Raw genomic sequence first — 461,373 nt, 5'->3', positions numbered from 1 at the left:
CAGCATCGTGTTGGTCGTCCCGGCCAGCTGCCCGATCTGTTCGGCCGCGGCTCCCGCCTTCTGGATCGCGACCCGCGTCTCGGCCAGCGTCGCTGCGATTTCAGGACCACGATCCGCCAACGCGCCCGTCAGGCGGTTGGTATTGGCCAGGATACCGGCGATTGAATTCTGGTTCCGGTCGGAAAGCATGTCGGTCAGTTTCTCGGTCAGCGTCGACAGCCGCTCGAGCAATTGCGGCGCCGAGCTCAACAGCGCCCCGAAGCCGATCGACTTGGTCGGAATCACCGGAACGCCGTAAGGGCAGGCTGCCGCGCTGTCGGGCGTCGGACATTCGATCGGCGGTGCACCCTTCTTGGCGCCGTCCAGCTGGATCGTGCTGGTGCCGGTGAAGCTGCCCTGCACGCCCGCTGTCGTCCCCTCCAGAACCGGGGTCTCGTCCTTCACGGTGATGCGCACGCGCACGAACTGCGGATCGCGCTTCCACAGCGCGATTTCCTTCACCTGGCCCAAAGGCACGCCGGAGAAGGACACGATTGACCCCTTGTTCAAACCGTCGACGGACTGCTTGAAGAAGATGTCATATTCCTTTTCGCTCGTCCCGTTCAGGCGCGCGATCCACACCGTGAATAGCGCGAGGACGGCGAGCAGGATCAGCACGATGGCACCGACCAGCACATGGTTCGAACGGGTTTCCATCAGCCTTCAGTCCCTATCGTGCTCTGCCGGGTATCTGGCCCGGTATCCGTCGTACCTTCGCGCAGGTCCGCCGCGCGTTCGACCGATGCGGTCGCGGCGCGCCCGCGCGGCCCGTTGAAATATTCCTGGATCCATGGATGATCCAACGCGAGAAGTTCCGGAATCGTCCCCACGCCGATCACCTTCTTGTCCGCCAGCACCGCGATACGATCACAAATGGCGTATAATGTGTCCAAATCGTGGGTGATCAGGAACACCGTGAGGCCCAATGTCTTCTGCAGCGACTTGGTCAGTTCGTCGAACGCCGCCGCGCCGATCGGGTCCAGCCCGGCGGTCGGCTCGTCCAGGAACAACAGTTCCGGGTCCATCGCCAGCGCGCGCGCCAGCCCGGCGCGCTTCTTCATGCCGCCCGACAGTTCGGACGGGAATTTAGGACCGGCATCGGCAGGAAGGCCCGACATGACGACCTTGTACGCAGCGATCTCGTCGCGGAGCGCAGGATCGAGATCGGGATAGAATTCGCGCAACGGCACCTGCACGTTTTCCGCCACCGTCAGCGTGGAGAACAATGCACCGCCCTGGAACAGCACGCCCCAGCGTTTACGTACGTCGATCGCTTCCGTGTCGCCACGGTCGATCATTTCCTCGTCGAACACCCTGATGTCGCCCGCCAGAGGCGTCTGGAGTCCGATGATCGATCGCATCAGCACGGACTTGCCCGTACCCGACCCGCCGACCACGCCCATGATCTCGCCGCGACGCACCTCCAGGTCCAACCCGTCATGAACGAGCTGTTCGCCGAAGCCATTCTTCAGCCCCTTGACGGAGATGATCGATTCGTCCTGCTGCGGCATTACACCCACCCTACCCAGGTGAAGAACATCGCGAAGAACGCATCCAGAACGATCACCAGGAAGATCGCCTGAACCACCGCCGCCGTCGTGCGGATGCCGACCTGTTCGGAATCGGATTCGACCATCATGCCCTGGAAACAACCGGCGATGGCGATGATCGCGCCGAACACCGGTGCCTTGATCAGGCAGATGAACAGGTCGGTTATCGGCACGACTTCGCGGATGCGCTGGACGAACGTTACCGGCGGAATGTCGAGCGACACCCAGGACAGCAGCCCGCCGCCGATGATCGCGATCAGCGAGGAATAGAATGCGAGCAGCGGCATCATCATGACGACCGCAAGCGTGCGCGGGACGACCAAAGCCTCCATCGGCGAGACGCCGATCGTGCGCATCGCATCGATCTCCTCGGTCAGCTTCATCGTGCCGAGCTGTGCGGCGAAGGCCGAACCAGATCGTCCCGCGACCATGATCGCGGTCATCAGCACGCCGAGTTCGCGCAGCGTCAGGCGGCCGACCAGGTTGATCGTGAACACCTCGGCGCCGAACTGCCGCAACTGCACCGCGCCCTGTTGCGCGATGACGATGCCGATCAGGAAGCTCATCAACCCGATGATGCCGAGTGCGGACACGCCGACGACCTCGAACCGCATGACGGTCGCGTTGAAGCGGAAGCGGCTGGGATGCCGGATCAGCGTACCGAAGGCGATCGCCGTTGCACCAAGGAAACCGAGCAGGCCGAGCATCGTCTGCAACGTGATCATCACCGCATCGCCGATCTCACCGAGCACGCGGGAGAATCCGCCGACATGTTCTGGACGCATCGCAACCGGCTGATCCGCCTTCTGGACCTGCGTCAGCAAATGGCGGCCGTCGTCGCTCAACCCCTCGATCGTAGCGTCATGTTCGGATGCGAACCGCTGCACGATCCACGCGCCGACCGTATCCATGCGGTCGACGTCCGACAGGTCGACCGACGACACCTTGCCATCATAGGCGCGCAACCGTTCGGCCAGATCGCCGATCCGCGCCAGTGTCAGGTTTCCGGAGAAACGGAGGACATCCTGTTCCGGGCTGAAGGTCGCGGTTTGGCTCATCGACCTGATCCTTGCTGCAAACGCGCTGGATCGGCAAGCAAGTTGCCGCGTATGAAGGACGAATGACCGTGAAGCTTGCAATCTACGACATGGACAAGACGATCACGGTGAAGGCCACCTGGACCGGATTCGTAATCGGTGCGGCGCGGCGGCAGTCCCCCTGGCGTCTCGTGTTCCTGCCACTGATTGGTTTCGCTACAGTGGCTTACGGGGCGAAGCTCATCGATCGCGGTCGTCTGAAGCAGATCACCCAGCACCTGCTGCTCGGGCATACGATGAGCGCGGAAGCGACCGCAGCGGCTGCGGACCGGTTCGCCGGCCGCGTGCGCCTTCTCCCCGGCGCGGAGGCGCAGATCCGCGCCGATCGCGCGGCAGGATACCGGCTGGTCATGGCGACGGCGTCCTACCGATTCTATGTCACGGCGATCGCGAAAAGGCTTGGGTTCGATGCGGTGATCGCGACGCTGTCGCGCGACGGCGGCGACGGCGCGGTGCGCGCGGGGATATTCGGCGAGAATTGCTACGGCCCCAACAAACTCGCGATGATCCAGGACTGGATGGCCGAACAGCGCATCGCGCGCGAGGACGCGGTGATCCGCTTCTACAGCGATCATGTGTCCGACGCCCCGACGCTCGACTGGGCGGACGAGGCGTTCGCGGTCAACCCCCACGCCCCGCTGCGCGCGCTCGCGCTGGTCAAGGGCTGGACGATCATGGACTGGCCGGGGTGAACTATTTTCTCCCCTCCCTGGAAGGGAGGGGTCGGGGGTGGGTGGCGTCCGGGCGTACCGATACAGGATAGTCAAGCAAAGCCGTATCGCGAACATCCGCCCACCCCCAGCCCCTCCCTTCCAGGGAGGGGAGTAGAGAAGTGTCTCTCGCATCCAAACGGGCAAGCAAACGGTTCAAACTCAAAGCAGCACATCCACACTGTGGATCGCCAACCCCACAAGCCCGCCCACCAGCGTCCCGTTGACGCGGATATATTGCAAATCCTTCCCGACCGCATTCTCCAGTCGGGTTGTGATCGTGTGGGCATCCCAGCTCCGCACCGTTTCCGACACGAGCCGGACGATCGCGTCGCCATAATCCGCCGCCGTGCCCACCACCGCACGCCGCACGAACCGGTTGAGCGTCGCGCGCAGCCGCGGATCGCGTTGCAGCGTCTCGCCCAACTGACGCAACGCCTCGCCGAACTTGCCGCCCAGCAACTTCTCCGGGTCGCGCGCGATACGCAGCATGGCTGCGCGCGCCTGTTCCCACAGCCCGTTGATCCAGTTCTGCATCGCCGGATTGTCGAGCATGCCGAGCTTCAGCGCGTCGACGCGGTCGCGCATCTCCGGCGAATGCTGCAGATCGTGCGCCAGCTGCGCCAGCCCTTCCTCCGCCTTGTCGCGCAACGGATGCTCGGGATTTTCAGCCATCTCGCGCACCAGGCCCTTCAGCCCGTCTATGATCTTGTTCGACAGCGTCTCGTCCAGCCCGGTCCAGCGCAGGATTGATCCGGCGCGATCATGCACCATCGCGCGGACGAGATGCTCGTTCGCTTCCAGTATCTTGCCCGCCCACAGCACGATCCCGTCGAGGATCGGCAGATGGCGTTTCTCGGCGATCGCCGCGCCCAGCGCCTGCCCCAGCAACGGCGCAAGATCGAGGTCGCGCACCTGCTTGACCATCGCGCCGCGCACCATGCCGCCCAGTCGCTCCTGATCCAGCGCCTGCAATATCTCGACCGCGATCCGCGACGCACCGCGCGTCAGCCGCCGGCTCGCAACGCCCGGATTGGCGAGCCATTCGCCCGCGATCCCCGCCATGTCCATCCGGCGCATCCGGCGGGAAATCACCGCCGGCGTCAGGAAATTGTCGCGCAGGAACACCGCCAGCGTATCGCCGATACGATCCTTGTTGCGCGGTACGATCGCCGTGTGCGGGATCGGCAGGCCAAGGGGATGCCGGAACAGGGCGGTCACCGCGAACCAGTCCGCCAGCCCGCCGACCATCGCCGCCTCGGCAAAGGCGCGGACGAAGCCGAACACCGGATGCCCGGTGTCCAGCGCGCGGCTGATCAGGAACAGGATCGCCATCGCGACCAGCAATCCGGTCGCGACGATACGCATACGCCTGAGGCCCGGCGGAGGTGCCTCCGCATGGCCCGAGGACCGGCGGGGCGCGCGGGCGAACAACTTCATGCGCGAACCAATCCCCGAAGCGCGGGAATGTTCAAGTGCCGATGCATGTTTGCGCGATTATCGCAGTACAAACGGCACGGCCCGCCCCGCGTCGGGCCCTATCCAAGCCGCCGCGCGCCCTCCGCCCGCACCGCCGCGATGGACGGATATCCGTTGACCGCCATCATCAGGTCCGCCTCCGCCAATATGCATTTCAGCACATGCGCTGCGCCCGCCGCGCCATCCAGCGCGAGTCCGTAGCTATACGGACGCCCAACGCCGACCGCCGTCGCGCCAAGCGCCAGAGCCTTGACCACGTCCGATCCCGACCGGATTCCCAGATCGAACAGGACGGGCAGATCGCCCGATCCCGCCACGACGTCGGGCAGCAGGTCGATCGCGGCGATCCCGCCATTCGCCTGACGCCCGCCATGATTTGAACAATAGATGCCGTCCGCCCCCGCATCCACAGCGCGCCGCGCATCGTCGCCGTGGCAGATCCCCTTCAGCACGATCGGCAGCTTGGTCAGCGATTTCAGCCACGCCATGTCGTCCCAGGTCAGCACCTTGCCGAACAACCGGCTCCACAAGCCGATCGCCTCGGGCAAATTCCCCGCGACCGGCTTGCCGAGCAGCTTGAGGAAGACCGGATCGACAAAGTAGTTTTCCAGCACATGCCCGCGCAATTGCGGGAAGTTGCCTGAATTCAGGTCGCGCGGACGCCATCCAGTGACCCATGTGTCCAACGTCACGACGATCGCCTTATAGCCCGCCGCCTCGGCGCGACCGACAAGACTGGCCGCAAGGTCCGGGTCGCGCGGCGTGTAAAGCTGAAACAGGCCGGGCGTCTCGCCGCTCGCCTTCAACACATCCTCCAGCGGATCGTTCGCCAGCGTCGATGCGCACAGCGGAATGCCGGTCGCCGCGGCGGCTTGCGCGGCGGCAATGTCGCCGTGCCCGTCCTGCGTGCAGATCCCGGTCACGCCGATCGGGCACATGAACAATGGCGTCGGCAACGTCATCCCGAACAGGTCGATCGACAGGTCGCGCTCACTCGCATCGACCATCATGCGCGGCACCATGCCCCATTGGTCGAATGCCGACCGGTTGCGGTTCTGGGTCGTCTCGTCGCCGCAACCGCCCTGCACGTAATTCAGGACGTAAGGCGGCATCGCGGCCTCGGCCCGCGCGACCAGAGTCGCATAATCGACCGGCACCTTAGGCAGCACGCCGCTCAGGGCGGCGCCGTACAACTCGTTCTGATAGCCGCCGAAATTTGGCATCCTGTCCCTCCGCTCTTTGCTTTGGGGCAGTGTGGCACAAGCGTCCGGCCCACGTCATCCCATCAAAGCGACGACGCGGCCTTCGACCCGGACCTGATGTCAGGCGCGACGGTCAGCGCAGCAGATCGACCGCAAACGCGCGCACCGATTCGCCAATGTCCGCGCGGCCCAGAGCGATCGCCAGATTGGCCTGGATATACCCGGCCTTGTCGCCGCAATCATAGCGTCGGCCGTCGAACGTTACGCCGTGGAAAGGCTGGTCGCCGATCATCTTCGCCATCGCGTCGGTCAGCTGGATCTCACCACCGGCACCCTTTTCCTGCGTCTCCAGCACGCGCATCACTTCGGGCTGCAGGATGTAGCGACCGATCACCGACAGGTTTGACGGCGCCGTCCCCGGGGCCGGCTTCTCGACCAGCCCACGCACTTCGGTCAGCGATCCGTCGCGCGCGCCGGGGGTGATGACGCCGTACATATGCGTCTGGTCCTCGGGCACTTCCTGCGCGCAGATCATGTTGCCGCCGACCTTGTTATACGCCTCGACCATCTGCTTGAGACAGCCGGGTTTCCCGACCATGAAATCGTCCGCCAGCAGCACCGCGAAGGGTTCGTCGCCGACGATGTGACGCGCGCTCCATACGGCATGGCCAAGCCCCATCGGCTCCTGCTGCCGGACATAGGAGATCGCGCCCGGCTTCAGCCGCGTGCCGTCCAGAACGCTGAGCGACTTGCCGCGGCCCGACATCGTCGCTTCCAGTTCGTAGGCGATGTCGAAATGATCCTCGATCGCGGATTTGCCGCGACCGGTGACGAAGATCATCTGTTCGATCCCCGCCTCCAGCGCCTCGTCCACTGCGCACTGGATCAGCGGCCGATCGACCACGGGCAGCATTTCCTTGGGCATGGCCTTCGTTGCGGGCAGGAATCGCGTCCCGAGACCGCCGACCGGAAACACTGCTTTGCGAAGTGGCTTGATCATGATGCTTGCTCCCCGAAATCGCCTGAGTGCCTAGTCAGTCCCCCGGTGCAGCGCAACGGCGGCAGGCGTCCCAACACCGGAAATTCATCATGGGACCGGATCGGCGGCGAAAGTCGCGCATCCCGGACCATTCCCGCGAGACGCGCGTTCAGCGGCCAGACTTAACATAAATGGAGTTCCAGACGATGCCCGATGGCCAGCCCGTTCTCGACCATCACGATCTGATTCTCCGCCCCGATCCCTCCCGCACCGTCGTCCGTCCATTCTCGCTCGAATATCCTGAAGGCTTTCGCGAACAAGGACATACCCGTACCCAGGCGATCGTGGATCGCATCCTGACGCTGGACGAAATGGAGATGGAGAGCGAACTCGACCTGTTGACGCACTCGCTCGACGAACGACACCGCGACGTGGATGCGATGCTGTGTCGCCGCTATGCCGAGATCGCCGCACAGCTTCCAAAGCCGATCGACGCGAGCGAACCGCAGAAACGCCTGATCGGCGCCTATTTCAGCGAGGAATATTCGTTCGAAGCCGCCGCCTTGTTCAATCCCAGCGCAGTGATCGCCGACGACCAGAGCGACGCGCCCGAAGGCGGATTGAACTTCATCATGTCGCTGCGCGGCATCGGCGAGGGGCACGTCTCCTCCGTCACCTTCCGCACAGGCACCTGGGTGCCCGGCGGCGCGATCACCGTCGATACGCCCAGCCCGACCGCGGTTCCGCCGATCGTGGAGGGCAATACCGACGACAACACGCATACGACGGTACAACTGCATTGCGGCGGCAGCCGGGAGATTTCGGAGACGGTGCTGTTCCCCGTTCTGCCCAGTCAGCGTCAGGGAATCGAGGATCTCCGGCTCGTGCGCTTTACCGACGACGACGGCAGCGTCAGCTATCACGGCACCTATACCGCGTTCAGCGGCGCGTCCGCGCGGCCCGAACTGCTGACCGGCATCGACTTCAAGAATGTCGAGATGCGCGCGCTGACCGGCGACGCGGCCGGGGCCAAGGGCATGGCGCTGTTCCCGCGCCGCATCAACGGGCAATATGTCATGCTCGGCCGTCAGGACAGCGAGAGCATCTGGCTGCACCGGTCCGACGACATCCTCGTCTGGAATGGCGGGCACCGGCTGGTCTCGCCGAAATATCCGTGGGAATTCATCCAGATGGGTAATTGCGGATCGCCGATCGAGGTGGACGAAGGCTGGCTGGTCCTGACGCACGGTGTCGGCACGGTGCGCAATTACTGCATGGGCGCCTGCCTGCTCGACAAGGACGACCCGTCCAAACTGCTCGCGCGCACGCCCGAACCGATCCTGATGCCCAGCCCGAACGACCGCGACGGCTATGTCCCGAACGTCGTCTACAGCTGCGGCGCGATCGCGCATGGCCGCGATTTGTTGATCCCCCTACGGCGTCGCGGACAATTTCGCCGCGTTCGCAACGACGACGGTGGAACGCGTACTGGCGGTTATGGAATAGGCCGCCGAAGCAGCAACGCGCTGCGTAGGCATTGGCACACGATCTGGTCGCGCTGGTTGATCAGCCGGTGTTCGAACGTGACGATGCCTGCGTTGGGCCGCGACTTGCTGTCCTTCAACGCGACCACCTCGGTTTCCGCGCGCATCGTGTCGCCGATGAACACGGGGCTGGGATGGACCAGCTTGTCATAGCCCAGATTGGCGACGAGCGTACCCAATGTCGTGTCGCCGACCGACAGCCCGACCATCAGCGCGAAGGTGAAGGTGCCGTTGACGAGGATCTGCCCGAACTCGCTCGCTTTCGCCGCCTCCACGTCGAGATGCAGCGGCTGCGGATTGTGCGTCATCGTGGAGAATAGGAGGTTGTCTGTCTCCGTCACGGTCCGGCGGATGTCGTGCGACATGCGGTCGCCGATCTGCCATTCGTCGTAATAGCGCCCAGCCATATTTACTTCCGTTCGTTTCGAGCGAAGTCGAGAAACCGATGATGCGCGCAGGCTTCTCGACTGCGCTCGAAGCGAACGGTCCGGATCATTCCAACTTCCCGATCTTCACCAGCGTGGCACCCTCGCTAACTTGCCCCCCGACAACGGCATTCAGCGCCTCGACCGTCCCGTCGAACGGTGCGACCAGGCTATGCTCCATCTTCATCGCCTCCAGCGTGACCAGCTTCTGCCCCTTGGCGACGGCATCCCCCTCGGCCACCTCTACGGCGATGATCCGTCCCGGCATCGGCGACAGGATCGAACCGTCGGCGGCGATCCCGGCGGCGGCGCCTGAAGCGCGGCGGAACGCGATGACGAAGGCAGCGCCATCCTCGAAATAGGTCGTCGCGGCACCATCGCGTATCGATGTTCTCGCTCTATCATTCCATATCGCGTGATCACCAACCTCGACGCTCTCGGGCACGAAATCCACCAACAGCGATACGTCGCGTCTGGGGGAAGCGTTCAAACGGAAGCCAAACCGGGCTTTGGTCAATTCGAAGATCGGGCTTCCCCACGGGGCCGACATATTATCATCAACGAAGGCGATATCGTCTGCTGCATATTGCAGCAGCGCGTTGGAAGGGCGCGGCTGGGAACAGAGATCGTCAATATGTTCGCCGATGAACCCGGTCGTGACTATTCCCGCTTTAAATTCCGATCGATCCAGCAGGCGGGCCAGGAACCAAGCATTGGTTTTTACCGGCTCGCACTCAACCTGCTTGCACGCGATCGACAGGTCTTCGATCGCAGCAATTCGGGTATCGCCATGGCTGACAATCTTGGCGATCATGGGATCGTAAAACGGCGAGATAACATCTCGCTCGGCAACTCCGGTTTCAATACGCTGGTGATCCGGTAGCGCGAGATGGTCCAGTGGACCGGTGGAGGGCAGAAAACCGGTCGCCGGGTTTTCTGCATACAGCCGCGCTTCCATCGCCCAGCCGTCGATTGACAGCTCGTCCTGCCGCTTCGGCAACGGCTCGCCGCTCGCGACGCGCAATTGCCACTCGACCAGATCCTGCCCCGTAATCTCCTCCGTCACGGGATGTTCGACCTGCAACCGCGTGTTCATTTCCATGAACCAGATGCGGTCGGCGCGCAGGCCTTCGCTCGCATCCGCGATGAACTCGATCGTGCCCGCGCCGACATAGTCGACCGCCTTCGCCGCCTTGACCGCCGCGTCGCAGATGCTGGCCCGCGTTGCGTCGTCCATGCCCGGCGCGGGGGCTTCCTCGATCACTTTCTGGTGGCGGCGCTGGAGCGAGCAGTCGCGTTCGAACAAATGGACGACGTTGCCGTGTTTGTCCCCGAACACCTGCACCTCGATATGGCGCGGCGAGAGGATGTACTTCTCGATCAGCACGTCGGTATTGCCGAAACTGGACACCGCCTCGCGCTGGCATGATTGCAACGCGTCGGCGAAATCGGCCGCGTCGTCCACGCGCCGCATGCCCTTCCCGCCGCCGCCCGCGACCGCCTTGATCAACACCGGATAGCCGACCACCGTCGCCTCCGCCGCGAGCCGGTCGGGCGATTGATCGGCGCCCAGATAGCCCGGCGTCACCGGCACCCCCGCCGCGATCATCCGCTCCTTCGCCGCATCCTTCAGCCCCATCGCGCGGATGCTGTCCGGATTCGGCCCGACCCAGATCAGACCGGCATCGATCACGCTCTGCGCGAAATCGGCATTCTCCGACAGGAAGCCATAACCGGGATGGATCGCTTCCGCCCCCGTCGCCAGCGCGGCGGCAATGATCTTCTCGCCCACCAGATAGCTTTCGCGCGCCGGCGACGGGCCGATATGCACCGCCTCGTCCGCCTGCCGCACGTGCAGCGCCTTGGCGTCGGCGTCGGAATAGACCGCCACCGTCCGCACCCCCATCGCCCGCGCGGTGCGGATGATGCGACAGGCGATCTCGCCACGATTGGCGATGAGCAGCGATTCGATCATGGCACCCACTTTCCGTCGTGCGACGCGTTTCCGAAGGTCATCACGCCCGTCACATCCGGAACACGCCGAACGCAGGCCGCTCCGGGATCGGCGCGTTCAGCGTTGCGGCGAAGGCCAGGCCGAGCACGTCACGGGTTTGCGCCGGATCGATGATGCCGTCGTCCCACAGCCGCGCGGTCGCGTACCACGGATTGCCCTCATCCTCGTATTTCTGCCGGACGGGCGCCTTGAAGGCCTCAGCCTGCTCCTCGGTCCAGTTGTCCGCATCGCGGTGGACCGTCGCCAGCACCGATGCCGCCTGCTCGCCGCCCATCACGCTGATCCGGCTGTTGGGCCAGCTGAACAGGAATCGCGGTGAATAGGCGCGGCCGCACATGCCGTAATTCCCCGCGCCGAAGCTGCCGCCGATCAGCACGGTGATCTTGGGCACGGTCGCGGTGGCGACGGCGGTGACCAGTTTCGCGCCATGCTTGGCGATCCCCTCCGCCTCATATCGGCCACCGACCATGAACCCGGAAATGTTCTGCAGGAACAGCAACGGGATACGCCGCTGGCATGCCAGTTCGATAAAGTGTGCGCCCTTCTGCGCGCTCTCGCTGAACAACACGCCGTTATTAGCCAGGATCGCGACCGGAATGCCCCAGATATGCGCGAAGCCGCACACCAGGGACGTGCCGTACAACGCCTTGAATTCGTGAAATTCGCTGCCGTCCACCAGCCGCGCGATGATCTCGTGCACGTCGTACGGCGCACGCACGTCGCTCGGCACGACACCGTACAGGTCGTCGGCATCGAATTTCGGCGCGCGTGGCTCCTTCAGGTTGACGGGCGTGCCGGCCTGCGGCTGCAACGTCGAGACGATATCGCGGACGATCGTCAGCGCATGCTCGTCATTCTCCGCGACATGATCGACCACCCCCGACCGGCGGCCATGAGTTTCCGCGCCACCCAGTTCCTCCGCACTGATCACTTCGCCCGTCGCCGCCTTCACCAGCGGCGGCCCGGCGAGGAAGATCGTCCCCTGCCCGCGCACGATGATCGTCTCGTCCGACATGGCGGGAACATACGCGCCACCCGCGGTGCAGCTTCCCATCACGCAGGCGATCTGCGGGATGCCCTTCGCGCTCATGTTCGCCTGGTTATAGAAAATGCGGCCGAAATGATCGCGATCGGGAAACACTTCCGCCTGATGCGGCAGGTTCGCGCCACCGCTATCGACCAGATAGATGCACGGCAGCATGTTCGCCTCGGCAATCTCCTGCGCGCGCAGGTGCTTCTTGACCGTCAGCGGGTAGTAGGTCCCCCCCCTTCACGGTCGCGTCGTTGCACAGGATCATACACTGGCGCCCGGACACCCGACCAATGCCGGCGATCACGCCCGCGCCCGGCACCTCGTCGTCGTACAGTCCATTGGCGGCAAGCTGACCGATCTCCAGGAACGGCGAACCAGGATCGAGCAACCGCTCGACCCGGTCGCGCGGCAGCAGCTTGCCCCGCGCGCTATGCCGTTCGCGCGACTTTTCGTTACCCCCGAGCGACGTGCGCGCCACATCCGCCCGCAACGTCTCCGCCAGCGCGCGGTTATGCGCGGCATTGGCCCGGAACGTCTCGCTGTCGGGCGACAGCTTCGTATCTAGAACGGGTGCGCTCACTGCACCACCCGCTCGCTCGCGCCGATCAGCTCGCGACCGATCAGCATGCGCCGGATCTCGTTCGTCCCCGCGCCGATATCCAGCAGCTTGGCGTCGCGCAGATACCGCTCGACCGGCCAGTCCTTGGTATAGCCCGCACCGCCAAGCGCCTGGATCGCCTCGTTCGCGACACGCACCGCATTCTCGCTCGCCAGCAGGATCGCGCCCGCCGCGTCGAACCGCGTCGTCTTGCCCGCATCGCACGACCGCGCGACGGCATAGACATAGGCGCGTGCCGAATTCAACGCGACATACATGTCGGCGATCTTCGCCTGCATCAGCTGGAACATGCCGATCGGCTGGCCGAACTGCTTGCGTTCGCGCACATACGGCACGACCACGTCGATACACGCCTGCATGATCCCCAATTGGATCCCGGCCAGCACCGTGCGTTCGTAATCCAGCCCCGACATCAGCACGCCGACGCCGCCGTTCAGCGGCCCCATGATATTCTCTTCCGGCACTTCGCAATCGGTGAAGACCAGTTCAGCGGTCGGCGATCCGCGCATGCCCATCTTGTCGATCTTCTGGCCGATCGAGAAACCCGGCATATCCTTTTCGATCAGGAACGTCGTAATTCCGCGGCTGCCATCGCCGGTCTTCGCATAGACCACTAAAGTGTCGGCATAGGCCGCATTGGTGATCCAGAACTTCGTACCGTTCAGGACATAGCCGCTGTCCGTCTTGTCCGCGCGCAGCTTCATCGACACGACGTCGGACCCGGCCCCCGCCTCGGACATGGCCAGGCTGCCGACATGCTCGCCCGACACCAGCTTCGGCAGATACTTGGCCTTCTGCTCCGGATTGGCCCAGCGGCGGATCTGGTTGACGCACAGATTGGAATGCGCGCCATAGCTCAGCCCGATCGACGCCGACGCGCGGCTCACTTCCTCGCAAGCGATGACATGTTCGAGATAGCCGAGGCCCAGCCCGCCATATTCTTCCTCGACCGTGATGCCGTGCAGGCCGAGTTCGCCCATCGCCGGCCACAGGTCGCGCGGGAACCAGTCTTCCGCATCGATCTTCGCGGCGAGCGGCATGATCTTGTCGGTGGCGAAGCGCTGCGTCGTGTCGCGGATCATGTCCGCGGCCTCACCGAGCGCGAAATCGAAATCGGGCGTCATGCTCTCTCCGTTTCTATCTTGGCGGTACGTCTAGCACGCCGAAGGCAAAGCGTAAAAATTGAACTGCGCACATGCATGCTATAGATGGCATCTATGATCGACCGCTATTTGTTGCGCTATTTCCTCGCCGTGGTCGATCATGGCAACTTCTCCCGCGCGGCCCAGCATTGCCGCGTCACACAGCCTACGCTCTCGGTCGGCATCGCCAAGCTGGAGACGTTGCTGGAACGCCCCCTGTTCCTGCGCAGCAACCGCCGCGTCGAATTGACTGCGGCGGGAACGCGCTTCGCCGCACATGCCCGCCGGATCGAGGCGGAGTTCGCGGAGGCGGAGCGCGCGGTGCTGGAAGATGCGCCGCGCCGGCTGGTGCGGATCGGAATCGTGCCCACCCTGCCCGCCGCCTGGATCGAACAGGCCATCGCCGCCACGCGCGGCACGGGCGAACGGATCGAACTGGTCGAAGGACGGATGCGCGACCTGTCCCCGATGCTCGATCGCGGGCGGATCGACGCCATTCTCGGGCCCGTTGCTTCCGGCGGCGAAGCGCTGTTCACCGAAGCCTATGCGCTTGCCCTGCCCGCCGATCATCCGCTCGCGGGTCGCGCGGAGATAGGCGCGGACGAGGTCGCAGGCGACACGATGATCGTGCGGCGGCACTGCGAGGCATTGCCCGATATCAGCCGCTTCTTCACCGCACGCGGCGTCCGCCCCTTCATGGCCGCACGCACCACCAACGACGAACGCGCGCTGGCCTATGTCCGAAGCGGTCTCGGCATCACGGTCATGCCGCGCTGTTTCGCGGGCGACGGTATCGCGATGGCGGCACTGACGGGGTTCTCGGTCACGCGGTCGATCGGCTTCACGCTGGATGCGGACGGCACGGGGCGTTTGCGCGACAGCGCAGCGTTCGCCGGGTTTGGTGATGCGATCAGGCACTCCGGCGAACGGTCGCACGCCGGGGTGTCGCTCTAACCGTTCATACCCCCGCAATAACGTGTCTGGTCCCAACATAACCTCAACCCGTCATTCCCGCGCAGGCGGGAATCTATAATCACGACGGTTCGAACTGACTCATGAACGTCAGCCAGTATGGATTCCCGCCTGCGCGGAATTGACGAAGTGCAGACCGAATAATTCTCGAAGAAGTCGCCCAGCCCCGATCAGGCGGCCAGCGCGGCCGGGTGAACCGTCAGCACGCGGTCGCGTCCTTCGACCTTCGCCTGATACAGCAAAGCATCGGCGGCGGTGATCGCATCCTCGGCCTTGCCGTCGTCGATCATCACGACGCCGGCGGAGAAGGTGACCGGGGACAGCGCCTCTCCAGTATCCCGTACGCGGAACGACCGGCCCTGAAGGTTGCGGTTGGCGGCCTCGATCAGGCTGGCGGCGTCTTCCAGCGCGACGCCGTCCATCAGTACGACGAATTCCTCGCCACCCCATCGTGCGACGATGTGGGGTTCGCAACTCGTCGCGATCGACTCCGCCACAGCCTGGATGACCCGATCGCCGACCTGGTGGCCGTGCCGATCGTTGATATTCTTGAACCGGTCGATATCGCAGATCGCGAGCGCCGTGCAGCCATGCGGCTCCAGCGCGTCCAAATGCACCTGCAGCCCGCGCCTGTTGACCAGACCGGTCAGGGCGTCGCGGGCGGCATCGTTTTTGGCGGCGGCCAGTTCGGTATTGAGCGATTCGATCTGTTCGATCGCCGCACTCAACCGGCGCTCCGTATCACCCGTCAGGTCGATCATCGCGGAGATGCTGTCCGCGACGGCCTGCGCGGACTGCCCGCCATCCATTTCGTCCAGATGTTCGCTAAGATCGCGCCCAAACTGTCCCGTGGCGGACATTGCCTCGCCGGTAAGATCCGCAAGGTGCAACGTCTGGTGCCGCAGGCGCGTATGGCCAGCCGCTTCCTTTTCCGATTTCTCGCGATCCGTGCCGCCGCCCAATTGGCGATAAGCTGAAACGATCTGGTTCGCCTGCGCCTGGGTGATGCGGTCGCCGCCGATCAGGATCGCGTCGATCGCACGTGCGGCCAGGCTCCGGGGATCGTTCTTGCGCAGGAAGGCGAGCTCGAAGTTTATCGGTGTCGCGGGCAAATCTTGTTCGGACAGGAAGGCCATGACGTCGTAAAGGTCTTCCATCGCGGCATCGGGCAAGCCATCCGCGCCGTTCTTATGCCTGCGTCTGAAAATCATTGATCACCGTCCTTCCGGGCAGTCGGATAGCGCGATTGTCTTAACAATCGGCACTACCGACGAGGAGAAATCACTCTCGGCCAAGGTAAACGCGGCAATCTCAAGTATTGGCGCAGGGTCCACAAGACCTCCGCCCTCGCCCTTCGGATGGCGCCAAATCATCTTGGATTTCAGACCACTGGAAAGACGACTGTTCAACGGCAAGCCGTCTGCCGGGTTCGAAACGCCCATCGTCCCCACACATATTTTGGCAGAGGCCGTACCGCTAAAGCACGAAAGGAGCGGTGAGCGCAGGTCGCACCCCGACTCAGGCGCGGCGCCATTCACCCGGCAGGATACCGTCCACCGACCAGTCCCCGATGCTCTGGCGGATCAAGCGAAGCGTCGGGAAACCGATCGCGGCGGTCATCCGTCGCACCTGCCGGTTGCGGCCTTCGCGGATCGTCACGCTGATCCAGCTGTCCGGCACCGTCTTGCGGAACCGCACCGGTGGGTCGCGCGGCCACAGATTTGCCGGCTCCGCTATCCGCGCGACGTTCGCCGGGCGGGTCATTCCATCCTTCAGCATCACCCCGCGGCGGAGCGGCTCCAGATCCTCATCTCCGGGCGTGCCCTCAACCTGAACCAGGTAGGTCTTCGCGGTCTTGAACTTCGGATCGGATATCCGCGCCTGCAACCGTCCGTCGTCGGTCAGCAGCAGCAATCCCTCGCTGTCCCGGTCCAGCCGCCCCGCGGGATACACGCCGGGCAGGTCGATGAAATCAGACAAGGTACGGCGCGGCGTATCGGTGCCCGCATCGGTGAACTGGCACAGCACGTCGAACGGCTTGTTGAACAGGATCAGCGTCACCGGACCCCGATGCTCGCCGCGACCGCCTCGGCAACCTTGATGCCGTCCACCGCCGCCGACAGGATGCCGCCGGCATAGCCCGCCCCCCTCGCCCGCCGGGAACAGCCCGCGCGTGTTCAGGCTGTGCAGGTCATCGCCGCGCGTGAAGCGCACCGGCGACGACGTCCGCGTCTCCACCCCCGTCATCACCACGTCGGGATGATCGTAACCGGGGATCTGCCGCCCGAACACCGGGATCGCCTCGCGCATCGCGGTCACGGCGAAATCGGGCAGGCACTCTGCCAGATCGGTCGGCGTCACGCCGGGCTTATAGGACGGCACGACGCTGCCCAGCGACACCGACGCCTTGCCCGCCAGGAAATCGCCCAGCCGCTGCGCCGGCGCCTTGTAGCTCGATCCGCCGGCGACGAATGCGCGCTCTTCCCAATGCCGTTGCAGCGCGATCCCGGCCAGCGGATCGCCCGGATAGTCGCGCGCGGGATCGATCGCGACGACGAAGCCCGAATTCGCATTGCGTTCGTTGCGCGAATACTGGCTCATCCCGTTGGTCGCGACCCGCCCTTCCTCCGACGTCGCCGCCACCACCGTGCCGCCGGGGCACATGCAGAAACTGTAGACGGTCCGCCCGTTCGAACAGTGGTGCGAGATGTGATATTCCGCCGCGCCCAGCACCGGATGCCCGGCATTGCTACCGAAGCGCGACCGGTCGATCCACGATTGCGGATGTTCGATCCGCACCCCGATCGAGAACGGCTTGGCCTCCACGAACACGCCCGCCGCATGCAGCATCGCGAACGTGTCGCGCGCGCTGTGCCCCACCGCCAGCACGACATTGTCCGTCTCGATATAGCCGCCGCCGTGCAGATGCACCCCGCGCACCTGCCGCTCGCCCGCCGCATCCGCCCCGATGTCCAGCCCGTCCACGCGGTGCTGCCAGCGATATTCCCCGCCCAGCGCCTCGATCGACGCGCGCATGCTCTCCACCATCGTGACGAGCCGGAACGTACCGATATGCGGATGCGCCTCGGTCAGGATTTCGGGTGGCGCGCCCGCCTTGACGAATTCGGTCAGCACCTTGCGGTCCAGATGCCGCGCATCCTTGATCCGGCTGTACAGCTTGCCGTCGGAGAAGGTCCCCGCCCCGCCCTCGCCGAACTGCACGTTCGATTCCGGGTCCAGCACACCGCGCCGCCACAGCCCCCACGTATCCTTCGTCCGTTCGCGCACCACCTTGCCGCGATCCAGGATGATCGGCCGGTATCTCATCTGCGCCAGGATCAGCCCGGCGAACAGCCCGCACGGTCCCGCCCCCACCACCACCGGCCGCTTGAACCCCGTCGCCGGCGCCGTCGCCACGGGGCGATAGCTGGTGTTCGGTGTCGGCCCGACATTCCGGTCCTTGCGGAACCGCGCCAGCACCGCCGCCTCGTTCTTCACGTTGACGTCGACCGAATAGACCAGCTGGATATCGCTCTTGTCGCGCGCATCGTGCGCCCGCCGCGCGACGACGTGGCGGACCAGTTCGCGCGGAGTGATGCGCAGCCGCTTGCAGATCGCGGCCGGCAGGGCCTCGTCCGGATGATGGAGCGGCAGGGTCAGTTCGGTCAGGCGTAGCATCTTGGCCCCCTTAGCCGCTCCCGCCCCACGATTACAGGTGCTTGGCCCCGACAATCGCCGACCGGGCGGAACGATGCCACGCGGCCTGTGTTGAATCGGGTCCGGAACGATAAGGAGATCAACGACATGGCGGCACGCGCCTATTGGCAGGGGCAGATCAGGCTCGCGCTCGTCTCGATCCCCGTAGAGATATACGCCGCAACCAAATCCGGCGCGCAGATCGCGTTCCACCAGATCCACGAACCCTCCGGCAAGCGCGTGAAATACGAGAAGGTCGTCCCCGGCCTCGGCGCGATCGACACGGACGAGATCGTCAAGGGCTATGAGGTCGACAAGGGCGATTACGTCCTGCTCGACCAGGACGAGATCGACGCGGTCAAACTCGAGTCCAAGAAGACGCTGGAACTCACCCAGTTCGTCGATGCGAGCGAGATCGACGTCCTCTATTACGAGCGCCCCTATTTCGTCGTCCCCGCCGACGATCTCGCGGAGGAGGCGTTCATCGTCCTGCGCGAGGCATTGCGTCAGGCGAAGAAGGTCGGCCTCGGCCAACTCGCGATGCGGGGCCGGGAATATGTCGTCAGCCTGAAACCCTGCGGACGCGGCATGGTGCTGGAAACGTTGCGCTATGCCGACGAGGTGAACAAGGCGCAGGGCTATTTCCGCGACATTCCCGACGACAAGCCCGACGCCGACCTGCTCGAACTCGCCACGACGTTGATCGACAAGAAGACCGCCGACTTCGATCCCGGCAAGTTCCACGACCGCTATGTCGACGCCCTGCGCGACCTGATCGCGCGTAAGCAGAAGTCGAAATCCAACCGCAAGATCATCGACGACAAGGACGAAGGCGGCGGAAAGTCCGGGTCGAACGTGGTGGACCTGATGGCCGCCTTGAAGAAGTCGATCGAGAAGCCCGGCGGCACAACGGCGGCAAAGGCGCCAGCGAAGAAGCCCACGGCCAAGAAACGTGCCTGAGCCCCCCTCTTCTCCCCTCCCTGAAAGGGAGGGGCCGGGGTGGGTCGAGGCTTGGCGACACACCAACCTACAGCTCAGCCCGACCATATCGCCCGGACGCCACCCACCCCCAACCCGTCCCTTACAGGGAGGGGAGCAATCCCCGACACCAGCCAATGACCCCAGACCCCCTAGAAAAATACAACGCCAAACGCGATTTCGCAAAGACCGCCGAACCACGCGGCGCGCTCGAACCCGGCCAGGGCAACCGCTTCATGGTCCAGAAGCATGATGCCACCCGGCTCCATTGGGACCTGCGGCTGGAGGTGGACGGCGTGATGAAAAGCTGGGCCGTCACGCGCGGCCCCAGCCTCAACCCCGACGACAAGCGCCTGTCGGTGCAGACCGAGGATCACCCGCTCAGCTATTCCGATTTCGAGGGCACGATCCCGGCCGGCGAATATGGCGGCGGCACGGTGATGCTGTGGGACGACGGCACATGGGCCCCGGTCCCGGGCAAATCCGCGAAGGATCTCGAAAAAGGCCATCTGCACTTCGTCGTCGACGGGCAACGGATGAAGGGCGAATGGCTGCTCATCCGCCTGAAACCGCGCGGCAAGGAACGCAACGTCAACTGGCTGCTTCGCAAGGTCGCGGACGAATATGTCGGCGGATCGGACGATCTGGTCGAGGGTGCGCTCACCAGCGTGAAAACCGGCCGGACGATGCAGGAAATCGCCAGTGACAAGCCCGCCAAGGAACTGGCGTCATGGAAAAAGCTGCGGTCCGCTCCAAAAGCAGCAGCACCGAAGAAGGCTCCCGAAAAGCCTGAGACCACAAAGCCCGAAGCCACTAAGCCCAAGGCCGCCCGCCGATCCGGGACAAAATCGGTTATGCCCGAATTTCGCGCGCCGCAATTGTGTACGCTGGTGGACAGCGTCCCCACCGGATCGGGCTGGATCCACGAGGTGAAATATGACGGCTATCGCGCCGAGATCGCGATCGCAAACGGCCAGGCGAAGGTGTTCACCCGCTCCGGGCTCGACTGGACCGACAAATTTCCCGGCATCGCCGAAGCCGCCGCAAAACTGCCCGTCGCCTCCGCGCTGATCGACGGAGAGATCGTCGCCTTCAAGAACGGCAAGCCCGATTTTTCGACGCTGAAGGATGCAATATCGAACAACAAGGCGATGACCCTGTTCGCCTTCGACCTGCTCGAACTCGACGGGGAACGGCTGGAGCAACTCCCAAACGTCCAGCGCAAGGACCGGCTGCGCGCGCTGATCGACGGTGCGGACGACCGCCTGCAATTCGCCGAACATATCGTCGGCGCGGGTGAAAAGCTGTTCGAGACGATGTGCCGCGAAGGGTATGAGGGGATCGTCTCGAAACGCGCCGAGGCCCCCTATGCCGGCAAGCGCACGCAGGGCTGGCTGAAGATCAAATGCCTGCACCGGCAGGAATTCCTGATCGTCGGCTGGCTCCCCAGCGAAAAGTCGCGCGGCTTCCGCTCGCTCCTGCTCGGCGTCAACGACGGCGATACGATCCGCTACGCCGGAAAGGTCGGTACCGGTTTCTCGCAGGATCTGATGCTCGACATCGGCGCGAAACTGGAACGCCTGTCACGCAAGTCGCCGACGGTCGACGCCCCCAAGGCGGCGGTTCGCGGCGCGCACTGGGTGACTCCGAAACTGGTCGCGGAAATCGCCTTTGCCGAGGTCACGCCCGACGGTGTGCTGCGCCATTCCAGCTTTCTCGGCCTGCGCGAGGACAAGGCGGCGAAGGACGTGGTCGCGGAAAAACCGGCCGCCGCGCCCGCCGCGCCGAAATCGAGCATCACGATCACTCATCCCGAACGCCGGCTGTTCGACGACAGCACGATGACGAAGGGCGATCTCGCCGCCTTCTACGAAACGATGGCACCGCTCATCCTGCCGTTTGCCGCCAATCGCCCGATCTCGCTCGTCCGCTGCCCACAGGGGCGCGGGAAGCACTGCTTCTTCCAGAAACACGATGCCGGGTCGTTCGGCGGGCAGGTCCATCATGTCGACATCAAGGAGAAGGACGGCGCGCTCGAGCCCTATCTCTACGTCGATTCCGCGGACGGCCTGGTCGCCTGCGTGCAGATGGGGACGATCGAATTCCACGGCTGGGGCGCGTCGAACGGCGATGTCGAGAAACCCGACCGTCTGGTCTTCGATCTAGACCCGGACGAGGGCCTCGGATTCGCCGAGGTCAAGACCGCCGCCGCCGACCTGAAGTCGCATCTCGCCGAAATCGGACTTGTCAGCTTTGCTTTGCTGTCGGGCGGGAAAGGCGTCCACGTCGTCGTGCCGCTGACGCCCGAGGCGGAATGGCCCGCGGTCAAGGATTTCGCCGACCGCTTCGCACAAGCCCTCGCCCAGGCCGAACCGCACCGCTTCACCGCCACGATGTCGAAGGCCAAGCGCAAGGGAAAGATCTTCATCGACTGGCTCCGCAATCAACGCGGCGCCACCGCCGTCATGCCCTACACCGTCCGCGCCCGCTCCGGCGCACCGGTCGCGGTCCCCGTCACCTGGACCGAACTCGCGGACATCGACACCCCCGCCAAATGGCACGTCGGCGACGAACAGGCTTTGCTCGAACGCGCCTCCGACCCCTCCCTATCCGGCTGGGGCATCGCACGTCAGGTCCTGCCGGATTTGTGAAAAGGGACGCAGGAGGAGAAAAGCCGGCAGCCCGATAGCTCAAGCAATCTCCACCCGGGCTCCCTCCGGCAGATTCGCCACCGCACCCCCGACCGACGGCCCACCCGCATCGACCCACGCCGCATGCGCATGTGCCGTCGCCAGATCCGTCCAGTCCGGCAGGTCCGGCCAGCTTCTTGCCCGGATCATCTGGTGTCCGCGCGCGCGGTCAGGTTCCATCGTCACCCAGCCGAGTGGCCGCTCCGCGCTCGCCCGCGCGCCCGCCGCATGCATCGCCGCCGTGACTCGCGCCGCCACCGGTTCGGGCAGATACTGCCACACCACTGAATGCATCAGCACGCGCGTCACCCCCGCCGCCTGCGGCTCCGCCAGCCGTGCCTCCACCCAGTCCGCCGCATCGCCCTCGTTCAGCCGGACGCCCTTGTCCCGCATCATCCCGATCGCAGCCCGCAGCCGCACCGCGCGCTCCGGCGTCTCGGCCCACACATAGGCGGATAGCCGCCGTTCGACCGCCGGATCGGTCGCGTCCATCGGATGCACGTCGCACCCGCGCGTCGATACGATCTCGACCGGCACGGGCACCGGCGCCGGACCGCTCCACGCTGGCCGGATCGTCACCGGCGCATCGGGCGGCCCGACCACCGTCCCGCCAAGATCGATCCGGTACCGGTCGATCAGCAGGTTCAGCCCCGCGCTCGACCCGATCTCCAATATCTCCAGCTTCGGCCCATGCCGCCGCGCAATCTCGATCAGGCCGACCATCAACCCGGCCGATCGCCCCGGCTCGTTGGTCTGCGGCGGTCCATCCAGCCACGGCAGCAACGCTTCGTCATGCCGCGACAGAACCCGCTGCAACGTCGCCTTCACCGCGTCCGGCCCCGCGACCGCACCCGAAAAGACCGCCGCCAGTTCCTCGTCCGCGCCCGCCAGCACCAGCGCGTGCAGCCCGCCTATCAGGCGCAACGGCACGGCATCGCGCGTCGGCTCGCCCGGCCAGTCCAGGACCCGCGCGCCGACCCGGCTGTCGCGGGTCAAACCTTCCGCCAGCGCGACGCAGATCCGGGCGTAGATCGGCGCATCCATCTTCTCGCAATAGAAACGCTGGATCAGAAACGCGTCCCGGTTGTTCTCCTCGCTCGCCATCCGATCGCTCCCTTGCGCTTCCAACCGCACCGCAAGTTGCGCCCACCCCCCAGCGCAAGTAAAGCCCCGCCAGCATGCCAGACCCCATCATCATCGCGGTGCCCAAGGGCCGCATCCTCGCCGAGGCCGTTCCGCTGCTCGCGCGCGCCGGAATCGTGCCCGAAGCGGCGTTCAGCGACGAGGATTCCCGCGCGCTCCGCTTCACCACGTCGAACCCCGGTATCGACCTGATCCGCGTCCGCGCGTTCGACGTCGCCACCTTCGTCGCGCACGGCGCGGCACAGCTCGGCATCGTCGGGTCGGACGTGCTGGCGGAATTCGATTATTCGGAACTCTACGCACCGGTCGATCTGGGCATCGGCCATTGCCGCCTGTCGGTCGCCGAACCGGCATCGCTCGCCGAGCAGGGCGATCCGCGTGGCTGGAGCCATGTGCGCATCGCGACCAAATACCCGCACGTCACCGCCGCCCACTTCACCGCGCGCGGCGTGCAGGCGGAATGCGTCAAGCTGAACGGTGCGATGGAACTCGCGCCGCTGCTCGGCCTCGCACCGCGCATCGTCGATCTCGTTTCGTCAGGCCGCACGCTGAAGGAGAACGGCCTGGTCGAGGTGGACGTGATTTGCGAAGTCACCAGCCGCCTCATCGTCAACCGCGCCGCCTTCAAGACCCGCGCCGAAGTCGTGCCGCTGGTCGAGGCGTTCCGGAAAGCCGTGGCGCAGGACGTGGCGGCGTGAAATCCTTCCTATCCCCCGTTCGTTTCGAGCGAAGTCGAGAAACCGACGCCCAGCGATCCGCAACCCTTTCTCGACTACGCTCGAAACGAACGGACATATCGTCGTGATCACCCTCTCCACATCCGACCCCGCCTTCGACCGCGACTTCACCGCGCTCGTCAACGCCCGCCGCGAAGCGGATGCGGACGTCGCGCGCGACGTGCGGATCATCGTGTCCAGCGTCCGCGACGAAGGCGATGCAGCGCTGGCCGCCTTCACGAAGAAATTCGACCGCCACGATCCGAACGAAACCGGCTGGCGGATCGAAAAGAGCGAATGGCTCGCCGCCTATCAGGGTCTCGACCCCGCCCTGCGCGATGCGCTCGACCTCGCCGCCGCCCGCATCACCACCTATCACGAGAAGCAGCGCCCGCAGGACAGCGACACGACCGACGATGCCGGCGTCCGCCTGGGCGCACGCTGGAACGCGATCGAGGCGGCCGGCATCTACATTCCCGGCGGACGCGCGGCCTATCCGTCATCGGTCCTGATGAACGCGATCCCCGCGCGCGTCGCCGGCGTATCCCGCATCGCAATGGTCACCCCGACCCCGGACGGCGAGATCAACCCGCTCGTCCTCGCCGCCGCGCACATCGCCGGCGTGGACGAGATCTGGCGGATCGGCGGCGCACAGGCGATCGCCGCGCTAGCCTACGGTACACAGCGGATAGCCCCCGTCGATGTCATCACCGGCCCCGGCAACGCCTGGGTCGCGGAGGCCAAGCGCCAGTTGTACGGCGTGGTCGGGATCGACATGGTCGCCGGCCCGTCCGAAATCGTCGTCGTCGCGGACGATCGCAACGACCCGCAATGGATCGCCGCCGACCTGCTCAGCCAAGCGGAGCACGACCCCACCAGCCAGTCGATCCTGTTCACCGACGATGCCGCCTTCGCCCGCACGGTCGCGGATGCGGTCGATATGCAGATCGGCCAACTCGCCACTGCCAACACCGCACGCACCAGCTGGGACGCGAACGGCGCCATCATCGTCACCGCAAGCCTCGATGAGGCGATCCCGTTGGTCGATCGCCTCGCCCCCGAACATCTGCAGCTCGCATGCGACGATCCACAGGCCCTGTTCGACAAGGTCCGCCACGCCGGTTCGGTTTTCATGGGCCGACTTACCCCCGAGGCGATCGGCGATTACGTCGCCGGTCCCAATCACGTCCTCCCCACCGGCCGCCGCGCACGTTTCGCCAGCGGCCTGTCCGTGCTGGATTTCATGAAGCGTACCAGCTTCCTGCAACTGGACGAAGCCGCCCTCGCGGCAATCGGCCCCGCCGCCGTCGCGCTGGCCGAGGCGGAAGGCCTGCCCGCGCACGCGAAGTCTGGTCGCGCTGCGTCTGTAACGCACCATACGGCTCGACTTGCGCTTTACGCCCCCCACCGTTCGTTTCGAGCGTAGTCGAGAAACAGGCCCAACGGTCGTCACAGGTTTCTCGACTACGCTCGAAACGAACGGTGGGGTTTTTTGACGAGCGGCACTATAGGCACCGCACATGAGCACTCCCAATTCCCGCACGAAGGGCCGCAGCCAGGCCCGCGCAGCATCGCGTCTCGCCGCCGTACAGGCGCTATACCAGCATGATATGGAGGGCACCTCCATCACCGCCCTGCTGCACGAATTCCACCAGCACCGGCTCGGCGCGACGATCGAGGATGCGGAATATGCGGAAGCCGAAGTCGATTTCTTCGACGACGTGGTGAAGGGCACCGCCGCCCGCCTGGACGAGATCGACACCGCGATCGCCGCGAAGCTCGCCAAGGGCTGGAATCTCGCCCGGCTCGACAAGTCGATGCGCGCCATCCTGCGCGCCGGCAGCTACGAACTGATGGCGCGCCCCGACGTCCCCGTCGGCACCGTCATCACCGAATATGTCGACGTCGCCCACGCCTTTTTCGACAAGCGCGAGGCCGGGTTCGTCAACGGCCTGCTCGACGCGATCGCCAAGGACGTTCGCGCCTGATCGTGACGGACATCGTTAACCTGCGCCTCGCCCGCAAGGCAAAGGCCCGCACGACGAAGGAGGCGGACGCCGCCGCGAACCGGGCGGTGTTCGGCCGCACCAAGGCTGAGCGGGACGCAACCGCCCGAACCCAGGCGGCACGCGACCGCACGCTCGACGGAGCCAAGCGCGACACCTGATCCGAGGCGATACGTCGACCCCCGTTCGTTCTTAGTTGGTCGAGGGGGCAGGGAATACGGGATAGGTGCTTCGACAGGCTCAGCACGAACGGGCGGGGTAAAGGAACCTCCAGATCCCGCGCTTCCGCCGATCTATCGAAGAGCGACAACGTCGTCCCACACCCCCCGTTCGTCCTGAGCAACTGTGTTCACGCGGTGCGATATTCGGTATTGTTTTTGACCATCGCGTTGAGGGTTACGAGCAGTTTTCGCATTGTGGCGACGATGGCAAGCTTGAAGGGTTTGCCGGCCTCTCGCAGGCGGTTGGTGGTAGCGGCGAGTTGCCCCTTGCCCGAGCGCGCGATGCTGAGCGCGGCCAGATAGAGACAACGTCTGATGCTGGGCCTGCCGCCCGAGCATCGCCCCGGCCGGCTGGTCTTGCCGCTTTGGCGATCGAAGGGGGCGAGGCCAGCAAGCGCTGCGACCTGTCGACTGGAGAGGCGTCCGAGTTCTGGCATGCGTGCCAGCAGGCATGCGGCAACGACCGGCCCGACGCCGGGTGCTGTGCGGAGCAGGGCTTCGCGAGCGGCCAGATCGGGCGAGGCGGCGATGACGCTGGCAATGGCTTTTTCGATGCGCAGAACCAGGGCCTTGAGCCGTGCGACCTGCGCGACGACGAGGCGGCGCATGGCGGGATCGGCGATGCTCTCCAACTGATTGCCGAACTGGACCGCCTGGGCGACGGCAAGATCGCGCATGCGGACATGCTCGGCCAGCCTCACGGCCTCGGGATCATGGACATAGGGCGTCAGTTCGGGATGCAGTGCTGCCAGACACCGCGCGATGACGGCCGCATCGAGTGGGTCGGTTTTCGCGAGTTGTCGCTCGGCACGGGCGAAACTGCGCACGCGTGCCGGATCGAGGAGATAGGCTGTAACGTCCATCCGATCGAGCAGGATGGCGAGCTTGCGCTCGTAACCGCCCGATGCCTCGAAGCCGATCCGCAGGCACGCCGTACCGGCAAGCCGGACAAGCTTGCGGCCGAGTGCGGCAATGCCGGTCTTGGTATTGGGTACCCGCCAGAGCATTCCTGCCGGATGAGCGTGGATAACGAGTTCGTCCTTGGCAACATCGATGCCGACAAAGAGGTCGGAGTGTGACATGATCCGGTCTCCCAAGCTTGTCATGCGGGGTCCGTAAGCACGGCCCCAGGCAACTGTCCGGGGTTTGGGAAGACGGATGTGGCCCTGCTCAGGAACGGTCTTTGTCGACCGGCTTGTCGAACGGCCTCACATCCGCCGCCTGAGCCGGGTGGCCACCCGGCTCAGGCACCTTGCCGATTACACCATTCCAGACAGACAAGCTTGTCGAAGGGCGGGAATGCAGGACCGGCGCTTCGACAAGCCCCGCTACGACCATAGCTATTTCGCCACGCACGGGGAACGATCCCGCCGCCGATCGTTACCTCCGCTCCCCGGGCTTCGGCCCGCAGGCGAAGGACAGACGATATGACAGGCAAGGCATTGGTGGTCGGCGGCAGCGGAATAGTGGGCAGCGCGACGGCGGCATTGCTGCACGAACAGGGCTGGACCGTTCACGGTCTCGCGCGAAAGCCGCTCGAACAGGACGGCGTCCACCCGGTCGTCGCCGATCTGCAGGATGCCGCGGCAACCGCCGAAGCGCTGTCCTGCCTAGCGCCCGACGCGGTCTTCATCACCACCTGGCTGCGACAGGACAGCGAGGCCGAGAACATTCGCGTCAATTCGGCGATGGTCCGCAATCTGCTGGACGGCCTGCGCGGCGACGACGCCCCGCGTCACGTCGCTTTGGTCACCGGCCTGAAGCATTATCTCGGCCCGTTCGAGGCGTACGGAAAAGGCGCCCTGCCCCAGACGCCGTTCCGCGAGGAACAGGACCGGCTCGACATCGAGAATTTCTATTACGCACAGGAGGATGAGGTCTTCGCTGCGGCGGAACGCGACGGCTTCGGCTGGAGCGTGCATCGCCCGCACACGGTGATCGGCAAGGCCGTCGGCAATGCGATGAACATGGGCACCACGCTCGCCGTCTACGCCACCTTGTGCCGCGAGACCGGCCGCCCGTTCCGCTTTCCCGGGTCCGACGCGCAATGGTCCGGCCTGACCGACATGACCGACGCCCGTCAGCTGGCGAAACACCTGCTCTGGGCCGCGACCACCCCCGCCGCGCGCGATGAGGCATTCAACGTCGTCAATGGTGACGTCTTTCGCTGGAGCTGGATGTGGGGCCGCATCGCCGACTGGTTCGGGCTGGAACCAGCGCCGTTCGACGGCACCGTGCGGCCGCTGGAGGTACAGATGGCCGACGACGCCCCCGTCTGGCGCCGCATCGCCGAGCGCGAGGGGCTGGTCGAACCTGACCTCTCCCGCCTGGCCTCCCCATGGCACACCGACGCCGATCTCGGCCGCCCGATCGAGGTCGTCACCGACATGAGCAAAAGCCGCCGCATGGGCTTCACCGCCTACCAGCCCACGGATGACGCGTTCTTCGACCTGTTCGCGCGGTTGAGATCGGATCGCCTGATCCCGTAAAACCGCCACCTATTCAGCAGTAACCCGCCCCCCCACCGTTCGTTTCGAGCGAAGTCGAGAAACAGGCCGCACAGCCCGCCGATAGGGTTTCTCGACTACGCTCGAAACGAACGGTGGGGGGGCGCTTGCAACAAAGCAGCCAAACCGAACAAACCAGCGGGCACAAAGACAGCAAGGCAGACTTCCCCCCGACACTCCCCTATCGTCCGCTCGTGACCGAATCCGACTTCCTCGCCCGCCTGCGCCGCCTCCCGCTACACCCCGGCGCGCACGGCCTGAACGACGACAGCGCAACGCTCGGCCCCTACACGATCACCACCGATACGTTGGTCGAGGGCGTGCATTACCTCCCCACCGACCCGGCCGATACCGTCGCGTGGAAATTGCTCGCAACCAACCTGTCCGATCTCGCGGCGAAAGGCGCGACGCCTGTCGGGGTGCTGCTCAACTACCCGCTCCGCCGCGGCGCCGGGGACACGGAATGGGACGACGCCTTCCTCCGCGGCATCGCCGAAGCGCTCCGTGACTTCGCCACCCCGATCCTCGGCGGGGACACCGTATCGCTCCAGCCACACGCCCCCCGCGTCCTGACGCTGACCGCGATCGGCCAATCCCCCCGCGTGCCTTTGCGCACCGGCGCCCTCGCAGGCGACGTCCTGTGGGTCACCGGCACGATCGGCGATGCCGGCGCCGGCCTTCGCATTGCACAGGGGCAGCCCGGCCCGGCCGAACTGCTCAACGCCTATCGCCGCCCCCGCCCCCGCCTCACCGAAGGCGCGGCACTGGCGCCGCACGTCCACGCGATGATGGACGTATCCGACGGCCTGCTGATCGACGCGAGCCGCATGGCCGCCGCGAGCCGCCTCGCCGTGACGATCGACCTCGCCACCGTCCCGCTTTCCCCGGAGTATCGAGCGTTCGACGGAGACCAGATCGCCGCCGCAACCGCCGGCGACGATTACGAACTGCTCTTCGCCGCCCCCTCCGACTGGACGCCGCCCGTCGCCGCAACCCGCGTCGGTACGTTCGCCCAAGGCGAAGGATTGACCCTGACCGATGCGGGAAAACCGGTCATCCTCCCGAAATCGCTCGGATTTCAGCACGCGACCTGACCGGGTTGCGCTCCCGACACCGGCTATATACGCTCCCCCCACGCTGGGAGTACGGCGCAAAGCACCGGCTCCCTCGTCAACAGTTGAGGGAGAGAGCATGCCGATAGTCTATGCGGCCATTGTCTGCGGCCTGATCGCCGTCGTCTATGGCATTATCACCAGCCGCCAGGTCATGTCCGCCAGTCCGGGCAACGAGCGAATGCAGGACATCGCCGCCGCCATTCAGGAGGGCGCGCGCGCCTATCTCGGGCGGCAATATCGCACCATCGCGATCGTCGGCGTGGTCGTCGCCCTGATCGTCGCCTACTTCCTCGGGCTCGTCTCGGCGACCGGCTTCCTGATCGGCGCGATCCTGTCGGGCATCACCGGCTTCATCGGCATGAACGTCTCGGTCAAGGCGAACGTCCGCACCGCGGAGGCGGCGCGCACCTCGCTGCAAGGCGGTCTGACGATGGCGTTCCGTTCGGGCGCGATCACCGGCATGCTGGTGGCGGGCCTCGGGCTGCTCTCGATCGCGGGCTTCTTCTGGTACCTCACCGGTCCCGCCGGTCATGCGCCTAACGACCGCATCGTCATCGACTCGCTCGTCGCGCTCGCGTTCGGCGCCTCGCTCATCTCCATCTTCGCGCGTCTCGGCGGCGGTATCTTCACCAAGGCGGCGGACGTCGGCGCCGATCTGGTCGGCAAGGTCGAGGCCGGCATTCCGGAGGACGATCCCCGCAACCCCGCCACGATCGCGGACAATGTCGGCGATAACGTCGGCGACTGCGCCGGCATGGCTGCCGATCTGTTCGAAACCTATGTCGTCACGCTGGGCGTGACGATGGTCTCGATCGCATTGCTCGTGAAGGCCGATGCCGCGGACCTGCTCAAGCTGATGACGCTGCCGATGCTCGTCGGCGGCGTGTGCATCATCACCTCGATCATCGGCACGTACATGGTCCGTTTGGGCTCTGGCCAGTCGATCATGGGCGCGCTGTACAAGGGCTTCTGGACCACCGTCATCCTGTCGATCCCGGCAATCTACTTCGCCACGCAATACGTGCTGGGCGACATGCACACCGTGATCGGCGGCGCGGCGTTTCTCGATGCCGCAACCCCCGGCCTCACCCCCGAAGCCGTCGCCGGCACCGGTGCGTCATTCACCGGCATGGCGCTGTTCTGGTGCATGATGATCGGCCTGGCACTCACCGGCGCGCTCGTCTGGATCACCGAATATTATACCGGCACCAACTACCGCCCCGTACGCAGCATCGCCAAGGCGTCGGAAACCGGCCACGGCACCAACGTGATCCAGGGCCTCGCCGTCAGCCTCGAAAGCCCGGCGCTGCCGACGATCGTCATCTCGGTCGCGGTCATCGCCACCTATCAGCTCGCCGGGGTGATCGGCATCGCATTCGGGGCGACCGCGATGCTGGCGCTCGCTGGCATGGTCGTCGCGCTCGACGCTTACGGCCCGGTCACCGACAACGCCGGCGGCATCGCGGAGATGGCCGGCCTGCCGGACGACGTCCGCCACCGCACCGATGCTCTGGACGCAGTCGGCAACACGACCAAGGCCGTGACGAAGGGCTATGCGATCGGTTCCGCCGCGCTCGCCGCCCTGGTGCTGTTCGGCGCGTACACGACGGACCTGACCGAATTCTTCCCCAACCTGGCGGTCGATTTCAGCCTGTCCAACCCGTACGTCATCGTCGGCCTGCTGCTCGGCGCGTTGCTGCCGTTCAGCTTCGGCGCATTTGGCATGACCGCAGTCGGCCGCGCCGCCGGTTCGGTCGTGGAGGATGTCCGCGCGCAGTTCCGCGACGATCCGGGCATCATGGCCGGCACCAGCCGCCCGAACTACGCCCGCACCGTCGATCTCGTCACCAAGGCTGCGATCAAGGAGATGATCGTCCCCAGCCTGCTGCCCGTGCTCGCCCCGATCGCAGTCTACTTCATCATCACCGCAGTGGCGGGCCAGGCCTCCGGCTTCGCCGCACTCGGCGCGCTGCTGCTCGGCGTGATCGTCTCCGGCCTGTTCGTCGCCATCTCGATGACCAGCGGTGGCGGCGCCTGGGACAATGCCAAGAAGTATATCGAGGACGGCAATCACGGCGGCAAGGGATCCGAAGCGCACAAGGCTGCCGTCACCGGCGACACGGTCGGCGATCCCTACAAGGACACCGCCGGACCGGCGGTCAACCCGATGATCAAGATCACCAACATCGTCGCCCTCCTGCTGCTGGCAGCACTCGCGGCGCATTGATCGGGTCGGGGATCGGATGGGGGGATCGGCGAAAGTCGGTCCCTTCTTCCGTGACCACCGAGAAAATCACGCACTTCCGCAGTGCCGATTACCTCCATAACGGTCCAGCCCCGCCTTTGAGATAAGCGTCATTCTCCCAACGCTTGAGTCCTTCAACGACTCGGGCGCCAAGCATGACCTTCTCTCTCTGTTCCCGGTTCGACACCCGTCGCGGTGTCGAACTCGCATGAACATTCAGTCCTATTTGGATGAAGTTCGTGCCAAATACGCCAGCGGCCAAGCCACCGAACATAGCTATCGCCCCGCGCTGGAAAGCTTGTTCCGCTCGATCGACCCGGAGTTGGAGGTGATCAACGAACCGCGTCGCGTTGCGGTCGGTGCGCCGGATTTCGTCTTCAATCGTAAGGGCCTGAGCATCGGTTGGGCCGAAGCCAAGGACATCGGTCGCGACATCACGCGCTTCGGCGCCAACGATTACGGCAAGGAACAGAAGGATCGGTACCGCAAGGGCCTGCCCAACCTGATCTACACCAACGGGATCGACTTCGAATTCCTGCGCGAAGGCGACAGGATCAATTTCGTCTCGATCGCGGATCTGCTGCCCTCGCTCCCGGCAAAGCCGCATCGCTTCGACGAATTGTCGCGCAACCTGCGGTCGTTCGCACAGGCGACGCCGATAAGCATCCGGTCGGCGGCCAAGCTCGCCGAGATGATGGCGGGCAAGGCCGCGATCATCAAGGATGTCCTCGCTCAGCTTCTACGGGACGACAAGGCGCTCCGCAGCGCGCTCGGCGGCCAATATCGCGCGTTCAAGGCCGATCTCTTGCCGCATATGGATACGGATGAATTTGCCGATCTGTATGCCGAGACGATTACCTACGGCATGTTCGCCGCACGCCTGCACGACGACAGCCTGGAAACGTTCAGCCGGGGCGAAGCGCTGCAGCATCTGCCGCGCTCCAACCCGTTTCTGCGCAGCCTGTTCGGCTACATTGCCGGCCCCGAACTGGACGACCGCATCGCGTGGATCATCGACGATCTTGCCGATATTCTGCGCGCATCGGACCCCCGGATGCTGTTCCGCGATTTCGGCAAGTTCACCGCCCGCAACGATCCGTTCGTGCATTTCTACGAAGACTTCCTGCGTGAATACAATCCGAAGAAGCGCAGGAGCCGGGGCGTCTGGTATACGCCCGAACCAGTCGTCGATTTCATCGTCCGTGCAGTCGACGATGTCCTGAAAACGGAATTCGGTCTGCCCGATGGCTTGGCCGATACCAGCAAGGTCACGATAGATTACGACACCGGCACCAATGACGCAAAGGGCCGGCCGCGCCTGATCCGCAAGGATATTCATCGCGTGCAAATCCTCGATCCGGCGACCGGTACTGGCACGTTCCTGGCCAAGGCGGTGCAAACGATCGCCGACCGCGTAAAGGCACGCGCACCGGGCAAATGGTCGGGCTATGTCGAAAACGAATTGATTCCGCGTATCCACGGCTTCGAACTGCTGATGGCAAGCTATGCGATGTGTCACATGAAACTCGACATGCAATTGCGCGAAACGGGGTACAAACCAAGCGCCGGGGCACCACGATTGTCCGTCTGGTTGACCAACGCGCTGGAACCCGGTGAACGCGAGGTGCGCGACCTGTTCTTCACCGCCCTGGCCGACGAAGCGCGCGGCGCTAGCGAAGTAAAGCGCAACACACCGATCATGTGCATCATCGGTAATCCACCATATTCGGGCGAAAGTTCGAACACGGGTGCGTGGATCACCGGGCTGATGGAAGCCTATAAGAAGGAACCCGGTGGAAAGCTCCGTCTGGATGAGCATCAGCCTCGCTGGCTTCTCGACGATTACGTCAAGTTCATCCGGCTGGCGGAGGCGACGATTGATCGCAGCGAAGGCGGCGGCGTGTTGGGCTTCATCACCAACCACGGATATCTGGATAATCCGACGTTCCGGGGAATGCGCTGGCACCTGCTGAAAAGCTTCGACGCGATCCATGTGCTCGACATGCATGGCAATGCGAAGAAGAAGGAGAAAAGCCCGGACGGATCGCCCGACAAGAACATCTTCGACATCCAGCAGGGCGTGTCGATCATCATCGCCGTTCGCCGCCCGGGCAAGAAGGGCGCTTCGCTCGCTACCGTCCACCACGGCGACCTGTGGGGAAGCCGGGAGGACAAATACGATCTCGTTATGGGATGGAACTTTGACGCATCTGGCCGCCACGAAGCTGGCAGCGACTGGTCCCGCCCATGCCTTCGTGCCACGTAATGCCTCGAAGCTGGCAGCGTACGAACGGGGTTTTTCGCTCGGATCTCTTTTCAAGACAGCGTCCGCCGGCATTCTGACGGCGCGCGATGCGCTTTCGATCGATCACGACAGGGACGCTTTATGGGCGCGCATGAACGACATTGTAGCAACCGACGTCGATACATTACGCAGGCGCTACTCCGTTGGCGACGATAGCCGCAGCTGGTCGCTCCAGAACGCCAAGGCCGATGTCACCGAGAACCTCGACGGCAAACGCATCTGTCGGGTCGTGCATCGGCCACTGGATCTTCGTTGGACGTTCTACACCGGCACGACGAAGGGATTGCACTTCTTCCCGGCCGACAAGGTTTCGGACAGCCTGTTCGCCGGTGACACGCTCGCTTTACTGACACCAAAGCAGACGAAGGAGCAAAGCGGCGCCTTCGTGATCGACACGATCGCGACGCACAAATCGTACAGCGCCTACGACATCACGTCCGTCATGCCGCTCTACGTCACGGCACGTCCGGAGAAGGCGGGGCAGAAACGCATCGCGGAGCTCGGCCGTGCACTCAATTTCGATGCGGAAATCTATGCCGCGATCTGCAACGCCGCGGGTCTGAAACCCTCCCCCGATGCCGGAACAGGCGATGGCTTCCGTACTGCTACCGGCGGCGCCCGCCCAAGCGAGGTCCAAGTTTTCGATTACATCTACGCTGTTCTACATTCTCCCGCCTATCGAGAGACCTACGCACAATTCCTCAAGATAGACTTTCCGCGCATCCCTTATCCGCTAGACCCCGCGACTTTCGCTATCTTCTCACAAAAAGGCGAAGCCTTGCGACGCCTGCATCTCATGGAGCCTGCCGCCATCGGCGAAACGCCCTATCCATATTGCGGCGAGGGTGATGATACGGTGACATCCGGCTATCCAAAATTCGACAAGGGGCGCGTGTCGATCAACGCGGAACAGTATTTCGACGTGGTCCCGGCCGTCGCGTGGAACCTCCATATCGGCGGCTATCAACCAGCGCAGAAATGGCTGAAGGATCGCCGCGGTCGCATCCTGTCGTGGGACGATATCAGCCACTATCAGCGTCTCGTCAAAATCCTCGCTGAAACGGACAAAATCATGCGGGAGATCACCCACCCTCTCGAATGATGCAGCGCATTCGTGCGTGCCATTCTCATGGCGAACGATCCGATGCCCTGTCCTACACCGATCCCGCTTGCTATCCTCCCCGCCGCTGCACGCGTCCGCTCTTTCACATCGCCGCCACCGGACACTCTCCAACCGCTCCGCACCCGCGCGGCCGACACCCCAATACCGTGTGACTTTGTGTGAACTTCGGTGCCACCGACACCGCGCACAGTGTGACCCTGGTGTGACCCTAGCGCGAACTTCCCTCCCGCACTTCCCTTTCACGGCTCGATCCGCTAAGGGCCGCGCTCAAGATTTCCCGATATTTGCTAGAGGTTTGTTTGGCCAAGGAAGAACTGCTCGAAATGCGCGGACAGGTGGTGGAGCTTTTGCCCAACGCCATGTTCCGCGTGAAGCTTGAAAACGATCACGAAATTCTCGGCCACACCGCCGGCAAGATGCGCAAGAACCGTATCCGTGTGCTGGTGGGCGACGAAGTGTTGGTCGAATTGACGCCCTACGATCTGACCAAGGGCCGGATCACGTACCGCTTCAAATAACGACGCCGCTTTACCAGACCGTCATAAGCAGGATCGCACGGGACCGGATCGTCCGCCCCGTTTGCATGCCCGACTGAAATCGAGTTCAGCATGACGGAAACATCCCTTGTCCTCGCCTCGACCAGCCCGCGCCGGCTGGAATTGCTCGCGCGAATCGGCATCGTCCCCGCCCGCATCGCCGCGCCGGACATGGATGAAGACCCGCTGCCCGGCGAGGCGCCCCGCCCTTATGTGCTCCGCGTCGCCACCGCCAAGGCCCATGCGGTGGAGCGGGCGCCGGGCGAGGTCATCCTGGCCGGGGACACAACGATCGCCGTCGGTCGCCGGATCCTCGGCAAGCCCGTGGACGAGGCGGACCTACGCCGCATGCTCGCCTTGCTGTCGGGCCGCCGCCATCACTGCCTGTCCGCCGTCTGCGTGATCGATGCGACCGGCAAGGCCCGCACCCGGCTGTCAGATACGATCGTCGCCTTCAAACCGCTCTCGACCGCGGACATCGACGCCTATGTCGCCAGCGGCGAGGGCATGGGCAAGGCGGGCGGCTATGCCATTCAGGGTCGCGCCGAGGCGTGGGTCCGCCTGTTGTCGGGCAGTCATTCGGGCGTCGTCGGATTGCCGCTGTTCGAAACCCGCGCACTTCTGACCAGCGCCGGCCTGCCCCTTGCCTGAATGGCTGTACGAGGCGGGCATCGGGGAAGCCCGGGCCGCTTTGGTCGACGATGGCCGCATCCTGCTGGCCCGGATCGAAACCGACGCGGCGAAGGTCCGCGTCGGGCTCGTCACCGGTGCCCGCCTGGTCGAGATCACCACCAAGGGCCGCGAAGGCCGCATCACGCTGGACGATGGCAGCGAAGCGACGCTGTCCCCGCTTCCCCCGGCATTACGCAAGGCGCCCGGCTGACCGTCCGCATCGTCCGCGAAGCCATTCCGGAGGCCGGCCGCCCCAAACGTCCCCGCGCCATGCCGAGCGACGACGCCCCGACTCCCGGCCCCGATTTGCACGCCCGCATCGCCGCGACCGGCCACCCGGTCCGAATGCTGCGCGCTCATGAATCCGATGCGCTGGAACAGGCCGGCTGGTCCGAAGTGCTGGAGGAAGCGACCACGGGGGAGATCGCGTTCCACGGCGGCGCGCTGCGCATGACACCGACCCCGGCCATGACGCTGTTCGACGTGGATGGCACCGGCGGGCTCGAATCGCTCGCCGTCGCCGCGGCAACCGAAGTGGCGGAGGCGATCCTTCGCCACGATATCGGCGGGTCGATCGGCATCGATTTCCCGACCATCACCGGAAAGGCGCCGCGTCTGGCGGTCGCGGCGGCGATCGACGCCGTGCTGCCCCTGCCGTTCGAACGCACCGCGGTAAACGGCTTCGGTTTTCTCCAGATCGTCCGTCCCCGGCTGCACGCGTCGCTGCCCGAACGCCTGCGTGCCGATCCGGCCGCCGCCCGGGTACGTGCGCTGTTCCGCCAGATCGAACGCACGCCGCCCCCCGTTCCCGCCCACCACCATGTATCGCCCCGCATGCTTGCGACGATCGCGGCACACCCCACATGGGTGGACGAACTTGCCCGCCGCACCGGCGTGGCCCCGACCTTCGAGCTGGAATGATCATGGCCAAGACAGACGCCTGCCCGATCTGCGGCAAACCCGCCTCCGCGACGCACAAGCCCTTCTGCAGCCAGGGCTGCCGCGACCGCGACCTGCTGCAATGGCTGGGCGAAGGCTATCGCATTCCCGCCGGCCCGACGAGCGCGGACGAGGCGGACAGTCTTGTCGATCATGATCAAGATGGGCTGGACAGCCGCAAGTCCGCCGACTAAGAGCGCGCTTCCGATCGAGAGATCGGATGTGCCCGAGTAGCTCAGTTGGTAGAGCACACGATTGAAAATCGTGGTGTCGGTGGTTCGAACCCGCCCTCGGGCACCATTTTTCCCGTCTCGCATGAAACGGCGGATGGGCCTCAAAAATTTCGTGCATCCGTATCGACAACGCGCAACGCGTTCTTCTGCTTCGGACTTGTTCGGGTTAGCGACCTGCAAGTTGCTCTACATTATACGGATTTCGCGATCGGCGCTGCGCCGCGTGGTATTAAATTAACGATATGGTGGCAGCTAAACGGTCTGTGTTTCGGAGACCGGGTACGATGCTAAAACCACCAGCAGCAAAGTGTGAAGGCTGCAAGAACGGCGACGCGTTGGAATTCGAGATTTCGATGGCGTTCCAGCCGATCGTCGATCTGACCACGCATCTGCCGTTTGCGTACGAAGCCTTGGTCCGCGGTCCGTCAGGCGAGTCCGCCGCGTCCGTACTGGCCCAGGTTACCGAGGCCAATCGCTACGCCTTCGATCAGCGCTGCCGCGTCCGGGCCATCGAACTGGCGACCGCAGCGGGAATACTCGAAGTTGGCGCAAAGCTGTCGATCAATTTCCTCCCCAACGCCGTCTATTCGCCAGCCGCGTGCATCAAATTGACGCTTGCGACCGCAAGGGCCGTCGGCTTGCCCACCTCGCGACTGATCTTCGAATTCACCGAGAATGAGCGAATGGTCGATCCGGCACATATCGCTCACATCGTCGAGAGCTATAAGGAGATGGGCTTCGGCACCGCGCTGGACGACTTCGGCGCAGGCCATGCCGGGCTCAACCTCCTGGCAAGGTTCCAGCCCGACATCATCAAATTGGACATGGATCTGGTCCGCGGCATCGAAGCGAGCATGCCACGCCGTATGATCGTCGATGCGGTGATCAAGCTGGCCTCGGCGATGGGAATTCTCGTCATCGCAGAAGGCATAGAGACACAGGCCGAATTGAACACCCTCGCCGACCTCGGTGTTCGGTACATTCAGGGCTACATCTTCGCCAAGCCGATGCTGGCGGCGCTTCCACCCATCGCAACCTGGCAGGAATCGATCGCGTTGAGCGCCTGACGGAACAGGCCGTTACCTGATCTGTTCGATGTTCTCCCGTAGCCGGGAGATCATCGAATGGGGCAATGACGTGGACGAACAGGGACATATGGCGACGTCACCGTGGCAGATGCCGAGGGCCGCCTGGTGGGCGGTAGCCAAGCGCACCTGGGCGGAAACCAGCAGCGACAATATCGGACTGATCGCCGCCGGCGTCGCCTTCTACGGCTTCCTGGCGCTGGTCCCGATGCTCGGCGCCGTCGTCTTGCTCTACGGCCTTGCCGCCGACCCGGCGACCGTCATGCGGGATATGGCCCAATTGACGTCGGTAATGCCTGCCGATGTCGCGCACCTTGTTGGCGAACAATTGATGACGGTCGTCAACACGTCCGACGGCAAGAAGGGTCTTGGCCTCCTGCTCGCCCTGGGGCTTGCATTATTCGGCGCACGCAATGGGGCGGGCGCGCTGATCACGGCACTCAACATCGCCTATGAGGAGGAGGAAGACCGCGGCTTCCTGCGCGTCAACTTTCTGGCCATAGGCATGACCGCGGCAGCAGCCTTGGTCTTCGTCATCGCATTGATAGCGATTGCCGCGCTCGGGCATCTGGAGTCGCTCGTTCCAGATGCGCCGAAAATTGTTCTCGCTCTGGGTAAGGTTGCCGCCTACCTTTTCCTCACGCTCGCCGGCGCCGGCGCTGCGGCGACGCTGTACCGCTACGGCCCGTCGCGCAAACGGGCACGCTGGACCTGGCTGACGCCGGGCTCCATCCTCGCCGCGTTGCTCTGGCTCGCACTGACGATCGGATTCGGCATCTACGTCGCGAATTTCGGCAATTACAATGCAACCTACGGATCGCTTGGCGCGGTCGTCGTGACGCTGACCTGGATATACCTGTCGAGCTACATCCTGCTGTTCGGTGCCGAACTGAACTCCGAACTGGAACACCAGACGGCGGAAGACACGACGCGCGCCGATGCCCCGATAGGCGCCCGCGGAGCCTGGGTCGCGGATCACGTCGCTTCAGAACCCAAGGCAGCGGCCGAGATCGGTTCGGATAGCACACCCCCAACGCCGCGCGGCTACCCGGCCGGATTGGCGGCCGCGCGAGCCGCGCCGCTGACCGGACTGCCCAGGGTCGGCTGGACGGCATCAATCGCCAGCACTTTCGGACTGGCGCTATTGCGCCGGGGTCGGGGGAAGGCGGGTTCGGCGGTGATCGGCGTCGTGGCCGCGGCCGTTTGGCTGCGCCGTGACCGTCACCCCACATCGACTGAACCAGCGGGGGAGCAGTGAACGCGTCCGGGGAAGCAGATAGCTGCGCGGTAGAGGAAGTTCGTCGTTTCAAGGACGCCGTTCCGTTGACGCGCTCCTTCAATCACCTGATCGCTGGCACCGTTTTCGCGCAGAAGTTCGGGCGATGGCCGTTGCCTGAAGATGATCCAGCCGCTTCGGTCAACGACCTGATATTCGGCCGTATGATCGATCCGCATTGGTCGGCCCTAAAACGCGCACTGGTGGATAAGACCACCGCCAAACAGCAGGCGCAGCGTCTCTGTCCCGCTCTGAAGGTGCCCGAAACGCTGCTGGTCTTTCCGACGCACCAAGTTCGCAGCCAACAAGACCTGTACGATCGGCTGGAACCGTTCATCGGTACCGGCGTAATCGCCAAGCCGTCCCATGCCAGCGGTGGCACCGTATTCCTGCGTGATGGCATTGCACTGGACGACCTCCGCAAGCTCTACGAACTCGGCACCTTCGATTATGCCGGCATCATGCGGGAAATGCAGTATTGGCAACTACCGCGAAACGTTATCGTCGAGGCGCTCATACCGACGAAGGGTGCCGCGGCACCGGACGATTACAAGTTTCATTGCATTCACGGCGAACCACTGCTTTGCCAGGTCGATCACGCTCGTTTCGGCCAGTCATGGAGCAGGTTGTTCCGCGTACCGTCGTTCGAACCGATGGATCCGAACGACGGGCTCACGACCCCCGTCGGATATACGCTTCCCGACGACGATCGTCTTGCCGAGATGACCGCCGCCGCTCGCGCCCTCGCCGTGCCGTTCGATTACGTCCGGGTCGATTTGTATGACGGAGCGGACGGCATGTATTTCGGCGAACTGACCTTCACCGCTGCGGCCTCGCTCGGCATCGCGCCATCGGCCGCCGGGTGCCACCGCGAAACGCCGACGCACATGGAATACAGCCGGACCCTGATGAAAGCTTTCCGGCGTGATTAGACGAACCGTACCGCTCATCCGACGCCGGAATTCTGGGGATTACCCATTCCCCGCTCCCTACCCCAGACGACCGCGCCGCTGCGACGATTGACCCCGATCTTCGCGTAGATATTGGCCACATGATTACGGACGGTGTTGCGCGAAATCGAAAGCGCGTCGGCGATCGCTGGATCGTCCAGATCGTCGCAGATCAATTCCAAGATCTGCCGTTCCCGTTTGCTGAGTTCGACGGCCTGGGCAGGTGCGGTCCCCCGGCGCACGGTCGCGAGCTTGTCCAGGATCGAACGGCTGAGCCAACTGGTATCCTTCATCACCTGTTCGATCGCCTCGGCCAATTCCAATTCGTTCCTCCGCCGCTCGGAAACGTCGTGGATCACCCACAGTATCGAGGCGGAACCGTCCATGACGATCATCTCCGTTGAAACGAGACAGTCGATCACGACGTCGGCGGAAGTGCGCAACTGCACAGGCCGGTCGCGTACCGGCGGATCGGGGGGCGGGTCCTGATGCAATTCACCGGCAGCAGGCCAAAGCCGAAGGTCGTCCGCGGTACGACCGATCGCATCGCCATCGTCATGGCCCGTCAGCGTACGGAAGGCTGCGTTCACGTTCGTGATGTGGCCACCGTCGGATCGACTCACCATCATTGCGACCGGGGCCATTTTAAATATCGCAGTCAGTTGCCGTTCGCTGGCCCCCAGCGCGTCCAGTGCCTGTCGTCTTGGCTCAAGGTCTGCGAAGGTCAACAACAGCCCGTCATCGTCGGTTACGTCGATCGGCTGCGCGGCGAACACTATCAACCGCCGAGAACCATCCGCAAGGCGCAACTCGGCTTCGGTCTGCCGCAAGATGCTTCCGCCATCGAGCGCCCCGCGCAACGCAGTACGCGCCGGTTCGTCCGTGATCAGGTCCAATCCCCAGAAGCTCTTGCCTACCAGTTGCTCCGCGTGAAATTTGGTCAGGTCCAGAAAGCCGGGGTTCACCTGCGCAACTCGCTGATCATCTAGCCGGACGATGATTGCCGGCGCAGGATTCGACTCGAACATTGCCTTGAATCGCGCTTCAGCGTCGAAGCCGTCGGAGACGTCCGACAGCACCAGCGCAAGATAATCTGGCTCTCCACCATCGACATCCAAAACGACGTCCCGGACACGGTGAACCCACCGAACCTGATCATCGCCCGCCGACGCGACTTCAACGACGAGATCAGGAAATGCCTCGCCGGCAAGGAGTTTGAACAAGGGATATTCCCGGTGTCGAAGCGGCTTATGGTCCGCCGATCGCAACGAGAAACGCTGGGCATACCCCTCCGCGGTTCCCCCCAGGTCGTCCAACGCATCGACGCCGTGCATATCCAATGCTGCAACATTGGCGCTCAAGATTGTCCCTGCCGTATCGATCACGATAACGCCGTCGAGCAGTCGTGCCATCAACTGTTCGAGGTGACGAAGCGTCGGCGGAATCGCGGTGGATGACGTCTTATGCATGCCCACAAAAGCGCTCCAACGGCGCAGACGTTCCGACGACCTTTACCAGCCCGTATAGTGCATAGGTACTATGCCGATCGTGGGCTGCCTGTCGCGAGAATGAACATTCGGTCGCTCCCCCATGTTCTTACGCCGTCGTTTACAAACCGAAGGAAGAAACATGGGCCTCATCATACTACTCGTCGTCGGCGGGCTTATCGGCTGGGTCGCGAGCATGATCATGCGCACGGACGGACAGCAGGGCATCATCCTGAATGTCGTTGTTGGTATCGTCGGGGCGCTTCTGGCCGGCTTCATCGTTACCCCCTTTATCGGCGGTGCACCGATCACCAGCGGCGCGATCAGCATCCAGTCGGTCCTCGTATCGTTGGTCGGCGCGGTCGTTCTGCTCGCCATCATCAATCTCTTTCGCCGTGGCTCGGTCCGTTGAACAAGGGAGACACCGCAATGAACAGCAATCTGGCTTCGGCCGTTTTCGATACGCACGCCGATGCGGAACGGGCGATAGCGGACCTGCGGCAGGCGGGGATTTCAGACTCCGCGCTGTCGGTCCTGACGCAACGCGACGGCGTCACGACCACCGCCGCACCCGACGGAGACATCGTGGGTGAAAGCAATGGTAGCGTTCTTCGCGGCATCCTTGGCGGTGGAGCGTTGGGTGCGGGACTCGGTGTTGCCGCCCTGGCAATTCCAGGGGTCGGCCCTTTGGTGGCGGCGGGGGCGATCGCCGCTTCCGCCATTCCGGGCGCGATGGCGATCGGCGCCGCAGCCGGCGCCGTTGCCGGCACGCTCAACGAGACGCTGACCAGTCACGGCATCGATGAACAGGATGCGGGATATTATGGCAACCATCTGCAGAAAGGCGCCGTACTCGTATCGGTCGATACCGGCGCCGGGAACGTATCGCCGGAGACTGCCGCAGACCTGCTGTACCGCAACGGCGGTCATAATTCTCGGCGCTCGCGCATATCTGCTTGATACTGATCGAGATCTAGTTGTTTTCGGGGGGACGAGCAGGACCCATCATGGTCGCTCCCCGTTTGCATTCCGGGACCTATCCCAAATTAAAGGATGCGTTTGATGGCTGTAAAATTTGCGGGAACGATGAACGCGATCAATCGCGGTCTCGACGAAACGAAGCCCACCAAAGGCGCCGACATGGTGGAAGATTGGGAAGCAGCGCTGGCCGACGTAGAAATTCCGGGATCGAAGGGCATTCTTCGTGACCTTGGCGCGCTCCGCAAGCAGCTCGAAAAAGATGCTCCCGACGCCGATCGCGTTCACGCGTTGTTACACCGCCTTGGCGTCGCCACGACCAAGATCGCCGATAAGGCCGACAAATCCCAAGACAAATTGAAAGCTCTTGGTGAGGCTTTGAGGGAGGCTGGGGAGGAGGAAGCGGAGGAGGAAGAAGATACGGAAGCAGCGGCGGAACCAAAGCGCGCGCGAAAGAAGTGATCTTGCGGCCGGACGATCGCGGATCGTCCGGCCGGCCTCTGCGACACGTCGCTAACGGGATCTTCAGTATCCTTATTTATCAGACCCTTCAGCAGCGGAAGGGTTTGGAATGGCGTGCAAAGCTGAAGTGTTGTCGAAATACGGCGTTTGCGCCGTGGACCGGTCCCCGGTCCATCGTCTGGTCGTGCTGGCGTGCACCGCAGCGCTCACGGCCTGTGGCGGATCGGGCAGCGCGCCGGCCACCGGCGTCAGCGTCGTGGCAGAGGGATCGACCAAGACACCCGAAACCACGCCAGCACCTTCACCCACGCCGACCGCCACGCCGGCTCCATCGCCACGCGGGCAGATCGGCGTCAGCGCGGTGCCGGCCAGCTATTACGGCACTGAGCGGATCTGGGCGAACCTCGCCTACCGGGCCAGCGAATGGATGAACGTCGTCGGCGGCCTCAATCAGTATGGCAACCCGAACACCGCCGGGCGTATCTTCCTCCAGGCGCCGAACGACGTGCTTCTCGGCAAGGCGACGAGGATCACCTGTACGTGGCAAGGCAATGGTGCGGCCTTCGTCAACGGAAGCGTTCCCAACTGGGTCAAGAGCGACACGCGCACGATCAGCTTCGTCTGGCAACCTGCGGGACCTCCTGGCAAGCATGGCGGCGTTTGGTTCGATCTGTCCGGGAGTGACGGCACGTTCCGCGATCTCGACTGTCGCGAGCCCAGCGTCGTCGCGAACGGCCGTCTCGACCAGCGCTATGTCGACGACATGAAGCTCTACAGCGTCGTCCGCTTCCTCGACTGGTCGACCGCGAACAGCAACGCGCCGATCAGCTGGGCCACGCGCTCGCTGCCCAATCATCAAAGGTCGGGCACCTTTACCGGCGACCAACCACTAGAAGACCAGATCGAGATCGCCAATGCAATCGGCGGCGATGCGTGGTTCACGATTCCCTGGAACGCCGATGACGATTATATCCGACGCATGGCGACGCTCATCCGCGATACGCTGAAGGGCAAAGCCTATTTCGAGACCGGAAACGAGGTCTGGAACTGGATGTTCAAGGTTACGGGGCAGGCTCAGGCCGAGGGAGAAGCTGCCAACCTCGCCGGTAGCGGCAACAAGTGGGACAATATGTTCCTGCGCTATGCCCAGAAGACGATCGAGCAGAACAAGATCGTCACCGACGTGTTCAAGGCGCAGCCGAACCGCCTCGTCCGTGTGGCATCGTTCCAGAGCGGCAACACCGTGGCGATGAACATCTTCCTGCGGTACCCGGACGCGATCAACTGGGTCGATGCTTTCGCCGACGCGCCATACTTCGGCGTCAACGACCTGAACACGACCACGCGCTATACCGGCACGCAGGCGGATCTGTTCGCCAAGGTCGAGGTCGAGCGCAAGAAGTCCATCGCCCTGACGAGCAACATCGCCGCGGCCGCGAAGAAACTCGGCAAGCTGTCGATGATCTACGAGGGCGGCAATGGCACGATCTCGTCGGAGATCAATGCCGATATCAACGAGGAGATGCAGCGCAGCCCGCTGATGGAGGCGGCATACGACCGCTACCTGGCCGACCTCCGCGCCGTCCATACCGGTCCGATCATGCTGTACAACTCGACCGGGCCGACCAGCCGCTTCGGCAGCTGGGGGCAGCATGAGTTCACCGGTCAACCGCTGGCGAATGCGCCGAAGCGGCGTGCGATCATGACGGCGGTGGGCGCGCGATGAACGCGACTTGACGCATCGCCGCATAGCAAACGGACGTATCAGCTGATGTAGGCGGCGGGCAGGCTGTCCTCTTCGGTCTCACGCAGACTAGAGGTGCCAGCCCGCAACTTCGCGCGCTCGGATCGTATTTCGCTGACGACATAGGTCGTCGCGATCGAGAGAACGAGCAGGGAGATCATCAGAATCAGCAGCGTCATTATCGGGCCTATCGCACAATGTATTTCCGGCTGCCGTGCCGGGCACGGTCAGGTAAACTGGCGCTGAAACCAGTGATTCCACTTCTCGTTCCACGATCTGCGACGAACCATATCGATAATGGTTCCAGATCAGGCAGCGCAATTTTCGTTCCATGACGGTTCGATAAACGCCGGCCGGTCCAGCAACGGCAGAGGCGCGCCGAGCACCAGCGTCCGCGCCCGCAGCGCGGCCTTCAGATACGGCATTTCCATCGCCAGGAAACGCCGCGGGGTAATCCCCAGAAAGAGGCTGGCATCGCGCAGAAAATGGGGAACGTCGTGATAGCCCGGCGGGGTGGCGGCGAAATTCGGGACCTCGTCCGCCATCACCATGTCGGCCAGCACGCGCAAAAACCGCGTGCGTCGCATCAACACTTTCGGGCCGTGCCCGAAATGCTGCATCGTCAATCCCAAGACCGCGCGGGGCGGCAGGCCGAGAACGTCGGCAAGCGCGCGACTGTCGCTGATCGATTCATTTGAAAGCGCGGCGGTGATGAGGGCGATCTTTTCCTCGTCACGATGCGGCGGCGGAAGGCGGCGCAGGAAGAAGGCGTCGAGCAGCCCCTTGACCTGTTCGGCACGATCGGATCCGTGCAGCAAGGCGCCGAGTTCCTGCCCCCAGGAGGACAGGCCGAGCTGATCGAGCGGCGTGATCTTGTCGCGAAAATCCTCGGCCGACGTATCGAACAACCGCGCCCATCCTTGTGGACTGATATCGACCACGATACTGACCCCGCCATGCGACGTGGTGGGCATCGCCTGGCTGGTGCCACCAAACACCATCGCCTTGCCTAGCGGCACGGTCTTGCTGCGCACCGCGACTGCGACCGGGGCCGGGGTCAGGATGATCCAGAGTTGCGCCCAACCGGGAAGCATCCAGGCGTTCGGCCCCTTGAACACCGTGGGATCGGGATCGAGCACCGCATAGCTCGGCAACAAGGGTCGCAATGCCGCGTCGGGCCGTTCGTACCGCAGTGCCGTCCCTTCGGGCAGGCGAAAGTCCGCCGGATCTATGCCCGGTGTCAGGGTTCCACTCTGGATCATCTCGTCTCCTTCGTGCGCGCCCAACGCAAGTTAAGCGGAAAAGGCACAAGGCGGACGGTCCCGAAACGGGACAATGTGGCGCGCTTGGCCTTTTCGACGCGCCCCGCGTTATCCGGCGAACGGGAAGAGGCATCGCGGGCACATATGATCGACGCTAAGGCAGACAGGTTCGGCATTCGTATAGAATGCTGGAATCGCGCGGCAATTTGCGTCGTATCATGCAAGGGTTTTCCTGGTGCTGACTGAAGCCCGATCGAACGTTGCATGACCGCGGGTCGCCGCCATTTCGCGATCATCGCGCCGCCCACGCTGGGGCACCTCAATCCGCTTCAGGCTTTGGGGTCGGAACTGATCGACCTTGGCCACCGGGTGACGTTCGTGCACGAAGCGGACGTCGCACCGCTGGTGCGCGACCCGCGCGCCGGCTTCGAACCGTTGACCCGCACGGCCGACGGCGGACAACGGCTGGACCGGTACAACGCCGTTCTGGCGAAGGCGACGGGGCCGATCGGGCTGACGCGCATGATCCGGGCGACGGCGGCGATGAGCGAACGCCTGCTCGACCACGGCGCCGCTGCGTTGGAACGGGTGGGTGCGGATGCGGTGATCGCCGATTCCGCGGAACCGGCGGGCGAGCTTCTCGCGCAGCATATGGGCCTGCCCTGCGTCGTCAGCGTTACCGGCCTTCCCCTGCTGGGCGAGGCCGACATTCCGCCGCCATATCTCGGCTGGAGATACAGGGCCGATGCGATCGGCCGCTTTCGCAATCGCGGGGGCTACATGGTGTCCGAGCGGCTGATGCGGCCTGCGTTGCGCGTGACCGAGCGATACCGGAAAGGCTGGAATCTGGAGGCGCATCGATCGGACGTGCGGCTGCGTATCGCGCAATGCCCGGAACGCCTCGATTATCCCCGGTCCGCATTGCCGCGAAACTTTTCCTATGGCGGCCCGTGGCGGCAGCCATCGAGCCGGGAGGTGGATCTGCCAATCGACGGGCGGCCATTGATATTCTGTTCGCTCGGGACCTTGCAGGGATCGCGCCTTTCCTTGTTCGCGACGATGGCCGGCGCGTGTGCCGCCATCGGTGCCCGCGCGGTGATAGGACATGCCGGCGGACTGAGCCCCGCCGCGGCGGCGGCGTTGCCGGGCGATCCGCTGGTCCGTGATTTCTGGCCGCAACAGGCGGTGCTTCGCCGATGCGCGGCGGCGATCCTGCATGGCGGCTTCAACACGGTTCTGGACGCGCTGGCCGCCGGGATACCGATCGTGGCGTTGCCGATCGCGTTCGAACAGCCGGGTACGGCGGCGCGTATCGCGCGGCTGGGTGCGGGCGAAATTCTCTCCCCGCGATCGCTGTCCGAAGCGCGACTTGCCCGAGCGCTCGATCGCATACTGTCCGAGCCGGCCTATCGGCGCGCCGCATCCCGGTTATCGGTTGATATACATGCCGCCGGAGGGGCCGCGCACGCCGCGCAGACCATCGACGCTGCCATCATGTGAGGTATCGGCGCGCGGCAGACGCCACCACGGCGTCGACGGGCTGAGATGGTGTTCGTGGTGATAGGTGCCGAAATGAAAGCAGGTCAGCAAGGAGGCGAGCCGTGGCAGGCTGTTGCCGCGCGCATTGTGCGCGTCCGCAAAGGGTGACGCATCGTGGCGGTGCGGCAGATAGGTGCCGAAGACGAAGAGCTGAACGAGCGCGACCAGCGCCGGAACAGCCCAGAACACCACGATGTTGAGCAGCGAAGCGCCCAGCAGCATATAGAGGATCGCGGCGAGGGTGATCCGGATGATCTGGGCGTGCGTGTAATAGTTGCGGAAGAAGGTGATGAACCAGGACCCGGCGTGCCGCGGGGCGCGGGGATTGAAATCGGGATCGGACTCCGTCCCCGGAGCGGCGTGATGCGCGTGGTGCTTGGGATGGAGCCTCCGGTACGACAGACCCGCATAGGCCCCCAGGCATAGCGTGCCGACGACCGTATTCAACGTCGGACGGCCGGGCGCGAAGGACCCGTGCATGCAATCGTGCGCGATGATGAACAGGCCGGTGCTTAGCCACGCCTGCAGCAGGACGAGCGGCACGGCAAGCAGGGCCGATCCGACGCTCCATTGCCAGAAGAAGATCGCGCCGACGTGGATCGCGACCCAGACCGCGCCGATCGCCGCCGCCAGCAGCGCGCTGGTCCCTGCCCCGCTTGTGCGCTGCGCGGTCATTTCCGGACGCGCTCCGCCAGCTTGCGCTTCAGCTTGACCGGATCGGGCGCGATCAGGAATCCGAAGCTGACGCCGTCCTCCTTGCCCTTCACGGCGTGATGCAGGCGGTGCGCCTGAAGCAGCCGTTTCGTATAGCCGCGGCGCGGGACCCAGCGCGTACCGAAGCGCTGATGCACCATGATGTCGTGTACGAGGGCATAGATGCCGCCATAGACGGTGATGCCAAGCGCGGCCCACCAGAGCGGTTCCCACCGGACGCCCGCGACGAACAGACCGATGACGATGACCGCGAAAGTGACGGCGTACAGGTCGTTCTTCTCGAACGCGCCACTATGCGGTTCGTGATGCGAGCGGTGCCAGCCCCAGCCCCAGCCGTGCATGACGTATTTGTGCGTCGCCCAGGCGAAGCATTCCATGAACACGACCATGCCGACCACCAGAGCGAGTTTTTCAGACCATTGCATCATCGGCTCCGGACGCGTTTCGCGCGTCGCGTATCTGTCCTGGAAAGAGGGGTCCGCGGAACGAACCACGGCGGCGGGCGAGCCATCGCTTCGCACCATCGGTTACAGGAAGCGAGGCTGGCTTGGAAGCCTTGGCGAATGCGAGCACGACATATAAGCCCAGCAGGGCAAGCCCCGCCCCGGCCACGATGTCGATCGCATAATGCCCGCCGAACAATGGCGTAGCGGCGATCGTGAGGGTCGACCACAGCGCCGACACGACACGCCATCGGGGTGTCCGCCAGATCGCCCAGGTCAGGATGATCGGCAGGGTGGCGTGATAGCTCGGGAAAGTGACGATCCCCATCGGCTGGGTCAGATCGATCACGCGCCAGCTTCCGTCGCGCAGGCCGGCGAGCATCGCCTGCTCCATCCACGCGACCGAGGGCCATAGATAGCGATAGTCGGCGGGATCGAAGACGTTGCCGAGCGCGGGCATCGCGCCCGAGATCAGGATCGTCGCGAAGCCGCTGGCGACGGCCGCCGTCACGGCGACGCGCAGCCGGGCGGCCTGATGCGTCGCGCTCAGCAGGACGATGCAGACGACCATCTGCACGGTCAGGCTGTGATAGGCGAGACCGCCGAGCCAGAGCCAGTGGCCGAGCCGGTCGGCTGCGTCGAAGAGGCTAGGCCAGTCCAGTCCGAGCGCTCGATCCATCGCCCGCAACCGCTCATCCCACAAGACACCGCCACGCGCCGCGAGGACGTAAGACTGGACGACGCCGACGAGGGTGAACATCGTCATTTGCAGGAATGCGCGCGCGCCGATCGTCAGGCGGGGCTTCGCGCGGGTCTTGCCGATCGCCATCGCGCCGAACAGTAAAGCGACGCCTGCGACCGCGATCAGGCTTCTCGGCATGTCTATCCGGAAACCCAGACCTGCACCGGCGACCAGGCCGGACGCGGCCATCGCCGCGATGAGCCACCAGATGACGGTATCGCACGATCGGCAGGAGGAAGGCGGATGCATGGCTGCTCAACGAAGCGAAGGCGGGTAAGTGCCTGACTTGCGGAAAGCTTCGTCGTCACGGGGCCGATCGTCATGGGACTATGCGGCGGGGAGAGCGGCCTTCTGCGCGAGGACGGCGCGGAAGCCGCCGGCCATGAAGGTCGCCATGCGTTCGCGTACGGCTTCGAAATCGTCCGACTTGCACAGCCCGCCCGACAGCTTGTCGATCCGCCCGGTTCGCGCGAGCGTCAGCATCAGCGCGCCGGTGACGAAGTGATAGCCCCAGAAGATATCCTCCTCCGCCGCGTCGGGCATCGCCTTGCGCAGGATCCCGATCAACCGCAGCACGACCGGGTCGAAATGATCGTCCATCAGGCTCGCGCCCCATTCGGGAGTGTTGGCGACCTGCGCGCCCAGCTTGGCATAATTGCGCCAGCCCTCGCCGCCCTCGATATAGGTGGCGAGATCGGTGTCGAGGAAGGCGTGCAAGGCGCCCTCGACGGTCGGTGTGTCGCCGGCGCTCGCCTCGTAATCGTCCAGCGCGCGCAGCCGCCGTTCGCTGGTCACCACCGCGCGGCGGGCGAACACCGCGTCGAACAACGCCTTCTTGTCGGCAAAATAATAGTTGAGCAGCGTGTGGTGGACCCCGACCTGCCTGGCGACGTCCTTCAACGTCACGCCGTGCAGCCCGTGCTTCGAGAACAGGTCTTCGGCGGCGTCGTAGATATGCTCGATCGTCTCCGCGCGCTGCTCGGCCTTTCGGGTCTTCGGAACGGGTTTGGCGGTCTGCGTCACGAGGGCGGTCCTGCCAGCATCTTCGGATCAGCGTCAACCGGAACCACGTGATCGAATGATGTTCACACGCGAGAGAGCGAGCGTTGACAGGATGGGGGCTTGGCTGTCACTGTCGCATCACAAGCCGAAAAGGCGGGGAGAGGATCATGGCGACAGTGCAACAGCGAGTCCCGGCGCGTCGGACACAACGGCCCGGCGTCGTTCTGACGGTGCTGACGTTCGTCTACGTCCTCAATTTCCTCGACCGGCAGTTGCTCGGCATCCTCGCCAAGCCGATCCAGGATTCGCTGCAGATCAGCGACGGGCAGCTTGGGCTGATCGGCGGGCTGTATTTCGCGATGTTCTATTGCTTCATCGCGATCCCGGTCGGCTGGCTGGCGGACCGCACGCACCGCGTCGGGGTGCTGACGCTGGCCTGCGCGATCTGGAGCGGGGCGACGATCTGCTGCGGGCTTGCGGGCACGTATCCGCAACTGGTCGCCGCGCGGATGGTGGTCGGGTTCGGCGAGGCGGGTGGTGTCCCGCCCTCCTATGCGATCATCAGCGATACCTTCCCCCGGAACGCCGCGGTATCGCGTTCGGGATCTTCAACCTGGGTCCGCCGATCGGTGCCGCGCTGGGCATCGCGCTGGGTGCGTCGATCGCCGTCATGTTCGACTGGCGGCAGGCGTTCATCGCGATCGGACTGGTCGGGATCGTCACCGCGATCGCGCTGCCGCTGCTGATCCCGGAACCGGTGATAGGCGCGACCGATCCGGTGGGCCGAACCGCGACCGAACATGGCGACAAGGCGCCGTTCTGGGCGACGGTGCGCGCATTCTTCGCCAATCCCGTGCTGACGCTGGCGGCCTTCGCGAGCGGCGCGACGCAGTTCGTGACGTACGGCCTGGGCAATTTCGCGGTCCTGTTCCTGATCCGGGAAAAGGGCATGACGCTGGAACAGATCGCGATCTTCTACGCGCTGGTCATCGCGATCGGAATGAGCGGCGGTATGATCTTCTCGGGCAAGGTGATCGACAGGCTGTCGCGGCGGTCCAGGCGGGTCTATGCGGTGGCGCCCGCGGCGTCGCTGGCGGTCGCTATGCCATTCTACCTGGGGTTCGTATGGGCGCCGTCATGGCCGTTGGCGCTGATATTGCTGACGATCGTCATGTTCTTCAATTACTTCTATCTCTCCGCATCGGTGGCGCTGGTGCAGGAAGAAGTCCGGCCGAACCAGCGCGTGCTGGCGGGGGCGTTGCTGCTGCTGGTGATGAACTTCATCGGGCTGGGACTGGGGCCGACCTGGGTCGGTGCGGCGAGCGACTGGTTCCAGATGCGCGGCGTTCCGCATGCCTTGCAGATCGCTTTGTACACGCTGACGCCATTCTACGTCGTTGCGATCATCCTTTTCATGATCCTGGCGAACGTCATCAAGAAGCAGGAGAATTCCCTATGATCGCGTATCGTGGAGCGGCGGTGCTGGCGCTGTCTGCAGCGGGATCGGCACTGGCGCAGACCCCCGCCCCGCTGATCGACGCCCCCGCCGGACAGGTGCGCGGCACGACCGATGCGGCGATCCGGGTGTTCAAGGGCATCCCCTATGCCGCGCCGCCGGTGCGCGGCCTGCGGTGGCGCGCGCCGATGCCGCTGCCGCGCTGGAGCGGCGTGCGCGAGGCGACGGCGTTCGGCCCGGCCTGCGTCCAGCCGCAGGGCAAGTCGACACTGGTCTATTCGAACGATCCGATGCCGGTCAGCGAGGACTGCCTGACGCTGAACGTATGGACCCCGGCGAACGCCAAGGGCGCGCCGGTGCTGGTATGGATCCACGGCGGCGCGCTGGTGACGGGATCGAGCCGCGAGCCGATGTATGACGGGCGCAGGATGGCGGAGCGCGGCGTGATCGTCGTATCGATCAACTATCGGCTGGGGGTGCTCGGCTGGCTGGCGCATCCGGAGTTGAGCCGCGAGAACGACAAAAGCGTGTCAGGCAATTACGGGCTGCAGGACCAGATCGCCGCATTGCACTGGGTTCGCGGCAATATCGGCGCTTTCGGGGGTGACCCCCGCAACGTGACGATCGCGGGGGAATCCGCCGGCGGGCTGAGCGTGATGTATCTGATGACGTCGCCCGCGGCGCGCGGCCTGTATACGCGTGCGATCGCACAGAGCGCGTACATGATCGCGATGCCTGACCTGAAGAAATCGGCATTCGGCGCACCGTCCGGCGAGGCGATGGGCCAGATGCTGAGCGCCGGGATGCAGGCCACGGGCATCCAGTCGTTGCGCGGGATGGATGCGCAGACGTTGACCGACAGTGCCGCCAAGATGGGCTTCGGCCCGTGGGGCACGGTGGACGGGGTGTTCCTGCCGCAGCAGATGGTCGATGCGTTCGATGGCGGCAAGCAGGCGCCGGTGCCGGTGCTGGCCGGGTTCAACCAGGGCGAGATCCGGTCGCTCGGCATGCTCGCGCCCAAGCCGCCCGCCTCCGCGGAGGCGTATGAGAAGGAGATTCGCGGCCGGTATGGCGATCTGTCGGACGCGTTCCTACGCCTCTATCCCGCAGCGGACTATCGCCAGAGCATCATCGCGACGACGCGCGACGCGCTGTACGGATGGACCAGCGAGCGGCTGGTGCGCAAGCAGACGGGGATCGGCCAGCCATCCTATCTGTATATGTTCGATCAGGGATATCCCGCGATGGATACCGCGGGGCTGCACGCCTTTCACGCGAGCGAACTACCGTACGTCTTCGGGACGTTCGGCGGCACCCCGCCCAACTGGCCAAAGGTGCCCGACACGCAGGAGGAGCGTGCCATGTCCGATGCGATGATCGATTACTGGACGAGCTTCGCGCGCGACGGCAAACCGGTCGCGCAGGCGGCCACCGCCTGGCCCGCTTACGGCACGACGCGGGCGTACCTGCACTTTGCGGACAAGCCCGAGGCGAAGCGCGACCTGTTTCCCGGCATGTACGACCTGAACGAACAGGTGATGTGCCGCCGCCGGGCGACGGGCAAGATTGCGTGGAACTGGAATGTCGGGCTGGCGGCGCCGAAGATGCCGGCGGCGGTGGCGGCGTGCGGGGGGCTTTAGGGGGGCTTTAGGCGGCGTGGTATCCGGCGCTGCGCGGGAGACATAGCCGGTCGCCTGTGCCGCGAGGTCGTCATCGACGTGCAGGCGGGGAGCCATATTGGGCGAGCTATCAGGCTTTCATCAAAATGCCGTGATTATGGATCCCCGCCTGCGCGGGGATGACGGGGTTGGGTTGTGGCTCCGCCTCCCCTCACTCTACTCCAAGCCGCTGCAATCCGTTCGTTTCGAGCGTAGTCGAGAAACCTTTGCGGGGGTCCGCGGGGCCTGTTTCTCGACTTCGCTCGAAACGAACGGTGTGGGGTGGTGACGTGGCATGTCTGTTCGCTTGCCCGGTCCCGCCCGTTCCCCTCTCAGGCGGCGCGTTCGATCGTGCCTTGGGCGTAGTCGGCGCGGAGGCGGACCTTGTCGATCTTGCCGGTGGCGGCGAGTGGCATGGTGGCGACGGTGGCGACCTGATCGGGGATCCACCAGTCGGCGACCTTGCCGCGGAGCAGATCGAGCAGGGCGCGCGGGTCGTCTCCGGTTGCCTGTTCGACGATCAGGACGGGACGTTCGCCCCATTTCGCATCCGATCGCGCGATGACGGCGACGTGACGGACGGAGGGGTGCGCGCCGATGATCGTTTCGATCTCGGCCGGGTTGATCCATTCGCCGCCCGACTTGATCAGATCCTTCGCGCGGCCACGTATCGTCAGGTTGCCGGCGGCGTCGATCGTCGCGAGATCGCCGGTGTCGAAATAGCCCTCCACGTCCAGCGCATCTTCGTCCGCCAGGAAATAGCGATCGACCACGCTGGCGCCGCGCACCTTGAGATGGCCGAGCGTGTCGCGCTGTTCGAAAAGCGTCACGCCGTCCGCATCGGTGAGTTTGAGGTCCAGCCCGATCGGCGGGCGGCCCGCCGTGCCCGGCGTTTCCGGATCGCGGCCGGCGGGTGCGATCGTGCCGACGGGCGAGAGTTCGGTCATGCCCCAGCTGGTCTGGACGCGCGCGCCGAGCTTCGTTTCGAGGTGGCGGACGAGTGCCTCGGGGCAGCTCGACCCGCCGACGAGCACGCGTTGCAGCGCGGGCAGCGTCTCGCCCGTGCGATCGAGGTGATCGACCAGACCGAGCCAGACGGTCTGCACGCCGACCCCGACGGTGACGGATTCGTCGCGCATCAGCCGGGCGAGGCTTGCGCCGTCCAGATGCCGGCCGGGCAGGACGATCTTCGTGCCCGCCGCAGGAGCCGCGAACGGGAGGCCCCAGCCATTGGCGTGGAACATCGGCACGGCGAGCAGAAGAACGTCCGCGGCGGTCAGCGCGATGGCGTCGGCCTGCAGCGCGCGGAGCGTGTGGAGATAGTTCGACCGGTGCGTGTAGAGCACGCCCTTCGGCCGGCCGGTCGTGCCGGACGTGTAGCAAAGCCCGGCGGGGGTTTCCTCGGGGAAATCGCCCCAGGCGTGCGCGGCGCCGCGATCGTCCAGCAGACGGTCGAGCGTCATGACCGGTGTGTCGGCCCTTCCCGCCCCGCTTTCTGGCACGGCCCCGCCCTTTGGCACGGCCCCGCCCTCTGGCGCGGCCCCGCCCTCTGGCGCGGCCCCGCCCTCTGGCGCGGCATCGTCTAGGCAGACGACGTGGCGGATGCCGGGGCAGGCGGCGACGAGTTGCTGCGCGAGCGGCATCAGGTCGGCCGAGACCGCGAGCAGGCGATCGTCCGCCTCGTCGATCATCGCCGCGAGTTGCTGAGCGGTCAGGCGGGGATTGAGCGTGTGGCAGACCAGCCCCATCCCCATCGCGCCGTAATAGACTTCCAGATGATGCGGCGTGTTCCAGGCCAGCGTGGCGATCCGGTCGCCCGCGTTCAGGCCCAAAGCGGCGAACGCGCCGGACAGGCGGTTGGCGCGATGGCGCAGGTCGCGATAGCCGTAGCGCGTCGTGGCGGGGCCCGCGGCGCCGACCACTTCGGTGGTGCCGAACCACTTCGCCGCATGGTCGAGAAACTTGTCGATGGTCAGCGGGTAGGTCTGCATGATGCCCAGATTGCCGGAGGAAGAGGATCGGCCCCCACGCGCCGGACGGTGCGCCGGACGACGGGCGGGGGCCGGTCTTGGATCAGAACACCTTCAGCACCTTCAGGCCGTATTGCCGTGGCGCGCCGGCGAAATAGAGCCCGCTGTTGAGCGCCGCCGGATAATGCTGGTTGGTCAGGTTGGTGGCATAGCCGGTGACCGTCAGGCTGCCCTTGGTGAAGGCGACCTGCGCGTTGAGGATGTCGCGTGCCTCCAGCCGGTCGCCGAGCGCGCGGGTCTGGAACAAGGTCGCCCATTGCTTGCCGACATGGCCGTAATTGGCGCGCGGCGTCAGCGTCATGCCGTCGCCCAGTGCGATCTCGTACGACGCGCCGACGTTGAAGGTGAAGTTCGGCGCGTAGGTCTGATCGTTGCCCTTCAGGTTGCGGCACAGCGTGTTGGCGGGGCCGGTATTGGGGTTGCAGGGCGTGAAGCTGAGCATGCCGCGCGGATCGAGCGCGAAGAAGCTGCCGATCTCGCTGTGCAGGACGTTCATGCCGACGTTGAAGGCGAACCCGCCGAACTTCGCCTCGGCCTCGGCTTCGAAGCCGTAGATCTTCGTCGTATCGGGGACGTTGATCTGCGCCCCGAACACCGGCAGCGACGGGTTGGCGATGATGACCTGGAAGTCCTTGTACGCGTTATAGAAGCCGCTGATCGTCGTGCGGATCTTGCGGTCCGCGAAGTTCGATTTCCAGCCGGCCTCGTAGGAAGTGACCGTCTCCTCCTTGAAGAAATCGGGTGCGGCCAGGCCGACCGGCGGGTTCAGGCCACCGGGTTTGAAGCCGGTCGCGACGAAGCCGTAGAGATAGTTGTTGCCGTTCGCTTCCCAGCCGACCGACGCCTTGTAGGAGAAATTGTCCGACGTCGTCTTCTGGATCGCGGTGAGCGGGGTGTTGAATTGCAGGATCTGGATATCGTTCTCGCTGCGGCTGGCGGTGTAGCGGCCGCCGACCTCGACCTTCAGCTTCGGGGTCAGCGCGAAGCCGAGCTGGCCGAACACGGCGAGCGAGCGGTTGGGGTTGGTGCCTTGCAGCCGATATTCGCTTCCCGGACCAGGGAGAGAGGAGTTGTCGCTGACGAACTGGAACGGCGGCAGGAAATTATACTTGTTCCACACGCCGAACACGCCGAGCTGGTAGCTGAGCCTGGCATTGTCGGGCGATAGCAAGGTCAGCTCCTGCGACAATTGCCGTTCGTTGACATTGTCGAAGAAGGTACGGTCCGCGGTCGGCAGCACGACGGGCGTGACGCCGGTGGCGGTCGCGATGCGCGCCGTGCCGTCGAGATCGGCGCGGTACTTGGTGTTGCCGCGCGAATAGCCGGTGATCGAGCGAAGCTGGATGCCGCTGTCGAACTGATAGTTCACGCGCAGGATCGTGCGGTAGAACTTGTCGCGCGCTTCCTGCGGCGAGTTCAGCGAGACGTCGAACAGGTCGCTATATTGCGTGACGGGCGCGACGCCGACGGGCCGGTAATTCTGGAACGGCGTCGCGACATAGGCGCCCATGTCGAGATAATCGAGATCGGTCTTGGACGAGATCGTCAATTGCGCGGTCGGCTTCCACAACAAGCTGATGCGGCCGGCGATGTGGCGCTGATCGCCATTGTTGCCGGTGTAGCGCGTGCCGCCCGGACCGCTGATATCGTAGAAGCCGTTGCGGCGCGTTCCGTAGAGCGCGACGCGCGCGGCGAACGTATCGCTGATCGGCAGGTTGATCGCGCCCTGTGCGCCGACCTCCGAATAATTGCCGACGTTCGCATTCACATAGCCGTGCAGGCCGCCATTGATGATCGGATCGTTGCTGTTGACGAACACCGCGCCGCCCGTCGCGTTCTGGCCGACGGTCGTGCCTTGCGGGCCGCGCAGGATCTGAACATTGGCGACGTCGTAATAGGGTTCCTGCTGGAAATAGCCGGGGAAGGTCGGCGCGCCGTCGCGGTAGGTGATGACGCCGGTCGCGGTCTGGGTATTGTGTTCGCCCTTGCCGATGCCGCGGACGTTGAAATCGATCCCCTGACCGAAATTGTTGACGACGATGCTGGGCGCCGCGAACTGGAGCGCGTCGACATTGGCGACGCCCTTGTTGGCGAGATCGGCACCGCTCAGCACGGTCGCAGCGACGGGCGTGGTGGACAGGTTCTCGCTGCGCCGGCGGGCGGTGACGATGACTTCGCCGTCCTGCGATGCGGTCTGTTCGGACTGGTCGGCGGGCACCGATGGCGCGGTCTGCGCCTGCGCCGCGATCGAACCGAAGGTCAGCGCCAGAACCGACGCGCCCAAAAATATCCCCTGCACTTTCATCACCTTCTCCTACCTGCGCCGTGCGATCTCTGCCGCTACAGGCGTTCCTATTGCGCCGGAAAAAGGCGGAGATCAAGATTCATTCTCTTACGAGTTAGTATTATTTTGGGGACGTGTCGCAGCGGCACACCGGCGCGCCCGGCGCGGCATCGGGCGTGGGGCGAAAGATCAGGGCCGTGGTGGCGTCAGGATTCGGTCAGGCGGGTGACGAACCGGTCCTTGTACCAGCTGAGCAGATCGAACGCTTCGTCGATCGCTTCATTGTCGGCCTCGAACAGGCGCTCGATCGCGAGCCCGCGCATTGCGGCGAGGTGGAGCCGTGACATGGCGTAGATCATGCGGTCCTGATCCTTGCCCATGACAGGTCCGCATTGCTGCACGCATCCTGCGCGCCCGGCCGGCACAGCCAGGTGGCGGCGGATGCATAATCGGTCGGCGTGGCCGGAGCGGGCTGGACGGGTGGCGGGGTCTGCGCCGTGGCAGGCGCGAAACCTGCAAAGGGGGCCAACAGGAACAAGGCGAAGCGCTTCATGACAATCCTCCCGATCGGGACGCTTCTGGTGAGCGTCGACACCAACACAATGACTCAGGCATCCCTCTGTCGCGTCGATCGTTGGGCCTGTCGAAGGAGACGATGATCATGACGAACGATCCCGAACAGGACGACATCAAGAGCCCCGATACGGACACGGACGCGGAGCAGGCGAGCGAGATGGAGGAAGTGCAGGAGGAAGCCGCCGAGGAGCGCAAAGAAGGCGGATATCAATAAACCGGATATGGCCATCCGGATCGGCTCGCTTTAGCATCCCGCGCCTGGCGGCCGATCCGGCCGATCGAAGAGGTAACCGGTGCGCAGGATCATGACGAAAAGACGCTTTCCGGTGCTTGCTGTGGTTGCCGCCGTTGCGTTCCCGGCCCTGCCGGCGGCGGCGCAATTATATCCGGTCCGGAACATCGGATCGTGGACCTTGGCGGAAAGCGAGGACGGGCGCGGCTGTTTCCTGACGCGGCAATATGACGGCGTCGGCGATACGACGCTGTTGATGGGGCTGGACGTGAGCGGCAGCAACCATCTGTCGGTGCTGAACGACAATTGGTCGATCAAGCCGAAGGAGCGGCTGAAACTGAATTTCCGCCTGTCGAAGGGCGGCTATGCGAACCAGATTTCGATCGGACTGGCGTCGAACGGGAAGAAGGGGTTCGTGACGGCGTTCGAGCCCAAATTCCTTACCCATCTCGCGACATCGGGTGCGTTGCAGATAACGCGCGGGGACATTCCGGTCGAGCAACTGGACCTGGCGGGGAGCGGTGCCGCGGTGGCGGAATTGCGAAAGTGCGTCGATGCCCAGCGCACCGCCGCCCGGCGCGTGACGAAGGATGCGAAACCGGCGCGGGCGATTCCCAAAGACCCCTTCGCACCCGGCGTGAAAAAGCGCGAAAAGAGGTGAATGGCGGCGCTCGGTTTGCCTGACGCGCGGCACGGATCGACAGAATCGTATTGTTTCGGAACGGTTACGCTGGCTGTGGTGTTGAATTTGCTTAACCAGTTGGAAGAAACGCGATGGTGTTGCCAGTTACGAAATTCGCCCCGATGGCCGTCCTGCTCGTCGGAGCCGTCGGCCTCAGCGGTTGCGCCACCAAATCCTATGTTCGCGAACAGATCGCCCCGGTCAGCCAGCGCGTCGACACGCTGGAGCAGCGTTTGCAGCAGACCGACACGACGGCGAAAACCGCGCTGGCCGAAGCGCAGGCCGCATCCGGGCAGATCCAGCAGAACACGCAGCGGATCGACCAGCTTACCGGTCGCGTCGATGGCGTGGACCAGCGGCTGAGCGCGCAGGAGCAGCGTCGCAAGCGCCCGCGCAATTGATCTTCGACGCCTTACCGGCATATCATGCGGTAAGATTTCCTACGGCCGTCGCCTCGTGCGGCGGCCGTTTCGATGTGGACGCCTGACCAGATGACTATCGTTCTTCTCGCGCTGGCCGGCATCGCCGCGGTCACGACCGCTGCGACCGCCGCGCCTGCCGCCCGAATTGCCAGAAGCGAGCGCCCGGCCGTCGTGGCGACGAAAGCGAAGCCCCCTACCAAGCCGAAGACTGCCCCCAAACCGGCGGTGCAACCCGAGATCGAGATCGTGCCATCGGCCGAGGCGATGCGCGTCGCGGACTGGGTCGCGCAATCCGGCGACAACCGGTCGCTGCCCTATGCGATCATCGACAAGATCAACGCGTCGCTGCTGATGTTCGATGCGAAGGGCGTCCAGACCGGTGCGGTGCCCGTGCTGATCGGCATCGCGACGGGCGACGATGCGACACCCGGCGTCGGCAGCAAGAACCTTGCCGAGATCGGGCCGTCCGAAAAGACGACGCCCGCCGGACGCTTCGTCGCGAAGTTCGGGCTGGCGTTCGGGCGGGAGCGGATCCTGTGGGTCGATTATGCGACGTCGGTCGCGCTGCATACGATCCCGACGACGGTGAGTAAGAAGGAGCGGCGGCGCGAGCGCATGCTGTCCCCGACGCCGGACGACAACCGGATCACGTTCGGCTGTATCAACGTGCCGGTCGCTTTCTATGGCAAGATCCTGCGGCCGTCGTTCCAGCGCAAGGGCGGGATCGTCTACATCCTGCCCGATACGAAACCGATCGAGGACGTGTTCCCGCGATTGCGTGTCCAGGCGGTGCTGAACGGGAGTGCCGGGTAGGCCGGCCATGCGTCACGCCCAGGGCGGATTGGCGAGCGCGCGGGCGAAGTAATCGATCAGCAGCTGGACGCGTTGCGGGCGCAACGGGCTGGGCGGCATGACGAGGTGAAGCGCGAGCGGTCGTGCGGTCCAGTCGGGCATCGCGACCTCCAGCGATCCGTCCCGTATCTGGCGCCAGACGAGGAATTCCGGTTGCAGCGCAAGCCCCTGCCCCGCCAGCAGGACCGGGTTGAGCAGATCGGCATTATCGGCCCAGACGCGGACCGGCGGCTCGATGGTTTCTTCGCCGAACGTCGGATGCCCGAACCGCCACACGCCCTTTTGCGCGCTGCCGGTATAAGCGAGCGCGACGTGCCGCCGAAGCTCGGCGGGGTGAGTCGGGCGACCGTTCGCATCGAAATAGGCCGGCGCGCCGACGAGCATCAGCCGGACGGAGCACAAGGTGCGCGACAGGAGCGACGAATCCTCCAGCGCGGCGATGCGGAGCGCGAAGTCGAACCCCTCCGCGACGAGATCGACGCGGCGGTCGCTGAGCGCGAGGTCGAGCGTGATCTCGGGATAGGTTTTCAGGAATTCCGGCAGCGCGGGGCCGAGATAGGCAGTGCCGAACGACAGGGGCGCGCTGATCCGGACGAGACCGCGGGGGACGCGCAATTGATCGGCGGCTTCGTCCTCCAGCGCCTCGCCCTCGCTCAACAGCCGCGCGGCGCGATCGAGCGACTGCCGCCCGGCCTCGGTCAGCGACAGGCGCCGCGACGTGCGCGACAGCAAGGCGAAGCCGAGTTGCGCCTCGAGCCGGCCGATCGCTTTCGACACGGTGGGGTTGGACATGCGCAATTCGCGCGCGGCATCCGAGAAGGACCCGCGTTCGGCGACCTTGGCGAAAATCGCCCAGGCTTCGAAGTCTGGAAGTCGTCTGGTCATTTTCGGCAATGATGTGATGCCAATGTTTCTATTTCGTCAAGTCCGACAAGCGCCCATCTCCTGATCATCGGAGCCGCGAGGCCCAACACGAACAAGGATCTGGACGATGATCGAACGCCGCCCCTTCGCAGAACTCGGTGCCGCCAATCACGGTTGGCTGGACGCCAAGCACCACTTTTCGTTCGCCAATTATTACGACCCGAAGCGCATGAGCTGGGGCCCGATCCGGGTGTGGAACGACGACACGATCGCCGCCGGTACCGGATTTCCGCCACATCCGCATGCCGACATGGAGATCATCACCTATGTCCGCGAAGGCGCGATCACGCATACCGACAGCCTGGGCAATGTCGGCCGGACCGAAGCGGGCGACGTGCAGGTGATGAGCGCGGGATCGGGCGTGCGGCATTCCGAATATAATCGCGAGGACGTCACGACGAAGATCTTCCAGATCTGGATCGAACCGAAGACGCGGGGCGAGGCACCGTCCTGGGGCGCCAAGCCGTTCCCGCGGGACGAGCGGTCCGGCCAGTTCGTCACGCTCGCCAGCGGGATACAGGGGGATGACGACGCCCTGCCGATCCGCACCGACGCGCGCATCGTGGGTGCGACGTTGAAGGCGGGCGAGACGGCGGAATATCCGCTGGGCGCCGATCGCCACGCCTATCTGGTGCCCGCGAGCGGATCGGTCGAGGTCAACGGCGTCCGGCTGGACGCGCGCGACGGGGCCGCGATCAGCGACGAGGCGATCCTGCGCGTTACCGCGATCGCCGATGCGGAACTGGTCCTGGTCGACGCGGCATGATCGCGGGGTAACGATCAAACCGGCGGGAGCGGACGGACAGGCGCGGAGTTTCGGCTTCGCGCTTGGCCGGCCGGTCGCGCCACGCAAGACTTTCTTCCGATGAGTGCTTACACTCGCTATACCATGTTAAACAAACGGTCGATTTCCCGATCGATAAACCCATGTAAATTCTAAGACCAAGAAGATGATCGTATGTGAAAGAAGCTGAAGCTCGCCGAACAGGGCGAGCATCACGTCTTTCGGAGGCGTCATATGGGTCAACGCATATTGGTCACCGGGGGAGCCGGGTTTCTGGGATCTCACCTGTGCGAGGAATTGCATGATCGCGGGCACGACATCTGGTGTCTCGACAATCTGGAAACGGGTACCGAAGACAATATCGAACATCTGAAACGTTTCGCGCGGTTCCGCTTCGTCCGGGGCGACGTGCGCGATCCGTTTCCGGATATGGCGTTCGATCGCATCTACAACCTCGCCTGCCCCGCATCGCCGCGGCATTACCAGGCGGACCCGATCGGGACGATGAAGACCAGCGTGTTCGGGGCGATCAACGCGCTGGAGCTGGCTCGAAAAACCGGCGCGCGCGTGCTGCAGACATCGACGAGCGAAATCTATGGCGATCCGGAAGTGCATCCCCAGCCCGAAGAGTATGTCGGCGCGGTCAACTGCACCGGCATCCGCGCATGTTACGACGAGGGGAAGCGCGCGGCGGAGACATTGTTCTTCGATTATCACCGCGAACATGGCGTCGGCATTCGCGTCGCGCGCCTGTTCAATTCCTACGGCACGCGGATGCAGGCGGGCGATGGCCGCGTCATCCCCAATTTCATCGATCAGGCGCTGCGGGGAGAGCCGATCACGATCTATGGCGACGGCAGCCAGACGCGATCGTTCTGCTACGTCACCGACACGGTCGAGGGGTTGATCCGGCTGATGGAGGCGGATGACAGCTGCATCGGCCCCGTCAATATCGGCAATCCGATAGAGTTTACAATCAGCGAGCTTGCCGCGCTGGTGATCGAGCGGACGGGATCATCGTCTCCCGTGATCCGCCGCCCCCTGCCGCAGGACGATCCCAAGCTTCGTCGCCCGGATATCCGCATGGCGCGCGCCTTGCTCGGCTGGGAACCGGTGGTCGGGCTCGAGGAAGGACTGGACCGGGTCATCGCCGTCGCGCGCGAGATGCTTGACGATGGAGATCGGAGCGAAAGAGCGGACGTTCGGCAGTTGGCCTCGATCGAGGGCGACCGGCACGCCTAACCGGCGGTCGATCGCCGCGGAAACGGATCGCCCGCGACCGATCCAGGTCAACGCGCGGATGCCATAAGCGCCTAGGCTGTTGATCTCGGCCCGGGACTAACTACTTAGCATCCTAATGACATCCGATCGCCTTTCCGTCGAAGCGGCTTATGCCCGGACCTTGCTGCCGCTGGCGCGCATGTGGCGGGCGGCGGCGGATCGCGCGTTGAGCGGGTTTGGCCTGTCCGCCGCGGGTGGCTGGGCGCTGATCGAGGTCGGGCGGCTGGGCGGCGAGGTGCGGCAAAGCGATCTGGCGGCGAAGCTGGACGTCCGGGCGGCGTCGCTTGTGCGCGTCGTGGATCTGCTGGCGGAGGCGGGACTCGTCAGCCGGCGCGGCGATCCCGCCGATGGCCGCGTGAGCCGGATCGGGCTGACGGATCGCGGGCGCGCGCTGGTCGAGCGGATCGAGACGACGCTGGCCGGATTGCGCGCCGAAACGCTGGCGGACATTCCGGACGACGACCTGACCGCGGCGCTGCGGGTCGCGCGGGCGGTGGAGGCGCGCTTCGCAACCGCGCGGGACCAGTCATGATCGCGCGGTTCGGCCTGCGCGAGGCGATCTTCTCGCTGAAATGCTTCGTCGCGGCGATCCTCGCTTATTATATCGCGCTGCGGATAGGGCTGACGCGCCCGTTCTGGGCCGTGACGACATCGTACATCGTGGCGCAGCCGCTGGCCGGGGCAGTGCTGTCCAAGGCGGTGTTCCGCGTTCTCGGCACGATATTGGGCGCGACGGCGGCGGTCGTGCTGGTGCCGAACCTGGTCAACGCGCCGGAACTGCTGGCGCTCGGCCTCGCTTTGTGGCTGGGCGTGTGCCTGTACATCTCGCTGCTCGACCGCACGCCGCGCGCCTATGTCTTCCTGCTGGCGGGCTATACCGCGAGCATCATCGGGTTCCCGGCGGTGACCGCACCCGATGCGGTGTTCACGACCGCGATCCTGCGCGTGCAGGAAATCACGATCGGGATCCTGTGCGGCAGCCTGATCCACGGTTTCGTCTTTCCGCAGACGGTGACCGCGACGTTGCTCGCGCGGATCGACGCGATCCTGAAGGATGCCGAACGCTGGTCGCGGGATTCACTGGGCGGGGAGAAGGGCGCGACGCTGGATGCCGACCGGCGACGGCTCGCGCTCGATATCAACGAGCTGCACCAATTGTCGATCCACCTGCCGTTCGACACCGCGCGCCTTGCGCCGCGCGTGCGGACGTTGCGCGCGCTGCAGGCGGAAATGTCGATGCTGCTGCCGCTGGCGAGCGCGGTGGACGACCGGGTGAGCGAATTGCTGCGCGGGTCCGACGCCCCCCGCCCCGAGGCGCTGGCGCTGATCGAGGAGGTGCGCGAATGGCTGCGCGATCCGCCGCCCAATCCGGTGCGCGACGAGATGGCGGATGCGTTGATCGCACGCGCGCGGGCGCTGGAGCCGCCCGCAACCGAGCCGTTGCTGTGGCGCGATGCGCTGCGCCTGAGCCTGCTCGCGCGACTTGCCGAACTGATCGCCGCGCACCGCAACGTGCGCAATCTGCGCGATCAAATGCGTGCGCCCGGCCCCGCGCCGGTCACGCCGAGCGTGGCCGCCCTGCTCGCCCGGAGCGCGCGCCGGCCGTTGCACCGCGACCGCGGTATCGCGCTGCGTGCGGCGGCGGGCACGGTGGCGACGATCCTGCTCGGCTGCGCATTCTGGATCGGAACCGGCTGGGCAGATGGCGGTGGCGCGGTGCTGATCGCGGGCGTGTGCTGCGCCTTGTTCGGCAATAGCGACGATCCGGCCCCCCGCGATCCGGACGTTCTTCTACGGATCGATCCTGGGCCTCGTCGTGGCGGCGGTCTATGCCTTCGCCATCCTGCCGGGCGTGACGGATTTCGTCACGCTGGCGGCGGTGCTGGCGCCGGCGATGCTGATCGGCGGCACGTTCCTGGCCAATCCGAAGACGATGCTGATCACGCTGGGCGCGTTGCTGGGATTCCTCAACACGGTCGGGCTGAACGCGAGTTACGCGGCGAGTTTCGACGCGTTTCTCAACGGGGCCGTCGCGCAGTTGATCGGCACGTTGTTCGCGGTGGTCACGGTCAGCCTGTTCCAGACGATCGGCGCGGACACCGCCGCGCGCCGGCTGATCCGTGCGGGGTGGCGCGAACTGGCGCAGCGCAGCGTGGCGCCGGGCCCGCCCGATGCGCCCGGCTGGGTCGCGCGGATGCTCGACCGGATCGGGCTGCTCGCGCCGAGGCTGGCGCTGAGCGGTGCGGATCCGGGCCGGCCGCTGCTGGATGCGCTGACCGACCTGCGCGTGGGTGTTTCGGTGGGCGAGTTGCGGCAATTGCGGATCGACGGATATGCCGACGACGCGGCGACGATTCAGCCCGTGCTGCACGGCGTGGGGACGCATTATCGTCGCCTCCGACCCGACCGGCCCGCCCCGCCCGAACCCGAATTGCTCCGCGATCTGGACCATGCGCTGACGCAGGTGGCGAAGGATGACGGCGCGGACCACCGCCGCGCCGGCGTGCTCGCGCTCACCTCGCTCCGCCGCAACCTGTTCCCGACCGCGCCGGCCTATGGAGCGGCGGCATGACCGGCGAGATTGCGATCGGCGGCGTGTTCCTGCCGAGCATCCTGATTATCGCCATTCTTGCGGTGATCCTGACCGGGCTGGTCACGCGCCTGCTCTCCATCGTCGGGGCGTACCGGTTCATCGCCTATCGCCCGCTCGTCGACCTCGCCTTGTTCTTCATCATCCTGGGACTTCTGTCCTGGCTCACCGGACCCGCCGCATGACCGCCACGTTGAAACCCCTTGCCCGCTACCTCGCCACTGCGGTGATCGTGCTGCTCGCCATACTGGTCGCGATCTGGTTGTGGCGACGGTATGAAGTCGATCCGTGGACGCGCGACGGCCATATCCGCGCGGACGTCGTGCGCATCACGCCCGACGTGCCCGGCCTCGTCACGCAGGTGCTGGTGCGCGACAATCAGGTGGTGAAGCCCGGCGACATTTTGTTCGTGGTGGACAAGCCGCGATACCAGTTGACGCTGGCGCAGGCCGATGCCGCGATCGCCAGCGCGCGTGCCACATTGTTGCAGGCGCGGCGTGAATCGCAGCGCGATCTGGTGCTGGGCGATCTGGTCGCGAAGGAAACGCACGAACAGAATGTCGCGCGCGTCGCGACCGAGAGCGCGGCACTCGCGCAGGCGGTGAGCAGCCGGGGCACGGCGGCGCTGAACCTGGAGCGGACGACGGTGCGGTCGCCCGTACGCGGGACCGTCACCAACCTGGATCTTCACCCCGGCGACTTCATCGCGGCGGGCGCGCAGGCGATGGCGCTGGTCGATGCGGATTCGATCCGGGTGGAGGGCTATTTCGAGGAAACGAAGCTTGGCGGAATTCATGTCGGGGCGCCGGTGACGGTTCACCTGATGGGCGAGCCACGCGCGCTGGCGGGGCGCGTCGACAGCATTTCCGCCGGGATCAACGACAGCGAGCGGACCACGACGTCCAACCTGTTGCCCAACGTCAATCCGACCTTCAACTGGGTACGGCTGGCGCAGCGCATTCCGGTGCGCATCAAACTGACGCAGGTGCCGAAGGGGGTCGCGCTGATCGTCGGGCGGACCGCGACGGTGACGATCCAGCCCCAGGTGCAGCGGTGATGCGTACGAGGATCGTCGCACTGGCCGCCTTGCTGCTCGCCGGATGTACGACGGCGGGCCCTGATTTTTCCGTGCCGCCGGGCGCGGTGGTCAATCGGCCGTCGGCCAATGCGCCATTCGTCAGCGGGCGCGAAAAAGTCTTTGCCGACATTCCGCTGCCCGATCGCTGGTGGCAGTTGTACGGCGATGCGCGGCTGGACGGGTTCGTTGCGGAGGCGCTGTCGGCCAATGCCGATCTGCGCGTGGCGGACGCCAATCTGCGCCGCGCGGATGCGGTCGTGGCGGAAGTCGCCGCCGGGCGGACCTTGTCCACGACGGCTAGCGGCGGCGCCAGCCTGTCGCGGCCATCGGGCACGGGGACGGCGCTGCCCGGCCAGGTCGGCTACGATATCGGAATCGCGCTTGCCTATCCGCTGGACCTGTCGGGACGGATCGCGCGGGCGATCGAGGCGGCGCAGGGCGATGCCGAGGCGGTCGCCGCCGCGCGGGACGACGTCCGCGTGACGGTGGCGGCGGAAACCGCGCGCAGTTACGCCGCCGCCTGCACCGCGAACATGGTGCTTGCCGCGAATACCCGCATCCTGACGCTGCAACGCCAGACGTTGAACGTCACGCAGCGCCTACAACGCGGCGGTCGCGGCACCGCGTTCGACGTCACGCGCGCGCGCACCGCCGTCGACCAGAGCGAGGCGCTGATCCCGGCGCAGATCGCGACGCGCACCGCCGCCTTGTACCGGCTGGCGACGTTGATGGGACGGCCGCCCGCCGACTATCCACGGGACGTCGAAAGTTGTGCCCGGCCGCCGGCGATGCAGCGCCCGCTGCCGATCGGCGACGGTGCGGCATTGTTGCGGCGGCGGCCCGATATCCGCGCCGCCGAACGCTCGCTTGCCGCGGCGACGGCGCGGATCGGCGTGGCGACCGCGAACCTGTATCCGCAGGTGAGCCTGGGCGGATCGGCGGGTTTGACCGGGCCGCTTTCCTCGCTGGGATCCGGGAGTTCGTTCAGTTTCGGGCTCGGACCGCTGATCAGTTGGAGCTTCCCCAACCGGCCGGTCGTGCGCGCGCAGATCGCGCAGGCCGGGGCGGCGGCGGATGCGGCGCTGGCGCAATTCGATTCGACCACGCTGGAGGCACTGCGCCAGACGGAGACGGCGCTGGCGGCTTATGCGCGCGAAGGCGACCGTAACGCGGCGTTGCGCCGGGCACAGCAGAGTGCGGCGCAGGCAGCGGATCAGGCGGGGCGTCTCTACCGGTTCGGGCGCACCGATTTCCTGTCGCTGCTGACCGCGCAAGCGGCGTTGACGACCGCGCAGGCGAACCTTGCCGCATCGGACGCGCTGCTGATCGACCGGCAAGTCGATGTGTTTCGTGCGCTGGGCGGTGGTTGGCAAAGCTAGGCGGTCGATATTCGGTCTCGACGGCACATCATTCCGAATGTCGGGAACCTTCATCGCGAAGGACGGTTTATTACAACGAGGCCGCAGTATTTGCCCCCCGCTCTGCGGCCCGCCAGTTCGAACCCGCCGGTCTCCCCCCTGGACCGGCGGGTTCATCTTTTTCCGGTACATGGCATAGTGACGCGATTGATCGGTCGGAGACGATGCGTGCCGAAAGCGAAGTGCGTGAGACATTCAGCCGGATTACTGATGCTTACGGCTTTGGCACTTGCCGGCTGCAATCGGTCGGTCGATTCTCCTGCGCCGATCAGGGTGGATACGGCACCCGATTTCCCCTTGCAGACATCTACGATCGTCGTGCCGATTTCCGGATCGCTCGACGACCTTCAGCGCACGTTGGAGGCGGAGCTTCCGCGGCAATTGTGGAAGATCGACCAGCGGATCGATGCCTGCGTTCCCGCGCAACGCGTCGATCTGGGGCTGGCGAAGGTCAAGCTGGTGCCGAAACTCGGGTGCCGCGTGGTCGGGCAGGTCACGCGCGGCAGGCTGGTGCTGGGCGGCAGCGGGGACCGGTTGACGATCACGATCCCCGTCCATGCGACGATCGCGGCGCAGAAGGTCGGCGGCGTGCTGTCGAAGACCGCAACGGGCGATGCCGTGGTTCGCGCCGTCGCGCGGCTGTCCGTGGCGGGCAATTGGACGCCGACCGCGAAAGTCTCGATCGATTACGACTGGCGCACGCCGCCCGGTATCGAGTTCCTGGGCCAGAGGATCGAATTCGTACAGAAAGCGGATGCGCGCCTGAAACCGGTCATCGCCGGGCTGGAACGCACTTTGCCGCGCGAACTGGCGAAACTGAAGCTGCGCGAGAAGCTGGCCAGCGCGTGGCCGCAGGGTTTCACGTCGATCATGCTTAATCGCGAGCGGCCACCGGCGTGGATGCGCATCACGCCGAAGCAATTGGGTTTCGGCGGCTACCGGATCGCGCGCCGCCGGATCGAACTGACCTTGTCGGCCGAGGCGTTGACCGAGACGTTCGTCGGCGACCGGCCCAGCGATCCGGTCGCGACTCCCCTGCCCCCGCCGGCGCGGACGATCGGGAAACGCGGGCTGAACTTCTTCATTCCCGTGCTCGCGGATTATGCGCAGCTGGAACCGGTGGTCGAACGCGCGCTAAGGAAGCGCGCGGCGAAGGGCATTTCGCTCGCCGGGATCGGGCCGGTCGATGTAAAGTTCGGCAAGGTCACGGTCTATGCGACGACGGGCGGCCACCTCGCGGTCGGGATCGCGGCCGAGGCGAAGGCGAAGAGCAGTTCGATGCTGTCGACCAAGGGCGAGGTCTGGCTGACCGCGATCCCCTATAACGTGCCGAATTCGCAACTGGTGCGGGTGCGCGACCTGGATCTGGCGACCAATACCGACAGCCAGATCACCAACCTGCTGGTCGCGTTGTTCAAGGACGTATCGATCCGCGAAAGCATCGCGCAGGGCCTCGCGCACGATTTCGCGCCGGATTACGACAAGGTGCTGCGCTCCGCCCGCAAGGCGATCGGACAGCGGCGCGAGGGCGACTTCCTGCTGTCCGCCGACGTGACGAAGGTCGAGAACGGTACGCTGGCGGTGACCGGCAAGGGCCTGTTCATGCCCGTCCGCGCGGAGGGGCAGGCGACGATCACCTATCGTCCGCGCTGACCGCGGTCAGGGGATGAAGGCGTAACCCAGGCCGCCGTCGACGGCGGCCGGTTCGTGGAGAGGTGGTAATAGCATCCGCCCGGCGAACGGCGGCCTCGCGGCTTGAGCTTCGGACGCAGTTCGTCGATCAGGGCGGATGGCGAAGAAGCATTACCTGACCGCGACGTTGCCCGACGGATATGTGAAAACGATCGGCCCCACGTCGAGCGACTTCACGCACTATTGGCGGATCGTTGCGATACTGGAAAATGGCAGGACGGAGGTGTTCTGGGGCCATACCAAGACGCTCGCCGAAGCGCGAAAGAAGCGGGCTGCGACGGCGGACGCGGCGGCACAACGTGGCTGGACGTCCTATGAGTTCGAGGTCGTGGAGTTGAGGCGGACGGCGCAGGCGCCCGCGCTGTGATATCCTGGCCGCGTTTCGAACATTTGGTCGCCAAGATCCAGAAGGGCGGTTTCAGCCGTCATGTCCGTGCCCTCGACCAAGGCCGCATCGGCTGATCAGTCGTCGAAGCGGACGATCTGGCGCACCGCATGGCCGGCATGCAACGCGTCGAACCCGGCGTTGATATCCTCCAGCTTCAGATAACCGCTGACCAGCCGATCGACCGGCAAACGCCCCGCACGGTACAGGGCGACATAGCGCGGGATATCGCGCGTCGGCACGCACGTACCGATATAGCTGCCCTTCAGCGTCCGTTCTTCCGCGACCAGAGCGACGACTTTGACGCCGAGTGCAGCATCGGGCGGCGGCAGGCCGGCGGTGACGGTGGTGCCACCCCGGCGCGTCATCGCGACCGCGCTTTCCAGCGCGCGGATCGATCCGGCCATTTCCAGCACGACGTCGCATCCGCCATTGGTCATCGCCCGCACGGTCGCGACCGCATCCTCGCCCGCCTTGACCACGGCCGTCGCACCGATATCGCTGGCGAGTGCAAGCTTATCGTCGGACAGGTCGACCGCGATGACCTGCGCCGCGCCCGCCGCGACCGCGCCAAGGACGGATGCAAGGCCGACGCCGCCCAGACCGATCACCGCGACCGTCTGCCCGGCCTTCACGTCGGCGGTGTTGACCACCGCGCCCACGCCGGTCAGCACCGCGCATCCGAACAAGGCGGCTTCGTGCAGCGGCAGATCCTTGTCGACCCGGACGAGCGACCGGCGCGAGACGACGGCATGCGCCGCGAAGGCCGATACGCCGAGGTGATGATGCACCGTCCCCGCCGCATCGTGCAGCCGCACGCCGTCGCCCAGCAACGTGCCCGCGCCGTTCGCCACCGCCCCCGGTGCGCACAAGGCAGGACGTCCTTCGGCGCAGGGCAGGCAGTGGCCGCAGCTCGGCATGAACACCATGACGACGTGATCGCCGACCGCGAGATCGGTGACATCCTCGCCCAGCGCCTCGATCACGCCGGCCGCTTCATGCCCAAGCGCCATCGGCAGCGGGCGTGGCCGGTCGCCATTGATGACGGACAGGTCGGAATGACACAGGCCGGCCGCGGCGATGCGGACCAGCACTTCGCCCTTGCCCGGGGGATCGAGTTCGATCGTCTCGATCCGCAGCGGCATGCTGTTTGCATAGGGCATGGGGGCACCGCGGGTGCGCAGGATCGCAGCTTCGATTTTCATGGGATATCCTTTTCCTGTTCGACACCGTGGGGCAAGATCAAAGCGTGGCCGGGGACGGTCGGACGCAAGTCGTTAGAACGTGATAGCCCAGGATGACGATGACCAGGACACCCATGCGCCCGCGCGGCCATTACGTCGCATGGCAGGCGATCACGACGCGCTGGAGCGACAACGATGCGTACGGCCATGTCAACAACGCCATATATTATCACTGGTTCGACACGGCGGTGAACGCCTGGCTGATCGCCGCCGGGTTGCTGGACATCGAGCATGGCGACCCGATCGGACTGGTGGTCGATACGCGCTGCCGATACGCCCGGTCGGTGGCGTATCCGGAGCCGGTGGAGATCGGGCTGGCGCTGGGCCGGATCGGCACGTCCAGCGTGGTGTACGAGCTTGCCGCGTTCCGGCCGGGCGAGGACGAACCACTGGCGGAGGCGGCGTTCACGCATGTCTATGTGGCCCGCGCCGACCGGCGGCCGGTGCCGTTGCCCGACGCGTGGCGGGCGAAGCTGGCTGGACTGACGCCGCTCGCGGGCGGCTAGAGCAGGATGATATGACGCCAGACCTTTCCATAAGTCGGTCGCGGACGCTGATTTTTGCCCTACTTTAGGATGCGACCCAATTGCCGGGCAGATTGGTAACCACCGGGGAAGACGGCATCCCGCCATGCCGGACGACGCGCGCAGCGACAGGTGCGTCGGCACAATACGATGCTATAGGATAGCGTCGCCGATGCGGAGGGCGATTAATCGAAAATACAGTCGATGACTGCGATAGGGATCCCGAAGGACCGAAGATGCCAACCGACAGCACCCCCGATGTCGCCGCCGACATGGAGCGGATATTCGCGCCGCTGGCCGGTCGATCGAGCCAGGCGACGGCGAACCCCGTCATAGTCCGGAGCGACAACGCGCCGCCGCCCCGCCCTGCGGGCAAAGGACTTTTGTACGTCGCGCCGTTGCTCGTGCTCGTCGCTGGTGGTGCGCTCGCGTCGATCTATATCAGCAATGACGGATCGCCGACGGCTCCCGTGGCCCGTAGCGTCGCCGCGGCGCCGACGATCGCCACGGATACGGGAGCGGGTGGCGAAGCGGATATGGTCGAGTCGTCGATGCCGGCCGACAGTAGCGAAATGGAGACCGGGGTATCGCAGTCCGTCCCCGCTCCACAGGACGTGGCCGCCGCCGTGCCCCCGCTTCCCGCCGCCCCGGCCGTGCAGCGCAGGCGCGACCGTTCAGACGCGGCAAATGAGGACGGGGAGGCGCAGAGCGGCGATGTGCCGTCCCGGGCGTGCGAACCGGGAAGCCTCGACGACCAGTGCATCTATCAGGACGTGCTGAACGCGGACGGGCGGTTGCGCCGGGCGTTCGATCGCGCACGACGAACGGGTGTGCCGAGCGGCCGGCTGACGGCGATCCAGCGGCAATGGATATCGGCCCGCGACTCCGCGGATGCCGATCCGGACGGGACGATCCGCCGCTACGATCGCCTTGCGGACATTCTGGATCAGGAACGCGAGGCCCTGGAATGAACCGCCCCGAGGCCGTGGCATCGACTATTCGGATCGTCCGCCGGCCGAGCGTCCCGACGACGCCGCGTGCGCGATCGACCGGCGGGCGATTGATCTATGCGATCGGCGATATTCACGGCTGTTACGAACAGTTCGTCGCATTGCTGGAGGCGATCGTCGCCGACATCGCCTCCAGCGTGGGCGATTCCGCTCCACTCGTCATCCTGTGCGGCGACTATATCGATCGCGGTGCGCGATCGGGCGACGTGATGGCCGCGCTCGTCTGGCTCGAACGGAATGCGGGTGTCAAAACCCTCCTGCTGAAAGGCAATCACGAGGCGTTGCTGCTCGACTTCCTCGACCATCCGGCCGAAGGATTGCGCTGGTTGCAGCGGGACGGACATTGGACGCTGCGATCTTACGGCGTGGCGCTGCCCGACGATCTCTCGACGCTGGTGGAAAGCGACTGCCGCAACCTCAGCTACGCGCTGACGGATCGCCTGCCGGCGGCGCATCTCGATCTGCTCAAGCGGCTCCGGATCCGCGCGGTCTATGGCGACTATCTGTTCGTTCATGCGGGTCTTCGGCCGGGCGTACCGATCGACAAGCAGACCGACGAAGATTGCCTGTGGATTCGCGAGGATTTTCTCGATTCGAAACAGAGGTTCGAGAAAATCATCGTGCATGGCCACAGCTGGACCTCCGCGGAACCGGATATCACCGCCGACCGGATGGGTATCGACACTGGCGTCTATCAGACCGGTGTGCTTACGGCTGTCCGTCTGGAGGGCGCGACCGTGGAGATTTTCCAGGCGCGGCGCGATATCCAGGCGGGCAATGCTATGCAGACGGTTACGAGCGATGGGGAAAATTGCTGAATGGTACGACTTCGCATGTTCGCGTCGGCTCTATCGATACTCACGCTGCTCGTGACGTTGCTCGCGTGGTTTCTGGGCGGTAGCTGGATTACGTTGGTCGCGCTGGTGCTGGGCGCGGCGTGTCTTGCGGTCGTCGCCCCGTTCGATGCGCCCTCCCCGCGGGAACGCTGGCGTGTCGTGATCGCATGCGGCGCCTATTCGATCGCCGTCGCCGCCGCCGTCGTCGTCGCACAACGCGTCGAATCGAAGGTCACCGTCATGGTCCCGATCGTCCTGCTGGTCCTGGCGGGCGTATCCTGCACATTCTGGGCGATCGCGACCCGGAAACGCCGGCGGATCCCGGCGTCCCGGCGCTATTACGATTTCTGATCCTCGTACGACGGGGTGAAGCGGGGCGGCGGCGGTTTCGGTACGGTGAGGAGAGATATGATGCTGCGTTCGTTCGCCTGGGCCGTGACGGCCGCCACGGTTTCCGCTTTCGTACCGCACACAGCGGCGGCTCAGGGGGCGAGCGATGCGGATCGGCAGGCGATCCTGAACGGCGTGGATGCGCAGTCTCCCGCTTTGGCGCGCAACGCGCTGGCGGTCTGGAACTATGCCGAGGTGGGGTATCAGGAGACGAAGAGTTCCGACCTGTTGCAGGACACGCTGAAGAAGGCCGGCTTCGCGATCACGCCGGGTGTCGCTGGCATGCCCACCGCGTTCGTCGCCAGCTTTCGTCGCGGCAAGGGACCCGTGATCGGGATCCTCGCCGAATATGACGCGCTGCCGGGCCTCGCCCAGCGCAGCGAACCGACGCGCGCGCCGATCGAGGGGCAGGCGGCGGGCCATGGTTGCGGGCACAACATCTTCGGCGCGGCATCGGTCGCCGCCGCGATCGCGGTCAAGGACTGGATGGTCGCGAACAAGGTGGACGGCGAGGTCCGCGTGTTCGGTTCGCCCGCCGAGGAAGGCGGGTCGGGCAAGGTCTATCTGGTCCGCGCCGGCTTGTTCAACGATGTCGACGCGGTGCTGCACTGGCATCCGGGCGATTCGAACCAGGTGAGCAACGGCGCGAGCCAGGCGAACATTTCGGGCAAGTTCCGCTTCAAGGGTGTCAGCGCGCACGCCTCCGCGTTGCCCGACAAGGGCCGGTCTGCGCTGGACGGGGTCGAGGTGATGAACGTCGCGGTCAATTACCTGCGCGAACACATTCCGATGACGACCCGGATCCATTACGTCGTGACCAATGGCGGCGTGGCCCCGAACGTCGTCCCCGATTTCGCGGAAAGCTATTATTACGTTCGCCATACCGATCCCGCCGTCGTTCGGTCGGTGATGGACCGCGTGCGCAAGGCAGCGGAGGGCGCCGCGATGGCGACGGGCACGACGGTGGAGTTCGAGGCCACGGGCGGCGTCTATTCGATGCTCGCCAACGATACGCTTGCCAAGGTGATGGACGCCAATCTGCGCGCCGTGGGTGGCGCACGCTGGACGCCGGAGGAAACCGCCTGGGCCAGGACGATGCAGCCGGGCCTGCCCGTACAACGGCCGATGGAGTCCGCCGGATCGGTTGCGGCGATCTCGACCGCGGATGGGGGTGGGTCGACGGACGTGGCCGACGTGTCCTGGACCACGCCGACGATCGGGCTGGGGGCGGCGACCTGGGTCCCCGGCACGCCCGCGCATAGCTGGCAGGCGGTCGCCGCATCGGGCAGCACGATCGGTGCGAAAGGCGGCACGGTCGCTGCGAAGACGATCGCGCTGACCGCCGCCGACCTGTTCCGCAACCCGGAAGCAATCGCCGCGGCGAAGGCGGAGTTCCAGCAACGTCGCGGTCCGAACTTCACGTACCGCGCGATGCTGGGCGATCGATCGCCGCCGCTCGACTATCGCCGCGCCTCGGTGAAATAGGCGGCGGCGGCGCTCCGTCAGTCGGTGTCGCGTTCCATCTTCGTGATCGCGCCCGACCGCGGATCGACGTGGAAGTCGTAAGTAACGTTCGCCTTGCGCGCCTCGCCTTCCCAATGGCCGTCATCGGCCTCCAGCTTGGTCACCTGATATCCGCGTTTGGCGAGGATCGCCTTCACCTTCGCGGTGCTGATCCAGTTCTTGCCCGGCACGTCGGCCAACGCGGGAGCGCCGAGGCCCGCCGCCGCAACGGCCGCGATGAGAATGGTCCGCAACATGTTCGACTCCTTCCGATTGGGAAGGAGGTAGCGTTCGAATGCATCGATCTGTTCCTGCGGGCGGTGAAGCCGGATCCTATTCCCCCGACCGCAATGCCTCGCCATCCTCGTCGAGCAGGGGCGCGGCGAAGGCGTCGGGGCCGGGCGTGCGGGAGAATTTGATCGGGCGGGTGACGCCGCGATAGCTGCCGAGCGTCGGATGGGGGATGGTCGCCATCATCTCCTCCGCGGCGACCTGTGGATGGTCGAACATTTCCTCGACCGCGCGCGCAACCGAACAGGGGACTGCGCCGGCCAGCGCCTCCTCCCATTCCTCGGCGGTCCGGGTCAGCAGCACCGCGCGCAGCCGGGGGAGCAGTTCGTCCGCATGTGCGGCGCGTTTCTTGACCGTGTCGTAACGCGGATCGTCGGCGAGCGCGTCGAGCCCGGTATGTGCGCACAATGCGCGCCAAAAATGCGGCGTATTGGCGGAGACGTAGAGCCAGCCGTCCGCCGTCGGATGCAACCCGGTAATGCCGCCGGAGCGCATGTCGCGCGAGATGTCGTGCCGTTCGCCCTCGCCCTGCACCATCCGCGCGGACTGCATCGCCAACGCACTGCGCAGCAGCGACACGCCGACATATTGGCCGACCCCGCTGCGCTCACGTTCGAACAAGGCCGAAGCCACGCCGCTCGCGACGAGGGCGGCGGCGTAATAGTCGACCGGCGATCCGTAGGTGAGTTCGGGCGGGCCGCCCGCCCTGCCCTGCAGCCGCGTCATGCCGGTCATCGCCTGAAGCACCTGATCGTAACCGGCGCGGCCGGCCATCGGGCCATCTTCGCCATAGCCCGTCACCGTGCAATAGATCAGTCGCGGATTGAGGCGATCCAGCGCCTGATAGTCGATGCCCAGCCGTTCCGCGACGCCCGGCCGGAAATTGTGCACCAGCACGTCGGCCTGCGCCACGAGATCCAGCAATATGGCGTGGTCGCCCGCCTGTTTCAGGTCGAGCACGACGCCGCTCTTGGACCGGTTGACGCCGAGGAACGCGCGATTCTCCCCCTCCAGCGTCGAGGGGTAATGGCGCAGATTGTCCCCGATCGGCGGTTCGACCTTGATGACGTCAGCACCCTGATCGGCAAGGATCGTGCAGCCATAGGGGCCGGCGATATAGGCGCTGAGATCAAGCACCTTCACGCTGTCGAGCGGCCCCGCCGGGCCGCTGCGCTTCGCGTTACGGAACACGGTCATGCGGCCGGCTCGGGTGCGAGGCGCAGCCAGGTGAGCCGCCACGCGCCATCATCGCGATTGCCGGTGCGGTAATAGGGTTCGAAGCGGATCGCCCCCCGATCGCGCGGCGTCAGCGTTACGTCGCCCGAAGTGTCGGCCGCCAGCGCGTCCAGCCCGAGACGGATCGTCTCTTCCGCCTTGAAGCCATCGATCAAACCGGTCGCATAAACCAGCGGGCCGCGCGACACCGCGACGTAATCGTGACGCAGCACCTCCTGCGCGACGGGGGTACCGTCCGGGGCAAGCGATTCCTGCACGTTGCGCGAGCTTGCATGATGCAATCTGGCTGGCATCGGCAGCGTGAGCAGGACGCTGTCCGACGTTTCGACGCGAAAGAAGCTGTCGGGGGCGAGCGGACCGTCCGCGCCGGTCAGCGTCGCACCCTCGGCCCAGTCGGGGATTCGCACGTTCAGCGCGACCTTCGCACCGCCCGCATCGACCGCGATCCGGATCGTGTCGGCGAAGGGGTAATCGGTCGTCTGCGTGACTTTGACCGCGCCGATACCGGGCAGGTCGAGCGTGGCTTCGGATGGTCCCAGCAGATTGACCGATACGCTGCCGTCCGCGGCTACGCCATAAGCGAAACCGGGCAGTTCCTCGATTGCGATCGCGCCGCTGGATTTGCAGCATCGCCAATAGGTGGTGTGGACCCGCTTGCCATTGGGGAAGCTGTAATAGCACCACGCCTCGCCGTCCGCGCCCTGCGCGCCGAGCAGGTCGTTATAGGCGCTGCGTTCGATCGCCTGGGCGAACTTCGCCTCGCCAAGGATGCCGAGCAGTTCGCGATTGAGCTGGATCCACGACATCGTCGAGCAAGTCTCGACATAGCCATGCGGATGGAAGGTGCCGGGCGCGTTGAATACCTCGCGCGACCGATGCGCGACGCCGCCCCACGGCCCGCCGCCGATCGTCAGATGATGATCCCGCACATTGGCCCATATCAGATGTAGCGCGTCCAGATAGCGTGGCTCGGCGGTGGCGCGGTACAGCTTCGCCAGGCCGACGAGGTTCCACAACAATTGGTACGCCTTGCCCGTCGCGATCGCCGACGGATCGTCGCCGCGCAGAGCCGCGGACAGGAACGCGCTATGCGGATCGGCCTCTGCCTGATCGAGGACCAAAGTGGCGAGTTCGAGATAGTCGCGGTTGCCCGTCGCGAAATAGAGCTCGCAGGCCGGGTCGATCAGCACCGTCGCGGACAAGCCGAAATGGTTGCCGAGATCGGTGATGCGGACATCGCCGGCGCGCAGCGTGCGCAGGACCAGATCGCCGATCCGTGCCGCGGCGTCGAGCAAGTGATCGTCGCCATTTTCTTGACCCGTCGCCTTCCATGCCTCGACCAGCCCGAGAATCAGATAGGCATGCGTCCAGATATCCCAGGTTCGTAGCGCAGGCTCGCCGTTCCAGCTGAACGGCTTGGGCGGCTGCTTGACCATGAAGCGCCGGGCCGGTGGATAGTTGCCGAGATAGCCATCCGCGTCCTGGAGCGAGACAAGGTGGTCCGCCACTTCGAGTACGCGGGGAAGGAGTGCCGGATCGCGCGACCGGGCGGCGGCGTAGAGCCACTTGCCGGCATGTTCGCCATACCAGTCGCCACCTTCGTTCGCGGCGACGGTTTCGGGATCGAAGATTGCGATGGCGGGGCTGCCCGGGCCAGTGACGAAGGTCGACAGGCGACCCGCGCGATTGGCCGCGACCGCATCGCCCAGCGGTCCGCCGAGCGTGACCGCATTCGGTTCCGCGAAGATCATGGCGCGATCAGAGGTCAAGCGCGCACCGGAACCCGATCCCGCCGGATCGATCCTTGGACGGAGCCATCAACAGGTATTTGCCGTGCTGGTCGAGCGTATAGCCTTGCGGGAAATACCAGTGCGAGCTGTGCGGTTGATACGGGCTGCCGCCCCGGACGACGGCGGCGCGGACGTGCCGGTCGCGATATTCGTCGCTCCACTGCCAGACATGGCCGGTCATCGCCATCACCCCGAACGGGCTGGCGCCCTGGGGATAGGCATCGACATCGGACAAAGCGGGCATCGTCCGCTCGACCGATGCGGGCGGCGCGGCATCCGCGCGCCAATCGTCGCCCCAAGGATACCGACGGCCATCCGTGCCTTGGGCGGCATATTGCCATTCCCATTCGCGGGGCAGGCGCTTGCCGGCCCATGCGGCATAGGCGCGCGCATCCTCGATCCCGATCCACACGACCGGCTGGCGGTCGGTGCCCGGTTCGGGGGCGCCGCCCACCCAGTGGCGGAGGAAGCTGTGCGGATCGGCCGGCATATACCCGCTGGCGTCGATGAACGTCTTGTAGTCGGCATTGGTGACGGGATAGCGATCGATCGCGAAGGCCGGGATCGTCATGCGGTGGCGGTGGAACCGGCGCGCGTTCGGCTCCCACGGATATTGCACGTCCACGCCCTCGGCATTGTACCCTTCGATCACGATACCGTGCACCGCAAAGTCGAAGTCGGCGGAAGGAATCGACACCATGTCGTCGGGTACCGCGTCATGGGTATTCGTCGGTTCGATCGGTACGATCTGCTGCTGCGCGGAGGACCAAGTCGCGGACAGGCTGGCGAGCGGCGTCGCGGCATGGCGCGCCATCTCGGTCAGGAATTCCTCGATGCCCGATCGATCGGCCCCCCGGCAGCACTTGCAGAAGAGTGCCGAAGCCGCGTGCCTCGATGTCCACGTCGAAGATCGCCTGCCCGTTCGCGATGCGGGGCGACACCTCACGCCCGTTCCACAGGTCGAAATAGCCCGCGCCATCGACATGTCGCACGGCGATCTGGTCGCCTGACACACCATAATCCTGGCGGTTGATCAGCGCCCAAAGCGTGCGGTCCGCGCCCGGCCAGCGGCTGGCGAAGACGCCGGACTGGAGCGTCGCGTCATAGGGAACCCAGTCGTCGGTCGCGAACATCGGTGCGAACCGCTGGATCATGGCGACCCGGCGCAGCGTCGCGGCGTCGCGGTCCGTCAGCATGTTGACGAAGCCGAACACGTTTTCCCACGCGACATAGCCGATGCCGTTGAAGAAGGCGTGTTGCAAGTCGCTCCAGCGTTCCCGGCTCCAGCGATTCTCGATCTGCACGATGTGGCGTGGCTCGACCCATTTCAGCTTGACGACGGTGGGGATCGATTCATTGGGGACGCGCTTCGTCCAGCTTTGCAGGTTCCAGCTGAGGATATGGTCGCCGGCCTGCGCGGTCGATTCCGGTTGCAGCACGACCGGGCGCCCGCGCGCCTCGCACGCCACATGGAAAGCGCGCGGCACGCCCGAATAGGTATCGCCGTTGATTCCGTCCGCGCCGACCGCCGCGACGATATCTGCCATCCGCTCCCAATCCGGCGCGTCGCCCTCGCGCGTGCCATGATCCCACGGCATCGTTGGCAGGAACACCTTCACCCCACGTGCGTGGAAATCGGCGACGACCCGCTTCAACCCGTCCAGCCCGCCCGGGAGATCGTAGACCAGATCGAACTGCCCGCGATCGTCCACGCCGATATTGGGATAGATGTACCATAGCAGCACGCTGTCCACGCCACCGAAGCGTTCCTCGAGATCGTCGAGATATCGATCGACGGTATATTTCCCTGTCTCGGGATCGAAGAAATACAGGTCTTCGACCATCGTCAGCGCATGGACGAAATTGGTTTGCGACCAGAGCAGATCGGGGTGGCGGTACAGGCTGTCGTCCAGCCCGATGCGCAGCCGGTGTTCGCGACGCCATTCGCGCAGGCCCGTCAGCCATTCGTCCGCCGCGCCGGCGACGTCGATCGTCCAGCGCCCCATGTCCTGGAACGGCCAACCCGGCACCTTGCCCGGGGTCGGCAGATATGGCCCGGTCAGCGCGTGGCTGAACTTGACGTCGCTCGTCGTGCGGTGGGGGCCGGCATTGCGTGGAGAGGTCATCAGGATACTCGATCGGGGGCCGGGGCGGCGCGGCAATATGTGGCGAGCGCGTCGTCCGACTTAAAGTCGTTGCCGGATCCGGCCAGCAGTCGTGCGACATCGGCTTGCGTCGGAATGCTGGCCTGCGCACCGGCGGCAGTCGTGGCGAGCGCGGCGGCGGCGCTTGCCGAACGCAGCGCATCCTCGGGGGCAGCGCCCTGCGCCAGCGCCGCGGCAAGCGCGCCGCAGAACGTGTCGCCGGCTGCGGTGGTATCGATCGCCTGCACGAGAAAGGCGGGCTGGAAGATCGCATCGCCGCCGGCCAGCGCACAACTGCCGCGTGCGCCGAGCGTTACGATCCCCAACGGCACGGGCAATCGCGACAGGCGATCGAGGATCGATCCGTCCGAGCCGACGAGCACCGCCAGTTCCTCCTCATTCGCGACGAGCACATCGACCGCCGACAGCAAGGCGTCGGGGACGGCCTGCGCCGGCGCGACGTTCAACATGACCTTGACGCCCGCCGCCCGCGCCGCCTGCGCGTAAGCGGTGACGGTGGCGATCGGCGTTTCGAGTTGCAGGACCAGCCAGTCGATCCCCGCCAGATCGGGCAGGTGTTCGGGCAGCAACGTCGCATTGGCGCCCGGCGCGACGGTGATCGCGTTTTCCGCGGTGTCGGAAACGGTGATCAACGCAGCCCCGGTGGCGCGAGCGCTGCGCACGACGCGGGCCTCGACCCCCGCATCCGACAGCGACCGTTCGAGGATCGCACCAGATGCATCGTCGCCCAACGCGAGCAGCATCGTCGTGCAACACCCCCCGGCACGGGCGGCGGCGACCGCCTGGTTGGCGCCCTTGCCACCCGGAACGATCGACAGGTCGCCGCCCATCACAGTCTCGCCGGGGGCCGGGATATGCGCGGCACGGACGACGAAATCGGCGTTGGCGGACCCGGCGACCAGAATATGCCCGCCGTGCGTCGATATCGTCACATCCGTTCCCCGTGCCGCGACGTCGTCAGAAGTCGCTACGCAGCGACAGCGTCACCGTGCGACCACGCCCGGCGAAATAGTTCTGGAAGAAGTCGATCTGGGAGAAGGCCAGGAAATAGTATTTGTTGAACAGGTTTTCGGATGCGAGCGAGATCGTGCCGACCCCGTCGATCTTGTACCGTGCGGTCGCATCGAACAGCGTCCGGCCGGTCGTCCGTTCGGCCGTGCTCATCCCCTGATTGATGCTGCGCGTGAACGTCTTGTCCATCCCGAACGATACCGACGCCTGCTGCGTGGGTGAATAGGTGACGGTCGCATTCAGCTTGTCGGGCGCGATGTTGGTGATGCCCAGACGGACGTTCAACGGTTCGACGATGTTGTTCGCAGCGCTCGTCCGCCCATCGACATGACTGTACAGCAGGTTGACGCGCAAAGTGCTGGTCGGCCGGATTTCGGCAGTCGCATCGATACCCTTGATACGAACCGGGCGGCGGTTGAGCACGAAATCGAGCGTGACCGGATCGACCGCCAGCGTCGAACCCAGCCGCGAATAGGAGTTGTAGTAGGACGCGCCGAAGCTGCCCCAGCTGCCGCGCCAGTTCGCACCGAATTCGCGGTTCTTGAAGATCACGGCCTGCAGATCGAGGATGCCCGCCACCGTCTGGCCGGGATAGTTGATGTTGCGCAGCGGGATGCCGACGTTCGGCAGCGTGAAGCCTTCGCTATACGATGCGAATGCCGAGAAGCCGCCACCGATGCGCCACACCGCACCCGCGTTGAGCAGGTCGTTTTTGTACTTCAACGTACCGCCCTGCACGAACACGCGATTGCGGAAGAAAGTGGTCGTGTAATCGTCGACCTTCACGCGACCATCCTCGTGGCGCAGGCCGCCGGCCAACGTGACCGGACCGATATCCCAGGACAACTGAACGTACGGACCGAAGCTGGTATATTTCAGCGGCGGGACCCAGATGCGGTTGGTCAATGCCAGCTTCTGTTGCGTGTCGTCGCGCACGGCGTCGATGCCGAAGCGGAGTTCCAGCCCGTCGATAAGGAAATCCGGCCGCGAATAGGACGTGCGGATGCCGTATTTCTTCGAATTGATCTCCGACTGGTCGACCAAGGTGCCGAGCGGCGCGATCAGCGGGTCCTGACGGTCCGTGCCGTTTTCGCCCGCAAAGCGCATCGCCTGCTTGGCCCAATAGAAGGTCGCGACCAGATTGCCGCCGAACAGATCCTTGTTCTTGTAGTTCAGCGCGCCCTGGATGAACTCGTTATATTCCTCGCGCGTCACGTCCACGCCGTTGACCAGCAATGGCCCTGGTTCGGATGTGTCGGGCAACCCGCCTGCGCGGCTGCCCGCGACGTAATGGTAGTTGCCCTTGCTCGCGAGCTTGAAATAGCTGCCCGTCGCCTCGAGGCGCTGGTTCTGATCGGCACCGAAATCGGTTCCGACCTTGAGGAACAGGTTCTTCTGCGTCGAATCTGCCAGCGAGCTGGACGAACTGAGACCGATCCGGCGACCGCGCGCGTCATAGGTCGCACCGCGATCGACATAGGCCGCGGCCGCGAAGACGTCGAAGCTGCCGGATTTGTGCGAGATGTCGCCGTTCAGTTTCCAGACGGTGCTGTCGTCGCGGAACTGCGAGCCGAGCCGGCCACCGACGTTAAAGTGCGTACCGTCCAGCGTCGCGCGCTTCGAGATGAAGTTGATGACGCCGCCTGCCGCGCCGATGCCTTCCGATGCGGAAGCGCCGCCGATAACCTCGATCCGCTCGACCACCGCCATGTCGGTGAAGGTCGCGTTGCGGCTACCGTCGCGCAGGGGGGTCGACTGCGGAATGCTGTCGAACAGGTACAAAGCGGTACGTCCACGCAATGTTTCGCCCAGCGTGTTCAGCGTCTGGTTCGATTCCGAATAGCCAGGAACGGTCTTCGCCAGCACCGCCGTATTGTCCTCGGTGATCGCAAGCGAACGCTGGACTTCCGCGGGCGTGATGATGGTGATCGCGCCAGGGATCTTGTCCACCGCCTTCGGCGCGCGGCTGCCCGTGACGATGACGCCGCGATCGTCGTCGCGCGCGGGCTCCTCTGTCGTCGCGGTTGCCGCTTCCTGCGCGGCGGTCGGTTCTGCGGGTTGCGGCCCGGCCTGTTGAGCCGTGGCGCCGGTCCATGCTGCGGACAGCATCAGCGTGCCGATCGTGGCGCGCGCGAAAGTAATCATAGTCCCCTCCCATTCGCTTATTTTCACCGACTGTACCGTTAGTTAGACCGCGAATAAAACGGGCAGCGCTTGGTTCACTCCACACATTTTCTGCCGTGTCGCAATCACACTTGCGTGTTCGTCGGCGTACACGATAGATTTCCTGCGGTCCGGCGTGGTAGCGGATGGACGAGAACAGGGGGGATGATGCGCAGCAAGTTATTCGTGCCCGGCGCGCGTCCCGACTTCTTCGACAAGGCGCTATCGGGTGATGCCGACGCCCTGTCCTTCGATCTGGAAGATGCGGTACCTGGCGACGGCAAGGCGGCGGCGCGAACGCGGCTGGCGGACTTTCTTGGCTCGGACGCGGTACGGGCCAGCAGCAAGACGATCATCGTACGCGTCAACGGCATGGATACGCCACATTTCGCCGGCGACGTTGCCGCATTGACGGCGGTCCGCGTCGACCTGATCAACCTGCCCAAATGCGAGGATGCCGCGACTGTCGATGCCGCCGCACGGCATATCGACGGCGCCCGCCTGTTGCCCACCATCGAAACGCCGCGCGCGCTTGCCCGCGTGGCCGAGATCGCGGCGCATCCCGCGGTGGCCGGGCTGCAAGTGGGCTTGAACGACTTGTTCGCAACGCTCGGCATGGACCGGCGATCGCCGCGGCACGTCCATGCTGCACTATGGACGATCCGGTTGGGCGCAGGTGAATCCAGTCGCTTCGCATATGACGGCGCCTGGCCCGATATCGCCGACGCCGCAGGTTTCGAGGCCGAGGCCGAACTCGCACGGAGTATGGGCTATCTCGGCAAGAGCTGCATCCATCCCCGGCAGGTCGGCCTGGCGAACGCGATTTTCGGGACGGATGAAGCGACGGTGGCGCGCGCCCGCCGGATCGTCGCGGCGGCGGATGCAGCGGCAGCGGCAGGGCGTGGTGCCTTCACGCTGGACGGCGCGATGATCGACCGCCCGATGATCGATCAGGCACGTGCGTTGCTGGAGACGAAACGATGACGCCTGCCACGATCCTGCGGTGGCTGGCGGCATGCTTGCTTGCGATGTGCGCGATGCTGGCGTTCCCGGCGGCTGCGGCGGAAGGCGGCGTCACCGTCGTCCGCTCGCATGACGGTGCGAAGATCGCCGAACTGCCCGGGTCGGGACTGCCCGTGGCGGTGAGCATAGGAGGGCAGCCCGTCGCCATCCGGGGCGGCGGCGCGGCGGTGCTGCGCGACGATGGCCGCTGGCAATCGCTCGAAACCGACGATCTATCCGCAGCGATCGGCGGCGTCACGGACGGCCAGCGTGCCGCCCTGCTGTTCGGTTCTGCGCAGGGCGTGGACCGGGCGGCGCTCGTTGCGATCGATGGCGACAAGCTGCGGGTCGCGCAGCCGTTTGCCCTCCCGATGCGTCTTACCCGTCCGCAGGCCGCGCTGTTGCCGGACGCGTTCGTCATCGCGGGCAGCGCATCCGACGGAACGCCGCACATACTGTCCCGCGCGACGACCGGCGGTGACTGGCTGGCGATCGCGGCATGGCCGGGCGGCGGCGTACCGGTCGCACTGGCGGCGCGTGGATCCACCATGTTCCTGACCGTACGAGGCAATGGCGGCGATCGTCAGTGGCGCTGGACCGCAAAGGAAGGATGGCTCGCGCGGACACCCGCGCCCGCACCCGTCGTCGCCGGATCGTCGCGCGCGATCGGACAGGCCTATCTGCTGTACCTGCTCGGCGACGGGGCGCAGTCGACCTGGTATAGCTACAGCACGATCACCGACGCCTGGGCACCGCTCGGCTACAGCCTTGCGGCAGGCGCGGCGACGACGCCGTACCGCAACGGCATCGTCGCGGTCCGCGCCGACGGAACGACCTCCTCCGCCGAACTGGAGTTGCAGCGCAGGCCGCTCGGCTGGCTCGATTGGACGATCATCCTGGTCTATCTGGCCGGGATGCTGGGGATCGGATTCTATTTCTGGCAGCGGTCGCGGATGGGATCCACGAGCGAGTTCTTCCTCGGATCGCGCTCGATCCCGTTCTGGGCGGCGGGGATCAGCATGTTTGCCACCAATACCAGCTCGATCAGCTATCTCGCGGTTCCGGCCAAGGCGTTCGACACCGACTGGCAATATCTGATGTCGAAGATCGTCACCGTCGTCGCGCTGATGGCGGTCGCGTTCTGGGTGATCCCCCTGTTCCGCCGGCTCAACCTCGTATCCGTGTTCAGCTATCTCGAGACGCGTTTCCACCCCGCGATCCGCATGCTGTCATCGGGGCTCGCCATCCTGATGCATGTCGGCGGGCGCATGGGCGTTGTGCTGTTCCTGCCCGCGCTCGCGATTGGCACGATCACCGGCACGAATGTCATCCTGTGCATTCTCGTGATCGGACTGTGCACGATCGTCTATACCGCACTCGGCGGGATGAAGGCGGTAATCTGGACCGACGTTTTCCAGGTAATCGTGTTGATGTCGGGTGCGATCTTCGCGATCGGGTTCATCATCCACTCGATCGGCTTCGCCCAAATATACGATACGGCGATGCAGTTCGACAAGACGAAGCTGGTCAATGTCAGCTTCGACTTCACCACCCCGACGATCTGGGGTTTCATCATCCTGTACACGTTCGACACCGTCTTGACCTTCCCCAAGGATCAGGTGCTGATGCAGCGCGTATTGTCGACCTCGTCCGAGAAACAGGCCAGTCGGTCGGTCTGGTTCTTCGCCGTGATCCTGCTGCCTGCGGGCATCCTGTTCTACATCATCGGCACGACCTTGTTCGCCTATTACCGGGCGAACCCCGGACGGCTCGATCCGCTACTGCCAATCGATGCGGTGTTCCCCAGCTTCATCGGTACCGAACTGCCGCATGGCGTCACGGGCATCATCATCGCAGGGCTTTTCGCCGCCGCGATGGGGACGTTGAGCGGGACGATCAATTCGGTCGCGACATTGCTGTCCGTCGATTTCTACGAAAAGCTGCGCCGCGTTCCGCCGACACAGAAACAGGCAGTGCGCTTCGCGGAATGGATGACGGTGCTCGTCGGGCTGGTCGGCGTGGGCATCGCGATCATCCTGTCGCGGATGGAGATTCGGTCGCTGCTCGACCTGACGATCGAACTTTTCGGTTTGCTTGGAGGGAGTTGCGCGGGCGCCTATACGCTTGGCATGTTCACCCGCCGCGCCAACTGGCAGGGCACGGCGATCGGGATCGTCGCCGCGTCGCTCATCACGCTGATCGCGTGGATCTTCGCGCTGGTGCATCCGTATTTCTACCTTGCGATCGCAATCGTCGCATCGATCGTGATCGGCTATCTCGCCAGTTTCCTGTTCCCCCGCCGACCGCTCAACAGCTCGACGGGCTGACGGTCTTCACCGGGGGTGGACGGCGCGGACGGCGCGATATCGAACCGGAGCGGCTGTCATCGACATCCAGTTCCTGAGGACGTTCGTCGCAGTCGTCGATCAGGGATCGATGGCCGCCGCCGCACGGTCGCTGAACGTCAGCCCGTCAGCGATCGCACAGCAATTGCACACGCTGGAGCGCGAGCTGGGCGCGCCGCTGATCATACGCGTCGGGCGGACGGTGCGGATGACGGAACAGGGCGGGCGCATCCTGACGCATGCCCGCCAGTTGCTGCGTGATGCGGCCGATCTGCGCAGCCTGGCCAATGACGATGCTTTCAGCGGAGAATTGCACCTCGGCGCCTGTACGACGCCGTTGATGTCGATGCTGCCCGAGATTCTGGCGCGGGTCAGCGCTCGTTTTCCCGACATCACCGTGCATATCGAATCCGGCAATTCGGCGCAGCTTTACGCGCAGGTCGAAGCCGGCAATCTCGATGCCGCGTTCGTGCTGGAGGCGCCCTATCCACTGCCCAAGACCAGCGACTGGATGGTGCTGCGCGAAGAACCGTTGATCGTGTTAGCGCCTGCCGCGCAGGCACACCGCGACGTGCACGACCTGCTGACCAACGAACCGTTGATCCGGTACGACCGCAACCAATGGGGCGGCCGCCATGCCGACGAATATATGCGGCGCGCGGGGATCGTTCCGCACGAACGTTTCGAGCTCAACGCATTGAATGCGATCGCCGTGATGGTCGATCGGGGACTTGGGGTGTCCTTGGTCCCCGACTGGTCCCCACCCTGGCCCGAAGGGATCAACGTCGCGCGCCTGCCCCTGCCACTGCCCGAAATCGGGCGCAGGATCGGCGTGGTCTGGTCGCGCAGCACGGTACGCTTGCGGCTGGTCAATATCCTGCTGTCCGAGGCGCAGGCGGCGTCGCGCGCAGTGGCGCGGCCGTGACGGACGAGACGCGACGCCTGTTGCTCGCAGCGGGCTTGTCGCTGGCAGTGCCGGGGCGTGTTCTGGCCAAATCACCGGAGCCGCGGGTCGCCTGCCCTGCCGGACGATATCTGGGCCTACGAAGCGGTAACGTATCCAGCTTTCTGGGCATCCGCTACGGCCGGGCGAGCCGCTTCCGAGCGGCGACACTCGAGCAGAAAATGCGGGACGAGATTCGCGCCGTGTCGTTCGGCCCCGTCTGTCCGCAACACACCAGGCGCGGGCCGCAATCCGAGGATTGCCTGACGCTGAACATCTGGACGCCCGATGCGCATCCGGGGGCCAAATTGCCGGTGATGGTCTACGTGCATGGCGGCGGATATGCGTTCGGCAGCGGGAACGACCCGGTGAGCGACGGACGACAGCTTGCCGCGCGCGGCGTCGTGGTCGTCACCATCAACCACCGGTTGAACGTGCTCGGCTATCTATATCTCGCGCGCCTGTCGGCGGAATTCCCGGACAGCGGCAATGCGGGACAGGCCGACCTAGTGCTCGCGCTGCGCTGGATACGCGAGAATATCGCGGCCTTCGGGGGCGATCCGGGGCTCGTTACCGCGTTCGGCGATTCCGGGGGCGGCGGCAAGGTGACAACGTTGCTTGCGATGCCATCGGCGACCGGGCTGTTCCACCGCGTCGCGACGATGAGCGGCCAGCAGGTGACCGCATCCGGACCACTTCACGCGACCCGCCGGGCCGAAGCCTTTCTCGCGCGGCTGAAGATGGATCCGACCCGGGCCGCAGCGGTACCCGTCGAAAAGCTGATCGAGGCGCTGGATACGGAGGACCCGGTGTCCGGCGGTGCGCTGTACACCGGCCCGGTGCTCGACATGCGCGCACTGTCGCGGCATCCGTTCTGGCCTGACGCCCCGCCGCAATCGCTGCCGATGCTGTCGGGCAACGCACGCGACGAGATGCGCGCATTTTACGATCCCGACAGCGACTTCGTGCGGACGATGGACTGGAGCAACGTCGCGTCCCGGATCGCCGACGAATTGCCGGTTGATGTTCTGTCCGAACGGATCGTCGAAGAATATCGCCGCAAAATGCCGCAATCCAAGGCAGCGGACATATTCTTCGCGGCAACGACGGCCGGGCGAAGCTGGCGCGGGCAGATCGAGGTGGCGGAGGCGCGCGCGCGGGCCGGTACCCCGGCGTGGCTGTACCAGACCGACTTCACGTCGCGCGAGGATTCACGCCGAGGCGCATTCCACTGCATCGACGTGCCGCTCGTCTTCGGTACGGTCGATGCAAAGGGTGCGGGCGTCGGCGACACCGCGGACGTGCGTGCCGTATCCCGCGCCTTGCAGGATCGCTTCATCGCGTTCGCGCGGACCGGCAACCCGGCCGTGCGCGGCGCGGTCGAATGGCCGACATACACGCTGCCCGGGCGCGCGACGTTGATCGTCGATGTCGAGAGTCGGGTCGCGGACGACCCGCGCGGTTGGCAACGCGAACTGTTCGCGACCGCCCCCTACGTCCAACCGGGAAGCTGAACATAGGGGTGGCACGCTTCGATGCTGGTCGACATCGATTGGTGCGCAGTCGCGTATGCCGGACGAAGACGCTTTAGTCCAAATCAGGCTGGAGCCGGGCTTAAGACGATCGCATCAGTCCGACGTGACTGCGACCAGATTATCCTCGCCGTTTCGGTCCACGTACATGTTGTACGGGTCGATTCCAGCGAAAGCGGGCTTGCGCTTCGTTACGATCCGAACGGTCTGCACGCCCGAAACCACCGGGCGGCGCTCCTTCAGGATGACATCGCGGGCGGCAAAGCTCCCGAGGCCCGGCCGTTGGTCGAACAGGCCGACGTCGATCGTGTCGTTCAGCGGGGCCGCCTTTTCGACGCCGGTTCCGTTGGCGTAGGATTTCGCGGCGTCGATCGTCAGCGTCGTTTCGTACGTGTCATTAGGCAGCTTGCGCGTCTTCGCGGCTTTGGCCTTCAGGTCGTATATCGTGATCCGGTCGGTGAGATCGAGGATGAGTTCGCGTTCGGCCGGCGTGCGTGCCAGCGTCAGCAGACCTCCGACGAGATCCAGCGAGCGCGGGTATGGCTTGCCCTTGAAACGATAGCGGTCGAGCAAGCCGCGGAGCATAGCGTTGACCCGCGCCTCGCCCAGCCGGTCCTGCAACAGGTACATGACCAGCGAACCCTTGCGGTAATGGATATAGCCCTGGTTCTCGACACGATCGAGCGGGACTTCCTCGATCACTTCTCCGCCGCGCGAGCGAAGGTAGGAATCGAGTTCGTACTTCAGGAACCGGCGAATCTTGTCCTCGCCATATTGGTGCTTCATCACCATCAGCGCGGAATATTGCGCCATCGTCTCGATCAGCATGGTGCCGCCCTGCATGTCGGCGCTGACCAGTTGGTGCCCCCAGTACTGATGGCCGAGTTCGTGCGCCGTTACGTAGCTGACATAATCGATCTTGGTCGAATCGCGCGTGTCGGCGAGGAAGCCTATTCTTTCGGAGTAGGGAATCGTACCTGCGAAGGCCTGTGCGAAGCTGGCATAGCCGGGGAATTCGAGAATGCGGGCGTAGTCAAATTGATACGGGCCGAAGTTGGCGCGGTAATAGCGTAGCGAGCGCTGCATCGCGTCGAGCATGCGATCGACGTTATAATCGTGTTTCCGGTCGTAGAATACGGTCAGGTCGGTGCCGTCCACCCGGCGCGACTTCTCCGCATAGGCGGCCGACTGGACCGAGAAGAAGGCGAGGATCGGTGCGGTCGAGACGAACCGTGCGGTGCGGCGCCCATTGGTCGTCACGTCGCTGACCTTGCGGCCCGGCGCGACGGGAGTCTGCCCCGCGACCGTCGAGACGGTGATGTCGGACCGGACCCAGGGCGCGTTGCCCAGCATGTTGCGCGACTGGGCCGAGCGGTCCTCCAGCTTGGCCATGCGCTGTTCGGGCGGGAGGCCGTATTTCCGGCGCTTGGCACGATCCTGCAGCAGTCCGTCGCGGCTCATGCCGAGTTGCGGGGCGAATTCGGCATTCTGAAGGAAGCTGCCATTGCCGACGACGCGGGTGTCGTCGTTATTGGCGACGATGCCGCGCTGCCATCGCGTCGAGGCGAAGGACAGGGTGCCGCGCGCGCCCGGCGCGAGGGGGGTGGCGAAGCGATAGATGCGATATTGCAGATCGCTGTCGTCGGAAACGAGCCGCGCGCCGGGAATCGTCACCGTCCCGAGCCGCGTATGATCGTCGAACAAGCGGACGTGCAGGTCGCGCACGGGCGCCCCGGTATCGTTGACGAAATCATACGTACCGTTGGCCTCCAGACGGCGCTGGCCCGGATACAATGCGACGTCGAGCCGCATGTCGGTGACGGTCGGCTGCTTCAGCGCGGCGTATTTCAGATACTTCTTCTCATAGGTCGCCAGCCGCTCCTCGCCCTCCGTCGCGGTGCGGTAGCGGTTGAGGACGTTCATGTCGCGGTACAGGTATGCGCCGCTGGCGGCCGTCACGACCAGCGCGCCGGCAAGCACGGCACCCGGCATGCCCAGCAAGCGCCGCGGAACCTGCGCCAGCCGCACCTTCAGCCGCGTTTCCGTGCCGCGTCGCCACAGTAGATGCGCGAACACGCACAGCGCGAGCGCGACCGATCCCCAATAGAGCCGCAGCCACCAGCCACGTGCGCCGCCGACCTGGTCGCCGTTCATGTCGGACAGCTCGCCGATCCCCGTGCTGCCATATTGATAGAGCGGGTGTTCGAACCCCATCGTGATGAGCGTGATCGTCGCGACGAGGTAGATCACCATGATCGCCCAGCCGACATATTTGTTAGGCGACAGCGCCTGGACGAACACGGCGAGGATGGCGAGGATCAGCGCATCGACCGTCATCGGCAGCACCCACCAGGCGAAATACTGGCCCAGCGCGAGATCGGTCTGGCCGCGGAACAGCTGCACCACGCAGGCAGTGACGACCGACATCACCAACGTCGCGAACAGCACGCCCGTTACCGCCAGCACCTTGGGCACGAGATACGCCCAATTGGGTAGCGACGTCGCATCGACGATTTCGTGCATCCCGCGTTCGCGATCGCGCCAGACGAGTTCGCCCGAGTAGTAGATCGCGATGATCAAGGGGATGATGCTGAAGCTGCCCTGAAGCGTACCGATCACGGCGAAGGTCAGCTGGCGGATCGACGTGCCGAACATCTCGCCCGCGAACAGCAGCCCGCCGAGTGCGTTGAACAGGCCGACGAGCATCAGGATGATGAAAGCGGGGCTGCGGAAGACGAGCGCCATTTCGAACCGGCAGCGCTGGACCAACCGGGTCCAGTTGGACGCCGCCGGGCGGGCGGCGGGAAGCCGATCGACCAGCATCGGCGCGGTGGCGGCAAGTTTGTCCGCGACACGTTTCTGCTTGCGCAACCGGCGTTGCGACACGCCGCGTTCGGTGAAGGAAAAGCGCCAATAGGCGATCGCCACCGCGACCAGCCCGATCGCGATGCCGATCACCCGGTTCCACAGCAGCACGCCGGCAAATACGGGCAGGCCGGCATTGGATTCGCTCGCCGTCCAGTAGCGCGTCGTGGTGCTGAACGCCCCCAGGCCGAACAGTTCGAAATAGCTGCCCGTGGCGCGCAGTTCGGGCTTCGCGCGCAGCACCGCGTTGATCGCGAGATACAGCATGAGGAACACGACCACGCCGAGATAGGAATACATCATCGACCGGGTCATCGTCGCCACCGCGAAGAAGATCGCGGACGTCAGGAACAGGTTCGGCAAGGCGAGCAGGAAATAGGCGTAGGCGTAATCCTTCAGCCGGTTCGGCCCCAACGTCTCTGCATCCACCCACGGCATCTGCGTTCCCAGCCAGATCGCCAGCGGGATCGCCGCGAAGGCCAAGGCCGCCGCGCCGAACGCGCCGAGGAAGCGCGCCATGAGATAATCGAATTTCGCCACGCGGGTGACGCGCACCATCGGCCCGAAGCCGCTTTCGTCGTCGCGGACGATCACGTTGGCGACGAAGGCGGTCGTCACGAACATGAAGAATAGCGACATGATCATGTGCACCTGCGCGATCGCGACCGGTGCGTTCTTGTGGATGTTCGCGCCGCTGCCGATCTGGATCTGGTCGATCGTCATCGACCCGAAGGTGAGCAGGAAGAACAGGATCGCCACGGTCCAGAAGACCGGGTTGCGAAGCTGGTAGCGCAGTTCGAAGCGCGCGATCTGACCGAACATGCGGGTCAGGCCGCGACGGTGGAGGAAGTGGCTTCCGCCGCGGGAACGCGCCGCGACCGGGCGAGCGTGGAGAAATAGACATCCTCCAGCCCGCCATGCGCGGCGGCGAACCCGTCGCCCGGATCGTCGTTCGACAGGATATGGATGATCGTCCGTCCGGCGAACAACCGGGTGGAAATGACCTCGTAGCGCTGGCGGCTTTCGTCGAGATCCTCGCGCGCGATCGTCTTCGCCCAGACATGGCCGCGCGTCCGATCGATCAGGTCGAGCGGAGCGCCCTCCAGCTGGATGCGTCCCGCCGCCAGCACCGCCATGCGCGGGCACAGATCGGCGACATCCTCGACGATGTGCGTGGACAGGATAACGACGACGTTCTCGCCGATCTCCGCGAGCAAATTGAGGAAGCGGTTGCGTTCTTCCGGATCGAGACCGGCGGTCGGTTCGTCGACGATGATCAGGCCGGGATTGCCGATCAGCGCCTGCGCGATGCCGAAACGCTGCCGCATGCCGCCCGAAAAGCCGGCAATCGCTTTCTTGCGCACCGCCCACAAATTGGTCTGGTTGAGCAACGTCTCGACCGTCGCCTTGCGCTCACCGGCCGAGGCGATGCCTTTCAGCACCGCCATGTGGTCGAGCATGTCGTAGGCGGAGACCCGGGGATAGACGCCGAAATCCTGCGGCAGATAGCCGAGCGTCTCGCGCAGCGCCTCCGGGTTCGCGATCACGTCGATATCCCCGAAGCGGATCGTGCCGCCGGTCGGCGTCTGCAACGTCGCGACGGTGCGCATCAACGTCGATTTGCCCGCACCGTTCGGCCCGAGCAGCCCGAACATGCCCTTTGGAATCGTCAGGCTGACATCGTCGAGCGCGCGCGTGCCATTGGCATAGACATGGGTGACGTTGGCAAGCTGTAGCATCTGGATTCTCCCCCGCGTGCGGCGATCCTACCCAGTGTGTTGCCAATGTAAAGCAGCGATTGGATGCTTATCGTTTACGTCGCATAGGCGGCGTTCGGCGCGGCGGAGGAATATTGGGCGGATGGCATTTCGGCGGAGGCGGCGCGCTCCGCAAGGGCCGCCTGCACCGCCGCATGTTCCCTTGCGCCATGCGGCCATCGCGAGACGACCCAGGCGGCGGCCAGCATCACCAGCACGGGGGCGCCGACGAACAGGACGACCAGCCCGGCAATAGCCTCCGGCGTATTGGTCGTACCTGTCTTTCCGTTGAAGCCGATCAGGCCGAGTATCGGGTAGATGATCCCGATCGGCACGGCATGGGCCACCTTCGACGTCGTCGTCAGGACAGCGGAGAACAAACCGGTCCGGTCCATCCCCGTCGCCAGCCGATCAACATCGATCACATCGGCCAGCATCGCGCGCATCAGGAAGGGGAAAGCGGCATAGGGTAGCCCGGCAAACGCCATGCCGACCACCGCGCTGGCCATGTCGTTGGTCGGGAGCAGCACGACCGCGCCGTTGGTGACGCAGAAGGTCAGTGCCGCCGCGGTCGCCGCCTGATGTTTCCCGATCCGTACCGCGAGCCGCATCCACAGGGGCGCGGCGATCATGCCCGCGACGAAATATACCAGCAGCAACAGGCTGGCGACGCTGGCGCCGAAACCGAGGCGATGTTCGAAATAGAAGATGAACAGCGATCCCGTGATGCCCGGCGCGATCCCGGCGAGCATATCCGCCAGCAGCAGGCGCATCATCAGCGGGTTTCGAAACAGTTCGGTGACGTCGCGCAATCGCGGCTCTCTGTGTGTGACCTTGCGCGACGGCTCGCGGGTCGTGGCGATCACCAGAAGCACGCTGACCGGGACCGTCGCGATGACGAACCAGCCCATTGCGTGCACGCCCGACGCGGCGCTTTTCGTGCCCAGCGCCCAGCTTGCGAGCGGTGGAAGCAGCAGCACGAGGATCATGCCGAACACCGCCATCGTCTGGAGCCATCCGAAGATGCGGGAGCGCTGGTCATAATCGGCCGACAGGGTGCTTGCCCAGGCGAAGTGGCTTAGCTGGAAGCTCGACAGGCCGGCATACAGCATCATCAGCGCGGCGAAGGCCGTCACCGGGGTAATGCCCGGACGGGCCATGAACACCAGATAGGCAGCGACGATCATGATCAGCCCACCGCCGAGCAGCCACGGACGGAAGCGCCCGATCCGGCCGTCGGTGCGATCGATGAAATGACCGAGCAGCGGATCGAGCGGCAAATCGATCGCGCGGACGAGCAGGAAGATCAGCCCGACGGTGCCGAGCCCCAGCCCCAGTTCGCTGACATAATATGGCGGCAGGTGGACGATGAACGGCAGGCCGATCGCCGCCACCGGTACGGCGGGACTTGTGAAACCGATCAGCCGGGCGGGGGACAGCCGGGCACCATCATCGATCATGTCGATCCTCTCCAACGCGGATGCGATCGACCGCGCGTTGAACCGCGTCGTGCCTCGCATCGGGAAGCTTAGCCGTATCGGTTCGGCAAGCCATAGAGGAAGTTGCATTGGTTTCTTGAAAAGGCGGGACGCGCTGGTCGGTGTCCGCCGATCAGCGCTTACCGCTCCGGGCGAACGACCGGGACGGCGGTCGGCCCGCCGCCGGTACGCCGCCGGTACGCCGGTGTCCTTCGATAGCGGCGCCTGAACTAATGCGCTGCCGCTTCGTGCACGCCGAAGCCGGTTTCGGACCGCAGGCGCTGGTCGGGATATCCCGCCTTGTCGAGCGCGGCGCGGGGCGAACGGTCGAGTAGCGAGATCAGCCAGATCGCCAGGAACCCGGCGGGTACCGAGAACAAGGCGGGCGAGCTGTACGGGAAGATCGCCTGATCGAAGCCGAACACCGCGACCCAGATGACGGGTGACAACACCGTCAGCCCGAATGCCGCGAGAAGCCCGATCGCCCCGCCCCATGCGGCGCCGTTGGTTGTGCAGCCCTTCCACAGCAGCGACATGACCAGCACCGGGAAATTGCCCGATGCAGCGAGCGCGAAGGCGAGGCTGACCATAAAGGCGACGTTCTGCTTTTCGAAGACGACGCCCAGGATGATCGCGGCGATCCCGAGCAGGATCGTCGTGATCCGCGATACGCGCAGTTCCTTGACCGGGTCGGCATTCCCCTTTCGCATCACGCTGGCATAGACGTCGTGCGATATCGCCGAGGCCGCCGACAGGGTCAGTCCCGCGACCACGGCGAGAATCGTCGCGAAGGCCACCGCGGAGATGAAACCGAGGAACAGGTTGCCGCCGATCGCGTGCGCCAGGTGCATCACGGCCATGTTGTTGCCGCCGCGCAGCGCGCCGCCGACGCCGACATAGTCCGGGTTGAACGAGATCATGACGATCGCGCCGAAACCGAGGACGAAGGTCAGCGCGTAGAAATAGCCGATCCACACCGTCGCCCACATGATCGACTTGCGCGCCTCGCGTGCGTTGGGGACGGTGAAGAAGCGCATGAGGATGTGCGGCAGGCCCGCCGTCCCCAGCATCAGCGCGAAGCCGAACGACAAAGCGGAGATCGGATCCTTGATGAACCCGCCCGGCCCCATGATCGCACGGCCCTTCGTCGCGGCATCGCCCGGCGACAGGCCGCTTTCCAGCGCAAGTTTCGTCTTCACCGCGACGGCGCGCGCGAACAGCGTTTCGAACGAGAAACCGACCTGCGCCATGACCCCCAGGACGAGGAACGTCGCGCCGGACAGCAGCATCACCGCCTTGATGATCTGCACCCAGGACGTCGCGCGCATCCCGCCGAACAGGACGTAGACCATCATCAGCCCGCCAACGACGGTGATCGCGTAGAGATAGGGCAGGCCGAACAGCAGCTGGATGAGCTGCCCCGCCCCGACCATCTGCGCGATCAGGTAGAAGGTGACGACGAGCAGCGTGCTGACCGCCGCGAAACTGCGCACCGGGCCCTGCAGGAAGCGGTAGGAGGCGACGTCGGCGAAGGTGAAGCGGCCGAGATTGCGCAGCTTTTCCGCGACGAGGAACAGCACGATCGGCCAGCCGACGAGGAAGCCGATCGCGTAGATCAGCCCGTCATAGCCATCGTTGAAGATCTGCGACGTGATGCCGAGGAAGGAGGCGGCCGAGCAATAGTCGCCCGCCATCGCCAGCCCGTTCTGAAAGCCGGTGATGCCGCCGCCGGTGTAGAAATCCGACACGGTGCGCGTTCGCCGCGCGGCGGCGCCCGTGATCCACAAGGTTATGCCGACGAAGCCGCCGAACATCAGGATCGCCGTCCAGTTGGTCGGCTGACGCTGGATCGCGCCGGTGATCGCGGCGGTCGCGCCGCTCGCCCAGCCGAGCAGGACCAGCAATGCCGCACACCGCCACATGCTCCGCATCATTTCGCCTTGTCCAATATCTCGGCCAGCCGCGAATCGAATTCGCCGTTCGCGCGCACGACATAGACCGCGCAGATCGCGATCGTCCCGACCAGCATCGCCGCGCCCAGCACCACGGCCAGACTGATCGTGCCCCCGCCGATGGGTTGCGCCATCAGGGGTTTATCGAACGCGATCAACGATATGAACGCGCTATATACGATCACCGTAATCGCCGTCAGCAGCCAGGAGAAACGCTGACGATCCCGCACCAACGCTGCATATCGGGGATCGGCGAGGATCCTCGCTTCAATCGTGTCGGCGGGAGGCGATGTCTGCATGGCGTCATCATCGACGAGGCGGCCGTCATTGGCAATGTTTCCGCCGGAACTAATCCAGGTCAGCGAGAAAAGGCGGGCCAAAAACGGAGCGGTTCAGGCGGCTTTTCGTTGGTCGGGAAACAGTCGCGGAATGGTTATGCAGAAACAGACCCAGCCCAAGGACCGCCGGTTTCTCAAGATCGTCGTGGGTGCGCTTATCGCGTTGCTCATCCTGATCGTGATCATCGCCCTGGCGACCGACCCCCGCTGACGGTCAGGCGACCGACGCGGCCCGTGTCGAACCTCCCAACGCGGCGACCACGGACGGCAGGATATTGCGTGCGACGATGCCGACCGCCTTCGCACTCGGATGGATGCGATCGGCGATCGTGAGGTCCGCCGCCCCGATCGCGCCGTTCAGGAAGAACGGGTAGAGCGGGACACCGTGCTTCGCCGCCAGACCGGGATAGATGGCGTTGAACCGCGTGGCCACGGCGCCGAGGAACGCAGGCGCGACCATCCCGGCGAGCAGCACGCTAATCCCGCAGGACTCGAATTCCGCAAGGATGGCATCGAGATTTCGCCGGGTCGCGGCGGGATCGACGAAGCGCAGCATATCGTTCGCGCCCAGTTCGACGATCGCCAGATCGGGTTTCGCTCGCAATCCGGACAGCAGGCGCGGCAACCGGGCCAGGCCGCTGCGCGTCGTATCGCCGGATACACCGGCATTCCGGACCTGTGCCGTCGGGAAGGACTGACGGAGCAGCGCCTGCAATTGCGCCGGGAACGACTGCGACGCCGGAAGGCCATAGCCCGCGGTCAGGCTGTCGCCGAATGCCAGAACATGGGGATAGGCCGTGTTCGCCATCGTCATCGCGAACCGCGCCGCGGCGTGTGGAAGGCGGCGTCGCGGCGGTCGGTCATCAGGGCCGAACCTGTGTGCGGGCCGCGACCGACCCGCGCTGAAAGATCGAGCATTCTGTCTCCTCGGGGATGCGCCTGAAATGGGGAGCCGACCGGGGAATTTCCACATGATCGAAACAGCTTATGATCGTCTTGGGCCGCACCGCAGATACGCCGCGCCTCTTGAAACCGCCGCACCCGAACCCCAGTTAATGATCACTGTTCAACAACGGAAAGGAGGTGGTCCAATGTCTCATTGTCAAACGCCATTGGCGACACTGAACGCGAGCAAGACCTTCCTGTCGGAGAGCGTCTCCGCGTAAGGATTGTCGTCCAAGGCCGACAATGGAAAGGCCGTCCCGAAAGGGGCGGCCTTTCGCTTTTCAAGCTGGATCGTGATGCGGGATTTGTTCGATACTCCGGTTCTGCCGGGCCTGAAGACGGGCGAGGACTTCGTCACGAGCGCGGAAGAGGCCGCGCTGACGGCGATGATCGACCGGGTCGACCTGTCGCCGTTCCGGTTTCAGGGGTGGATCGGAAAGCGCCTGACGCACAGTTTCGGCTGGCATTACGATTTCGATCGCGGTCACCTGGGCACGGCCGAGCCGATGCCCCCATGGCTGGACACCATCCGCCTTCGTGCCGCGACGTTCGCCGGTGTCGACGCCGAAGCGCTCGTTCAGGCGCTGCTGATCCGGTATGATATCGGCGCGGGGATCGGCTGGCACCGCGATCGCCCGCATTTCGAGCATGTGATCGGGATTTCGCTCGGTCACCCGGCGGCGATGCGGTTCCGGCGCCGTGCCGGAGACCGGTTCGAACGGACGACCGTGCCGCTTCCGCCGCGGGGCATCTATCATCTGAGCGGCGAGGCTCGCCATGACTGGGAACATAGCATCGCCGAAATGGCGGCGCGGCGCTGGTCGATCACGTTCCGTAGCCTGTCGGCCAAGGGTCTTCGGTTGGCGCGTGCGGCGGGCGGGGCGGACTAGACGCGGCGGTGATGCCGGGCAGGCGACCTGCCCGACAGTCGAAACGCATTGCGGATGCACCGTGGTGGTGGAATGAAGCCGGGATGCGTATTTTCAAGACGATTTGCATCGGCATAGCTCTCGCGCTTCCTGCACAGGCGCAGGTCGTTCCGCAATCTTCGGCCGGCACGTATCAGCGTGCGGTGGCGGCGGGGTACAAGGCGGCGATCTATTGCGCCGGGATCTTCAATGCGGGGCGCTCCTCCGCGCAGATCGACGCCGACGAACTGCGCGGCATCTATTCCGAATATGACAGGATCGTGCCGAGCCTGACCGCGACGGTGGACCGGTCTTCCGCTTCGGTGACGGTGCCGTTCGATGCGACGTTGCCGCCGCGGCGGGCTGTATGGAGCAAGGGGCGCGGCTGCACGACCTTGCCGATCGGGAGCAGGCAAGCCCCGAGCCGAGCTGGCAAGGCGCCGCCGTCCATCGCAGGAGCGGACCCCCGCCCCTGGCCGATGGGCGACGCGGGTATCGCGCCGCGACCGTCCGCCGCGATGAACGGTATCGTCGAAAATGCGTTCAAGGACGCATATGGTGCCGGTACCAAAACGGTCGGCGTGCTGGTGATCAAGGACGGCCGCGTTCTGGCGGAGCGGTACGGCAGCGGCTTCGGCCCGTTCGTTTCCAATCGCACCTGGTCGGTAGGCAAGTCGATCGCGGGCACGATGATCGGGCTCGCCAACCCCGCTGCGCTGAACGCGCCGGCAGCGATCGCGCAATGGAAGGGCGGCGATCCCCGGCGGACGATCACGATGAATCATCTGTTGCGCATGGCATCCGGGCTGCACAGCGACACCGCCGGGAACCGCACCGATGCGATCTATTTCGGCGGCACCACGGTCGACGAGCAGGCTGTGTCCTGGCCGCTGGAAGCGGCGCCCGGTACGCGCTTTCGCTATGCCAATAACGATATCCTGCTCGCCATCTATGCCACGCGGCAGACGGTGGGAGAGCAGAGATATCGGGCGATGCCGGACGCTTTGTTCGGCCCGCTGGGCATGTCGCATACCGTCGCGGAAGCCGACTGGCACGGCAATTACGTGCTTTCCAGCCAGGTCTGGTCGACCGCGCGCGATCTCGCGCGGCTGGGGCTGTTCTGGATGCAGGACGGGGTTTGGGCGGGCAAGCGGATGCTGCCGGCGGGCTGGGTCCGCACGATGACGACGCCGAGCGGCCCGCAACCCGCAACCGGCCCCGGATATGGCGCGACCTTATGGTTGTTCGGGCCGAAACAGGGCCTGCCCGAGGGAAGCTTCGCCGCGCAGGGCAACCGCGGGCAATATGTGATGGTCATCCCGGCGAGAAAGCTGGTCGTCGTCCGCCGCGGCGAGGATCCGGGGGCCGCGCGGTTCGATATCGCGCGCTTCGCGGCGGATATCAGCGCCGCGGTGTGACCGGTCGATCGGCCTGCCACGCCGGGATGACGTGCCTATATTAGAAGGAATATTGCACGCGGCCGACGATCCGGTCGGTCGCGTTGGATAGGTCCGCATAGCGGCTGGCCGCGCGGTTTTCGGATATGTTCGTGCCGATATAATCGACGCCGATCGTCAACCGGTCGCGACGATGCTCGAGCCCGAGCCGCCAATTGCTGTAGCTTCCGCCGGGGCGAAGCCGGTCGGCCCGGTCGGCGTTCCGAACGCTTCCGGACGAGTGCCCGACCTCCGCGACTGCAGTAAGTGGCGTGCCGGGGATCCCGGCATTGGCATAGGCATAGGCATAGACGTTGCTGCCGCCGATCGCCTTTTGCGATGGCGCGGCGATCACGCCGAGCATCGCGTTGAGCGGGCCATAGGTATAGCCCGCCGATACACCGCCCTCGACATAATCCCTGCGACCGCGGGCGCCGACAAAGGCGTGGCCCGTCACGTCGGTCTGGACGCGAACGGCGCCGAGGTCCCACCCCGTCCCGACCGACAGATCGACGACGGCATCGGCACCGTCATGCCGCACGCTGTTGCGGGTCGAGACGGCACGCGCCGACAGGTCGAGCCGCCCGATCGAGGCGCGGACGTCTCCGGAAATGGCGGCCCTCCCCTCGCTCCAGCTCAGGCCGCGGCGTTCTTCCTCAGTCGCGAGTTCCACGGTCGCGGAGCGATTGTCCTGCGCGAATGCGGGCGTGATGGTGCCGAGCGTCGCCGTCGCGATCGTGCCGATCAGTCGAACTGCATCTCTCATCCGGCGCGCTGGGCGCCGTGGATGCGATCGAGTTCGGCCCGCAGCGTATCGGAATCCTGCTGTGCCAGCGCCTGGAGATGCGTGCGCATATCGCCCGATCGGCTTGCGATCTCCGTCCGGATGGCGTGGCGGTTGGTCACGCACCAGCCGGGTCGCGTACCCGATATCGCCGGTTCGCTATCGATGCTGCGGACCAGCCGCGTGCCCGATGCGGCGACGGCATGCCGCTCCACCGACATGCTCGCCGACCAGTCGCAGCGCAGCGTCGAGGCTCGGCCGCCGGGTGCCACGGTGCCGACCTGCTTGTGCGTGACGACGACGTCGCCGCGATATTTCACATCGACCGGCCCGCTGTGATGATCGACCCTGTGCTGGTGATCCACCGTCATCGACAAGGCCGCGCCGGCGGCGGCCACCGCCAGTCCGGCGGCGAGAAAATAGGCCATCTTCGCTCTCCTCGTGTCGCCTAGGACCTGACGACATCGCGGTTAAGATACGCAAAGCCAAAGGGAAACGATCCGTCGGAAGCAGTTCCTTACAAAATTGGATGGCGACAGTGCGCGCTCAGGACAAGGCCAAGCGTGACACAGCGTCCCGGGCTTTGGCGGTGGCGACGCCCCTGCGGCGATGACGCCAGTGGATCAACCCGGTGCAGAACAGGAATGCCGGGACGAACCCCAACAGGATCGCAAGGATACGCGTCGTCGTTCCGCCCACCGTGCCGTCGTGCAGCGTGCGTATCCAGCTGGAAATCGTCGTCCGCGCGCCGAGGCGACGCACGTCGTGGACGGCGAGGACGTGTCCGGACGACTGGTCGACGAACACGAAGCTGCCGGGGAAGCGCGGGTGCGGATCGCCCGGCACCTGGAAGCGCATCCTGAACGGGGCGGTAGCGCTGTCTGGTATGTCGATAAACGTCAGGCGCCCGTCCGGCATCGCCCGGTGCGCGATGCCGAGCGCGCGTGCGATCGTCAACCGGTCTTGGCCCGAAGGCTGGGGCTTCACCGTCGGCACCGGCGCGGGCGCGATCAGGACCTGCGCGACCTTTGGCAAGGCGAGCAGGACGCCGGTCGCGACGACGATCAGGAGCAGTACCGAACTGATCAGCCCGGACAGCTTGTGCAGATCGTGCATGCGGCGGATCGGTGCGGCGTCGCGCTTGAACATCAGCGCCTTTCGCCAGCTTCCGCGTGGCCACCAGGCGACTATGCCGCTGATCAGCAGCAGCAGCATCGCGACGCCGGACCAGCCGACGATCTGCATGCCCGGATCGCCTGCGAGTATCTGCATGTGAAGCTGGTAGATCCACGTCATCAGATATCCGCCCCACGGTTCCGCGCGCACGACCCGCGCCCCGTCGGGCGAGAACCAGATCATCGTGCGGTCGGCGTGGTGGCCTTGCATCGCATAATAGCGCGCCGGGATCGCGCCGCCGTGACCGGTCACTTCCAGCGTCCATTTACCGCCGCCGGCATGCCAGCGCGCCCGACCGGTCGCGAGCGCGCGATCCCAGACCGGCGACCGCCAATCGGGTGCCGGTGTTTCGGCATCCGATTGCAGCACGGGATGCAGCGCAGAATCCACCTCGGTATAATAGACCAAAGCGGAACCGGTGAGGCCGAGCACGGCGAACAGCAGGCCTATGCCGAGGCCGAGCCACAGATGAATGCGGCGCACGACCTGCCGTGCCCTCGTCCGCGGCACGGGCCGGGACTCGATTGCCGCCCCGCCGTTCAAAATCGGGTCGCCAGTGCGATCTCGAACGAACGGGGTGCGCCGATATAGACGTTGGTCGTGGGATAGCCGGAATATTCGCCGTAAAAGGCGTCCGAGAGGTTGCGCCCGCGGATCGTGACGGTCGCCTTCCCCGCCACCGGGAAGGCGATGCTGGCATCGTACACGGTATGGCCGGCAACGCGAATCGTGTTGCCGGTGTCGGTGTAGAACGCGCCCGCATGTCGCGCGAACCCGCCGAGCGTCACGGTGCCGCCGATCGTGTACAGGGCCGATGCGTTGAGCGTGGTCGACGGGATATTGATCGGGCGGTTGCCGCTGCGATCGATCCGCACGCCGCCGACGAGTTCGGACAAATCGTCGTAGCGCGCATCGGTATAGGAAGCGCCGCCCGACAGGCGCAGCGCCTTTACCGGAACGATCGCCGCCGTCAGTTCGACCCCGCGCGATGACTGACGCCCGCCCTGCACCGATACCGCCGGATTGGTCGGATCGCGCGTGAGGATATCGCTTTGCGCGATATGATAGCCGGCCCCGGTCAGACTGAGGCGGCCGTTCCAGACGCTCGCCTTGAACCCGGCCTCGTACGATCGGCCCTTGGTCAGGCGGAAGCGGCTGTTGGCGATCGATGCGAGCAGGATCGAGGAGACCGGCGACACGGCGGTCGTATATTGCGCGTAGAGCGTCAGCCCCGGCGCGACATCCCAGGTCGTACCGGCACGCCACGACACGGGATCGAATGTCGGACGGTTGCGATCCACCGACCCGGTCGCGTTCTGGATCGTCGCGCGGTCCAGCGCGATGTGATCCCAGCGGATGCCACCGACCAGCAGCCATCCGGGCGTCAGGTTCAGCGCATCCTCCGCGAAGATCGAGCTTTGTCTCAGTTTCGAATCGAACGTCACGTTGGTCGTCGTAAAGATCGCCGCCGATGTCGGCCGCGGCGTCGCGACCGGATTGCGGACGTCGATCTCGGGCAAGGCGGACGTGGGTGCCTGTTGGCGCAGGCTTTCGAAATCCGTGTCGTTATGTTCGATGCCGATGCTGAACCGGTTGCGCAGGCCCGCGATCCGCCGGTCGTTTCCCAGCACGCCGCGCGCATTCCAGAAGCGGTGGTCGTGGCGGAAATCCTGATAGCTCTGGCGGAAGCTGCCGATCGGGAAGGCCGGTCGCGGCGCGACGAACGTCTGGCTGTCCGCCAACAGGAACGCACGATCCGCGGTATAGCCGGTCAGGTCGAGCGCCGCGGTCCAGCCATTCCCGATCGCCCAGTCGATCCGCGAGCGCACTGTCGTCTCGATCGCGTTCGAATAGGCGCCGGACGGATTGTAGTTGCGGCGGCGCAACGCCCGGTCCGCGACCAGCCCCGTGGACGATCGCACCGCATCGGACGGTCGCAACGCATATTGCCCGGGGATCAGCGGCAACCCCTGATAGGTCGCGTCGTAGCGATCCTCGAAATGATCGACCGCGACCAGCACGGACAAAGCATCGCTCGGTCGCCACAGCGCGCTGGCGGTCAGGCCGGAGGACGTCGTGCGGTTGTTATCGACATCGTACAGGCTGTTCGACCGTAGATAGCTGGCATCGGCGCGTACCGCGATCGTCCGGGATACGGGCAGATTGACCCCGCCCGCCGCCGAGACCGTATCGAAACTGCCGCCCGAAAGGAACGTATCGAGCCGGCGTTCCCCGATCACCGGCTTGCGCGTGACCTTGTTGATCACGCCCGCCAATGCGCCTTCGCCGTACAGCACGGAGGCGGGGCCTTTCAGTACCTCGATCCGGTCGTAATGCCAGGTGTTGGTATCGCGCTGAACGACGGTCGAGGTCGAGATGCGGACGCCGTCCTGCAGGATCGACACGGTATTGCCGGCGAACCCGCGCAGGCTGACGACGGCGGGATTGCCGGGCACGTTGCCGGCGACGGCGCCGACGACGTCATTGAACGTCTCGCGCGCGGTGCGCAGGCCGCGGGCCTGCAGATCCGCCTGGGTCAGGATTTCGACGCTGGCCGGCGTCTCGCGGACAGACAGGCCGAGCCGGCTGCTCGCCTGCGCACTATCGTCGAGCTTCAGCGGATCGCGCTGGCCGGTGACGACGATCGCCGCGTCGGCCGGGCGGGCGGACGTGGGTTCGGACTTCGCCTGCGCCGCTGCCGGGGCGGCAAACGTCAGGCACGGCATGGCGAGACACGCCATCACATGGGAACGGGACATGGAATACCTTCGACCGGCATCCGGCGACACAGGCCGGAACCGTGGACAAGTTCGTCCCGGAAGGCCGGGACGCGTACGGGTCGGTCAAGGCAGGGCTGGCGGGCCCCTGAGCGGCGGGCGCAGGAAGCTGCGCTGGACGACCGGCGGGGAGTATCCGGCGCGGTATCCGAGCAGCATGACGAAGGCGACAAACGTCGCGAGGAGGATCGGATCGACCGCGCCGAGCGCCGCGGCGGACAGGCCGGCAAAGGCGCACGGCAATTCGACCTTGGCGTGACCGCCGGATGGATCGTGGTCTTTCGCGCCGCCCTGATCGGACTGCATGCCATGATCGGGCATCGCCGCATGCATGCCGGACATGCCCGTCATCGCGTTCGCGGCCGGCGCGGTGATCGTCCCCGGACAGGCGATGATCGCGAAATGACCGCGACTGGCGTCGATCATGTATCCGGTAGGGACGATCAGTTTCAGCAGCAGCGCCGCCACGCAGATCGCAACGGCGATATGGCGTTGCGCGATCAGGAGCCGGACGTACTGCACACCCCGCGACTATCGCGGTTCGCCGTGCCTGTCACTTGGACATTCCGTCACACTAACCTGGGTTTGGCGTTTCGGTACGGCCCCAAGGATACACGGGGAATGCGGTATCGAAAGGCCCGGAATGGGCTTGCCGACTCCCGAGAAGCGTGATGTATTGCTAACACACGTAATCAGGGGATGGTGACGATGCGCAAGAGACTCTGGCTGGCGGCCATGACGGGAGCGGCAATGATGACGGCGAATGCAGGTGCGCAAAGCGCGGCTTCGGGTGTGCCGCTGATCGAGCGGGCCAAGCTGTTCGGCAATCCTACCCGCACCGCCGGGCAATTGTCGCCGGACGGAAAATGGCTGGGCTTCATCGCGCCGCGCGACGGCGTGCTCAACGTCTGGATCGCCCCCGTGGACAAGCCGGATCAGGCACGCCCGCTGACCGCCGAGAAGACCCGACCGATCCGTACATACTTCTGGTCGCCGGATTCGCGGCAGATCCTGTTCGTCAACGACAAGGGCGGCGACGAGAATTTCCTGCTGTACGGTGTTGATCTGACGAGCGGCCAGCAGAAGGCGCTGACCCCGTTCGAGAAGACGCGCGTCCAGATCATCGGGGTATCGAACACGATCAAGGATCGCATCCTGGTCGGCGTCAACAATCGCGACCCGCGCTGGCACGACGTCCATGAACTCAATTTGGCCACCGGCGCGCTGACGCCCGTCTTCCAGAATGACGGCTATGCCGGGTTCGTCGTGGACGATCAGCTGAAGATCCGGATCGCGGAGAAATCGCGCCCCGACAGCGGAATCGACTATTACCGCGTCGTCGCCAACAAGGTCGAGCCGACGCCGTTCACGAAAGTGGATTACGAGGATGCATCCTCGACCGCGCCGATCGGTTTCACGCAGGACGGCAAGACCTTGTACTGGACCGATGCGCGCGGCCGCGACACGCGGGCGCTGCTCGCGCAGGACATGGCGACGGGCAAGTTCACGACGATCGGCAGCGATGACCGCGCCGATGTCGGCAACGGGCTGACCAATCCGAAGACGGGTCAGGTCGAGGCCTATTCGGTATATTTCCACCGCAACGAATATGTCCCGGTGGGGGATGCGGTGAAGGCCGACCTCGCTTTCCTGAAGAGCCAGAACAAGGGCGAGTTCTTCGTCGGCAGCCGCACCGATGCGGACGACAAGTGGCTGGTCACGTTCGACCCCGTCACCGCCCCCGCCTCCACCTGGCTGTACGATCGAAAGGCGAAGGCGCTGAGCGAATTGTATACGCCGCGCCCGCAGCTCGTCGGCGCGCCTTTGTTGGCGATGGAATCGATCGACATCCCGACGCGCGACGGTCTGTCGATGGTCAGCTATCTGACCAAGCCGAAGGGTGCGACGGGTCCGGTGCCGATGGTGCTGCTGGTCCACGGCGGGCCGTGGGCGCGCGATGGTTACGGCTTCAACGGATATCACCAGTGGCTCGCCAATCGCGGCTATGCGGTTCTGTCGGTCAATTATCGCAGCTCGACCGGCTTCGGTAAGAAGTTCGTCCAGGCCGGCGACCGGCAATGGGGCCGCAAGATGCACGACGATCTGCTCGACGCGGTGGACTGGGCGGTGAAGCGCGGCGTGACGGCGAAGGACAAGGTCGCGATCATGGGCGGCAGCTATGGCGGCTATGCGACGCTCGCCGGATTGACGATGACGCCGGATGCTTTCGCCTGCGGCGTCGATATCGTCGGGCCGTCGAACCTGTTCACGCTGCTGAAGACGATTCCGCCATATTGGGAGGCAGGCAAGCAGCAGATGTATCGTCGCATGGGCGATCCCGGCACGCCCGAGGGACAGGCGCTGCTGAAGGAACGCAGCCCGTTGACCTATGCCGATGCGATCAAGAAGCCGCTGCTGATCGGCCAGGGTGCGAACGACCCGCGCGTCAACGTGGCGGAAAGCGACCAGATCGTCGCTGCGATGAAGGCGAAGAACATCCCCGTCACCTATGTCGTCTTTCCGGACGAGGGGCATGGTTTCGCCCGGCCAGTGAACAACATCGCGTTCAACGCGGTGGCGGAGAATTTCCTGTCCAAATGCCTTGGCGGACGTGCGGAGCCGGTCGGCGATGCGCTGAAGGCCTCGACCGCTCAGGTCAAGGCGGGGCAGGTCGACGGCGCGACGCCCGGAACCGCGACGCCTACGGGCAACTGACCACGTCGCCTGCCGTCGTCCGCGAAGGCGCGACGGCGGGCGGTTTCGAGCGGTGAAGCTATGTTCCCCGGCGCGTCGCGGCGTGGCGTTCGGCATGCGTCAGCAGCATATCCAGATCGTCGCGGCTGATATCGAACGTTTCGTGCATGTCCTCCAGCGCCGCATCGATATCCGCCGCGTGCAGGCCGGAAGGCGCGGCCGACGGCAATGCGGGAACGCTGACGTGCGGATAGGTGTGGCCGGTCGCGCGGTGCAGGAACATCGCGATCGACACCAGAGCGATAGAATTGATCCCGATCGGTGCGAAGGCGAACCCGTATCCCGCGGCCTGGATGCCGTGGCCCCCGATCACCGCGGTCAGCGCCGCCGCCCCGCCGGGGGATGCAGGCATCGCAGCAGCGACATGATCAGGATCGCACCGCCGACCGCAAGCCCCGCCGCGAGGGTCGGGTCCGGGACGAGGCGAACGGCCGTGACACCCACCAGCGTCGAGATGATGTTACCGCCGACGACCGGCCACGGCTGCGCCAATGGGCTGGCGGGCACGGCGAAGACCAGCACCGCCGATGCCCCAAGTGGCGCGACGATGACGGGCAGGTCCACGGCATCGAACGGCAGTTCACGGCAGATGACGATCGTCAGCGCGATCGCGACCGTGGCGCACAGGCATGCGACGAGCCGGTTCCACAGCGTGGCACCGGCGAGGATCGGTTTGAAAAGGGGCAAGATTCACTCGCTTCGAACTTGATGTCGGTCTGGACGGCGCCTGGCATATGGTGGCCGCGATGACCAATCACGATCGCTTCGCCGGACCTAAGGCCGACTATCGAAGATGGCGGCTATACGGGTCTCGCGCCGGTAGGACGGCCCTGCCGATCACTCCTCGGCCGATCCGTATTCCGAACGGCGGCGCCGCTGGGTGATGCCGCCCCTGTCCAGCGCCTGCCGGACACGGTCCAGCAAATCGGTGCGCCGATAGGGCTTGCCCAGAATATCGAGTTCGGATGCCTTGGGACCATCGGCGACCAGATCCTCGTTATAGCCCGTCGTCATCAGCACCGGCAGGGCCGGGTCGATCGCGGCGAGCCGCTCGGCCAGGACGATACCGTTTATCCCGCCGGGCATGACGAGATCGGTGAAGAGCAGGTCGGTCGTCCCGGCGGGCTGGCCCTCGAAAAGCTGGAGCGCAGCTTCCCCGTTTTCAGCGGTGGAGACGCGGTATCCCGCCTCCTCCAGTATCTCGCGCGACAAGGCCAGCACGTCGGGGCTGTCTTCCACGACGAGAATATGTTCGCTTGGCGTGCCTTGCCCGGGCGTGGCGACCACCGGTCTACGGTCGGGCAGCATAGCGGGCTCGGCTTCGGCATCGGCATCGGCGACGGGAAACAGCATCCGCACCGTCGTGCCGCTATCCAGATCGCTCTCGATCTCCAGCCGCCCGCGCGACTGCTGTACGAAGCCCGAGGCCATCGCCAGGCCGAGCCCGGTGCCCTTGCCGGTCGGTTTGGTCGTGAAGAACGGCTCGGTCGCGCGTTCGGCGACGTGGGCGGGCATGCCGTGGCCTTCATCCTTCACTTCGATGAAGATATAGTCGCCCGGCGCCAGTCCACGCGCCGCGGCATCGCCGTTGAGGTGCAGTTTCCCCGTGGCCAGCTCGACCACACCTCCATCGGGCATCGCGTCGCGCGCGTTGATGGCGATGTTCAGTACCGCCATCTCGAACTGTTCGGAATCTAGGATCGCCCTGGGCAGGTTGCGACGCAGGCTGAGGTGCAGATCCACCTGCTTGCCGATCGCCGTTTCCATCATGTCGGCAAAGCCGTTGATGCACGCGCTGACATCCACTGGGCGAGGGTCGAGCCGGGTCTTGCGCGCGAAGGCCAGCAACTGCCCGGTCAGCCGCGCACCCCGTTCGGCCGCCGCCTTGGCGCGTTCCAGATAGCGCCGCGTGCGTTCGTCCTCGACGCGCCCGCCGGCGAGTTCGAGATTGCCGTTCACGACCTGCAGCAGATTGTTGAAATCGTGCGCAAGCCCCGCGGTCAATTGCCCGACGGCTTCCATCTTCTGCGCCTTGGCCGACGCCTTCTCGCTTTCCCGGCGGCGCGTGACGTCCAGCTGGCTGGCGAAGAAATACAGTAATTTGCCCGACGTATCGTAGATCGGACCGATGAACACCGCATTCCAGAACGGTGTCCCGTCCCGGCGATAGTTCAATATCTCGAGCGCGACCGATTCCTCCTCGGCCACCGCATCGCGCAATTGACCAACCATCTCGCGGTCCGTCTTCGCGCCTTGCAGGAAGCGGCAGTTGCGCCCGAGAACCTCGGACTCCTCGTACAGAGTCAGATCCAGGAACGCCTTGTTGGCGAAAACGATCGGATTGTCGGGCTGATGCGGGTCGGTCAGGATCATCGGCATCCGCGTCATCTCGATCGCCGCGAAGAACACGTCGCCGCGATCGTCCAGCCCCGGCTTCGTGATCGTCGCCTCGCGCCAGTGATGTAGGCCGCGCGTCTCTATCGGCTCGCGCGCCCCCACGTCCGCGCTTCCCTTCGCCGGAACGCCGGAACTCTGCCCGCCGCCCTCGACATCCCGGTGTTCGTCTCGTTCGTTATCGTCCACGTCGTGTCTTGACCTCGCTGTCCGGAATCAGCGGGAAGACCACCTACCGCTCCGCCAAACTCCGGACTGCGCATAAGGTTCGATGAACCTGCTATAAAGTGTTTACGCCATACTTTTCATACGATTGGCGTGCAGGCGTTCCGAAACGGGAACGGCAGCCTGTTTGGCCCACGCCACCGCCACCGTTGGCATCCCCCGCCCCGGATTTGGACGATCAGGCCGTGGCGATGAAATGCCCATTAACCCACTGTAACAACCTAGCTGATTGCAGCCCACACAGTGATTTGAATAGCGTTCGTCTTCCCCATGGAGGCCGATATGTACCGTTGGATCATCGAGGCAGATATCTATCGCCTGAAGAAAGCGCTCCGGAACGATCCGCAGGACGCGGAACGCCGGACGCTCGAGCGGCGCCTCGCGCTCGCCGAAGCGCGCCTGACGGCTGCACGTACCTGATCGCAAACCAGGGAGAGCCCGATGCCACGCGCGTTGATCTTCCAGCGTCCGTCGCTGGCCAGTCCGATCCTTCAGCGGGGGCGGCCGGGCTGGGTCGTCCAGTTCGACACCGATCGGCCGCAACATGCCGATCCGCTGACCGGATGGGCCGGCGGCGCCGATCCGGTATCGCAGGTCCAGGTGCAATTCCCCAGCCGCGAGTCCGCGATCGACTATTGCCGGCGCGAGGGCCACGAATTCACGGTCATCGAACCGACGCGCCGCAAGCTGCTGCTGCAAAGCTATGCCGACAATTTCCGCTGATAGTCCTGCCGATTATTTGAGGGTCTCGCAACGGACAGGCACGCCCGCTCGTTCGCGCCCCGACGATACGGAGAATGAACGATGAAGATGCGCGCACTCGGCAGTCAGGGTCTCGAAGTTTCGGCGATGGGGCTGGGATGCATGGGGATGAGCGATTTCTACGGCGCGCGCGACGACGCGGAGTCGATGGCAACGATCCATCATGCGCTCGATGCCGGGATCAACTTCCTCGACACCGCCGACATGTACGGCGTCGGCGCCAATGAGGAACTGGTCGGCAAGGTGGTTCGAGAGCGTAGCGAATGGGTCGTCGTGGCGACCAAGTTCGGGAACGTGCGGGGCGCGGACGGAAGCTTTCAGGGTATCAACGGGCATCCGGATTACGTGCGCGCGGCGTGCGACGCCAGCCTGAAGCGGCTCGGGCTCGATGTGATCGACCTGTATTACCAGCATCGCGTCGATCCGGAGACGCCGATCGAGGATACGGTCGGCGCGATGGCCGATCTGGTGCAGGCGGGGAAGGTCCGGTATCTCGGCCTTTCGGAGGCGGGGCCCGACACGATCCGGCGTGCGCATGCGGTCCATCCGATCACCGCATTGCAGACCGAATATTCATTGTGGAGCCGCGATCCGGAGGACGAACTGCTGCCATTGGTGCGCGAACTCGGCATCGGCTTCGTGCCCTACAGCCCGCTCGGCCGGGGTTTCCTGACTGGCAAATATACCTCTCCCGATGATCTGGAGCCGGGGGATGCGCGGCGCAATCACCCACGATTCCAGGGCGATGCCTTTCGAAAGAACCTGGATCTCGTCGCGGCGATCGGGTCGATGGCGGAAGAGAAGGGTTGCGCGCCGGCGCAACTGGCGCTCGCCTGGGTGCTGGCGCAGGGAGTCGATATCGTGCCGATCCCCGGAACGAAGCGGATCGCCTATCTCGACCAGAATATCGGCGCGCTGGACGTGACACTGACGGAAGACGATCTGGCGAGGATCGACGGCGCGGTGCCGAAGGGCGCAGCCGAAGGGACGCGATATGCCGCGCCCCAGATGGCGTCGCTCAATCGCTGAACCGCCGATAGAGGGGCGGATCAGGATCTTACGCGTGTAGGGGCGGGTCCGGTATGTCGGACCGCCATCGCGCCGTCCGGACCGTTAAGCGCAGGGCGGCCTCGATCGGCGGGGATGCCTTCTGTCGCAAGCTACGAATCCGCTTCAGTAACCGGCGCGTCCAGCAGGCGTGCGATCCGCGCGACATCCTCGTCGCTGGGTGGCTCGGGCAGTTCTTCGCCGGGGCCGCGCGCCTCGTCGGGTATGCCGGGTCCGGTCCCCGCGATGCTTTGTCCGATCGCGCGATCATTCGGTCCGGTCGTGATCTTTTCTGGCGTCGTCATGGCGTCCTCCGTCACCGGGCGCGTCAATAGGAAGGAGGATCGCTCGCCGGGAACGATTCGTCCGACGCCTGATCCACCTTCGTCCATTCGCGCTGCGGAGGATCGCGCATCGCATCTGGGCCCGCGGGGCGGACCGGTTGATACCCGACGATCGTATCGCCTGAGGCCGGTTCGCGATCGGCGAAGGCGGCTTCGGCGACGAACACGCTGACGGTCGCATCGCCGTCGTCGGCGTCCTCGGCATCGTCAATCGGATCGACAACGGGTTGCGCCGCATCGCCGCCCCTTCGCCGCAACAATGCCGCCGCCCCGACGGCCAGCGCCCCGCCCGCCACGGCTCGCGCCGCCGGATGAAGCTCCAGCCAGGTGTACAGGCTGGGCCGGGCACGCCGTTTCAGGTCACCCTGCGTGCAGGCATCGCCCTGGGTCGAATAGATCGTGCCGTCATGGCCGTTCGCTGCGGGACGGTCCGTCTTCGAGGCAGGGATGCCGACCTTCGCCAGGACCGCGTCCATCAGTTTCGGGGCGACCATCTGGTTCAACGCCATCGTCTTGCCCGCGCCGCCTGCGAAAAGATCGCGGACCGGATGCGTCGCCGCGTACAGCACGCACTCCGCCACGGTGCCGGGTTCGTAGACCGGCGGCGGTCCCTTTGGCATCACGTCCAGCTTGTTTCGCGCGTTGCGGAAGAATGGCGTGTCGATCGTAGCGGGCTTGATGCTCGTCACCGATACCGGGGCGCCCGCCGCCATCATTTCGCGGCGCAGCGCATCCATCATGCCTTCGACGGCATGTTTCGACGCGCTATACGCGCTGTGCAGCGGCAGCGAGACGATGCTCTCGACCGAGGAGATCGAGATCAGCGCGCCGCCGCGTTCGCGCAGGAACGGCAATGCAGCCTGTGCTCCGTGCACCTGGCCGATGAAGTTCACCTCCATGATCTGGCGGAATTCGTCGGGGGTCGTATCTTCGAACAGCGCGTAGACGGACACGCCCGCGACATTGACCCATGTATCGATCCAGCCAAACCGGGCCGCCGCATCGCGCGCGACGTGATGCACCTGCGCCTCGTTGGTGACATCGCACGCGACATAGGCCGCCTTGCCGCCCGCCGCCGTGATCTCGTCCACCAGCGACGCGAGCCCCGCCTCGTTGCGCGAGGCGACGACCACCCGTGCGCCTTGCCGTGCGGCCCTGAGCGCCGTCTCGCGCCCGATGCCGCTCGACGCGCCCAGGACTACCATTACTTGTTCCGAAAGGGGTTTCAGTTTGATCGCCACGGCGCGTGCTCCGGTTGGGAGCGATAGAAACGATGTCATTTTTGCGCGGTTCCGGGAGACACTGGCCTAACGTACTGTAAGCAAACAGAGATTAGGCAGTTTCATGCCTATGCCGGACGCGAAGCGGAGGCGACGTGACGTGCCGTTAGCCTGGATCAGGGACGAGGTCTTGCCGCCGCTTTAGTAACAATCCCGAAGCACCGGCATGCAGGCAGCCCCAACCTCGCGTCGGGCGAATGTGCGGAGATGATCATCATGCAGGACGACACGGCAGGCGACGGTCTGAACGAGTCCGCGATGAGCGGGATCGATCAGGAAAGCGGCGGCGATGCGGGTGGCGGAAGCGGCGGCGGAACGATTGCCGGTGCCGGCGACCCGTCCGGCGGCGCCACCGATGGCGCAGGCGTACCGGCGGATACGCTCGCCGCACGGACGGGGAACGATGTCGCCACGGATGCCGCGCTGCTCGGCACGTCCGACGGGAGTCTTGCCGATGCCGCGCGACAGGGTGATGGACCGCCCGTCCCCGCCGCCGGACCGACCGGCGGCGAGAGCGTTGGTGGCGATGCCGGACGGAATGTGGGCAGCGGTACGCCACCGCCACACGGCGAGCTTGGCGGCGGCGGGCCACTCGGCCAGCATGGCGGCCCCGGCCCTGCCGGCACGGCGGCACCCGACGGAGATGCCTAGCCCCGCGACCGATCGTAACACGCGTCGTCGATTGCGGGTGAGGCTCGTTGCGCTTTCATCCGCCGGTTTCACTGGAATGTCGGCGGCACCGGCTTGGGCCTGTACGCTGTGTCACAGTGAGATCGGCGAGGAAGTCCGCGCCATAGTCTTCGGACCGGACTTCCTGGGCAATCTCGCGGCGTTGCTTGCGCCGGTACCGCTGCTCGTCGCGGCAACATGCCTCATCCGCAAGCTTCTGCCCTGAGGCCCGGAGGATGACTGCGCCCGCCGGCACGACCCGACCGCTCACGACCGCCGGCATCGCGATCGGCATCGGCATGGGCGGCTTCATCGACGGCATCGTGTTCCACCAGATCCTGCAGATCCACAATATGCTGTCCGCGCGGATACCCACCGACACGTTGGTCGGGGCCAAGATCAACATGGTGTGGGACGGGCTGTTCCACGTCGTTGTGTGGAGCGCGACGGCCGTCGGGATCGTCTTGCTGTGGCGCGCCGTCAAATGCCCCGGCACGCTCCTTTCAGGCAGGGCGCTCTTCGGATCGACACTGCTCGGCTTCGGGCTGTTCAACGCGATCGAGGGGCTGGTGAACCACCACATCCTCAACCTTCACCACGTCTACGAACGGGCCGGGCAATCGATCTGGGATTACGTGTTTCTGGCGTCCGGCGTCGCGCTGATGCTGGCGGGATGGTCGATGATCCGCGGCGTCGGGCGCGCCGGATAGCGTCGCCCGCGCCCCGGATCGACGCTCAAACCTTGGCGCCGAACGATCCGCTTTCGGCATAGAGCGAGGCATAGCGTCGGGTTACGAGCGGCAGGCTTTCATCGATCCACTGCGCCATGCTCACCTCTTCCCCGAGCGATTGTTCGAGCAACGGTACGGCGCGGCTGAAGCCGCCATCCTGCGCCAGAACGAGCAGGGATTTGTACGACGCGATCTCGAAATGCTCGAACGCGTAATTGGCGAAGCTGTTCTTGATGATCTCGTCGCCGGCGACGGTATGCGCCATCGCCGCCATGCCACCCGACATGCTCAACCCAAGATCCTTGAGCGCGGAACCGCTGGTGTCGAATTCGGCCAGTATCTCGTCCAGTCGCCCGATCTGCCCGTTCGTCTCATCGATATGCAGACGCAGCCGGTCAGCCACCTCGGGGTAGTTTTCGATCCGAGACACTTGCGGGGTCATGATCGACAATGCCTGTTTTTCGACGGCATGGGCATTCTTCAAGCCGGTGACGAAAAGCTCGCGGAGAATGTTCTGCTCGGTAGCCATGTCTCAACACCTCGTACTGAAATTTGCACTCGCATGCGCGGCTGGCGGGAACGGTCGCAGGAGGAGATCCGTACCCCCCGATATCGACCCTCGACCGATGGCGATCAATCAGAAGAACGGCCGATGCCGACCACCGTTCCGTGCAATTTCAGTGACTTAGATTAAGAGACGTTGGTCGATCGCGGTTGCGCACCGCCTTGCCGGACACGCCCGCCTCGGCCCTTCTCTCCGTTGGAGGGGCCGTGGCGTGAGGCGGGGGATTGACGAAAATAGTGGCACCTCAACCCGGCGAGCGGGTCATCGCATCCGCATGAAGAAGGCGAGCGCGTTTCGGGCCGTATCGGCGAAGCGATCGTAGATCGCGCGAGACACCTCGGCGATGACGGGCGAATGACCGCGCCCCCCGCGAGCGAACACCGCCACCGCCAGGCGACGGCCGTCGGGCATCGTGATGAACCCGACATCGTTGGTGATACCGTCCAGCGTGCCCGTCTTGTCCTCGACCGGCGTGCCGGCCGGCAGCAGCCCGCGAATGCGGCGCGTGCCCGTCGCGCACCGGCTCATCAGAGAGAACAGGAAGGTCCGGCTCTGCGCCGACAATACGGAGCCACTGTCGAGCTTTTGCAGCAGCGTGACCATGGCGATCGGGGTGGCGACATCCTTCCTGTCGGCAAGATGGCCACGGTCGCGAAGCAACTGGGCGATCGTCCGGTCGGCCCGGATGCCCGGTATCTTGTGCGCGGACAGCCATTGCTGAAGTGCGGCGGGGCCGCCGATACTCGCCAGCACCTGATCGGCCGCCAGATTGTCACTGCGGATGATCATCAATTCCAGCACTTTCGTCGCGGGACGGCCGGCGATCAGGTCGCCGAAACCGCGCCGGCCCTGATCGATCTCGGCGAGATATGCCGCCGCGATCGCGATCTTGATCGTGCTCGCCATCGGGAATGGAACGTCGCCATTGACGGAGACCGTCGAGCCATCGCGCAGATCGAGCGCAGCGATGCCGTATTCCCCGAGCGTGTGGCGACCAGCGCGCGCAGCTCACGCTCGAAACCGATCATTTCGGTCGAGCTGGTCGCCGAGGCTGCCGGAACCATCAGGCTCGCGGCGATGCCGGACAGAAGCACACGGGATATCAGGGTCACACGCATCGATAATCCTGGGATATTGTCTTTCAACGACGGGTTCAAGCTACACTGCGGACCTGAACGGATCGTGTCCGCTGGCCGTGATTCGGTCGATCCCGGGTTGCGATCGGCCCGCCAACCTCCTGTAAGGGCACAATATGGCGGTAAAATGCTAAGGATGGGCATCCCAACGCGGCGCTCGTTTGTTATGAGGCATGCGATCACGCCCGACCTTCATCAGAGCGCGTTCAGGTTCGAGGGTTATGAACCCTCGGTCCACCGTGACGCGACAAGCTTTGGAACTGGATTGAATGATAGAGACTAGGGGGATCAAAAGGCTTCGGATCCGGACCGCGCTGGCGCTCATGGCGTGCGCATGTTCGTTTCCGATTGCGGCACAGCAACTGGTGCTCGACCCCGCGATCGTAAATCCGGCTCCGGCGACCCTTCCCACCCTGACGCCGGCGCAGGCGACAGTGCTCGCGAAGCTGATCGCAGCCGATTCGATCGCTCAGGGGCTGCAGGAAGGTGCCGCGCCGGTGGCGATGAATCTGGACGGCGATACGCTCGTGCGGGCGGCGCTGGATCATGCCCGCGCGGTGCATGCCGGGCGATTGATCGAAAGCGATTTCCAGTTGGAATGGGGGATCCGGCCCCAGCCCTACGATCCATTGCCCGGCTTTGCCGATGCCGTGGCGCGCGACAGGCTGGCCGAATGGGTGGCGTCGCTGCCGCCGCCTTATGCGGGGTATGATACGCTCGTCACGGGATTGGCCCGCTATCGCTCGATCGCGGCGGCCGGCGGCTGGGCCGCATTGGCCAAGGCCGATGTGAAACCGGACAGCAAGGGGGCCGCGGTCGCCGCATTGCGCCGGCGCATCGCGCTGGAGGATTCGGCGCTCGTCGCGACCGGCGACCGCTACGACGCGAATCTGGTGGCGGCGGTGCGGCGGGCGCAACAGCGCTACGGTCTCAACCCGACCGGCGCAGTCGGCGCACAAACGATCGCCGCGCTCAACGTGCCGGTAGAGGCGCGGATCCTGCAGATCATGGCGAACATGGAACGCTGGCGCTGGCTGCCGACCGATCTTCCCAAGAACCGGATCCAGGTGAACATCGCCGCGGCCGTCCTTACCGTGTTCGAGGGCGATACGCCGGTCATGTCGATGAAGGTTGTCACGGGCAAGCCGGGTGCCGAGACCCCGATGCTCGTCTCACAGATCCACAGCATCGTCCTCAATCCGCCCTGGAACGTGCCGGCATCGATCGCCAACCGGGAATTGTGGCCGAAGGAGAAAGCCAAGCCCGGCTATCTGAAACGCAACGGCTTCCGCGTGATCGAGGATGGCAACGGCGGCAAACGCCTGCAACAATCGTCGGAACTCAGCGCGCTTGGAAAGTACAAGTTCGACTTCGACAATCGCTTCGCCGTCTATCTGCACGATACCCCCGCGCAGGCGGGCTTCGCGCGGTTCGATCGGCTGTCGAGCCACGGATGCGTCCGGCTCGAAAGGCCGGACGATCTCGCGAAGCTGTTGCTCAAGACGACCGCGGAGTGGTCTCCGACACAGATCGACTCTACGATCGCGGGCGGCAAGACGGTGCGCGCAACTCTTGCCGATCGCGAGGCCGTCTATCTGTTATACTGGACCGCATTCGCCAGCCCCAACGGTATGGTGAGCTTCCGCAGCGATCCCTATGGCTGGGATAAGACGCTCGCCGCCAAGATCGTGACGCGCCAGACGCGTCAGGTTCCGGCATCGATTTGAAAGACCGACCGATGAAATCCACCCTCTCCATCAAATCCGCCGCCGCCGTGCTGGCCTTCGCTTTGCTCTCGCCCGCGCTTGCCGGTTGCTCGCGCGACGAGCCCGAACGGCCGGTCGCCAATATGGACCAGCCCGAGCCCGATGCGTCCGAAACGCCCGGTAACATGAGCGACGTCGAAGATGCGCCGGCCGTCCCGGCGCCCGATGCCAGCATCCAGTCGAACGCCATCGGCGAACTCAGCGACGAGCCGGAGCCGGATGACGAAGAGACCGCCGGTCCCGACCAGCAGGTGCTCGACGATGCCAGTGCATCCGGCATGACCGCACGCAGCACGCGCGGCACCGTTCAGCCCGGCGAAGCGCCTGGCGAGGTTGTCGAGCAGAAGTAAAGGGCCCACGGCCGGTTTCGGCGCCGCGGGGATCTCAGCGCGTGTCGGCGGGCAATGATCGCGCACGATCCGTCAAAGCGACATGATCCGGCACCAGCGCCAATGTCTGCGCCGCCAGTATTGTGCTACCCACATTTGCATCCAGCGTGACGGGCGTGCCGCGGAAGACGAAGCCGAGGTTCACCGTCGCCCCGAAACTGCGCACGTCGATCGCCTCCACCTCGCTCCAGCGTCGGGTTCGCTGGGCCATCACCCGGTACGTGATGCCATCCGCGGTAATCACCAGACGCGGGTTGAGCGAGTTGCTGGCGAACCCGATCCACGGCAGGCCGCGCAGCCCGCTGAAGGTGGCGATCACCGGAATGACTTTCCCGCCGGCACCGTCGTCGGTGATCGGGCGTGGCGTCGTCGACGGCCGACCGGATCGCAGCGCGCGCATTACCAGCCACGGCAGCCCGATCGTGACGATCAGCCCGACGAGAAACAACACCGTCTCGACCACGAATTTCCGAACCGGGTCGCTCACCGCGCCGTCTGGTCCAGCTCGTTCTCCCACCGCGCGACGACGGTCGCGACGGTCAGGTTCGCGCTGGCGCTCGGCACGGTCCGCGTCATGTCCAGCAACCGGTCGAACGGCAGGACGAACCCGACGATCAGCGCGGTCTGTTCGGGCGCGACCCCGACCGCGGACAATACGGCGGCCAGCATGAACAAAGATGCGGACGGCACGGGCGCGGTGCCGAACGCAGCGAGCGCGCCCGTGACCAGCACGATTCCGTAGACGCCGGGATCCATCGGCACGCCGAACGCCTGAAGGCTGAACACACTCAGCAGCCCGACATACATCGCCGTTCCGTCCTTCCCGATCGTGGCGCCCAGCGGAAGGACCGTCGAATAGACCGGCTTGCCGATGCCGAGATTCCTGCCCGCGACGGTCATCGCGACCGGCAACGTAGCGGACGACGATGCCGTCGAGAACGCCACCACCAGCGCATCGATGATCCCGCGGAAGAACCGGAGGACCGGCACGCGCGCGACGAATTTCAGCACCAGGCTGTGGACGACGACGATCTGCACCAGCGATCCGATCACGACCGCCAGCGCCAGCCAGCCAATATTGAGGAACACGCCCGCGCCGTTCGTCGCCACTGCATTGGCGATCAGCGCGAACACGCCGAACGGAGTCAATTCCATCACCAGTCCGACGATCTTCAACAGCACCGCGGACAATGATTGCAGAGAAGCGGCAAACGGCTTGCCCGCATCCCCGCTCAACACCGTGCCGATGCCGAACAGGATCGCGACGAAGATTAGTGCGAGCATGTCGCCCTTGGCCAGCGCATCGACGATGTTCAGCGGCACGATGCCGATCAGCTGGTCGTACATCGCGACGGGCGGGCCGAGCGGCTTGGGCACGGCGGAACCAATCGGCGCACCGACGCCCGGCCGCACCAGCATCGCCACGCCCATACCGACCGTGACCGCGACGAACGTCATCGCTGCGAACAGCCCGACGGCGCGTCCCCCCAGCGTCCCCAGCCGCTTCGGGTCGGCCAGCGAGGTAATACCGGCCGCGATCGTCACCAATACGATCGGCGCGACCAGCATCCGGATCGCGCGGATGAACAGATCGCCCAGGAAGGCGACCTTCGGTGCTGCCTCCGGCCAGACCAATGCCAGCACGAGGCCGAGCACCAACCCGCCCAGCACCCGCTGCCACAGGGGAATGGCGAACCAGCCGTGCATCACCGCCGGTGTTCGCGGAACACCGCGTCCAGCGCCCTGTCGAATGCCGGACCGGCCTTACCCATCGTCAAACCCTATCCCCCTGCCCGGCATCTTATCCAGCCACCGCAACGCCCTGCATTCCGAGGCGCAGCGCGGCACGATAGGGTGAACGGCGATCGATGGGTAGCAGGTGACACGGAATACCGGCGACAAACTCTCGCCCGCTTCCCGTATCCCGCCCGTCGCAAACCGTCATCCGCCCCCCGGGGCCGGCGTTCCCCAAAAGCCGGGATCGGGCGGCGAGAGTATTCCGTCCGTGCCGCGCACCCCGCCCGTGCGATCGGCGGACAGCCATAACGGCCCATCCAGATCGACGAAGCTGGATTGGACGGCAATGATCAAAGCCGGTGCGATCGACAGTGATGAGCAGATCATGCTGCCCGTCATCACGCCGAGCCCGGCCGACCGCGCCGCATCCAGCAGCGCCAAAGCCCCCGTCAGCCCGCCCGTCTTGTCGAGCTTGATGTTGATCACCTGATATTTGCCGCGCAGCGAAGATATGTCCTCGGCGACATGCGCGGATTCGTCCGCGGCGATCGGCACGAGCGGGGCGAAGCCGTCCAATGCGGCATCGTCATCGGCCGGCAGGGGCTGCTCCAGCAGGTCGATCCGCAAGTCTGCCAGCATCGGCTGCAACCGTTCGACCTCATCCATCGTCCAGCTTTCATTGGGATCGACGATGATGCGCGGCCCCGGCGCTTCGGCGCGTACGGCACGGATCTGCGCTTCCGGATCGCTGCGATCGACCTTGATCTTGATCAGCGGCACGTTCGCCAGCGCGCGTGCCGCCAGCGCCATCGCATCGGGCGTATCGAGTCCGACCGTCATCGCCGTCGCCGTCGATGCGATCCTCGGCAGCCCCAGCGTATCGGTCACCCCGCGCCCGGACAGCTTCGCGTCGAGATCCCACAGCGCGCAATCCACTGCGTTGCGCGCAGCGCCTGCCGTCATCATCTGCTGCAGATCGTCTCGCGTCGCACCGTCGTCGATCGCCGCGCGCACCGCCTTGATCTCGGCGAGCACGCTCTCCATCGTCTCTCCGTAACGCGCATAGGGCACGCCCTCGCCACGCCCCACGACGCCGTTCGCGGCGATCTCGACCGTCACCACATCCGCCACGGTCTTCACCCCGCGCGAAATGCGGAACGGTGTCGCTAGAGGGAAAGCGTCGCGACGCGCGGAGAGGGTTCGAAGCATTCGTCGATCCAGTCGATGATCGGGTCCACGCCCATTGAGAAGGGGTCGGTGCAAGGAAGCCCGAGCAGGTCCGACGTCGTACCGCACAACCGCTCCGCCTCCGTGGGCGAAAGCTTCGACGTGTTTAGCGCGACGCCGACCGCCCGGACGTCCGGATTGGTCAGCCGCGCGACGGACAGGTTCGCCTCCAGCGTCTCGCGCAGGCCGGGCATGGCGTAATGCGGCAGGCCGCGCATATGCTCGCGCACCGAATCGTGGCACAGCACCAGCGCATCGGGCTGCGCGCCGTGCAGCAGGCCGGTCGAGACGCCGGCGAAGGAGGGATGGAACAGCGACCCCTGCCCCTCGATCAGGTCCCAGCCCTCGCCGCGGTCGGGCGAGATCTGCTCGATCGCGCCGGAAATGAAGTCGGCGACGACCGCGTCCAGCGGTACGCCGTCCCCGGCGATCAGGATCCCGGTCTGTCCGGTGGCGCGGAAATTGGCGTGAATGCCGCGCGCACGCATGCCGCGTTCCAGACACAGCGTCGCATACATCTTGCCGACCGAACAATCGGTGCCGACCGTCAGCAATCTTTTGCCCGCGCGCTTCTTGCCGTTGCCGATCGGAATGTCGGGGCGCGGATCGCGTACGTCGTGCAGCGCCAGGCCGTGTCGCTCCGCCGCCGCGACGAGCTGCGGCTCGTCACGCAGCCGGTTGTGCAGCCCGGACGCGACGTCCAGCCCGGCCTCGATCGCCGCCAGCGCATCCCGGACCAGATCGTCGCCCAGTTTCCCCCGGCATTGGCGATGCCGAGCACTATAGTCTTCGCCCCCGCGGCAACCGCTTCGGTCAGCGTCATGCGAGGCAACCCGAGCGTCAGCCCGCAATCGTCGTACCGGAACTCGCCGACGCAATCGTCCGGCCGGAACACCGCCAGCCCGCGCGAGGTCTTGATGCCGACTTCGTCGTTGGAATGGCCCAGGTACAACAGGTACGGACTGCGGATCATTCAAAAACCTCTTGGCACGTGAGGATGAAGTTTATGATCTGCGGTCAAGCGCGTCGCGCGTTCGATTGCATAGCCGTGGCATAACTTGCGACTATGTCCGGGTTGGACGTCCTGACATCCCGTTCGTGCCGGGCACGTCGAAGCATCTGTCCAGAATGGCCAAGGGATTAGGCGCTCAAACTAAAGGCTCATATCCCGCAAGCCGCAGCGCGCCGTCAAGCGCATCGCCCATCGGCGGGCTAAGCCGCTCGACGGTACGCGCGCGCAGCCACGGGCTGATCCGCGGCGCGAGCCCGCCGACCAAGGTGCAGCGAGCGACTCCGCGTTCGAAGATCGTCTCGATAAACCGTTCGATATGGTTGGCCGCATGTTCCACGATCGACCGCGCGATCGGATCGTTCGCCTCGGCATAGTCCATCACCAGGGGGGCGAACATGCCGTAATCGCGAGGCGTCGCCGTATCCATCCACGCGATCGCCTGCGCCGTATCGTGATCGAACCGCTCCGTCACCGCAGCGCTGAGCGGGGTCTTGCGCGTCCGCCCGTCCAGCGCGCGCAACGCGTGGCGCATCGCGCTCAATCCCAGCGCGGCGGCGCTGCCTTCGTCCGAAATCGGAAAACCGTATCCGCCGATCGTATAGTCCTGCCCATCGATCCGCAGCTTGGCCGCGCTGCCCGTACCGATGATCAGGATCGCGCCGTCCCGCCCGCCATGCGCGCCGATATTGGCGATCTGCGCATCGGTCGCGAATTCGACGGATGCGAAGCCGAAATCGTGCGCCTCCAGCGATTCACGCATGCCCAGCCGCGTGATCCCGGCAATGCCCATGCCTGCACGGATCGTCGCCCGGTGGGTGTCGGTCAATCCTGCCTCGGCCAAGGCCTGGCGTGCGGTTTCCATCAACGTCGCATAAAGCGGTTCGACACCCATGCGCGCATTGGCCGGGCCGGAATGCCCCTCCCCGATCACCACGCCTCCGGCGTCGATCAGCCGGGCACGGCAATTGCTGCCGCCTGCATCGATCCCGAGGAAATAGCTCATTGCCGAACTCCGCTCATCCACAGGTTTGCTGGCGATGCCGGCGTCACGCGCGGTGATCCTGATGCGCGCCGCCGATCCACGTCGCGGTGACGTTCCGATCGCTGTCGAGATGCACCAGATCGGCGAGCAGACCCGGCGCGATCGCACCGGTTCGATCGGCCAGCCGCAGGAACGCCGCCGGATTGCCGCTTGCCATGCGTGACGCGGTGACGATGTCGCAGCCTAACAGGTCCATCGCATTGCGCAGCGCCTGCACCATCGACAATGCCGATCCGGCGAGCGTGCCGTTAGGACCGCGACACGTGCCGTCCACGACGCGTATTTCCTGTCCCATCAGCGTGAAACGGTCGCGTTGCCCGCCGACCGGCGGCATCGCATCGGTCACCAGCATCGCACCCTCAATGCCCCGCGCCTGGATCGCGACGCGCAACGCCGCCGGGTGGACATGCAGGCCGTCGACGATCAGCCCGAAATGACTCGCCCGGTCCTCCAGCGCCGCACCGACCATACCTGGCTCGCGGCTGAGGAATTGCGTCATCGCGTTGAACAGGTGCGTGAACCCCGCCAATCCTTCGGCAAGCGCCCCACGCGTTTCGTCATATCCGGCCATACTATGCCCGGCGCAGACCAGTATGCCGGCCTTGGCCAGCGCATGCACCGTGCCCTCGGGTGCCAGTTCGGGCGCCAGCGTGACGATCCGCCGGCCGGCGGTCGGCGCACCGAGCCGCGCGATCACCGCATCGTCGATCGGTGCGAAGCGGGTCGGATCGTGAATGCCTTTCTTCTGGGCGTTGAGGTGCGGCCCCTCGATATGCACGCCCAGCACGCCCGGCACGCACGCGGCGATCGCCGCCTCTCCCGCCGCGATCGCCGCATCGACGATATCGGGATAGTCGCTGATCAACGTCGGCAGGATACCGGTCGTCCCGAACCGCCGATGCGCCGCCGCGATCGCGGTGATCCCCTCGATGTCCGGCCGGTCGTTGAACAGCACGTCGCCGCCGCCATTGACCTGCGTGTCGATAAAGCCCGGCAGCAGCCAGCCGCCACCCAGATCGCGGACCGTAGCGTCCTCCGGGATCGCATCCGCCGCGACACAACCGACGATACGGTCGCCGTCGACCACCAGCGCCTGCCCCTCGACGACCCGGTCGGCCAGCACGATCCGCGCGCCGGAAAGAGCCCGAACCGTCATAACGTCCGCGTCACCTTGTTCAGATGCGGCGGCCGATCGGGATCGTAGCCGCGCGCCAACGACAGCGCATTGGCCAGCCCGTAGAAACTCTGGATCTGCGCGATCGCGGCCAGCGCGGGATGCACGTCGGTGCGCATCGGCAGGACGATCGCGGCTGGCGCCACGTCGTCCGCCGATCCCGCCGCGATCACCGTCGCACCGCGCGCCGCGAAATCCTCCAGCCGTTCGCGAAGGCCAGTCCGCGCGATGTCGAGCGGCGCCAGCGCCAGCACCGGGTCACCCGGCCCAACCAACGTCATCGGCCCATGCGCGACTTCCGCACTGCTGAACGCCTCGGCATGCAGGTTGCACGTCTCCTTCAGCTTCAACGCCGCCTCGCCCGCGATCGGCAAGGTCGGCCCCCGCCCCAGCACCAGCATCTCGCTCGCGTCGCGCAACGGCTCGACCGCCGCCGTCCAATCCGCCCCCGCCGCCGCCTCCAGCACCGCGCCCACATCGCCCAGCGCCCCCAGCAGCCCGACGTCCTGGCTCCATTCGGCGGCGAGATGCAGCGAGGCGACCAATGTACAGATGAAGCTCTTCGTCGCCGCCACGCTGGTTTCGGGGCCGGCCTGCACCGGGACGAAGATCTGCGCGCGCTCGGCCAGCGGCGACGACGCATCGTTGACCAAGGCGACGATCACCGCCCCCTTCGCCCGCGCATCGTCCGCCGCGGCCAGCAGATCCGGGCTGCGACCCGATTGCGAGATCGCGATCAGCGGCACGCCCCGAAAGTTTGGCGAGGTCGCGTGGTACAGCGATCCGGTGGACGGCGCATGGCTCAGGGTCGGCATCCCGCCATGGGTCTCGAACAGGAACTTGGCGAACGCCGCCGCCTGATCCGAACTGCCCCGCGCCAGCGTCGCGGCGAACGGGGGCGCCAGCGCGCGCAATTGCCGCCCGGCCTCGCGCACGAGATCGGCATTCGATCGAAGCTGCTCGACACACCGCGCCGGCGCCTCGCGGGCCTCGCGCGCCATCAGCGTTTCCGGTCGAGGCGTCGCCCCGCTGCCCGAACCCGTCATCGAGTCACCCTTCGCAACCATCCGAGACACTAGATACCAGTCGACGGTATCGAGCAAGTGGCCTTAGATTGGTTTGCATCGATGCGGCCGCATCCGCGCGATCCCTCCGTGCGTATGTTAGCAAAGGCGGAGATCCATAATACCAATACTGCTACCACCCGTTGACGTGTTTATGACAGCTATTCATAGTCGGCACGAACATCGAGTCCTGCCGCACCGTCGGGCGATACGCCTCAGCCCGGAACGACGGACAGACCAGCCGTTCGGGGACGCAAAAAGTGAGGGATACGCAAATGGTGAAGTCATACCGGCAAACCGTGGCCATGACCGTATTGGCCGCCGCGCTCGCGCAGATTCCGGGCACTGCTGCCGCGCAATCGACCCCTGCGGCACCCTAGCAAACGGCGCGGCCCGCGACGTCTCGAATTCCGGGGACACAGGATATCATGAACACCGAAACGCTCGACCCCCGCTATCTCGATCTCGACCTCTGGCCGACCCAGCTCGCGGTCGAGGCGATGCTGGAGGGCCAGATGGCCGCCATCGCCGCGATCCAGTCGCAGACGCCTGCGATCGCGCAGGCCGCCGAAGCGGCTGCCGGGCGGCTCGGCCGGAGCGGCCGGTTGATCTTCGTCGGCGCGGGTACGTCGGGGCGGCTCGCGGTGCAGGACGGCACCGAACTGCATCCGACTTTCGGCTGGCCGATGGAAAGGCTCGTCTTCCTGATGGCGGGTGGCATCGGCGCGCTGACCGTGGCGTATGAAGGTGCGGAGGACGATGTCGACGCCGCGCGGGCGGATGTCGACGGATGCGTCATCACTGCGGCCGACGTGGTGATCGGCGTCGCGGCGAGCGGGCGCACGCCCTATACCGTCGCCGCGATCGAACGCGCGCGCGCTGCCGGCGCGCTGACCATCGCCATCGTCAACAATCCCGCGACCATCCTGGCCGACGCCGCCGACCATGCGATCGTCGCGGTGACGGGCAGCGAAGTGCTTGCCGGTTCCACCCGGATGAAGGCCGGCACCGCGCAAAAGGCGGTACTCAACATGCTGTCGACCGCGATCATGGTGCGGCTGGGCCTAGTCCATCGCGGCCGGATGGTGGCGATGCGCATCTCCAACGCCAAGCTGTTGCACCGTGGTCTGCGCATGGTTCAGGATCTTGCCGGGGTGGATGGGGACATGGCGGCACGGGCACTGGATGCGGCGGAAAACGATATTCGTACCGCCGTGATCGTGGCGATGGGCCTGCCCGTAGATGCAGCGCATTCTCTGCTCGAATCCCACGGCGGCAACCTGCGCAGCGCGATCCGGCAACTGGACGCGCAGCCGTGAGCGCGTTGCGCGACATCGCCTTGACGCGCAGCGGCGAAGGGACGCCGCTGTACCTGCAACTGGCGCGCAGCCTGCGCGACCATATCAGTGGCGGCGGAATCCATCCCGGCGGCGCGCTGCCGTCCGAACGCGACCTGAGCGAGATGGCGGGCCTGTCGCGCGTCACCGTGCGCAAGGGAATCAAGCAGTTGATCGACGAAGGCGTGCTGGTCCGCAAACAGGGATCGGGCACCTTCGTCGCGCGCCGGATCGAGGCGCCGGGCGCGAAGCTCAGCAGCTTCAGCGACGATACCCGGTCGCGCGGCGAGGATCCGGGCGTGGTGTGGATCTACAAATCCTATGCGCTGCCGACCGAGGAGGAGGCGGCCGCACTCGGCCTGCCGCCCACCGCGCGCGTCGCCCGGCTCGGCCGCGTCCGGCTGGCGGGTGGCGAGCCGCTGGCGATCGAACATGCCGTCATCCCGGCGGAGTTCATGCCCGATCTCGAAAGCCTCGGCGATTCGCTGTATCAGGCGTTGGAGCGGCACGGGAACCGCCCGACCTCCGGCACCCAGCGCGTCCGCGCCTCGCTCGCCACGCCGACCGAGGCGGGCATCCTCAGCGTCCAGCAGAATTCCGAAGTGCTGCGCATCGAACGCCGCACGCGCACGCCCGACGGCCGCTTCGTCGAATTCACCCGATCGGTCTATCGCGGCGACCGCTACGAATTCGTCACCGATCTCGACGTCGTCTGATCCGCCACGCGGCAGGGCCGGCGCACCCGCGCGCCGGCCCTGTCCCTCACTTCATCTCGAACCGCACGCCGACCCGGAAGGCGCGGCCCAGCAGATCCGAATAGGTGCTGTTCGCCGCCAGCCCCGTTTCCGGCAGCAGCAGCGGCCAGCGATCGAACAGGTTGGTGACGTTCAGGAACACCTGCCCGTCCGTCCCGCCCATCGTCACCTTCGCGGTCAGGTTGAGATCGGCGTAGAACACCCCCGACACGCGGTTGTTGTCATAGGTCGGGAACTGCGTCGTCGAGGCGGGGCAGCTGGTCTGGCACTCGATGCCGTTGGCGACATACTTGCCCGCACTCACCCCGCGCCCGACCGCGGTGATCGAGAAGCTCGGCGTGTCATACCCGGCGCTGACGCGGTAGATCCACTTCGGCGTTGTCGCCTGCCCGCCATTCACGCCCACCGAATTCAGCACCACCGTGCTTGGCACGCCGCTGTTGAACAGGTTGTCGATGTACCGCGTCGCCACGCCGCGCAGCGTGAACGCGCCCTCCGCATTGTCGAAGATACGGTCCAGCGGCAGCCGGTACGACCCGTCGATGTCGATCCCGCGCACCAGTTGGCTCGCGGCATTGAACGGCTGGCTGCGAAACTGCAGGTACGGCTGGCCCGGCGTCGAGCGCGCCGGATCCGTCGTATAGGCGTCGCAGAATTGCTGCTGCCCCTGGAAGCACAGGTTGATGATGTCCTGCGCCCCGAACGTGCTGATCGCGTCCTTCAGGTCGATCCGGAAGTAATCGACCGACAGGTTGAAGCCGCGCAGGAACCGCGGCGACAGAACCGCCCCGATGTTCCAGCTGTCGGACTTTTCGGGCTTGAGATTGAGGTTGCCCGTCACCACCGCCGAATAGCCGAACGTCGCCGGCCCGTTCACCCCGTCGTTGGTGAAGGCCGGATTGCGCACCGAATCGCTGTTCGCAGACCCGGCGGCGAACAATTCGTTGAGGTTCGGCGCCCGGATGTCGCGCGATCGCGTCACGCGGAAGCGGATGTCCTCGATCGGTTGCCACGTCGCGCCGGCTTTCCACGTCGTGACATAGCCCGCGGTCGAATAGTCCGTCGCACGCACGGCCCCGTTGAATTCCAGCCCGAAGCCGAGCGGCACGACCGTTTCGAGATACGCTTCCTTGACGTTGTAGCTGCCGTTGGTCGGCAGGTAGTTGCCCACCGACCAGCGATTGGTCGTCGTCGGGCGGTTGTTCGCGTCCAGCGTCGTCAGCGGCTGGAACTGATCCGGCACGAACCCGCTGATCTTCTCCTTGCGATATTCGGCACCCACCGCGATGCTGACATCGCCGGCCCAGGTCGAGAATGGCGTGACCGAAAGGTTGGCCGCGGCATTGTACTGCTCGACCAGTTCGTCGCGATACGGATCGCCGAGCACATAGGCGATCGCCGCCGGATTGGCGACGCCGACACCCAGGCGGTTGAGCGCGACGCAGGCTGGATCGTTGTTGGTCGTGCTCGCATCCACGTTGATCAGGCACTGGATCGACCCGGCGGCATAGCCCCCGCTATTGCCGGCCGGGGCGAACGCCGCCGCGGTGGCGTTGTTCATCCGCGCGATGTTCATCACGTTGCGCAACTGTTCGCGCAGCTTGGCCCGGCTGTATTGGCCATAGACGTTCCAGGTCGCGTTCTTGCCGAACATGTCGCCCGTGCCTTCCAGCCCGGCGGCATAACGCTGCACCTCGCGCTTGTTGTCCACGCCGCGGAACGGCAGGTCGGCGGCGGTCGTCGCCAGCGTCACGCTGGTGATGCCGGCAAGCTGCGTCGGCCCGAGCGCATTGTAGAGGAATGCGTTGCAAGTCAGCGGCGCGGCGGCAGCCGTCGCGGCGGTGTCGCACCCGGTCGCCGTCAGGGCAATGCCGGTCGACAGGTTCGGGCCGGCGTTGAAGAACACTTTCTGCTTGTTGTACGCACCCTCGGCGAACAGCTCGACATTGTCCGCCAGCTCGTAGCTGACGCGCCCGAACACACCATGCCGATCGTCGCGCGGGTCGAGCCCGATACGGCGGCCGGAATCGTTTACCTGCCAGTCCCCGCCCTGCGTCAGCGTTGGGGCAGCGGTACCGTTCACCGCGGGGAAGGTCAGCGCGCCGTACTGATATTGCTGCTGCGCGCCGTTCTGTCCGAAATAGATGCCGCGCAGCCGGTTCGCCGTGCCGCCGGCCGATCCGGTGATCAATCCGCCCGGTGTCGAATTCGCCGCGCCGACCTGTTTGCGGATCAGGAATTGCGGCACCGTGAAGTTCGTCGTCGCATTGTAGGCGGGGTTGGTGATCCGGACGAACCCGGTCGCATTCCAGTCGCGATCGACCTGGAAGATGCCGTCGCGATGCGCGATCTCGGCGGATAGCAGGACGTGCCCGCGATCGTCGCCGCCGAACGCGAAACCGCCGGCGATGCTGGCGGAATAGTTTCCGCCATCGCCCTTGTCGGTCACGCCGCTGTCGATCGTCGCCTTGATGCCCTTATACTTCTTGTCGAGCACGAAATTGACCACGCCGGCGACCGCGTCCGAGCCGTAGGCGGCGGAGGCGCCGCCCGTGACGACCTCGACGCTCTTCACCAGCGACTGCGGGATCGTGTTGACGTCGACCAGCCCGGTGATCGTCGATCCGACCGACCGCCGCCCGTCGAGCAGCACCAGCGTGCGCGTCTCGCCCAGGTTGCGCAGGTTCAGTGCGTTGATGCCGGCCTGGCCGCTCGACAGGTTCAGGCGCGAATTGGCCGGGCGGGTCGATCCGGCCAGCGCCGGCTGCTGATTGACGAAATCGGCGATATTGTTGGTCGGCGACTGGTTGAGGATCTCTTCCTGCGTCAGCACGGTCACCGGGGTCGGCGCCTGGAAGCCGTTGCGCGCGACGCGAGAACCGGTGACGAGGATACCGTCTTCGCCCCCCTCCTGCGCCGGCGGGTCGGTCTTGACCGCAGCGGTTTCGGTCTGCGTTCCCGCTTGGACGGCATCGGTCTGGGCCGGTGCCGTCTGCGCCAGTGCCGGCGATGCGAGGCCCAGGGCGACAGCAAGCGCAGCCCAGCTGGACGCGGTGGTCAGGTTGGTGATGTCGCTCGAATAATACGGAATTCTTCATTTCGCCCCCAAATGTCGCTGCGCGTCGCGATTCAGTGCCGCCGGTGCCGTCGTTTCGCCTGCGGATCCGCCGATCGGTCGCATCCTCCCTGGAAGTGTGCGCCGGCCGTGTCGGATGGGAGAAGGTGCGCTTTCGCAGCATTCTGCGTCAACCCACTGATATATTGAAATCTCTTCATGGAGCCATAACCGTGGCCTATGGCTCGCGGCCATAAACATGGCCTATGGTCCGCACAGTGCTTGCCATACCGCGCACCTCGGAAAGCCGCGGTACCTTCGGTGGGGGGTCCACAACGAGAAAGGTGCCCATGATCGACCGCCGATTGTTCCTTTGCGGGTCGGTTGCGACGCTCGCCCTCGCCCCGACGCTGATCGCGCAAGCCGATCGGAAGGGGGTCGATCGGCCCGGATCAACCTCGGTCGCGCACGACGGCCCGATCGAGATCGTGGACGACGTCCACGGCGTTCCCCACATCCGCGCGCAGTCGATCCCGGATGCGTTCTTCGGGCAGGGCTATGTCGTGGCGCGCGACCGGCTGTTCCAGATCGATTTCGGGCATCGCCGCGAACTGGGCCGGATGGCCGAAGTCTATGGCGCCGATTTCGCGCGCTATGACGCGGTCGCCCGCCTGTTCCACTATCGCGGCGATATCGACGCCGAATTGCAGCGTGTCCCGGCCAACGTGCTGGCCTGCGCGCGCGCCTATGTCGCGGGCGTCAACGCCCGGATCGACGAAGTGCTTGCCGATCCTGCGCTCCTGCCGCTGGAATATACCATTTTGGGCGTGAAGCCGATGAAGTGGGACGTGCGCGAACTGGTGCTCGCCCGCGGCGCCTCGATCGGCAATGCCGATGACGAGGTGCGCCGCGCGCAGCTCGCCGCGCTCGGGCTGCTCGATCTGGATGCGGTGGTCGCCCCGTTGCGCCCGGCATGGAAGATGACCGTGCCCGCCGGCCTCGATACCGCCGCCGTATCCGAGGCCGATCTGGGCGTGATGCGTCTGGGCGCGCTGCCGTTCGGCCCCGAAACGCCGACGTCGAGCCAGAACGACGCGCTGACGGAGCGTGCGAATGCCGGCAGCAACGCCTGGACGATCGCGCCTTCGCGCAGTGCCACGGGTCGCCCGATCCTCGCCAACGATCCGCATCTCGGCATCGGCGGGTTCGGCCCGCGTCACGTCGCGCATCTGACCGCGCCGGGGCTGGACGTGATCGGCGGCGGTGCGCCCGGTCTGCCCGGCATCATGCAGGGCCATACCGATCGCTTCGCGTTCGGGCGGACCAACTTCCATATCGACCAGGAGGATCTGTTCGTCCTCGAACTGCATCCCCAGGATGCCGAACGCTATCGTCATGCCGGCGGCTGGAAACGTTTCCAGCGCTTCGACGTCGCGATTCCGGTCAAGGACGGCAAGCCGTATCCCGTCACGTTGCGCTATTCGGTGCAAGGCCCGGTCATCTCGCACGATCCGAAAAAGCATCGTGCCACCGCGATTGGCTCGGTCGCGATGCAGCCGGGTGGTGCCGGGTCGTTCGCGATGATCGCGATCAATCTGGCGACCGACTGGACTTCGTTGCGCGAGGCGTTCCGCCTGCACCCCTCCCCCACCAACTTCCATTACGCCGATGTGGACGGCAATACCGGCTGGCAGGTGATCGGCTTCGCCCCCGTGCGCAAGCAGGGCGAGGGGCTTTTGCCGGTGCCGGGCGATGGCCGCTTCGACTGGACCGGAATGCGCAACTTCGCCTCGCTGCCGAGCGAGTATAATCCGAGAAAGGGCTGGTTCGCCTCCGCCAATCAGGACAATCTGCCGCCGGATTGGCCGCGCGACCGCATTCCCGCTTTCTCGTTCCGCGACCCCTATCGCTACGAACGGATCGCGGACGTGCTGTCCACGCAGACCAAGCACGGTCTGGAAGACAGCGTGAAGCTGCAACACGATACGCTCTCCACCCCCGCGCGACAGCTGATCGCCCTGCTCCCCGCGCGCCGGTCCGATGCCGCCGATATGCTCCGCCGCTGGGACGGCCATATCGACGCCGCCAGCGCCCCGGCCGCGCTGTTCGAGATCCTGTGGCGCGATCTCGGCAAGCGCATGCTCGCGGCGATCGTGCCGGAGCGCGCCCGGACGCTCGTTACGGAGATAGCGCCCTCGGTGCTGCTGGGCCTGCTGGCCCGGCCCGACGCGCGGCTCGGGACCGATCCGGTCGCCGCGCGCGACGCGATGTTCGATGCGGCCTTGGCCTCCGCCTGGGCGTCGGCGCGTGGGCTGCTCGGCGCGGATACTGCCGCGTGGCGGTGGGGCACGCTGCATCAGGTTCGCATCACGCACCCGCTGGCCCGCGTCCCGGCGATCGCCGCCGCCTTCCCCGCGATCGAGGGCGCGGGCAGCGGCGGCGATTCCTACACCGTCATGGCCCGCTGGCTCGGCAACGGTCCCGGCTGGCGCGCCAGTGGCGGGGCCAGCTATATCCAGGTCATCGACGTGGGGGCTTGGGACAATTCGCTGATGATCAACCTGCCCGGCCAGTCGAACGATCCGCGCTCGCCGCACTATCGCGATCAATATGCGCCGTGGATCGCGGGCGCGCTGCAACCGATGATATTCAGTCGTGCCGCGGTCGATGCGCATGTCGCCAGACGGACCACGCTCCGGCCACAGACTCCGATCAACGGGAACCGCCGATGAACCGCCTCCTCCTGTCTGCTTTGCTCGTCACCGTCACCGGCCCGGCGCTGTCGGCGGCGCCGGTCGATGTCGTGATCCGCGGCGGAACGATCTATTCGGGCGAGGACGCCGCACCGATCGTCGGCGATGTCGAGATCAAGGGCGACCGGGTCGTCTATGTCGGCCCGGCGCGACGGACACCGGCCGGCCGCGTGATCGATGCCAGGGGGCAGATCGTCGCCCCCGGCTTCATCGACGCGCACACGCATCCCGACACCTATATCCGCTCGAAGGATGCAAAGCAGCGGCTCAACCTGCCGTGGCTCGCACAGGGCGTGTCGACGATCGTCACCGGCGTCGATGGCTATGGCACGCCCGATATCGCGGACGATGCCAGGGCGCTGGCCGCATCGGGCGTTGGCACCAATCTCGTGCCGTTCGTCGGCTTCGGCGCGATCCGCGCGCGCGTGCTGGGACAAGACGATCGCGCGCCGAACCCCGCCGAACTGGCGCGGGAACGCGCGTTGGCCGCAAAGGGTATGTGCGAGGGCGCCTACGGTCTTTCGACCGGCCTGTTCTACGCGCCGCAAAGTTTCGCCAAGACCGACGAGGTCGTCGCCGTCGCGCGCGAGGCGGGCAGCCGCGGCGGCATCTACGATACGCACCAGCGCGACGAATCCAGCTATACGATCGGCCTGATCGGCTCGACCAAGGAAGCGATCCAGATCGGGCGCGAGGCGAAGATGCCGGTCCATTTCGCGCACCTCAAGGCGCTGGGCGTGGACGTACAGGGCGAGGCACCCGAACTGATCGCGACGATCGAGGCGGCGCGGGCCGCCGGGCAGAACGTCACCGCCGATCAATATCCCTGGCTCGCCTCCGGCTCCAGTGTCGATGCCTCGTTGCTGCCGCGCGGGGCGAGCGATGGCGGCTATAAGAAGATGATCGCGCGCTTCGATGATCCCGCCACGCTCCGGCGCATCAAGATCGAGATGGTCGAGAATCTCCGGCGCCGGGGCGGCCCGGAATCGATCCTGCTGACCAGCGCGGGTCAGCCCTGGACCGGCAAGACGCTGGGCCAGATGGCGACGGCCTGGCGCCTCAGCCCGGTCGATGCCGCGATCCGCATCCTGCGCGTCGCCAATCCCGCCGGCACCGGCCCGGCCGGGGTCGGCGTCGCCAGCTTCAACATGGCCGACCGCGACGTCGATCTGATCATGAAGCAGCCGTGGGTCGTGACCAGTTCGGACGGATCCGACGGTCATCCCCGCCAATACGCCACCTTCCCGCGCAAATATCAGGCCTATGTGCGCGAGCGGAAGGTCATCACGCTCCGCAATTTCGTCCGCCATTCGACCGGGCTGACCGCCGATATGTACCGGCTCGATCGTCGCGGCTATCTGCGGCCGGGCTATTTCGCGGATGTCGTCGTGTTCGATCCGGTCCGCTATGCCCCGCGTGCGGACTATATCCGTCCGCGCGTGCCCAGCGTCGGGGTCAGGGCCTTGTTCGTCAACGGCAAACTGGCTCTGTCGAACGGAGTGACGACCGGTGCCGCGGCCGGTCGCGTGCTGCTTCGCCCGAAACCGGCGGGGTGCCCGGCGTCGTGAATCTTCGCCATATCGAGATTTTTCACGCGGTTTACGTAAACGGCTCGGTCAGCGCGGCGGCGCGCGCGCTGAACATTTCGCAGCCTTCGGTGTCCAAGACGCTGCGTCATGCGGAGACCTTGCTGGGCTTCGAACTGTTCCAGCGGACCAACAGCCGGCTCGTCCCGACCGAGGATGCGCACGCGCTGTTCGGAAATGTCGCCGATATTCAAGAACGTGTCCGCGCCCTGCGCGAGGCGGGGCGCAACCTGCGCACCGGGGCGGGCACCACGCTGCGCATCTCCGCCCTGCCCAGCCTCGCGCTCGGCGCCCTCCCCACCGCCGTCTCCCGCTTCCTCCAGCTTCACCCCGAAGTTCGCTTCGATCTTCACACCGTCCACCACAACGACCTCCTCCGCAAACTTTACGAGCGCGAAACCGACATTGCGATCGCGGCGGAAGTACCGCGCGGCGCTCCGCTCGGTCAGGTCTGGCTGGGCGAAGGGGAACTGGTCGTCTTCTATCGCGAACAGGACATGCCCGATGCGCCGTCGCGCGTCGAACTGACGCGCCTGGCCGGGCATTCGTTCATCACGCTAGCCGCCAGCGGGCCGATCGGGCAATTGTTCAGTACGGAACTCGATCGCCTCGCGCTCGATCTGGACGAAGTCGCCTCCGCGCGCACCTTCTACATCGCCGCCGCTCTGGTACGGGCCGGTGTGGGCGTGACGATCGTCGATAATTTCACTGCGGAGGCATCGATGGCGCCGGGGTTGGCGATGCGCTCGCTGAAGCCACCGCTGACGTTCGACGTGCACGCTATGCATCTGCTGGATCGACCGCCCAGCGCGCTCGCGCTCGAATTCCTGGCCCTGTTGCGAGAGGTTATCGAAGCACCGTGATGATGCTCTTCCTTCTGCTTGCGGCCGCCGACCCGGCGGTCGAAACGCCGCTGACCGCGCCCGGCGTCGCAGCGACACTCGCTGAGGCAGGACCGGGGACGCGGATCGGACTGGTCGTCACCGACGATCAAGGTCGCGAGATCGTCGCGGTGCGCCCGGACGAACGGTTCATTCCCGCATCGAACACTAAGATGTTCACCACCGCTGCGGCTTTCGCATCGCTCCAGCCCGACGCGACCGACGGCGGCGGCGGAGCGACCGTCCGCCTGCAAGGGGAGGACGTCGTCCTGGAAGGTCATGGCGACGCACGCCTGTCCGCTGCCGAAACGTGCGCGAGCGATTGCCTGATCGACCTTGCAAAAGCGGTCGCCGTACGGACGCGCGTCGTGCGGGACGTCATTGGCGACGACAGCGCCTTCCCCGACGAACGCTGGCCGCAGGGCATGAGCTGGAACAACATTCCCAGCCGCTACGGCACAGCGGTGTCGGCGCTGACGATCGACGACAATGTCGCAACGATCACCGTTTCGCCCGGTGGCCCCGGCAAGGCCCCGACAATTGCGAGCGACGGTTACTACACGGTCGAGAACTGGGCGATCACCGCGGGGACAAAGTCCTCGCTCGGCTACACCCGTTCTCCAAACGACACCGTGGTCCGTGTCACGGGGACGATTGCCGAGAACGCCCCGCCCGAGACTCTGACGCTAGCGTTGGACGATCCGGCCCACCGTGCGGCCTGGCAATTGTCGCGACTACTTCGGCAGTTAGGGGTGCGGGTCACCGGGAAGGTCACGGTTCAACACCGTCCTCTCGACCCATCCGACGACCCGGCGATCCGCGGAAGCGCGCCGGCACCACGCGCGCCGGACGAACCCGTACTCGCCCGGCTCGCCCCGCCGCCGCTCTCCGCCGACCTGCGCCTGACCAACAAGGTCAGCCAGAATTTGCATGCCGAGCTCCTGCTACGTCGTGTGTCTGCCGTAAAAGGATCGGGATCCGTCGCCGATGGCCGCGCCGCCGTTCGCGATATGCTGGACAAAGCCGGCGTCGATCGCTGGGCCTATGATTTCGCCGATGGTGGCGGGATGTCCACCTACAACCGCCTGACCCCGCGCGCCGCCGTGCGGTTCCTGCGCTGGATCCAATCCCAGAACTGGGGGGCGGCCTGGAAGGACACGCTGCCGGTCGGCGGCATGGATGGAACGATCGGCCGCCGTTTCCGCGACACGCCGTTGCAAGGCAAGCTGTTCGCCAAGACGGGAACGCTGAACGCGGCCAACGCCTTGTCCGGCTTCATGATCGCGGCGAGCGGTCGGACGCTGACCTTCTCCGCGCTCGCCAACGACATGCCCGGCGACAGTTCGGCGACGGCGGCCGTTGACAAGGCGCTGCTTGCGATCGCCGCGGCGAACTAGCTTCCGTCGAACGTGGTGATCAAGGCTTCGCCCGTCGCCGGCCTGAGCGTGAAGATACCGCTGTCGAAATGCCGGGTCGGATGGACGCGATTGGTAAGCAAGGTCCACGCGACACCGCGATCGAAATCCACCCACAGTCCGGTTCCCGTGAATCCGGTATGCCCGATCGTGCCGGCCGAACAAGCCTGCCCGCCCGACCATCCCGGATGGCGGATTTCCCACCCCGCGGTGCGGTGTCCTTCGACCGCCGTACGGATCGCGGACAGCATGCCGGGGCTCGCGCCCGTGCCGTCCAGCAACCCTTGCGCGAAGCCGAGGACGCCTGCGACCGTTCCGAACAGCCCGGCATGCCCGGTGCGTCCGCCCATCGCCGAACAGTTTTCGTCATGGACCTCGCCCTTCAGGACGCGCCCGCGCCAGTGGCAATATTCCGTCGCCACCGCGGGTCCGGGCGGCGGCCCCCAGCTCAGTCCGGTGCCGAGCGGTAGCGCGTCCAGGCCGGCACCCGTCAGCCGTTCCACCGCGATGCCCAGCAGGATGAAGTTGATGTCCGAATAGACCGGGGGTCCGTGCTTCCATTCGCGCTGCAGCACGAACGCCCGCAACCGCGCGGGATCGTCTCCATAGGTGTAAATCGGTTCGACCGCAGGCAGGAATGTGCGGTGGACGAGGCAATCGCGGAACGTCAGCCGGCGCTCGGCGGCGTTCGCGACGTCGTACTGACGCAGATCCGGTATCGCATCGGTCAACGGCCGATCAAGGTCGATCCGTCCTTCCTCCGCCAGCCGCAACACAAAACTGGTCGTTGCGATCACCTTGCTGACGGATGCCAGGTCGAACCAGTGATCGGGCGTCAGGGCTTCGACCGCGGGCACGACCTGCGCCGATCCCGCGACGCGCACCGCGCGCGCGCCGTCCGCCGTGACGATGCCCAGCACGGCCCCGGGTATCCGCCCGCTTGCGACATGGTCCGCGGCCGGCCCGAAGGCCGCATCTGCCAATTGCTCGATCATCAATCCTCCTTGCGCGGCGCGATCCGCGATAATGCCGGGATGAACAAGATCGCCGCGAGGCTCAAAACGCCCGACAGCAGGAAGAAGCCGTCATACCCGATCACGGCGACCATCGCGCCACCGGCCCCCGCGAGCAGCCGCGGCAACAGGAATGCGAAACCGGTCAGGAAGGCATATTGTGCGCCGGGATAGCGCGGGTTTACCAGCAGCGAGAGGTAGACGACGAACACTGCCCCGGCGAACCCGTTGCCGAACTGGTCGCAGGCGGTCGCGATGTACAGAATGCCCTCGTCGACGCGCTGGTGCGCCAGCCACACGAACCCGAAATTGCCGATCGCCGCGACGATCGCGCCGACGACGAGCGTCCACGCCATGCGCCAGCGCGTGACCAGATACCCGCCCAGCCCGACGCCGATCATGCTCGCCACAAGCGCGACGAAGCTGTCCGCCCTGCCGATCTGGGTCAGCGAATAGCCCAGCCCCTTGATCATCGGCTTCGACAGGTTGAGCGCGAGCACGTCACCCATCCGGTACAGCGACACGAAAACCATTAGCAGGATCGCGGCAAAGCCGTAGCGCCAGAAGAAATCGACATAGGGCCCGAGAACGGTGGAGGTGCGGATCGGCGCATTCTTTGGTGCGCGCCTGATCCGCGGCAAGGCGAGCGCCATCCCGACGAACGGCAGCATGCAGATGCCGAGGACCCACGGCGTGACGTTGCTGTTCGCGTCGATCCCGGCCTGTGCCGCCAGCCCCAGCACGACCCAGCCTATCGCCGCCGTCACCGCGCAGGCCGCCGCGAGAATGACGACGCTGGTCAGCAGGCCGGTCGCCAGCGCCACGCCGCGCCCGCCCCCGCCATCGGCATCCGGCCGCATCGCGACGAGGATCGGGAAGGGCAGGAATGCGGCGGCGGCGATCATCAGATAGGCCAGCGCCCAGCCTCCGCTATCCGCGATGATCAGCGCACCGCTGCCCGCCGCGACCATCGCACTGCGATAGCCCCACAGATTGGCGGCGACGATCGGCCCCTGCTGATCCTGCGAGGGGTACAATTCGATACGCCAGGCGTCGGCCGCGACTTCCAGCGTTGTCGTCCAGAAGGCGAGCAGAACGGCGAACAATGCGGTGACTGGCAGGCTGGCATCGGCCGATGTCGCCGCCATCGCGATCATCGCGCTGAAGATGCCGAGCTGCGCCAGCATGATCCAGCCGCGCCGCTTGCCCCAGAACCGCCCGAACCCGGGAATGTCGTAGCGATCGAGCAACGGTGCCCAGACGAACTTTAGCGTCGGCAACAATTGCACCCAGGCGAAGAATCCCAGCATCGTCAGCGCGACGCCGTGCGCCTGCAGCCGGAGCGCGAGAACCGTGCTGAACATATAGAATGGCAACCCGGCAGCGAAGCCCAACAGGCCGTACAGCAGCATGCCGCGGCGGTCGGCCGGGATCGCGGGGTCGGGGCGGGCCGGGGCGGCGGTGCCAGCGACGTCGGTCGAAAAATCGGTCATGTCGGCTCCGGATATCGCACGCGCCGGACCGTCCGCCGAACACGGCGATCGGTCAACATCCCGATCACGCGTGGTTATAGTATATTAGGCCTGGACTATGGCGCAGCCGGCGCGTTGGCACCGGACGATATTGATCGATCGGATGCTGCCAGCGGTGCGGAACCCTCGTCATCCGGCCAAGATCGACCGCGATCCGCCCGGCCGAACGAACACGCTTCAGATCGGCATCGTGTCCTCCTGTCTCTGCTGGCCCGCCACAAAGCGACCCGGAAGCGTCTCCAGCCTCGGCGCCATCGCCCGTCCGATCAGCAGGAGCGCCGGGTCGCGCTCGCCGATCGTGCGGACCAGGAACGCAAGGGCATCCAGCCGACCGCGGATCAGTCGCTCGTTGGATCGCGATACATTGACCGCGACCAGGACAGGCGTGTCCGGGCCAAGCCCCGCCGCCATCAGCCGCCCGGCAACCTTGCCCGCCGCCGCGCGCCCCATATAGATCGCCACCGTCGCATCCGGCCGGGCCAATGCCGACCAGTCCAGATCGAGCGGCGCGTCGGCGCGCGCATGGGCGGTGACCAGCGTTAGGGACTGCGCCACCCCCCGCATAGTCAGCGACAGCGTGGCCGACGCCGCGGCAGCGCTGGCCGCGGTGATCCCCGGGCAGACCTGGACCTGGATTCCTTGTGCGGCACAGGCGTCTATCTCTTCGGTCGATCGGCCGAACACGGAGGGGTCCCCGCCTTTCAACCTGACGACGCGCCGCCCGGACAGCGCGGCGGCGACGATCATCGCGTCGATCGTGCCCTGGTCCTTCGAATGGCGGCCGGAGCGCTTCCCGACATTCACCCGCTCGATCCCGGGGGGGATCAGATCGAGCACGCCGGGTCCAACCAGCGCGTCATGGAAGACGATATCGGCGGCGGCGATCAACCGTTCGGCCTTGCGGGTCAGCAGGTCTGGATCGCCGGGGCCGGCCCCGACCAGCCACACAGAACCGGGGGCGATCATCTCATGCTGCATGAATAGCGCCTTCCGTCAGCAGTTTGGCAAGGGCGGGACGGCACGACCCGCAATTCGTGCCGGCTTTCAACGCCCCGCCGATCGCGGCGACGTCGGTCAGCTTCTGGGCGGCGATGGCGGAGACGATCGTGATCAGCCCGACATCGAAACAGGCGCAGACGATCGGGCCGCGATCGACCTGCACACCCGGCGCGCGTCCTGCGAGCAGGGTCGGGGCGGCGTGCGGCTCGGCAAGCTGCGAAACCAACCAGTCGCGTGGCGGCAAGCTTCCGTCCCGAGTGACGAACAACGCCGCGACGAGACGATCGTCGCGCAGGATCGCGATCCGGCGCATGCCGCGCGCGGCATCGATCGCCTCCAGCCGCTGGCCGGCGGGGAGCACGGCATCGAGCCGCGCGGCATCCCCGTTGCCGGCCAGATCCCACGCGACGCCGCACGGCACCGCAATGCGGGTGGCCCACAGGCATTCGGGGCGGATGTCGGCATCACCCGCGACGATGAGGAAACCGCGCCATGCGGTCGCGACCGGCACGATGCTGGCGGGAGTCGCCTTGAAACCGGGCTGGCCGGATATGGGATCGGCTAGCGGGCGGGGCAGCAGCCCGGTCCTGCCGCCCGTCGCGGTACGATCGGTCCAGTGGATCGGCGTGAACAATTCGCCCCGCCGCTGCGTGTCGGCGATCCGGACACGGAACAGGCTCTCGCCTTGCGGAGTCGCCACGCGAGCGAGGCCGCCGTCCGTGAGACGCAGTGCGGCGGCATCGTCGGGATGAACCTCCACCAACGGTTCCTCGCGGTGGCGGGCGAGTTTCGGCGACAGGCCCGTGCGGGTCATGCTGTGCCAGTGATCGCGATACCGGCCCGTATTCAGCGTCATCGGCCAATCGGCCAGCGGTTTGGCAAGCCGTTTCTGCGCGACCGGCACCAGCCGCGCACGGCCGTCGGCGGTGGAATAGCGGCCATCCGCGAACGGCGTCCCGCCCCAGCGAAACGGCGCCATATCACCATAAGCCGCGTTGCCGGCAGACGCCTGCCCCGGCAGCGCGAACAGCCGTTCGCCGCGATTTTCGTATGTCGACAGGCGGCAATGTTCGCGCCAGATCTCCGCCGGGCGATCATAAGCGAACGCGGTCTTCCACCCCATGCGCCTGCCCACTTCCTTGACGATCCACCAGTCCGGCCTCACCTCGCCCGGCAGAGGCAGGAAGGCGCGCTGGCGGCTGATCGTACGATCGGAATTGGTGACGGTGCCATCCTTCTCGCCCCATGCGGCGGCGGGCAGGCGGACATGCGCATGCACGCTGGTATCGGTTTTTTCGATCACGTCGCTGACCACGACGAACGGACACCCTGCCAGCGCCTCGCGCACCCGGCCAGCGTCGGGCATCGACACGGCCGGGTTGGTGGCCATCACCCACAATGCCTTGATCCGGCCATGACCCAGCTCGCGGAACAGGTCCACGGCCTTCAGCCCCGGCTTGGTCGCCATGTTCGGCGCGGCCCAGAAGCGGGCGACCCGCGCGACATTGTCGGGGGCGAAATCCATATGCGCCGCCAATGTGGATGCAAGACCGCCGACCTCGCGCCCGCCCATCGCATTGGGCTGGCCGGTGATCGAAAAGGGGGCGCCACCCGGCTTGCCGATCCGGCCGGTGGCGAGGTGCAGGTTGATGATCGCATTTACCTGATCAGTGCCACTGAGCGATTGGTTCACACCCTGGCTGAACATCGTCACGGTGCGCGGGGTGGCGGCGAACAGGTCGTAGAAGCGCCTGAGGTCGTCCGGCGCCACATCGCAGATGCGCGCCGTCGACCACAGGTCGCTCCCCTCTCCAAAGGGTTCCCAAAAGCCGTCGGGCACCGCCACGTGCGCCGACATATAGGCAGGATCCACCGCACCGTTCGCCCGGCACCAGGCGAGCAGCCCGTGCATCAAGGCGACGTCGGTGCCCGGGCGGATCGCCAGGTGAAGGTCCGCCTCGTCCGCGGTTTCGGTCCGGCGCGGATCGATGACCACCAGCTTCGTGCCGCGACTGGCGCGGGCGGCCTGGATCCTCTGATAGACGATCGGGTGGCACCAGGCGGTGTTGCTGCCGACCAGCACGATCAGGTCCGTGGCGTCGAGGTCGTCATAGCTGGCGGGCACGATATCTTCGCCGAACGCGCGCATGTGGCCGGCGACCGCGCTCGACATGCACAGACGCGAATTCGTGTCGATGTTCGCCGATCCGATGAACCCTTTCATCAGTTTGTTGGCGACGTAATAATCCTCGGTCAGCAACTGCCCGGAGACGTAGAAGGCGACGCTGTTCGGCCCGTGGTTCGCGATCGTGTCGCGGAAACGCTTTGCGACGAGGTCGAGCGCCTTGTCCCACGACGCGCGCCGACGGCCGATCATCGGCCGGAGCAGGCGCCCCTCCAGCCCGATCGTCTCGCCGAGGTGCGTGCCCTTGGAACACAGCTTTCCGTGATTGGCGGGATGATCGGGATCGCCGGCGATCGTGGCGGTGCGATCGCCGGTGGGGGTGGCAACGATCCCGCAGCCGACACCGCAATAGGCGCAGGTGGTTTTCACCACGTTCTCCCCTCCCTGAAAGGGAGGGGGCAGGGGGTGGGTCCGGTCCGGGCGATACGGTAGAATTCGAGGTGGGCGGCGGCCGTCTGTCCGGCCTCCACCCACCCCCGCCCCCTCCCTTGCAGGGAGGGAAGTAGTATTGCACGGCCCGTCACGCCGCCGCCTTCAACACACTGGTCCGGCAGATCAGCACCCGCCCCGCGGACACCTTCACCGGCACCACGGGCGTGCAACCCTTGTCCTCGCCCAGCGCCTCGCCGGACGTCAGCGAGATGCGCCAATTATGCAGCGGGCAGGTCACCGCACCGCCATGAACGATGCCCTGCGACAAGCGGCCATACTTGTGCGGACAGCGGTCGAGCAAGGCGAACACCTTGCCGTCGCCGGTGCGGAACACGGCGATGTCGTCGCCGCCGGTCACCTGCACCGTGCGGCTGCCGCGGACCGGGATCTCGTCGACCCAGCCGATGTCGAGCCATTCGCCGATCATGCCATTTCCCTCGCTGAATTTAGGGGTGTGAACACCGCCATCGGCGCGTGCTGCTCCCGCGCATCGCCGGCCGCGCGGGCGGCCCAGGGATCATCCTGCATGAAGGTCTGCGAATGCAGGAACCGCGCGGCCAGTGCGTCCCGGCCCGCCGCATCGTCCGCGATCCTTTCGCGGATATAATCGACGCCGATGCGCTCGATCCACGGCGCGGTGCGCTCCAGATAGCGCGCCTCCTCGCGGTACAACTGGATGAAGGCGGCGCAATAGTGCATCGCCTCCTCCTCGGTCGCAACTTTGCATAGGAAGTCGGTGGCGCGGACCTTGATCCCGCCATTGCCGCCGACATGCAGTTCGTACCCGCTGTCGACGCACACCACGCCGAAGTCCTTGATCGTCGCTTCCGCACAATTGCGCGGGCAGCCGCTGACCGCGATCTTGAACTTGTGCGGCATCCACGATCCCCAGGTCATCCGTTCGACCTTCACGCCCAGCCCGGTCGAATCCTGCGTACCGAACCGGCACCATTCGCTGCCGACGCAGGTCTTCACCGTCCGCAGCGACTTGCCATACGCATGGCCGCTGACCATCCCGGCGGCGTTGAGATCCGCCCACACCGCGGGAAGATCCTCCTTCTTGATGCCGAAGATATCCAGCCGCTGTCCGCCGGTGACCTTGACCATCGGCGCGTCGAACTTCTCGACGACATCGGCGATCGCGCGCAATTCCCGGGGTTCGTCAGCCCGCCCCACATCCGCGGCACGACAGAATAGGTCCCGTCCTTCTGGATGTTGGCATGCATCCGTTCGTTCACGAACCGGCTCTGCTGATCGTCCTTATAGTCGCCCGGCAGTGCGCACAGCAGATAGTAGTTCAGCGCCGGGCGGCATGAGGAACACCCGTCCGGCGTGCTCCAGGTCAGCTTCTGCATGACCTCGGGGATCGATCGCATATCCTGCGCGACGATCTCGTGTCGCACGTCGTCATGGCTAAAGCTGGTGCATTTGCACATCGTGCGAACGGTGCGCTCGCCCGAATAGTCGTCGCCCAGCGTCACCGCGAGCAACGTCTCGACCAGCCCGGTGCACGATCCGCACGAGGCAGACGCCTTGCAGGTGGCACGAACCGCATCCAGCGTCGTGTTCCCCGCGTCGATACACGCGACGACCTTGCTTTTGGTCACGCCGTTGCAGCCGCAGATCTCCGCATCCGCGGGAAGCGCCGCAACGGCCGCCTTAGGGTCCGCCTGCCCCCCTCCCGAGGCAAAGGCCTTTCCGAAGATCAGCATGTCGCGGATCGCCGACACGTCTTCCTCGCGTTTCAACAGGTCGAAATACCAGCCGCCATCCGCGGTATCCCCGTACAGCACCGCCCCAACCACGCGGTCGTCGCGCACCACCACGCGCTTGTAGACGCCGCGTGACGCGTCGCGCAGCACGATGTCCTCCGCCCCGTCTCCGCCGGAGAAATCGCCCGCCGAAAATACGTCCAGCCCGGCGACCTTCAGCTTGGTCGAGGTGACCGATCCGCGATAGCCACTGGGCCTGTCGACCAGCCCGTCGGCGAGCGCGCGACACATGTCCCACAACGGCGCGACGAGGCCGTAGACGTTGCCGTCATGCTCGACGCATTCGCCGACCGCGAGGATCGCCGGGTCGGACGTGACCATATGGTCGTCCACCTTGATCCCGCGCCCAACCTCCAGTCCGGCGTCGCGCGCCAATGTGGTCGAGGGCCGGATACCGACCGCCATCACCACCAGGCTGGCGGGAATCACCGTCCCGTCCTTCAGTTGGACGCCTTCGACCTTGCCGTCGCCGACGATCGCGGCGGTATGCGCCTCGGTCAGGATCGTCTGGCCGCGCGCCTCCAGCGCCGATTTAAGCAGCCAGCCCGCCGCCTCGTCCAGTTGCCGCTCCATCAACGTCGGCATTAGGTGGATGACCGTCACCTTCATACCGCGCAAGGTCAGGCCGTGCGCCGCCTCCAGCCCGAGCAGCCCGCCGCCGATCACCACCGCATCGCCGCCCCCGCCCGCCTTGCCGGCCTCGGCCGCGGCAAGCATATGGTCGACATCCGCCATGTCGCGAAAACTGATGACGCCGGGCAGGTCCTTGCCCGGTACCGGGATGATGAACGGGTCGGAACCAGTCGCGATCAGCAGCCTGTCATAGGAGACGCTGCGACGCGACCGTGCAATGACCGTCTTCGCGGCCCGGTCGATCGCTTCGACCGGATCGCTGGAGATCAATTCGATCGCGTTGTCGGCATACCATGCGGCGTCGTTGATGACGATCTCGTCGAACGTCTTCTCGCCCGCCAGCACCGGCGACAGCATGATCCGATTATAGTTCACATGTGGTTCGGCACCGAAGATCGTGACGCGATACCGGTGCGGATCGCGGGCGATCAGTTCCTCCACCGCCCGGCATCCGGCCATGCCGTTGCCCACTACGACGAGATGTTCGCGGCTATTCATCACAGGGTCCAGTCCAGTTGGAGCCAAAACATGTCAGATCCGCACCGTGGCGGCGGTACCCCAGCGGGCGCGCCAGCCGCGCTTGACCAGCGTCAGGGCGGTTAGGGCGATTAGGGCTAGTGTCGCGAAGATCAGGAAGCCGGGTGTGAAGCTGCCGGTGATTTGCTTGGCGATTCCGAGGGATGAGGCGAGGTAGAAACCGCCGATGCCGCCGGCGAAACCGACCAAACCGGTCATTACGCCGATTTCCGCGGCGAAACGCTGCGGTACGAGCTGGAATACCGCGCCGTTGCCGGTGCCGAGCGCCAGCATCGCGAGGACGAACAGCGCCAGCGCCGCCTCGACGGAGCCGGCCATGCTGACCCCGGCAAGCGCCAGCGCGGCGACGACAAAGACCGCGGTCAGCGTCTTCACACCGCCGATCCGGTCGGCCAGCGCCCCGCCCATCGGCCGGACGAGCGACCCGGCGAAGACGCAGGCCGCGGTGCAATAGCCCGCCTGGATCGTCGTCAGCCCAAACCGGTCGGTGAAATAGATCGGCAGACTGGCCGCCAGCCCGACAAAGCCGCCGAAGGTGACGGCATAGAAGCCCATCAGCGACCAAGCGTCCCCGGTCTTCAGCGGCGTCAGATACTGGCCAAGACTTTTGGGGGCCGGCGCATTCGGCGCGTCCTTGGCCAGCACCATGTACGCGACGAAGACGAGCGTCAGCGGAATGCAGGCGAGGCCGAGCACCGCGTTCCAGCCGAACAGCTTGGCGAGCGCCGGGGCGAACAGGGCGGCGAGCACCGTGCCCGAATTGCCCATGCCGGCAAGGCCCATCGCCTTGCCCTGATGTTCCGGCGGGTACCAGCGGCTGGCGAGCGGCAAGGCGATCGCGAAGCTCGCGCCGGCAAAACCGAGGATCACCCCGAGCGCAAGCGTGCCGCCGAAGCTGTTCACCCCCATCGCCCAAGCGACGAACAGTCCGGCGATGACGATGACCTGGCTGATCGCCCCCGCCGTCTTCGGTCCGATCCGATCGACCAGCAGCCCGTTGACGACGCGCAGGATCGCGCCCGCCAGTGTCGGCGTGGCGACCATCAGGCCTTTTTCCGAAGGCGTCAGCGCCAGCGTCCTGGCAATATCGGGCGCGAGCGGCCCGAGCAGCACCCAGACCATGAAGGCGAGGTCGAAATACAGGAAAGCGGCGATCAATGTCGGGGTGTGGCCGCTTGCCCAGAACCCCGTCTTTTCCCCTGTCTCGTCGTCTTGCCAGAATGCCGTAGCCATGTTTCGCCCCCATCTGCGATGGACAAAGAAAAAGCCGCCAGGACGGCGGCCATGTCTGGTCGCGTCCTGGCGGCTTCGTTGCCGTTGACGGGGAAGGTGGTGACCGTCCCCGCTCCGTCGATGTCGCCCCCCGTTGGACTGTATCGACGTCTATCTGATGCCCGGCTTCATCGCCCGACGAGACGAAAGCTGCCTGATTCGCGGGGCGAGCGCAAGCGGATTTCGCACGTGCAGCAATCCGGCCCCACGCCCGTTCTCATCATCCTATTCCAAGTCACGCAGATAGCCCGGGATCTCATCCGGATCGAAAGCGCGCCCGTCGAAGAACCGGTCGCTGCCGAGGATCAGGCGGCCCTGAGTCGCCCCGACGCCGGTCGCCGCGGCGATTGATCCCTCCAGCTTGGAACTCGCCCCAGGCAGCGTCGCGGACGATCCGGCAAGCGCCGCCCTATACAGATCGGGCCGAAAGACCGCCTCCGCCGCCTTCGCCTCGTCGGCGGCGAACGGCGTGCCGTCCCACCGCGTCATCTGCGAGTAGAGCCACGCCGCCTGGCTGCGCCACGGGAAGTTCGCCGCCTCGCGATACTGGAACATGAAGTCCGGAATGTGCAGCGCCTCCGCCCCCTGTGCGAGGCGTACCCGATCGGTGATCGCGCGCAGGATCGTCTCGGGCGGCGCGTCGCAATATTCGGGGCGGGACAGGATCGCCGCGCTGTCCTCCGCGCTATCCGCCTCGACGAAATGCGCCGCGGCGCGGTGCAGCGCCCGCAGCAACGCCGCGACCTCGTCGCCCCGCTCCGCGGTCGTTTCGCTGCGCAGCGCCAGAACCTTTTCCACCCCGCGTCGCCAGATCTGCGCGGTGACCAGGGCGATCCGCCCGACCCCGCGATCGACCGCGACGCTGCTCCACGGCTCCCCGACGCAGATGCCGTCCACATCGCCCGCCGCCAGCGCATCGGCGGCGAAGGGCGGGCTGGTGATGACGATCTCCACGTCGCGATCGGGCCGGATGCCGACCGCCGCCAGCCAATAGCGCAGCATGTAATTGTGGCTTGAATAGCGATGCACGACGCCGAAGCGCAGCGGCGTTCCGCCCGCGGCCCGCTCCAGCGCGACGGTGCGCAGCGCAGCGCCCAGCGCGACCGGATCGGACAGGCCGTCACCCAGATCGACCGCCGCCGCGAGCGCGGTCGACAGCGTTACCGCATTGCCGTTCAGACCAAGCACGAACGGCACGCTGAGCGGCACCGCCGGGCGTCCCCGACCCAGGCTGGTCGCGATCGCCAGCGGTGCGATCAGATGGGCGGCGTCGGTCTGACCGTAGAGCAACCGGTCGCGCACCGTCGCCCACGTCATGTCGCGCACCAGTTCGATCCGCACGCCCTCCGCCGCGGCGAAACCCTGTTCATGCGCCAGGATCGGCAGCGCGGCATCGACCAGCGGCAGGAAACCGATGCGGAACATCACAAATCTCCCATCAGCGCGTCGCTCGTCACGATCGCCTCGGCGATCTCCGCGATGCGCCGGTTGGATTGCATCGCATGGCTCCGCAACAAGGCGTAGGCGGCGGGCTCGTCGAGGTGGCGGCGCTTCATCAGGATCGCCTTTGCGCGATCGACCGCCTGCCGGTCGGCAAGCGCGCTTTTCGCTTCCGCCAGTTCGGCCTGCAACCGTGCGAACGCCTGGAACCGACGAATGGCCAGGTCGAGCACCGGCTTGATCCGCTGCTTGGCAAGGCCATCGACGATATAGGCGGACACGCCTGCATCGACCGCGGCGGCGGTGGATTCCTCGTCGCTCTGGTCGACGAACATCGCGATCGGCCGTGCAAGCGCGCGGCTCATCGCGAAAAATTCCTCCAGCATGTCGCGGCCGGGGTTTTCCAGATTGACCAGCACCACCTCCGGCCGCGCTGCCTCCAACTGGGCGAGCAACGGTCCCGCCGCGTCGATCAGCACCAGATCGCCGAGCCCGGCGTCGCGCAATCCGTCCGAGATGATGGCGGCACGCGTCGTGCTGGTGTCGATGATCGCGATCCGCATGGCATGTCATATGCAGATGACAGGGCCGTTGCCAACCGAGGCCAGGGGGTCCGGGCATTTCCCTCCCGGCCGCAGCTTTTCATGACGCACCGATCCGATCCGACCAGCTATTCGCGCGATGGTCGATCCGGCGGGACGCAGACATGCTCGGGCCGTGGCCCAAGGTAGAACGCATCCGGATTGCCGGTATCGAAGCCCGCGGCCGACAGTTCGTTCAAACGCCTGGTATAATAGCCCAATATGTCGCGCATGTTCTGGTCGACATCGTCGCTGAGCAATTGACGGTTTCCCAATAACCAGCCCCCTCTGTCATATTCTATGACGTCCTGGGCCTCCAATTGCCGACAGTGGCGAAAGACCGTGCCGTAGCTGAGCCGGGTTATGCCGGCGATGGTTCGCACGGTCATCGGCACGCGGTGATGATCGGGGACGGTGTCGTACGCCCATCGTTCGCTCAATTCGGGGTCGTCCGTGATATGACGGACGTTCGCGACGATGATGGCGAGCCAGACGAGCTTGCTGGTCCAGTCCGTGACCGGCTTGCGCGCATATTCGAACGGCACGAGCCACATGTCGAGCGCGGCCGCGATCGTCAGCGTCACGAGTTCGGGCGTCGGTTTCCCGTCGGTGCGGTGCAGGCCCAGCCCCGCCGCGATGTCCTCGGCCAGGCGAACGAGGCTGTCATGCGCAGTCGTCAAAATCCTCACGACACGCAGTTCGTTCGCCTCGGTATTGCTGATCGCGTATCCCTGTTCGGTTTCCACGCACAATCCGTCGGCGATCATTTTGTGGAAGTGACGATTGATCGTCGGGTACGGCCTCCCCAGCGATGTCGCGACAGCCTTGATCGACGAGGTGCGGGTAATGTCCCGGGGGCGACGGATCCGGCGGCCCTCGATCCAGTCCGGCGCGCACCGTTTCAGCAGCAGCAACGCGACGATCCCGCGCTCATACTGGCCGGGCGTAAGATCCATGACCGCCAGCGAGGCACGCAGATAGAATTCGTTCCCCAGCCTCGACAGCTTCCTGATCGCCAAATGCCGTTCCATTCGGTCCCTGCTCCCGTCATTCGTGATCCCACCCTCATTCGGTAGCGGAGGCCGACCTGTCCCGAATAGGGGCATCGATCCATTGTGAGCACCAAGGTTCTTTACGCGGGGTTAAGGTCGGCTAGACCGTCACTCACATAATAATCAGGGGGAAGTATGACGAAGTTTGCATTTATAGTGGGGGCGTTCGTATCCTCCATCATCGCAGCCGCGCCGGCCCAGGCAGGCCGGACCGCAATCGACGGCAATGGAGGATCTCCTACGGTCCTGTCCGGGTATTGCGATTTCAACGGGCAGGACTGCGTGACCGAGCAGCTGGGCTACCAAGTCAGCTTTGACAACGGAAAGACTTTTTCCGGACCATCGATATTACGGGCAATGGCCTGCTGACCTTCGGCGGGTCGGCAAACTTTACCACGTCCGATCCGGCTGGCGCAGCCTTGAGAGACAAAATATTGGCGGCCAACGACCCCTTTTACTACGAGGACGATCGTCGCGATCCCGCCCTGACCGATTATGGACTGAACCTGATCAGCGCCGGGCAAAATAGTCGGGTAGACCTGGGTGCCTTTTTCCAGAGCGCGCGCCTGAATGTTTTGGGAAACATCATCAACGCCGAGTGGTTCACCTGCGAAAGTACGAGCGAATGTCAGACCAACCCATACTCGCTGACCTTGAGAGCCACGCCGACAGGGTTCTTTGGTGAATTCGAGTTCATTTCGGGGCGGGGCGGCAATGATATCGGCTATGTAGTGAACGGCGAGCAGACAATTCTGACGAGATGCCAGGAAGTCTCCGTTTGCGAGTTTTTCCTGCCCGCAATCATCACCGAGGTGACGGCCGCCGTGCCCGAACCGGCCAGCTGGGCGATGATGATCTGTGGTTTCGGTCTGGTCGGCGGCGCATTGCGCCGACGCACGACGCGCTCACGCGTGGCGCTGGCCTGATATTGATGCGCGCCGTCTCACGCCGGGAGGCGGCGCGCGTCAGTCATTCTATCTCCAGAACGTTGCTATTCCACGCATTCCAGGCCCGCTGAAAAGAAGTCGCCAGCCGAACATCGCTGCTATAGGCCGCTCTATGCACGGGGGAGGTTCGCCTGCGATATTCGGCATTCATCAGCTACAACCATCGCGATCGCAAATGGGCGACATGGTTGCATCGCGGGCTGGAACGCTATCCGATCCCCAAACGACTGCGTGGACGTGAGACGCCCGTCGGGGTGCTGGGCAAACGCTTGCCGCCCGTGTTTCAGGACCGGGAAGAACTAGCGGCGTCGACCGACCTCGCACAATCCGTACGCGCCGCCCTGCACGATTCGGCCACGCTGATCGTCATCTGCTCGCCCAATTCGCGCCGATCGCGCTGGGTGAACGAGGAGATACGGGAGTTCATCCGGCTGGGGCGACGCGATCGCATCAAGCTGATCGTGGTGGATGGGACGCCGGCGCATCCCGACGACCTTCCTGAGGACGGTGGTGACGGATGCTTTCCACCCGCATTGTTCGAAGGCGGCGCGGCGGAGCCGCTGGCCGCCGACGTGCGTCCCGGCGCGGACGGTCCGCGCGGCGCGCTGCTGAAGGTCATCGCGGGCAGCCTGGGCGTCGAATATGACGAGCTTCGTCAGCGTGATCAGGCGCGGCGCCAGAAGCAATTGGCCATCATCGCCAGCGCCGCGATGCTGGGCTTCGTGGTGATGACCGGATTGACCGTGATGGCGCTGATCTCGCGGAAGGAGGCCGTCGAACAGCGCGATCTCGCGCGCAAGCGCACCGCCACGGCCGAACGCACCGTGGAATTCGTGCAATCCTTGTTCGAGGTGTCCGACCCGTCCGAGGCGCAGGGCGCGAAGATCACCGCGAAGGAGGTTCTGGACAAGGGTGCGGTACGCATCACCGGCGCGCTCGCCAACGAGCCCGACGTGAAGGCGCAGCTGATGACGACGCTCAGCCAGGTGTATCTCGGCCTCGGGTCGTACCGGACAGGCGACCAGATCATCCGTCAGTCGATGGCGCTGCCGATCACCGAGCCTGCCGTACGCGCGCGCCAGTTCATAGCATTGGGCGGGTCGCAGATCCGCCAGAGCGAATATCCGGCCGCGGTCCGCAATTTCGACAAGGCGATCGCCTTGTCCCGGACGGCCAGCAACAGCGACCCCCAACTGCTGCCCCAGGCGCTGGTCGGGCGAGCGGAAGCGCGAACCCGGCTGGAGGATTATCCCGGTGCCGATGCCGACGCGAAGGAAGCGCTGCGGCTGGACCATGCGCGCGCCGGCGATCGCGATCCGACGGTCGCACGCGATCTGGAAGCGATCGGTTACAATCTGCTCACTGCCGGCAAGCTTGCGCCGGCGCGGCAACGCTTCGAACAGGCGCTAGGCATCCGCGTCGCGACGCAGGGGCTGGCGCATCCCAAGGTGTCCGACGTCCTGAACGAACTGGGCTCCATCGCGTATCTCCAGCGCGACTCCGTCGCGGCGGAGCGGTTCTGGCTGCGGGCGTTACGCTCCGACGAACTGGTGCTCGGCCCCAACCACCCGTACGTCGCCGTGACGATCAACAATGTCGCGCGCGTGCAACTGGAGGGCCGCGCCTTTGCATCGGCGCGCACGCTGTTGCGTCGCGCCTCGGCAATCACGCTGGCGCAGCAGAGCGAGACGTATGACGACCTGGCCTTCACCTTCGCCAACCTCGCCATTGCCGAACGCGGGCTTGGCAACACGAAGGAAGCGGAGACGTTGCTGCGCAAGGCGTGGCGCGCCGCGGCGTTGCACAAGCATCGCAACCGCGCGCCGATCCTGACCGAACTGGCGGATCTGTTGTGCGCGCGCGGCGATCATGTCGAGGGACTGGCGTTGCTCGATCAGGCGCTGCCGCTGATGCGGGCGGATTATCCCGACGATCCCTGGCGGCTCGCCTGGATCGCGAATACCCGGGGGGATGCCTGCTGGCGGCGAAGCGTGTCGATGAGGCGCGCAAGCTGATCGTCGCCAGCATGCCGGCCCTGGACCAAAGGTGGCGGCGCGACACGCTGTTCGGCAGCATCGCGGCGGCGCGCCTGCTGGCCGTTTCGGGGCGGTCGGCCGGCGGAAGTGTCAAAACTGGACGCTGACGGGCTGCGCCCCGTTTGAAATACCGCACACGGCACGCCGGTTCGTGCAAAGAGCGATCGACCAGGTGTTCGGGGGATAGTTATGGCGATTCGGTTTGGTGCGTGGTGGATCGGTGCATCCGCCCTGGCGATGACGTCCGCGATGCCGGCGCAGGCGGGGCGTACAGCGATCGATCAGCGGAACAATCCGGATGGAACGACCACCCCGACCTCCGTCACGGTGTCGGGCTATTGCGACATACAGGGTGACGATTGCGGCGCCGGCAGGAGCCTCGGATACCGGGTGAGCTTCGACGGCGGCGCAAACTTCTTCTCCAACGTCATCGTTCACGGCAACGGTCTGCTGACGTTCGGACAGGCGGTCGATTTCGAGACGCCGGTCGGCAATGACGGTGAGACATTGTCCAGCCTGATCTACCAGGACATCAACCCGGCGCTGGGGGATTACCAGCGCACGCTGATCAGCGCGGGCCAGAATAACTCGATCGACTACCAGAATCAGGGCGGCCCCGCCTTCAATCAAAGCGCCTCGCTGAACGTGGTGAACCAGATAGTGACCGCGGAATGGTTTTTCTGCGCGTCGCCGCAGAATTGCAGGCTGAATCCCTACCAATTGACGCTGACGCCGACCGCGAACGGCCTTTCCGGCCGGTTTACGGGCGGGTTCGATCAATCTGCCGTCGTCAACGGCCGGGCCTTCGAAGTCGGAAGCACATTCACCATCCCCGCCTTATTCGAAGGCGTGACCGCCGCGGTGCCGGAGCCTGCATCCTGGGCGTTGATGATCGTCGGCTTCGGCGCGGTCGGCGCGCAGTTACGGCGGCGCCCGTCCAAGGCGCAGCCGGCGCTCGCATAGGCGATCCGACGCGCGCCGTTCCCGCCTAGCGGGCGGCGCGCGTCAGCCGGTACATCGCCTCGTCACCGAACTGCTTGGCGAGCGCGACGCGGCCGACATAGGACAGCTCGAATTCGGCTGGTGATTCCATCGCGAGCACCGCGCCGAACGCACGCGTGACATAGACTTCGCCGACCAGGGCGATCGGCTCGATCCGCGCGGTCTTGTTCACTTCGCGACCGAAGAAGGTGACCTTGCGCGTGACCGGATCGATCGCCTCGTACACGCTGCCCAGATGCGCGCTCACCCGCATGCCGGCCCCTTCCCCCAGCACGCCCATGCTGGCGGGGTCCAGTTCGGCCTGAAGGTCGAGCGCCAGCCGCGCCGCGGCGGTCGATGTCTGCGTGACGACATACAAGGCGTCGCCCCATGTGTTGCGGCTGCACACATCGCCGGTGTAGCGATCGACGACGCGCGCGACCCGCCCCAGCACCAATTCCCAGAAGGTCGGCAGCAGCGCCTCGTCGATTCGCGAGAACCCCGCGAAATCGGTGAAGATCATGGCGCGCACTTCCCGCTTCGCCTCGACTGCGGTCGTTACCGCAGCGGCGGCGGGTCGGGCGAATTCGCTACGGTCAAGCGGGATCACGCGCGTTTCGCCGCCATGCGAGCGCCACAACTCCACGTCCGCGCCGGTGCCGGCCATTCCACCGGGCGTAAGGCCGTCCCATAGCGCAAGCTGCACCGCGTCGGTGCCCAGATGACGCGCGCGTAGCCGCGCGAACCCCATCATCATCATCGATCCGTAGCGATATTGGCGATCGTCATTCAGCGCCGCCGTCTCCGATGCGATCACGACTTCCGCCGCGCGATCCAGACAGTGCCGGAATCGCTCGATCCAACCCTCACCGCCAGGCGCGACGGACGTCAGGATGAAGTCCTCGATACGGAACGGCAACACGACGTGCAGTTCGCCACCGCGTGCCAAGACCGTCTCGGCGACCAGGATATCGGCGCCGCACGCCAGCGCACCATAGGCGATCGTCGAATTCAGCGAATCGAACGCCGTTTCGATCTGTCGACGCAAGGCCGTCTCGGACTCGGGCGAGTTACCGAACATGTGGCCGCAGAACGTGACAACCGGCGCGGGACGCAACCTGGCGACGACGCGCGCGCCACAGCCGCCGGCACCAACGATCCGGGCCAATTGCGTACTGGTGGAGGACCGCGCGCCGGGATTGCAGCCGGGCAGGTCGAGCGCCTGCTCGATCGCGACTTCGGCCCCGGCTTCGTCCCCGAGCAAAAGCTTGGCCTCCGCAACCGTGGCAGCGGCGTAGTAATCGGTCGATGGTGCGTCCCCGACGGTGTCGAGCACGGCGCGAGCCAGGGATTGCGCGCGCTCCGCCTGCCCGGCGAGCATGGCAAGCGTTGCCGCGTTGATCGCCGGAAACGCGTCTTCGGTCCGCCGGAAGATCGCTTCATAGGCGTCGGCGGCACGCGCGATCAGATCGATCGCACCCTCCCCGCTCGCCTGCCACGCGCGATCCTTCAGCAACCGCGCACCCAGGGTCAGCGTATCGAGGTCGGTCGGGTTCGCCGCGAGCGCCGCATCGTACAGCTTGAACGCGCGATCCGTTTCTCCCATCCGGGCCAGCGCCAGTACCTGCAGATATCGCAGTCGCGGATGCGCCGCGTCCGCGGCCAGCCCGGCGGTCGAGCGATCATAAGCAAGCAGCAGATCGCCGGCCGCCAGCGCAGAGGTCGCGGCGACGAGCGGATCGGGCGAGGACGCCGCACCCATTACGATCGATCCCCGGCGAGAAGGCAGATCATGCCGTGCCGCCGTCAGATCGACAGGGCACGCGCCGCCGCGTCCAGCTTGGCGAGCGTACCCGCATCGCCACGGAACGTCGTCCGCGCCGTCGTCAGCGCACGGACCGCCCCGGCACGATCGTTCAGCACCATCCGCGCCCGCATCAGCCGCAGCCAGCCGTCCGCGTCCTGCGGGTTCGCCGCCAGCCGCGCGGCCAGCCGATCGACCATGCCGCGCGCCATCTCGTCCTGCTGCGTCGGCGTCAATTTGGCGGCAGATGCGAGTTGGTCGGCGGTCGGCCCCGGGATCGCGTCGGTCGCCGCGCGCGCCATCGCCGCGTCGCTCGCCCCGGCCCCTGTTGCAGCCCCGGCCCCAGCCCCAGCCCCAGCCCCAGCCGGGGGCGTCACCGGCGGCGGCACCCGGCCGGCAATATCGATCTTCTCGCGCGTGGCGACCTGTTCGACCAGTTGGCGGACCGAACCTTCCCACGGCGCCCCGGGCGGCGCATCCTTCAGCAGCGCGATCCAGCCGTCCACGGCCCCGCGATGATCACCCTCCAGATCCTGGCGCACGGCGAGGAAATAGCGCGCGCGCGCATCCTTGGGGTCGACCGACAGCGCGCGGCGAAACGCCTGCACGGCGTCATCGCCGACACCCTTGTTTCCCAGCACCAGCGCCTCGCCCAGCGCGGACCAATTGTCCGCCGTAGCGGGCGCGAGATCGGCCGCGCGGCGATAGGCGCGCGCCGCATCGGCAAAGCGCTGCATCTTGAAATACGACCAGCCGAGCATCTGCCAGCCCGCGACATCGTCCGGCTTCGCCGCCAATTTCGCTTCCAGCTTGGCCACCATCTCCCCCACGTCCGGGGCAGGCTGTGCGTCGGGCACGGCGGTCGAAACCGGTGGCGTTCCCGCCTGCCGATCTCCGAAAACACGCCAGCCGATAGACCCGGCCGCAAAAACAGCGATGCCGATCAGGAAGTATCGGCTAAATCGCAAGTTGCTGCCCACCCCATTATCTCCCCTCGCGCCACAATGCGCTATTGCGATAAGCCGCCCTATACGGGCATGACCGCTTCGTCACTGAAAGTCTGGGGGACTTTTTCTTAATGTACCGCGTCGCCATCATCGGGTCCGGCCCTGCTGGACTAAGCGCGGCAGCGCACGCCGCCTCGCTCGGGATGCGGCACGTCCTGCTGGAACGGACGGATCACCTGTCCGACACGATCTATCAGTATCAGAAGGGCAAGCACGTCATGGCGACGCCCAGCCAGCTCGTGCTGCGCGCCGACCTGCCGTTCGACGCGGGCAAGCGCGAGACGATCCTGGGTGCCTGGAACGATGGCGCGTCCGCGGCGGGCATCGAAATCCTCTACAATGCCGAAGTGATAGAGATCGTCGGCACTGCCGGTGCGTTCCGGTTGATGCTCGCCGACAAGCGAGCGATCGAGGCGGAGACCGTGATCCTGGCGATCGGCACGCAGGGCAACCCCAATCTCGTGCGCTGCGCGGTCGAGCCGGGCGCGATCGTGCAATATACGCTGAACGATCCCGCGGAGTTCATCGACGAGACGATCATCGTCGCGGGCAGCGGCGATGCCGGGATCGAGAATGCGCTGGGCCTGGCCGCCGATCCCGAACAGCGCAATGCCGTGACGCTGTTGAACCGCGGTACCGAATTCGGCAGTGCCAAGCCCGCCAACGTACAGGCGCTGCTCGCCGCCGAGAGCGAAGGCCGCCTCACCGTGTTGCGGGAAACGACGCTGGCCGCGCTCGAACCGGGCTGGGCGCGGCTGGATGCGCGCGACGGAGAGGTTCGGTTGCGGTGCGACCGCGTGATCGCCCGGATGGGCTCCGCCCCGCCCCGCGCGTTCGTCGAGGCCTGTTGCGCGGATTTCACGGCGGATGATCGCGGACGGCGAGCGGTGGTGCCGGGCACCGGCATACGCTTCACCAGCACCGATCGCCTCGCCTACCCGGCGCTGTCGGAAACGTTCGAATCCACTGTCCCCGGCATCTACGTCATCGGCGCGCTGGCGGGCTATCCGCTGATCAAGCATTGCATGAATCAAGGCTATGACGTGGTCGAGATCATCGCCGGCAACACGACGTTGAAGCCGGCGGACGAACCGATCCTGGAAGCACGGTTCGCCGGCCTTCCCGGCCAGCGATCGGTGGCGGAATGGCTGGACTATCTGCGCACCGAAATCACCATCCTGAACGAACTGTCGGCGTTGCAGATGCGCGAGTTCATGCTGGACGCCACCGTCCGTGCGATGCCGCCGGGCGCCACGGTGTTCGAACGCAACCAGCCGGGATCGTCGCTGTTCGCGATCGCCGAGGGATCGGTGACCGTCGATACCGGCGGTGGACGCAGCGTCACGATCGACCGGGGTTCGATCGTCGGCGAAGTCGGGCTGATCTCCGGGCGGCCGCGCGGGTCGACGGTGCGGGTCGCCGATGCGGCGATCCTGCTCGAAATCCCGCGCAGCGCGGCGTTGAAGCTGATCGCCGCAGTCCCCGCCGCCGGGCGGGCGATCAGCCGGATCTCGACCGAGCGGCAATTGCTGCAGATGTTCGGTTCGGGGCTGACGCCGGACGATCTGGCCGACGTGCTGGCCAGTGCGGAACTGCGGACGGTTCGCGCCGGTGAGACGATCATTACTGAGGGTGAAGAGGGCCGCGACATCTTCGTCGTGCGCTCCGGGTCGATGATCGTCGAGAAGACGATCGGCGGGAAGAAGATCTTCCTCTCCTACCTGCCCGCGGGGTCCTATGTCGGCGAGATGGCGTTGCTCGACGGGGGCCGCCGCACCGCCAGCGTGCGCGCGGCGATCCGGTCGGAGGTGATCCGGCTCGACGGCGATGCGTTCGCCGCCTTGCTGTCGGCCAAACCCGAACTGGCGCAGCGCGCACGGGCCGACATGGCCGCACGACGCGAGGTCAATTCGTTCATCGAGGCGAAGAAGGACAGCTTTTCCAGCGCCGTCGACCTGTACTCCTCGGTCGCCGGTTTCCTGGTCGATACGGGGATCGGCGAGGCGACCGACGTGCTGCTGATCGACGAGAAACTGTGTGTCGGCTGCGACAATTGCGAGAAGGCGTGCGCCGACAGTCACGAAGGTCTTTCGCGGCTCGATCGCGAGGCGGGGCGGACATACGCGCATCTGCACGTCCCCACCAGTTGCCGCCACTGCGAACATCCGCATTGCATGGCCGATTGCCCGCCCAACGCGATCCATCGTGGACCGGACGGAGAGGTGTTCATCGACGACACCTGCATCGGCTGCGGCAATTGCCAGCGGAATTGTCCGTATGGCGTGATCCGCATGGACAAGGTGCCGCCGAAGAAGCCGCCTTTGCTCGCGTGGATGCTGTTCGGCAAGGGCCCCGGGCCCGGCGAGCCACCCTCGCGCTGGTCCAAGGCGAAAAGCGCCGGCCAGCCGGAAGCGCCGAAAAAGGCGATCAAGTGCGACATGTGCGCGGGGGATCAACGGCGGCCCCGCCTGCGTCCGCGCCTGCCCCACCGGCGCAGCGATCCGCGTCGCGCCCGAGGAATTCCTGTCGGTCGCGAAACTTGGTCGGGACACGCCTTCCTGATGGCGATGGCGGGGGGACGACAGACCGATCGCGTGAAGGCCTTCCGTCACGAAGGATATCTGCGTCACGCGCAGTTCCGCTGGGCGAAGATCGGTGCCGTCGCGGCGATCGCGGCGATTGCGGTATATCTGTTCCACGACCCCGATCCGCGGCCGAACGGGGGGACCTGGTATGGCTACACGCTGGGCACGATCGGCGCCCTGCTGATCCTGTGGCTGACCGCCTTGGGCATCCGCAAGCGCACCATGACGCGCAATGCATGGTCTTTGAAGGCATGGACGTCGGCGCACGTCTATCTGGGACTGACGCTGCTCGTCATCGGTACGCTGCACACCGGATTCCAGCTGGGATGGAACGTCCATACCCTGGCCTATGCGCTGATGGTGCTGGTGATCGCGTCGGGCATGTTCGGGGTCGTCGTCTACAGCCTGTTGCCGCGCATGCTGTCGGACAATCGCGGTGAACTGACCGAGACGCAGATGCTCGACAATCTGCGGTCGATCGATCGGCAATTGAACGACGCGGCGCAACCGCTCGAAGGCGCGAATGCGGCGCTGATCGTCGGTGCGCTGGCAGAGGATGCCTTCGCATCCGGCCTCTGGGCCCGCTTGTCCGGGCGCGAGCGCCGCGGTGCCACGTGGCTCGCACGCGAACGACTGGACGCCAGCGACGCCGCCTCCGTTCGCGCCGAAATCCTGCTGGGCCGCAAGCTGGAGATGCTTCGGCAGATCCAACAGCATCTCAGGCTGCGCGCGCTTCTGGAGATATGGCTGTACGTGCATGTTCCCGTGACGATCGCGCTGATCGCGGCGCTGGCCGCGCATATCGTCTCCGTGTTCTTCTACTGGTGAGGCGCGCATGACGTTCGTCATCCGGACCGCCTCGCGCGCCGCCAACGGTCGGGAGATCGTCCGCAGCCTGCGGATCGACGCCGACCGGCTGACGATCGGTCGCGCGCCGACCTGCGACATCCACCTTCCCGACCTCCAGCTGGCGCTGCTTCACGCCGCGATCGAACGGAAAGGCGACGATCGGGTGGAGGTCACCGCGCTGGCGGAGATGCCGTTCGAGGTCGATGGCCGGTCGACGCAGCAGGCCACGATATCGCTGACCGCCGGCGGTGAAGTGCTGCTCGGCGCGCACCGTCTGGCGATCGGGCGCGACGATGCCGGCGACACGCTGATCCGGATCGAGCGGATCGGCGACGTATCTGGCGCGGCGATCGCCGATGACGAAAAGACGCTGTTCTCGCTCAGGAAGATCGCGCCGCCGCGACGCGCGACTGCCTGGGTTCTCGCGATCCTCATCCTCGCGGCGTTTCTGGTCTGGCCGATCCGCTCCTTCTATGCGCCGCCATCCGCGGCCGGCGCGGCGCAGGCGGATGCGGCCTGGTCGCCCGGCAAATTGTCCCAGGCGCATGCCGGTCTGGAGAAGAACTGCAAGGCGTGCCACCAGGCCGCGTTCGTCGCGGTGCAGGACAGCGGTTGCCGATCATGCCACACCGACACGCACGATCATGCCGCGCCGGCGCGACTGGCCAAGGCATCGCCGATTCCCGGTCTGGAGGGTCGATTGCAACGATCGATCTCGGCCGCGTTCAATCGCCCGCCCGGCCGCTGCGTCGACTGCCATACCGAACATCAAGGCGCGACGGCGATGGCGCCGACGCCACAGCGCTTCTGCGCCGACTGCCACGGCGGCCTGAAGGAACGACTGCCCGACACGCCGTTTGGCGACGCGCACGATTTTGCCGCGGCCCATCCGCAATTCCGCCCGACCATCGCCGATGCGGGGACACCCGCAACGCTTCGCCGAGTCTCGCTGGATCGCCGTCCCAAACAGGATAACGGCCTGACCTTCCCGCACGCGCTGCATCTGTCGACCACCAACGCGGTCGCACGCATGGCACAGCGCCAGGGCAAGACCGGCGAATTGGGATGCACCGACTGCCATAGCCGCGATGCCGAGGGCGGGTTCCGCCCGGTGTCGATGGAGGCGAATTGCCAGTCGTGCCACAGCCTTGCCTTCGCCCGATCGGACGGCACGGTGCGCACCTTGCGTCACGGCGACCCGCGTCAGGTGGTGGCGGAGCTGCGGGACTTTTTCGCGCTGCATGGCCCCTCCCGCCCCGGCGCGATCGACAGCGGCCGCCGCCGTCCGGGCGACTTCGTGGCCGCCAGCCTGTCTGCGACCTATGGCCGCGCCATGGCCAACCGCGGCAATGCAGCGGAACGATCGATCCGCGCGGTCTTCTCACCGGGCGGGGCCTGTTACGATTGCCACAAGGTGGTACCGCCCGCCGCGGGCGGCAGCCTGAACTTCCGTATCGCGCCGGTCGTCCAGCAGAAGAACTATATGCCGCACGCTTTGTTCGATCATCGCCCGCATGCCAGTGCGACGTGCGCCACATGCCACGCCGCGCCGACCTCGAACAGCGCGAGCGACCTGCTGATGCCCAAGATCGCCGAGTGCCGGACCTGTCACGCTGGGGCGGATCCCGCGCGCGGACAGATAAAGTCCATCTGTGCGACGTGCCATGTCTATCATCAGGAGACCGGAACGATCGCTGCCGTATCACCCCCGAACCAGAGCCCTGGCCCACGCCACGACTTCGCCGCGCTGCGACTGTCGAAGCGATGACCGCCCCGCTGCTGATAGCGCAGATCACCGACCTGCATCTGGGCTTCGTGCCCGGCGATGCCGACGAACCGAACGCGCACCGGTTGCGTACGGTGGTCGAGGCCGTGGCGGCCTTGCGCCCGGCCCCCGACCTCGTCGTGGTGACCGGCGACCTGACCGACCGGGGCGATACCGGGTCCTACGAACGCGTTCGCGACGCGCTGTCGCCGCTTGCGATGCCGGTCCATCTGCTGCTCGGCAACCATGATCGCCGCGACGCCTTCACAACGGTCTTTCCCGATCATGCGCTGGACGCCGGCTTCGTCCAATACAGCGTCGATCATGACGGGCTGCGCATCGTCGCACTGGATACGCTGGACGAGGCACGCCACGGCGGCGCGTTCTGCGATGCGCGCGCTTCATGGCTGCGGGATCGGCTGGACGCCGCGCCCGATCGCCCGACATTGATCCTGCTCCACCATCCGCCACGACCGGTCGGGATAGCGTGGATGGACACCGATCCCCGCGAACCGTGGGTCGCACGGCTGGCGGCGGTCGTGCGCGGCCGGACGAACATCGTCGGGATATTGGCCGGGCACATCCACCGGCCCGTCGCCACGACGTGGTGCGGCGTCCCGCTGCTGATCGCGCCGTCCTGCGCGCCCGAAGTGGCGCTGGACCTGCGGCCGATCGACGCGGATATGCCCGACGACCGCGCGATGATCGCGGCGACCCCGCCCGGTTTCGCGCTGCATCTCTGGGACGGCACCGACATGCTCACCCATTTCGAGACGGTCGGCGGCGGCCCGGTGGTAGCGCGCTATACCCCGGCGCTGCAACCGATGGTCCGCGAGATGCTGGCAGAGCGGCCCGTACCGTCCTTGGCCCCGTCACCGGGCGGCTGACGGCACCCAGAAGGACAGGTCGGCACGGTCGGTGACCTTCCACGGCATCCCGCGGCGGTTGAGGAACAGGCGCTCCATTTCCGGCCGGGTAAACGGCCGCGATCCCAGCCGCCCGAACACGGCCATCTGCCCGCCCGTCTCGTCCACCGCGCGATCGCGGTCGAGTCCGCGCGACAATGCCCAGGCCGGGCTCGGCGTGCGTGCCCATGCGATCAGTTCGGGCTTCGGTTCCGGCGAGAATCCGTAGAAGTTCGGCTGGCTCTGCGGCGAGACGAGCTGGATCACCTTCAATCCGCCCGTGCCGTCCGCGACATAGGCGAAGGACGACGCATTCGTCGCGCCGATGATCACGTCCGATGCATCTGTCATCCGGCCACCGAACGTCTCGCGCAGGTAGACGCGCGGCGCTTCCGGCCGGACGATGTCGACGATCACCAGGCCGTCACGCCCCGCCGCGACATAGGCATAGGTGCGCGCGACATAGACGCGCCGCGCATCGGCCAGCGGCACCACCGCCGGCAGCAGCCGCGGCTTGCGCATCTGCGTGACGTCCAGCACGCGCAGGCCCTCGGCCGTCGTTACCCAAAGGTACCGGAACTGGATCGCACTCGCCCGCGCGTCCTTCAACGCCACCGTTGCGGCCAGCACGGGATGCAGCGGATCGGCCAGATCCACCGTCACCAGCGCGTCTGGCGTCGTGACATACGCGATATGCCCCGCCAGCAGGACGTGCCGCGCGTTGTTCAGCACGCCCTTCGGGTTCCACGTCACCGCGCGCTTCAGGAAATTGTTGCGCGGTTCGCCGTCCGCCATCGTGTCGATATTGACGAGGATGAGCCCCTCCTCCGCATCGACCACCGCGGCATAATGGTAGATCGCATCGAACGGCTGTTCCTGGTTCATCGATCGCATCGCCGGCGTGTTCCGCAGCGGGTTGATCGGCTGCGTCGTCGGCAGCGCTATGCAGGTCGCGTTGCGCGATGCGATCCCGGTGCGGTGCCCCAGCGACGAGAACGGTCCCTTCAGGATGCGGTCGGACACGCCCTTGTTCGCGATCGACGCCACGTCATAGACCTGGAAGCCGCCTTTCCCTTCGGCGACGTAAAGATATTCGCCGCGCAACTGGACGCAGCGCGCCGCGCCGTCCGTCGCCTGCGTGACGTTGCGGATGTCCTCCTTGGCATTCCGCTCGCCCGACAACTTGCCGTCGAAGGTCCGCCCGCGCGTCCAGTCGATCAGCTCGCGCTTGTTGCGATCGACGTGCAGCTTGTACCATTCGGGATAGGCATAGCGATGCAGGTAGGAACCGAACACCGTCTGCGGCTCGTCCCATTCGGTCACCCGCACCGCTTCGATCCCCGTGTCCAGCCCGACCCATACATTCAGCCCGACGATATTGACGGTGCCCGTGCCCATCAGCAGCAGCTGCGACATGATCGCATTGTTGTCGTCCGCGGCCGACAGGTGACAGTCGCTGCACGTCTTCGTCTCGGTGGTGCGCACGGTGTGCGGGAAATGCGGCGCAAAGGCCTGGCTGGAGAAGCCGACGGCGGAGATCGGCGGCTGCTGGACGTAGATGCGTTCCCTGTTGAGGTTCGTCGACGACAGCACCAGTGCGGAGGTCGAGCGGACCGGCGCGACCTGATTGCCCTTCGTCGTCATGTGAATGCCGAGCTGGAACATGTCGTCGCGCGCGACCTGGGGGTTGTAGGTCGCGAAATTGCGCGTTTCCTCACCCTCGTATTTCTGGCTGGTCGTCTTCCAGTTCGCCTCGATCGGCAGGTGACATCCACCGCACGAGGTGGTCCAGGAAAGATGACAGTTAAAGCATGCGACCTTGTCCGGTGCGTGCGCCCGCGCTTCGGCGGGGATGCCGGGGCCGAAGCCGTAGACGCCCGTGTCCGGTCCGTCGCGCCCCATCAGCTTCGCGCGCGCCGCCTTGGCGTTGAACTCCGGGCTGGCGCGGTCGACGGAATTCTTCACCAGCTTGACCGGCCAGGACAGTTTTGGATCCACCAGCGATCGTTGCGTCAACAGCCTGCGTCCGCCCGCGTCGGTGCTCCATTCGAACCGCGCCTGTCCGTCCGGGTTCCGCAGCAACGACAGATCGGTGCCCCCCGGACGCGCGGCCGGGCCGGACGTGCGCAGCGTCGGATAGGCATCGGCGGTACCGTGGCAATCCTTGCACCCGATCTCGACCGCATTGGCGACTTCGCCGTAGATCAGGCCATTGCCGTGGCTGTCCTGCGCGAAATGGCAGTCGGCGCATTGCATGCCCTTTTCGGCATGGATGTCCATCAGGTGGACCGCCTTGCCTTTCTGTTCGCCGACCGGCGCGAATTGCGGGCTGGTCTTCAGCGCGAACTTCTCGGGGTCGTCATTCGCCACGCGGTTGCCGTTTGCGTCAAGCAGATGCCCCTCGCGATCGCGCTTGTACACGGCGCGGAAATTCCAGCCGTGACCGTGATAATCCGCGAACTGCGTATCCTTCGCCTTCGGATTCACGTCGTCATGAACCTGGCGCAGGAAATCGACGTCGCCCCATTTGCCGCGTGCCGCCGCCGCTTCCGGGTTGCGATCGTTGATCGCACGCGTTTCCGCGGCGCTCGGGAATCGCTGCTTCTCCGGCCACATCAGCGGCGCGTCGGATTCGTAATCCCACATCGTGTAGCCGAGATAGGAATTCAGGAAGATGTTCGGCTGATGCATGTGGCAGTTCATGCATTGCGCGGTCGGGATCGCGCGCGTGAAGGCGTGTTCGACCGGGTGGCCGCTTTCCTTCACCGCGCCGACGGGATGCCCCACGGGTGCCGCATCGTGCCCGCCGTGCAGATCGGCGGCGGCGCGCTCCATCAGGTTGGCGATCGTCGGATCGACCGTCGCGGTCTGTCCGTCGCGGCCATATCGCGCCCAGCCGAGCGAATGCTTCGGATCGCGATCATTGGCATAGACGACGTGGCAGCTCGCGCAGCCGGACGAGCGATAGTCGCCGGGCTGATCGTTGGTTCCCATCATCGTCGTGAAGGGATCGTTCAGGCGCGTCTTGTGGATGTTCAACACCGGGATCGCGACGCGCAGGCCGGTACCGGGGCCGCGATTGGATTGCTTCAGGTCGGGCCGGCCGGGTTCCTCCAGACGCTGGATACTGCCGCTGGGGTTCGGCAGGCCGATCTCGGCGAATTGCGTCCCGATGTTGCGGCCGCCGCGCTCGAACACGCGGAAGACGTCGGACGGCGGCGTCACCTGCCAGGTCGGCAGGGGATACAGTTGCGGCAGCGCACCGCGCGCCGCCTGTCCGGGCGTCACCGTGCCCGGCGGCGTGCCGGGCGACAACAGCATCGCCGGACGTCCGTCGGCGGTAACCGCTTCGCCGAACTTGTACGTCTTGTACGGTGCGATGCCGTTATTGTACGCGGCACCGCCCCAGAGCATCGCCCCCGTCGCCATCAGCGACCGCTCGGCCGCTTCGATGATCTCCAGATGGCACGCACCGCAGGCCAGCCGCGACACGCGATTGTCGGACGGATTCACGAAGCGGATATATTCCGGCGCCTCGCGATTGATCAGCGTGTACGATCGTTTCGGATTGGCCGATGACGGCCAGTTCCAGCTGCGCGGATAGCGCGGGAGGACGTGCGCCCGGTCGCGCGCCGCGACATAGGCGGCATCCTTGGCGGACAATCCGGATGCGACCTTCACCCCCGCATCGCCGCCGTGACAGTCGACACAACCCAGGATGACCGCCTGGCTGCGGTGCATCGATGCCGCATCCGACGCCGTATGGCATCCGATGCACCCGGCGCTCTTCGACGCTGCATCGGCCGGCGTCTGGCTGGCGGGCGCGGGCGGGGTTACGGCATAGGTGATGGCATGGGGCTTTTCCGCATCGGACGCCAGCAGCGCCGGCGCGGCGAGACCGATCGCGAACATCGCCAGCAAAAGCCGCAACCAGCGGAGAGTCAGCAGGCGGAGCATCAGAATGTCACGATCGCATTAGCCAGGACGGAATGAAAGCGGCCGCTGCCGCCGCTTTGCGTGAAAAGATCGGTAAAGCCGCGCCCGGCCTGCAACAGCGCGCCCGACAGACGAAAGACGATGTTCTGCGTCATGCGCGGCCGCCACGTCGCGGCGGCCGACAGGTCCCATCCGATCGCAGTGGGGATCGATCCCTCGGATCGCAGCGCCTGCAACGTCTCCGTCGTTTGGAACCACAGATGGTTGAGGTTGCCGGAGACGCGCACCTCCGGTGTCAGGTCGGCATCCGCCCCCACCCCGAGCAGCATCGTGCCCGGATTGTTGAAGTTCGATTGTCCCTGGTCCTTGGACGACCGCAAAGACGCGAGGATTCCGTTGCGTCCGTTGATACCCACGGCGCGCCCGCCACCTGCGAACGGGATCGACTGGCGTATCCAGTAGCTGGTGTCTGCGCCCGCGAAGATCGGATTCTCGACGATCGCGTCGAAGCCGGATTCGGTATTGTCGTACGGGTCGGAATCGCCGCTGGCGAACAGCGCCGATGCGCGCAACCGCAGCCAATCGATGTCATAGGACGGCTCGGCCGCCGCGAAGAAAGCGCGGATCTGTGCCGGGCGCCCGGTGAAGAAGCTGTTCCGGTCCTGCCCGAGCGCCAGATAACCCGACACGGTCAGGTTCACGCGCCCGAAATGGCCATCGCCATTATATCCGATATAGCCGACGTCATATTCCCGGCCGCGCAGGTCGCCGAGCAGTGCGGGCCGCACCGGGAAGCCGTTATCGTCGATCTCGACGCCGCGCCGTTCGCGATTGCCGTTATAGGCGAGCAATATCTGGCTGGTGAACCCCGGCACCGGCAGGTCCTGCCGATAGACGTTGGCGATCACGACGATGTCGCGCCGCGGCGTCTGCGCGATGTCGTTCAGTCCCGAATTGGTGTCCTTTTCCAGCCGGCCGAACACCGCGATGTTGTACTGGAAACGATTATTGTCGCGATTGCCGAACAGCCGCACGCCCGGCTGGTTGTCGTTGAACAGGAACCCGCGAAAGTCCGCCTGGAACCCCTGCACCCCCATCCGCACGGAATCGAAATCGTAGCGGTCGGACACGTTGCGCAGGTGATAGTCGACGAACGCTTCCTGTAGCCCGATAAAGCCGTCGTGCCGGCTGGGGGCCCGCGATGGCTCGACGAACAGGATGCGGCGTTCGTTCACTCGCGCATAATTGTAGTTGAAGGCCAGCGTCAGCCGATATTCGATCTCCGGCGGCTTGAACGCGGTCGATCCCTTGATCAGCGAGGCGGAGGCGGTGAACGTCTGCGCGACGAGCAGGCTGGACGCGCGGCCAAAGACGTCGAGGCTGCCGGGGCGACTGGTCGTCTGCACGCCAACCGGCGTCGGGAAGGATCGCGGCTCGACCACCGTATCGCTGATCGCCGACAGCACCGCGAACCAGTCCTCGCCGTGGATCGGCAGCCAACGGACCTTGTGCGGGTCGAGCGGCACGTCGCCCTTCAGGATGTTCTGGTGATACGGATCGCGTGTCGACCGGCATATAGCCTGCACCGCGACGAAGGTCTTGTCCGGGCACAATGCGCGGATCAGGCGCCAGCGATCGGGCAGCGGCACGTCGGCGGTCGGGAACGTGTCGAGCGCGGGGGCGCCGACCGCGCCGGGATTGTTCTGCACCACCCGGTCGGGCAGGATCGCGCGCGCCGCCCCCGGGCGACGACGTCCGGGCAGCAGGGTCTCGTCCAGCGGGTCTTCCACCACGGGCTGCGGCTCCAGCGCGCGGTGATCGACCGCAGCGGGCGCGGCGGGCACCAGTTGCGCCTCGGGCGGTGGGCTCGGCACGTCGGGACGGCCAGGCAGCGGCGCGGCGGTCCGGACTGCGTCGGTGACGGGATCCGCCACGCGGTCCTGTGCCACCGCAGGCGCCGACAGCGCCATGATCGCGACCGCGCCCGGCCACCAGCTATTTTCCCGCACAGGCATTCTGGTCGGCCGTGTCGAGGAATGGAGCGAAGGGGCAACCGACATAGCGCAGGCGAACGCCGTTTCCTGCGACGCTGACGACGATCCGGTCGGACCGTATGGCGGCGGGCGCGTTGGCGATCCCGCCGGCACCCGCCAGCCCCAGGAACGAGATCATGTCGTCCTGATCGATGCCGTCGCCCGACACGCCGATCGCGCCGATCAGCACGTCGTTACGATAGATCGGGACGGAACCGGGAAAGATCTGGATTCCGTTTGCCAGCCGGCGCGCGCCTGCGCCTCCGGCATTTGACAGCGCGGTGCAGCCACGCGGGGTATCGGGCGTGCCGTTCGCCACCGATCCGATATGCGCGGCGAGATTGCCGATCACCAGCGCCGACTGGAGCCCGGTCGAAAACGGGCTGAACTGCGCCGCCGGACGCGACAATGGCCCGTTGCCGCGCGCGACCTCGCCATCGGGGAAATACGGACGCGACAGGTTGCCGATCGCGCGCGCCGTGAACGCCGTGCGCCCGGTCAACGCGGCGGGATCGCCCAGGAACCCGCGCGTCGCCGCAACGAAGGATCGCACGTCCGCGCTCGGATCGGCGGACAGATCGGCGGCGGCGTTGCGCCCGGAGAAGAACGCCGCCGTCCGCGCCTTCTGCAACGCGACGTCGGTGCCGAAAATCGGCGCATCCGGCGCGCGCACGATGCCCAGCACGCTGCCGCGCGTATCGACCACGGCGATGGACACTTGCGCGCGGCTGTCGAGCGGGCGGCGGATCTGCGCGCGGGTCCGCGTCATCGTGGCGAACGCGCTTTCCAGCAGCGCGCGAACCTCGGCGGCGGCCAGCGGCACCGCGACGTCCCCGGCATCCCCCGCGGCGACGATCGGATAGCGGTTCACCCCGTTACCGTCGGTCAGCACGAACGCGTCGGCATTGGCGAACTCCGCCGCTTTGGCCGCGCGCAACCCCGATTCCTCCGATCCATAAGCGGTACCGGCGATCAGTGCCGGCGCGTAATAGCCAGGCACCGCGATCAAAGTGCCCGCCGATGCAGCGACGGTATCGTAGTCGCGCGCGGCGGCCGGCGTGCTCGCCAGCGCGCGCACGTCGGAGTAGCGCAACGTCGTGCCGTCGACCGAGATGCGGTCCGCCGCAATGTCGCGCGACGGGGCGAAACCTGTTCCGCCCGCGACCGCGATCGCTTCCTCCGCATCGTCGTCGACGTCCAGTATGTCGGCGTCCAGGCCGTACTGGCCATCCGCCATCACCCCGATGCCGCCGACGACCACACCATTCTTGTACAAAGGCAACCCGCCGGGATCGGCCGACAGCCCGAGCGGCGCGCGCTTCGGGCCGATCAAGGCGCCCGCCCCGCCGCTCGCGTCATAGCGCGTCGAAAGGTCCGAGCAGGGCAGCTGGCTGAATTGCACGCCGAACAAAGGGCCGCTCTCCAGCCCGATCGTGCTCGGCGCCGGCGGAAAGCGCTCCTGCACGATCTGCGACGCGGTGCGCGTGGAAAATGCGTTGCCGCTGCTCGACAGATACGCGCCCGTCAACGCCTTGGAGATCGCGCCCAGCGCCGCCGGAAAAGTGACGCCCTGCACATCCATGCCGACACCGCTGGCGGGCAGCGGAACCGTCGCGGTGTCGCGCGCACCGGTCATGCGAAACACCGCCAGGACATTGCCCACCCGGTCGGTGACCGCGATCACCGCGGGCAGGCGGCGCGCATTCGCCTCCCCGATCGCCTGCGCGACGATGCGGCCGACGTCCGCGCTGGTCAGCGCTTCCTGCGCCGGCGGGGTATAGGCGCGCGCCGCCGGTGAAGGCGCAGCGGCGACCGGCGTGCCGCCCGTCGCCGGGTCGCCACTGCCGCCACCACCGCATGCGGCCGCAAACAGCGCCAGCAGCGCCGCCAGCATCCTCGCCCCGCGCTTCATCACAGCGCCCGGATCGCGACACCGGCGCGCGCGATCGCGGCACGGAATTCCAGCGGACGGAAACCGTTGGCGTCGCGCACCGCGGCATAGGCACGGTCGACTTCGCTCCGCACCGTCGCGGCGGCGCGCGGCGACACGCTGCCGTCGCGCACCAACGCGCTCAGCAGCGTATCGATCGCCATCACCGCCTGCACGCCGCCTTCGTAATCTGTGTAGCGTTGCGCCGCGCCGGTCGCCACTTCGGCGACGATCGCCAGCGTCTCCGTCCGTCCGAACCGGCGGCGGGCAAACGCGGCGGCAAGCGCATCCGCGCTACCGCCCAACCGCGCCGCCGCGGCGACCGCTTGCGGGCGGCCCGCCGCGATGGCGGCGTGGAATGCGCGGCTGTCGCGATCGAACCCGGCGGCAAGGTCGGGCGCAACGACACGCGCGGCCGCCGACAGCATGATGATATTCTCGTCCTGGAATGCGGGCGTGCCCAGCGGGATCGGTCGCCCCGGATTGGTCAGCGCCGACGGACGATAATCGATCGCATCGGAGATCCGCCGGTGGCAGGTCTGGCAATCGAAGAACGTGAATTCCGGAAATGTCCCCGCAGTTCCGAGCGGCCCGGCATAGCTGCGCAGCGCACGCGAGAGCGCCCCCGCCTGCCCCACCGCCCAGGTCCGCGTGGCGGACGGCTGCTGCTTGCGCTGCGTATAATCCGCATCCTCGTTCCAGTGCTGCTGCATGGTCGAGAACAGATCGAGTTCGAACGACAGCCGCGGATGCCCCGCCGCCATGACGCGATGATCCACGAACTGCCCGCGCGCTTCGCTGCCGACATGGCAATCGGCACACAGCGCCGCCCGCGTGCGGGGGTCGTCCAGCGCGATCATCCCGCGCGCGACATTCTGCTGGTGCGAACCACCCTTGGCGGCGTGGCTGGCCAGCCAGTTCGACGCGCCGCCGTGGCACGCCTCGCAACCCACGCCGTCGGAAAGTCGCACGCCCGGCGAACGCCCGGCGGCGGGATCGGCGTGACACCCGATGCAACCGGCGGCGGCCTGCGGATCGCCGATGCCCAACTTCGCCGCGATGGCGCGGCCGCGGGGCGAACCCAGCACCGTCCAGGCCCGGCTGTGCGCGCCACTGGGACTGGCGGGGTCCTGCCACCGCATCAATTCGTCCTGGCGCACGACCGCGCCGGTCGCTTCCTGCCGCCCGTGACAGGTCGATCCGGCGCAGCTTCCCACGCCCAGATGGCTGGATGCGTTGGGCGCAGCGACGGCCAGCGGCAATGCCGTCGCCTGCTTGGTCCGCGTCACGGAAAACAGCACCAGCAGGCCGATCGCCGTGGCAAACCACAGCAACGCCCACGACCGCCCACCGATGACCGAAATCCCCACCTTCAACGCTATTCCCCCGGAGCGGCGCGACGGCGGTAAGGGCGACGTTGAGACCGTCGGCTCCCCCGAACCCGGCTGGACGCCTAACACCAAATCGCGACGAAACAAAGAAGCTAAATAGGTGCGGCCAAAGTCACTTCCGCCTGCACTTGCGCACAGGAAGACGTCGGCGCGACGTCCGTCCTAAAACCGATTCATCCGCGCACGCTGCCCAAATCAATCCGGCGTTTGTCGATACTCCACGGCATTCAACACGTGCACGATGCCGGAGGCTGATCGCAGGCCGGCGCGACCGCCATGATCAGCTAGATGTGCCCGATAAAGCCCGAGCCCGAAATATACTGAGCGACGATCGCGAGGAAACTGATCGTCAGCCCGACCAGAAAGACGCGATAGGCCCATCCCAGCAGGCGATACTTCTTGTGTTCCAGTACCTTGCCATTCTGATAGATGTCGCGCGCCATCGTCGCGAAGATGGTATCGTCGCTCTGCATCTGCTCGCACAATCGGGCGATATATTCGTCCTCGCCCAATTGGCAGAAAGACCCGAAGAATAGTAGGTTAGGTCGCGACGAGCGGACGGTTCGCACGTGCGGCAGGATCGCCAGCACGGCCAGCACAGCCGCGAAGAACGCGAACCCGCCAAGGATCAAAAGGGGCAGCGGCGCGCCGCTACCTTTGGCCTGCCCGATCGTGATCGTGAAGATCACGAAGGTCGCGCCCATCAGGATGCTCGCTTTCTGGTCCGCCATCTGGCTCAACGTCACATGCGCGCGATGGACGGCCACCAGCATGTCGATCGCATTTGCGGTATATTGTTTCGGAATGTTGCGGCTGGTGTCGTGGGTGTCGAGCAATGGATCCTCCCCTGATCCGGCGCTCTTGCCATGCCTGCCGACGCCTTGCCAGACGCAGATCGGATTCCCGCCGCCCCATCCCTCCGGTCCGGAACGAGCGCGCCTTGCCTCGTCCCGGCTAACGATTTGGATCGCTTGACCGGGTCATAGGATCGCGCCTCGACCGCTCCGAAAAAGAACTCAGTACCGCCAATGAAAATCGCCAATAGAAACAGCGATCGGTTCTATCGCATGTTAAAAACTACGCCTATGCAGCGGCTAAACATGCCTGCCTCAGCCAGCCCGATACTATATCCGAGCGTAGACCGCGCGGTTTCGCGATCAGCCGCGCGGGATGGCATTATATCGTCCGTCCATGATTCGATGGCGCGGCGCTCGTCGATCCGCGGGGACCGGACGTGATCGCCGAGGTCGGACTGGCGACCTTATGGTTGGGGGCGGCACTGGCTGTGCTGCAACTGACGCTGGCCGTGCTCGGGCTGACCGGCGGTCGCGACGCGTTGCTCCGGCCGGTCCGTTCGGTGGCGGTGGCGCAGGGCCTCATGACGGGCTGCGCGCTGATCGCCCTGATCGCATTGTTCGTGCGGGTCGACCTGTCCGTCGCGCTGGTCGCGGCCAACGATCACAGCCAGAAGCCGCTGCTCTACCGGTTTGCCGGAACATGGGGCAATCATGAAGGATCGATGCTGCTCTGGGTCGCGGTGCTCGGCGTGGCCGGCGGCGTCGTCGCGCTGATCGAGCGCAGCTTGCCGCAACGGACGCTGGTGGCGACGCTTGGCGCGCAGGCGTTCATCTCGATCGGTTTCTTCGCGTTCCTGCTGTTCGCGTCAAACCCGTTCTCGCGGCTGGATCCGGCGCCGATCGAGGGGTTGGGGCTGAACCCGTTGCTGCAGGATCCCGGGCTCGCCTTCCATCCGCCCACCCTGTATTTCGGCTATGTCGGACTGTCGGTCGCCTTCTCGTTTGCGGTCGGGGCATTGGTGACACGCAATGTCGGGCCGGCCTTCGCCCGCGCGATGCGCCCGTGGGTGCTCGGCGCGTGGATCTTCCTGACCCTCGGTATCACCGCGGGCAGCTATTGGGCCTATTACGAATTGGGCTGGGGCGGCTGGTGGTTCTGGGACCCGGTCGAGAATGCCTCGTTGATGCCGTGGCTCGCCGGCACCGCATTGTTGCACTCGGTCACGGTGCTGGCGACGCGCGACGGGTTACGCGCATGGACGATCATGTTGGCGGTCGTCGCCTTTTCGATGAGCATGGTCGGAACCTTCCTGGTCCGGTCGGGGATCCTGACGAGCGTTCACGCCTTCGCGGTCGATCCGCGGCGCGGCGGATTCATCCTGGTGTTGCTGACGATCTATATCGGCGGGGCGCTGGCGCTGTTCGCGCTGCGCGTCGGCACCGTGCGCGAGGGGCAGCGCTTCGACACGGTGAGCCGGGAGGGGCGCTGGTCGCGAACAACCTGTTATTGTCGGCCATTCTGGGGATCGTGCTGATCGGGACGATGTACCCGCTCGTGGTCGAGGCCGTCACCGATGACAAATTGTCGGTCGGGCCGCCCTATTTCAACGCGGCGGCGGGGCCGCTGGCGTTGATCCTGGTGGCGTTGATGGGCGTCGGGCCACAGGTGCGCTGGCGCCGCGACGATGCGCGCGCGGTCCTCAAAAGGATCGCGGTTCCGGCGGCGGTCACGCTGGCGGTGGCGATCGCGGCCTGGGCGAGTTTCCCGTCGATCCGCCTGCTGCCGCTCGCCGGACTGACGGTAGCGGCGGGGGCGGCGGTGGCGAGCGTCGCCCCGTTGTGGAAGCGGCGTCTGCTCCGCACCCCCTGTTCACCTATGGCATGGTGATCGGACATCTGGGGATCGCGGTCGCGCTGGCGGGGATGGCCTCCGAAGCCGCCTTCACGCAGGAGGCGCTGGTTGCGGCGCGGCCGGGCGAGACGCAAAATGTCGGGCCGTGGCAAGTGCGTTTCGACGGCGTGGAACCGGTCGCCGGCGAAAACTGGACCGCGATACAGGGCACGCTCACGGCCCGCCGCGGCGACGGCGAAGGCCATGTCATGCATCCGCAGGCGCGCGCCTTCTCCGCCCCGCCGACCGAAACGAGCGAAGCGGCGATCCGGACCGTGGCGGACGGCCAGCTCTATGTCGTGCTCGGAAAGTCCGACGAGCAGGGCCGTTGGCAGTTGCGTCTGTGGTGGAAGCCGTTCGTGACGCTGATCTGGCTTGGCGGCGTGCTGGTGGCGATCGGCGGCGCATTGTCGCTATTGGGCCGGGTGCTGCGCGAGCGGCGTTCGCATACCCTGGAGGCAGCCGCATGAAACGGCATCGCGTCCGCTGGCTTTTATGGGTGCCCCTGTTCGCCTTCCTGCTGTTCCTCGGGCTCTTCGCGCGCGGATTGCTGCGTCCGGCCGACCGAACGATCGGATCGAAGCTTGTCGGCCAGTCGATGCCCGACATCGCCCTGCCCGCCGCTTCGATGACGCGTCCCGGGCTCGTATCCGGTCGGGCGACGGGGCGCGCCGGGCTGATCAACGTCTTCGCCAGTTGGTGCGTGCCCTGCGCGTCGGAGGCACCGCAACTGGCCGCGCTCGCGGATGCGGGCGTGCCGATCGACGGGATCGCGATCCGCGACCGGCCGGAGGACCTCGAACGGTTCCTGGGCCAATATGGTAATCCCTATCGCTCGATCGGCAGCGACGTGGACAGCCGCGTGCAGATGGCGCTCGGCTCGTCCGGCGTGCCGGAGACGTTCGTGGTGGATCGAAGCGGCGTGATCCGTGCGCAGAAGATCGGCGAGATCCGGCCCGAGGATGTTCCCGGGCTGATCGCAGCGGTCAAGGCATTGCAATGAAGACATGGCTCGCGATCCTGGCGCTCTCCGCCGCAGTGTCCGCCACGGTGCCCGCCGCCGCGCAGTCGGGCGTCCCTGCCGCCGCGCTCAGCGACACGCAATTGCCCGACCCGCGGCAGGAGGCGGAGGCCAATGCCCTGATGCAGACGCTGCGCTGCCTGGTCTGCCAGGGGCAGTCGATCGCCGATTCCAACGCGGACATGGCCGGCGACATGCGGGCGCTGGTACGCCGCCGGATCGCCGCGGGCGAGCGGCCCGAGGCGATCCGCGCGTGGCTGGTCCGGCGATACGGTAACTGGGTCAGCTACGATCCGCCTTTGAGCGCGATCACCTGGCCGCTCTGGGCGTTGCCAATATTGTTGGTGCTGGCCGGCGCCGTCATCGCGCGGAACAGCTTCCGCCGGCGGCCCCGCGCTTCATGAACGGATGGCTGATCCTGATTGCCCTCACGGCGGCGGTCGGCGCGGCCTTGTGGCGCTTCGGGCGCTTTCCGCAGGGAAGCGTCGAGCTGCTCGCGGCGGCACTGCTGCTCGCGGTCGGCGGCTATGCATGGCAAGGCAGCCCGGGACTGACAGGGCGGCCTCCGCCCCCGCGCGCCGACACGCTCCGCCCCGCCAGCGATTTCGCGATGCTGCGCGATGCCCTGTTCGGCGGCGCCACCGAAGACGAGCGGACGCTCGCGGCCGCGGATGCGCTTCAGACCCGCGGTCAGGATCTAGAAGCGATCCAGATGCTGCGATCCGCGCTCGCCGGCCGGTCCGACAGCGTGGAACTGTGGGTCGGCCTCGGCAACGCTCTGGTCGTCCACGGCGACGGAATGGTCACCCCCGCCGCCGCCCTGGCCTTCGGCCGCGCGGCGCAACTGTCGCCACGGCACCCGGCACCGCCGTTCTTCCTGGGACTCGCCTACGCGAAAAGCGGCCAACTGGCACAGGCACGCACGTTATGGGCCAGGCTATTGGCGCAGACGCCGATGGATGCCCCCTGGCGCGCAGACGTTGCGCTGCGCCTTCGTGCGATCGACGACGCGCTGTCCGGACGTCCGATGTAAGGTCGGGTATCAACCACCTGGGCTACTGCATCCATATCCCGTTCGACCGACCCCTTTGAAATAGGACGTCACAAGCGCCCAGCGCTGCGAATTGGTTGCCGGCCCGGCGCTGCCACGCTTTCTGCGCCGCCGCGACCGCAATATCGAGCAACGCCCGATCGCCCAAGGCGACGCTTGCCTACACTTCCCTGGTATCGGGATCGTAGACATCGCCGGTCCGACGCCCCCCCCGACTGCCACGCGATCAGACGATAATACACATGCTCACTTTTTTAGTGAGGCTGAACTTCCGGAAGATTGCAGACGACATATGCTTGTGCGAATGTGGCCTGCAATTATGCAGCCCCGGTGGAATGATCTCCAGGACTTCCTGGCAGTGGCCCGGACCGGCCAGCTGTCTCGCGCCGCGGCGTCTACTGGCGTCGACGCGACCACCATTGGTCGAAGGCTTCGGCGGCTGGAAGCATCACTCGGACAGACGCTTTTCGAAAAAACGCGTGAAGGCCAGGTCCTGACCGAGGCAGGTGAGCGACTTTTTGCGCATGCTGAGGCCATGCAACGCGCTGCCGACCAGATCGACGAACGGGCCAGCACCGCAAAGGAACTCGCCGGCCTTTTGCGCGTCAGCGTATCCGAAGGCTTCGGCGCCTGGTTCATCGCCCAGCATCTCAGTACGTTTATCGAACAATTTCCAGCACTAACGGTAGACCTCGTGGCCAGTAGCGGGTTTCTCAGCCCATCCAAGCGTGAAACTGATATCGCCATCCTGTTGGCGCGGCCGCGTGCAGGTCCGGTCGTCAGCGCCAAGCTCGCCGACTATGGGCTTCGCGCGTACGCGTCCCATGACTATGTGGCACGAAGTGGCCAGGTGATGGATACCGAGACTCTGCGGCAGCGCACGCTAGTCGGGTACATTCCGGATCTGCTCTACGCCCCGGAACTGCGATATCTAGGCGAGATCGACAATGCGCTTGTCCCAACTGTGCGCAGTTCGTCGATCCTGGCGCAACACAGGCTTATTGCGTCGGACGTGGGGATTGGCGTTCTTCCGTGCTTTATAGGGGATGCAGACCCGCGACTGATCCGCATTCTGCCGGAGGTCCACATCAAACGCAGTTTCTGGATGGTGACCCATCAGGACATGCGCCAGTTACAGCGTGTGCGGGTTTTCAATTCGTGGCTGACCGCGCTCGTAAGCGGAAACCGGAATCAGCTCCTTGGTAATTAGCCAACGCTTTCCACAAACCCATTCGATCTGTGCCGCAACCAGAGCAGACGGTCCTCCATATTGCGCAGCAACCGAGGGAGCGAACGACATCATCATCACGGGCGAATTCCGCTGGTGAGAACTGAAATGATGAAATCGGATGGCAGGCTTGCGGCGAAGGGCATGCCAAGGTCCTACGTAGCGACGACTTACCATCGGCGCACTGGCTCTGGCAGCCCCCTCCTGCACGAAGCGATGTGAATTAGAGGAAGACACCTTTTGCGTAGAAACTGATGCAGAGCGCCATGAGCGCCGACAGCGCTCCGAACCCTTTGATGCATACGACGCACGAGCGCGCGATACGGACCTGCCGACCAACTACCTGCATAAAGCCTCTCCCTTTTATTAGTTCGCTAGATTACCATCATGATATCGAACCGGGGTCAAGGCCCAAGCACGACCTCACCTAATTTCTCTGACGTTTGGCCGTTGGCAAACAACCGATCGCCATCGCTCGCGAAGCCGATGGCCGGTAAAGAACCGGCCACCGTGGCTGCACGGCCTCAGAATGCGACGTTATCGCCACCTTTAAGCGCGAGAATAGCGCGCGCCTCATCCGGAGTGGCGATTTCCAGGCCCAGCCCCTCGACGATCTGTCGCACTTGCCTGACCTGTGCGGCGTTGCTTTCGGCGAGCTTGCCCTTGCCAGCCCATAGCGAGTCTTCCAGCCCGACACGGACATTGCCGCCCATCGCGGCCCCCATTGCGGCGATGGGCATTTGACTCCGCCCCGCGCCTAAAAGCGACCAGTGATACGCATCACCGAACAGCCGGTCCGCCGTTCGCTTCATGTGCAGGACTTCTTCCGGGTGGGGGCCTATTCCGCCCAGGAGTCCGAAGACGGTCTGGATGAACAGTGGCGCCTGAACCAGACCTTCGGTGTAGAAATAGTGCAGATTGTGCAGATGACTCGTGTCATAGCATTCGAACTCATAGCGCGTGCCGGTCTTGTTCAGCGTTTCCAGCGCGTAACGTATGTCCTTGAAGCTATTTCGAAATACGAGATCGTGACTGCCCTCCAGCATTTCCGGTTCCCAGCTATGCCGGAAGGTCTTGAAGCGGTTCAACATCGGGAACAGGCCGAAATTCATCGATCCCATGTTGAGGCTCGCGACCTCCGGCTTCCAGACTGCCGCCGGCCGAATACGCTCCTCCACGCTCATGTAAGGCGAGCCACCGGTCGTCAGGTTTACGACCACATCGCTACGTTGCTTGATGACCCGCAAAAACGGTTCGAAAGCTTCCGGGCTCTGGTCGGGGCGACCATCCTCCGGATTGCGCGCATGGAGGTGGACGATCGCCGCGCCTGCCTCCGCGGCACCCAGGGCGGCATCGGCGATTTCGGAGGCGGTGACCGGAAGATAAGGCGACATGGACGGGGTATGGATCGACCCCGTCACCGCGCAGGTGATGATGACCTTGTTCTGCATCGCCCTTACCCCGCCGCCGCGAGGTGCCTGATCGTCGCGACGATGTCGTCCTGGCTTGGCACGAATGCAGTCTCCAGCGGTTTGGAGAAAGGAACCGGGCTGAACGCGCCGCCCAGACGCTTCACGGGTGCCTTCAGGACGCCCCATAAATCTTCCTGGATCGTCGCGGCGATTTCCGCTCCGATCCCGAACTGCCGGACAGCCTCATGCACGATCAGCGCACGGCCGGTCTTGCGCACCGACGCGATCACCGTCTCGCGATCCCACGGCGATATAGTGCGAAGGTCGATCACCTCGACGGACAGCCCCTCCTTTTCGAGAATGGCGGCCGCCGCCAGGCCATCACCGATCGCGCGCGAATGACCGATCAGCGTCACGTCGTTGCCTTCGCGCGCCACCCTGGCTTTGCCGATCGGAACATGCTGGCGGCTGACCGGCCCGGGGGTCCAGTAGCTCGGCAGATGTTCGATGAAAAGCACGGGATCGTCGTCCTCGATCGCGGAGCGCATCAGCCCGTACGCATCGTCAGGATTGGACGGGGCCACGACCTTGATCCCAGGCGTGTGGGCGAACCATGCCTCCAGATAGTCGCTATGCTGGCCGCCGGTGGAGAAGCCGGATCCCGTCATGGTGCGGATGACGATCGGCACGTTGGTCTGGCCACCAGACATGAACCGCAGCTTGGCGGCATGGTTGGTGATCATGTCCATCGCCACGGTGACGAAGTTCATCAGCATGATCTCGGCGACCGGGCGATAGCCGCCGATCGATGCGCCGATCGCCGCGCCAATGATCGCCTGTTCGGAAATCGGCGTCGACCGAACCCGATCGTCGCCGAACCGCGTCGACAACCCCTTCGTGACCCCCATCACGCCGCCTTCCTGTTTGTCGGCGACCTCCTCGCCGAGGGCAACGACCTTCGGATCGGCTTCCATTGCATCCGCCAGCGCCAGATTGATCGCCTCGATCAGCGTCATCTTCTTGGCGACGACATTGGCGTCGGCATTCGCGTTCTGCACATCAGTATCGGTCATGGCCTATCCTCTCACGCGATTTCATGGGCAAAGACGTCGCGCTTCAGCTCGGTCGTATCGGGGAATGGCGCGGCATCGGCAGCTTCGATCGCCGCGGTGATACGCCGATCGATGTCCGCCTCTATCGCGGCGATTTCGTCCTCGCTCGCGATGCCGTCGTCGATCAGCCGCTGACGGAGCAATGGCACCGGATCCACACCTTGCGCCTTCGCATAGGCGTCCTTGTCCATGTAATGGCCGGCTTCACCGACGAGGTGACCATTGAAACGGAACGTCATCGCCTCGATCAGCGTCGGCCCCTCGCCCGCGCGCGCGCGCTCGATCGCCACCTTGGCGACTCCGTACATCTCATCCGGATCGTTGCCGTTCACCGTTACGCCCGGCATGCCGTAGCTGGCGCCCCGGATCGAATATTGTTCGATAAGGGTCGAATCCTGCATGCTGGTATGCTCGGCATAGGTATTGTTCTGACAGAGAAATATCACCGGCAGCTTCCACAAGGCGGCCAGGTTCAGGCTTTCGTGGAACGCGCCGATGTTCGACGCACCGTCACCGAAATTGGCGATCGATACGCGGTTCTTGCCGTCCATCTTCGCCGCCCAGCCGAGCCCGGTCGCGATCGGCATCGACGATCCTACGATCCCCGTGGTGACCATGATCCCCTTTTCGGGATAGGTCAGATGCATCGGGCCGCCCTTGCCCTTGCACGACCCGGTCGCGCGCCCGGCCAGTTCGGCCCACATGATGTCGAGCGGAAAGCCCTTGGCGAGCATGTCGTGCCCGCCACGATAGATCGTGCAGATATAATCGTCGTCGTCCAGGCTGACCGACAGGGCGGAGGGGATGATCTCCTGACCACGAGGACTGTAATAGGGCGTGACGAGCTTGCCCGCCTTCATCTGCCGGATCACACGCTCGTCGTTCTGCTTTATCAACGTCGCTTTCTTGTAGATTTCAAGCAGCGTTGCCGCATCCGGTTTCGGATAGTTCGACATCGTTTTCCTCTCCTAATTTGATCAGTTGCGCCGGAACAGGTCGCGCGCGATGATTTGCCGCATCACTTCGTTCGCACCGCCGGCGATCCGGCTGATGCGAGCATCGACATAGGCCTGAGCGATCGGATATTCGTTCATATAGCCGTACCCACCAAAGAACTGCAGGCACTGGTCGACCACCTTGCCGTTCAGCTCCGTGATAAGCAGCTTGATCTTGGAGGCATCCACCGCGTTCAATTTGCCGGCCATGAAGCGCCTGATGCCCCAATCGACGAAAACACGGCCCTGCCCGATTTCGGCGGCGAGCTGCGCGAGCACGAACTGCGTGTTCTGCATGTCTCCGAGCGCGCCGCCGAAAAGCTTGCGCTCCTGGACGTATTCGACCGTCCAACGCAGCGCCGCCTCGCAGGCGGTAATTCCCTTCACGCCGACCGCCAGACGCTCCTGCGCCAGCTTGGTCATCAGCATGCCAAACCCCTGCCCCTCCTCGCCAAGCCGGTTGGCGACGGGGGCGATTGCGTCGTTGAAGAACAATTCCGACGTGTCCTGTGCCTTGAGCCCGATCTTGTCCAGCCGGCGGCCACGTTCGAATCCCGGCTGGTCGGCGTCCAGCGCGATCAGGCTGACGCCGCGCGCGCCGGCATCGGGATCGGTCTTGCAGGCAAGCACGATCAGATCGCACTGCGCGCCATTCGAAATATACGTCTTCTGCCCGTCGATATGATAGCTATCGCCTTGGCGGATCGCGCGGGTGCGCATCGCCTTCAGGTCGCTGCCCGCGCCCGGCTCGGTCATGCCGACCGCGCCGATGGCCTCGCCCGCGATCATCTTCGGCAGCCATTCGCGCTTCAGATCCTCGCTTCCCCAGGCGAGGATATAGGGCGCGACCATCTCGCTATGCACCATGAAGCCGGGACCGGTGACATTGGCGCGCGTGATCTCCTCGATCACCACGATCGAATACAGCCAGTCCGCGCCGATACCGCCATATTCTTCCGGGATCGTCGGGCAGAGCATGCCGATCTCGCCCGCTTTCAGCCACGCCTCACGCGGGACGATGCCATCCTTTTCCCATTGCGCGTGATACGGCTGCAATTCGGTTTCGACGAAGCGGCGGACCGTATCGCGAAACGCATCGTGATCGGCATCGAACAGGTCGCGTTCGACAAGGCTGCCGCTGACATGCGCGACGTTTATCAAAGCGCCGACTCCAGCGTACGCCGCGCCGCTTTCAAATGGGGAATGTCATACATCTTGCCGTCTATCCCTACGGTACCGACAGCCGGCTCGGCCTCGAACGCCGCGATTACGCGGCGGGCGAAGGCGATCTCGTCGTCGCTCGGAGAAAAGCTTTCGTTGATCGCGGCCACCTGAGCCGGATGAATTGCGATCCGTCCCGCAAAGCCCTCCGCCCGCGCCGCCCGGCACGACGAGCGCAACCCGTCATCGTCCCTGAAATCGACATACAGCGTTTCAAAGGCCGGAACGCCGGACGCGTGGGCGGCCATCAGAGTCAGCGATCGAACCAGTTGATACGTAAAGGCCCAGTGCCCGTCCGGGCCGAGGTTGGTGCTCGCACCCATCGCCGCCGACAAATCCTCGGCACCCCATGTCAGCCCTGCAAGCCGCGTCAGCCCCGCCTGTGCGAAATCGCCCAGCCGGAACGGCGCGATCGGCGTCTCGGTCGCGACCGGTAGAATGCGGATATCGCCGGCGGGCAGGCCGTTGGCGGCTTCGAGCCTGTCGAGTTGCGTGGATAGCGTACGCACGTCCTCTGGGCCGTTTGTCTTAGGCTGCATGATCCCGTCGGGATCGCCCGCCACGATCGCGGCGAGATCGTCGACGGCCCATTCGGTGTCCAGCGGATTTATCCGCACCCAGAGCTGCACCGTCCGTCCGGCGCGCGGTCGCTCCTTGAGGAACGCCGTGACCATTTCGCGCGCGACAGACTTATTGGCGATGGCGACGGCATCCTCGAGATCGAGGATCACGGCATCCGCCCCGCAATCGTCGACCTTGGCCAGCTTCTTCGCGCTGTCGCCGGGGATGAACAGAAACGAGCGCAAGGCCGTCATGCCGGCTTCTTGAGTTGCAGCCCGGACCGCTTGCACGATGCGACCAGTTCGTTTTTCTGGTTGAAGGCCCGGTGCAGGAACGTTACGATTCCCTGATCCGGCCGCGATTTCGATGCGCGTAATTCGATGACCTCGGTCTCGACGCGTACCGTATCCCCCGCGAACAGCGGCGTCGGAAACCGCACCTCGTCCCAGCCGAGATTGGCGACCGCTGTGCCGAGGGTCGTATCGCCGACCGAGATGCCGACCATCAACCCCAGCGTGAATGACGAATTCATCAGTGGCCGACCGTAGGGCGTCGAGGCCATATACTCGGCATCCAGATGCAATTGCGCCGGATTGTGCGTCATCGTGGAAAACAGCACATTGTCCGTCTCGGTCACCGTGCGCCGAATGGCATGCTGGAAGGTCTGGCCGACCGTCAGCTCGTCAAACCACAACCCGGCCATCAGTTCATCAGCCCTAGGATCGAGATCGCCGCGATACCCTGATAGGGCACGCCGCCAAGATTGTGGGTCAGGCCGATCGTCGGGTTCGACAATTGTCGGGCTCCGGCCCGGCCGAGCAGCTGGGTGTAGACCTCATAAGCCATGCGCAGTCCCGAGGCACCGATCGGGTGACCGAAGCATTTCAGGCCGCCATCGATCTGGCACGGGATCGCGCCACCGGCATCGAACTTCCCGTCGAGCACATCGAAGACTGCGCGGCCATCGTCCGAAAAGCCCAGATCCTCCATCGTCACCAATTCGGTGATCGAGAAGCAGTCGTGCACTTCAGACAACGAGATCTGCGTCTTGGGATCGGTGATCCCCGCTTCCTTATACGCGCGCGCCGCGGCTTGCCGGGTGGTCGCGACATAACTGCCGTCCCAGTCGGTGGTCTGGGTCTCGCGACCCGAGCTGGTCGACAATTGCAATGCCTTCACGGTAACGACATCGGTTTTGCCCAGCGCACGCGCGATCTCCGGCGTGCAGACGATCGCGCACGCCGATCCGTCGGACACGCCCGAACAATCGAACAGTCCAAGCGGATCGGAGATCATTGGCGCGTTCATGATCGTGTCCATCGACACGGCCTTCTGAAAGTGCGCCTTGGGGCTATGCACACCGTTCTGATGGCTCTTCCATGACACATGGCTGATCGCCCGCTTCAGATCCTCTGCCGTGGTGCCGTACTTCGCCCGGTAATAGGGGGGCGAGCTGAGCGAAGCCCGCGGGTGCGGAGCCCATCGGCATCCACATGTCGTTGAACGTCCCCTTGAAGGGCGGCGGCAACCCACCGAAACCGGTATCCTTCAGCTTCTCGGCGCCGATCGCCAGCGCTATGTCCGCCGCACCGCTGGCGACCGCATAAACCGCGCCGCGCAGCGCCTCGGTGCCCGTCGCACACATATTCTCGACACGGCTTACCGGGATACCCTCCAGCCGCAGCGCCATCGCCGCGGGGATCGACGAGTTGCCGACGTTGATACCGTCGCCCCACACCCCGAACCATGCCGCATCGATCTGATTGCGCTCGATCCCTGCATCGGCAAGCGCTTCCTCGAACGCCTCTGCCATGAGTTCGGGCGAGCCCGCGTCCCACCGCTCGCCAAACTTCGAGCAGCCCATGCCGAGGATTGCGACCTTGTCCTTGATTCCCGTGGCCATGTTCGTTGCTCCTCAGGCCGCCAGCAGCGGCGTGGATTTCCAGAAATACCGGTTGTAGCCACGCTGCCGGTCTTTCTCCTTGATGCGATAGACCATGCGCAACGGCTGACCCGCCGCAATGCCATCGCGGCCGATGTCCACCATTTCCATCAGCATGCGCGCGCCGTTGTCGAACTGGACGAAGCCAACGTAGAGCGGCGGTGCGGGGTGGTAGGACAGCCAGTCGGCGGTCGATGTCAGCACCTTGGCCGATGCGTCACGTAGCGATATCTGTTCGAACCCGGCGCTCGGCGCGTGGCATTTCACGCAATATTGCAGCTGCGGGAACTGGACGGTGGCGCATGCGCCGCACTGGCCGGCGTTGAAGCTTTCTAGCTGGCCGGCCGAACGGAACTGCTCGGTCAGCGCGGTCTTGCCGCTCTTTTCCGACCGCATGCCCCATTCCATGTCGAGCCCGCCGTCGAAGGACAACATCCGCAGGTAGCTGTCGGTCGCCACGCCCTCGGCAATCGAACCCGCGACGCCGCGCGCGGGTTTGGCCTGCGCGATCGCATCGGTTACCTGGAACACCAGAACGTCGACACCCTGGCCGAAGCCGACCAGCAGGATACGATCGCCCGGCTGTGCCTTTTCGAGCGTCGCGGCGAGCATCAGCAACGCCTGTGCCGCACCGGCGTAACCGATGCCGGCGTCGAGTGCGTTCGCGACCTCACCCTCGAAGCGCAGCTTCTTGGCGACCGCATCGGCCGACCCGCGGAGGTAGGAGGGCATGACGAAATGCTGGATGTCGCCGATCGAGAGTTGCGCGTCGGCCAACGCCGCCTTCACGCCGGCTGGCACGATCTTGCCATATCCCTCGTCGCGGACCCAGCGTTCCTCCCAGTTATAATCGCTTTCGGCATGGGCGGCGCGGAAGTGATCGACGAACACCGACGTTACCGATGCCGCGCCGATCAAGCGCGCGACGATCCGGTCGCTGCCGACCAGGAACGCCGCCGCGCCGGCACCGAAACTGAGTTCCTGCGTGCTCGCGGGCTTGGCCGATGGATTGTCCGAACCGATCACCAGCGATGTTCCGCCGCCTTGCAGCGCCTGCAGCAACGCCGACGTACCTGCGCGCTGGGAACCGGTCGAATCCGAAGTCGCCGCGTTCGGTGGTACGTCGAGCGCCCCCGCGACGATCGCGGCATTCTGCAGATCGGCATAGGGCAGATTGGTCGAAGCTAGCCGCACCGCCGTGATCCGGCTCGCGCCGCCGTCACCCAGCGCGTCGCGCGCGGCTTCTACCGCCATGGTGATCGCATCCTCGTCCCAGCTGGCAAAGGCCCGAGATCCCTTCGCCTGCCCCTTGAGTCCGGGCACCGCCCATTTGTGCGCATCGGCGATGATCGCACGATCGATCCTGAGACGGGGAACGTATGCGCCGAACGCCGTGATACCAAATTCGCTCATCGATTCTCTCAATAGGATTTGGGCAAGCCGAGCTGCCGCTCGGCGATGAAGCTCAAGATCAACTGTTCGGTGATCGGCGCGATGCGCAGCAGGATGGATTCGCGGAACAGCCGTTCGACCTGATACTCCGTCGAATAGCCCATACCGCCGTGCGTCATCACGGCGCGCGTGCAGGCGTCGAATGCGGCCCGACCACCCAGGAACTTACCGGCATTGGCCTCCGCGCCACACGGCAGGCCGTTATCGTAGAGATAGGCGGCGCGCATGATCATCCAGTAGGCGCTCTCGAGGTAGATCCAGTTCTCTGCGAGCGGATGCTGGATGCCTTGATTCTGCCCGATCAGTCGCCCGAACACACTACGATCGCCAGCGTAGCGCGCGGCTCGCGCCAGTGCGCCGCGCCCGAGGCCGACCGCCTCGATACCGACCAGCACCCGCTCGGGGTTCAGGCTGTGCATGATATAGTGAAAGCCCTTGCCTTCCTCGCCGATGCGATCGGCATCAGGCACGAAATAATCGTCGATGAAGGTGGCATTCGAGTCGACGGCATTGCGGCCCATCTTGTCGATTCGACGCACCTCGACCTGATCGCGATCGAGATCGGTGTAGAACAGCGTCATACCGTCGGTGGGCTTGCGGCACTCCTCCTTGGGCGTGGTGCGCGTCAGCAAGAGGATCTTGTTCGCGACCTGCCCCGAGGACGTCCAGATCTTGCGCCCGGTCACGCGGTAGCCGCCATCCACCTTGGTCGCGAAGGTCTTGATGCTGGTGGTGTCCAGCCCGGCGTCCGGTTCGGTCACGCCAAAACATGCCTTGTCCACGCCGGCAATCAGCGGCCGCAGCATGCGATCCTTCTGCTCAGCGGTTCCATTGACCACGACCGCATGAGGCCCGAAGATGTTCAGGTGGATCGTCGAAGCGGCAGAATAGCCGCCTGCGCTGGCCGCCACCTCGTGCATCATGATAGCCGCCTCGGTGACGCCGAGATTCGCGCCACCCAGATCCTCCGGCATCGTAATGCCGAGCCAGCCGGCATCGGCCATCGCTTTGTGGAATTCGAAGGGAAAGGCCTTTTCCTGGTCTTTCTTCGACCAATATTCGTCGCCGAACTGGTCGCAGACCCGCTTCACGCCGTCGCGGATCGCCTCCTGCTCTTCGGACAACCTGATGTCCAACATTCTCTCCATCGGTACCGCGGCACGATGCCGCATGTTTTTATTCGTTCGCTTGCTTACTATCTTCCGATCGGTCGCGCAACCGGCACGATGTGCCGCCACAAACCCCGCACCAATCGCATCACTCTCGAGTCGAGGGGAAAACCGCGCGCCGCTTGTCCATGAATGCGCGTACGCCCTCCTCGAAATCGGGCTCGGCCACCGAATCCGCGATCGCATCGCGTTCCGCCGAGAGCTGCTCGCTTGCAGTGTGCGCCAGCGACTCGCGCAACAGCGCCCGTGCGCGGCGAACCGCGCCGCGCGGAGCCGCAGCAATGCGCCGCGCGATCGAAAAAGCTTCCTGCTGCAATACGTCAGCCGGCACGATCCGGCTGACGATCCTGATCCTCAGCGCCTCCGCCGCATCGATCGTCGCCGCCGTCAGCGCGAGTTCCGACGCCTTGCGCACGCCGACGATGCGAGGAAGCAGATAGGTCAGCCCGCCGTCAGGTGGCAGACCCAGGCGCTGATGCGGGAAGACAAAGCGCGCACCCGGCTCCGCCAGCGCGATATCGGCGCCCAACGGATAGGCCACGGCCGCCCCGGCCACAGCACCCTGACAAGCGACGATCACCGGACATTGCAAGGCGAGATAAGCCTCCATCTGCGATCGGGCACGGTCCATTCGCGCAAAATAATCCGTGCGTCGCACCTCTGGCGAATGATCGATCGTTTCGGCGAACCCTTTGACGTCGCCCCCCGCGCAAAAGGAGGCACCTTCGCCACGGATCAGCAAGACCCGAACATCGGCCCGCGCGCCGATCTGACGAAACAGCGCATCGAGCTGGGGAATGGCCGCGCTTGGCAACGCATTGCCAAGCTCCGGGCGGTTCAGGCTTATCGTCAGTACGCCTTCGGAAACCGAGACGCCAAACCCCTCATATTCGATTATATCGTCGGCCTTGACACCCAACGCCGTTCCTTTCTTTGAGGATGGTATGTAGGCTTACTATTTCAAAGCCGCTGCGTGTCAATGCCTGCAGCTTGATCCATGTTTCGGACTCGAACGAAAATCATAACTAAAGGGCTGACGAAATATCGGTAATACGAGGTGTTTGCCGTTATCGGCTCAATCAGAATGTGATTTAAACGGTAGGCCGCGGTGCGCGGCGGATTGCCTCTCAATCGAGGCTGTCATATCAAGTGGCTCGTCAAAGTAGTGAGCGCGCAAACATGGATACCAAAGTTACGTTAAGTGTCGAAGATGGAGAAGCTGAGCCGGTCCGGCGCCCGTCCGCAAAACAATTCCGCTTCGGATACCTCATCCACGACGTTTCACGACTGCGCCGCATCATTATGGATGATATTATGCGGCCGTACGGCATCACTCGCTCGCAATGGGCGATGCTGAGTGCACTGTCCCGCAGCGGCAATATGGGCATGACCCAGGTCGACCTCGCGCGCCTGCTCGAGATAGGCAAGGTGACCGCCGGCGGCCTGCTGGAGCGCATGGAGACGACCGGGCATATCGAGCGCCGGGCGGACAGTAGCGATGGACGCGCACGACGGGTATTCATCACCGAACAGGGCTATGAGACGATCCGGTTGATGATCGCTGTCGCCTCGAAAGCGAACAAACGCATTATGCGCGGCGTTTCGGCCGAGGAAGCGAAGATCGCCGAGAAGGTCATGTTCAAGATAAAGCTCAATCTCAAGGATATCCACGAGGAAGCCGCGCTGAACGGAAAAACCGAGGAATTCGGTAGTCTGCTGAAATCCGCGGAGGACGATCTGTAGGCGATCCCGGAACCGCAAGCGCACCGAACCTGCTAAACCGCTATGCCGATCCAAAACACTGAGGCGACAGCATAAGCGCCGACGTCTGTTTTTCGCGGCATTGCGCCGAACCGCTCCGTCAATGCGCTGCCGAACGCTTGCCGCGCGGGACGGCCCCTCCCCTAGCGCCCGGTAAATCCGGGCCGTCGCTTCTCCAGGAACGCGGTAACGCCCTCGCGATAATCGTCGGTATGGCGCGACAGTCCTTCATAGGCGACCCCCGCCTCGAACACCGATGTGAGCAACTGCTTCAGCGCGATGTTGGTCGTCACCTTCGTGTAGCGGATTGCCGTCTGCGCGCCCCGCGCCATCCGGTCGGTATATTTCGCGACCGCGTCATCCAGTGCATCCGGCGCAACCGCAAAGGCGATCAATCCTAATCGCTCGGCCTCGCTAGCCTCGATGGCGTCGCCGGTCAGCAGGTAATGGCGGGCCTTGCCGAAGCCAATCAACTGCGGCCAGATCAGCGCACCTCCGTCCCCCGCCACCAGTCCCACCTTGACGTGCGGATCGGCGAAACGCGCGCCTTCTGCCGCGAATACCACATCGCACAACAGCGCGATGGTCGCGCCGAAGCCCATCGCATCGCCATTGACCTTGGCGATCACGGGCTTGGGGCAATCCAGCAGCGAGTGGACGATGCGCTTCATCGTGCGCGCTTCAATGACGAACGGCGAAAGACCCTCGCGGAGTTCGTCGGCCAGCCAGTTCATATCTCCGCCGGCACAGAAAACCGACCCTGCGCCGGTCAGCACGATCACATCGCTGTCGGGATCGTCGGCAGCATCGTCGAAGACGCGCGCCATTTCCTCGTGCAACTCGTGCGTAACGGCATTCGCCTTGTCCGGCAGGTCGATCGCGATCGTCAGCACACGGCCGGTCCGCTCGATTTTCAGCGCCTTGTAGCGTGACTGATCCATCTCATCTCCCCTTCAGGCGTCGAAAGCACCTTCCCACGAAACACTCTTATTGGTACGCTGGCTTACCATCAAGCTGAATCGCTTGCGACGCGGAGAGTATCATGCCCTATTTCCTGATCCTTGCGCCAGACCGCCCCGGCGCGCTCGATCTCAGAATTGCGCATCGGCAGGACCATCTGGATTATTGGGCGGCCCGGCGGGACGTCGTGAAGGTGGCCGGCGCGATGCTCGACGAGGACCGGCCATGCGGCAGCAGTTTCCTGATCGAAACGTCCGATCTGGCAGCGGCACAGGCGTTGATCGCAGGCGACCCGTTCACGGCGGCGGGGATCTTCGCCGGCACGGAGCAGATCGTGGCAATTCGCCCGGCGATCGGTGAATGGCTGCCCACGCCGTGATTCCCAAATATACCATTCCCGGCAAAAACCGCCGCGTCGTGCTCGGACGCCGGCCCGATGGCGTGCCGTTGGCTACGGACTTCGATATCGTCAGCGATGCCGTGCCGGTGATCAGCGACGGCCAGTTCCTGGTGCGCAACCTCTATCTGTCGGCCGATCCGGTACAGCGCGGCTGGGCGGCCAACCCGGCGGTCATGGCTCTGGGCGCGCCGATGCGTGCCCTTTCCGTGGGCGTCGTACAGGAGAGTCGCGAGGCGACCATCAAGCCCGGCGACCTCGTCTATGGCTTTCTCGGCTGGCAGGATTTCGCTGCCGCGACGCGCGATGATCTTCTTTCGCACGTGCCCATCCCCCGCGCAGCAGCCTCATCCTATGCGGGGGTACTGGGCATGCCGGGCGTTACGGCCTGGCTCGCCCTTGCCGATCTTGCACCACCCGGACCGGACGATACCGTCTTGGTGTCCACCTCGGCGGGCGCAGTCGGCAGCGTCGTCGGGCAGATCGCCCGCGCGCAGGGCAGCCGCGTTATCGGCCTGACCGGCAGCGACGAAAAGGTCGCACGATGCACGTCGCGCTACGGCTACCACGCGGCGTTCAACTACAAGAGTATCGATCTCCCGACAGTTCTTGCCGCCGCCGCGCCGACAGGGTTCTCGATCTATTTCGACAATACAGGCGGTTGGATCGCGGACCATGCGATCCGTGCGATGGCGAAGCACGGCCGCATCATCCAATGCGGCACGGCCGCCACGGCCAACTGGTCACCCCCGCCCGCTGGCTGGCGTCCCGAGCGCGAAATCCTCACACGCGTGCTGACATGGAGCGGCTTCTACATCTTCGATCACGTCGCACGTTTCGGCGCCGCGATCGATGCGCTGTCCGACCTGATCGACGACGGCGCGCTCGCTTATGACGAAGATATCGAACCCGGTTTCGACCAGATTACAGGGGCGCTCGAAACCCTCTTTGCCGGCACGAACAGCGGCAAGAAGCTGATTTTCATCGGCGACGCCTGACGGAGTTTTATTATGGATGTTGAAGCGCTGCGCACGATGCACATCGATGCGATCGAACAAGAATATGGTAAGCGCGAGACGATATTGTACGCGCTGGGCCTAGGCTATGGTTCCGACCCACTGGATGCGTCCGAACTACCCTTCGTTTACGAAGGCGGTTTGCGGAGCGTGCCGTCCTACGTCAACCTCCTGTGCCACCCGGGTTTCTGGGCGCAACGACCGGAATTCGGCATCGACTGGGTCAAGATCCTGCATGCCGAACAGGATTTTACGATCCACCAGCCGCTGCCGCCCACAAGTCGCATGCGCGGGGAATACAGGGTCGCGGCATTGGAGGATAAGGGCGCAGGCCGCGGCGCGCTGCTCCATCAGGAAAAGGCATTGTACGACAGCGCGTCCGGCGCGCATGTCGCCACCGTCCGATCCACGCTGTTCCTGCGCGGGAATGGCGGAGAAGGCGGGTTCGGCACCCCGCCGGCAGCCGCGGGGCTGTTACCCGATCGCGCGCCCGATCGTTCGGTGTCGATCCCGACGCTGCCGCGCCAGGCGTTGATCTACCGCCTGAGCGGCGACTGGAACCCGTTGCACGCCGATCCCGCCATCGCCGCCAAGGCGGGGTTTGCGGCGCCGATCCTGCATGGTCTCTGCACCAACGGTATCGCCTGCCGCGCGGTCCTCGCGTCATATTGCGACAATGATCCGGCGCGATTGACTGGTATGTTCACGCGGTTCTCAAAGCCTGTGATGCCAGGCGAAACGATCCGGATCGACTTCTTCGAAGAAGCGGCCGGCTTAGTGATGTTCCGCGCGGTCGTCGAAGAGCGTGACGAGATCGTTCTCGATCGATGCTCGGCACGATACGCCTGATAATAAGACGTCTGAGGCGCTCCGGTCCGTGCCGAGCCGGTGCCGCCGCACCGGCCGGCGGCGCCGGGTTGCGAACCGACCCCGCCCGACTGGCGTGATCCGTCGCGTCGTTCAGCTGTCAGCTGCAACCGCTCCCGGCAAGGATCAATCGCGCGTCTTTTCGGCGAACGTCGCCCGCAGCGCCCCGCGCTGTACCTTTCCCGTCGCGGTGCGTGGCAGCACGATGTCCAACTCGATCCGTCGCGGAATTTTATAGGCCGCGAGATGCCCCCGTGCGAATGCGATCAGCGCGTCCGCCGTGACGGAATGGTTCGGTCGCACTTCGACCGCCGCCGTCACCCCCTCACCCCACTTGTCGTGAGGCAGGCCGAAGACCGCGCAATCCAGCACCGCAGGATGCTCACGCAGCGCCGCTTCCACTTCGGCGGGATAGACATTTTCGCCACCCGACACGATCATGTCCTTGATCCGGTCGGTCAGATAAAGAAAGCCGTCTTCGTCGATTCGCCCGCCATCGCCGGATCGGTACCAGCCGTCGACCAGCGCCTCGGCCGTTGCCTCCGGACGCTGCCAATAGCCCGCAGTGACGCTTGGGCCCCTGATCCAGATTTCGCCGGGAGTGTCGACCGCCACCGGTTCGGCGTCGGGGCTACGGATCTCGATCGTGAAACCGGGCATCGGTCGTCCGACGGAGCGCAACAGATGCGGACGTCGCGTATCGTGATAGGTCGGACCGAGAATGGTGACGCTGCCGCCAAGCTCGGTCATGCCGTAATATTGCAGAAACCGGCAACCCAGTGTGTCGACCGATCGGTCGAGCAAGTGCGGGTCCATCGCCGCCGCACCATAATGGATACCGCGCAGGCTCGATCGCTCGAGCCCGCGGGCCTGCATCTCGTCGATCAAAGCCCGCACCAGCGTCGGCACCATGAACGATCGCGTCGCCCCATGTTCGATGATCGCGTTCAGGATTGCCGGGGGTGAAGGATCGGCGGTGATGATCAGCGGCAACCCGCGCACGAACGCGGTAAGCGCCCAGGACATTCCGCCGATGTGGAAATTCGGTAGTGGCGAGAACAGCGTTTCGTCGTCCCGCCAGTCGTCGAAGTGACCACTTTCGCGTTCGGCCTGCCGCTGCGCCGCAATCGCGAACTGGGTGGTTAGAACGCCCTTGGGCCGGCCGGTGGTACCGCTGGTGTACAGTTGCAACGCCGTGGCATCGGCCTGCATCGGATGGCGTTCCGCAGGCTGGGTCCTCTCGAGGCGTACGCGCAGATTGTCAGCGCCGGCGTCGTCATCGACCAGCAGAATCGGCACAGCCTCGCTCGCCGCCTGGACGATCGACACAAATTCGGCGTCGACGATAATCAGCTTCGATCCGCTATCGTCGAGGACGTGACGGGTCTCGATCGCCGTATTGCGCCAATTAACGGGTACCAGCACCACGCCGGCACGCATCGCCCCGAACAACACCGGGAAATACAGGTCGCTGTTCTTGCCGTGATAAGCGATCCGGTCGCCGGGACCGATGCCATAGTCGCGCAGCACCGTCACGAAAGCGTCGCAGGCCCGGTCGAGTTCGGCATAGGTCCAGCGTCGAGAACCGCAGACGATCGCCAGCGCTCCCGGCGCACGCGCGGCGTGATGGCTGGGATAATCTCCGGGTAGCATCAGGTTGGTCAGGTCCAGCGCCGGCGCAGTGGACCGGGCGCGTTTCGTGACCATCTCGCTCATCCGAACAGCGCGGGATTGGCCATCGCCGCGCCCACCGACCGGACGAAACGTGCGGCGTCCGCGCCGTTGATGACGCGGTGGTCGTAGCTGAGCGACAGCGGTAGCATCTTACGCCATTCTATTCCGCCGTCGATCCCCGGGCCAGGCCGCTGCTGGATTGCCAGTGCACCCAACACCGCAACTTCCGGCGCGTTGATGATCGGCGTGAAGGCCGTGCCGCCGATATGGCCAAGCGACGACAGCGTCATGCTACCCCCCGACATCTCCGACATAGGCAATCCCCGGTTGCGGGCCTTCTCTGCCGTGGCAGCCAGTTCTCCCGCAATTTCCACCAGAGACTTGCCATCGACGCCCTTCAGCACGGGCACCAGCAGCCCCTTGGGCGTATCCACCGCCACGCCGATATTGATATAGCGCTTCTGCACGATGGTCTTGCCGTCGGCGCCTAGCGAACTGTTGAACTTGGGATGTTCGGCGAGCGCGCGTGCCATGCCACACACGACCAATGCGACCGGCGTGACTTTGGATGACGGATTGGCGGCATTCCAGGCGATACGGCGCGCTTCGACTTCGGTGACGTCGACCTCGTCATGATGCGTGACATGGGGAATCGTGACCCAGTTACGCCCGAGGAACGCGCCGGTCAGCTGCTGGATCTTCGACAGGGCTGCGACCTCGACGTCGCCGAATTCGGCGAAGTCGGCATCCGGGATCGGGGCCAGTCCTGCCAGGATCGACGGGACATCACGCATCACCCGATCTCGCCGATGACCGTACCGACTTCATATGTCTCGCCCGCCTGCTTGAGGATTTTCAGCGTGCCGGAGGCGGGCGCTTCGACCTCGTTGGTCGATTTATCGCTCTCCAGCGCGAACAGGGGTTCGCCGGCGGTTACTTGCGCGCCGTCCGCCACCATCCACTCGACAAGTTCACCCTCGTTCATCGAGAAGCCCAGTTTGGGCAGCAATACTTCGGTAGCCATTTTCGTCCCCAGTTCTTACGGGTTGAGCCAAGTGTTGCGATCGATCCCGGCATTGGGGCGCGCGAACCCTGCGATGCGCTTCACGCCCTCGCCGATTTCGGTCGGGTCCCGGCTCGCTTCCATCTGCGGCCCATGCTGCCAGCTTTCGATCACCGAATAACCATAGCCCCAGGTTTCGAAAATCCGGCCGGAGATGCTTTTCGATTCCGGGCTGGCGAGCCAGGCGACCATCGCCGCGATCCATTCCGGGTCGCGCCGCGCCATGCGTTCTTCGCTCTGGCCTTCGCTAAGGCCGGCGGTCATGCGCGTTTCGGCGCGTGGTGCGATTGCGTTGACCGTGACGCCGATCCGTCCCAGTTCGCGTGCGGCGAGCTGCGTCAGCGTGGCGATCCCGCCCTTTGCCGAAGCGTAGTTCGCCTGACCGATGTTGGCGAACAGCGCGGAGTGCGACGTAGTGTTGATGATGCGCGCATCGACCGGCCGTCCCGCCTTCGATTCCAGCCGCCAGTAATTGGCGGCGTGGTGGATCGGTGCGAACGTGCCCTTCAGATGCACCTTCACCACGGTATCCCATTCGTCTTCGGTCATGTTGACGAGCATGCGATCGCGCAGGATGCCGGCATTATTGACCAGCACGTCGAGCCGACCGAACGTGTCGACGGCCTGCTGCACCATCTCCTGCGCAGCATTCCAGTTCGAGACGTCGGACGTGTTGACGACCGCCTGCCCCCCCATCGCCTCGATCGCAGCGACAACCTCCTGCGCCGGAGTCTGATCGACACCTTCACCCGACGAGGACGACCCAAGATCGTTGATCACCAACTTCGCGCCATGTTCCGCGAGCTTCAGCGCGTGCGCGCGGCCCAGACCGCGTCCGGCACCAGTAACGATCGCGACGCGACCTTCCAACAGACTCATTCTCATTCCTCTCGTTCGTCGGCGTCGGTGCGAAGGCTCGGGAAGCATTCCGCACCGCGTGGATCTGATCTTCATCGACGTAAGCACACACCCATCATCCGCTGCGCCAGATCAGATCGCGGCTAGATTGTTGCTGCTTACGCCGTCGGCGATTCCATATATATCTCGCACAAATTTAGTACGCCAGCAAACCTTGTTTGCGTCTTTTGGGTCACTGATTTCTCCATCGAGGAGGACGGCGATCTGCGAACGCGCGCTTCCCCTCCTCAGCATCATCGCTGGCCAACACTGCGGATGCGAGCGGATGATTCGCGGGATCGAGCGCCGCCGCGAGCGGCATATCGAGCCCCGCATACGCCGCCTGCTTGCTGCATCGCACTGCGATCGGCGCGCAGGCGACGATCTGCCCGGCCCAACGCCGCGCCGCGTCGATGAGAAGTTCGGCGGGTGCCACATCGTTGATCAGACCAAGCGCAAGCGCCTCTTCCGCGTCGATGGTACGCCCCGTCAGGATCATGCCCATCGCCTGCTTGATACCGATTGCGCGCGGGAGCCGCTGTATGCCGCCGCCAAGCGCAGCCCAGCCGACTTTCGGTTCGGGAAGCGCGAACCGCGCGGTGTCGCTCGCCACGATCAGGTCGCAGGCCAGTGCCATTTCGAACCCGCCGCCCATCGCCGGGCCATTGACCGCGGCGATCAGCGGGACCGGAAAATCCGTGCGTCGCGTCAAACCGCCGAAACCGCTGGCGGGGAGGTCCATCACCCCCGTATCAAGATTGTCGAGCAGATCGTAACCGGCACAGAATACCGGCCCCTCACCCGTCAAAATAACCACGCGCAGCGTAGGATCGGCCGCCAACCGATCCCAATGTTCCGCCAGTTCGTGATGCGCGGCCGGATGCAGCGCGTTGCGCCGTTCAGCCCGTCGCAGCGTTACCGTGGCAATGCCGTCCGCGACATCGACGCTGGCGAAACCGCCGCTCAAGCGTCGATCAACGCGGCCTGGCGCGCGGCGATCGCCGCATTCTGCCCCGCCTTGCGTCCCAGGATGACCGCCGGCCCGATGCTGAGCCCACCGCCGGCGTAGCGCCGTCCGTGAATGACACCCAGCACCTCGCCCGCAGCGTACAAGCCGGGAATGGTCCGCCCCTCTCCGTCGAGCACCCTGCATTCGCGATCCACGTCCAGCCCGGCACCGGTCACGCCGATAATCGCCGCGCGCACTTCGACCGCATAGAAAGGGGCGTTGGCCACGGGGAACAACTTCTTGGCCTTCTTGAAGTATTGCCGATCAATGCCCTCGGCGATGTCTTCGTTGTAACGCCGCGCGGTCTCGGCGAGAGCCACGCCGTCGACGCCACATTGCTCGCCCAATGCCTCCAGAGCTGGCGCGCTGAACACCTTTCCTTCGGTGAGCCGCGAGCGGATCGTGCGTTCTTCCCAGGTCGGTGTCGCCAGCCCGGAATTGTAGGGATCGAGGTAGCTGACGTCGTTGCTCGCCTCGATCAGCGTCGGTTCGTCGAAAATGGCATAGGCATGCGCATTGGTCTGTTCGTTGATCAGATAGCCGCAGATCGTATAAGCCGCGACCTCCGGGACGAAGCGCCGCCCCTCTTCATTGACCAGCATCACCCAAGGGGGCAGAAATGCCTCGACAAATTTGCCGACACCCGATGTCGGCAGCACCAGCCCGGTGTCGTGACCGACGATCGCGGCCCCGACCTGCTCGCCCATCGTAAGTCCATCGCCCAGGATGAACGGAGCGGGATCATGCACCGCCCAGGTCCATTCGCCATGCTGTGCCGCACTCGGGAAGTGCTTCTCTCGCATCGTCGCGCTGTTGCCAAAGCCACCGGTGGTGACGATGATCACCGGTGCGCGCAGGTCCATGCCCCCCGCCCGCACGCCGACGACGCGACCGTCCTCGACCAGCAGGCGCTCGACCCGCGTGTCCAGCGCAGTTTCGATACCGAGTGCGCCGGCCTTGTTGATCAGCGCATCGGCGATGCCGCCGCCCGCGCCCTCGCTCGAATGCCCGCGCGCAACGCTCTCGACGCCCGACTTGACGAGGAATTGGGGCGGGAAGCGCGTGCCCAGCCCGCGCAACCACTCAATCGTCGGCCCGCTCTCATCGCAAATGATGCGAAAGATGTCAGGTTTTACCGCCCATTGATTGACCGCCATGACATATTCGAACATCGCGTCAGCGGTATCATCGGCGATTCCCGCCTCGCGTTGCACCGAGGTATTGGCGGCGTAGAACACGCCTGCCGACAGCGCAGTCGCGCCGCCCAACTTGGTATCCGCCTCCAGCACGATGCAGGACGCGCCGGCCTCCGTCGCCTCGATGGCCGCCGACAGCCCTGCGCCGCCACCGCCCACTATGATTACATCGAAGTCCGCCATGCTCGCTCTCCGCCTGCCCCGGCAATCCGGGTGCTTTCAATGACACCGATATGATACGCCTACGTACTATATTTGCAAGGCCGTCTGTAGCGTTGTCCAGCGCAAGCTTTCGGTGAGACGGCCAATACCGTGCTTACGTGGAAGACAAGATGCCGCGCCGGGATAGTCGGCTTCGGCGCTCGATTGATGGCGGGGCAGCATGCGCGGCGATTCGTGAACGCTCAACGCAGCCAATCCCTCAGCGCCTTCGTGCAGAACGAATGACGATCGCGAGAATAGATGGGTCGTGGCGCAGTCGCCGCCGGCACAGGCAACAGTGGCGCTGCACGATTGGCCGGATCATGCAGCGCCAGCGTATCCTTATGTCAAACGCCGACCATCTTTGCCAAACGGGCATGAAGTGCCTTCAAGCGGCACTCCTGATAGGTGCCGAAATATACGTACTTGCTGTCGGGCGATCCGGTTTCGCAACCCTTCTGGATCAGGGGCACGTTCGACATATCCTGGTCGAATACCTCGTCGAACAGGCCGAAGCCCGCATTCTGGCTGCGGAACGTCTCGTCGAAGTCAATTTCGACGACCGGAGACTTGGGCGGCCTTTCTCCGTTCGCTGGCATCGGCAGAAGGAATCGCACTTCGAAGATGCATTCGGCCGGATCATCGCCATAAGGCATGAACTGATACCAGAGCGGCGCGCCCTCCCCCAGCCACGGGAAGAAGTTGGGAAACATGTAATATTGCGCAGCATCGAGCATCCAGGCGTCGGACGCGTCGGAGCTGTCTCGCCCCGTCATCGCGTTCAACACGCGGCGACGATGCTCTGCGCCATAAGCGCGGTCGATCGTTTCCACCTGCTCGAAGTTGGGCAGTTCCATGCCCGGAGGCGTGACCGCGTGGATAAGGTCGATCACCGCCTGACGTACGGACGCATCCTCGCCCAGTTCCGGGCTCGGCACGCCCGATGGTGTGATCGAACGGCTGATTTGGGCGTCGTCATCCTCCCAGATGTCGTATTGCGAGTTGCTGTCGCCGTTGAAAGACTGCGCCTGGCTGTGCGTTTCGCTCAGATGCCAGCCTTCCAGGAATGCTTCGGCCGCAAGCTTCCAATTGCCGCGCACCTTCTTGCGCACATGGACCGCGGTCCATCGGTCGGCGAACTCGTAATCCTTGAAGTGATCGACCAGGATGCCGAGTGCCGGCTCCAGTGGGCCCGCGTTGAGATCGGGATTGATGAAGATGTTGCCTCCCCAGACCGCGCATTGCGCCTCTGGCAGACGGAATTTCTCGTCCGTCACCTCCGGGAAGTCCCAGCGGCCCGGCAACTCCTTGATGCTGCCATCGGCGTTCCACGTCCAACCGTGAAACGGACAGCGGATGACCGGGCCTGCGCCCTCGCCGGCACATAGGCGGGTGCCGCGATGCAGGCAGCTGTTGTACAGCGCTTTGACGCTGTTTTCAGCCGTTCGAACGATGATGAACGATTTGTTGCCGACGTTGTAGACGAAGCGATCGCCGATCTCGGGAATATCCTCCTCGCGTCCGACGACCTGCCAGGTCTTCATCCAAAGGTGATCCATCTCGAGTTTGGCGAACGCGCGATCGATGTAGCGGCTGCGCGGCACGGGGCCGCCGTCGACGATGAACTCGCCGGTGGCGGCGAACGCGGGGTGCGGCACACGCGTATCCGTTTTCAGCAGGTCCGAGTAGAGCGGGCTGACCGATGTGACGGCACCCTTCTGAATCGCGGTAACGTCGATCTTCACACTCTCTCTCCTTCGCAAGGCTACGCTTCGAGGCGTTTGCAGCTCACCGGTTCCCATGCGCTTACCGCACGATTCCAACGTTGCGACATTGACATAATGAACCTGTATCTAGTACGCAAGCGCACGTTTATTGTTGGGCGCTGCTGACAGGATTGGGTGGATTGGAAATTGACACATCGCCTGCATCCGATCCGAAAGTGACGATCGCCCCTATGCAGCGGCTCACAGTCCGCGCGGTTTCGGTCGGTGCTGGACACGCGCGCAGAGAAACGACAGCCGGAGATTTTGCTCCTCCCTGTTCGTACTCCGCCCAACCATGATGCAGGTGTTGCAACCATGAATTGTCTTTTGCTCTATTACAGCTTCACCGGTGAAGCGAAGCGCGCGGCAGAGGCGGCGGTGAGCGCTTGCCGCTCCCTTGGGGTGACGCCGACACTCTGTGCGATCGATTTCGCGGAACCGGGCGAGGCCCCGCACCGCCCCTTCGATATCGCTGCCGCGAAATTCTGGGCGGATGCGGCGCAGCAAGGCAAGACCTTCGCCATGCGCTACGATCCACCGGAGGCGATCACCGGAGATTATGATCTCGTTTTTCTCTTTAGCAACACATGGGGCGGAATGCCGGCGGTGCCGGTGCGGTCTTTCATGGAATCTGACGCCGCAGCGATTTTGGACGGACGCGCATTCGGCGTGATCGCCGTCTGCCGCCGCCTTTGGGAAAAGAATACGGCCGAGGTTCGGCGTCTCGGCGAGGCGCGTGGCGGACGCTTTGTCGGTCAGGACGGGCTGATCCATTTCGGCAGCCAGATCGGCAGCCTTATCCAGACCGTGACATACCTGTTCCGCACCGACTCTGGGCGGCGGCGGCTGTTTGGCATCCCACTTCCCCGCTACGGACTGTCGGACGCATCGCTCGCCCGCGTGCCGGCCATCGTACGTACTATGATAGAAGCGGCGCGGCGATAGCCGCTCAGTCGAGGTCGATCATCACCTCGCCGTCCTGCTCGACGCACCGATAGATTCTTAACGGTCGATCCGTGAGTTGCGGTGACCGCGACGTCCCGGTATCCAGATCGAACATGGCCCCATGCCACGGGCACATCACCAGTACGCCGCGTACCCGCGCGCCCTCCAGCGACTTGTTCTGGTGCGGGCATGTGCCCCGCGTGGCATGTAGTCCGGCGGCGGTCCGGCATAACAGTATCTGGGTCCCGTCAACATCGACGACCGCAGACCGGCCGACCGCGATCGATGGTATCGGGAGCATTATCTGCGGCACCGGTTGCTCCCGATCCATCGTCTCGCGCTCGCCCGACCCATCAGCGACGCCGGGCGTCTTGGCATAGGATCATGCGTCTACCGCGGCGTACATCTGGGCAAAGGCACCATCCAGTTCCGCATCGCTCAGCGTCCGCGCCATGCCGATCAACTGCTCCGCGCCCGCACCGACGATATACCGCGCTTTCGGCTGCGCATCGTCGAGCGCGGCACCCACCGATTCCGCTACCTCATCCGCGCTCGACGCGCCTTGCACATAAGCCTCGGCCGACAACATCTTGAACTGGCGGTACAGCGCGCCGTAGCGCTCCGATTCCTCCGCCGACAAACCGGCGATCCGACTATCGATCGAAGCGAGTTGCTCTTCCATCATCGGCGTCTTGATACCGCCCGGCTCGATCATGCTGATCTTCACGCCCTGCGGCGCAGCCTCCCGGCGCATCACGTCGCCAAGCCCCTCCAGCGCGAACTTGGATGCGGCGTAAGGGCCGATGAACGGCATAGCCGCCTTGCCTGCCATCGACGTGATGTAGACAAGCCGCCCCTGACTAGCGCGCAAAGCCGGCATCGCCGCCTGGTAGATTGCTGCCGCCGACAGCAGGTTGATGTCCATCGTTCGGCGGTAAACATCGAGCGGCGTCGTTTCCGACGGGCCGTACGGTGAGACGGCCACGCACACCACGATGGCGTCGATCCCCGACGCCAACGCCGGCTGAAGCCCGGCCACCACCGAATCAGGATGCGACAGATCTAGGCGATGCGTTGCGACAGAGGTGCCGTGCACCGCTGCTACTTTCGAAGCCTCGGCATCGTTCAACACCGTCGCAGAAACCGCATCACCAGCGGCGATGCGCTGTCTTACGACGGCCGAACCGACCCCGCCGGCGCCGCCGACGACCAATATCCTTGCCATCCACTCCAACCTTTTGCATTAAGTTAGCCAGCATACTACATCAGCGCGATGTGCGCTTCAACAGTGTAGAACGGAGAGCGTATGGCCAAGGCAATCGGCGTCGGCATCATTGGAATTCAACCGGATCGTAGCTGGGGCGCCATCGCACATGTCCCGGCCCTGCGACTGTTGCCCGATCAGTATCGCATCGAAGCGGTCTCCACGACCCGCATCGAAAGCGCGCGCGCGGCCGCCGAGCATTACGACATTCCGCGACATTTCGCCTCGGTTGAGGATCTGTGCGCGTGCGACGCGGTCGATCTGGTTGCGGTCACCGTCAAGGTGCCGGCCCATCTCGCCTTGGTCCGCACGGCACTGGCCGCCGGGAAACACGTCTATTGCGAATGGCCGCTCGGCAACGGATTGGACGAAGCGATCGAGATGGCGGACGCGGCGAGAGCAGCCGGTGTCGTCGCAACATGCGGCATGCAGGCGCGGTTCGCGCCCGAACTGGCCTATGCCCGCGATCTGATCGCCGACGGTTATGTCGGGGAGGTGCTATCCGCCACGCTGATCGGCAATGGCGGCGTCTGGGGTCCGGTCGTCCCACCGGCGGACGCCTATAACGCCGACGTGACGAACGGCGCGACGATGCTGACGATCCCGCTCGGCCACACGTTGGACGGCGTTGCGCAGATCCTTGGCGATCTGGTCCAGGTCAGCGCACGACTGGGCAATCGCCGTACCGAGCAGCTCGTGCTGGGCGAGAACCGCACCGTGCCACTGACGGCACCGGACCAGATCATGCTGCACGGCGTGCTGAAGGGCGGCGCCTTGCTGTCGGTCCATTATCGCGGTGGGATGCCCGCCGGGACGGGTTTTCTGCTCGAGATCAACGGCACCGCCGGAGACCTGCAGATCAGTGGACCCGTGGGGCATGCACAGCTCGCCGACCTGCAGATCAGCGGCGCACGATCGGGAGAAGCACTCGCACCGCTTTCGGTTCCGGCAAAGTATAGCGGCGATGCAGATCTGCCCGCCGTTATCGGCAATGTCTATCGCAGCTACCGCCAGCTTGCGAACGACATCGCGACCGGATCGCGTCTCGCGCCTTCCTTCGATGCGGCGGTCGCACGTCACCGCATGATCGCGGCGATTGAAGCCTCGGCGGCGGCCGGAGGGCGATCGATCGACATCACCGATGGATGATTCCATCGAGAGCGAGCCACCAAGGCTCGCCACAGGGCGCGAACTCGGCGTTGATTTCCCGACGTCGATTGCCGCCTTGCTGGACGGGGGACCAGCTTTCCTGACCACCGCGTTCCACGCAAGCGGAGCACTGGCGCACGACAATGCGGTCGCCGCCATAAATGCCGCGACCGAATTCTTTGGTGGCGGCATGGGCCGGAAACTGCTTCTCGACGTGGAATATACGCGCAGCGACGCAAGCCTTCACCAGCACCTGTTCGTGAAGTTCCCACGCGATTTCGGCGATCCCCTACGCGAACTCTTCACGCCCATCATGGCACCCGAAGTGCATTTCGCGCTGCTGTCGCGACGCGAGAATTTTCCGATCGACGTCGCGAAATGCTATTTCGCGGATTATGATGCGGCGATCCCCGCCGGATTGCTGATCACTGAGCGTATCGCGTTTGGCGAAGGCGATATCGAGTCCGCGCTCGACAAATGCCTTGATTACGAACTCGACGATCCGCTGCCATATTACCGGGAACTGGCGCGCGCGATGGGCACGCTCGCGGGGCGGCACAAAGCGGGCGCGCTAGGCGATCTGGAGAAGAACTTTCCCTATGTACCGACCGAGGATCATGGCAGCCGCATCCCGTTCGGCCGCGATGCTTTGCCGGGCAAGATCGCGGCGCTGCGCGAATTCGCGCGACGCAACCCGACCCTGCTGCAGGACGGGCTCGGCGATCCCGCATTCCTCGACCGCCTCGCCCAGGAGGCCGAAATCGCGATAGGGCTGGAAGACGCAATCCGGGACGAACTCGCGCGCGACCGGGACTACGTCGCGCTCTGCCACTGGAACATGAACATCGATAATGCCTGGTTCCGGCAGGATGGGGATGGTCTCAAGGCAGGATTGCTCGACTGGGGCAGCGTCGGCCAGATGAACTTGGCCCAAGCCTTTTTCGGGATGGTCTGTTCGGCCGAGATCGACTTCGTCAATCTTCACCGGGCTGAACTCCTGCACCTGCTGGTCGATACCTATCGATCGACCGGCGGTCCGGCGATCGATGTCGCGCGGCTCGACGATCTGGTGCAATTGTCCACCGCGCTTCTTGGGCTGGCCTGGATTATCGATGCGCCAACGGTCATCGCCCAGCATTGCCCCGAATATGCGCAGGCGGCGGACCGCAGGGATCCGATCATCCGCGATCACTTTCTGGCGCGCGCGCAGTTGCAGATCCTCAACAACTTTCTGAACGCGTGGCGAACGGACGGCATCGGCGACACTCTGCGCCGGTTCGCCTCGGCGCGAACTGAACGGGCGGAGACATCATGACCGATTGCCGCTCGCCAGCCCTCTGACCGACTTCTTCATCGTCATGCGCTACGCCGATAGCAGTATGATAAACGCCGACCCGGTGACGTCCCCAAAGAAGACTTTTTCTGTCATGGGCAGGCGTATTCGGCGGTTGTAGCCGAGTTCCACCGCCGCCGTGAGGACGCCGGCTCGCGCGCCGATTTTAGTGCTCGATAACACGCCCGAATATGGCAAGTTCCGGGCAGTGGACGACAAGATCGTCCCGACCTCTCGTTCGCGTGGCGAATGTCGACACGCGTAAACGGCTGATCCCCGCGACGACCGGGCTTTCAAAAAAGGGGGTGCAGTCACTCTCGCGACCGCACCCCTTCCCCCCTTTTAGAACTTCTTTGCGAGCTTCACGCCCCAGGTGCGCGGCATGCCCGGGACGGTCCAGCCGCCGGTCTGTTGCCGTGCAAACTGGGTGTTGTACTTGTCGTCCAGAAGATTGTCGCCGAAGACGCTGAGCGAGAAATCGTCAGCGGTGATAAAAGTGATCGCCCCGGATACCAGGTCTTTCGACGGCTCGATGCCGAAGGTCGCATCAGGACCATAGAAGTACCTGCCCGTATGGTTCCACAATGCGTTGAAGCGCAACTTGGCACCGTTCGGCAACTCGGCCGTGTAACTGCCGCGCACATAGGTCGTCAGCTTGGGCGCCTGGGGCAACGGCCTGCCGCTCTGGTCCTTGGTGATAAGCGAATAGCCCAGGCATGCCCCGTCATCCGCGGGATTCGGCGTCGCGGTCGCTGCCGTGCACGCTGCCGTGCCCGAGGCAGGTACGAATGACTGGCCAGCCGCGAAGTTCTTGAACTTGGTGTCGAGGTAGCTGAATCCGGCACCGAGATTCAGCGCGCTGGTCGGTGCCCATTCCGTATCGGCTTCCACCCCCTTGATCGTCGCATTCGCCGCGTTGAAAACGCATGAACCACCACATTGCGCACTTGTTATAGTCACCTGCAAATTGCTGTAATCATAATAGAAAGCGGATCCGTTCAGACGGACGTTGCCGAATTCCGTTTTCGCGCCCAGCTCGTAGCTGTCGAGCACTTCGGGCAATATGATTGGCGAACGGGCGAAATCGGGCGAATTGATACCGCCGGATTTGAATCCGCGGCTGAAGCTGGCGTAGAAAAGCAGATCGCGCGAGGGCTTTACGTTGATGCTAACTCTCGGCGTGAGCTTGTCGAACTTCGCTTCGCGCGGTCCGAAGGGCGTGCCGAATGCCGAAACGTTTACTCCGGCCTGCGGAATGATGATCCGCAGGTCCTGAGAGTTCTGGGTCTTGCGTTCGCTGGTATAACGAAGGCCCACCGTCAGCCCCAACCAATCGAGGAAATCGTAGGTGGCCTCTCCATAAGGCGCATAGGATTCGATATCGAAGTCGCTCAGGGCGTTCAGTCGGGGCTGAGTACGAACGTTTCCGTTGACCGCCGTAAACGGTCCACCCAGTTGCTGGTTGATCGCGATACCGGAGACGCTGAAATTGCTTCCTGATTTCTCTTTGTAGTAAAACAACCCGAATACGTATTTCAGCTTTTTCGTGTTGTCCGAGACGAGCTGGAATTCCTGCGAATAGGATTTGGTGTTTTCGCCGTCGGTAAGTGCATGCTGAAAAGGAATATTGGCAGTATCCAGATCCGCCAGGCCGGTGAATTTATAATAGCGATAGGTGGTGATCGACGACACCGTACCGATCCCGGTCGTCAGATCGGCCCGCAACGCTGCGCCGGCATCACGCGTGTCGAACTTCGAACCAGGGAAATCGCCCCGCGCTGGCCCGTCCTGCCCGGAAACCAGCGTCCCGTTGCCACCTCTGCCCCCCAGGCATGCTGCAATCAGTCCGGGGCATGTGGAATCGATGCTGATGAAGGCTTGGCCTTCATGATCGAATTTGCGACCAATATCTCCGGACAATTTGATCGATAGATTGTCGGTAGCGTTCCAGAGCAATTTCCCGTTGACGTGCCATACGTTGCGACTTTGCAACCTTGGCGTCGTCGGATTGATGCTCGTGACGTATCCGTCATTGGCATCGTACATTGCGGAGATGCGCAAGGCGACGGAATCGCCGATCGGCGCATTGATGACCGCATCCGCACCGGTCCGATTGTACCGGCCATATTGAACGGAGGCATTCCCCTCCCACAAGCCCATTTTCGGATCGTTGGTGATGATGCGCACAGCACCGGCAGCCGCATTACGGCCGTACAATGTCCCCTGCGGGCCCTTCAGAACCTCGATCCGCTCGATGTCGTTGAACGCGAACGCCGCCGTCGCGGTGCGGGGCATATACGTGTCGTCCTGATAGGTAGCGACACTGGATTCGAGGCCAGGATTCGCAAATTGCGTGCCCACGCCTCGCAGAAACAGGCCTACGAAATTCGCGTTCCGGTTGACCGTCAAACCCGGCGTCAGTCTTGGCAGATCCTCTGACAGGCCGAGCCCCGCCTGGGTCAGCACCGTGCTGCTGATCGCGGTAACCGCGATAGGTACGCGCTGTAGCCTTTCAGACCTTTTTTGCGCGGTTACGACGATCTCGCTGAGGTTGCTGTCTGATGTCTCGGCTGCTGCGGGCGCATCAGCCTGTACGGTGGGGGATCCGGCGATTTGCCCGGCCGCGGGCTCTGCGGGATCGGCGGAGGTCTGGGTTTGCGCCAAAGCCGGCATCGCCCAAACCAGCGATGCTATACCTGTCAGATACAACGAACGTGCACTCTGCACCATCTCTCTCCCCGTTCCACCGGCTGTTACCGATCGAGCCGTGTATGATACGCAGGGTTACTAGTTGTCAAGGGCGTTGAGACGCTTCCTGACGAGGCTTAGATGCGAACAGCTAGACAGCCTCGGGCGTGAAGCCGAAACTATTCGGGCCCAAACCGTCCGGCGCGGTGGCAACTTTTGGGACGTGATCGGGATCGTAGACAACCCGATGGCGGCGCATCGGTCGACCGCGCCAGCCCCACCTCCACAGCACTAATTGGTGCGCCATAGTCTGCTCTCCATGGCAGCCCCCCTTGAGTTGGTATCGGCGTGCGCCGGCGCATCGACCTGCCGCACCGTCCTCACGCACTTGCGTGCCAAATGTCTATGCGAGCCCTATTTTTCGACCGGAGCACTGCTCCGGGTCCCAAGTCGGTATGATGTCTAGACGGACGCTGGAGCGAACGCTCGCTCGCCAAAAGATACGCCGAATTGACAAAACAGGTAAGCAGGCACACTATTGCCTGGCGATCTAATAAGACGCGGCAAGTCGCTCGAGTTGCAGCAGAGTATGGCGATAGGGGATGGATGATGATGGTGCGGACACTGTTATGCACAAGTGCGGCTGTATGGGTTATCGGTTGGCATTCGTCCGCATCGGCGCAAATCGGCACCCCCGGGCCGGGATCACAGAATTCACAGCCGGCCGTGAACGCTGATAGCCAGATCGCCGGCCAGCTACCTGTCGATCCGGAGCCACTGCCCGATACGGCTGACTCCGGTACGGAAAACATTATCGTAACCGGTTCGTTGATTCGCGGGTCCAGAGAGGATTCCGCAGTGCCAGTGGATGTGATCGGCGCACGCGAATTGCAGAACCAGGGATCGCCGTCCGCCCTCGACCTCATAAAGAATCTTTCCGTATCGAGCGGAGTCGTCGGCGAATCCAATCAAGGAGACTCACGCGCCAACGGTGCGGAGGGTGTCGCAAATATCAATCTTCGCGGTTTGGGGCCCGCACGAACGCTCGTTTTGCTGAACGGAAAGCGTCTGGTGAATGCTGGATTGAACATACCAGCCGTCGACGTAAACTTACTGCCGTCGGGTGCGATCGGCCGGATCGAGATTCTGAAGGACGGCGCTGCGGCGACGTACGGTTCGGACGCCATCGGGGGCGTGGTCAATTTTATCACGCGCGAGCAAGAAGGCTTTCTTGCGTCTGGATCCTATCGACATATCCGGGGGTCCGCAGGCGACTATGATGGCGCAATAAGCTTCGGTCACAGTGGCGACGGTTTTACGTTCCTGGCGGCATTCGGCTATCAACACCGCTCTACGCTAGAGAGTATCGATCGCGACTACACTACACGGCCTTACGCCGACAATCCACAGGGCGGATATACCGGAGGGGGTAGCCCCGGTAATTTCGATTTCAACGGACCAACCGGCGGATCCGCCTACCGCGCCGATCTCGGATGCACGTCGCTTGGCGGGTTTCGCAGTTTGACCGGCTCGACGACGGATCGCTGCTCTACACAGTATGGTTTATACACAAATCTGGTGAATCCGGAAAATAGGTACCAAGCTTATCTCGATGCGAAGTTCGACCTGACAGACAGCCTGAAGCTTAACCTGTCGGCGCTCTACGGTTGGAGTCGAGCGCTCTATTCGACCACCCCCAGCGTTTTGCCCACCCAGGCGCCCTCCGCGAACGCGCAGGGCGGGGGCTCGGGGATGTACGTGATTCCGACCTATTCTCCCGCGCTTCGCGACTATTGCACGACCTATGGAGCATCGGCTGGCTGCAACATCGATGCGTCGGGCCTACCTGTTTCGCCTGCCACTTCGCTTCCGGTATTATTCCGCCCGTTTCTCGTCGGCGGAAATCCGTTATTCGCGACGGACAACGACCGAGGGTCCGCCCGGGCCGGACGGGAGTCCGAGTCAGTACGGTTGACCGCCGGCCTGACGTACGACCTTGCCCCCCATATCAGCATGGATCTGGGCGGGACATATTCGCAGTACGATCGATGGGTCGACGGCAACGACAACTTTGTCGACTTACTCCAGAATGCCTTGGCGGGTTTTGGCGGACCAAATTGTGCCTATGCCACCACCGCATCGCGTGCCGTGCTAACGCCGGCTCAGATCACAGCGCTTGCTGGTAAGAACGGCTGCACATTCTTCAATCCGTTTTCGACGGGTATTCCAGGGAACACGATCACCGGGGTGTCGAATGCCAACTACGCAGGCATTAGAAATCCTGCCGGTTACGACCTCACACCGGGCGCTGGACTGATCAATGATAGCGCGACCATCGCGAACTTCTATCGGCCTACGCGGGCCCATAGTCGCACAGCGCTCTACGTCGTCGATGCTGTGATCAGTGGTAAATCCGGGCTGCAACTGCCTGGTGGCGACACCGGCTTTGCCGTCGGTGGGCAGTACCGCAAGAACACCTACAGCATCGCATACAGTGCGACACGCAGCCTCGGCGTATACCCATGTCCGGGGAGGATTTTGAATCCTGCTGCCACCTGCCAGATACAAACCGGAGGTCTCGGTTTTATCGGATCGGACTTCGATCGCGCCAGCCAAAGCGATGTCTATGCGGGATTCGTGGAACTGCAGCTCCCGATCACGTCATTCATCAACGTTCAGCTTTCGGCACGCTACGAAGATTATCGTGGTGTTATCGGTTCCACCCTGGATCCACAGGCGCGTATCAAAATCAAAATAAACGACTGGCTTTCGCTTCGCGGCGGTGCAGGAACGACTTTCCGATCACCGCCCTCCCAGTCACTGGTGGGAACACTGACGACCCTTCAAGGCATCAACGGGACGTTCCGTGCGGTCGACGTCGTCGGCAACCCTGAACTCAAACCGGAAAATGCGACCACATATAACGGCGGTGTGATCGTCGACGCCGGCGGATTAACCGCCAGCATCGATTACTGGCGATACGATTTCAAGGGGCCGCTCGAGTCTGAACCGGTACAAGGCATAGTCAATGCCGTGTTCGGCGCGTCTGGAACCGCAAACTGTAGCAATCCGGCTTTCGCCAACCTTCTGGCCCGCTTTACGTTCAGCGCTGCTGGCTGCGGTGTAGCCAATGTTCAACGCCTGCGCACATTCCTTATCAATTCGGCAGACGTGCGGACGTCCGGGGTCGATTTCCAAGCCCAGTTCAAGACTCCTGTCGGTGGAGGTAATGCCACGATCGGTGCGAACGGCTCTTATACGTTCGAGTACAAGATTGCGGACCAGACCGTTGAAGGAATCGTGGTTCAGCCCGCCTTCGATGCCGCGGGGCTTCTCAACTATCAGACTACGGCCTACCCTCTACCCAAGCTTAAGGGTCAGGCGTTTTTACAATATGAGGGCGGGATTCACGCACTTCGCCTACAGCTGAATTATATCGGAAAATACACGGATCAGCGCGGCGCTGCAATATTCGGGCCCAACACGGCGAATCTCGCCGGATCGTCGGTGACCGGCGGTAAAAATCTGGCGGCGTTCCCAACCATTGATGTCACGTATCGCGTAAATCTGCCCAGCGGAACGACCGTGGCCATCACCGGTCAGAATGTCTTTAACAGAAATCCGCCGTTTGCAAGACTCGACCAGAATTACGACCCGTTTACCGCGTCCCCGCTTGGCGCAACCGTGAAGCTCGGGGTCAGCCAGAAATTCTAATCAGGCTGCCGACCAGCAGCGATAACTTCAGAGAACGAAAGTAGCGATGCGGGACGGCAGATAAACACTGTCGTCTCCTATCCTGAAACATGGCGTACTCGGCGCCCGCCCTTCAAGCAGCCAAACAGAAAACTATGCAGCTGTGGCCATCGAGGGGGTCGGGTTACAATGCGGGTCGATCCTGCAAAGCCGCATACCTTTCACCTGCGACGCGCCTCTGCGATAACTGGCCCGGACCGCAATCGCTGAACTCCGGCGGATCCTGCGTGAACTTTGACCGATACGTGCGGAAATCCGAACTGATTATGTCTCGCTTCAGACGGCACGAGGCTCGAAGTCCATATCGCTTTTGTCGGACCTGATTAGACGCTCGACATCTCCCCATCCCTGGATGCGGTACCGTGCAATGCCTTTCGGATCATGCCGCGCTACGCGGCGCAAACTCCGACCCAGTACTGCAGCAGCCGTCCTTTCAATCATGGGCAAGAGAAGACTATATGCCGCGCCGGTATTCCCAACACACCTAGCCAGCTTCTGGATACCGATTCTCTTCAACTCTAATTGATGTCTCGCCCAGCCGATGGCCAGTAATTCTTCCTGAGCTCCTGCTTGTTGATCTTTCCTGTGGCGTTACACGGGAGGCTTTGTACAACATCGACAGACTTCGGCGCCTTGTAACCGGCGATACGATCGCGGGTCCATTGTATGATAGACGCCGGTTCGATGTGACGACCTGCTTTTGGGCTGACGATGGCTTTCACCGCCTCCCCCAATAGTCGTCGGGAACGCCTATCACAGCGACCTCACCAACATCGGGATGGCTTGCAATGGCGTTTTCGACTTCAATCGGATAGATATTTTCCGCTCCGGAAATGATCATGTCCTTGACGCGCGAAGAGACGTAAACATAGCCATCGGCGTCCATGTAGCCCGCGTCCCCGGTCCGTAAAAAGCCGTTCTCGGCAAAGGCAGCCGCGGTCGCTTCGGCGTTTTTCCAGTAACCAGCCATATTGGCGATAGACCGGACACATATCTCGCCCACATCGCCTAAAGCCACTTCGTTCCCACTTGCGTCGAGAATCCGGACAATCGTACCAGGCAAGGCACGCCCTGCCGATATCAGTCTAGGGTTTTCCGGAGGCTCGTGATCTTCGGGCGAAAGAGCCACCACAGGGCCGCTTGTCTCGCTCATCCCATAGCTTTGGGCAAACCGGCATTGGAAAACGTCGATTGCCTGTCGCAAAAGACTTTGCGTGATCGGCGATGCGCCATAGATGATTGTGTCTATCCGCCGATAATCGACCTTGTCGGCCCGCGGATGTTCGACAAGAATTTTGATAGCCGTGGGAACCAGCGCAATCTTGCTCACCCCGTGCCGCTCTATGGCATCCAACACCTGATCCGCGTCGAAAATCTCCTGAATTATAGCCGCGCCGCCAAAAAACAGCGCGCGCACGAGCATGCCATAGGCCCCGACATGACCAATCGGTGCCGAAACCAGGGTCACGTCATTCTCGCTCCAGGTATCCCACGGCAGATGATCGGCGCGCAGAGCATTGATTCCCAGGAGACCTCTATGGGTCAGCATCACGCCCTTTGGCATGCCGGTCGTGCCCGAGGTGTAGATCTGTACCGCGATCCCCAGCGGATCGGTGACCGGGTCGGCCAGCGTGTCATGGTGGTCGAGCTTGTTATCGGCGGCGAATAGCGACCGCGCAGACACGATACGCATGGAACCTTGGGCCGGCGCCACCAAGTCCGCCACCATCTCCTCGAACTCCGGTTCGACGAAAATGATCCGTGCTTCCGCGTCCTTGATCAAGGCCACGACTTCCGCCTTTGCCAGTCGCCAGTTGAGCGGCACGGGAACGGCGCCGATCTTATTTGCGGCCAGCGCGATGACGGGCAACGCGTCGCTATTTCGACCGATGAAGACAAGTCGGTCGTTCAGGCCCAACCCTTCCCGCCGCAGGGTGTTGGCCAAGCGATTGGCGAGGCGATCCAGTGCTGCGTAGCTAAGCACTGCGCCTTCGAACCGAATCGCATTTCCGTTCGGATTGCGCGCAGCGTGCTGTGTCACCACCTCGTGCAAAGTGGGTACTCGCAACGCATCAATATCCATCTGATCTTCCTCGAAAGGTGTTAGTCCAGTACATCGGCGGCAATGGTGCGCGTACTGCGAAGAAAACAAATCCCGGCGAACGCGAAGACGAGGCAGCAACTGATCAATGCCAGCCTGAGTCCTTCTGCGGACGCGAGAGCGCAGGCTTCGAGTGGACTTGAACCGCCGGCGCAAACCGTTGCGAAGTTTTCGCCCCCAAACGACATCGAGGCCAACCGATCACTGGCGATGCCAATCAGCAAAGGCCCGAGACCTAATCCGCCGAGCGTGATCAACAGAAGCAATATCGCACTTGCCGTGGCACGCATCCGTGCCGATACGAGCGAGTGATTGATGGCAAACACCGGCCCCTGGAATGTGCCGACGCATAAATTCATCAGCAAAAACGCGGTGATCGTCACTTCCAGCGCAAGCCCGGAAAACGTCAGCACGCAGAGTGGGCCTGCAGCCAACAGCGTGATTCCAGGTACACGAAGTAACCAGGAACGATCAGAGCGAGCGAGCGCTTGTGCGGAAAAACCGCCGATCAGGGTCCCGACGCCCAGCATCAAACCGCCCCCCACACCCCCCAACAGACCGGCGGTCTGCAGGCTGACGCCGTAGGAGCGCATCAAGTGCGGGGAGATAAAGCTCGAAATCGAATAGGAGGCGAAGAGCGTGGCCGCTGTACCGAGTGCCATCCAGCGAAAGGTCCGCTTGCCGAACAGCGCGCTGGCGACGACTTTCAGATCGGGGACCGGCTCGCGGGCGCCCGCCATGCGGCGCGGCTCCCGGATGGTAAACAGCATCAGCGCGGCAAGGATCAGCCCAGGCGCGCCCGCAATGATGAAGGCCCAGCGCCAGCCCCACGCCTGTCCGACGACGCCGCCCAGGACGGCACCCAACACGTGTCCCAGCGTGTTCCCCGATTGGAAAATCGCCAGCGCACCGGCGCGCTTTTCCGGTTCGTAATAATCTGAAATCAGGCTTTGCCCGGTCGGCGTCGCACCGGCCTCGCCAACCGCCACGCCGATTCGCAACAAAAGCAGGTGAAAGAATTGCGTGGCGAACCCGCAAATGGCTGTCATGACCGACCACAGCAAGATGCAGGCCGCAGCCACCTTCGTACGATCGCCATGTTCCGCAACCCGCGCGACGTACAGCCCGAGAAAGGCGTAGAAGAAGGCGAAAGTGGTTCCGCTCAGCATGCCGAGTTGCCAGTCCTGCAAGTGCAACTCCGCCTTGATCGGCTGTTGCAGGACATTGAGGATCATTCGGTCAACGAAATTCGAGGCGTACACCCCAACGAGCACGGTCATCAACCAGGTTCGGTTGGTCAGACGGGGTATCTCTGATTGCGCGCTGATCATGCCGCCTCTCCGAACGGCATTGAATTTGCCGATAGTTATCTAGCGTACTTTATCGGGCAGATTTTTCGTTGCAACATATTAATTGTCGGGCAGAGCAGACCCTCAGGGGGCCGAGAACCGGTCGCGCAATGTGCGTTTCAGCAGCTTGCCGTTTTCGTTACGTGGAAGCTCGTCGATGAAAACGATGCCTTTAGGGCACTTTATACTCGAGAGATTTTCACGACAGAATTGCATCAATGCCCTTTCAAGGGACGGCCTATCCTCAATGTCGTTGGCCATACAGACGACAGCCTTGACTTGCTGTCCAAATTCCGGATCCGGAACACCAATCACGGCGACCTCCCTGACCGAAGGATATGTCTCGATTACAAGTTCTACCTCTTTTGGATAAATATTGACGCCGCCTGATATTATAAGATCGCTCCTCCGGTCGCTGATGAATAAATACTGATCTTCATCGACATGACCCAGATCTCCATAAGTCGACAGATCACCGCGAACCGATGGGGTATCACCCCCCGTGGTATACTGGAAGTTCAGACCACCTTCGAAATATATCAAGCCGGTTTGTCCGACCGGGAGTTCCGAAAAGGTGTCGTCATCCGCCAGGATATGTATCCTGCCGGTAATCGATCGTCCGACCGAGCCGGGTCGTTCAAGCCATTCACGTGCGGAAATAAATGTGACTCCGGCATTCTCGGACCCGCCATAATATTCGTCTACTATCAGACCCCACCATTCGATCATCGCTCGCTTGACAGGTATCGGGCACGGCGCAGCCGCGTGCAATGCGACCTTGTGGCTCGAAAGATCGTATCGGCTACGTATCTCCTCCGGCAGCGCCAGCAACCGGCTGAACATGGTGGGCACCCATTGGGTGTGCGAGACGGCGAACCTCTCGATTGTTGCCAGGGCGTCCTGAGGATTGAACTTCGGCAGGATCACGACGCTACCGCCGGACTCTATCGCACGGTTCAGAAAACGGCCTGTGGCGTGATACAGCGGCGCCAAAGACAGGTATATCGTCCGTTCGTCGATCTGGTACACCTGCCGCATCCGGCGTTCCAATTCCGGCAAGACCATAGCATTTTCCACCGACGAAAGGTCGCGTCGGATGCCCTTTGGCCGGCCGGTTGTACCGGATGAATAGATCATCTCCCGGCCGAATAGAGCGGCAGGGCGAGGTTTCACGCATGAACCCTCAAGTAAGATGGAAAAGTCCTTCAACACTGCAGAAGGACCATCACAATAAATCGGGGTGTCTTGATTATTGCCGAGTTCGGCGGCCAATGCCACCCCCTGTTGCTCAAGCCCTCGGGTGACGAAAACCGCGGATGCGGCGCAATCCTCTACAATGAAGGCAAGATCGGCAGGGCGTAGCGAGGTACCCAGCGGCACATAGTACAGGCCGGCGCGACGGGCGCCCCACCACAAGCTGAGCGTTCGCAGATTGTTTTCGTGCAGCAAGGCAATGGTGCCACCTTCGGGGATTCCCAAGCCCTGGAGCATGCATGCAACGCGATCCGCTTCCTGATCGAGTTCGGCATATGTAAGTTGCTCCGAAGAGGTCGCCATCGCTGCGGCGAGTTTATTTGGCTGCCGTTCCGCCCATGACCGCAATGCGTCCATCGCCAATCCTTTTCGTAAGCTAGCGTGCTACTTTAATGGTTCTAGGCGAACTGGCAACAATCCAGGGATGCGGCGCTGATCGGACACCGCCGGCGTCGGATAAGTCGATGCTTGCGCGGTGCCCGGGCGAAAAACCGCGCATGCTGGTGGGGGTGACGCTCGGCACCTCGATCATTGCAAATATCTTTCCGATGCCGTGTTCCGGACATCAGCCTATAACGTCGTACGAAGGAGAGAGGTCGTGACGAGCAAGCGCGGCAGGCCGCCGAACAGTGAGGCAGGAGGTGTCAGCAACGCCTTGCTCGATGCGACGTTCGCGCTGCTCAGGATCAAAAGCCACGTCGACATCACGATGGGCGAAGTCGCGAAAATCGCAGGCACGCAACCCAGCATGATCCGTTATTATTTTGGCGACAAGGACGGGCTTCTGGCAGCGGTCAGTGACGTGCTTGCGCGCCATACCGACGAAAAAATGGCTGAAGTCGAGCGGTCGTTCGATCCAACGAAGGGCGCCGCGGGACCGATCATACGCGCCCTGGTCGAGATCTACTACAATCCGCCTCTGTACGAAGCGGGCAGCATCATGGTCATTGAGGCGCTCCGACCGAATTCCGTATTGATCGGAAATTTCAGAAGCAGAACAGCGAAGAAGACCGTGGTTCGCATGATGCGAATGATCCGAAGCTGTGTTGCAAACGGACGATACCACTATGATCTCAATATCCCCACCGCCATCCTGAGCATCATGAGCCTGACGACCGGTCCGATGGCCTGCGCGCCGATGTTCGAGGCAGGGCAGAACGGAACCGCATTCGATCAGGAGACGTGGATCAACGATGCCAGCCTGATGCTCGAACACGCATTCGGCCGGGACACGAACCACCGATAGCCAGCGACCGGCGGAGCGGCGGCCGCTGCCTTACCGACACAGCGGAGGTATCGCCGAAAGCAAGCGCGTTGCGATCGAATTGCCGGTCGCGGCAATTAAATCGATCGCGACCTTTGCCAAACTCACATAGACCGGACGTTATACGAAGCACTGCAAAATGCTGATGAGCATGTAACCGCAGGCAGAGCAAAAGAACTGGAGAGGTTCGATGTCGGTTTGCCCCGCGCATGGCAAGTCAATCCGTGGCAGCTTTGTCCAAGCTGTGTTGGCACTCGACCGATCATCGGACTTCGCGTCACGACGTCTTCGCCGACATACTGCCCTGCTATCGCAAAACCCGGATTCATCGCACGCCGACGACGTCTTCCACGTCGCCGCACAGCCATCGCGGCCGAATGCGGATGCGTTCGAGCCGATCGATGGCGATCGTTATGATGGAAGCGAGCGAAACAGCATCGCAGGGGACGCGACGACGTCTCTTCCGGTCATGCCCCCGTACGTCCCGGTCTTTACCCGCCCGTGCGGGAACATGACGATCGCGCGGTCCCCGCAAGCGAAGGATAGATGATGAACCCGCCCCAGACCTCAGCCGATTTCTACGATCGCGAAACACTCGCCAATCCTTTCCCCCTTATGGCCGAATTCAGGACGCATGCGCCGGTCATGCGAACTGTAGATCCGGCCGGACGCACGATCTTCGTCGTCACCGACATGGTCATCATCGAGCAGATCGCCAAGCGTACCGATGCCTTTTCCAACGACTTCGGCCATTTGTTCGTGGCGGGTAACAACCATCCGGAGGTGGCCGAAATCCTAGAGCAGGCGCCGCTGCGGGCCACGCTGCTGCTGGGCAGCGACGCGCCCGATCACACGCGCTATCGCTCGCTCGTCAACGCCGTGTTCGCCACCGGCCGAGTGTCGCACCTGACGCCCGTCATCGAAGCCTTGACCGACACACTGATCGACGGGTTCATCGAGAAGGGCCGGTGCAACTTCGTTGACGAATTTGCGGTGCTGCTGCCGACATACATCATCGCGGACATTCTCGGGCTGCCGCGGGACAAATATGACAAGGTCAAGAAATGGTCCGACGCGGTCGTCACGATCGTGGGACGAACGGGAACAAAGGAAGACGAGATCCATGCAGCGCACGATATCGTCGACTTTCGCCGCTATCTTCATGAAACGGTGGCAGCGCGGCGCGTCGAACCACAGGACGACCTGATCTCCAACCTCGTCTGCGTGCAGGTCGACGGCGTCCAGCCGTTCGATGACATCGAGGCCGCGGCGCTGGCGTTCGAGATCGCGGTCGCGGGGAACGAGACCACGCGCAACACGCTGATGAGCGGCCTGGTGCAATTGCTCCGCCATCCCGACCAGATGCAGGCGCTGATCGACGATCCTTCGCTCTTCGACAATGCGGTGGAAGAAATCCTGCGTTACGAAACTCCGGCGTCGTCGATGTGGCGCATCGCACGCGAGGATATGACCTTGGCGGGCACCGACATACCTGCCGGTTCCACCCTGTTGCTGCGCTACGACGGCGGCAACCGCGACCCCAAGCGCTTCGAGGACCCCGACCGGTTCGACATACGGCGCAAGAATGCGCGCACGCACATCGCCTTCGGCGCACCCAGCGTGCATCGGTGCCTGGGCCAGATGCTCGCGCGGAAAGAACTGGTCATCGGGTTCCGCCAACTTCTCAAGCGGCTCCACAATATCGAGATCGTGGACGGCAGCGACACGTCCTATCAGCCAAGCCTGCTGTTCCACACCATCGGTAGCCTGGAAATCACGTTCGACCCTGCCGAGCGGGTTCATCGGTGAACAACCCGGATATCCCGAAATCAAGGCCCGCAAGGAAGCCTGTCGGAAAGGACATTGCATGAGCGGTAAGTTGGACGGCAGGGTTGCCATCGTCACGGGGGCGTCGCGCGGTCAGGGAGAGGCAACGGCTCGTCTCTTTGCAGAACACGGCGCGCGTGTGGTCGTCGCCGACGTGACCGACGAAGGCCGATCCGTGGCCGCCACGATCGGCGCGAACGCTGTTTTTGCGAAGCTGGACGTATCGGATGCCGACAATTGGCAGGCGGTGGTCACCGACACCGTAGCCCGGTGGGGCGGCATCGACGTGCTCATAAACAACGCTGGCATCAACCGGCCGGCGGCTCTGCTCGACCTGGAGCAAGGCGTTTTCGAACAGGTCCTAGCCATCAATCTGATCGGGCCGTGGCTCGGCATGAAGTCCGTCGCACCGGTCATGATCGAAAAGGGCAAGGGTTCGATCGTCAACATCGTCTCGTCCTCCGGCCTCTTCGGCCTGAACGGTCTCGCCGCTTACACATCCAGCAAATGGGCCCTTCGCGGGCTGACCAAAACCGCCGCACTGGAACTGGGCCACCGGGGGGTTCGCGTCAACTCGGTCTATCCCGGCGGCATCAATACGCCGATGGGCAACATCACGGACGAGCCGGTCGAAAACCTCGGAAAATATTACACGGGTCAGCCGATACAGCGGATCGGTGAACCCATCGAGGTGGCGCGGGTCAGCCTGTTCCTGGCCAGCGACGATTCCTCCTACATGTGTGGATCGGAACTCGCCGTGGACGGCGGGCAGACGATCGGCACCTACACGCCATTCCTGCCCGGTGCACCCGAGGCGTAATTCATTTGCAGCATACGAACCAACAGGAGATGTTGTGGCCGATACCTTGGAAAGCATCCTGCTAGTCTATCAGAACCCGGTCGAGGGGCGATTGTTCGAGTTCGACGACTGGTACACCAACATCCACATCCGCGACGCGATGCGTCTGGACAGTGCCCTCGCAACGCAGCGATTTTGCATCGGCGAAGAGCAACCGGTCCTGGACGGCAAAGCCACCGCGCCAGCTTTGTGGGCGCACACGATCTACGAGTGGAACTCGGCGCGGCGGTCCGTGGACGGCCACCTCGAATACGCCTGCACGCCCAGAATGGAAATCTCGCGCGACGGCGATTTCACGGGACTGCGCGACTACTTTTACAAGCCGGAGTATCTGTCTCATGGATGGACCCGCGAAGCCGGGTTTCGACGTGGATCGGAGATACTGACGGCCTTGATCCAACCCAAGAGCGATTTTGCCACCTTCCGCAAGTGGTTCGAGGAAGTTCATGCGCCGGATACACTCGCCATGCCCGGCTTTGGCAGCGCGAGCCTTTTCAGTCTGCACGAGGTTCAACACCTGCCCTCGACGACCGAGTTTCCGGTGGTGGCAATCTACGGCATGACCGACCGCTCACCTGCCTTGAAAGCCTGGGCGCAACGCCATGATTCACAGTCGTCGTGCGATCTGTCGGCCCAAGTGGAGAAACTGGAAATCGGGGCCTGGCAATCGCGCATAGAGCGGCTGCGTGTCGAGGACGTCATCGATCCGACCCCGGAAGCCGCCGCACGCGAGAGCAAGGCCCGCGAGGCATATGCCGGTACGTATTTGTCGAAGGACGAACTCGATCGTGCCCTGTCGACGGTCTGAACGCCGGTTGAGAACGGGACAAAACGTCCATGATCGACGGCAACATGGCTGCCGATGGACCGACCGCGAACCAGCGGCATCCATTACAGGACAAGCAGATGTCGCAACCGGATCGCAGCGCCCACGATCCTGAACGATCAATACCACGGGGAGGATGATCATGGCGGCGGACCTTGCAGGAAAGACGGCGCTGGTCACGGGTGCGTCGGGGGTATCGGTCGCGCGATCGCTCGCCATCTGGCGGCAGCGGGTGCCGATGTGATCGTCCATTATGCGAACGGGCGGGAGCGGGCGGAGGAAACCGTCCACCTCATCACCGAAGCGGGCGGCAGCGCACGCTGCGCGCATGCCGATTTGCGCGACACATCAGGTATCCGGTCGCTCGTGGCGACCAGCGGCCCGTGTATCGACATCCTGGTCAACAATGCAGGGATGGGCCTCCAGCGAACGCTGGAGCATACGACCGAGGATGATTTCGACACGATCTTCTCGACAAATGTCCGCGGCGCGTTCTTCCTGACACAGGCACTTGTGCCGACGATCAGCGATCACGGCGCGATCATCAACATATCATCGATGGTGTCGATGGTCGCCTACCCGTCCGTCATCGCCTATGCCATGTCGAAGGCAGCGCAGAACGCCTTCACGCTGTCGCTCGCCGCCGATCTCGCTCCGCGCGGCATCAGAGTGAACGGGGTCGCACCCGGCGCGACGGACTCGGATTTCCTGAGCGGAATCAAGGACAACGACCAGATGATGGCGGCGATCAAAGGCCTCACGGCTTTCGGCCGATTGGGAACGCCCGACGATATCGCGCGAGCTGTCACCTTCCTCGCATCGCCGGACAATAGCTGGATCACCGGGCAGGTCATCCAGGTCAGCGGCGGCATGCACCTTTGAACCGACCGCCCGTCTCCAGCGCAGGTGGCGCAACGATCCCGCACAAGGACGACAGACGATGACGATCTCGTACACCTACCCTCCCGGCGGCGCTCTGTTGGCGGGCGGCACCGGCTCCATCGGCCAGGGCGTGGTGGAAGGGCTGGGCCGCGCAGGCGTGCCGGTCCTGTTCACCTATCTGGGAGCAGAGGGACGCAACAGCGAGGCGAAGGCTGCGGCGCTGGTCGCGGAACTCGGCGCAAAGGGCTTTCGGGTCCGTGCGCGGCGCATGGATATGCGCAACCCGGACGAGATCGAGGCGGCGCTCGACGAGGTGGAGGCATGGACGGGCCGCGTTCACTCGGTGATCACCACGGCGGGCGCTTCGCCGCGGTTCGCCAAGACGGTCGATTATACGCCCGAACAGATCGATGACTTCTTCGCGAACGACGCGCTGGCCTATTTCCGGCTGTTCCGAAGCAGTGTGCAGCGTATGCGCAAGAGCGGCGGTGGTTCGATCGCCTGTACCACGACGGTCGATGTCGGCCGGCTTGCGCTGTATAACGGAGCGTCGGGCATGTCCAAAGGCGCGGTCGAGGCGATGATGCGGCATATCGCCGCGGAAGAGGCCGCGGCCAACATCCGCGCGAACTATGTGCGGATCGGCTGGGTCGGCGATGGCACTTATGCCGATCATCAGGACTGGCTGCAGTCGCCGTCCGACGGCGAACCGCAGACCCAGAGCGAAATGCTCGCCAGCATCGGCCGCAGTCACATGCTCAACACACCTATGCAGCGCCCCGGATCGCTGCGCGAAGCCGGCGATATGTTCGCTTTCCTGGCCTCGGATCAGGCGTCCTATCTGACGGGGCAATGCATTCGCATGGATGGGGGTGAGGATCTGTGAGCATCGAGCTATCAACCTATCGACCAGAGGATATCGCATGCCGAAATTGATTGTCGTCGACCGGAGCGGAGCGGAAGCCGTTCTCGATGCCGAGCCGGGGCTGAGCGTCATGGAGGCGATCAGAGACGCCGGCTTCGACGAGATGCTTGCGTTATGCGGCGGCTGTCTCTCGTGCGCGACATGTCACGTATACGTCGACGGTGCCGGAGTTGCGGATCTGCCGATGATCAGTGACGACGAGAACGAACTTCTTGGCAGTTCCGATCGTCGCCAACCCAATTCCCGGCTTTCCTGCCAGATATCGATCACTGACGCGACGGACGGCATGAGAGTGACCATTGCCCCCGAGGAATGACGTTTTAATAACGTTCGCTGACCAAGCAAAATCATGATGGGATACCAACGGCAGCAGGTTGCTGGCAGATGTCGATGCCGCTCGAAAATGAGGTCCCCCACGTTGCGCAGCGACAGTGGTAGTAAACGTACATCATCACTATCAGGCGGATCACCTCCGGCGATGAGTTGAAATAGAGAAACGAGCTGGCAGGCTTGCGGGGGGCGGGGCATGCCGACAGCTCGATCCGCCCCCTAGCGAACAGTACATTTCGTCTGGCAGAGCCCTGAATATCGGTTGGCGTTAGCGTTGGATCGACTGCGCTTGGCAGCAAAAAGCCGCCGGCCCGAAGGCCAGCGGCTTTATGTGACTCTTGGACGTGAGGTTTAGGCGAACTTGACCGTGGTCTTGACCTTGCGGCTCCGCGAAGCCGCACCGATCATGCCAAAGCCCAGGATCATCATGCCCCAGGTAGCCGTCTCAGGCACCGCAGCAACCGACGCCGAAAACGAAGTCTGAGTTGCATTCGTGATTACGACAGCGCCCTGCGAACTCGCGAACGGCTGCGTAGCGTAGAAGTAGACGCTGACGGGAGTCGGAGCGAGGTTGGACGGGTTGGCGTAATTGCCGAGGCCGGTGAAAGCGATGAAGTCGTCGCCGGTCTTGAAGCCGGACGTACCGAACGTCGGGCTCGACCAGAAGTTGAAGCCGGCGCCAAAATCAAAGGTCGTGCCGCCGGAAACCGCGGTAAAGGACGAGAGCGGCACGAAGTTGGCGTCTTGCTGGAAGAACGCATTGTTGGTGTCGCCGATGCCGGTGAAGGTAGCCTGCGAGTTCGAGAACTCCCGGCCATCGATGGAGCCGTTGAACACGCCCGAGAAGGTGTAGGTCACGATCGCAGCATTAGCCGTCGTCGCCGCCGAGATACCGGAAATTGCGACAGTCGCGGCGAGCATCAATTTGGTCATGGTCTTCATGGTCGGTCTCCGGAATTATTATAATCAAAGTAAGAGCGGCGAAACGTCGAGGCGCCTCGGCGCTGATGCAATGAAAGTAGCATGAACCGTGCCAACTGTAGATTTCTAGGCATTTTACCGAGCGCCGCAGTTACGGTGTAAGAATTTCTTACACTTTTAAAACCATTTACGGTGATTAGTTACGATGCGCAGGTGTAACGAAGAAGGCCGGTTGTGGCGGCTAAGCCGGAGGTGCACTGTACATATCCGATCGGCCCACCGTCGCCTTCGGGGTTCATGGACCACGTGCCTCTAGCGCCAGAGGGGTTCTGTGCGTCATGCGATAAATGGGTGCGCTGTTCATGGCTAAGTGGCTTGTCGGGAAGCACATGGTTAAACAGTTCGATCAGCAGCCCGACCATATGAACGAGCGTTCTCATCCGTTGGAAAACGGCCTGTCCGCTTCCCGGTGATGATCGGCACGAGGCGAACGTTTGTTCAAACGGACACGGCGAGGCCCCCTTACACGACGCTCCGCCCCTAGCGCCGCCGCCTAGGATAGACCGGGGTGACTATGTCCTCCCGCGCAAGCCGCTGCCAGCGGGAGAACCGGTCGTCCGTCAAAATGCCATTCGCGATCGCTGTCTGCACCGCGCAGTCGGGTTCGCTCCCGTGCCGGCAGTCGGCAAACCGGCAGCGTTCCGCCGTGAGGATAAAATCGTCAAACACCTCGGCGATACCGCCGCTGGCATCCGATAATTGCAGCTCCCGCATGCCGGGCGTATCGAGCAGCCACCCCCCGTAAGCGAGCCGATGCATTTCACGTACGGTGGTGGTGTGTCGGCCCGTATCGTCACCGGCGCGAATAGCTTGGGTGGCGATGTTCTCAGAGCCCAGCAAGGTATTCACGAGGGTCGATTTTCCGACCCCCGAGGATCCAAGCAGCGCCACGGTCTGGCCAAGGCCACAATAAGACGCCAGCCGAACCGCGTCGACAGCGTCGCGGCCATCGACCATTTCGACGCGCAGGCCCGGCTCGATCGCACGTACGGCTGCTGCATAGTCGCTGGGGTTTGCGGCCAGGTCTGTCTTGGTGAGCACCACGACTGGCGACACCCTGGCTTCGCGCGCCAGCACCAGATACCGCTCGAGCCGCGCGACGCTGAAATCCTGGTTGCAGGACGCGACGATGAACACAGTATCGATATTGGCGGCGATCATCTGGTCCCTCTGGCGATCAACCGGAGCGCGCCGTTTGAAGAGATTCTTCCGCGTGAGCACGCGGAGCGGCTCTGCCGTCGCACGATCGATCAGCAACCAGTCGCCGACCGTTGGATGATCGTCCGAAGGCGAAGCGCCGGCAATATAGGGCGTAACGGAAAGCGGTTCGCCTTCGCCCAGAACGGCAATCTTGCCGCGATGGACAGCCATCACCCGGACAGGACGGCATTGTACCGCCTCAAAAGCGGACACCTGATCACTGAAGAAGCTATTCCAGCCGACCATTTCCAGGGTCGTATCAACCACGTTCATATCGCAACGGCGGCATTTTCTTTCCGAGTAGATTGCGGTTTGCGCATCTTCCGATCTTCCGCGCTCGCTAACACGGCGCGCGATCAAATCATATCTGGCTTATGTCCGCTCCTGAGGAAGCGGAATGTTGTCCGCTGTGATCCGGCCGGATCGCGGCTTTGGATGGAAAGGGCTCGCAGACCTGCTACGCCGCATCATGGCCCAGATACGCAATTTCGTCGGCATCGTTGAAATAGACGGCTCGGAATATGAGTGGCAGCTTGTGCGCGAGCCACAACTTACCGCGGATGGGTGGAAAGGCATGTGCGTTTCATTGCGGCAGGTCGATTCCCAACGCGAAGCGATACTGGAGTTTCCTACCCCCAAACGACTGTTGAAGGGTTACCCAAGGGACGTTCCCAGATCTCCGACGCAATTGCCGCGCGGGGCGTTCGTGCGGCCTTATCCGCTGGATGGGAGCCCGCATCGCGCGGCAAACCGATGGTGTTTACCGTCGATGCGAACGGCGAATGATCGCCTGCCCCGACTGCAATAAATATTCTGGAGTGCATCATGCCTAGCAAAACCCCCGCAACCCTCGAGGTTCGCGTCGCCGTCCCGACCGACGTCGCGGGGATCCTGACCCTGATCAGCCGCGCCTATCCGGGGATCGAGAATTATAGTGCAGGCCAGGTCAGTGGCCAGATCAACAATTTTCCGCAGGGCCAGTTCGTTGCGGTCTTCGAGGGCACGATCGTCGGCTATTGCGCCTCGTCGCGCATCGATGAAGCCATCGCCTTGTCCGCGCATGACTGGGCAACGATCACGGGCAACGGGTTCGGCAGTCGTCACGATGCGACCGGCGACTGGTTGTACGGGATCGAGATGGCGGTCGACGAACGTCATCGTGGGCTGCGCATAGGCAAGCGGCTCTACGAAGCGCGTCGGGCGCTGGCCGAGCGGCTGGAATTGCGCGGAATCATGTTCGGCGGAAGGATGCCAGGCTATGCTCGCGCGAAGGCCAGGGTCGCGGGCCCGGAAGACTATCTTGCACGCGTCGAGGCCGGCGAGCTTCGCGATCAGGTCATCGGCTTCCAGCTGTCGAACGGTTTTACGCCCATCGGCGTGCTGGAACGGTATCTGCCATTCGACAAGGCATCCGACGGGTTCGCCGCGCACATGGTGTGGCGCAACCCGTACGTCGATCCGACCGAGCCGCCGGCCTTCCGCGTCCCGCGCGATGTCGAAAGCGTCAGGCTGGCAACCGTGCAGTTTCAGGCACGGGCTGTCGACGACTTTGCCGCGTTCGTGAAGAACGTCGAATATTTCGTGGATGTCGCGGCGGAATATCGCTCGGACTTCGTGGTGTTCCCGGAACTGTTCACCATGTCATTGCTCTCGTTCGAGCCTGAGGTTCTGACGCCGATGCAGGCGATCGACCGGATGACGGAACACCGCGCGCCGATCGTCGCCGAGCTGTCGCGGATGGCATTGCGGTACAACATCAATATCATCGGGGGATCACATCCCACGCGGGTCGAGGATGGAAGCGTTCAGAACATCGCCTATGTCTGCCTGCGCGACGGGTCGATCCATTCCCAGGAAAAGATTCACCCGACACCGAACGAAGCCTATTGGTGGAAGATCAAAGGCGGGAATTCGGTTGACGTGATCCAGACTGATGTCGGTCCGATCGGCGTTCTCATTTGCTACGACAGCGAGTTCCCCGAACTTGCGCGACGCCTGGTCGATGAAGGCGCCCGCATCATCTTCGTCCCCTTCTGCACGGACAATCGGCAGGGATACATGCGGGTGCGGTATTGCGCGCAGGCGCGGGCTATCGAAAACCAGTGCTTTGTCGTGCTTTCGGGCAATGTCGGCAACCTGCCGGGCGTCGACAATATGGATATCCAATACGCCCAGTCATGCATTCTCACCCCTTGCGACTTTCCGTTCGCACGCGACGGCATCGCAGCCGAGGCGAGCGAGAATATCGAAACGGTAACGATAGCCGACGTCAACCTGGCGGACCTGACATGGGCACGGGCCGAAGGTACGGTCCGCAACCTCGCGGATCGCCGCTTCGATCTCTACCGGATCGAGTGGAAGGAAGGCGGTAAACGGGAAAGCATCACGCCGGAATCGAAACCGCGAGGCACCAAGGCGCCTGGAGGAGGCTGAGTGGAGCGTAGGAAGTCTGCTTGGTGTTTCTCTGGAGGTAAGCCAGCTCGCCGGTCAGCACCCCCCGCCTCGAAGTACCGGACGTTCGGCATAGCTTCATGCGGGTCGCGTTTCACCCGGAAACGCGTTTCGCCGTGGTAACATCAATAGCCTCGCTGACACCTCAAGGAACAAGCGTCAGCAGGCGTGAGCGCGGCGAGATCTTATACCGCTCTTGTTGACCCTTGCCCCACCCGGGAGTTGCCGATCTACTACGCCAATGACGGTAAGCATGGGCATGCCACTTATAAAAGGGGCGAACCGCCTCCAAGCCCCTCACGAAAGACATCAATGAACATAAATGATAGACTGACTATGCTGACCCGGATCGGCTTCGCCACCCGCGGCATACTCTATCTCGTTATCGCGTTCCTCGTAATCCGCGCGGGGCGAGCCGAGGATCCCGCCGGGGCACTTGAATATGTCGGCGACGGTGCCGGGCGCCTACTGCTGATCGTCATGGCGGCCGGGCTGGCCGCCTATGGTCTATGGCGGCTGCTCGACGCAGCATTCGATGTCGAGCGGCACGGCACGGATCGTAAAGGAATCATGGAGCGGGTCGGTGCCGGACTGAGCGGAGTCGTGCACCTTCTGCTCACCTGGCAGGCGGTGCGACTGATCCGCGGTCTGCATGCATCAAGCGATGGGACGGAGGCAGGAACGCAGACTGCGCTCGAGCTACCCGGCGGCGCGGTCATCGTGATGATCGGTGGCGCCCTGCTTGTCGTCATCGGCTTGCTTCAACTGGTCAAGGCGGCAAAAGCGAGCTTCCTGAAACATTTGGAACCAAGGATCGCCGACAAAGCCTGGGCACGCTGGAGCGGTCGTGCTGGCTATGCTGCGCGGGGAATCGTGTTCCTGATTTGCGCCTACCTATTGCTGAAGGCCGGGTTCAGCCATGAGGCCAGTCAGGCGGGTGGCTTTGCCGAGGCGTTGTCCTGGCTCAACAGCCCCACGGATATCGTGATCGCCATCGGCCTGTTCGGCTTCGGCATCTTCAGCCTGATCGAAGCCCGCTTCCGCATCCTGCACAGCCTTGCAAACGGCACTGGCGCGCTGCGTGCAACCGGCCGGCGGTAACGTCGTCTTCAACCAGTTCCGTCGAACGCTTACGATGGTGCGATCCTGCCGCCAATGACATCGTCATGGCTGCGCGACTCACAACCGAACGCCTCCGGCAAACAGCAGCCTCCCCCACCAAGCGAATGTCGACGTCGACAATTTCACTGATTGTGGTAAGCGCGACGGGCAGCGACAATGCGTGTTGCACATACGGGATGGATGGCGATGGGCACCACAGGATTTCAATACCTCGTAAAGAGCGGGCTCCTGTCTGGAATTACGGCTGCCGCATTGATCAGTTTTTCACCGGGTGCAATCGCGCAAGCTGCAGAAAAAAATGTGCTGATCGATCTTAGCTTTGATGACGCCGCCACAGCTGCCAACATACCTTCCACTTCTCAAGTAAAATTCGAAACGCAGTTCACGAAACCGGATTTCGTCCCCGGTATACGCGGACTAGCCTGGCGCAGCGATGGATTCTCCAGTTGGCTATCGACCAGCCTGAAGCTTTCACCGAACGCCGGCTTTACGATCGAAGGGTGGGTCGCGCTGGAAAGCCTACCGTCGGACATCGAGGCACCGGTCAACAGCCTCCGGCCGGCCGCGCTGATGCAGCAGGCGACGACGGATACCGGCTTCGACATCTTCGTCGACAGCTACGGGCGATGGGGGTTTCGCGTCTCTACGGCGGCCGGCAATCGGCAGGTGAATGCGCCGGAGCCTTTTCCGGTAGGAACTTGGGCCCATATTGCGGCGACGTTCGATCCGGCGGCGGGGGCGGCGATACTGTATCTCGACGGCCGCGAGGTCGGCCGTGTCGCCACCGGCGCGGGCAAGGCGCTCCGCCCTGCATCTGTCTCATTTCAGGTCGCGCGCAGTTGGCGCGACGCGACGCTCGGCATATTTCGCGTCAATGGCGTGAACGGCGCGTTCGACGATGTTCGGGTGAGCGTCGGTGCTCGATCGCCGGACACAATCCGTATCGACGCGAGCGCGGCGACCCCGCCGGTCACCCGGTCGCTCGTCGTCCCTGCGACCCGTTTTGCGGACGACCTACAACGCCCCGTCTTCCACGCAATGCCGAGTGCCAACTGGACCAACGAGCCGCACGGGCTAATCCGACGGGGCGGTGAATGGCATATGTTCTACCAACGTACGCCTAACGGCCCCTACAAGACCGAAATGCATTGGGGTCATATGGCGAGCCGCGATCTGGTCGACTGGACGTATCTTCCAGATGCGCTGTGGCCGACCCTACAAACCCCCGAATTCGGGTTCGACATGAAAGGCATCTGGTCCGGCGACGTCGTGACCGGACCGCGCGGCGTCGCCTACGCTTTTTATACCAGCGTCAACCACTCGCCGATTTATAATCCCGGAATATCCGTCGCAATCAGTGCCGATCGCGATTTGCGTACATGGCGCAAACGCGGCCCCGTAATCGACGCGAAGGGACTGCGCGACTTCCGCGATCCCTATGTCTGGCAGGAGGACAATGAGTGGCGCATGTTCGTCGGTGCCGCGATGCCGGGCAAAGGCGGCGGCATCGCCTATTACCGCTGCGCCGATATCGACGACATCAAATGCTGGAAGAAGCAGCCACGCATTGCCCCGTTCGACAAGATGGACGTGGGTTCCGACATCTGGGAAATGCCGGTGTTCGAAGCGCTCGGACAGGGCAAGCATATCCTTGTCGCCAATCCGATCGGCGGCGCGGTCACCAAATATGGCGATCCGACGACGCGTGCGGTGTATTGGATCGGGCGCTGGGACGGGAAGACGTTCCAGCCTGATGACCTGCGCCCGCACATGCTGGACGTGCTGCCCGGACATCTCAGCCCGACGGTCGACCGGGATGCGCAGGGTAATCTGGTCGGCATCGGCATCGTCGACGAGCGCCGATCGACCGAGGCGCAGAAACGGGCAGGCTGGGCGCATACGTTCGGCCTGCCGCGCATCTGGCGTCTGTTGCCCGACGGCAAGACGCTTGGCCAATCTCCGCTTCCGGCGCTGGAGACCTTGCGCAACCCGGCGCAAGCGATCTCGCAAACCCTGAACGGGGGCGGCGCGGATCGTCCAGCTGGCGATCTCGGCCGCAGCACCGAAATCATAGTGGATGTCGGATCGGGCGAGCAGATCGCACCGTACGGCGTGTTTCTTGCGGCATCGGCGGATGGCAGGGAAATCACGCGACTGGTTTACGACCCGGCAAAGATGACACTTACGCTGGACAAGTCGCGTTCGACGCTCGGCACGGATGACGAGGGACCGAAGATTATCACGGGAGCCTATGACGCGACCGCATTCGGGCCGCCGCGCAAGTTTCACGTCTTCGTCGATCATTCCGTGGTCGACATATTCATCAACGACGCCGCCGCTGCGTCCTTTCGCATCTATCCGACGCAGAAGGACAGTACGCGCTTCGGCGTGATCGGCGGTGCGGGGCCCGCCACCGTACAGGCTTGGGCACTGCGTCCAGCCAAATTCACCGCCGATCTGGCGCCGGACGGCTGACCCGGTTTACGCCGATCCGCGCACGATGATCGGGCAAGCCAACCGCTCGGTCGCCGGATCCGTTGCCGTGCCCGCCAATATTCCGAGCAACATATCCGCTGCACGAACGCCGATGTCGTAGTATGGCAGGGCCACCGTGGTCAGCGGGGGAAGACCTGCGCGGATATCTTCTGGAAATCATCGAATCCGATGATGGCGACATCGTCCGGAACGCGCAGGTGCAGGGCATGCGCCGCAAACAGGCACTGCATCGCGATCTCGTCATTCCCGGCAAGTAACACAGTGGGCCTGTCGGCGGCGGGGGCGGACAGAATGTCGCGGGCGACATCGAACGCGCAGATCCGCTCCTCCCCCACCCCGCCGGCATAGCCCGACCGGATCCAGTCACGCCGGATCGTCACGCCGCGCTCTTGCATCGTTTTTTCGAACGCCTGCCCGCGCAAACGAGCGGCGAGGATCAAGGGGTTGAGCGTGACGAACCCGATCCGTCGATGGCCGGCGTCGAGCGCGAATTCCGCCGCCGCCTGCCCGCCCTGATAATCGTCCGGAACGACCGCAGGCACGTCGTCGCGCCCCTCCGCGGTGCAATTGACCAGAACCGTCGGCATTGCGGGCTTCGGCGGGTCGAACGTAATGTGCCGGTGATACATCGTGGCAAACAGGACGCCGTCGATCCGGTGTTCCTGAAACGTGCGCCAGACGCGCTGCTCCTCCTCACGCGTGCCTGACGTGTTAGCGATCAGCAGGCTTTGCTTCTCGGTCGATATCCGGTCCTGGATCCCACGGATGATGTCGACCGAATTCGGCGTCGTCGAAACGACGTCGGTAATCAGCCCGATCACGCCGGATCGATTGGTGCGGGTCAGTCTGGCGCCCATGTTCGGGATGTACTCTAGCGCCGCAATGGCTTCCTCGACCCGCTCGCGCGTCTTCGCACTGACATTCGGCTCGCCGTTCACGACCCGCGATACGGTCTTGTCCGACACCCCCGCCATCGCGGCGACATCCCTTATCGTTTGCACGCAAAATTCTCCGACAGACCGCTGCTGGTAGATCGATATTGGTCGTGCGGCGCAAGTGCCAGACCAGCCGTCAGCGAAATTGTCGACGTTGTCATTATTAAATTGACGACGTCGACAATTTGAGCGACATCTAGGCTGTGCCGACCCGTTTTTCGGCACGATTAGGCTTTAAAAAGCAGGGCACGCCACGAAGAGGGCGATGGGAGGAAGTATGAAAGACCGGTTTTCCCGCGATTTGGTTCGTTATTCCGTGTCGGCGCTCGCCCTCGCGGTAAGCGCTGCGTCGTCCGCGCAGGCACAGCAGGCAGTTCCCGCCGCGCCGTCCTCGCCTGATCGACCGTCGGCCGACGATCAATCCGATCAGGGCGAAGTCGTCGTGACCGGTGTGGTGCAGAAAACGCGCAAACTCGACACGACCTTCACGGTCGATACGCTGGATCAGGCGGATATCCAGCGGCTTGCTCCACTCAGCACCGCGGACCTGCTTAACAACATTCCGGGTTTCTTCGCGGAGGGCAGCACGGCTGGCGAACGCAGCAACAATGTCACGGTGCGCGGCCTGCCGAGCAGCGGATACCGCTACGCGCCGCAGTTGATAGACGGCCTGCCCGTCTATCAGGATTCCGACGTTCCCTTCGCCAATAACGACGTCTTTTTCTCCAACGACTTGATGACCGATCGGGTCGAAGTGGTGAAGGGCGGGCCCGGCGGTATCCTGTATTCGAACGGCCTTGGCGCGATCGTCAACTATGTCACCAAGACGGGTGGCGACCGGTTCGAGGGCGGGTACAAGCTGGAACTCGCGACCTACGGCTTCGTGCGCAACGACGTGTTCGTTTCCGGACCGATCAACGATAATCTGCACTTCGCGGTCGGCGGCTTCTTCCGCACCTCTGACGGCCTGCGCGATGTCGGCTACACCGCCGACAAGGGCGGACAGATTCGCGGCAACCTGACGTATAGCAGCACCGACGGTAAGACGAATTTCGGCCTGTATGCGTCGCGCCTGGACGACCGGAACGCGGTCTACAACAATTTGCCGATCGAAGTGCCGGGCTTCACCGTGCCGGGCACTCCGGAAAATCCGATCCGCATCGACAGCGATACCGTAAAACCGATCGGCATCAACTTTCAGGACGGCAGCCTGCTATCCAAACCCAACCGCTACGTCACGCAGATTGACAATGACGGCAACGTCACGCGTGCGGATTTGGCCGACGGCATTCGTCCGAAATTTACCACGATCACCGGTAAATTCTCGAAGGAACTGGATTCCGGCTGGCGGTTCGATTTCGACGCGAACTATACGAAGGGCAGCAGCGGGTTCAACGCGCTGTTCGCCGGCAACGACGCCGCACCCGCCTCGACGTTCCTGGCCAACCGGTTTATCGGCGACGTGCTGCAGCCGGCGTTCGATGCCAACTTCCAGGTCGCGGAAAACACCCCGAACAATGCGCCATTCTACAACCGCAATATCCTGGCGACCTATTTCAACGGGCTGAGTGGCGCTGACTTCAATCGTCTGTACCGCCAGCCGTTGCTCGATGCGGGATTCAGCAATTTCGAACAGCTGCGTGCGCAATACGGCGCCAACCAGACGATCGGAGGACCGGGCGGCTATATCGGCGCATTCAACGTCAGCGACGGACAGCCGATCGCGGCGAACAGCAACCTCAGCTTCCAGATCCCGTGGATCGTCAAATCCAAGCTGATGAGCGCGACGCAGAACCTGAAGATCCAGAAGGACATCTCGCTATGGGGTGATCATCACCTGACGTTCGGCGTCTATCACAGCAACAATAAAGACGATTACGATTTCCAGCAGAGTCTTACCATCACGACGCTGGCGGAACCCAGCGAACTGGTCGACTTGTACATCATCGATCGCAACGGCAACAAGGTCGGCCAGTCCCTGTCGCTGAACGGCAGCTATCTGCCCGGATTTGCCGGCAATGCGGCCAAGGGCAAGGCCGAGAATTTCGCCGGGTTCGTGCAGGATCACTGGGAATTGTTCGATCGCCGGCTACGTATCGATGCAGGTTTCCGTTGGGAGACCGAGCAGTTGAACGTGGCGTTCCGGAACCGTGTCTGCTGCACCAGCTTCCTGCCGGGCGGTGCGGCGACCGGCAATCGTGCCTATACGCAGGTACAGACGCTCGGGCCGGCACAATATCTCGATGAACGCTATTCCGGTCACGGCTGGTCGGTCGGCGCTAACTACGCGTTGAAGCGCAATCTGGCGGTCTATGCCTTGGCGTCGCAATCGTTCCGCCTGCCGAGCTTCAACGACGGTGTTGCCTTTGCACAATCCGCGCCGCTGGCCGATCCGGTCGAACATATCGACCAGTATGAAGGTGGCGTTCGCTTCCAGTCGCGCTGGTTCGATGCGTCGGCGACGGGCTTCTACAACAAGTTCACGCCGCGCACCCTGATCAACATATATCAGGATATCAACGCGCCGGTATGCACCGCCGGGGGCACCGTAGCGACGACGGCGACGATCACGTCCTGCCCGAACGTGTTCCAGCCTTATTCGCTGGGCACAACCAATTACGGCGCGGAACTGGAAGTGATGCTGCGCCCGCAATTCGTCCCGGGGTTCGATATCAAAGCGAACGTCGTCCTGCAGAATCCGCGCGTCAACGGATCGAGCTATACGATCGTGAATCAGGTCGGGAACAGCTATCAATATGCTACCGTCAGCCAGGACGGCCGGCGTGAGGGGCGTCAGGCGACGGTGACGCTGAATATCCAGCCGCGCTGGGATCTGAAGCCGCTCACCGGATTGCCGGTGAAGCTGTTCGGCCAGTACGAATATCGATCGGAACGCTACTCGAATTCGCAGGATCAGAACGTCACGCTGTACCCGTCCTATTACATCGTCAACGCCGGGGCGTTGATCGACATCACCCGGAAACTGTCTATCCAGTTCCATGTCGCGAACCTGACGAACCAATTGTCCTTTACCGAAGGCGATCCGTTGTTCTTCGACCTGAAGGCGCCGAACGGCATCGGCAATCGCGGCGTCGCGCGTCCCCTGTTCGGACGGACGGGTCGCATGGCAATCAACTTCCGGTTCTGACGGCGGGTTCGGTGGCGGCAGCGGAATCCCTTATCGCAGGCGTGGAGGCGGGCGGGACAAAGATCCTGTGCGCCGTCGCTACGTCGAGCGGTGACGTTCTTGCCCAGGCGCGCTTCACCACTCGAACCCCAGACGCAACGTTCGAGGAGATAGCGGCATTCTTCGCCGGACAGCGGGCCTCTCATGGGCCGATCAAGGCTGGCGGGATCGCCAGCTTCGGACCGCTGGATCTCGACACCGTATCCTCCGGATACGGATGCCTCACCACCACGCCGAAACCGGGCTGGTCCGGCGTCGATATGCGGGGGGCGGATCGCAAATATGATCGACGCACCCGTGGCGATCGATACCGACGTGCAATGCGCCGCCCTTGCCGAACTGCGGAATGGTGCCGGTATCGGCCTGGACCGGTTGTGCTATGTCACGATCGGCACCGGTATCGGGGTCGGATATGCGGATCGTCATCGTATGGATACTGACGGATCCCGCCCCGAGGCGGGGCATATCCGCGTTCCCCGCGCACCGGGCGACGAAGGTTTCGCAGGCGCCTGCCCATATCATCACGATTGCCTTGAAGGGCTCGCCTGCGGCCCTGCGATGGCCGAGCGCTGGGACGTGGCCGCCGAAAATCTTCCCGACGATCATCCCGGCTGGGACCACCAGGCGCACTATGCCGCGTGCCTGTGCGTCAATTTGACCTACAGCGTGCGACCCGACCGGATCGTCCTCGGCGGCGGCGTGATGGAACGCCCTGGCCTGCACGACCGGGTTCGCGCGCAGTTCGACCGGATGATGGCCGGCTATGCGCTGGACCGCCGGAGTGCGGATCCTGCCACGTTCATCGCTCCGCCAGTGCTGAACGAGCCCTCGCCAGGGCTGGTCGGCGCGTTGATGCTGGCACGAACCGTGCGCGCCGATGACCGCTGATTTCCGCATCAAGTACGCCATTGCGCTGGCAATGGCGCTCGGCGGATGCGCCCGGCCATCCGCCACCAGCGGGCCGACCGAACTCGCCTTGTGGAAACATCAGGCTGGCGAGACCGAGGAGGCCGCGAACACCGAGGCGATCGCCCGCTTCAACGCATCGCAGTCGCGCTGGCACATCACCGCGCAATCGCTGCCGCAGGGGGCGTACAGCCAGTCGGTCGTTGCAGCATCGATGGCCGGGCGGATGCCGTGCGTGTTGACGGTCGACCAGCCGATGGTGGCGAGCTTCGTTTGGGGCGGCCACATCCGCCCGATCGACGATCTCGTTCCGGCCGAAACACTGGCCCCGGTCAGCGCATCGGGCAAGGGCACATATCGGAGCCGCATCTATTCGGTCGGACAGTTCGATGCCGCGCTCGCGCTGTTCACCCGTCGCTCCGCACTGGCTGCGATCGACGCGCGCGTGCCGACGCTCGACCGCCCCTGGACGCTGCCGGAATTCGACGGGATATTGGCGCGCCTGAAGGCAACGGGTCGCTATACCTATCCGCTCGACCTCTCGACCCGCGATACCAAGGCGGATTGGTGGACCTATGCCTTTAGCCCGATCCTGCAGGGATTCGGCGGCGATCTGATCGACCGGACGATCATGCGGGCGGATGGTACGCTGAACGGTCCGCAGGCGCAGGCGTTCGCGACCTGGTTCCGGTCGCTATTCGTGTCGGACTATGTCAATCGCCGAGAACCGGACGAGAACGCCTTCGTAAAGGGGCGCGCGGCAATGGCCTATACCGGCAATTGGTGGGCGCCGGACTATCGCGCCCGGGTCGGCGACGATCTGCTGATCCTGCCCCCGCCCGATTTCGGTCGTGGCGCTGTGATCGGCGGTGGCAGCTGGCAATGGGCGGTCAGCAGATCCTGCCCGCATCCGACCGGGGCGGGCGAATTCATCCGCTTCATGATGCAGCCGCGCGAAATCGCCGCGATGGCGGACGCGGCCGGAATGGTGCCGGTGACCGAGGCGGGCGCCGCGCTCTCAGTCGATTTCCGTCCGGGCGGAAAAAGCCGAATCTTCTTCGATCTGATGCAGCGCTTCGCCCGCTCCCGCCCCGCGACCCCGGCCTTTTCGATGATATCGTCCAGCTTCTTCGGCGCGATGCGCGACATCATGGATGGAGCCGATCCACAGGATGCCCTAGACGATGCCGCCGATGCGATCGACCAGTCGATCGCCGACAATCGCGGATATCGCGCCGCCCCCCCTCTCCGTCGCCGGTCCGGCTCCCGCCGTTTCGGGTGCCGGCCGATGATGATCGCGGGACGCAAACGCACGAGCGGCGCGCGCATGGCGATGCTGCTCGGTGCGCCGGCGCTGCTCGGGCTGCTGGTATTCGTGGTGGTGCCGTTCGTCCTCGCGCTGCTGCTGACTTTCACCGACCAGCGGCTCGTTTCGCCCGAAGCCGGCCGGTTCGTCGGACTGCGCAATTATCAACGGCTGCTGTCGGTCAGCTATATCGTCCAATCGCCGTTAACGGACTCAATCGGGAAGACGATCGTCGGCCCCGATGGTCGCCCGGCCTACGACCGCGTCCGATCGATCACGCGCACCGACCCAGCCTATCGCGATTATCGTCCGATGACCGAAATATTCGTAGGCCGGCGGCGGATCGCGATCGTCGCGAAAGACCCGGCATTTCTGGGGGCGCTGATCAACACCTTCGCGTTCGCAGCAATGGTCGTTCCGTTGCAATGCTTCGTGGCGTTGTCGCTCGCCTTGCTCGTCAATGCCGGGCTGCGTGGACAGACGCTGTTTCGCGCGATCTATTTCTCGCCGGTTGTGATGTCGATGGTCGTCGTGTCGATCGTATGGGCGTTCCTGTTCGATCGCGATTTGGGCCTTTTCAATACGCTACTGTCATTGCTCAGCTTCGGCTCCGCACCACGAATCGACTGGCTCGGCAACCCGCATACCGCGATGCCGGCGATCGTCATTATGTCGGCGTGGCAAGGTGCCGGTTTCCAGATGCTGATTTTCCTGGCGGGACTGCAGGGCATCTCGCAGGAACTGTACGACGCCGCCCGCATCGACGGTGCAACCGCATGGCAGCGCTTCCGCCACGTCACGCTGCCGGGTCTGCGCCAGACCATCGCGTTCGTCATGATCGTTACGACGATCGCCGCCCTGGGGCTATTTACGCAGGTCGACGTGATGACGCAGGGCGGGCCGCAGGGCGCAACCTCCACCGTCATGTTCCACGCGATCCAGCGCGGGGTGCGGGAAGAGAATATCGCCTACGGATCGACCGTGTCGGTGGTCTATTTCGTGTTGATCGCAGGGCTCATCCTGATCCAGCAGGCACTGCAGCGGCGGTGGTCCAGATGACACCCCGCACGTACCGGTTCGTCGCGCTGCGCTTTGCAATCTATGCGTTGATGGCGCTGCTCGGGATGATCTTCATCTTCCCGTTCCTTTTCATGCTCAGCGCATCGTTCAAGGGCAATGACGCGATCTTCGCGGATCTCGAATCGATGCGCGCGCTTCTGCCGGTGGGCGACTTGACGACCGAAAACTATGCGAACGTGTTCGGACGCGGCGATATCGGTCATTTCCTGTTCAATTCGGTGTTCATCACCGTCTTTACGGTGGGCACCGGCCTGATCGTCAACAGCCTCGCCGCCTTCAGCCTCGCGCGTCTCGAATGGCGCGGGAAGGAGGCGGCGCTGACCGTGCTCGTCATCCTGCTGATCGTGCCGTTCGAGGCTATCACGGTGCCGCTGATGCTGCTCGTCGCCAAATTGCCCGGGCTGGCCTTCACTGCCGACGGGCTGGTGCTCACCCGGTCCTGGCTCGACACACTGTACGTGCAGATTGTGCCATTCGTGTCCAACGCATTCTCGATATTCCTGTTCTATCAATTCTTCCGCGATATTCCGAAGGACTTCGACGAAGCCGCCTATGTCGACGGGGCCACGCCGCTGCAGGTTTATCGGCACGTTATCCTGCCATCGTCGGCCCCCGTCTTCGCCACTGTTAGCATCCTTCAGGCGCTGGCGATGTGGAACCAATATCTATGGCCGGTCGTGACCGTGCCGGGGATGGCCGCTCGACCGCTGATGGTCGGGATGCAGCAGTTCTTCGGACGCACGACCGCCTGGGGCGAAGTCATGGCCTATGCCGCCGTCATCACCGTTCCAGTCCTGATTGCCTTCATCGTCTTCCAGCTCTGGTTCGTCCGCAGCGTGGTGGGCAGCGGCGTCAAGGGCTGAGGAGACCATATGCCCGCTTCCCTTGAATTGCGCGATATCCGCAAGGATTACGCCGGAAAACAGATCATCAAGGGCGTCAGCCTGTCGGTTGCGCCGAGCGAATTTCTCGTACTGGTCGGCCCGTCGGGATGCGGCAAATCCACGCTGTTGCGGATGATCGCCGGGCTGGAGGAGATCAGCTCCGGCGACCTGTATTTCGACGATCAGCGCGTGAACGACTGGGATCCGGCACGGCGGCGCATCGGCATGGTGTTCCAGTCCTATGCGCTCTACCCGCACATGACGGTCGCCGAGAATATAGGATTCGGCCTCAAACTCGCGAAGAAGCCGCGCGCCGAGCGCGAGCAGCGCGTCGACGAGGCGCTCCGGATCCTGCAGCTGGAATCGCTGCGCGACGCCAAGCCCAGCCAATTGTCGGGTGGTCAGCGCCAGCGGGTCGCGATCGGCCGCGCCATCGTCCGCAAGCCTAACGCCTTCCTGTTCGACGAGCCGCTGTCCAACCTCGACGCCGCGCTGCGCATCCAGATGCGCATGGAAATCGGGCGCCTGCACCAGCGGTTGCAGAACACGGTCGTCTACGTCACTCACGACCAGGTCGAGGCGATGACGCTGGCGGATCGGATAGTCGTGCTGGAAGGCGGCGTGATCCGCCAGGTCGGCGTACCGCTCGATCTGTATCGACGTCCCGCAAACCGCTTCGTTGCCGGCTTCATCGGCACCCCGACGATGGGCTTCCTGAGCGTCATGGCCATTGCACAATCGGCAGACGGGCTGACCGTGGAGCTGCCTGGCCCCGCCGACACAACGGTCACGGTGACGGTGCCATTCCATCTTGATACGCCACCATCCGGCGAATCGATGACGCTCGGCATCCGACCTGAACATTGCCATCTGGTTGAACCGGACGACGGGCTGCTGTCTGGCACGGTCATCATGCTGGAACGGTTGGGGGCGGATACGTTCGCCTTTCTGGACCTGCCCGGATCCGACGGCACCGTCGCCGTACGGCTAACGGAGCGCGACGGTCATGTAGCCAGCGGCGATCACGTCGGCTTCGCCTTCGACGCCGCACAAACGCATCTGTTTCATGCCGACGGGCAGGCGCTGAGCCCGATCCACGGCTGACCTGCCCCCGACAGTCATTTTCTCACGGATCCCCTGATGAACCAGCAAACCCCCATTCCTGGCCCTAATTCTAGCCAAGCCGTTCCCGCATCCGGCGAACGCTATCGCCCGCGCCATCATTTCACGCCTCGCAAGAACTGGATGAACGATCCCAACGGACTCGTCTATTTCGATGGCGAATATCATCTATTCTATCAGTACAATCCCCATGGGATCGGCTGGGGCCATATGAGCTGGGGTCATGCCGTCAGCACCGATCTGCTGGTCTGGGACGAACTGCCGGTCGCCATTCCCGAAACCGACCAGATGATCTTTTCCGGCTGCTGCGTGATCGACTGGAACGATACGAGCGGACTTGGCGACGGCACCGTCCCCCCAATGCTGGCCTATTTCACTGCTCATGACGATGCGACGAAGCGCCAGACGCAGCATATCGCCTACAGCCTGGATCGCGGGCGGACATTCAAACACTATGCGGGCAACCCGATCATCGATCTGGGTTTGGAGCATTTCCGCGATCCCAAGGTCTTCTTCCATGCCGACACCGCGGCGTGGATAATGGCCGTCGCGCTGCCCCGCGAACACAAGGTGCAATTCTATCGCTCGACCGATCTGCTTGCGTGGACGCTGGCGAGCGAATTCGGCCCCGCCGGCGCCACCAGTGGTCAATGGGAATGCCCCGACATCTTCCTCGTGCCCATCGACGGGCGCCCGGACGAAAGCCATTGGGTGTTGAAGGTCGATGTCGACAACGATTTCGTCGACGGCGGATCGGGTGCACAATATTTCGTCGGGGATTTCGACGGTACGCAGTTCGTCGTCGATCCGGAACGTGGCGCACCGGACGGTGATCTCGTCGATTTCGGGCCGGATTTCTACGCCGCGGTCAGTTGGTCGGATCTGCCGCCCGACCGGCCCGGCCCCCTGTGGATCGGCTGGATGTCCAATCACCAGACAGGCAAGGACTATCCGACGGACCCGTGGCGCGGGGCACAGTCCCTGCCGCGTACCCTTTTCCTTTTCGAGGAAAAGGGACGACTTCGGCTCGGACAGCGTCCGGCACAGCAGATCACCCCGCCGGCAGCCCTTGCCGAAACGCAGGCGATTCCCGGGGCAACCATCCCGATCTTCACGCTCGACACCCCCGCCGCAAAGCGCGTATTGCTGACGAGCGACACGGATGCCAGGTTCCGCCTCGACCTTAGTGACGACACCCAAGTGCTTCTGAGCATCGAGGTGGACCGCCCAACAGGTTCGATTTGGGCCCGCCGCGCTTCCACCACGGGCCTGCCGCCGGCGTTTGCAAGGTCCACCGCCTGCACTTTGCCGATGACGCAGACGATCGCGTTCGACATCCATTTCGATGGCTATCTCGTCGAAATATTCATCGACGGCGGGCGGCGCGTCTATTCGGCCTGCCTGTTTCCAAAAACATCACCAGCGCTGGGTATGACGGCGTTGAGCGGGAACGTGTCCATCCGGCTTTAGGTGCCGTCAGTCTAATGCGAACCGCTCTTCACACGATCCAGTTCGGTCTTTGAGCGCGATCGCCTAGCTTGCGACAATGCTCCACTCAGCCGGAGCGGCTGAGAGGCGTTCCTTGCAGGTCTGACGGTCAACAAGATGGCGTTCGAGATCGAAGCGGTTGTAAACGTTAACGTGTACGCTGGCGAACTTTTGTAACGTTTCCATTCGCCTAACTTGAGCATCGACGGCTCTCACCGTCGAAAAGGGCGATGGTCTGGCTTGCCATGATCTCCCAACCCCGCGTCCATAGCAGGCCGGACAGATGCAACTTACGACCGAATGTGCCTCGTAGCCCGTCCCCAAACCGTCACAAGATCGTCGTGCAACCGTCGCCGTTCCGCCACGTGCGCGTAGCCTTCCCCAGCCAAGGGTCCTTGCGACAATCCGGGGGATGCAGACATGACGCAGTTCGACGCCACGCTCGACTATGACGACGGCGACATTGACACGAATCGGAGCGGAAATCCGCATCTGAACGAGCTGATCGCGTCGCGTTATTCGCGTCGCCAGACATTGTTCGGCGGTATCTCCGCCGCCGCGACCGCGGTGTTCGGCGGGGCGCTGCTATCGGCGTGCGGATCATCCGACGCGGACGGAGCTCCGCCCGTTACCGTTGGCGCGGGCGCCAATGCCGCGACGACATCCGGCCGGACGGTGACCCTGACGGGCACGATCGATGGGACCAGCCTTGGATCGTCCTGGACGCAGGTTAGTGGGCCGCCCGTCACGCTTACCGTTCTCAACCCAACCAGTGCCACGTTCGTCGCACCCAGCGTCGCCACGGCGACGCCCCTGGTATTCCGTTTCGCAGCGAACAACGTAAGCAATACTACAAGCAGTGCGGACACGACCGTCACCGTCAGCCCGGCAGCAATCGGCTTCGCCGCCGTCGCGAAGAACCGCGACGATATCGTTACCGTCCCGGCGGGATATACCGCCACGGTTCTGTACCGGTTGGGCGATCCGATCGCCTCGGGAGTCCCGGCCTTCGCCAATAACGGCAACGACACGGATTATGCACGTCGCGCCGGCGACCATCACGACGGCATGACCTATTTTGGCCTGTCCGCGTCAGGCAATACGCCCGATGCGACGAACAGCACGCGCGGCCTGCTCGTCATGAACCACGAGAACATCACTCAAGCCTATCTTCACGTCAGCGGCGCGACGAGCGTGGGCGGTGTCCGCCCCGAGGCCGAGGCGCAGAAGGAGATCGAGTGCCACGGCGTTTCCGTGATCGAGGTCAGCCGCAGCGCTGGTGCCTGGAGCTACCTGCCCACTGGTGCCCTGAACCGCCGCATCACTCCGAACACACCAATGGTCTTCAACGGCCCGGCACGCGGCGCTGCACAGCTCAAAACGCGCTTTTCGGCCGACGGAACGGTCGGGCGCGGTACGATCAACAATTGTGCGAACGGCACCATGCCGTGGAACACGTATCTCACCAACGAAGAGAATTGGGCCGGCTATTTTCGCCGCGCCAGCGGGGACGCCGCTGTGCGCACTGCGGCAGGCACGCCCAAGGAAAACATTTCACTGGCGCGCTATGGTATCACGGAGGGGCGCACCGGAAATTACGGCTGGTCTACCGTCACTCCAGCCGACACGAGCAGCACGCTCTACGCTCGGTGGAACGCCACTGCCGCCACGACCGCCCCTGCCGACGGCAGCGGGGACTTCCGCCATGAGCCGTTCCAATATGGCTGGGTCGTCGAGATCGATCCGTTCGACGCAAGCTCAGTGCCGCGCAAACGCACTGCGCTCGGCCGGATGAACCACGAAGGTTGCGTCATCGGCCGTACGATCGCCGGCGTGCGTCCTGCTTTCTATATGGGTGACGACGCGCAGAACGAGTATGTCTACAAGTTCGTATCGTCCGCGACCTGGGCTGCGGGCGACGCAAGCAGTGCCAATCGGCTCGCGATCGGCGACAAGTATCTCGATGCAGGCACGCTGTATGTCGGAAAGCTGAATGCCGACGGCTCGGGCCAGTGGCTGCCCCTGGTGTTCGGACAGGGGCCGCTTAACGCCGGAAACGCGACTTATCCGTTCGCCGATCAAGCAGACGTACTGATCAACACCCGGCTCGCCGCCGATGCGCTGGGCGCGACGCGGATGGACCGGCCGGAATGGACCGCAGTCAATCCGGCGACCGGTGAGATGTACCTGACGCTGACCAACAACAGCTCGCGTACCGTCGCCACCACCGATGCGGCCAACCCACGCGCCTATAGCGATCCGCGCGCTGCAGCGACCAATCCGAACGTCTCGGCCGGAACGACCAATGGTAATGCCAACGGGCATGTCATACGCCTGCGCGAATCCGGCGACACGTCCGAGGCGACGAGCTTCACCTGGGATATCTACGCCTTTGGCGCAGGCAGCGACCTGGACGCCACCAACATCAACCTGTCGGGGCTTGATGCGACAAACGACTTCTCATCGCCCGATGGCCTGTGGTTCGGCCTGCCGAGCAACGTGACCGGCCAGACCACACCTGTCCTCTGGATTCAGACCGACGACGGCGCCTTTACCGACCAGACCAACTGCATGATGCTCGCCGCGATCCCCGGCGTGGTCGGCGATGGCAGTGCGCGCACGATCACCAACACGATCGGCGGCACCTCGGCCACGCAATCGACCCGCGTCGGCAAGGCACCGGGCACCGCGTTGCGCCGGTTCCTCGTCGGTCCGCGCGAATGCGAGATCACCGGGATATATTCCACGCCTGACGGCAAGTCGGTGTTCGTCAACATCCAGCATCCGGGTGAAAACGGCAACGGCGGCAGCATCACGAGCAGCTGGCCGGCCAGCCAGTCCGGCACCCCGACCACCCCGTCGCGCCCGCGATCGGCGACTGTAGTTATCACGAAGGACGATGGCGGCATCGTCGGCCTGTAAGCGGTGGGGCGGGGCGGATGATCGGTGCAGTAGATCGTCGATTCACGAACCGCCCCACCAATCGTCATTGAAGCGAAACCACCACCTGTACGGGCAAATGCGACCATAGATTCTGACCGGCTTGATTGGGGCGGGGGCTCGCAAAAGAATGCTTTTGGAATCACGGTCTGGAGTTGAGGGTTTTCCTCAAGGTCATTCCTGACGTTTACGTCTTCCTTGCGGCCTCTCCAAAGAATGCTTTGGTTGCGGAACGGCCAACAAGGCCGGTACCGCAAGTAAGCCCGCACAGATACCTACCCCCTTCGCGACGGCTTTACGTTCGATCCGCAGCGGACGCTCGGCCTCGGTTCGGTCCTTCACGCTTCCCACGATCGTGACGCGGTAAATGCAAAGCGCTCATCATCCCGCTGGTGCTGACGCACCGGCCTAGCGTGGCGGCGCGATCGAGCTTGACCAACAGGTCAACGGAGGCCGCCAGTCCTTGCGTCGCTATCCATCGCGGATGCGAAGCGTTGAACCTCGACCGACAGTGGATTCCGGATCTTTCACGCACCGCACGCGATGCCGGCACGGATCACATCGTGATCGACGTCCGGCCCAATTACCACGGCGACACGCGCCGAACCGCGGTCCGGCATCGGGGAGAGCGGCACGCCTTGCTCCGCGGCATGGACGGCAGCCGTGGCCTCATCGATAGAGTGGTCGACCACGCTTGGCGGCCGCTGCCGCTGTCGGCGCCGCCAGCGCGGCTGCAATGATCAAGCGGTACTTGAGCTCACCTCGCAGCGACCATGGCTTGTGCTTGCCGCCGCTCAACTGCACGGCGATTTGCCCGGCAAGAGCGGTTACCAGCTTCTCGCGCACGCCCGCCCGCGGATCGCGAGCCCAAGAAGACCGGAGCTGCTGTTCAGGACGTCCACATAACGATGCAATCAAATCGCACAAATCGCTATTATTTTGAGGCGATCTTTCCTGATAGATTGACGTAGCAGTAAAGGGCGCAACGCTCGAAGGCCCGTCAGTCGGTCATTACAGGCCGAGATCGATACCTCGACCGTTTTGTGCCGTTCATCGAGATAAATCGCAGGCGGGCTTTCTCCTGGGTCAGAACAAGGGGACAGTCGCACGCTTTCGAGCCGCTTCACGCGAAGAACGGCGAAGCTAGAAAACTGTTATGATTGATTGGCGGTGCTGTCAGTCTAATGCGAACCGCTCTTCACACGGTGCAGGTCGTTCTTTGAGCCTAGCGGCTTAGCTCGCGATTTTGCTCCACTCAGCCAGTGCGGCTGAGCGTCGTTCCTTGTAGGTCTGGCGGTCGATCAGGTGGCGCTCGTGATTGAAGTGGTTGTGGACGTTGGCATGCACCCTGGCGAACTTCTGTAGCGTCTTCATTCGCCTGAATCGGAGCATTGCGCGCTTCCGCCTTCGGAAACACAGGAGGATGTTTTCCACCCGGTTGTCGGTCCAGCGGCCGACCTCCCTTTTGTCTTCGTTGCCCAGCTCATTCATTGCAGCACCGTAACTTCGCAAACCATCGGTCGTGATCTTTTCGGGTGCGCCGTGACGCCTGAGTGCCTTCTTCATGAAGCGCAGTGCCGCATCCTTGTCGTGGGCGTTCGTGATGTAGCTCTCGAGGATCTCTCCCTTGTGATCGGCGGCGTGCCAGAGGTAAACCATCTCGCCGTCAGCTTCATCTCATCAAGGTGCCACTGCCAGTGGCGGAACCCTTGCATAAGCGACACGAACTGCCGGCTGATGTCGCCGACAAACATCGGGCCGAACCTGTTCCACCACTGGCGTACCGTTTCGTGGCAGATGTCGATGCCTCGTTCGAACAGCAGGTCTTCCACGTTCCGCAACGAAAGCGGAAAACGGACAGACATCATGACAACCAAGCGGATGACTTCGGGCGACGAGTTGAAGCGGCGAAACGGGCTCGCGGGCAGCGCTCGAGATTTGCGGTTCATACAGCCAGCTTATCATCGACCGAGATAGACTACCACGTTGGCCTGACAAAGCTGAAGGGAGGATCAGCTCGAGCATACCTGATACGAAAAGGGCGGCCCCGAAGGAGCCGCCCGATCGTCCGCCCTGATGTTACATCAGAACTTGAAGTTTGCGCCGGCACGGAACGTCCGGCCGATCAGACCGGGCAGGTGCCACGAAGCCAGATAGTTCGGCTGCGTGGTGTAGAAGGTGTTCGGATAGAACGGCGCGCCCGCGTTGGTGAAGTTGCCGACGAAGCCGAAGAAGCTGAACTTGTCGTTCACTCGCACGGTGGCATTAAGGTCGGCATATATGAAGCTGTCGATTTTGCAGAACGAATTTCCTCCGTTGGCATCCTTATAAACCGAAGCGGCACACGAGGTGTCCAGGTTACCTTGGTCGGTAGCAACCGCTTTCATGCGGCCAACGAAGTACGTGGTCGCGCTTAGCGAGAACTGGCCGAACGACAGAGTGTTCTGCCAGTTGCCGCGCCACTTCGGCGTGCCACCGCCGGACGATAGATCGGCGGGACCGACGGACCCGACGAAACGCTGCACGGTACCGTCTTCAAGGTGACGATCGAACTTCAGTGTGGCCTGCAAGTCGAGACGGCTTTCGAACTGGATGGCCTCACTAACCGGAACCTGCGCAGTTGCGGTGAATTGCAGACCCGTGGTCACGTCATAGTTGACGTTCACATAAGGCGCGTTGAGCACAAGCAGACGCGGCAGCGCGTTGAGTGCGAACGGATCGGCGCCGTCGATGACGTTGCACGAGTAGCCCGCGCCCACAGCCGCGACCTTTGCACACCCTGCGGCCGAAGCCGCCGCTGCTGACGCGAAAGACTGGTTCGCTACCGAATAATATTCGGTGATCGCCTTACCAGCGAGCGAGCCCGCCGTGATCAGCCCCGATTTCCGCACGTTAAAATAATCGGCGGTAAAGGTGAACCAGCGCGTCGGCTGCACGATTGCGCCCACCGTAAAGCTGCGCGAGGTCTCGGGCTGAATGTTGGGGTTGCCAACGAAACCACGGCCCACGGAATAGTTGGCTGTATAGCCGGCGTTAGTCGGGTGCGCGGCTTTGAACGCAGCATCCGGCGTATAGCCGACAAAGCCAGAGAACGAGCTGCGCGGATCGATTTCGGCGAAGGTCGGCGTCCGGAAGCCTTCCGAATAGGATCCGCGAAACGAGATTTGCTCGATCGGGGTGAACTTCGCACTGATCTTGGGCGAAAACTTACTAAAGCCCTCCGAATAATCGTCATAACGGCCCGAGACGTTGACAGTCAGCTGATCAATGATCGGCGCCGCGATTTCGAAGTAGCCAGCCCATACGTCACGATCACCAAAAGCCTGTGCAGTCGAAAGGCCGGGGATGTCGAGGTTAGGGTTAGCGCTGCGATTGGCCAACTTTTCCTTACGATACTGCCCACCAACTGCGACTTGAACGTCTCCACCGGGGAGTGCGAACAGGCTGCGGGAAATCGTGCCATCGACCGTGAACTCGCTGGAATTCGAGAGCGAGGTTACGGGCGGAAGCACGGAGTCGCGAACGGCCTGCGAATTCAGGCTGGGATCGACGAAATTATAGGAGCCTGTGTTGATCGCTTTCACGAGCCCGTTGAGATTGGCGAATCCCGTCTGGGTCAGTTCCAGATTATCGCGGGAATATCCGAGATCGACCTTCCAACGCCAAGTGTCCGCAATCGTCCCATGCAGCCCGCCTGTGATGCGATACAGCTCGTTGGTGCGCTCCGAACCCGCCTTTACGTCGCCGAACAGATAATAGAGGCGCGCCGCGCCCTCCGACGGGTTGCTGGCGAAAGCAGCGGCATAGGGGTTGTTCGGATTGAGCCGCCGATCCGCTGCGGTCGCGCAGTTGATGCCGGCCGAGCAGATGTACACGGGCAGCACGATGCCAGGATTGGTCGTCGAGGTGCTCGGCGCCCCGCCGAATGCTTGGTTCTGGCGGACGGCGCGAGGCAGCAAGGTGATATCGACCTTGTTGTTCGAATAGCTACCGTCAACGTAACCCTCGATGTTGTCGCTAACGCGGAAGCTCAGCCGGGCAGCGCCCGCATAGCGGCGCTGCTTCGGCAGGATCTGGACATATTCCCTGGTCAGGTCATGCTTGCAGGCTGTGCCGACGCGAGACGCCGTATTCTCGGAATAGGTACCGAACGCGCAGTTCGCCAGCGGCGTGAGCGAGTTGAAGATCGCCGGTGAACTGGCGTTGGCCACGTTGCCCGCCAGCGGATTGTTAAGATCGCTCTGTGTCACGCGCGTCACGACTGCATTCGTGGTCGCGCTGGTCAGCGTGTCGTCCGCACGGTTGTTGTCGACGCCGCCAGCCGCCCGCAGGTCGAGCGTATTGAACGGGAAGCCGCGTGAATCCGCGGTGATCTTACCGCTGTCCTCATATTCGCCGCCGACGTAGAAATTCCAGCCTTGGCTAGCGTAATCGCCGATGCCGCCGAGCAGACGCAGACGATATTTGTGACCATCGCCCTTTTCGGTAGCCCCCGCTTCGGCGCCCCCTTCCAAGCCCTGGAATTGCTTGCGCGTGATGATGTTGACCACGCCACCGATTGCATCAGCGCCGTATAGCGACGAAGCGCCGTCCTTCAGCACTTCGATCCGCTCGACGTTGATTTGCGGGATGCTATTGAGATCAACGTACGAGTTGTGGCCATCGTCGCTAAGCGGGTAGTTCGTCACGCGCAGACCATTGACCAGGACTAGCGTCGAGGAAACGCCCAGGTTGCGCAGCGAAATGGCCGAGCCGCCAGCTGAGAAGCCGCTCGTGAAACCGATGCCGATCGAGCCCGCACCATCTGCAGCAGCCTGCCGAATTGCGTCGGCGGTGTTGGTAATGCCGGCGCGCGCCAGGCTCTCGGAAGTGATAACGGTGACGGGCAGCGCGGTCTTCGTGTCGGTGCCGCGGAATAGCGAACCGGTTACGACGATGTCATCACCTTCATCTGCAGGCTCAGTCGCTACGGGACTGGTCGGGAGCGGTTCGATCGTCTGCGAAAAGGCTGGCGTGGCCGACAGCGCGATCAACAGCGCGACGGGTGCCGCCGTGGAACGAAGACGTACAGCAGCACTGGCTTGGATGGATCGCATCGAGTCAAAGTTCCCCAATAATGCCCTTGGGCATCTGTTTAGTGACGGCCCAGGCCCCCCGGGCCGCCGCAATGCGATAAGACTGTAACGATCGAGCAACATTGTAAAGAGGCGGAGAAGGAACTTTTGAGAGTGTCGCCGCATTGCAACACTATGGATGCAAAGCCTTTTAAGGTTACTTAGGCTCTCCATATAATGACCGGCGCCGGCCCCGCCAGCAGCAGTGGATCGATCTGCGCCTCGCGCCACTTCGCGCCCAATGCAGATGCGGCCGAGTGGCTCGGAAGCTGCTTCCGACCGCGCCCACCAAAGCCCGCGCCTGTCTCGATCTACCAGCTCAGAAGATGCTGGGGTTTGCCTTGATCGTCTGCTGAGCGGCAGGATGGGAGCCAGCGAACAATGTTAAGCCTGGCATGCCAAATCCGCCCGTGAACTCCGGAGTGGACGCTGTCAGTCTAACGCGAACCGTTCTCCCCACGATGCAGTTCGGTCTCTGAGCACTGTCGTATAGCTTGAGACCATGCTCCACTCAGCCAGCGCGGCTGAGCGGCGTTCCTTGTAGGTCTGGCGATTAACGAGATGGCGTTCGAGATTGAAGTGGTTGTGGACGTTAGCGTGCACGCTGGCGAACTTTTGTAACGTCTTCATTCGCCTGAACCTCAGCATCGCTCACTCTCCTCTTCGAAACGGCAGGTGGCTGTTTTCAACCCGGTTGTTAGCCCAGCGTCCGACCTCCTGCTTTTCGGTGTTACCCAGCTCTTTCATGGCTGCGCGATAGGACCGCAAACCGTCGGTGGTGATCGCTTCCGGGCTACCGTGACGCTTCAGCGCCTTCTTCATAAACCGAAGCGCTGCATCCTTGTCGCGGGTCCTGGTGATGTAGCTCTCGAGGATCTCACCCTCGTGATCTACGGCGCGCCAGAGGTATACCATCTCGCCATTCAGCTTCACGTACATCTCGTCGAGATGCCAGCGCCAGTATCGGAACCCGCGCATACGAGAGACGCGTTGCCGACGGATATCGCCGGCAAACACCGGCCCGAACCGGTTCCACCACATCCGCACCGTCTCGTGGCAGATGTCGATACCGCGCTCGAAAAGGAGGTCTTCCACGTTGCGTAGCGATAGTGGGAACTGAACGTACATCATCACTACTAGGCGGATCACCTCGGGTGACGAATTGAAATAGCGAAATGGGCTGGCAGGCTTGCGGGGGCGTGGCATACCGACCGCCCTACCCGGCCCCGCCTAACGATCGGTGCATTTGGTCTGACAGAGCCGGCCGACGCCCTTGCCGCCGGACTTCGCCTTTTTGCGACTGTCGAATTTCCGCAGCGAGGTAAGGTTGTCGGCCGTGAACCCGATTCCGTTGTCCGTGACGGTGAAGCCGTAGTATTCGCCGACTTCGTCCTTGTGCACGAAGATCGATATTCGGCCGTCGGCGAGGTGATCCTTGCCGAAGCGTTCCTCGATTGCGTGGATCGAGTTCATCACCGCCTCGAAGAGCGGGAACAGGGCGTTCTTCACGTTCGGCGCGAGCGAGATGTTCTCGATGCGCCCGGCGTTGTCACTCAGCCACCCATGTTCTTGCGTCAACCGGACATCCTCGCGTTGTAAAAGCTACCTCAAGGGCCATACGCACATCCGTCAAGCCTGTTTGAGCCGCTCGGACGATTCCAACCTCGATCGACCAATGGTGAATTTGATGGTTCGAGGGTAGCGCCGCGATCGATCCCCTCGCGGCAGGCGATGCGCCCGACCTTTGCCCGGCCGGCCCGCCGAACTCCGGCAAATGGGGGCTAGAATAGCTACTTCTAAAATTTGAACGACCGTCCGAAAAAATGGGAGCGGGTTAGCCTTTTTTTGGACGGCCGGAAATGGGCCTAAAGAACCGCGTACCAAGCCTTGCGACAGGTCTTAGTTACTCGACAGCGGCAATGCCGCAGCAATGCGTAATGCGAGCAGGAGCCGGACTCCGCCCCCAAGATTGCTAGCATCACGCTGGCGAGCTCCGGGGGGATGGGTCACCGCGCGGAAAGAAAGCCGCCGCAGCTCATTTCGGTTCGGCATACGTGCCGACGAGGTCGCCGCTCCCGATCACGTGCCCTGCCGCGGCCGTGAGCAACTGGTCTCGCGTCGCTCCAAGCGGCAGGTCCAGCTGGCGGTCGAGTGCCAGCACCTGGAAGTGATAATGATGTGGCTTATCGCCCCTCGGCGGGCGCGGGCCGTACCAGCCTACCGTGCCGCGTCCGCTCGCACCCTGCATGATCCCCTCAAGCGGTCCGCCGCTCAAGCGGTCACGCTCCTGCAGTCCTTCGGGCAGGCGAGTGGTGCCCGCGGGCACGTTCCAGGCGACCCAGTGGACGACCGGCTTCGACGCGCCGTCCGGGTCTTCGACGAGGATCGCGTAGGAGACAGCATTGGGAACGGCGGACCAGCTGAGCGCGGGCGAGATGCCAAGGCCGTATTCGCTGTATTCCCGCGGGATGGGGCCGTTGGCAGTGAACGCGGCCGCGCCGACCGTGAGCCTCGCCGGGCTGCTCGCTTGGGTCTCTGGACGTGCAAGAGCCAGCGGTACGTTGGTCCCGCGCGCGGCCTGTTCCAGCATCGGGCCGGGCGGCGGGGCGAGCGGCGCAGCCTGCCCGGTCGCGCCGTCATAGGTGATGCGGTAGATCACGCCGTTTGCGTCGTCCGAGATCAGGATCGAGCCGTCGCGCATGACTGCCACGCCGCAAGGCCGGCCGTATTGGCCCGTGCCATCGCGGCTCATGAACCCGCTGACGAAGGTCTCGACGCGAGTTGCCTCACCGTTTGCATCGAAGCGAATGCGCGCTAGTTCGTAGCCGGACGCGGGCTTGCGATTCCAGCTGCCGCGTAGAGCGACGAAGGCATCGCCGGCGACGTCCGGTCCGAAGCCGCCGCCCGGATGAAAGGCCATTTGCATGCCCGCCGAGTGCGCGACGTGCATGAGCACCGGATTGGTTGATGACGCTGCCCATTGCGCAGCCGTGATGCCGCCCGGCGGCTCGTCCTGCGGGTTCCGCTTGCCGTCCTCGAAGACGTACGGCCAGCCGTAGCGCTTGCCGCGCTCGATCTTGTTGACCTCCTCGCGCTGGATGTCGTTGCCGAGCCAGTCGATGCCCTGATCCCAGCCCCACAGCTCGCCCGTTCGTGGGTGCCATTCGAAGCCGATCGTGTTGCGCAGGCCCGAGGCCCGCACCCGCCGCGCCTTGCCGTCGAGGCTCGCCCTGATGAGCGTCGCGTTCTCCTGACTGGACTCGTCGCAGGCGTTACAGGTTGAGCCAGAGCTAATGTAGAGCATGTTATCCGGACCGACCGCCAACGTCCGGTTGAGGTGCTGTCCGGCGTCGGGTAGGTCGTCGATCAGCGTCTCTACGGTGCCGATGCCGCCGTCGGGCCGAAGTGGCGCGCGAAACACTTCCTTGGCTGTCATGAAGTAGAGCATGCCGTCGTGGATGGTCAGTCCGTGCAGGCCCGGTCGGTTTACGATAACAGTCGGTGCCCCGTCCGCGCGGCCGTCCCGGTTCGCGTCCACTAGTCTGATGATGTCGGCCTCCGAGCGTCGGCTCACGTAAACCGAGCCGTCCGGCGCCACTGCCATGACGCGAGTGTTGCCCAGATCGCCCGCCCATACGGCAATGCGGTAGCCGCGAGGAAGTTTCAGCGAGGCGGCAAAGTCAGCCGTCGGTTTCAGTGGCGTGAGTTCGTAGAAGTGGGCCTGCACCGGGCGCTTGTCATTGTCTTCTGGACTGCTCTGCGCGAGCGCGGGTGCGCCAACGAAGAGAAGCGCGGAGGCGAAAAGTGCGACTTTCATGAAATACCGTCCCCTTTTGTTGGGGCTACAATGCGCGAGCGGCCTCGTCGGGCGCACGAGTTTGGGTCGCAAACCTTGATGATCAAGCGGCCGCTTTCGCGGGAGCTAGAAGTGCCGCTGATTGACTGATCGTGGGTCATGCCGGAGGAGTGCATTGCGGCAGCTCGTGACCAACTCGGGCCATTGCTGGGTCGAAGCGTGAACGTTTGCTCGAGACCAAACCGGTCGTCAATTCGATGCGGTGACCGGTGGCGTAAAGCCCCTCTGAATCCATGCCTGTTTGGTTGTTCCATACAGACTTCCAGGCCTCGATAACGCTGCATCACAAAAACCGCCAGACTTCGAGACCCCTTTGGGATTTACTGCCTTGTTCCGCTGGTGCACCAAGAGACTTAGACGTATCCAAAGCTTATCAAGGAAACGGCTAGCCCACCGCGTTCCTGACAGGCCATTTTGCAATTTGAGCGAAAGTGATGGAGATTAGGCGGCACATGAAGCCCATTAGAGATCTGACGTCTGGTACTGACCCCAATGACGCTGTTTGGCCGGAGAATATCTTCGGTCCTTTCATCCCTGTCGCCGAGCACGATATAGGCATTTTCAACGAGATAGTGGGCGATGAGATCGATTCCGATTTCGCCTCTAGCATCTGCTGCTGTAACATTTGTTATACGGATTTTTGCAAACGCTGGCCGAACACGACTTTCCGAGTATCCGAATTCCAGGAGCAATCATTCGACACTGAATATTTGCTCGAAAACAGTCGAGCGCCCAGCTGCTACAGCGATGCCGAGATGTCGAGCCTTCGTCATTTCGTAGAGTGTCCGCGCTGCTATAGCTATGCCAAACAGGTCTGGATTTATGAGCACAGGTTCAGCGATATTCCAGAGATCGAAGAGGCGATCGACGAGCTTGTCGCAATCGGAAAGCGGACCCCTTTTTTGTTGCTCGAGCACGAGTTCGCGAGACGAGTTCTCGAGCAGATCAGGCGGATGGCCAAGAGCCAGGCTAAGACCCCGCTTCCTGCCTCCCTTTTTCGCGCTCGGACCGATGCAGACATCAAAAAGTGTGGGCAGTCACCGACGGACGTGGCGACGTTCGGTCCTGCGCCTGCGGAATTCGTCGGGGAGGGGCGTTTCAATCACGCGGGCGCACCCTTGCTCTATGTCGCGAGCTCCCCGGAACTGGCAGCTTCGGAGATCGGGTGTCCGGGCGAGCCCTGCACCGCTGGCGAGCTCACGTTCTCAATGGCAATGCGGGTGCTTGATCTTGTAGACCTTGAGGACGGGGATGAAGGCGATAATCTGATGCTCGCCCTTAGTAACTCAGCGCTAATTTCGGCCCCTCGCACGGGCCAGGGATGGATGAAATCCGAATATGTTTTCTCCCGGTTCGTCGCTGACTGCGCACGGGACGCAGGGTTCGATGCCGTGCGATACGGATCGACCAAACTGGCGTCCGGCGTAAACTTTGTCCTCTTGGAGCCGACTGCCTCATTCGAGACGATCGCTACGCTTATCAGCCACCGCTCGCTAGCAGGTGGCGCACCTGACCGCCGATATTAAGCGGAACGGCAGCGTGGAGACCGGGGACGCTATGTCAGCACGCCCCAGCGTCCATTGGTGATCGACTGGACTAGCTATGCGAGGTGTCAGGCCACGTACGACCAAAGCCGACCGATCGCGATTGATCCGAGGAAGGTCCGGTCCCACCAAAAGCTGCCGCTTATGCTGTTCGACGCGGACCACCAGCATTGCGCTCAACTCCTTCGTACCCTTGGCAGAGCCGGTTCGCGGCTTGGTCGAGTGATGAAGCAGATTAACGGGCGACCGGAGTTGGGCAGCGCCTAAAGTCAGCCGAATGGCCGCAACTGGGTCGTTTCGGCATGAACGTCCTGATATCTGGCGCCGTGCGACCGACCCATTCCCGGTGCAATGAGGCTGCAAAGTCCGGTCGGTCCTGCTAGCGGTCGACGATGCTAAAATCTCGCATGAAGCGTCTCGTAACCGAGACCCAACACTCGCTGGATCGTCTCTCCGCGATTGAGGCGGCAGTAGCGGCGCTAGGCGACGAGGACTTGCTCGACCTTGCCGACATCTTCGCGACAGGCGATCCGACGCCGCTGCGCGCATTGACGGAGACAGAGATGCAACGGCGCGGCCTCACCCTGTGAGAAAACCACCTTCCCGTTTTCGCCGTTTAGATGACGCGTTGGCGGATCTTCCCGTCGAAGAGCCGATGCTGCTCACCGAACTGGACGGCTTTCTTACCGGGCTTTTGGTCTCCCCTGTGACTGTCCCCACTGACGACTGGATGACGGTGATCTGGGGCGTGGATTCTGGTGGCATACCTCCCTTCAACGATCCGCTCGATGTGCAGTGGTTCGTAAATGCGGTGTCGGCGCGGCGTGACGAGATTGCGCGCAATTTGTCGCGGGGAAAACTGCAGCCGATCCTCGACATCGATGAGCGGGACGGCGAGGTATTGTGGGAATATTGGGTTGATGCCTTCGCGGAAGCGATTGCGCTGCGTCCGGACGCATGGGCGGTGCTGACAGACGACCCCGACCGCGTCGAACCATGGTCCCGTATGTTGGCGCTAATCGCGATCGCGCGCGGCGAAAGCGATCTCGACAGCATCGAGATCAACGCATTTCAAAGTCGCGCAGTGGCTGAGCTAACGGACACCATTCAACGCCTCTATACTGCCATTGCGCATCACGGTGGGGTGAAACCGCTGCCTGGCCCTGCGAATCTGGCTGTGAAGATCGGCCGCAACGACTTGTGTCATTGCGGATCAGGTAAGAAGCACAAGCATTGTTGCAGCTAACCCGATCGGAGAACTCGCGGGCGCAGGCAACGTTGATCGCTGAAGGATCTGGCAACAAGCTGGGCGCTTTGCTGCGCATACAGGACTCGGAATACCGTGTGATAAACTTGGGTATCCCAGAGAGAACGCCAATGCTCAGCCGCCACCGCCTCCTCCGCTACCCATCCGTATCGATCTTGCTCCTGAACCGATCAAAACGACTGTCCGTTCGATGGCGGCTTACGGTATCGACCAGTAAGCGCTAGGTCAGATCCAAGCATCAAAAAGCCGCCAGCCTTTCGGCCAGCGGCAGGAGTTCACAAGGGGTCTCGTGAATTAGGTTAGGCGAACGACACCTTCGTGCTTCGGCGACGCGAGCGCATTGCTGCACCTATCATGCCGAAGCCAGCGATCATCATCCCCCATGTGGCAGTTTCAGGAACTGCGCCTGCGGTCGCAAATTTGTAGCTGCCAAACTTTGGGATGCTAACAAAGGTGGGGTCAACAGTTGCCTCAAGGGTATTATTAACACCGGTGCAGCCGCCCTGTTCACCAGAAGCGCCGCAAACAAAGTTTGCAAAACCATCAAAGAAGTAGAAGAAGCTGTTCGCGCTATTAGAAAAGTTAAAAGTGACGGCTTCCGAGGAAGCAACTAGACCTTCACCGCCCGTTACGAAAAAGGCGTTTGCACTGTTCAGCGTAACTGTGTTTGCGGCACTAGTTAGCTTTAGGCTAAAGTCAGTAATATCGCCTGTTTGCAGTGACCCGATAGTGTCGTTTGTTGAGATCGACCCAATAACAGAAATACTACCAACAGATTGGTTGACAAAATAAATTGCCGCATTTGCAGGTACCGCAATAAGAATAGAAGCCGTTGCAGTAAGTAGTGTCGTCATTGTCTTCATATTGTGTCTCCAATAGTAGACTGGCTTCTGCGTTGGTCGTCTGCGTCCCCGCGCCCCCGTCCTCCGAAGAATGGTCGTCTGTTAAACAGCGAACAACCGCTAGTCGCATGTTAAAAGGGTTGCTGGGACTGCAGGCACCCTTCTGCGGGATTCTGTAGGCTGCGGCGCTCGCTCACGTCACTATTGATTAGAGTCACCAGCCTCTCGACCGGCGACTTCCAACGCCCCCATGAGTTAGGCGAAACTGATCTTGCCCGAACGACGTCGCGAGCGAAGCCCGCCGCCAATCATTCCGAACCCGGTAATCATCATGCCCCAGGTAGCGGTCTCCGGCACGGCGGCCGCTTGCAACGTGAAGCGAACGTAATTCACGTTCTGATTTTAATGCGGTAGATTCATTTCGCACCCGGATAGACATCTCCTGTTACAAAGCGATTGGTGCGACCGCGATCGCGATTTTACGATGTTCTATTACCAAGCCCATGGTCGTCCTCCAAAGAGTCCGAAGCCCAGCTGCCGTACGTCCGCGTGGCTTCGGATTGATTGCCGAAACCACGCCAGCCCGTCTCTGCGTGAGGGTACACGTAACAACTCGGATCAAGTCCGGCCGCCGCGTTTATGCTGACACACTGGCCACCATGAGGGTTGAGACCTCAGTATGGGCGGCGCTGGTGAAGGTCAAGCCAATTTTTGCGGAAAATGTCGCCTTTTCATACCCTTTACAACTGTTTAGTCGGTCGTTCATCCCGCTGATCTATATTCGCTGATACAGTGAATTAAATCCCTGATATCGCGATTTAAATTCCCTGTTATTCATGCGCTCAATCGATCCATGCAAAATCAAAAACGCTTAGCGATTTCCGTCGCTTACGAGCGCGCTTGCCGGCGCTGGGCTGGAGCGGTGGAATGCAAAATTTGCGTATCAGTGAATTAGGGAGCGAGGCTGGACGAACTCTCTGAGGCTGCGGGTTGCCTCAGCTAAAGAAATTCCAAGCGTCTCCCCGCAGAAACGGACCGACAAAGGCGCGTCATCGTGGTCTACTGTCAAACGGTACCACCCGGCCGAGACGCGGAGAATGCTGCCGAGGAATCTCCGATTGCTGAAGTTAGGCGGCTCTCCGAGGTACCAAGCCGAAACCAAAGTGCGCGAATTCGCGCCATTCTCAGCGACCTTTCGCGAGAAAATAATTTCAACTCAATATGTTAGGACTTGCTGGCGGTGCTGTCAGTCTAACGCGAACCGCTCTCCACTCGATGGAGTTCAGTCTTTGAGCGCATTCGCCTAGCTCGCGATTTTGCTCCACTCAGCCAGTGCGGCTGAGCGGCGTTCCTTGTAAACCTGACGATCGATCAGATGGCGTTCGAGATTGAAGTGGTTGTGGACGTTAGCGTGCACGCTGGCGAATTTCTGTAGCGTCTTCATTCGCCTGAATCTCAGCATTGCCCGCTCTCGTCGTCGGAAGGGCAAGTGACTGTTCTCGACGCGGTTGTTCGCCCAGCGTCCGACCTCCTGCTTCTCAGCATTACCGAGTTCTTTCATGGCTGCACGATAGGAGCTTAAACCGTCGGTGGTGATCGCCTCCGGGTGGCCGTGGCGCTTCAGCGCCTTCTTCATGAAAGTCAGCGCCGCGTCCTTATCGCGCGTCCTGGTGATGTAGCTCTCGAGGATCTCGCCTTCGTGATCAACCGCTCGCCACAGGTAAACCATCTCACCGTTTAGCTTCACATACATCTCGTCGAGGTGCCATCGCCAGTGCCGGAGACCGCGCATACGCGATACACGCTGGCGGCGAATGTCGCCCGCGAACAGGGGACCGAACCTGTTCCACCACATCCGCACCGTCTCGTGACAAATGTCGATCCCGCGCTCAAATAGCAAGTCTTCGACATTACGCAGCGACAGCGGGAACCGCACGTACATCATGACCACCAGTCGGATCACTTCGGGCGATGAGTTGAAGTAGCGGAACGGGCTGACGGGCTTGCGAGGACGTGGCATACCCCTCCCCTATCTGCACAAGCCTAACGGACGGGTGCATTTGGTCTGACAAAGCCCTTCATGGCACTGCCCTACCGCACGGCTGTCGCTGCGAACACCACGCGCTTTCCAGTGAGGGCTTTACGGTGATCGATGTCGGCGAACGCTGTGCATCGTGAACGGATGTCCGCTTTCGGTATACCGATCCGCGCGCACGAACGTCTCCTTCTGGGTCAGCAGGTCCCCAGTTTGGAAAGCCGGCCCAAGCAGAAACCTGTTCACTCCTCAAGGGCTGAGCGACAAAGTAGAGCCTCGGCTGCCGTGTTGGCGACGGCAAGCAGTCTTGGCTCGTCCCATCCCTCTCGCGCTGCAGCCGATAGGCCGAGCATTGTCGTAGCAACGTAATCTGCGACACGTCCGGGAGCTTTAATTCCCGCATCGTCCAGAAATTCCGCCACCCTGTTGCGGTTTTCTCCCGCAATTTGTTTGGCTGCGATGCCCCAATCCGTTGTGCCTGCTTTTGCGTGTTCAAGGATCAGGCAACCACGCCGCTGCGGACTAGTGGTATAAGCGTGCGCCGCAGCTCGCAGCATGTCGCCAAGCGCCGCCATCGGCGCTGCACCCGGCATCAGGAAGCGGTCCAGCGGCACCACGGTGGCCGAGTAGAGCCTTAGGCTCTCTTTGAAGAATGCGGCCTTGCTGCCGAACGCTGCATAGAAGCTCGGCGGAGTAATCCCGATCGCCTCGGTCAGCGCCGCCACGCTGACGTTTTCATAGCCATGCTCGTGAAACAGGTGCTGCCCGGCTTCGACCGCAGCTTCAAGCGCGAATCCCCGGGGCCGCCCCCGTGGCCGCTTATTTTCGTTAATGGTCATTACACAACCCGCTTGCCTGTGTCAGTCACATTTGTATAGCGACCATTCATAGAAATGACCATGCCTCAGGTTCGTCACGGCGCAGGGTTGGTATCAACGATGCACAAGGACAGTTATGCCTCCATCCTCCAAAAAACGTCGCGTTGAAGCGAGCGTAGCTCCACGCTCCAAACTCCCGACCGCGGCCCTTGCTGGTCTCGCCGCCAGTGGCTTTCTGTGCATCGTGACCGAAACACTTCCTGCTGGCCTACTCCCGCAGATCGCATCCGGCCTGCAGATCTCCGAGGCGATCGCGGGACAACTCGTTGCCGTCTATGCGCTGGGGTCCTTGCTGGCAGCGATCCCGCTCACGAGCCTGACCCAGGGGCTTCGAAGAAGACCGGTACTACTTACCACCATCATCTGCTTCGTTGTCGGCAACACGCTGACCGCTTGGGCCGGATCGATCACGGTCGTGCTGGTCGCGCGGTTCGTCGCCGGGTGCGCGGCGGGTCTCGCCTGGGGAATCCTTGCGGGTTACGCGCGCAGCATCGTGCGTGCCGATCAGACCGGCCCGGCAATGGCCCTCGCCATGGTCGGCGTGCCGCTGGCGCTGTCACTGGGTGTTCCCATAGGCACCTTCCTGGGCGGTTTGGTTGGGTGGCGCGGATCGTTCCTGATCCTCTCGGCACTGAGTGTCGTGCTGATCGGCTGGATTATCTTCAAGGTGCCCGATGCCCCCGGGCGGACGGGTGACGATCGTCCTTCTCTGCGCCGCGTCGTCGCGACACCGGGTATCATACCGATCCTGCTCGTCATCCTTGCCTGGATGACGGGCCACAACATCCTCTACACCTACATCGCGCCGTTCGCGACCGCTGCGTCCGTGCGGGTCGATCTCGTCCTGCTGGCGTTCGGCATCAGCTCGCTCGTCGGCATCTGGATCGTCGGGCGACTAGTCGATCGGATGCTGCGCATGCTGGTATTGCTCGCGATCGGATCGTTTGCCGCCGTCGCTGTTTTCCTGTCGCTCATCGGCGGCCAGGGCCTTGCCGTCTATGCAGCAGCCGTTGTCTGGGGTCTTGGCTTCGGTGGTGCCGGGGCGATGATGCAGACGGCGTCGGCGGACGCAGCCGGTGATGGCGTTGATCTGGCGCAGGCGATGGTGACAACGGCTTGGAACCTGGCGATTGCGGCCGGTGGGTCGTTTGGCGGGGTGCTCCTCACGACGGGAGGGACCACGCTGCTGCCGCCCGCTGTCGCCGCGCTGGCCGTGGCCGCCTTCCTCATCACACTGGCCGCACGCCGCTTCGCCTTCCCACCCGGTCATCGAACACCGTTGACCACAGACCCGACGATAAGCTCAACATCCCATCCTTTTTTGAGAAAGGTCGCAGCGCCTGACGACGTCCGCTAACGCCATCTGCTTTCCTAATAGCGGAGCGGCCGCTTCCCAGCAGATCACGACGTTCGTTAGTGGATGTCCAGGGTGGCAAGCTGGTCGTTCGCGACGATGAACGAGCGTCCGAAGTTGGGGAGCGGGAAGGGCGGGCTAAATGTCCACCTGTGTGAAGGAAATCGGGCACCGGGAGGTGTACGATATCCTCCAAAGCAGGAAGCCGCGGGCCGCGGATGCTAGCCTATGGGGTTTTCGGTTTTCGCCCTGGTTTGATGCGCGGGCAACAGCCGCCCAGGCGGGCATCTGTGGCCTGGAACGAGATCGTCCGGTGCTGGGTTTGGCTTGGCTTTCGGCTTTGACGAAGGCGTGAGATGTGGGTCGGCACGTGGAGCGGCATCGTCAACGCGAGCGTCATCATGGCCGGAAGCGCATAGGTCGCGCGGCGGGATGAAGGCGAGCGATGCCGGGTCATGACGCGGAGGTCCCGGTCGGGTTGGTGCCACGTGGCGGTGCGCGGGGCTGGCGCCAGCGTTCGAAGGTCTCGATGACGAGCATGCGTCCGCCACAGCATGGGCATGGCGGGCGGGCATCCTCGGGTTCGACCGCCGCGGCAGCAGACACGGGCGGGGCGACCCCGAGCAGTTGGCGGGCGTGTTCGAGGTGAGCCTTGCGGGTGGCGCCAGCGAGCAGGCCGTAGTGACGGATGCGGTGGAAGCCTTTCGGCAGAACGTGGATCAGGAAGCGGCGGATGAACTCGTCAGCGGCCAGCGTCATCAGCTGCTGCCGGTCGGCGACATCGTTGCGATAATTCTTGTAGCGTAATGTCACCCCGGTCTCGTCGAAGCGGACGAGACGGCTGTTCGAGATCGCCACGCGGTGCGTGTAGCGCGATAGATAGGCGAGCACCGCCTGCGGTCCCGCGAACGGCGGTTTGGCATAGACGACCCAGTTCTTTTTGCGGGCTGGGGACAGGTGTCGCAGGAAGGCGCGGCGGTCGGCGAGTGCCGCGAGACTGCCGAAGAAGCCGAGCCGCCCCGCCTCGTACAGCGCCATCAGCCGGGTCAGGAACAGGCGGCGGAACAGCTTGCCGAGCACGCGCACCGGCAGCAGGAACGCCGGGCGTGACGACACCCAGCGGCTGCCGTCCGGCGACAGTCCACCGCCCGGCACGATCATATGGATGTGCGGGTGGTGGGTCATCGCCGACCCCCAGGTATGAAGGACCGCGGTGATGCCAATGCGGGCGCCGAGATGCTTCGGGTCAGCGGCGATGGTCGTCATCGTCTCGGACGCTGCCTTGAACAGAAGGTTGTAAACCAGTGCCTTGTTGTGGAACGCGATGTCGGCGACCTCGGCCGGCAGGGTGAAGACGACGTGGAAATAGCCGACCGGCAGCAGGTCGGCCTCGCGCTCGGCAAGCCATGCGCGCGCGGCCGCACCCTGGCACCGCGGGCAGTGCCGGTTGCGACAGGAGTTATAGGCGACCCGCCAGTGTCCGCAGTCGGTGCATGCCTCGGTGTGGCCGCCGAGCGCAGCGGTGCGGCAATGTTCGACAGCCGACATGACTTTGAGCTGGTCGAGGCTCAGATGCCCGGCGTGGGCGATCCGGTACGCAGGGCCGGCAGCACGGAAGATGTCGGCGACCTCGAGCGAGGTGCGCATCGCGCGCTCACCCGGCGGGTGGCTTGCCCTCCATCAGCGCCATCAACCGGTCGAGTGGTCCCGTCACCGCATGGATCGTGCGGGTGGCGACCTTGGTATAGAGCGCGGTCGTCTCGAGCTTGCTGTGCCCGAGCAGCACCTGGATGACGCGGATGTCCACGTCCTGCTCGAGCAGGTGGGTGGCGAAACTGTGCCGCAGGGTGTGCGGGCTTACGCGCTTGCGGATCCCGGCCGCCTCGGCAGCCTCATGAACGGCGCGGTGGAGCTGTCTGGTCGAGATCGGATCGGTGTAGCTGCGCCCCGGGAATAGCCAGCCGTGCGGCAACAGGACGCTGCGCCGCTTGCCCTCGCGCCACCACAGCCGCAGCAGTTCAAGCAGCTGCGGCGACAGCATCGCGTTACGGTCCTTGCGGCCTTTACCTTCCTCGATGCGGATCAGCATGCGCTTGCTGTCGATGTCGTCGGCTCTGAGGTGTGCGACCTCGGACACCCGCAATCCGGCGCCGTACGCGACCCCCAGCGCCGCGCGGTACTTGATGCCCGGCGCCGCCTCGAGCAGCCGCGCTACCTCCTCGACGCTCAGCACGTCGGGTAGCTTGCGGGGACGAGGCGCCAGGACCAGCTTGCGCGACAGGTCGGGCCGGTCGAGCGTCACGCCGAACAGGAACCGCAGCGCCGATACTGTGGCGCCGATGACGGACTCCCCGACACCGTGCTCGCGCTGGTGAAGCTGGAAACGTCTTACGTCCTCGGCGGTCGCGGTCTCAGGCGAGCGTCGCAGGAAAGCGGCGAAGGCGCGAACGTGGCGAACATAGTCGTGCTGGGTACGCGACCGCATTGAGCGCATCGCCATGTCGTCGAGCATGCGCTGACGCAGCGGCGTAACGGGTGTTTCGGTTGGTAGAATCGCCATGGGGAATTCCTCTCGTTGAAGGAACTCCATCGTCTGCTGCCGCTGCCGCAGGACCAAACCTCAGCGCGGCTGTGCTACCTCACCGCCACCACCACTGCCGCGCAGCGGCTTCGTGCATTGGGTCAGACCAGACAGCACCGTCCGTAATTGGCGATTATGATCGTTGCCTTGTGACAGGCCTGAAAGACCCATTTGCAGACGTCCAGGGCGGGTCACCCGCCATCCAAAAACAGCCGCTCGTTCATGTACAGATACGTGCGCGAGGTCCGGCGCAAAGGCGATCCAGTGACCCGCCCGCGTCCAGTGGACCATGCCACGCACGTCGACGTCGCGCCGCCAACACACCAACCCGAAGAGAATCTGAATTTAGATCTGCGCTTTTCTGGTCTCGGCGCGTGCCGCGCAGGTAGCGGTAAAGCCGGCGGCCATGAACCGGGCCATCCGTTCCTTAACGGCGTCAAAATCGTCTGACCGACACAGGCCTCCGGACAGCTTGTCGATACGTCCAGTACGGCCCAGCGTCAGCATAAGTCCGCCGGTTACGAAGTGATAACCCCAGAAAAGATCGTCGCGGGGGCAATCGGGCAGTGCCTGTTGCAACAAGTCGATCAGTCGCAGGACCAGGGCGTCGAAATGGGTATCCATCAGCTCGGCACCCCACTCAGCGGTATTGCTGACTTGCGCGCCAAGCTGGCCATAATTGCGCCAACCTGCATCGCCATGCCCGTGGAGATCGAGATCGGCATCGAGATAGGCGTGGAGTGCGCCTTCGACGGTGATGTTCCCAGCTGCTTGCTTCTCGTACGCGTCGAGCGCCGCGACGCGCCGCGCGATCGTTACCGGCGCGCGGCGCGCAATTACCGCATCGAACAGATCCTTCTTATCCTTGAAATAGTAATGGAGTAGCGACTGATGCACGCCCGCTTTGTCCGCTACCTCGCGCAGCGTGACGCCGTGCAGACCACGAAGCGAGAACAATTCCTCGGCAGAATCCAATATCTGTTCCGTGGTGCTGGCGCGCTGGTCTGCCTTACTCGTACGTTTGTGTGGCGGTCTTTTCGCCGGATCGGTCATCGGTATTCCTTGCAGTCTCAAGGTGCCGGCGGTCCGGCTCCTTGCCGACATGGCCTTACCCGTGCTCGGCCCGCAAGCGCATCTTGTCGATCTTGCCGGTCGTTGCCAGCGGCATGGCGCCGACGCGGACGATCGCGTCTGGCATCCACCAGCTTGCAATTTTTCCTTGGAGCGCCGCGAGCAATGTCTCGTCCGGTATTTCGACACCTCGTCGCGCTTCGATCACAAGCACCGGACGTTCGCCCCATTTGGGGTGTGAGCGCGCTACCACCGCCACCAGCGCAACCTCTGGCAAAGCGCCGATGATCGCCTCGATCTCGCCCGGATTGATCCATTCGCCACCTGATTTTATCAGATCTTTCGCACGCCCGGTAATGCTGAGCTCGCCCTGATGATCAATGATCGCCAGATCGCCTGTATCGAACCATCCGCCCGCGTCGGTCGCGGGGGCCGCTGCACCGTAATAGCGCTGCACCGCGCTCGCACCGCGCACGCGTAGCCGCCCCTCGCAGCCGCGCTGTTCGGCCAAGGGATCGCCCGCTTCGTCGGTCAGCAAAGGTCGACGCCGACCGGCGGTCGGCCAGACGTCGAGGATCGACGAAGATCGCTGCTCGCCGGAGTGACAGTGCCGAGCGGGGAGAGCTCGGTCATGCCCCAGCTTGTCTGAACGATTACGCCGAGCCTCGTTTCGATCCGGTCCATCAGCGCCTGCGGTACTGAGGCTCCACCCAGCAGAATACGTTCCAGCGACGGTACGCTGCCCCCGGTCCGTTCGAGGTGATCGAGCAGTCCGAGCCATACTGTCGCCACGCCAGCAGCGACGGTGACCTTTTCGTCCTCAATCAGACGGGCGAGGCTCGCGCCGTCCTGGTCCCGCGCGGGCAAAACAAGACGCGCTCCTGTCGCCGGGCCGGCGAAGGCAAGTCCCCAACCATTGGCATGGAACATCGGCACGGCGACGAGCACGACGTCTCTGGACCTCAGTCCAAGCACGTCCGCGTGCAATAGGTGTACGGTCTCAAGATAATTCGACCGGTGAGTATAAGTGACGCCCTTGGGGGCGCCCGTGGTACCCGACGTGAAGCACAAACCGGCCGGGGCGGTTTCCTCGAACGCGCCCCAGATCATCTCGGCGCCATGCCGGTCGAGCAGGTCCTGCTGGTTCCAGAATTTAGCCACCGGATCTGTCGGCACGATGTGTTCATGGCCTGGCTCGTCCAACATTATGACATGTTCAATCATCGGGCAAAGGTCGAGCAGTGCGTGAACGAGCGGTTCGAGCCCTGGACTGACTGCGAGCACGCGGTTCTGCGCCTGATGGATCATGGTCGCGAGGTGGGCGGACGCGAGGCGCGGATTGAGCGTGTGACAGACGATGCCGACCCCCATTGCTCCATACCAGCATTCCAAATGAGCCTGGCTGTTCCACGCCAACGTCGCGAAGTTGTCGCCAGCGTTCAAACCGAGCGCCGTCAATGCACCGGACATGCGGTTCGCACGGGCTCGCAGCCCTGCATAATCGATGCGCGTCGATCCCCCGGGGCCGTTTGTAACGACCTCGGTGCCGCCGTGCCACTTCGCTGCGTGATCGAGGAATTTGTCGAGCGTCAGCGCATAGGGCTGCATCGATCCAGCGGTCACGGGGCGGTCTCCGAATGTTCACGTCGTAGCGCGCGCGCCGATGCGAAATGCAGTGCGATGGCGACGAAATAGAACGGCACGAGTGTGTAGAAAGCGAGTTGCAGCGAATGTCCGGGATGGCTCGCCTTGAACCAGTCGCTGGCCATGCCGAGCCATGTCGGCCCAAGACCGAGCCCGATCAGGTTCATGATCAGCAGCAGCACCGCTCCCGCAAGCGTGCGTTGGCGGGGCGCTACCGCGTTCTGCACGTATGTTACCGCCGGGGTAAGATAGAAATAGTTGAGGAACGTCGGACCGATCAGGAACACGATCGCCAGCGGCCAGGTCGGAGCCCAGACGAAACCGATGAAAAAGGGTATCGCGAGCAGCAATGCGATACCGGGCATCGTGCCATATATTTGCGGATCCGTCGCGGCACGGCGGTCGATGATCCGCCCAGACAGGTAGATACCCGCACTTACACCGATCGCCAGCACCAGCGCGTACCAGATCGCGACCTGATCGAGCGTCATGTCCTTCTCACGCATCAGAAACAACGTGGTGAAACCGAGCGTGGCGTAGGTGACGAATTGCGTAGCCCCTGCCGCCAGCGAAACCAGCAACAGAGTCTTGCGATCGAAGAACAGCCGGAGCGTTCCCCCGAACGAGGCCGCTTCACCGGCGACTTCCGGCATCGCAACCGGTCGCGTATCCGTCGCCCCGCGTCTTGGTTCGCGAACAAACGCCCAGACGCCGGCGGCCGCGATCAGCCCGGCGGCGCCGAGCAGGATGAAGGCAAGCCGCCAGTCATAGGCGGCGGCGATCTTCGCGCCGAACGCCACGCCGAGCGCCTGGCCCAAAGGCGGCCCGAGATTGAACAGTCCGAGCGCCAGCCCGCGGCGGTCGGACGGAAAGTAATCGGAGATGATCGAATAGGAGGGCGGAACGCCACCCGCCTCGCCGATCCCGACGCTCATTCGCGCCGCCGCTAACTGGCCGTAGGAGTGCGACATTCCGCAAGCGATCGTCGCCGCGCTCCACAACGCACAGGCGATCGTGAGAACGCGAACGCGGTTGCCGCGATCCGCGAGCCACGCGACGGGCACGCCGAGAATGCAATAGAACATAGCGAAGTACAGCCCGCCGAGCCGGCCCAATTGACCATCGGTGATACCAAGATCGTCCTGGATCGGCTTAGCGAGGATCGACAGCAATTGCCGGTCGAGGAAGTTGAGTACGTAGACGATGCACAGCAGGCCGAGCACCAACCACGCATACCGATCGTCGCTCGCCCTGGCCGACCGCGCGGACGCGATCCCTTCTTCGCGTCCGCCCGCCATCAGAAGCTGCGGCTGACGCGAAGGCCGTACTGGCGCGGCGCACCCGCAAGCCGCCTCACGCCATTGATTGCGCCGACATAATGCTGGTCAGTTAGGTTCGTGCCGAACCCAGCGACCGACCAATCGCCGGTGGTCAGCGTAAGCTGCGCATTGACGATATTGCGGGCCTCCAGCCGATCGCCGAGCGCGGGATTCTGGAACAGCGTGCCGAAGGTCGGTGCGATATGGGCGTAATCAATGCGCGGGGTCAGCTTGGCCTCGCTACCCAGTGCGATGGCATATTGCGCGCCCGCGCTCAGCGTGAACTTCGGTGCATAGGCTTGTTCCCGGCCGCTTAAATTGATGCAGCGCGCCGTGACAGGTCCCCCTGTCGGGTTGCACACCAGCGCCGCGCTGGTGCCGAAGCGCGGATCGATCGCGTAGAAGGTGCCGAGTTTCGAGTTGGATACCGAGGCTGCGACGTCGAGCCCGAGCGCACCGAAGCTGCCCTGTGCAGAAAGCTCCGCGCCGTACAGCTTGGTCTTGCCGGGTACGTTGTAGACGGAAGAGATGCTGCGCTGATCAGGATCGACGATGCTGATCTGGTAGTTCTTATATTCGCTGTAATAGCCGCCGAGCTGAGTGCGCAGGCGACCATTCATGAATGTGCCTTTATAACCGAGTTCGTAGTCGGTCACGTCCTCGGCACCGAACGCGCGCGGCGTGACGCCGGCGGTGTTGGGCCCGTTCAATCCACCGGCCTTCGCGCCCGTTGCGACAAAAGCATAGAGGAAATTATTGCGGTCCACTGTCCAGTTAAGCGCAATCTTACCGTTCAGCTTTTTCTCGACGACCTTATCCTTCTGCAGCAGCGTCAGGATCGGGTTTGGCAGGATCGGCAGCGTTGCCTTGGCCACCGCGTCGTTAGCCGACGATGTACGCGAATAGCGGGCGCCGACCTGAAGTTGCAGACCGTTTGACAGCTCGTACCCGGCCTGCGCGAAACCGGCGAGCGCGGTCTTGGGGTTGGTGCCTTCCAGGATCGTATCGAACACCAAAGGGCTGATCGAGTTGGGCGTATTGTCAACGACATATCCGCCGTTCGGCGGAATGGTAATGTTGTCGTGCTGATAGTAGCCGCCGAGCACCCATGTGAACGGGCCGGTATCGGGCGAAACGATGTTAAACTCCTGCGACCAGATTTCCTGCGTGATGTTGTCGCGGAAGTTGACCGCGGGGGCCGCCGGCGTACCGGCGGCGGCGGTTCCGTCCCCGTCATAGGAGACGTGCGTCGTACCGCGCTGGAAGCCGCTGATCGATCGCAGCACGATGCCGCTGTCCAGCGTGAAGCCGACGTTCAGCACGACACGACCGAACTCGTCACCGCCGTAAAGCGGTGCGTTACTCGCTACGTTCAGCGGATCGCCGGTGTTTGCTACAGGTCCCCGGTGGTGAGGGTATAGGCGTTGCTCGCCGGGATACCGCCATAATTGATGTTGTTGTAATCGCCCTTCAGCAGCACGCGGATCTGCAGCGTCGGTTGCCACAGGATGCTGGCGCGCGCGCTGTAATCGCGCCGGTCGCCCGGGTTGCCGGTCCACGGCCCCGATACGTTGTAGAACGTGTCGCGATGTTCGAGATTACCGGCGAAGCGGATCGCCAGCGTATCGCCGCCCGGGATGTTAAGCGCACCCTGCAGCTTGATCTGGTTGTAATTGCCGTACTGGGCGAGCGCATAGCCCTTCACGCGATCGGTCGAGGGATTGACCTCGTTGATGAACACCGCACCGCCGGTCGCATTGCCGCCGGCGAACGTACCTTGCGGCCCACGCAACACCTCGACGCTGGCGATATCGTAATAGGGCTCGCTTTGCAGATAGCCCGGGAACGTCGCCACGCCGTCGCGATAGGTGATCACGCCGACGCCGATCGAACTCGACTGCTCGGTCTTGCCGATGCCGCGAATGTTGAAGGCATTGCCCTGCCCCGCGGTATTGACCGTCAGCGAGGGCGTGGCGAACTGCAACTGCTCGACGCCGTTGACGCCCTTGCGCACCAGATCCTCGCCGGTCAGCACCGATGCGGCGACGGGCGCGCGTTGCAGACTAGTCGAACGACGTTCGGCGGTGACCACAATCTCGCCGTCGGGCTGCGCATCCGCCGCCGCCGCAGGATCGGTCGTCGTCTGCCCGGTTGAATCGGACGTGTTCAGCGGCGCGGTTTGAGCGTGGGCCACGCCGGCCGTCATCAGGGCGCACACCGACGCCGACACCAGGAAATTGCGCATTCGTCATCCTCTCTGAATCGCAGCGCTCTTCGGCGCGTCGGCATGTCTGAGACACCGGATCGGAGCGCGTGTCAATATTCATTGATTGATTAATGAAGATGTGGAAGACCAGTTCTTATCAGGCCATGAACCGTAACAAGCGGTGGCCAGGAGAGGATATGCGCGCAGGCCCGCACCGCTGGAAAATGCTGGTAATGGCGGCGGTCGCGCCGTCGGTCCTGGCCGGTTGCGACTCCAGATCGGCTAACGTTTCGATCCCGGAGAACGTGCAGGTCGTAATTGCTGCCACGCCGACCGCACCGCCTCGATCGAACCGCGCCGCGCTAATACCGCCCGGTCCGACGACTGCGGCTGCGATTGCGGCCCCGCCCAAATCGCTGTCCGACATGCGTCCGCGCAAGACGTTCGCGGACCCCCCGCTGCCCCCGGAACTGACGGACGACGGCGGCTTGCGTCCGCTGCCGCCACCTCCCGCCCGATAAGTCGACGAAAAAACAGAAACCCAGAAACAGGAGATAGACATGTCCGATACGCCACGACACCCGATCCATAGGATGGTCACGATCGCGCTGCTGCTTGCCGCTATGGTCACCGGCGCGCTGATGTTCGCCCCAGCGGCGCAGGCGGCACCGTGCAGCGCGAACTGCCTCGCGCCCGGCGACTATACGATCGTCACGCTGTCGGGCGGGCTGCCGCGCTCCTACCTCGTGCATGTCCCGGCCAGCTATTCCGGCGATCGCCCCGTTCCGCTGCTGCTCGATCTGCACGGCTTCACCAGCTACGCCGCGGACGAGCGCAAATATTCCGGCCAGTTGGCACAATCCGACAAACGCGGATTCATCGCGGTATGGCCGGAGGGGATCGCGCTGAGCTGGAACGCCTATGGATGCTGCGCCGCCGGCAATGCAGTGCAGGTCGACGATGCAGGATTCCTGCGGTCGGTGATCGTCGCCTTGAAAGGGCGCGCCAATATCGACGCTGACCGCGTCTTTGTCACCGGGATTTCGAACGGCGGCGGGATGGCGCAACGCATGGCGTGCGAGAGTGCGGACCTGATCCGCGCGGTCGCCTCCGTCTCATTCCCGCTCAACACCGATCGCTGCGCCCCGGCCAAGCCGATCGGCGTCACCGAGATTGCGGCAACGGGTGATGCGACAATCGCTTATTACGGATCGACGCCGCCTTTGGCTGGCTTGCCCAACGATCTTGCGGGCGTCCCGCTCGGCGTGCAGGGCGCGCGCGAAAGCCTTGCCGCGTGGAAACGGATCAGCGGTTGCGGCGACGATCTCGCGCGGCGCCAGATCAACGACGAGGTCCGCTCCGAGGAATATCTCAGTTGCAACGGCGGCGTCCGGGCGGGGCTGGTGACGGTCAGCGGCGGCAAGCACGTGCTGTACGGCGGCTATGTTGGGCTGGGCTATAACGGCACCTATTTCCCGCCGATCGACGTCTCGGAATACATCTGGGAAAACGTCTTCAATCTCTGATTTCGAACCCCTTTCAACAGACACGATCGGGTCCCGGATGGCCGGCGATCCGACAATGGAGACGATGCGATGACGTTACGCCTGCTATTCACGATGACGACCGGTATCGCGCTTGCGACCGCTCTGCCCGCATCCGCCCAGACCCCGTCCGCACCGGTCGCGATCGATACCGGATCGGTCGCGGGCACGATCGAAGGCACTCTCACCGTGTTCAAGGGCATCCCCTATGCCGCGCCGCCGGTCGGGCCGTTGCGGTGGAAGGCCCCGCAGGCGCCCGCGAAATGGCAGGGCGTCCGCTCGACGCGCAGTTTCGGAGCGGCATGCCCGCAAGGCCCGGAGCATAAGGAACCCTGGGCACAAGTCGGCGCGATGAGCGAGGACTGCCTGTTCCTCAACGTCTGGCGACCAGCCAAGGCAGGCAGATACCCGGTGATGGTGTTCCTGCACGGCGGCGGGTTCACCTACGGTGCGGCGGGCGTTCCGCTGTACGACGGGGCCGCGCTGGCGAAACGCGGCGCGGTGATCGTGACGATCAACTACCGGCTCGGGCGGCTCGGCTTCTTCGCGCATCCCGCTTTGACGCGCGAAGATCCGCACGGTCGGCTCGGCAACTATGCGATCATGGATCAGGTCGCGGCGCTGCAATGGGTCGAACGCAACATCGCACACTTCGGCGGAGATGCCGCGAACGTGACGGTGTTCGGCGAATCCGCCGGGGCCGGATCGGTCCAGATCCTGATGGGATCGCCCGTCGCCGAAGGGCTGTTCCACAAGGCGATATCGGAATCGGGCGCGGGCGGAAGCGCGCTGTTCCCGATCCGCGGCGGCCCGATCAGTGCGGAGAAGCTTGGCGAGATGTGGGCCACGAGCCTCGGGTTGAAGGACGCGACGGCGGAACAGTTGCGCGCCGTGCCGCTCGCCGATGTCGTCAAGAACGGGCGCGCCTTCCCGTTCATCGACGGCAAGGTCGTCACGCGCAGCCCCGGCGATCCCTTCTACAGCGGACGCGAGATGCGCATCCCGCTGATCATCGGCGGCAATTCGAACGAATCGAGCCTCGGCGGAATGACCGAGGCGGCGGCGAAGGCCTTGCTCGGCGACCGCTTCGCCGACCTGCATCAGGGCTATATCGCGATGACCGGCAAACCCGCCGACGCCGCCGCGATCGATCTGGCCGAGGATGCGGGCTTCGTCCTGCCATCCTTAGCGCTGGCGGATCGCCATGCCGCCAACGGCGCACCAACCTACGCCTATTATTTCGATCAGGTTCCGGTGGATCAACGCGCCGCGGCGGCGGGCACCGATCATGGCGGTGAACTGGAATATGTCTTCACCACGAAAGCGGCCGAGCACCGCTGGGACGGGCAGGACGCCGATGTGGCGAAGCTGATGGGAGACTATTGGGTGCGGTTCGCGCGGACCGGCAATCCCAATGGCGGCGGCGCGCCGAACTGGCCCACGGTGAGCACGCAGCCCACCGCCTATCTGGCGATCGGCGCGAAGACGCAGGCGGCGCGGCTCCAGCCGGTGCAGGAACGCGCGAGGGACGCGGCGATGGCCGATGCGCGCAAGAAATGGGCCGCGATGCCGACGCCGTGAGCGGACCTGCCTGTTCGCCGGACGCGTACCTTCAAAGGACATCATGATGACCGATCTCTTTCCGACCCGGCGGCAGATCGTCGCGGGCAGCGTGGGCATCGCGGCGGCAGCCGCAGCCGCGTCACGATCCCGCGCCGCCGGTGCGCGCGCGGCCGCCAAAGGGTTCCTGTGGGGGACGGCGATCTCCGCGCATCAAAGCGAAGGCAACAATGTCGAGTCGGACAGCTGGTTGCTGGAAACCATCCGCCCAACCGCCTTTGCCGATCCGTCCGGCGATGCCTGCGACAGCTATGCGCGCTTCGCAGAGGATCTCGACATCGCCGCGAGGCTCGGTCTGAACTGCTATCGCTTCGGGATCGAATGGGCGAGGATCGAGCCAGCGGAGGGAATGTTCTCCGAAGCCGCGCTCGACCATTACGTCCGCGTGCTGGAGGCGTGCCACGAGCGCCAGCTGTTGCCGATCGTCACGTTCAACCATTTTACCGTGCCGTTGTGGTTCGCGATGCGCGGCGGGTTCGAGGTCGCCGACGGTGCGGATCTGTTCGCACGGTTCTGCGCCCGCGCGACAGAGCGGCTCGGGCCGCTGATCGGAATGGCATCGACCTTCAACGAGGCGAATATCGTGCTGCTGCGCAAGGTGCTGCCCCGCTTCGCCAGTGATGCGGCGGCGGCGAATGCGCGCGCGATGGTCGCGGCGGCTGCGCTGCAGACCGCGTCGCCGCACTTCTCGTCAATGCTGTTTGGCGATCCAGACCGGATCAGCACGGTCATGCTAGATGCGCATGCCAAGGGCTATGCCGCGATCAAGGCCGGGCCGGGCGACTTCCCCGTCGGCGTCACGCTATCGATGCAGGAGATACAGGCCGTCGGGCCCGGCAATCTTGCCGGTCAGGCGGAGCACACGATGTACGGCGGCTGGATCGACGCGGCGCGGAAAGCGGATTTCGTCGGAGTGCAGACCTATTCGCGGTTGCGCATCGACCATAAGGGATTGATGCCGCCCGAACCCGGCGTGCCGCTGACCGACATGGGCTACGAGAATTACCCCAGCGCGATCGGCGCGACGATCCGCTACGCCGCCAAGCATATCGGACGCCCGATCTACCTCACCGAAACTGGGATCGCCGCGACCGACGACCGGGTCCGCGCGCGCTTCATCGACGCCACGGTCGCCGAAGTCGCACGGTGCATCGCGGACGGGATTCCGGTCAAAGGCTATCTCTACTGGTCGCTGCTCGACAATTTCGAATGGACCTCGGGCTATGCGAAGCAGTTCGGGCTTGTCGCGGTGGATCGCACGACGTTCAGGCGCACGATCAAGCCGAGCGCCTTCACGCTGGCAGCGCATGCCAAGGCCGACCGCCTGTGAGCTGGCCGAAGCGTCGCTGGTGTCGCACGACGCTGATCGCGCTCGCGTCGGTCGTCGTCGCGGGGTTGATCGCCTTCACCGCGATCGGCGGATGGGGCCTGATCGCCAGCCTGCGCGGACCGGACCACGCCTATGATCCGCGAGCCGTCCCGCCGGCGCCGGATTATGCGGCGTCCGAGGCGTGGCTAGCGTTACCGGGGCGGAACGGGCTGGAACGCTCGACACCCGTCGGCCTCGCGGCGATCGACGAACGGGCGGCACTGGCGGATGTGTTCTTCGTCCATCCCACGACGTTCAAGGGCAGTGCGGTATGGGTCGCGCCGTTCGACGCATCCGATGCCGCCGCGCCGCTCAATCCCGTCGTCCTGCTCGGGCAGGTCAGCGTCTTTAACGGGTGTTGCCGGCTCTACGCGCCACGCTATCGTCAGGCGACGCTGGCAGCGCTCAAGGAACCGCGGGCGATGCAGGTCGCCTATTCAGACGTCGCGGCGGCATTCCGGTATTACATCGCGCACCTCAATCACGGCCGGTCGTTTATCATCGCATCGCACAGCCAGGGTACGGCGCATGCCATCCGGCTGCTACAGGCCGAAATCCTGGGATCGCCGTTACAGCGGCAACTGGTCGCCGCCTATCTGATCGGCGGATACGTGCCCGATACGTTCGGCGACATCGGCTTGCCGATGTGCGTCGGCGCCCGGCACACCGGATGCGTGATATCGTACAATACGAGCCAAGCGGGACGAACCGGCGCGCGGATGATCACCGACAACAAGACCTATTGGTGGCGCGGAGCACTGACCACGCAGGGTCGATCCGACGCTCTGTGCGTAAATCCGTTGACATGGCGCCCGGACCGGCCGGCCGCGGCGGACGCCAATCCCGGCAGCCTCCCCTTCCCCGCCGCGCCGTTCGGCAGCGTCGCCAAGCGCATGCCTGCACTGGTGCCGCAGCTAACCGCCGCCAAGTGTCGCGGCCATCTGCTCGAGGTCGACATACCCTGGTCTGCACCGGCGGGGTTCAACGACAAGCTCAGTTGGGTATTCGGCAGCTATCATCTGAACGATTACGGCATATTCTACGCCGCGATCCGCCAGAATGCGATCGACCGGGTGGCGGCGTGGAGGAGCGATGCGGCCGCGGCCGGTAATCAGGATCGGGAGCGTAACACGTTATGATGATGCGGATGATCGGCGGCTGCGCTATATTCCTAGGCGTTCTTTCATATCCCGCCGCTGCGCGTCCGGCGTCGCATTGGGCAGCGAGCTGGGCGGCGTCTCCAGCGCCCCCGATGGCGTCAGGCCCGGGACTGCCGGGGGAGGCGTTGGCGAAGGCGTTTAACAACCAGACGATCGTCCAGACGGTGCGCCTCAGCGCCGGCGGGACAGGCCTGCGTATCCGACTGACCAACGAATACGGCTCACAACCGCTAAAGATTGGAGCGGCGCGCGTGGCGCTGGTCGATGACAAGGGCGTTGAGGTGACCGGGAGCTCGCGAACGGTGACGTTCAGCGGGATCGGCGGAACGATCATCCCGGCCGGTTCGCCTTGGCTGAGCGATACGGTCGACTTGAAGATCCCCGACCGCGCGCGACTTCGGATCACGCTATATTTTCCCGAGGATACGGGACTGTGTACCTGCCACGCGGCTGGCGGCGAGACCGGCCAGGTTTCGCCCCGCGGCAACTTCATCGATGCGCCGTTCGATGCCGAAAGCACCATCACGGCGCGCGCGTTCATCTCCGAGGTCGATATAAAGCAAGCGACACCTCGTCCGGTCGTCGTGACCTATGGAGATTCCATAACCGATGGCTATTCCTCCACCCTGAACCAGGACAGACGCTGGCCCGATCGCCTTTCTGAACGACTTGCAGCAAACGGATCGAAGCGCGGGTTCGGTGTCGCGAACGCTGCCATTTCGGGCAACCGCATCCTGGCCGATGGCGCGATCCCGCTGTTCGGGCAAAGCGCGATCGCGCGGTTCGACCGAGATGTCCTGTCCGTTCCGGGCGTCAGCACCGTGATCCTGCTCATTGGAGTGAACGATATCGGTCGCGGCGGCGACGCGCCGATCAGCGCAGACGCACTTATCGCAGGATATCGCCAGATGATTACCCGGGCGAAAGCGCACGGGATCTGGGTCGTGGGCGGAACCATCCTGCCATATGAAGGCGCAAGCTATTATCGGGCAGATGGAAACGCCGTGCGCCAGACCATTAATCGCTGGATCCTGTCATCCGGCGAGTTCGACGGAACAATCGATTTCGACCGCGCGACACGCGATCCCGCTCGCCCCAATCGGCTGCGCGCCAATCTTCAATCCGGCGACTGGCTTCACCCCAACGACGAGGGTTACCGCGTCATGGGAAACGCGATCCCGCTCAGTGTGCTCCGTTAAAAACGAATTTAACGGTCGGGACGGGTTGATCAGTCGCTAGTCTCATTAGACCCAGAAGGCGACATTCACGAGGGAGCTTCTGGCATCGTAAATCGGTCGGTCGTTCATCTCAGCCGCAACCGCGACGGCGATCAACCTGCTTCTATCGTTAGAACGGCAAGCTGCGTGTCGATCTCGCCCCAATTGCAAGACTTATCGTTAGATCAAGAACAGCAATGAGATCAGGACTTGGCAACCGCAAATCTCGCCGAGCCGATTATGGTCGCTCCTCCCGTTCAGCGATTTGAACGGGTTGAACGTTACCCGCGTCAAACTGATCCTTGAGAAGCGCGTCAAGCATATAGTTCAAGGCTTCCCGCATACTGTCTTCCTGGTCGGCGCCCTGCTTATCAACGCCCAAGGCCATCGACGCGACAAGTCCAGTAGCAAAAATTTGTATAACAAGCGCGATCGGCGGTAAGGATTTCCCGGAGTGCTTGCTCACTTTAGACAGGACGGCTGAGTTTCGCGACAAGGCGGCTCGCATGTGCTGGATATTCTCCTGCAGGATAGCACGCAGCGCTGGCTGCTGCAGGCTGTATGCCCAAGCCTCAAGTTCCAGCCGCGTAGATCGAGGATCGCCGTCATGCGCGTAAGCGTAGAGGCGGTCGGCGAGAGCATCCACTTGCCTTATTTCCGCAAGACCATCGAAAGCACCGCGATGATCGCCCGCGATCGCCTCGATCGCGGCGTCCTTGCTGGCAAAATATCCGTAAAAAGCGCCTTTGCTGATCCCAGCCTCGATGCAGATTTCCTCCACCGACACGGCGATCCCGCGTTCCGCGAAACACCGTCGAGCGGCGTTGACAATGTTCATGCGCCGCGCGGCAGATACGACAGATGACAGTTTTGGCATCGCGAGGAGATAGCGTTTTACCGAGCCGCTACACAAGCTGCTTGACAAAACCGACTAGTCGGTCAGTTTGGCCCAGGGGCATAAGGGAATGCGATATGAAAGCTGTATTGGGTCTCGGATTGGCCGCTTCGGCCTCGCTGTTTTCTACGCAGGCGTCGGCGCAGGCCTCCGCCGCGACGCCCGTAGCGGTCGAAGAAGCAGACAGCACCAGTGACGGAGGTGACATTATCGTCACCGCCACGAAGCGCGCCGAGCGTGTCCGGGACATATCGGGATCGGTTACCGCCTTCGACGAAAAGGCCTTGGAATCGATCGGTGCGCGATCCTATGCGGACTATCTGACCCGCACGCCGGGCGTTGTGTTCAACCAGACGGTGCCGGGCAATTCGGCGGCGATCATCCGCGGTGTCGCGACGACCACGGGCATTGCGCAGGCGCAAGGTACGACGGGCTATTTCATCAACGACGTGCCGCTGACGGATCCGTTCTATTCGGGCGGCATACCGGATATCGACACATTCGACGTGGACAATGTCGCGGTGCTGCGCGGGCCGCAGGGCTCGCTGTTCGGGTCATCGTCGATGGGGGGCGCGATCAACTATCAGGCGGCTCGTCCTGACCTGAATGCGTTCGACGCGCATGTCCGGGCCGGGATCGAAGAAGTGCGCCATGGCGGAACCGGACTGTCGGGCAACGCGATGCTGAACGTGCCGGTCGTCCGCGACGTGCTGGCGGTGCGCGGTGTATACGGCCAACGGCGCATCGCGGGGTTCGTAGACAATGTCGGCACCGGGCGACGCGACACCAATCGCACGTCGATCGACGGAGGGCGCATTCTGGTTACGCTGGCGCCCGCCGCCGGTACGACACTCAACTACCTGTTCCTGCAACAGACACAGCAAACCGACGACGCGGGGTCCACGCAGCCGTCGGTTGGCCGCTACGCCAAGAGTACTCGGATTGCAGAGCCGTTCCGATATCGTACGACGCTGCACAACTTGCGCCTCGATCAGGATGTAGGATTTGCCACGTTGACGGCGACGGCAACGCGTCATTTGAAGCGTTTTTCCGGCCAGCAGGATTATTCAGGACTTGCGCCTGCATTGGCGCCAGCAGCGTTTGTCGAACCAGGTCGTAGCCGCGGGACGACTTTCGAGGCGCGGTTGGCGTCGCCTAGTGGCCAACGATTTGAATATCTTATTGGAGCATTCCACGATTCTACGCGTGAGCAGATCGTCAACCAGTTGAACGCGCCCGCTGCGGTGCCGGTCTTCGGTACGCCGACGCTGATCGACGCTCTCGTCCGAATTCGCGGCAAGGAAAGCGCGATCTTCGGCGAGGGAACGTTCCGCTTTACCGACACGCTGAAGGTCACCGCAGGTGGTCGTCTGTTCAGGACCCGCCTGGAGACGACGACAACACAGGGCGGCCCGTTGTCGGGCCCGACCACGACGACCAGCGGCGGATCCGAGCAGACCGGATTCTCGCCCAAAGTGTCGGTGACCTGGCAGCCTGACACCGACAATCTGGTGTACGCCCTGGCCTCGCGCGGGTTTCGCTTCGGCGGTCCGAACATTGCGCGTGATCCCGCATTCGCTATTCCAACGCAGTTCAACTCGGACTCGCTCTGGAATTACGAGCTTGGCGCGCGGACCACGCAGTTGGACGGACGTCTCCAGTTGGATGCGACACTGTACTGGATAGACTGGGACGACATTCAAGTGACGCAGCGCAGCACGAGCGGCTTCATCTACACCGCCAATGCCGGACGCGCGCGCAACCGCGGATTCGAGGCCAGCGCTACGTACCGACCGGCTCGTGCGCTCGCGGTCCAGGGGTCGCTGACCTATCTCGACGGCGAATTGCGACGACCGTTCGGAAGTGGTGCGGGGCTGGTACCAGCGGGATCGGCCTTGCCGGGTGCGTCGCGCTGGCAGGTATCGGACTCGATCACGTACGCGCCGATCAATAGTCGCTTCGCACCGACCTTCGCACTGTCGCATCGCTATATTTCGAGCGCACCGGGTGAACTGACGCCGTCACCGCGTCGGCAGGGCGGTTATAATATCTTCGACCTGCGCCTGGGCGCTACGATTGCCGGGTTCGGCGTGTCCGGGTTTATCGAGAATATCGGCGACACACGCGGCGTATCGCAGGCAGCGACAGGGGTGCGCGGACCTGTAGAGTTCCTCGTTCGGCCACGCACGATCGGCATCACGCTGGATTACCGCCTGTGAAAATCTGGGTAGCAGCAGCGCTGATGTTGGCAGTGGGTACGCCCGTATCGGCCCACGCGCAGGAGCGTTACGATTGTCGCACCACAGCAACCGGGAAGGACAGTTTCTGCCAGGTTGGCGATTTGCGATTGAATTTCGTGGACTGGGGCGGTCGGGGGCCGGCGATCATCCTGCTTACCGGGCTGGGTAATTCGGCGCATATCTATGACGAATTCGCGCCTCTGCTCGCCCAGCGGCACCGCGTCATTGCTATTACTCGGCGTGGCTACGGCGCGTCCGGTTCGCCGGCCGATGGCGACTATTCCAACGCCACACTGGTGCGCGACATTTTGGGCGTGATGGACGGCCTGGGAATTCACCGCGCGTCGTTCATCGGTCATAGCATCGCCGGGGGCGAACTCGCCACGCTCGGCGCGGATCATTCCGATCGGGTCGACCGGCTTATTTATCTCGACTCGGCCTATGATCGTTCGCGCGCGTTGGAATTGATGGCGGCACTTCCGACGATGCCCCTACCGGGTACAGCAGATCGCGCGACGCTCGACGCCTTCGCAGGGTGGCGTGCGGCGGCACTTGGCACCAAGCAGGTGCGCGCCGTCCGCAGCGACCTAGCGGCAATTACCGGCTCGGGACCCAACGGGTATCTGCCCAAGGCGAGCCCGCAAACCGCCGCTGCCGTGCTGCGCGGTGACATTGCTGCGAAGCCACGCTGGAATGCGATTGCCGCACCGTCGTTGGCCATCTTCACATCGAAGGACGTGCCGGATCAGGTTCCGCCCAACGCAACATCAGAGCAACGCGCTGCCTTCGTCGCCGCGTCGAACAAGGTTCTGCGTCCCTGGATGCTTGCCGCGAAAGCCGACTTCGAGCGCAACGCTCGGTGCGGGACCGCGATCGAAGTCCCGCGCAGCACGCACCACATTTTCCTTGAACGGCCGGAATGGACTGCCAAGACCGTCCTGAAGTTTGTTAGCGCCAGGAAGGTGTGTGGGCGACTTCTGATTCCGCGGCGTTGAGAATTGAGCGGCGTATCTCGTAAAAATATCAATGCTGCTGCGCGCGACGACACCGGGTACCTAAGTCCTCTCGCTGTCGACCGTGGGAATAAATACACCAGGTTGACCCAATCACGGATATTCGGACCGATGTTTCCGCTTGCCGATTCGGACGCTCGCTCATCTCGGCCTACAACCGCCACCACGCGCGATTATCCGGCCATACGAGCGGTTCCAAACTCCACGGAAGCTGCGTGCGATCAGCAACGCTCTATGACGGCTAACCCACCGCAACGCTGTGTATCGTCAACAGCGTCACCGGCAATCGTTCATTTGATACCGTCGCCAATAGGTATCCCAGCGCGTCGCAGCGCCGGCGGCTACGATCGCACAGGATAGGCTGCGACCATCGGGCAGGGTGCAGCGCGCTACGACACGTGCGTAGCTACGATCGACCGGCTGGCACGCCATCGACTTACCTAATGTCAGGCGCTGGACGATTTGCTGGCTCTGTCGGGCTTTAGCGTCCGAACAAACATACCCCCGCTGTCGGCGTCGGCACGGCTCAGCGTCTTCGAAGTCGGGCGCCTGGATACCGGCGACACGGACCTTGATACCGTTTGCGCACCACAAAGGTCCGTCACCGTCATGGATACGGGTGACGGTGCACTGGAACGCTGGAAGGTGAGCGGCGGCGAGAAGCAGTAGTAGGATCAGAGCGACATCCATTCGCTTTCAGCATCATCGATCGCGGCGAACGCGTCGCCATCGGCCTGCTGACTGCGTAGATGCTTACGCACTGCCTCGGGATCGCCGTTCTTTGGGAATGTCCGGTCCGCCCGCGCCGCATCCGCAATGCCATCGATCCAGTCGCCCCGATCGCGCTGCATCAACATCCATTTGCCGAACGCCATCCTCGGCTCCTGATCGTCGTCGTTATGGTCAGTCATATCGTGTCCTTCGAATCGTCGGCGGCTTCATCGCATCCGAAGTCTGTTCCCGCAATGTTCTTGCGAATCAGATTGCTATGCGCCTAGCTATGATCCGCGCCGCCGCTGCGGTGATGCGACAATCTGGAGGATGCCATGCAGCACGATCTGCAACTGCGTGCGGCTGCGCACGCGATTTACGACGCCTGCTATCCGACCGAGGAATGGGCGCCGGTGCCGTTCGATGAGGCAGAGCGGTTCGGGACCGTGCACTACCGCCAAGCGGTCGGTGCAGCTCAGGAAGCGCGCTGCGTGCTTGGTCCGCGGCCTGAACAGCTTTCGCTCGCAACGATCCTTTAGCCGTGCCGCACGGGAACGGGCCGCGCCCGATCGTATCGCTTCTACGCCCCCGGCTTGAGGCTATCACGCTTCACGACGTTCCGTTTGAGCTGGTGCCGCGTGAAGTCCCGCTATTCCTCAGCCGCACGCCGGCCGGGTTCCCGTCCCCAGCGCAGGACGACATGGAAGAGCCGATCGATCTCGGCGCCTGGCTCGTCGAGCATCCCGCGGCCAGCTACATAATGCGGGTCGAGGGGCAATCGATGGCCGGCGTCGGGATTAATGACGGCGACCTGATTGTGGTCAACCGGGCGAAGAAGCCCCGATCGGGCGCGGTTGTTGTCGCGCTGGTCCACGGTGATCGGACGCTGAAGCGGCTGCGCTACGTCGGGGGCCGACACTGGCTCGTGCCAGAGGCTGACGGGTTCGATCAGATATTGGTCGATGAGCATGTAGAGATATGGGGCGTCGTGGTTGGCGTTGCCCGCAAGATGCCATGACCGCGCCGATCGCATTGATCGACTGCAACAACTATTACGTGTCGTGCGAGCGGGCCTTCGACGCCAGACTGGTCGGCGTGCCGGTCATCGTGCTGTCGAACAACGACGGCTGCGCCATCGCCCGATCAGCCGAAGCCAAGGCGCTGGGGATCAAGATGGGCGATCCGATACATCACCTGCGCGACAAGGTGCGTGTGCATGGCATTCGCGTCCTGTCGTCCAACTACACGCTCTATGGCGACATGCAGCGCCGGGTCGTGGCGGCATGCGAAGCGTTCGCCCGAGACTTCGAGATCTATTCGATCGACGAGACGTTCCTCGATCTCAGCGGGTTTGAGGATCGCGATCTGGTGGCCCATTCCCGCGCGATGCGGGAACAGGTGCGGTTGTGGACGACGATCCCGACCTGTGTGGGAATCGCCGAGACGAAGACGCTGGCCAAGCTCGCCAATGCTGTCGCCAAAAAGGACAGGCGCTTCGATGGCGTGGCAGACCTGCGCGACGACGATGCTCGGCATGACGTTATGCAGGCATTTCCTGTCGAGAATGTTTGGGGCGTGGGCGGCGCCACCGCCCGCAAGCTGAACGCCTTGGGTATCGAAACAGCAGGCGCGCTCAGGGACATGCCTATGAAGCAGGCGCGCGCCGTCGGCACGGTCGTGCTGGAGCGATTGGTGGCAGAACTCCGCGGCGTGCCGTCGAACGCCGTCGAGAAGGTCGAGCCGCAACGCAAGGGCATGGCAGTCACCCGGTCGTTCGGCACGCCGGTCACGACGTTCGACAGCATGATGGGTGCACTTAGCCAATATGCCATGCGGGCCGGCGAGAAGCTGCGCCAACACGGCCTGGTCGCGGCGCGGCTGACAACGTTCTTCCATACCAATCGGCATAAGCCCGAGCGGCCGCAATATGCGGGGTCACGCACGATCGTTCTGCACCCGATGACTAACGACAGCCTGGAGTTGATCGCAGCAGCCAGGCGGGGCGCAGAGCGGGCTTGGAGGGATGGTTATGCCTACACCAAAGCAGGCATCATGCTGGACGATCTGGTTGCGTCCGATATGCGGCCTCGGACGCTGTTCGAAGGCGACGCTGACAAGCGCGATCGCCTCATGGACGCGCTCGACCAGATCAACGGACGGTTCGGTAAATGGACGGCTGTCACCGCCTCACAGGGGTTCAGGCGGGAGTGGAAGCTACGTTCGGAGATGCGCTCGCCGGCATGGACGACAAGCCTAGCAGAGGTTCCAACTGTGAGCGCGCTGTGAGCGATGTCACCGCTGCATCAATCCCGATTATCCCGAGCGCTCGACATCACACGAAGATCGCTCCAACGATCGCAGCTACACGCCCAGTTGGGAAGTCATCCAACAGCGCCTCTTTGGTTGGGCACGTAGAATAACCCGTCATTCTTCCATCCTTACCGATTGCCACGGCGAAAACACGATAACCTTCGGGTTCTTCGACTAGCGCTAAACCTCCCGCCTGCGGAAACCGATCAGGATCTACGATAACGGTAGCTTGACCGGGTAACCCACCACCCAAGGTCGCGCGCCCGATCCGTAGCGCGAAAGCACGCGCGCCCGCATACGACGGTGCGTCAATCTCAAGGCCTGCCGGTGTCATTGCGATCAGGCCATCAGCCAGAGGAGAGCCAAAGACGGAAAGTTTACGGTGAGCCCGATCAGGATCGACCCCAGATTGTGCGGGCTGATCTTCGGAAGTCGGCAGACGATCCAACGCCTCTCTCAACACGGAAACACGTTGGCGAGTTCGGGCTTGCCTGCTCGCCGCGGTCGGCAACTCGGCTAGAAACGGCCCAAGGAAGCCGGATTCGTGCTGGTTATTGAGGAGGACTTTAAGTTCGGTCAGATCGTTCACGCCGAACAGGCGGCACAGGTTGTTTATGGTTTCACTATTCCAGCGGCCTAAGCCTTTTAGCGCATTCTCTAACCGGGAGAGTATGACGGGCGGAATACCGTAATCCGTGGCCATCGTCGCCGCGGTCAGGCGTTCATCAGCCATGCGTTTCGCACGCACCGCAGCCGCGAGAAGGCTCGCCATTTGCAACTCCTCGATACTGTCGGCGATCGCTCCCTCGCCGAACGGCTCCGCCCAACTCGAAATGTCGAAAGAGCGATCCTCAACATCGAGAAGCAGATCACGAGGATCAATCCCAAGGGCAGCGCCAACCCGCTGCAACTCCTCCGGTCGCGCGAAAACCTCTCCGCGCTCGAGCTTCGATAGCCTGATGTAGGGCAGGTTAGGTATTTGAGAGGCCAATCCGAAAAGCTTGAAGAAACCGGCCTTAAGTCGCTGTTCCCGGATACGATTAGGAAAAACGATATTTCGATATGGATCGACTTCAAGGCCACCGTGTTGGCGACGTTGAACCTGATCCGGAATGGAACCCGCTCTCCGCCGCCGCCCCCTTGCGGTCGCAGAAACGGAAACCGGGTACCTCAGAGGCTTGTTTTCTTCCATGCCGTGTCGCCGTGCGATTTATTGGATATACCTACCGCATGATCCGGTAACGTAAAAAATCCATAAAATCATCAGGTGAGTTTCGGCGCACTGTGAATCGGTAATTGATGAACGAACCCTCCTACCTCGCGCATTTCGAGGATCGCTGGCGTTCCGGTAATTTTCGCGTCCGAGAACATCGTCACAAGCGCACGGTTCACTAGGAGGGCGCTTCTTACGGTAAGCACACCATCGGCTAGGCATTCCAGCGCGGTCGACACCTGCCGGATTGCCGCGACGGATGGGCGGCTTTCGTAATTTTCGGCTGCGTCGCGCATCTCTTCCTCTGCAGCGACAAGTGTCGACCTAGCGTGGTCCATCGCCTCTATTCCACGGGAGGATTGACCACGATCCTTGATCGCGCGCCGGGCCCGATCGACGCCATTTTGAGCCGTTATCAGCCTAGTACTTGTTCCATAGCGCGCGCTTTCATACGAAAAACTGCTCAGTATCTCCGGAAGAGTTTGCCGCAAGATTGCGTCGATTGGTAAATAGGGAAACTCTTTGTAGTGGTCCGCCATGCCGGCTACCGCCGCAGCACATACCATGCTCGGTCCATTCTCCGCACGGCGAACAATTTTCATCCACTGATTGCAAATCGCGCACTTAGCCAGATTCTGAAGGAGGTACCCAACGGTGCTCCGACCACTCGTATATGCTGCCATTCTGCATGCCTGGGCTCGCGCGAACTGCTCGTCAGTTACAATCGACGGGTAATAGTTCGGAATTGGCTTCAAGGGGCGCCTTACGGAGCGGCCGTTCTCAAAAGCCTGGTAGTGGGGAACGTATGTCCCGACCACGGCGCTGAAACCCACAATCGTACTTACTGCATGACGCGTCCAAGCGATGTTCGCCTGCGGCGTAGGTGCTTTTTCCCTGTTCAACGTTTCGGCAATGGCGGTGAAAGTTTTGCCTTCGTCAACGAGGTTGAAAATCCTTCGAACGGCCTGGACACGATCATGAACCTCAACGAACTTTCCGCTACCTTTGTCCAGCATGAGCCAGACAGGGCACTTCGCCGTCAGCGGCTTTGCCAAGGCAGTCGACCGTTTGGCGACCCAATTTGCTTTGGCCCTAGACGATTTAAGTTCGCTCTCCTCGTTGGCGCGGATGAAATTTATCAACGCGAATATGAGGCCCATCGGATCTCGGCGTAACTCTTCAACCGAGTACGTCCTTCGATCTGATAGCGTCACTACTGACACGCCAGCGAGAACGATTTGAGTAAGAAGGTTTTGGGCGTGCAGCGCGCTATCGCGACTCAAGCGGTCTAGGTTTTCGACCAAAAGAACGCTGCCCACAGGCACTAGGCCTGCCGAGACGGCGGTTAAGAAGTCGCCTAGGCGGCCAGAGGAGGCATTTTCACCTCTAAAACCGGAAATGCCGAAATCTCGATAGGTCAAATGCTCATCAAGTTTTAAGCCAAATTCCTCAGCGTAAGCTATTGCGAGAGATGTCTGCCGTCGGATGCTATCGCCGGCACGCTGATCTGGACTGCTGAACCGGAGGTAGGAATACGCACTTACGAGAGTATTACGACATATCGACTGCATACCACCTGCCCAGTCTATTGATCCAAAAATAATGTATCAGCGTCATTGGTGACTGCTGCAATCCCGCTTTTGCCCATCACGCAGTTTGGACATTCGGCAAAGCCAACCTCGCCCGATCAAAGCGACGATAAAAGCCGCCAGCCTTCAAGGTACCTTGTAAGACAACAAAACTTGAGCTTGATTCCAATTCCTCCAATCGAGAGGACCTTTAACGAGGGTGTTTTAACCCCAAAGGCAGGACTCCATGTCATTGTTTCCTCTCTTTTTGTTAGTTCGCAACGCGAAAACCTAATTTGCAAATTGACTATTAGCTCTGACCGGATAGTTTTATCGAACGATACAGCCTCTTGGAGATGAGCTATGGGGCACTCGCCGCTTGATCCTGGATTTGCCGAACGCCGCCCTTGGAATGAAGGACACCTGATCGGTGCTAAGCGTGCCCTGAAACAGCAGCAGGTCTGGGCAACACGCTTCTGGTTGGACCAGCACCGGCGATTACGCGACCGGGCGCTTTTCGACTTCGCGATCGACAGCAAGTTACGCGGTTGCGACATCGTCAAAGTTCGGATCGGCGATGTAGTATCGGGCGCACGCGTTCGCGACCGAGCGATCATAGTGCAGCAGAAGACCAATCGGCCGGTTCAATTTGAGTTGATGGACACGGCTCGAAAGAGCATACGCGCGTGGCTGGAGCGGCGCGGCGGTACGCTAAGAGACTACATTTTCCCAAGTCGAAACGATTATATGAGTCATTTGAGCACGCGCCAATATGCCCGCCTTGTTCGGGAATGGGTAGTTGCTATCGGTCTCCAGCCGCAGGATTACGGTACCCACTCTCTAAGACGAACAAAAGCGTCGATCATTTACAAGGCGACCGGCAATCTGAGGGCGGTCCAGATATTGCTCGGCCACGCCAAAATCGACAGCACGGTACGTTACCTTGGGGTGGATGTTGAGGATGCGCTAGAACTGGCAGAACGAACCGAGGTCTGAATTAACCTATTTGCGGTCCTTTCGGATACTCCGTTCGTTCACCAATTTCAGACACTCATTCAAAAACTGGCATATCTTCGGACCTGATAGCGAAGCGTCCCATGTTCAACCCGCTGATCAGCCACCTTGATTATGTCAAAGGACGCTCGCGATCATACGCGCATGGCCCTCACAAAGGCTTGGAAGGCGGCAGTCGGTTGACGTCGGCTCGGATAGTAAAGGTGGTTCGGTGGCAGTGTGGGTGCCCATCCGGCCAGCACTTCAACCAGCGCCCCATCGGCTAGTTGCAGCTCGGCATGTGGTAACGGCAGGCACGTCACCCCCAACCCTGCCACTGCGGCGTCGCGCATCACGTCGATATCGTTGGTGATGAAGTCGCCTCGGACCGACCTTTCCACCGTCCGGCCATCCCGCTCGAATTCCCAGCGGTGTACGACACCGGATGAGGTGTACCGGTAACACAGACAACGATGCGCGACGATATCGTCGGGATCGGCGGGGGCGGGATGATCGGCGAGGTAGGTTGGGGCTGCGACGAAGACCAGCGGCACCGGCGCACTGATGCGCACCGATATCATGTCGGCCTGCAGCGTCTGGGCGTGCCGGACCCCGCAATCGAAGCGGTCGGCGACGATATCGACGAACCCGTCGTCGACCACCAGTTCGACGGCGATGTCGGGATAGGCGCGCGCAAATTCGGCCAGACGCGGCAGGATTGCGTAGATGGCTGCAACCCGGTGCGCACTGACCCGGATACGCCCTGCCGGCCGTTCGCGGGCATTGTCCAGGTCGGTCAGCGCGCTCGCGACGGATGCGATCGCCGGCCTCAACCGCGCCAGCAGTTCCTCGCCGGCGGGGGTCGGCGCCAGCGAGCGGGTGGTACGATCGAGCAACCGAACACCCAGTTTCGTCTCCAGCGATCGCATCTTATGGCTCAGGGCGGAGGCGGACAGACCAAGACGCGTCGCCGCGCGCGCGAAGCTGCCGGCTTCGACGATCGTTTCGAACACCGCGAGACCGGACCACAGATCACGATCCATTCCTGAAAATCCTTCAGCAGCCCATGCGCGGTAGATGGTCTAATCCTCGCGCTGTCCGGCGTCCATCTGGAGACGATGCAACGCAGGATGCCATCATGAACCTCGACACCTATCGCCCGCTCGGCCGTTCCGGTCTTCTCGTCAGCCCGCTGGCGCTCGGCACGATGACCTTCGGCACCCCGCGATGGGGGCTGGACGAGAGCGGCAGCCGCGCAGTGTTCGATCGATATACGGAACTCGGCGGCAATTTCATCGACACCGCCGACGTCTATGCGGGCGGCCGATCGGAGGAGATGGTCGGCACGTTCGTCGCGACGCAGCAGTCGCGCGACAGGCTGGTCCTCGCGACGAAATCAGGGTTTGCGACCGGCCGCGGCTATCACGCAGGCGGCAATGGCGCGCGCCACATATTGGCGTCCGTCGAGGGATCGCTTCGCCGGCTCCGCACGGACTTTATCGACCTGTACTGGGTGCATGTCTGGGACGGCGTCACACCGGCCGATGAACTGTTGCGGACGATGACCGCCCTCGTCGCGACGGGAAAGATACGCTATTGGGGCATCTCGAACACCCCCGCCTGGTTCGTCGCCGAAGTCGCGACGCTGGCACGGGTACAGGGCGATCCGGCACCGATCGGCTTGCAATATTTCTACTCGCTGGTCGACCGCGGCGTCGAGGCCGAGCATTTACCGCTCGCCCGATCGGCCGGCATGGGTCTCGTGCCGTGGAGCCCCCTCGCTTACGGGCTGCTCACCGGCAAATACGACCGTGCGACCGTCGAAGCGGGCCCGAAGCGTGCCGGCGGCGTTCCCAATCAGGCCGGGCAGGACGACACGGCGCGGCCCGTCCACGACAAGCGGCTCGATGGCGACAATCCGTTCGGCGACACGCTGTTCACCGAGCGCAACTGGCGGATCCTCGACGTCCTGAAGCGCGTCGCTGCAGCGATCGACGAGACGCCGGCGCGCGTCGCTTTGTCCTGGGTGGCCGGGCGGCTAGGAGTCGCATCGACACTGATGGGCGTGAGCCGGGCGGAGCAGGTAACCGACAATGTCGCCGCGCTCAGCCTCACTCTCTCCCCGGAGCATCTTGCCGCGCTCGACGCGGTGAGCGGTAACGCTATGCCGTTTCTTTACGGGCTGTTCGCGCCTGCCATGCGCAACCAGGTCGTTTTCGGCGGCGGGGATGTGCGAAGCTGAAGTGTCATTCTGTACCCGGCGGACGGGGACGAAAAGCGCTCGGTCGGCTTTAATCGTCACACGACGCGTTTGGTGCTGTCCAGTCGGCTGAACGTCTCGGCACATTAGTAATGATGCGGATCGGAACCATTGGCGCGGTAATCGCGGGACTTTCCTGAGCAGGTGCTCCGCCACCAACGTCAAAATGTTATCAACTTTGACAAGGGCCGCGATCCTCGTGGCCGGATGTGACGCCTCGCGTTAACACGCCGCTGGGTGTTGCCGGGTTTGATCACGGTGCGTAACATCTGACGGCGCGCGATGCTGCGTTCGCGGCGCAAGGCCATTGTTGGGCGCTAGCCGGGCACGTTGCGCATTGGTGACCGGCTGGCGCCGACGCACTGGACGAGTGGCGCGCCGTCCTCGACGAGCTCGGCCAAACCATAGGCGGACATAGCGTCCTACGGGATCCTAACGAGCTCGCGCTATGCAACCTCCTGGCCGCGATATGAACGATGCCTTTTTATGGACTCGTCCGGAGCGGTATAGACCTGTCTAGACGCCTGAACGAACGTCTGCTTACGCCCGTTTCCGCCGCAAAGCGGTCAGGCCGTTCTCCACCAAACGCGGACAAAACGTGGGGACGAACGGTACAGGACCGCTTTCGTAAAAACTCGCGCTCCCTTCATGGCGCCATCTCGGTCGAATTGACTTGCGTCGCGCCGCGTAGCGAGCAAATTGCCCCTGCCTCCGGTGAAAGCCCGGAGGTGGGGCTTAGTAACCCCTTTACGCATGCTCGGTCGCAGCTTTGCTGGAGGCCGGGTGGCATGCGCGCATGTCCAGCCGGCAACGGTAAAGGCGCATGCGCCTGTGCGTAACAGGTTACTAACATCCGGCTTCGGCCGTCGCCCCGAGTGGACATAGGCGCGACGAGGAAGCCATTAGCGAGAGCGGCGCGCCCCCAAACCGGAGGCGCGACTATGACGCTGGTACTAATCGAGAATGACGCGGCGCAGGTGGTAAGACGCGTGCCGCAGGGCGAAGCACGGCGAGAAGCCACGCTTCGTGATATGATCGCAGACCATCCCGAAATGCTGCCGGTCCATGACCTCGACCCGAGCTATGGTCGGCTCATCACGGTGACGAAGGAGCTGTCGATCCCCGGCGTCGGCTTTGTCGACGTCCTGCTGATGGACGAACACGGCCGACTGGTTGTTGTGGAATGCAAGCTCTGGCGTAACCCACAGGCACGACGCGAGGTCGTTGGACAGATCCTGGACTATGCTCGTGAGATCAGCAGGTTTGGGTATGAGGATCTGCAACGGCAGGTGTCGATTGCAACCAAACGCCAGGGCAACGTGCTTCATGCGTTGGCGAGCGAGGCTGGCGGAACGCTCGGCGAGGCAGAGTTCGTCGACCGCGTATCCCGCGATTTGGCCGCGGGCAGGTTCTTGCTGCTGATCGTCGGAGACGGGATCGCAGAGGGGACGAGGAGGATCGGCGAATATCTGCGTGATCAGCCGGGCCTGGCGTTCAGCTTCGCGCTCATTGAGATGGCGGAATACCGCCACACCGATACGGCTGGAGCAGAGCATCTGATCGTGCATCCTCGCGTCTTGGCACAGACCGCGACGATCGAACGCTGGGTCATCCGATCCGAGATCCCCGGGTCGGCGATCGAGTCTGCGACCCCGAGTTCCCCGAGCATCGATCGTACCGATGCAGTACCGCGCAACACGACCAAGGCGGTCACACGCTGGCAAGCGTTTATGGCTGCATTTACGGCCGAGACAGTGTTTGATGACCCGGGCCAACCCCCGCCCCGTTGGGGCGGCACAGGGTGGCTGAAGGTACCGTTACCGCACGGACTCTACGTAAATGTATATCGCAGCAGCACTCAAGGCACGATCGGGACGTACGTGCGATTTGATGGGGCCGAAGGTCAGAAGCTTTGGGCTGCGATACTCCATGACCGCGAGACAATCGACGGAGAGTTCAAAGCCCAAGATTTGGGCGCACCGAATTGGGTCGAGGGTGACGCACCCGGCATTGGCCTGTCGATACCGTCACCAGACCCATGGGATGACAGAACAGAAGTGGAGCAAAGACGCTGGATGAGCAAAGCCGCCAACCAAATGGTCAACAGTCTGCGACCACGGCTTCAGCAGCTGGGTCGGGACATCGCGGCTTGAGCCAGCCGGCCCAACAAAACCGGAGCAGCTATCGCACCCCCGACCAATGCGGCGAAGGTGTGCACTGGCAGGCTACTACCGCATGGTAGCTGGAACTCAGACTCCGCGAGCAGCGGGAACGCCTTGGCGATCAGGCCTGTCAAAGTCTCGCCTCGCGATCTTCGAACAATGCGCGAAGCGGCTGTGGCTATCAGTTAACAAGCCAGACGCCGCACAGGAAAGCAATGGTACCAAACTGGCGTTTCGCATCGGGCATGACGTCGGCGATATCGCGTGCACGCTTCTGCCAGACGGGATCATGATCGACGGCGCAAATGGGATGACGTTCGCTGCGGAGGCAACTTGCAAGGCGCTCCTTGCAAACGAACGCCGGCCGCTGTTCGAGGCAACGTTCATCCACGAAGGTGTCGTCGTTCGCGTCGACCTGCTTATTCCAGATGGCGCGGGATGGCACGTGGTCGAGGTCAAAAGCACGACGAGGGTAAAGCCTTACCATTGTGCTGATTTAGCAACGCAACTTTGGGTCATGCGTGGGTGCGGCGTCCCGGTGACAAAAGCTTCGATACGGGTGATCGATACGAGCTTTGTTTTGACTGAAGCGGGTAATTACCACGGGCTATTTACCGACGAGCAGGCCGGGGACGAGGTCGCCGAGATCCTCGCTAGCCGCGCCGACGTTGTCGCCGCGGCGAATGCAACCCTGGATGGACCCGAGCCCGCGCTCTCCGTTGGCGCGCACTGCAGCGATCCGTTTCAGTGTTCATTCGAGACGTATTGTCGCCGCGACCTACCGCAATCACCGACGTGGCCAGTTAGCCTTTTGCCCGGGGTCGGAGGTAAAGCGCTCGCCCGCACGATGATAAGCGAGGGCGTCGATGATCTGCTTCTCGTCGATGCTGAACGGACCGCCCATCCGCTCCTCGAACGGGTTCGCGCGGCAACCTTTAGTGGCGACGCTTACCACGATGCCGAAGGCGTGCGTCGTGATACCGACTGCTGGTCGTACCCGAGAACGTTTCTGGATTTCGAGACAATCGCACCGGCCATTCCCCGATGGCTTGGCACGAGCCCGTACCAGCAGGTTCCATTCCAGTTTTCCGCTCACATCGACCGGGGCGATGGCGAGCTGGAGCATCGCAAGTTCCTGTCGATTGACGGCGACGATCCAAGGCATGCCTGTGCCGAAGCGCTGGCGACCTTGCCAACGGCAGGTGCGGTGGTCGCCTGGAACGCAAGCTTCGAACGAACCTGCCTGCTAAAGCTTGCAGCCGTTTCCCCGCTCTATGAAAGCGTGCTTCGCTCGCTCGCGGACCGGCTTGTCGATCTGTTGCCGGTTGCGCGAAGACACTATTATCACCGCGACATGCGAGGCAGCTGGTCGATTAAAGCCGTGCTTCCCACACTAGCCCCGGAACTCGACTATGGATCACTTACCGGTGCTCAATCCGGCGTTGAGGCTCAGGAGAGCTATCTCGAAGCGATCGATGGGAAAACCTCTCTTGACCGGCGGCAGGAGATACGGCGCGGTCTGCTCGACTATTGCAGGCTCGACACCCTTGCGATGGTCATCGCGCTCGAACGTCTGCAGGGGCCAGCCTCGCAGGTGCTTCCCTCTCAGGGATTGCCGGATCGCTGAAACCGGAACGGCCTAATCATTGCGCGACGCCGATCATCCGGAGAAAGAACCGTCACCGTGATAGGAACGTGGTCGCTTGGCCCTGCGAGTGACGTTCATCCGCCTGCCGGAGCTATCCCGTTCTGCCTTTACCCAATCTTCGGCATAGAAAGCAAAATCGACAAACTGGCTCAGCGCATCGACCTGGTCGTCATTGGTCGCGTCGGGAAAACCAAGAAGCTCCTTGCGGAGCGCGTCGAGCCAGGGGGCAGTCTCAGGCAGCAGAAAATCTCCCGACTGAAGCTTGACCGTCGCCTTGGCCAGTCGGTCCTCCTTGCTCCCCCTTAGGGGCAGGCGCCCTGATAATGCCCGGCAGCTGCGCCTTTTGGCCATCTGGTACAGCGAGATCCCGATCGAAGCGCCCTCAATCACAAGAGCGTCCGCCTTCCACTGCCTATGCCATGCGATGACCCGGTCCGTGAGTTCATTGAACGGCATCTGTGCGCGTATGATATCGAGCAGATACCACTCGCCGTCGCGGTAGCCCCAGGTCATCCCTGCAGAATAATCTGAAGTGATCCGGTCACTGGTCGCCGGATCCCAGCTTTGTACGATCTTGTGAAAAAAGCTGCGTTGAGGACGCTCACCATATTGGCCGAACCAGTTCCAATCGATCAGCGCGCCTTCAGCGATCGTCGGATCTTGCTGAAACTGCGCCCCGAATGCGCGTTCACCCATCTCGGCGCGCTTGCGCTCCAGCTCGTCTCCAGAGATGAGAAAGGGCGCAAGCACGTCGCCCTTACGACGTTGCCAGACCCGGCCACGCGGGATTGGAATGGCTTCGTCTTCGACCGCATACGCAGGTAGATTAAGATGATGCCAGCCCGGTGTGCGAAGTGCCCATCCGACCAGATCATTATCGTGTATCCGCTGCATAACGATAACGATGCGGCTGTCGTTCAGATTATCGAAGCGGTTGAAGAAGGTCGTGCGGAACGTTTCAATCGCATTATCCCGTTCGACCGCTGACATGCTTTCATTAGCCTTGTGGAAGTCGTCGACGATAAGAAAATGAGTTCCCAAGCCGGTCATGGCACCCGCTTTGGATGTCGCCCGAACCTCGCCGCCGCCTGCCGTGACGAAATGGTCGGAGCGGTCCTGGCCCTTACGGATTGAAACACGTGGGAAGAGCTGCCGGTACCGGTCGTCTTTGACGATGGTCCGCACATTGTTGAAAAGGCTGTTCGACAAATCTGAGCCATAACTCACGATGGTCAGCTTGGAGTTCGGGTCGTTTCCAAGCACCCACGCCGGGAACGCCCCGGACACGAGCTCAGATTTGCCATGTCGCGGCGGCAGCGTGATGATGAGCTTCCTGATCTCGCCGGAGGCAAGCTGTTCCAGACAATGCACCATGGCATCGATGTGATCGCCTGGAGTGATATCCTCTCCGCCGTGTAGCATCCGGAAGGCCTCGGCGTGGAAGTGACCAAGCGAGCGACGCTTGACCTCTTCGGCGAATTTGCGCCGCGCCAGCGGCGACAAGTGGGCGAGCGGTTTCACGTCGTACCCGTTCGGTTTGTCTGACGTACGACGGGGCGTTCAGGCAGGTTCAGTTCAGCGAGCAGGCTGTCGATAGCCTCGCGTTCCCAAACTTCGACCTCCGGCCCGGGCTCGCGGTCAGCCACCTGCCGAACGAGCTTCACATAGAAATCCAACAGGAGCTGAGCTGCCTTGACCGATCCTTTGGCGGCCGAGCTTTTAAGCATCTGAACCGCAAACTTATCCATCGTCAGCGGGACTGCCTCACCGTTGACGGTCGCGGTGAACGGCGCAAGCATGGTTTGCTCGAGCTGTGCCTGCGCACTTAACGGCTCTTGCTTGACGGGGCCGCGGGGATTTCCCGACTGACCCTTGACCCACTGGGTGGCCTTCGGTGGGCGAGACTTACCAACGATGTAATCGCCGTTTTCGTCCCGGTTCGAGCTGGCGAGATCGGACTTGTGACAAGGCCGCTTACCGCTCGCCGGGCTTTCGGCAGGGGGCGGCGTTATTGCACCTGACGTTGGAATAACGCGCGCCGGCGCGCGAGGTGAAGTGCCTGTAGCGGATGCATCACTGGGGGATTTGGTAGGGAGAAACGGCATGACGGTCCCTTTGAGTCGAATAACAAGACTGGTCGATCAGGCGGCGACGCGCGTGCGGGCTCGCGGTGAGACGACGAAGCTCTCGGCAGACCGGCGCTCGGCGACCTGCTCCATCGTCTCTTTCGTACCCTGCAACACGGCGATGCCGCCGGTTACTCGTTCCCAGCGGCGCACGATCGTGTCGACATAGAGCGGGTCGAGTTCGAGGCCGCGGCAGATCCGGCCGGTACGTTCGGCCGCGATCAAGGTCGATCCGCTACCAAGGAAGCCGTCGAGAATAATCTCTCCTCGGTCCGAGACATCGCGGATCGCATCCACAAGCATCGAGACGTTTTTACAGGTGGAGTGCATTGCAAGCTGCTCGTCGCGACCCGCACCAAAGCTATTGACGCCGGCATACGTCCAGACGTTCGATCGAGTTCGCCCCCATCGGCCAAGATCGATGTTATTCCGGTGCTTTCCGTTCCCCTTCTTGGCGATAAAGCATAGCTCATGTTGAGAGCGATAGAAGGCGCCGAGGGCCGGCGACGTCTTGGCCCACACAGCCATGTTGATCATCTTCAGGTCGGCGGCTCGAATACCGGACAGGATCTCGTGCATGTGTCGCCAATCCATGAACATGTAGAGCAGCGCGCCATCTCGACAGAAGGCAGCGAGAGTGGCGATGCTGGTCTTCAGGAACTCCGTGAACTCTGCTTCGCTCATCTCCCCGCTCGCCTGAACAAACTCGCGGTGCTTATGCTTGCCCAGCCCTCCAACATTACCCTGTATCTTCACGTTGTATGGGTGGTCGGTGAGCACCATGCGTGCCAAGTCGGTGCCCATCAGACCCTGTAAGTTTTCCATCTCCAGTGATGAACCGCACAGGACGCGGTGATCGCCAAGTTCCCAGAGATCGCCGACGCGCGTCACCTCGCTGCCGGGGGCGCCGATCTCCGTCTGTTGATCGTCCGCATCATCTTGGTCCTTTGTCGGCGACTGATGCAGCAAGCTGTCGATCTCTGGCGTCGTGAACCCCGATACTTCGTAATCAAGATCCATCGTGATGGGCTGCAACTCGCCCCATTCATCGGCAAGTTCGACGGTATCCCAACTACTCTCTTCGGCGATCCTGTTAAGCGCGAGCCGCAACAGCCGGGTATTTACCTCGTCAAGATGGTCAACCCGGACTGTCGGCACCTCGGCAAAGCCACACTCCTTCGCGACTTCGAAAACGCCCTCGCCGCCAATTATCACGCCGTCCTGATCGATCAGGATCGGAAGGATGAGTCCGTAGCGCTTGATCGACGCCTGCATCGTCGATCTCCACCGTCTGGACCGCTTACGCAATTTGCGCCCGTATCCGCAGATCTCGTCCACCGGTCGGTAGACGATCCCGATACGCAGATTATGTTGAAGTTGCTGGATATCGGCCGACGCCTGTCCGACGTTCGCACTCTCAGATTGCACTACCACTGTCCGTTCTCCGCGCATGTGCATCAGCTGCACTATGACTGCCGGAGAGGAAGCTAGGTTGCCGAGAGGCGGGATCCACTAAAAGTAGATCTTTCTAACTTCCTCTCGACTTTGAAACGATACTGCAGATTCCGTTCTGCATCAATAGGATTGCACGTGATGCTACCAAAAAACTGATACAGCCTACTTTCGTTGTCAACGTCTACTTTAATTGTCAAAGTCTGATTGCACCATTAACGGCAATACATTCAAATATAACTATGTCTTCTTGTATTCCCTGCCGGTTGCCTGCCGCTTCCCTGCCGGGCCGGCAGGGAAGATCGATCCTAATACGCCGATAAAAAAGGATTTATTTGCAATACGGCCGGGAGTTCGGACGTGTTCCCGGTGGTTTAGGCTGTCAAACGACGCTTGGCAGGGAAGGAGCGGTTAGATTGTTGGGGAAATGCGAAACGGTACTGCGCCACACAGTGGCAGAGAAAGTGCGGGCAAATGGCCGCAATAACGCTCGGAGAAATCTCTCCGTCGTACGGGATGCGTGGGAAAGGGGCGCAGTTTTGCGCCATAAAAGGCGGACTACCTACGCAAGGGATGGTCCCTAAGGACTAGGTGGCGGTGCTGTCAGTCTAATGCGAACCGCTCTCCACACGATGCAGTTCGGTTTTTGAGCGAGACTGCCTAGCTTGCGACGATGCTCCACTCAGCAAGCGCGGCTGAGCGGCGTTCCTTGTATGTCTGGCGGTCAACGAGATGGCGTTCGAGATTGAAGTGGTTGTGAACGTTGGCATGCACGCTGGCGAACTTTTGCAGCGTCTTCATCTGCCTAAATCTGAGCATCGCCCGCTCACGTCGTCGGAACGGCAGATGGCTGTTCTCGACCCGGTTGTTTGCCCAGCGTCCGACCTCCTGCTTCTCGGCGTTGCCGAGCTCCTTCATTGCTGCGCGATAGGAGCGCAACCCGTCGGTGGTGATGGTTTCCGGTGTGCCGTGACGCTTCAGCGCCTTCTTCATAAAGCGAAGCGCTGCATCCTTGTCGCGTGTCCTGGTGATGTAGCTCTCCAGAGATCTCGCCTTCGTGATCGACGGCCCGCCAGAGGTATACCATCTCGCCATTCAGCTTCACATACATCTCATCGAGATGCCACCGCCAGTGGCGGAGCCCGCGCATACGCGAAACTCGCTGCCGGCGGATTTCGCCGGCAAACATCGGGCCAAACCTGTTCCACCACGGCCTTACGGTTTCATGACAGATGTCGATGCCTCGCTCGAACAGCAGGTCTTCCACGTTCCGCAGCGAAAGCGGAAAACGGATGTACATCATGACAACGAGGCGGATGACCTCGGGCGACGAGTTGAAGCGGCGGAACGGGCTAGCGGGCAGCGCTCGAGATTTACGGCTCATGCAGCCAGCTATCACCCGACCACATGGTATGCCATGTTAGTCTGACAGCTCCCGCCGGTCTGACTTGTTGAAATCGGTTCAGAGCAGGCTATACCGTTCAAATGGCAACTGGACAAGATGATGGCTTCGATGCCGAACTGACGGCGGCGCATATTTACCGCGTGCCAATAATAGATAAGATGATGGAGATTTTCACGTTACTCGAGCAAGGGCCGGATCAGGAGCCGCGCATCGCTCATATCGTGGCGGAAACTAGACTATCTCGCTCTACCGTATACCGCATATTGAACACCCTGGTTCATCACGGACTCGTTTATCGCACCTCTGATGGCGGATATCGGCTCGGGCTTCGGCTGAAAGGGTTGGCTGCGTCGGTAACAATCAATCTGACGCTTGAGGATATGCTCGCGACCGTCCGCCCCGCGTTGAAAATTCTTTCGGACCGAACACGTGCGACGAGCAAATTTACTATTCTGGATCAGTCCCTTGCCAAAGTGGTGGCGCTGGAGATCGGTTCGGATCCGTTCGCCCCGACGTCACGCCTAGGCAGTACGTTCGATCTTCATGCGGGGGCCGCATCGAAGCTGTTGCTTGCCCATGCCCCGGCTGCTGAACGCAAAGCAGTGTTTAACAACCCTCTCGCACGGCACACTGACACGACGATCGTGGAACGGGCTGATCTGGAGGCCGAACTGGCAACCATTCGCGCCACGGGGATAAGCTTCGATCGCGGAGAATGGAGCGGCAACGTTCATGCTGTCGCGGCGCCGATAATCGGCCCGGGCAGCGAAGTCCTCGGTGCGCTGAGCGTGACCTATTTCCCGAAGCCGGACGAGGCGCAGTTCCTGCTCCACGTCACCCCGATCCTTCGCGAGGTCGCGTCCGACGTCTCGGAGCAACTCGCCCGCGGCATCACGACGATGACGTCGCCAGGTCTTATCTGAGCCGGCGCGGTCCGGTTAAGGCCGATTACGCGCGCGCGGCGGCGAACGCTTTTCAATCGACAATTGATCAAATGCGACCTGCTGCAGCGCCACAGCGACGACAGGATCGATTCCCAGTTCGTCGGCGGCCCTCTCGTTTCGGCCTAGCATACGGGGGTCGACGAGCGCGATGGCGCCGAACGTAACAAGCGCCTCGAGGTAATAGCCTTCGAGGCTGCCATGATAGTCGTCATACCCCCAGAGTTTGACCTGGCCGCGTGTGATCCCGTCATAGGGATTGGCGTCCGCGACGCCGGTTTCGAAACTGCGATTCCACGCCTCTCCCACCGGTATGACGCCGGTGAGGCCGACGACCATAGCCATCGCGTTGTCTGCCGCCGTGCGCAGATCGCGGGCCATCGCGTCTATCGGTCGTCCATGCCATCGTCCCGTGCCGGCGTAGACGAGGTCGGCCCGGCTCCACGTCGCCATCAGATAGATGGACACCGCCGGATTTCGCGCGCGGAACAAGCCCGCCAAGTTTGCGACGCCGCTGTTGTACTTCGCGTCGTCGCCCGGCTGCTCCCGGTCCAGCGTACTATATTCCTGCAGGACCACCACATCCCAAGGCCGATCGAGGACGCCCCGACGTTCGGCAAAATGGAAGCCAAGCGACTTGCCGCCTACGGTTTCCTGCGCGACCGAGTATTTCAGCCCCCGCTGCCGGGCGAACGAGGCGAACAATGCCGGGACGCCGCCGAGCCGGGTGCCGTTTAGATCCTCAACGGTATCATGCCGCCAGTTACGCAAGGCGGAATGTGCGCCTTGCGTGAAGCTGTTCCCGACGAACAGGATCGTGCGGGTCGGTTGCAGCGCCTCTACCCGCGGAGGCGCGGAGATACGCTGCTGGCCGAGCGCCGGGGTCGGCGCTGCGGCCAGCAGAAGCGTTGTCAGGATCGTCAGCCTCATGCACGTTCCCCAGGCAATATTTTCAGCGTCGCCAGTGAACAGGCGAGCATCTCACCGCGCTCGGCTTCGGTGATGACCAGGCCCAACCGTCCACCTGGATCGAAGGCCAGATTGGTCGGGCGGTTGCCCGGCGTGCGCAGGCAGACGCGGGCGCTACCATCATCGGCCACGACGTGAATTTCGCCTCTTCCGTAGAGCGCGACATAGAGTAGCCCGTCGGGACCGAAAGCGATGCCGTCGGGGCCGATCTTCGTCGGCAATGTGGCCCAAGGACGCCGTGCATGCCAGCGCTGTGCGTCCGGCTCCCACGCCCCCCTCCAGAGTATGCCTGTAAAAGTCTCGGCCACGATCAGGTCATGCCCGTCCGGGGTGAAGGCAAGTCCGTTCGGGAAGGACATGCCGTCAGCAAGAAGCGAGGTGCCGCCTGCACTATTGCGGCACCACACCTGCCCCCGCCGGTCCTCGGTCGGTGACCCCGGACAGGTGAAGACCAACGTTCCGGCTGAGTCGAAAGCGAGATCGTTCGGACGGCGGAGAGGAGGGTGTTCGGGCGGCAGCTCGATGGTGGGGGCCAATGCGCCATCCAGCTGCCGGATCGAACCGGCCGCGTCGCAAAACCAGAGCTTTCCGCGATAGATGGCAAGACCGTTCGGCTCACCACCGACGTCGAAGCGTTCGACGTCATATTTACCCCGGCTATTATCCGTTAATCGCGCCAGCGCGCCCCCGCGCATCTCGACGCACCAAAGGCTGCCATCAGGTGCGAAGACCGGGCCTTCCGGAAACCGAAGCCCTTGTGCGATACACTGCAAGTCCCCGGTCTTCATAAGTTCCTCAGCGCGCTCGACTGCGCCCGGCTGCTATCGTCGTCAACAGCAAGGCCCCGGCGGCCAGGAAGACACTGGCAATCAAGACGAAGCCGCCTGCGAGTCCATAATGGTCCTTCATCGCGCCCATCGCCCAGGGTGCGATCGCCCCAAGGATGAATCCCGAAGCGATAAGTAAGCCGAGGACCGTCGATCGCAACCGATCTTCAACGATGTCTATGATCGCCGCGAACAGGTTCGCATCATATACACCGCGTGCCAGACCGAAGCCCGCCAATCCGATGAACATGACCAACGGCGTGGCGGCCGTCGCGACCAGCAGCACCCACGGCGCGCAGACGACCAATCCCAGCCCCATCGTCAGCAGCCGGATCCTCGGCCAGCGCGCCACCCAGCGATCGGTCAAGACGCCTGCGGTCAGCACGCCGATATAGGCCGCCAGATAGTGCCACAGGACGGCATGGAACCCCGCGGCAGTGATGCCATAGCCGAACCGTTCCCGCAGCAGCGTGGGCGTCCAAGTGAGGAAGCCGACCGTGCCGAACACCATCGCCCCGAATGCGACGAGTTGCACGATCAGGGCCGGGCGTGAGGCAATCAGGCGGATCGCTTCGCCGAATGGCGCGAGATCGACGCGGACGCGGGTTGCGCGAGGCGCATGCTGCCGTTCGCCACGGCCGGTCCGCCAATGGAAGATTGCCGCCCATGCCAGCCCGGCGACGCCGTACACCAGAAAGGTCGAACGCCAGCCGTAGTTTTCGGCGATCCATCCGCTCAGGAGTGATCCGAGCACGATGCCCGAATAGTTTGCCGTTTGGTGGATAGACAGTGCACGGGCCCGCGTCCGATCATGGGTTTCGCTGATCAGCGATGCTGCGGCGGGGGCGTAAAATGCCTCCCCTCCCCCGGTGGCGACGCCGCGCAAAAGTATCAGCGCGACCATACCGGAGGCAAACCCGGTCGCCAACGTCCCCAAACTGAACAGAACAAGGCTGAACACCACGATGCGCCGCCGGTCGAACAGATCGCCAGCCAGTCCAGCGACGGGCACCAGCACGCCCAAAGCGATCGTGAAGACGGTCGCTATCGCTCCCACCGCCTGGTTCGAGAGATTTAGATCGGCTTGGATAAGCGGCAGGACGACGTTGAACACCTGCCGGTCGGCTTGATTGAGGAAAAACGCGACCCACAGCAAACCAACCAGACCCCAGTCCGGAGATACGCCGACGCAATGAGTCGTCCCGTTCTCGCGCGGCAACTGCCGATCTGGCTCCATGATGATCACTCTCCCGTAGCTCCTCACGAGCCTACAATCCCGGTACAAGCAAGTTCCAGAAAATCCTAGCGGTTCAAATCAGAAAATAAACCTCCCTTGAATTGACCGCATCTGAATTCGTGAGTACGCATGGGCGCCAACAAGGGAGAAAGTCGTGAGCGGGGCCAGATCACCGGCAGCCTCCGTCGGCGCGGCGTCAGAACGGTTCACGCAAGGCATTTAGAGTTCGGCTGAGTCAAACAACGTAATCAATCGGTGCAATCGCAGGTTGGGGAAGCTTCCACAAAGAAGCGCGTCTGATCTGACAATGACCGCCATGCAGGCGGCGTCTTTTTTAGGGGAGTGATATGATGTCCACGTACAGCGAAATTCGTCGTTGCTGGCTGACCGGAGCCGCCACGATCGCCCTTGCCACCGCCGCGCAGTCCGCCGGCGCGCAAACCGTCGATACGCCTGCGATTCAGCCACAGGGGACGCCACCCGGGACCATCCAGACCGATCCGGTCGCCACCGATGATAATGCAGCGAGCGCAACGCAGGACATCGTCGTGACCGGGTCGCGCATCCGGTCGCAGAATCTCAAGTCAGAAGCGCCTATCCAGTCCGTAGGCGAGGAGGCGATCGAGCGCTCCGGCGTCTCGCTTGCATCCGAACTGCTCACCGACCTGCCGCAATTCGGCAGCACCTTCGGCAATTCCAACCAGAACTCCAATACCGCAGCCGCCGGGTTCAACACCGGCGTCGAACTCGTCAATCTGCGCAACCTTGGTGTTCAGCGCACGCTGGTACTGGTCAACAACCGGCGTCACGTCGGCGGTGATCCAGGTACATCGTCGGTCGATCTCAACTCCATTCCCAGTTCGATGATATCGCGTATCGATGTCGTCACCGGCGCGGCATCGGCCGTGTACGGCGCGGACGCGGTCAGCGGCGTCGTCAACATCATCCTGAAGGATAACGTCGAAGATCTCACCGTTTCCGGCCGCTCCGGTATCTCCAGCCGCGGCGATGGCGGACAGGTGCAGTTCAGTGCCGTGATGGGTGGCCGCTTTGCCGACGATCGCGGGCGTTTCACGATCGGCGCAGAGTATAGCCGCGACGACGGCATAATCGCTGGAAATCGCGCTTATGGTCTGGCGGACGGATTGAACAACCGGGTCGATCTGGCGGGCGGCTCGACCGGCATCCCCGGCGGCACGATCTCCGGTGGTGCGAACGGCACGTTTATCTTCGACCTCCAGAACCGCCTCGTTCCCGCCGCAGGCCAACCATTGAGCGAAACGCGCTACCAGCGTGCGCCGCGACGCAGCCAGCTTGCTGCCAACGAACGCTTCCTCCTTTCCGCAAACGGCCGTTATTCGCTCATCGATGGCGACGGCGGCGCATCGCGCATGGAAGCCTATTTCGAAACCGGCTATGCCAATGCGCGAACCCGCCTGGCGATCGAACCCCAGGTCATTTTCTTCCAAGGCCTGCCGCGACTGGGAACAGAGGCCGAATCGCCAGCCGATGCACCCGCGATCCCGGCGAACAATCCCTTCCTCCTGCCGCTCATCCCGACGATCGGCGCCGTCCCGGCATCCGGTGTTCAGGTGCTGCGCCGCATTTCCGAGCTGGGCGATCGCGGGATTAACGTGGAACGCGAGACCTTCCGTATTGTCGGAGGTCTGCGAGGCGAACTGGCCCAGGGCGTCAACTACGACATCTATTACCAGCACGGCACCGTCCGGGCGGTTCAGGAAGATACCGAGGTGTTCGACCGGTTCCGGCTGGCTGCGGCGTTGAACGTCGACAATAACGGCACCCCGACGAACCTTGCGGACGATCGCTGTGTCGATGCGCGCTACCGCTCGCTCGGATGCATTCCACTGAACGTGTTCGGCGTCAATTCGATCTCCCCGCAGTTTCTCGCCTATGCCGTGATCCCATCGGTATCGGTGACGAAGGCGACGCAGGATGTTGTTTCGGGCTATATCAGCGCCGACCTGTTCTCCCTGCCCGGCGGCAAGGCGACGATCGTCGGGGGTGGCGAATATCGGCGGGAGTCGGTCCGCTACGATCCCGCGGCCTCGAACCTCGATCGATCCAGCTCGGTGCGCTTTCTGGATGCATCGGACGGCAGCTACACGGTCACCGAACAATTTGGCGAGGTGCGCCTGCCATTGCTGCGCGACCTGCCATTCGTCCGCGCGCTCAGCCTCGGCGGCGCGGCGCGCTACAGCAAGTACAGCACGATCGGCAGCGAGTTCACGTATAACGTTCGTGCGGACTGGATGGTCGACAGCTGGCTGCGGTTGCGCGGCACCACCGGCACGGCGGTTCGTGCGCCGAACATCAACGAACTGCGCGCACCGCAGAGCCGCGCGAATAGTACAGCATTCGACCCGTGCGACCGGTTCACGGACACCGGCGCGCCGATAACCCTGTCGGCCGTGCGCGCCACCAACTGCACCACCGCATTGGGCGCGTTGGCGGCGACGTTGAACCAGACGCAAATCCAGCGCGATACCGTCGCGTCGCAGAATTCGGGCAATCCGAACCTGACTGCGGAAAAGGCCCGTACCTATACCGGCGGTGTCGTCTTCACGCCGCAGGCTTTCCTGCGCGGATTGTCGTTGTCCGCCGATTACTACCAGATCAAGATCGACCGGGTCATCTCGACCCTCAGCGTGCAGGACACGGTGAACCAGTGCTACGATCAGGCGGGCCTGCCCGGCGTTTTCTGTGATCGCGTATCGCGAGACCCCGTCAATGGGCAGTTGATAGGGGTCAACAACCAGCTCTTCAACGCGGCTACCGAAGAGGTTCAGGGGGTCGACGTCCAATTGCTGTACGGCCTCGGCCTCGGCAATGTCGGTGGAGCACCGGCGCGTCTCAATCTGCGCGGCAGCTATGCCTTGTTGCTCAAGCACGATTTCGTTGCGCGCGCGGGGGCGGCGGTGGACCGGCGCGTGTCGCAGGTGGGCGACGCTCGCCACCGCGTTCAGGCCGGCGCAACCCTCGCGCTTGGATCAGGCCGATTCAGCTGGGACACCCGCTTCGTGTCGCGCAGCGTCGCCGACACGACCGCAACGGGGGCCGCGGCCCTCAACAACACCGTCCCGAGATATTTCGTTCATGATGCGCAGATTAGCGTCGACGCGACGCGCAGCCTGCGGCTCGATTTCGGGCTGCAGAATGTGTTCGACAAGCAGCCCCCGATCGTGACCAATCCGTCTCGTACCGTATCCGGCGGTACGATTGCTGGTGGGGTTTACGATGTACGAGGACGCTATTTCTACGTTTCAGGTGTCGCGCGTTTCTGAAGGATCCGGGCGATGATCCCGACGATGCTTTTAACGCCGCCGGAAGATCGGCGGTGGGGCATCGCTCGACAAATGGGGGTGACCCATACGATTGCGAAGCTGGCGCCGGAGCTGACGGGGGATGACCCGATCGACGATCGCGCCGCTCTGGACCGGCAAATCGCTCGCTACCAAGCGAGCGGTTTGACGATTGCGGGCCTGGAGGGCGACCAGTTCGACATGTCCCGCATCAAGCTGGGGCTGCCCGGTCGTGACGAGGACATTGCGCGCTATCGTGCGATGCTGGCCAACATGGGCGCGGCGGGCATCCGGTTGCTATGTTACAACTGGATGCCGCTAGGATGGCTGCGCAACCGCTTCGACCTTCCTGCGCGGGGCGGGGCGACCGTCACCGGCTATCGTCACGACAGCGATGCCGAGGCCGCGTGCGGACCGGTGATCGACAGCGATACACTCTGGGCGAATTACGAATATTTCCTGGCCGGTGTGATCGATGCCGCGGAAGCGGCGGGCGTCGTCATGGGCCTGCATCCGGACGATCCGCCACTTTCGATTATCCGCGGCGTGGCGCGAATCTTCAGCACGGTCGCCGGTGTGGACCGTGCGCTTGCGCTGTCCAACAGCCCGGCCCACGCCCTGACCTTCTGTCAGGGCACGTACAGCCTGATCGAACCCGACCTTCCGGCGTTGGTGCGGCGTTGGGGAGCAGCCGGCCAGATCGCGTTCGTCCACGTCCGCGACGTGCGCGGACCCGCAAACGACTTCGTGGAAACCTTTCCCGACGACGGCCATACGGACATGGCCGCACTGTTCGCTGCCTATCGCGCGATCGGTTTCGGCGGCTATGTTCGCCCGGATCACGCACCGGACATGCTGGCAGGGACCGCGACGTTCGCAGGCGGCACAAGCGTCGGCTACAGCGCCGAGGGCATGATTTTCACCATGGGCTTCATCAAGGGCCTGCTGCTTGCGAGCGCAGCGTCGTGAATGCGCTCGATCTCACGGGCCGGACCGCTTTGGTGACGGGGTCCAGCGACGGTATCGGCGCAGGAATAGCCGATGCGCTGATGGAAAAAGGCGCACGGGTTATCCGACATGGGCTGGAGACGAGGCCGCCGCGCGGCGTCGCTGAGGCGGACTGGATCGATGGCGATCTTGCCCAACCCGAGGGTGGAGCCGTACTGGCGAAACGGGTCGTAGCGCGAGCGTCGCAGATCGACATCCTCGTCTCCGCCGTCGCGATCCAGACAAGGGCGAGCTTTGCCGAGCTTACCAGTCAGGATGTCATTCAGACGATGACGGTCAATCTGGCCGCGGGCTTTGCGCTGATGCAGGCGCTGATCCCGCCGATGGCAAACCGAGGCTGGGGCCGCGTCGTGACGATCGGCAGCGTGCAGCAACGACGGCCGCGTTCGGACATGCCGATCTATGCCGCCACGAAAGCAGGACAGGCACATCTTGCCGCCAATCTGGCAAGGCAGGTCGCCGCACGAGGCGTGACCATCAATAATGTCGCGCCCGGCGTCGTTCTGACAGGCCGTAACGCGGAAGTGCTGGCTGAGTCGGCGTATCGCGAAGACGTTCTCGCGGAAATCCCGGCCGGTCGCTTCGGCGCGGTGGAGGAAGTTGGCGCGCTGGTGGCTTACCTCTGCTCACCGGCAGCGGCCTATATCACCGGACAGGACATCGCGATCGATGGCGGCATGGGAGCATGATGGCAAAACAATGCCCTTCAACCTTCAATCATTGGCACACTATCCGCCAGACAAGGGACCGACCGTATCTATTATAGCTCCGACGCTTGAATATGCGTGGCGGCCGTTCGCAACAAAAATCGCGAAAGCAATGAAATACCCGACTCGCCTGATGTTCAATTAACCCCGCCGTTATATCTTTCAGCTGCTCGTGGCTTGGAAGAGCTTGAAGGAGCCGCGCGATGCTATCTGATATAGTTGCGAAAGATCGCATCGAAACTGTGTCGCGGTCGCCCGGCCTTATTGCGTTCTGGTCGTTTGAAGGCGCATCCGCGTCCGACGTCGTGTCGCGGTGCGACCCGTCTCTGGGCATGGCGTCGCTCCCCTTTCTTTTGAGCCAGCTCGGTGACGACAAAGCCTATCCTGTTTCCCAATGGCCCTATGCCGATGATGCCGCACGGCTGGCGTTTCCGGCCGACGGGCAGTTCGGCCGATCCATCAGGCTGAATCAGGGCCATATCTTCGGGATCGTTCCACGGACGTTGTTCGAGGGATCTTTGCTCGACATCAATCGCAGACAGGCTTTTACGATGGTGGCATGGCTGCGGTTCACCGGCGAACGCCATCTGATCGGTGGCATATGGGACGAGGGCGGATGGGACCGTTATGGCGGCCGTCGGCAAGCCGCGCTGTTTGCCGGATTGTTCGGACAACGCGGTACGATCGCCCATGTTTCGGCAACCGGCGCAGCATGTTATCCGCAATCGAATGCGGACGGAGCCCAGTATGCACGCACGCGTGCTATCGACGGGGCAACGATCGAGACAGGCGAATGGGTGTCGCTTGCCATGACATTCGATCCGGTTTTGGGTGAGGTAACCGCCTACAAGAATGGCGTCGCTACCCCGATATCATTGACCGACCCCGTTATGGCCGATGCGCTCGGGATCGACGCGGCTCTGCCGGCCAACCCGATCCAATTCCCTGCTAAGATTTTTCATCCGGATTCGACGTTACTTAAATTCTCAGGGTACGATTATAAAACCGGGCCGGTTGCAGAGCACAGGCTCACGATCGACTTCGCAAGGGGTTCGATAGAATATCAGCAGGCGGGAAAAAGGGACGCGTCTCTCTTTCGAGTACGGGGCAAGATCGTCACGAACGGCATCGTCGAGTTCGAACTTAACGAAGCTATGATGTCTGGGTCTTTCGAGCCTTCGGCGTACGGAAACGTTGCCGCGTCACTGGAAGTTCAAACGGGTGGTGGCTGGCGACAGGCCGCGGACGATGTGTATTTCACGGTCGAGGACGGCGCCCCGTTCACGTTCGGTCGAGCACCAGGTGTCGGAGATCACGGCCACGATTTCGGATCGCAAATGGATCTCTCGGGATTTGCTGTATTTAATAGAACGCTTTCGTCGGGCGAGCTGACAAATATTGCCTTTAGTCCTAATTGTTGAGGCTCGGTAAGGTCGTGGTAACGAGATTGTATTAAAATTCATTAGTTATTTGGATATAACTGTGGGACGGGAAGGATACGGAAGAGATGGCAGTTTTACAGTTTATCATAGTGAGCGGCGTCTGGCGCAAGTCCTCAAGACGATTTTGAGGCGGCTGCGGCGCCACTAATGGCGCTTACGCAGATTGATCGCTTCATAAAGCTCACCGTACCGCCCTGCGCGTTGAAGCCCCCATATCGGTGCTGTCAGTCTAATGCGAACCGCTCTCCACACGATGCAGTTTGGTCTTTGAGCGTGATTGCCTAGCTAACGATGATGCGCCACTCAGCAAGTGTGGCTGAGCGGCGTTCCTTGTAGGTCTGGCGGTCGATAAGATGGCGTTCGAGATTGAAGTGGTTGTGGACGTTGGCATGCACGCTGGCGAATTTTTGTAGCGTCTTCATTCGCCGGAATCTTAGCATCGCCCGCTCTCGTCTTCGGAACGGCAGATGACTGTTTTCCACCCGGTTGTTAGCCCAACGTCCGACCTCCTGCTTTCCAGTGTTACCCAGGTCTTTCATGGCTGCGCCATAGGAGCGTAATCCATCGGTGGTGATCGCTTCCGGGCTACCGTGGCGCTTCAGCGCCTTCTTCATGAAGCGAAGCGCTGCATCCTTGTCACGTGTCCTGGTGATGTAGCTTTCGAGGATCTCGCCCTCGTGATCGACCGCCCGCCAGAGGTAGACCATCTCACCATTCAGCTGCACGTACATCTCGTCCAGATGCCATCGCCAGTGTCGAAACCCGCGCATGCGCGATACGCGCTGTCGGCGGATATCACCGGTGAACATCGGGCCAAAACGATTCCACCACATCCGCACCGTCTCATGGCAGATGTCGATGCCGCGCTCGAAAAGCAGGTCCTCCACATTGCGCAGCGATAATGGGAAGCGAACGTACATCATCACCACCAGGCGGATCACCTCAGGCGACGAGTTGAAATAGCGGAACGGGCTGGCAGGCTTGCGGGGGCGGGGCATGCTAACGGGGATACCCGCCCCGCCTAACGATTGGTGCATTTGGTGTGACAGGGCCGGCTCGAACGATCGTCACTGCGGTTTACGCCGGGGTGGTTGCCCTATTGATTGTTGCTACCAGATTGATGCTACGCATCGAGGCCAAGCGGCGATCCGGTGCGGCTTAGCGGCAACAAAGGTTCGTTTTCATCCGAGAGCTACAGCAAAGGTGCAGAGTTAGCCTAGATCAGAGACTTGCAGGCGGATCTAGGCTCCAAAGCCCTACCAAGCATGATGCGTTTGGCGGTGAGGATCCATGCCCAGCAACGACAATGACGCCTTTTCGCAGTTCATCCGGAAGCTGGATCAGCTTGGAACCCTCAATGAGTCGGATCGCGCAGCAGTTCGATCGCTTCCCTTCCAGTCACAGGCGGTACCACGGCATTACCTGATCGTGCGCGAAGGCGAGCAAGCTACCGATTGTTGCATACTGCTCAGCGGGTATGCGTGCCGGCACAAGACCACGCAGTCGGGTGGGCGGCAAATTGTGTCATTCCACGTCCCCGGCGACATCCTCGATCTTCAGCATCTTCTGCTCGACCGTGCCGATCATAGCGTCCAGTCGATCACCGAGGTGCGGATCGCTGTGATACCGGCAGCCCACATAAAACGTCTGGCAGAAACGCATCCTGCTATCGCGGACGCCTTGTGGCGCGATAGCCTCATCGAAGCGTCGATCTTTCGAGAGTGGGTGCTGAACGTAGGACGGAGAGATGCCAAGCAACGCGTCGCGCATATGCTGTGCGAGTTTGCTTCCCGTCGGGAAAATGCCGGTCAGGGATCGCCCGAACGCTTCGAGTTTCCAATGTCGCAAGAGCAGATAGCGGACGCGACCGGCCTGACGCCTGTGCACGTCAATCGCATGCTGGCGGCGCTCGACAAGGATGGGGTGATTGTCCGTAACAATCGCGAAGTTGAGATTACCGACTGGACGCGCATGCAACAGATCGCCGACTTCAATCCAGCATACCTACACGCGGCGGCCTAACCGATGATCTCCTTGCAGCCAGTAACCCTCGACGTCGAAACGGGGGATGAGGAAGGTCAGCTAATCTTTCGAGACGGTCGACTTGTGGCCGTCGTGACTCGGCTCGGTCATCTTCACGAGGATGCTAAGGGACGATGGTATCTCGAGATGATCTTTGGCGACGTGCCGACGCCGCATCCTGACACTTTCGACAGCTTACTCGATCTGGAACGGTGGCTGTCACCAGCCTCCATGCATTAAGGCTACGCCCTACCTCGTCCCACAACAGCCCTGATATGGTCGACAACCTGATAGGCAGCAAACGGCGCTATCAGGGTGTCCGCAGACGCAAAGACGGGTTTGTAACCACTTCGTGCGACCAGCAGGAGCGGGATATTCGCAGCACCGATCGCATGCCGGCCGACGAACGCGTCGGATTCGTAAATCTGCGCATCGATAACGACGGCCTGGGCCGTCGATAGGACGCTAGCAAAGTTGCTATCCGCATCGTCTGCCAATCCCGATAGCAGCGCTACGCTTGCTCCTGCCTCGGCGAGGCTGCTGGCCAGATAGTCCGATAAAAATCCTTGTTGCTCAATCAGTGCGACACGCGTTCCCGCAAGCGGCTGGTCATTGGTTTCCATTACGCTGGTATCGAGCGCTTCGTTCGCGTCGCCAACAACCTGAAGCACTGATTCAGCTTAGGCGGCGATCGTGTTTCGCTTGCGCTGTTCGTTCACCGGAATGCTGACACTGTCTCGCGTCTGATCGCGCTCAACGATAAGGGAAGAATAACGAATTGTTTGGCCGCGACCGGTGATCAAATGATGCTGACCGACATCAGCAGACAATCGTTACAGGTGCGATATACACTGTTTATCGCCAGCGGAACTTAGGGCCTGGCGACTGAGAGATTCGTGCGCTCCCAACCCCAGGAGCCTTATCAATGTCTGACTTCGCGTCGCCGGTTGAGTCCCTAGTACGTAAACTTGCCTCTCGCCATCGCCTGGAGCCTGTTGATCGGGCGGCGATAATGACCCTGCCCTACAAACAGCGAACGTATAAGCGAGGTTCGCATCTGCTCCGCGAAAGCGATCCAAAGCGCACTGTGGTGCGGTTTCTGCAATCCGGGTTGGCATACCGGCATAAAATTACGTCAAGCGGCGCCCGTCAGATCTTTGGATTCCTGCTGTCGGGAGACACGCTCGACTTTCAGCATATCCTGTTGAACCGCGCAGATCACAACGTTCAAGCGGCGACCGCCGTCGAAGTGGTTGAAGTCGAACGACTTCCGCTCGAGAAGCTTGCGTTTTCGCACCCCGCAATAGGCCGCGCCTTATGGTTGGATAGCCTTGTCACTGCCTCTATCCTCCAAGAATGGTTGTTAAATGTCGGGCGCCGCGATGCGAGGAGCCGCGTTGCCCATTTCCTGTGCGAGTTCACCATCCGGATGGACGAGATAGGTATGAGCAGAAACGGGCAATACGAATTCCGGATCACGCAAGAACATGTTGCCGATGCAACGGGTCTGACCGCGGTACATGTCAATCGGATGCTGAGATCGTTGATGGCCGATAAGGCAATTGCCTACGAGAAGCCGTTTTTCACTGTCATTGATCGAAAGCGGCTTTGGTCTGCCGCTGGTTTCAACACCCTTTATCTCCATCTGGATCAAACGGAGACGAGGCTCGGTAGTCCCGGCCAGTGATGCCATGATCGGGAGGCCAAGCATCTATCAGGAAATATATCTGAACTCCCGTCATCGGTTGTCAGCGTATGCGGACCGGCGAATTCTGTTGCGCTTTGTTCTTGGGTTCAGCGTTGGCTTTTGATTTAAGTTACACACAAAGCCAATGGTAGGTCGCTCCGGCATCAACATTTCTGACCCTCGTCGGTGTCGGGGCAACCTGACATAACTTGGCCAGGACGATAGACCGACCGGGGCGCATAGGCACCGCGCTTGCTATCCTTGAATTATGGTAACAGCATCGCCGAACTGGAGCGTGTGCACGATAGCGCCGCCATGATCTTCGACATCAATGCGTGATCGCATATCAATCCTTCCCTTTCGAACGTCGCCAGCGATGCAATCCCGCGCGGCGTCAAGCGCGGCCTGGGCCACTTCGTCCGTCGAAAGCACAAGACCTTCTTCGTCCAACAGTCGGTCGACCCCATCGTGTAAGTGCATAAAGAATCTGGGCATGAAGGCTCCGCAGTTTGGGGCGGGAGCAAGCGCACTCTCGGTCGTCAGCGCCCTACGCGTTGCTGACAATGCGGACCCTATAACGGAGAGGCCGGGCCGCGCCTTACATCTCGATCAATAGAATCATAATTATATTGCGCGCTGTTCACGCTTACGCCCTGTCCGCTACACGACGGCTCGTGCATCCGGCTGCGCCCGGAATACCCCGGGCACGTATGGGCTTACGACTTCGTCGAAGGCCGCACGCATGATGGTCGCAAGTTCCGCATCCTGACCATCATCGACGAGGCCAGCCGGGAATGCCTGGCGCTGGTCGTGGCACGGCAACTCAAACATGAAGACGTGCTGGCGGCGTTGGCAGACCTGTTCATTACGCGTGGCCCGCCGGCCAATATACGGTCGGACAATGGCGCCGAATTTATCGCCAACGCCGTGCAGCAATGGCTCGGCCAGATCGGCGTGAAGACGCTCTACATCGCGCCGGGATCACCATGGGAGAATGGCTACAATGAAAGCTTCAACGGGTCGCTTCGCGACGAACTGCTCAATGGCGAAATCTTTTACAGCCTCGCCGAGGCAAGGGTGCTGATCGAGGCATGGCGCCGACATTACAACACCGTCCGTCCACACAGCAGCCTCGGCTACCGACCGCCGGCCCCGGAAACGGCTTCACCGCCATATCCGGCCTCCGGTTCCGCTTCGCTTCACCTCCGCCCGGATATGGCGGCGGCGAGCATAATCCACTAACAATCAACCCGGTCCACTCGACGGGGGCAGGTCACTCAGCTGTACGCCGCAGCTTGCCTGTCCGCGTCCCCATCATTGATGTTCCGGGTGCATTATGAGTGCTCCGCGTTCCGGAAAAATGCTACCGGATGTCCTTACGCCGCCTGATGGAGATAGGCTGGATTGAATTCGCCGATGGCCCGCAGCTTTTGCCAGTCAGCGATTTTGAGGAACCTATCGCCGTGGTCGAAAGCCCCCTCTTCTCTTAACGCTCGCAGCATCCGGTTTACATGCACCGCCGTCAGACCGGTCGCATCACCAATTTGCTGCTGCGTGAATGGAAGGGACACCGGGGCCTCGGATGCTATCCCCAGGTTTTGCCGCCGGGTTACGAACTCGCAGATCATGTGTGCCACACGTGTCTTTGCGTCACGCCGTCCAACATTTAGAACCCACTCTCGAGAAATCGAGGCATCAATAAGCGAGTCTTTCATGAACGCTTGAGCGATGCGGGGATGCTTTTGTGCCAGTTCGAGCAACGTTTCCCCTGCAATCCAGCCGACTGTCACATCCGTGATCGCTGTCAGATTATGGTCCGCAATCGGAAGCAGGGAGTGCTGAAGGTCGAGCAGGTCACCCCGCATGTGAAAGGATACAATCTGCCGCTCACCTTTGCGGACCAGCTTGTCCCGGCATGCATATCCTTCCACCACGATACAGCAGCGATCTACCCGATCGCCTTCGCGAACCAGATAGCGATTAGCGCGGATCGTTTCTGGCAGAAATTGAAGACAGGCCAGGGCGTAGTTATCGTCATCGCCCAGTTTGGCCAAGCGGTTCATCTTATGACGCAACGCTGCGTTAGCCGCTGAAGAGTCGACCATCCTTCAATCCCTTTCGCTGTCGGGAAACTCGCAAACGCCAATTTGGTTTCGCTACCGTGACGACGTGACTAGATGCGTTCGGATGAGCTGCCGATAACTATCGAAGCGTTCGCTCGGGGTGACTGCTTATCTAGCCCGTCACCGGTAGTTTTCAGTCGGATGGTGCTATCCGCAAGGCTCGATACGCCGCAATCTCGTCGGCAAAGTTCAGCGCCATCTCATGATGAATCGACTTCACCGCATCATCCCGCGAGGCGTGCGCCAGAACCAGCGATTGGCGGTGACGCCTTTCCAGATAATCGAGATGATCGCCTGGTTGTTCTGTTGACGCAGCCGGCACCCTAAGATCAACCTTGATCATCGTCCTTCGTCGTCTGTCTCGACGCGCGTTAGGATGCCTTCGCGCACCTTGTTCGCAGCATCCAAACAGGTCGCAAGCAACGCACCTATGAGGGGTTGAGGGGCCGTATCGGAGAGGCTTATCGACCCACCGATGCTCGCAATAACTCTGTCGATGTGATCCAGAGCCAGACTGCGCGAGCTAATCAGTATGTGGTCCAGTAAGCCTTGATTTCGGCCGCATAGCCGTCAGCAGGTGCGAAGAGTGCGATCCGAGCGCTAATGCTGTCACTGGCCGCCGCCTGCTCCCGGACATGTTTCTCATCAGAGATGAGCTTCGATATACGATCAAACGGCGACACGGCATTCTCCCGTTAAGCGGGAGCGCTCCAGCGTCTCTCAGTCGCGGCTATGCTATTAGCGAATCGCAGCGATGCACGTTCCTACCTGAGCATTTGCGTTCCAGGAAACGTTTGTTCGCACGAAGCCTGCTTCCTCAAAGTAAGGAGGCCGCACGAACGAAAAGGCGGCTCAAAGATCATCGTCGCACCAGCCGAACTCGCCAACATGCGAATATGGACGTGCGAGAGAAAGTGGCGGTCGGTCAACGATTTCCACGCTCATCACGAGACACTCGTCATCGAATGAGAGTTGCCGGTGGCGGCCGCCGATCGCTCATGTCACCCCGGATGCAACGCCACCCCAAATAACTATGCCATTGAATTTTCTGTTCTTTTATCCCATCTCATTCACATGGGTTAAGAGAACTCACCCGTTGGATAGCCTTATGTGCCATGTGCTGATCATCGAAGACGAATGGCTGATTGCCGAATATATCGAATGTCTAGCTCGCGACGCTGGCGCGACGTCTGCAACTACGGTCGATTGTGAAGACGACGCGATAGCGGCGGCGATCGACCGCAGGCCGGAGATAATACTGTCTGACGTCAATCTGCGGGTTGGAACCGGACCTCGCGCTGTCGAAAATATTCTGGAAGCCTTGGGCGCCATTCCGGTGATCTTCATCACCGCAAACCCGGGAGATTGCGTGCCGTGCGCGCCACCGGGGGTCATCCTCAATAAACCGATTCAACCGCAAATGCTGATAGATGCGTTCAAGCGCTACGCGGTTGCTGGATAAACGTCACCGATGGAACCAGAAAACGTTCTTCGTGAATATCATGATCGGCGGCGGGCGATCCTTTCTATTCTTGACATCGCGCGTCCAGACCTGAACCGGTCTCTCCCGCACGCTTGGCCAGAGCTGGAGGTGCACCGGCAAAAACTCACGGATGCGATGCAGGCATTTCAGAGGTTCAAGCACGACAAAATTTTCGATCCGATCATCGCGAGGGGACAAGGCGATAAGGTGATAGCGGCGGAACTGAAGGCCGACTGCGTAATGCTTGGGGCGCAGTACGACGCGTTTCGCCGGAAATGGACCAGCGCCGGGGCGAAAGCCAGCTGGCCCGAATATCGCCTTTCGGCAATCTCGATGATGACGACGATCCGCAAAAGCTTTGCCGAGCAAGACGCGATAGTTCGGACGCTGAAGTTAAAATGATCCCGTTGCTTGTCCAAGTCGATGATAGATATGCCCGGAGAGCCAGAAAGTTGCCGTTCCTATAGTTCATCCGAGAGCTACAGCATCGCATCGCACATTTCCATGCTGATCTGCCCCCCGTCAAGTGGCCCGGAGACTTTGATAATCTGCACCACTCAGGCAGCATCAGATGGCGTTACGAAGCACAAGCCGGGAAAATTATTGGCAAGCTGTGTGAGGTTGAGATCGTGCTGGTGTAGGGATTATCAACCGCCGATCCTTATCGACGATCGCAATCAGCGGGCAGACCTATTTACCGCTACCGCAAGAAGCAGACGACTGAAGGCCAGCCGGGTGCGGCGGGTGAAGTATCGGGAGATGAATAAACACGCGGCTACGCTGGGCGACCTCGGACGTGACCTTGGTAAAACTGGTTTTGCAGGCGGCACCGCGGGGAAAACTTTGCGCCCCGCACGGCGGCGATGCTGTATCGATCGTGTGCGACGAGAGCCTCCGATGTCTGAGAGAAGGATTTGCCGGGTGCTCGGGAAACCTCGATAGAAACAGCGTAAGGGCCGCGCCGGGCCAATGATTAGCAGGCGGTCGGCGAGGACATCATCGCATTGTCGAAGAATTACGGTTGCTACGGCTATCGGGTACTCGGCCATGTGCCAACGGATTGCATTGATCGTCTGGGCGCGCTGCCTGACCAGCAGATCGCGAGTGCGGAAGACGATCAGAAGTGCGAAACGCTTCGACGGGCCGGCCAAGCCGCCTGCCCTCGTCGAACTCGGTAGATCGAGGAGTAGCCGTTCACCCGTTAAAACCGGCTTCGGATTAACCAACCCGTTCAACACTGCTTTGAAACATCGTCGCTATCGCCCCTCCGTAGGAACAGGAGTTCAGCCGATGAAGTGGGTTTTGTTTTGCGCCGCGCCGGCTCTCGCCGCCGGGGGGGATCTACCTGCACGACCCATCCAGTGCCGGCGAAACGTATCCCCTCTCCGTGGCGGATGTCGAATACACGCTCGGCGCGATGTCGCTGCCCGACTATGTCGAGAACACCCTGGGCACCCTGCCTGGCGGCAACAGCACGCGCACCGTCGTCCCCGGCAAGTCGGTGACGTACTACTTCCACGCCCGTGGTGGCGATGCAGGGAAGTTCACCGCCGAACTTAGTGCTGTGGACGCAACGCATACCCGCGTCACGACAAGCATGACGATGAACGGCGGGGCGGATGAACTGATGAAGACGAAATACCTGCCTGTAGGCAAGGAATTCGGCGTGGTCGGTCGCGATACGATGCGCGAACAGATCGATGCACGGCTCGAACGGCGCCCGTTCGACAAGGAGGTGACCAAGAAGGCAATGGCCGGCTTTGCCGTGGCCAACATGGGTGCGATGATGAAATCGACGAACGATGTCATGGACGACGTCGCCAAGATGCAGGAGAACCGGACGGTCGAACCCGCCTTCGTCCCGGGGCCGCCGATTGTCGAACCCGTCCCCTCCCGCTGATCGCAGTTCACCCTTCTACTCGGCAGATGGAGGCATAGGCGGTTACCTGTTGCATGTGCCCCCGCACGTCGGCGGAGACCGAAACCTCCGCTGGAACCACGGCCTCAGCAAACCGGCGGCGGCACCGAAGTCTCTATACCCCGCGCGAAGCAGGCGGTCGTAGCGTCATCCGTATGCCGCGACCACGCCGGCAGCTCGTCAGACATGCTCGACCCCACCCCCTGCGGCTCTGTCTTCCGCGCCGGCACGGGGCTGGGCGGCTCCGGGCGGCTCACCGCCCGATCTTCTTTTCCGCGGTTCTTTCGGCAAAAAACGGGACTCAGCAGGTAGGAAACCGGTTTCTTCTCAGCCATCGCGATCCTCGCAACATTGTCTTCTCGCGCTGTGAACCGAGCCCTGGCCCGGGCGCATCTCCCGACGGATTGCAGACAGACGTAAGCCGTGATCCTCCGCTTGGGGCTGGGCTCCGCCCAGCGCAGTTAGGTAAGCCGTTCAATCAAGGCGCGCCTGGTTGATCCCAAGGCCGACGTCGTCGCCATCTCGCGTGTGCGGCCTTTATCTCCACCACGCTTGGTCAAAGCCGCCCGCAGCTCCGCGCAGGATCGAACCGCGCCTGCCAATCGGCCAGATTGCGACGATAACTTTCGGTCGTGCCTGACAGGCTTTCGGGCTTCTCGATCCTGGTCAACGGTTTGCCTAGCCGTAGCATCATGCGGTCCCAATCCATTTTCTCGAACCCACCCCCTGTGGGTGTGAGCAGCTCGAGAGCGGGTAGCGCGGAACGCGCAGCCGAGCCGATCAGGCACAACGCGATCCGCGCCGCGTCGACCGCATTGTCGTCGGCTTCGGGACGGCTGCGTTCCTGGTCAGGATCCATGACGATATTGCGGCGCTGTCGGTGGGTCTGCGCGATTTCGAGCAATAGCGGAACAGCGGCCCCACCCTGGTCCGCCAACCGCTTGATCAAGCCCGCAGCGCGAGTGCGGCGATCGGGGTCACGCAGGAGGCGCGCTTCGTCGGCGCTCAGCGTCGTGAACGCAGCATCGGGCCAACCGGAGAGCGTATTGCCGAGCGATTGGGTGCGTGAATCGCCGCTGATGGGGAGCGCGAGCAGCCGGACGACGATCGCCGCACGCAGGGCCGGTAAATCGTCGGCGAAGAGGTCGCGCAGCTGATAGGCCTGATCCACCGTCGCGACGCGCGGCTCACGGACGAGAGCCAGCAGCAATGCGCGGTCTGCGGACGGCAGCGGCGCGCCTTTCAGCGCATCCAGATAGCCCTTCAAGCTGGCAAAGACGGCGTCTTCGCGTCCGCGGTCGGGATCGGCGAGCGCGGCCTGCAAGGATGTCCGGAGCATCGGAAGGAATTCGGAACGGGCGGGGATCGGCGAAAACCGCAGAACGTGATCCAGCGGCCCGTCGGGACTGCGCCCGTCGTTAAGGTTCGCGCCGATTGTGCCGAACCCCCAACCAAACCGGAAGTTCTCGAGACCGCCCATCGAGGCGATCACGAACGGTAGGCTGAGCGCGCGGACCGAAACCTCGAACCGGCGCGCCAAAGGGCCGCGGCGGTCGCGCACCTCGAAATAGCGGGCCACTGCCGGTTGTGGCGACAACGACCAGGGGTTGGGGAAAGGTGCGCCGCTCGTCCATTCGCCGGAGCGGATCAGCACGTCCCAGCCGGTTCGCGCCGTTTCGCCCGCCAGGCAGACGTCGTTGCCGAGCCGCAGCGCCCAATACGCGGCGATCGCGCGGTTCTCTTCGGGCGTGGTGCCGTACAGTCCGTCTCTTCCCACCAGATCGGGATCGAGCGGCATGGCGCATTGGCCCTTGGGCAGCAGCCGATAGGTGCGGGAATAGCCATCGAGACGACCGATACCGTCGGTGATCTCGCCGTGGGATAGTCTCGCGGAGGAATTCACGGTGACGCTGCGGACGCCCGGCTCGAACAATAACGCCAGGCAGAGATTGTCGCACGAGTAGGGCCGGAAGCCGAGTAGGTTCCGGTTGGGATTGTCCCAGCGTGGAAGCCGGCTCTCGAGACGAATATCGCCCGTAGGTCTGATCGGCGCCGCCGGAATGCGATCGGGCAGATCGTATAGCGCGGCCCGCTCCCGTGCTTCGAGGATCGAGATAGTCGGAAACGCGATAAGAAGGGCGATCGTGGCAACCAGCGCCGCCGGAGTGCGCCAGCGCTCCGCCAGCCAACGCGCGCCTAGCCAGCGTAGCGCAGCGAAGATGCATCCCCACAGGAATGCAGTTGGGGCAAACCCAAGGATCAGGCCGGGAATGATGAGCAGAAAGAGCCCGAACACCACGAGGCCGGGCATTGCCAGTGCGACGAGCGCGAGCGGGCCGGTCACCGACAGATACAGTTTCAGCCAACGCGGCATCGTTCCCCCTCACGGCGTTCAAGTTGGAGGTAGCGCGCAATGGTTAACAGTGCCTCAGCGTAGTGGGTGATCCCCCGCCGCGGTCGTTCAAGCTGTCGGGAAAGTATGTGCCGACGATTGCCCAGGTTTTTGGCGCCGTAACTCTAGTCAGCAGGGCGTCTGTCAGGCCGGCACCGTCCGCCCGAAGCGTTTTTACAGGAGTCAGCGCGCGCCGTGTGCGTTCCTTCGACAGACGTACTTCTGCTGCCTCTACGCGCGTGGCAGGCCCGTCGGGACTGGCCGATGAGCCTCTTACGGGTTTTTAACACGCGTTCTCTATCGAGGCGGAATGGCACGTCTTCGCTTCCATCATCCCGCTCTACCAATCGGGATGGGTTTCGCCTTCCAGTACGTGAGCCGCAACCTGGAATCGATCGGGGACGTGCATTCGGTGCTGGGAAACAAATCGGGCGCGCTGACCTATCATTCGGCGGCCTTGATCTGCCTTCTGGGCGCATTCGCCTGTTTCATCTTCGCCGGCGTCAAGATCGCGCGCTACTTCTGGGGTCGCAAGGATCGGTATGCGCGTCCTCAATCGCCCGCACCGCTGTCGCGGAGGCGGGAGGAAACGGAGGCGGACGATACGCCGTTCGATCCGGACGCGGTCATGACACGGTATCTGGCGGAACGAGATGCTGTTGCGTCACGGACGTCTGCGTCAGGACCTTCGCCTCTCGAACCCATGCCCCGTGGTTTCGGGCGGAAGTCGAGCTGATATCAGGATAGCGGATATCGCACGTAGCTGACGCTCCCGAGGCCTTCCGATCTGGATGGTCTTGCGACGTTTTCCAACGACGTTCTCGCTACAGGACGGATAATGCCCACATCGCTCGACAACGTAGCGGCAGATTCCCGGGAACGGCTGCCGGCTGTTCCTAAGCTCGGCTTCGTTAAGGAGGTGACCTGTCATGCCGCTGACCATATCCGACGGTCGTGACCGAAACGAGCGCCGCGCCAATCTCGGTAGGCTTCGGTACACGCTGCTGCATGGGATTGGTCAGGTCCGCGAATATCTGACTACACGCGTTTGCGTCCGAAGTCGGTGGCCACCGGGTGTGCCGAGGCTCTCGGCCGCTGTCCGGACTGTGATGCTGCACCGATCGGGCCTGATGGTTCATTCAGTCGCGCCGACATCTCATCGTCGATCGTTGTCGTTCCGGCGTCCACCACTCCGACGAGTCGACGCATCAGTCTGGGACTGGCGACAGCAAGGCAGATGAGAAGCAGGAGGAACAGCGGCATCGCCAGTCCCGATGCGGCCGAGGGCTGCACTAAGACTGCGGGTTCGACCGACGCTTCCGTCGCCACCTTGGCGAACTTGGCCCGCTTGGCTGCAAGCTGGCCGGGTGAATACTGATACTCCGGGCATATCCCGTCGCGGTAGGACGGCCCGATGCATTCGGGACCGGAATTCACCTCGCGAGCCATCTCGACCAGCGCGCCCGGCCCGAAACGGGCCGCGAGTTTCGAAAGATCGCCATCGGCCGGCCACCAGAAGACCAGCAGGAACATGGCGATGGCAGCGACCGGAATGATCATCATCGGCGCGAGACCGATGGCATTCCGCCCGTCGGAGACGCGCCATTCGCACCAAGCTATGCACGCTTCCTGCCATTGCCTGTGCGCATCCGGATCGGTGAAGCGTTGCACGAACCGGCCCAACGTCGCCGTCGGCGGCGGCTCGAGCGGTCGACCGGTCGCGTCCGCCGGATAGAGCAGCCGCGCCGACCGGGCATGGCCGAAGCGAGCGCGCGGGGCGCTGCGTGTATCGCGACGCTGGCGTGAGGAATCCATCATGCCCTGGCCGAGCTTCGAGATCGCGTCGCGTCGCGCCTCGATCGCGGGATGCGTTCCGCCCTCGTGATCTGCCGGTCCGTCGAACAGCGCGCCCTCGACCCGCTGGCTGCCGACAAAGGCACCATGCCCGCCGATCTTGACCAGCGCGCTCAGCAACGCCTCCGGAAAATGCGTCACGCGCACGGCCTCCCCATCGGCGATATGGTCTCGACCGAGCTTGAGACCGCGCCGGGCGAACCGTGCCAACGTCATTGCAGCCATCGTCGTCGCGCCGCCCGCCAGCATGACGAGCAGCAGCGGCGGGAGCAGCAGCGGCAGTATCATCTGCCGCCAGTCCTCGAACCGCAGCGGATTGTGGATCTGCAGCAGAACGGTGGTGCGCATCAGCGCGTGGTTCGCGGCCAGCAGCCTGGTGTCGCCCTGGCGGATGTGCGACGCCTCGTGCGCAAGCACGGCGAGCAGCTCGTCATCGTCGAGCCGTTCCAGCAGCCCGCGCGTCACGACGATCAAACCGCAATTCGGCCCTTCGCCGATGGTCAGGGCGTTGGGTTCGTTCACATCGAGCACACCGAACCGCGGCAGGCGCACGCCGAGGGTCGTGCAGGCCTGCTCGGCGATGGCGACGAAGCGCGGTTCATCGGCCCGTGAGACGATCTGCACGCCCAGGCCGTGCATCACCGCATCGGCATGACCGCGATAGAGACGTCGGAACAGCAATGCGCTGAAGATCGCGACCGGCAGACCATAGCGCAGCGCATAGCCGACCGGATCGGACAGGATGGTGTGCTCCTGATCCACGATCAGAAGCAGCATCGTCAGCACGAATGCGCCGATAAGTTCGAACGCGACGATGTAGCCGAGCACCAGCAGCGCGGTGAACCGCCGGTTGCGGGCGGCATGGGTGACGTATCCGTGAACTGCCATAGTCAGATCCCGCCGCGACTAGAGACTGATCTTGATCGGCTCGGCGAATTCCGCCCGGCGCTCGCCGAGACTGAACTTCTGACGTTCGGAGGCTGGATCCCGCCTGCTGATCAGGTTGCCCGGAAACGCACGCCGGACCCCATTGAGTTCCTCGACCGCCAGATTGTAGAAGCGCCGCGAGGCCGTGATGCGCTCCTCGACGCGGATCAGATCCGTGCGCAACGTCCTGTAATGTTCCCCGCTTGCCAGCTGGGGATACTTCTCGCTCACAGAGAAGACGTTCTGAAGGACCTCGGCGATCTGCGTGCCGGTCTGGATGGCGGCGTTGCTCGCCGCTTCGAGAGCGTCGACGCGCGCATCGAGCACGTCGCGGATCACGTCGTGTTCCTTTTGCGAGAAGGCGCGAACGACCTCGACGAGATTGCCGATGAGGCTGGCGCGCTCGATCAGAAGCGCATCGATGTCACCGAACGCGGCGTCGGCCCGTTCGTCGAGCGAAGCGATCAACGCGTGCTGGGAACGCACCTTTAACGCGACGATCGCGATGCCGCCCAGCACCAGCCAGAGCCACCAGTGATCCAGTGCGAAGTTCGTCGCTCGGATCAGGCGACCGGACAGATCCGTAGCCTCACTGAAGGTAGTGCTATTTTCCCACATCGATGCTCTCCGCGCTGCGAACGACGAGGGCATGCCGACCAAGCGTTAATATGTTCCTGCAGCGGAATGGATCACGAGAAGGCGATCTCCCCATTTTGCTTGGGAGAAACGTTAGGCTGCCGGTCGATCACCGGCCATTCTGCGATCCCGGTACTTCACTAGAACAGCGTATTGATGTAGTCTCGACAGCTCTGGAGCCATGGGTGTCTCATGCGCACGATGGCCAACATACCGCCGAGTGCTGGCAGGGCGATCCTAATATTCGGATGCGCGGTCGCGCTGCAAATTCCGTTCACCGACGATTTCTTTGACCGCAATCTGATCAGTACCGTCGTCGAAATGCCCGTACTTATAACAGTCGCTAAAAGTTGTTCATCGGGAAACTCTTCTGCCGCCTCTGTCGTCGCCAAGAACTTCAAAGGGCTGGCGATCGTCGCAGCGTTTGTTTCCGCTTGGACTGGATGGGCAATCGCCGGCGAACATCGGACCAAACCTGTTCCATCAGTGTCGTACCCTCTCATAGCAAATGTCGATGCCGTGTTCGAAAAGGAGGTCCTCCACGTGGCAAAGCGACTATAGGAAGCGAACATACATCATCACACTAGGCGGATCACCTGAAGCGACGAGTTAAAATTACGGGACGGGCTGGCAGGCTTGCGGGGACGGGGCATGCCAGCGGCCCTAACTTGCCCCGCCTAACGAGTGGTGCATTTGGCCTGACAAACCCCGTGCAGCATTGGCCGTTTTTTCAACAAGCGCTGAGATCGTAGGATCATAGGAAAAGCCGAGGCGGCTGATCTGAATAATGAACATAGCCGAGATCGGTTCTGGAACGATCGATGGACGCCCCTGTTAGACCGTACGGGTATAACAGGATGACATGATGAAACGACACGCTCAAACCTTTATCGCAGCCGCGCTGCTTGGAAGTTCAGGAATAGCTTTCGCGCAATCGTCGAACTCGACCAACGCGCCGCCGCCGCCCGCCCCGCCGCGCACTGCGACGCAGCCGCCAGCGGCCTCCGCCGACATGCAAGCCGTGCTCGACCAGCTGCCACGGCTCGGCGCAAAGCCGATCGAAACGCTGACGCCGGTCAAGGCGCGCATCCAGCCATCGGCCGCAGATGCTGCGAAAGCTGTGATGCGCCAGAAGGGGATGTCGACCGCGCCTGACCCGGCGGTGGTCACGCAGGATGTCGCGTATGGCAACGATCCTATGCATTTCGCACGGATCTACAAGCCTGCAAACGCCACCGACGCGCTGATGCCGATTATCGTTTACTACCACGGCGGCGGCTGGGTCATCGCGGACGTCAACACCTATGACGCCGCGCCGAGATTGCTGTCGAAGCAGCTAAATGCCATCGTCGTGTCGGTCGAGTACCGGCACGCGCCAGAGTTCAAGTTTCCGGCGCAACATGATGACGCCGCAGCGGCGTACCGCTGGGTTCTCCAGAACGCAGCCACCTGGGGTGGAGATGTGACAAAACTGGCCCTTGCTGGCGAGAGCGCCGGGGGAAACCTTGCTGTTGCGACAGCGATCTACGCTCGCGACAACAATCTGGCGAAGCCGCTGCACATCCTCTCGGTCTATCCGATTGCCAACAGCAGCATGGCGCTTCCGTCACGAAATGACTCTGCAAATGCCAAGCCGCTAAACACCGCGATGCTCAAGTGGTTCGGCCACTATTATTCGAAGAGCATGTCGGACATGCAGGACCCGCGGCTGAACCTGGTCGCTGCCGACCTTCGCGGGCTGCCGCCGACAACGATCGTCAATGCGCAGATCGATCCTTTGCGTTCGGACGGTGAGACGCTTGCGGCCGCGATGCGATCGGCCGGAGACAAGGTGGAGCAGCGTACCTTCCCAGGGGTTACGCACGAAATGTTCGGGATGGGTTCCGTCGTCCGCGGCGCGTACGACGCCAACATGTACGCGATCGATCGGCTCAAGGCCGCTTTCGGCATCCGCAACTGATACTCGAGGAATGACCATGAAAAACCTTACGATGACATCGTTAGCGGTTGGTACGGCGCTGTTCTCCGTGCCGGCCTCTGCGCAGGTGATGACCCCAGCTGAATATGTCGCAACGGCCGGAGCAAGCGACCTCTATGAAATCACCTCGAGCCAGATCGTACTTGAAACGACGCAAAACTCCCAGCTTCGCAGCTTCGCGAAGATGATGATCACACAGCACACCAAAAGCACAGCCGACGTGAAGGGAGCCGCAAAGCGCTCGAGGATCGCAGCCCCGCCACCGAAGCTGACGCCGCTTCAGAACGAACTCGTCACGCAGCTAAGTTCCGAGTCCGGCCCAACACGAGACGCCGCGTATATTGCGCAGCAGAAGGCGGCTCACGGCCAGGCTTTGGCTGTCCAGAAGGCCTATGCTATGGAGGGCAAGGCAGCGCCGCTAAAGGCTGCCGCACAGACCATCGTCCCTGTCGTCGAGCATCACATCATTATGCTGAAGGCGATGTAACAATATCGAGCGCGGGGGCAGGGAATGTAGCCCTGCTCCCGAGCCTATACCCTGAGACGTGATATCGGATGAAGCCGTCCATGGGATGCCCATCACCGATGGACAAATGCAGCTCGTTGTCGACGAGGATGCCATGGGCAGACACCTGACCGACTACGTCTCAACGAAGCTTGTTAAGCCGTGATCGGCGCCGCGGGCGGCGGTGCGGTGCCGGATTTTATCTTCTAACTTTAATCAAACAGTTTTGTCGGTGGACCAGCTTTAACGACCTTATTTCATGCGATTGCCCCGCCGGGACGTGTTATTATCGATCCCGGACTTAGTCGGGGCGGGGCATGAACGACGATCTCGAAGCACTGCTCGACGTGCCTGGGGCGTTACTTCTGACAGTCCTTGACCAGACGCACGATTGCATCATGGTGTTGAGCATCGACGGCAAAATTCAGTTTGTGAACAGGCAGGGCGCTCTGGCGATGGACCTGGCCGCCCCATCTGAGATTATTGGTGAGGCGTATCTGACCCGATGGCCAGCGGAAAATACCCTTGATGTGGCAGGCGCTCTTTCTGAAGCGAGGGATGGACGCCTTGGTCGCTTCACGGCGCCAAAATCGGGCTCAGGAGGGTCGCTTACATGGTGGGATGTCAGACTTAGCCCTGTGTGCGATCGCACTGGGTCGATAACGCATCTGGTATCTATCGCGCGCGATTTGACGAGCGAGATCATGGAGCGGAAGCGGGCTGAGGCAATCAGCTTGGAAATGCGCCACCGCCTCAAAAACGCCATGACGGTCGCTGGAGGAATTGTGATGCTGAGCGCACGGGGGAGTCCCGAAGCCAAGGCTTTCGCAACCGAGGTAGTCAGCCGGCTTAGCCAGCTGGGTTCCGTGCAAGCCAGCCTGATGGACCCCGCAGCTGACAAAAGCCTTCCGCAAGTCGTGCGGTTATTGGCGGTGGCATATGGGAGCGGTGCCAATCTCGCGTTTGGTAATCTGCCTGACGTTCAGCTTAGCGATACCTCCATGCAAGCTCTGTCCCTTTGTTACGGCGAACTTGCCACCAACAGCCTCAAATACGGCGCGTTGAAGAACGGCGGCCAGATATATGTTGATGGAGCGGCGTTGGCCGGTTTCGTCCAACTGTCCTGGTCTGAAGACACCGACCTTGGAGATGGCCGGGCCGGTGGCCAGGGCCTGGTGCTGATCGACCGGCTTATTACGACAGCGGGAGGCTCATTCCAGCGAGCGGTGAGCACCGGAAAGATGATCGTTACTGTCAAGCTCCCGATAATGTAAGGACCCGCTGCCGACCAGACGGGTCCGGCTTATGCCGTTGGTGGTCCAGGTCGGCTGCAGGTGCTGCTCGGGGCGCACTTTCCAGCAACGCTGGACAAGCTGTCGGGCTTGCTCGCCAAGCCGACGTCCGACCCGACAACCGCGAAGCCCGCCAGCACGACGATGCAGGACGGACAGGAACGCTCGTATCCAGCCAAGCCTTAAGACCAGCCTGTATACCGTAGCCAAACGACATTCCGTCGCGGTCGGCGCAGCGGTGGCCATCGAAGTTAGCGGTCTAGCCGCGTTTTTGCTTCGGCCGCGCACGCCTGCTGCGTAGGACAGGCGCATGATGCTTGATCGCGCAATGCGGTCGAGATCGGTGCTGATTAGGATTGCATCATGTGGGAAGCCGGTTTCTGGGGCCTGGTCGGCGGATCGGCTCTGATCCTCGGGGCGGGCGTTGGATATGCAGTGTCGCTGCCTCAACGGGTGATCGCCGCCGTCATGGCGATCGGCTCGGGCGTGCTGATTTCAGCGGTCGCGTTCAATTTGATGGACGAGGCGTTTCGCCAGGGCGGGTTTGATTCGACTGCCGCCGGCTTCCTGGGCGGCGCTATCATCTACACGATCGCCAATATCGCGATCTCGCGGCATGGCGCGCGACATCGTAAGCGTTCGGGCTCGAATGATGACGAGAGCCAGCCCGGTGCGGAAAGCGGTGGCGGACTGGCGATAGCGGTTGGTACGCTGCTCGATGGCATTCCGGAGTCAGTGGTGATTGGCGTAAGCCTGCTCGCTGGCGGTGGGGTGAGCGCGGTAACGGTCGCCGCGGTCTTTCTGTCCAACGTGCCCGAAGGCCTTTCGAGCGCAGCCGGCATGAAGAAGGCAGGTCGCGGGCCGCGCTATATCTTTGGCGTATGGGTCGGCATCGCGTTGGTGTCGGGGCTCGCCGCGATGCTCGGCAATGTCATGCTGGCGGGCGCCAACCCGGAACTGATCGCGGCCGTCACCGCCGTGGCCGCTGGCGCAATCCTTGCTATGCTGGTCGACACAATGATTCCCGAGGCCACGGAGGCGACGCACGATTATAGCGGACTGATCGCCGTTATAGGTTTCCTGATCGCCTTCGTCCTGACCAAGTCCGGCGGCTGACGCACCGAGAAAGACGCAACTTAGTTGGTTCCTTCTACATTGCCGTTGTCGCGGGCGATTTAAGAAATCTAAGCGTTGCTGCGTGCCAAGCAACTAAGCATTCACCGTTACCGAGCTATCTCACGGGGGCCATCGATCGGGAGCAGGTATGAACAAGGCGTATTTGGGAGCAGCGCTGCTCGTCGTGGCGGGCTGCACGGTTGCCAGTGCTTCCGCGATCAATCCGTCCGACGATCTACACTGCGCGGTCGTGATCCGCACGTTGGAGAGAAATGCCGGGCAGCTTGGAGCTAGCCGTACCGTCAGGAAGGGGCTTTACGCGCTTCAGACGTGGTACTTCTCGAAACTGAAACCAGAGCGTCTTCATGAAGCCCAAGGTGTTTTTGGAACGATGAAAAAGGCCCCGGAGGAAGTATCCTCTGTAGGCCAAAAGTGCTCGAACAGGGCGTTCAGTGATCCCGATTTCCGGCGCTGGAAGTCGATTGCTTCCGATGATTTCGATAGCAGGGTAGTGCGGTAGTGCGGTAGGGCGCTCTCGATGATGCTCAATCGACGGACACGAGTTTTCACATCAGCCCTCGCCAGCGGATGTCTTGTCCTGGCTATCGGACTTGCAGGCAGCGGAAAGCCGACATCCGAATGGGTCTTCCCGGGGCTGCTGATGCTGCTCAACGGCTGGGGGACGATGTTCAATCTGCTGACGCTTTGCAGCGGGTGCGAGGCCGAGGCGTTCACGGTGAACTATCTAAACGACGGCGACGAGCCCGATCGTCCGATGTCGCCACGCCTGACGACCGTCACGCTTGCGATATTCTGGCTTACCGGCGTGGTGGTGCTCGCGACTGTGAGCCAATGACATCCGCCCAGTTCGCCATGCTCGCTCGATATCGAGGCAGTTGGTAGGAGTCAGACAAACCATTCGACTTGCGCTGCAACCAGAGCAAACGTGTGGCTACTGGATCGCGGCCCGGGATGAGGCCGCCCGCCCCGTCGATGTAGATCGACGGGGCTGTGGCTGGTGGGAGCGGCAAGCGTGCCGCTCGCCTTGAACAAGGACCACCCTCCATGACCAAACTGACCGATCTCGACAGCATCCTCCTGTCCACTGCCGCGCAGCGCGACACCGGCAGCCTGCTCCCCGCCCCGGAAACCGTAAGCAGCGCCGGCGCCCGCCTGACCAAGGCGATCGCCGGCTTGGTGAAGCGCGGCCTGGCAGAAGAACGCGAGACGAGCGACAAGCTCGCCACGCACCGCGTGGATGCCGATGTCGCATACGGCCTGTACATCACGGACGCGGGCAACGCAGCGATCAGCATCACCGATGGCGATGCTGGTGGTGCTGGCGAGGCCCCTGCCCCCTCCCCCGCCGCGACCGACACGCCCCGCATTACCAAGGCCGGCACGGTGCTGGCGCTGCTCGGCCGCGAGGAGGGCGCAACGCTGGCCGACCTGATCGCGGCGACCGGCTGGTTGCCGCACACGACGCGGGCAGTGCTGACCGGCCTGCGCAAGAAAGGCCATGTGCTCGAGAAGTCGAAGAGGGGCGAACAAACCTGCTACCGTGTCGCGGGCGTCGCCGCGTGATCACGAGCATCAAGGACAAGCTGGTTGCGCTGACGACGATGTCGTCGGCGCAGCTACGCGACGAATGGCGCGCGCTGAAGGGCACGCCGGTGCCGCTGATCAGTCCAAGTCTGTTGCGGATGGCGCTTGGCTATGAGCTGCAGGCACGGGCGCTGGGCGGTCTGTCGCGGATCAGCCAGCAACGGCTGGTCCAGCTGGGTACCGCAAAGACCGTGACCCAGGCGATACGTCCCGGCACACGGCTGATCCGCGAGTGGAACGGGGTGGCGCACATCGTCGAGGTTGGCGAGGACGGCGTGATTCGCTGGAACGGGGCGGTTTGGAACTCGCTGTCCGAAGTTGCTCGCGCGATCACCGGAACGCGCTGGTCGGGCCCGGCCTTCTTCGGGTTGAAGAGCAGGAAGGGATCGCAGGACAGTGGTACGCGTGCGGGCACTAGAAAGGCCGCGGCATGAACCGGGTGCGCTGTGCTATATACACCCGCAAGTCGAGCGATGAAGGGCTCGACCAAGCGTTTAACTCGCTCGATGCACAGCGTGAGGCATGTGCCGCTTACGTGCTGTCGCAAGCCGGCGAAGGCTGGAACGCGCTGCCCGATATCTATGACGATGGTGGCCTGTCGGGCGGAACGCTGGAGCGCCCTGCCCTCCAGCGACTGCTGGCCGACATTGCAGCCGGCAAGGTCGACATCATCGTTGTCTACAAGGTCGACCGCCTGACCCGCTCGCTGCTCGACTTCTCGAAGCTGGTCGAGATCTTCGACAAGGCCGGGGTGTCGTTTGTGTCGATCACCCAGTCGTTCAACACCACCACCAGCATGGGACGGCTTACCCTCAACATGCTGCTGTCCTTTGCACAGTTCGAGCGCGAAGTGACTGCCGAGCGCATCCGCGACAAGATCGCCGCGTCCAAGGCGAAGGGTATGTGGATGGGTGGACTCCCACCACTTGGCTACAAGCCCGATGGCCGCACGCTCGAGGTCGTGCCGGAACACGCCGAAATCGTCCGGGATATTTACCAGCGCTATCTCGACACCGGCAATGTCCGCTTGCTGGTCGACCGGCTGAGCGCCGAGCGGATCCACACGCCGGTGCGGAAGATGACGAATGGTCGCACCTTTGGCGGCGTACCGTTCAGCCGGGGGCAGATCTACGCCATCCTCAAGAACCCGATCTATATCGGCGAGATCCCGCACCGCGACCAGCGCTACAAGGGGCTGCACAAGCCGATCATCGACAGACAGATCTGGGATGCAACCCAGACGCTGCTCGCCGGGCATGTGCCGGGATCGCGCCGAAGATCGAACACCGCCAGCGGTAGCCTGCTGACCGGGCTGATCGTCGACGACAGCGGTGAGAAGCTCATCGCGGCGCACGCCTGCAAGGCATTTCCGAACGGTGGCGACAACGGCAAGGTGCGCTATCGCTACTATGTCAGCCAGTCGGCACACCATGGTACCAGCGAAGGCAAGGGCTTGCGCATTCCGGCGCGCGAGATCGAGACGGCGACGATCGAGGCGCTGGCGGCGGCGTTCGATGATCCGATAGCGCTAATGGCACGTGCCGGCATCCCGCTTGAATTGCCAGGCATGGACCGGATCTTCAGTACCGCGAGTGCCACGGCTGCGACGATCCGACAGCGCGATCCCAAGACCCTGCGCGCGATCATTGCTAGCATCGTCGTGCATCCCGCAGACGTCAGGATCGAGCTCTTTACCGCAGCGGTGGCGCGCCACCTGTCGGTCTCGGCACCACCCGATGCTGACACGCTCGTCACGCTCACCTGCCCGGTGCGGATGACGCGTACCGGCCACCGGCTCCGGCTGGTGCAGAACGATGGGCGCAGCGTGGCTGCCGCCCCGCCGGATGCATCGATGATCAAGCTGCTGGTCAAGGCACACAAATGGTGGGCGCAGCTGCAGCGCGGCGAGATCACCGTCCGCGAACTGGCCGAGGCCGAGGGGGTGGTGAAGTCCTATGTCACCCGCGTCGTGCGGTTGGCGTTCCTGGCGCCTGCCATCGTCGATGATGTGCTTGCCGGGCGGCAGGTGGCAACGATCGACGCCAAGCGGCTGGCGTTTACCGCTGATCTCCCGACCAATTGGATCGAGCAGAGGGTGCATTTCAGAAGTGACAGCCGGGTGTGAACGTTTGGGCTGCCTTGATGCTGACACACGATACGATCATTCCGCGAGTTGTCCCGGGGCCAACTCTCAGACCCCTGATGCGGTGCCGGGGCACCCGGGGGCGGCTGTTAACGTGCACTATTGGTGGAAAGCAGCCCGTCCGCTTTGGAGCGTCGGTTGCCGCTAGCTGCCATTGGTTCATGCTGCCAGTCATGGAGTTGCATTTCCGATCCAAGATGGAATTAGGCCCGGCTGCTTGTGCATGGCGTTGGTCGCGACCCGATGCTCTTGCACGCACCGTCAACGTTCAATAGGCGGCTGCCGCCTTGAATAGCGGTGCTTCGCCGGGAACGGGGGCCTAACTATGCAGTTCGGGTTTTATGGCAGCGGTAAAGATCTCTTTCGGAGTGCACGAAGAGCCGGTCACCCGGTGGCGACAGGGTCACTTGGAATTATTAACGATTTGTTAACCGGCGACCGAAGCCTTTTTTCGGCCTGTTCGTAGCTGCAAAGTGGCACGCAGCGTGCTGCATCTTTCGGAGATGTATGCATGAAAATGATGACCTATCTCGCGGCTGCCAGTTTCATGGCATCAGTCGCCGTCCCTGCCAGTGCCGCCGAGTTCAATTTCAGCTTCACAACGACCTCGCTGCCCTTCGGCGGTACGCCTCAGAACGGCAGCGGGATCTTTACGACTTCGGACACGGCTATGACGATCGAGGGCCGCAACGCCTTCGCCATCACAGGAATTATGGGTCAGATAAACGGGGTCAACATTTCCGGTTTGACGCCGTTCGCTACGTCGCTGATCCCGACCTACTATTACTTCACGGAGGGGCCCACCTTTTTGAGCGGTACCGGCGTGAACTTCAGTGCAGGGGGATTTCCGAGCATCAAGTTTTACGCGCCGTCGGCCACCCCGGGTACGTACCTCATCCAGGGCAACGGTACCATCATCGCCAACGTGACCGCGACGTCCAGTCCGGCCGCTTCCGCCGTCCCAGAGCCGGCCTCCTGGGGTATGATGCTGCTTGGCTTCGGCGCGATGGGCTATGCGATGCGGTGTCGATCGAAAGTAAAACCAAACGTTCAGTTCGCCTGATTACCCCTTTCTCAGGCGCGAGCGAGGAGCCGTCGGTCAACAAGCCGGCGGTTCTTCTGCGTATGGTGAAAAACAAGTTATTGTAAGGCCGCAAGCGCCCTCTTGAATCTTCGCCTCTGCAATTACCCGTCCACTAAACCAACCACAGAAGCCCAACTTTCCACCTTTTGTGGATCGCGGCCTGTCACTTTCGAGCGGTAATTTTGGTAGCCGCGCTGGGTTCGGGTGCGATGGTCGCAGTCCTAAACCATCGGTTCGAGTTAATGCCACCAATTATGTGGTATCATTGTATCATGGCTTTGCTTTGTAAAATACGGGGGCATCCCCCGTCGTCTGCGATGTATAACGAAGGACTGGACTTCTCGAAATGCTCCCGGTGTAACTTGGAATTGATCCGTCAACCGGGATGCGACTGGACGCCTGTTCCAGTCGGGCTGCGCGTCGTGTGGCATCCGCCGGGGCATCGAGGGTTGCACTGGACCAAAGCGATAAGCCGCGCCACAAGATAGCATTGCGGCCGAGGAATGTTTAATTAACCAGGACCACCGGGGCTGCCTCGGAAACTCGCGATGTCGTCTTTGCAGTTCGCGCCGAACGGTCCGCAGATAGATAACGCTGTGACGATCACGCTTTTTCCGCCTGCTTCCCTGTAGAGAAGGTTGAAAGCCGTGAAAGAGCGGCTTCCAACTCGGAGCTCCGGAAAGGCTTCGTCAGGCGCGGCAAGTCGGGCGCTATCCCTTCCGCTTCGGCGTAGCCGGACACGATCAGCACAGGCATTTTTGGTCGGTCTTGAAGTAGCTCCCGCGCAAGATCGACCCCTGTCATCCCAGGCATAAGATGATCCGTCACAAGCAGGTCGGGAGATAGCCCCTTCGCAACGAGCATCAGCGCGGCTTCAGCGGAGTCCGCCTGTCGGACCTCGTATCCAAATTCTTCCAGCATATCGGCGGTGCTATCCCGCACGACGTCCTCGTCGTCGACGAGCAACACCACGCCACGAGCATGGCTGATTGCGCCCGATGTCATGACAGCCTCATCGGTTTCGGGAAGCGTGGCACTTATTGGCAGCCAGAGTTCAATATTTGTCCCCACGCCGAGGCTGCTCTGGATGCTCAATGCACCACCCAGTTGGGCCGCTAGGCCGTGAGCCATGGAAAGACCCAAGCCAGTGCCTTTGCCCACTCCCTTGGTAGAGAAGAAGGGTTCGACCGCGCGTGCCAGTGTCGGCTCGTCCATACCGATGCCGGTGTCGGCAACTGACAGGCGCACGTAGTGCCCGCGCTTCAACGATGATGTGGGAGTTCGAACGCTTTCACGGATCGCGCTTATCCGGAGAGTACCCCCTCGGGCATCGCGTCGCGTGCGTTGACGCCCAAATTGAGCAACGCCATCTCGAGCTGATTGGGATCGGCCTTCGCAGGGGGTAGATCTTCCGCAATATCGACGACGACACGAACCTGCGGTCCGGTGGTGCTTGCAAGCAGGTCAGCCATGCCCTGAACGAGCACCCCGACGTCAACCGCAGTCGGCTGCAGCGGCTGACGCCGTGCAAATGCTAGCAAACGCTGCACCAGCGTCCGCGCCCGGTCTGCAGATTGAATTGCTCCCGCAATCAAGCGTTGTTCTCGCTCGCCTCCCAAGCCCTTCCGCTGAAGAAGGTCGAGTGAGCCAACGATTGGTGTGAGCAGGTTATTGAAGTCGTGAGCCACACCGCCGGTCAAGCTGCCCATTGCCTCCATCTTCTGACTTTGCCGCAAAGCCTCCTGAGCCTGCTCGCGCTCCTCAACCGCCTCCAAAACTCTAGCTTCCAGCGTAGCGTTAAGGTCGCGCAACGCCGCTTCAGCAGCGCGCCGCGCGGTAATCTCCACGGCAGTACCTGTGACGCGAATGCAGCGTCCCGTCTCGTCGAACACGCCGCGGCCTGTAGCCGCGACCCAGCGTTCGACGCCATCTTCTCTGCCAACCGTACGATATTCAACGTTGTAGAGAGCTCGCTGCTCCGGGTCTGCGGCCGCTAGGAACGCGGTCGTCGTCTTCGCTCGGTCTTCTTCATGAAGACCGTTGTAAAAGTCTTGCAGTGAAACCGGCACGTCTGCCGAGATGCCAAACATGGCCTTGGTTCGCGGTGGCCAGATCAATCGATCGTTGATGACATCGACATCCCAAAAACCAATCCCCGCATTACCAACGGCAAGGCGCAGCCGCTCTTCGCTTTCCCGCAATCGGGCTTCAGCTCCGACCCGTTCGACATGTGCCCAGCAACGCTCGACAACATCCCGCACCAGCAACACCTCGTCCGCCGTCCAGCCCCGCGCTTGGGTCTGATGAACCGCCATCATCGCAGCCAGGCGGCCGTTTTTGATCAGCGGGCAGCAGATGATTGCTTCGATGCCGATCGCGTGAAACATCTCCCGACCCTCGTCAGCCGCGAGTTCGGCACTGACATTGTGTACGACAAGAACCTGTCCCGTACGCAGATTGGCAGTGGCTCGCGGGCCGAACAGGTCGAGATTATAGTCGCCAACGGAGCTGGTCATGCCTGGGGCGTTCCAGTCGTTTCTGATCCAGAATCGGTCCGCGTCGGCATCGACATCTGCGTAAGCGCAACGGGAGGCACCAAGCTCCCGACCCAACATCTCGGTAGCCACGGTCATTGCCGAGGACGCATCGGCAGCCGCGAAGAAACGATCGTTCATCTCACCGAGGAGCCGCAGGCGAGCCTCACTCGCACGAAGTGCCGCCTCCGAACGCTTCTGCTGGGTGATGTCGCGAAACAGCACGGCTATCATCCGTTCGCCGCTGATGCGGAATGCGTATACGTCCCACCACCGGCCAAGCGGAGTCGAATAACTCTCGAAACGTGCAGGCTCGCCGGTCAGGGCTACCCGACCATAGGTGTCAAACCAGACCTGATCCTGGTCGGCAGCGATCTCGCGCATCCATCGGCCTGCCGCGTTTTCGATGCCAGTTTGTTTCTCGAAGGAAGGACTGACCTCGATGAAGCGGTAGTCGGTTGCGCGATTGTCTTTATCGAAGGCAACCTCGATCGTGCAAAAGCCCTGATCGATCGCATTGAATAAGGCCGAGTAGCGTTCTTCGGCGTCCCGCAGCTCTGCTTCGGTCGTGCGCAGGCGATCGATTATTTTCTGTTCGGCCGCAGCCTCCTGATTTCCACCCTCTGCGCCGCTCGGTAAGATATTCACCCTAATCACCTTGTTAAACTGGGGGGCTGTTCGCCGGGCATCGACATTCGCCTACAACGCCGGCCGATCTCAAACGCCTACAATCGACTGAGCCATCTATGTGGCGGCTTAGGGGGAACAACTTTGGAATTAAACCGAGCCGGGTCGAGTGTCTATAATCAGGCGTCGGATCGGCCATACCTATCGCCAGCGCCTCGGCTCGATTCTCCGTTCTGAACTGACTCGGCAATAACAGCGTCGCTCTGCCGTCCGAGGTGAAGGTAGCGCGGATCGAAGCCTGCCATTTTCATTGTTGCTGCCTTATCGGGAAAGCGAATGGTGCGGCCATTGCGGGCGATAAATCCTTCGTCTTCCAGAATTCGGAGCGACCGATTTACGTGAACTGACGTGAGGCTGGTCGCGTCGCCTAGCTCTTCCTGCGACATCGGAAGATAGAAGCCATCAGTGGTCGATTGACCGTTTGCTTCGAGCCTGACGGCAATCTCGCAGAACAGGTGCGCAAGCCGTTTTCTGGCATCGCGACGTCCGATATTGAGTAGCCATTCCCGGAAAATGGATGCATCGACCTGCCCGTTCACTGCGAAGGCGTGAGTCAGCGCTGGCCGCGACATCACAACCGTTTGGAGAGCATGCCGGGGGATGATCGCAACGCGAGCTTCCCCGAGCGCCTGCACAGTATGATCGGCACAATCGAGGAACATGTGTTGCGCGTCCAACGGATCTCCTGCGATCTGAATGGCGAGAATCTGTCGTTTTCCATCTGCCGATAGCTTCTGGCGAATTGCATACCCCTGGAGCAGGATGGCGCAGTAATCTGGTTTGGTGCCCTCGCGAACTATGTAACCGCCGGTTGGAATTGTTTTATGATGCTGCGGTAAGGCTGAGAGAGCGGCCTTGTCATGTTCACCGAGATCTACAAGCCTGTCCAATTTGTCGAACAGTACCTGCAACAGGATGGGCTTCAGCATATCGCTCCCTCAAACCAAAGCGACCTCTGCCCACCTCCAGCGCTAACACTAGGGTGCGTCGTTCAGGCTATCTTAAATTCCAACTGATCGATTTCATTAACATGAATCGTGCCCGGTCATATTTACTCGCCGAGTTTGCGGATGGCGGTTCGAGGTGCATCTCGAGATTCTCGAAAAACGGGGTTGAGGCCTACGAAGAAGATCGAACCTCTTAATCCAGTTTGTGGCTTTGATCTGCGCGGCATCGGTATCCCGTTCGTATGGCAAACTACACCGTGACGATCGTCAACGAACATTTCACCTCGAGCGGCGAACATGAAGCCGCCGACAACATACAAATTTGGAAACAGGCTATTTCGAGCGCCATCACCGTGGCCGCAGAGCAGGTCTCACATGGCAACTGACCTGCTCCCCGTTTTCAGGCCGCTGATAACTTAGCTTCGGTTTCCATATGCCCCTGGCGGGGGCGGTTCGTAAACTCGGCGGGTGCCATCCCGCCAAGACTGCTGTGCGGACGCACGGTGTTGTAGTCCGTCCGCCATGCCTCGATGATCCGTCTCGCCGCAGCCAGCGAGGGGAACAGGTGTTCGTTCAGACACTCGTCGCGCAAGCGACCATTGAACGATTCCACAAAGCCATTCTGCTGCGGCTTCCCCGGGGCGATGTAGTGCCACTCGACCCCGGTGTCTTGACACCAGGCGAGGACGGCATGACTAGTCAGCTCGGTGCCGTTGTCGCTGACCACCATGCACGGCAGCCCGCGACGCTCGGCGATGGCGCTCAGCTCGCGAACGACCCGCCGACCCGACAGCGAGGTGTCGACGATGCATCCCAAGCATTCCCGGCTGTAGTCGTCGATGACGTTGAGCATGCGGAACCGCCGGCCGCAGGCCAACGAGTCCGATACGAAGTCGAGCGACCAGCGCTGGTTGGATTCTTGCGGGATCGCCATCGGCGCCCGCGTGCCCAGCGCGCGCTTGCGACCGCCACGCTTGCGTACGGTCAGTCGCTCCTCGCGATACAGCCGATACACCTTCTTCAGGTTCATGCCCTTGCCCTCCCGCTTGAGCAGGATCGCCAGCCGTCGATAGCCGAAGCGACGACGTTCGTTCGCGATCTCGCGCATCCGCGCGCGGACAGCATCGTCCTTCCCGCGAAGCGGCTCATATTGCCACGCCGACCGGTTGACCCCGATCAGCCTGCAGGCGCGACGCTCGGAGAAGCTGTGGTCGGCCATCAGCTTCTCCACCGCAGCGTAGCGATCTCCAGACCGGGTCAATTTTTTCCCAGCAGATCCTTCAGCGCCGACACGTCGAGCATCGACTCCGCCAGCAGCTTCTTCAGCCGGCGGTTCTCGTCCTCGAGCGCCCGCAACCGCGCCGCCTCCGACACGGTCATCCCGCCGTACTTCGCCTTCCAGTTGTAGAACGTCGCGTCACTGATTCCATGCTTCCGGCACAAGTCGGCGGTCTTCACGCCGGCCTCATGCTCGCGCAGCACGCCAATGATCTGATCCTCGGTAAATCGGCCTCGCCGCATCACTCGTCTCCATCTGACGAGCTAACTTACCAATGGCATGAATTCTGGGGAGCAGGTCACAACCCCTTCTTCGGGGCAGAGGTGACGGTTACGAAAGGCAAGGAGCAGATCGGTCGATACGTCGTGTCTGTGGGCGCGACGCCTCTCAAGGATTGACTCTGGCGATCCAGGACGACGTGGTTGCTTTAGAAGTGCTACGTAAATGAATCGATATGAAAGGGGCGTAGCTGGCGGGCGTGACCTGGCTGATACGTGTTTTTCAAACAGGTTCGGCGTTGCATATCATCCTAATAGACGAGCATATTCTCTTTCGGGCTGACCGTAGGTGTCGCCAGCCAAGATCAAAAGTTTCGCCCTGTCCTGCACCAAGACCCTCGCCCGGACAGCGCGGATAGCATGCTCTTCTTCCAAGCGGTGCAGTGCATCGGTGATGCTGCTCCGACGAACTCCCAGCATCAGCCGGAACTCCTCATGGGTCATGCAGATCTCATCAGCCTGAACCCGATCATGGTAGAGCAGGATCCAGCGGGCCATGCGACGTTCGATAGAGTGGGCTAGCGAAGAAACGATCGTCCTACCCATCTGCATCATGAAGACATGGGTAAAGCGAAGAAGGGTCATCCGGAGAGTAGGGCTACGTTCAACCGCCTCCATCAGAGCAGCGGCCGATATACGCATAGCTCGCCCTTGCTCCGCGCGCATGGTGATGTCGTAGGGTGAACGATCGTCGCCCATCAACAGTGGCCACCCAATAAAACCTTCGGCGCCCAACAATCCAACCGCATAGCGCCGATCATTATCCAGCGAGTCCAGCACCCCGGCGATACCCTGTTCCAGAAAGCAGATGCTGTCGATCGGTTCGCCGGTGCGGGTGATGAAGTCGCCCACAGCGAACGACGCTGGAACCAGATGCGGCGAGAGGAGAGCAAAATCTTCGGCGGACAGGCTCGCCAATAGGCGATTACCATTGAGACCGTTGGGAGGTTGCCTCGCGGTACCAGACGCTGAATTCATGAAAGATACGACAGTCGACATTACTTGCTCCTACGCCCCGCCGTGGCGCGATTTGGCACGGTTCCGTACAGAAACGTAAACCCCTCCTGCTTGGTTCATGCCGACAGTAATAGGAGGAAGACATGGTTTTGTTATCGAAGCGTCGCGTTGCCGGCGGTCTCTTTGTGGCCGCGCTGCTCAGTGCCTCGGCCGGTGTCCTGGCGCAATCGGCGCGCTCGCCTAGCGCACCCGCCCCCGCCGCACCGCCAGCCACCTCGGTTCAGCCGCCGAAGGCCGCGCCTGATATGCAAATGGTTCTTGATGCTCTGGCCGGTCTTGGCGGCGAACCGATCGAGACGCTGACGCCGGCGCAAGCCCGGATGCAGCCATCTGCCGCTGACGGCGCGAAGGCGGTCATGGCCAAGAAGGGTATGTCGACCGCCCCCGATCCGTCGGTCGATACGCAGGACCTGCCATATGGCTCCGATCCGAAGCAGTTTGCCCGCATATATAGGCCGGCATCGGCCCCTGCCGGTGGCAAGCCGATGCCGGTCGTGGTCTACTATCATGGCGGCGGCTGGGTAATTGCCGATGTGAACACCTACGACGCGGCGCCGCGAGCGATGGCCAGAGCACTGAATGCCATCGTCGTATCGGTGGAATATCGCCACGCGCCTGAGTTCAAGTTCCCGGCGCAACATGACGATGCCGCCGCGGCCTACCGCTGGACGCTGCAAAAGGCGGCAAGCTGGGGCGGTGATTCCACTAGAATCGCGGTCGCGGGCGAAAGCGCCGGTGGCAATCTGGCGGTTGCGACTGCGATCTACGCACGGGACAACGGGCTGACCGTACCGCGCCATATCGTGTCTGTGTACCCGATTGCGAACAGCAGCATGACGCTGCCGTCGCGCAGGGACTCAGCTAACGCGAAGCCGCTGAATGCAGCGATGCTGAAGTGGTTCGGCTATTACTATCAGACCAGCGCAACCGATGCTCAGGATCCCCGCCTTAATCTGGTTGCGGCCAATCTGCGCGGCTTGCCGCCTACCACGATCATCAATGCACAGATCGACCCTCTCCGATCTGATGGCGAGACGCTGGCAGCGGCGATGCGAGGGGCGGGAGTGAAAGTCGAGCAGAAGTCGTTCCCCGGCGTCACGCACGAGTTCTTCGGCATGGCGGCGGTTGTTCGCGGCGCCAGGGATGCCAATGATCTTGCCGTATCGCGGTTGAAGGCAGCGTTCGCGGTGGCACCCCGCCGTTAAGCAATTGCACGGGGCGCCAACTGCGGCGCCCCGTCATTTTAATTCCCGACAGGAGGTCCCATTGATCAACACCCCCGTTCGCTACCGGCCTGATGTGGAAGACCTTCAGCCGGACGAGGATGAGACGATCGCAGGGCTTTGCTCGGCATTCGATGTCATTCTGGAGCGAACCGCAAAGGATTATGGCCACGCGGTGCGCTCGGTTCACGCCAAGGCTCACGGCGTGATGATTGGCGAGTTGATCGTCGATACTGATTTACCTCCAGAGCTGGCCCAGGGTCTGTTTGCGACACCGGGCAGGCACAAGGCGCTGCTGCGCATGTCGACCAACGCTGGTGATATCCTGCCTGACGCGATCAGCCTTCCGCGTGGCCTTGCGATGAAGGTCTTCGATGTCGATGGTGAACGCCTGCCGGGGTCTGAGGGCAACGCGCAGGACTTTGTCATGGTCAACGGCACCGTCTTTCAGGCGAAGACGGCCGACAAGTTTTTGGGCAACCTCAAGCTTCTTGCAAAGACGACCGATCGGTTGGAAGGCACCAAGACGGTCCTGTCATCGGTGCTCCGCAGCGTACGAGGCGCGCTTGAAACTGTCGGTATCGAGAGCCCGGCGATCAACTCCCTGGGCGGTGCGCCTAATGTCGAGCCGCTGGGTGAGACCTATTACAGCGTCACGCCTTTCCGCTACGGCGACTATATCGCCAAGTTCAGTCTGAAGCCGATAGCGCCATCTCAGGCCGTGCTGACCGGCGAGCTGATCGACGTCGACGGTCGGGAGGACGCCATCCGCGAGGACGTGCAGGTAGAGATGCGCGGCCTGGATGCGGAATGGGAGTTTCGCGTCCAGCTCTGTCTCGATCTCGAACGGCAGCCGATCGAAGATCCAACCGTCGAATGGAATGAATCGGAAGCGCCGTTCCGCAGGATCGGTACGGTCCGCGTTGCGGCGCAGGACAGCTGGGACCCGGCGCGGGTGCAACAGATCAACGAAGAGACAAGATTCGGCGTGTGGACCGGCATTGCCGCGCATCAGCCGCTCGGCAACATTAACCGTGCCCGCAACGCACCCTACCGCCATTCCGCCGATTTCCGCGCGAGGGTCAATGCCTGTCCATATCGGGAGCCCGGCGCATAAGTCGCCCCGTGGACGGCCGCAAGCTGGCCGGTGCTATTGCTGGCGAGTTGGTGGCCGGAGTGCGCATCACCGCCATGCTGATGCGCAATGAGCGCAAAAGCAGTGAACCATCCGAGATCGCCAATATCAAGCGCGCTGGCCTTGCCAAATTAGGCCGGGAGGTTCCTTCGCAGGAGCAGCTACCTGACACTCGCGAGCAGGTAGTGATTCAGGGAGGCCACCTGTTGCTGTCTGCTGCGGCAGGCGCGGCGTACGCGCTGACAACCGACCGCGATGCCGCGCTCTTACCCAGTGGCATTGCCTTCGGCTTGGCCTTTTACGGGGCGATGCACTGGATCGTTGGGCCGACGCTTGGCTTGAAGTCGCCGGAGTGGCGTCCGGATCGCACCACCCTAGTTATGCACACGGTCAATCACATAGGGTTCGGCCTCGTCACCGCGGCGGGCGCTGCGCTGGCGGGGCATGGGAGCAAATGACGCGACCCCACGTGATCGACGATGCAGCTACTTGGGAAAATGAATCCCACAAAGTTTGTTGCCATCGGGATCGCGGAAATACGCCAGCTCGATTGCACCCATGGAAGGGGTCGTTCGCGGCCCCGGTGGTGCTTCGATCGACGTGCCGCCGTTTGCAATGGCGACGTCGTGGAACTGCTTCACTTGCTCGGGCGAATTACACGCGAATGCGACGGTGCTGCCGTTCGCCACGGTCGCGGGCTCATCGTTGATAGGCTCGGTGACGACGAAATTGGTGCCGTTCTCGTTGCGGTAGAACAGGCGGGTATGACCGCTGCCTGCGATATTGAGCGTCGCCTCGCTCACGCCGAGGACGCTCAGCACTTCGTCGTAGAAGCGCCTGGACCGCTCGATATCGTTCGAACCCACCATTGTATGAAACAGCATGGTCTATCTCCTGACAGATGGCTGCCTCATGCAAGGCACCTGTACGTGTCCCATAGCCAAGACAGACGCGCAGTCACACCTCGTTCGTCATCGACGTCGCCTGAGGGTAGCAGAAAGGCGTGCGGCCAGGCGGGCGAAGCAATAGTAACCAAGCTTCGGCGTTGCCTGAAGACAAATGGCGTACGACGGTGCAGGACATCTTGGCGCGGACATCCTGCTTCGCGCAGATCCAGGAATGTGACACGATGATCATGAAGAGCTTCGCGCTGCTCGGCAGCGCAATTGTCGCCTTGGGCGGATGCAGTGGCCCAAGCTCGAACGAGGCAAACGGGACAGCGGCGTCGGGTCCGGCAACGACCGCGACCCGCGTCCGCGGCGTCGTGCAGTCCGTTGGTCCAAATGCGCTTGCGGTGCAGACCTATGATGGTCGTGCTGTGTCCGTGCCGCTCGACACCACGACTGGCTTCGCGTGGGTGGTTGATTCCAGTCTTTCCACGCTGAAGGACGGCGATTTCATCGGCGCGGCAACGACAGGGGCCGGAGACACAGTGCGCGCAGTCGAACTGGTCATTTTCCCGGAATCGATGCGCGGTACAGGCGAGGGTCATTATGACTGGGACGTTCCTGGCGTTGTCGCCGCGGCTGGTGGCGACGCAAGCGGATCAAGCGCCATGACAAATGGCACGGTTGAGCAGCAAAGCGCGATGACCAACGGTACCGTCGAGCAACAGAGTGCCATGACCAACGGCACGGTGACAGATGGTGCGGGCAAGCCCGGCGAGACGACGCTGACCGTCTCCTACAAGGGCGGAAAGACCAGAGTTCTCGTGCCGGCCGGCACGCCGGTGGTCCGCTTCGAGCCGACGCAGCGGTCAGTGCTGGCGAAAGGTCAGAAGGTTTTCGTCGTCACTGACGCGAGCGCGCCCAGAGCCAAGTTCGTCGCGATCGGCAAGGACGGGATCACACCGCCAATGTAACCATCCGTTTGGCGCCGCGTCACAGCGTCGGGGAAAAGGTTACTATGCGGGGCAGCTTGGCGGCGCGTAGTTCGTCCGCCAAGTCCCGCCACTGAATGCCGCTCCTCCCGCCGACGTCGAAGGTGCCGGGTTGACCGTCGGCGATAGGTAAAGCTGCATCACCAAATATTTCCCTGAGTGCAGCCGTCATATCGAGAATGCGTTGGCGGTGACCTTCCGAGCCCGCTTGGACCGAAAATGCAGTATCTGAAGAGAGGTCATGGTCAGGGTTCATGATCGAGATACGGCGGGTGCAGCGGTTTCGATGCAAGTCTGCGGGGTGGAGCAGGGCGCCGGTGCTCGAGATGTCACCAGCTTCGTACGCAAGGTAACATGATCGTACGACTTGGACGCTGCTCGATACGGGTGAAATGCTCAGTCGATAGGCAGTCTCAAACTCTACGTTTCGTTAGTCAGGCGTGAATGCCGGTTCCACTCTTCTGTTGCGCTTTCGCAGCGACATGAACGAATGTCTGAAGCCAGAAAGACAAAGCGTTGCCGGGAACGTCTGCTTGTGGGTCAGACCAGACAGCACCGTCCGTAATTGGCGATTATGATCGTTGCCTTGTGACAGGCCTGAAAGACCCACTTCCAGACATTCGCTGGCCGTTTTCGGCTCGCCAACTTCAGCCATTCATTTATGTCTACGGCGTCGCTTGTCAGCCCTGGACGCTATGCTGTCTTTGGCGGAGCAAAGGCCGGGTGGCCTGTAGCGGACCGCAGCTATTCGCCGACGACGATCAGGCCGTTAGAGGTTGCCGCCGCTTGTCGCATGGCCTTGAGCGGTTGATATCCGGGCGCGTCGTAGAAGTCATGGACGGCTTGGCGGTTCGGAAACTCCAGCACGACGAGCCAGGTCGGCGACCAGCGTCCCTCGACGATCTCAGGCTGGAGTTCCTTTGCGAGCGGTTTGCCGCCGAACCGCGCCGCCAAGGCGATCGCCGCCCCCTCGTATTTGGTCATTGCAGGCAGATCACGGACAGTAAGATCAATGAGAACAAGGACGGTCATGTGCGCTGTGCCTGATGAGAAAGGATTTTGGTGTGGTGTCACTGCTCTGACCAGACGATAGTTCGAGATCGAGGCAGACGACGGCCGCTCCGTCGATGAGGTCATCAACGGAGCGACAGTGAACTGTCATTCTGCGGTAAAGTCGAGGATTACCTTGCCGCCGCGCTCCGCGTGGATGGCTGCCTCCACTATGGCGGATGGCGGATAAACACCGCTGACCGGAGTATGCAGCGCCCCACTCACGACGAGCGGAAGTACGTCCCGGATGGCTGCGGGCGCGGCAGCAGCCGAGTCCGGGTTGCCAAGGAAGAAGCCGCTGACGGTAACTTGTTTGAAAATGGGCGACCACGCGGGGATCGACATGGTCGCGCTGTCGAGAATGGAATAGGCAACGACAGCAGCGCGGGGCGAAACGATATCGGCGAGCAGGCCGATCGCCTCGCCGCCAACGGAGTCGATACCCAGCCCAACTCGGCCGCCCTCGACGGCTTTTTCGGCTGCAGCCTTGGCGTCCTCGCCCGCAACCAGAACGACATCGGCGCCCGCTGCCTCCAGTTCACTGACAAGTTCGGGGCGGCGGACTATGTTGAGCGTCTTGTAGCCTCGAGCCTTGGCAATGCTGATCACGGCTCGACCAACGCTCGAATTAGCGGCGTTTTGAACGACCCAGTCACCCGGATCCAACGTCGTGTATTCGCTAAGCAGGAGAGCTGCAGTCGCCGGATTGATGCCGAGCATCGAAAGCTGGTGCAGGTCAGCATCCGGCAGGGCGAATAGACCCGCCGCAGAGATGGTCATTCGTTCGCGCCACAGCCAGGTGAAGGTTGGAAGAAGCACACGGTCTCCAATCGCGAGATGATCGACGTTTGCACCCAAGGCAATGACGCGGCCGACCCCCTCGTTGCCGACGGGGCCCGGCGTCGTTGGCAGGACGGGGAAGCCGCCCTTGATCACATAAAGGTCGTGAGGGTTGAACGGAGACGCCTCAAGCTGAACGAGCACCTCGTTGATACCGGGAGGGGTCGGTTCAGGAAAATCGGCGAACTGCAGCACCTCGCGCGGCTCGCCGAAGGCGGAAATCTGGATTGCTTTCATCACGATGGTCCTTTGATCGAGCAGCAAGGCCGCGGCAGTAATTAATGGAGCGTGCGCTCCATAAAGCGCTTTGATCCTCCCAATCATGGCCGTCAACGTAAAAGTGGAGCTAACGCTACGAATATGTTAGCTGGCGGTTGAAAGCATGTACGGCGTCGGCTCAGGCCGCATGTTAGGAGACGAAGCACGATGACGAGCAAGGGTGAGACGCAGGCCTCTCGTGGGCGCGGCCGGCCACGGCTGTTCGATCGGGCGTCGGCGCTCGACCGGGCGATGCGCGTCTTTTGGGACAGAGGTTACGAAGGCGCGACCTTCGATGAGTTGATCGCCGCGATGGGGGTCAGCCCCTCGAGCTTTTATAACGCTTTCGGTAACAAAGAGGCTCTCTATCGAGAGGCTGTCGGCGCATACCTCACTGGGCCGGGCGGCTTCTTCCCCAAGGCTTTGGCTGGCGAGGGCTCGGCACGTGATGCGTTCGCACGGCTGATGAAGGCTACGGCGGCCGCGTACACCGACGTTACAGGACCTGCGGGCTGCATGGTCTCACTTGCTGGAATGCATGACGCCCCCGAACGCGCCGATTTCCGCGATTTTATGCGTGAGGTCAGAGGGCGGTCGCGCGCATTGATGGTTGCGCGTCTCGACGAAGGCGTACGAATGGGCGACCTTCCTAAAGAGGCCGACGTCGCTCAGATCGCCGACTTTTTTGAGACAGTGTTCAGAGGCATGGCGGTCCGTGCGCGTGACGGCGCCGATCGCGGCATGCTCGAAAAAACCGGCGCGATGGCGCTCAATGCTTGGCCGGGCGGGCCGGCCTAGTCATCCCCCTTGTCAAACGGGCTGAAACCTTGCCCGAATGAGAAGTTCTCCGACGGCAATGGAATGAGGGTCACGAATACATCGTCCGGTCTGATGCCGACATTGTCGTGGAGGCGCTGGACGATCTCACTCAGCAGCTTTCGCTTTTCCGCCATCGGACGTGATGCCGGGATGTGAACGGAGATGACGATCGCACCCGCTGAACACTCCACATCCTTGTACGTGGGATGCAGGAACATGAAGCCTTCGCGATGCTCGTCGATTACGACGAACTTGTCCTCGGGTGGCAGGCCAAAGCTATCCTGGAGTCAGTGCGCGAGGGAGTCCGCAATCGCTTTGCGCTGATCCAGAGAAAATAGATCCTTGGGAACGTGAACGTTGAAAAACGGCATGACGTGATCCTCATTGCGTCGACTTGAACGGCGTAGCGTTAAATTGGAGCCTTGCCTCCATAAAAACGTTTGTGTGCGATCTGCGGAGTCGTCAATCATTTTTGGAGCTACACGTCCAAACCCTCGCGTTTGGCGCCTTCTTTTGGCGCATCGCTTCGGGCTAGTGCAGGCATCAGTTACAGCACGGTGAGCCAGGGGGAACAAAGCGCGCCCAGACGACAGGACAAGACAAAATGGAGCCGCACCTTCAAATATGTTGACGCTGCGTTGAGCGTCTCCTAATGCATTTTTGGAGCACGCGCTCCCTAAAATGATGCACTTGGAGATATCTGATGATCCGAGCAGTTCGAATTCACGGGTATGGTGACGCCAGCGTTCTCCGGATTGAGAATGTGGAGGTCCTAGCGCCCGCTGCCAACGAGGTTCAGATCAAGGTCAAGGCGATCGGAATCAACCGTGCCGAGGTTATGTTCCGTACTCACACCTATCTACAGGAAGCGAGCTTCCCAAGCCGGCTTGGCTACGAGGCTTCGGGCGTCGTTGAGATGGTTGGAGCATCGGTCACGGGTTTCGTCGTCGGTGATGTTGTCAGTGTCATCCCCTCGTTGGATATCACTGACGGCGGCACCTACGGCGAACTGGTCAATGTGCAATCGCGCTTGGTGGTCAGGCATCCCGAGAACTTGTCCTTCGAGGAAGCCGCAGCGGTTTGGATGCCATACGTTACCGCGTGGGGCGCTCTTATCGAGCAGGCAAAGCTGTGCCGGGGCGAAGCGGTCATCATCTCCGCAGCGTCCAGCAGTGTCGGTATCGCGGCGTTTCAGATCGCGAAAATCGTTGGCGCGACTGTAATTGCGACGACGCGAACCGGCGCAAAGCGGCAGGCCCTTCTTGATGCCGGCGCCGACCATGTCGTAGCGACGGATGAAGAGGACCTTGTTGCGAGAGTTCTTGAGATAACTCACGGCAGCGGCGCTCGGGTCGTGTTCGATCCAGTCGGCGGCCCATCGTTCGGGCCTTTGACGGCGAGCATGGCACGTGGTGGGATCCTGCTGGAATATGGTGTGCTCAGCGCTGAGCCAACGCCGTTTCCCTTGCTTACCGTTCTGAGCAAGAGCCTGACGCTGAAGGGTTACCTTTACACCGAAGTCGTGTCCGACGATGCGATCCTCGTACGCGCCAAGACCTTCATCACGGACGGTTTGGTGTCGGGCGCCCTCAGGCCCCTGATCGCACGTACTTTCGCCTTTGCTGACATCCAGGACGCTCACCGCTTCCTGGAATCCAACGAGCAAATTGGCAAGGTCGTCGTTACCGTCTGATCCAATTTCAGCCAATAACTCGTGCTTTGGAGAACCCGCCATTCGCTCGTCGGCACGCTTGCCTTCGTGCAAATGTCATTCTTCAGCCAACCTCGCGGGCCATGTCGATTAACGCCTTGAACGCGGCGGAAGGATTGCGCCGGCTCGGGTAATAGAGGCTTAGGCGCGCCAACGGCGGCGTCCAGTCCTGAAGCACGCGGACAAGTCGTCCCGCTTCGATGTCTTCTCGCACGTCGGATACCATAAAGTATCCGATACCGACGTGATCCAGCACCGCCATCCGGGCAAGGCTCGCTTCGTCGAGCGTGATCGGACCGTGGACGTCGACCTGAAGCGACTCTGCGTCCTTTTGAAACTGCCAGCGATGCAGGGCGCCGTTCGGGAGACGAATGCGTAGGCAAGCATGTCGCATCAGGTCGGGGGGTACGAAGGGCTCGCCATTGACCTCGAAATACGTCGGTGATCCAACCACGGCAAAGCTGCGCGGAGGGCCAACCGGGATGGCAATCATGTCGCTTGGCACAAGATCAGCGCTTCTCAGACCGAGATCGAACCCCGCCTCAACGATGTCAACGATTCGCCCCTCGGTGACCAGGTCGATATGCACCTGCGGATAACGCCGGATGAATTTGAGCAGAAGCGGTCGCAGAACCTCTCGCGCACCTGCCGCAAAGGCGTTTATGCGCAGTGTTCCGGACGGCGTCTCCAGCTGCGAACGGGCGACGCTCATCGCATCGTGCAAAGTCCTAACCGCGGGCCTGACCTGTTCGACGAAGGTCTGGCCTGCATCTGTGAGAGAGACGCTGCGGGTCGTGCGATTGAACAGACGGACGCCGACACGACGCTCGAGTTTGGCGATCAAGTTGCTCAGAGCCGTCGCCGACAAACCGAGTTCCAATGCGGCAGCGCGGAACGATCCCCGCCGCGCGATTGCGAGGACCGCATCAAATTCGCTGAGACCGTCACCGGGCATTATCCCGATTTCCGGGACGTAAGATGTCGATTTGCGTCGATTATCATTGATAATCTTATCGCTAGATTGTGCTCGTCCCGTCAAGGAGCCGAGCAATGATCATCGAACTTCCCACGCCCATTACGGATTATGTCGCGGCAAACGCCCGTCTGGATCTGAACGGAATGCTCCAGCCGTTCGTGCCCGACGCCGTCGTCTTCGACGCGGGCATTAACAAGAAATTCGAAGGACGGGTTCAATTGCGAACTCTGTTCGAGGAAGAGGTTATTCCAGTGAAGGCAATCTTCACGCCAGAAGCGGTCCGCCACGAGAACGGCAAGGTAGTGGTCGAAGGGCCAGCGCATGGCGACTTTCCGGGCAGCCCCCTCCGGTTCACCTACACCTTCACGCTCGAAGGCAATGCGATCAGGGCGTTGGAGATTACGCTGTGAGTGCCGCGATCGATGCGACTGAGTTCGCCGGCAAGCGTGTCCTTGTTAGTGGGGGGGACCAAAGGATTGGGCCGCGCAACCGTCATGCGCTTTCTGCAAGGGGGCGCTCGGGTCATTACCGCCGCCCGTAGCGACGCCGAACCGATAGCTGGTGCTATCTTCGTCCGGGCGGATCTGACAACTCCCGACGGCAGCCACGCGCTTGCCAACGCGGCGCTAGACAGGATGGGCGGGATCGACATTCTGGCGCATGTGGTTGGCGGGTCAGGGTCGCCGGGCGGCGGCTTTGTCGCGCTGACAGACGAGCACTGGCTTGCCGAAATGAACCTAAACCTGCTTGCCGCCGTCCGGCTTGATCGCCTGCTCGTCCCGCAGATGATCGATCGACGCGCTGGCACGGTGGTGCATGTCACTTCGATTCAGTCGATCCTGCCTCTGCAGGAATCAACCACCGCCTACGCCGCCGCTAAAGGCGCGCTAAGAACTTACAGCAAGTCTATTTCTAAGGAGCTGGGCCCTAAGGGCGTGCGGGTCAACTCCGTCTCGCCCGGCTGGATCAACACCGAGGCTGCGACCGACTTTCTCGAGCGCCTGCAGGCCGCGAATGGCGGCAAGATCGAGGAAGCGCGGCAACTGGTGCTCGATGGCTTGGGCGGCATCCCGATCGGACGGGCGGCAGAACCTCATGAAGTGGCTGATCTGATCGCCTATCTGGCCTCGGATCGCGCCGCCGCGATCCACGGTGCCGAATTCATCATCGATGGCGGCGCGGTCCGAACCGTTTGACGTCCCTGGCCGGGGAGGATGCTTATCGGCAACCAACCCGGCAGCGATAGTGCAGCAGTACAGACCAAACTCCCAACAAGAATTACATTCGTTAATCGTCGCAGGGGCGGGAATGACCCAAACCCGGTCGTTCATGATGCCGTTCGCACGTCTCAACTTCCGCCATTCGTTCATCTCGAAAACTAGGTCGCGATTCGCAGACGCATCAATTGCGCCGGAAGCGCAACGCTTTGATAACGTCTTCGAGCCTAGGCGAACTGATCCGTCCCATCGGCGGCGTCGGCGGCTTCTCGATCCCTTTTACCTTTCGCTGGCAATCGAGTGCATGATGCGACCCCAAATCACCGGTCGGGCCTGGCGTCGGCGAGCGTGCGGCCAGACTCCTTCCAGCCGTCTAATCCCTCGGAGAACCAGTTGATCCGCGTGTAGCCGGCGCGGCGCAGACGGCGCGCGGCGTTCCAGCTCATCCAGCAATCGGCGAGGCAGAAGACGACGACACGCGTATCGCGACGGCCGCGCGTGAGACGCTTCACCCCATCGGCGAACCACGCGCCGATGCCGGCCGGCTGGATGCCGCGACCAGCCTCCGGATACCAGTGCGCGCCGGGGATGGTTGCATGGGGCATGGCGAGACGCCAGGTGCCTTCCGCGTCGCGAACCGCCCCCTCGGCCGGCGTCACGTCGAGAAACACCGCCTTGCCGCGCAGCGCCGCGGCCTGCCGCGCATCGATCCGCACGACGCCTTCCGGCACCGAATCGACCACCCCGCGATAGGCGGTAAGGCGGTAGCCCGTGACGGGATCGAACAGCGGCGCGTCCTGCGCCGACGCCGACGTGGCGATCACCAGGAGCAAAGCGGCGGCGGTCTTCATCGTGGGTCTCCCATGCGCCCTTGGTCCCATAGTAGCGCGGCGGAGAATGGTGATAAGATGGCCGTTAGGAGAAGATCATGGCCCTCAAAATGCCCCTCGTCGTCGCTGCCTTGCTGGCGGTCGCCCCCTGCCCCGCGCTCGCCAAGCTGCCGGTGGACCCGCTGGGCTCGCCGACATGGACTGCGCTCGGCGCGACATTCTTCGGTAACGATCCGGTCCGGTTCGACGACCGGGTGAAGGTGATCTATCCCGAAATCGCGGAGAACCAGCGCAGCTTTCCCGTGACGGTCGATGCGCGCGGCATAGCGGGCGTGAAGCGCGTCATCCTGTTCGCCGATCTGAACCCGATCCCGCTGGCGATCGATTACACGCCGACCGCTGCGGCCGCCTTCCTGTCGACGCGGATCAAGCTCGACCAGCGCACGCCGGTACGCGGGGCGGTGCAGCTGGCCGACGGCAGCTGGCTGGTGAGCGGCGGCTGGGTCGATGCGGCGGGCGGGGGCTGCTCGATGCCGCCGCTGAGCCGCGCCAAGGGCGACTGGGCAGAACACCTGGGCGAGGTGCGCGGCGTGGCGCAACACGACGCGGGCGGCACGCGCGTGGCGCTGGCGTTCCGGCATCCGATGGATACCGGGTTCGTTGGCAACACGCCGATCTACAATCTGGAAACCGTCGAGCTGAAGCGGGCCGACGGCAGCAGCTTGGGCAGCATACAGATCGAGGCGTCGGTCGCCGAGGACCCGACGATCACGGTGATGCCCGAGGCGGCGGTCGGCGACCGGATCGTACTGGCGGGGCTCGACACGAACGGCATCGCCTATGCCGGCACGCTGGCGGTGAAGGCGGCACCCGCCGCGCTCGCCGCGCGCTGATGCTCGCTCGTCGCGCGGTACTGGCCGGCCTCGCCGGCGCGCTTGCCGCGCCTGCCTGGGCGCAGGCGCTGACCTACAAGATCCGGCCCGAGGCGGTGGGTGACGGCATCTGGCTGATCCGTGGCACCGACGGGCCGATCGAGATGGCCAATGGCGGCGCGATCGCCAACCTGACGATCCTCGCGACGCCCGCCGGTACGGTGCTGGTCGATTGCGGCACGTCGCTGCGCTACGGCTTGCAGCTGAAGCCGCTGGTCGAGCAGTTGACCGGGCAGAATATCGTGCGCGTCTACCTGACGCACCTGCATCCCGATCATATCTACGGCGCCGGGGCGTTCGATCCGGCGATCGTCGCCGCGACGCCCCAGCTGATGGATATCCTGAAGAGCGAGGGCGAGAGCTTTACCGCCGGCATGTACCGCCTGCTCGGCGACTGGATGCGGGGCACGATCTTCCACATGCCCGGCAAGACGATCGACGGTCCGAGCGAGGAATTCGGCGGGCGTCGTTTCCGCCTGCTGCCACTCGCCGGGCATAGCCCGGCCGATCTCGCGGTGCTCGACGAGCAGACCGGCACGCTGATCGCCGGCGACCTGGTGTTCCACGACCGCGCGCCATCGACGCCGCATGCCGATCTGGCGACATGGCGGACCAGCCTAAATACGCTGAAGGCGGTCGCGCACAAGAGCGTGGTACCCGGGCACGGGCCGATCGATCCCACGCCGAACGCCGCGATCGACCAGACACGCGACTGGCTGGACTGGCTGGAGCCGGCGTTGCGCCAGGCGGTGGCCGAAGGGCGCGACATGGTCGCGGCGGGCGAGATGCCGATCCCGCCGCGCTTCGCACGCGTCAAGGCCGCGCGGTACGAACTGCAGCGGTCAGTGTCACACCTCTATCCGGCGCTGGAGGCGGAGCTTCTGCCCCGGATCGACGGGAAGTAGCCCCGATCGATCAAGTCATGTCAGTCGAAAGCCCTGGCCTCTGACCGTGGCGATCGTCGGGGCGCCGTCGATCCCGGCAATGCGCCGCCGGAGATAGCCGATATAGACGTCGACATTGTTCTCGGTGCGATCGGCCTCCTGCCCCCACACGCCGTCGAGCAGCGCCGTGCGGGCCACGACCTGCCCGGCCCGTTCGGCAAGGAAGGCGAGCAGGTCGAATTCGCGCGGCGATGCCATGACCTCCGTAGCGCCGATCGTCGCGCGGCGGCGGTCGAGATCGAGCGCCAACGTGCCGACCGCGAGCAGGCGGCGACCACCCTGCCCGCGCCGCACGAGCACCTTGAGCCGCGCGACCAGTTCCTCGAACGCGAATGGCTTGGGCAGATAATCGTCCGCGCCGACGCGGAACCCGTCGAGCCGGTCGTCGAGCGACGCGCGCGCGGTGAGCATCAGGACTGGCACATCGATCCCGTCCCGGCGAAGCGTGCGGCACAGATCGAGCCCGTCCATGTCCGGTAGTCCGAGATCGAGCACCGCAGCGGCATAGCCCTCGCTCGCCAGCGCGGTCGCGACCCCGTTGCCGCCGCGCCGCCAGTCGACCGCATAGCCCTCGGCAGCCAGCCCGCGGCTGACGAACCGGCCGATACCGGGATCGTCCTCGACCAGAAGGATGCTGGCGCTTGCCGCGCCGGGCAGGATGTTCATGCCGCGAGCGGCAGATCGATGCGCACCGCCAGCCCGCCGCCGACGCGGTTGGCCGCGCCGATCGTCCCGCGATGCGCCTCCGCCACCCAGCGCGCGACCGCGAGCCCGAGCCCGGAGCCGCCACGACGGTCGGTCGCTCGGTAATGCGTATCGAACAGATGCGGCAGATCGGCCTCCGACACGCCCGGCCCATCATCGGCGACGGTCAGCGTGGCGCGCCCGGCTTCGCGAGCGAGCGTCAGGTCGATCCTGCCGCCGCCGCCATGCTTGACCGCATTGTCGATCAACGCGAGCAGCGCCTGGTGCAGCCAGCTCGCGTCGCCCCGCAGGCGCAGCGCCTGCGCCGATCCCGTCAAGGCGATCTCACTGCCGCTGGAGCGCGCGAACGGCCCGGCCTGTCGCGCAACGTCGCGCATCACCGCGGCAACATCGATCGGCACGCTCGCGATCATTAACCGGCCGTCCTCGGCACTGGCGAGCGCCAGCAGATCCTCCAGCCGGCGCTGCACGAACTGTCCGTTGGCGACGACATGGCCGAGTGCGTCGCGCAGCGCGTCGGGCGGGGTCGCGACATCGCGCAGCGCGACCTCGGCCTCGCCCATCATCACCGTCACGGGGGTGCGCAGCTCATGGCCGACCTGCGCGAAGAACAGGCGGCGGTTCGCGTCGATCGCAGCCAGCCGTTCGTTGCGGTCGGCGAGGGCAGTGGTCCGCTCGGCGACCTGGGCTTCGAGATGGCGGCTGGCGGCGGCGATGCGATCAGCCATCGCGTTGAAGCCGTGCGCGAGATCGTCGAAATCGCTGAACCCGCTCGTATCCACGCGCGCCGTGTCGCCCTGCGCCAGCGCGGTTACGCCGCGGCGCAGCGCACCGATCGGCCGCAACAGGTTGGCGAGCATCCACAGCATGGCGAACATGCCGGCGAGCGCCACGAGGATCGGCAGCAGGATCGCGGTTCCCGTGCCGGTCCGGCGAAGCGTGCGCATCGCCGCGAGCGCATCGTCCGCCTCGATCCGCTCCGACGTGACGATCGCGCGCGCCAGGACCCGGAAGCGATCGATGTCGCCTGCCCGTCCGCGCGCGATCAGGGTGGCGAGTTCGGCGGCCTGGCGCGCTTCGATCGCCTGTGCGGGCAGCGCGTCCTTCGGGACGATCGGCGTTTCGGCCTCGATCGTACGGCGATAGGTCGCCACCGATCGGGCGAGGTCGGCCAGCGCGGCGGTGCGTCGGTCCGGCGGAGCGGCGGGGACGGCGTTGAGGTCCGCCTCCAGCCGCGTGACGAGTGCCAGCTGCGTCTGCGAGCGCGACACGCGATCGAGCAACCGGTCGGCGCGCGCGAGACCGACCGCCAGCGTGATCGCCATCGCGGCAAGCGCCAGCAATGCCGCGGCACCGGCGGCGATCAGCGCGCGCTTGAACGATCCGGTCGATCGCATTCTCGTCCCCCCCGTGAGCGGCGAGTGTCGGGGTCGGGGGATGCCGCCGCCATTGGACGAAGGTACTACTCCCCTCCCTGCAAGGGAGGGGAGTAGAGTGGATTTACCCCACCCGGTTCGCCACCAGATCATCGACCACGCTCGGGTCCGCCAGCGTGCTGGTGTCGCCAAGGCTGGAAACGTCCCCTTCCGCGATCTTGCGCAGGATGCGGCGCATGATCTTGCCCGAGCGGGTTTTGGGCAGGCCGGGGGTGAACTGGATCGCGTCGGGCGTGGCGATCGGGCCGATATCCTGCCGGACCCATTTGACGAGCTCGGTGCGCAACGCATCGGACCCCGTCTCGCCCGCGTTCAACGTGACGTAGGCGTAGATGCCCTGCCCCTTGATGTCGTGCGGGAACCCCACGACCGCGGCCTCGGCGACGGTCTTGTGCAGCACCAAGGCGGATTCGACTTCCGCCGTGCCCATGCGATGGCCCGACACGTTGATCACGTCGTCGACGCGACCGGTGATCCACCAGTATCCGTCCGGAATCGCGGCGCGCGCCGTCGCCGGTGAAGTACGTGCCCAGATAGGTGCTGAAATAGGTCTGGAAGAAGCGCTCGTGATCGCCCCACACGGTGCGCATCTGCCCCGGCCAGCTTCGCGCGATGACGAGATTGCCTTCCGCCGGACCGTCGAGCACCGCGCCCTCGGCATCGACCAGCTTCGGCTCGACGCCGAAGAACGGGAAGGTCGCGCTGCCGGGTTTCAGCGCGGTCGCGCCGGGCAGCGGCGTGATCATGTGCCCGCCGGTCTCGGTCTGCCACCATGTATCGACGATCGGGCAGCGCCCCTCGCCGACGACGTCGTGATACCAGCGCCACGCCTCGGGGTTTATCGGCTCGCCGACGCTGCCGAGCAGTTTCAGCGACGTACGGCTCGTGCCCGTGACATGGTCGTCCCCTTCCTTCATCAAAGCGCGCAGAGCGGTAGGGGCCGTGTAGAGTTGCGCGACCTGGTGGCGATCGACCACCTCCCACATCCGCGCCGGGCTCGGCCAGTTGGGCACGCCTTCGTACATCAGCGTCGTGACGCCGTTGGCGAGCGGGCCGTAGACGATATAGCTGTGCCCGGTGACCCAGCCGACGTCCGCCGCGCACCAATAGACGTCGTCCGGCTCGACATTGAACACCAGATCGTGCGTCATCGCCGCCCATAGCAGGTAGCCGCCGGTGGTATGGACCACGCCCTTGGGCTTGCCGGTCGAGCCGCTGGTGTAGAGCAGGAACAGCGGGTCCTCCGCGTTCATCGGCTCGGGCGGGCACTCCATATCGGCGGTGGCGATCAGATCGCCGTACCAGACATCGCGGCCCTCGGTCATCGCGATGTCGCCGCCGGTTGCCTTGACCACGATCACCGTGTCGAGGCTCGGCGCGAGTTTCGCCGCGGCATCGACGTTGGCCTTCAGGGGCACGCGCTTGCCACCGCGCCGGCCCTCGTCAGCGGTGACGACGATGCGGCTGTCGCAATCGGTGATCCGCCCGGCGAGCGCCTCGGGTGAGAAACCGCCGAACACGATCGAATGGATCGCGCCGATCCGCGTGCAGGCGAGCATCGCCACCGCCGCCTCGGGAATCATCGGCAGGTACAGCGTGACGCGGTCGCCCTTCCTGACTCCCCTGCCCTTCAGGACGTTGGCGAAGCGGCATACCTCGGCATGGAGTTCGGCATAGGTGATGCGGCGCGGGTCGGCAGCGGGATCGTCGGGTTCCCAGACGATCGCGACCTTGTCGCCGCGTGTCGCCAGATGCCGGTCGAGGCAATTGGCCGAGACGTTGAGCTGGCCGTCGGCGAACCAGCGCACCGCGAAGTTCTCTTCGGCAAAATCACTTTCGTCGGCGACCGTCGGCGCCTTTATCCAGTCGAGCCGCTTGGCCTCTTCGAGCCAGTAGCCGCTCGAATCGTCGAGCGACCGGGCATGTTCGCGCGCATAGCCCGCGGCGTCGATCCGGGCATTCGTCCAGGCGGCCGGCACCGGATAGGTCTCGTCGGTCATCTCGTCCCCTTCAGTTCAATCGCACGCCGATCCACAGCCGGCGCGGCGTGCCGAGGTCGATCGACCCGGCCTGGTTGCGCGTCACCACCTTCTCGTCGAACACGTTCTCCGCGCGCCCGACGATCGCGACGTGCGCGCCGAGCGGCACGCTGGCCACTGCATCGAGCGTCAGCGCGTCGGGCAATACGTCCTTTTCGAGATCGTCCTCGAACTGCCTGCCGACATAGCGCAACGTGCCCGACAGCGACCAGCGTGGCGCCGGGGCCCAGCCGAGCGTCGCGCTGGCGGCATGGCGCGGGCTTTGCGAGGGCGTGAAACCGTTCAGCGCACCGGCGTCGCGCACGGTCGAGTGGCTGTAGGCGTAGCTGGCGTTGAGCGAGACTGTCCCGAGCATCGCGTCGGCGGTGAACTCCACGCCCTTGGCGATCACCGCCTCGACGTTGCGGCGCTGGCGTACGTTGGTGGCGATCGTGACGTTGGCGATCGCGTCGTTCAGCCGGTTGTAGAACGCGGTCAGCCCGAGCGTCACGCCAGGGACCGGGCGGACGTCCAGCCCCGCCTCGACGCCGCGCAGTTTTTCGAGCCCGAGCGCGGCGTTGGCCTGCGTCGTCACCGGGAAGACGACGAACGGGCGGTACAGTTCGTTGAGCGTCGGCAGGCGGAAGCCGGTATAGCCTGCCGCACGCAGCGCGATCGCGTTCGATGCCTTGAAGAGCAGTCCGGCGCGGCCGGTTGCCTCGGTGCCCTTGCGATCGGCGTACCGCAAATTGCTGGTCAGGTTGCCGACAGGATTGGCCTCGCGGAAGAAACCGTCGGTGATCGTCCAGCGATCGACGCGCCCGCCGCCGGTCAGCACGAGGCGGCCGATCGTCCAGTCGTCCTCGACGAACAGCCCGGTGGTGCTGGTGCGCCCGCCGGCGTTGCGACGCGTGGTGACGAGGCGGGTCACGGTGCTGTACGCGTCCTCGAACAGTTCGCCATCGCCGACCCGCGTGTCGAGCCCGATGCGCAGCACGTGGTCTGCGCCGACCGGCGGGCGGAGCTCGATCTTGCCGCCGATGCCGGTGCTCGGCGTATTGCGCTGGTCGAGCGTCAGGCGGAAATTGGTCGCGCTGATCACTTTGTTGCCGAAATTGCGCGCCTGGATATAGGCGAGCGCATCGACCTTCCACGCGCCGCGGTGGACGAGGCGGATGCTCGCGTCCTGCCCTTCGGAATAACTGTCGGCGCCGTCGAAGCGCAGCGTGCGGTTGTCGCCATAGACGAGGCCGCGAAACTGGACTTCCGTCTCCGAGTCGATCGGCGCGACGGCGCGCAAGCTGCCCGACCAGTCGCGATAGCGCGCGCGGGCCGTAGCCGCGACGCGCTGGTTGACGGGGGTGGTGAAGAAACCGTCGCCGCGTTCGAACCGGCCGGACAGCGTGGCATAGCCGCCGCCCAGATCGGGCGAGATCGCCCCCTGGACGCTCATCGCGTCGTCGCTGCCGTAGAACGCGCTGCCCGAGACGCGCGGCAGATCGGCGCGCGTCGCGCTGACCAGCTCGATCGCACCGGCCACCGCGCCCGCCCCGAACGGCCCCGCCCCGCCGCCGCGCGTGATGCGCACGCCCGACAGGCGGTCGCCCGACAGCGCGGTGAACGGGATGTAGCCGAAGAACGGATCGGCGAGCGGCACGCCGTCGAGAAGTACGAGCGCGCGGCTCGACGCGTTCCCGCCCAGTGCGCGGAGCGTCACGCCCTGCGCGGATGGATTGGCCGAGCGGCTGTCCGAGCGGCGGAACTGCTGGAAGCCGGCAACGTCCTTCAGCACATTCTCGACGCGGTCGGACGCCTCGTTGATCAGCCGTGTGCGATCGATCAAGGACGAGCCATAAGCGGGCGTGCCGGGCGGGAGCGGCAGGCCGGCACCGAGGACGACGATGTCGGGCTGCAGGTCGGGCGCGGTCTGCGCGAAGGCCGTCGCCGGGAGCAGTGGCGCGAGAATGTAAAGGCAGTAACGACGCATTAAGGGCACCTTGGAAAGTCTGTCATGAAAAGGGGGCGGACCGTGTCGGCCCGCCCCTAGCGCGTCGTCGTCGGAGTTTCGAGTTGGACCTGATTGAAATTTACGGTCGACCCACAATCGTCTGACCTTGTCATCCTGTCCGTCACCCCGGGCAGGTTCCGGGTGATGATGGTCGCGGGGTGGACGACGCGACCTGAGCAGCGTCCACCCCGCGACCAAGCCCCTAGAAGAACAGAATCGCGCCGGCCGCCAGCGTGTTCGACGACGCCTCGTTGATGCCATGCGCCTCCGACTTGGTGTGCGTGTATTCGCCGATCAGCGTCACCCACGAGGTCAGGCCGTAGCGCAGCTGCCCGACATAGGAGCTGTTCTTGTCGACCAGCGTCGGATTGATCTCGCCGCGCGCGAGATCGAGGTTGCTCTCGCCGTAGCTGAGGCCGGCGGTCAGCTTGCCGACCGTGTAGGTGCCCTGCAGATAGAAGCCGTCGCTGTCGCGGCGGCGGCCGTTCGCCGCGCTCGAGAGCAGGAACAGGCCGATCGTGCCCAGACCCGATCCGTTATAGTAATAACCGAGGAGGCCCGCGCCGCCATAGGTCAGCTTGGCGCCGACGTCGAAGCCGTTGCCGGTATAGCTCGGGCTGGCGCCGATCCCGTCATGCTTCTGCGTGATTCCCGCCGCCCATAGATGACCGGAGAAATCGTCCGCCTTGAAGTCGTAGGTCAGCTTAGCCTGGAAGCCGGGCGAGCTGTTCAGTTCGGTATTGCCGATCGTCAGCAGCGGCTGGAAAACGCCGACCGACGCCTGGAACCCGCCGAATTTGGGCGTGGTATAGGTGATCTGCGGCTGGAAATCGGTGTAGATATAGCCCGACCCGATCCGCCCGAGCGAGGTGTTCGACGGCCCCGCATTGTTGCCGCTCGACCCGACCGACAGCAACGTGATGTCGTTGAGGATCGCGTCCGACCCGAACAGGCCGATGTCGCGCCCGATCTTGACCGTGCCGAACGACGGCTTGCCGAACGTCAGGTATGTCTGGCGGGCATCGATGCCCGATGTGGCCAGCGCCTGCGGCGTGCCGGCGGAGTTCGCGCCGCCGACGTTCGAGACGCTGTTGATGCCGGGATAGAAGCCGAAATGCGCCGCGACGTCCCAGCCGCCCTGGTTGGTCGAGACGTCGATCCCGAAGATGCCCGGCAGCAGGCCGTTGCGGATCGACGAGGTGCTGCGCCCGCCGACATTGGCGATGCCGCCCGCGACCGTCGTGTTGGTGCGCGACCGATCCGGCGAGTCATGGACGTAGAAGCCGTTGACCGAGCCCGAGAACTTTACGGTCACGCCGCCGAATTCCATGCCGACGCCGCTGTCGGTCATCTTCACCGAACGCTTCTCGTCGAGCTGAGCCTGCGCCGCAGCCTGCGGTGCCTGCGGTGCGCTGGTCGCGACCTCGGCTGGTTGCGCCGACTTGCGGCTGACCAGTTCGGTATATTCCTCGTCGGTGAGGATTCCCTTTTCCTTAAGCCGCAGCAGCAACGCGCTGGTCGCGTCGTCCTGCGCGAAGGCCGGCGTCGCCGCCGCCAGCATCGCCATGGCGCAAGCCGCGCCCAAGAACTTCGTGCCCCTCATGTCTTCCCTCCCTGATGTCGGCGAGCGTTCTCGCGGTGCCGATCTGCACGCTACGCTGGGGCTGGGAGCGTTCTCAGGAAATTGGACTAAAGTGCGTTGGACCTAGGGTCGGATCGCGACCCCCCAAGGCGCGCGCCCTGCGGGAATGGTGGCGACGACCTTGGGAGAGGCGATATCGACCACCGAGACATTGTCCGAAAGTCCATTGGCCGTGAACACGCGAGTACCCTCCCCACTACCGCCTGTTCCGATCCCGACGTGCCAGACGCGCCGCCCGACGGGGACGTAGGACAGCACCTTCGCGCTCGCGACATCGACGATCGCGATATGATCCGCGCGGCCGAGCGCGACCACTGCGAGCTTCTGGTCCGGCGTGAAGCGGATGCCGACCGGCAGCACCTTGTCCTGGAACACGTTGTCGATCTTGAACTCGATCGTCTTCACGATCTTGTGCGTCGCCGTGTCGATGATCGCGACGTTGCCGCCGATCTCGGAACTCGCCCACAGGAACCTGCCGTCGCGGGTGAACTCGACGTGACGCGGACGATCGCCGACCGGCGTTTCGGCGATCACCTTCTTCGAGGCGATATCGACCCAGTCGATCGCGCTGTCGGTCTCCGAGGTCGATACCGCCGTCTTTCCGTCGGGACTGACCGCAACGCCTTCCGGTTCTTCGCCGACGGGCACTTGGAATAGCACCGCGCGGGTGGCGATGTCGATCGCGGTCAAGATGTTGTCGCGCTCGTTGGTCGCGAACAGGGTCTTGCCGTCGGGCGACAGGCCGATCTGCTCAGGGTCCTCGCCCGAGGGCAGGTCGGCGACGACCTTGCCGGTCGCGGTGTCGATCACCTGCACGGCATTGTCGTCGCTCGCGCAGAGATAGAGGAACTTCCCGTCGTTCGATATCTGGATGCCGCGTGCACGCCGCCCGACCGGCCAGGTCGCGGTGACGGCGAGCGTCGCGCCGTCGATCACGGTGATGCTGTTGCCCTTCTCGTTCGAGACGTAGATCGTCTCGGCCTGCGCTGCGGCGGGGATCAACAGGGCGAGCGGGAGCAGGATTCTAAGCATGGACTGATCGTATCTGAAACCTGCCCGCGCGCATGCAATACCTAAGTGCAATAGGGTGGTACCGGGCAGCCCCATAGAAAGAGCATCGAAAAAATCCGCAGTTTAGTGAATGCGGGCATGGAGAGTCGTCGCGCATGAAAAAGCCCCGTTCCTCGACCCTTGCGCTGATTGTCGCAAGCGGCATCGCCACCGCCGCGATCACCGGCAACCTGCTCGCGCACGGCAACGTCCTGCCGCAGCCGGTCGACACCACCGCATTGCCGGCGATCGGCGATGCGTGGTTGACCAAGAACCCGTTCCGCGCCGATCCCAAGGTCTATGCCGCCGCGCAGAAGATCGGTGAAAGCGCTTATGGCCAGAATTGCGCGCGCTGCCACGGGCTTGAGGCGATCTCGGGCGGGATCGCGCCCGACCTGCGGTATCTCGATGCGGGCGAGGCGGGCGACGAATGGTTCATGGACCGCTTCCAGCACGGCGCGGCGCGCGACGGGAAGGTCTACATGCCACCGATGGGGGATATTCTGGGGCAGAAGGCCGGCTGGGCGATCCGCTCCTGGCTTGATTCGAAGCACCAGGAATGAGCTTCACGCGTCGTAACGTGCTCGCCGGCATCGGCGCGGCGATCGCCCTGCCCGCCATCCCGCTTCGCGCCGCGTCGCTGGACAAGGTAAAGGCGGCGGGCGTGCTGCACGTCGGCGTGTACCGCGATTTCGAGCCTTGGGCATGGATGGACGGCGACACGCCGCGCGGGATCGACGTCGAACTGGGCCAGGCATTGGCCGCGAAAATCGGCGTTAAGGCGCAAATCCGCGACTATCTCGCTGGCGAGGACGTGGACGAAGATATGCGCATCATCGTGTGGAAGGGGCCGGCTACCGGCGGGCAACTTAGCGACGTGATGATGCACGTGCCGTACGACCGCGCGTTCGCGCTGCGCAACGAAGAGGTCGTGATCGTCGCGCCTTATTACCGCGAAGGCTTCGCGCTGGCATGCGGCAAGGAGGTCGATTGCGAACTACCGCCGCCGCAATTCAAGGGGCGCAAACTGGTCGCGGAACTCGATTCAATCCCCGATTTCTACCTCAGCGGATCGTTCGGCGGCGTGCTGCGCGGCGACGTGCAGCATGTGCCGAGCGGCATGGCGGCTTTGGGTCAGGTCCGCGACGGCAAGAGCGATGTCGCGATGGCGACGCGTGCGCAGGTCGAACATGCGATGGTCGGCGTCGATCCCGATGCGATGCGCGCCCGCAAAGGGCCGCTGCCGGCACTGACCAGCCCCGGCTGGGACATCGCGCTGGCGGTCAAAGACAATAGCCGCGATCTTGGCGACACGCTCGAGAGCGTGATGGGCGATCTGAAGAAGGACGGCACGGTCGCGGCGATCCTGAAAAAATACGGCGTCGCGCCGCGCGATCCGATCGCGTCCTGATCACTAACCCGTTCGTGTTGAGCAGGGACTGAGTAGCCGCAGGCGTATCGAAGGCCTGTATCGAAGCACCGTTGGCGCGCGCTAAGAGGTCCTTCGATACGCGTCTTCGACAAGCTCAGCCGCTACTCAGGACGAACGGTTTTCAGCGGGTCGATGCATTCCGATCCTGAGAATGGTCCCAAGGTCCAATTGGCGGGCCGGCCCCGCCTGATACTCTTGTACACGAGCGCGCCGCACGGGACGCGCAAAGCACCGATAACGGTCGTGAAAATCTAGGGGAGAAGACGATGAAACTGTTCCTGCGAAATGCCTCGATGCTGGCGCTCGGCAGCGCGATGTTCGCCGCGCCGCTGCTAGCCGCCGACGAGACGGCACCCGCCGCCGCGCCGGTCGCCGCCCCTGCCCCCGTGGCGGCTGCCGCCGGGGCCGGCCCGACCGACGCCGATCTGATGAACGACGAGAAGACGCCCGAGAACGTGCTGACGTACGGCATGGGCCCGCGCGCGCAGCGCTTCAGCACGATCACGCAGATCAACAGCTCGAACGTCGGCCGCATGGTCCCCGCCTTCACCGCATCCTTGGGCGGCGAGAAGCAGCGCGGCCAGGAATCGCAGCCGCTCGTCTACGACGGCACGATCTACGTCACCGGCTCGTACAGCCGCCTGTTCGCCTTCGACGCGAAGACCGGCGAGGAAAAGTGGCAGTATGACGCGCGTCTGCCCGATGCGATCGTGCCGTGCTGCGACGTCGTCAATCGCGGTGCCGCGATCTACGGCGACAAGATCATCTTCGGCACGCTCGATGCGCGCCTCGTCGCGCTCAACCGCAACACCGGCAAGGTGATCTGGAACAAGCAGATCGCCGACTACAAGGCGGGCTACAGCTTCACCGCCGCGCCGATGATCGTGAAGGGCAAGGTGATCGTCGGCAATTCGGGCGGCGAATTCGGCGCGGTCGGCGAGGTGCAGGCGCGCGACGTCAACACCGGCGAGCTGATCTGGTCGCGCCCGACGATCGAGGGCCATATGGGCATGATGAACGGCCAGCCCAACGGCATCACCGGCAAGACCAACGCGACCTGGCAGGGCGACCAGTGGAAGACCGGCGGCGGTGCGACCTGGCTGGGCGGTACATACGATCCCGACACCAACCTGATCTTCATGGGCACGGGCAACCCCGCGCCGTGGAACAGCCACCTGCGCCCCGGCGACAACCTCTACACCGCCTCGACGCTCGGCATCGATCCCGACTCGGGTCAAGTGAAATGGGCCTATCAGACGACCCCGCACGACGGCTGGGACTTTGACGGCGTCAACGAACTGATCCCGTTCGATGCGATGCGTGGCGGGAAGATGATGAAGCTCGGCGCCAAGGCCGATCGCAACGGCTATTTCTTCATCATCGACCGCACCAACGGCAAGCTGCAGCAGGCGACGCCCTTCGTTTCCAAGATCACCTGGGCGAACGGCTTCAACCTGAAGACCGGCCGGCCGAACTATGTCGACGCCAACCGTCCGGGCGCACCGACCGCGGAGAAGGGCACGACCGTGTTCTCGGCCCCCGCGTTCCTTGGCGCGAAGAACTGGATGCCGATGTCCTACAGCCAGCAGACGGGCATGTTCTACGTGCCGTCGAACGAATGGGGCATGGACATCTGGAACGAGCCGATCGCCTACAAGAAGGGCGCGGCGTATCTGGGTGCCGGCTTCACGATCAAGCCGCTGTACGACGACCATATCGGCGTGCTCCGCGCGATCGATCCGGCGACGGGCAAGATCGCCTGGGAATACAAGAACAAGGCACCGCTCTGGGGCGGCGTGCTGAGCACCGCAGGCAACCTCGTCTTCACCGGAACGCCCGAGGGCTATCTCAAGGCGTTCGACGCCAAGAGCGGCAAGGAACTGTGGAAGTTCAATACCGGATCGGGCGTGGTGGGCTCGCCCGTCACCTGGACCGATGACGGCGAGCAGTATGTCGCGGTGATGTCGGGCTGGGGCGGCGCGGTGCCGCTGTGGGGCGGCGAAGTCGCCAAGGCGGTTCAGCATATCAACCAGGGCGGCGCTCTCTGGGTGTTCAAGCTGCCGAAATCGTGACGGCAGCCGGCGTCGCGAAGCAGTCGGGGGTGGCGCAAGCCGCCCCCGACGTTCATGCGCGGCGTATCGGGATACGCACGCCCGATCGGAACGGGGGCGAGCGCAACAAAGAGGGTCGCGAATACGTGGAACGGGTGCTGATTGCCGACGATCATCCGATGGTGCGCGACGGGCTGCGTACGGTGATCGCGGTGGCGTTCGACCGCTGCGAATTGTTCGAGGCATCCTCGCTCGAGGAAGCGACTTCGGTGATCGAGCGCGAGGGCGATTTTGATCTCGTCCTGCTCGATCTCAACATGCCTGGCGCTACCGGCTTTTCCGGGCTGATCGAACTGCGCGAGCGGTTTCCGTCGGTACCGGTAGTGATCGTCTCCGCGGCGCAGGAACGCGGCCTAGCGCGCGCCGCGCTGGCCGCCGGCGCGGCGGGGTTCGTCCCCAAATCGCTCCGCCGCAGCGCGATCGTCGACGCGCTGAAGCAGGTTCTTGCCGGCAACATCTACGCGCCGGAAATCGAGGAAGGCGAGCTGGCCGCCAATGCCGAGGATACGGAGATCCTGCGCCGCATCGACTCGCTGACGCCGCAGCAGAAAGTCGTGCTGCGCCTGGTCGTGGCGGGGAAGCTCAACAAGCAGATCGCCTACGATCTCGACGTATCGATGACGACGGTGAAGGCGCACGTCTCCGCGATCCTGTCGAAGCTCAAGGTGTTCAGCCGCACGCAGGCGGTGATCCTCGTCAACAAGGTGAATTTCGGGGCGTCCTAACCTCGCGGTGTTACCGTCACCTTGGGACTGTTTCGGAGTCCACCAGGCAGCTTGCTCCACGATAGAGCATCTGACGACAAGTGTGCGGCACGGTAGACCCCGGAACAAGTACCAGGTGACGATCCGGCAAGCTCAATGCGTCAGCCGCGTCAGCAACGCGCGCAACTGCGCCGGCTTCACCGGCTTCTGCAGGACATGCAGCCCCCGCGCACTCAGCCGGTCGCGCAGTTCCGGCGTGCGATCTGCGGTGATCATGATCGCCGGAATATCCGCGTTGCAACTGGCACGTACCGCATCGATCGCCGCGTCGCCGGTCGCATCGTCGTCGAGATGATAGTCTGCGATCAGCACGGTCGGCCGTGCGATCGCAGCCTTGGCCACCGCCGCAGTGGCATCGCGTGCGCCGGCGACATTGCAGCCCCAGCCTCGCAGCAGCACCGCCATCCCCTCGAGGATCGCGGCTTCGTTGTCGATCACCAGGATCGCCTGCCCGTCGAGTTGCCCGCGTCGCACCGGGGCGATTGCCACTTCGGCAACCGTGCGCGGCTGACCCGGCGGAACGATCAGCGCAAACCGCGAGCCCTGCCCGATGCGCGATTCCAGTGTCATGCCGTGACCCAGCATGCGCGTCGCACGCTGCACGATCGCAAGGCCCAGGCCGATGCCGCGCCCGGTATCACCGATGCGGCGGAATTCCTCGAACACTTCGGCATGATGTTCCGGTGCGATGCCCATCCCGGTGTCGGTCACCGCGATCTCCAGCGCGCCGTCATGCAGCGTCACCGTCACCTCAATCGATCCGTGCGTCGTGTAGCGCAGCCCGTTCGAGATGAGGTTCTGCAGGATTCGCCGCAACAGCCGGGGGTCGGAGCGGACCCATTGCCCACTCTCCTCGATCTTCAGCACCAGCCCGCGCTCACGCGCGATCGGCAAGAATTCCGCCTTCATGCTGCGCAGCAATTCGTCCAGCGCGAAGTCGATCGGGTCGACCGTGATCGCACCGGCATCGAGCCGCGATATCTCGAGCAGCGCCTCGAGCAAATCCTCGACCGAGTCGAGTGCCGATCCGGTTTGTCGCACCAGCGCGCGCGTCGGCAGCGCCAGTCGGCGATCGCTCAGCGCCGCGACGAATAGCCGCGCGGCGTTCAACGGCTGCAACAGATCGTGGCTCGCCGCCGCCAGGAAGCGGGTCTTGGAAATGTTCGCCTGTTCGGCCGCGGTCTTGGCCTCGCGCAGTTCCGCCTCCACCGCCAGGCGTTCGGCATTCTCCTGGCTCAGCGCGCGATTGACCGCGTTGATGTCCGCGGTGCGCTCCTCGACACGGCGTTCCAGCGTCTCGTTGGTCTCCTTGAGCGAGCGCGCGGCGCGGATGCTCTCGGTGATGTCGCCGAAACTCATCACCATGCCCCCGCCCGGCATTGGCGCGCGGCGCACCTCGACCACCTTGCCGCCGGCATGATGTCGCCGCGATACGGTTTCCGGCGCGTCCTCGCCCAGCCAGTCGAGCGGGCGGTTCTCCTCCATCGGACCGTTGAGGTCGGTGCAGGCACGCACCAGCCCGTCATGCGTCGTGATATAGGAGATGCCGTCCGCTGGCAGCCCGATCACCGCGAGCAGCGGATCGTTCCACGCGACCAGCCGCCGCTCGGCATCGTACACGCATACGCCCTGCGGGATCGTGTCGAGCGTCGCCTGCAGGATCGCGCTCTTCTCGGCCAGCTCGCGCGTGCGCAGCCGGGCATCCTCGGCCTTCACCTCGGTGATGTCGGTATAGACGCCGACGATCCCGCCGTCGCTCGTCCGCAATTCGTTGATCTGGATCCAGCGTCCATCGGCCAGCGCATGGACGGTGCCGCCGCCCGCCACCATGCGCTGCGCCATCCGCTCCGACACCCAGCGATCGGGCGCGACCATCGCGCCTAGCGTCGTACCGTCCTTGCCGATCATCGCGGCGATCTCGGCGAAACTCACCCCCGGCACGATGCGGGCGGCGATGTTCGGCCACAGACCGAGATAGGTCTGGTTGCACAGCACCAGCCGGTCGTCCGCGTCGAAGATCGCGAAGCCTTCGTTGATGCTCTCGATCGCGTCGCGCAGCCTCAACTGCGCGTCGTCCGCCTGCTCCTTGGCGACGGCAAGCGCGGCGTTGCTTTGTGCAAGTTCGCCAAGCGTACGTTCGAGATCGGTGGTGCGCTCGCGCACCTTGCCCTCCAGGCTGATCGCGGTCTCGAACAGCGAAAAGGCATTCCCCTGGAGGTCGGTCGAGCGCTCGACCCGGTCCATCAGCGCGGTGTTGATCCGGCGGAGCTTGGCAACTTCGCGCTCGAGCTCGGTGATCCGGTCGCTGTCGTCGTTGGCGGCGCGCGTTGCCATCACTTCCCTATCGCCAGGCCGCTGAACGTCTGGTTGACGTGCAGCGCGTGGAATTGCTCGCCATAGGTGTTGAACCCTGTAACGCGTTGCTCGACGTACATTTGCGACACGCGCCGGGTGAGCTGGTGCTGCTCGACCTCGACCTTGTTGAGCACGCAATCGAAGCCGATGATGCGGTCGATCCCACCGACTTGGGCGTCGAGATCGGCGAACAGCGTCTCCAACCCCGCGACGATATCGCGCCCCTCGCCCAGCGTCAGCACGACGCCCTCGTCGATCGCACAATAAAAGGTCAGGCTGCCGTCCGCATTGGCGCTCTGGATCGAGCGCACATAATATTGACCGCCCGCGCGCACCATCGGCGGGCGCGACGAAAAGACGCCGATACCCAGTTGATCGACCGTCACCCCGGTCAACCGGGCATATTCCGCCGCAGCGGGCTCGGCGTTGATCTCGCTGACCACGCGGCCGACCGGATCGGCCCCGGTGATCACCATCTTGACCGTACCGGGCTGATAATGCTGCGATCGGAACACTTTCATCGGCCGGGTCGAGGAGAGGATCGCCACCAGGGCGGCATCGCGCCGGAACGCCCCGTCATGGAAAACGAACGTCTCCTTGAAATCGAGCCCGTCGCCCGAGGATCCGCCGATCAGCGGTATCTCGCCGAGCGCATCCTGCACCGTGACGGTCAGCATCTCCTCGCGGTGCGACAGGCCATCGACCAGAAAGATCGCCGCGCGGTGTAGCTGTTCGCCAAGCGCGCGCGAGGTCTCGCGCGCGGCGGCGACGAGCGCGCGGACCGAGCATTGCGCCTCGTCCTCGTCAAAATGATCGAGATCCTCGAAGCGCATCGCGTTCAGCGTGAAGTGGCTGGCCGGAAAGCCGATTGCGGTGATCGTGCCCTCGGCGATCCCCTCGGGCGTGATCTCGCCCGACGAGGTACAGCCGATCACCGTCAGCCCCTCGGTACAATCGGTGATCGCAGCGGCAAGGGCGTCGAGCCGGTAGCGGCTGGAGCAGAACAGCAGCACGCCGGCGAGCGTCGGCGGATCGAGTTCGCGGAACAGCGCGCGCGCCGCCTGCACCGGATCGTCGATGCTGGTCGAGGCGGTGCGGATCGCCGTTTCGTCGTCCTGGGTCATGCCCGGCATGATGTCATGCCGCGTGGCGTACGTCATCCCCGGCACCGACTCCGCCGTCATCACCCGCCGCGTGCCGGCTCGCCCGCGGCGTCGAGCGCATCGACCTCGGCATCGCTGAACACGCGGCTGCGGATGATGAAGCGCAGCCCTTCGGGACCCTCCAGCGAAAAGCCCGCGCCGCGACCGGGGACGACGTCGATCGTCACCTGCGTGTGCCGCCAATATTCGAACTGCGCCGCACCGATCCAGACGGGGACGCCGCTGCCATCCGCATTGGCGGCGATGCTCCCGAGCAGCACGTCCTGCCCGCCGACGCGGAACTCTCCCGCAGGATAGCACATCGGCGCGGAGCCGTCGCAACAGCCTCCGGACTGGTGGAACATCAACGGGCCATGTATCTCGGCGAGGCGCGCGATTAATGCGTCGGCGGCGGGAGTTGAGAGGATGCGGGCGGGGGTCATACAGCCGCCCCCCTCCGTTCGTTTCGAACGAAGTCGAGAAACGGGTCACGAACGCTGTCCTCGGTTTCTCGACTTCGCTCGAAACGAACGGAACTGGGGGCATAATCGCAATCCTAGTACCAAAAAATGCGGCGGACCCCGAGAGGCCCGCCGCGAAAGGGGCAGCGAGAAAGGGGGAGAGCTGCCCCCGGAGGAACGTCAGAAGAAGCCCAGCGCCTTGGGGCTGTAGCTCACCAGCAGATTCTTCGTCTGCTGATAATGATCCAGCATCATCTTGTGATTCTCGCGCCCGATGCCCGACTGCTTGTACCCGCCAAACGCCGCGTGCGCGGGGTAATGGTGATAGCAGTTGGTCCACACGCGCCCGGCCTGGATGCCGCGGCCCATGCGGTACGCGGTCGTGCCGTTGCGCGACCACACGCCCGCGCCAAGGCCGTACAGCGTGTCGTTCGCCAGCTCCAGCGCATGCGCCTCATCGCGGAACGTCGTCACCGCCAGCACCGGTCCGAAGATCTCCTCCTGGAACACGCGCATCTTGTTGTGGCCTTCGAGGATCGTCGGCTGGACGTAATAGCCGTCCGAGAATTCCCCGTCATGCTGCTTGCGCCCGCCGCCGGTCAGCACCTTGGCGCCTTCGTCGCGACCGATGTCGATGTACGACAGGATCTTCTCGAGCTGGTCGTTCGATGCCTGTGCGCCGATCATCGTGCCGGGATCGAGCGGGTTGCCCATGCTGATCGCCTCGACGCGCTTGATCGCGCGTTCGATGAACCGGTCGTAGATCGATTCGTGGATCAGCGCGCGGCTGGGACACGTGCAGATCTCGCCCTGGTTGAGCGCGAACATCGTGAAGCCTTCCAGCGCCTTGTCGAGGAAGTCGTCGTCCTGATCCATCACGTCGGCGAAGAAGATGTTAGGCGATTTGCCGCCCAGTTCCAGCGTAACCGGGATCAGGTTCTCGGTCGCATACTGCATAATCAGGCGGCCGGTGGTCGTCTCGCCGGTGAACGCGATCTTCGAGATGCGCTTGTTCTGCGCCAGCGGCTTGCCCGCCTCGACGCCGAAGCCGTTGACGACGTTGAGCACGCCCGGCGGCAGCAGGTCACCGATCACGTCCATCAGCACCATAATTGACATCGGCGTCTGCTCCGCCGGCTTCAGCACGATGCAATTGCCCGCAGCGAGCGCCGGCGCGAGCTTCCACACCGCCATCAGGATCGGGAAGTTCCACGGGATGATCTGCCCGACGACGCCCAAAGGCTCGTGGAAGTGATAGGCGACGGTGTCGTGGTCGATCTCCGACAGGCTGCCTTCCTGCGCGCGGATGCAGCCGGCGAAATAGCGGAAATGGTCGATCGCCAGCGGCAGATCAGCATGCGTCGTCTCGCGGATCGGCTTGCCGTTGTCGATCGTCTCGACGAGCGCGAGCAGGCTGAGCTTGCTTTCCATGCGGTCGGCGATCTTGTTCAGGATGATCGCACGCTCGGCTGGCGAGGTGCGACCCCAGGCGTCCTTCGCCTTGTGCGCGGCGTCCAGCGCCAACTCGATATCCTCGGACGTCCCGCGCGCGACCTGGCACACCGTCTTGCCGGTGACCGGCGAGGGATTGTCGAAATACTGGCCCTTGACCGGCGCTACCCAGTCGCCGCCGATATAATTGTCGTATTTGGAGCGCATCGCGATATCGCCCTTCAGCGCGTCCAGTGCCTGCTGCAGCATGCTCGTCTCTCCCGTTGTACCGCGCCGTTCCCTGGCGGGCGCATGAATTGCTGTCAGGATATGACGCCCGGCCAGGGCCACGCGCCATTGCACCATTGGCCAATTGCCCGGTCTTGCCGGAACGTCATGGTGCCGCGAGAAAATGGCCGGGTCTGCCGGTGCATCCCGTGGAGAGTTACAATGAAGCGTATCGCCGCCCTCGCCTTGACCCTGTCGGTCGTCATCGCCGCCCCCGCTGCGGCCAAGGACGTCATCGTCAAGATGAAGAATGCCGGCGCCGGCGGGGCGATGGTATTCGAACCAGCGTTCGTGAAGGCTGCGGTCGGCGATACGGTGCGCTTTGTGCCGACCGATCCCAGCCATAACGCCGAGACGATTTCCACGATGCTGCCCGCGGGCGTCGCACCGTCCAAGGGCGCGATGAACAAGGAATTCGTCCTGAAGCCGACCGTCGCGGGCGTGTATGGCGTCAAGTGCCAGCCGCATTATTCGATGGGCATGGTCGCTCTGGTGCAGGTCGGCAACGGCCCATCGGCCAATCTCGCCGCGGCAAAGGCGGTAAAGCTCGCGCCGTTCGCGGCCAAGCGCATGACCCCGCTGCTCGCGCAGGCGAAGTGACATGACGACCTTCGTGGTGACGTACCCGGTGCAGGACGGGGCCAAGTTCGACGCCGATTACTATGTCGCGACGCATATCCCGCTGGTGCGGGAGAAATGGTCGCGACACGGGCTGACGACGGCAACGGCGCTGATCCCGGATCAGCCCGAGCCGCCTTATGCCGCGGTCGCTGTTCTCGAATTCGCCGACGGTGCGGCACTCGATGCAGCGCTCGGATCGGCGGAGGCGGGCGAGGTGTTCGGCGACGTGCGGAACTTCACCGACCTCGCGCCGGTCGGGGTACGCTGCGAGGCGAAATGACCTAACTCTCCTCCCTGAAAGGGAGGGGGGATACCGACCCAAAGTCCTACCCTTTCTGAGACCCGTCTCAGGCTTCCCCGCCCACCCGCTGCTACACGCAGGCCCAAGGCTGCACGCAGCCACCAGACGGGGGAAACACCATGACCAAGATATCCTTGCGCGCCGGCATCGCCGCGACCGCATTCATCGCCGCGACAGCGCACGCGCAGGAAGCCCCTCAGCCCGATATCGTCGTCATCGCGCAGACCCCGCTCAGCGACGTCGGCGAAGGCGCACTCCCCTACCCCGCGCAGACCGCCAGCGACGAACAGATCGAGGCGGCGCATGCGACCGACCTGACCGACTATCTACGCCGCATGACCGGCGGCGTGTTCGTCAACGACGTGCAGAACAATCCCCTGCAGCCCGACATCAACTATCGCGGGTTCACCGCCTCGCCACTGCTCGGCACGCCGCAGGGGCTGTCGGTCTATGTCGACGGGGTGCGCGTCAACCAGCCGTTCGGCGACGTGGTCAGCTGGGATCTGATCCCGAAATCGGCGATCCGCTCGGTAAGCCTGGTGCCGGGCTCCAACCCGCTGTTCGGGCGCAACTCGCTAGGTGGCGCGCTGTCGGTGCGCACCAAGGATGGCCTGTCCGATCCCGGCTTCGAGCTGGAGGGCAGCTACGGTTCGTACCGTCGCCGGATGGTCGAAGCGCAGGCGGGGGGCAAACTGGGCGGCGGATTCGACCTGTTCGCCAGCGGTGATTATTTTCGCGAACGCGGCTGGCGCGATTTCTCGCCGTCCGAAGCGTACCAGCTGTTCGGCAAGCTCGGCTGGTCCACGTCCGGAACACGTCTCGCGCTGTTGGGCAGCTTTGCCGACACCGATCTCAACGGCAACGGGTTGCAGGAACAGCGCCTGCTCGCGCGCGACCGGTCGAGCGTCTACACCCAGCCTGATAACACGAAGAACCGCGCGACGCTGCTCAACTTCACCGCCGACCACGATCTGTCAGATACGGTGCAATTCTCGGGCAACGCCTTTTATCGCAACATCCGCACGCGCACCTTCAACGGCGACATCAACGACGATCTCGCTTGGCGAGAACCTCTACCAGCCGAGTGCTGCCGAGCGTACCGCTCTGACCCGCGCGGGGATCACCGGCTTCCCACTGTCGGGCGAAACGCAAGCCAACACCCCTTTCCCGCGTTTCCGCTGCATCGCCAACGCGCTGATCAACAGCGAACCGAACGAGAAGTGCAACGGCCTGATCAACCGCTCCGCCACGCGCCAGCACGAATTCGGCGGCACCGCGGAACTGGCGCTGACCGCGCCCGTCGGCGGGATGGACAATCGCCTGACGATCGGCACCAGCTATGTCCGCAGCAAGGCCGTTTTCACGCAGACCGCGCAGTTCGGCTATCTGACGCCGGCGCGCGCCATCGTCGCGGTCACCGGCCCCGGCGCGTTCGCCGACGGCACGCAGGATTCGGAGAACGCATTCGATGCGCGGGTCGATCTGTCCGGGAGAACCACCGGATTCAGCCTGTACGGCACCGATTCGCTCAGCCTGTCGCGCACGCTGAAGATCGACCTGTCGGCCCGCTTCGACCACACCGTCGTGAAGAACCGCGATCGCATGACGCCGGGCGGCGGCACGGGCTCGCTGGATGGTGATCATCGCTTCAACAAGCTCAATCCCGCCATCGCCATCGCGTGGAACCCGAGCGCCGCGTTCGGCATCGACGGCGCGATCGCGCAGACCAGCCGTGCCCCCTCGGCGATCGAACTCGGTTGCGCCGACCCGGAAAGCCCGTGCCGGCTGCCCAACGCGCTGGCCGGCGATCCCCCGCTCGATCAGGTCGTCGCGACGACGTTCGAAGGTGGCGTGCATGGTGCGGCCAAAGGTCTGACCTGGCGCATCGGTGCGTTCCGTGCCGACAGCCGCGACGACATCTTGTTCGTCGCCGACGACCAGGCCGGGTTCGGCTATTTCCGCAATTTCGGACGGACGCGCCGCCAGGGCATCGACGTGGATGCCAGCTACGCGCTCGGCCCCGTGCGATTGTCCGCGCACTACACCTATCTCGACGCGACCTATCGCAGCCCCGAGACGGTCGGCGGTTCCGCGAACAGCTCGAACGAAGGACCGGCGCCCGGCTTCGAAGGTGAGATCGACATCGAGAAGGGCGATCGTATCCCGCTGATCCCGCGCGACGTGTTCAAGGCGAGCATTGGCTGGGATGCGCTGCGGCAGGTGTCGCTCAATCTCGACATGATCGCCGTCTCGGGCGCGACGGCGCGGGGCAACGAGAATGGCGAGCACCGGCCGGACGGTGTCTATTATCTCGGCGAGGGACGCACGAAGGGCTACGCGGTGTTCAACCTTGGTGTGGACGTCCGACCGATCGAGCGGGTCACGCTGTTCGCGCAGGTCAACAACCTGTTCGACAGGGAATATGCCACCGCCGCGCAGCTTGCGGCGACGGGCTTCGACGCGACCGGCAATTTCGTCGCGCGTCCTTTCGCCGGACCGGTGATAGGCGGCGAACGCCCGCTGCTCGGATCCACCTTCTTCGCGCCCGGCGCACCGCGCTGGGTCCAGGTCGGTGCGAAGCTTCGTTTTTGACGGTGGATGGTTGTTGACGCACCGTCGTCGAGCGACATGTAGATGAGCGAACTGCCAAAATGCCTTCATCGGTCGGAGATGCGCTCAAACTAGATTTACCGCTTTTCCCTAGCCAACAGATCGCAGCTAATTCAGCCAACTGAACGAACGGCAGATTACTGCAATCGTTCGCCAAAAGCGGCCCGTCCGCCATCCACCAGCTTTCGACATTCAATTTCAATGCCGTCGCCCCGGGTGATCATGCAGCACCCAAAAAGAACTGAAGCACAAATATAAGCCAGCTCAGCGACTGCGGTGTCTCAGTGCCCCCTTCAACCTTTAGCCTCGTTCGATCGACACTTAGGTTGATACGGATCGTAGCGGAAACAGGTGCAGATCGAAATTGAGGCATCCTGATCGCATGGTGTTTTAGGCTAGTAACTCGCTGGGGCTCATGCCGAGCGGCCGAGCCAGCCGCTCGACGACGGTAATGGTAGGATTGCGAGCACCGCGTTCGATGTCACTGACATAGGTCCGATGAATACCGGCCTGATCGGCAAACTCTTCCTGGCTCCAGCCTTTCTCGAGGCGCAGGCGACGCAGGTTGGTAGCAAGACGCTGGCGGATATCCACGCCGGGACCATCACGCCGATGTCGACGTTCGATCTACAGACGATAAGTGACATTCGGCTTGATTTCAGAGAACGTTCGCGCATGACCGGTGTCACTGATTGTCGACATACTCGCATCGGGCATAAGGAGCGCCATGAGCCAGTTCATTCTTTTTATAGACGAGGCGGGAGCCGAATTTACCAAGGCTCGCACCACGCGGAAAAACGTGCGTGCGATGTACGACTGGAAGCCGATCACGCTACGACCGGTCGAAATTGTGTCGCTCGAAGTTATTGCCGATAGTGGCGCTGCACAGCGAGCAGCCGGCGGCTTCCTACTGCTTGGGCCGCTGGGTGCGGCAGCAGGCGTACTCTTGGGCAAGGGCCCAAAGGTCTTGTTCGAATTAATTTTGGCCGATGGCGAACGCAGACGCGGAATTGTTCAGCAGCGCGACTATGCGACGTTACGCAAGAAAATCGAGGCGATCCAGACATACCGCCCGGGACGATTAAGAAAGCAGATCGCCGTCATCGTGGGTGGGTTGGCGCTCCTGAGCGTGTGCATTGGTTTGGGACCGATTGGCGCTATCGTGCTGATCGGCTCTATCATCACCTTCACGACGATCCGAGGCAGCAGGCGTAAGCGGAAAGAGTCGCCTGCGCAGCTGGAGGTGTCGTGAGCAATTCCGTGCGCTGGGGTTGATGTTACCGCCCTCAAGGCCGGCTGCGCCGTCATGACTCTGAACTTCCCAGTCCCGACAATGATCGGCAACGATCAGCCCCGGGGGCGGCCGGCCAGGATCCGGCTGCGGGCGATTTCGACTTCCTCAAATGTCGTACATACGCGGCGGCAGGCCTTAATTTGAACTCGGATCGGGTCGCCTACCGATTGCTGATCCGCGCTAGCGTATGCGCGACGCGGAGCAGCTCTCGGCACTGGTCATTGATCTCTTGCAGCCGCCGGACCTTCGTCCGAAGGACATCTGGGTCGATAACTGCGGTCACGGCTTCGGCGCAGGCGTCTTCCATCAGCGCGCCAACCAAGACGCAATATCGCTGAGCGAGTTCATTTTCTTGGTTCACACTCTGCTACCTCCGGACGCTATTGACGCCCGGAACTGACGGACAAGTCCACCGCCAGCTTCACGAAATGTGACCATCCGGCGCAGTGTTCCACAGGTTCAGAGACGCCGTCTGCCGCGGTACGCCAACAGCGTCGCAAGCTATGGGCGACGTGGTGCCGTGACCCTGGAATCCCGCCCGCCGCTAGCCGCGGACCGCCCGCGGCGTTCCACGACCCACAACAGAAACTGGGTGATGCTATCGACCTGGTCGTCGTGCGTAGCACTCGGGAAGGCCAGCATTTCTCGTTTCAGGTCCGAGAGCCATGGCGCCGCTTCCGGCAATCTCACGAGGCCGGAATATAGCCGGTCCACGCCGACCGCCAAGCGTTCCGGCTTGCCCATGGTCGGCGTGTAGCCGTGCCGTTCGCACGTTGCGGCATGATGCTCAGGACGCCCCAAACAGCGATGATCGCGCGAAAGCTCGTTGAGCAATGCATGGCCCATCCCTGCTGCTTCGACAATGATCGCATCTGCCTTCCATCGCTTGCGCTCGCGACGCACCCGCTCCAACAGGTCAGCATAACTCAATCTGACCCGGGCAAGATCAAGAAGCAGCCACGCTGTCCCATCATATCCCCACGTTGTGCCGACAGAAAAATCCGACTTGGGACCATCGCACAACGCGGTGTCCCAACTCTGGGTGACATACAGGATCTGGTCGCGTTCCGGTGCTACCGCATACGTCTGAATACGAGTCCAATCGATCAGCGCACTTTCTGGCGGGGTTGGATTTTGCTGGTATTGCGCCTGGAAATCCGGCCCGCTCATCGCCTGTCGAAACTCATCGAGAATCTCACGCGGCTCGGTTCTTGGCTTTAGTAGATCGCCCGGCTCGCGCACATGCGTGCGACCGGACGAAAGGTGAAACACCTGCCTTTCTTCGGCGATCGCAGGAAGATTAAGGTGCTCAAACTTGAGGTCCTTGAGATGGGCGGCCAGATCTTCCTCGTGCAGACGCTGCTGCACCGCGATGATCGACCCGGAGGATTTATCGTTCAATCGGCTGACGAGTGTGTTGCCGTAGAAATGCCGCACGTTCTCACGCGCCACCGCGGAGCGTGCGTCGGCTGCCTTCATAAGGTCGTCGATGATGATCATGTCGCCACCCAAGCCAGTCAGCGTGCCGCCGAGCGAGCTCCCCATCCTGAAGCCATTCTGGCGCGTCCGAAACTCGCCGATGGTCGCGCGAGCCACATTCGTTGCAGTTTCCGGAAACACATGCGCGTACCAACCCGACCGCGCTACCTTCAGGAAATTGCGCGAGTGGTCTCGTGTCAGGTCGTTGGCGTAGGTAACATTGATGATCCGTTTGCTTGGATCACGACCCAACACCCACGCCGGCAGCGCAATCGAGGTCGCGATGGATTTGAGATGCCGCGGCGGAATGGTGATGAGCAGGCGCCGGAGATCGCCGCGCTCGACGCGGGCAAGGTAGTCGCAAAGGATTTCCAGATAGCGCCCGCGTTCAAGTTCCGCCGCCGGATCGATGGTCGCGAACACCCGTTCGACGAACACCTGCAGATCCGCGCGGCAGAGTTCGTTCAACACCGACGAGATGTCATGAGGGGCGTTCATCGCCGCCCCCTGTGCCCCGAGCCATAAAGGCTTCCAGCAACTCGATCTCCTTACGAGGATCGGTATCCATCGGCGGAAGCGCTACATCGGACGAAGCCGGATCCTCGCCATATTTAAGGCAGGCCTCGATCGCCTTGTGATCACCTTTCAGCGCCTTCTCTACAAGCCGCATGGCGATCGCTTCCCGCTTGGAAACCTTCGTTACCCGGCCGTTGACCGAAGCGTTGACGGCGCGGTCCAGTTCACGCTGCAAAAGCGTGCGAAAGTCCTTCGTGCCCGGTGGCCGGCCACGGGGGTTGCCAGACTTGCCTGGTTTGAACTGGTACTCCCGCGGGGGTTTACCCCGCGTGACGATATAGGGATCGGCCGAAAGATCGCCCTCGGCTCCGGCGTGCGGATTGTATGACATGATGGCCCCCTCATGCTGCGCGCCGCGTGCGGACACGCGCGGGAGGAAGGTCATGAGCGCACGCATCCGTGGACTCCGACCGCCTGACCCGCATCTCGCGGAACGTCAGACCAGTCGACTCAAGCCGTGCCTCTTGGCCTGAGAAATCTTGCCAGCGTACGATCGTCGTATCGACGTATAGCGGGTCCAGATCCATTGCCGCACCGCGCCGACCACTATCCTCGGCCGCTACGATCGTGGTGCCGCTCCCGGAGAATAGGTCCAGGACCAGATCACCGCGCGCTGTCGAATCCAGCAGCGCGTCGCGTACCAGCGCCAGGGGTTTCACGGTCGGATGCATTTCACGTGCGCGCGCCTTCTCGGCGCCGAACCCATTGACCCCAGGATAACACCAGACGTTATGCCGGTCTCGACCGTGCTTGCCCAGCTGCACGCGGTTGCGCCGACCATCACCCGGTTTTGCAAAAAGAAAGATGAGTTCATGGCGTGACCGATAAAAGCTCCCCATTCCACCCGAGCCCTTATCCCAAACGATGAGGTTGAGCAGTTCGAAACCCGCAAATTTTCCGGCGTCGAGCACGTTTTGCATGTGCCTGAAGTCCATGCACACATAGGCGAGGCCGCCTGGTATCAGCGCATCGCTCAGGCGCTGGAATGTTTTCTCAAGGAACCCAGTAAACTCTGCATCAGTCATCTCGCCCGATGCCATAACGAACTCTTCGTGCTGCCCGGCGCCCGTCACATGCCCGCCGATTCTTACGTTATAGGGAGGGTCGACGAACACAGTGCGTACCTGGTCCGTCTTGAGCAGCGTTTGTAAATTTGATGGATCCGTGGCATCGCCGCACAGGATGCGATGGCGGCCGAGCAACCACAGGTCGCCAAGCCGGGTGGTCGGCTTCTGCGGCAGGGGGACGATCTCATCGCCGTGATCGACCGCATCTGCGCCGAACATCAGCGCGTCGACCTCCGGTTCGAGAAATCCCGTAACGTCTAGGCTGAAGCCTAGATCAAGTTCGACAAGGTCGCTGAATTCCAACTTCAGGACCGATTTATCCCAGCCCGAAAGCGTTGCGAGCTTATTCTCCGCGAGCACGAACGCCCGCTTCTGCTCGGTGTTCAGGTGGGACAACGTAACTACCGGAATGCTCTCCAAACCAACCAAGATCGCCGCTTCGACACGCGCGTTGCCGGCGATAATCTTGTCGTCCTCGTCGACCAGCACGGGAACGGTAAACCCGAATGTCTCGATACTACTGACGATCTGCCGAATTTGGCTTTTAGGATGCGTACGAGCTTTACGCCCAATTGCCGCAAGGGAGCCAGGCGCCATGTAGCGCACTTGGAGAAGAAGTTCAGAAGACAGGGCGAGCGAATTCGCCCCCATAATCGGAGTAGTCATGATAATTCTCTATACTTGATGAAATTCAGTCGGAGGCAACTACTGCATTGACTGAAATTTCGGGATGAAAGGACGAAAGGGAACTTGCGCGCAAGTTGGCGCAGCGCCTCAACCGTTTATGCTAACCCGATGCTCGGGCTCGTCCCATCATCCATAAGCACACCATGATCTATCTACCGCCCGCAAAATAGGTGGCCCTGATCGGGCTTCAAGCAGTTGGGAAGGATTTTAGCTTTTGTTCCGTGGGATCCGTGACCCTGCACGGCACCGTGCTAATAAGCACTGCAAAGCAAGCATCTCCGCAGGGCCGGACCTCGAATTTGTTCGGACCGAGCAGCTCGGTGGTCGCATCAACCCTGTTAATCCCAGTTGTTGCAGGTCTAGACATCAAGCAGAATGTGGTTGGATTGCCATTAGGTACCAAGGGGAAATGGCCCTGAGAAACGTGCGGGAAAACGTCGATTTCGGTCTGTATCAGACGCTCCGTGGTACCGAAGCCAACAGAAACGGCGCAGTTTTGCGGCGTTTTTGCCAAAAAACCTCGGCAAGCCATATCACGCGAAACTAGGTGGCGGAGACGGAGAGATTCGAACTCTCGGTACCCTTTAAGAGGTACGACGCTTTAGCAAAGCGTTGGTTTCAGCCACTCACCCACGTCTCCGGACCTGGCGGCAAGCCGCGTCTATAGCGTCGGCTTGGCGAAGGATCAACGGGGTTCGACACCGGAATCGCGCGATATCGTCGCTGGACCTATCGCCGGTCGCCGCAAAAGCAACGCGGCTTGTCGCGCGGTTCATTGCCGGGCAAGCTGCTCTGGCGCACCGTCTTCGGGTCGAAGGGTGCGGTGCTGGGGGAATGTCGATGCGCAGGGTTATTGCTACGGTTCTGATGACGGCGCTGATGCTCGGGTCCGGGCCGGTGATCGCGCAGGATACCGTGCGCACGATCGATCCGAACCAGGCGATCGATGGCGATCTCTCCGCGCCCAGGGGGCAGACGCCACGCGTCCAGACGCCGCCCCGCGTGCAGGTGCCGCCGCGGATCCAGCCGTCTCAGGCGGACACGCCCACTGCGCCGCCCGCTTACCCGCCCTATAATCCGCCGGCCGCCGCTCCGCTTGCCGCAACGCCCCCTGCCGCGGCCCTTCCTGCCGACCAGCAACAGGATGCAGCGCGCGAGGGTGCGACTGCGGTTGCCGCAAGCAGCCAGACCTTCGATCGGCCCGAGCTGCTGGCGGCGGCGGAGGGCGTGTTCGGCAAGGGGACCGCGGGCCTGGCCGGCATGCTCGAGAAGATCCTGAAGGAACAGGGGCAGCCCAATGCCTATGTCGCCGGGCGAGAAGCGGGCGGCGCGTTCGTCGTCGGTTTGCGCTACGGCAACGGTCAATTGTTCCACAAGATCGAGGGCGAGCAACCGGTGCACTGGACGGGACCATCCGTCGGCTTCGATATCGGTGGCGACGCCAGCAAGGTCTTTGTCTTGGTGTACAACCTCTACGACACCGAGGAGCTGTACAAGGGCCGGTTCGCCGCGGGCGAAGGGCGGCTGTTCTTCATCGGCGGGTTCGCCGCGACCTATCTGCGCAAGGGCGACAAGGTCGTCATCCCGATCCGGCTGGGCGTCGGCTGGCGGCAGGGCGTCAATCTCGGCTATATGAAGTTCACGCACAAGACGAACTGGTTCCCGTTCTGACGCGCGGCCGGGGGCGGCGAAGCCGGATCGGTCCGGTCGCCCCCTACGCTGAACGGCTTTGCCCGCGCCGTGATAAGCGCTTACCGCGGGTGGGATGAACACTGATCTCGCCCCGCGTCAGAAGCGCATGCGCACCGTATTGCGCGTGTTGCTCGCTACCGCCTATCTCGCAGCGGGGGTTCTTCACCTCTACATCCCGGCGCCGTTCCTGCGCATCACCCCCGCCTGGGTCCCCTATCCGATCGCGGTGATCGCGCTGACCGGATTGTGCGAGGTTGCCGGCGCGATCGGGCTGATGGTTCCGCGCCTGCGCTGGCGGGCAGGCGTCATGCTCGCCGCCTATGCGGTGTGCGTTTATCCGGCGAACATGAAGCACGCTTATGACCAGGTCGTCGTCGCGGGCGAATTGCACAGCCTGTGGTATCACGCCCCACGCCTGATGTTTCAGCCGGTGATCGTGTGGTGGGCGCTGTTCGCGGGCGGCGTGACCGACTGGCCGTTCCGCCGCCGCCGGGCATTTTCCTAGCCGAAATCCACGCCTTCGAAGCGGATCGGTTCGCCGATCGCCGCATCGGCCAGCGCGCCATCCCACATCACGCGATGTCCGCGCACGACCGTTCCGATCGGCCGCCCGGTAATCTCCATCCCCGTGAACGGCGACCAGCCGCAGCGCGACGCCAGCCAGTCGTCGGTGATCGTCCAGCGCGCCTTCAGGTCGACGATCGAGAAGTCGGCATCGTATCCGACCGCGATCCGCCCCTTGCCGGAGATGTTGAACACACGTTGCGGGCCCGCGCTCGTCAAATCGATCACTCGCGCCAGCGTCGTGCGGCCCTCCGCCACATGGTTCAGCATCAGCGGCAGCATCGTCTGCACGCCCGGCATGCCGCTCGGTGAATCCGGGTAAGGCTTGCCCTTCTCCTCCAGCGTGTGCGGCGCGTGGTCCGACCCGAGAATATCCGGCACGCCCTGCTGCAGCCAGTACCACAGCCCGTCGCGGTGCGCGCCGGACCGGATCGGCGGATTCATCTGCGCCAGCGTCCCCAGCCGCGGATAGGCTTCCTCGCCCGCCAGCGTCAGGTGCTGCGGCGTCACCTCGCACGTCGCGATGTCCTTGTTCTGGCCAAGCAGCTCCAGTTCCGCAGGCGTGGTGACGTGCAGCACATGGATCCGCCGCCGTGCCGCGCGCGCCAGCGCCAGGATCCGCCGCGTCGCTAACAGCGCGCTCTCGTCGTCGCGCCACACGGGATGCGAACTCGCATCCCCCGCGATCCGCTCGCCCGCCCGGGCGTTCATCCGCGCTTCGTCCTCGGCATGGATCGCGACGCGGCGATGCCCGGACGCCAGCACGTCGGCGAGCGAGGAATCCTCCGATACCAGCAGGTCGCCGGTCGAAGCGCCCATGAAGATCTTCACCCCCGCCGTCCCGGGCAGGCGCTCCAACTCGGCGAGATCGGCGGCGTTGTGGTTGGTCGCGCCGACATAGAAGGCATGGTCGCACCACATCCGGTGATGCGCGCGCGACAGTTTCTCGCCGATCGCCTCGGCCGAATCCGTGTTCGGCTTCGTATTCGGCATCTCGAACACCGCGGTCACGCCGCCCAGAACGGCGGCCCGCGCGCCGCTTTCCAGATCCTCCTTGTGCATCAGGCCGGGCTCGCGAAAATGCACCTGCGTGTCGATCACGCCGGGGAGGATATCCAGCCCCATACAGTCGATCGTCTCGCCCGCATCGCCCCGCGCGCCGATCTCCACGATCTTGCCGCCACGAACGCCGATATCGGTCCGTGCAGGACCACTCGGCAGATGGACGGTACCACCCGTCAGGATCAGATCGAACGTCGCCATGCCTGCCTCTTTCGCCCGCCGGCGATGCCGGCACTTCTATTAGCCCGCCCGCACCCCTACCTGTTCGTCATGCCCGAAACCACCCTCCCCGATCGCGCGCTGCTCCGGATTTCGGGGACGGACGTCCGCGGCTTCCTGCAAGGTCTGGTCACCGCCGACGTGAACGGCCCGTTGCCGGCCTGGTCTGCCTTGCTCAGCCCGCAAGGCAAGGTGTTGTTCGACTTCATGTTATGGGCGGATGGCGACGACATATTGGTCGATTGCGAGACCGCACAGGCGGACGCCCTGGCCCGTCGCCTGTCGATCTACCGCTTGCGCCGTCCGATCCAGATCACGCCGGACGAGACACTCGCGGTCCACTGGTCCAACGACACGACACAGGGCGCCCCCGACCCCCGCCTGCCCCAACTCGGCCACCGCTGGCTCGCCCCCGCAACGTCACCTGCACCGGGATGGCTCGCACACCGCCTGTCGCTCGGCGTGACCGAAGGCGTCGCGGAACTCGGCAGCGACAAGACCCTATGGCTCGAATGCAATGCGCGCGAGCTGAACGGCGTCAGCTTCACCAAGGGCTGCTATGTCGGTCAGGAAAATACTGCGCGGATGAACTATCGCAGCACGGTCAACCGCCGGCTCGTCGTTGCACCGCTCGACGCTCCGGGCGATCGCACGCGGATCGCCTATCCGGATCTTAAGCTGATGGTCGAGCATCGCCGCGTGGATGCGCTCGGCGATGCCCTGATACCCGATTGGCTTGCGGTCGCGCTCGCACCGCAGGACTGACGCCCGTTCAGCGCCCGATCGACGAATAGGCGAACCCCGCCCGCTCCGCATCGCTCGGCGGATAGACGTTGCGCAGATCGACCATCACAGGCGCATTCATCGCGGCCGCCACGCGCTGCAGGTCGAGCGCGCGGTACACGTCCCACTCCGTCACGATCACCACTGCATCGGTACCCTGCACCGCCTCATAGGCGTCGTTGCAGTAATGCAGGTCCGGCATCAGCGCCTTTGCGGCCTCCATGCCCTCCGGGTCGTGCGCACGCACCGTGACGCCGGCATCCGTCAGGCTCTGCACGATCGCCAGGCTGGGGGCGTCACGCATATCGTCCGTATTGGGCTTGAACGTCAGCCCCAGGATCGCGACCGTCTTGCCCTTGCCCTCGCCGCCCAGCGCCTTCAGCACCTTGCGGCCCATCGCCCGCTTGCGGTTGTCGTTGACCGACACGACCGCCTCGACGATCCGCACCGGCGTCTCGTAATCCTCCGACGTCTTCAACAGCGCCAGCGTATCCTTGGGGAAGCACGACCCGCCATAGCCCGGACCTGCATGCAGGAATTTCTTCCCGATCCGGTTGTCCAGCCCGATCCCGCGGCTGACGTCCTGCACATCCGCACCGACCGCTTCGCACAGATCGGCGATCTCGTTGATGAAGGTGATCTTCGTCGCAAGGAACGCGTTCGCCGCATATTTGATCAGTTCTGACGTGCGCCGCCCGGTGAACAGGATCGGGCTCTCGTTCAGGTATAGCGGCCGATATATCTCACGCATCACCTGCTTGGCGCGTTCGTCCTCGGTTCCGATGACGATCCGGTCCGGCCGCTTGAAATCGCCGATCGCCGCACCTTCGCGCAGGAATTCGGGGTTGGAGACGACCGCGACGGCATGATCCTTGACCAGCTCGTTCATGATCTCCTCGACCTTGTCGCCCGTCCCCACCGGCACGGTGGATTTAGTGACGATCACGATCGGGCCTGTCACCGCCTCGGCGATCTCGCGGCTGGCGGCGAACACATAGGACAAGTCGGCATGGCCATCGCCGCGGCGCGACGGCGTGCCCACCGCAATGAACACCGCATCCGCCCCGTCCACCGCGCTCTTCAGGTCGGTGGTGAATTTCAGCCGCCCGGCGGCCACGTTCGCCGCGACGAGATGATCCAGCCCCGGCTCGAAGATCGGCATCTTGCCCGCTTCCAGTGCAGCGATCTTGCCCGCATCCTTGTCGACGCACGTAACCTCATGCCCGAAATCGGAAAAACACGCGCCCGATACGAGCCCGACATAACCAGAACCGATCATCGTAATACGCATCGTCTATATGCTCGCTAATTGTGGAAGGGCGCCCGTCCAATCCTCTAGCCGATGCGGCGACAATTGCCAGTTAATCGATCGCGTGGACTGTGCCGTTGTTGAATTCCTGAAGACCGGGCGCAACCCATAAGGACAGGCATCGGCGGGTATTCGCACGCGCTGCTACGATCGCACCGCCCCTTGCGGATAGCCGCCAACGAACGGCGATCGATCGTCAGGGCTGGCCGGACCTGTCGGGCTTGTACGGGCAGATTTCCGCCACGCTGAAGAAAACACCGGACAATCCCGCCAGGACGAGCGGCAGCATCGTATCGCCGGCGACCTTCATCATGTCCTTGTCCAGCAATCCGACTACGATCAGCAGGCTGCTGGTGAAGCTCGCGGCGTGAAACGCGACGGTGGTTTTCGCGCTGATATGGGCGACATGGAAGGGCGGGATTGGACCGGACCGTATATCCCGGGAGGCGCCGCTTTCAGACCATCTTCGCCAGACAAACAAAAAGGAGGCCGGTTTGCACCGACCTCCCTGATGTTGTTGCCCAAAGGCGCTAGGCTTAGTTGCCCGAGCCAGGACCGTACTGGATTTCCACACGCCGGTTTTCCAGCTCGCGAACGCCATCGGCGGTCTCGACACGCGGACGGCTCTCACCGAACGCCTGGGTCTGGATGACACCTTCCGGAACCGCATGCGATGCCAGATATGCCTTCACCGAGTCTGCACGACGCTGCGAGAGTGCAACGTTGTATGCAGGGGCACCCGACTTATCGGCGTGACCGGCCAGCATGACCTGCGTGTTACCGCAGTTCTGGTACTGCGAGATCGCACCGTCGAGCAGCGACGCTGCCTGCGGGGTGATGTCGGACTTATCCCACTCGAAGAACACGATATACGGTCCAGGAGCGCACACCACTTCAGCAACCGGAGGCGGCGGCGGCGGGGGCGGAGGAGGCGGCGGGGGCGGAGGCGGCGGCGGAGGAGGTGCTGCCGGTTCGCCGAAGTTGTACGTCAGGCCACCCAGGATGCTGTGCGACCGGAAACGACCGTCGATACCGCGGCCGTTCACGTCGACCAACTTCACGTCGGTTGCGGTGAAGAAGCGATACTTGAACGTGACGTCTACATGATCGCTCAGCGGAGCGCGGACGCCCGCCAGACCCTGATAGGCAAAGCCCGTGTCGGAGTCGTTGAGGAACGAACCATTGTTGTTCAGCGCGTAGTTCGCTTTGACGCGAGCTACACCGACACCGCCGCCGACGAAGCCCTGAATGCCGTTGTCGTCACCGAAGTCGAGCAAGCCGTTCAGCATGAAGCTGAGTGCCGACGTGCGACCACCGGCATAACCGTAGTTGCCAGCAGCGATGCTGCCGACCGTCGTACCGTTTGCGAGGTAGGCCGGCGTTGCCACCGTCGAGTTGATGCCATCGAGCGTTGCCGTACGATAACCGACTTCCGTTTCGATACGAACCGGACCGAAGTCGTAACCAATGACGCCATCGACGTCATAACCATAGTTATGGTCGATCGATGCGCTACCGTTGCCGGCAGCAGTCACGCCGGTGATGTCGAACTTGATGTCCTCTACGATCATCGCGCCACCTTCGACGCCCACGTACCACGTATTATCGCGGGCGAGAGCTGGTGTGGCGAGAGCAGTGGAGGCAAGCGCCATAGTGATGGCAAGCTTCCGCATAAAAATCCCCTTTCGTCGTTGTCACTCGGACAGCGCAAACTCCCCTACTCAATGGTTGGTTTCCACGCAAGCGCACAAATACTGGGCATTGTTGCCAATAAGCAACACGGCCGCGGGGGCTAGATCAACGTATGTTAGCTTGCGATCAGTCCGTGACCACGCAATGCAGCAAGGATTTCGACAAGAGTCTCGCGCGCCTCGACGTCGATGATAGACCCGCCCGAAGCGATGGGTATTCCCGCTCTGCGCGGCCCCAAAACATCGTTCCCCGCAATCACGACTTTGCTGCCGCGAAGCTCTCCCAAAATCCAACTTCCGTCTGAATATCGAGCGAAGTCAGCAGCTTCCTCAATCCACACCGTCATGCCCGGGATCGGCGCAGCGAAGCGCCAGCCGCCGTCCGTCCATCCGGCCAGCGCGTCCGCGTGGCCGGACCAGTCGCCCGCAGGCATCGATCCGACCACCCAGGCCTGCCCCGAAACGGGTGCCGATGGCGGCGTATTTAGACCTAAAGACACGGCATTTGCGTGCATTAGGAGGTCCAGCTGAGTCAGGGCCTCGTTATGGGACGATTCTTTTTGCGCCTGTCCCGGTCGAATCGTCGGCAGCCCCAATCGTGGCGTCATATCGTCGTTCATCGCATCGCTCCTTCACCCGTTCGGCAAGACTGTTTCGGTCGCGATCGATTCGCCGTTCGACCCGATCTGGCTGATCCGGACGGTCGCCGATCCGCCGCTCCGATCGTTCGCCGAAATGACGATCTCGGGAACCGGAACTTCGGCCGCGCGCACCCCGCCATCGGCCCGGATCACCGTCACCCGGTAAGCCTCGCGTTCCTCGCCCAGCGGCGCGTCGACCCCGTCGATCCAGCGCCATCCCGATTGGCTGCGTCTTACCCATCGGATCCGGGCGTCGCCTCCGGGCAACACCTGGCTGTGCAGATGGACCGGGCCGGGCGGGATCACGGAAACGCCCCGCACTGCGGTATCGCTCTCGACGGGACCCGCTTCGTCGCCGATTCCCGAGGCCAGCACGCGCACCGTCACCCCCTTCGCGGAGAGGGGCAGGTCGATCGTCGCGAGGTTTTCCGCCTCGATCAGGACGAAGCTGTTTCCCACCACCTGCGTCCCGATTTCAGCCTCCGTGCCGCGCCGCCCGCGCCAGAGTTCCGACAGCCGCCACCGCCGCGCGCCGATCTGTTCCGCGCGTCCGAACTGTAGCAGCTCGTCGCCGGCCAGCGCGATGTTCGCCCCCGCCGCCAGTCCCCTCATGTCCGCATCCGCCAATGCCATCTCGTCATGCGCCAGGTCGACGTCGAAGCTGTTCACCCGGTCCGTGATGCTGGCCGATCCGATCCCCGGCGCGCTCGCCAGCACGCCGATCGTCGCCACGCCCACGGTTGCGCCCGCCGCGTTCCACTGCGCCCCGTCGTCCAGACTGTAGAGCAACGCCGCCCGCCGCCATCCGGGCGCGCTGCCCGCAGCCGCGATCGTCAGCCGCGGCGCGTTCGACACCGCATCGTCCAGCCGCGGTATCTCGAACGCATGCACGATCGTCCGCCCGGCAATAGCATCCGGCGCGGGCAGGAACCGTCCCGGACTGGCGCTCACCGGGGCGGTCGCGCTCGCCAGCCGCACGCAGCCGAGCTTCACGACCATCCCCTCGAACGACCAGCTCGCCACGCGGTACACCCCCGGCGCGCCTGCGATCGTCACGCAGGCACCCGGCCCCACCGCCAGATCGCCCCAGCCGAGCGCCAGCGTCCGGCGTTCCCGCCCCGTCTCGGCCCGCGCGATCGCCGCCTCGGCCAGCGTCTTGGCATGATCGGCGGACAAGGCGGCGGGCAGTTCTATCCGCTCCTCGCGCCGCCCCGGCCCCGGCCGCCGCGCACGCTGCAACCCGGTCTGGAAATCGCGCGCCGGGTCGTAATGCGCGATCGTCATGCCCGCCGGCACCGTCTCCAGCGCCGCAATGGCCCGCTCGCCGACCTGCCCGATCCGCTCCCCACCCGAAAATCCGTCGTCGCGAAGCTCGGCCACCGGCACGGAAGCCCCGCGCATCCGCAGCACGCCCCCCTCCGGCGCGAACCACGCGCCGCTCGCCGCCGCCAGCATCTCCAGCACCGACCTTGTATCGCCGTATGCCGCAAAGCCCGTCCACTCCGCCGCGCCCTCCGCCGCCTTCACCTGCCCGCGCGATACGTCGCGCGCGATGCCCTCGACGCTCACCGCCCCCGCATCTCCGATCACCTCGAAGGTCAGCGACGGGATGCGGTTGCCGTAATCCGCCAGTTGCAGGTCTTCGAACACCGCATAGGCGATCCCGCGATGCGCCGGCGCCAGCCCGCCTTCCGCCGCCGCGATCAAAGGATCGGCCGCCTGCCCCTCACCCCCCCGGTGCAGCCGGAACCCGGTCGAAACCTTGAAGTCCCCCGCCGCCCCGCGCAGCAACTTGCCGTCCGCCCAGATCCGGCCGACCCCGGCGATCGGCCGTCCCGACAGCGCCACCGCGAACGATGCCGAATAGCTGTAGCTCGCCACGCTCGGCTGGCCCTTGCCGCCGCTGCTCGTGCTGCGGCTCTCGCGCAGGTCGGTCGCCCAGATCACGCATCCGCCGATCCGCATCGTGCCTTAGACGCGCGCGATCGGCGTGCCATAGGACGATGTCTGCAGCGCCAGTTCCTGCAGCCGCGGCCCTTCGCGCCCCTTCGGCTTGAACAGCACGTTGCGGTCGATCTCCTGCCCGATCACGCTTCCGATCGCCGCCCCGATCGGCCCACCGATCACCCCGCCGACCACCGTCAGCACCAAAGTCGCCATGATGTCCCCCGTCCCAAGAACCCGCTCGGTCTTTTCGAGCGCAGTCGGGCACCGCCAAGCTGCCCGAACCCCAACCGTTCGTTTCGAGCGAAGTCGAGAAACAGCCAAACCGCCCAGGTCCCGGTTTCTCGACTTCGCTCGAAACGAACGGCGTGTGGGTCGATCGACCAAACGACAGCGCCCCCGCCCGCACTCACCGCGCCAGCATCGCCTCCGCCGCATCCGCGTCGACCAGCGCCCAGGCGGCGACCAAAGGCCACGGCGCCGGATCGGGCCGCTCGACCACCCGGCGCAACATCGCATCCGCATGCACGAACCCGCCCACGCTCTTCACCGCGAGATGGAATTGCCCCGGCCCGGTCGCGAACAACAACACGTCGCCCGCCGCCGGCCGGTCCGTCCGGATCAGCGCGTTTGTGTCGATCAGCTCCAGAAAATCGTCCGCCAGCCCCCCGCGCAGCGCATAGCCGCTCGGAACCGGCCCCTTATATCCCGCCGCCCGCATCGCCAGCGCGGTCAGCCCGACGCAATCCAGCCCGTATTCGATCTCGCGCCCCTGCAACCGGTACCGCGCCCCCACCGCGGCGCGCGCCGCCACCACCGCCCGCTCCCGCGCGCTCATGCCCCCGGATACCGCGTCAGCAGGTCGATCCCGGGCAGATACGGCTCGCCGCGAAAGTTCGGCACATTCCCGAACCGCGCCGAACAGGTCGCCAGACTCTTGTCGCACCCCTCCGAAAGCTCGATCAGATCGCCCGCCACCACCGCCAGCGCCGGGTCCGTGCGCAACGTTACGGTCGCGCCCGACGAAGCAGCGATTGCCGCGCTCAACCCCGAATTGGCGCCGCCGAACCACCGCACCAGCCCCCGGCATAGGCGCCCGCCACCGGCTCGGCAGCGTCCAGCGTCACCACCCGCTCCGCCACCGACACCACCCGCGCAAACCGCCGCCGCCCCGCCATCGCCACCCCGCACCGCCGGTCGCCCAGTTCCGCACGGCATTCCGGCGACGTCTCCTCGCCCACCGGCCGATCCAGCCCCGCGCTCGCCCCGACCAGTTCGGCGGTGAAGCCCCCGTCCTTCGTCTCGACCGCGCCGATCACTCCCTCACCCAGATCGACGCGACCATCCGCGCCCGTCCAGTCCACCGCGAACACCCGCACCCGCGCCCCGTCCCAGCACCCCGCCAACAGATCGCGTTCCGATATCGCATCGGACGTCAGCGCCCCCGAAACATCCATCGTATCCGCCGCCAGCCCGTCGCCGCGCTCGATCGCCGACGGAGTCATTCCCGGCGCGGCGCGATGCACCAGGCCGTCGATCGTCAGATCGGCATCATGATCGGTCAACCCGATCGCCACCCCATCCCGCCGCTCGATCCGCCAGCACAACGCAATCGTCGTCAACGTCCCCCGCAGAAACGTCATCCTGGTTCTCCCTGTTTTTTCCGATTGTGGTGAGGATCGAACGTACGAGGCAGGACACACCCCCTCTAACTCCCCTCCCTGAAAAGGAGGGGCTGGGGGTGGGTCGAGGCCAGGCGACACCGCCACCTCATTCCCAAACCCACCGTATCGCCAGGACGCCACCCACCCCCGCCCCCTCCCTTCCTGGGAGGGGAGAAGGAATCCTGACTCCGCGCTCTATCTCCGCGTCTGCGCACCTCCGAGCCTTCGCGCCTCCACGTGAACCCACCCACGCAAAATCCTCGAGCGCCAAGCCTGAAGCGACACGTTCCCCCTCTGGGAGGGAAAGCCCCCTCCAACTCCCCTCCCTGAAAGGGAGGGGCTGGGGGTGGGTCGAGACCAGGCGACACCGCCACCCGCAGTCCCAGACCAACAGCATCGCCAGGACGCCACCCACCCCCGCCCCCTCCCTTTCAGGGAGGGGAGAAAAGCCCCGCGCAAAACCCTACCCCTCCCGAACCTCCACCAGCGCCACACTCGCCGCCGCCCCCGCCAGAAACGTCGCGCGGTTCACCGCCAGCCGGTCCTCCGCGAACCGCACCGGCACGTCGAACGCGAACCCGGCCGTCACCACCACCCCCGCCGCCGGCGCGGCATCCAGTTCCACCACCCCGCCAGCCCCCACGCCGAACCGCGATGTTACGACACCCCCCACGGCAACCGACACACTCCCCGCCACCGGCCGGGTGATCCGCCGCACACTCTCCCCATATTGCTTCACCAGCGGAAAACGTGTCGTAACCCCGTCCCCGACCCCGATCCGCTGGTCCAGCGCACTCCCCGCGCCAGACTTGGAATCGAACGGATCGCGCAGCCGAAACCCGCGCGCCGGCCCCAACCGCGCGCGATAGAAATCCAGCAACGCCGCGATATCCGCTTCGGATCGCACCCCCGGACCCACATCGTAGCGCGTCCGCGCCGCCGCCCAGCTTGCGTTGCGCGCCTCGTGCCCGCCCGCATTGGTCAGGATCGCGGTCGAGAATTCCGGCATCACTTCCGCCTCGCGCCCCAGCGCCAGCGGAAACAGCACGTCGTCGAATGCATCCACCGGTTCGTCCCCCAAATCGAAATGCAGAAATCCGTCGCGCATCACTTGCGGCAGCGCCCAGACGAACGTCCGCGCCACCCCGCGCGCCTGCGCCGCCGCGGCCGCCGCCTCGATCTCGCGCCAGTCGGCCGCATCGTCGGGCCGCAACACGAAACCGGAAAGATAATGCTGCTCCGCCGCCGGATAGCCCAGCCGCGCCTCCGCCAGCATGACCCCGCGCGCGCTCCGAGCAGTTTCGCCCGCCGTCACCCAGTCATAATCCTCAAGCTGCAGCACGTCGAAGGCGGGCCTCGCCCACCCCACCGGCAGGTTCGCCCGCATCAGATCCGGCGCCGCCGCATCCAGCACGGTCGGCAAATACGCCAGCAACAATGTCTCGCACCCCGCCGCGCCCGCCGCCGCCTTGGCCGCCCCCGCCAGCGCCGCGGTCGATGCCGCCAGCAGCACCCCCGCCGCGTCCAGCAGCGCCTTTTGCTCGCTCGACATCGGGTCACGCACGCTCTCGATCGTCACCGGATCGCCACCCAGCGCCGCCCGCGCCGCATCGTCGTACAGACACGGCCGGCCATCCGGCATCACCCACCACCACGGCTCACCGATCTGGAACTTCGGCGCCAATCCCGCCGCGACCGCAATCCCGATCAGCGCCGCCGCGACGCTCCGCAGATACCCCATCGCCCCGTCATGCGCGGGCGACAGCAAGGTGGACGGCGGTACCCAGCCGGTCAGCGCCGGCGCACCATCCGCCGCGCGCTGTTTCCAGTCGCCCCAGCAATGCGCGTCGAACAGTTCGTACGACAGCGACCAGATCACCTCATACCCGAATGCCGCCGCCCGTTCGGCAAAGTCGCGATGCCACGCCGCCGCCGCGACGTTCAGCACGCCCCCGCTTGCGCTCACGTAAAACCCGCCCGCTGCCGCCTCCAGCCGGAAGTAATGGCTCATCCCGACATAATGCGTGATCGCGCCGCGATACCCCAGGTGCAGCGCGTTGCGCAGCAATCGCGCGGGCGTCAGGTGATAGGAATCGTCATACCCGCTCGCAATGCACAGCCCATGCTCGGGCACCACCACATCGCCGATCGACAATACCGCCCCCGGCCCGTCGCAGGCGATCTCGGACAGCTCCACCCACGCCTCTACCGGCGCCGCCAACGCCGCGTCCTCGCCGGTAAATCCTTGCGCCACCAGCGACACGAACATCCGGTCGACATCCCCCGCCCAGACCGGGCCCGCCTCGCCCGGCAACAGGAACCCGCCCGACACGTCGGCAAAGTCGATCGCCACCAGCGCATCGTCCGGCGCGCCGGTCGCATAATTCCACAGCCGCACGTACCAGGCCCGCGCCACACCCGAAGCATCGCGCCCCTCGATCGTCAGCACCGGGCCGTTGATCGCATCCAGCGGCATCGTCCCCGCCGACCGCCAGCGGAACCGCAACCGGCACTCCCGGAAATCGCGCGCCGTCTCGTATCGCAGCAACGGATGGTCGTGCCGGTCCTCCGCTTCCCAGATCAGCCCCGCCAGATCGTCCGCCTTGTAGAACACCGCATCGACGCGCAGCGCGTGCGGCCCGGTCGTCACCACCGACGCCATCATCGGCCGCGGAAAGTTCACCGTCCAGAACCGCGGATCGAAGCGCGAAACAACGCCCTCCTCTTGCACCGTCCGCTCCCCAGCCAACCAATACGCCATAAAAAAGCCCTCTCCCCTTCAGGGGAGAGGGTTGGGAGAGGGGAAGTGTGTCCCACTCCAATCCCCGCTCACCCCAACCCTAAATCCCGCCCCAACGCCGCCAATCTATTCCGCCAAAGCCGCCCGAACCGCTCGCGCCACCTGCCGCCCCGACCGCGCCAACGCCTCCGGCGCCTCCCCGGCCCGCGCATTCACCGAGATGGAAATCCGCACGTCCCGTGCGCCCCCGCCACCGGACGCCTCGACCCGCCCGGCTCCCGTCGGCACGAACAGTTCCGGCCCGCGCTCGCCGACCATATAGGCCCGGCCCGGCGACACCGGCCCGCCCGTCGCCCGCCCCGGCGCGCCCGAAAACAGGCTCGTCGCCAGCGACAGCAACCCGTTCGCCCCGCCGCCCGATCCGCCACCCGGGGCCCGTCCCAGCAGCGCATCGATCCCGCCGCGCACCGCCGCCGCGGCGATCTCCGCCATCACGGCCAGCACGACCTGCCGCAGATCCTCGAACCCGATCTTGCCCTTGCGGATCGCGCGCATCAGCGAATCCTCGATCATCCGCCCCGCCTGGTCCGCCCCCGCGACCAATGGCCCGTCCAGCACCCCGCGCATCTCGCCCACGTCGCGCGCGAACGCCGCCGTATCGGCGCGCACGCTCACCACCATCCGTTCGATCTCTTCATCCATCCGGATAAGCCTCCCGCATCCACGCGATAACGTCCGCATCCGGCGGCGCGGGCGCATCGCCCTCCCCCTTCAGCGCCGCGATCACCGCCCCCAATTCCGCCGGCGTGGCGCTCCAGAACGCCTCCGCCCCCCACCCCAGAAACGCCCCCGCAAACCCCGCCAGCTTCAGCGCCGCCGCTCCGAACGTCCCGTCACCGCCCACCCAGGATCTGCCCCAGCAGCACGCGCAGCACCGGCGTCGCCTCCGACAGGCCCCGCGCCGCGACGCCCTCCCCCGAACGCCTCGCGCGTCAGCCCGTCCGGCACGTCACGCAGGCAATGCCAGAACAAAGCGACCATCTCGCCCAGCGCCAGCCGCCCCTCCGCCGCCCGCTCGACCAATGCGAACAGCGGTCCGATCTCCGCCTCCGCCGCCATCAGCGCCTGGAAGCTCGGACGCAGCACCAGCATCTCGCCATTGATCCGGATCGCCGCTTCGCCCCGCGCTGGATTCGCGGCGCTCATGCCGACACCACCGCGCCCGAACTCTCCAGGCTCAGCGTGTAGGATCGCTCGCCATTATAATCCCCAGCATAGTCCAGCCGCGTGACCAGGAACCGCCCGGTCATCGTCTCGCCGCTCTCGAACGTCAGCAGGTAATCGTCGATCGCACCCGACAGCGCATTGCCCTTGATCCGCACCTCGGCGGCGGATCCGGTGAAGATGCCCGCTCCCGATACGCTGACCGATCGCACCCCCGCGCCCGACAGCAGTTCGCGCCACCCGCCCGAATCCTTCGACGTGATCGCGACCATCTCGCCATTGACGCTCAACTGCGTCGTGCGCAGCCCCGCCACCGTCTGGTAGACGACCGGCGTCGCCCCGTTCCCGACCTTCAGCAAAAATGCGCTGCCCCGTTCCGCACTCATTCCACGTCTCCCTCGTTCGCCATCACCCGCACCCGGTATTCCAGCGTCGCGCTCCACCGCCCCGGCGGCCCGCGCAGCACGCGAAGCCGAACCAGCACGACGCTCGCCACGCGCCACCCCTCCAGCGCGCGCGGCAGCCGCTCGATCGCCCTGCCCGCCGCATCGGCCAGCCGCTGCACCCGCGCATTCGTCTCGGCGGCATCGCGGATCGTCAGCGCGACGCGCAGTTCCCGCCCCGCCGCCGTCTTCGTCCCCCAATCCACGCTCAGCAGGTCGCCCAGCTCGGCAAACGGCGTACTCGCCTTCACCGCCGGCCCCTCGAACACCCCGTTCAGCCCGGCGGACAGAACCGCATCCGCGCGCAGCACCGCCAGCACCGCCGCCTGCACCACCGCCTCCGCGCTCATCGAATCAAACTCCCGATCCAGCGGAGCGCGGGCATCAGCCCCCGCCCTGTCACGATCACCTCGCGCCCGGACACCTCGACCTCCGCCCCCGGAACCTCGCGCGCCACCGCCTCCGCGACCCGCGCGCGCACCGCATCCGCCCGCGCCTCGCCGATCGCAGCCCCCCGCGCTGCCAGCCGCTCCAGGCTCATCGGATCCGCTCCAGCAGGATCACGCGCCGATACGGTCGCCACAACGCCGTCACCGCCGCCGGGGCCGGGCCGCCCACGCCGTCGCGCTCGGCCTGCAAATGTCCGATCAGCCGCACCACGCCCTGCGCGATCGGTGCAGGCAGCCCCGCCCAGTCCGCCGCCAGCCCGGCCGTATAGTCGACCGATATCCGCGCGGCCCCGCGCGCATCCGTCACCCGGACCCACCCGTCCCCCCTCCGCGTCGATGTCGACCGCATAGCCGTCGCCCGCCAGCGCAATCGCGGTCCCGTCCGCCGCCACCCCCTCGACCGTGCCGATCGCCGTCACCGGCGTCGCGGGCAGCAATCGCCACCCGGTCTTCAGCGGCAGCACCGCCCTATGCCCGCGCACGATCAGCGCGGTGCGCAGGAACGTCTCCGCCATCGCCAGCGCGGCAAGGGCGAGCGCGTCGATCACCGCATCCTCGTCGCCGATCGACAGCGGCGCATAATCCTTCGCCGCCACGCGCGCGTCGGCGATCACCTGCGCCGGAAAGCCAGGAGCCATATCGATTTCCTTGTCTGTGAAGCCCGCACGCACCCCCCGGCGCGCATCGGGCGTCAGTAAAGCGCGATCAGGTCCGCCGCCGTCGTCCCCGTCGCCCGCACGAAGGCGGCGCGAAACGGCAACACGCTGCCCGCCGCCACGTTGCGGAACACCACGTCCGCCCCGCCCCCCACGCCGCGCGCGGTGACGTGTCCGCCCGTCCCGACATACAGCGCCTTGGGAATATCGGTCAGCGCGGTCCCGTCGCTCGGCACCACCGCCACCGCACGCGTCGCCGGCGCCGACACCTGGTCGGCACTGTTCGCAAAGCCATCCGCCATGCTCATTCTCCTCGATATCTTTGAAAAAGGCCCCGCCCCCGCCGCACCGGATCGTTCCGGCACGACGAGAGCGGGAAAGGCCGCCTACGACGCCGCGAACTTCATCAGCTTGATCGCCTCGCTGTTCGACACGCACCCGCCGATCCGCTTCGTCGCGTAGAAATTGACGAACGGCTTGTTCGAATACGGATCGCGCAGGATCACCGTCTCGCTGCGTTCGGCGATCAGATAGCCCGAGCGGAAGTTACCGAACGCGATCGAAAGCGCGTTCGCCGCCACGTCCGGCATGTCCTCCGCCTCGATCACCGGATAGCCGAGCAACGTCGCCGGCTGCCCCGCAGCAAGACTCGGCGACCACAGGAACTGCCCGTCGCTCGTCTTGAACTTGCGGATCCGCGATACCGTCGCCGCATTCATCACGAACACCGCACCCTGCCGGTACGGCGCACGCAGCGCCTGGACCAGATCGATCAGCCGGTCCTGCGGATTGGTCCCGAAATCGCCCGCCGCACCCGATGGCAGATACTGCAACTGCCCGAACGTCCGCGTCGCATCCGACGCCGCTGACGTCGCCCCCTGCAGGAACCCGCGCGGCCGGTTGGTCCCGGTTCCATTGACGAAGGCCGACCCTTCCGCCTTGGCGAATTCGGTCGCGATCTCGCCCGCCAGCCAGGTCTCGACGTCGAACGCCGCATCGTCCAGCATCGCCTGGCTGGCGGACGGATTGGCGAACAGTTCGCCCATCGGCGGGACGATCTCGGTAAAGACCGGCGTCGCCGTCTCGCCCCGCGGACCCGTCTCCGACGCCCAGCCGGACGGCGTGCCCCCCGTCGTCACCAGCTTGCGATACCCCGCGCTCCCCACCTGCACGACATTCGCCACCGACCGGATCGGAGAGATCGCCTTCAACGTCGCATCGATCTCCGCATCGATCTCGCGCGGCACCGCATAGCCGCCCGCATCGCCCGTCAGCCCGGTGAACGACTTCATCTCCACCACGGCCCCCGACCGCAGGAACCCTCCGAACGCCCCGGAACCGGTCGCCCGCGCGCCCTCCAGCAACGGCCGAACCACCGCGCTGCCCAACGTCACACCCTCGAAACTCGCGTCCAAAGTATCGCTCATGCTCATTCTCCTCGACAGAAACGAAAAAGGCGCGCCCCGGTGGGACGCGCCCAAACCCCTGAAATCGCGTGGGGATTGCCCCAACACCCCCGTCATCCCCGCGCAGGCGGGGATCCATAATCACGCCATCGGACGGAGCCGCGAAAGGCCGCTCCTATGGACTCTCGCCGACGCGGGAATGCCGATCCGAAAGGACGCCACTCCCCAAAAAAGCCCTCTCCCCTTCAGGGGAGAGGGTTGGGAGAGGGGCAGTCCAAAGCGACGCCCCTGAGTAAAAAGAACCGTTCGTTTCGAGCGAAGTCGAGAAACCCCTTCCCCAAGCCACCGCCATGTTTCTCGACTACGCTCGAAACGAACGGAGAAGGTGTACCCCTGAAACCAAGCCCCCCGAACCCGAACCCCTACCCCTCCACAGCATGCACCCGCGCCAGCCCCTGCATCGGCTGCGCGACCAGACTGATCTCCACCAGTTCCACCCCCGTCAGCTCACGCACCCGCCCGCCGCCGGAACCGCCCGCCGCCCCCCCGCGCCGCCACCACCCGATAGCCGAACGACAATCCCCGCACCGCGCCGGACGCGACCAGTCCCGCCAGCCGCGCATCCTCGATCCGCCCGATCACGCGCAGCCCCTGCGCATCTTCGGCCAGCGATTCCACCACGCCCACCGGCGCCCCGCGATGCTGCCACAACAACGGCACCGGCCCGGACACTTCACCCCGGCCCAGCCCCCCGAACGCCCCCGCCCGCACCACGTCGCCTCCCCGGTCGATCCGGTCGAACACCGCCGCATATCCGGCAAAGCGCACGCTCACTTGGCGAACTCGTGCAGCCCGAACTTCAGCGCGAAGCCCGCCATCAGGATCACCGGCACCATCTTCAGCGTCCAGCCGAACACCGCCTGCCACATCGACTTCTTCGCCTCGCGCCACGCCGTCAGCAATTCGCGCAGCTCGGCCATGTCCTTGGCGGCGGCAGGGTCGTCCAGCCCCAGCCGCGTCAGCGCGCGGCTCGCGCCCAGCTCGCCCGCTTCCTCCGCAATCGCGCGCAGCACGATCAGGTCCGCGCCACCCTCCGCCGTCTGCGACAGCAATTGCGCGAGTATTGCCCCGGTCACGTCACCACCTCCCTTTCGGTCTCCGACCCGCCCGTCGCCGTCTCACTCCGCGCCGCCGGATACCCGACCAGCGCACGCTTCTCGTCGCGGCTCAGGAACTCGGCCGCGCTCACCTGCGCCCACAATCGCTCGCGATCCTCGGCCAGCGCCGTCACCCGGTCCAGATCGACCGCCGCCGCCGCGCCCGGAAACCAGCCCGCCAGCGCCTGCACCAGACCCGACAGGATCGTATCCGCCAGCGGCAGGATCGCGAGCCGCCACAGCGCCCGGTTCGCCTCGCGATAATTGGCATAGGTCGCGTCGCCCGGCAGGCCGAGCAGCATCGGCGGCACGCCGAATGCGGTCGCGATCTCCCGCCCCGCCGCATCGCGCATCCCCGCGAAATCCATGTCCGCCGGCGTCAGCGACAGCGCCTGCCATTTCAGTCCGCCCTCCAGCAGCATCGGCCGCCCGGCATTGGCGGCGCCCGAAAAGCCCGCCTCCATCTCCGCCTTCAGCCGCGCGAACTGTTCTGTCGACATCGCCGATCCGTCCGCCGGATCATAAACGAGGGCACCCGAAGGCCGCGCCGCATTGCCCAGCAACGCCGCATTCCACCGCGCCGCCGCATTGTGCACCGCGATCGCCCCCGCCGCCGCGCCGAGGCATCCCAGTCCGGCATGATCGTCCAGCGGGTGGAACGCCTTGATATGCACCACCTCGACCCGCCCGTCCGGATCCTCCGCCACCAGCCGCGTCGTCCGCTCGCCGACCTTGTACGCATAGGCGACCGGCCACCCGCCCGCGTCCATCACCACGCTCACGCGCTCGGGCCGCAGCGCATACAATTCCACCACGCGCCCCGCGCCATCGGTCAGCACCTGGATATAGGCATTGCCGTGCAGCAGCATCTGCGCCGCCAGCGTCGACAGCAACGCCTGCCCACCCGATCGCGCCCGGATCAACCGCTCGATCTCGGGCGAGGACACGGCCAGCGGCACCCCCACAACCCATCCGCGACCAGCCGCACCGCCCGCTGCGCGATCGCATTGTCCAGATACGCCGCCCGCACCTGAGCCTCATACCCGCTAGGATACACCCCCACCGCCCGCGCCGCCCACCCACGCGACAAAACCGGACGCGGATCCCCACGCCCGGCCGACTTCCAGCCAAACCATTTCATGATCGTCTCCTGAGAATATTCGCGCCGCTAAGGAGGGCGATCCCCTTCTTCCCCCCTCCGAGAAGGGAAAGGTCGCCCCTTCTTCTCCCCTCCCTGGAAGGGAGGGGTCGGGGGTGGGTAGGCCTGCGGCAGCTACACCCCCCGCCGCCTCTCCCGTGCAGCAGCAACGTAAGGCTCTACACCACCTCGCGTCGAAACCGCCGCCAGGATCACTGCCACCACGCCATCCACATTAGCCACCACGTCCGGGTTCTAGAACCGCAGGACCTGCCAGCCTTCAGCCTCCAGCCACTGCGTCCGCCGGGTATCGTGTTCCAGACGCTCCGAATGCTGACCGCCGTCCAGCTCGACCGCGACCTTGGCGGCCCGACAAGCAATGTCGATGATGAAGTGCCCCACGACCAATTGCCGCGTAAAGCGCGGTCGATACGTCCTCAGCGCATGCCATAATATCCGCTCGGCTTCGGTCGAACCGTTCCGAAGCTCGCGGGCATTACGCCGCAACTCAGGCGGTGTGCGCTCCATCTCCATTCCCCCGATGTCAGCCCAGGCGTCCACCCACCCCCGACCCCTCCCTTCCAGGGAGGGGAGCAAGAAGAAGGAAGGGCACCCCTTCTTCTCCCCTCCCTGAAAGGGAAGGCACCCTTACTTCTCCCCTCCCTGAAAGGGAGGGGCCGGGGGTGGGTCGACTGCGACAGCTACAACCGCCGCCCCCAAACCCAAACCGCCGAAACCCGAAACCCTACCCCTTGGTCGCAAACCAGATCACATGCCGCGGCCCCTTGCCGTTCGACCGCGCCTTCACCGCCACCTCGTCCACCGCGAACCCCGCATCCTTCAGCCGCCGCGTGAACTTGTCGTCCGACGCCGCGGACCATACCGCCAGCACCCCGCCCGGCGTCAGCGCGTTGCGCGCCGCGGCCAGCCCGCGCGCCGAATACAGCCGCCCGTTGACCGGCCGGACCAGTCCGTCCGGCCCGTTGTCGACATCCAGCAGGATCGCGTCATACCCGCCGTCGGCATGCTGGATCGGCACCGCGACATCCTCCTCGACGATCGTCACCCGCGGATCGTCCAGGCAGTCCCCGGTCAGGTCCGCCATCGGCCCGCGCGCCCATTCGAGGATCTTGGGCACAAGCTCCGCCACGTCGATCAGCGCATCCGGCCCGGCTTCCTTCAACGCCGCACGCAGCGTGAAGCCCATCCCGTATCCACCGATCAGCATCCGCAACTGCCTGCGCCCGCGCAGCCGCTCGCACGTCATCACCGCCAGCGCTTCTTCCGACCCGCTCATCCGGCTGTTCATCAGCTCGTTGCGGTCCAGCACGATCATATGGTCCCCGCCGCGCCGGAACAGCCGCAGCGGCTCCCCGCCCGGCACCTCGGCGACATCGATCAATTCCCGTGGCGTCACGCCTCTTCTCCCGGCTCGTTCGGCGCCCTCTTAACGTGCAGGCAGCAAAAAGCCGCCAGCCTTTCGGCCAGCGGCTTTCCGATACTCAAGAACGCGAGATCAGGCGAAGCGGACCGCCGTCGAAACCTTGCTGCGACGGCGCAGGCTGAACCCCATCACCCCGAACCCGCCGATCATCATCCCCCACGTGCCCGCTTCCGGCACCGCCGCGGCGGGGGCGTTCGCGAACGTGCGGAAGGTCAGGTCGGCATTCCGAACCGCGCCCCGTCCGAGATAGGATTGCCCGTCGGCATAGGCGTTGCGGCTGGAATAGGTGAAGACCACGGGACGGTTGGCGCTTGCGGACAGCCAATAGGTCTGACCGACGACGAGCGCAGCCTGCGCCCAGGCGACGTCGACCCAATTGCCTGCGGTGCCGTTTGCGGTGCCGGACGCGATCACCTTCCCGCCCGACGCCGGGTTGGCGCTCAGCAGCTTGAGCGTGACCGCCGTGGTGCCGAAGTTGAACGCCGACAGGAAGACGCCTGCACCGACCGAATTGTCGTACCCGGCAGTGAAGGACTGCGAGATGATCGGCCCCACGCCCAGATAGGCCAGGGCGTTCCGGCCGACGGTCTGGCTCTGGTCCACCACCGTGGTGGCGGAGGCGGGCAGGGCGACGACAGCGGCGGCGGCAGCGATAGCGAGTGCGAACTTGTTCATGAAATCTGATCCCCGATAAGAAGCGGAACCCCCCGCTTCATCTGACCCAAGCTTCGCAAAGACCGTGCCAATGGCGGATATCCCGGATGAACGATACTTAACGCCGTTTCGCGCCACCCCGGAGTGTAAATCCCTCCGACACCCGGACGTTTACAACGCCCGCACCGCCGCCACCTGCCGCTTGCCCAGCATCAGTTCGGTTAACGCCCAGACGAGCGCATCCGCGCGGTCCGGCGACCGGCCCGGCCCCTGATACGCACCGCCCGCCACTAGCCCGCACAATTCGTCCTCCAGCGCCCCGAACACGCCGATATGCGACACCTTCCCGCATTCGTAGAGCGCCACGACCGGCTCGGCCCGCGCGATCTTGCCCGTCGTCGCATGCACCAGCCGGAGCGGCAGCGTCGCATCGGCGGCGACGAGCACCGACCGGACCATCGCCCCGCCCTGGTTGACCTCCGCCACCACGCGGTCCGCCCGGTTGCGCAGCGCACAGTCGGCCACCGCCCGCGCCCAGCCTTCCGGCGACCGCCCCGCCACGCTCGCATCCTCGATCACATAGCCGCGCGCATCCTCGCCCAGCGCGACGCACACGATCCCGCACGCATCGCCGGTCATGCCCGCCGGCGGATCGACCGCCACCACGATCCGCACGAACGCCGGCAAGCCCTCCGCGCCCGCCGGCCACCGGCACGCATCGATCAGGTCGCGCGTCCACAACGCACCCTCGACATCGTCGATCAGCTCGCCATCCAGCTCCTGCCGACCCAGCCGGCTGCCCCCGTACAGATCCGTCCACGCCGCCACCGTCGCGTCGGGCAGGTGCGGATTGTCGTACGTCCGCCCACGTGTCTCCACCGCATCCTTCGCGGTCACCAGGCGCCGCAACAGCGCGATCGACCGCGGCGTCGTCGTCACCACGACGCGCGGCTGATCCCCCCACGCGCAGCCCCATCACCAGATTGTCCCACGCCGAATCCGCATAGCGCCACTTGGCAAGCTCGTCGCACCACGCCGCATGATGCGCCGATCCGCGCAGCGATTCCGGCGCCGCGGCGGCATAGGCGAATCCCCGCGCGCCCGATGCGAACTGCACCTCGCCCGTGCTGCGATGCCATTCGATCCGCTCGTCGCTGCGCGCCACCGCCAGCAACCCGGCCTCGCCCTCGATCATCACCCGGCGCACCTCGTCCGCCGTCGCGCCGACCAGGGCGATCCGGCCGCCGGGGTTCGCCCGCGCCACTGCGCTGATCCATTCCGCCCCGGCGCGCGTCTTGCCGAAGCCCCGCCCGGCGCGGATCATCCACACGCGCCAGTCGCCCGGCGGCGGCAATTGCCCGTCATGCGCCCAGCCGGTCCAGTCGTCGTACAGCGCCCGGCGCGCAGGGGGCGACATGCCCATGACGACCCGCCAGCGTATCTTGACGTCCAGCGCCAGCAACCGCGCGATCAACTCGCGGCGAAACGGCACCGTCACGTACGTTTCGCCGCCAGCGCGTCCAGCCGTTGCAGCAACGCCGCATCGACCTCGCCCTGCGACATGATCGTATTGGTCTTGGGCTTCGATGCCGAACGCGGCCCCCGCCGCATTTCCAGAACCTTGATCGCCAATGCCGGATCGAACGGCACGTCCGGCGCCCGCACCGCCTCGATCTCGTCCTCGTCCGGATTGGCGCCACCGGGCTGGCCCAACGCGCGGAACAGCAATTCGTTTTCCAGCAGCTCGTACCCCGCCTCCAGCGCGGCGCTCCACAGCAAGGCGAACTCACCGTCCCGCGCCCGCAGGGCATGCGCCCCGCGTACCGAAAGCCCCACGGCCCTGGCGGCGATCGTGGCGTTACAGGTTTCCCCCAACACGGTGAGGAACGTCGCCCGCTTGCTCTTGGTCCAGCCGTCCCCGCGCGTAGACTGTATATGCACCCTTTTCGATTCAGTCATCTGCCGCCCCCTTCAGATCGTCCGCGAGCCAGGCCGCAGCCCTGGATACGCCGCCCCAACGAAAACGGGCCGGAAGGCGTCGCCGCCCCGGCCCGTTTCCCGTCCGGCGACCCCCGCCGCCCGACTCGCAATTCTTCAACGTTCCTGTTATGTACCCAATGAGCGTGACGCTGTCAACCCAATTTAACCCATCTGGATAATTTCGGCTTCCTCTCCGTCATCCCCGCGCAGGCGGGGATGTGGATTCACGTTTGAAGTGCACCGTTTGAGAGAGCGATGAATGCCTCGGCGGGTGTCTGGAAGTCGAGGCATTTTCTGGGGGTATTGTTGAGGCGCTCGGCATAGGCACGGAGTTGCCGGTGGGTGATCGTGTCGAGGTCGGTCTTGCGGGGCAGGACGCGGCGCAGCCGGCCGATGGTATTTTCGACCCCGCCTTTTTGCCAGGGGCTGCGGACATCGCAGAAGAAGGTGGCGACGCCGAGACGATCGTGCAGGCGATAATGCTCGGCGAACTCGGTGCCGTTATCGAAGCTGATGGTGCGCCGCATGTCGCGGGGGATGGCGCGCAGGTGCGCTGCGATACGGCTGGCGGTCAAGGCGGCTTTGCGGTGCGGTGGCTTGTCGAGAATGGTGAAGCGGGTCTGTCGTTCGTGCAGGACGAGGATGTTGTGACCGTATCGGGCGAACAGCATGTAGTCGGCCTCCCAGTGGCCCGGCTGGTCGCGCCGGTCGGCCTCTGCGGGCCGTTCGGACAGGGGTATACGGTGCTGGATGAAGCTGGCCGGACTGCCGCCGCGGCGTGCATATCGCCCGCGCCTGAACTTCGCGCGGGGCAGCAGGCGGTGCCAATGGTCTTTCTGCGCCGAGCGGTGATAGACGTAGCGATAGATTGACTCATGGCTGATCACGGTGCGACCAGCATCACGCGCCAGCCGGCCGGCGATCTGTTCGGGGGAATGTCCCATCGCAAGGCCTTTCCTCACGATCTCTCGCAGGTCCGGCTGGCGTACCAGCTTGAAGCGACCGTCCCAGCGCCGCCGCCGTGCCGCCAGCGCATGCGCCCGCGCCGGGGCATAGCCCCCATCCCAGACCTTCGTCCGCTGGCTATTGCGCCGCCGCTCGCGACCGATCGTCGTATGATCCCGGCCGATCGCCGCCGCTATCGCACGATCCGACAGCCCGGCGGCATGCAACCGCGCAATCTCGATCCGCTCGTCTAGGCTGAGCTGCCTGTATCTTCGCCCCATCGCACTACCACCCTAGCAGTGGTGCACTTCTTTCGTGAGTCCAGGGGATCCATAATCACCGCATCGCACCGTATCTCCAACCTCGCGAAAAGGCCTCTCACCTGCCTCTCCTCTCACCCACCCCCCTCCGTTCGTTTCGAGCGAAGTCGAGAAACCCGCAGACACCGCGCAGATCAGGTTCTCGACGTCGCCCGAACCGAACGGAACGCGGCAGGACATCCGCCCCCCTCCCGAAGCCCCCAAACACCCCCAAACCCCGCTTTGTCCCCCGACCAAATATCCCTACACCCGGCATCATGATCCACGCCTTCGCCCTCTCCATCGCGCAACTCGGCGACCGCCGCATCGTCGGCGTCTTCCTGAAATCCCTGCTGCTGACCGTCGTCCTGCTGATCCTGCTCGGCGTGGCGGGATGGTTCGGGATGATCCGGCTGATCGAATGGTCGGGCGCAGCGGACGTGGTGTACGATTTCGCCGGCATCGTCGCAGCCATCCTCGCATTGATCGCGGCGGGCGTGCTGTTCCGCGCGGTCGCGATGCTCGTCATCGGCCTGTTCGCCGACGATGTCGTCCAGGCGGTCGAATCCAGACATTATCCGGACCGGCTCGCCGCCGCGCGCAAGGTGCCGCTCGCCCGCTCGATGGCGATGGGCGCCGGGTCCGCCGCACGCTTCCTGATCGTCAATCTGGCGCTGTCGCCGATCTACCTGCTGCTGCTGGTCACCGGCATCGGCCCGGCGATCCTGTTCTTCGTCGTCAACGGCTGGCTGCTCGGCCGCGATCTCGGCGACATGGTCGCGGTCCGCCACGTCGCGGCGACCGATCTGAAGGCGTGGCGCGGCTCCACCGCGATCAGCCGTTTCGTCCTCGGGCTGATCGGCACCGGCCTGTTCGTCATCCCCATCGTCAACCTCGCCGCACCGGTTATAGTCGCCGCGATGGCCACGCACTGGTTCCATCTCAGATTGCGGGGGAAAAACTCATGAACCGGTCGCGCGCGTCGAAGCCTCCCCACCCGATCCGGCCCACACTCCTGATCCTGCCCGCTCTGGCCCTGCTCGCCGGCTGCGCCAGCACCGGCACGACATCCCGCCCCGCCCGCGCCGGCCCGATCCCCATCCCCACCGGCACGCTGGGCCTGGAAGGCGTCCTGGGCCAGAACGCCCGCGGCCTCGTCGCCCGCTTCGGCACCCCCACCGCAGACCTGATGGAAGGCACCGCGCGCAAACTCCAATTCTCCAGCGCCACCTGCGTCCTCGACGCCTATCTCTATCCCAAGGGATCGAGCGAACCCACCGTCACCTATCTCGACACCCGCCAGACCGACGGCAGCCCCATCGACCGCGCCAGCTGCGTCTCCGCCCTCCAAATGCGCGCGCGGACGGGGAAGTGAGGGGCTGAGGCTTCGGGGGCGGGGGAGTCGGATTACGGGCGAGTACCTGCTGATCTAATCCAAAGATCGAAACCGCACCCCGGGCGTCCACCCACCCCCCAGCCCCTCCCTTCCAGGGAGGGGAGCGCGAAGAAGAGCGCGCCCTCTCTTCTCCCCCTCCCTGAAAGGGAGGGGCCGGGGGTGGGTCGGTTGCGGCAGCACAATCCGCCAACACCAAAGCGAACCCCGAAGCGTCCGCCCGACCTTTCAGCCGCATCCACAAATCGAAACCGCATCCCGGGCGTCCACCCACCCCCAGCCCCTCCCTTCCAGGGAGGGGAGCAAGAAGAAGAGCGCCCCCCTCTTCTCCCCTCCCTGAAAGGGAGGGGTCGGGGGTGGGTCGATTGCGGCAGCACACCCCATCAATCCCAAAGCGAACCCCGAAGCGTCCGCCCGACCTTTCAGCCGCATCTACAAATCGAAGCCGTATCCCGGGCGTCCACCCACCCCCAACCCCTCCCTTCCAGGGAGGGGAGCAAGAAGAAGCGCGCGCACCCCTCTTCTCCCCTCCCTGAAAGGGAGGGGCCGGGGTGGGTAGGTTGCGGCAGCACACCCCACCACCCCCAAGCAATCCCCGAAGGCGTCCGCCCCAACCTACCGCAACCGCCCCAAAGCCCACTCCGCCGCCTCGCGCACCACGGCCGACGCATCCCCCAACAACCCCTCCACCACCGGCACCAACCCGACAGCCCCGCTATTCCCCGCCGCGATCAAACAGTTGCGCACCATCCGGTCGCGCCCGATGCGCTTGATCGGCGATCCCGCAAACACCTGACGAAACCCCGCATCGTCCAGCGCCAGCAGATCCCCCAGTTCCGGAACCGTCAGTTCCGCGCGCGGCGCGAACGCCAGATTCGCCTGTGCCGACGCCGCGAACTTGTTCCACGGGCACGCCGCCAGACAATCGTCGCAGCCATAGATGCGGTTGCCGATCGCCTCGCGGAATTCGTGCGGGATCGGCCCGGCATGCTCGATCGTCAGATATGAGATGCAGCGCCGCGCATCCAGCCGGTACGGCGCGGGGAACGCATCCGTCGGGCAGGCGCGCTGGCACGCATCGCAACTGCCGCACGTATCGCTGCCCGGCACATCCGGCGCCAGATCCAGCGTGGTGTAGATCGCGCCCAGGAACAGCCAGCTACCGTGATCCCGGCTGACCAGATTGGTGTGCTTGCCCTGCCACCCCAACCCCGCCGCCTCGGACAGCGGCTTCTCCATCACCGGCGCGGTATCGACGAACACCTTCAAGTCGATCGGCACGTCCGCCCCGCGCTCCGCCACCAGCCACCGCGCCAGCGCCTTCAGGTTACGCTTCACCACATCGTGATAATCGCCGCCCTGCGCATAGACCGAGATCCGCCCCACCTCGCCCTCGCCGGCCAGCGCGAGCGGATCGGTCGCGGGGGCATAGCTCATGCCCAAAGCGATCACCGATCGCACTTCGGGCCACAATCCGGCCGGGGATCCGCGCTCGGCGCTGCGGTCCTCCATCCAGATCATGTCGCCGTGCCGCCCCTCGTCCAGCCACTGGCGCAGCCGCGCGGCGGTCTGCGGCGCAGCATCCGCGCGCGCCACGCCGCACGCAACGAACCCGAGTTCCTGCGCTTTCGCCTTCAGGCGTTCAGTCAATGGCTTGTCTTGCAGCACCCTGCCCCGCTAACACGCGAAAACAGAGGGCACACCCTTTCCGTTCGTGTCGAGCGACGTCGAGACACCGTATCGCGCCACGGACTCCCGACGCCATTCGAACCGGACGGACGGGCGCGGCGACCAAGGGGAAGCAAGATTTCGAGCGATCTGGCGATCAGCGCGACCGGGCTGGTCAAGAATTTCGGCGGGCGACGCGTCGTCGACGGCGTCGACATCGCCGTGCCCAAGGGGCTGATCTACGGCGTGCTCGGCCCCAATGGCGCGGGCAAGACGACCACGTTGCGCATGCTGCTTGGCATCATCGAACCCGATGGCGGCCACCGAACCCTGCTCGGCCACGATCGTCCGCGCGAGGCGAGCGACCGCGTCGGCTATCTGCCCGAGGAACGCGGCCTGTACCCCGCGATGAAGGCGCGCGATGCGATCGCCTTTCTCGGCGCGTTGCGTGGCCTCGATGTCAAGACAGGCCGCAAGCGCGCAGTCGAACTGCTCGAAGCCGCCGGGCTCGGCCATGCGGTGGATACCAAGATCCGCAAACTGTCCAAGGGCATGGCGCAACTCGTCCAGTTGCTCGGCTCGGTCGTGCATCAGCCCGATCTGCTCGTGCTCGACGAACCCTTTTCCGGGCTCGACCCCGTCAATCAGGAACGGCTGGAGGCGCTGATCATCGCCGAGCGCGATCGCGGCGCGACGATCCTCTTCTCCACGCACGTCATGGCGCATGCCGAACGGCTGTGCGACCGGCTGGCGATCATCGCCGGGGGCAAGCGCCGCTTCGAGGGCACCGTGGCGGAGGCGCGCGGCACGCTGCCGATGCGCGCGCATTACGTCCCGAATCATGACGGCGAAGGGGTCGCGGCGTTGCTCCCCGCCGATGCCGTGCGCGCAGCGGACGGCTGGACCTTCACCGTGCCGGACGAAGGCGCGGAGGCGACGTTGAAGGCGCTGATCGATGCAGGCTTCGGGATTTCCGGCCTGTCGATCGAACGCCCCGGGCTGCACGACGCGTTCGTCCGCATCGTCGGCGCGGATGACGCCCGGACCCTGGAGCACGCGGCATGACCTCTACCGGCAACACCCGCCGCCTGATCCGCCAGACGCTGACGATCGCACGCCGCGATTTCATCGCCACGGTCTTCACCCCGACCTTCCTGATCTTCCTGTTCGCGCCGCTCATCATGGGCTCTTTCGGCGCGATCGGCGGGCTCGGTGCGGCGACCGTCGCTTCGGGGTCGGACAGCAAGACGCGCATCGTCGCGATCGTTCCCGCGGGCGAGGCGGCGACGATGAAGGCGGCGGACAAGCGCCTCCGCCAGATCTTCCGCGGCCGCGACGAACGTCCGCCGGAACTCGTCACGCAGGCACCGGACGCCGATCCCGCCGCCCGCGCGCGCGCCGAATTGCAGGCGAAGGATTATGACGTCGCCGCGGTGCTCTACGGTCCGCTTAAGACCCCGACGATCCTCTACGGCGCACAAGGCTATCGCACCGCGGACTATCTCGCCGAACTCGCCGAACAGACGGTGCGCGCGGACATCACCGGCGGCGCAGCCCCGCTCAGCCGCGCGACCAAGACCTCAGTCGTCCGCGCAAAGGCCTCGATCGGCGGCAAGAACCAGGCCGCCTTCTTCACCGTCTTCGGCATCTTTTTCCTAACCCTTCTCCTCGCCGGTCAAGCGGTAGGCACGATGGCCGAGGAACGCAGCAACAAGGTGATCGAGGTGCTGGCCGCCGCGGTGCCGCTCGAATCCGTCTTCCTCGGCAAGTTGCTCGGCATGTTCGGCGTCGCGGTGTTGTTCGTCGCCTTCTGGGGCACGCTGGTCAGCCAGGTGACGACGCTCATGCCCGCCGGAATGGCCGCCGGTCTCGCCAATATCGGCCCCGCCATCGGCATGCCCGCCTTCACCCTCTTGTTCTTCGCCTACTTCACCATGGCCTACCTCCTCCTAGGCGCCGTCTTCCTCAGCGTCGGCGCGCAAGCCTCGACGATGCGCGAGATCCAGATGCTGTCGCTGCCGATCACCATCGTGCAGGTGGCGATGTTCGGGCTTGCCTCCGTCGCCGCGTCGCGCCCCGGCACGCCCGTCGCGACGTTCGCCGAATGGTTCCCCTTCTCGTCGCCCTTCGCTATGGCGGCGCGCGCAGCCAACCGGCCTGAAATCTGGCCGCACCTGCTCGCGCTCGCCTGGCAGATGATCTGGGTCGGCATTACGATCACGCTCGGGGCGCGCGCTTTCCGTCGCGGAGTGCTGCAATCGGGCAGCGGCAAGATGAACCTCCTTTCACTGTTCCGCCGGCGTGCGACCGCGTAAAATGCTATTGACCGCCGTGTAAGTTACCGCTCCACTCTCCCAAAATAAGGGAGAGGCATAATGGACCCGCTGGATGTCAGCCGTGCAGAGCTGTACCGCGACGATACGTGGCACGCGCCGTTCCGCGAGCTTCGCGCCACCGCGCCCGTCCACCGGGTCGAGGATAGCGACTTCGGCCCCTATTGGTCGATTTCCAGCTACAAGCCGATCGTCGAAGTCGAATCGCTTCCCGACGCCTATTCCTCTGCCCGCGGCATCAGCATAACCGACTTCATCGAGGATCATTCGGCGGTGAAGATGCCGATGTTCATCGCGATGGACCGCCCCAAACACACCGGCCAGCGCCGCACCGTCGCCCCCGCCTTTACCCCCAGTGAAATGGTCCGGATGTCGGATAACATCCGCCGTCGGACCGGGGAGATACTAGATTCGCTACCTGTAGGACAGGCGTTTGATTGGGTCGACACGGTGTCGATCGAACTCACAACGCAAATGCTTGCGATCCTGTTTGACTTTCCGTGGGAGGACCGCCGCAAACTGACCTTCTGGTCCGATTGGGCCGGCGATATCGAGGTCGTGAAGAGCGAAACCCTGCGCGCCGAACGCCTGACGCACATGTATGAGTGCGGCGCCTATTTCCAGAAGCTGTGGGATGCGAAGGTCGGCAAGGATCCGACGCCGGACCTGATTTCGATGATGATCCACTCGGATGCGATGCGCGAGATGGATCATCTGGAATTCCTCGGCAACCTCATCCTGCTGATCGTCGGCGGCAACGATACGACGCGCAACACGATGAGCGCGATCGCCTACGGACTCGACAAATTCCCCGACGCCCGCACGCAGTTGGAGAACGATCCATCGCTGATCCCCAACACCGTGCAGGAAGTCATCCGCTGGCAGACGCCGCTCGCGCACATGCGCCGCACCTCCACACGCGACATGGAACTGCACGGACAACACATCGCCGCGGGCGACAAATTGATCATGTGGTACCTCTCGGCCAATCGCGACGAGAGCGTGTTCGAAGATGCCGATCGCATCCAGGTCGATCGCCCGAACGCGCGCCGTCATCTCGCCTTTGGACACGGCATCCACCGCTGCGTCGGTGCGCGACTGGCGGAATTGCAGATCGCGACGTTGTTGGAGGAAATGGCGAAGCGCAGGATGCGGGTCAACGTAATCGCCGAGCCCGAGCGCGTTGCCGCCTGCTTCGTCCACGGCTACAAAAAGCTGCCGGTGGAGATTTCCCGCTACTGATACGCGCTTCAGCTGGGCTTGATCGTCTCGACCCGCACCGGATCCGCGCCGCCCGAACAATCGCCGCCGTCCCGGGCGACGACCGCAGGCGGCTTTGCCCGGCCCATCGTCCAGTTCGCTTGCAACCGCACGCGCGGGTTCGGCGCGCACCAGATCTCGCCGGTTTCGTTCATCGCGGTGACCCAGATCAGATTATGCTCCTGCCCGTAATCGATCACGGCAATCGCGAATCCGGCGCCCTTGTCCAGAACATGCACGGGGATAGGCGTCTCAAGCTGCTGGAAAGACATCGGGATACTCCGGGGTGAGTATCGTAAGCGCCTGAAATTGATCTAAGTTCCTCTCCACGCCGGGGTGCATCTCGCAAGCGACCGCCCCGTACCTATATAGTTCACGGCAACAATAGAGTTTCAAATGATCCACGATCGACGCACGTTCCTTGGCCTGGCAGGCTCCGGCGCCGCCGCCTTTGCGCTGTTCGGCTGCTCGGACGCGACCGCTGCGCAGGAGAAGTTCGAACTGACGCTCAGCGACGCGCAGTGGAAGGCGAAGCTGTCGCCCGCCGCCTATAAGGTGTTGCGTCACGAGGATACGGAAAGGCCGTTCAGCAGCCCGCTCAATGACGAACACCGCGCTGGAATCTTCGCCTGCGCCGGATGCGCGCTGCCTGCTTTCTCGTCGAATACCAAGTTCGACAGCGGCACCGGCTGGCCCAGTTTCTGGCAGCCTTTGACGAACGCCGTTCGCACACGGAACGATGGATCCCTGGGGTTCAGCCGCGTCGAAGTCCATTGCCGTCGCTGTGGCGGGCATCTCGGCCACGTGTTCGACGACGGCCCCAAGCCGACCGGAAAGCGCTATTGCATGAACGGCGTGGCAATGACCTTCCGACCCGCCAAGGCGTAGCAAGGCTCAGAAAGCGACGCGGTCCACCAGCGACAGCATACCGACCGAAGTGTCGCCGTTTGCCGGAGCCTTGGCCGCCTCGTTCGACGCCATCGTTATTGTCGGCAGGGCGTCACCCTTCGGCGCGCCGTTCGCGTAGATGAAGCCGTTCGCGGCATAGGCCGTCGTGCCGAGATCGCCATTGCTCGCGTACCAGACCTTCACCAGGCTCCAGTCGCCCTTGGCAGATACGTCGATCGCGCGAACGTCCCGCTCGATCCCGCCGCGGCGCGACCAGTTGGCGTGCGTCAGGCGCACTTCGCGGTCGCTGACGACGCTCGACACCATCGCGACATGTCCGAGACGCATCCGCGCGCTCGACTGAATGCTCAGCACTGCACCGACCTTCGGCGCGTTACCGCGATCGTAGCGACCGGCGGCCTGGCTCCACCAGGTGTTGGCGTTGCCGTGAATGTCGATGCCCGAGATCGTCCGGGCATAAGGCGCGCACTGCCAGAACTGCGCCGCAGCAGGCGTAGCCGTCATCAGGACGCACGAAAAAACCAGCGCAAATCGCGCTGCCAAAGCCCGAAAATTCATTGAAACCCCCAAGGTCCCGCTCAACTCGTGAGTGTCCAAAAGCAGGTCCCGCCCGCTATGGAAACCCCGCCGCAGTGCAACAGGGAACCTTTCAGGATGAAGTGAGTTTGCCGCGCGGTGAACGACCCGGGAAGCGGGTCATCGGCCTGTGAGACAATCGAATTTTCGGGCTGGAATATTCGATAACGCCCGATCGCCGCTCATATTCGAGCGACAAGACCAGCCCGGACGACGACGTCACCCCGACACGTTCCGGGGTCCACTGTCCCGCACATGCAGTCGTTCGAGCCTATTGCCGCGCTTCGACACTCTAGGAATCAATCGCGGGCGGAAGCCCCCAAGCGATCAGATTACGTACTCCACCGTCATCATCTGCGTCTGGTCCGCCCGCTTCGCCGCGCGCTTGGCGAGCATCTCCTTGTGCAGGCTCGCTACCGTATCGCTGCCCGCCGTCTTCCAAGCGAAGGGCAGCCAGGCATGCGCCGCGCAGCGCAGCCCGCCCCACATCATCCGCACGCCAAAGCTGCTCGCCACCATGAAATGCTCGCCGAAACTCTCGCCGATGGATTCGGGGTGATCGAGGAACAGGCGACGGAACATGCTAACGACCTCATATTGCTAGAATCGAGGATACCATATCACACGCGAGCGTGAATGTCAGCCGTTTGCCACGGCCCCGACCTGCGCCAGCATGTCGGCCGCCAACAGGCTCAGCGTATCGTCGCGCGCGCCCATCACCACGATCCGGTCGCCGGCCCTCGCCTGCGCTGCGATATGCGCGGCGGCGGCGGCCCGCTCGGGGATATGCCGCGCCGTGCGCCCCGTTACCGCGATTTCGGCGATGATATCCGCGCTGGTCACGTCGCGCGATACGGTGCCGCCCTGATAGACCGGATCGGGCAAGACCAGCACGTCATCGGGCCCGAGCTTCGCCGCGAACATCTCGACCAGTTCGCGCCGCATCACCTTCAACGGCCCATATCCATGCGGCTGGAACAGGATCAGCAACCGCCCCGGAAAGGCATGCAGCGTGTCGAGCGTCGCGGCGATCTTGTCCGGATTATGCCCGAAATCGTCGATCACCGACACGCCGCTCCGTTCGCCGACCAGTTCGAACCGGCGCTTCAGCCCGCTAAACCCCTCGATCGCACGGATCGCGTCGTCCAGCGGCACCCCCGCGGCCTTGACCGCGCCGAGCGCTGCCAACGCATTCGACACGTTGTGCCGCCCCGGCACCGATAGCCGGACGGGATGGCGCACCCCGTCCACTACCAGGTCGAACGCGATCGCAAAGGGCTCGGGCACCAACCGATCCGCCCGCAGGTCGGCATCGTCATCGACCGCGAAGGTCACTATCCGGTCGCGCGGCATCGTCATCGCCAGCGCAGCGGATTCCGCATCGCCGATATTGACCACCGTCGTCACCGCCTTCGCCGCGAACGTGCCGAACAGGTCGCGCAGTTCCTCCAGCGACTTGTGGTCCAGGCTGATATTGTTCAGCACCGCGATCTTCGGCCGGTACAGCGCGATCGATCCGTCGCTTTCGTCCACCTCGCTGACGAACGCATCCCCGCCGCCGACCAATGCGCTGGCGAACGGCGCATCGGGCCGTGCGAAATTCTTCATCACCGCGCCGTTCATCACCGTCGGATCGCGTTCCAGCGCGTGGAGGATCCACCCGATCATCCCCGTTACGGTGGATTTGCCGCTCGTCCCCGCCACCCCGATCGGCTGCACGCTCGCGTTGAACAGGCTGCTGAGCAATTCGGCCCGCGACATACGCTCGGCCCCGACCCGCTCCGCCGCGACGATGTCCGCCACCGTCGCCTCGACCGCAGCCGATGCGACGACGATCTGGTCCGCGCTTGTGATACCGCTGCCGTCCTGCGGGAACAGCGCGACGCCCTTCGCCTTCAGATCGTCGAACTTCGCCGGCAGGCGTGCGGCGTCCAACGTCCGGTCCGACCCCGCGACGGTTGCGCCGCGTCCGGCCAGGATCATCGCCAACGGCATCATCCCGCTGCCGCCGACGCCCACGAAGAAGTAGGATTTGCCGTTCGCCATAGTCGCGCGCTATCGCGAGATTCAGTGAACGGGGCAAGGGGCGGCACCTCGCGCCATGTCCTCGCGCAATGTCAGGGCGGAACGTAGCAATGAAGATCGGTATCGTAGCTCCGGCCAAGGCGATCACGCAGCAGATCGCCGCTCGCGCCACCGCCTTCACCGCGATCGCCTATCCCGACGTCGATCTCGTCTTCCACCCGCAATGCTTCGCGACCGATGGCGGGCACTTCGCCGGGTCTGACGCGATGCGCGCCGCCGCATTCCTGGAATTCGCCAATGATGCTGCGTTCGGTGCGCTGTGGTTCGCGCGCGGCGGCTATGGATCGAACCGGATCCTCGAGGCGGTGATCCCCAATCTCGGCCCGGCCGCTGCCGCGAAAAGCTGGGTCGGCTATTCCGACATGGGGTTCCTGCTCGGCGCGCTCTACGCGCGGCGCATCGGCCGGCCGGCGCACGGCCCGATGGTCTCCGACATTCAACGGAGTGGCGGCGACGCGACGGTCACGCGCGCGCTCGGCTGGATACTGGGCCGCGATCCGCGCGGGCTGGAACCCAGTATCGGCAAGCACCCTGCCGCCGCCTTCAACCTGTCGATCCTCGCGGCGCTGATCGGATCGCAATGGCTGCCCGACCTGACCGATCACGTTCTGATGATCGAGGAGGTTTCCGAACCGCTCTATGCCGTCGATCGCATGCTGTTCACGATGGCGAATGCGATGCAGCTCAAAGGGATAGCCGGCGTTCGGCTCGGCCGCGTCAGCGATATCCAGCCCAACGATCCGCCATGGGGCGAGGCGCTGGAGGCGATGATCGTCCGCTGGTGCGCGGAAATGAAAGTCCCGTATCTGGGTCGCGCCGATATCGGGCATGACGCCGCGAACAAAGTCGTCCCGTTCGGCCATGTCTGAAAACGTTTCGTAAAGCCCGACCGCTTTTCACGAACAGCCGAAGTATTTCGTAAAACATTCTGCGTAAGTCAGTGAGCGAAAGGGGAATCCCGAGTGCGCCTGCTTCAGGACTATCTCGACCGAATCGAGGCTTCGATGGCCGGAGGCGACGAAATCCTGTCGCAACGCGATCCTGCGAAGGGCGATCGCGTAAAGGCGATGTGCACCGAAGCCGCCTTGCTGATCGGGTCGTACCATCTGTTCGTCCACCGCGAGATCTTCGAACCGATGATGGCCAGCGGCGACGATCGTGTCCGGAAACAGGTCTGCATCCTGAAGTCGGAATGCATCTCGCTGACCGAGGATCTTCGGGTCGGCGTGAAGGCCCTGGCAGCGCACGATGTCATCCTCGACTATGACGCCGTCCATGCGGGGGTCGAAGGGTTTAACGGCCGCGTGCGTCGGCACATCGTGGCGATCAAACAATTGCTCGCATCGCCCGATGGGGCCCTGCTGCTCGCGGCCTGATCCCGCTTCGTCGCCGCTGGTGAAACGCCCGGCGATGCGCTATATCACCGTCATGTCCAGCCGCTGCCCCGTGCCGACTACCACCACCCCGGTCTTCCGGGGGAGTTCGGCACGCGCGACTGAGGACGCACGGCCGAACGCTCCACCCGGGAACGGGTGAGAGACACGGCCGCTCCCATCCCGTTTCCTGACCGCTTCACTCCGGCCGCCTTCCGGTGCATAGGCGCCGCACTCGACAGGATTCTCGACCGATGAACATGTATTCGATCACGCTTCCAGACGGCTCCGTGCGGGAAGTCGCACCCGGATCGACCCCGGCGGACATTGCGGCGGCGATCGGCCCCGGTCTCGCAAAGGCCGCCATCGCGGCGCGCGTGGACGGCGAACTCCGCGACATCATGCGCCCCTTCGATGGCGACGCGCAGCTCGCTTTGGTTACCGCGAAGGACGAAAAGGACGCGCTGGAACTCGCGCGGCACGATTTCGCGCATGTCATGGCGGAGGCCGTGCAGCACCTTTTCCCCGGCACGCAGATCACGTTCGGTCCGGCGACCGACGACGGATTTTATTACGACTTCGCGCCAAAAGACCGCCCGTTCACCGACGAGGATCTTCCGGCGATCGAAGCGGAGATGCGCCGTATCATCGCGAAGAACGAACCGTTCGTGCGCGAGGTATGGAGCCGCGAACAACTGATCGAGACGTGGCGGACACAGGGCGAGACGTTCAAGGCCGAATGGGCGGCCGAGCTTCCGGATGGCGAGGAACTGACGATCTATCGCCAGGGCCAGTGGCTCGACATGTGCCGTGGCCCGCACATGGTCTCGACCGGCAAGCTCGCGTCCGATGCATTCAAGCTGACGCGCGTCTCCGGCGCCTATTGGCGCGGTGATCAGAACAATGCGATGCTCAGCCGCATCTACGGCACGGCGTGGCTCAACAAGAAGCAGCTCGACCAGCATCTCTTCCGGCTGGAAGAAGCGGCGAAGCGCGATCATCGCAAGATCGGGCAGGAAATGGACCTGTTCCATCTCCAGTCCGAAGCGCAAGGCTCTGTCTTCTGGCACCCCAAGGGCTTCCTGCTCTGGCGCCAGCTCGAGGCCTATATGCGGCGGCGTCTCGATGCCGCCGGCTATGTCGAGGTGAAGACGCCGCAATTGATGGACGCGCGTCAGTGGGAGCAATCCGGACACTGGGGCAAATATCGCGAGAACATGTTCGTCGTGCCGGACGAGATTCCGGGACGGAAGACGATGCGGCGATCTTCAGCGGCACCGCCGACCTGATGGCGCTCAAGCCGATGAACTGCCCCGCGCACGTCCTGATCTTCCGTCAGGGGATCAAATCGTATCGCGACCTGCCGATGCGCATGGCCGAATTCGGCTGCTGCCACCGCAACGAGCCGCACGGCGCGCTGCACGGCATCATGCGCGTCCGCCAGTTCACGCAGGACGATGCGCATATCTTCGTCCGCGAGGATCAGTTGATCGAGGAAGTGCAGAAGTTCTGCGAACTGCTCGACTCGGTCTACAAGGATCTGGGATTCGAGGATTACGCTGTGAAGCTCGCGCTGCGCCCCGACAAGCGCTTCGGCTCGGACGACATGTGGGACAAGGCGGAGGACGAACTGCGTCAGGCCGTTTTGCTCTCCAACCTCAGCGAACCGATCAAGGCGAAGTTCGAGGAACTGCCCGGCGAAGGCGCCTTCTATGCGCCGAAGCTGGAATTCCATCTGACCGACGCGATCGGCCGTACCTGGCAGGTCGGCACGATCCAATCCGATCGCGTCCTTCCCGACCGGCTCGACGCCTCCTATGTCGGTGCGGACGGCGAACGCCACCGCCCGGTAATGCTCCACCGCGCCATCCTAGGTACGTTCGAACGCTTTATCGGCATCCTGATCGAACATCATGCGGGGCGCTTCCCGCTCTGGCTGTCGCCGGTTCAAGCGGTCGTCGCGACGATCGTGTCGGACGCGGATGATTATGCGAACGAGGTCACGGAGAAGCTGCGTGCCGCCGGGCTGCGCGTGGAAACCGATCTCCGGAACGAGAAGATCAACTACAAGGTGCGCGAACACTCGCTGGCCAAGGTTCCCAATCTGCTCGTCGTTGGCAAGCGCGAAGCGGAGGAAGGCACCGTCGCCCTCCGCCAGTTGGGCAGCGAACGCCAGCAATTCCTTTCGCTCGACGACGCGATCGCGATGCTGGTCGAGGGCGCACGCGCGCCGGACCAGAAGTAAAGCGGAAGACGGTCGGCGGGAGCATCTTTCGCCGACCGGTAAAAACGCCTATATAAAGCTGTTGAAACTACAGGAGCTACACCTATCCGACCCCCTATGAACCGGCAGGCGCCGCCGATGAACGGCCCTCGCTTCAATGAATTCATCCAGTCGCCCAAAGTCCGCGTAATCGACGGGGACGGCGAAAATCTCGGCGTGATGTACACGCGCGAGGCTATGGAGCAGGCGCGCGAGGTCGGTCTCGACCTGGTCGAAGTGTCGCCCAACGCCGATCCGCCGGTCGCCAAGTTCCTCGATGTCGGCAAGTTCAAGTACGAGGCGCAGAAGAAGGCCAACCTCGCTCGCAAGAGCCAGAAGACGCAGGAGATCAAGGAGATCAAAATGCGTCCGAACATCGACGACCACGATTACGACACCAAGATGAAGAAGGTCGCCGAATTCATCGGTGACGGTGACAAGGTCAAGATCACGCTGCGGTTCCGCGGCCGCGAATTGTCGCACGGTCAGCTCGGCATGATTCTGCTCCAGCGCGTTCAGGCGGACGTCGCCGAAACGGCCAAGGTCGAAGCCTATCCGCGTATGGAAGGCCGTCAGATGCTGATGGTTCTCGCGCCCAAATAACTGCGCATCACAAAAAGTTACGTACGCCGCTGGCTGCAAAATCGACATTCGCGATTTTCCGCCGGCGGCAACGTCCTCCCCGTTTCCCTAGCGTCAGATGAGTTTACGGTTGCGTAAAGCGCAATCGCGATCCCCAAATTGTGCCCGATCCGGCCCGGAATGGCGGTTTTCCGCCGTTTCCGGGACTGGACGTTCGTGTCTGCGGCTCTATGAGGCCCGACCCTAACCGATAAAAAAATACAGGAGAGGTCGCTTATGCGTAAGTCCGCGTTGCTATTGTCCGTCGCCACCCTTGCGGTCGCCGTCCCCGCCTTCGCGCAGGATGCCCCCCCGGCCAGGCCCCGGCGAACCAGAACACGACCAGCTCTGCGGCATCGCCCCAGTCCCCGACCGAAGCCGGCGCGACCGACGACACCGCCGCGGCACAAAGCAACGATGCCGGCGAGATCATCGTCACCGCAACCCGCCGCAGCGAACGCCTGTCGGACGTGCCGATCGCCGTTTCCGCCGTCGGCCAGGCCGCACTCCAGAATTCCGGTGCCACCGACATCCGTCAGCTGGCGCAGCTCGCCCCATCGCTGCAGGTCTCCTCGACCGGCAGCGAAGCCAACGCCTCGGCCCGCATCCGCGGCATCGGCACCGTCGGCGACAATCCCGGCCTCGAAAGCTCGGTCGCGACCTTCATCGACGGCGTCTATCGCAGCCGCACCGGCGCGGGCCTGAACGACCTGGGCGAAGTCGATCGCATCGAAGTCCTGCGCGGCCCACAGGGCACGCTGTCGGGCCGCAACGCGTCCGCCGGCACGATCAGCGTCATCACCAAGCAGCCTGAATTCGACTTCGGCGGCTATGGCGAGGCGACCTACGGCAATTACAACAACATCCGCATTGCCGGCGCGCTGACCGGCCCGATCATCGCCAACACGCTCGCCTTCCGGGTGGACGGCGTCTACGGCAAGCGCGACGGCTTCTATTATGACACCGTCAACGACACCGACTATAACGATCGCAACCGCTATTTCGTTCGCGGCCAGTTGCTGTTCGAACCCTCGTCGGACCTCAAGATCCGCCTGATCGGCGACTATACCCGCCGTAACGAAAAGTGCTGCGGCGCCGTCTATGTCGATACGCGCGAGAAGTTCGATGCAACGCCGGGCGTCGCGGGCGACTATGCGATCGCCGGTTCGAACCGCATCGTCGACGTCATGACCAGCCTCGGCGCGGTCTTCCCGAGCGCGGGCGATCCCTATAACCGCCGCATCGCCAACACGCGTGGCCAGGCCTATGCCAACGTCACGAAAGATTACGGCGCGTCGGCGCAGATCGACTGGAACCTAGGCGGCGCGGCTCTGACCTCGATCACCGCCTACCGCGAATACAAATCGGGCGGCGCGTCCGACATCGATTACGGCAATCTCGACATCGGTTACCGTCCGGCGGACGGCAACAGCTACCGCCAGTTCCACACGTTCAGCCAGGAACTGCGCCTGAACGGCGAAGCGTTCGGCGGCAAGCTCAACTGGCTCGTCGGCGGTTACTATTCGAAGGAAGACGTCACCGTCGTCGACAACCTCAAGTTCGGCAGCCAGTACGGCGCGTTCGCCGCCTGCCGCATCGTCGCGACGATTAGCCCCGCGGCCGCGCTGCGCAGCCCGACCGCCGCCGGCTGCCTCAGCCCGACGGGTCGCGCCGTACTGTCCGGCCTCGTCCCCGGCACGACGCCTGCATTCGGCGACGCGACGCCGCTCGTACTGCAAGGCATCGATCGCCTGTCGACGCTCAACAATCTCGGCGACACCCGTTCGGCCTACTATCAAGACAGCCAGAACTTCGCCGTCTTCACCCACAACGTGTTCAAGCTGACAGAACGGCTCAGCCTGACCGGTGGCCTGCGCTACACGCGGGAGAAGAAGGACTTCCACGCCGACATCAATAACAACAACACCGTCTGCCCGGCGCAGCAGGCAGCGCTTGGTCCGTTGCTCGCAAGCCCTGCGTTGCAGCAGCTCGTCGGCGGCATCATCACGCTGACCTGCACCGGCAACTCGACCGCCAATCTCACCGGCGTTCCGCTGCGCGACAAGCTGAAGGAAGGCGAATTCACCGGCACCGGCGTCCTGTCGTGGAAGCCGATCGACGATCTGCTGACCTATGCCAGCTATTCGCGCGGTTATAAGGCGGGCGGCTACAATCTCGATCGCTCGGATCTCACCCAGAACGTCTTCTCGACGCCGACCTCGGCCAGCGCCGCACGCCTCCGCTTCGATCCGGAGACGGTCGACGCCTTCGAAATCGGCTTCAAGTACAAGTCGCGCAAGTTCTCGCTCAACGTCGCCGGTTTCCGTCAGCAGTTCAGCAACTTCCAGCTGAACACGTTCAACGGCACCAACTATGTCGTGCAGAATATCGGGTCGTGCGAGAACAACCTGAACGGCGGCGATACCGACAACATCCTGGCCACCGGCGCCTGCACCGGCAAGGTGAAGTATGGCGTCGTCTCGCAAGGCGTCGAACTCGAAGCCGGCTTCTACCCGGCCCGCAACTTCGCGGTGAACCTCGGCTACACGTTCGCCGACACGAAGTACCGCCGCAACCTCGTCGGCAGCGAATCCGGCGAGGCGCTTGATCCCGCGCTCTTCCTGCTCGCCGGCCAGCAGATGTCGAACGCGCCGCGCAACGTCGTGACGATGTCGACCAGCTGGTCGCCGGAGATCGGCTCGTCCGGTATGACCGCCCTGTTCTACGTCGATGGCCGCATGACCAGCGACTACAACACCGGTTCCGACCTGTTCGCGGAAAAAGCACAGGACGGCTTCTTCCTGATGAACGCGCGCGTCGGCCTGCGTGAACAGGATCAGAAGTGGAGCATCGAACTCTGGTCGCAGAACCTGCTCAACACCAAGTATCAGCAGGTCGCCTTCAACGCCCCGTTCCAGGGCGCCGGCTCGATCGACAGCGTTCGTAACTTCGGCGGCACCGGCAACCAGGTGTTCATGGCGTTCCTCGGCGAACCCCGCACCTACGGCATCACGCTGCGCTCGCGCTTCTGATCCGAAACATCAGTTAAGGCAGCGGTCCGTCCCTCTTCCGGGGGGCGGGCCGTTGTCGTTCGGGGGGGCCGTGGACTTTCTGCCACCCGTTCGTCCTGAGCCCGTCGAAGGACATGCCCCGAACCCGCCGACACCACCGACACAACCTCCGTTCGTTTCGAGCGAAGTCGAGAAACAGGCCGCGGGCGTAAGGCGAGTTTCTCGACTTCGCTCGAAACGAACGGGAGCGAGCCGGGGGATGGAGGACGGATGATACGGTACGGACACAGACCCGGCCCGCGCTTCAGCGAACAGGCGGTTCCCACAATTCGATCGCATTCCCCTCGGGGTCGTGAATACGCGCGAATTGTCCGGTGGAGGGATCGTTCCACTCCGGCTTCGTGATCACCGCCACCCCCGCCGCGTTCAACTGCTCCAGCAGCGAATCCAGATCCTGAACGCGAAGGTTCAGCATGAACTGCTTGTCGGCCGCGAAATAATCCGTGTCCGCCTTGAACGGCGCGAACACCACCGGCCCGCCTTCCGCCGCCCAGGACCATTCGTCCGGCGTCGCGCCCTCGGCGGAAACGCATCCCGCGCCGATCCCCAGATGCTCGCGGTACCAGCCGGACAGCGCGTCCGGGTCCTTCGCACGAAAGAACAGGCCACCAATTCCCAGTACCGGCATCGCGACTCTCCTGTCAGGCGGGCTCCATCATATCGACGCCAGCCGCCGCGTCGAGCAGACGCTTTTCCAGCGTCTTCAAACGACTGCCGCTGGAAATCTTGTCGCCCGTCAGGTCGGTCAAATAGAATGTGTCGACCGCGCGCTCGCCATACGTCGCGACATGCGACGAATGGATCGTCACCTTCGACTGGAACAGGGTATGCGCCAGTTGATGCAGCAACGCGGGCCGGTCGCGCGCATTCACCTCGACGACGGTGAAGCGGTTCGATGCCTTGTTGTCGATCAGCACGTTCGGCGCGATCCGGAATGCCTCGGCGCGTGGGCGCGGCAGCGGCTTGGCCTTCAGCCGGTCGCTCAGCCGTCCGCGATTGGCCAGCGCATCCGCAATCCCCGTCTTCAACCGCGCCAGCTGGCCTTCGTCGTCGAACGGCCGTCCGAACGGATCCTGGACGAGGAAATTGTCCAGCGCCATGCCGTCGCGCGTCGTGTGGATGCGCGCGTCGATGATGTTGCCGCCGGCCGCATGGATCGCACCGGCGATACGGTAGAACAGACCCGGATGATCCGCGGCATAGACCGTCACCAGCGTGGCCCCGCGTTCCGGATAGACCTGCGCCGCGATCGACAGTTGCGCCCCCTTTCCGCTGGCGCCCGCCTCCGCGACGAACTGCGCATTGCGGACCAGCACGTCCTCCGGCTCCGCAACCCAATAGGGTTCGGGCAGGCGCCGGACGAACGCCGCAAACGCCGCTTCATCCCATCCCAGCGCCGCCCGGAGAGATTCCTGCTTGGCGGCGACGCGCTCGCTCCGGCCCTTCTGCTTGTGCCCCAGCCGCAGAACTTCCTCGGCGCCTTCGTACAGGTCGGACAGCAATTGCCGTTTCCATCCGTTCCACACCCCCGGTCCGACCGCGCGGATATCCACTACGGTCAATGCCAGCAGCAACCGCAGCCGCTCCGGGCTCTGCACCACCTCGCAGAAATCCAGGATCGTCTTGAAATCCGACAGGTCGCGCTTGAATGCGGTGGCGGACATCAGCAGGTGATGGCGCACCAGCCACATCACCGTCTCCGTTTCCGCCGGGGTGCAGCCGAAACGCGGACACAGGCGTCTGGCGACCTCGGCCCCCAGGATCGAATGATCGCCGCCGCGTCCCTTGGCGATATCGTGCAGCAGCACTGCGACGTACAGCGCGCGCCGCGACACGATCTGCGGCAGTATCGCCGTCACCAATGGATGATCGTCGGGCAACGTCCCGTGCTCGATCTTGCTGAGCAGTCCGATCGCGCGGATCGTATGCTCGTCCACCGTGTAATGGTGGTACATGTCGAATTGCATCTGCGCCACGACGCGGCCGAAATCGGGGATGAACCGCCCGATGACGCCCGCCTCGTTCATCCAGCGCAGCACCGTTTCCGGGTCGCGCGGCGATGTCAGCACGCCCAGGAACAGGGCGTTTGCTTCCGGATCTTTGCGCAGATCGTCCGCCAGCTTGGCGTCCCCGCGCCGCCGCCCGCATCGCCAGAGGGTGTATCTCCAGCCCATGCTTGTCGGCCAGAGCGAACAGTTCGATCAGCCGTACCGGTTTCTGAATCAGGAAATCGTCGGACGGCAGCGCCAGGCGCCCGCGATCCAACCGGAACCCGTTCAAGCGGCTCGGGCTGCGCTTCAGCGTCGGCAATCCGAAGCGTCGCCCGCGCGCGGCGAACTTCTCGTCCAGATGCGCCAGGAACACGCCCGTCAAATTGCCGACCGTCTTCACCTGCAGGAAATAGTATTGCATGAATCGCTCGACGCTGGACTTGCCCGGGCGATCGGCGAACCGCATCCGCTGGGCGATGTCGCGCTGCATGTCGAACGTCAGCCGGTCTTCGGCGCGGTGCGCGATGCTGTGCAGATGGCACCGCACCGCCCACAGGAAATTGTCTGCGCGGTGGAACTGGCGATATTCGTCCGCGCTTAGCAACCCCGCCTCGACCAGTTGCGCGGCGCGCTGCACGTTGTGGGCATATTTGCCGATCCAGAACAGGGTATGCAGGTCGCGCAGCCCGCCCTTGCCCTCTTTCACATTGGGTTCGACGACATAGCGCGTGTCACCCATCTTGCGGTGGCGCACGTCGCGTTCGACCAGTTTGTCGGCGACGAAGCCGCGCGTATCCGTCTGGACCTCCGCCTTGAAGCGGCGCGACGCCTCTTCGTACAATTGGTCGTCGCCCCAGACGTAGCGCGCCTCCAGCAATGCGGTGCGGATCGTGATGTCGCTTTTCGCCTGCCTCACCATCTCGTCGATCGAACGGCTGCTATGCCCGACCTTCAATCCCAGGTCCCACAGCGTGTAGAGCATCGTCTCGATCACCTGCTCGGCCCAGCCGGTCTGCTTCCAAGGAGTCAGGAAGCCGATGTCGAGATCGGAATACGGCGCCATCTCGCCGCGCCCATAGCCACCGACCGCGATCAGCGTCAGCCGCTCGCCCGCGGTCGCATTCCCGACCGGGTACAGACGCTGCACGACGAAATCGTAGATCAGCCGCAGCAACTGATCGGTCAGAAACGCCTGTGACGCCGCCGACTCCAGCCCACGCGACGGATGTTCGATCAGCCGCCGCTCGATTTCGATCCGTCCGGTTTCCAGCGCCGCCTTCAGCACCGGCACCGTGGCAAGACGTAACCCGACCTTGTCGTCGCCCTGCACTTCGGCCAGCGCATCGGCGACCGCGCGACGATCGATGATCGCACGGCGGTTGGGCAAGCTATCGAAACGACCGGACATACCACTCCTGTTAAGCGACCCGAGGCGGCCCGTCACCTGCCGCGATGTTGCAGCGAACGTTCATCCGGCGCGGTGCAGGAACGAACTATGGAAGATGATTGTTTTTATCTCGTAACGACCCCGGAGAGATTCTGATGAACCGCCTGATCGCCGCCGCCGTCCTCGGCGCAAGCATGCTCGCCGCCGCCCCGCTCGCCGCGCAAACCGCGCAGGAAACCGCCCGCTTCACTGCCGCGCAGGATCGCATGGCGAACGAGCTGCAGGTGTTCCGTGCCGAATCCGACCGATATCGCGCCGCCGTAGCGCGTCGTCCGGGCGGCTATCAGCAGCAGCAATATAATGATCCGCGTTACGATGATCGCCAGTATGACGACCGCAACGTCGACAATGGCGGCTATCGCCGTGCGGACGACATCTATTACGATCCGACGCCCGACTATCGCAGCGGCAATTATCAGGAACGGACGCTCGCCACCGACGAACGCGTCTATCGCGGCACCGACGGCCGTTATTATTGCAAGCGCAACGACGGCACGACCGGCCTGATCGTCGGCGCGGCGGGCGGCGCGTTGCTCGGCAACGTCATCGACGGTGGCCGCTCGCGCATCGTTGGCACGCTGCTTGGCGGCGCGGCGGGCGCGCTGGCGGGCAAGTCGATCGACCAGAACAGCGGCAACCAGGTCCGCTGCCGCTGAACTTGAACTAGGGATCGGGGGGCGGTTCATGCCGCCTCCCGCCTCATTCCCGCGCCAGCGCCTTCAACCGGTACAGGACATCCAGCGCCTCGCGCGGGGTGAGCGCGTCCACGTCGATCGCCTCGACCTCGGCGCGGATCGCATCGCATTGCTCCTCCACCGCCTCGGCCATCGCGGCGAACAGCGGCAGGTCGTCCAGCCCCGCCGCCAGCCCGCCGGTCTTCGCCCGACCCGCCTCCAGCTTGGCCAGCACCGCCTTTGCCCGCGCGATCGTCACCGGCGGCAGCCCGGCAAGCCGCGCCACCGCTAGCCCGTAGCTGCGATCCGCCGGCCCCTCCGACACTTCGTGCAGCAGGACCAGCTCCCCCTTCCACTCGCGCGCGCGCACATGATGCAGCGTCAGCGCGTCGCACCGTTCCGCCAGCCGTGTCAGTTCGTGATAGTGCGTCGCGAACAGGCACCGGCAGCGATTGTCCTCGTGGATCGCCTCCACCACCGCCCAGGCGATCGCTAGCCCGTCATAGGTCGACGTGCCCCGCCCCACTTCGTCCAGGATGACGAACGAACGCGGCGTCGCCTGCGCCAGGATCGCCGCGGTCTCGACCATCTCGACCATAAAGGTCGATCGACCGCGCGCCAGATTGTCCGATGCGCCCACCCGGCTGAACAACCGGTCGACCAGCCCCAGGGTCGCCGACGTCGCGGGCACGTAGCTGCCCGCCTGCGCCAGTACCGCGATCAACGCATTCTGCCGCAGGAACGTGGATTTGCCGCCCATGTTCGGCCCGGTCACCAGCCACAAACGCGAGTCCTCCGACAGCGTGCAATCGTTCGCAACAAAGCGCTCGGCACGCTTCGCCAGCGCATCCTCGACCACCGGATGCCGCCCGCCGACGATCTCGAAACAGGCATGATCGACCAAAGCTGGCCGCGCCCAGCCCCCTCCACCGCGCGTTCCGCCAGTCCCGCGGCGACATCCAGCCGGGCCAGCGCGTCCGCCGTCGCGGCGATCGCCTCCCGCCCCTCCAGCGCCGCGGCGGTCAGATCCTCCAGATGCGCCGCTTCCGCTGCCAGCGCATGCGCCCCCGCCTGCGTGACCTTCTGTGCCACGTCGTGCAGGTCGGGCGCATTGAAGCGCACCGCCCCGGCCATCGTCTGGCGATGCGTGAAGCCGCTGTCCGGCTTCATCAGCGTATCGGCATTTTTCGCCGCCACCTCGATATGATAGCCGAGCACGCCGTTATGCTTGATCTTCAGCGCGGCGATACCGGTGCGCGCGCGATACTCCGCCTCCAGCGCCGCGATCGCACGCCGCCCGCCGGCGCCCGCATCGCGCAGATCGTCCAGCGCCGCGTCATAGCCCGCCGCGATATAGCCGCCCTGCGCCGCATCGATCGGCGGCGACGGCACCAGCGCCCGCGTCAGCAGGTCGATCAGCGCCCCGTGCCCGCGCAGTTGCGGCGCCAGCGCGGTCAGCAGCACGGGCGGCGTCGCGATCCCGTCCAGCCGCTCGCCCAGCCGCCACGCGCCGTCCAGCCCGTCGCGCAATTGCCCGAGATCGCGCGGACTGCCTCGCCCCGCCGCCAGCCGCCCCAGCGCACGCCCGATATCCGCCAGCCCGCGCAGCGTAGTGCGCAGCGTATCGCGCAGATGCCCATCCTCGGCGAGCAGTTGCACGAGATCCAGTCGCGCCTCGATTCCCTCGCGTGCCATCAGCGGCGCGCCGATGTCCGCCGCCAGCAACCGCGCACCGCCGCCCGTCACCGTGCGGTCGATCGCATCCAGCAGACTGCCCTTGCGCGCACCTGTCGCAGTTTGCGTCAGCTCCAGGCTTTCCCGCGTCGCCGCATCGATCGCCATCGCCTGGGTCGCATGCGCGATGCGCGGCGGGCGCAGGAACGGCAGCGATCCCTTGGCAGTATGCTCCAGATATCCGATCAGCCCGCCCGCCGCCGCCAGCGCGGCACGGCTGAACTGCCCGAACCCGTCCAACGTCGCCACGCCGTAAAGACCCTTGATCCGCCGTTCTGCCGCCCCGCTGTCGAAATCCACTTTCGGCCGCAGCATCGTCGCCGCCTCGCCGAACGCGCTCGCCTCCGACGCGATCGTCTCGGCCGGCGACAATCGCGCCAGTTCCGCGCCCAGCCCGCTCGCGCTGCATTCGATCAGTTCGAACCGCCCGGTCGAGACATCGGCGGCGGCGATCGCAACTCCGCCCGCCGCCTCGCCCACCGCAACGCACCAGTTCGCCGCCCGCGCATCCAGCAGCGCCTCTTCGGTCAGCGTGCCTGCGGTCACCACGCGGATGATCGCGCGGCCGACCAAAGTCTTGCCGCTGCGCTTCTTCGCTTCCGCCGGGCTTTCGATCTGCTCGGCGATCGCGACGCGGTGCCCCGCCTTGATCAGCCGCGCCAGATATCCTTCGGCCGAATGTACCGGCACGCCGCACATCGGGATCGGCACGCCGTCATGCTCGCCGCGCGCGGTCAGCGCGATGTCCAGACACGCGGCGGCGATCTTCGCATCCTCGAAAAACATCTCGAAGAAATCGCCCATCCTGTAGAAAAGCAGGCAATCTTCCGCTTCCGCCTTCAGCGACAGATATTGCGCCATCATCGGCGTCGGGGCCGAAGGAGTCGAAGTGGGGGACATCGGCTCCGGTTACGGCGCGCGCTTCCATCCCGCAATGGCCCCCGTTCCGGCCCGGACACGCCGTAAGGCGGTTCCATTCTCGGCGTTGGAAACCTAAAGAGGGGCCGAGCCGGGAAGGAAGCGAATGTCCGACGATACGAACCTGCAATTCTCCGAGCGCGAGGCGCTGCTGTTCCATTCGGAAGGCCGCCCGGGCAAGATCGAGATCATCGCTTCCAAGCCGATGGCCACGCAGCGCGATCTGGCGCTGGCCTATTCCCCCGGCGTCGCCGTGCCGGTGCAGGCCATCGCCGACGACCCCGCGACCGCCTATGACTATACCGCGAAGGGCAATCTCGTCGCGGTGATCTCGAACGGCACCGCGATCCTCGGCATGGGCAATCTCGGCGCGCTCGCCTCCAAGCCGGTGATGGAGGGCAAGGCCGTCCTGTTCAAACGCTTCGCCGACGTCGACTCGATCGATATCGAATTGAAGAGCGAGGATGTGGACCGCCTGATCGATGCGATCGAATTGATGGAGCCGACCTTCGGCGGCATCAATCTGGAAGATATCAAGGCGCCGGAATGCTTCATCATCGAGCAAGCCTTGCGCGAACGCATGAACATCCCCGTCTTCCATGACGACCAGCACGGCACCGCGATCATCACCGCCGCCGGGTTGATCAACGCCTGCCTGCTCACCGGGCGCGAGCTGAAGGATATCAAGGTCGCGGTGAACGGCGCCGGTGCCGCCGCGATCGCCTGCACCGAACTCATGAAGGCGATGGGTGTCAGCCACGACAACGTCATCATGTGCGACCGCACGGGCGTGATCTATCAGGGTCGTGAGGACGTCAATCAGTGGCAGTCCGCGCACGCCGCGAAGACGAGCCGCCGGACGCTGCAGGAGGCGCTGGACGGCGCCGACGTGTTCCTCGGCCTGTCCGCAGCCGGCGCGCTCAAGCCGGAAATGGTCAAGCACATGGCCCCCGCCCCGATCATCTTCGCGATGGCCAATCCGGAACCCGAAATCCGCCCCGAACTCGCCAAGGCGGCGCGCCCCGACGCGATCGTCGCGACGGGACGGTCGGATTATCCGAACCAGGTCAACAACGTGCTCTGCTTCCCGTTCATGTTCCGCGGCGCGCTGGATGTCCGCGCGACGCAGATCAACGATGCGATGAAGATCGCCGCCGCCAACGCCATCGCCGCTCTGGCGCGCGAACAGGTGCCGGAGGAAGTCGCGATCGCTTATGGCGTCCGGCACCAGTTCGGCCCCGAATACATCATCCCGGCGCCGTTCGACCCGCGCCTGATGGAGATCGTGCCGAGCGCGGTCGCGCAGGCGGCGATGGATTCGGGCATGGCGACCAAGCCGATCCTCGACATGGACGCGTACCGCACCGCGCTGCGCGCCCGGATGAACCCGACCACCTCGGTGTTGAGCCTCGCCTATGAAGGCGCACGCGCGCATCCCAAGCGCGTATTGTTCGCGGAGGGCGAGGAGGAAGTCGTGCTGCGCGCCGCGATCGCGTTCAAGGACGGCGGCTACGGCACGCCGGTGCTGGTCGGTCGCGACGACGTGCCCGAACGGCTCAAGGCGCTCGGCGTATCGGACCCGAGCCAATACGAACTGCACAACAGCCGCAATTCGCCGCTCGTGCCGCAGATGGTCGATTTCCTGTACAAGCGGTTGCAACGCCGCGGCTATCTGCGTCGCGATTGCGAACGGATGATCAACCAGGATCGCAACATCTTCGGCGCGGTCCTGCTCCAGCTCGGCCATGCCGACGCGATGATCACCGGTATCACTCGCACCTATGCGCACACGATGCGCGAGGTCCGCCGCGTGATCGATCCGGAGGCGGGGCGGATCCCGTTCGGCATCCACCTGATGGTCGGCCAGACGCACACCGTGTTCATGGCCGACACGACGATCAACGAGCGCCCGAGCGCGGAGGAACTCGCCGACATCGCCGAACAGACCGCCGCCGTCGCCCGCCGCATGGGCCACGAACCGCGCGTCGCGTTCCTCAGCTATTCCACCTTCGGCAACCCCGAAGGCCATTGGCTGGAAAACATCCGTGCCGCCGTCGCGGTGCTCGACGCACGTCAGGTCAGCTTCGAATATGAAGGCGAAATGGCCCCCGACGTCGCGCTCAACCCGAAACAGCTTGCGAACTACCCCTTCGCGCGCCTGTCCGGCCCGGCCAACGTGCTGATCATGCCCGGCCTGCAAAGCGCCAACATCTCCGCCAAGCTGCTCCGCGAACTCGGTGGCGACGCGATGATCGGCCCGATGCTGATCGGCATGGAAAAACCCGTCCAGATCGCCCCGATGACCTCGACCGCCAGCGAACTGGTCACGCTCGCGGTGCTGGCGGCAGGGGGCATCGCCCGCTGACGCCGGGTGCGATCATCGCGAGATGACATGAGGCCGAACAAAACTGACCGTTCGCCCTGAGTTTATCGAAGCGGGGGCCCAGCGACGGCCGCGCCCCCACCCCCCGTTCTTTTCGAGCGAAGTCGAGAAACAGACCCACCACAATAGACCCCAACCACTTCCAACCCGCCACGCCGCACCCATATTGGCGGAAGTGACCGACACCTTCACCAACCTCACCAGCGGCAACGTGCCTTTCTACGTCCTGATCGCGGCGGGCATCATGCTGGTCGTCGCCGCACGCCGGTTTCGCATCGTCGGCAATCTGTTGACGCTCGCACTGGCCGGGGTCGCGCTTGCTATCCTGATCCCGGTGATCAAGGATCGGGCGCAATATGATCCGCGGTTCGCGCGATTGGGGGAATTGTTCGGACGCGATCCGCGCGCGCAACAGGCGGTCGGCGGCGAGCTTCGCGTGCCCATGTCGCGCGACGGCCATTTCTGGGTCACCGTGAAGATCGGCGATACGAAGCAGCGGATGCTGATCGACAGCGGCGCGACGATCACCGCACTATCGACGAAGAGCGCCGTGACCGCTGGCCTCGACGTGGAAGCGCCCGCGATGCCGGTGCTGTTGCAGACCGCCAACGGCTCGGTCCGCGCGCGCACATCCACGATCCCGGAACTGCGCATCGGCAATGTCGTCGCGCGTGACCTGCCGGTCGTCGTGTCGCCCGCGTTCGGCGACATGAGCGTGATCGGGATGAACTTCCTCTCCCGCCTCAAATCCTGGCGGGTGGAGGGGGGATACGATGATCCTCGTCCCCCACCACCCTCAGGCCACGACCTGATCGCTCAGGCGTCGATCGATGTCCCCAGTGCCGCGTGCACCAGGCCGCCATCGACCGTGATCGTGTCGCCGATCACATAATCCCCGGCCCGGCTGGCGAGATAGATCGCTGTGCCGGCCATATCCTCGTCCACGCCGATGCGCTTGGCCGGAATACCCTTGGCGATCTCCGACCCGTGATCGCGCGCCGCCTTGTTCATCTCGCTGGCGAACGCACCCGGCGCGATCGACGTGACGTTGATCGAATCCGACACCAGCCGCGCCGCCATCCGCTTGGTCAGGTAGATCAGCGCCGATTTGGACGCGTGATAGCTGTACGTGTCCCACGGGTTCAGTCGTTGACCGTCGATCGAGGTGATGTTGATCACCTTGGACGGACGATCCGGCCGCGCCGCTTTCTTCAACGCCTCGTGCAGCGCCTGCGTCAGGAAGAACGGCGACTTGACGTTCAGGTCCATCACCTTGTCCCAGCCCTTTTCCGGGAACACCTCGAAGGGTTCCCCCCAGGCTGCACCGGCATTGTTGACGAGGATATCCAGGCTGTCGGCATGTTCCGCCAATTGCTCGGCCAGTGCGCGGCACCCGGCGACGGTCGATACGTCCTGCGGCAACGGAATGCAGCGCTCGCCCAGCTCCTTCGCCGTTTCGAAACAGGCCTCTGCCTTGCGTGAGGAGACGTACACCGTCGCTCCTTGAGCGATGAAGCCAGCCGCGATCATCTTCCCGATCCCGCGCGATCCGCCCGTGATCAGCGCCGTACGCCCGTCGAGACGGAAAAGGTTCGTCGTATCCATATTTCTCTCCGAAAAGCCCTCTCCCCTCGGGGAGAGGGTTGGGAGAGGGGCAGTGTGTCTCAAGAAAAGCGCCGGACCGCCCTGGTCCCGCTCAATTCCGCCGTACCTTCGTGCTAATCCGTCGATCGAAGCATCACCCCCCGCGCTTGATCGTCTCGCGCGCGATGATGATCTGCTGGATCTGGCTCGTCCCTTCGTAGATGCGGAACAGCCGCACGTCGCGGTACAGCCGCTCGATCCCGTAATCCGCGATATAGCCCGCGCCGCCGAATATCTGGACGGCGCGATCGGCGACGCGGCCGACCATCTCGGACGCGAAATACTTTGCCGCGGCGCTTTCCATCACCACGTCCTTGCCCGCATCCTTCGCCGCCGCCGTCTCCAGCACCATGGCGCGCGCGACCAAAGCCTCGGTCTTGGAATCCGCAATCATGCCCTGGATCAGCTGGTGCTCCGCGATCGGCTTGCCGAACTGCTTGCGTTCGGTCGCATAGGCGACGCAGTCTGCGATCAGTCGCTCCGCCACGCCGACGCACACGGCGCTGATATGCAGCCGTCCACGGTCCAGCACGCGCATCGCGATCTTGAACCCCTCGCCCTCCGCACCCAGCCTATTCTCCGCCGGAACAACGACATCGTCGAAAATCACGTCCGCGACCTTCGCACCCCGTTGACCCATTTTCCGTTCCGGTTCGCCGATCGAGACCCCGGCAAGATCGCGCGGAACGAGGAAAGCGGAAACGCCGCGCGCGCCGGGGTCGTCGCTGGTCCGCGCCATCACCGTGAACAGGTCCGCCTTGTCGGCATTGGTTATGTAGCGCTTCGTCCCCGACAGGCGATAGGACTGTCCGTCGAACACCGCCCGCGTCTTCACCGAACCGGAATCGCTACCGACATCGGGTTCGGTCAACGCGAAGCTGGTGATGATCTCGCCGCTCGCGATCCGTGGCAACCACGACGCTTTCTGGTCGTCATTGCCGGACATGACCAGTCCCTGAGAACCGATGCCGACATTGGTGCCGAACGTGGACCGGAACGCCGGGGTCGTGCGCCCCAGTTCAATCGCGACCCGCGCTTCCTCCGCCATCGTCAGGCCGAGACCGCCATATTCCTCCGCGATCGACAGGCCGAACAGGCCCATGTCGCGCATCTCCTGAACGACATCCGCCGGGATCGCGTCCGCCTCCTCGACGGCCCCTTCCAACGGGCGCAGCCGTTCGGCGACGAACCGGCGCACCGTGTCGATCAGGGCGTCGAAAGTTTCGGGGTCGAGTGCCATTGGATTACCTCTCCGTCATGCCGTCGCTGGCGACATTCGCTGGGACGACGGTTAGAGATGCACGCCGCACACGGCAAGCCTGCACCCTACCCGAAATTCCAAAAGCCCGGCGTTGACCCGGCAGAACGCCATACTATGCTATGCAAAACCTCATACACGATAAGCTCGACGGGAGAATGCGATGCGTTTCGCTGGCAAGAATGCCGTGGTGACCGGGGGCGCGTCGGGAATCGGCAAGGCTACCGCGCTGCGCCTCGCAGAAGAGGGCGCCCAAGTCTGGATCGGCGATATCGACGAAGCCGGCGGCCGCGATCTTGCGGAAACGAGCAACGGGCGCATCCATTTCCAGCGCACCGACGTGATGCAGGCGGATGATATCGAAGCCCTGATGCAGGCGGCCGACGCAGCCGGCGGCTTGAACGTCGTCTTCAACAATGCCGGCGCGGGCGGATCGCGCGATCCGATCGATCAGATCAGCCCGGACGACTGGGATCGCACCCAGGCGCTGTTGCTGCGATCGGTCGCGCTCGGGATACGATACGCCGCGCCGCTGATGATCGCGCGCGGTGGCGGCGCGATCGTCAACACCGCGTCCATCGCAGCTTTACAAACGGGGGCCGCGCCGACGGCCTATTCCGTCGCCAAGGCGGGCGTGCTGCATCTCACGACGATGGCCGCTGCCGATCTCTCGCGCTACGATATCCGCGTCAATGCGGTGTGCCCCGGCTTCATCACGACGAACATCTTCACCTCGGCGCTTGGTATCTCGGGCGACAAGCGCACGCAGGCCAACGGCGCGATCGGTCATATCGCCACGCGGGCGCAGCCATTGCAACGCGCCGGCCGGGCGGAGGATATCGCCGCGGCCGTAGCCTATCTGGCAAGCGACGACGCCAGCTTCGTCACCGGCACGCACATCACGGTGGATGGCGGAATGACGATCGGCCCGCGGCACAGCTGGGATCCCCAGGTCCCGTCCTTGTTTGCCTCGCTGGAAGCCTTTGCTGGCTAAGGTGTCGGAAGCACCGGCGGTCGCCGTCAGTTCGCGACCGCCCGGACGAAAGCACTGGCCACCCAACCGCTGACGCATGGTCCCGAATAGGGTTGCCGCGATGCAACCGGTGCACTGACACCGCAATCCGTGCCCGGCCGATCCGCCGGCGGCACGACGACGCCCTGCCAGCGCTGATCGATTGATCGCGTACAGACCAGCAATCGCGTGTCGTTCGGCAATCGCGACACCTCGTCCGCCTCCAGGAACGGCGCCGCCCGCACCGGTAGATATGTCTCGCCCGTGGCGGAGATGTTCACCACGCGCCCAACCGTCGCGCATGCCGCAAAGGCCGGTCCCCCCTCGCCGATCTGGACCGGACGCGTGCCGGGCTTCATCGGTTCGCTCGTGACGTTCAACATATCGTCGTCCTCATTGCCGACGCTCGCTCGCGGCGCGCAGGCGACCAGAAACAGGAGTAGCGCAAACAGCGGGAGTCTCATGGTCTCGGTGTTACTGCCTGCTCTTCGCCTTGGCGAGCGCCGCGGACGCCAGACTCCAACCCGATGTCGTTCTACCCATACTTTTTGGAAAGGGTCATTGACAGGCAACGCAAGCTAGATGTAAAGGGTACGTTACAAGATAGAAAGGACCTATTACCATGAAACGAAACATCTCGCCCGCCCTACGCCGGTACAATGTCAGCGTGGTCATCCTCAGCGCCGCGTACGCCGTGTTCCTCATGGGTTCGATCTACGCTTTCAAAAATCACCTCCTTGCAAGCCCGATGACCTATTTCGCGGCGATCCTGCCGGCGCTTCCGATCATGGGGATTTTCTTTGCAATGGGCCGGTATCTGATCGAGGAACAGGATGAATATGTGCGCATGATGACCGGTCGCCAGGTCCTTATCGCCAGCGGGTTCGCGCTCAGCATCGCGACGATCTGGGGCTTTCTCGAGAACTTCGAACTCGTCGGGCATATCGACGCATATTACATCGCGGTCCTGTGGTTCGCCGGGCTGGGTCTCGGATCCTGCATCAACGCGTTCGATCGTAGAGCGAGCCGGACATGAAGAACCGTCTCAAAGTGCTGCGCGCCGAACGCGACTGGAGCCAGGGGGATCTCGCCGACCGGCTGCAAGTCTCCCGTCAAAGCGTGAACGCGATCGAGACCGGACGATACGATCCGTCCCTGCCCCTGGCGTTCCGGATCGCCGAATTGTTCGACCTTGCCATCGAGGACATTTTCACCAGCCCGACCAAGGCGGTTTGAGGATAAGTTCCGATCCCCGAACGCCATCCGGCCGCTCGATTTCTCATCGTCTTGCAAAACGCGCATTGACTGGCCCCGCCGCTTTCGATCTCTTGCCACCGGGCTGGGGGACATATCGATGAGCAATGATCCGGATACCGGCGGAGGTGCGTTCGCCTTCCATGGCACGTGGCGTGAATTCGCGCCGATCGCCTTCACCAACCTCGCACTGACGATCGTCACGCTTGGCCTGTATTCCTTCTGGGCACGGACGCGGGTTCGGCGTTATCTTTGGGGCAGCACCCGCTTCATCGACGATCGACTGGAATGGACCGGCACCGGGCTGGAACTCTTTATCGGATACATACTTGCCATCGTGCTGGTTTTCCTGCCCTTCGGCCTCATAAACCTGATCATCCAGGGCGTGGTGTTACGCGGTCACCCCGGCATGGCAGGCCTCATGATGTTCGGCCTGTACCTGCTGATTCTGTACATGCTGGGCATCGCGATCTTCCGTGCGCTCCGGTATCGCCTGAGCCGGACGTTCTGGCACGGAATCCGGGGCGGCAGCGACGATCAGGGACTGGGCTATGGCGGGCAATATCTCTGGCGCACCATCGTCGGCAGCCTGGCCTTGGGTCTGCTGATTCCCTGGTCGATGACGAGCCTGTGGAACGAACGCTGGAACAAGATGAGCTTTGGTCCGATGCGCTTCAACTCGGCGGCGAAATCCGGCCCCTTGATGCTCCGTTTCCTGCTCTTCTATCTGGTACCGATCTTCGTGTTCGTCGCCGTCTTCATCGGGGCCGGCACGCTGGTCGGGCTTGGCGCAACCATGAGCGCTATGCCGGGTCAGGCAACGATCTTCCTGATCGGGTTCGTCTTCGTCTTCATGTTCTACGGCGTTCTCGGCGTCATCGCGCTGATCTTCTATTCGGCCTATTTTAAGGAAGTGATCGGCAATCTGACGCTCGGTGAACTGGAGTTCGGTTTCACCGCCACCACGATGGACTGGATCAAGTTGATGCTCGGGTCGATCGCGCTCATCTTTCTGACCTTCGGGATCGGGTACATCTTCGTCGCGTATCGGAACTGGGCATTCTTCATCCGCCATCTGCAAGCATTCGGGGACGTGCGTCTCGATCAGCTTACCCAATCGAAAACGCGCGAAGCTCGTCAGGGCGAAGGGCTGCTGGACGCGTTCGACGTCGGTGCGTTCTGATCCGATGACGAACCGTGTCTGGCATTATAACGGGGTCGATGCGGTCCGGCGCGATGCCCATTTCAGCATCGCGGGCGACCGCTTCATTCTCGCGACCGCTGCCGGCGAAATGCTGGACGACCGCCCGTTGGACGAGTTGCAGCCACGTGACGCGACCGGCACCGACGTGATGTTCGGATTGAAAGGCCGGCCCGGCTGGCGGATCGGCTTCGAAAACGGGGTCCCGGGAGAGATCGCTTCCCTGCTTCCGGCGCCGCAGCGTTACGGGCGGATCGTCGACCGTTTCGGCCTGTGGCCCGCGATCGGCGTCTCGGCGGTCGTTGCCAGTATCGTGGTCTACGGCTTTCTCCAGACACCGGCGCTCGTCGCGCGTGCAGTTCCGCCCTCCGTCGAACGCAAGCTCGGCGATCTGATGGTGGGAGATCTTGGCGGGCGGACCTGCGACGCGGGGACCGGACCCGAGGCGCTCGCCGCCTTGGTCGAGCGGATCGACCCGAACGACGCTGCGATCGACGTGCGCGTTGTGAACCTGCCGCTGGTCAATGCCGTGACCCTGCCGGGCGGGCGGATCGTCGTGTTCGACGGACTGGTGCGCGCGGCGAAATCACCTGACGAGCTTGCCGGAGTTATCGGCCATGAAATCGGCCATGCGAGACATCGCGACGTCATGGAGTCGCTACTTCGTCAAATCGGCCTCAGCGTTCTATTGGGCGGACTGGACGGTAATATCGGGGGGTATACCAATACGCTGCTCGCCTCGTCTTACTCCCGCGGCGCCGAGACCCGCGCCGACCAGTTTTCGATCGCCGCGCTGAAGACCGCACGGATCACCCCGATCCCGACCGCGGACTTCTTCCGCCGCCTATCGGGGAAGGCGAAGGAAAGCGGGTCACGCCTTGCGCAGATGACGAACTACCTCGCCAGCCATCCGGTCTCCAGCGATCGCGCAACCGCATTCGCCGCCAGCGCGCGAGGGCCCTATACCCCGGCCCTGGATGCGATGCAGTGGCAGGCGCTGCGATCGATCTGTGCCAACGATCGCGACGTCGAGAAACCACGCTTCCGCTTCTGACCGGATGGGCGAAATGCGCAGGGATGCAAAATTCGTCCCCCTGCCCTAAATGCCCAAGATGACCGAACCCGATCGCAGCGGCCCCGCGCCCCGCCCCACCCTTGCCTACCATCATACCGAAGGCACCGGACCGACCATCGTCTTCCTGCCGGGCTATGCCAGCGACATGACCGGCACTAAGGCGCTCGCGCTGGAGGCATGGGCGAAGGCGCAGGGCCGCGCGTTTCTCCGGTTCGACTATGGCGGTTGCGGACAAAGTGGGGGGCAGTTCGAGGATCAGACGCTGGCCGACTGGCGCGACGATACGATCGCGATGCTCGAACGACTGGCGAAGGGGCCCGCAATTCTCGTCGGCTCGTCGCTCGGCGGGTGGATCATGCTGTTGGTTGCGCGCGACCGTCCGGATTTGGTTGCGGGGCTGGTCGGCGTGGCACCCGCTCCGGATTTCACCGACTGGGGTTTCACGACGGAGGAAAAGATTGCGATCCTCGGACAAGGTCGCGTGACGCGCCCGTCGCCTTATGGGCCGGAGCCGACGCTGTATACCAACGCCTTCTGGACGTCCGGAGAAGCCAACCGGCTGATGTTCGCGCAGATCGGAATCGATGTACCCGTCCGGCTGGTGCAGGGACAACTCGATCGCGACGTCCCCTACATGCGAACGGTTCGGCTCGCGGAACTGCTGCGTTCAGCCGATGTGCAGACGGTGTTGATAAAGGACGGCGACCACCGCCTGTCGCGCGATGCCGACATCGCGGTGATCGTGGGTGCGGCGGAGGATGTGATAGCCCGCTTATGATCCTGACCCTTCTGCTCGCGACGACCGCGGCCATTCAGTCCCCCCAGGCGTCCGCCGGACCGCCGGCCCAGACTGATCGTTATACGCATTGCATGGATCTCGCGACGACCAAGCCAGCCGCGGGGATAGAGGAAGGATCGCGCTGGCGGCTGTCGGGTGGCGGGGTTCTCGCGCGGCAATGCCTCGGCGTCGCTTATGCCAATGCGGGAAAACTGGACGCTGCGGCGATGGAGTTCGAAGCGGCGGCCCGCGCGGCCGAACTCGCCAAGGATGGTCGTTCCGCCGCCTATTGGGCGCAGGCCGGGAATGCGTGGCTGGCGGCGAAATCGAGCGACAAGGCACGCGCCGCGCTGGATGCGGCTCTTGCCGGGGGCACGTTGACCGGGCTCGAACTCGGCGAAGTCTATCTGGATCATGCCCGCGCGCAGGTTGCCAATGGCGAGCTGGAGAGCGCGCGTGGCGATATCGATCAGGCGCTGACCACTGCGTCGGCGGACCCGCTCGCCTGGTTGTTGTCGGCAACGCTTGCGCGTCGGATGGACGATCTGCCGCGGGCGAAGAAGGACATTGCGGAGGCGCTCCGCCGGTCCGGCGATGACGCATCGGTGCAGCTGGAGGCAGGTAATATCGCGGCGCTGGGTGGTGACGAGGCCGGCGCGAAGGAGGCATGGAAACGCGCGGTCGCGATCGCGCCGGATGCCCCGGCAGGCAAGAGCGCACAGGCGGCGTTGGCGCAATTCCTTCCCAAGGCAACGCCCTGACATCAACGGCATAGTGGCGGCGCGAGATCGCAGGCCCTATCTGGTGCGCAACGCTGCAAACGGAGCCGTATCGATGAAATATCTGCACACCATGATCCGCGTCACCGATCCGGACGCGACGATCCGGTTCTTCGAACTGCTCGGTTTGAAGGAGGTTCGCCGGATGGAAAGCGAGCAGGGCCGCTTCACCCTGATCTTCCTTGCCACCCCCGAGGATATGAACGCCCCCGGCGAGCGTGCCCAGGCTGAGGTCGAATTGACCTACAATTGGCCGAAGGAAGACGGTGAGGCGGAAGCCTATACCGGGGGCCGCAATTTCGGGCACCTCGCCTACCGTGTCGAGAATATCTACGAAACGTGCCAGCGGCTGATGGATGGCGGCGTCACGATCAACCGGCCGCCGCGCGACGGTCACATGGCGTTCGTTCGCACCCCCGATAATATTTCGATCGAGATCCTGCAGGACGGCGTGCTGGAACCGGCCGAACCGTGGAAGTCGATGCCCAATATCGGCGAGTGGTAAGCATGTCGGTGGCTGCGTTCCTGGACATGACCGGGGCGCGGCTGCCGGTCGTACAGGCGCCGATGGCGGGGTTCGCCGGTAGTCGCCTGGCGATCGCCGCTATGCGCGCCGGCGGCATCGGTTCGCTCGCCTGTGCGACGCTCACCGGCGAGCAGGTGATGGCGGAGGTCGATGCGATCCGGGCAAGCGGGCCCGGCCCGATAAATCTCAACTTTTTCTGTCACGATTTGCCTCCTGCGCCGGACGAGACGGCGTGGCTGAAGACGCTGGCGCCATTCTATGCGGCGGAAGGGCTGGATTTTCGGATCGATGCTCCACCGCTGCGCCGTCCGTTCGATGAAGCGATGATGCAGGTCGTCGAACGGGTCGGGCCCGAGATCGTTAGCTTCCACTTCGGCCTGCCAGAGGACTGGTTTCTTAAGCGGATCAGGGCCGCCGGCGCGCGGGTATTCGGCAATGCGACCAATGTGGACGAAGCGCAGGCATTGGCGGCGCGGGGTTGCGATGCCATGATTGCGCAGGGGTTCGAGGCGGGCGGGCATGCCGGACACTTCCTGTTCGGCCATCACCCGGTCGGCCTTTCATCGCTGCTGCCCGCGATAGTCGATGCGGTAGACGTGCCGGTCATCGCGGCGGGCGGGATCGGGGATGAGCGGGGCGTCCGGGCGGCGATGGCGCTTGGCGCCTCCGCCGTTCAGGCCGGCACTGCCTATCTCCTATCGCCCGAAACCATGACCAGCCAAGCGCACCGCACCCGCCTGACCGAGGCGACCGCGGATGACAGCGTCTTCACGAACCTCTTCTCTGGCCGTCTGGCGCGCGGCTTGCGCAACCGGCTGATCGAAACGCTGGGCGCGGTGAACGACGCCGCGCCACCCTTCCCATATGCCAGCGCTGCGCTGGCCCCGCTGCGGGCGAAGGCGGAAGCCGAAGGGCGCGGCGATTATTCGCCGCTTTGGGCCGGACAAGGCGTTGCGCTGGCCCGTGCCGAACCGGCCGAAACGATAACCCGTCGCCTTGGTGAGGCGGCGTTGGAAGGAGCATCCGCATGACCAACTTCGACATCGTCCGCATCCCGGCGCTGAGCGACAATTACATCTGGCTGGTCCACGAACCCGCATCAGGCGAGACGATGGTGGTCGATCCGTCGGAAGCGGCTCCCGTATTGGCCGAGGCGGACCGGCGCGGATGGACGATCGGCCAGATCTGGAACACGCACTGGCACCCCGATCACACCGGCGGCAATGCGGAGATCAAGGCGGCGCACAATGCGGTCGTGACCGGGCCCGCGGCGGAGGCGGAGCGCATTCCGACGCTCGATGTCCGTGTGGCGGAGGGTGACACGGTGCGGCTCGGCGCGCACGTCGCGACGGTTATCGAGACGCCCGGCCACACCGCTGGGCATATCGTCTTCCATCTGCCCGACGACGCCGTGATCTTCACCGGCGACACTTTGTTCGCAATGGGATGCGGCCGGCTGTTCGAGGGCGATGCGGCGCAGATGTTCGGGAACATGCAGCGGCTTGCGGCGCTGCCCGCCGAGACGGTGGTGTACTGCGCTCACGAATATACCGCCTCGAACGCGCGCTATGCCGTCACCGCGGAGCCCGACAATCCTGCGATCGCCGAACGGCTAGAAGAAGTGACGCGTCAACGTGCGGCAGGCGAGCCGACCGTGCCGACGACGATCGCGAAGGAACTGGCGACCAACCCGTTCCTGCGTGCATCGTCCGTCGACCAGCTTGCCGAACGCCGCCGGGGCAAGGACGGCTTCAAAGGTTAGGCGCCGCGTCGCCCGGCCCGGTTACTTCTCGACGCCCAACTGTGTCAGCATAAACGCGCTATATTCGGCACCGTCCTTGTACCGCTGGAAGCGGCCGGATTTACCGCCGTGCCCCGCTTCCATATTGGTGCGGAAGACCAGGGGGTTGGCATCCGTCTTGGTCGCGCGGAGCCGGGCGACCCACTTGGCGGGCTCGTAATACTGAACCTGCGAATCCCACAATCCCGTGCCGACGAACATCGCCGGATAAGTCTGCGCCCTGACGTTGTCATAGGGCGAATAGCTCAGCATATAATCGTACGACGCTTTGTTCGCCGGGTTGCCCCATTCGTCATATTCGTTGGTGGTCAGCGGGATGCTGGCATCCAGCATTGTAGTCACGACATCGACGAACGGCACCTGCGCGATCAGGACCTTGTAATCCTTCGGCGCCATGTTTGCGATCGCACCCATCAGCAAGCCACCCGCACTGCCGCCCAGCGCCGCGACGCGGTCCTTTGCGGCATATTTGTTCGCGACGAGCCAGCGCGTCACGTCGATAAAGTCGGTGAAGCTGTTGACCTTCTTGAACATGTGGCCGTCGTCATACCATTTGCGGCCCAGTTCCTGACCGCCGCGGATATGCGCCAGGGCATAGACCATCCCGCGATCGAGCAGGCTGACGGTCTGGATCGACATCGCCGGATCCATCGAGGAGCCATAGCTGCCATAGCCATATTGCAGCATCGCCGCGCGGCCATCTTTCCGGAACCCCTTCTTGTAGACGAGGCTGACCGGTATTCGTGCGCCGTCGCGCGCCGGAACCCAGACCCGTTCGGTGACGTATTGCGTGGCGTCATAGCCCGGTACCGGCTGCACCTTCAGCGTGCGGCGTTCGCCCGTCGCCGTATTGACCTCATAGGTCGTCGTCGGGGTGGTCAGCGACGCATAGGTATAGCGCAACCAAGGCGTATTCGGCTCCGCATTGGTCGACAGCGACATGTCATAGGCGGGTTCGTCGGACGAAACGAAGCTGCTCTTGCCGGCATTGGTCAGCGTGCGCAGCCGCTTGTTGCCGCCCGATCTTTCCTCGATCGCGATGAAATCGTCGAACGGCTTGAAGCCTTCGATGAACACGTCGTCCTTGACGGGTACGAGATCGGTCCAAGCGGTACGCGTACCGTTGGACTTCGCATCGGTGACGGTCATGAGCCGATAATTCGGCGCCTTCCAGTTCGTCTTGACGATCCAGCGGTTGCCGATGTGATCGGCCTCGTACCGGACGTCGCGTTCACGCGGTGCGATCATCGTCAGCGTCGCGGGGGTAGTCGCAAGGGCGCAACTCTGTTCCGCGCTGACCGTGCTTTCGACGCCGACGCAGATATATTTATCGTCCGTCGTGCGCCACAGGCCGAGATAGAAGCTGTCGTCCTTTTCCTCGTAGACGAGGCGGTCGGCGCTGGCGGGGGTGCCCAATACGTGCGCCTTGACGCGCTTGCTGAGCAAGGTGACCGGATCCTTCTCGACATACAGGACCGTCTTGTTGTCGTCCGCCCAGACCGCCCCTGGCTGGACATTCGGGATCTCATCCGCGAGCGGCTTCCCCGTCGCGATATCCTTGAACTTCAGCACGAACTGCCGGCGCCCGACCACGTCCTCCGCCCAGGCGAGCAGGCTATTGTCGGGGCTGACCGTGCTGCTGCCGACAGAGAAGAAGCCCTTGCCCACCGCCATTTTGGCTTGGTCGAGCAGCACTTCCTCAGGCGCGCTTACGCTGCCCTTACGCCGCGCCGTTACCGGGTAATCCGCGCCCGTGTCGAACCGCGAGTAATAATAATAGCCGCGTTCCTTATAAGGAACGGAACTGTCATCCTGTTTGATGCGCCCGACGACTTCCTTGTACAGCGTATCCTGCAAGGCCTTGGTCGGCGCGAGGACCGCATCGGCATAGGCGTTTTCCGCATTCAGCGCGGCAAGCATCTCCGGATTCTTGCGGGTATCGTCGCGCAGCCAGTAATATTCGTCGTCGCGCGTGCCGTTGGGGGAGGTGACCTTGTACGGCTTCTTCGCGGCGACGGGGGCTTCGGCGCCTCCTGCGCCAGCGCCGGGATGGCGACAACAGCGATCAGGCAGGCGGCGATCAGATGCTTCACGAAAAGATTCCCCGGAATGTGTCGGTGCGGAGGCTAACGCGGGCGTGGCCGGAGTAAAGGCCTTTAGGGGCGACCATCGTGCGGACGACGCCCGCCACCCGAATTACAGTACGAAGCGCGACAGGTCGGTGTTGCGCGCGACGCTGGCGAGTTGCTTCTCGACATAGGCGGCATCGACCGTGACCGTCTGGCCACCGCGATCCTCGGCGTCGAAGCTGACTTCCTCGAGCAGTTTCTCCATCACAGTCTGCAGGCGGCGTGCCCCAATATTCTCGATCTCGCCATTCACCTCCGCGGCGATGCGGGCGACGGCGGCGATGCCATCCTCGGTGAAGTCGACCGTGACGCCCTCGGTCGCGATCAGCGCGGAATATTGCGCCGGGAGCGATGCCTTGGTGTCGGACAGGATCGCGACGAAATCCGCCTCGGTCAGCGCCTTCAGTTCCACGCGGATCGGCAGGCGGCCCTGCAATTCCGGCAGCAGATCGCTCGGCTTGGCGACATGGAACGCGCCCGATGCGATGAACAGGATATGGTCCGTCTTCATCGGCCCATATTTCGTCGCGACGGTGGTGCCCTCGATCAGCGGAAGCAGATCGCGCTGCACGCCTTCGCGGCTGACAGAACCGCCCCCGCGATGTTCGGACATCGCGATCTTGTCGATTTCATCCAGGAAAACGATGCCGTTCGCTTCGGCATCGGCCAGCGCGGTGCGGCTGACTTCCTCCTGATCCAGCCTTTTGTCGGCTTCCTCCTCGACCAGCTTATCCCAGGCGGCGGGGACGGTCAGCTTGCGGCGCTTCAACTGCGCGCCGCCGAACGCCTTGCCCATCATTTCGGACAGGTTGATCATCTGCGGCGCGCCGCCGGGAATGTCGAACGGCATACTGGGCGCGGCCTCCAGCTCGATCTCGATCTCGGTCTGGTCGAGATGGCCGTCGCGCATGCGCTGCATGAAGGCGGCGCGGGTCGCCTCGCTCGCGCCCTTGCCGGTCAATGCGTCGAGCAGGCGGACCATCGCCGCTTCCTCCGCCTTGTCCTTCACCGCGACGCGGCGGCGTTCCTTCTCCAGCCGCACCGCTTCCTCGACCAGATCACGGGCGATCTGTTCGACGTCGCGCCCGACATAGCCGACTTCGGTGAACTTGGTCGCCTCGACCTTGATGAACGGCGCGTCGGCCAGCTTCGCCAGACGGCGGCTGATCTCGGTCTTGCCGCAACCGGTCGGGCCGATCATCAGGATGTTCTTCGGCGACACCTCGTCGCGCAGATCGGCGCCGAGACGCTGGCGGCGCCAACGGTTGCGCAGCGCGACGGCGACGGCCTTTTTCGCATCGGTCTGGCCGATGATATGTTCGTCCAGTGCGCGGACGATGGCTTTCGGGGTAAGTGCGTCGTTCATGTCTGTCTCTTCTCAAGCCCCCCCTTCAGGGGAGGGGTTGGGGTGGGGCCGTGCGGCCGGGATGACTTCAGTTTCGGAGTGCAGCGTTCTGGACTTCCCCACTCCCAACCCCTCCCCTGAAGGGGAGGGGCTTTTTCAAGCAACAGCGTCCAGGGTTTCGACGGTCAGGCGGTCGTTCGTATACACGCAAACCTCCGCCGCGATCGCCATCGCCTTGCGGCAGATGGTTTCCGCATCCTGCTCATAATCGACCAGCGCGCGGGCGGCGGCGAGCGCGTAATTGCCACCAGAGCCGATCGCCGCGACCCCGGCCTCGGGTTCCAGCACATCGCCGTTTCCAGTCAGGATCAGCGTGATATCCTTGTCGGCGACGATCATCATCGCCTCCAGATTGCGGAGGAATTTATCGGTGCGCCAGTCCTTGGCGAGTTCGACCGCGGCGCGCAGCAACTGGCCGTGATGCGTTTCCAGCTTGCGTTCCAGCCGTTCGAACAAGGTGAAGGCATCTGCCGTCGCGCCGGCGAAGCCGGCGATGACCGATCCGTCGCCCAATCGGCGCACCTTGCGCGCATTGGGCTTCATCACCGTCTGTCCCATCGACACCTGGCCGTCGCCCGCGACGACCACCTTGCCATTGCGGCGCACGGAAAGAATCGTCGTGCCGTGCCACGTCATGTTTTCGCTCATGCCCGGCATATGGGTGAGAGCGGGGAGCGGTTCAATCTCCCCCGCCCCAGGCGGTCGCACGACGTACAGGCCCGGCCGGGTATCGTCGAAGTTCACACAAGGTCACACGATATGCCCGGCCGGGCGGATGGAAGTTCACACAAAGTCACACGGTATCGCTATTTATCGATGCCCTTCGCCTTTCCCCAGCTGCGCGCGACGGTGTAGCCGAGATAGCCGGTGCCGAAGAGCGCATAGAGCGGTTCGGGAATCCCGGCGAGATAGGCGTTCATGCCGGAAGCGATATCCTTCGCCATTGCCGGTTGCGCCGCGGCGATCAGGCCCATCGGGATCGCCCACAGCAAGAGCGCGTACATGACGTACAGGAAACTCGGCCGGGCACGGCTGGTCCACGGATCGGCGGACTGCGCCTCGGCGACGATCGCGGACAATTGCGCACGGATCTGCTCCATGTCCTGGCTGCCCTCCAGTTTCAGCAGTTCCAGCTTCGCTGCATCCCGCGCCTTGGGATCGGGGATGATCTTGTCGATCAGGCTTGCGATCGGACCGATGATACCCTCGATGATGCTCATGATGTCGTCTCCTCGTTTGGACGATTCGCCAACTAACCGATCTGGTTACCTGTAGGACACACACATAAGGGTACTGGTTCGCGGCATATCGCTTGCCGGGACCGATGCGACCTGCGACGCTGCGCCACGGGACAGGAGAAAGCCATGAAGGCCAAGGCGAACGGCATCGAGATCGAATATGAGAGTTACGGCAGCGAGGGCGATCCGGCCGTCCTGCTGATCATGGGGCTGGGGGCGCAACTGACGCGCTGGCCGATGCCGTTCGTGGAGGCCTTGGTCGCGCGCGGATATCGCGTGATCCGGTACGACAATCGCGACATCGGGCTGTCGACCAAGCTGGACGGTGCGCCGGTGCCCAACATCGCCGGGCTGATGGTCGCGCGGTTCTTCCGCTACACGCCGAAAGTGCCGTATCTGCTGTCCGACATGGCGGCGGACGCGGCGGGGCTGCTGGATGCGCTGGGCATCGAAAAGGCGCATATCATGGGCGCGTCGATGGGCGGGATGATCGCGCAGACGTTCGCCGCCGACTATCCGGAGCGCACGTTGTCGCTGATGTCGATCATGTCCTCGACCGGCAATCCCGCGCTGCCGAACGCCAGCCGCGAGGCGATGGCGGTGCTGACCAAGCGGCCGAAGACGAAGGATCTGGAGACGATTATCGCGTTCGGCGTCCGCGCGGAACAGACGATCGGCAGCCCCGGTTATCCGGTCGATCCGGAGATCATCCGCGCCAACGTGACGCGTGACCTCAAACGGTCGATCAGTCCGGCGGGCTTCGGCCGGCAGATGGCGGCGATCGTCGCGAGCGGCGACCGGCGCAAGGCACTCGCGCGCATCACCGCACCGACCACGGTGCTGCACGGCACCGACGATCCGCTGGTCCGCATCGCCGCCGGGCGGGACACCGCGAAGACGATCCCCGGCGCGACGTTGGTCGAGGTGCCGGGCATGGGCCACAACCTGCCCGATGCGCTGATCCCCGTCGTGGTGGACGCATTCGACGCACTGGCGACGCGGGCGGGCGTCGGCTAGGAGCGGCGTAGCAAGACCGTGTCCCGGGGTCCGATCGGCGTTTATCATCTCTGGTCGCGATGGCGACGACGTGGGGGCTCTCGGTGCATTTCTATATCCAGTCTGAAGCCGTGCGCCCGACCGGTCCGCCGTACCTGCGCGCCGCCCGGCTCCGCGACGCCTGATGTCCGTGCGACCGTCCCCCGACCAACGTCTTGTCCCGTCACGCGCGCGGAACCCCTGGTGGTCGCGGACGTCGACGATGATCGGATTCATGATCCTGTCGACGCTGCCTTTATGGTTCGTCGATACCCGCCGCTGAACGATCTGATCGGTCATATGGGGCGCTATCATGTCGCGCTGGAGATCGATCACAACGCCGTGCTGGCGCGCAACTGGAGCTATCGCTGGCCCTGATCGGCAATCTGGGCGTCGACCAGCTGATCATGCCGCTGGCCTGGTCGTTCGGACTGGAACGCGCGGTATGGCTGGTCGCGGCACTGCTTCCGCCGTTGATGATCTGGGGCGTATTCCGTGCCGCGAAGGCCGTTTATGGCGAGGTTCCGCCGACCGCCATCGCGACCCTGCCGTTCGCTTTGGCCTATCCCTATCAATACGGCATGGTGAATTTCTGGCTGGCAGGGGCATTGTCGTTCCATGCCTTCGCCTGGTGGGTGAGGTTGCAGGACCGCAACGTGCTGCGGTCGGTCCTGTTCGTACCGATCGGTTTCGCCATCTGGGTGTGCCACGTTTACGGCTGGGCGATCCTCGGCATCCTGGTCGAAGGATACGAAGTGTCGCGCGCATTTCGCGACAGGGATGCGGGATACGTAAGGGCGCTTGCCACCCCGGTCGTGCGGTCGTCGCCCCTGATCGCGGTGATGGTCGTCCTCGTTTTCTCCCGAACGGGGAATCTGGGCGCAGAGACGGTCGGCTGGTTCAGGATCCTGTGGAAGCTGGAGAACGGGTTTCACACCCTTCAAGACCAGTGGATGCCGTTGGATATCGCATCGGTGGTCGCCGCCTTGGGCCTTATAGCGTTCGGTTTGTACAAGGGGCGCGCGGGAATGGACTCGCGTTTCGGCATGGCCGCGATGCTGTTCGCCGTCGCTTTGGTGGTCATCCCCTATCAACTGTTCGGTTCGGGCTATGCGGACGCGCGGATCTTTCCATTCCTGTTCATCGCGGCGATCCTGAGCGTTCGCTTGCCTGTCGATTTCGCATGCGCTCGGGTGACGCGGATCGTGCCCATCGCCTTTGCATTGCTGTTTGCGCTCCGCATGATGGTGTCGGCCGTGGGCTATTTGGAGTATCAAACGGCCTATAGCCGCCATCTCCTGCCCGTCAGCCATATCGAACGCGGCGCGCGGATTGCGGTGCTCGTCGGGATACCGTGCCTTCCAGCGAACTGGCGGATGTCGCGGATCGAACATCTGCCGTCGCTCGCATTGGTCAGACGCGACGCGTTCATCAACACCCAGTGGAGCATACCCGGCGGCCAGTTGCTTCATGCCGAACATGCCGCCGGCACGACGTTCAACGGCGACCCGGCGCAATATGTTACCGACCCCGAATGCACCGGGCTGGGACCGGTGCTGGCGAAACGTATCGCCCAGCTGCCACGTTGTGACTTCGACTACCTATGGTTGTTTCACTTCGCCCCGCAATCGCGGCCACGTCATTCGGGACTGGTTCCCATCTATCGGGACGAGGCTACGATTCTGTATCGGTTGATGGACGAGAATAAGCCTTTGAAAGAGGCGACCGGTTCGGCATTGGGTTCGTAAGGGCATGCCCGTCAGGTTCGCTACGCCGTCGCTTTGGTGTGACGTGCCGCGCCCCGGTCACGTCGCCCGACGGCAAGCAGCAGGACGAGCGCCGCCGCTGCCATTGCCGCCCCGGCCAGCGACACCGCCGGCAGACCAAGTCTTGCGCCGATCACCCCGCCGCCGAGCGCCGCGCCGATCGCATTGCCCAGGTTGAACGCACCGATGTTCATGGCCGAGGCCAAATTGGGTGCGTCGCCGGCCGCTTCCATCACGCGCATCTGCAACGGCGGGACGATCGCGAAGCTGGCGATCCCCCAGATCAGGATCGCGCCGGCAACGGGGAGCGGCCAGTGCATCACGCCGGCAAACAGCACCAGCACCGCAGCGAGGACCGCGAAGCTGCCGACCAAAGTACGGTCGATCGATCGATCCGCCATCCGCCCGCCCAGCGTGTTCCCGATCGTCAGCCCGATGCCGTACAGCACCAGCATCCCCGTGACGAACCCGGTCGAGGCGTGCGTCTCGTCGCGCAGGATCGGGACGATATAGGTAAACACAGTAAACATCGCGCTGGCCCCGACGACGGTCAGCCCCAATGCGGCCAATACCGGTGCCTGCGTCAGCACGCGCAATTCCGCGCGCATGTCGCTGATGCCGGTGACGGGCAGCGACGGCAGCGCCAGCCGCAGCGACAGCATCGCCACCGCCCCCACGCCGGCAATGCCTGCGAAAGCGGTCCGCCAGCCGAGCACGTCTCCCGCCCAGGTCGCCAGCGGCACGCCGCCGATCGTCGCGACGGTCAGGCCGGTGAACATCGCAGCCACGGCCCCGGCGCGCTTGTCCGCCGGGACCAGGCTCGCCGCGACGACCGATCCCACACCGAAAAAGGCGCCGTGGTTGAACGACGTGACGATGCGCGCGATCATCAGCGTCCAGTATCCGTCAGCCAGTGCCGACAGCGCATTGCCGAGCGTGAAGATGCCCATCAACCCGACGAGCAGCGTGCGCCGGTCGATCCGCCCGGTCGTCAGCGTCATCAAAGGCGCGCCGATCAGTACACCCAGCGCATAGGCGCTGACGAGCAGACCGGCCGCGGGAATGGAAACGCCGAGGTCGTCGGCGATGCCGGGCAGCATCCCCATCGGCGCGAACTCGGTCACGCCGATGCCGAACGCGCCGATGGCGAGCGCGAAGAGAGGAAGATTGAGGCGCATGACGAACGATCCTGTGTTGCAGCCGATGAAATGATGGCT

Annotated in this window: 389 protein-coding genes, 2 tRNA genes and 30 pseudogenes (1 of these 421 running past the window's edge); 206 read left to right on the top strand and 215 right to left on the bottom strand. The window is 63.9% G+C overall.

Annotated elements, in window-relative coordinates:
* The 3 genes in view from H5J25_RS03235 to H5J25_RS03225 are tightly spaced (each overlapping or abutting the next) and all read right to left on the bottom strand, a layout consistent with a single transcriptional unit that may run on beyond the window.
* A protein-coding gene (locus tag H5J25_RS03235) for an MlaD family protein (protein WP_202094723.1) crosses the window boundary here: on the bottom strand, positions 1–696 show its 5' portion. The gene continues 270 nt to the left of window position 1, outside the view; the window shows 696 of its 966 coding nt (coding positions 1–696); the start codon lies at positions 694–696; its stop codon lies off the left edge, out of view.
* Positions 696–1,550 (bottom strand): ABC transporter ATP-binding protein, encoded by an 855-nt coding sequence (locus tag H5J25_RS03230; RefSeq protein ID WP_202094721.1) that lies wholly within the window; start codon positions 1,548–1,550, stop codon positions 696–698. The genes H5J25_RS03235 and H5J25_RS03230 overlap by 1 nt, the downstream gene beginning before the upstream one ends.
* Positions 1,550–2,647, bottom strand: coding sequence for an ABC transporter permease (locus H5J25_RS03225; protein WP_202094719.1), 1,098 nt, complete (start codon positions 2,645–2,647; stop codon positions 1,550–1,552). Before H5J25_RS03225 ends, H5J25_RS03230 begins: the two co-directional genes overlap by 1 nt.
* Positions 2,648–2,709: 62 nt before the next feature.
* On the opposite strand from H5J25_RS03225, the gene H5J25_RS03220 reads away from it, so the two are divergent.
* Positions 2,710–3,378, top strand: a complete 669-nt coding sequence (locus H5J25_RS03220; protein ID WP_202094717.1) for an HAD family hydrolase — start codon at positions 2,710–2,712, stop codon at positions 3,376–3,378.
* A gap of 180 nt (positions 3,379–3,558) precedes the next feature.
* Here H5J25_RS03220 and H5J25_RS03215 read toward each other — a convergent pair whose 3' ends face one another.
* The 3 genes from H5J25_RS03215 to galU form a co-directional block, all read right to left on the bottom strand.
* The gene (locus tag H5J25_RS03215; protein WP_404829568.1) at positions 3,559–4,836 is read right to left on the bottom strand and encodes a DUF445 domain-containing protein; all 1,278 of its coding nucleotides are present in this window, start codon (positions 4,834–4,836) and stop codon (positions 3,559–3,561) included.
* Positions 4,837–4,934: 98 nt separating this feature from the next.
* A complete protein-coding gene (locus H5J25_RS03210; protein WP_202094715.1) occupies positions 4,935–6,098 on the bottom strand; it encodes an alpha-hydroxy-acid oxidizing protein in 1,164 nt (387 codons plus the stop codon).
* Positions 6,099–6,210: 112 nt separating this feature from the next.
* On the bottom strand, positions 6,211–7,080 hold the full coding sequence (gene galU / locus H5J25_RS03205; RefSeq protein WP_202095944.1) for a UTP--glucose-1-phosphate uridylyltransferase GalU: 870 nt from the start codon (positions 7,078–7,080) through the stop codon (positions 6,211–6,213).
* 182 nt (positions 7,081–7,262) lie between these two features.
* On the opposite strand from galU, the pseudogene H5J25_RS03200 reads away from it, so the two are divergent.
* Positions 7,263–8,562 (top strand): annotated as a pseudogene (locus tag H5J25_RS03200) (glycoside hydrolase family 130 protein).
* On the opposite strand, the gene H5J25_RS03195 reads toward H5J25_RS03200, so the two are convergent.
* The 4 genes and pseudogenes from H5J25_RS03195 to H5J25_RS03180 form a co-directional block, all read right to left on the bottom strand.
* Positions 8,552–9,007, bottom strand: coding sequence for a MaoC family dehydratase (locus tag H5J25_RS03195; RefSeq protein ID WP_202094706.1), 456 nt, complete (start codon positions 9,005–9,007; stop codon positions 8,552–8,554). The pseudogene H5J25_RS03200 and the gene H5J25_RS03195 overlap by 11 nt on opposite strands.
* Positions 9,008–9,092: 85 nt before the next feature.
* Positions 9,093–11,000 carry an acetyl/propionyl/methylcrotonyl-CoA carboxylase subunit alpha gene (locus tag H5J25_RS03190; protein WP_202094704.1) on the bottom strand — a complete coding sequence of 636 codons (1,908 nt, stop codon included), beginning with the start codon at positions 10,998–11,000 and terminating at the stop codon, positions 9,093–9,095.
* A 49-nt stretch (positions 11,001–11,049) separates the two neighbouring features.
* Positions 11,050–12,652, bottom strand: a pseudogene (locus tag H5J25_RS03185) (carboxyl transferase domain-containing protein).
* Positions 12,649–13,815, bottom strand: a complete 1,167-nt coding sequence (locus tag H5J25_RS03180) for an isovaleryl-CoA dehydrogenase (RefSeq protein ID WP_202094696.1) — start codon at positions 13,813–13,815, stop codon at positions 12,649–12,651. The pseudogene H5J25_RS03185 and the gene H5J25_RS03180 overlap by 4 nt, the downstream one beginning before the upstream one ends.
* Positions 13,816–13,908: 93 nt before the next feature.
* On the opposite strand from H5J25_RS03180, the gene H5J25_RS03175 reads away from it, so the two are divergent.
* The gene (locus H5J25_RS03175) at positions 13,909–14,787 is read left to right on the top strand and encodes a LysR family transcriptional regulator (RefSeq protein WP_202094693.1); all 879 of its coding nucleotides are present in this window, start codon (positions 13,909–13,911) and stop codon (positions 14,785–14,787) included.
* Positions 14,788–14,975: 188 nt separating this feature from the next.
* Here the strand turns inward: H5J25_RS03175 and H5J25_RS03170 are convergent, their stop codons facing one another.
* The 3 genes and pseudogenes from H5J25_RS03170 to H5J25_RS03160 form a co-directional block, all read right to left on the bottom strand.
* Complete coding sequence (locus H5J25_RS03170; RefSeq protein ID WP_202094691.1) at positions 14,976–16,016, bottom strand: GGDEF domain-containing protein; 1,041 nt, start codon at positions 16,014–16,016, stop codon at positions 14,976–14,978.
* A 307-nt stretch (positions 16,017–16,323) separates the two neighbouring features.
* Complete coding sequence (locus H5J25_RS03165; protein WP_202094689.1) at positions 16,324–16,866, bottom strand: pseudouridine synthase; 543 nt, start codon at positions 16,864–16,866, stop codon at positions 16,324–16,326.
* A pseudogene (locus H5J25_RS03160) lies at positions 16,863–18,483 on the bottom strand (NAD(P)/FAD-dependent oxidoreductase). The gene H5J25_RS03165 and the pseudogene H5J25_RS03160 overlap by 4 nt, the downstream one beginning before the upstream one ends.
* Before the next feature lie 126 nt (positions 18,484–18,609).
* On the opposite strand from H5J25_RS03160, the gene ku reads away from it, so the two are divergent.
* Together ku and ligD are read left to right on the top strand one after the other, a co-directional pair.
* Positions 18,610–19,461, top strand: coding sequence for a non-homologous end joining protein Ku (gene ku / locus H5J25_RS03155; protein WP_202094687.1), 852 nt, complete (start codon positions 18,610–18,612; stop codon positions 19,459–19,461).
* Positions 19,462–19,616: 155 nt separating this feature from the next.
* Positions 19,617–22,130 carry a DNA ligase D gene (ligD, locus tag H5J25_RS03150; protein WP_202094681.1) on the top strand — a complete coding sequence of 838 codons (2,514 nt, stop codon included), beginning with the start codon at positions 19,617–19,619 and terminating at the stop codon, positions 22,128–22,130.
* 39 nt (positions 22,131–22,169) lie between these two features.
* Here ligD and H5J25_RS03145 read toward each other — a convergent pair whose 3' ends face one another.
* Positions 22,170–23,273 (bottom strand): DUF2332 domain-containing protein, encoded by a 1,104-nt coding sequence (locus H5J25_RS03145; protein WP_202094680.1) that lies wholly within the window; start codon positions 23,271–23,273, stop codon positions 22,170–22,172.
* 74 nt (positions 23,274–23,347) lie between these two features.
* Between H5J25_RS03145 and hisG the strand changes: the two genes are divergently transcribed.
* From hisG to H5J25_RS03125, 4 genes are all read left to right on the top strand, one after another.
* On the top strand, positions 23,348–24,010 hold the full coding sequence (gene hisG / locus H5J25_RS03140; protein WP_202094679.1) for an ATP phosphoribosyltransferase: 663 nt from the start codon (positions 23,348–23,350) through the stop codon (positions 24,008–24,010).
* Between the two features lie 103 nt (positions 24,011–24,113).
* Complete coding sequence (gene hisD / locus H5J25_RS03135; protein WP_202094672.1) at positions 24,114–25,454, top strand: histidinol dehydrogenase; 1,341 nt, start codon at positions 24,114–24,116, stop codon at positions 25,452–25,454.
* Between the two features lie 94 nt (positions 25,455–25,548).
* Positions 25,549–26,016: a transcription antitermination factor NusB gene (gene nusB, locus H5J25_RS03130; RefSeq protein WP_202094670.1), complete on the top strand. Its 468-nt coding sequence runs from the start codon at positions 25,549–25,551 to the stop codon at positions 26,014–26,016.
* A 2-nt stretch (positions 26,017–26,018) separates the two neighbouring features.
* A complete protein-coding gene (locus H5J25_RS03125; protein ID WP_202094668.1) occupies positions 26,019–26,195 on the top strand; it encodes a DUF4169 family protein in 177 nt (58 codons plus the stop codon).
* A 188-nt stretch (positions 26,196–26,383) separates the two neighbouring features.
* On the opposite strand, the gene H5J25_RS03120 is transcribed toward H5J25_RS03125, so the two are convergent.
* Entirely contained in the window at positions 26,384–27,337 is a 954-nt protein-coding gene (locus H5J25_RS03120) for an IS110 family RNA-guided transposase (protein WP_202090443.1), read from the bottom strand.
* A gap of 345 nt (positions 27,338–27,682) precedes the next feature.
* Here H5J25_RS03120 and H5J25_RS03115 point away from each other — a divergent pair, with 345 nt between their 5' ends.
* From H5J25_RS03115 to H5J25_RS03055, 13 genes and pseudogenes are all read left to right on the top strand, one after another.
* A complete protein-coding gene (locus tag H5J25_RS03115; protein ID WP_202094666.1) occupies positions 27,683–28,744 on the top strand; it encodes an SDR family oxidoreductase in 1,062 nt (353 codons plus the stop codon).
* Positions 28,745–28,956: 212 nt separating this feature from the next.
* Positions 28,957–29,856: a thiamine-phosphate kinase gene (gene thiL / locus H5J25_RS03110; protein ID WP_202094664.1), complete on the top strand. Its 900-nt coding sequence runs from the start codon at positions 28,957–28,959 to the stop codon at positions 29,854–29,856.
* A gap of 97 nt (positions 29,857–29,953) precedes the next feature.
* A complete protein-coding gene (locus H5J25_RS03105) occupies positions 29,954–32,104 on the top strand; it encodes a sodium-translocating pyrophosphatase (RefSeq protein ID WP_202094662.1) in 2,151 nt (716 codons plus the stop codon).
* A 226-nt stretch (positions 32,105–32,330) separates the two neighbouring features.
* Positions 32,331–34,388, top strand: coding sequence for an N-6 DNA methylase (locus H5J25_RS03100; protein WP_202094660.1), 2,058 nt, complete (start codon positions 32,331–32,333; stop codon positions 34,386–34,388).
* Positions 34,324–35,529: a type ISP restriction/modification enzyme gene (locus H5J25_RS03095; RefSeq protein ID WP_202094652.1), complete on the top strand. Its 1,206-nt coding sequence runs from the start codon at positions 34,324–34,326 to the stop codon at positions 35,527–35,529. The genes H5J25_RS03100 and H5J25_RS03095 overlap by 65 nt, the downstream gene beginning before the upstream one ends.
* A 320-nt stretch (positions 35,530–35,849) precedes the next feature.
* Positions 35,850–36,068 (top strand): translation initiation factor IF-1, encoded by a 219-nt coding sequence (gene infA / locus H5J25_RS03090; protein ID WP_010162480.1) that lies wholly within the window; start codon positions 35,850–35,852, stop codon positions 36,066–36,068.
* 90 nt (positions 36,069–36,158) lie between these two features.
* Positions 36,159–36,737 (top strand): Maf family protein, encoded by a 579-nt coding sequence (locus H5J25_RS03085; RefSeq protein WP_202094650.1) that lies wholly within the window; start codon positions 36,159–36,161, stop codon positions 36,735–36,737.
* A pseudogene (locus tag H5J25_RS03080) lies at positions 36,730–37,679 on the top strand (ribonuclease). Before H5J25_RS03085 ends, H5J25_RS03080 begins: the two are co-directional and overlap by 8 nt.
* A 2-nt stretch (positions 37,680–37,681) precedes the next feature.
* Positions 37,682–37,891 (top strand): DNA gyrase inhibitor YacG, encoded by a 210-nt coding sequence (locus H5J25_RS03075; RefSeq protein WP_202094641.1) that lies wholly within the window; start codon positions 37,682–37,684, stop codon positions 37,889–37,891.
* Between the two features lie 30 nt (positions 37,892–37,921).
* Positions 37,922–37,997, top strand: a tRNA-Phe gene (locus H5J25_RS03070).
* 217 nt (positions 37,998–38,214) lie between these two features.
* A complete protein-coding gene (locus H5J25_RS03065; RefSeq protein WP_450097624.1) occupies positions 38,215–38,997 on the top strand; it encodes an EAL domain-containing protein in 783 nt (260 codons plus the stop codon).
* 28 nt (positions 38,998–39,025) lie between these two features.
* The gene (locus H5J25_RS03060; RefSeq protein WP_225883322.1) at positions 39,026–40,273 is read left to right on the top strand and encodes a YihY/virulence factor BrkB family protein; all 1,248 of its coding nucleotides are present in this window, start codon (positions 39,026–39,028) and stop codon (positions 40,271–40,273) included.
* Between the two features lie 65 nt (positions 40,274–40,338).
* Positions 40,339–41,223 (top strand): ATP-grasp fold amidoligase family protein, encoded by an 885-nt coding sequence (locus tag H5J25_RS03055; protein WP_202094632.1) that lies wholly within the window; start codon positions 40,339–40,341, stop codon positions 41,221–41,223.
* 14 nt (positions 41,224–41,237) lie between these two features.
* Here H5J25_RS03055 and H5J25_RS03050 read toward each other — a convergent pair whose 3' ends face one another.
* Positions 41,238–42,710, bottom strand: coding sequence for a helix-turn-helix transcriptional regulator (locus H5J25_RS03050; RefSeq protein ID WP_202094630.1), 1,473 nt, complete (start codon positions 42,708–42,710; stop codon positions 41,238–41,240).
* A gap of 160 nt (positions 42,711–42,870) precedes the next feature.
* On the opposite strand from H5J25_RS03050, the gene H5J25_RS03045 reads away from it, so the two are divergent.
* From H5J25_RS03045 to H5J25_RS03030, 4 genes are all read left to right on the top strand, one after another.
* Positions 42,871–43,140, top strand: a complete 270-nt coding sequence (locus tag H5J25_RS03045) for a GlsB/YeaQ/YmgE family stress response membrane protein (protein ID WP_202094628.1) — start codon at positions 42,871–42,873, stop codon at positions 43,138–43,140.
* Positions 43,141–43,157: 17 nt separating this feature from the next.
* Positions 43,158–43,688, top strand: coding sequence for a hypothetical protein (locus H5J25_RS03040; protein ID WP_202094626.1), 531 nt, complete (start codon positions 43,158–43,160; stop codon positions 43,686–43,688).
* A gap of 102 nt (positions 43,689–43,790) precedes the next feature.
* Complete coding sequence (locus H5J25_RS03035; protein ID WP_225883321.1) at positions 43,791–44,168, top strand: hypothetical protein; 378 nt, start codon at positions 43,791–43,793, stop codon at positions 44,166–44,168.
* A 109-nt stretch (positions 44,169–44,277) separates the two neighbouring features.
* Positions 44,278–45,894, top strand: a complete 1,617-nt coding sequence (locus tag H5J25_RS03030) for a hypothetical protein (RefSeq protein WP_202094624.1) — start codon at positions 44,278–44,280, stop codon at positions 45,892–45,894.
* 38 nt (positions 45,895–45,932) lie between these two features.
* Here H5J25_RS03030 and H5J25_RS03025 read toward each other — a convergent pair whose 3' ends face one another.
* Positions 45,933–46,091, bottom strand: a complete 159-nt coding sequence (locus H5J25_RS03025; RefSeq protein WP_202094622.1) for a hypothetical protein — start codon at positions 46,089–46,091, stop codon at positions 45,933–45,935.
* A 129-nt stretch (positions 46,092–46,220) separates the two neighbouring features.
* Positions 46,221–47,174 (bottom strand): hypothetical protein, encoded by a 954-nt coding sequence (locus tag H5J25_RS03020; protein WP_202094620.1) that lies wholly within the window; start codon positions 47,172–47,174, stop codon positions 46,221–46,223.
* A gap of 264 nt (positions 47,175–47,438) precedes the next feature.
* On the opposite strand from H5J25_RS03020, the gene H5J25_RS03015 reads away from it, so the two are divergent.
* Entirely contained in the window at positions 47,439–48,674 is a 1,236-nt protein-coding gene (locus tag H5J25_RS03015) for a glycosyltransferase (protein ID WP_202094618.1), read from the top strand.
* On the opposite strand, the gene H5J25_RS03010 is transcribed toward H5J25_RS03015, so the two are convergent.
* From H5J25_RS03010 to H5J25_RS02995, 4 genes are all read right to left on the bottom strand, one after another.
* Positions 48,603–49,388: a fatty acid desaturase gene (locus H5J25_RS03010; protein ID WP_202094616.1), complete on the bottom strand. Its 786-nt coding sequence runs from the start codon at positions 49,386–49,388 to the stop codon at positions 48,603–48,605. The genes H5J25_RS03015 and H5J25_RS03010 overlap by 72 nt on opposite strands.
* Positions 49,385–49,852, bottom strand: a complete 468-nt coding sequence (locus H5J25_RS03005) for a sterol desaturase family protein (protein WP_202095937.1) — start codon at positions 49,850–49,852, stop codon at positions 49,385–49,387. Before H5J25_RS03005 ends, H5J25_RS03010 begins: the two co-directional genes overlap by 4 nt.
* Complete coding sequence (locus H5J25_RS03000) at positions 49,839–50,861, bottom strand: phosphatase PAP2 family protein (protein WP_202094614.1); 1,023 nt, start codon at positions 50,859–50,861, stop codon at positions 49,839–49,841. The genes H5J25_RS03005 and H5J25_RS03000 overlap by 14 nt, the downstream gene beginning before the upstream one ends.
* A gap of 78 nt (positions 50,862–50,939) precedes the next feature.
* Positions 50,940–51,635: a TetR/AcrR family transcriptional regulator gene (locus H5J25_RS02995; protein ID WP_225883320.1), complete on the bottom strand. Its 696-nt coding sequence runs from the start codon at positions 51,633–51,635 to the stop codon at positions 50,940–50,942.
* Positions 51,636–51,781: 146 nt separating this feature from the next.
* On the opposite strand from H5J25_RS02995, the pseudogene H5J25_RS02990 reads away from it, so the two are divergent.
* Together H5J25_RS02990 and H5J25_RS02985 are read left to right on the top strand one after the other, a co-directional pair.
* Positions 51,782–53,073 (top strand): annotated as a pseudogene (locus H5J25_RS02990) (spinster family MFS transporter).
* Positions 53,070–54,710: a carboxylesterase/lipase family protein gene (locus tag H5J25_RS02985; protein ID WP_202094611.1), complete on the top strand. Its 1,641-nt coding sequence runs from the start codon at positions 53,070–53,072 to the stop codon at positions 54,708–54,710. The pseudogene H5J25_RS02990 and the gene H5J25_RS02985 overlap by 4 nt, the downstream one beginning before the upstream one ends.
* A gap of 350 nt (positions 54,711–55,060) precedes the next feature.
* Here the strand turns inward: H5J25_RS02985 and H5J25_RS02980 are convergent, their stop codons facing one another.
* The 4 genes from H5J25_RS02980 to H5J25_RS02965 form a co-directional block, all read right to left on the bottom strand.
* Positions 55,061–56,719 (bottom strand): AMP-binding protein, encoded by a 1,659-nt coding sequence (locus tag H5J25_RS02980; RefSeq protein ID WP_202094610.1) that lies wholly within the window; start codon positions 56,717–56,719, stop codon positions 55,061–55,063.
* 82 nt (positions 56,720–56,801) lie between these two features.
* Positions 56,802–59,063 (bottom strand): TonB-dependent receptor, encoded by a 2,262-nt coding sequence (locus tag H5J25_RS02975; RefSeq protein ID WP_202094608.1) that lies wholly within the window; start codon positions 59,061–59,063, stop codon positions 56,802–56,804.
* Between the two features lie 185 nt (positions 59,064–59,248).
* Entirely contained in the window at positions 59,249–59,401 is a 153-nt protein-coding gene (locus H5J25_RS02970) for a hypothetical protein (protein WP_202094601.1), read from the bottom strand.
* Entirely contained in the window at positions 59,398–59,595 is a 198-nt protein-coding gene (locus H5J25_RS02965; RefSeq protein ID WP_202094600.1) for a hypothetical protein, read from the bottom strand. Before H5J25_RS02965 ends, H5J25_RS02970 begins: the two co-directional genes overlap by 4 nt.
* 108 nt (positions 59,596–59,703) lie before the next feature.
* Between H5J25_RS02965 and H5J25_RS21085 the strand changes: the two genes are divergently transcribed.
* The 4 genes from H5J25_RS21085 (at position 59,704) to H5J25_RS02950 (ending at position 61,767) form a co-directional block, all read left to right on the top strand.
* Entirely contained in the window at positions 59,704–59,832 is a 129-nt protein-coding gene (locus H5J25_RS21085; protein ID WP_263973955.1) for a hypothetical protein, read from the top strand.
* 91 nt (positions 59,833–59,923) lie between these two features.
* Complete coding sequence (locus tag H5J25_RS02960; RefSeq protein WP_202094599.1) at positions 59,924–60,511, top strand: hypothetical protein; 588 nt, start codon at positions 59,924–59,926, stop codon at positions 60,509–60,511.
* 143 nt (positions 60,512–60,654) lie between these two features.
* Positions 60,655–60,933, top strand: coding sequence for a hypothetical protein (locus tag H5J25_RS02955; protein WP_225883319.1), 279 nt, complete (start codon positions 60,655–60,657; stop codon positions 60,931–60,933).
* 90 nt (positions 60,934–61,023) lie between these two features.
* Positions 61,024–61,767 (top strand): hypothetical protein, encoded by a 744-nt coding sequence (locus H5J25_RS02950; protein WP_202094596.1) that lies wholly within the window; start codon positions 61,024–61,026, stop codon positions 61,765–61,767.
* A gap of 12 nt (positions 61,768–61,779) precedes the next feature.
* On the opposite strand, the gene H5J25_RS02945 is transcribed toward H5J25_RS02950, so the two are convergent.
* Positions 61,780–62,691, bottom strand: a complete 912-nt coding sequence (locus H5J25_RS02945) for a LysR family transcriptional regulator (RefSeq protein ID WP_202094595.1) — start codon at positions 62,689–62,691, stop codon at positions 61,780–61,782.
* A 106-nt stretch (positions 62,692–62,797) separates the two neighbouring features.
* Here H5J25_RS02945 and H5J25_RS02940 point away from each other — a divergent pair, with 106 nt between their 5' ends.
* The 10 genes and pseudogenes from H5J25_RS02940 (at position 62,798) to H5J25_RS02900 (ending at position 71,940) form a co-directional block, all read left to right on the top strand.
* On the top strand, positions 62,798–63,496 hold the full coding sequence (locus H5J25_RS02940; protein WP_202094594.1) for a pirin family protein: 699 nt from the start codon (positions 62,798–62,800) through the stop codon (positions 63,494–63,496).
* 252 nt (positions 63,497–63,748) lie between these two features.
* The gene (locus H5J25_RS02935) at positions 63,749–64,756 is read left to right on the top strand and encodes a UDP-glucuronic acid decarboxylase family protein (RefSeq protein WP_202094593.1); all 1,008 of its coding nucleotides are present in this window, start codon (positions 63,749–63,751) and stop codon (positions 64,754–64,756) included.
* A gap of 115 nt (positions 64,757–64,871) precedes the next feature.
* On the top strand, positions 64,872–65,327 hold the full coding sequence (locus H5J25_RS02930; protein ID WP_202094592.1) for a MarR family winged helix-turn-helix transcriptional regulator: 456 nt from the start codon (positions 64,872–64,874) through the stop codon (positions 65,325–65,327).
* Positions 65,324–66,508, top strand: a pseudogene (locus tag H5J25_RS21290) (FUSC family protein); the annotation flags it as partial. The gene H5J25_RS02930 and the pseudogene H5J25_RS21290, both read left to right, overlap by 4 nt.
* A 103-nt stretch (positions 66,509–66,611) precedes the next feature.
* Positions 66,612–67,367 (top strand): FUSC family protein, encoded by a 756-nt coding sequence (locus H5J25_RS21285; RefSeq protein ID WP_318781364.1) that lies wholly within the window; start codon positions 66,612–66,614, stop codon positions 67,365–67,367.
* Positions 67,364–67,570: a DUF1656 domain-containing protein gene (locus tag H5J25_RS02920; protein WP_202094590.1), complete on the top strand. Its 207-nt coding sequence runs from the start codon at positions 67,364–67,366 to the stop codon at positions 67,568–67,570. The genes H5J25_RS21285 and H5J25_RS02920 overlap by 4 nt, the downstream gene beginning before the upstream one ends.
* Complete coding sequence (locus tag H5J25_RS02915) at positions 67,567–68,442, top strand: efflux RND transporter periplasmic adaptor subunit (protein WP_202094588.1); 876 nt, start codon at positions 67,567–67,569, stop codon at positions 68,440–68,442. Before H5J25_RS02920 ends, H5J25_RS02915 begins: the two co-directional genes overlap by 4 nt.
* A complete protein-coding gene (locus tag H5J25_RS02910) occupies positions 68,442–69,842 on the top strand; it encodes an efflux transporter outer membrane subunit (RefSeq protein WP_202094586.1) in 1,401 nt (466 codons plus the stop codon). Before H5J25_RS02915 ends, H5J25_RS02910 begins: the two co-directional genes overlap by 1 nt.
* Before the next feature lie 249 nt (positions 69,843–70,091).
* Positions 70,092–71,534 (top strand): DUF4403 family protein, encoded by a 1,443-nt coding sequence (locus H5J25_RS02905; protein WP_202094584.1) that lies wholly within the window; start codon positions 70,092–70,094, stop codon positions 71,532–71,534.
* 136 nt (positions 71,535–71,670) lie between these two features.
* Positions 71,671–71,940: a hypothetical protein gene (locus tag H5J25_RS02900; RefSeq protein ID WP_202094582.1), complete on the top strand. Its 270-nt coding sequence runs from the start codon at positions 71,671–71,673 to the stop codon at positions 71,938–71,940.
* A gap of 95 nt (positions 71,941–72,035) precedes the next feature.
* On the opposite strand, the gene H5J25_RS02895 is transcribed toward H5J25_RS02900, so the two are convergent.
* Entirely contained in the window at positions 72,036–73,163 is a 1,128-nt protein-coding gene (locus H5J25_RS02895; RefSeq protein ID WP_202094581.1) for a zinc-dependent alcohol dehydrogenase family protein, read from the bottom strand.
* Positions 73,164–73,261: 98 nt separating this feature from the next.
* On the opposite strand from H5J25_RS02895, the gene H5J25_RS02890 reads away from it, so the two are divergent.
* The 5 genes from H5J25_RS02890 (at position 73,262) to H5J25_RS02870 (ending at position 77,447) form a co-directional block, all read left to right on the top strand.
* Positions 73,262–73,708, top strand: coding sequence for an acyl-CoA thioesterase (locus tag H5J25_RS02890; protein ID WP_202094580.1), 447 nt, complete (start codon positions 73,262–73,264; stop codon positions 73,706–73,708).
* Between the two features lie 254 nt (positions 73,709–73,962).
* The gene (locus H5J25_RS02885; protein WP_202094579.1) at positions 73,963–74,697 is read left to right on the top strand and encodes a hypothetical protein; all 735 of its coding nucleotides are present in this window, start codon (positions 73,963–73,965) and stop codon (positions 74,695–74,697) included.
* A gap of 14 nt (positions 74,698–74,711) precedes the next feature.
* On the top strand, positions 74,712–75,554 hold the full coding sequence (locus H5J25_RS02880) for a metallophosphoesterase (protein WP_225883318.1): 843 nt from the start codon (positions 74,712–74,714) through the stop codon (positions 75,552–75,554).
* Entirely contained in the window at positions 75,555–75,923 is a 369-nt protein-coding gene (locus H5J25_RS02875; protein WP_202094577.1) for a hypothetical protein, read from the top strand.
* A gap of 60 nt (positions 75,924–75,983) precedes the next feature.
* Positions 75,984–77,447: an amidohydrolase gene (locus H5J25_RS02870; protein ID WP_225883317.1), complete on the top strand. Its 1,464-nt coding sequence runs from the start codon at positions 75,984–75,986 to the stop codon at positions 77,445–77,447.
* A gap of 17 nt (positions 77,448–77,464) precedes the next feature.
* On the opposite strand, the gene H5J25_RS02865 is transcribed toward H5J25_RS02870, so the two are convergent.
* From H5J25_RS02865 to H5J25_RS02835, 7 genes are all read right to left on the bottom strand, one after another.
* Positions 77,465–77,722: a PepSY domain-containing protein gene (locus tag H5J25_RS02865; RefSeq protein ID WP_202094574.1), complete on the bottom strand. Its 258-nt coding sequence runs from the start codon at positions 77,720–77,722 to the stop codon at positions 77,465–77,467.
* Positions 77,723–77,798: 76 nt separating this feature from the next.
* Positions 77,799–78,953, bottom strand: a complete 1,155-nt coding sequence (locus H5J25_RS02860) for a CaiB/BaiF CoA transferase family protein (protein ID WP_202094568.1) — start codon at positions 78,951–78,953, stop codon at positions 77,799–77,801.
* Positions 78,950–80,761: a glycoside hydrolase family 127 protein gene (locus H5J25_RS02855; protein ID WP_202094566.1), complete on the bottom strand. Its 1,812-nt coding sequence runs from the start codon at positions 80,759–80,761 to the stop codon at positions 78,950–78,952. Before H5J25_RS02855 ends, H5J25_RS02860 begins: the two co-directional genes overlap by 4 nt.
* A complete protein-coding gene (locus tag H5J25_RS02850; protein ID WP_202094560.1) occupies positions 80,751–81,596 on the bottom strand; it encodes a formylglycine-generating enzyme family protein in 846 nt (281 codons plus the stop codon). The genes H5J25_RS02855 and H5J25_RS02850 overlap by 11 nt, the downstream gene beginning before the upstream one ends.
* Positions 81,499–82,908: a hypothetical protein gene (locus H5J25_RS02845; protein ID WP_202094551.1), complete on the bottom strand. Its 1,410-nt coding sequence runs from the start codon at positions 82,906–82,908 to the stop codon at positions 81,499–81,501. Before H5J25_RS02845 ends, H5J25_RS02850 begins: the two co-directional genes overlap by 98 nt.
* Complete coding sequence (locus H5J25_RS02840; RefSeq protein ID WP_202094549.1) at positions 82,908–83,879, bottom strand: PfkB family carbohydrate kinase; 972 nt, start codon at positions 83,877–83,879, stop codon at positions 82,908–82,910. The genes H5J25_RS02845 and H5J25_RS02840 overlap by 1 nt, the downstream gene beginning before the upstream one ends.
* A 25-nt stretch (positions 83,880–83,904) precedes the next feature.
* Positions 83,905–86,103 carry a TonB-dependent receptor gene (locus tag H5J25_RS02835; RefSeq protein ID WP_202094547.1) on the bottom strand — a complete coding sequence of 733 codons (2,199 nt, stop codon included), beginning with the start codon at positions 86,101–86,103 and terminating at the stop codon, positions 83,905–83,907.
* Positions 86,104–86,289: 186 nt separating this feature from the next.
* Between H5J25_RS02835 and H5J25_RS02830 the strand changes: the two genes are divergently transcribed.
* From H5J25_RS02830 to H5J25_RS02815, 4 genes are read left to right on the top strand one after another with little or no spacing between them, the layout of a single operon-like run.
* Complete coding sequence (locus H5J25_RS02830) at positions 86,290–87,105, top strand: HpcH/HpaI aldolase/citrate lyase family protein (RefSeq protein ID WP_202094545.1); 816 nt, start codon at positions 86,290–86,292, stop codon at positions 87,103–87,105.
* On the top strand, positions 87,102–89,450 hold the full coding sequence (locus H5J25_RS02825) for a sodium:solute symporter (protein ID WP_202094543.1): 2,349 nt from the start codon (positions 87,102–87,104) through the stop codon (positions 89,448–89,450). Before H5J25_RS02830 ends, H5J25_RS02825 begins: the two co-directional genes overlap by 4 nt.
* The gene (locus H5J25_RS02820) at positions 89,398–90,393 is read left to right on the top strand and encodes a LysR substrate-binding domain-containing protein (RefSeq protein WP_318781363.1); all 996 of its coding nucleotides are present in this window, start codon (positions 89,398–89,400) and stop codon (positions 90,391–90,393) included. The genes H5J25_RS02825 and H5J25_RS02820 overlap by 53 nt, the downstream gene beginning before the upstream one ends.
* Positions 90,390–91,925, top strand: a complete 1,536-nt coding sequence (locus H5J25_RS02815) for a carboxylesterase/lipase family protein (protein ID WP_202094540.1) — start codon at positions 90,390–90,392, stop codon at positions 91,923–91,925. The genes H5J25_RS02820 and H5J25_RS02815 overlap by 4 nt, the downstream gene beginning before the upstream one ends.
* Positions 91,926–92,039: 114 nt before the next feature.
* On the opposite strand, the gene H5J25_RS02810 is transcribed toward H5J25_RS02815, so the two are convergent.
* From H5J25_RS02810 to H5J25_RS02790, 5 genes are all read right to left on the bottom strand, one after another.
* A complete protein-coding gene (locus H5J25_RS02810; protein WP_202094538.1) occupies positions 92,040–95,630 on the bottom strand; it encodes an ABC transporter permease/M1 family aminopeptidase in 3,591 nt (1,196 codons plus the stop codon).
* A gap of 5 nt (positions 95,631–95,635) precedes the next feature.
* On the bottom strand, positions 95,636–96,547 hold the full coding sequence (locus tag H5J25_RS02805; protein ID WP_202094536.1) for an ABC transporter ATP-binding protein: 912 nt from the start codon (positions 96,545–96,547) through the stop codon (positions 95,636–95,638).
* Between the two features lie 74 nt (positions 96,548–96,621).
* Positions 96,622–98,025, bottom strand: coding sequence for an MFS transporter (locus H5J25_RS02800; RefSeq protein ID WP_225883316.1), 1,404 nt, complete (start codon positions 98,023–98,025; stop codon positions 96,622–96,624).
* A 248-nt stretch (positions 98,026–98,273) separates the two neighbouring features.
* Complete coding sequence (locus H5J25_RS02795; RefSeq protein WP_225883315.1) at positions 98,274–99,977, bottom strand: cation acetate symporter; 1,704 nt, start codon at positions 99,975–99,977, stop codon at positions 98,274–98,276.
* Positions 99,974–100,294 carry a DUF485 domain-containing protein gene (locus tag H5J25_RS02790; protein WP_202094532.1) on the bottom strand — a complete coding sequence of 107 codons (321 nt, stop codon included), beginning with the start codon at positions 100,292–100,294 and terminating at the stop codon, positions 99,974–99,976. The genes H5J25_RS02795 and H5J25_RS02790 overlap by 4 nt, the downstream gene beginning before the upstream one ends.
* Before the next feature lie 28 nt (positions 100,295–100,322).
* Here H5J25_RS02790 and H5J25_RS20505 point away from each other — a divergent pair, with 28 nt between their 5' ends.
* A complete protein-coding gene (locus H5J25_RS20505) occupies positions 100,323–100,544 on the top strand; it encodes a hypothetical protein (RefSeq protein WP_225883314.1) in 222 nt (73 codons plus the stop codon).
* Positions 100,545–100,547: 3 nt separating this feature from the next.
* Here H5J25_RS20505 and H5J25_RS02785 read toward each other — a convergent pair whose 3' ends face one another.
* Positions 100,548–101,141, bottom strand: coding sequence for an arylesterase (locus tag H5J25_RS02785; protein WP_225883313.1), 594 nt, complete (start codon positions 101,139–101,141; stop codon positions 100,548–100,550).
* 433 nt (positions 101,142–101,574) lie between these two features.
* Here H5J25_RS02785 and H5J25_RS02780 point away from each other — a divergent pair, with 433 nt between their 5' ends.
* On the top strand, positions 101,575–102,168 hold the full coding sequence (locus tag H5J25_RS02780; protein WP_202094526.1) for an alpha-ketoglutarate-dependent dioxygenase AlkB: 594 nt from the start codon (positions 101,575–101,577) through the stop codon (positions 102,166–102,168).
* Positions 102,169–102,251: 83 nt separating this feature from the next.
* Positions 102,252–103,604 carry a serine hydrolase domain-containing protein gene (locus tag H5J25_RS02775; RefSeq protein WP_202094524.1) on the top strand — a complete coding sequence of 451 codons (1,353 nt, stop codon included), beginning with the start codon at positions 102,252–102,254 and terminating at the stop codon, positions 103,602–103,604.
* Between the two features lie 40 nt (positions 103,605–103,644).
* On the opposite strand, the gene H5J25_RS02770 is transcribed toward H5J25_RS02775, so the two are convergent.
* From H5J25_RS02770 to H5J25_RS02750, 5 genes are all read right to left on the bottom strand, one after another.
* Positions 103,645–104,388 (bottom strand): TorF family putative porin, encoded by a 744-nt coding sequence (locus tag H5J25_RS02770; RefSeq protein WP_202094522.1) that lies wholly within the window; start codon positions 104,386–104,388, stop codon positions 103,645–103,647.
* Positions 104,385–104,834 (bottom strand): hypothetical protein, encoded by a 450-nt coding sequence (locus H5J25_RS02765; protein WP_202094520.1) that lies wholly within the window; start codon positions 104,832–104,834, stop codon positions 104,385–104,387. Before H5J25_RS02765 ends, H5J25_RS02770 begins: the two co-directional genes overlap by 4 nt.
* Before the next feature lie 118 nt (positions 104,835–104,952).
* A complete protein-coding gene (locus tag H5J25_RS02760) occupies positions 104,953–106,065 on the bottom strand; it encodes a PepSY-associated TM helix domain-containing protein (protein WP_202094518.1) in 1,113 nt (370 codons plus the stop codon).
* 56 nt (positions 106,066–106,121) lie between these two features.
* Positions 106,122–108,341 carry a TonB-dependent receptor gene (locus H5J25_RS02755; protein ID WP_225883312.1) on the bottom strand — a complete coding sequence of 740 codons (2,220 nt, stop codon included), beginning with the start codon at positions 108,339–108,341 and terminating at the stop codon, positions 106,122–106,124.
* A gap of 84 nt (positions 108,342–108,425) precedes the next feature.
* Positions 108,426–108,881 (bottom strand): hypothetical protein, encoded by a 456-nt coding sequence (locus H5J25_RS02750; protein ID WP_202094516.1) that lies wholly within the window; start codon positions 108,879–108,881, stop codon positions 108,426–108,428.
* Positions 108,882–109,067: 186 nt separating this feature from the next.
* On the opposite strand from H5J25_RS02750, the gene H5J25_RS02745 reads away from it, so the two are divergent.
* Complete coding sequence (locus H5J25_RS02745; RefSeq protein WP_225883311.1) at positions 109,068–111,074, top strand: S9 family peptidase; 2,007 nt, start codon at positions 109,068–109,070, stop codon at positions 111,072–111,074.
* A 58-nt stretch (positions 111,075–111,132) separates the two neighbouring features.
* On the opposite strand, the pseudogene H5J25_RS02740 reads toward H5J25_RS02745, so the two are convergent.
* Both H5J25_RS02740 and H5J25_RS02735 read right to left on the bottom strand, forming a co-directional pair.
* Positions 111,133–111,800, bottom strand: a pseudogene (locus H5J25_RS02740) (HPP family protein).
* Positions 111,801–111,950: 150 nt separating this feature from the next.
* Positions 111,951–113,696, bottom strand: a complete 1,746-nt coding sequence (locus H5J25_RS02735; protein WP_202094514.1) for a response regulator — start codon at positions 113,694–113,696, stop codon at positions 111,951–111,953.
* A 318-nt stretch (positions 113,697–114,014) separates the two neighbouring features.
* Here H5J25_RS02735 and H5J25_RS02730 point away from each other — a divergent pair, with 318 nt between their 5' ends.
* The 3 genes from H5J25_RS02730 (at position 114,015) to H5J25_RS02720 (ending at position 115,523) form a co-directional block, all read left to right on the top strand.
* Positions 114,015–114,152 (top strand): hypothetical protein, encoded by a 138-nt coding sequence (locus H5J25_RS02730; RefSeq protein WP_202094513.1) that lies wholly within the window; start codon positions 114,015–114,017, stop codon positions 114,150–114,152.
* Between the two features lie 21 nt (positions 114,153–114,173).
* A complete protein-coding gene (locus tag H5J25_RS02725) occupies positions 114,174–114,455 on the top strand; it encodes an NADH dehydrogenase ubiquinone Fe-S protein 4 (protein WP_202094512.1) in 282 nt (93 codons plus the stop codon).
* An 81-nt stretch (positions 114,456–114,536) separates the two neighbouring features.
* Complete coding sequence (locus tag H5J25_RS02720) at positions 114,537–115,523, top strand: aldo/keto reductase (RefSeq protein WP_202094511.1); 987 nt, start codon at positions 114,537–114,539, stop codon at positions 115,521–115,523.
* A gap of 131 nt (positions 115,524–115,654) precedes the next feature.
* Here H5J25_RS02720 and H5J25_RS02715 read toward each other — a convergent pair whose 3' ends face one another.
* Positions 115,655–115,846 (bottom strand): hypothetical protein, encoded by a 192-nt coding sequence (locus tag H5J25_RS02715; RefSeq protein WP_202094510.1) that lies wholly within the window; start codon positions 115,844–115,846, stop codon positions 115,655–115,657.
* A 23-nt stretch (positions 115,847–115,869) separates the two neighbouring features.
* On the bottom strand, positions 115,870–117,165 hold the full coding sequence (locus H5J25_RS02710; RefSeq protein ID WP_225883310.1) for an SDR family oxidoreductase: 1,296 nt from the start codon (positions 117,163–117,165) through the stop codon (positions 115,870–115,872).
* A gap of 216 nt (positions 117,166–117,381) precedes the next feature.
* On the opposite strand from H5J25_RS02710, the gene H5J25_RS02705 reads away from it, so the two are divergent.
* The 3 genes from H5J25_RS02705 (at position 117,382) to H5J25_RS02695 (ending at position 118,544) form a co-directional block, all read left to right on the top strand.
* Positions 117,382–117,816: a hypothetical protein gene (locus H5J25_RS02705; protein WP_202094508.1), complete on the top strand. Its 435-nt coding sequence runs from the start codon at positions 117,382–117,384 to the stop codon at positions 117,814–117,816.
* Positions 117,817–117,892: 76 nt separating this feature from the next.
* Complete coding sequence (locus H5J25_RS02700; protein WP_202094507.1) at positions 117,893–118,060, top strand: hypothetical protein; 168 nt, start codon at positions 117,893–117,895, stop codon at positions 118,058–118,060.
* Positions 118,061–118,070: 10 nt separating this feature from the next.
* On the top strand, positions 118,071–118,544 hold the full coding sequence (locus tag H5J25_RS02695) for a DUF2243 domain-containing protein (protein ID WP_202094505.1): 474 nt from the start codon (positions 118,071–118,073) through the stop codon (positions 118,542–118,544).
* 25 nt (positions 118,545–118,569) lie between these two features.
* Here H5J25_RS02695 and H5J25_RS02690 read toward each other — a convergent pair whose 3' ends face one another.
* Positions 118,570–119,094: a ferritin-like domain-containing protein gene (locus H5J25_RS02690; protein WP_202094503.1), complete on the bottom strand. Its 525-nt coding sequence runs from the start codon at positions 119,092–119,094 to the stop codon at positions 118,570–118,572.
* A 297-nt stretch (positions 119,095–119,391) separates the two neighbouring features.
* Positions 119,392–120,084: a serine hydrolase gene (locus H5J25_RS02685; RefSeq protein WP_225883481.1), complete on the bottom strand. Its 693-nt coding sequence runs from the start codon at positions 120,082–120,084 to the stop codon at positions 119,392–119,394.
* A gap of 469 nt (positions 120,085–120,553) precedes the next feature.
* On the opposite strand from H5J25_RS02685, the gene H5J25_RS02680 reads away from it, so the two are divergent.
* Positions 120,554–121,993 (top strand): L,D-transpeptidase family protein, encoded by a 1,440-nt coding sequence (locus H5J25_RS02680; protein ID WP_404829605.1) that lies wholly within the window; start codon positions 120,554–120,556, stop codon positions 121,991–121,993.
* Positions 121,994–122,004: 11 nt separating this feature from the next.
* The gene (locus tag H5J25_RS02675; RefSeq protein ID WP_202094494.1) at positions 122,005–122,382 is read left to right on the top strand and encodes a hypothetical protein; all 378 of its coding nucleotides are present in this window, start codon (positions 122,005–122,007) and stop codon (positions 122,380–122,382) included.
* 34 nt (positions 122,383–122,416) lie between these two features.
* Here H5J25_RS02675 and H5J25_RS02670 read toward each other — a convergent pair whose 3' ends face one another.
* From H5J25_RS02670 to H5J25_RS02640, 7 genes and pseudogenes are all read right to left on the bottom strand, one after another.
* Positions 122,417–122,908 (bottom strand): hypothetical protein, encoded by a 492-nt coding sequence (locus tag H5J25_RS02670; RefSeq protein ID WP_202094491.1) that lies wholly within the window; start codon positions 122,906–122,908, stop codon positions 122,417–122,419.
* A complete protein-coding gene (locus H5J25_RS02665; RefSeq protein ID WP_202094488.1) occupies positions 122,905–124,128 on the bottom strand; it encodes a dicarboxylate/amino acid:cation symporter in 1,224 nt (407 codons plus the stop codon). Before H5J25_RS02665 ends, H5J25_RS02670 begins: the two co-directional genes overlap by 4 nt.
* Positions 124,129–124,362: 234 nt before the next feature.
* Positions 124,363–125,367, bottom strand: coding sequence for an N-acetyl-D-Glu racemase DgcA (dgcA, locus tag H5J25_RS02660; protein ID WP_202094486.1), 1,005 nt, complete (start codon positions 125,365–125,367; stop codon positions 124,363–124,365).
* Positions 125,325–126,358 (bottom strand): annotated as a pseudogene (dgcN, locus tag H5J25_RS02655) (N-acetyltransferase DgcN). Before dgcN ends, dgcA begins: the two are co-directional and overlap by 43 nt.
* A 175-nt stretch (positions 126,359–126,533) precedes the next feature.
* Positions 126,534–127,400 (bottom strand): BadF/BadG/BcrA/BcrD ATPase family protein, encoded by an 867-nt coding sequence (locus tag H5J25_RS02650; RefSeq protein WP_202094483.1) that lies wholly within the window; start codon positions 127,398–127,400, stop codon positions 126,534–126,536.
* Positions 127,401–127,443: 43 nt separating this feature from the next.
* Complete coding sequence (nagA, locus tag H5J25_RS02645) at positions 127,444–128,595, bottom strand: N-acetylglucosamine-6-phosphate deacetylase (protein ID WP_202094481.1); 1,152 nt, start codon at positions 128,593–128,595, stop codon at positions 127,444–127,446.
* Entirely contained in the window at positions 128,592–129,659 is a 1,068-nt protein-coding gene (locus tag H5J25_RS02640; protein WP_225883309.1) for an SIS domain-containing protein, read from the bottom strand. Before H5J25_RS02640 ends, nagA begins: the two co-directional genes overlap by 4 nt.
* 446 nt (positions 129,660–130,105) lie before the next feature.
* Here H5J25_RS02640 and H5J25_RS02635 point away from each other — a divergent pair, with 446 nt between their 5' ends.
* Complete coding sequence (locus H5J25_RS02635; RefSeq protein ID WP_202094474.1) at positions 130,106–130,996, top strand: N-acetylmuramic acid 6-phosphate etherase; 891 nt, start codon at positions 130,106–130,108, stop codon at positions 130,994–130,996.
* Between the two features lie 5 nt (positions 130,997–131,001).
* A complete protein-coding gene (locus H5J25_RS02630) occupies positions 131,002–131,730 on the top strand; it encodes a GntR family transcriptional regulator (protein ID WP_202095926.1) in 729 nt (242 codons plus the stop codon).
* Positions 131,731–131,776: 46 nt separating this feature from the next.
* On the opposite strand, the gene H5J25_RS02625 is transcribed toward H5J25_RS02630, so the two are convergent.
* On the bottom strand, positions 131,777–134,662 hold the full coding sequence (locus tag H5J25_RS02625) for a TonB-dependent receptor plug domain-containing protein (RefSeq protein WP_404829604.1): 2,886 nt from the start codon (positions 134,660–134,662) through the stop codon (positions 131,777–131,779).
* A gap of 512 nt (positions 134,663–135,174) precedes the next feature.
* Here H5J25_RS02625 and H5J25_RS02620 point away from each other — a divergent pair.
* From H5J25_RS02620 to dacB, 4 genes are read left to right on the top strand one after another with little or no spacing between them, the layout of a single operon-like run.
* Entirely contained in the window at positions 135,175–137,556 is a 2,382-nt protein-coding gene (locus H5J25_RS02620; protein ID WP_202094472.1) for a penicillin acylase family protein, read from the top strand.
* On the top strand, positions 137,553–139,145 hold the full coding sequence (locus H5J25_RS02615; RefSeq protein ID WP_202094470.1) for an N-acyl-D-amino-acid deacylase family protein: 1,593 nt from the start codon (positions 137,553–137,555) through the stop codon (positions 139,143–139,145). Before H5J25_RS02620 ends, H5J25_RS02615 begins: the two co-directional genes overlap by 4 nt.
* Positions 139,142–140,026: a LysR family transcriptional regulator gene (locus tag H5J25_RS02610; RefSeq protein ID WP_202094468.1), complete on the top strand. Its 885-nt coding sequence runs from the start codon at positions 139,142–139,144 to the stop codon at positions 140,024–140,026. Before H5J25_RS02615 ends, H5J25_RS02610 begins: the two co-directional genes overlap by 4 nt.
* A 2-nt stretch (positions 140,027–140,028) precedes the next feature.
* Positions 140,029–141,441 (top strand): D-alanyl-D-alanine carboxypeptidase/D-alanyl-D-alanine endopeptidase, encoded by a 1,413-nt coding sequence (dacB, locus tag H5J25_RS02605; RefSeq protein WP_202095923.1) that lies wholly within the window; start codon positions 140,029–140,031, stop codon positions 141,439–141,441.
* Here the strand turns inward: dacB and H5J25_RS02600 are convergent.
* The 10 genes and pseudogenes from H5J25_RS02600 to H5J25_RS02555 form a co-directional block, all read right to left on the bottom strand.
* Complete coding sequence (locus H5J25_RS02600; protein WP_202094466.1) at positions 141,438–142,454, bottom strand: serine hydrolase domain-containing protein; 1,017 nt, start codon at positions 142,452–142,454, stop codon at positions 141,438–141,440. The genes dacB and H5J25_RS02600 overlap by 4 nt on opposite strands.
* Entirely contained in the window at positions 142,454–143,965 is a 1,512-nt protein-coding gene (locus H5J25_RS02595) for an MFS transporter (RefSeq protein WP_225883306.1), read from the bottom strand. The genes H5J25_RS02600 and H5J25_RS02595 overlap by 1 nt, the downstream gene beginning before the upstream one ends.
* 216 nt (positions 143,966–144,181) lie before the next feature.
* Entirely contained in the window at positions 144,182–144,982 is an 801-nt protein-coding gene (gene cobA / locus H5J25_RS02590) for a uroporphyrinogen-III C-methyltransferase (RefSeq protein ID WP_202094464.1), read from the bottom strand.
* The gene (locus H5J25_RS02585) at positions 144,972–147,557 is read right to left on the bottom strand and encodes a nitrate reductase (RefSeq protein WP_225883305.1); all 2,586 of its coding nucleotides are present in this window, start codon (positions 147,555–147,557) and stop codon (positions 144,972–144,974) included. Before H5J25_RS02585 ends, cobA begins: the two co-directional genes overlap by 11 nt.
* A gap of 151 nt (positions 147,558–147,708) precedes the next feature.
* Positions 147,709–148,047, bottom strand: a complete 339-nt coding sequence (gene nirD / locus H5J25_RS02580) for a nitrite reductase small subunit NirD (RefSeq protein ID WP_202094462.1) — start codon at positions 148,045–148,047, stop codon at positions 147,709–147,711.
* Positions 148,044–150,523: pseudogene (gene nirB / locus H5J25_RS02575) on the bottom strand (nitrite reductase large subunit NirB). The gene nirD and the pseudogene nirB overlap by 4 nt, the downstream one beginning before the upstream one ends.
* Before the next feature lie 33 nt (positions 150,524–150,556).
* Positions 150,557–151,795, bottom strand: a complete 1,239-nt coding sequence (locus H5J25_RS02570) for a nitrate/nitrite transporter (RefSeq protein WP_202094460.1) — start codon at positions 151,793–151,795, stop codon at positions 150,557–150,559.
* A gap of 264 nt (positions 151,796–152,059) precedes the next feature.
* Positions 152,060–153,259, bottom strand: coding sequence for a CmpA/NrtA family ABC transporter substrate-binding protein (locus H5J25_RS02565; RefSeq protein ID WP_202094458.1), 1,200 nt, complete (start codon positions 153,257–153,259; stop codon positions 152,060–152,062).
* On the bottom strand, positions 153,259–153,837 hold the full coding sequence (locus H5J25_RS02560) for an ANTAR domain-containing response regulator (RefSeq protein WP_202094456.1): 579 nt from the start codon (positions 153,835–153,837) through the stop codon (positions 153,259–153,261). Before H5J25_RS02560 ends, H5J25_RS02565 begins: the two co-directional genes overlap by 1 nt.
* Positions 153,838–153,944: 107 nt before the next feature.
* On the bottom strand, positions 153,945–154,886 hold the full coding sequence (locus H5J25_RS02555; protein ID WP_202094452.1) for a hypothetical protein: 942 nt from the start codon (positions 154,884–154,886) through the stop codon (positions 153,945–153,947).
* Positions 154,887–155,042: 156 nt separating this feature from the next.
* Between H5J25_RS02555 and H5J25_RS02550 the strand changes: the two genes are divergently transcribed.
* The 4 genes and pseudogenes from H5J25_RS02550 (at position 155,043) to H5J25_RS02535 (ending at position 158,853) form a co-directional block, all read left to right on the top strand.
* A complete protein-coding gene (locus H5J25_RS02550; RefSeq protein WP_202094450.1) occupies positions 155,043–155,276 on the top strand; it encodes a hypothetical protein in 234 nt (77 codons plus the stop codon).
* Between the two features lie 440 nt (positions 155,277–155,716).
* Positions 155,717–155,833, top strand: a pseudogene (locus tag H5J25_RS21510) (PEPxxWA-CTERM sorting domain-containing protein); the annotation flags it as partial.
* 152 nt (positions 155,834–155,985) lie between these two features.
* Positions 155,986–157,869: a tetratricopeptide repeat protein gene (locus tag H5J25_RS02540; protein ID WP_225883479.1), complete on the top strand. Its 1,884-nt coding sequence runs from the start codon at positions 155,986–155,988 to the stop codon at positions 157,867–157,869.
* Positions 157,870–158,079: 210 nt separating this feature from the next.
* A complete protein-coding gene (locus tag H5J25_RS02535) occupies positions 158,080–158,853 on the top strand; it encodes a PEPxxWA-CTERM sorting domain-containing protein (RefSeq protein ID WP_225883303.1) in 774 nt (257 codons plus the stop codon).
* Positions 158,854–158,878: 25 nt separating this feature from the next.
* Here H5J25_RS02535 and H5J25_RS02530 read toward each other — a convergent pair whose 3' ends face one another.
* Both H5J25_RS02530 and H5J25_RS02525 read right to left on the bottom strand, forming a co-directional pair.
* Positions 158,879–160,633 (bottom strand): adenylate/guanylate cyclase domain-containing protein, encoded by a 1,755-nt coding sequence (locus tag H5J25_RS02530; RefSeq protein WP_202094446.1) that lies wholly within the window; start codon positions 160,631–160,633, stop codon positions 158,879–158,881.
* A 44-nt stretch (positions 160,634–160,677) separates the two neighbouring features.
* Positions 160,678–161,655: a tetratricopeptide repeat protein gene (locus H5J25_RS02525; protein ID WP_202094444.1), complete on the bottom strand. Its 978-nt coding sequence runs from the start codon at positions 161,653–161,655 to the stop codon at positions 160,678–160,680.
* Positions 161,656–161,753: 98 nt separating this feature from the next.
* Between H5J25_RS02525 and H5J25_RS02520 the strand changes: the two are divergent.
* The 4 genes and pseudogenes from H5J25_RS02520 (at position 161,754) to H5J25_RS02505 (ending at position 167,768) form a co-directional block, all read left to right on the top strand.
* A pseudogene (locus tag H5J25_RS02520) lies at positions 161,754–164,244 on the top strand (cyclic nucleotide-binding domain-containing protein).
* The gene (locus tag H5J25_RS02515) at positions 164,244–165,095 is read left to right on the top strand and encodes a hypothetical protein (protein ID WP_202094438.1); all 852 of its coding nucleotides are present in this window, start codon (positions 164,244–164,246) and stop codon (positions 165,093–165,095) included. The pseudogene H5J25_RS02520 and the gene H5J25_RS02515 overlap by 1 nt, the downstream one beginning before the upstream one ends.
* A gap of 7 nt (positions 165,096–165,102) precedes the next feature.
* On the top strand, positions 165,103–166,884 hold the full coding sequence (locus tag H5J25_RS02510) for a cytochrome c3 family protein (RefSeq protein WP_202094437.1): 1,782 nt from the start codon (positions 165,103–165,105) through the stop codon (positions 166,882–166,884).
* Positions 166,881–167,768 carry a phosphodiesterase gene (locus H5J25_RS02505; protein WP_225883302.1) on the top strand — a complete coding sequence of 296 codons (888 nt, stop codon included), beginning with the start codon at positions 166,881–166,883 and terminating at the stop codon, positions 167,766–167,768. The genes H5J25_RS02510 and H5J25_RS02505 overlap by 4 nt, the downstream gene beginning before the upstream one ends.
* Here H5J25_RS02505 and H5J25_RS02500 read toward each other — a convergent pair.
* From H5J25_RS02500 to H5J25_RS02480, 5 genes are all read right to left on the bottom strand, one after another.
* Positions 167,754–171,698, bottom strand: coding sequence for an LVIVD repeat-containing protein (locus tag H5J25_RS02500; protein ID WP_225883478.1), 3,945 nt, complete (start codon positions 171,696–171,698; stop codon positions 167,754–167,756). The genes H5J25_RS02505 and H5J25_RS02500 overlap by 15 nt on opposite strands.
* A 44-nt stretch (positions 171,699–171,742) precedes the next feature.
* Complete coding sequence (locus H5J25_RS02495; protein ID WP_225883301.1) at positions 171,743–173,737, bottom strand: flagellar biosynthesis protein FlhF; 1,995 nt, start codon at positions 173,735–173,737, stop codon at positions 171,743–171,745.
* Positions 173,718–175,667 (bottom strand): heme-binding protein, encoded by a 1,950-nt coding sequence (locus H5J25_RS02490; protein WP_202094429.1) that lies wholly within the window; start codon positions 175,665–175,667, stop codon positions 173,718–173,720. Before H5J25_RS02490 ends, H5J25_RS02495 begins: the two co-directional genes overlap by 20 nt.
* Positions 175,667–177,055, bottom strand: a complete 1,389-nt coding sequence (locus H5J25_RS02485) for a multiheme c-type cytochrome (RefSeq protein WP_202095918.1) — start codon at positions 177,053–177,055, stop codon at positions 175,667–175,669. Before H5J25_RS02485 ends, H5J25_RS02490 begins: the two co-directional genes overlap by 1 nt.
* Positions 177,056–177,360: 305 nt before the next feature.
* Positions 177,361–177,912, bottom strand: coding sequence for a Pycsar system effector family protein (locus H5J25_RS02480; RefSeq protein ID WP_225883299.1), 552 nt, complete (start codon positions 177,910–177,912; stop codon positions 177,361–177,363).
* A 398-nt stretch (positions 177,913–178,310) separates the two neighbouring features.
* Here H5J25_RS02480 and H5J25_RS02475 point away from each other — a divergent pair.
* From H5J25_RS02475 to H5J25_RS02455, 5 genes and pseudogenes are all read left to right on the top strand, one after another.
* Positions 178,311–180,234: pseudogene (locus H5J25_RS02475) on the top strand (heme lyase CcmF/NrfE family subunit).
* Positions 180,231–180,767 (top strand): redoxin family protein, encoded by a 537-nt coding sequence (locus H5J25_RS02470; protein ID WP_202094426.1) that lies wholly within the window; start codon positions 180,231–180,233, stop codon positions 180,765–180,767. The pseudogene H5J25_RS02475 and the gene H5J25_RS02470 overlap by 4 nt, the downstream one beginning before the upstream one ends.
* On the top strand, positions 180,764–181,189 hold the full coding sequence (locus H5J25_RS02465) for a cytochrome c-type biogenesis protein (RefSeq protein WP_202094424.1): 426 nt from the start codon (positions 180,764–180,766) through the stop codon (positions 181,187–181,189). The genes H5J25_RS02470 and H5J25_RS02465 overlap by 4 nt, the downstream gene beginning before the upstream one ends.
* Entirely contained in the window at positions 181,186–181,818 is a 633-nt protein-coding gene (locus H5J25_RS02460) for a tetratricopeptide repeat protein (RefSeq protein ID WP_202094422.1), read from the top strand. The genes H5J25_RS02465 and H5J25_RS02460 overlap by 4 nt, the downstream gene beginning before the upstream one ends.
* A gap of 337 nt (positions 181,819–182,155) precedes the next feature.
* Positions 182,156–183,046, top strand: a complete 891-nt coding sequence (locus H5J25_RS02455) for a LysR family transcriptional regulator (protein WP_202095916.1) — start codon at positions 182,156–182,158, stop codon at positions 183,044–183,046.
* Between the two features lie 542 nt (positions 183,047–183,588).
* Here H5J25_RS02455 and H5J25_RS02450 read toward each other — a convergent pair.
* The 11 genes from H5J25_RS02450 to H5J25_RS02405 are packed head-to-tail and all read right to left on the bottom strand — an operon-like array spanning position 183,589 to position 193,742.
* Complete coding sequence (locus tag H5J25_RS02450) at positions 183,589–184,515, bottom strand: BKACE family enzyme (RefSeq protein ID WP_202094420.1); 927 nt, start codon at positions 184,513–184,515, stop codon at positions 183,589–183,591.
* A gap of 5 nt (positions 184,516–184,520) precedes the next feature.
* Positions 184,521–185,549 (bottom strand): alpha-ketoacid dehydrogenase subunit beta, encoded by a 1,029-nt coding sequence (locus tag H5J25_RS02445; RefSeq protein WP_202094418.1) that lies wholly within the window; start codon positions 185,547–185,549, stop codon positions 184,521–184,523.
* An 11-nt stretch (positions 185,550–185,560) separates the two neighbouring features.
* Complete coding sequence (locus H5J25_RS02440) at positions 185,561–186,544, bottom strand: thiamine pyrophosphate-dependent dehydrogenase E1 component subunit alpha (RefSeq protein WP_202094416.1); 984 nt, start codon at positions 186,542–186,544, stop codon at positions 185,561–185,563.
* A gap of 21 nt (positions 186,545–186,565) precedes the next feature.
* Positions 186,566–187,744: an acyl-CoA dehydrogenase family protein gene (locus H5J25_RS02435; protein WP_225883297.1), complete on the bottom strand. Its 1,179-nt coding sequence runs from the start codon at positions 187,742–187,744 to the stop codon at positions 186,566–186,568.
* Positions 187,741–188,619, bottom strand: coding sequence for an HpcH/HpaI aldolase/citrate lyase family protein (locus H5J25_RS02430; RefSeq protein WP_202094414.1), 879 nt, complete (start codon positions 188,617–188,619; stop codon positions 187,741–187,743). The genes H5J25_RS02435 and H5J25_RS02430 overlap by 4 nt, the downstream gene beginning before the upstream one ends.
* Entirely contained in the window at positions 188,616–189,068 is a 453-nt protein-coding gene (locus H5J25_RS02425) for a MaoC family dehydratase (RefSeq protein WP_202094412.1), read from the bottom strand. The genes H5J25_RS02430 and H5J25_RS02425 overlap by 4 nt, the downstream gene beginning before the upstream one ends.
* On the bottom strand, positions 189,068–189,751 hold the full coding sequence (locus H5J25_RS20495; protein ID WP_263973953.1) for a thiolase C-terminal domain-containing protein: 684 nt from the start codon (positions 189,749–189,751) through the stop codon (positions 189,068–189,070). The genes H5J25_RS02425 and H5J25_RS20495 overlap by 1 nt, the downstream gene beginning before the upstream one ends.
* Entirely contained in the window at positions 189,717–190,268 is a 552-nt protein-coding gene (locus tag H5J25_RS20490; protein WP_225883296.1) for a thiolase family protein, read from the bottom strand. The genes H5J25_RS20495 and H5J25_RS20490 overlap by 35 nt, the downstream gene beginning before the upstream one ends.
* Before the next feature lie 12 nt (positions 190,269–190,280).
* A complete protein-coding gene (locus H5J25_RS02415; protein WP_202094410.1) occupies positions 190,281–191,720 on the bottom strand; it encodes a 3-oxoacyl-[acyl-carrier-protein] synthase III C-terminal domain-containing protein in 1,440 nt (479 codons plus the stop codon).
* Positions 191,721–191,728: 8 nt separating this feature from the next.
* Positions 191,729–193,114 (bottom strand): acyl-CoA dehydrogenase family protein, encoded by a 1,386-nt coding sequence (locus H5J25_RS02410; protein ID WP_225883295.1) that lies wholly within the window; start codon positions 193,112–193,114, stop codon positions 191,729–191,731.
* Positions 193,017–193,742, bottom strand: a complete 726-nt coding sequence (locus H5J25_RS02405; protein ID WP_263973970.1) for an enoyl-CoA hydratase/isomerase family protein — start codon at positions 193,740–193,742, stop codon at positions 193,017–193,019. The genes H5J25_RS02410 and H5J25_RS02405 overlap by 98 nt, the downstream gene beginning before the upstream one ends.
* Positions 193,743–194,077: 335 nt before the next feature.
* On the opposite strand from H5J25_RS02405, the gene H5J25_RS02400 reads away from it, so the two are divergent.
* Positions 194,078–194,671 carry a MarR family winged helix-turn-helix transcriptional regulator gene (locus H5J25_RS02400; RefSeq protein WP_202094407.1) on the top strand — a complete coding sequence of 198 codons (594 nt, stop codon included), beginning with the start codon at positions 194,078–194,080 and terminating at the stop codon, positions 194,669–194,671.
* A 161-nt stretch (positions 194,672–194,832) separates the two neighbouring features.
* On the opposite strand, the gene H5J25_RS02395 is transcribed toward H5J25_RS02400, so the two are convergent.
* Positions 194,833–195,630 (bottom strand): enoyl-CoA hydratase/isomerase family protein, encoded by a 798-nt coding sequence (locus tag H5J25_RS02395; protein ID WP_202094404.1) that lies wholly within the window; start codon positions 195,628–195,630, stop codon positions 194,833–194,835.
* Between the two features lie 101 nt (positions 195,631–195,731).
* On the opposite strand from H5J25_RS02395, the gene H5J25_RS02390 reads away from it, so the two are divergent.
* The 3 genes from H5J25_RS02390 to H5J25_RS02380 are packed head-to-tail and all read left to right on the top strand — an operon-like array spanning position 195,732 to position 197,911.
* Positions 195,732–196,028, top strand: a complete 297-nt coding sequence (locus H5J25_RS02390; protein WP_202094402.1) for a YciI family protein — start codon at positions 195,732–195,734, stop codon at positions 196,026–196,028.
* Positions 196,010–197,044: an MDR family NADP-dependent oxidoreductase gene (locus H5J25_RS02385; RefSeq protein WP_202094400.1), complete on the top strand. Its 1,035-nt coding sequence runs from the start codon at positions 196,010–196,012 to the stop codon at positions 197,042–197,044. Before H5J25_RS02390 ends, H5J25_RS02385 begins: the two co-directional genes overlap by 19 nt.
* A gap of 12 nt (positions 197,045–197,056) precedes the next feature.
* On the top strand, positions 197,057–197,911 hold the full coding sequence (locus tag H5J25_RS02380; protein ID WP_202094399.1) for a MaoC/PaaZ C-terminal domain-containing protein: 855 nt from the start codon (positions 197,057–197,059) through the stop codon (positions 197,909–197,911).
* Positions 197,912–198,055: 144 nt separating this feature from the next.
* Here the strand turns inward: H5J25_RS02380 and H5J25_RS02375 are convergent, their stop codons facing one another.
* The 7 genes from H5J25_RS02375 to H5J25_RS02350 all read right to left on the bottom strand — a co-directional run bounded on the left by H5J25_RS02375 (position 198,056) and on the right by H5J25_RS02350 (position 205,714).
* Entirely contained in the window at positions 198,056–199,645 is a 1,590-nt protein-coding gene (locus H5J25_RS02375) for a class I adenylate-forming enzyme family protein (protein WP_202094397.1), read from the bottom strand.
* Positions 199,642–200,397, bottom strand: coding sequence for a 2-oxo acid dehydrogenase subunit E2 (locus tag H5J25_RS02370; protein ID WP_202094392.1), 756 nt, complete (start codon positions 200,395–200,397; stop codon positions 199,642–199,644). Before H5J25_RS02370 ends, H5J25_RS02375 begins: the two co-directional genes overlap by 4 nt.
* Positions 200,397–200,627 carry a biotin/lipoyl-containing protein gene (locus H5J25_RS02365; RefSeq protein WP_202094390.1) on the bottom strand — a complete coding sequence of 77 codons (231 nt, stop codon included), beginning with the start codon at positions 200,625–200,627 and terminating at the stop codon, positions 200,397–200,399. The genes H5J25_RS02370 and H5J25_RS02365 overlap by 1 nt, the downstream gene beginning before the upstream one ends.
* A gap of 15 nt (positions 200,628–200,642) precedes the next feature.
* Positions 200,643–201,545, bottom strand: coding sequence for an SDR family oxidoreductase (locus H5J25_RS02360; protein WP_202094388.1), 903 nt, complete (start codon positions 201,543–201,545; stop codon positions 200,643–200,645).
* Positions 201,546–201,756: 211 nt separating this feature from the next.
* The gene (locus H5J25_RS02355) at positions 201,757–202,530 is read right to left on the bottom strand and encodes an enoyl-CoA hydratase-related protein (protein ID WP_225883294.1); all 774 of its coding nucleotides are present in this window, start codon (positions 202,528–202,530) and stop codon (positions 201,757–201,759) included.
* Positions 202,527–203,951 (bottom strand): FAD-dependent oxidoreductase, encoded by a 1,425-nt coding sequence (locus H5J25_RS20485; RefSeq protein ID WP_225883293.1) that lies wholly within the window; start codon positions 203,949–203,951, stop codon positions 202,527–202,529. Before H5J25_RS20485 ends, H5J25_RS02355 begins: the two co-directional genes overlap by 4 nt.
* 365 nt (positions 203,952–204,316) lie before the next feature.
* Positions 204,317–205,714 carry an aromatic ring-hydroxylating oxygenase subunit alpha gene (locus tag H5J25_RS02350; protein ID WP_202094384.1) on the bottom strand — a complete coding sequence of 466 codons (1,398 nt, stop codon included), beginning with the start codon at positions 205,712–205,714 and terminating at the stop codon, positions 204,317–204,319.
* A 246-nt stretch (positions 205,715–205,960) separates the two neighbouring features.
* Between H5J25_RS02350 and H5J25_RS02345 the strand changes: the two genes are divergently transcribed.
* On the top strand, positions 205,961–206,680 hold the full coding sequence (locus H5J25_RS02345; protein WP_225883292.1) for a hypothetical protein: 720 nt from the start codon (positions 205,961–205,963) through the stop codon (positions 206,678–206,680).
* A gap of 4 nt (positions 206,681–206,684) precedes the next feature.
* On the opposite strand, the gene H5J25_RS02340 is transcribed toward H5J25_RS02345, so the two are convergent.
* On the bottom strand, positions 206,685–206,981 hold the full coding sequence (locus tag H5J25_RS02340) for a Rieske (2Fe-2S) protein (protein ID WP_202094379.1): 297 nt from the start codon (positions 206,979–206,981) through the stop codon (positions 206,685–206,687).
* Positions 206,982–207,062: 81 nt separating this feature from the next.
* Positions 207,063–207,905: an SDR family NAD(P)-dependent oxidoreductase gene (locus H5J25_RS02335; protein WP_202094372.1), complete on the bottom strand. Its 843-nt coding sequence runs from the start codon at positions 207,903–207,905 to the stop codon at positions 207,063–207,065.
* Positions 207,906–207,986: 81 nt separating this feature from the next.
* Between H5J25_RS02335 and H5J25_RS02330 the strand changes: the two genes are divergently transcribed.
* Positions 207,987–209,093 (top strand): Gfo/Idh/MocA family protein, encoded by a 1,107-nt coding sequence (locus H5J25_RS02330; protein WP_202094365.1) that lies wholly within the window; start codon positions 207,987–207,989, stop codon positions 209,091–209,093.
* Entirely contained in the window at positions 209,086–210,408 is a 1,323-nt protein-coding gene (locus H5J25_RS02325; protein ID WP_202094363.1) for a hypothetical protein, read from the top strand. The genes H5J25_RS02330 and H5J25_RS02325 overlap by 8 nt, the downstream gene beginning before the upstream one ends.
* Before the next feature lie 360 nt (positions 210,409–210,768).
* Here H5J25_RS02325 and H5J25_RS02320 read toward each other — a convergent pair whose 3' ends face one another.
* Positions 210,769–213,090 (bottom strand): TonB-dependent receptor, encoded by a 2,322-nt coding sequence (locus H5J25_RS02320; protein WP_202094361.1) that lies wholly within the window; start codon positions 213,088–213,090, stop codon positions 210,769–210,771.
* 750 nt (positions 213,091–213,840) lie between these two features.
* Between H5J25_RS02320 and H5J25_RS02315 the strand changes: the two genes are divergently transcribed.
* Positions 213,841–216,828 carry a TonB-dependent receptor domain-containing protein gene (locus H5J25_RS02315; RefSeq protein WP_202094359.1) on the top strand — a complete coding sequence of 996 codons (2,988 nt, stop codon included), beginning with the start codon at positions 213,841–213,843 and terminating at the stop codon, positions 216,826–216,828.
* Between the two features lie 557 nt (positions 216,829–217,385).
* Here the strand turns inward: H5J25_RS02315 and H5J25_RS02305 are convergent.
* The 3 genes and pseudogenes from H5J25_RS02305 to H5J25_RS02295 all read right to left on the bottom strand — a co-directional run bounded on the left by H5J25_RS02305 (position 217,386) and on the right by H5J25_RS02295 (position 221,928).
* A pseudogene (locus tag H5J25_RS02305) lies at positions 217,386–218,950 on the bottom strand (long-chain-fatty-acid--CoA ligase).
* A gap of 20 nt (positions 218,951–218,970) precedes the next feature.
* Positions 218,971–220,299 carry a spinster family MFS transporter gene (locus H5J25_RS02300; RefSeq protein WP_202094355.1) on the bottom strand — a complete coding sequence of 443 codons (1,329 nt, stop codon included), beginning with the start codon at positions 220,297–220,299 and terminating at the stop codon, positions 218,971–218,973.
* 102 nt (positions 220,300–220,401) lie between these two features.
* Complete coding sequence (locus H5J25_RS02295; protein ID WP_202094353.1) at positions 220,402–221,928, bottom strand: AMP-binding protein; 1,527 nt, start codon at positions 221,926–221,928, stop codon at positions 220,402–220,404.
* Positions 221,929–222,169: 241 nt separating this feature from the next.
* On the opposite strand from H5J25_RS02295, the gene H5J25_RS02290 reads away from it, so the two are divergent.
* The 7 genes from H5J25_RS02290 (at position 222,170) to H5J25_RS02260 (ending at position 228,470) form a co-directional block, all read left to right on the top strand.
* Positions 222,170–222,817, top strand: coding sequence for a TetR/AcrR family transcriptional regulator (locus H5J25_RS02290; RefSeq protein WP_202094351.1), 648 nt, complete (start codon positions 222,170–222,172; stop codon positions 222,815–222,817).
* A gap of 567 nt (positions 222,818–223,384) precedes the next feature.
* Positions 223,385–224,644 carry a cytochrome P450 gene (locus H5J25_RS02285; RefSeq protein WP_202094349.1) on the top strand — a complete coding sequence of 420 codons (1,260 nt, stop codon included), beginning with the start codon at positions 223,385–223,387 and terminating at the stop codon, positions 224,642–224,644.
* A gap of 58 nt (positions 224,645–224,702) precedes the next feature.
* Positions 224,703–225,482, top strand: a complete 780-nt coding sequence (locus tag H5J25_RS02280; protein ID WP_202094347.1) for an SDR family NAD(P)-dependent oxidoreductase — start codon at positions 224,703–224,705, stop codon at positions 225,480–225,482.
* 34 nt (positions 225,483–225,516) lie between these two features.
* Positions 225,517–226,329, top strand: coding sequence for a hypothetical protein (locus tag H5J25_RS02275; protein ID WP_202094345.1), 813 nt, complete (start codon positions 225,517–225,519; stop codon positions 226,327–226,329).
* A 258-nt stretch (positions 226,330–226,587) separates the two neighbouring features.
* Positions 226,588–227,229 (top strand): SDR family NAD(P)-dependent oxidoreductase, encoded by a 642-nt coding sequence (locus H5J25_RS02270; RefSeq protein WP_263973952.1) that lies wholly within the window; start codon positions 226,588–226,590, stop codon positions 227,227–227,229.
* A 58-nt stretch (positions 227,230–227,287) separates the two neighbouring features.
* Complete coding sequence (locus H5J25_RS02265; RefSeq protein ID WP_202094341.1) at positions 227,288–228,115, top strand: SDR family NAD(P)-dependent oxidoreductase; 828 nt, start codon at positions 227,288–227,290, stop codon at positions 228,113–228,115.
* Between the two features lie 37 nt (positions 228,116–228,152).
* Positions 228,153–228,470 carry a 2Fe-2S iron-sulfur cluster-binding protein gene (locus tag H5J25_RS02260; RefSeq protein ID WP_202094339.1) on the top strand — a complete coding sequence of 106 codons (318 nt, stop codon included), beginning with the start codon at positions 228,153–228,155 and terminating at the stop codon, positions 228,468–228,470.
* Positions 228,471–228,835: 365 nt separating this feature from the next.
* Here the strand turns inward: H5J25_RS02260 and H5J25_RS02255 are convergent, their stop codons facing one another.
* Positions 228,836–229,426 carry a PEPxxWA-CTERM sorting domain-containing protein gene (locus H5J25_RS02255; protein ID WP_225883291.1) on the bottom strand — a complete coding sequence of 197 codons (591 nt, stop codon included), beginning with the start codon at positions 229,424–229,426 and terminating at the stop codon, positions 228,836–228,838.
* 519 nt (positions 229,427–229,945) lie between these two features.
* A complete protein-coding gene (gene rsgA / locus H5J25_RS02250; protein ID WP_202094337.1) occupies positions 229,946–230,938 on the bottom strand; it encodes a ribosome small subunit-dependent GTPase A in 993 nt (330 codons plus the stop codon).
* A 196-nt stretch (positions 230,939–231,134) separates the two neighbouring features.
* Between rsgA and H5J25_RS20480 the strand changes: the two are divergent.
* From H5J25_RS20480 to H5J25_RS02235, 4 genes and pseudogenes are all read left to right on the top strand, one after another.
* Positions 231,135–231,451 (top strand): annotated as a pseudogene (locus H5J25_RS20480) (hypothetical protein).
* A 39-nt stretch (positions 231,452–231,490) separates the two neighbouring features.
* Entirely contained in the window at positions 231,491–233,098 is a 1,608-nt protein-coding gene (locus H5J25_RS02245) for a GNAT family N-acetyltransferase (RefSeq protein WP_202094331.1), read from the top strand.
* 330 nt (positions 233,099–233,428) lie between these two features.
* The gene (locus H5J25_RS02240) at positions 233,429–234,217 is read left to right on the top strand and encodes a DUF1206 domain-containing protein (protein WP_202094323.1); all 789 of its coding nucleotides are present in this window, start codon (positions 233,429–233,431) and stop codon (positions 234,215–234,217) included.
* Positions 234,218–234,538: 321 nt separating this feature from the next.
* Positions 234,539–236,713 (top strand): LamG-like jellyroll fold domain-containing protein, encoded by a 2,175-nt coding sequence (locus H5J25_RS02235; RefSeq protein ID WP_202094321.1) that lies wholly within the window; start codon positions 234,539–234,541, stop codon positions 236,711–236,713.
* Between the two features lie 6 nt (positions 236,714–236,719).
* Here H5J25_RS02235 and H5J25_RS21505 read toward each other — a convergent pair whose 3' ends face one another.
* Positions 236,720–236,806, bottom strand: coding sequence for a hypothetical protein (locus H5J25_RS21505; RefSeq protein WP_404829603.1), 87 nt, complete (start codon positions 236,804–236,806; stop codon positions 236,720–236,722).
* A gap of 47 nt (positions 236,807–236,853) precedes the next feature.
* Complete coding sequence (locus H5J25_RS02225) at positions 236,854–237,735, bottom strand: LacI family DNA-binding transcriptional regulator (RefSeq protein WP_202094317.1); 882 nt, start codon at positions 237,733–237,735, stop codon at positions 236,854–236,856.
* A 250-nt stretch (positions 237,736–237,985) separates the two neighbouring features.
* Between H5J25_RS02225 and H5J25_RS02220 the strand changes: the two genes are divergently transcribed.
* From H5J25_RS02220 to H5J25_RS02185, 9 genes and pseudogenes are all read left to right on the top strand, one after another.
* A complete protein-coding gene (locus H5J25_RS02220) occupies positions 237,986–240,817 on the top strand; it encodes a TonB-dependent receptor (protein ID WP_225883290.1) in 2,832 nt (943 codons plus the stop codon).
* 11 nt (positions 240,818–240,828) lie between these two features.
* Positions 240,829–241,110 (top strand): annotated as a pseudogene (locus H5J25_RS21500) (ROK family protein); the annotation flags it as partial.
* Positions 241,111–241,138: 28 nt separating this feature from the next.
* On the top strand, positions 241,139–241,744 hold the full coding sequence (locus tag H5J25_RS02215; RefSeq protein ID WP_202094314.1) for an ROK family protein: 606 nt from the start codon (positions 241,139–241,141) through the stop codon (positions 241,742–241,744).
* Positions 241,734–244,127: an extracellular solute-binding protein gene (locus H5J25_RS02210; RefSeq protein ID WP_202094313.1), complete on the top strand. Its 2,394-nt coding sequence runs from the start codon at positions 241,734–241,736 to the stop codon at positions 244,125–244,127. Before H5J25_RS02215 ends, H5J25_RS02210 begins: the two co-directional genes overlap by 11 nt.
* Positions 244,124–245,011 (top strand): carbohydrate ABC transporter permease, encoded by an 888-nt coding sequence (locus H5J25_RS02205; protein ID WP_202094312.1) that lies wholly within the window; start codon positions 244,124–244,126, stop codon positions 245,009–245,011. The genes H5J25_RS02210 and H5J25_RS02205 overlap by 4 nt, the downstream gene beginning before the upstream one ends.
* A gap of 9 nt (positions 245,012–245,020) precedes the next feature.
* Positions 245,021–246,136: an ABC transporter ATP-binding protein gene (locus tag H5J25_RS02200; protein ID WP_202094311.1), complete on the top strand. Its 1,116-nt coding sequence runs from the start codon at positions 245,021–245,023 to the stop codon at positions 246,134–246,136.
* Positions 246,137–246,172: 36 nt separating this feature from the next.
* Entirely contained in the window at positions 246,173–247,624 is a 1,452-nt protein-coding gene (locus tag H5J25_RS02195) for a glycoside hydrolase family 32 protein (protein ID WP_225883289.1), read from the top strand.
* Between the two features lie 438 nt (positions 247,625–248,062).
* On the top strand, positions 248,063–250,564 hold the full coding sequence (locus tag H5J25_RS02190; RefSeq protein WP_202094309.1) for a PhoX family protein: 2,502 nt from the start codon (positions 248,063–248,065) through the stop codon (positions 250,562–250,564).
* Between the two features lie 512 nt (positions 250,565–251,076).
* Entirely contained in the window at positions 251,077–251,322 is a 246-nt protein-coding gene (locus tag H5J25_RS02185; protein ID WP_202094307.1) for a hypothetical protein, read from the top strand.
* Positions 251,323–251,815: 493 nt separating this feature from the next.
* On the opposite strand, the pseudogene H5J25_RS21790 reads toward H5J25_RS02185, so the two are convergent.
* From H5J25_RS21790 to H5J25_RS02160, 5 genes and pseudogenes are all read right to left on the bottom strand, one after another.
* Positions 251,816–252,531: pseudogene (locus H5J25_RS21790) on the bottom strand (IS6 family transposase).
* A 135-nt stretch (positions 252,532–252,666) separates the two neighbouring features.
* Positions 252,667–255,678 (bottom strand): TonB-dependent receptor plug domain-containing protein, encoded by a 3,012-nt coding sequence (locus tag H5J25_RS02175; RefSeq protein WP_202094305.1) that lies wholly within the window; start codon positions 255,676–255,678, stop codon positions 252,667–252,669.
* A gap of 525 nt (positions 255,679–256,203) precedes the next feature.
* Positions 256,204–256,902: pseudogene (locus H5J25_RS02170) on the bottom strand (IS6 family transposase); the annotation flags it as partial.
* Between the two features lie 24 nt (positions 256,903–256,926).
* Positions 256,927–257,274, bottom strand: coding sequence for an ATP-binding protein (locus tag H5J25_RS02165; protein WP_225883286.1), 348 nt, complete (start codon positions 257,272–257,274; stop codon positions 256,927–256,929).
* A gap of 457 nt (positions 257,275–257,731) precedes the next feature.
* Positions 257,732–259,513, bottom strand: coding sequence for a YbhB/YbcL family Raf kinase inhibitor-like protein (locus H5J25_RS02160; protein WP_202094299.1), 1,782 nt, complete (start codon positions 259,511–259,513; stop codon positions 257,732–257,734).
* Between the two features lie 491 nt (positions 259,514–260,004).
* On the opposite strand from H5J25_RS02160, the gene H5J25_RS02155 reads away from it, so the two are divergent.
* From H5J25_RS02155 to H5J25_RS02145, 3 genes are all read left to right on the top strand, one after another.
* Positions 260,005–261,078, top strand: a complete 1,074-nt coding sequence (locus H5J25_RS02155) for an RES family NAD+ phosphorylase (protein ID WP_202094294.1) — start codon at positions 260,005–260,007, stop codon at positions 261,076–261,078.
* Positions 261,079–261,503: 425 nt separating this feature from the next.
* Complete coding sequence (locus H5J25_RS02150; RefSeq protein ID WP_202094292.1) at positions 261,504–261,686, top strand: hypothetical protein; 183 nt, start codon at positions 261,504–261,506, stop codon at positions 261,684–261,686.
* Entirely contained in the window at positions 261,683–262,342 is a 660-nt protein-coding gene (locus H5J25_RS02145) for a UPF0149 family protein (RefSeq protein ID WP_202094290.1), read from the top strand. The genes H5J25_RS02150 and H5J25_RS02145 overlap by 4 nt, the downstream gene beginning before the upstream one ends.
* 320 nt (positions 262,343–262,662) lie before the next feature.
* Here the strand turns inward: H5J25_RS02145 and H5J25_RS02140 are convergent, their stop codons facing one another.
* The 4 genes from H5J25_RS02140 to H5J25_RS02125 form a co-directional block, all read right to left on the bottom strand.
* The gene (locus tag H5J25_RS02140; RefSeq protein WP_225883285.1) at positions 262,663–263,226 is read right to left on the bottom strand and encodes a PEPxxWA-CTERM sorting domain-containing protein; all 564 of its coding nucleotides are present in this window, start codon (positions 263,224–263,226) and stop codon (positions 262,663–262,665) included.
* A gap of 234 nt (positions 263,227–263,460) precedes the next feature.
* The gene (locus H5J25_RS02135; RefSeq protein WP_404829602.1) at positions 263,461–263,562 is read right to left on the bottom strand and encodes a PEPxxWA-CTERM sorting domain-containing protein; all 102 of its coding nucleotides are present in this window, start codon (positions 263,560–263,562) and stop codon (positions 263,461–263,463) included.
* 946 nt (positions 263,563–264,508) lie between these two features.
* On the bottom strand, positions 264,509–265,225 hold the full coding sequence (locus H5J25_RS02130) for an IS6 family transposase (RefSeq protein ID WP_202094286.1): 717 nt from the start codon (positions 265,223–265,225) through the stop codon (positions 264,509–264,511).
* Positions 265,226–265,482: 257 nt separating this feature from the next.
* Positions 265,483–266,079, bottom strand: a complete 597-nt coding sequence (locus tag H5J25_RS02125; protein WP_202094285.1) for a TetR/AcrR family transcriptional regulator — start codon at positions 266,077–266,079, stop codon at positions 265,483–265,485.
* A 115-nt stretch (positions 266,080–266,194) separates the two neighbouring features.
* Between H5J25_RS02125 and H5J25_RS02120 the strand changes: the two genes are divergently transcribed.
* On the top strand, positions 266,195–267,475 hold the full coding sequence (locus H5J25_RS02120; protein WP_202094284.1) for an MFS transporter: 1,281 nt from the start codon (positions 266,195–266,197) through the stop codon (positions 267,473–267,475).
* A gap of 450 nt (positions 267,476–267,925) precedes the next feature.
* On the opposite strand, the gene H5J25_RS02115 is transcribed toward H5J25_RS02120, so the two are convergent.
* The 8 genes from H5J25_RS02115 to H5J25_RS02085 form a co-directional block, all read right to left on the bottom strand.
* On the bottom strand, positions 267,926–269,119 hold the full coding sequence (locus H5J25_RS02115; RefSeq protein WP_202094283.1) for an IS91 family transposase: 1,194 nt from the start codon (positions 269,117–269,119) through the stop codon (positions 267,926–267,928).
* A gap of 7 nt (positions 269,120–269,126) precedes the next feature.
* Complete coding sequence (locus H5J25_RS02110) at positions 269,127–270,032, bottom strand: tyrosine-type recombinase/integrase (protein ID WP_202094282.1); 906 nt, start codon at positions 270,030–270,032, stop codon at positions 269,127–269,129.
* A gap of 366 nt (positions 270,033–270,398) precedes the next feature.
* Positions 270,399–271,106, bottom strand: coding sequence for a TetR/AcrR family transcriptional regulator (locus H5J25_RS02105; RefSeq protein ID WP_202094273.1), 708 nt, complete (start codon positions 271,104–271,106; stop codon positions 270,399–270,401).
* A 55-nt stretch (positions 271,107–271,161) separates the two neighbouring features.
* The gene (locus tag H5J25_RS21280) at positions 271,162–271,581 is read right to left on the bottom strand and encodes an AMP-binding enzyme (protein ID WP_404829567.1); all 420 of its coding nucleotides are present in this window, start codon (positions 271,579–271,581) and stop codon (positions 271,162–271,164) included.
* A 74-nt stretch (positions 271,582–271,655) separates the two neighbouring features.
* Positions 271,656–272,747, bottom strand: coding sequence for an AMP-binding protein (locus H5J25_RS02100; RefSeq protein WP_318781343.1), 1,092 nt, complete (start codon positions 272,745–272,747; stop codon positions 271,656–271,658).
* Complete coding sequence (locus H5J25_RS02095) at positions 272,744–274,066, bottom strand: spinster family MFS transporter (protein ID WP_202094271.1); 1,323 nt, start codon at positions 274,064–274,066, stop codon at positions 272,744–272,746. Before H5J25_RS02095 ends, H5J25_RS02100 begins: the two co-directional genes overlap by 4 nt.
* Positions 274,066–275,592 (bottom strand): TonB-dependent receptor domain-containing protein, encoded by a 1,527-nt coding sequence (locus H5J25_RS02090; protein ID WP_202094269.1) that lies wholly within the window; start codon positions 275,590–275,592, stop codon positions 274,066–274,068. The genes H5J25_RS02095 and H5J25_RS02090 overlap by 1 nt, the downstream gene beginning before the upstream one ends.
* Positions 275,481–276,332 carry a TonB-dependent receptor plug domain-containing protein gene (locus H5J25_RS02085; RefSeq protein WP_202094267.1) on the bottom strand — a complete coding sequence of 284 codons (852 nt, stop codon included), beginning with the start codon at positions 276,330–276,332 and terminating at the stop codon, positions 275,481–275,483. Before H5J25_RS02085 ends, H5J25_RS02090 begins: the two co-directional genes overlap by 112 nt.
* A 158-nt stretch (positions 276,333–276,490) precedes the next feature.
* On the opposite strand from H5J25_RS02085, the gene H5J25_RS02080 reads away from it, so the two are divergent.
* From H5J25_RS02080 to H5J25_RS02055, 6 genes are all read left to right on the top strand, one after another.
* Positions 276,491–276,814 (top strand): hypothetical protein, encoded by a 324-nt coding sequence (locus H5J25_RS02080; RefSeq protein ID WP_202094260.1) that lies wholly within the window; start codon positions 276,491–276,493, stop codon positions 276,812–276,814.
* Positions 276,815–276,853: 39 nt separating this feature from the next.
* Positions 276,854–277,819 carry an alpha/beta hydrolase family esterase gene (locus tag H5J25_RS02075; RefSeq protein ID WP_202094258.1) on the top strand — a complete coding sequence of 322 codons (966 nt, stop codon included), beginning with the start codon at positions 276,854–276,856 and terminating at the stop codon, positions 277,817–277,819.
* Positions 277,820–277,888: 69 nt separating this feature from the next.
* Positions 277,889–279,418, top strand: coding sequence for a carboxylesterase/lipase family protein (locus H5J25_RS02070; RefSeq protein WP_202094256.1), 1,530 nt, complete (start codon positions 277,889–277,891; stop codon positions 279,416–279,418).
* A 46-nt stretch (positions 279,419–279,464) separates the two neighbouring features.
* Positions 279,465–280,787, top strand: coding sequence for a glycoside hydrolase family 1 protein (locus H5J25_RS02065; protein ID WP_202094254.1), 1,323 nt, complete (start codon positions 279,465–279,467; stop codon positions 280,785–280,787).
* The gene (locus H5J25_RS02060) at positions 280,784–281,965 is read left to right on the top strand and encodes a DUF3089 domain-containing protein (protein WP_202094251.1); all 1,182 of its coding nucleotides are present in this window, start codon (positions 280,784–280,786) and stop codon (positions 281,963–281,965) included. Before H5J25_RS02065 ends, H5J25_RS02060 begins: the two co-directional genes overlap by 4 nt.
* Before the next feature lie 113 nt (positions 281,966–282,078).
* Positions 282,079–283,185 carry an SGNH/GDSL hydrolase family protein gene (locus H5J25_RS02055; protein ID WP_202094249.1) on the top strand — a complete coding sequence of 369 codons (1,107 nt, stop codon included), beginning with the start codon at positions 282,079–282,081 and terminating at the stop codon, positions 283,183–283,185.
* Between the two features lie 256 nt (positions 283,186–283,441).
* Here H5J25_RS02055 and H5J25_RS02050 read toward each other — a convergent pair whose 3' ends face one another.
* Positions 283,442–284,041 (bottom strand): TetR/AcrR family transcriptional regulator, encoded by a 600-nt coding sequence (locus H5J25_RS02050; protein ID WP_202094248.1) that lies wholly within the window; start codon positions 284,039–284,041, stop codon positions 283,442–283,444.
* Between the two features lie 134 nt (positions 284,042–284,175).
* On the opposite strand from H5J25_RS02050, the gene H5J25_RS02045 reads away from it, so the two are divergent.
* Positions 284,176–286,317, top strand: a complete 2,142-nt coding sequence (locus H5J25_RS02045; protein WP_202094247.1) for a TonB-dependent receptor — start codon at positions 284,176–284,178, stop codon at positions 286,315–286,317.
* Complete coding sequence (locus tag H5J25_RS02040; protein WP_202094246.1) at positions 286,314–287,333, top strand: alpha/beta fold hydrolase; 1,020 nt, start codon at positions 286,314–286,316, stop codon at positions 287,331–287,333. Before H5J25_RS02045 ends, H5J25_RS02040 begins: the two co-directional genes overlap by 4 nt.
* A 692-nt stretch (positions 287,334–288,025) precedes the next feature.
* Here the strand turns inward: H5J25_RS02040 and H5J25_RS02035 are convergent.
* A complete protein-coding gene (locus H5J25_RS02035; RefSeq protein WP_202094245.1) occupies positions 288,026–288,262 on the bottom strand; it encodes a hypothetical protein in 237 nt (78 codons plus the stop codon).
* A 135-nt stretch (positions 288,263–288,397) separates the two neighbouring features.
* Between H5J25_RS02035 and H5J25_RS02030 the strand changes: the two genes are divergently transcribed.
* The 3 genes from H5J25_RS02030 to H5J25_RS02020 all read left to right on the top strand — a co-directional run bounded on the left by H5J25_RS02030 (position 288,398) and on the right by H5J25_RS02020 (position 290,348).
* Positions 288,398–288,601 carry a hypothetical protein gene (locus H5J25_RS02030; protein WP_202094244.1) on the top strand — a complete coding sequence of 68 codons (204 nt, stop codon included), beginning with the start codon at positions 288,398–288,400 and terminating at the stop codon, positions 288,599–288,601.
* Positions 288,602–288,693: 92 nt separating this feature from the next.
* Positions 288,694–289,080, top strand: coding sequence for a LexA family protein (locus H5J25_RS02025; protein ID WP_202094243.1), 387 nt, complete (start codon positions 288,694–288,696; stop codon positions 289,078–289,080).
* Entirely contained in the window at positions 289,077–290,348 is a 1,272-nt protein-coding gene (locus H5J25_RS02020) for a Y-family DNA polymerase (protein ID WP_202094241.1), read from the top strand. Before H5J25_RS02025 ends, H5J25_RS02020 begins: the two co-directional genes overlap by 4 nt.
* A gap of 46 nt (positions 290,349–290,394) precedes the next feature.
* Here H5J25_RS02020 and H5J25_RS02015 read toward each other — a convergent pair whose 3' ends face one another.
* A complete protein-coding gene (locus H5J25_RS02015) occupies positions 290,395–291,564 on the bottom strand; it encodes a helix-turn-helix domain-containing protein (RefSeq protein ID WP_202094239.1) in 1,170 nt (389 codons plus the stop codon).
* Between the two features lie 71 nt (positions 291,565–291,635).
* Complete coding sequence (locus H5J25_RS02010) at positions 291,636–293,156, bottom strand: recombinase family protein (protein ID WP_202094237.1); 1,521 nt, start codon at positions 293,154–293,156, stop codon at positions 291,636–291,638.
* A 360-nt stretch (positions 293,157–293,516) separates the two neighbouring features.
* On the opposite strand from H5J25_RS02010, the gene H5J25_RS02005 reads away from it, so the two are divergent.
* A complete protein-coding gene (locus H5J25_RS02005) occupies positions 293,517–294,149 on the top strand; it encodes a tyrosine-type recombinase/integrase (RefSeq protein ID WP_202094235.1) in 633 nt (210 codons plus the stop codon).
* Positions 294,150–294,301: 152 nt separating this feature from the next.
* Here the strand turns inward: H5J25_RS02005 and H5J25_RS02000 are convergent, their stop codons facing one another.
* On the bottom strand, positions 294,302–295,189 hold the full coding sequence (locus H5J25_RS02000) for a LysR family transcriptional regulator (RefSeq protein WP_202094226.1): 888 nt from the start codon (positions 295,187–295,189) through the stop codon (positions 294,302–294,304).
* A gap of 95 nt (positions 295,190–295,284) precedes the next feature.
* Here H5J25_RS02000 and H5J25_RS01995 point away from each other — a divergent pair, with 95 nt between their 5' ends.
* The 3 genes from H5J25_RS01995 to H5J25_RS01985 all read left to right on the top strand — a co-directional run bounded on the left by H5J25_RS01995 (position 295,285) and on the right by H5J25_RS01985 (position 300,195).
* Entirely contained in the window at positions 295,285–296,388 is a 1,104-nt protein-coding gene (locus H5J25_RS01995; protein WP_202094224.1) for an aldo/keto reductase, read from the top strand.
* 959 nt (positions 296,389–297,347) lie between these two features.
* Positions 297,348–298,559 (top strand): PDDEXK family nuclease, encoded by a 1,212-nt coding sequence (locus H5J25_RS01990; protein ID WP_202094222.1) that lies wholly within the window; start codon positions 297,348–297,350, stop codon positions 298,557–298,559.
* A 298-nt stretch (positions 298,560–298,857) separates the two neighbouring features.
* Positions 298,858–300,195: a DUF2779 domain-containing protein gene (locus H5J25_RS01985; protein WP_225883284.1), complete on the top strand. Its 1,338-nt coding sequence runs from the start codon at positions 298,858–298,860 to the stop codon at positions 300,193–300,195.
* 33 nt (positions 300,196–300,228) lie between these two features.
* Here the strand turns inward: H5J25_RS01985 and terL (H5J25_RS01980) are convergent, their stop codons facing one another.
* From terL (H5J25_RS01980) to H5J25_RS21785, 4 genes and pseudogenes are all read right to left on the bottom strand, one after another.
* Positions 300,229–301,737, bottom strand: coding sequence for a phage terminase large subunit (gene terL, locus H5J25_RS01980; protein WP_202094218.1), 1,509 nt, complete (start codon positions 301,735–301,737; stop codon positions 300,229–300,231).
* Positions 301,734–302,321 (bottom strand): DUF5681 domain-containing protein, encoded by a 588-nt coding sequence (locus H5J25_RS20470; RefSeq protein ID WP_225883283.1) that lies wholly within the window; start codon positions 302,319–302,321, stop codon positions 301,734–301,736. The genes terL (H5J25_RS01980) and H5J25_RS20470 overlap by 4 nt, the downstream gene beginning before the upstream one ends.
* Positions 302,322–302,357: 36 nt before the next feature.
* Positions 302,358–303,617, bottom strand: a complete 1,260-nt coding sequence (locus tag H5J25_RS01970) for a DNA modification methylase (RefSeq protein WP_202094207.1) — start codon at positions 303,615–303,617, stop codon at positions 302,358–302,360.
* 837 nt (positions 303,618–304,454) lie between these two features.
* Positions 304,455–305,178, bottom strand: a pseudogene (locus H5J25_RS21785) (IS6 family transposase).
* A 101-nt stretch (positions 305,179–305,279) separates the two neighbouring features.
* On the opposite strand from H5J25_RS21785, the gene H5J25_RS01960 reads away from it, so the two are divergent.
* A complete protein-coding gene (locus H5J25_RS01960; protein ID WP_202094201.1) occupies positions 305,280–306,122 on the top strand; it encodes an IclR family transcriptional regulator in 843 nt (280 codons plus the stop codon).
* A gap of 15 nt (positions 306,123–306,137) precedes the next feature.
* Here the strand turns inward: H5J25_RS01960 and H5J25_RS01955 are convergent, their stop codons facing one another.
* The 3 genes from H5J25_RS01955 to H5J25_RS01945 are packed head-to-tail and all read right to left on the bottom strand — an operon-like array spanning position 306,138 to position 309,173.
* Positions 306,138–307,070: an SGNH/GDSL hydrolase family protein gene (locus H5J25_RS01955; protein ID WP_202094200.1), complete on the bottom strand. Its 933-nt coding sequence runs from the start codon at positions 307,068–307,070 to the stop codon at positions 306,138–306,140.
* Entirely contained in the window at positions 307,067–307,897 is an 831-nt protein-coding gene (locus H5J25_RS01950) for an SMP-30/gluconolactonase/LRE family protein (RefSeq protein WP_202094199.1), read from the bottom strand. Before H5J25_RS01950 ends, H5J25_RS01955 begins: the two co-directional genes overlap by 4 nt.
* A gap of 7 nt (positions 307,898–307,904) precedes the next feature.
* Positions 307,905–309,173: an MFS transporter gene (locus H5J25_RS01945; protein ID WP_225883282.1), complete on the bottom strand. Its 1,269-nt coding sequence runs from the start codon at positions 309,171–309,173 to the stop codon at positions 307,905–307,907.
* A 347-nt stretch (positions 309,174–309,520) separates the two neighbouring features.
* Here H5J25_RS01945 and H5J25_RS01940 point away from each other — a divergent pair, with 347 nt between their 5' ends.
* The 4 genes from H5J25_RS01940 (at position 309,521) to H5J25_RS01925 (ending at position 315,632) form a co-directional block, all read left to right on the top strand.
* Positions 309,521–312,478: a TonB-dependent receptor plug domain-containing protein gene (locus H5J25_RS01940; protein WP_225883281.1), complete on the top strand. Its 2,958-nt coding sequence runs from the start codon at positions 309,521–309,523 to the stop codon at positions 312,476–312,478.
* Positions 312,479–312,490: 12 nt separating this feature from the next.
* Positions 312,491–313,465 (top strand): mannonate dehydratase, encoded by a 975-nt coding sequence (locus tag H5J25_RS01935; RefSeq protein WP_318781342.1) that lies wholly within the window; start codon positions 312,491–312,493, stop codon positions 313,463–313,465.
* Positions 313,462–314,193 carry an SDR family NAD(P)-dependent oxidoreductase gene (locus H5J25_RS01930; protein ID WP_202094192.1) on the top strand — a complete coding sequence of 244 codons (732 nt, stop codon included), beginning with the start codon at positions 313,462–313,464 and terminating at the stop codon, positions 314,191–314,193. The genes H5J25_RS01935 and H5J25_RS01930 overlap by 4 nt, the downstream gene beginning before the upstream one ends.
* 221 nt (positions 314,194–314,414) lie before the next feature.
* On the top strand, positions 314,415–315,632 hold the full coding sequence (locus H5J25_RS01925) for a hypothetical protein (protein WP_202094190.1): 1,218 nt from the start codon (positions 314,415–314,417) through the stop codon (positions 315,630–315,632).
* Positions 315,633–315,934: 302 nt separating this feature from the next.
* Here the strand turns inward: H5J25_RS01925 and H5J25_RS01920 are convergent, their stop codons facing one another.
* Entirely contained in the window at positions 315,935–316,651 is a 717-nt protein-coding gene (locus H5J25_RS01920; RefSeq protein ID WP_202094187.1) for an IS6 family transposase, read from the bottom strand.
* Positions 316,652–316,943: 292 nt separating this feature from the next.
* Between H5J25_RS01920 and H5J25_RS01915 the strand changes: the two genes are divergently transcribed.
* Positions 316,944–317,675, top strand: a complete 732-nt coding sequence (locus H5J25_RS01915) for a Crp/Fnr family transcriptional regulator (RefSeq protein WP_202094185.1) — start codon at positions 316,944–316,946, stop codon at positions 317,673–317,675.
* A 242-nt stretch (positions 317,676–317,917) separates the two neighbouring features.
* On the opposite strand, the gene H5J25_RS01910 is transcribed toward H5J25_RS01915, so the two are convergent.
* Positions 317,918–318,346 carry a hypothetical protein gene (locus tag H5J25_RS01910; RefSeq protein ID WP_202094183.1) on the bottom strand — a complete coding sequence of 143 codons (429 nt, stop codon included), beginning with the start codon at positions 318,344–318,346 and terminating at the stop codon, positions 317,918–317,920.
* Positions 318,347–318,600: 254 nt separating this feature from the next.
* Between H5J25_RS01910 and H5J25_RS01905 the strand changes: the two genes are divergently transcribed.
* Positions 318,601–319,362 carry a Crp/Fnr family transcriptional regulator gene (locus tag H5J25_RS01905; RefSeq protein ID WP_202094181.1) on the top strand — a complete coding sequence of 254 codons (762 nt, stop codon included), beginning with the start codon at positions 318,601–318,603 and terminating at the stop codon, positions 319,360–319,362.
* Positions 319,363–319,617: 255 nt separating this feature from the next.
* Here H5J25_RS01905 and H5J25_RS20465 read toward each other — a convergent pair whose 3' ends face one another.
* Positions 319,618–319,842 (bottom strand): DUF6894 family protein, encoded by a 225-nt coding sequence (locus H5J25_RS20465; RefSeq protein ID WP_404829601.1) that lies wholly within the window; start codon positions 319,840–319,842, stop codon positions 319,618–319,620.
* Between the two features lie 180 nt (positions 319,843–320,022).
* Between H5J25_RS20465 and H5J25_RS01900 the strand changes: the two are divergent.
* A pseudogene (locus tag H5J25_RS01900) lies at positions 320,023–320,604 on the top strand (IS3 family transposase); the annotation flags it as partial.
* Positions 320,605–320,738: 134 nt separating this feature from the next.
* Here H5J25_RS01900 and H5J25_RS01895 read toward each other — a convergent pair.
* The 3 genes from H5J25_RS01895 to H5J25_RS20460 form a co-directional block, all read right to left on the bottom strand.
* Complete coding sequence (locus tag H5J25_RS01895; RefSeq protein WP_202094179.1) at positions 320,739–321,425, bottom strand: Crp/Fnr family transcriptional regulator; 687 nt, start codon at positions 321,423–321,425, stop codon at positions 320,739–320,741.
* Positions 321,426–321,618: 193 nt separating this feature from the next.
* A complete protein-coding gene (locus H5J25_RS01890; RefSeq protein ID WP_202094177.1) occupies positions 321,619–321,828 on the bottom strand; it encodes a hypothetical protein in 210 nt (69 codons plus the stop codon).
* Positions 321,829–322,012: 184 nt separating this feature from the next.
* A complete protein-coding gene (locus tag H5J25_RS20460; RefSeq protein ID WP_225883279.1) occupies positions 322,013–322,168 on the bottom strand; it encodes a hypothetical protein in 156 nt (51 codons plus the stop codon).
* A 425-nt stretch (positions 322,169–322,593) separates the two neighbouring features.
* Here H5J25_RS20460 and H5J25_RS01885 point away from each other — a divergent pair, with 425 nt between their 5' ends.
* From H5J25_RS01885 to H5J25_RS20455, 3 genes and pseudogenes are all read left to right on the top strand, one after another.
* Positions 322,594–322,947: a response regulator gene (locus H5J25_RS01885; protein WP_202094175.1), complete on the top strand. Its 354-nt coding sequence runs from the start codon at positions 322,594–322,596 to the stop codon at positions 322,945–322,947.
* Positions 322,948–322,956: 9 nt separating this feature from the next.
* Positions 322,957–323,370 carry a hypothetical protein gene (locus tag H5J25_RS01880; RefSeq protein ID WP_202094166.1) on the top strand — a complete coding sequence of 138 codons (414 nt, stop codon included), beginning with the start codon at positions 322,957–322,959 and terminating at the stop codon, positions 323,368–323,370.
* Positions 323,371–323,514: 144 nt separating this feature from the next.
* Positions 323,515–324,005 (top strand): annotated as a pseudogene (locus H5J25_RS20455) (IS3 family transposase); the annotation flags it as partial.
* Here the strand turns inward: H5J25_RS20455 and H5J25_RS21490 are convergent.
* Positions 323,994–324,095 (bottom strand): annotated as a pseudogene (locus H5J25_RS21490) (IS110 family transposase); the annotation flags it as partial. The pseudogenes H5J25_RS20455 and H5J25_RS21490 sit on opposite strands and share 12 nt — an antisense overlap.
* 260 nt (positions 324,096–324,355) lie before the next feature.
* On the opposite strand from H5J25_RS21490, the gene H5J25_RS01875 reads away from it, so the two are divergent.
* Entirely contained in the window at positions 324,356–324,868 is a 513-nt protein-coding gene (locus tag H5J25_RS01875; protein WP_202094164.1) for a hypothetical protein, read from the top strand.
* Between the two features lie 574 nt (positions 324,869–325,442).
* On the opposite strand, the gene H5J25_RS01870 is transcribed toward H5J25_RS01875, so the two are convergent.
* On the bottom strand, positions 325,443–327,260 hold the full coding sequence (locus H5J25_RS01870) for a hypothetical protein (RefSeq protein WP_202094162.1): 1,818 nt from the start codon (positions 327,258–327,260) through the stop codon (positions 325,443–325,445).
* A 328-nt stretch (positions 327,261–327,588) separates the two neighbouring features.
* On the opposite strand from H5J25_RS01870, the gene H5J25_RS01865 reads away from it, so the two are divergent.
* The gene (locus H5J25_RS01865) at positions 327,589–328,014 is read left to right on the top strand and encodes a hypothetical protein (RefSeq protein WP_202094161.1); all 426 of its coding nucleotides are present in this window, start codon (positions 327,589–327,591) and stop codon (positions 328,012–328,014) included.
* 302 nt (positions 328,015–328,316) lie between these two features.
* On the opposite strand, the gene H5J25_RS01860 is transcribed toward H5J25_RS01865, so the two are convergent.
* Positions 328,317–330,020, bottom strand: coding sequence for a M48 family metalloprotease (locus H5J25_RS01860; RefSeq protein WP_202094159.1), 1,704 nt, complete (start codon positions 330,018–330,020; stop codon positions 328,317–328,319).
* Between the two features lie 18 nt (positions 330,021–330,038).
* Positions 330,039–330,578: a LemA family protein gene (locus H5J25_RS01855; RefSeq protein WP_202094155.1), complete on the bottom strand. Its 540-nt coding sequence runs from the start codon at positions 330,576–330,578 to the stop codon at positions 330,039–330,041.
* 309 nt (positions 330,579–330,887) lie between these two features.
* Here H5J25_RS01855 and H5J25_RS01850 point away from each other — a divergent pair, with 309 nt between their 5' ends.
* From H5J25_RS01850 to H5J25_RS01795, 12 genes are all read left to right on the top strand, one after another.
* Complete coding sequence (locus H5J25_RS01850) at positions 330,888–331,256, top strand: hypothetical protein (protein WP_202094151.1); 369 nt, start codon at positions 330,888–330,890, stop codon at positions 331,254–331,256.
* Between the two features lie 451 nt (positions 331,257–331,707).
* Entirely contained in the window at positions 331,708–332,655 is a 948-nt protein-coding gene (locus H5J25_RS01845) for an alpha/beta hydrolase (protein WP_225883278.1), read from the top strand.
* Between the two features lie 16 nt (positions 332,656–332,671).
* The gene (locus H5J25_RS01840) at positions 332,672–333,160 is read left to right on the top strand and encodes a DUF4142 domain-containing protein (protein ID WP_225883277.1); all 489 of its coding nucleotides are present in this window, start codon (positions 332,672–332,674) and stop codon (positions 333,158–333,160) included.
* A gap of 335 nt (positions 333,161–333,495) precedes the next feature.
* Complete coding sequence (locus tag H5J25_RS01835) at positions 333,496–334,452, top strand: PAS domain-containing protein (RefSeq protein ID WP_202094142.1); 957 nt, start codon at positions 333,496–333,498, stop codon at positions 334,450–334,452.
* Between the two features lie 60 nt (positions 334,453–334,512).
* Complete coding sequence (locus H5J25_RS01830) at positions 334,513–334,656, top strand: hypothetical protein (RefSeq protein ID WP_202094134.1); 144 nt, start codon at positions 334,513–334,515, stop codon at positions 334,654–334,656.
* A gap of 177 nt (positions 334,657–334,833) precedes the next feature.
* Entirely contained in the window at positions 334,834–335,586 is a 753-nt protein-coding gene (locus H5J25_RS01825; RefSeq protein ID WP_202094132.1) for a ZIP family metal transporter, read from the top strand.
* A 148-nt stretch (positions 335,587–335,734) separates the two neighbouring features.
* Positions 335,735–336,106, top strand: a complete 372-nt coding sequence (locus H5J25_RS01820) for a hypothetical protein (RefSeq protein ID WP_202094130.1) — start codon at positions 335,735–335,737, stop codon at positions 336,104–336,106.
* A gap of 141 nt (positions 336,107–336,247) precedes the next feature.
* Positions 336,248–336,442 carry a hypothetical protein gene (locus H5J25_RS01815; RefSeq protein ID WP_202094127.1) on the top strand — a complete coding sequence of 65 codons (195 nt, stop codon included), beginning with the start codon at positions 336,248–336,250 and terminating at the stop codon, positions 336,440–336,442.
* A gap of 209 nt (positions 336,443–336,651) precedes the next feature.
* Positions 336,652–337,170 carry a DUF3489 domain-containing protein gene (locus H5J25_RS01810; protein ID WP_202094124.1) on the top strand — a complete coding sequence of 173 codons (519 nt, stop codon included), beginning with the start codon at positions 336,652–336,654 and terminating at the stop codon, positions 337,168–337,170.
* Positions 337,167–337,625, top strand: coding sequence for a DUF2924 domain-containing protein (locus H5J25_RS01805; RefSeq protein ID WP_225883276.1), 459 nt, complete (start codon positions 337,167–337,169; stop codon positions 337,623–337,625). Before H5J25_RS01810 ends, H5J25_RS01805 begins: the two co-directional genes overlap by 4 nt.
* Positions 337,622–339,316: a recombinase family protein gene (locus H5J25_RS01800; protein ID WP_202094122.1), complete on the top strand. Its 1,695-nt coding sequence runs from the start codon at positions 337,622–337,624 to the stop codon at positions 339,314–339,316. The genes H5J25_RS01805 and H5J25_RS01800 overlap by 4 nt, the downstream gene beginning before the upstream one ends.
* A gap of 529 nt (positions 339,317–339,845) precedes the next feature.
* Complete coding sequence (locus tag H5J25_RS01795) at positions 339,846–340,397, top strand: PEPxxWA-CTERM sorting domain-containing protein (RefSeq protein ID WP_202094121.1); 552 nt, start codon at positions 339,846–339,848, stop codon at positions 340,395–340,397.
* A gap of 624 nt (positions 340,398–341,021) precedes the next feature.
* On the opposite strand, the gene H5J25_RS21780 is transcribed toward H5J25_RS01795, so the two are convergent.
* The 3 genes from H5J25_RS21780 to H5J25_RS01780 form a co-directional block, all read right to left on the bottom strand.
* Complete coding sequence (locus H5J25_RS21780) at positions 341,022–341,684, bottom strand: response regulator (protein WP_318781341.1); 663 nt, start codon at positions 341,682–341,684, stop codon at positions 341,022–341,024.
* A 38-nt stretch (positions 341,685–341,722) separates the two neighbouring features.
* Positions 341,723–343,600, bottom strand: a complete 1,878-nt coding sequence (locus H5J25_RS21775; RefSeq protein ID WP_202094120.1) for a PAS domain S-box protein — start codon at positions 343,598–343,600, stop codon at positions 341,723–341,725.
* A 158-nt stretch (positions 343,601–343,758) separates the two neighbouring features.
* On the bottom strand, positions 343,759–344,568 hold the full coding sequence (locus H5J25_RS01780) for a Crp/Fnr family transcriptional regulator (RefSeq protein WP_202094118.1): 810 nt from the start codon (positions 344,566–344,568) through the stop codon (positions 343,759–343,761).
* Between the two features lie 275 nt (positions 344,569–344,843).
* Here H5J25_RS01780 and H5J25_RS21075 point away from each other — a divergent pair, with 275 nt between their 5' ends.
* Positions 344,844–344,972, top strand: coding sequence for a hypothetical protein (locus tag H5J25_RS21075; protein ID WP_263973950.1), 129 nt, complete (start codon positions 344,844–344,846; stop codon positions 344,970–344,972).
* 14 nt (positions 344,973–344,986) lie between these two features.
* Here the strand turns inward: H5J25_RS21075 and H5J25_RS01775 are convergent.
* Together H5J25_RS01775 and H5J25_RS01770 are read right to left on the bottom strand one after the other, a co-directional pair.
* A protein-coding gene (locus tag H5J25_RS01775) for an IS3 family transposase (protein WP_202094116.1) occupies positions 344,987–346,107 on the bottom strand; the annotation gives its coding sequence in 2 pieces (ribosomal slippage) (positions 344,987–345,858 and positions 345,858–346,107; 1,122 coding nt in all).
* Between the two features lie 282 nt (positions 346,108–346,389).
* A complete protein-coding gene (locus tag H5J25_RS01770; protein WP_202094115.1) occupies positions 346,390–347,142 on the bottom strand; it encodes a Crp/Fnr family transcriptional regulator in 753 nt (250 codons plus the stop codon).
* Positions 347,143–347,243: 101 nt separating this feature from the next.
* Here H5J25_RS01770 and H5J25_RS01765 point away from each other — a divergent pair, with 101 nt between their 5' ends.
* The 3 genes from H5J25_RS01765 (at position 347,244) to H5J25_RS01755 (ending at position 349,976) form a co-directional block, all read left to right on the top strand.
* A complete protein-coding gene (locus tag H5J25_RS01765; RefSeq protein ID WP_202094114.1) occupies positions 347,244–348,365 on the top strand; it encodes an alpha/beta hydrolase in 1,122 nt (373 codons plus the stop codon).
* Between the two features lie 61 nt (positions 348,366–348,426).
* Positions 348,427–349,500 (top strand): catalase family protein, encoded by a 1,074-nt coding sequence (locus H5J25_RS01760; protein ID WP_202094113.1) that lies wholly within the window; start codon positions 348,427–348,429, stop codon positions 349,498–349,500.
* A gap of 8 nt (positions 349,501–349,508) precedes the next feature.
* Complete coding sequence (locus H5J25_RS01755) at positions 349,509–349,976, top strand: hypothetical protein (protein WP_202094112.1); 468 nt, start codon at positions 349,509–349,511, stop codon at positions 349,974–349,976.
* A 27-nt stretch (positions 349,977–350,003) separates the two neighbouring features.
* Here the strand turns inward: H5J25_RS01755 and H5J25_RS01750 are convergent, their stop codons facing one another.
* Complete coding sequence (locus H5J25_RS01750) at positions 350,004–350,402, bottom strand: VOC family protein (RefSeq protein WP_202094111.1); 399 nt, start codon at positions 350,400–350,402, stop codon at positions 350,004–350,006.
* 245 nt (positions 350,403–350,647) lie between these two features.
* Between H5J25_RS01750 and H5J25_RS01745 the strand changes: the two genes are divergently transcribed.
* Positions 350,648–351,379 carry a hypothetical protein gene (locus H5J25_RS01745; RefSeq protein ID WP_202094110.1) on the top strand — a complete coding sequence of 244 codons (732 nt, stop codon included), beginning with the start codon at positions 350,648–350,650 and terminating at the stop codon, positions 351,377–351,379.
* 19 nt (positions 351,380–351,398) lie between these two features.
* Here H5J25_RS01745 and H5J25_RS01740 read toward each other — a convergent pair whose 3' ends face one another.
* From H5J25_RS01740 to H5J25_RS01730, 4 genes are all read right to left on the bottom strand, one after another.
* A complete protein-coding gene (locus tag H5J25_RS01740; protein ID WP_202094109.1) occupies positions 351,399–351,653 on the bottom strand; it encodes a hypothetical protein in 255 nt (84 codons plus the stop codon).
* Between the two features lie 174 nt (positions 351,654–351,827).
* Positions 351,828–352,052, bottom strand: coding sequence for a hypothetical protein (locus H5J25_RS20440; protein ID WP_225883275.1), 225 nt, complete (start codon positions 352,050–352,052; stop codon positions 351,828–351,830).
* Positions 352,053–352,141: 89 nt separating this feature from the next.
* Complete coding sequence (locus H5J25_RS01735) at positions 352,142–352,534, bottom strand: DUF1330 domain-containing protein (protein WP_202094107.1); 393 nt, start codon at positions 352,532–352,534, stop codon at positions 352,142–352,144.
* A gap of 21 nt (positions 352,535–352,555) precedes the next feature.
* A complete protein-coding gene (locus tag H5J25_RS01730) occupies positions 352,556–353,611 on the bottom strand; it encodes a zinc-dependent alcohol dehydrogenase family protein (RefSeq protein WP_225883474.1) in 1,056 nt (351 codons plus the stop codon).
* A 102-nt stretch (positions 353,612–353,713) separates the two neighbouring features.
* Here H5J25_RS01730 and H5J25_RS01725 point away from each other — a divergent pair, with 102 nt between their 5' ends.
* The gene (locus H5J25_RS01725) at positions 353,714–354,343 is read left to right on the top strand and encodes a TetR/AcrR family transcriptional regulator (RefSeq protein ID WP_202094105.1); all 630 of its coding nucleotides are present in this window, start codon (positions 353,714–353,716) and stop codon (positions 354,341–354,343) included.
* Here the strand turns inward: H5J25_RS01725 and H5J25_RS01720 are convergent.
* Positions 354,340–354,633, bottom strand: coding sequence for a tautomerase family protein (locus tag H5J25_RS01720; RefSeq protein ID WP_263973969.1), 294 nt, complete (start codon positions 354,631–354,633; stop codon positions 354,340–354,342). The genes H5J25_RS01725 and H5J25_RS01720 overlap by 4 nt on opposite strands.
* Before the next feature lie 434 nt (positions 354,634–355,067).
* Between H5J25_RS01720 and H5J25_RS01715 the strand changes: the two genes are divergently transcribed.
* Entirely contained in the window at positions 355,068–356,057 is a 990-nt protein-coding gene (locus tag H5J25_RS01715; RefSeq protein WP_202094103.1) for a zinc-dependent alcohol dehydrogenase family protein, read from the top strand.
* An 82-nt stretch (positions 356,058–356,139) separates the two neighbouring features.
* Here H5J25_RS01715 and H5J25_RS01710 read toward each other — a convergent pair whose 3' ends face one another.
* A complete protein-coding gene (locus tag H5J25_RS01710; RefSeq protein ID WP_202094102.1) occupies positions 356,140–357,030 on the bottom strand; it encodes a LysR family transcriptional regulator in 891 nt (296 codons plus the stop codon).
* A 95-nt stretch (positions 357,031–357,125) separates the two neighbouring features.
* Here H5J25_RS01710 and H5J25_RS01705 point away from each other — a divergent pair, with 95 nt between their 5' ends.
* Together H5J25_RS01705 and H5J25_RS01700 are read left to right on the top strand one after the other, a co-directional pair.
* The gene (locus H5J25_RS01705) at positions 357,126–357,461 is read left to right on the top strand and encodes a nuclear transport factor 2-like protein (protein ID WP_202094101.1); all 336 of its coding nucleotides are present in this window, start codon (positions 357,126–357,128) and stop codon (positions 357,459–357,461) included.
* A gap of 84 nt (positions 357,462–357,545) precedes the next feature.
* The gene (locus tag H5J25_RS01700) at positions 357,546–358,247 is read left to right on the top strand and encodes an SDR family oxidoreductase (RefSeq protein ID WP_263973949.1); all 702 of its coding nucleotides are present in this window, start codon (positions 357,546–357,548) and stop codon (positions 358,245–358,247) included.
* A gap of 341 nt (positions 358,248–358,588) precedes the next feature.
* On the opposite strand, the gene H5J25_RS01695 is transcribed toward H5J25_RS01700, so the two are convergent.
* On the bottom strand, positions 358,589–359,119 hold the full coding sequence (locus tag H5J25_RS01695) for a rhodanese-like domain-containing protein (protein ID WP_202094097.1): 531 nt from the start codon (positions 359,117–359,119) through the stop codon (positions 358,589–358,591).
* A 77-nt stretch (positions 359,120–359,196) separates the two neighbouring features.
* Here H5J25_RS01695 and H5J25_RS01690 point away from each other — a divergent pair, with 77 nt between their 5' ends.
* Positions 359,197–359,991, top strand: coding sequence for a quinoprotein dehydrogenase-associated SoxYZ-like carrier (locus tag H5J25_RS01690; protein WP_202094095.1), 795 nt, complete (start codon positions 359,197–359,199; stop codon positions 359,989–359,991).
* Positions 359,988–360,935, top strand: coding sequence for a quinoprotein relay system zinc metallohydrolase 1 (locus H5J25_RS01685; protein ID WP_202095900.1), 948 nt, complete (start codon positions 359,988–359,990; stop codon positions 360,933–360,935). The genes H5J25_RS01690 and H5J25_RS01685 overlap by 4 nt, the downstream gene beginning before the upstream one ends.
* Before the next feature lie 15 nt (positions 360,936–360,950).
* Here the strand turns inward: H5J25_RS01685 and H5J25_RS01680 are convergent, their stop codons facing one another.
* From H5J25_RS01680 to H5J25_RS01655, 6 genes and pseudogenes are all read right to left on the bottom strand, one after another.
* Positions 360,951–361,640 carry a response regulator transcription factor gene (locus tag H5J25_RS01680; protein ID WP_202094093.1) on the bottom strand — a complete coding sequence of 230 codons (690 nt, stop codon included), beginning with the start codon at positions 361,638–361,640 and terminating at the stop codon, positions 360,951–360,953.
* Positions 361,637–363,076, bottom strand: a complete 1,440-nt coding sequence (locus H5J25_RS01675; protein ID WP_202094091.1) for a HAMP domain-containing sensor histidine kinase — start codon at positions 363,074–363,076, stop codon at positions 361,637–361,639. The genes H5J25_RS01680 and H5J25_RS01675 overlap by 4 nt, the downstream gene beginning before the upstream one ends.
* Before the next feature lie 103 nt (positions 363,077–363,179).
* Positions 363,180–365,115: pseudogene (gene acs / locus H5J25_RS01670) on the bottom strand (acetate--CoA ligase).
* 10 nt (positions 365,116–365,125) lie between these two features.
* Positions 365,126–367,120, bottom strand: coding sequence for a TonB-dependent receptor (locus H5J25_RS01665; protein ID WP_202094090.1), 1,995 nt, complete (start codon positions 367,118–367,120; stop codon positions 365,126–365,128).
* 223 nt (positions 367,121–367,343) lie between these two features.
* Entirely contained in the window at positions 367,344–368,744 is a 1,401-nt protein-coding gene (locus H5J25_RS01660; protein ID WP_202094088.1) for a porin, read from the bottom strand.
* A 102-nt stretch (positions 368,745–368,846) separates the two neighbouring features.
* Positions 368,847–369,815 (bottom strand): PQQ-dependent catabolism-associated beta-propeller protein, encoded by a 969-nt coding sequence (locus H5J25_RS01655; RefSeq protein WP_202094086.1) that lies wholly within the window; start codon positions 369,813–369,815, stop codon positions 368,847–368,849.
* 134 nt (positions 369,816–369,949) lie between these two features.
* Here H5J25_RS01655 and pedF point away from each other — a divergent pair, with 134 nt between their 5' ends.
* The 4 genes from pedF to H5J25_RS01635 all read left to right on the top strand — a co-directional run bounded on the left by pedF (position 369,950) and on the right by H5J25_RS01635 (position 374,101).
* Complete coding sequence (gene pedF / locus H5J25_RS01650; protein ID WP_202094084.1) at positions 369,950–370,396, top strand: cytochrome c-550 PedF; 447 nt, start codon at positions 369,950–369,952, stop codon at positions 370,394–370,396.
* Positions 370,393–371,244: a substrate-binding periplasmic protein gene (locus tag H5J25_RS01645; RefSeq protein ID WP_202094076.1), complete on the top strand. Its 852-nt coding sequence runs from the start codon at positions 370,393–370,395 to the stop codon at positions 371,242–371,244. Before pedF ends, H5J25_RS01645 begins: the two co-directional genes overlap by 4 nt.
* 335 nt (positions 371,245–371,579) lie before the next feature.
* Positions 371,580–373,337, top strand: coding sequence for a methanol/ethanol family PQQ-dependent dehydrogenase (locus tag H5J25_RS01640; protein WP_202095899.1), 1,758 nt, complete (start codon positions 371,580–371,582; stop codon positions 373,335–373,337).
* Positions 373,338–373,408: 71 nt separating this feature from the next.
* Entirely contained in the window at positions 373,409–374,101 is a 693-nt protein-coding gene (locus H5J25_RS01635; RefSeq protein WP_263973968.1) for a response regulator, read from the top strand.
* A 132-nt stretch (positions 374,102–374,233) separates the two neighbouring features.
* Here the strand turns inward: H5J25_RS01635 and H5J25_RS01630 are convergent, their stop codons facing one another.
* The 4 genes from H5J25_RS01630 to adh form a co-directional block, all read right to left on the bottom strand.
* On the bottom strand, positions 374,234–376,474 hold the full coding sequence (locus tag H5J25_RS01630; protein WP_202094074.1) for a hybrid sensor histidine kinase/response regulator: 2,241 nt from the start codon (positions 376,472–376,474) through the stop codon (positions 374,234–374,236).
* A complete protein-coding gene (locus tag H5J25_RS01625; RefSeq protein WP_202095897.1) occupies positions 376,474–377,619 on the bottom strand; it encodes an FIST N-terminal domain-containing protein in 1,146 nt (381 codons plus the stop codon). The genes H5J25_RS01630 and H5J25_RS01625 overlap by 1 nt, the downstream gene beginning before the upstream one ends.
* 59 nt (positions 377,620–377,678) lie before the next feature.
* Complete coding sequence (locus H5J25_RS01620) at positions 377,679–378,080, bottom strand: DUF779 domain-containing protein (protein WP_202094068.1); 402 nt, start codon at positions 378,078–378,080, stop codon at positions 377,679–377,681.
* 198 nt (positions 378,081–378,278) lie between these two features.
* On the bottom strand, positions 378,279–379,799 hold the full coding sequence (gene adh / locus H5J25_RS01615) for an aldehyde dehydrogenase (RefSeq protein ID WP_202094067.1): 1,521 nt from the start codon (positions 379,797–379,799) through the stop codon (positions 378,279–378,281).
* Positions 379,800–379,979: 180 nt separating this feature from the next.
* On the opposite strand from adh, the gene H5J25_RS01610 reads away from it, so the two are divergent.
* From H5J25_RS01610 to H5J25_RS21265, 4 genes and pseudogenes are all read left to right on the top strand, one after another.
* Positions 379,980–380,417 (top strand): pseudoazurin, encoded by a 438-nt coding sequence (locus tag H5J25_RS01610; RefSeq protein ID WP_202094066.1) that lies wholly within the window; start codon positions 379,980–379,982, stop codon positions 380,415–380,417.
* A gap of 1 nt (position 380,418) precedes the next feature.
* Positions 380,419–380,718: an EthD family reductase gene (locus tag H5J25_RS01605; protein WP_202094064.1), complete on the top strand. Its 300-nt coding sequence runs from the start codon at positions 380,419–380,421 to the stop codon at positions 380,716–380,718.
* 140 nt (positions 380,719–380,858) lie between these two features.
* Positions 380,859–381,266 (top strand): annotated as a pseudogene (locus tag H5J25_RS20435) (TonB-dependent receptor); the annotation flags it as partial.
* A gap of 79 nt (positions 381,267–381,345) precedes the next feature.
* Positions 381,346–383,331, top strand: coding sequence for a TonB-dependent receptor domain-containing protein (locus H5J25_RS21265; protein WP_225883274.1), 1,986 nt, complete (start codon positions 381,346–381,348; stop codon positions 383,329–383,331).
* Between the two features lie 408 nt (positions 383,332–383,739).
* Here H5J25_RS21265 and H5J25_RS01595 read toward each other — a convergent pair whose 3' ends face one another.
* On the bottom strand, positions 383,740–383,943 hold the full coding sequence (locus tag H5J25_RS01595) for a helix-turn-helix domain-containing protein (RefSeq protein ID WP_202094063.1): 204 nt from the start codon (positions 383,941–383,943) through the stop codon (positions 383,740–383,742).
* Positions 383,944–384,076: 133 nt separating this feature from the next.
* Here H5J25_RS01595 and H5J25_RS01590 point away from each other — a divergent pair, with 133 nt between their 5' ends.
* On the top strand, positions 384,077–384,601 hold the full coding sequence (locus H5J25_RS01590; protein WP_202094061.1) for a hypothetical protein: 525 nt from the start codon (positions 384,077–384,079) through the stop codon (positions 384,599–384,601).
* A gap of 229 nt (positions 384,602–384,830) precedes the next feature.
* A complete protein-coding gene (locus tag H5J25_RS01585) occupies positions 384,831–385,043 on the top strand; it encodes a hypothetical protein (protein WP_202094059.1) in 213 nt (70 codons plus the stop codon).
* Between the two features lie 101 nt (positions 385,044–385,144).
* Here H5J25_RS01585 and terL (H5J25_RS01580) read toward each other — a convergent pair whose 3' ends face one another.
* The 4 genes from terL (H5J25_RS01580) to H5J25_RS01565 all read right to left on the bottom strand — a co-directional run bounded on the left by terL (H5J25_RS01580) (position 385,145) and on the right by H5J25_RS01565 (position 389,092).
* Complete coding sequence (gene terL / locus H5J25_RS01580) at positions 385,145–386,620, bottom strand: phage terminase large subunit (protein WP_202094058.1); 1,476 nt, start codon at positions 386,618–386,620, stop codon at positions 385,145–385,147.
* Complete coding sequence (locus H5J25_RS01575; protein ID WP_202094057.1) at positions 386,604–387,095, bottom strand: DUF5681 domain-containing protein; 492 nt, start codon at positions 387,093–387,095, stop codon at positions 386,604–386,606. Before H5J25_RS01575 ends, terL (H5J25_RS01580) begins: the two co-directional genes overlap by 17 nt.
* Positions 387,040–388,431, bottom strand: coding sequence for a site-specific DNA-methyltransferase (locus H5J25_RS01570; protein WP_202094055.1), 1,392 nt, complete (start codon positions 388,429–388,431; stop codon positions 387,040–387,042). The genes H5J25_RS01575 and H5J25_RS01570 overlap by 56 nt, the downstream gene beginning before the upstream one ends.
* Positions 388,432–389,000: 569 nt before the next feature.
* Positions 389,001–389,092 (bottom strand) — tRNA-Ser (locus H5J25_RS01565).
* A gap of 227 nt (positions 389,093–389,319) precedes the next feature.
* On the opposite strand from H5J25_RS01565, the gene H5J25_RS01560 reads away from it, so the two are divergent.
* Positions 389,320–390,123 carry a DUF1134 domain-containing protein gene (locus tag H5J25_RS01560; protein ID WP_225883273.1) on the top strand — a complete coding sequence of 268 codons (804 nt, stop codon included), beginning with the start codon at positions 389,320–389,322 and terminating at the stop codon, positions 390,121–390,123.
* Between the two features lie 94 nt (positions 390,124–390,217).
* Positions 390,218–390,649: a DoxX family protein gene (locus H5J25_RS01555; RefSeq protein WP_202094053.1), complete on the top strand. Its 432-nt coding sequence runs from the start codon at positions 390,218–390,220 to the stop codon at positions 390,647–390,649.
* On the opposite strand, the gene H5J25_RS01550 is transcribed toward H5J25_RS01555, so the two are convergent.
* Complete coding sequence (locus tag H5J25_RS01550; RefSeq protein WP_202094052.1) at positions 390,646–391,971, bottom strand: dihydroorotase; 1,326 nt, start codon at positions 391,969–391,971, stop codon at positions 390,646–390,648. The two genes, H5J25_RS01555 and H5J25_RS01550, sit on opposite strands and share 4 nt — an antisense overlap.
* Before the next feature lie 69 nt (positions 391,972–392,040).
* Between H5J25_RS01550 and ygfZ the strand changes: the two genes are divergently transcribed.
* Complete coding sequence (gene ygfZ / locus H5J25_RS01545) at positions 392,041–392,754, top strand: CAF17-like 4Fe-4S cluster assembly/insertion protein YgfZ (RefSeq protein WP_202095896.1); 714 nt, start codon at positions 392,041–392,043, stop codon at positions 392,752–392,754.
* A gap of 7 nt (positions 392,755–392,761) precedes the next feature.
* Here ygfZ and H5J25_RS01540 read toward each other — a convergent pair whose 3' ends face one another.
* The 25 genes and pseudogenes from H5J25_RS01540 to H5J25_RS01425 form a co-directional block, all read right to left on the bottom strand.
* Positions 392,762–394,063: a UDP-glucose dehydrogenase family protein gene (locus H5J25_RS01540; protein ID WP_202094051.1), complete on the bottom strand. Its 1,302-nt coding sequence runs from the start codon at positions 394,061–394,063 to the stop codon at positions 392,762–392,764.
* 554 nt (positions 394,064–394,617) lie between these two features.
* On the bottom strand, positions 394,618–395,754 hold the full coding sequence (locus tag H5J25_RS01535; protein ID WP_202094050.1) for an OmpA family protein: 1,137 nt from the start codon (positions 395,752–395,754) through the stop codon (positions 394,618–394,620).
* 134 nt (positions 395,755–395,888) lie between these two features.
* Positions 395,889–396,392 (bottom strand): DUF2793 domain-containing protein, encoded by a 504-nt coding sequence (locus tag H5J25_RS01530; RefSeq protein ID WP_202094049.1) that lies wholly within the window; start codon positions 396,390–396,392, stop codon positions 395,889–395,891.
* 12 nt (positions 396,393–396,404) lie between these two features.
* Complete coding sequence (locus H5J25_RS01525; protein ID WP_225883272.1) at positions 396,405–398,378, bottom strand: phage tail protein; 1,974 nt, start codon at positions 398,376–398,378, stop codon at positions 396,405–396,407.
* A 6-nt stretch (positions 398,379–398,384) separates the two neighbouring features.
* Positions 398,385–398,573 (bottom strand): hypothetical protein, encoded by a 189-nt coding sequence (locus tag H5J25_RS20430; RefSeq protein ID WP_225883271.1) that lies wholly within the window; start codon positions 398,571–398,573, stop codon positions 398,385–398,387.
* Positions 398,574–398,766: 193 nt separating this feature from the next.
* Complete coding sequence (locus H5J25_RS01520) at positions 398,767–399,195, bottom strand: NlpC/P60 family protein (protein ID WP_202094048.1); 429 nt, start codon at positions 399,193–399,195, stop codon at positions 398,767–398,769.
* A pseudogene (locus tag H5J25_RS01515) lies at positions 399,192–400,000 on the bottom strand (DUF2163 domain-containing protein). The gene H5J25_RS01520 and the pseudogene H5J25_RS01515 overlap by 4 nt, the downstream one beginning before the upstream one ends.
* Before the next feature lie 484 nt (positions 400,001–400,484).
* Entirely contained in the window at positions 400,485–402,782 is a 2,298-nt protein-coding gene (locus H5J25_RS01510; protein WP_202094047.1) for a DUF2460 domain-containing protein, read from the bottom strand.
* Positions 402,783–402,887: 105 nt separating this feature from the next.
* Positions 402,888–403,463, bottom strand: coding sequence for a tail tape measure protein (locus H5J25_RS01505; protein ID WP_202094045.1), 576 nt, complete (start codon positions 403,461–403,463; stop codon positions 402,888–402,890).
* Positions 403,456–403,665 (bottom strand): phage tail assembly chaperone, encoded by a 210-nt coding sequence (locus H5J25_RS01500; RefSeq protein ID WP_202094043.1) that lies wholly within the window; start codon positions 403,663–403,665, stop codon positions 403,456–403,458. The genes H5J25_RS01505 and H5J25_RS01500 overlap by 8 nt, the downstream gene beginning before the upstream one ends.
* A pseudogene (locus H5J25_RS01495) lies at positions 403,655–403,967 on the bottom strand (gene transfer agent family protein). Before H5J25_RS01495 ends, H5J25_RS01500 begins: the two are co-directional and overlap by 11 nt.
* Entirely contained in the window at positions 403,964–404,371 is a 408-nt protein-coding gene (locus tag H5J25_RS01490; protein WP_202094041.1) for a phage tail tube protein, read from the bottom strand. Before H5J25_RS01490 ends, H5J25_RS01495 begins: the two are co-directional and overlap by 4 nt.
* Complete coding sequence (gene gp17 / locus H5J25_RS01485) at positions 404,368–404,778, bottom strand: tail completion protein gp17 (protein WP_202094040.1); 411 nt, start codon at positions 404,776–404,778, stop codon at positions 404,368–404,370. The genes H5J25_RS01490 and gp17 overlap by 4 nt, the downstream gene beginning before the upstream one ends.
* Positions 404,775–405,515 carry a hypothetical protein gene (locus tag H5J25_RS20425; RefSeq protein ID WP_225883270.1) on the bottom strand — a complete coding sequence of 247 codons (741 nt, stop codon included), beginning with the start codon at positions 405,513–405,515 and terminating at the stop codon, positions 404,775–404,777. Before H5J25_RS20425 ends, gp17 begins: the two co-directional genes overlap by 4 nt.
* Positions 405,516–405,568: 53 nt before the next feature.
* Complete coding sequence (locus tag H5J25_RS01475; RefSeq protein ID WP_202094039.1) at positions 405,569–405,835, bottom strand: spike base protein, RCAP_Rcc01079 family; 267 nt, start codon at positions 405,833–405,835, stop codon at positions 405,569–405,571.
* 84 nt (positions 405,836–405,919) lie between these two features.
* Positions 405,920–406,960, bottom strand: a complete 1,041-nt coding sequence (locus H5J25_RS01470) for a phage major capsid protein (RefSeq protein ID WP_404829563.1) — start codon at positions 406,958–406,960, stop codon at positions 405,920–405,922.
* A gap of 486 nt (positions 406,961–407,446) precedes the next feature.
* The gene (locus H5J25_RS01465) at positions 407,447–407,773 is read right to left on the bottom strand and encodes an HK97 family phage prohead protease (RefSeq protein ID WP_404829562.1); all 327 of its coding nucleotides are present in this window, start codon (positions 407,771–407,773) and stop codon (positions 407,447–407,449) included.
* Positions 407,770–408,075, bottom strand: coding sequence for a DUF6127 family protein (locus H5J25_RS01460; RefSeq protein ID WP_202094037.1), 306 nt, complete (start codon positions 408,073–408,075; stop codon positions 407,770–407,772). Before H5J25_RS01460 ends, H5J25_RS01465 begins: the two co-directional genes overlap by 4 nt.
* Positions 408,072–409,237 (bottom strand): annotated as a pseudogene (locus H5J25_RS01455) (phage portal protein). The gene H5J25_RS01460 and the pseudogene H5J25_RS01455 overlap by 4 nt, the downstream one beginning before the upstream one ends.
* Before the next feature lie 252 nt (positions 409,238–409,489).
* Positions 409,490–409,762: an endonuclease domain-containing protein gene (locus tag H5J25_RS01450; RefSeq protein WP_225883269.1), complete on the bottom strand. Its 273-nt coding sequence runs from the start codon at positions 409,760–409,762 to the stop codon at positions 409,490–409,492.
* Positions 409,763–409,979: 217 nt separating this feature from the next.
* Positions 409,980–410,651, bottom strand: a complete 672-nt coding sequence (locus H5J25_RS01445) for a spermidine synthase family protein (protein WP_202094036.1) — start codon at positions 410,649–410,651, stop codon at positions 409,980–409,982.
* A gap of 99 nt (positions 410,652–410,750) precedes the next feature.
* Entirely contained in the window at positions 410,751–411,353 is a 603-nt protein-coding gene (locus tag H5J25_RS01440; RefSeq protein ID WP_202094034.1) for a PEP-CTERM sorting domain-containing protein, read from the bottom strand.
* Positions 411,354–411,503: 150 nt separating this feature from the next.
* A pseudogene (locus H5J25_RS01435) lies at positions 411,504–412,755 on the bottom strand (DNA-packaging protein).
* Between the two features lie 71 nt (positions 412,756–412,826).
* Positions 412,827–413,291, bottom strand: coding sequence for a hypothetical protein (locus H5J25_RS01430; RefSeq protein WP_202094025.1), 465 nt, complete (start codon positions 413,289–413,291; stop codon positions 412,827–412,829).
* 245 nt (positions 413,292–413,536) lie between these two features.
* Positions 413,537–414,538: an IS30 family transposase gene (locus H5J25_RS01425; RefSeq protein ID WP_202091504.1), complete on the bottom strand. Its 1,002-nt coding sequence runs from the start codon at positions 414,536–414,538 to the stop codon at positions 413,537–413,539.
* Positions 414,539–414,834: 296 nt separating this feature from the next.
* Between H5J25_RS01425 and H5J25_RS01420 the strand changes: the two genes are divergently transcribed.
* Entirely contained in the window at positions 414,835–415,524 is a 690-nt protein-coding gene (locus H5J25_RS01420; protein WP_202094024.1) for an EI24 domain-containing protein, read from the top strand.
* Complete coding sequence (locus H5J25_RS01415; RefSeq protein WP_225883268.1) at positions 415,521–415,931, top strand: hypothetical protein; 411 nt, start codon at positions 415,521–415,523, stop codon at positions 415,929–415,931. Before H5J25_RS01420 ends, H5J25_RS01415 begins: the two co-directional genes overlap by 4 nt.
* A gap of 633 nt (positions 415,932–416,564) precedes the next feature.
* On the opposite strand, the gene queG is transcribed toward H5J25_RS01415, so the two are convergent.
* Entirely contained in the window at positions 416,565–417,617 is a 1,053-nt protein-coding gene (gene queG, locus H5J25_RS01410) for a tRNA epoxyqueuosine(34) reductase QueG (protein WP_202094021.1), read from the bottom strand.
* 138 nt (positions 417,618–417,755) lie between these two features.
* Between queG and H5J25_RS01405 the strand changes: the two genes are divergently transcribed.
* Genes H5J25_RS01405 through H5J25_RS01395 form a run of 3 tightly spaced genes read left to right on the top strand, consistent with a single transcriptional unit; the run spans position 417,756 to position 421,192 of the window.
* The gene (locus H5J25_RS01405) at positions 417,756–418,682 is read left to right on the top strand and encodes an ABC transporter ATP-binding protein (protein WP_202095890.1); all 927 of its coding nucleotides are present in this window, start codon (positions 417,756–417,758) and stop codon (positions 418,680–418,682) included.
* The gene (locus H5J25_RS01400) at positions 418,679–419,932 is read left to right on the top strand and encodes an ABC transporter permease (protein ID WP_202094019.1); all 1,254 of its coding nucleotides are present in this window, start codon (positions 418,679–418,681) and stop codon (positions 419,930–419,932) included. Before H5J25_RS01405 ends, H5J25_RS01400 begins: the two co-directional genes overlap by 4 nt.
* Before the next feature lie 60 nt (positions 419,933–419,992).
* On the top strand, positions 419,993–421,192 hold the full coding sequence (locus H5J25_RS01395; protein ID WP_202094017.1) for a cytochrome P450: 1,200 nt from the start codon (positions 419,993–419,995) through the stop codon (positions 421,190–421,192).
* A gap of 8 nt (positions 421,193–421,200) precedes the next feature.
* Here the strand turns inward: H5J25_RS01395 and H5J25_RS01390 are convergent, their stop codons facing one another.
* Positions 421,201–421,482: an OTU domain-containing protein gene (locus H5J25_RS01390; protein ID WP_202094015.1), complete on the bottom strand. Its 282-nt coding sequence runs from the start codon at positions 421,480–421,482 to the stop codon at positions 421,201–421,203.
* A 124-nt stretch (positions 421,483–421,606) separates the two neighbouring features.
* Here H5J25_RS01390 and msrB point away from each other — a divergent pair, with 124 nt between their 5' ends.
* Positions 421,607–422,098 carry a peptide-methionine (R)-S-oxide reductase MsrB gene (msrB, locus tag H5J25_RS01385; protein ID WP_202094014.1) on the top strand — a complete coding sequence of 164 codons (492 nt, stop codon included), beginning with the start codon at positions 421,607–421,609 and terminating at the stop codon, positions 422,096–422,098.
* Positions 422,099–422,104: 6 nt separating this feature from the next.
* Here the strand turns inward: msrB and H5J25_RS01380 are convergent, their stop codons facing one another.
* The 3 genes from H5J25_RS01380 to H5J25_RS01370 all read right to left on the bottom strand — a co-directional run bounded on the left by H5J25_RS01380 (position 422,105) and on the right by H5J25_RS01370 (position 424,741).
* Complete coding sequence (locus H5J25_RS01380; protein WP_202094013.1) at positions 422,105–422,677, bottom strand: CHAP domain-containing protein; 573 nt, start codon at positions 422,675–422,677, stop codon at positions 422,105–422,107.
* A 345-nt stretch (positions 422,678–423,022) separates the two neighbouring features.
* The gene (locus H5J25_RS01375) at positions 423,023–423,277 is read right to left on the bottom strand and encodes a DUF6356 family protein (protein ID WP_202094012.1); all 255 of its coding nucleotides are present in this window, start codon (positions 423,275–423,277) and stop codon (positions 423,023–423,025) included.
* A 57-nt stretch (positions 423,278–423,334) separates the two neighbouring features.
* Positions 423,335–424,741, bottom strand: a complete 1,407-nt coding sequence (locus H5J25_RS01370) for a glutamate ligase domain-containing protein (RefSeq protein ID WP_202094011.1) — start codon at positions 424,739–424,741, stop codon at positions 423,335–423,337.
* Positions 424,742–424,830: 89 nt separating this feature from the next.
* On the opposite strand from H5J25_RS01370, the gene H5J25_RS01365 reads away from it, so the two are divergent.
* From H5J25_RS01365 to H5J25_RS01345, 5 genes and pseudogenes are all read left to right on the top strand, one after another.
* Positions 424,831–425,649, top strand: coding sequence for an LD-carboxypeptidase (locus H5J25_RS01365; RefSeq protein WP_202094010.1), 819 nt, complete (start codon positions 424,831–424,833; stop codon positions 425,647–425,649).
* Positions 425,650–425,742: 93 nt separating this feature from the next.
* Entirely contained in the window at positions 425,743–426,156 is a 414-nt protein-coding gene (locus H5J25_RS01360; protein WP_202094009.1) for a hypothetical protein, read from the top strand.
* Between the two features lie 257 nt (positions 426,157–426,413).
* Positions 426,414–428,398 (top strand): annotated as a pseudogene (gene thrS, locus H5J25_RS01355) (threonine--tRNA ligase).
* A 96-nt stretch (positions 428,399–428,494) separates the two neighbouring features.
* Positions 428,495–429,019: a translation initiation factor IF-3 gene (gene infC, locus H5J25_RS01350; RefSeq protein ID WP_202094008.1), complete on the top strand. Its 525-nt coding sequence runs from the start codon at positions 428,495–428,497 to the stop codon at positions 429,017–429,019.
* 488 nt (positions 429,020–429,507) lie between these two features.
* Complete coding sequence (locus tag H5J25_RS01345) at positions 429,508–432,069, top strand: TonB-dependent receptor (protein ID WP_263973947.1); 2,562 nt, start codon at positions 429,508–429,510, stop codon at positions 432,067–432,069.
* Positions 432,070–432,352: 283 nt separating this feature from the next.
* On the opposite strand, the gene H5J25_RS01340 is transcribed toward H5J25_RS01345, so the two are convergent.
* Together H5J25_RS01340 and H5J25_RS01335 are read right to left on the bottom strand one after the other, a co-directional pair.
* On the bottom strand, positions 432,353–432,736 hold the full coding sequence (locus H5J25_RS01340) for a VOC family protein (RefSeq protein ID WP_202094006.1): 384 nt from the start codon (positions 432,734–432,736) through the stop codon (positions 432,353–432,355).
* A 13-nt stretch (positions 432,737–432,749) separates the two neighbouring features.
* A pseudogene (locus H5J25_RS01335) lies at positions 432,750–435,507 on the bottom strand ([protein-PII] uridylyltransferase).
* Between the two features lie 134 nt (positions 435,508–435,641).
* On the opposite strand from H5J25_RS01335, the gene H5J25_RS01330 reads away from it, so the two are divergent.
* A complete protein-coding gene (locus tag H5J25_RS01330; RefSeq protein WP_202094005.1) occupies positions 435,642–436,202 on the top strand; it encodes a glycine zipper 2TM domain-containing protein in 561 nt (186 codons plus the stop codon).
* Positions 436,203–436,245: 43 nt separating this feature from the next.
* Here the strand turns inward: H5J25_RS01330 and mutS are convergent.
* Positions 436,246–438,818: pseudogene (gene mutS, locus H5J25_RS01325) on the bottom strand (DNA mismatch repair protein MutS).
* A 160-nt stretch (positions 438,819–438,978) separates the two neighbouring features.
* Here mutS and H5J25_RS01320 point away from each other — a divergent pair.
* Together H5J25_RS01320 and H5J25_RS01315 are read left to right on the top strand one after the other, a co-directional pair.
* A complete protein-coding gene (locus tag H5J25_RS01320; RefSeq protein ID WP_202094001.1) occupies positions 438,979–441,237 on the top strand; it encodes an NADP-dependent malic enzyme in 2,259 nt (752 codons plus the stop codon).
* 193 nt (positions 441,238–441,430) lie between these two features.
* Complete coding sequence (locus H5J25_RS01315) at positions 441,431–442,147, top strand: retropepsin-like aspartic protease family protein (protein ID WP_225883266.1); 717 nt, start codon at positions 441,431–441,433, stop codon at positions 442,145–442,147.
* Here H5J25_RS01315 and H5J25_RS01310 read toward each other — a convergent pair.
* Together H5J25_RS01310 and H5J25_RS01305 are read right to left on the bottom strand one after the other, a co-directional pair.
* Complete coding sequence (locus H5J25_RS01310) at positions 442,072–442,860, bottom strand: SDR family oxidoreductase (protein ID WP_202094000.1); 789 nt, start codon at positions 442,858–442,860, stop codon at positions 442,072–442,074. The two genes, H5J25_RS01315 and H5J25_RS01310, sit on opposite strands and share 76 nt — an antisense overlap.
* Positions 442,861–442,993: 133 nt before the next feature.
* Entirely contained in the window at positions 442,994–444,139 is a 1,146-nt protein-coding gene (locus H5J25_RS01305) for an acyl-CoA dehydrogenase family protein (RefSeq protein WP_202093998.1), read from the bottom strand.
* 181 nt (positions 444,140–444,320) lie between these two features.
* On the opposite strand from H5J25_RS01305, the gene H5J25_RS01300 reads away from it, so the two are divergent.
* Positions 444,321–445,151, top strand: a complete 831-nt coding sequence (locus H5J25_RS01300; protein ID WP_202093994.1) for an SDR family NAD(P)-dependent oxidoreductase — start codon at positions 444,321–444,323, stop codon at positions 445,149–445,151.
* Between the two features lie 26 nt (positions 445,152–445,177).
* On the opposite strand, the gene H5J25_RS01295 is transcribed toward H5J25_RS01300, so the two are convergent.
* Positions 445,178–445,633, bottom strand: a complete 456-nt coding sequence (locus tag H5J25_RS01295) for a hypothetical protein (protein ID WP_202093992.1) — start codon at positions 445,631–445,633, stop codon at positions 445,178–445,180.
* 158 nt (positions 445,634–445,791) lie between these two features.
* On the opposite strand from H5J25_RS01295, the gene H5J25_RS01290 reads away from it, so the two are divergent.
* From H5J25_RS01290 to gloB, 9 genes are all read left to right on the top strand, one after another.
* Positions 445,792–446,205, top strand: coding sequence for a hypothetical protein (locus H5J25_RS01290; protein ID WP_202093990.1), 414 nt, complete (start codon positions 445,792–445,794; stop codon positions 446,203–446,205).
* A complete protein-coding gene (locus H5J25_RS01285; protein WP_202093988.1) occupies positions 446,202–446,405 on the top strand; it encodes a helix-turn-helix transcriptional regulator in 204 nt (67 codons plus the stop codon). The genes H5J25_RS01290 and H5J25_RS01285 overlap by 4 nt, the downstream gene beginning before the upstream one ends.
* Before the next feature lie 118 nt (positions 446,406–446,523).
* Positions 446,524–447,606, top strand: a complete 1,083-nt coding sequence (locus tag H5J25_RS01280; protein WP_202093986.1) for a YjgN family protein — start codon at positions 446,524–446,526, stop codon at positions 447,604–447,606.
* Between the two features lie 4 nt (positions 447,607–447,610).
* A complete protein-coding gene (locus tag H5J25_RS01275; protein ID WP_202093985.1) occupies positions 447,611–448,678 on the top strand; it encodes a M48 family metallopeptidase in 1,068 nt (355 codons plus the stop codon).
* Between the two features lie 58 nt (positions 448,679–448,736).
* Positions 448,737–449,477 (top strand): alpha/beta hydrolase, encoded by a 741-nt coding sequence (locus H5J25_RS01270; RefSeq protein WP_202093984.1) that lies wholly within the window; start codon positions 448,737–448,739, stop codon positions 449,475–449,477.
* Positions 449,474–450,238, top strand: a complete 765-nt coding sequence (locus tag H5J25_RS01265) for a tetratricopeptide repeat protein (protein WP_202093983.1) — start codon at positions 449,474–449,476, stop codon at positions 450,236–450,238. Before H5J25_RS01270 ends, H5J25_RS01265 begins: the two co-directional genes overlap by 4 nt.
* A 73-nt stretch (positions 450,239–450,311) precedes the next feature.
* Positions 450,312–450,761, top strand: a complete 450-nt coding sequence (locus H5J25_RS01260; protein ID WP_202093982.1) for a VOC family protein — start codon at positions 450,312–450,314, stop codon at positions 450,759–450,761.
* Between the two features lie 2 nt (positions 450,762–450,763).
* On the top strand, positions 450,764–451,813 hold the full coding sequence (locus H5J25_RS01255; RefSeq protein WP_404829561.1) for an NAD(P)H-dependent flavin oxidoreductase: 1,050 nt from the start codon (positions 450,764–450,766) through the stop codon (positions 451,811–451,813).
* Positions 451,810–452,544, top strand: coding sequence for a hydroxyacylglutathione hydrolase (gloB, locus tag H5J25_RS01250; protein WP_202093979.1), 735 nt, complete (start codon positions 451,810–451,812; stop codon positions 452,542–452,544). The genes H5J25_RS01255 and gloB overlap by 4 nt, the downstream gene beginning before the upstream one ends.
* A 21-nt stretch (positions 452,545–452,565) precedes the next feature.
* Here gloB and H5J25_RS01245 read toward each other — a convergent pair whose 3' ends face one another.
* The 4 genes from H5J25_RS01245 to H5J25_RS01230 form a co-directional block, all read right to left on the bottom strand.
* Complete coding sequence (locus tag H5J25_RS01245) at positions 452,566–454,656, bottom strand: S9 family peptidase (protein ID WP_225883471.1); 2,091 nt, start codon at positions 454,654–454,656, stop codon at positions 452,566–452,568.
* Between the two features lie 123 nt (positions 454,657–454,779).
* Positions 454,780–456,078 carry an ATP-dependent protease ATPase subunit HslU gene (gene hslU / locus H5J25_RS01240; protein ID WP_202093977.1) on the bottom strand — a complete coding sequence of 433 codons (1,299 nt, stop codon included), beginning with the start codon at positions 456,076–456,078 and terminating at the stop codon, positions 454,780–454,782.
* Positions 456,079–456,213: 135 nt separating this feature from the next.
* Positions 456,214–456,765, bottom strand: coding sequence for an ATP-dependent protease subunit HslV (gene hslV / locus H5J25_RS01235; protein ID WP_202093975.1), 552 nt, complete (start codon positions 456,763–456,765; stop codon positions 456,214–456,216).
* A gap of 158 nt (positions 456,766–456,923) precedes the next feature.
* Positions 456,924–457,337, bottom strand: a complete 414-nt coding sequence (locus H5J25_RS01230) for a holin family protein (protein WP_202093973.1) — start codon at positions 457,335–457,337, stop codon at positions 456,924–456,926.
* A 144-nt stretch (positions 457,338–457,481) separates the two neighbouring features.
* Between H5J25_RS01230 and H5J25_RS01225 the strand changes: the two genes are divergently transcribed.
* From H5J25_RS01225 to H5J25_RS01215, 3 genes are all read left to right on the top strand, one after another.
* Positions 457,482–458,372: an alpha/beta fold hydrolase gene (locus H5J25_RS01225; RefSeq protein WP_202093971.1), complete on the top strand. Its 891-nt coding sequence runs from the start codon at positions 457,482–457,484 to the stop codon at positions 458,370–458,372.
* Between the two features lie 222 nt (positions 458,373–458,594).
* Complete coding sequence (locus H5J25_RS01220; protein WP_202093969.1) at positions 458,595–458,768, top strand: hypothetical protein; 174 nt, start codon at positions 458,595–458,597, stop codon at positions 458,766–458,768.
* 29 nt (positions 458,769–458,797) lie between these two features.
* On the top strand, positions 458,798–460,138 hold the full coding sequence (locus H5J25_RS01215; protein WP_202093967.1) for a hypothetical protein: 1,341 nt from the start codon (positions 458,798–458,800) through the stop codon (positions 460,136–460,138).
* A gap of 20 nt (positions 460,139–460,158) precedes the next feature.
* Here H5J25_RS01215 and H5J25_RS01210 read toward each other — a convergent pair whose 3' ends face one another.
* On the bottom strand, positions 460,159–461,334 hold the full coding sequence (locus tag H5J25_RS01210) for an MFS transporter (RefSeq protein WP_202093965.1): 1,176 nt from the start codon (positions 461,332–461,334) through the stop codon (positions 460,159–460,161).
* Positions 461,335–461,373: the final 39 nt, after the last annotated feature.

Source organism: Sphingomonas aliaeris (assembly GCF_016743815.1).
In the GTDB taxonomy this organism is placed as follows: domain Bacteria; phylum Pseudomonadota; class Alphaproteobacteria; order Sphingomonadales; family Sphingomonadaceae; genus Sphingomonas; species Sphingomonas aliaeris.
The sequence above is the reverse complement of the archived record's forward strand: the minus strand, read 5'-3'. Positions and strand labels throughout refer to the sequence as shown.

What these genes read in the sequence shown, in the direction of transcription:
- H5J25_RS03230 (WP_202094721.1), bottom strand. Translation starts at nt 1,550, where the DNA reads ATGCCGCAGCAGGACGAATCGATCATCTCCGTCAAGGGGCTGAAGAAT.
- H5J25_RS03225 (WP_202094719.1), bottom strand. Translation starts at nt 2,647, where the DNA reads ATGAGCCAAACCGCGACCTTCAGCCCGGAACAGGATGTCCTCCGTTTC.
- H5J25_RS03220 (WP_202094717.1), top strand. Translation starts at nt 2,710, where the DNA reads ATGACCGTGAAGCTTGCAATCTACGACATGGACAAGACGATCACGGTG.
- H5J25_RS03215 (WP_404829568.1), bottom strand. Translation starts at nt 4,836, where the DNA reads ATGAAGTTGTTCGCCCGCGCGCCCCGCCGGTCCTCGGGCCATGCGGAG.
- H5J25_RS03210 (WP_202094715.1), bottom strand. Translation starts at nt 6,098, where the DNA reads ATGCCAAATTTCGGCGGCTATCAGAACGAGTTGTACGGCGCCGCCCTG.
- H5J25_RS03195 (WP_202094706.1), bottom strand. Translation starts at nt 9,007, where the DNA reads ATGGCTGGGCGCTATTACGACGAATGGCAGATCGGCGACCGCATGTCG.
- H5J25_RS03190 (WP_202094704.1), bottom strand. Translation starts at nt 11,000, where the DNA reads ATGATCGAATCGCTGCTCATCGCCAATCGTGGCGAGATCGCCTGTCGC.
- H5J25_RS03180 (WP_202094696.1), bottom strand. Translation starts at nt 13,815, where the DNA reads ATGACGCCCGATTTCGATTTCGCGCTCGGTGAGGCCGCGGACATGATC.
- H5J25_RS03175 (WP_202094693.1), top strand. Translation starts at nt 13,909, where the DNA reads ATGATCGACCGCTATTTGTTGCGCTATTTCCTCGCCGTGGTCGATCAT.
- H5J25_RS03170 (WP_202094691.1), bottom strand. Translation starts at nt 16,016, where the DNA reads ATGATTTTCAGACGCAGGCATAAGAACGGCGCGGATGGCTTGCCCGAT.
- ku (WP_202094687.1), top strand. Translation starts at nt 18,610, where the DNA reads ATGGCGGCACGCGCCTATTGGCAGGGGCAGATCAGGCTCGCGCTCGTC.
- ligD (WP_202094681.1), top strand. Translation starts at nt 19,617, where the DNA reads ATGACCCCAGACCCCCTAGAAAAATACAACGCCAAACGCGATTTCGCA.
- H5J25_RS03145 (WP_202094680.1), bottom strand. Translation starts at nt 23,273, where the DNA reads ATGGCGAGCGAGGAGAACAACCGGGACGCGTTTCTGATCCAGCGTTTC.
- hisG (WP_202094679.1), top strand. Translation starts at nt 23,348, where the DNA reads ATGCCAGACCCCATCATCATCGCGGTGCCCAAGGGCCGCATCCTCGCC.
- nusB (WP_202094670.1), top strand. Translation starts at nt 25,549, where the DNA reads ATGAGCACTCCCAATTCCCGCACGAAGGGCCGCAGCCAGGCCCGCGCA.
- H5J25_RS03120 (WP_202090443.1), bottom strand. Translation starts at nt 27,337, where the DNA reads ATGTCACACTCCGACCTCTTTGTCGGCATCGATGTTGCCAAGGACGAA.
- H5J25_RS03115 (WP_202094666.1), top strand. Translation starts at nt 27,683, where the DNA reads ATGACAGGCAAGGCATTGGTGGTCGGCGGCAGCGGAATAGTGGGCAGC.
- H5J25_RS03105 (WP_202094662.1), top strand. Translation starts at nt 29,954, where the DNA reads ATGCCGATAGTCTATGCGGCCATTGTCTGCGGCCTGATCGCCGTCGTC.
- H5J25_RS03100 (WP_202094660.1), top strand. Translation starts at nt 32,331, where the DNA reads ATGAACATTCAGTCCTATTTGGATGAAGTTCGTGCCAAATACGCCAGC.
- H5J25_RS03085 (WP_202094650.1), top strand. Translation starts at nt 36,159, where the DNA reads ATGACGGAAACATCCCTTGTCCTCGCCTCGACCAGCCCGCGCCGGCTG.
- H5J25_RS03075 (WP_202094641.1), top strand. Translation starts at nt 37,682, where the DNA reads ATGGCCAAGACAGACGCCTGCCCGATCTGCGGCAAACCCGCCTCCGCG.
- H5J25_RS03065 (WP_450097624.1), top strand. Translation starts at nt 38,215, where the DNA reads ATGCTAAAACCACCAGCAGCAAAGTGTGAAGGCTGCAAGAACGGCGAC.
- H5J25_RS03060 (WP_225883322.1), top strand. Translation starts at nt 39,026, where the DNA reads ATGTTCTCCCGTAGCCGGGAGATCATCGAATGGGGCAATGACGTGGAC.
- H5J25_RS03050 (WP_202094630.1), bottom strand. Translation starts at nt 42,710, where the DNA reads ATGCATAAGACGTCATCCACCGCGATTCCGCCGACGCTTCGTCACCTC.
- H5J25_RS03045 (WP_202094628.1), top strand. Translation starts at nt 42,871, where the DNA reads ATGGGCCTCATCATACTACTCGTCGTCGGCGGGCTTATCGGCTGGGTC.
- H5J25_RS03040 (WP_202094626.1), top strand. Translation starts at nt 43,158, where the DNA reads ATGAACAGCAATCTGGCTTCGGCCGTTTTCGATACGCACGCCGATGCG.
- H5J25_RS03035 (WP_225883321.1), top strand. Translation starts at nt 43,791, where the DNA reads ATGGCTGTAAAATTTGCGGGAACGATGAACGCGATCAATCGCGGTCTC.
- H5J25_RS03030 (WP_202094624.1), top strand. Translation starts at nt 44,278, where the DNA reads ATGGCGTGCAAAGCTGAAGTGTTGTCGAAATACGGCGTTTGCGCCGTG.
- H5J25_RS03025 (WP_202094622.1), bottom strand. Translation starts at nt 46,091, where the DNA reads ATGACGCTGCTGATTCTGATGATCTCCCTGCTCGTTCTCTCGATCGCG.
- H5J25_RS03020 (WP_202094620.1), bottom strand. Translation starts at nt 47,174, where the DNA reads ATGATCCAGAGTGGAACCCTGACACCGGGCATAGATCCGGCGGACTTT.
- H5J25_RS03015 (WP_202094618.1), top strand. Translation starts at nt 47,439, where the DNA reads ATGACCGCGGGTCGCCGCCATTTCGCGATCATCGCGCCGCCCACGCTG.
- H5J25_RS03010 (WP_202094616.1), bottom strand. Translation starts at nt 49,388, where the DNA reads ATGACCGCGCAGCGCACAAGCGGGGCAGGGACCAGCGCGCTGCTGGCG.
- H5J25_RS03005 (WP_202095937.1), bottom strand. Translation starts at nt 49,852, where the DNA reads ATGCAATGGTCTGAAAAACTCGCTCTGGTGGTCGGCATGGTCGTGTTC.
- H5J25_RS03000 (WP_202094614.1), bottom strand. Translation starts at nt 50,861, where the DNA reads ATGCATCCGCCTTCCTCCTGCCGATCGTGCGATACCGTCATCTGGTGG.
- H5J25_RS02985 (WP_202094611.1), top strand. Translation starts at nt 53,070, where the DNA reads ATGATCGCGTATCGTGGAGCGGCGGTGCTGGCGCTGTCTGCAGCGGGA.
- H5J25_RS02980 (WP_202094610.1), bottom strand. Translation starts at nt 56,719, where the DNA reads ATGCAGACCTACCCGCTGACCATCGACAAGTTTCTCGACCATGCGGCG.
- H5J25_RS02975 (WP_202094608.1), bottom strand. Translation starts at nt 59,063, where the DNA reads ATGAAAGTGCAGGGGATATTTTTGGGCGCGTCGGTTCTGGCGCTGACC.
- H5J25_RS02970 (WP_202094601.1), bottom strand. Translation starts at nt 59,401, where the DNA reads ATGATCTACGCCATGTCACGGCTCCACCTCGCCGCAATGCGCGGGCTC.
- H5J25_RS02965 (WP_202094600.1), bottom strand. Translation starts at nt 59,595, where the DNA reads ATGAAGCGCTTCGCCTTGTTCCTGTTGGCCCCCTTTGCAGGTTTCGCG.
- H5J25_RS21085 (WP_263973955.1), top strand. Translation starts at nt 59,704, where the DNA reads ATGACGAACGATCCCGAACAGGACGACATCAAGAGCCCCGATACGGAC.
- H5J25_RS02960 (WP_202094599.1), top strand. Translation starts at nt 59,924, where the DNA reads ATGACGAAAAGACGCTTTCCGGTGCTTGCTGTGGTTGCCGCCGTTGCG.
- H5J25_RS02955 (WP_225883319.1), top strand. Translation starts at nt 60,655, where the DNA reads ATGGCCGTCCTGCTCGTCGGAGCCGTCGGCCTCAGCGGTTGCGCCACC.
- H5J25_RS02950 (WP_202094596.1), top strand. Translation starts at nt 61,024, where the DNA reads ATGACTATCGTTCTTCTCGCGCTGGCCGGCATCGCCGCGGTCACGACC.
- H5J25_RS02945 (WP_202094595.1), bottom strand. Translation starts at nt 62,691, where the DNA reads ATGACCAGACGACTTCCAGACTTCGAAGCCTGGGCGATTTTCGCCAAG.
- H5J25_RS02940 (WP_202094594.1), top strand. Translation starts at nt 62,798, where the DNA reads ATGATCGAACGCCGCCCCTTCGCAGAACTCGGTGCCGCCAATCACGGT.
- H5J25_RS02935 (WP_202094593.1), top strand. Translation starts at nt 63,749, where the DNA reads ATGGGTCAACGCATATTGGTCACCGGGGGAGCCGGGTTTCTGGGATCT.
- H5J25_RS02930 (WP_202094592.1), top strand. Translation starts at nt 64,872, where the DNA reads ATGACATCCGATCGCCTTTCCGTCGAAGCGGCTTATGCCCGGACCTTG.
- H5J25_RS02920 (WP_202094590.1), top strand. Translation starts at nt 67,364, where the DNA reads ATGACCGGCGAGATTGCGATCGGCGGCGTGTTCCTGCCGAGCATCCTG.
- H5J25_RS02915 (WP_202094588.1), top strand. Translation starts at nt 67,567, where the DNA reads ATGACCGCCACGTTGAAACCCCTTGCCCGCTACCTCGCCACTGCGGTG.
- H5J25_RS02910 (WP_202094586.1), top strand. Translation starts at nt 68,442, where the DNA reads ATGCGTACGAGGATCGTCGCACTGGCCGCCTTGCTGCTCGCCGGATGT.
- H5J25_RS02905 (WP_202094584.1), top strand. Translation starts at nt 70,092, where the DNA reads ATGCTTACGGCTTTGGCACTTGCCGGCTGCAATCGGTCGGTCGATTCT.
- H5J25_RS02900 (WP_202094582.1), top strand. Translation starts at nt 71,671, where the DNA reads ATGGCGAAGAAGCATTACCTGACCGCGACGTTGCCCGACGGATATGTG.
- H5J25_RS02895 (WP_202094581.1), bottom strand. Translation starts at nt 73,163, where the DNA reads ATGAAAATCGAAGCTGCGATCCTGCGCACCCGCGGTGCCCCCATGCCC.
- H5J25_RS02890 (WP_202094580.1), top strand. Translation starts at nt 73,262, where the DNA reads ATGACCAGGACACCCATGCGCCCGCGCGGCCATTACGTCGCATGGCAG.
- H5J25_RS02885 (WP_202094579.1), top strand. Translation starts at nt 73,963, where the DNA reads ATGCCAACCGACAGCACCCCCGATGTCGCCGCCGACATGGAGCGGATA.
- H5J25_RS02875 (WP_202094577.1), top strand. Translation starts at nt 75,555, where the DNA reads ATGGTACGACTTCGCATGTTCGCGTCGGCTCTATCGATACTCACGCTG.
- H5J25_RS02870 (WP_225883317.1), top strand. Translation starts at nt 75,984, where the DNA reads ATGCTGCGTTCGTTCGCCTGGGCCGTGACGGCCGCCACGGTTTCCGCT.
- H5J25_RS02865 (WP_202094574.1), bottom strand. Translation starts at nt 77,722, where the DNA reads ATGTTGCGGACCATTCTCATCGCGGCCGTTGCGGCGGCGGGCCTCGGC.
- H5J25_RS02860 (WP_202094568.1), bottom strand. Translation starts at nt 78,953, where the DNA reads ATGACCGTGTTCCGTAACGCGAAGCGCAGCGGCCCGGCGGGGCCGCTC.
- H5J25_RS02850 (WP_202094560.1), bottom strand. Translation starts at nt 81,596, where the DNA reads ATGGCGCGCCATGCCGCGACGCCGCTCGCCAGCCTGTCCGCGACTTGG.
- H5J25_RS02845 (WP_202094551.1), bottom strand. Translation starts at nt 82,908, where the DNA reads ATGACCTCTCCACGCAATGCCGGCCCCCACCGCACGACGAGCGACGTC.
- H5J25_RS02835 (WP_202094547.1), bottom strand. Translation starts at nt 86,103, where the DNA reads ATGATTACTTTCGCGCGCGCCACGATCGGCACGCTGATGCTGTCCGCA.
- H5J25_RS02830 (WP_202094545.1), top strand. Translation starts at nt 86,290, where the DNA reads ATGCGCAGCAAGTTATTCGTGCCCGGCGCGCGTCCCGACTTCTTCGAC.
- H5J25_RS02825 (WP_202094543.1), top strand. Translation starts at nt 87,102, where the DNA reads ATGACGCCTGCCACGATCCTGCGGTGGCTGGCGGCATGCTTGCTTGCG.
- H5J25_RS02810 (WP_202094538.1), bottom strand. Translation starts at nt 95,630, where the DNA reads ATGTTCGGTCAGATCGCGCGCTTCGAACTGCGCTACCAGCTTCGCAAC.
- H5J25_RS02805 (WP_202094536.1), bottom strand. Translation starts at nt 96,547, where the DNA reads ATGCTACAGCTTGCCAACGTCACCCATGTCTATGCCAATGGCACGCGC.
- H5J25_RS02800 (WP_225883316.1), bottom strand. Translation starts at nt 98,025, where the DNA reads ATGATCGATGATGGTGCCCGGCTGTCCCCCGCCCGGCTGATCGGTTTC.
- H5J25_RS02795 (WP_225883315.1), bottom strand. Translation starts at nt 99,977, where the DNA reads ATGATGCGGAGCATGTGGCGGTGTGCGGCATTGCTGGTCCTGCTCGGC.
- H5J25_RS02790 (WP_202094532.1), bottom strand. Translation starts at nt 100,294, where the DNA reads ATGCAGACATCGCCTCCCGCCGACACGATTGAAGCGAGGATCCTCGCC.
- H5J25_RS02785 (WP_225883313.1), bottom strand. Translation starts at nt 101,141, where the DNA reads ATGGCGAACACGGCCTATCCCCATGTTCTGGCATTCGGCGACAGCCTG.
- H5J25_RS02780 (WP_202094526.1), top strand. Translation starts at nt 101,575, where the DNA reads ATGCGGGATTTGTTCGATACTCCGGTTCTGCCGGGCCTGAAGACGGGC.
- H5J25_RS02775 (WP_202094524.1), top strand. Translation starts at nt 102,252, where the DNA reads ATGCGTATTTTCAAGACGATTTGCATCGGCATAGCTCTCGCGCTTCCT.
- H5J25_RS02770 (WP_202094522.1), bottom strand. Translation starts at nt 104,388, where the DNA reads ATGAGAGATGCAGTTCGACTGATCGGCACGATCGCGACGGCGACGCTC.
- H5J25_RS02765 (WP_202094520.1), bottom strand. Translation starts at nt 104,834, where the DNA reads ATGGCCTATTTTCTCGCCGCCGGACTGGCGGTGGCCGCCGCCGGCGCG.
- H5J25_RS02755 (WP_225883312.1), bottom strand. Translation starts at nt 108,341, where the DNA reads ATGTCCCGTTCCCATGTGATGGCGTGTCTCGCCATGCCGTGCCTGACG.
- H5J25_RS02745 (WP_225883311.1), top strand. Translation starts at nt 109,068, where the DNA reads ATGCGCAAGAGACTCTGGCTGGCGGCCATGACGGGAGCGGCAATGATG.
- H5J25_RS02730 (WP_202094513.1), top strand. Translation starts at nt 114,015, where the DNA reads ATGTACCGTTGGATCATCGAGGCAGATATCTATCGCCTGAAGAAAGCG.
- H5J25_RS02725 (WP_202094512.1), top strand. Translation starts at nt 114,174, where the DNA reads ATGCCACGCGCGTTGATCTTCCAGCGTCCGTCGCTGGCCAGTCCGATC.
- H5J25_RS02720 (WP_202094511.1), top strand. Translation starts at nt 114,537, where the DNA reads ATGAAGATGCGCGCACTCGGCAGTCAGGGTCTCGAAGTTTCGGCGATG.
- H5J25_RS02715 (WP_202094510.1), bottom strand. Translation starts at nt 115,846, where the DNA reads ATGACGACGCCAGAAAAGATCACGACCGGACCGAATGATCGCGCGATC.
- H5J25_RS02710 (WP_225883310.1), bottom strand. Translation starts at nt 117,165, where the DNA reads ATGACATCGTTTCTATCGCTCCCAACCGGAGCACGCGCCGTGGCGATC.
- H5J25_RS02705 (WP_202094508.1), top strand. Translation starts at nt 117,382, where the DNA reads ATGCAGGACGACACGGCAGGCGACGGTCTGAACGAGTCCGCGATGAGC.
- H5J25_RS02700 (WP_202094507.1), top strand. Translation starts at nt 117,893, where the DNA reads ATGTCGGCGGCACCGGCTTGGGCCTGTACGCTGTGTCACAGTGAGATC.
- H5J25_RS02695 (WP_202094505.1), top strand. Translation starts at nt 118,071, where the DNA reads ATGACTGCGCCCGCCGGCACGACCCGACCGCTCACGACCGCCGGCATC.
- H5J25_RS02690 (WP_202094503.1), bottom strand. Translation starts at nt 119,094, where the DNA reads ATGGCTACCGAGCAGAACATTCTCCGCGAGCTTTTCGTCACCGGCTTG.
- H5J25_RS02675 (WP_202094494.1), top strand. Translation starts at nt 122,005, where the DNA reads ATGAAATCCACCCTCTCCATCAAATCCGCCGCCGCCGTGCTGGCCTTC.
- H5J25_RS02665 (WP_202094488.1), bottom strand. Translation starts at nt 124,128, where the DNA reads ATGCACGGCTGGTTCGCCATTCCCCTGTGGCAGCGGGTGCTGGGCGGG.
- dgcA (WP_202094486.1), bottom strand. Translation starts at nt 125,367, where the DNA reads ATGCTTCGAACCCTCTCCGCGCGTCGCGACGCTTTCCCTCTAGCGACA.
- H5J25_RS02650 (WP_202094483.1), bottom strand. Translation starts at nt 127,400, where the DNA reads ATGAGCTATTTCCTCGGGATCGATGCAGGCGGCAGCAATTGCCGTGCC.
- nagA (WP_202094481.1), bottom strand. Translation starts at nt 128,595, where the DNA reads ATGACGGTTCGGGCTCTTTCCGGCGCGCGGATCGTGCTGGCCGACCGG.
- H5J25_RS02640 (WP_225883309.1), bottom strand. Translation starts at nt 129,659, where the DNA reads ATGACGGGTTCGGGCAGCGGGGCGACGCCTCGACCGGAAACGCTGATG.
- H5J25_RS02635 (WP_202094474.1), top strand. Translation starts at nt 130,106, where the DNA reads ATGAACACCGAAACGCTCGACCCCCGCTATCTCGATCTCGACCTCTGG.
- H5J25_RS02620 (WP_202094472.1), top strand. Translation starts at nt 135,175, where the DNA reads ATGATCGACCGCCGATTGTTCCTTTGCGGGTCGGTTGCGACGCTCGCC.
- H5J25_RS02615 (WP_202094470.1), top strand. Translation starts at nt 137,553, where the DNA reads ATGAACCGCCTCCTCCTGTCTGCTTTGCTCGTCACCGTCACCGGCCCG.
- dacB (WP_202095923.1), top strand. Translation starts at nt 140,029, where the DNA reads ATGCTCTTCCTTCTGCTTGCGGCCGCCGACCCGGCGGTCGAAACGCCG.
- H5J25_RS02600 (WP_202094466.1), bottom strand. Translation starts at nt 142,454, where the DNA reads ATGATCGAGCAATTGGCAGATGCGGCCTTCGGGCCGGCCGCGGACCAT.
- H5J25_RS02595 (WP_225883306.1), bottom strand. Translation starts at nt 143,965, where the DNA reads ATGACCGATTTTTCGACCGACGTCGCTGGCACCGCCGCCCCGGCCCGC.
- cobA (WP_202094464.1), bottom strand. Translation starts at nt 144,982, where the DNA reads ATGCAGCATGAGATGATCGCCCCCGGTTCTGTGTGGCTGGTCGGGGCC.
- nirD (WP_202094462.1), bottom strand. Translation starts at nt 148,047, where the DNA reads ATGATCGGCGAATGGCTCGACATCGGCTGGGTCGACGAGATCCCGGTC.
- H5J25_RS02570 (WP_202094460.1), bottom strand. Translation starts at nt 151,795, where the DNA reads ATGGCTACGGCATTCTGGCAAGACGACGAGACAGGGGAAAAGACGGGG.
- H5J25_RS02565 (WP_202094458.1), bottom strand. Translation starts at nt 153,259, where the DNA reads ATGTTCCGCATCGGTTTCCTGCCGCTGGTCGATGCCGCGCTGCCGATC.
- H5J25_RS02560 (WP_202094456.1), bottom strand. Translation starts at nt 153,837, where the DNA reads ATGCGGATCGCGATCATCGACACCAGCACGACGCGTGCCGCCATCATC.
- H5J25_RS02555 (WP_202094452.1), bottom strand. Translation starts at nt 154,886, where the DNA reads ATGGAACGGCATTTGGCGATCAGGAAGCTGTCGAGGCTGGGGAACGAA.
- H5J25_RS02550 (WP_202094450.1), top strand. Translation starts at nt 155,043, where the DNA reads ATGACGAAGTTTGCATTTATAGTGGGGGCGTTCGTATCCTCCATCATC.
- H5J25_RS02535 (WP_225883303.1), top strand. Translation starts at nt 158,080, where the DNA reads ATGGCGATTCGGTTTGGTGCGTGGTGGATCGGTGCATCCGCCCTGGCG.
- H5J25_RS02530 (WP_202094446.1), bottom strand. Translation starts at nt 160,633, where the DNA reads ATGGGTGCGGCGTCCTCGCCCGATCCGCTCGTCGCCGCGACCTCTGCG.
- H5J25_RS02515 (WP_202094438.1), top strand. Translation starts at nt 164,244, where the DNA reads ATGGCGATGGCGGGGGGACGACAGACCGATCGCGTGAAGGCCTTCCGT.
- H5J25_RS02510 (WP_202094437.1), top strand. Translation starts at nt 165,103, where the DNA reads ATGACGTTCGTCATCCGGACCGCCTCGCGCGCCGCCAACGGTCGGGAG.
- H5J25_RS02505 (WP_225883302.1), top strand. Translation starts at nt 166,881, where the DNA reads ATGACCGCCCCGCTGCTGATAGCGCAGATCACCGACCTGCATCTGGGC.
- H5J25_RS02500 (WP_225883478.1), bottom strand. Translation starts at nt 171,698, where the DNA reads ATGTTCGCGATCGGTCTCGCCGCGCCGGCGCTGCTGGCGTCCGATGCG.
- H5J25_RS02495 (WP_225883301.1), bottom strand. Translation starts at nt 173,737, where the DNA reads ATGCCTGTGCGGGAAAATAGCTGGTGGCCGGGCGCGGTCGCGATCATG.
- H5J25_RS02490 (WP_202094429.1), bottom strand. Translation starts at nt 175,667, where the DNA reads ATGAAGCGCGGGGCGAGGATGCTGGCGGCGCTGCTGGCGCTGTTTGCG.
- H5J25_RS02470 (WP_202094426.1), top strand. Translation starts at nt 180,231, where the DNA reads ATGAAACGGCATCGCGTCCGCTGGCTTTTATGGGTGCCCCTGTTCGCC.
- H5J25_RS02465 (WP_202094424.1), top strand. Translation starts at nt 180,764, where the DNA reads ATGAAGACATGGCTCGCGATCCTGGCGCTCTCCGCCGCAGTGTCCGCC.
- H5J25_RS02460 (WP_202094422.1), top strand. Translation starts at nt 181,186, where the DNA reads ATGAACGGATGGCTGATCCTGATTGCCCTCACGGCGGCGGTCGGCGCG.
- H5J25_RS02455 (WP_202095916.1), top strand. Translation starts at nt 182,156, where the DNA reads ATGCAGCCCCGGTGGAATGATCTCCAGGACTTCCTGGCAGTGGCCCGG.
- H5J25_RS02450 (WP_202094420.1), bottom strand. Translation starts at nt 184,515, where the DNA reads ATGCAGAACAAGGTCATCATCACCTGCGCGGTGACGGGGTCGATCCAT.
- H5J25_RS02445 (WP_202094418.1), bottom strand. Translation starts at nt 185,549, where the DNA reads ATGACCGATACTGATGTGCAGAACGCGAATGCCGACGCCAATGTCGTC.
- H5J25_RS02440 (WP_202094416.1), bottom strand. Translation starts at nt 186,544, where the DNA reads ATGTCGAACTATCCGAAACCGGATGCGGCAACGCTGCTTGAAATCTAC.
- H5J25_RS02430 (WP_202094414.1), bottom strand. Translation starts at nt 188,619, where the DNA reads ATGACGGCCTTGCGCTCGTTTCTGTTCATCCCCGGCGACAGCGCGAAG.
- H5J25_RS02425 (WP_202094412.1), bottom strand. Translation starts at nt 189,068, where the DNA reads ATGGCCGGGTTGTGGTTTGACGAGCTGACGGTCGGCCAGACCTTCCAG.
- H5J25_RS20490 (WP_225883296.1), bottom strand. Translation starts at nt 190,268, where the DNA reads ATGGCCACGGGAATCAAGGACAAGGTCGCAATCCTCGGCATGGGCTGC.
- H5J25_RS02415 (WP_202094410.1), bottom strand. Translation starts at nt 191,720, where the DNA reads ATGAGCGAATTTGGTATCACGGCGTTCGGCGCATACGTTCCCCGTCTC.
- H5J25_RS02410 (WP_225883295.1), bottom strand. Translation starts at nt 193,114, where the DNA reads ATGCGATCGCGGATTCGGTGGCCGAGCCCGATTTCGAGGAGGGCGTAC.
- H5J25_RS02395 (WP_202094404.1), bottom strand. Translation starts at nt 195,630, where the DNA reads ATGGATCAGTCACGCTACAAGGCGCTGAAAATCGAGCGGACCGGCCGT.
- H5J25_RS02390 (WP_202094402.1), top strand. Translation starts at nt 195,732, where the DNA reads ATGCCCTATTTCCTGATCCTTGCGCCAGACCGCCCCGGCGCGCTCGAT.
- H5J25_RS02385 (WP_202094400.1), top strand. Translation starts at nt 196,010, where the DNA reads ATGGCTGCCCACGCCGTGATTCCCAAATATACCATTCCCGGCAAAAAC.
- H5J25_RS02380 (WP_202094399.1), top strand. Translation starts at nt 197,057, where the DNA reads ATGGATGTTGAAGCGCTGCGCACGATGCACATCGATGCGATCGAACAA.
- H5J25_RS02375 (WP_202094397.1), bottom strand. Translation starts at nt 199,645, where the DNA reads ATGAGCGAGATGGTCACGAAACGCGCCCGGTCCACTGCGCCGGCGCTG.
- H5J25_RS02370 (WP_202094392.1), bottom strand. Translation starts at nt 200,397, where the DNA reads ATGCGTGATGTCCCGTCGATCCTGGCAGGACTGGCCCCGATCCCGGAT.
- H5J25_RS02365 (WP_202094390.1), bottom strand. Translation starts at nt 200,627, where the DNA reads ATGGCTACCGAAGTATTGCTGCCCAAACTGGGCTTCTCGATGAACGAG.
- H5J25_RS02360 (WP_202094388.1), bottom strand. Translation starts at nt 201,545, where the DNA reads ATGAGTCTGTTGGAAGGTCGCGTCGCGATCGTTACTGGTGCCGGACGC.
- H5J25_RS20485 (WP_225883293.1), bottom strand. Translation starts at nt 203,951, where the DNA reads ATGGCGGACTTCGATGTAATCATAGTGGGCGGTGGCGGCGCAGGGCTG.
- H5J25_RS02340 (WP_202094379.1), bottom strand. Translation starts at nt 206,981, where the DNA reads ATGCTCCCGATACCATCGATCGCGGTCGGCCGGTCTGCGGTCGTCGAT.
- H5J25_RS02335 (WP_202094372.1), bottom strand. Translation starts at nt 207,905, where the DNA reads ATGGCAAGGATATTGGTCGTCGGCGGCGCCGGCGGGGTCGGTTCGGCC.
- H5J25_RS02330 (WP_202094365.1), top strand. Translation starts at nt 207,987, where the DNA reads ATGGCCAAGGCAATCGGCGTCGGCATCATTGGAATTCAACCGGATCGT.
- H5J25_RS02325 (WP_202094363.1), top strand. Translation starts at nt 209,086, where the DNA reads ATGGATGATTCCATCGAGAGCGAGCCACCAAGGCTCGCCACAGGGCGC.
- H5J25_RS02300 (WP_202094355.1), bottom strand. Translation starts at nt 220,299, where the DNA reads ATGATCAGCGCGCAATCAGAGATACCCCGTCTGACCAACCGAACCTGG.
- H5J25_RS02295 (WP_202094353.1), bottom strand. Translation starts at nt 221,928, where the DNA reads ATGGACGCATTGCGGTCATGGGCGGAACGGCAGCCAAATAAACTCGCC.
- H5J25_RS02285 (WP_202094349.1), top strand. Translation starts at nt 223,385, where the DNA reads ATGAACCCGCCCCAGACCTCAGCCGATTTCTACGATCGCGAAACACTC.
- H5J25_RS02280 (WP_202094347.1), top strand. Translation starts at nt 224,703, where the DNA reads ATGAGCGGTAAGTTGGACGGCAGGGTTGCCATCGTCACGGGGGCGTCG.
- H5J25_RS02265 (WP_202094341.1), top strand. Translation starts at nt 227,288, where the DNA reads ATGACGATCTCGTACACCTACCCTCCCGGCGGCGCTCTGTTGGCGGGC.
- H5J25_RS02260 (WP_202094339.1), top strand. Translation starts at nt 228,153, where the DNA reads ATGCCGAAATTGATTGTCGTCGACCGGAGCGGAGCGGAAGCCGTTCTC.
- H5J25_RS02255 (WP_225883291.1), bottom strand. Translation starts at nt 229,426, where the DNA reads ATGAAGACCATGACCAAATTGATGCTCGCCGCGACTGTCGCAATTTCC.
- rsgA (WP_202094337.1), bottom strand. Translation starts at nt 230,938, where the DNA reads ATGAACGTGGTTGATACGACCCTGGAAATGGTCGGCTGGAATAGCTTC.
- H5J25_RS02245 (WP_202094331.1), top strand. Translation starts at nt 231,491, where the DNA reads ATGCCTAGCAAAACCCCCGCAACCCTCGAGGTTCGCGTCGCCGTCCCG.
- H5J25_RS02240 (WP_202094323.1), top strand. Translation starts at nt 233,429, where the DNA reads ATGAACATAAATGATAGACTGACTATGCTGACCCGGATCGGCTTCGCC.
- H5J25_RS21505 (WP_404829603.1), bottom strand. Translation starts at nt 236,806, where the DNA reads ATGTTGCTCGGAATATTGGCGGGCACGGCAACGGATCCGGCGACCGAG.
- H5J25_RS02215 (WP_202094314.1), top strand. Translation starts at nt 241,139, where the DNA reads ATGATCGACGCACCCGTGGCGATCGATACCGACGTGCAATGCGCCGCC.
- H5J25_RS02210 (WP_202094313.1), top strand. Translation starts at nt 241,734, where the DNA reads ATGACCGCTGATTTCCGCATCAAGTACGCCATTGCGCTGGCAATGGCG.
- H5J25_RS02205 (WP_202094312.1), top strand. Translation starts at nt 244,124, where the DNA reads ATGACACCCCGCACGTACCGGTTCGTCGCGCTGCGCTTTGCAATCTAT.
- H5J25_RS02200 (WP_202094311.1), top strand. Translation starts at nt 245,021, where the DNA reads ATGCCCGCTTCCCTTGAATTGCGCGATATCCGCAAGGATTACGCCGGA.
- H5J25_RS02195 (WP_225883289.1), top strand. Translation starts at nt 246,173, where the DNA reads ATGAACCAGCAAACCCCCATTCCTGGCCCTAATTCTAGCCAAGCCGTT.
- H5J25_RS02190 (WP_202094309.1), top strand. Translation starts at nt 248,063, where the DNA reads ATGACGCAGTTCGACGCCACGCTCGACTATGACGACGGCGACATTGAC.
- H5J25_RS02175 (WP_202094305.1), bottom strand. Translation starts at nt 255,678, where the DNA reads ATGCGATCCATCCAAGCCAGTGCTGCTGTACGTCTTCGTTCCACGGCG.
- H5J25_RS02160 (WP_202094299.1), bottom strand. Translation starts at nt 259,513, where the DNA reads ATGAAAGTCGCACTTTTCGCCTCCGCGCTTCTCTTCGTTGGCGCACCC.
- H5J25_RS02155 (WP_202094294.1), top strand. Translation starts at nt 260,005, where the DNA reads ATGAAGCCCATTAGAGATCTGACGTCTGGTACTGACCCCAATGACGCT.
- H5J25_RS02150 (WP_202094292.1), top strand. Translation starts at nt 261,504, where the DNA reads ATGAAGCGTCTCGTAACCGAGACCCAACACTCGCTGGATCGTCTCTCC.
- H5J25_RS02140 (WP_225883285.1), bottom strand. Translation starts at nt 263,226, where the DNA reads ATGAAGACAATGACGACACTACTTACTGCAACGGCTTCTATTCTTATT.
- H5J25_RS02130 (WP_202094286.1), bottom strand. Translation starts at nt 265,225, where the DNA reads ATGCCACGTCCTCGCAAGCCCGTCAGCCCGTTCCGCTACTTCAACTCA.
- H5J25_RS02125 (WP_202094285.1), bottom strand. Translation starts at nt 266,079, where the DNA reads ATGACCATTAACGAAAATAAGCGGCCACGGGGGCGGCCCCGGGGATTC.
- H5J25_RS02120 (WP_202094284.1), top strand. Translation starts at nt 266,195, where the DNA reads ATGCCTCCATCCTCCAAAAAACGTCGCGTTGAAGCGAGCGTAGCTCCA.
- H5J25_RS02115 (WP_202094283.1), bottom strand. Translation starts at nt 269,119, where the DNA reads ATGCGCACCTCGCTCGAGGTCGCCGACATCTTCCGTGCTGCCGGCCCT.
- H5J25_RS02110 (WP_202094282.1), bottom strand. Translation starts at nt 270,032, where the DNA reads ATGGCGATTCTACCAACCGAAACACCCGTTACGCCGCTGCGTCAGCGC.
- H5J25_RS02105 (WP_202094273.1), bottom strand. Translation starts at nt 271,106, where the DNA reads ATGACCGATCCGGCGAAAAGACCGCCACACAAACGTACGAGTAAGGCA.
- H5J25_RS02095 (WP_202094271.1), bottom strand. Translation starts at nt 274,066, where the DNA reads ATGGCGGGCGGACGCGAAGAAGGGATCGCGTCCGCGCGGTCGGCCAGG.
- H5J25_RS02085 (WP_202094267.1), bottom strand. Translation starts at nt 276,332, where the DNA reads ATGCGCAATTTCCTGGTGTCGGCGTCGGTGTGCGCCCTGATGACGGCC.
- H5J25_RS02080 (WP_202094260.1), top strand. Translation starts at nt 276,491, where the DNA reads ATGCGCGCAGGCCCGCACCGCTGGAAAATGCTGGTAATGGCGGCGGTC.
- H5J25_RS02075 (WP_202094258.1), top strand. Translation starts at nt 276,854, where the DNA reads ATGTCCGATACGCCACGACACCCGATCCATAGGATGGTCACGATCGCG.
- H5J25_RS02070 (WP_202094256.1), top strand. Translation starts at nt 277,889, where the DNA reads ATGACGTTACGCCTGCTATTCACGATGACGACCGGTATCGCGCTTGCG.
- H5J25_RS02065 (WP_202094254.1), top strand. Translation starts at nt 279,465, where the DNA reads ATGACCGATCTCTTTCCGACCCGGCGGCAGATCGTCGCGGGCAGCGTG.
- H5J25_RS02055 (WP_202094249.1), top strand. Translation starts at nt 282,079, where the DNA reads ATGGCGTCAGGCCCGGGACTGCCGGGGGAGGCGTTGGCGAAGGCGTTT.
- H5J25_RS02050 (WP_202094248.1), bottom strand. Translation starts at nt 284,041, where the DNA reads ATGAACATTGTCAACGCCGCTCGACGGTGTTTCGCGGAACGCGGGATC.
- H5J25_RS02045 (WP_202094247.1), top strand. Translation starts at nt 284,176, where the DNA reads ATGAAAGCTGTATTGGGTCTCGGATTGGCCGCTTCGGCCTCGCTGTTT.
- H5J25_RS02035 (WP_202094245.1), bottom strand. Translation starts at nt 288,262, where the DNA reads ATGACTGACCATAACGACGACGATCAGGAGCCGAGGATGGCGTTCGGC.
- H5J25_RS02030 (WP_202094244.1), top strand. Translation starts at nt 288,398, where the DNA reads ATGCAGCACGATCTGCAACTGCGTGCGGCTGCGCACGCGATTTACGAC.
- H5J25_RS02020 (WP_202094241.1), top strand. Translation starts at nt 289,077, where the DNA reads ATGACCGCGCCGATCGCATTGATCGACTGCAACAACTATTACGTGTCG.
- H5J25_RS02015 (WP_202094239.1), bottom strand. Translation starts at nt 291,564, where the DNA reads ATGGAAGAAAACAAGCCTCTGAGGTACCCGGTTTCCGTTTCTGCGACC.
- H5J25_RS02010 (WP_202094237.1), bottom strand. Translation starts at nt 293,156, where the DNA reads ATGCAGTCGATATGTCGTAATACTCTCGTAAGTGCGTATTCCTACCTC.
- H5J25_RS02005 (WP_202094235.1), top strand. Translation starts at nt 293,517, where the DNA reads ATGGGGCACTCGCCGCTTGATCCTGGATTTGCCGAACGCCGCCCTTGG.
- H5J25_RS02000 (WP_202094226.1), bottom strand. Translation starts at nt 295,189, where the DNA reads ATGGATCGTGATCTGTGGTCCGGTCTCGCGGTGTTCGAAACGATCGTC.
- H5J25_RS01995 (WP_202094224.1), top strand. Translation starts at nt 295,285, where the DNA reads ATGAACCTCGACACCTATCGCCCGCTCGGCCGTTCCGGTCTTCTCGTC.
- H5J25_RS01990 (WP_202094222.1), top strand. Translation starts at nt 297,348, where the DNA reads ATGACGCTGGTACTAATCGAGAATGACGCGGCGCAGGTGGTAAGACGC.
- H5J25_RS01985 (WP_225883284.1), top strand. Translation starts at nt 298,858, where the DNA reads ATGATCGACGGCGCAAATGGGATGACGTTCGCTGCGGAGGCAACTTGC.
- H5J25_RS20470 (WP_225883283.1), bottom strand. Translation starts at nt 302,321, where the DNA reads ATGCCGTTTCTCCCTACCAAATCCCCCAGTGATGCATCCGCTACAGGC.
- H5J25_RS01970 (WP_202094207.1), bottom strand. Translation starts at nt 303,617, where the DNA reads ATGCAGGCGTCGATCAAGCGCTACGGACTCATCCTTCCGATCCTGATC.
- H5J25_RS01960 (WP_202094201.1), top strand. Translation starts at nt 305,280, where the DNA reads ATGGCAACTGGACAAGATGATGGCTTCGATGCCGAACTGACGGCGGCG.
- H5J25_RS01955 (WP_202094200.1), bottom strand. Translation starts at nt 307,070, where the DNA reads ATGAGGCTGACGATCCTGACAACGCTTCTGCTGGCCGCAGCGCCGACC.
- H5J25_RS01950 (WP_202094199.1), bottom strand. Translation starts at nt 307,897, where the DNA reads ATGAAGACCGGGGACTTGCAGTGTATCGCACAAGGGCTTCGGTTTCCG.
- H5J25_RS01945 (WP_225883282.1), bottom strand. Translation starts at nt 309,173, where the DNA reads ATGGAGCCAGATCGGCAGTTGCCGCGCGAGAACGGGACGACTCATTGC.
- H5J25_RS01940 (WP_225883281.1), top strand. Translation starts at nt 309,521, where the DNA reads ATGATGTCCACGTACAGCGAAATTCGTCGTTGCTGGCTGACCGGAGCC.
- H5J25_RS01935 (WP_318781342.1), top strand. Translation starts at nt 312,491, where the DNA reads ATGATCCCGACGATGCTTTTAACGCCGCCGGAAGATCGGCGGTGGGGC.
- H5J25_RS01925 (WP_202094190.1), top strand. Translation starts at nt 314,415, where the DNA reads ATGCTATCTGATATAGTTGCGAAAGATCGCATCGAAACTGTGTCGCGG.
- H5J25_RS01920 (WP_202094187.1), bottom strand. Translation starts at nt 316,651, where the DNA reads ATGCCCCGCCCCCGCAAGCCTGCCAGCCCGTTCCGCTATTTCAACTCG.
- H5J25_RS01915 (WP_202094185.1), top strand. Translation starts at nt 316,944, where the DNA reads ATGCCCAGCAACGACAATGACGCCTTTTCGCAGTTCATCCGGAAGCTG.
- H5J25_RS01905 (WP_202094181.1), top strand. Translation starts at nt 318,601, where the DNA reads ATGTCTGACTTCGCGTCGCCGGTTGAGTCCCTAGTACGTAAACTTGCC.
- H5J25_RS20465 (WP_404829601.1), bottom strand. Translation starts at nt 319,842, where the DNA reads ATGCACTTACACGATGGGGTCGACCGACTGTTGGACGAAGAAGGTCTT.
- H5J25_RS01895 (WP_202094179.1), bottom strand. Translation starts at nt 321,425, where the DNA reads ATGAACCGCTTGGCCAAACTGGGCGATGACGATAACTACGCCCTGGCC.
- H5J25_RS01890 (WP_202094177.1), bottom strand. Translation starts at nt 321,828, where the DNA reads ATGATCAAGGTTGATCTTAGGGTGCCGGCTGCGTCAACAGAACAACCA.
- H5J25_RS01885 (WP_202094175.1), top strand. Translation starts at nt 322,594, where the DNA reads ATGTGCCATGTGCTGATCATCGAAGACGAATGGCTGATTGCCGAATAT.
- H5J25_RS01880 (WP_202094166.1), top strand. Translation starts at nt 322,957, where the DNA reads ATGGAACCAGAAAACGTTCTTCGTGAATATCATGATCGGCGGCGGGCG.
- H5J25_RS01870 (WP_202094162.1), bottom strand. Translation starts at nt 327,260, where the DNA reads ATGCCGCGTTGGCTGAAACTGTATCTGTCGGTGACCGGCCCGCTCGCG.
- H5J25_RS01865 (WP_202094161.1), top strand. Translation starts at nt 327,589, where the DNA reads ATGGCACGTCTTCGCTTCCATCATCCCGCTCTACCAATCGGGATGGGT.
- H5J25_RS01860 (WP_202094159.1), bottom strand. Translation starts at nt 330,020, where the DNA reads ATGGCAGTTCACGGATACGTCACCCATGCCGCCCGCAACCGGCGGTTC.
- H5J25_RS01850 (WP_202094151.1), top strand. Translation starts at nt 330,888, where the DNA reads ATGCGCACGATGGCCAACATACCGCCGAGTGCTGGCAGGGCGATCCTA.
- H5J25_RS01845 (WP_225883278.1), top strand. Translation starts at nt 331,708, where the DNA reads ATGCAAGCCGTGCTCGACCAGCTGCCACGGCTCGGCGCAAAGCCGATC.
- H5J25_RS01840 (WP_225883277.1), top strand. Translation starts at nt 332,672, where the DNA reads ATGAAAAACCTTACGATGACATCGTTAGCGGTTGGTACGGCGCTGTTC.
- H5J25_RS01835 (WP_202094142.1), top strand. Translation starts at nt 333,496, where the DNA reads ATGAACGACGATCTCGAAGCACTGCTCGACGTGCCTGGGGCGTTACTT.
- H5J25_RS01825 (WP_202094132.1), top strand. Translation starts at nt 334,834, where the DNA reads ATGTGGGAAGCCGGTTTCTGGGGCCTGGTCGGCGGATCGGCTCTGATC.
- H5J25_RS01820 (WP_202094130.1), top strand. Translation starts at nt 335,735, where the DNA reads ATGAACAAGGCGTATTTGGGAGCAGCGCTGCTCGTCGTGGCGGGCTGC.
- H5J25_RS01815 (WP_202094127.1), top strand. Translation starts at nt 336,248, where the DNA reads ATGCTGCTCAACGGCTGGGGGACGATGTTCAATCTGCTGACGCTTTGC.
- H5J25_RS01810 (WP_202094124.1), top strand. Translation starts at nt 336,652, where the DNA reads ATGACCAAACTGACCGATCTCGACAGCATCCTCCTGTCCACTGCCGCG.
- H5J25_RS01800 (WP_202094122.1), top strand. Translation starts at nt 337,622, where the DNA reads ATGAACCGGGTGCGCTGTGCTATATACACCCGCAAGTCGAGCGATGAA.
- H5J25_RS01795 (WP_202094121.1), top strand. Translation starts at nt 339,846, where the DNA reads ATGAAAATGATGACCTATCTCGCGGCTGCCAGTTTCATGGCATCAGTC.
- H5J25_RS01780 (WP_202094118.1), bottom strand. Translation starts at nt 344,568, where the DNA reads ATGCTGAAGCCCATCCTGTTGCAGGTACTGTTCGACAAATTGGACAGG.
- H5J25_RS01770 (WP_202094115.1), bottom strand. Translation starts at nt 347,142, where the DNA reads ATGTCGACTGTCGTATCTTTCATGAATTCAGCGTCTGGTACCGCGAGG.
- H5J25_RS01765 (WP_202094114.1), top strand. Translation starts at nt 347,244, where the DNA reads ATGGTTTTGTTATCGAAGCGTCGCGTTGCCGGCGGTCTCTTTGTGGCC.
- H5J25_RS01750 (WP_202094111.1), bottom strand. Translation starts at nt 350,402, where the DNA reads ATGCTGTTTCATACAATGGTGGGTTCGAACGATATCGAGCGGTCCAGG.
- H5J25_RS01745 (WP_202094110.1), top strand. Translation starts at nt 350,648, where the DNA reads ATGATCATGAAGAGCTTCGCGCTGCTCGGCAGCGCAATTGTCGCCTTG.
- H5J25_RS01740 (WP_202094109.1), bottom strand. Translation starts at nt 351,653, where the DNA reads ATGAACCCTGACCATGACCTCTCTTCAGATACTGCATTTTCGGTCCAA.
- H5J25_RS20440 (WP_225883275.1), bottom strand. Translation starts at nt 352,052, where the DNA reads ATGGCTGAAGTTGGCGAGCCGAAAACGGCCAGCGAATGTCTGGAAGTG.
- H5J25_RS01735 (WP_202094107.1), bottom strand. Translation starts at nt 352,534, where the DNA reads ATGACCTCATCGACGGAGCGGCCGTCGTCTGCCTCGATCTCGAACTAT.
- H5J25_RS01730 (WP_225883474.1), bottom strand. Translation starts at nt 353,611, where the DNA reads ATGATTGGGAGGATCAAAGCGCTTTATGGAGCGCACGCTCCATTAATT.
- H5J25_RS01725 (WP_202094105.1), top strand. Translation starts at nt 353,714, where the DNA reads ATGACGAGCAAGGGTGAGACGCAGGCCTCTCGTGGGCGCGGCCGGCCA.
- H5J25_RS01715 (WP_202094103.1), top strand. Translation starts at nt 355,068, where the DNA reads ATGATCCGAGCAGTTCGAATTCACGGGTATGGTGACGCCAGCGTTCTC.
- H5J25_RS01710 (WP_202094102.1), bottom strand. Translation starts at nt 357,030, where the DNA reads ATGCCCGGTGACGGTCTCAGCGAATTTGATGCGGTCCTCGCAATCGCG.
- H5J25_RS01705 (WP_202094101.1), top strand. Translation starts at nt 357,126, where the DNA reads ATGATCATCGAACTTCCCACGCCCATTACGGATTATGTCGCGGCAAAC.
- H5J25_RS01700 (WP_263973949.1), top strand. Translation starts at nt 357,546, where the DNA reads ATGCGCTTTCTGCAAGGGGGCGCTCGGGTCATTACCGCCGCCCGTAGC.
- H5J25_RS01695 (WP_202094097.1), bottom strand. Translation starts at nt 359,119, where the DNA reads ATGAAGACCGCCGCCGCTTTGCTCCTGGTGATCGCCACGTCGGCGTCG.
- H5J25_RS01690 (WP_202094095.1), top strand. Translation starts at nt 359,197, where the DNA reads ATGGCCCTCAAAATGCCCCTCGTCGTCGCTGCCTTGCTGGCGGTCGCC.
- H5J25_RS01680 (WP_202094093.1), bottom strand. Translation starts at nt 361,640, where the DNA reads ATGAACATCCTGCCCGGCGCGGCAAGCGCCAGCATCCTTCTGGTCGAG.
- H5J25_RS01675 (WP_202094091.1), bottom strand. Translation starts at nt 363,076, where the DNA reads ATGCGATCGACCGGATCGTTCAAGCGCGCGCTGATCGCCGCCGGTGCC.
- H5J25_RS01665 (WP_202094090.1), bottom strand. Translation starts at nt 367,120, where the DNA reads ATGCGTCGTTACTGCCTTTACATTCTCGCGCCACTGCTCCCGGCGACG.
- H5J25_RS01660 (WP_202094088.1), bottom strand. Translation starts at nt 368,744, where the DNA reads ATGAGGGGCACGAAGTTCTTGGGCGCGGCTTGCGCCATGGCGATGCTG.
- H5J25_RS01655 (WP_202094086.1), bottom strand. Translation starts at nt 369,815, where the DNA reads ATGCTTAGAATCCTGCTCCCGCTCGCCCTGTTGATCCCCGCCGCAGCG.
- pedF (WP_202094084.1), top strand. Translation starts at nt 369,950, where the DNA reads ATGAAAAAGCCCCGTTCCTCGACCCTTGCGCTGATTGTCGCAAGCGGC.
- H5J25_RS01645 (WP_202094076.1), top strand. Translation starts at nt 370,393, where the DNA reads ATGAGCTTCACGCGTCGTAACGTGCTCGCCGGCATCGGCGCGGCGATC.
- H5J25_RS01640 (WP_202095899.1), top strand. Translation starts at nt 371,580, where the DNA reads ATGTTCGCCGCGCCGCTGCTAGCCGCCGACGAGACGGCACCCGCCGCC.
- H5J25_RS01630 (WP_202094074.1), bottom strand. Translation starts at nt 376,474, where the DNA reads ATGGCAACGCGCGCCGCCAACGACGACAGCGACCGGATCACCGAGCTC.
- H5J25_RS01625 (WP_202095897.1), bottom strand. Translation starts at nt 377,619, where the DNA reads ATGACCCAGGACGACGAAACGGCGATCCGCACCGCCTCGACCAGCATC.
- H5J25_RS01620 (WP_202094068.1), bottom strand. Translation starts at nt 378,080, where the DNA reads ATGACCCCCGCCCGCATCCTCTCAACTCCCGCCGCCGACGCATTAATC.
- adh (WP_202094067.1), bottom strand. Translation starts at nt 379,799, where the DNA reads ATGCTGCAGCAGGCACTGGACGCGCTGAAGGGCGATATCGCGATGCGC.
- H5J25_RS01610 (WP_202094066.1), top strand. Translation starts at nt 379,980, where the DNA reads ATGAAGCGTATCGCCGCCCTCGCCTTGACCCTGTCGGTCGTCATCGCC.
- H5J25_RS01605 (WP_202094064.1), top strand. Translation starts at nt 380,419, where the DNA reads ATGACGACCTTCGTGGTGACGTACCCGGTGCAGGACGGGGCCAAGTTC.
- H5J25_RS21265 (WP_225883274.1), top strand. Translation starts at nt 381,346, where the DNA reads ATGGCCTGTCCGATCCCGGCTTCGAGCTGGAGGGCAGCTACGGTTCGT.
- H5J25_RS01590 (WP_202094061.1), top strand. Translation starts at nt 384,077, where the DNA reads ATGAGCCAGTTCATTCTTTTTATAGACGAGGCGGGAGCCGAATTTACC.
- H5J25_RS01585 (WP_202094059.1), top strand. Translation starts at nt 384,831, where the DNA reads ATGCGCGACGCGGAGCAGCTCTCGGCACTGGTCATTGATCTCTTGCAG.
- terL (WP_202094058.1), bottom strand. Translation starts at nt 386,620, where the DNA reads ATGAACGCCCCTCATGACATCTCGTCGGTGTTGAACGAACTCTGCCGC.
- H5J25_RS01575 (WP_202094057.1), bottom strand. Translation starts at nt 387,095, where the DNA reads ATGCGTGCGCTCATGACCTTCCTCCCGCGCGTGTCCGCACGCGGCGCG.
- H5J25_RS01570 (WP_202094055.1), bottom strand. Translation starts at nt 388,431, where the DNA reads ATGACTACTCCGATTATGGGGGCGAATTCGCTCGCCCTGTCTTCTGAA.
- H5J25_RS01560 (WP_225883273.1), top strand. Translation starts at nt 389,320, where the DNA reads ATGACGGCGCTGATGCTCGGGTCCGGGCCGGTGATCGCGCAGGATACC.
- H5J25_RS01555 (WP_202094053.1), top strand. Translation starts at nt 390,218, where the DNA reads ATGAACACTGATCTCGCCCCGCGTCAGAAGCGCATGCGCACCGTATTG.
- H5J25_RS01550 (WP_202094052.1), bottom strand. Translation starts at nt 391,971, where the DNA reads ATGGCGACGTTCGATCTGATCCTGACGGGTGGTACCGTCCATCTGCCG.
- ygfZ (WP_202095896.1), top strand. Translation starts at nt 392,041, where the DNA reads ATGCCCGAAACCACCCTCCCCGATCGCGCGCTGCTCCGGATTTCGGGG.
- H5J25_RS01540 (WP_202094051.1), bottom strand. Translation starts at nt 394,063, where the DNA reads ATGCGTATTACGATGATCGGTTCTGGTTATGTCGGGCTCGTATCGGGC.
- H5J25_RS01535 (WP_202094050.1), bottom strand. Translation starts at nt 395,754, where the DNA reads ATGCGGAAGCTTGCCATCACTATGGCGCTTGCCTCCACTGCTCTCGCC.
- H5J25_RS01530 (WP_202094049.1), bottom strand. Translation starts at nt 396,392, where the DNA reads ATGAACGACGATATGACGCCACGATTGGGGCTGCCGACGATTCGACCG.
- H5J25_RS01525 (WP_225883272.1), bottom strand. Translation starts at nt 398,378, where the DNA reads ATGCGGATCGGCGGATGCGTGATCTGGGCGACCGACCTGCGCGAGAGC.
- H5J25_RS20430 (WP_225883271.1), bottom strand. Translation starts at nt 398,573, where the DNA reads ATGGCGACTTTGGTGCTGACGGTGGTCGGCGGGGTGATCGGTGGGCCG.
- H5J25_RS01520 (WP_202094048.1), bottom strand. Translation starts at nt 399,195, where the DNA reads ATGAGCGCGCGGGAGCGGGCGGTGGTGGCGGCGCGCGCCGCGGTGGGG.
- H5J25_RS01510 (WP_202094047.1), bottom strand. Translation starts at nt 402,782, where the DNA reads ATGGCGTATTGGTTGGCTGGGGAGCGGACGGTGCAAGAGGAGGGCGTT.
- H5J25_RS01505 (WP_202094045.1), bottom strand. Translation starts at nt 403,463, where the DNA reads ATGGATGAAGAGATCGAACGGATGGTGGTGAGCGTGCGCGCCGATACG.
- H5J25_RS01490 (WP_202094041.1), bottom strand. Translation starts at nt 404,371, where the DNA reads ATGAGTGCGGAACGGGGCAGCGCATTTTTGCTGAAGGTCGGGAACGGG.
- gp17 (WP_202094040.1), bottom strand. Translation starts at nt 404,778, where the DNA reads ATGAGCGCGGAGGCGGTGGTGCAGGCGGCGGTGCTGGCGGTGCTGCGC.
- H5J25_RS20425 (WP_225883270.1), bottom strand. Translation starts at nt 405,515, where the DNA reads ATGGCTCCTGGCTTTCCGGCGCAGGTGATCGCCGACGCGCGCGTGGCG.
- H5J25_RS01475 (WP_202094039.1), bottom strand. Translation starts at nt 405,835, where the DNA reads ATGGCGGATGGCTTTGCGAACAGTGCCGACCAGGTGTCGGCGCCGGCG.
- H5J25_RS01470 (WP_404829563.1), bottom strand. Translation starts at nt 406,960, where the DNA reads ATGAGCGATACTTTGGACGCGAGTTTCGAGGGTGTGACGTTGGGCAGC.
- H5J25_RS01450 (WP_225883269.1), bottom strand. Translation starts at nt 409,762, where the DNA reads ATGGAGCGCACACCGCCTGAGTTGCGGCGTAATGCCCGCGAGCTTCGG.
- H5J25_RS01440 (WP_202094034.1), bottom strand. Translation starts at nt 411,353, where the DNA reads ATGAACAAGTTCGCACTCGCTATCGCTGCCGCCGCCGCTGTCGTCGCC.
- H5J25_RS01430 (WP_202094025.1), bottom strand. Translation starts at nt 413,291, where the DNA reads ATGACTGAATCGAAAAGGGTGCATATACAGTCTACGCGCGGGGACGGC.
- H5J25_RS01425 (WP_202091504.1), bottom strand. Translation starts at nt 414,538, where the DNA reads ATGGGGCGAAGATACAGGCAGCTCAGCCTAGACGAGCGGATCGAGATT.
- H5J25_RS01420 (WP_202094024.1), top strand. Translation starts at nt 414,835, where the DNA reads ATGATCCACGCCTTCGCCCTCTCCATCGCGCAACTCGGCGACCGCCGC.
- H5J25_RS01415 (WP_225883268.1), top strand. Translation starts at nt 415,521, where the DNA reads ATGAACCGGTCGCGCGCGTCGAAGCCTCCCCACCCGATCCGGCCCACA.
- H5J25_RS01400 (WP_202094019.1), top strand. Translation starts at nt 418,679, where the DNA reads ATGACCTCTACCGGCAACACCCGCCGCCTGATCCGCCAGACGCTGACG.
- H5J25_RS01395 (WP_202094017.1), top strand. Translation starts at nt 419,993, where the DNA reads ATGGACCCGCTGGATGTCAGCCGTGCAGAGCTGTACCGCGACGATACG.
- H5J25_RS01390 (WP_202094015.1), bottom strand. Translation starts at nt 421,482, where the DNA reads ATGTCTTTCCAGCAGCTTGAGACGCCTATCCCCGTGCATGTTCTGGAC.
- msrB (WP_202094014.1), top strand. Translation starts at nt 421,607, where the DNA reads ATGATCCACGATCGACGCACGTTCCTTGGCCTGGCAGGCTCCGGCGCC.
- H5J25_RS01380 (WP_202094013.1), bottom strand. Translation starts at nt 422,677, where the DNA reads ATGAATTTTCGGGCTTTGGCAGCGCGATTTGCGCTGGTTTTTTCGTGC.
- H5J25_RS01375 (WP_202094012.1), bottom strand. Translation starts at nt 423,277, where the DNA reads ATGTTCCGTCGCCTGTTCCTCGATCACCCCGAATCCATCGGCGAGAGT.
- H5J25_RS01370 (WP_202094011.1), bottom strand. Translation starts at nt 424,741, where the DNA reads ATGGCGAACGGCAAATCCTACTTCTTCGTGGGCGTCGGCGGCAGCGGG.
- H5J25_RS01365 (WP_202094010.1), top strand. Translation starts at nt 424,831, where the DNA reads ATGAAGATCGGTATCGTAGCTCCGGCCAAGGCGATCACGCAGCAGATC.
- infC (WP_202094008.1), top strand. Translation starts at nt 428,495, where the DNA reads ATGAACCGGCAGGCGCCGCCGATGAACGGCCCTCGCTTCAATGAATTC.
- H5J25_RS01340 (WP_202094006.1), bottom strand. Translation starts at nt 432,736, where the DNA reads ATGCCGGTACTGGGAATTGGTGGCCTGTTCTTTCGTGCGAAGGACCCG.
- H5J25_RS01330 (WP_202094005.1), top strand. Translation starts at nt 435,642, where the DNA reads ATGAACCGCCTGATCGCCGCCGCCGTCCTCGGCGCAAGCATGCTCGCC.
- H5J25_RS01320 (WP_202094001.1), top strand. Translation starts at nt 438,979, where the DNA reads ATGTCCGACGATACGAACCTGCAATTCTCCGAGCGCGAGGCGCTGCTG.
- H5J25_RS01310 (WP_202094000.1), bottom strand. Translation starts at nt 442,860, where the DNA reads ATGGATACGACGAACCTTTTCCGTCTCGACGGGCGTACGGCGCTGATC.
- H5J25_RS01305 (WP_202093998.1), bottom strand. Translation starts at nt 444,139, where the DNA reads ATGGCACTCGACCCCGAAACTTTCGACGCCCTGATCGACACGGTGCGC.
- H5J25_RS01300 (WP_202093994.1), top strand. Translation starts at nt 444,321, where the DNA reads ATGCGTTTCGCTGGCAAGAATGCCGTGGTGACCGGGGGCGCGTCGGGA.
- H5J25_RS01295 (WP_202093992.1), bottom strand. Translation starts at nt 445,633, where the DNA reads ATGAGACTCCCGCTGTTTGCGCTACTCCTGTTTCTGGTCGCCTGCGCG.
- H5J25_RS01290 (WP_202093990.1), top strand. Translation starts at nt 445,792, where the DNA reads ATGAAACGAAACATCTCGCCCGCCCTACGCCGGTACAATGTCAGCGTG.
- H5J25_RS01285 (WP_202093988.1), top strand. Translation starts at nt 446,202, where the DNA reads ATGAAGAACCGTCTCAAAGTGCTGCGCGCCGAACGCGACTGGAGCCAG.
- H5J25_RS01280 (WP_202093986.1), top strand. Translation starts at nt 446,524, where the DNA reads ATGAGCAATGATCCGGATACCGGCGGAGGTGCGTTCGCCTTCCATGGC.
- H5J25_RS01275 (WP_202093985.1), top strand. Translation starts at nt 447,611, where the DNA reads ATGACGAACCGTGTCTGGCATTATAACGGGGTCGATGCGGTCCGGCGC.
- H5J25_RS01270 (WP_202093984.1), top strand. Translation starts at nt 448,737, where the DNA reads ATGACCGAACCCGATCGCAGCGGCCCCGCGCCCCGCCCCACCCTTGCC.
- H5J25_RS01265 (WP_202093983.1), top strand. Translation starts at nt 449,474, where the DNA reads ATGATCCTGACCCTTCTGCTCGCGACGACCGCGGCCATTCAGTCCCCC.
- H5J25_RS01260 (WP_202093982.1), top strand. Translation starts at nt 450,312, where the DNA reads ATGAAATATCTGCACACCATGATCCGCGTCACCGATCCGGACGCGACG.
- H5J25_RS01255 (WP_404829561.1), top strand. Translation starts at nt 450,764, where the DNA reads ATGTCGGTGGCTGCGTTCCTGGACATGACCGGGGCGCGGCTGCCGGTC.
- gloB (WP_202093979.1), top strand. Translation starts at nt 451,810, where the DNA reads ATGACCAACTTCGACATCGTCCGCATCCCGGCGCTGAGCGACAATTAC.
- hslU (WP_202093977.1), bottom strand. Translation starts at nt 456,078, where the DNA reads ATGAACGACGCACTTACCCCGAAAGCCATCGTCCGCGCACTGGACGAA.
- hslV (WP_202093975.1), bottom strand. Translation starts at nt 456,765, where the DNA reads ATGAGCGAAAACATGACGTGGCACGGCACGACGATTCTTTCCGTGCGC.
- H5J25_RS01230 (WP_202093973.1), bottom strand. Translation starts at nt 457,337, where the DNA reads ATGAGCATCATCGAGGGTATCATCGGTCCGATCGCAAGCCTGATCGAC.
- H5J25_RS01225 (WP_202093971.1), top strand. Translation starts at nt 457,482, where the DNA reads ATGAAGGCCAAGGCGAACGGCATCGAGATCGAATATGAGAGTTACGGC.
- H5J25_RS01215 (WP_202093967.1), top strand. Translation starts at nt 458,798, where the DNA reads ATGCCGCTGGCCTGGTCGTTCGGACTGGAACGCGCGGTATGGCTGGTC.
- H5J25_RS01210 (WP_202093965.1), bottom strand. Translation starts at nt 461,334, where the DNA reads ATGCGCCTCAATCTTCCTCTCTTCGCGCTCGCCATCGGCGCGTTCGGC.